Source organism: Rhizobium sp. CB3171 (assembly GCF_029714265.1).
GTDB lineage: Bacteria > Pseudomonadota > Alphaproteobacteria > Rhizobiales > Rhizobiaceae > Rhizobium.
This window is the reverse complement of sequence record NZ_CP121652.1, coordinates 567,563-1,023,989: the sequence shown is the minus strand read 5'-3', so window position 1 is coordinate 1,023,989 and position 456,427 is coordinate 567,563. Positions and strand designations below refer to the sequence as shown.

Sequence of the window (456,427 nt, the reverse complement as noted above, 5' to 3'; positions counted from 1 at the left end):
GGAAGCCAAGCGTGCGTCGCTGCCGAGGGGCTGGAAGCCCGAGGATATCGACTATGAAAAGGCCATGGCGCTGATCTCGCTTCCGCGCGATATCGGCAAGCATCCGGAAAGCGGCAAGATGATCTCGTCCGGCATCGGCCGCTACGGGCCGTTTCTGCTGCATGATGGCAGCTACGCCAATCTCGAGTCCGTCGAGGACGTTTTCACCGTCGGCCTCAACCGCGCCGTGACCGTTCTTGCTGAAAAGCAGAGCAAGGCCGGCGGCGGAGGAAGCCGCGGCGGCACGCCAGCAGCATTGAAGGACCTCGGCGAACATCCCGACGGCGGCTCGATCACCGTTCGCGACGGCAAATACGGACCCTATGTGAACTGGGGCAAAGTCAATGCGACCTTGCCGAAAGGCAAGGATCCGCAGGCAATCACGGTTGAAGAGGCGCTGGAGCTGATCGCGGCGAAAGCCGGTAAATCCGGCGGCGGGAAGTCGGCCAGAGCGCCGGCCAAGGCCAAGACCGCGGCTGCCGCCACCAAGACGACGAAGACTGCCGCCAAACCGAAGGCAAAGGCGGCTGCAAAGGCTCCGGCCAAGGCGAAAACAACCAAGACGACAAAGAAGAGCGCAGAGTGAGCAGAGAACCGCGCGGCAGGAATTCATCGTCGGAGCGACGCCCCGGCAAGACTGGTCGTGCGGCGAAAAACAGCGGCGATGCGGAACCGATGATGGCGATCGTGCACGGCGTTTTGCCGCCGCGCGAAGTCCTCCTGCGCTTCATCGCCGATCACCCGCAACAGGCTTCCAAGCGCGAGCTTGCCAAGGCCTTTGGATTAAAGGGCGAGAGCCGCGTCGAGCTCAAGAACCTCCTGCGCGAGCTTGAAGAAGACGGCATGGTGCAGAAGAGCCGCAAGTCGCTCATCCGCCCGGGAGCGCTGCCGCCGATCGCCGTCCTCGATATCACCACGCGCGACAAGGATGGCGAGCTGATCGGCCGTCCGACCGAATGGCCGGAGGAAAACGGCGTCGCGCCGGCCGTGATGATCAAGCAGTCCTCTTCCCCCGCCGGTCGCAACGGCAAGGGCAAGGCTCCGGTTGCCGGCATGGGCGACCGCATCCTCGCTAAGATATTTCCGGCTGTCGATCGCGGCGGGCCGGCTTATACCGCGCGCATCATCAGGGTCATCGACAAGCGTCTGGCCGCAACCATGGGCGTCTTTCGCGAGACGCCGGGCGGCGGCGGGCGGCTGCTGCCGATCGAGCGGCGCGGCGAGGAAATGGTCATCGATCCGGATTATACCGGCGACGCCAAGGAAGGCGATCTGGTCGAGGTCGAAGTTGCCCGTCTCGGCCGTTTCGGGCTACCTCGCGCCAAGGTGCTGTCGATCGTGGGCTCCGTCGCTTCGGAAAAGGCGATTTCGATGATCGCCATCCATGCGCATGGCATCCCGCATGTCTTCCCGCAGGCCGCCATCGCCGAGGCGGACGCCGCCAAGCCCGCCACCATGTCGCATCGCGAAGATTGGCGCAGCCTGCCGCTGATCACCATTGATCCGGCCGACGCCAAGGACCATGACGATGCGGTCTATGCCGAGCTGGACCCCTCGCCCGACAATCCCGGCGGCGTGATCGTCACTGTCGCCATCGCGGATGTCTCCTGGTATGTCCGCCCCGGCTCCGCGCTGGATCGGGAGGCGCTGAAGCGCGGCAATTCGGTTTATTTTCCTGATCGCGTCGTGCCGATGCTCCCGGAGCGCATCTCCAACGATCTCTGCTCCCTCAAGGAAGGCGTCGACCGCCCTGCGCTTGCCGTGCGGATGATCTTTTCCAAGGAAGGCCGCAAGGCGGGCCACACCTTCCATCGCATCATGATGAAGAGTGCCGCCAAGCTTTCCTACCAACAGGCCCAGGCGGCGATCGACGGCAAGCCGGACGACAAGACCGGACCGATGCTGGAGCCGATCCTGAAGCCGCTCTGGCATGCCTATGAGGTTATGAGGCGCGGCCGCGACCGGCGTCAGCCGCTCGAACTCGACATGCCCGAACGCAAGATCCTGCTGAAGCCGGACGGCACGGTCGATCGGGTCTTCGTGCCGCCGCGTCTCGATGCCCACAAGCTCATCGAAGAAATGATGATCCAGGCGAATGTCGCCGCTGCCGAAACGCTGGAAAAGAAGCGGCAGGTGCTGATCTACCGCATCCATGACGGCCCGACGCTTGCCAAGCAGGAAGTGCTGCGCGAATTCCTCGCAACGCTCGGCATCTCGCTCGTCAAGGGCGGCAATGTCCGCGCCAACAGCTTCAACGGCATCCTGGCGAAGGCCGAGGGTACGGCGCATCAGACCATGGTCAACGAGATGGTGCTGCGCTCGCAGAGCCAGGCGATCTACAGCCCCGACAATATCGGGCATTTCGGCCTGAACCTGATGAAATATGCGCATTTCACCTCGCCGATCCGCCGCTATGCGGATCTGATCGTGCATCGCGCCCTCGTCGGCTCGCTCGGTTTCGGCGAAGGCGGCATTACGCCGGACGAGGAAGCAACGCTCGATGATATCGCCGCCGAGATTTCCACTTTCGAACGCCGCGCCATGGCTGCCGAACGCGAGACGGTCGACCGGCTGATCGCGCATCATCTTGTCGGGCGTATCGGCGAGGAATTCGAGGCCCGGGTCGGCGGTGTCACCAAGTCGGGACTTTTTGTCACCCTGCCCGACTATGGCGCTGACGGCTTCATCCCTATATCTACGCTCGGCTCCGACTATTTCATCTATGACGAGGCGCATCAGGCGCTGACGGGTGAAAAGACGGGGCTCGGCTTCCGCCTCGGCGACAGCGTCACGGTGCGCCTTGCGGAAGCGATCCCGCTGGCGGGTGCCCTGCGCTTCGAAATGTTAAGCGACGGCCGCGCCATGCCAACGGCGGTGCGTTCCTTCCACAAGGCGACGCGACGCAACAAGACCCCGGCACGCAAGGCGCCGGGAACGAGACCGCCACGCGGGCGCCGATAAACGGCGGCTGCCGGCAGGAAGGAAAGGTTCATGACGAGCAGCCCGTCCGATCCAATCATCCGCTTTGGCGGCCCCGACGAGGCTGAACGTCCGCTCGGACGCTCGATTGTCCGCGGCTTACTGAACCGCTGTCCGCATTGCGGCTCGGGAAAGCTCTTCAAGGCGTTCCTGAAACCAGCAGACCGTTGCGCCGTCTGCGAGGAGGAGCTGTTCCACCAGCGTGCCGACGACCTGCCGCCCTACTTGGTCATCCTGGTACTCGGCCATGTGGTGGTCGGCGGCTACATGCTGACGGATATGGCCTTTCATCTGCCGATCTGGGCGCATCTCGCCATCTGGGCGCCGATTACGGTGCTCACCGCCTTGGCGGCAATTCAACCAATCAAGGGCGGCGTCATCGGCCTGCAATGGGCGCTGCGGATGCATGGCTTCGGCGGCCATGACGACAGTCCCGAAGAATGGGATCGGGGAAACGGCCGGTCGTGAACCATGTGCTCGAGCTGATATCACCAGCCTTGCCGGCCGGCGGGAGCGGGCATACGCCGTTACTCCCTTCGGACGGAACCAGTATCGATCCGCCCTATATTCATGATTCGCGGGAATTGCTTGATCTCCAATGGCTTGACATCGGCGACATTTCTTGTCTGAACATGCCGGGCGTCGAAAGGATCATTGCGGAGGATATGATCGATCCCATGAAAGCCGACCCGTCACCTGGATTTGGCCGTGCCGTGCCTTTCTATCTCCCGCGTTGCGAACGATTCGTTCGCCACATGCTCTAAGGATCAATTCATGTTTGAACCGACGAACGGCAAGGCCGGCCATGTCGAAGAAATTCATTGGCCTTCGCTCGTCGCCGCCATTTCGTCCGTTTCCGCTGTCGGCATCGCCATCGGCCTCGGCCTTCCGCTTCTCAGCATCATCCTCGAAAAACGCGGCATTCCCTCAAGCCTGATCGGGCTCAACACGGCAATGATGGGGATCGCCGCGATGATAGCGGCGCTGATCACCACGAAGCTCGCCCACCGATTCGGTGTGGTGCAGACGATGATCTGGGCTGTCGTGCTCTCCGCGCTGAGCTCGCTCGGGTTCTATTACGCGGAAAGCCTGTTGCTGTGGTTCCCGCTGCGCCTGATCTTCCATGGAGCGACCACCACCCTCTTCATCCTGTCGGAATTCTGGATCAACGCCGCCTCCCCGCCCTCCAAGCGCGGCTTCGTGCTCGGCCTCTATTCCACGGTTTTCTCGCTCGGCTTTGCAGCCGGCCCCCTGCTTTTCTCGCTGGTCGGCAGCGAAGGGCTGATGCCCTTCGTCATCGGCGCCTGCATTATTCTGGCGGCGACAATCCCGATCTTCATCGCCCGCAACGAGAGCCCGATCGTCGACGAAAAGCCCGAGCTGCACTTTATCCGCTACGTTTTCCTGGTGCCAACGGCGACCGCCGCCGTGTTCGTGTTCGGCGCTGTGACCGTCGGCGGCGGATCATTGTTTACCAGCTATGCGACTCGGCTTGGTTTCAACGAATCACAAGCCGCGCTGCTGCTGACCGTGATGGGCGTCGGCAACTTCGTCTTCCAGATTCCCCTGGGGCTGCTTGCCGACCGCCTACGCGACAAACGGCCGCTTTTGTCGATCATGGCAGCCATCGGACTGGTCGGTGCGCTTCTATTGCCCTCGCTGGCTTCGAATTGGATACTTCTGGCGGTTATCCTGCTGTTCTGGGGCGGCTGCGTTTCCGGGATGTATACGGTCGGCCTCAGCCACCTCGGAACCCGGCTGACGGGCGCGGATCTTGTCGCCGCCAATGCGGCATTCGTTTTCTGTTACGCAGTCGGCATGGTCCTCGGTCCGCCGACGATCGGAACAGCCATGGATATCGCCAATCCCAGCGGTTTTGCCTGGGCAATCGCCTTTTTCTTTGGACTTTACGTCCTGCTTTCGGCGATACGGCTGCTTTTCATGGGCAGCAGGGGTTGACTTTTCGGGCGCGATTTGTAGTTTCGCGCCAGAATATGCCGTGGACCTCCGCACTGGCCGTCCACGGCTTTCATTTTTCTTAAAGGCAGGACGACCATGGCCAAGGCTACCACCATCAAGATCAAGCTGCTGTCGACGGCCGACACCGGTTTCTTCTACGTCACGACGAAGAACAGCCGTACGATGACGGACAAGATGACGAAGACGAAGTACGACCCGATTGCTAAGAAGCATGTCGAGTTCAAGGAAACGAAGATCAAGTAAGTTTCCTAAACTTCTGATTACAAAAGGGCGCAACCGTAAGGTTAGCGCCTTTTTTATTTTTGCTGCCTTCTTTTTCTGTGCAAAACCTTATGCAGGCACCGGAAAAACAGAAAAGCCTAAAACTCAACTTTCTGATATTAACAAAGAAAAACGCCGCGCTTCCTTTGGAAGGCGGCGTTTCGAATTGGGGGTCGGCTAGCCTGCAAAACGGCACGAGGAACCGCTTAAATTTGCTTGCCAGCCGACCGACCCCACGACCCAGGAGATGCGGCGGACCTGAGCATCATGGGGTATTCCCACGCCCTTGCGGGCCTGTGCTTGTACGGGACTAAATTTGCGCGAAATCGAAAGAAAATCAACAAATTCTTAATGATAAAAAATTCTTGTCTGCCCGAATGGTTAAAATTCCTGCCGTCATTCAGCTTTGTTGGCCTGAAAAAATGACAATCGGAAAGCGAGTAGATCTTAAAATTAAAGAGGTAATGATCGCATGCATAGCAGATTCTGATTACAGATATTTGAGCCCATTTGCATACCATAGTGAGAACCACGTTATGCATGGAATACTCATAGCTTTTCTCCATTTCAACTTCATTTATGGCAAAAATATCACAACAAATACATGCTATACATCAGTCTTCTACAAAATATAATAAGTATATTCTGCGAACTTACTGGTGTAGAATAACGGCTTATTCTCCTGTGGAAATCTGCAGTCATTGCTGTGGAGCAAAGATTACAAATTTTTAATCCTTGTTCAAAACTACCAAAATCCCATGAATATTAAGGGACCGAGACGGCACCCTTGCTCAAGCAGCCGCCGCGACGACCCGGTTGCGGCCGGCGTTTTTGGCCTCATACAGGGCGCGGTCGGCCTGCTTCATCAACTGCTCGGGGCTTTCGACCGTCTCCAAACGGGACGAGATGCCGAAAGAGGCGGTGACATTGAGAACGGCTCCTGTTTCTCGCAGCGTAACCGGCGTGGTTTCCACGGCAGCACGCAGCCGCTCGGCAACGGCGGCAGCGACTTCGGGGGACGTATCCGGCATGACCACCACAAATTCCTCTCCGCCATAGCGGCAGGCCAGATCGGCGCCGCGTACGGTGGAGCGGATACGGGCGGCAAACTCCTTCAGCACTTCATCACCGGCGTCGTGGCCATAGGTGTCGTTCACCTGCTTGAAGCGATCGATATCGGTGATCAGCACCGAGAGCGGCCGTCCACGCGTCAAGGAGCGATTGAAGAGGATCTTCAAGTGATTGTCGAGATAACGCCTGTTGTTGAGCCCGGTGAGCGCGTCGGTGACGGCGAGTTCGATCGTATGCTGCACACTGGCGCGCAGACGGTCGTTGTAACGCTTGCGGCGGATCTGCGTCAGGCAGCGCGCTACCAGCTCGTTCGGATCGAGCGGGCGGACGATATAGTCGTTGATACCGAGATCGAGCGCGCGGACGATCATCTCGTCAGCCCCCTGCTCCGTCACCAGCAGCACCGGCAGGAAGCGCGTGCGCTCTAGCGAGCGGAGCTGCGAGCAAAGCCGCAGCGGGTCGTAATTATCGAAATTCGAATTGACGACGACGAGTTCGAACGGCTTTTCCGCAGCTTCGAATAGGGCCGCCTGCGGATCGGATGTTGCGGTCACCTCGGCGATCGGCTTCAGGGCGCGGATGATACGCTCCTGCGAATTGGCGCGGCCGTCGACCAGCAACACATGGCCATTGTCGTCGGCGCGGCCTTCGCCGATGCGCAGAAGGTCGTCGATGCCGAAGTTGCGCGCCGTCTCGTTGCGCATGCGCAGCTCGTCGCTGAGTGTCTTCAGGCGCAGCAGGCTTTTGACCCGCGAAATGAGCTGCAGATCGTTTACCGGCTTGGTCAGAAAATCGTCGGCACCGGCCTTAAGGCCGCGCACGCGGTCGGCGGGCTGATCCAGCGCCGTGACCATGACCACGGGAATATGCGCGGTGCGCGGATCGGACTTCAGCCGCTCGCAGACCTCGAACCCATCCATGCCGGGCATCATGATATCGAGCAGGATGAGATCGACCTGGGTGCTGTCGCAGATCGCCAGCGCCTTCAGGCCGTCCTCCGCCGTCAGCACGTCGAAATACTCGGCCAGCAGCCTTGCTTCGAGCAGCTTTACGTTAGCGGGTACATCGTCAACCACCAATATGCGCGCGGTCATCAGTCTTCCCCGCGCTCAGGCGTCGCCCAGATAGGTTTTAATGGTCTCGATGAATTTCGGCACGGAGATCGGCTTGGAAACATAGGCTTCGCAGCCGCCCTGACGGATTCGCTCCTCGTCGCCCTTCATCGCAAAGGCGGTCACCGCGATCACCGGAATGACGTGCAGATCGTCATCCTCTTTCAGCCACTTCGTCACCTCAAGGCCCGAAACCTCAGGAAGCTGGATGTCCATCAGGATCAGATCCGGGCGATATTTGCGAGCAAGATCAAGCGCTTCCATGCCATTTCGGGTCTGGATCGTCGTATAGCCGGACGCCTCGATAAGATCGCGAAAGAGCTTCATATTGAGCTCGTTGTCTTCTACAATCATCACCTGCTTAGGCATGGAGAGCTGTCCCTGCATCCGGTATTGCATCCATTCTATGAAAATATAACGTCGCGAGAAATCGATTCCAGAAATACTTGAATCCGACGCTAGCGGCATTTGGTTGAAAAATAGGTAACTCACCGCTCAAAATGCAAAGTAACTTCAAGAACCCGAAGAAGGCGGCCGCCGATCCACAGGAAACCGCGATCGCCGTACTTGGCTGGCTGGCCAATGAGCCGGATATGTTCGGCCGCTTCCTGGCCTTGACCGGTGTCGAACCGGCACAGGTGCGCAACGCCATCAACGAACCCGCTTTTCTTGCCGGCATGCTGGATTTTTTGATGAACCATGAGCCGACATTGCTTGCATTCTGCCAGGCCAGCGGCATCGCGCCAGAAACGGTTGCCGCCGCATCCGCGCACTTCTCGCCACCCGGCCTTTCTTCAGGGGAATATTGACGATGGATGCCCCGATCGAATTGGACACATCGCATGTCCGCCTTGGCGACCGGCCGCTCATCGTCTGCGACGTTGACGATGTCGTGCTGCACTTCTTTGCGCCCTTCCTGCTCTTTCTCGATGGAGAAGGCCATGAATTCCTGCCGCGGTCCTTCCGGCTGACCGGCAACGTCATTTCGAAGGCAAGCGGCGAGGCGCTGGAAGAAATGGAGGTCCGTCGTCTGATCGACGCGTTTTTCGAGGCGCAGGAACAATGGCAGACACCGTTGGATCGCGTCGTCGACACCCTTGATGGCTTTTCCAAAGACGCCGATGTCGTCTTCCTCACCGCCATGCCGCCGCAGTTCTGGGCGCAGCGCCGCCGTCTTCTCGACAGGCTGGGCCTTTCCCATCCGCTGCTCGCCTCGCTGCAGCCGAAGGGACCGATCGTGCAGGCATTGCACGGCACGCGCACCCTGCCCGTCGCCTTCGTCGACGATATGGCGCACAATCTGCATTCGGTCCGCGACCATCTCGCAAGCTGCCTTCTCATCAACCTGAAGCCGGACTCGATCGTCCATCGCATGGCGCCGGCTGCAGCGGCCGACATTCCCCAGGCGAACGATTGGGCTCAGGCAGCGCCATTGATCCGCGCCCATATCGCCCGCTAGGTTCGCCCGCGCCGGCATTAGAGAACAAGGCGCATCAAGGGACGCCCGTCCTTTCGTTTGGCGACTTCGGAAAAGCCAGCCGCCTCGAATATGCGGAGCGAACCGACACAGAGGCCGACGGATTTCGATTGCTTCGTCCGTTCGATCGGACAGCCCTCGAGAATGCGTGCACCAGAGGCCTTGGCGAAGTTCACCGCCTCGGACAGCATGCGATGGCTGTATCCTTTACCGCGATCGCGCGAATTCATGAAAAAGCAACTGACGGCCCAGACCGAGCTGTCTTCGGCATCCTCCGGATCGAGCGGCCGTGAGACGGTTTTCGGAGAATTCCACTGCGGCAGTTCCGATCGCGGTCCAACCTGCGTCCAGGCAACCGGGCGCTCACCGATATAGCCGAGAAGGCCGGGGGGCGGGCCTGCTGAGACGCGGGCCTGCATGAATTTTTTCTTCGCCCCGCCATCCATCGTTTTGCGCTCGGATGTCGGAACGCGCAAATAGGTGCACCAGCAGCCATAACAGGCGCCGCGTGGCCCGAAGAGTGTTTCGAAATCGCCCCAGCGATCCGCCGTCACCGCTTTCAATTCCTCCAACATCTCCTCCCCGCTCTTTTCCGTCTTGAGACTCACAAGCTTAAAACATAAGGTGGCGATGTTCAATTTTTGTTCTATTTTCATGACCAGCGCGCCCGACAAAGTTTCCGGTTTTTGCCGCGATTGCCTGAGCGAGCAATCGGCAGAACGCGCGCGCTGTCGGGCCTGCGGCAGCCCACGGCTTGTCTATCATCGCGAACTCTATGGCCTGACGCTGGCGCATATTGATTGCGATGCCTTCTATGCCTCGATCGAGAAGCGCGACAATCCGGAACTGGCCGATAAGCCGGTCATCATCGGCGGCGGCAAGCGCGGCGTCGTGTCCACGGCCTGCTATATCGCCCGCATTCACGGCGTCCGATCGGCCATGCCGATGTTCAAGGCGCTGGAGGCCTGCCCGCAGGCGGTCGTCATCCGCCCGAACATGGAGAAATATGTCCGGGTCGGCCGCGAAGTGCGCGGACTCATGCAGGAGCTGACGCCGCTGGTGCAGCCACTTTCGATCGACGAGGCCTTTCTGGAGCTTGAGGGCACGCAGCGCCTGCACCATGATCCGCCGGCCCGTATCCTGGCGAAATTCGCCAAGCGCATCGAAAGCGAGATCGGCATCACCATTTCGGTCGGCCTTTCCTATTGCAAGTTCCTCGCCAAGGTCGCTTCCGACCTGCAGAAACCACGCGGCTTTTCCGTCATCGGGAGGCAAGAGGCGCTATCGTTTCTGGAGCCGCGCCCTGTGACCACCATCTGGGGCGTCGGCAAGGCCTTTGCGGCGACTTTGGAAAGTGACGGCATCCGCACCATCGGCCAGTTGCAGACCATGGAGGAAGGCGATCTGATGCGCCGCTATGGAGTCATCGGCCAGCGGCTCTTCCGCCTGTCGCGCGGCATCGACGATCGCACGGTCCATCCGAACGAAGCGGCAAAAAGCGTGTCATCGGAGACGACCTTCTTCGACGATATTTCTCGTCATGACGATCTGGTGCCGATCCTGCGCGATCTCGCGGAGAAGGTATCGCGCCGCCTGAAACGCAGCGGCATTGCCGGGCAGACTGTCGTGTTGAAGCTGAAAACGGCCGATTTCAAAAGCCGCACCCGCAACCGCCGTCTGGAAGACCCCACCCAGCTTGCCGATCGCATTTTCCGTACCGGCCTGCGATTGCTCGAGCACGAGACCGATGGGACCAAGTTCCGCTTGATCGGCATCGGCGTCACCGATCTCTGCGACGCCGCCCGCGCCGACCCCCCCGACCTGATCGACGAACAGGCAACCCGCCGCGCCGCAGCGGAAGCAGCGATGGACAAGCTCAGGGAAAAATTCGGCAACAAGACGGTCGAAACCGGCTACACATTCGGCGGCAAGCGCGAGAGCTGAATCACGGCCGGCAGCATGTCCGTCTCTTCGTCGAAAAGGGCTGCGCGATTGGCAATCGCCTGCTCGTAACTCGGCCTGATCGCAATCGCCTTTTCATAGCTCGCCAGCGCCTCGTCGGCACGACCCAGGCGGCGCAATGCGTTGCCCTTGTTGTTATAGGCAATCGCATGGCCTGGCTCCAGGGCGATCGCGCGGTCATAGCGGACGACAGCGCCTTCGAAATCCCTAGTCGCGGCGAGGATATTGCCATAGGTGCAATGGGCGGCAGCGGAGTCAGGACGCAGCTCCAACGCCCGTTCAATCTCCGCCTCCGCCTCCCTGGCCTCGCCCCGCAGCAGCAGCAATATGCTCAACCGGTGCACGGCGTCGAAATCTCCCGGGGTTTCGGCAATGGTGGCGCGACATTGCTTTTCCGTCTCGGCGCGGCCGACGACTTCTTGCTCGTCCGAGCCGATATTTGGAGCTTCATCGGGCGAGATCGCCTGCCAGAGAATGCGTGACGCCACGACTTCGCGATAGAGTGCCAGCGCCTCACCATTTGCGGGTTCGATAGCAAGAACCTGTCGGCAGCCGATTTCGGCATCGACCAAATCACCTGCGGCATACAGCTTCCTGATACGGGCAAGCACGAAACGGAGGCAATGCGGGTCCAGCCGGTCACCGAGGTTCCGGCCCGTCCTTGTGTCGATCCGGAAGCGCTCGATGCGCCGGCTGACGGAGCCGAAAATATACTTGTGCTCATAATTGCCGGCACCAAGATCATAGATTCGAAAGCCGTTCTCTATCGCCCAGCGGATCGTATAGGCATGCAGGGTCAAGCCTGGGGACAGATCTCGGATCGAGACATCACGTGCGCTGAGGAAACAGATCAGGCTCTTCCTGGGACGATCCAGAAGGACGGCGGATGCGGCGATCGCTACGCCGTCTTGCCAGAGAACCGGTAGAAAGAGATCGCCGCTGCGAAAGCAATCCGGCAGAACCGATCGCGAATTATCGAGAACATAACGCATATAGCCGGGATTGCGCCATCCCCATTGTTTCTCCCAAAGACGCAGCAGCGTCGCCAGATCCTCTTCGATGGTTGCGGCGTCGCCATGCGTTATCCGCAGTGCCGCCGAACCCTCCAGCTTGTGCAAGCAATGGCGGATATTGCGGCGTGCACGCCAATGCAGTTTCTCACGAAGGAACGAATCGAAATCGGCAGGCAGCGTCACATGGACGTAGATCTCCGGATCAATCCTTTCGGCCGCATCCGAAATCTGTGCCGGGCGCTTGACTCTGTCGCCGACAAAATCCGCCGGCGGGAAACGCTCGAGGAAGGCCCCGATGCGCGCAGACGATCGATCGATGTCGTCGAGATGCAGGCTGCGCCAATGAAAGGCGCGAATCCGATCGCCAAAGGCTGAGACAGCGGCATTGGCATAGGCCGGATCGCAGAGAATACCCGTATAGGAGGCAAAATAGGAGCCGCCCATGACGACGGTATTGTAGAAACCGTTGCTCCGGTCGAGCCCGGTACCGAGCTGGATCGGGAAGAAAGCCACATAGGCGCCGCCCTCATCTTGCTTTGCCGCCAGCACGAGCCAAGGGAGCGCACGAGAGGCGAACCAGCTCGACATCCAGGTCCAGGATAAAAAACAATGCGCCTCCGGGTCGATCTCATAGATCCGATCCCAGTCGTCTTTCAGCCCCTGCAGATCTTCCAGCTTTTCGATCACGTCCACATGCATGTCGACGCCCGCCCGGCTCCGCATCCTACAATTTAAGATTTACATAAAATACTTCCGGTCGCAATTGCGCCTATCGGACAAGCCTTTGAAGCGGGAAAAAAGCAATTCCGGTGGGCGGCTCCGCTTCAAGTCTTCCTTAAACTTCGAAGTCTAACCTGTGGCCATACGAGTATTGCGTTTTGGTATGTGTATATGAAGTCGCGTTTCTTTTTCGGGCTTGGCCTGCTGTCGGCCACGGCCCTTGTTCATCCCGCCTTCGCGGAGGATGCCCGCACATTACAGATCGTCGTATCGAAGGACCGGCAATCGCTTGCCGTCTATGACGGCGACCAGGTGGTGGCGACATCGAAGGTTTCGACCGGCAAGCGCGGCCATACGACACCGAGCGGCATCTTCTCCATTCTGGAGAAGGAGGTCTATCACGAGTCCAATCTCTATTCGGCGTCGCCGATGCCCTTCATGCAGCGGCTGACCTGGTCTGGTATCGCCCTGCACGAATCCAATTCGGTGCCGATTTATCCGGCCTCACACGGCTGCGTGCGCATGCCCAAGGCCTTCGCCAAGATGCTCTACCAGATGACCGAACGCGGCGTGCATGTCGTTATCGCCGACCGGCCGCTGGTGCCGCAGCCTTTCCAACATACCATGTTGTTTCAACCTGAAGCCGCACCCGCCGCCGCTCTGTTCTCCGATCTCGAACTGCGCCCGACGACGACCGGCTTTCTGCCGCAGGCGGAGCCGGTGCAAGTCGCCACGAACGATGTCGCCGCTCTGCCCATACCAGAGGCCGTACGGGCAGTGCCCACCGCCGATCAGGCGCCGCTTGGCATTCTCCTCACCCGCCGAGGTCTGCGGGAAAATGTCCGCGATCTGCAGGGCATCTTGAACGATATGGGCTTTGTTACCGGCACGCCGGACGGCATGCTTGGACCGGCGACGGTACAGGCGATCGCGGATTTCAAGAAAGCCCACAACATCACGACATCGGGCGGACTGGTGAGCCCGGCGCTGATGAAGGCGGTCTATGAGGTCGCCGGTAAGGGCGTACCGCCGAACGGCGAAATCATGGTTCGGCAGAATTTCAAACCGCTGTTCGAAGCTCCCGCCATCATCGCCGAGCCACAGGAAGCCCTTGGCACGCATTTCTTCACCGCCCATACGATCGACAAGGTGAACGGCAAGGCCGACTGGTTCGGCGTGACGCTGGAAGACGATCTTTCCAAGGAGGCGAAGAAGCGCTTCGGCATCACCAGCGAGGCGCAGGCAGAATCGCTCGACGCCGCCGACCGCGCGCTCGACCGCATCACCATACCCGATGACGTCAGGCGCAAGATCGAGGATCTGCTGACGGCAGGTTCGTCGCTGACGATTTCCGACACCGGCATCGGCCCGGAAACCGGCGACGGGACCGATTTCATCACCATCACCAATCGCGGCGCCCTTGGGAAAAACGGCTAGAGCGGCTAGCGTTTCACGGAATCTCAGAACCGCTCTGTCCTTTTGTTCTCTCGCAATTCCGGACGGAAAACCGCTGCGCACTTTTCCTGGAATTACTTTAGACCAGCTCGACGTCGATCACGCCGGGCGCGGTGCGTAGCGCGGCTGCAATCTCCGGCGTGATGCGGTATTTCTCCGGCAGCGCCACCTCCACCTCGCGCTTGCCCTCCTCCTTGATGACGATGAAGGAGACCAGGCCGTCGCCCTTGGCATTGAGGTGCGCGGCGACTGCTTTCAGCGGGCCGGAATCGCGGACATAGACACGCAGCGCCTTCTGCATCTGCAGCGACTTTTCCTCCAGCGACTGCGCCGTCTGTAGGCGCAGACTGATGCCTTCCGGCCGCTCGTCCGCCTGTGCGGTGATGACGAAGGATTTGCCGACTTCCAGCACGTCGCGATACTGATTGAGCACTTCCGAAAACAGCACGGCTTCGAACTGGCCGGAGGCATCGGAGAAGACGAAGATGCCCATCTTGTTGCCGGTGCGCGTCTTGCGCTCCTGCTTGGAAATCACGGTGCCAGCCAAGCGACCGTTGCTGGCCCCCTGCTTCACCGCCGCCGAAAAATCGGCAAAGGTCTGCACGCGCATCTTGTTCAGGACGTTCTTGTAAGTGTCGAGCGGATGGGCCGTGAGGTAGAAGCCGAGCACCTGGAATTCGCGTAGCAGCCGCTCCGAGGCGAGCCAGGGGGTGAAAGGCGGGAATGAGATCTTCTCAGGTCCCGAGGCAGCGCTTCCGAACATATCGGACTGACCACTTCGCTTGTTTTCCTGCGCGACCTGCGCATAGCCCATGACCCGGTCCAGTCCACCGATCAGTTGCGCGCGGTCGATATCGAAGCAATCGAAGGCGCCCGCGGAGATCAGGCTTTCCAGCACCCGGCGATTGATCTGCTTCGGATCGATGCGCAGGCAGAAATCCTCGATGCCGGCAAAAGGCTGGTCGCCGCGCACCTCGACAATATGGTCGACGGCGGATTCGCCAACGCCCTTGATGGCGGCCAGCGCATAGTAGATCCGGTTGTCGCCCGTTTCGAAATGGCGGAACGAGGTCTGGATCGATGGCGCGATGACTTCGATGCCGAGGCGCTTGGCGTCCTGGCGGAAGTCGTTGACCTTTTCGGTATTCGCCATATCGAGTGTCATCGAGGCGGCGAGGAACTCCACCGGATAATGCGCCTTCATATAGGCGGTCTGGTAGGAGACGATGGCATAGGCCGCGGCGTGCGACTTGTTGAAGCCGTAGTTCGCGAACTTGGCGAGCAGGTCGAAAATAACGTCCGCCTGCCCCTTCGATACGCCGTTCTTGACAGCGCCATCGACGAAGCGTTCGCGCTGCTGGTCCATCTCGGCCTTGATCTTCTTGCCCATGGCACGGCGCAGAAGATCGGCCTCGCCGAGCGAGTAACCAGACAGGACCTGGGCGATCTGCATCACCTGCTCCTGATAGACGATAACGCCCTGCGTCTCCTTCAGCAGATAATCGATCGTCGGATGGATCGATTCGATCTCTTCCTCGCCGTGTTTGCGGGCATTGTAGACCGGTATGTTTTCCATCGGGCCCGGACGATAGAGGGCGACCAGCGCGATGATGTCCTCGATGCAGTCCGGGCGCATGCCGATCAGCGCCTTGCGCATGCCCGCACTTTCCACCTGGAACACGCCGACCGTCTCACCGCGCGAGAGCATGTCGTAAGTCTTCTTGTCGTCGAGCGGAATGCTGGCGAGATCAAGTGTAATGCCGCGCTTGGCGACGAAATCGACGGCTGTCTTTAGAACCGTCAGCGTCTTCAGGCCGAGGAAGTCGAACTTGACCAGGCCGGCCTGTTCCACCCACTTCATGTTGAACTGGGTGACCGGCATGTCGGAGCGCGGGTCTCGATACATCGGCACCAGCTTCGACAGCGGCCGATCGCCGATGACGATGCCGGCGGCGTGTGTCGAGGCATGGCGATAAAGGCCCTCGATCTTCTGGGCGATATCGAGCAGACGGGCAACGACCGGTTCCTTGTCGGCCTCCTCCTGCAGACGTGGTTCCTCCTCGATCGCCTTGCTGAGCGGGGTCGGATTGGCGGGGTTGTTCGGCACCAGCTTGCAGATCTTGTCCACCTGGCCGTAGGGCATTTCCAGCACGCGCCCAACGTCGCGAAGGGCGGCGCGCGCCTGAAGCGAACCGAAGGTGATGATCTGCGCCACCTGCTCACGGCCGTATTTGGCCTGGACATAGCGGATCACCTCTTCGCGACGATCCTGGCAGAAGTCGATGTCGAAGTCCGGCATCGAGACGCGCGACGGATTGAGGAAGCGCTCGAACAGCAGCGAGAAACGCAGCGGATCGACGTCGGTAATCGTCAGCGCATAGGCAACGAGTGAGCCCGCGCCCGAACCGCGGCCCGGGCCGACCGGAATATCATGCTGTTTGGCCCATTTGATGAAGTCCGCGACGATCAGAAAGTAGCCGGGGAATTTCATGCGCTCGATGACGCTGAGCTCGAACTCCAGCCGCTCGCGATAGTCCTTCTCCGCATAGCCGGCCGCCATGCCGAGCGAGGAGAGACGCCGATCGAGACCTTCGACCGCCTGGGCGCGCAGCTCCGCCGCCTCGGCGCGTTCGGCCTCCTCCGGATCGTCAGTGGCGCCGGTGAAGCGCGGCAGGATCGGCTTGCGTGTCTTCAGGACGAAGGAACAGCGCCGGGCGATCTCGACGGTGTTCTCCAAGGCTTCCGGCAGATTGGCGAACAGCTTCGCCATATCGGCGCGGCTCTTCAAATAGTGATCCGGTGTCAGGCGAAAACGAGTGTCGTCCGAAACGATGGCATTGTGGGCGACCGCCATGAGGGCGTCGTGGGCCTCATAATCCTCACGCGTCGGGAAGAAGGCCTCGTTGGTCGCGACCAGCGGCAATTCATGCTCATAGGCGAGCGCGATCATCTTCTGTTCGTGGCGACGATCATACGTGCCGTGACGTTGCAATTCGACATAAAGCCGATCACCGAACAGGTCCTTGAGCGTCAGCAGACGCGACAGCGCCTGCGGCGCGTGGCCTTCCTTCAACGCCATATCGACCGGACCGCCAAGCGAACCGGTCAGCGCGATCATACCGTCCGTGCCGATTTCCTTCAGCCAGGAGGCTGTGATATGGACAGCCTGATTGCCTTCGCCGCCCAGATAGGCGCGGCTCACGAGATCGACCAGCCGCTCATAGCCCCGCTCCGTAGCGGCGAGCAACACGATGGACGGCAGCTTGGCGAGCGCCTGTTGCGGGCCGCGCTTTTCGCCCTCGACACTATCTTCCATGTCGATCGACACCTGGCAGCCGATGATCGGCTGCAGGCCCTCATCCATCGCCTTCTGGGAAAACTCCAGCGCGATGAAAAGGTTGTTGGTATCGGTGATGGCGATGGCCGGCTGATTGTCGCCCGCCGCCTTGGCGAGGATCTTCTTTAGCGGCAATGCGCCTTCGAGCAGAGAATATGCGGAATGGACGCGAAGATGCACGAATTCCGGCGTATCTCCGACCGGCGCACCCGCTGCGCCGCTGTTCATCATATCCGCCATCATATGCCTTTCCGCATGCCCAAATGAATCGGCTGCATTTTCGGCATAGCGGACGATAAAGTCCATAAGTTGACTTCATGATTCACGGGCGCATCGCGACACCCGTGAGGATAAGTTTCACATCGCCATCATGATGAGGGAAAAGCTGGCGACAAACATGACGATGGAGGTGAATGCTGCAACGTCTCGAATGATATCGGTCATTTACGCGCTCCTTACTCGTTATGTTTCTTTTTTGTTCTATTTATGTTCGAGAGTCAATAGCTGCATCAATAATTTTCATCATCAGTATTTTGAAGAGTATCAATGGACGGGATCACAACCCTAAGCTATGAAAACGCGAAGGGAGGGATCACGATGAAACCACTTGCCTGCGCTCTCATTCTGCTTTCGGTTACATCCGCGGCTCACGCTGACGATACCATTGCGCCCGACCGCATCATCGACGCGGCGGTCGGCGATTGGAACAAGGACGGTAAGCCGGACCTTGCTTTGCTGGCGTTGGCCGCGCCAGACGACGAGACCACGATCGGCATCTATATTTATCTCCGCGACAAAGAACATCAGTTGCTCAAGCTGGCGGCCGCCGCACCCGACAAAGTATGGGGCCGAGGCGAGCCGGGCGGTATCTTCGGTCAGGAGCCTTCGATCACGGCGCTGCCCAATGGTTCGATCGCCGTCATGTCCCAGAATGACGCGATCGGGCGCGACCGCTGGCATCAGACGCTCACCCTCGCCTTCCGCAACAACGCCTTCGTCGTCGCCGGCTACACCTTTGATTACCGGGACAATCTCGACGCCGATAGAAGCTATAGCTGCGACTACAATGTCCTGACGGGCAAGGCGACGAAGAGTGGCAGGGAACTCCAGACTGAAGCCAAAACCATCAAGATCCAGGACTGGAAAGACGATATCGGCCGGAAAGCTTGTGGGGAAAACACGTAGCGGCTTTTCATTTGTTCACTGTATGTTCTTTACTTGCTATCGAGCGCGTGGCATTCTGTGCCCTCACCAAGAATGGAGAGGGTAATGGAGAGGGTCATGCCGGATCTTGCCGCGCTGAACGATTTTATTGTTGCCGCGAAGGCGGAGACCTATGTCGGCGATGGCGAGAGGCTGCCGTCCTGCCGGAGCGGCTCGCATGACATCGGCTATGCCAGCGGCCGCTGGCGCTATCTCGATAGCTACTTCGGCGGCACGGATTTCGCCGGACAGGAAGTCGTCTGGTACGATGACGAGCCGGTCTGGGCGATGAATTATTTTGGACGAATCGTCGAGCCCGATCTGATCGATGGCAGGGCTGCAGGGATGGTCATCAAGGCGGCGCTCATGCGGCTCTACCTCGATGAAAAACGCTTTCTCGGCGGTTTCGAATTCGCCCATTCATTTGGCCAGTATGTCGATCGCAGTACCGGCGGCTGCGATCATTTTATCGGCCATGAGGTCATCCTCGTAAACGGACGCAAGGCCTATGAGCTGGATTACCGCGGCGGACTGATCGTCCCTTGATGGGCACCGTCAGAATTCGACGACCTTACCGTCATGGATAGTCACGCGGCGGTCCATACGAGCCGCCAGTTCGTGATTGTGCGTGGCGATCAGCGCGGCAAGCCCGGACTGGCGCACCAGCGCCTCCAGCGCGTCGAAGACATAATGCGCCGTATCGGGATCGAGGTTGCCGGTCGGCTCGTCGGCCAAAAGCACCAGCGGTGCGTTGGCAACGGCGCGGGCAATCGCGACGCGCTGTTGCTCACCGCCGGAAAGCTCCGCCGGGCGGTGATCGGCGCGATGACCAATGCGCATATAGTCGAGGAGCTGGGCAGCGCGAGCGCTCGCCTCTTTCCGGGAGAGACCGGAAATCAACTGCGGCATCATGATGTTTTCCAGCGCGGAAAACTCGGGCAGCAGATGGTGGAACTGATAGACGAAGCCAATCTCGCTGCGACGGACGGCCGTGCGCTTTTCATCGGACAGTCCCCCGCAGGCCTGGCCATTGATCGTCACCTCGCCGCCATCGGGATGTTCGAGCAGGCCGGCAACGTGCAGAAGCGTCGATTTCCCCGTTCCCGACGGCGCGACCAGGGCAACGATCTCGCCGCTGGTCAAGGCGAAATCGGCGCCCTTCAGGATCGACAGCCGCGTTTCGCCCTGCCCGTAATGACGCTCCACGCCCGTAAGCTGGAGAACGACGTTGCGTTTGATCAAATGTGGAATTCCTTATTCGTACCGTAGCGCCTGCACCGGATCGAGCCGCGAGGCGCGCCAGGCCGGAAAGATCGTGGCGAGGAAGGAGAGCGTCAGCGCCATCACGACCACGGAGAGGGTCTCGCCGAGATTCATTTCCGCCGGCAACTTGCTGAGGAAATAGACCTCGGGATTGAAGATCACCGTGCCGGATATCCAGGAGAAGAACTGACGGATCGATTCGATATTGAGGCAGACGACGACACCGAGCGCGACGCCGGCGACGGTGCCGACGACGCCGATCGCCGCGCCCGTCATGAAGAAGATGCGCATGATCGCCCCCGACGTCGCGCCCATGGTGCGCAAAATGGCAATATCGCTTCCCTTGTCCTTCACCAGCATGATTAGACCGGAAATGATGTTGAGCGCAGCGACGATGACGATCAGCGTCAGGATCATGAACATGGTGTTGCGTTCGACCTGCAGCGCCGAGAAGAAGGTCTCGTTCACCTGCCGCCAGTCGGTCAGAAAGACCTGCCGCCCCGCCGCCGCTTCGATCTTCGGCCTCAGCGCGTCGACATCATCCGGGTTGCTGACGAAAAGCTCGATCTTCTCGACGATCCCCTCGGCATTGAAAAAGATCTGCGATTCCTCCAGCGGCATGAAGACGACGGAGGAATCGTATTCCGACATGCCGACTTCGAAGATGCCGGAGATCGTATAGGCTTTGACGCGCGGATTGACCCCGAAGGGCGTCACGTCGCCGTCCGGCGCAGTCAGCGTAATCTGGTCGCCGACCGTCAGCCCCAGTTGCCGCGCCAAGCGCGAACCCACCATGACGCCCTGGCCGGCGGTGAAGCCGACCATGTCGCCATCGACGATGTGGTCCGAAACAGTCTTGAGCTTGGTGAGGTCCTCAGCACGGATGCCGCGCACGAGCGCGCCGGTGCCGGAACCGCCGCGGCCGGAAGCCAGCGTCTCGCCTTCGACCAGCGGCAGAGCCATGGTAACGCCCGGGACGGCAGCGAGCCTCTGTGCCAGCGCGGCATAATCATTCAGCGGCGAATCTACGGGCTGAACAACGACATGGCCGTTGAAACCGAGAATCTGCTTGAAGAGCTCGGCGCGAAAACCGTTCATGACCGCCATGACGATGATCAATGCCGCAACGCCCAGCATGATACCGACCAGCGAGAAGCCGGCGATGACCGAGATCGACGCCTCCTTGCGCCGGGCGCGCAGATAGCGCCAGGCGACAAGCCGCTCGAAGCCGGAGAACGGACGCGATGACGGGCCGGTTTTGAAGGCCTTCTCCTGCTGCTTCACTGCCTCGCCTACCGCCATTCGCTTCTCATCCTATCGTTTATCAGCCTGCCAGCCGATTGATCGCCGCTTCGACGGTGATCGTTTCGCGGGCGCCGGTCTTGCGATCCTTGACTTCCACTTCGCCGTTCGCGATCGAACGCGGCCCGACGATGATCTGCATGGGCACGCCGATCAGGTCGGCAGTGGCGAACTTCGTTCCGGCACGATCGTCCGTATCGTCAAGCAGAACGTCCTTGCCGGCCTTCGAGAGCGCCGCGTAGATCGTCTCGCAAGCCGCGTCGCAGGCCTGATCGCCGGCCTTCATGTTGATCACGACGGCATCAAAGGGCGCGATCGACGCCGGCCAGATGATTCCGTTCTCATCATGCGATGCTTCGATGATGGCGGGAACAAGGCGTGTCGGGCCAATACCGTAAGAACCCATATGGACGGCATGCTCCTTGCCGTCAGGACCCTGCACTTTCGCGCCCATCGGTTCGGAATATTTCGTGCCGAAATAAAAGATATGGCCGACCTCGATGCCACGGGCCGACAGGCGCTCGCCTTCCGGAATGGCGTTGAAGGCCGCCTCGTCATGCATCTCGGAGGTCGCCGCATAGACCGACGTCCATTTGTCGAAGATGGCTTTCAGGCCAGCGACGTCATCAAAATTCGTGTCGTCTGCGGGGATGTCGAAATTGACGAAATCCTTGTGGCAGAAGACCTCCGATTCGCCGGTGTCGGCGAGGATGATGAATTCATGGCTGAGGTCGCCGCCGATGGGGCCGGTGTCGGCGCGCATCGGAATTGCCCTGAGACCCAGTCGAGTGAAGGTGCGCAGATAGGCAGCGAACATCTTGTTATAGGAGTGCACCGCGCCTTCGAGCGTCAGATCGAAGGAATAGGCATCCTTCATCATGAATTCGCGCGAGCGCATGGTGCCGAAGCGCGGGCGGATCTCGTCGCGAAACTTCAGTTGGATATGATAGAGGTTCAACGGCAGGTCCTTGTAGGACTTGACGTAGGAACGGAAGATGTCGGTGACCACCTCCTCATTGGTCGGGCCGTAGAGCATGGGGCGCTCCTGGCGGTCCTGGATGCGCAGCATCTCCTTGCCATAGGCGTCATAGCGGCCGCTTTCCTGCCAGAGCTCGGCCGACTGCAGCGTCGGCATCAGCAGCTCGATGGCGCCGGCACGGTTCTGTTCCTCGCGGATGATATTGTTGACCTTGTCGAGGACGCGCTTGCCCAGCGGCAGCCAGGAGTAAATGCCTTGCGACTGCTGGCGGATCATGCCGGCGCGCAGCATCAGCCGATGGGAAACAATTTCAGCCTCTTTGGGATTTTCCTTCAGAATGGGCATGAAGTAACGAGACAGGCGCATGGGCTGATTCCAGATGGTTTGACGTTCCGCATTTGGCGGAATCGTTAGAAATTTAACTGCTGGAGGAGTTCATAACTGCTTCGGCGCAGGAAAGAAACCCGCATTTAGCGCGAGTAAAGCGGACGAACACCCGCAAATGTTGGGCAACGTCATATATTTTTGGAAATTCGAAAAAATGCACGTTTATAAGGATTTGGGAGAGAAATGTGTCAACAGAAAAATTCTGCGCGACTGTAGCAAAAATGCAAAAAAACAGATGACAACGGCCAATCTTTGAGCTAATTTTAGCTCACAAAAGAGGCAAGAAGGCTAAATTCTTGTCGTTTCGCGGTCAAGTCTTGGGAGGATCAGATCTTAGGCGCGCTCGCTCGCAGCCCCGGCAACGGATAAGGATCACGCGATACTTAAAAACAAGGCTTACAGCCTTGTTTTTTTTTGCTTTTCTGCGGCCCTGATCACGACCCTTTCGAGCCGGCAGACTTTGGAAACGTTCCCAACCGCAGTCAAGTCAACGCGACGGCATCATCGCCGTTGCGCAGCCTCTTTGCCTCAAACTGATGACAAGGGTATGACGGATTGCTGGCTATTCGGTGGCGAAGGATTTCAGCCGCAAATTGCAAAGAATTTCAAGGATAAACGTCAGCCGTCGTAGCGTGGAATGATCGGTGGGATCGAGTTGAAGCCGATGCCCAGATAGTGGGAGCTGATGTACCAGGCGCCGTAGATCAGGCCGGATACCAGCGTCGTGATCAGCACCACTCTCAAACCACGGAATTTCGTCGGCGCACTTTCGATGGTGCCGAGGACCACATGATTGTCTTCGGCCTGGGTGCGCAAACCAAACGGCAGGATGGCGAAGAGCGTGATCCACCAGACAACGAAATAGACAGCGCATGTCGAAAAAATCTGCTGGACCATTATGCTTCCTCAAGACAGGCTTCAAACCGGCCCGCACTCTCATCATCCCAACCAGCTTATAGAGCCAAAGCTTCCTTGTTTCAAAGCGCAGTTCAGCGCTCTAATGTCACACTGCTGTGTCGAACGCCGATCTAAGGGGTCGCGCTCTGCTCAAGCTCGATGAGAGTCCCAAAAAAATCCTTGGGGTGCAGGAAGAGCACCGGCTTGCCGTGGGCGCCGATCTTCGGCTCGCCATTGCCGAGCACACGGGCGCCGGCGTCGAGAAGCCGATCACGTGCGGCCAGAAGATCATCCACCTCGTAGCAGATATGGTGCATGCCCCCATCGGGGTTCTTCGCCAGGAAGGCCGATATCGGCGAGGCGTCGCCGAGCGGTTCCAATAGCTCGACCTTGCCGTTCGGCAGATCTATGAAAACGACGGTGACACCGTGTTCCGGCAAGGGCTGCGGCGCCGAGACCTTGGCGCCGAGCGTATCGCGATAGGTGGCGGAAGCGGCGGCGATATCAGGAACGGCAATCGCGATGTGATTGATGCGTCCGAGCATGGCTGCCCCTCCCCCCCGACCAGATAGAAACGCTATTAACCGGGCACGCGCGTGACGAACACCGTCACGACCGGCTTCTTGCCCCAGCCATGGTTGGCAGCGGCGCGTACGGCGCGACGCACAGCTTCCTGCAGCATGTCGATATCCTTGCGGCGGGCGCGCGGGATGCTTTCGATGGCGCTGACGATGGCATCGAAGAGCGTGTCTTCCATATCCTCGCCTTCGTCGTCATAGGCCGGCAAGCCGATCGCGACGAGATCGGGATCGCCGACGATCTCATAACGGGCATCGAGCAGGACATTCACGGCGACATGGCCGACATAGGCGAGCTTCTTGCGCTCGCCTATGCCCATCTCGTCAAAATCGCCGATCAGCGTGCCATCCTTGAAGATGCGGCCATGCGGCGCCTCGCCGATCACCTCGACCGGGCCTGGAGCCAGCCGCAATATGTCGCCGTTGCGAACCCGTGGCACGATGGAAATGCCGGATTGTTCGGCCAATTCCTTATGTGCGGTCAGATGCGTCGCCTCGCCATGCACCGGCACGACGATCTTCGGCCGCGTCCATTCATACATCCTCTGCAGCTCGTTGCGGCGCGGGTGGCCGGAGACGTGGACCAGCGCTTCAGCATCCGTCACCACATGCACGCCCTGCTCGGTGAGCCCGTTCTTGATATCCTGGATGGCCTTCTCATTGCCGGGAATGGCGCGCGAGGAGAAAACGACGATATCGCCGGCGGCGAGCGCGACGTTGCGCATTTCGTCGCGCGAAAGTTTGGCAAGAGCAGCGCGCGGCTCGCCTTGGCTGCCGGTCAGGATGACGACCACCTTGTCGCGCGGGATATAGCCATATTCATCTTCGGCGATGAACGGCTTGATGCCCTCCATGATGCCGATGTCACGGGCAACATCGACAACGCGCTTCAGCGAACTGCCAAGCAGCAAAATCTCGCGGCCTGCGGCCTCGGCGGCCTCGGCAATGGTGCGGATGCGGCCGACATTCGAGGAGAAGGTGGTGATCGCAACCCGGCCCTCGGCATCCTCGATGATCTTGCGCAGGCTTTCGGAAACATCCTTTTCCGAGGGAGATACGCCGTCTCGCAACGCATTGGTGGAATCGCACATCAATGCCAGCACGCCTTCATCACCGAGTTGGCGGAAACGCGCCTCATCGGTCAGCGGTCCAAGCGATGGCTCGTGATCGATCTTCCAGTCGCCGGTGTGAATGACATTGCCAACCGGCGTGCGGATCACCAGCGACATAGGCTCGGGAATGGAGTGATTGACGCCGACGCCTTCGATGCTGAAGGGGCCGACATTGATACGATCGCCGGCCTTGAACGGCGTGATCGGGATTTCGCCCATCGCCTTCTCATAGTCGCGCTTGGCTTCCAGCAGGCCGGCTGTGAAGGCCGACGCATAGACGGGAACGTTCAGGCCCGGCCAGAGATCATTCAATGCGCCATAGTGATCCTCATGCGCATGCGTGATGATGATGCCTTTGAGATTCTTGCGTTCCTTGGCGAGGAAACGGATATCGGGGAGCACGAGATCGACGCCGGGCAGGTCCGGCCCCGGAAAGGTGACGCCGCAATCGACCATGATCCACTGGCGATGCTCCGGCGCGCCATAGCCGTAAAGCGCGAGATTCATGCCAATCTCGCCGACGCCGCCGAGTGGCAAAAACACCAGTTCGTCTTGGTTTGCCATATCTATCTTTTACCTACGATCTGAAAAAAACATCGCCCGCAGCAATCGGCAAAATCTTGCCGCCGCCAGTATCGAGCATCAACAAGCCATTATCATCGATTCCGGCAAAATGGCCGGAAATCGAACGATCCGGCAGATTCACGGTGATCTTTTCCCCGATGCCGCAGGCGACCTCGCGCCAGCGCGCGGTCACTTCGCGAACACCTTTGCCGCTATTCCAGACCGCCAAGGCTTCGGCCATGGACGCATAGAGATGCGCAAACAGTTCTTCCGGCGATACGGTCGAGCCATGCTCATGCAAGCAGGTGACCGGATAGAGCGGGTTTTCCGGCTTGACGGCAATGTTGATGCCGATGCCGATCACCAGCGCATAGCGTCCATCGGGAAGAGCCTCTCCCTCGATCAGAATGCCGCAAGTCTTCTTGCGGCCGATCAGGATATCGTTCGGCCATTTGACCTCGACCGGTTCCGCGGCCAGAGGCAGCACGCTGCGCACCGCTTGGTGCACGCCAACGGCGACAGCCAGCGGCAGGGAGCCAAGGCGGTCCATCGGAGCCGGATCGATCAGAAGGAGGGAAGCATAAAGATTGCCGGGTTCGGACACCCAGGCGCGTCCGCGGCGTCCGCGGCCACCCGTCTGGCGGCCCGCCGTTACCCAGAGATTGCCGGCATCGCCTGCCCTCGCCCGCTCCAGGCATTCGCTATTGGTGGATGCAGTCTCTGAAAGGGCATCATGCCGGAAGTCGGCGAGCGACTTCCGGCTATTCATGTCAGACGCCATCAAAACAACGTCGCGGCAGCGAGATCGGCCGCACCGCCGATTGCACCGCCGAAGAAGACGTAGGTGACGACGAAGAGACCGGAAAGGCCGAAGACCAGACGCAGCGAACCGGCCGTGCGTGTGAACTCGTCCTTGGCTTCATCGAACCACATCACCTTGATGACGCGCAGATAATAGTAGGCTCCAACGACCGATGCGAGAACGCCGATGATGGCGAGCGCATAGAGATGGGCCTGGATGGCGGCAACGAAGACGAAGTACTTCCCGAAGAAGCCTGCGAGCGGCGGGATACCAGCCAGCGAGAACATCAGCGCCGTCAACACGACCGCCATGAAGGGATTGGTCGTGGAAAGGCCGGCAAGATCGTCGACGTTCTCAACCTGGCGGCCGTCGTTGCGGCGCATCGCCATGATGATGGCAAAGGAGCCGAGCGTCATGGCCATGTAGATGACCATGTAAAGCATGACACCAGAGACGCCGGTCTTGCTGCCGGCGGCAAGACCAACAAGCGCATAGCCCATGTGACCGATGGAGGAATAGGCCATCAGTCGCTTGAAGTTGCGCTGACCAATTGCGGCGAAGGAACCGAGCAGCATCGAAGCGATCGAGATGAAGACGATGATCTGCTGCCAGTCGGCAAGCACCGGATGAAAAGCGGTGACGACGATACGGGTCAGGATCGCCATAGCCGCCACTTTCGGGGCACCGGCAAAGAAGGCGGTGACCGGGGTCGGCGCACCTTCATAAACGTCCGGCGTCCACATGTGGAACGGCACGGCGGAGATCTTGAAGGCAAGGCCCGCGAGAACGAAGACCAGACCAAAGACGAGGCCGAGCGAACGGGTCTCGGAGCTGAGCGCCGTGGCGATCGCATCGAAGGTGGTGTGGCCGGTGAAGCCATAGACAAGCGACATGCCGTAGAGCAGCATGCCCGACGACAGTGCGCCGAGCACGAAATACTTCAGACCGGCTTCCGTCGACTTGACGCTATCGCGGTTGATGGCGGCAACGACGTAGAGCGCCAGGGACTGGAGCTCCAGCGATAGATAGAGCGAGATCAGGTCATGCGCCGAGATCATCAGCAGGATGCCGAGGGTCGCCAGCAGCAGCAGCACGGGGAATTCGAAACGATCGAGCTGCTGCTCGCGCGCATGTCCCATGCTCATGAACATGGCGACGATCGAGCCCACGAGGGCGACGATCTTCATGAAGCGCGAAAAGCCATCGGCGAGATAAGCGCCGCCGTAAGCCAGGCCTTCGCCCGGCACGAAGATGATCCAGAGACCGGCCACTGCGAGAACTGCAATGGCAAGGCCGGTGACCGTCGGTCCCGACCGTTCGCCCGCGAAGACGCCGATCATGAGCAGCACAAGCGCACCGACCGCGAGGATAAGCTCCGGGATGGAAAGATGCAGGCTTGCAAGAATTGTGTCAGCAGTCATGTCGAATAAGTCCCGTCATCAATTCATCGACAGCGCAACATTCTGCGCGGCGTGCAGGGCTGCGGTGTAGTTGTTCACAAGCAGATCCACCGAAGCGGCCGTCGCATCGAAGATCGGAGCCGGATAGACACCGAAGAAGATCGTCATCGCGATCAGCGGATAAAGGATGAGCTGTTCGCGCGGCGACAGATCCAGCAGCTTCTTGAGGTTTTCCTTTTCCAGCGCGCCGAAGATAACGCGGCGGTAGAGCCAGAGCGCGTAAGCGGCTGAAAGAATAACGCCGGTCGCGGCGAACAGTGCAACCCAGGTGTTGGCGCGGAAGACGCCGATCAGGGTCAGGAATTCACCGATGAAGCCGGAGGTGCCGGGCAGACCGACATTGGCCATGGTGAAGACCATCATCGCAACGGCATATTTCGGCATGTTGTTGACGAGACCGCCATAGGCCGCAATCTCGCGGGTATGGGTGCGGTCGTAGACCACGCCGACGCAAAGGAAGAGTGCGCCGGAGACGATACCGTGCGACAGCATCTGGAAAATCGCGCCCTGAACACCCTGCTGGTTGGCAGCAAAGATGCCCATGGTGACATAGCCCATGTGCGCGACCGAGGAATAGGCGATCAGCTTCTTGATGTCTTCCTGCATCATCGCCACCAGCGAAGTGTAGATGATGGCGATGACGGACAGAGCGTAGACGAGCGGCGCGAAATATTCCGACGCGTTCGGGAACATGCCGATCGAGAAGCGGATGAGACCATAACCGCCGAGCTTCAGAAGAATGCCGGCCAGAATAACCGAGCCTGCCGTCGGCGCCTGAACGTGCGCGTCGGGCAACCAGGTGTGAACCGGCCACATCGGCATCTTCACCGCGAAGGAGGCGAAGAAAGCCAGCCATAGCCACGTCTGCATCTGCGGCGGGAACTTGTAGGCGAGCAACGCCGGGATATCCGTCGTGCCGGCCTGCCAGTACATCGCCATGATGGCAAGCAGCATCAGCACCGAGCCGAGCAGCGTATAGAGGAAGAATTTGTAGCTGGCATAGACGCGATCCTTGCCGCCCCAGACGCCGATGATCAGGAACATCGGGATGAGACCGGCTTCGAAGAAGACGTAGAACAGCACGATATCCAGCGACGTGAAAACGCCGACCATCATCGTCTCGAGGACGAGGAAGGCGATCATGTAGTCCTTTAGGCGCTTCTCGATCGAGAGCCAGCTCGCCAGCACGCAGAAGGGCATCAGGAAGGTGGTCAGGATGACGAACAGCATGGAGATGCCGTCGACGCCCATGTGATAGCTGATGCCGGAGCTCAGCCAGTCATGCTTCTCGATCATCTGGAAGCCCGGATTGGCATTGTCGAAGCCAATCCAGACGAACAGCGACACGACGAACGTGAAGACCGTGGTCAGCAGCGATACGTTGAGGATGTTGCGGCGGCCGTTGGGTCCGTCATCCCGCATGAACAACAGGAGAAGGACGCCCACCAGCGGCAGGAAGGTGACCGTTGAAAGAATAGGCCAATCGGTCATCAGAGGGAACTCCCGAGCATCATCCAGGTAACGAGGGCCGCAATACCGAGCAGCATCGCGAAGGCATAGTGATAGAGGTAACCGGTCTGCAGGCGAACAACGCGGTTGGTGACATCGACGACGCGGGCGGCGACACCGTTCGGGCCGAACGTGTCGATGACCCCGATATCGCCCTTCTGCCACAGGAAGCGACCAAGCGCCTTGGCAGTGCGAACGAAGAGGAAGTCATAGAGCTCATCGAAGTACCACTTGTTCAGCAGGAATTCGTAGAGCACGCGATGCTGCTGCGCGAGGATGCGCGGCGTCTGCGGCGACCTGATGTACATGTACCAGGCCAGAACGAAGCCGAGCAGCATAGCGATGAACGGGCTGATGCTCACCCAAGCTGGAACATGTTCCATCTCTTCGAAGATGTGGTTGGTCGGCAGTGTGAACAGCGCAGTCTTCCAGAACTCGCCATAGGCCTCGCCAACGAAATCGTTTCTGAAGACCATGCCCGCGGCGACAGCCCCGAGCCCCAGCAGATAGAGCGGGATCAGCATGACGTTCGGCGATTCATGCACGTGATGCATGACCTCATGCGAAGCGCGTGGCTTGCCGTAGAAGGTCATGAAGATCAGACGCCAGGAATAGAAGCTCGTGAACAGGGCGGCAATAACCAGCAGCGTAAAGGCAAAGCCTGCAGCCGGACCTTGCGAGGCAAACGCAGCTTCGATGATCGCGTCCTTCGAAATGAAGCCCGCGAAGCCGAAATGCGTGAAGGGGATGCCGACGCCGGTAATCGCCACCGTGCCGGTGATCATCATCCAGAAAGTGTTCGGAATATGCTTACGCAGACCGCCCATGTGGCGCATGTCCTGCTCGCCGTCGACGGCGTGAATCACCGAACCGGCACCGAGGAAGAGCAGCGCTTTGAAGAAGGCATGCGTGAACAGGTGGAAGATGGCTGCGCCATAGGCGCCGACGCCGAGAGCGACGAACATGTAGCCGAGCTGCGAACAGGTCGAATAGGCGATGACGCGCTTGATATCGTTCTGCACCAGACCGACGGTTGCCGCAAAGAACGCCGTGATCGCACCGATGATGGTGACGAAGGTCAGGGCGTCCGGCGACAGTTCGAAGATCGGCGACATGCGAGCGACGAGGAAGACGCCGGCGGTGACCATGGTCGCGGCATGGATGAGCGCCGACACCGGGGTCGGGCCTTCCATGGCGTCCGGCAGCCAGGTGTGCAGCAGGAACTGCGCCGACTTACCCATGGCGCCCATGAAGAGCAGCAGGCAGACGCCGGTCAGTGCATGCGCACGATCAAGATGCATGCCGAAGAGATTGAGCACGATATCGCCCGGCTGACCGCCCTGCCCCGCGGCAAAGCTCTGGGCGTTGCCGAAGATGACGTCGAAATTGATCGAGCCGAAGAGAACGAAGACACCGGCGATGCCGAGCACGAAACCGAAGTCGCCGACGCGGTTGACGATGAAGGCCTTGATCGCGGCCGCGGATGCCGACGGCTTCTTGAACCAGAAACCGATGAGCAGATAGGAGGCCAGACCGACGCCTTCCCAGCCGAAGAACATCTGGGCGAGGTTGTCGGAGGTCACCAGCATCAGCATGGCGAAGGTGAAGAGCGAGAGATAGGCGAAGAAGCGCGGACGATGCGGATCGTGATGCATGTATCCGATCGAATAGATGTGAACGAGGGTCGAAACCGTGTTCACGACGATCAGCATCACCGAGGTCAGCGTATCGATGCGCAGCATCCAGGAGACATCGATGCCGCCGGACTGGATCCAGCGCAGCACTTCCACCTTGATCGGGCCCTCGGCGTGACCAAGCGCGACCGTGAAGAAGACGATCCATGACAGAACCGCGGCGACGATCATCAAGCCGCTGGTAACGTATTCCGAAGCCTTGGCGCCGATCCCGCGGCCAAACAGGCCGGCGATGATCGCGCCGATCAGGGGGAGAAAGACGATAGCCTTATATAAAAACATAGCTGTATCAGCCCTTCATCACGTTGACGTCTTCGACCGCGATGGAACCGCGGTTACGGTAGAAGACGACGAGAATTGCAAGACCGATGGCCGCTTCGGCAGCAGCGACGGTCAGAATGAACAAAGCGAAGACCTGGCCGACGATATCGTTGAGGAACGACGAGAAGGCGACCATGTTGATGTTGACAGCAAGCAGGATGAGCTCGATCGACATCAAGATGATGATGACGTTCTTGCGGTTCAGGAAAATGCCGAAAACGCCGAGCACGAAAAGGATGGCGCTGACCGTCAGGTAGTGGGAAAGTCCGATGACCATATTCTTGTTCCTTTGACCCTCGTGCCGCGCCTTAGACGCCCTGCCCCGGCTTGACCTTGACCACCTCGACGGCGGTCGCAGGCGTGCGGGCGACCTGTTGCGGAATGCTCTGGCGTCTGACGTGGGTGCGATGCCGCAGCGTCAGCACGATCGCGCCGATCATCGCGACCAGAAGCACAAGACCGGCGATCTCGAAGAAATAAACGTAGTTGGTATAAAGCACGTCGCCGAGTGCTGCGGTGTTCGTGCGGGTCGTCACCGCCGGGATCGGCATAGCGACCGACTTAGCGACAACAGGTGAAATCACGCTGCCGCCGATGACGACGATCAGCTCGGCGGCGAGAATGATGCCGATCAGCGCGCCGATCGGTGCATATTCCAGAATGCCTGCCCTGAGCTCGGAGAAGTCGATGTCGAGCATCATGACGACGAAGAGGAAGAGGACTGCGACGGCGCCGACATAGACGACCAGCAGGATCATCGCCAGGAATTCCGCCCCCATCAGCAGGAAGAGGCCGGCGGCATTAAAGAATACCAGGATGAGGAACAGGACCGAATGGACCGGATTCCGCGCCGAGATAACCATGAACGCCGACGCCACCGCGACAAAGGCGAAGATATAGAAAAAAAGAGCCTGCAGACCCATGTTGGTGCCTTTTTCGTCTTCCCCCGGGCAGCCGGGAGTGTCCCTGCCCGATGGGACTTGGCTGGACGTGCGTCCGGCAAAGCCCCGGTCTCTATTCCACCGCGACGGCGACAATCTCAGCCGCCCGTCACGGCATATTCAAAATTCCGCTTAGCGGTACGGCGAGTCCATCGCGATGTTGCGCGCGATTTCGCGTTCCCAGCGGTCGCCATTTTCGAGAAGCCGCGCCTTGTCGAAATAAAGCTCTTCGCGGGTTTCCGTGGCAAATTCGAAGTTCGGCCCTTCGACGATGGCGTCGACCGGGCAAGCCTCCTGGCAGAAGCCGCAATAGATGCACTTCACCATATCGATGTCATAGCGCACCGTGCGGCGGGTGCCGTCATTGCGGCGCGGCCCGGCTTCGATGGTGATGGCCTGAGCAGGACAGATCGCTTCGCAGAGCTTGCAGGCGATGCAGCGCTCTTCACCATTCGGATAGCGGCGCAGCGCATGTTCGCCGCGGAAGCGCGGGCTGACCGGCCCCTTTTCGAAGGGATAATTGATCGTCGCCTTCTGCTTGAAGAAATAACGCATCGACAAAAAGAATGCGCCGACGAATTCCTTGAGGAACAGTGAGCTGACGGCGTTGGAAAGTCCGGCCATCTTCAACCTCCAAATCTGCTTGAAGCGAGGATCGACATCATCATGCCCATCCCGTCAGCTTCAGCACGAATGCAACGATAATGACCATAGCGAGCGACAGCGGCAGGAACACCTTCCAGCCAAGGCGCATGAGCTGGTCGTAGCGGTAGCGCGGCACGAACGCCTTGACCATCGCGAACATGAAGAAGACGAGGCACGACTTCAGCAGGAACCAGATGACGCCGGGGACCCAGTTCAAGATCCAGATATCGACCGGCGGCAGCCAGCCACCGAGGAAGAGGATCGTGGTCAGCGAGCACATCAAAACGACGGCGGCATATTCGCCGAGCATGAACATCATGTAGGGCGAAGAGCCATATTCGACCATGAAGCCGGCAACCAGCTCCGATTCCGCTTCCGGAAGATCGAATGGCGGACGGTTCGTTTCAGCGAGCGCCGAAATGAAGAACACGATGAACATCGGGAACAACGACAGCCAATGCCAGTCGAGGAACGACGCCGGCAGGCCGAGCTTGGTACCGAGGCCGGTCTGCTGCGACATGACGATATCGGTCAGGTTCAACGAACCAACGCAGAGCAGCACGGTAACGATGACGAAGCCGATCGAGACTTCGTAGGACACCATCTGCGCGGCGGAACGCAGCGCGCCGAGGAACGGATACTTCGAGTTCGAAGCCCAGCCGCCCATGATGATGCCGTACACTTCCAGCGACGAAATCGCCAGAATGTAGAGGATGCCGACATTGATGTCGGCGATGACCCAGCCATGCGCCAGCGGCACGACGGCCCAGGTGGAGAGCGCCAGGACCACGGAGACGAGCGGCGCCAGCAGGAAGACGGTCTTGTTGGCGCCGGCCGGGATGATCGGCTCCTTGACCATGAACTTCAAAAGGTCGGCGAAGGACTGGAACAGGCCAAAGGGACCGACGACGTTCGGGCCGCGGCGCAACTGAACCGCCGCCCAGATCTTGCGGTCGGCAAGAAGGATATAGGCGATGAAGATCAGCAGGCAGACCAGGAGCAGCAGGGACTGACCGATGATAATCAGCGCCGGCCAAAGATAGGTCGAAACGAATGAATCCATAGTCCCCTGCCCTTACTCTGCCGCAGCCTGGAAATTGTTGCGGGCCAATGCCGAGCACTCGGCCATGACGGCCGAGGCGCGCGCTATCGGGTTCGTCAAATAGAAGTCTTTGATCGGCGAAGCAAATGCGGATTTGCCCATCGCGCCGGCTTTTTTCGCAAGTGCGACAATTTGGGCGCTATCGCCTTCAGCGATCTCGTCGATGCCGGCGAAATGCGGGAACGCAGCATAGAGCTTGGCGCGCAATTCTCTCAGCGAATCAAAGGGAAGCTTCTTGCCGAGCACGTCGGAAAGGGCGCGGATGATGGCCCAGTCCTCGCGAGCGTCGCCCGGTGCGAAACCGGCACGATTGCCCATCTGAACGCGGCCTTCTGTGTTGACCCAGGTGCCCGACTTTTCGGTGTAGGTAGCGGCCGGCAGAATGACGTCCGCATTGTGCGCGCCATTGTCGCCGTGCGAGCCGATGTAGACAGTGAACTTCGCACCCTTGCGGGTGAAGTCGAGCTCGTCAGCGCCCAGCAGGAAGAGGACGTCCATCGACGACAGCATCGCCGCAGCGTTGACGCCCTTTGCACCCGGCACGAAGCCGAGGTCGAGGCCGCCGACGCGAGAAGCTGCGGTATGCAGCACGGCAAAGCCATTCCAGCCGTCCTTCACGACGCCGACAGAGGCAGCGAGCTTGGCGGCATTCGCCAGCACTTCGGCGCCGTCTTCGCGGATGAGCGCGCCCTGACCGATGATGATCATCGGCTTCTGCGCATTCTTCAGGACATCGGCGAAGCTGTGCGAACCGCTGACGACATCAGCCAGCGTATCCGGACCAGCGCCGAGATAGTCATAGGAGTAACGCAGGTCGGCGTGTTCGCCGATCACACCGATCGGGAACTTACCCTTGCGCCAGCGTTTGCGGATGCGCGAGTTCAACACGGCCGCTTCGAAGCGCGGAGTGGCGCCGATGATCAGCAGCGCATCGGCTGCTTCGATGCCCTCGATGGTCGGGTTGAAGATGTAGCTTGCACGGCCAAGCGACGGATCAAGCGCCGTCCCGTCCTGGCGACAGTCGAGATTTTCCGATCCCAGCGACTTCAGCAGTTCGGAGAGCGCGTACATTTCCTCGACGGAAGCAAGATCGCCGGCGATCGCGCCGATCTTGTCGCCGCTGGTGGCGGCAACCGCGGACTTGATGGCGGCGAAGGCATCACCCCAGGTCGAAGCCTGCAGGCGGCCATCCTTGCGGACATAGGGCTTGTCGAGACGCTGCGTCTTCAGACCGTCCCAGATGAAGCGGGTCTTGTCGGAGATCCACTCTTCGTTGATCTGCTCGTTGACGCGCGGAAGCACGCGCATGACTTCGCGGCCGCGGGTGTCGACGCGGATGGCCGAGCCGAGCGCGTCCATGACGTCGATCGATTCGGTCTTGTTCAGTTCCCACGGACGAGCCGTGAAGGCGAAGGGCTTCGAGGTCAGCGCGCCAACCGGGCAGAGGTCAACGACGTTGCCCTGCAGCTCGGAGGTCATTGCCTGCTCGAGATAGGTGGTGATTTCGGCATCTTCGCCACGGCCAATCAGGCCGAGTTCGGAAATGCCGGCGACTTCCGTGGTGAAGCGGACGCAACGCGTGCAGTGGATGCAGCGGTTCATCACCGTCTTGACGAGCGGGCCGATGTACTTGTCCTCAACGGCACGCTTGTCTTCCTGATAGCGCGAACTATCGATACCGAAGGCCATGGCCTGGTCCTGCAGGTCGCATTCGCCGCCCTGGTCGCAGATCGGGCAATCCAGCGGGTGGTTGATCAGCAGGAATTCCATCACGCCTTCGCGGGCCTTCTTGACCATCGGCGTGTTGGTGAAGACTTCCGGAAGCTCGCCGTTCGGGCCGCCGCGGATATCGCGCACACCCATAGCGCAGGAGGCCTGCGGCTTCGGCGGACCGCCCTTCACCTCGACGAGGCACATGCGGCAATTGCCGGCTACCGACAGTCTTTCATGGAAGCAGAAGCGCGGGACTTCGGCGCCGGCTTCCTCGCACGCCTGGATAAGCGTGTAGTGATCCGGAACTTCGATCTCTTTACCGTCAATCTTCAGTTTTGCCATCGTCCACTCAGTCCTATGTCACGTCTGCCGCCGAACCTGGCCGCAGACAATTTCATGATCGCAACACCGTCTCGCCACCGGCGCGGCATTTTGAGCCGCATGGCACCGGTCTTGCTCACAATCACCTTTGCCGAACCTTGCCCCCACAAGATCAGCGTCCCGGCTGAAACATCGCGAGACCCCGCCCGCAACATGCCCACCGCCCTATTCACACTCTTCGGCCGCTTGGGGCATCGCCGAAGAAAACTCTCAACCCCGACCTCTTGGCTGGAGCGCTTTTGCCTGGCCAATCCAATCGTCGCGCCGGATACGGCCGTCGAAACCGAGTTCCGCATCGATCCGCTCGACATCCGCCTCGTTCCAAGCGGCGATATCGGCAAAGCGTAGAACGCCGCGTTCGTTCAGAACCTGCTCCAGCTTCGGACCGATACCCGAAATCCGCTTCAGGTCGTCGGTCTTCACGACGGCCTTGCGGTTGCGCGCTGGCGCCGCTGCAGGCTTTGCCGCAACTGGCTCGGGAGCAACAACCGCAGCCTTGGCGCGGGCTTTGGAGGGCGTCTTTACCGGCGCCGCTTTCGCCGAGACTGGCTTCGGTTCGGCCTTCCTCACCTCAACCGGTGTTGCTTGAACGGGCTTTGCTTCGACCGGCTTGGCAACGGGCGATGCCTTCACGACCTTCGCTTCCCCTGCCCCGTCAGTCTTTGCGCTCGGCTTCTCCTCGACCGCGGTATCGTCCGTCTCGTCAAGCGCGACAGAGAGCTTGTTGGTCGCCTCGACCGCGCCCTGCAGCGCGCCGAAGAATGCGCCGGCCATCTGCGACGAGAAGCCGAACCCGATCGCGGTCGCGGCGGCAAAGGCTGCCGCCGGATGCGCCATAAAAGGGTGGATCGGCAAAATGGGCGAATTCCGCAGCATATCCGCTGCAATACGGCCGAGATCGGCCGATGCATCGGCTGCCCTGCTGTTCTGCGTGGTATCTGTGCTCTTCGCCATCATCGTCCTTACTCGGCCGCTTCCAGCACCGCTCCGTGGCTCGTTGCATTGGCCGTGTATTGGTCAATGCGCTTTTCGATTTCCGGGCGGAAGTTGCGGATCAGGCCCTGTACCGGCCATGCGGCGGCGTCGCCGAGCGCACAGATGGTATGGCCTTCGATCTGCTTCGTCACCTGGAACAGCATGTCGATTTCGCGCTTCTGCGCATTGCCCCTGGCCATGCGCTCCAGCACGCGCCACATCCAGCCGGTACCTTCACGGCACGGCGTACACTGGCCGCAGCTTTCATGCTTGAAGAAGGCCGAGATGCGAGCAATCGCCTTGATGATGTCGGTCGACTTGTCCATGACGATCGCAGCCGCCGTACCGAAGGACGACTTGACTTCGCGCAGACCGTCAAAATCCATCGGGCAATCGATAATGTCGGCCGCCGGAACGACCGGGCACGATGCGCCGCCGGGGATGACAGCAAGCAAATTGTCCCAGCCGCCACGAATGCCGCCGCCATGCTTCTCGACGAGCTCGCGGAAAGTGATGCCCATCGTTTCTTCGACCGTGCATGGACGATTGACGTGACCGGAAAGCATGAACAGCTTCGTGCCGACATTGTTCGGACGGCCGAAAGACGAGAACCAACCGGCGCCGCGACGCAGGATCGTCGGGGCAACGGCGATCGATTCGACGTTGTTGACGGTCGTCGGGCATCCATAGAGACCCATGTTGGCCGGGAACGGCGGCTTCAGCCGCGGCTGACCCTTTTTGCCTTCCAGGCTTTCGAGCAGCGCGGTTTCTTCGCCGCAGATATAGGCGCCGGCACCGTGATGAACGAAAACATCAAAATCCCAGCCGAGCTTATTGTTTTTTCCCAACAATCCGGCGTCATAGCATTCGTCGATCGCAGCCTGCAGGGCTTCGCGTTCGCGCATGTATTCGCCGCGGACATAGATATAAGCCGTGTTCGCACCCATGGCGAAACCGGCGATGACGCAGCCTTCGATCAGCGTATGCGGATCGTGGCGCATGATATCGCGGTCTTTGCAGGTGCCCGGTTCGGACTCATCGGCATTGACGACGAGATAATGCGGGCGGCCATCGCTTTCCTTCGGCATGAAGGACCACTTGAGGCCGGTCGGGAAGCCAGCGCCGCCGCGGCCGCGCAGACCGGATGCCTTCATCTCGTTGACGATCCAGTCCCGACCCTTTTCGAGGATCTGCTTGGTGCCGTCCCAGTGGCCGCGGCTCATCGCGCCTTTCAGGGACTTGTCCTTGAGACCGTAGATATTGGTAAAGATGCGATCCTGATCCTGTAACATACCTTACCTCTTACTCAGCCTTGTCGCCGACAGCCGTATTGTCTTCTTTGGCCGGAGCAGTCTTCGGATGCTCGGCGGGCAGCGCCGTCTTGCCATCAGCCGGGCTCTTCAGCGCCGGATTGGTCTCGGCATCGCTGCTAACGGGCTTGGCTGCCTCGGATGGCGGCAGAGCAACCGTTTCGGCGGCAACCTTAGCACCGGCCTTCTTCTTCGTCTTCGTCGCCGGCGAATCCAGAAGCGACGTCAAACCACCTTCCGGTGCGGAGAAAATGCGATCGATCTGCGGACCGGTCGGAACTTCGCTGCCCTTGCCTGCGACGAATGCATCGATGATCTCTTCGAGACGTTCCGGCGTCAGATCCTCATAGGTATCCTTGCCGATCACGACCATCGGTGCGTTGACGCAGGCGCCCTGACATTCGACTTCTTCCCAGGAGAGCGTGCCTTCGGCGTTGCGCTCCAGCGCGTGGGCGGCGATCTTGCTCTTGCAGACCTTCACCAGGCCTTCAGCGCCGCGCAACATGCAGGGCGTCGTGCCGCAGACCTGAATATGAGCGCGGCTGCCGACCGGATGCAGTTGGAACTGCGTGTAGAAGGTGGCGACTTCGAGCGCCCGGATATAGGCCATATCAAGCATATCGGCGATCTTTTCGATGGCCGCCTTGGTGACCCAGCCATCCTGCTCCTGCGCGCGCATCATCAGCGGGATGATCGCGGATTGCTGGCGGCCCTCGGGATATTTCTTGATCGTCTTTTCAGCCCAAGCCGCGTTCTCCTGGTTAAAGGCGAATGCGGCAGGCTGGAATTGATCTTCGGCTAGTCGACGAACGGACATCTTTCACGCCTTATCTCAGTTTAAGGACCCACACCGCGTATCCGTCAGGGACGAAAATTCGCAGGCATAGGCCGACTGGTCTTTCTGCATAAACACAACGAATTTGCCGCCGTTCGGCACGGCGGCCTTTATTTCATAGCCACGTGACACGAGATCGGCCATGGTCGATACCGCGCTCTGCGAAGCCGTATTTCCGCTCTTTGCAACATTCGAGCTTTTCGCATTCGAACCTTGCACGGAGATGCTGGGCAACGCCTGCGCCTTGCCGGCCTGCTGAGCCGAAGCTCCGGAAGCAGCGAGAAGCGCAGTAGCGATGACCGGCCAAAGCTTCATCAGCGATCCACCTCACCGAACACGATGTCGAGCGAACCGAGCACGGCCGCGACGTCGGCAAGCAGATGGCCGCGGCACATGAAATCCATGGCCTGCAGATGCGCATAGCCCGGAGCGCGGATCTTGCAACGATACGGCTTGTTCGAACCGTCGGAGACGAGGTAGACGCCGAACTCGCCCTTCGGCGCTTCGACAGCGGCGTAAACCTCACCGGCCGGCACGTGATAGCCTTCGGTGTAGAGCTTGAAGTGGTGGATCAACGCTTCCATCGAGCGCTTCATCTCACCGCGCTTCGGCGGCACGACCTTGCCGTCCAGCGAGGAGACCGGGCCGGTCTTGGCATCGCCAAGCAGGCGGTTGACGCACTGCTTCATGATGCGGACCGACTGGCGCATTTCGATCATGCGGATCAGGTAACGGTCGTAGCAGTCGCCGTTCTTGCCGATCGGAATGTCGAATTCGAGATCGGAATAGCATTCGTAGGGCTGCGCGCGGCGCAGGTCCCATGCGGCGCCCGAGCCGCGGACCATGACGCCCGAGAAGCCCCAGGCCCAACAGTCTTCCAGCGACACGACGCCGATATCGACGTTGCGCTGCTTGAAGATACGGTTGCCGGTGAGCAGCTCGTCAATGTCGTCGAGCGCCTTCAGGAAGGGATCGCACCAGTCGCCGATATCCTGCACCAGCTTTTCCGGCAGATCCTGGTGAACGCCGCCCGGACGGACATAAGCGGCATGCATGCGCGAGCCCGAGGCGCGCTCATAAAACACCATCAGCTTTTCGCGCTCTTCAAAGCCCCAGAGCGGCGGCGTCAGCGCACCAACGTCCATGGCCTGCGTCGTCACGTTCAGCAGATGCGACAGGATGCGGCCGATTTCGGAATAGAGCACGCGGATCAACTGACCGCGGATCGGGATCTCGATGCCGAGCAGCTTTTCGACGGCCAGCGCGTAGGCGTGCTCCTGGTTCATCGGCGCCACGTAATCGAGGCGGTCGAAATAAGGAACGGCCTGCAGGTAGGTCTTCGTCTCGATCAGCTTTTCCGTGCCGCGATGCAGCAGGCCGATATGCGGATCGACGCGTTCCACAATTTCGCCGTCCAATTCGAGGACAAGACGCAAAACGCCGTGCGCAGCCGGGTGCTGCGGACCGAAATTGATGTTGAAGTTGCGAACGTTGTGTTCAGTCATTGCAATGCGCTCCGCTTATTGCAGGCATTAGCCAGTAGGCAATAGGCAATAGTGTAACCGTTAACTCTCATATCCATGTCGTTCGTCCTGCAATCGGCGAATAAGCGATCGCAGCATCTTGCCGATTTCATCACCCAAGGACATCGTCGCCTTAATTCGCTCAAAAGCGACGATCTCTACTCGCGTGACAATATCAGATGCGTTTCCAATTCCTTCAGCGACCCTTGTGCGATCTTTAGGTGATGAACGTAAGCCCCTGTAGCTTCTCGCCCATAGCCTTCCGCGATGTTTGCCGCGATAGATACAGATGCGCGCCGTATCTGTGAAACCAAGCCGTAAATCTCTTCCTTCGGAAATTCCTTGGTAAGAGCATAACATTCAACAGCAAGGTCCATCGAGCGCTGCCACACAGTAAGGTCCTGGTAGGAATTAATCGCCGTTTGCCATTCTCCTATTGCCTATTGGCTACTGCCTATTGCCTCTTACTGCTTCGCCTTCTCGTCACCCGGGAGCACGTAGTCTGTGCCCTCCCACGGCGAGAGGAAGTCGAAGTTACGGAATTCCTGCTTCAGTTCGACCGGCTCGTAGACGACACGCTTGGCGGCGTCGTCATAACGAACTTCGACGAAACCGGTCGTCGGGAAATCCTTGCGCAGGGGATGGCCTTCGAAGCCGTAGTCGGTCAGGAGGCGACGTAGATCCGGATGGCCGGTGAAGAGAACACCGTACATATCCCAGGTCTCGCGCTCGAACCAATCGGCGCCGGGATAGACGCTGCAAGCCGACGGCACCGGCTGATCTTCGGCGACCGGAACCTTGATGCGGATGCGCAGGTTCTTCTTCGGCGACAGTAGGTGGTAGACGACGTCGAAACGATCGGGACGCTGCGGCCAGTCGACGCCGCAAATATCCGTCAGGTTGACGAAGCCACACTTGGCATCATCACGCAGGAACGTCAGCAGCGCGACCACGTTTGCGGCCGTCGTCGTCACGTTCAGCTCGCCATACTTGATCTCGGACGACGAAATCAGCGTGCCGCGAACTTCCGTGAGATAGGTGGCGAGTTCGTTCAGGGCTTCACTCATATTGCCTTGTCCCCTGCCTTACCGTTCGATCGTGCCAGTGCGCCGGATTTTCTTCTGCAGCAGAAGCACGCCGTAAAGCAGCGCCTCCGCCGTGGGAGGACAGCCCGGCACATAGATGTCGATCGGCACCACGCGGTCGCAACCGCGCACGACGGAATAGGAATAATGATAGTAGCCGCCGCCGTTGGCGCAGGAGCCCATTGAGATGACGTAGCGCGGTTCCGGCATCTGGTCGTAGACCTTGCGCAGAGCGGGTGCCATCTTGTTGGTCAGCGTGCCGGCGACGATCATGACGTCAGACTGGCGCGGCGAGGCGCGCGGTGCGAAACCGAAGCGCTCGACGTCATAACGCGGCATGGAAACCTGCATCATTTCGACGGCGCAGCAGGCGAGACCGAAGGTCATCCACATCAGCGAGCCGGTACGGGCCCAGTTGATCAGCTCGTCTGTCGAAGTGACCAGAAAGCCCTTGTCGGCGAGTTCATTGTTGATCTCGCCAAAATACGGATCATTGCTGCCAACGGGCTTGCCGGTTGCGGGATCGATGATCCCCTTCGGCTGCGGCGCAACGAGCGTCGTGTTGCTTTGGACTACTCCCATTCGAGCGCCCCCTTCTTCCATTCATAAATAAAGCCGATGGTCAGCACCGCCAGGAATACCATCATCGACCAGAACCCGAACCAGCCGATCGCACCAAAGGATACGGCCCAGGGGAAAAGGAAGGCGACTTCCAGGTCAAAGATGATGAAGAGAATCGACACAAGATAGAAGCGGATGTCGAACTTCATGCGGGCGTCGTCGAATGCGTTGAAGCCGCACTCATAGGCCGACAGCTTTTCCGAATCAGGCGCCTTGAAGGCGACGGCAAACGGCGTGATCAACAACGCCAGGCCGATCACCACGGCAATACCAATGAAAATAGCTATCGGAATATAGGAACTGAGCAGTCCAGTCATCATGTCCATCCCTGCTTGCCATGTGCGCCGGGGCGGCGCCTCTGGGCAAATGCCCAAGCCAAGCGAAAGAGCGTTGCAACAGAGCCGTGGTTAGCGCAGCCGGAGCGCGGGCGCAAGCCTTTTGAATATGTCGTTTCAAGCACTACCGAACCGGACTTACCAACAGGCTGTAACGATATCGCGACAAATCCGCGCAAAGGCAAAACGGCTTTTTCGCAGTCGCAGCAAATTGATGATTGATTGTAATGGCTTGAAACAAATGGCGCGAGTGACGGGGCTCGAACCCGCGACCTCCGGCGTGACAGGCCGGCACTCTAACCGACTGAGCTACACCCGCGCATCGTTTGACCTTTCGGTCATGCGAAATCCGGCAATCATGCTTTAAAATGGCGCGAGTGACGGGGCTCGAACCCGCGACCTCCGGCGTGACAGGCCGGCACTCTAACCGACTGAGCTACACCCGCACTTCATTTCAAGCATTCCGGATGCTTTCGCATCCATCAAAGCGGCCTCGCCGTTCGATGAGCGGCTAACTACGGGGTTCGCGTTTGGGTGTCAAGCAGGTTTAAATACAAATCCATGACAGAGCACGAATTGTTTTCGCGACCGCCGCCGGCACGTTTCGGCTCCGTCGATTTGGCATGGCAGGTTCGCGCCTCACGCATTTCAAAAACGGCTCATAAACCCGCCCCAACCAAGCCGGGCTTCCCCAGCAGTCGCATGTGGCGATATCGTCCACTGATGCCGCGCCATCAAAAAAATCAAAAAATCTTCACAAACACTCTTGCGGTTTTTTGTCGTTCCGCATAGATCACGGCCACCGAACGCGGCGGGCCAATGACCCGCTTGCTGCAAGGGCGATTAGCTCAGTTGGTAGAGCGCCTCGTTTACACCGAGGATGTCGGGAGTTCCTCTATACCGACGAACTGGTTGTCGACGATAGGCTGAAACCCAAGGGCTTGATGTTGAAGCCGGCCTATGACCCCGTTCTTCTGACGGGCGTCAACTACATCAACCATTTCTCCATCTACCGCCGCAGCCGGCTTCACGAGATCGGCTATCTCCGCACCGGATACGACGGTTCGCAGGACTATGATCTCCTGCTGCGCTATCTGGAAGGGCTGCCCGACAATACCGTCCTTCACCTGCCCTACCCCGCCTATTGGTGGCGGCGCAACGGCCACACCTATTCCCGGAAATTCATGGATGCCGCGACCGCCAATGCCAGGAAGGCGATCGTGGAACGATTTGAGCGTCAAAAGCAGCCCATTCGGGTCGAGGAGGCTTTGACGAATACCCTGCATCGCGTGGTGTTCGAACGTTCGGAGACTTCATGGCAGAAGATCTCCATCATTATTCCCAGCAAGGATAGTTTCGAGCTGATTTCCCGCGTTCTGAAGGATATCTTCGAGCAAACGGACTATCCCAATTTCGAAGTATTGGTCATCGATAACGGTTCTTCGGACAAGGCCGTGCTGGACCTTTACGAGCAATACCGCAAAACGCAGCCGACGTTTTCCGCGACGATCACGCCCGAACCCTTCAATTTCTCCCGTTCGATCAATCGAGGTTTGCGCGCCGCCAAAGGCGAGCACTATCTGATCCTCAACAATGACGTCGAGATTATCGAGCCGGGCTGGCTGAAGGAGATGGTGGCCTGTCTCGCCTTCGAGGGGACCGGCATCGTCGGCGCCAAGCTTCTCTATCCGAACGACAAGATCCAGCATGCCGGCGTCCTCGTCGGCTTTGGCGGGCTGGCGGGTCATTGGTACATGAACAAGCCCAAGGACTTCGGCGGTCCCATGAACAGGCTGCATGTCCGCAATTCGATGAGCTGTGTGACCGGGGCGGTGATGCTGATTTCCAGCGACTGTGCCGAAGCAATCGGCACGTTCGACGAAGAAAATTTCGCCGTCGCCTACAACGACGTCGACTATTGCCTGCGCGCCCACAAGGCCGGTTTTCGCATCATATGGACGCCATTCGCCTGCCTTTACCACCATGAATCGGTTTCACGGGGATCGGACAAATCGGGAGAACGGAAGAAACGATTTGAACGGGAGAAAGACAATCTCCGCCGGCTGCATGGGACGCAGACGTTTGAAGACCGCGCGATCAATCCAGCCTACAGCCGCGATAAATCGGACCCGAAGATCTTGATGCCAACGAAGCTGCGCATTCCATCGATGTAAGGTCTCGGCTGCCATCCCATCCAAACCGCCGCGAGCCGGTTTTATCCGCGATATTGCTCTTCGGTTACATATTCCATCCAGTCGGCGGCCTTGCCGTCCTGCATTTCCTGAATGGCGATATGCGTCAGCGCGGTGTCCAGCCCGGCGCCGTGCCAATGCTTTTCGCCCGGGGCAAACCAGAGCACATCGCCGGCATTGATCTCGCGGATTTCGCCGCCCCAGCTTTGCGCCAGTCCCTTGCCGGAGGTCACCACCAGTGTCTGCCCGAAGGGATGTGTATGCCAGGCTGTGCGGGCGCCCGGGTCGAAGCTGACATTGACCACCTGGACACGGGCCGGTGCCTGCGCCTGCATCAATGGTTCCTGGCGTACGCTGCCGGTAAAATACTCGGCCGGCGCATTGAAGGACGGACGCGATCCATTGGGCTTGATCTCCACGGCGTTTCTCCTGCTTCCACCAGCGCAGCGCCTGCCGCGCCTCGTTCTCTGCCGCAAGCCTATGCCATTCGATGACGTCATCCAAGCGACAACGCCGATGTCGGCGCTTTACAGTTGGATCAGGTCCAAGTCCTTGCCGATCTCCCGTTTGGCAATCTCGACCAGGCTCATTTCATGGGTGAAGAGAATAGTCTGGAAACGCTCCGCCGTGCCGGCGAGCGCCTTCAGGCCGGCGCTGGCGCGGTCATCGTCGAAGGTCTGGAAGATGTCGTCGACGATCAACGGCGCGGGCTCGTTGCGGGAGGAATAATCTTCGAGGAAGGCGAGCCGCAGCGCCAGATAAAGCTGATCGCCGGTCCCCTCGCTCAAGCCATCCAGCGGCACGCGCTCGCCACCTGAGCGCTCCGCCAGCAGTTGCAGCGCATCCCTCTCGTCATGTTCCTCGACCAGTCGCGCGAAGCGGTGGCCGGTCAGCAAGGAGAACAAATCCCCTGCCCGCTTGATGACCGGATCGGCCTGCCGCTCGCGATAGGCCTCCATCGAGCTTGCCAGCATCCGTGCCGCGAGTTTCAGCACCACCCATTGCCGCGCAAGGTCCTTGGCCTCCTGCTCGGCGGAGAGCTTCTCGAAGACGGCATGTTCGGCGCTGACACCGGTTTCCAGCGCACGCTGCTGGCGCTGGTTTTCCGCGTGGCGCGCCACCAGCTCGCCATGGGCGGTGAATTGCCGGAGATCTTCGGCGGTCAGCCGCTCGATTTCCAGCTCCGCGGCGATGCGCTCGAAGCCGGCGAGCTGCGCGCGGCTCTCATCCTCGCTGCCGCCATCGGCCTGCTGGCGGAAACGGTCGCGGCTTTCCATCAGCCTCGTGTTCAGCCGGGCACGTTCGCGCAGGCGCGACAGCAATGCCGGCAGATCGGCATCCTCGGGCAGATCGGCAGTCAGACGAGCAAGATCAGCCACCACCGTTGCAAGCGCGTCACTGCAGCGGAGGGCCTGTGCCTCGGCGCGCTGACGCTCCTCATCGAGCTGGTCGCGCTTCTTCTGCTCACCGCGCGCCGCATTGGCACGAGCGTGCAGCGCCTCGGCCGCGGCGTCCGGCGGCAGGTGGTCGAGTTCATAGCCGGCGGTTGCGGCAAGTGTTGCAAGCCGACGCTCGAAATCGGCCATGTCGCGGCGCATGCCGCTGACACGGCGTTGACGATTGTCATGCTCCGCCAAGACATCCGGCAGTTCCATCCATGCCTTCAAGGCAGCGGCAGCCATCTCCAGCGTCGCATCTGCGGGAAGACCGAACGGGAGGACAGCTTTACCAAACGCGTCGCGCCAACCGGCCTGCCGCCGCTCGATATCTTGGCTCTGTTCACCAAGACGCGTCAGCCGGTCGCGTGCCGAGGCGATCTCGCCTTCGCGCGTGCGACTTTCATTCCAACGCTCCGAAAGCAGGCGAAGATGTTTTCGCAACCCTTCCGCCATGGCGCCTGACGGTAGCCGGCCGCTCTTATAGCCGGTGGCGTCGGCGATATCTTTTAGCGCCGGAGACACACGCGCTTCGGCACGCGCAGCTTCATCCCGCTCGTCCACCAGATCGCGCAGAGCCCGACGCTCGCGGAACAACCCTTCAACCGCGCGCCGCCATTCCAGCATGGCCGCTGGATCGAGCGCGGCGATACCGCAGGGCTCGAAGAGCGCGGCAAAGGTGGCGAGCGCTTTTGCGGATTTCTCTTCGCACTGTTGCAGTCGCTTTGCGGCCGCCTCACGCTCCTGCTGCAGCCGCGCGCGGCGCAATAGATTATCCGCATGGCGAGAAACACGGTCCGCATCACTCAGCGCCGCATCGGCCAGCCGATCCGCTTCCGCAAGGCTCGTCGTGAACCTGGCGATGGCTTTTCCATCGGGAGCCGGTCCACCATCCGCCAGCCCGTCGCGGATCGATTGCCATAGGCCATCGCGAGCATTGCGTGCGCCGGCGATCTGTTCACGTGTGACGATCGGACCCGTGCGCTCAGCATCCTCCAGCGCCTGCTCGATCTCAGCCAACTGCTCATCATGGAGGCGCACCTTGTCGGACGCCTCGCGCAGGCTGCCGCGGGCAGCATCGATAGCCTCGCGATGCGTGGCGATCTCGGCACTGTCCGGCAGCGGCGCGGAAAATAACGCCTCGACATCGGCAACAGGAGGACGCAGGCGGGCAGCGGCCTCGCCAAGGTCTGCCTCGGCACGGCGGATATGCGTCTCCAACGCGTCGAGACGGGCAAGAGCGGTTAGATCACCGGTCAGTGACTCCAGTTGATCGAGATGAGGCCGGGGATCGATCAAACGGCCGGCAAGACCATCCCTCTCCAGCGCCACGAGCTGCCCGCGCTCGCTGTCCAATTGCTCTGCAATTGCCTGGGCACGGAGCAGCAACCGCCTGCCCTCTTCCACCAGTTCCGAGAGGCGGGCGCGGTCGACATCGCTCGGTTGCCGTTTTTCCAATTGCGCAACATCTGAAAGGCCGAGGCGGCGGGCAAGCTGTGCGAGCTCCGCATCATAGCTCGCCAACTCCTGATCGACACGCGGCAGGTCATGACGCTGGCTGCGATAATTGCCGCTATCGGCAAAAAGCTGCGTGATGTCGTTCGATATCCGCAGCAGCGTTTCGTCTATCTCAATCAGCGACAGCTCTTCGCCGGTGCGTTCGGCCAATTGCTGGGCACGGCGCAACTCGTCCTCGGCGGCGCGCTTGTCGCTCAGGCTCTGCTCCAGCCGATCCGCAAAATTGTCCGGTAAAACCGAGAGATCGGCGAGGCGGTCAAGCGCGGCGATCTCGCCATCGATTTCGGCCAGCAGCGGCTGCAGCGTCTTCAATCTTTGCAGTCGGTCTAGCGCCTGACGCGTCTGGCGACGCTGGTCCTGCAGGCGCTCCAATTCGCCTTCCAATTCGACGGCTTCCGCCAGCAACTTCTTCCAGTCACCGGATTTGAGCTCATTGTCGCGTTCGGCCCTGCGGGCCTCGTCATGGCGGTCCAGAGCGCGGTAGAAACTGCGATCCTTCGACCGCCGCTGGGCATAGATGCCGTCCGCTTCACCATCGAGAGACTGCCGCAGCCGCGACAGGCCCGTTAGGCCCGAGGCGGCGGAAAACAACAGGCTGCCGATCTCGCCGCCGCTGCGCAGCATGGCCGTCGCGCCTTGCCGCAATCGGAGAGAATCGAGCCCGAAAGCACGCTCGAAGACATCGCGACTCAAATGGCCGAGGAACGGCGCCAAGGCATCTTCCGCAAGCGGCCCCTCCTTGTCGTCGGGAGCGAGCAGAGTGTTCTTGCGCCCGCGGCGGCGGCGGAAAGCCAACGACGCACCATACCGCGCGCTGATTGCAGCGCCGACACGAAGGCTCGTCGGCTCATGCAGGAAGCTTTGTTCGGCGGCAACGGGAAAGCCGAAAAGCAGATCCGAAATGGCACTGAGCGCCGAGGATTTCCCCGCCTCGTTCGGCCCATAAATGACATGAAGTTTCGCACCTGCACGAAAATCGAGCGTGCGGTCGGTCAGTGCACCGTAGCGGAGAATGTCGAGCCGATCGAAGCGCATGGGTCAGTCTGCCCCCTGCCCTCGCGCCAGCAGCAATTGCCGCGCCTCCTCGATCAGCATCTCGATGGTGTCGTCAAGCGGCAACTCCGCTGCGCCGAGGCCGGAGGGCAAGCGCATCGCGATTTCGCCAACGAGCCTTTCCGCTTCCGCGACGATATCCGCATCACCGGCATGTTCGGCCAGCAATTGGCCGAGATCGAGCGTGCCGTTAGCCTCGACAGCGCTTGCGACAGGTGGCTCCAGGCGCAGCTCCAGCTTCTCCAGCCAGATATCCTCATGCACGCGATGGCAGGCGGCCTCGACCTCGTCGCGCCATTGCTGGCGATTGGCGGCAATGGCGCCCTGCAACGGCGTGATGCCCGATAGCCGAACGCGCAGCGCCGTCATGCGTCCCGCCATGTCACCGGCAAGTGACTGCACCGCCTGCTCGACGCGGCACAGGATTGCGGCCTGATCGTCCTCGGGATCGACGGCAATATCGGCCTGCGCAAACCGCGCCTCGTCAACGATCAAGCGTTCGTGGCTGACGCGGCCTTCCTCGACCGTGACCAGCACGGCGCCCTTCGCCCCGCGCTCGCGAATGCTGCGGCCCTGCAGGTTGCCCGGAAAAACCACCAGCGGGTCGTTTGCCACCACCTCATAGTCGTGCACGTGGCCGAGCGCCCAGTAATCGTAGCCACGCGAACGCAGATCATCGACCGAACACGGCGCGTAAGGCGCGTGCGGCTCGCGGCCGGTGAGCGAGGTATGGAGAATGCCGATATTGAACCAGCCGGACACGGGCGCCGGATAGGCAAGCGCCAGATTATCGTTGGCAGAGCGCTCGGCAAAGCCCTGCCCGTGCAGCGCTACCTGCAACCCATCCAGCCTGACGGAGCCGGGCTTGTTGGTCGGGAATTCATGGACATTGGCTGGCAGGGTAATGGTCTTGGTGATGACGCTCGCCGCGTCGTGATTGCCGCGTAGCAGATAGACCCGGATGCCGGCCCGCTCCAGCCGCGCCATTTCCCGATTGAAGAACAGGCCGATCTTGTTGTCCTTCCAATCGCCGTCATAGACATCGCCAGCGATAAGGAAGAAATCGACCGCTTTCTCGATCGCCAGCCCCACCAGCGTCGAAAAGGCCTTGCGGCTCGCTTCCACGAAGACGGCGGCGATAGCAGCATCTTTCAACGCCAGCCCCTGAAAAGGACTGCCGAGATGCAGATCGGCGGCGTGGATGAAACTGAAAGAGGGCATAAGCTCCGGTCATCGTCAGATATCTGGCACCTTCTTTTTACGGAAATACGGGGCCGATGAACACCATGCGGGAGAGGTCATCCAACGCTTTCATCTATTGCCGGGTCCTGTCATGCTCCTATGTCACGCGATTGCGATCTTGCAATGTCGCCCCAGGCTTGTCCGCACTCTGAGCGGCTGGTAGTGCCCTGGCATTTCATCACGAACGGAGACAATTCCATGAAACACGATGCTTTTGGCCGCACGCCCTTTATCGTTACGAATGTCGGCTTCGGCGCCTGGCAAATCGGCGGCGCCTGGGGTGATGTCAGCGAGGCGGACGGCCGCGCCGCCTTGAATGCTGCGCTCGACGCCGGCATGACCTTCATCGATACTGCCGACGTTTATGGCGACGGCCGCTCAGAAAAGATCATCGCAGACGTGTTGAAGGCGCGCGGCGGCACGCGCCCGATGGTCGCGACCAAAGCCGGCCGTCGGCTCAACCCGCACGTCGCCGACGGCTACAACAAGGCCAATCTCGAAGGCTTCATCGACCGCAGCCTGAAAAACCTCGGCGTCGACAGCCTCGACCTCGTGCAGTTGCATTGCCCGCCGACAGAAGTGCTCTACCGCCCCGAAGTTTTCGCCGGCCTTGACGAACTGCAGAAGGCCGGAAAGATCAAGGGCTACGGCGTCAGCGTCGAGAAAGTCGAGGAGGCGCTGAAGGCGATCGAATATCCGGGCGTGCTCAGCATCCAGATCATCTACAACATCTTCCGCCAACGCCCGGACCACCTGTTCTTCAAGGAAGCCAGGCGCAAGAACGTTGCGGTCATTGCCCGTGTGCCGTTGGCCTCCGGCCTGCTTTCCGGCAAGATCACCCGCGATACCCAGTTCGCCAGCGACGATCATCGCAACTTCAACCGCCACGGCGAGGCCTTCGATGTCGGTGAGACCTTTGCCGGCGTTCCCTTTGAGGTCGGCCTGCAGGCGGTCGAAGAAGTGCGCAAGCTGGTTCCGGCGGGCGCCAGCATGGCAGCGTTCGCACTGCGCTGGATTCTGATGAGCGAAGCAGTCACCGTCGTCATCCCCGGTGCGCGCAATGCCGAGCAGGCCAGAGCCAATGCGGCAGCCGCCAATCTTGCGCCGCTTTCGGCCAATGTCATGGCGGCAACGCGCGAGATCTACGAACGCCTGATTGCCCCGCACGTTCATCACCGCTGGTAACGACAGGAGTTTCTGGGAAAACGCATGGCCGGGTGCAGATCCGGCCACAGATTTTTTGTCCGGACGCTTCTTTGATCGCCCTCTGGAATTTCGAGCCTCCACTACGCCAGCAATTGAGATTGCCGGGCAACGAAAGCAGTGCATAAATCACGATCGGACATCGGGAAATGGGGGCTACAAGCACCTCCAGGCGGGATAGGGAATTGATATGATCGTTCGTTCTTGGCGGGCCGTCGCTGGCTCCGATGAGGTGCTGGCGACTTATGCGAAGCATCTTGAGACGACCACCTTTGTTGAAATGGCGCAGCTTCCCGGCCATCTTGGGGCGACCCTCGCCCGCAGGGTTCGTGGCGAGAACAATGAGCTGGTGGTTATGAGCTTTTGGGCCGATATGGCCTCTGCCGGTCACTTTGGCAAAGGTGATTTTGACGATGCGGTGGTGAAGGCAAGTACCCAGAAGCTTTTGCGCTCCTTCGATCTGAAGGTCGAGTATTTTGAGACCGTGGTTTCGACCGGGCTGGTCTCCGGTCATGATCGCCCCCGCGGCGGCGAGTAGAGTTGGCACACCTGACCAAAAGTAGTCATTGGTGCATCGCTACAAAAAAGGGGGTCCGAAATGCTTCGAACCCCCTATATCCTCCACCATGGAGCAAAAGCCCCAATAGGCGGGTGAAAACGGATCAGCCGTTGACGGCGTCCTTCAGGCCCTTGCCGGGCGTGAACTTCGGCACGTTACGAGCCGCGATATCAACTTCAGCGCCGGTGGACGGGTTACGGCCCTTCGTAGCTGCACGGTGGGAAACGGTGAAGCTGCCGAAACCTGCGAGACGAATGTCGCCGCCCTTCTTCAGTTCAGACTGGACGGTATCGAAAACAGCGTCAACAGCGGAAGCAGCGTCAGCCTTCGTAATACCGGCCTTCTCGGCCACTGCGGACACGAGCTCATTCTTATTCATGTTTCCACCCCTTTCTACTGGTATGAAACGACTCATCTTGTAAGCGGGGCGCAGAATACGAGTGCTCTAGCCCGCCGCAACCCCCAAAAGCCCTGCAAATCAAGGAAAAGCAAGCGCTGTCAAAAGCTTTTCACAAAAAAGACCGGCATTTTGCCGGTCTTTTCTGGTTTCATGTCAATTCGGCGCAAATGAGGCTCAACCACGCCTAGTGCGCGATGGCAGCACCCACATCGTCGACGCCTTCAACCGTTGCGATCACGGGCGTTTCAACGGTGCCATCCCACTCGATCGGCTCCGGTCTGCGGATCAGCGCATGCTTGATCACCTCGCCCATGCGCGATACCGGGACGATCTCCATGTTGTTCTTCATGTTGTCCGGAATCTCCGCCAAATCCTTGGCGTTTTCCTCCGGAATCAGCACCTTCTTGATGCCGCCGCGAAGCGCTGCAAGCAGCTTTTCCTTCAGGCCGCCGATCGGCAGCACGCGGCCACGCAGCGTGATTTCACCGGTCATGGCGACATCCTTGGAAACCGGGATGCCGGTCATGATCGAGACGATGGCGGTCGCCATGGCGACACCAGCCGAGGGACCATCCTTCGGCGTCGCACCTTCCGGCACGTGCACGTGGATGTCGCTCTTGTCGAAGAGCGGCGGCTGGACGCCGAAATCGACAGCGCGCGAGCGGACATACGAGGCCGCCGCGGAAATCGATTCCTTCATGACTTCCTTCAGGTTGCCGGTGACCGTCATGCGGCCCTTGCCCGGCATCATCACGCCTTCGATCGTCAGCAATTCGCCGCCGACTTCCGTCCAGGCGAGACCGGTGACAACACCGACCTGATCGTCGCGTTCGGCTTCGCCATGGCGGAAGCGCGGAACGCCGAGATATTCGTCGATATTCGCAGCGGTGACCGCGACAGACTTGGCCTTGCCCTTGATGATCTCGGTGACCGCTTTACGGGCGAGCTTCATCAATTCGCGCTCGAAGTTACGCACGCCGGCTTCGCGGGTGTACTGCTGGCTGATCGCCATCAGGGCGTCGTCGCTGACCGAAAATTCATTCGGCTGCAGCGCATGTTCCTTGATGGCCTTCGGCAGCAGGTGCCGCTTGGCGATTTCGCGCTTCTCGTCTTCGGTGTAGCCGGCGATACGAATGATTTCCATGCGGTCCATCAGCGGCGCAGGGATGTTCAGCGTGTTCGCCGTCGTGATGAACATCACGTCAGACAGATCGTATTCGACTTCCAGGTAGTGATCCATGAAGGTCGAGTTCTGCGCCGGGTCCAGCACTTCCAGCAGGGCCGAAGACGGATCGCCGCGGAAATCCATGCCCATCTTGTCGATTTCGTCGAGCAGGAAGAGCGGGTTGGACTTCTTGGCCTTCTTCATCGACTGGATGACCTTGCCGGGCATCGAGCCGATATAGGTGCGGCGGTGACCGCGGATTTCGGCTTCGTCACGAACGCCGCCAAGCGCCATGCGGACATACTCACGGCCGGTCGCCTTGGCGATCGACTGGGCGAGCGAGGTCTTGCCGACGCCCGGAGGGCCGACGAGGCAAAGGATCGGGCCCTTGATCTTCGTCGCGCGCGCCTGGACGGCCAGATATTCGACGATGCGCTCCTTGACCTTGTCGAGACCGAAATGATCCGCTTCAAGGATCTTCTCGGCATTGTTCAGATCGGTCTTGATCTTCGACTTCTTGTGCCAGGGGATGCCCAGCAGCCAGTCGAGATAGTTGCGCACGACGGTGGCTTCCGCCGACATCGGGCTCATCTGACGCAGCTTCTTCAGCTCCGCATCGGCCTTTTCCTTGGCTTCCTTGGAGAGCTTCGTCTTGGAGATGCGCTCTTCCAGTTCGGCCATCTCGTCGCGGCCTTCTTCGCCGTCGCCGAGTTCCTTCTGGATCGCCTTCATCTGCTCATTCAGGTAGTATTCGCGCTGGGTCTTCTCCATCTGGCGCTTGACGCGCGAGCGGATACGCTTTTCGACCTGCAGAACCGAAATCTCGCCTTCCATGAAGCCGAGCGCCTTTTCGAGGCGGCCCTTGACGCTGGTGGTTTCCAGCATTTCCTGCTTCTCGGTGATCTTGATCGACAGATGCGAAGCGACGGTGTCGGCGAGCTTCGAGTAGTCGTCGATCTGGCTGGCGGCGCCAACCACTTCCGGCGAGATCTTCTTGTTGAGCTTCACGTAGCTTTCGAATTCCGAAACGACCGAGCGGCTCAGCGCTTCCAGTTCGACCGGATCTTCATTCGGCTCATTCAGGACATGGCCGAGGGCCTCGTAAAAATCCTCGCGACCCGTATAAGTGTCGATCTCTGCGCGTGCCCGGCCCTCGACCAGCACCTTGACGGTGCCGTCTGGGAGCTTCAGGAGCTGCAGCACATTGGCTACCGTGCCGACCCTGTGGATTGCGTCCGGGGCGGGATCATCGTCGCTGGCATTGATCTGGGTGACGAGCATGATCTGCTTGTCGGACCCCATGACCTCTTCCAGCGCGCGGATGGACTTCTCCCGTCCGACGAACAGCGGCACGATCATGTGGGGGAAAACCACGATGTCGCGCAATGGCAATACCGGATAGGCAATGCTCTCATTTGCCGCAGACGTTTTCTTAGTCATGTCATTTCCTTTCCGTCGTCCCGTTCCCGGGCTCTTCTGCCGGCATGGGGGAATTAGCCGGCTCTCTCACTTGGGTTGGAAGTGGAGCTTCACATCATTCATTTCAAGTCGTGCAAAACGCGCTGCAGGGTGGCGAAACGCGCATGTCACGAGGAGGAACGCAACAACAAATACCGGGCCACGGCTACTCGAACATTGCCGGCAACACGGGCCCCACAAGGACCGAAGCCGGACGCAAAATCATATCCGCCGAGGATTCCCAGAATCACGCCATCATGGCCGCGGCAAGCGCTCTTCACAACCGGTTTCGTCGGCGTTCCAATAAGCTTATCCCGGACTTTATCAGGAAACTGTACGATTTTTCAAATAGAAAGGGGCCCGTCAACGACGAGCCCCTGATTTCAACCGCAAATCCGGCAATTAGGCAGTGGCGTTTGCCTTTTCTTCCTGCCGGTCGGCATAGATGTAGAGCGGGCGGGCGGAGCCGCGAACGACCTCTTCGGAGATGACCACTTCGCGAACACCTTCCAGCGCCGGCAGATCGAACATGGTGTCGAGCAGGATCTTTTCCATGATCGAGCGCAGGCCGCGAGCGCCGGTCTTGCGCACGATCGCCTTGCGGGCGATTTCGCGCAGCGCGTCCTCGTGGAAGGTCAACTCGACGTCTTCCATCTCGAACAGGCGCTGGTACTGCTTGACGAGCGCGTTCTTCGGTTCCGACAGGATCTGGATCAGCGCATCCTCGTCGAGGTCTTCCAGCGTCGCCAGAACCGGCAGACGGCCAATGAACTCCGGGATCAGGCCGAACTTGACCAAGTCTTCCGGCTCCAGTTCACGCAGCACTTCGCCGACGCGACGGTCATCCGGTGCCTTGACAGCGGCGCTGAAGCCGATCGAGGTCTTTTCGCCGCGGGCGGAGATGATCTTGTCGAGACCGGCGAAAGCGCCGCCGCAGATGAACAGGATGTTCGTGGTGTCGACCTGCAGGAATTCCTGCTGCGGATGCTTGCGGCCACCCTGGGGAGGAACCGAAGCGACCGTGCCTTCCATGATCTTCAGCAGCGCCTGCTGCACGCCTTCGCCCGAAACGTCGCGGGTGATCGACGGATTGTCCGACTTGCGCGAGATCTTGTCGACTTCGTCGATGTAGACGATGCCGCGCTGGGCGCGCTCAACATTGTAGTCGGCAGCCTGCAGCAGCTTCAGGATGATGTTTTCGACATCTTCGCCGACGTAACCGGCTTCGGTTAGCGTCGTGGCGTCAGCCATGGTGAAAGGCACGTCGATGATACGGGCCAGCGTCTGAGCGAGGTAGGTTTTGCCGCAGCCGGTCGGGCCGACGAGCATGATGTTCGACTTCGCCAGTTCGACATCACCGTTCTTCGACGCATGCGCGAGACGCTTGTAGTGGTTATGAACTGCCACTGACAGGATCTTCTTCGCCTGCCTCTGGCCGATGACGTATTCGTCGAGAACCTTGATGATATCCTGCGGTGTCGGCACGCCGTCACGGGATTTCACCATCGAGGACTTGTTCTCTTCGCGGATGATATCCATGCAGAGCTCGACGCATTCATCGCAGATGAAGACGGTCGGTCCGGCAATAAGCTTCCGGACTTCATGCTGGCTCTTGCCGCAGAATGAACAATACAGGGTATTCTTGGAGTCGCCGCCGTTGCTGCCGCTGACTTTGCTCATATCATTTTCCTTCCAGCACGCCGCTGATTCCCAGATTGAAATCGCGGTCCACTCAATGCGCCCACCGGACCTGCCCCTCGTTTATCAGCAGATCGCGGCGCTCTTCGGGGTACTGAACGTAGCCCAGACAACATATCCGGGCTGCGGTGGCAACGAATCCCCCTTCGAATGCCGAATGCTATGTCATAAAATCGCTACATAGCATTAATGCTTACTATTACCGTGTTCTACACCACATTAAACCCCTATTCGATCACAAATGGGATAGAACTGTGGCGTAGAAGACACTGCCCGTGGATAACTCAGGCGGGGGTTTCACCTTCCATTTCAGTACGAGACGTCAGCACCTTGTCGATCAGACCCCATTCCTTCGCCTCATCGGAGGACATGAAATGGTCACGATCGAGCGTCTGTTCAACCTCTTCGTAAGTCCGGCCGCAATGCTTGACGTAGACTTCGTTCAGGCGGCGCTTCATCTTGATGATGTCGCGGGCGTGACGCTCGATGTCCGAAGCCTGCCCCTGGAAGCCGCCGGAAGGCTGGTGAACCATGATGCGGGAATTCGGCGTGGCGAAACGCATGTCCTTGTCGCCGGCCGCGAGCAGCAGCGAGCCCATGGACGCAGCCTGGCCGATGCAAAGCGTGGATACGGCCGGCTTGATGAACTGCATGGTGTCATAGATTGCCATGCCGGCGGTGACAACGCCGCCCGGGGAATTGATGTAGAGCGCGATTTCTTTCTTCGGGTTTTCCGCCTCGAGGAAGAGAAGCTGGGCGCAGACCAGCGTCGCCATTTGATCTTCGACCGGGCCCGTCAGGAAGATGATGCGTTCCTTCAGCAGGCGAGAATAGATGTCGTAAGACCGTTCCCCGCGGTTGGTCTGCTCAACAACCATCGGCACCAGAGCCATAGCTGTATCGACTGGATTTCTCATGTGCGTCCTTTACCAAGCTTGCCCCGGCGGCGAAAACGCCGGGAATCGAATAAAATCCCTTACCCTACATAGAGTGTCACTGCCCTGCACTTCAAGACGCGCGAAAGGATAACGTCAAAAAGGCCTAATGGCCCAGGAGATGTTGAGGAAGCGTTTCTAACCGCTGATTTCCTCATGCCAATAGCTCCGATGACGCTCTTCGCGCGGTCCACCGCTTTTCCCAACTGCAGGGTGAAGGAAGGATGAAGCGCAGACGAGCTTGGCACAGCCTAATCCCATGCGCAGGTAAAATTTACCAAGCGACTTAAGGAACTCACCATCTTATTCGGCGATGATGCCTCCATTGCAAGCGTTACCGTGTCCTTTGCGCCGACGAAATCCGCGCCACGGTAAAGGAGAAACGCATATCGTGCTCAATATCACAACGGGCCTCACCATCTGGTGTTCGGAAGCGATTACGCTCGCAACCGTGCTTTTCTTTGCCTGGCGGCATGATCGCCAGACGCCTGCCTATTTGATGTGGTCGCTGGGCTTCACCGTCAGCGCCGTCGGGTTCGCCCTCGTGGCAGCGCGCGGCTTCATTCCGGATTTCCTGTCGATCGAAGTCGGCAACGGCATCGCTCTGCTCGGCGAAAGCGCCTGGATCGCCGGCTTTTGCTGGATGGACAATCGCCGGCTGGACTGGCGGGCGCTGTTCCCGCCGGCCATCTGGTTTGCCGGCGTCGAACTGCCTTGGATTCACGAGAGTTTCGTCAATCGCGTCATCCTCTACGATCTCGCCGGCGCGGTCGGCGCGACGCTGCTTGCCGCCGCGGTCCGCCCGGCGGAAGGCCGGCGCGAAGGGGTGCGCGGTCTGCTCGGCTTCGTTTTCATGGCGCTCGCCTGCCTTTGCTTTGTTTCCGCCATGTCGATGACGCTTCTGCAGCTCAACCTTGAGGAAGCGCAGAGCTATCGCAGCTACTCCGCCCTTGGCAGCGCGTTGCTGATCACCACGGCAATCGCACTCACTGGCAAGCTGATGATGGAGCGGTCCGAACGACGCTGGCGGGCGATATCGGTCACGGATACGCTGACGGGCGTGCTGAACCGACGCGGCCTGCAGGATTATTTCGAGCTTGTCGCCGGAAAGACGACCAAAGACTCGCAGAAGATTGCCACGCTGCTGTTCGATCTCGATCACTTCAAGGCGATCAACGACCGTTATGGCCACCAGACGGGCGATATCGTGCTTGCCGAATTCGCCCGCATCGGGCGACAGTTCGTGCCACGCAACGGCGCATTCGGCCGCATGGGTGGCGAGGAATTCACCGCCTTCATCCTCGTCGACGACCAAGCGGAGGCCGAGGCGATCGCCGAGACGATCCGCCTGGACTTCTGCCGCGTGCCGCTGCTTGCCGGCCGCTCGTTAGTGCCAGCGACCGTCAGCATCGGTCTGGCGATCATGCCATGCGAAACTGCCAATTGGGACCGGTTGGTTTCCGCTGCAGATCGGGCGCTTTATGCCGCCAAGCGCGGCGGCCGCAATTGCACGATCGTCTTCAGCGAGGCGGAAGCGGCAATGGCCACCGATACCCCGCCCGATCCGAACGGCGGCGAGCTTGTGCCGACACTCGATGATCAGATTCATGCGCTGCGCCGCCTCGGTACGCTGGCGCGGATGTAACGGCCTTTTCCCATCCGCTTTATTCCGATAATCCTTTCGTCATGACCACATCCTCCGTTTTCTCCATCGATCCCGTGGCGCGTCGCGTGTCCCTCAATGCGCGCGATCCCGCCTTCTACAACAATCCGAACGCCGTCTATGCCGCCCTGCATGCCGAATGTCCCTCCTTCTATTGGGAACAGCAGAAGCAATGGTATTTCACCGGCTATGACCATGTGAACGGCCTGCTGCGCGACCGCCGCTTCGGCCGGCAGATCCTGCATATCGCCAGCCGCGAAGAACTCGGCCTGCCCGCGCCGCAGCCGCATCTCAAAAATTTCGATCTTGCCGAACAACATTCACTGCTCGAAATCGAGCCGCCCGAGCACACGCGGCTGAGAACCCTCGTCAACCGCGCCTTCGTCTCCCGTCACGTCGAGAAGATGAAGCCGGAGCTGGCGGAGCTCGCCAACCGGCTGATCGATAATTTCGAAGAAAAAAGCGAAGTCGAACTGCTGTCGGCCTTTGCCGATATCATTCCCGTCACCATGATCGCGCGGATGATCGGCATTCCGGAAGAGATGGGGCCGCAATTGCTGAAGTGGTCGCATGCCTATGTACGCATGTACATATTCGGCCGCACGCCCGAAGACGAGCTTGCCGCCGATCAGGCAGCCAAGGAATTTGCCGACTACGTGAAAACGGTCATTCGCGAGCGCCGCGCCAATCCGCAGGACGATCTCCTCACGCATATGATCACAACCGAGCACAAGGGCCAGTATCTGACCGAGGACGAGCTGGTCTCAACGACGATCGTGCTGCTCAATGCCGGCCACGAGGCGACGGTGCATCAGATCGGCAATTCCGTCCGTGTCATTCTGGAGAACGGCTACGCACCTGCCGCGCTTTTCAAGGATGAGGCGACGACGGAGCGTACTGTCGAGGAAACGCTGCGAATCTGCGCGCCCGTGCATGTCTTCCAGCGCTGGTGCCTGGAGCCGGCAGAAATCGACGGCGTGTCCTTCCAGCGTGGCGATAAGGTGGCGTTGATTCTCGCCGCCGCCAATCTCGACCCCACGAAGTTCTCCGATCCCCTCACCTTCAAGCCCGACCGCAACGAAGCACCCAATCTCTCCTTCGGCGCCGGTATCCATTTCTGCATCGGCGCGCCGCTGGCGCGGCTGGAATTGAACGTGGTGCTGCCGATCCTGTTCGAACGCCTGCCCGGCCTGACGCTCAAGAAGACGCCGGAGGTCAAGGATCTCTATCAATTCCACGGCCTCGACAAGCTGGAACTGAGCTGGTGAGTTAAGTATTGCCTTTGGCCGAGAGCCCGCCAATCCCGATTGCGCGTTACGCCTTGATTGCAGGACTATCCGCTAGGTTCATTGATCGCCTAAAACGCAAAATGGCGCGCCGGGCGGGCGCGCCATTGCAAAACCCTTGGCAGCGGGCGGCATGCGCCCGCCTCTGCCATATCAGCCGTAACGGCCGGTGATGTAGTCTTCCGTGCGCTTGACCTTCGGCGCCTGGAAAATCTGCTCGGTCGCGCCGTATTCGATCAACTCACCTAGATACATGAAGGCGGTGTTGTCGGAGATACGGCTCGCCTGCTGCATGTTGTGCGTCACGATGACGACCGTGAACTCGCCCTTAAGCTGCGAGACCAATTCCTCGACCTTGGCGGTCGAGATAGGATCGAGAGCCGAAGTCGGCTCGTCGAGAAGCAACACGGATGGCTTCACCGCGATGGCGCGGGCGATGCAGAGACGCTGCTGCTGGCCGCCGGAAAGGCCAAGTCCGCTCTGGTGCAGCTTTTCCTTCACTTCGCTCCAAAGCGCAGTTTCCGTCAGCGCGGCTTCGACGCGGGCGTCCATTTCCGCCTTGGAAATCTTCTCATAGAGCCGGATGCCGAAAGCGACGTTTTCATAGATCGACATCGGGAACGGCGTGGGCTTCTGGAACACCATGCCGACCTTGGCACGCAAATCGTTCAGATCGACGTCCTTGGCGAGGATATTGCGGCCATCCAACAGGATCTCGCCGCCAACCGTCTGGCCCGGATAGAGATCATACATCCGGTTGAAGGTGCGCAGCAGCGTGGACTTGCCGCAACCCGAAGGGCCGATGAAGGCGGTGACCGCATTTTTGCGGATGTTCATGTTCACACCCTTCAGAACGCGATGGCCGTTCTGATAGGTGAAATCGAGGTTCTTCACCTCAAGTTTCGCGAGCATGCCGGGACCCGACTGCGAAACGGCGTCCTTCCCCGACTGTGCGTTGACGCTCTGGAAATTGCTGTCGCTCATGTTCATGGTTTCATTCCTATCGTTCGGCGGCTGCGTCACTGGCGGCGCCCACTCAAGACACGGGCAAGGATGTTAAGGGCTAGGATGGCAACGGTGATGATCAGCGCGCCGGCCCAGGCCAGTTGTTTGAGATCCTCACCGGCATCGGCGGCGAGCGTGTTGATGGCAACCGGCAGCGTGGCGATTGGACCGGTCACGCCCGCATTCATAAATTTGCTGTAACCGGCGGTGAAGAGAAGCGGCGCGGTTTCGCCGCTGATACGGGCGACGGCCAGCAGGATGCCGGTGAGGATGCCGGTCCAGGCGGAACGGTAGATCACCATCATCATGGACTTCCAGCGCGGCGCGCCGAGCGCGGCGGTCGCCTCACGAAGCGCATTTGGCACCAGCAACAGCATATCCTGCGTCGTGCGGTTGACGACCGGAAGGGCGATCAGCGCCAGCGCGAGGATGCCGGCGATGGCGGAGTTGCCGTGCATGGGCACGACCACGAGGCCGTAGACGAACACGCCGATGATGATCGAGGGTGCGGACAGCAAGATGTCGTTGATGAACTTGGCAGCCTCGGCAAGCTTGGTGCCGTTGGCATATTCCACCAGATAGGTGCCGGCGAGAATGCCGATCGGCGCGGCGATCAGGATGGCGCAGCCCGTGACCAGCACGGTGCCATAGATCGCGTTGATCAGACCACCGCGCGAGCCCTGCGCCGGGATCGACATCGTGAAGACGTCGAGGCTGAGTGCCGATACGCCGCGATAAAGCAGGGTCACAAGGATCACGCTGAGAAAGAATATGCCGAGGATGGCCGCGAGGAAGCACAAGGCCATCATCACCCGGTTCTTCCCATAGCGCCTCGACACGAGATTCTGACGAATTGCATTTTCCATGGGTGTTTTCCTCAATGCGCGTCGCCGCGGCCGATCATCCATCTCGCCGCTGCTAGCACGCAGAAGGAAAGGACGAACAGGAGCAGGCCGAGCGCGATCAGGCTCGACAATTGTAGACCGTCGGCATCGCCGAAGTTGTTCGCGATCTGGGCGGAAATGGTGGTGGACGGCGAAATGATCGACGATTGCAGACGGCTCACCGAGCCTACAACGAAGGTGACGGCCATGGTTTCGCCGAGCGCGCGGCCGAGGCCGAGCATGATGCCGCCGACGAGGCCGCGACGTGTATAGGGGATCAGGATGTGGCGGGCCACCTCCCATGTGGTCATGCCCATGCCGTAAGCGGATTCACGCAACATCGGCGGCACGGTGCTGAACACGTCGCGGGCGATCGCGGTGATGAACGGCAGGATCATGACAGCCAGCACGAGGCTTGCCGTCAACAGGCCGACGCCCGGGGCCGGCGGCTGGAACAGCAGGCCGATCAACGGCACTTGGCCGATCGTCATCATAAGGAAGGGCAGGATATAGTTCTGCATCAGCGGCACGAGAATGAACAGACCGACGATACCGTAGATAATGGAGGGCACACCGGCCAAAAGCTCGATGGCCGTGCTGATCGGACGTCGCAGGCTGCCGGGGCAAAGTTCCGTGAGGAAGATGGCAATGCCGATGCCGAGGGGAACGGCAATCAGCATGGCGATGAACGAACTCACCAGCGTACCGACCACGGCAGGCACTGCACCGTAGATGTCAACGGGAGCGCTCCACTTTGTGCCAAAGAGGAACGACAAGCCGAAGGTCTGGAAGGTTGGCAAGGCATCGATGACAAGAACCACCAGGATTGCCAGCAGCAGAAGCACGACAAGAGTAGCCGAGCCAAGCGTCATAAAATAGAAAATCCGATCCTGCATCCGGAATTTTCTGGTGCTGGCGGTGGTATCTATAGCCTGGAAGGCAGCCGTCTGAGTCGCGTCAGCCATCGATTTCCCCTTGTCCGTGACGAAAGGCGGACAGGGCTATACCCTGTCCGCCGCAACTTCTCACCCAGCACAAATTACTTCGTGCCGAAGTCCTTCTGCCAGGACTTCTCGACAATCTCGACGACATTGTCCGGGACTGCCAGATAAGACAGGGCGGTCGCGTCCTTCTGACCGTTCTGATAGGACCACTTGAAGAACTTCAGGGCCTCTTCGTTCTTAGCGGCATCGGCCGGCTTCTTGTAGAGCATAACCCAGGTCGAAGCGGCAATCGGCCAGCTCTTTTCGCCCGGCTGATTGGTGATGATCAGGTTGAAGTTCTTGGCATGAGCCCAATCGGCGTTGGAAGCAGCAGCCTTGAATGTATCGAGGCTAGGCTCGACAACCTTGCCGGCAGCGTTCTTCATCTTCGCGAAACCAATGTGGTTGGCGACGACGTAGGAATATTCAACGTAAGAGATCGAACCAGCCGTCTGGTTGACAGTGGTGGAAACGCCTTCGGAACCCTTGGCGCCAAAGCCGACCGGCCATTCAACTGCCGTGTTCGAACCAACCTTTTCTTTCCACTCCGGCGAAACCTTCGACAGGAAATCGGTGAAGTTGAAGGTCGTGCCCGAGCTGTCGGCGCGATAAACGACGGAGATCGCGGTGGAAGGCAGCTTCACGTCGGGGTTCAGGGCCTTGATGGCTGCATCGTCCCACTTGGCGACCTTGCCGAGGAAGATGTCGGCCAGCGTCTTGCCGTCGAGAACGAGTTCGCCCGGCTTTACGCCTTCAACGTTATAGGAAACGACGATACCGCCGGAGATCATCGGGAACTGGGCAATGCCGTTCTTCTCGAGGTCAGCGTCGCTCATCGGCTTATCCGAAGCGCCGAATACGATCGTCTTGTCGAGGAGCTGCTTGATGCCGGCGCCCGAACCGACCGACTGGTAGTTGACGACGTTGTTCGTCGCAGCCTTATAGCCTTCAGCCCACTTGGACATAACCGGCGCGATAAAGCTCGAGCCGGCGCCCGTGATGTCGGCAGCCGAGGCCGACACGGACATAGCCGCGATGAAGCCTGCAGTCAGGCAAAGCGAACGAAATTTCTGATTCAACATGATTGAACTCACTTCCTCAAGTGATGAATGGATGGCGAGCAGGATCTGAGCACGGAACGTCCCCATCGGTTCGTAACCCCCACCTCAATCTCCTGGCGACAGTGATGGCTCTAATCTCGCAGTGTTTCAGTTTGATGACAGTTTGGTGAAAGGCCAGTGACACAACTTGCGGCAATGAAAACGGCTATTTGCGCTGGCCGGCTAACAAATGCCTGCGCGCGTCCGAACGGCGCTGGCCGTCCTGATTTGATTCGACCGGCTTTGCGGCGCCGTCAGAGACGGATCACATAATCCTTTCGGGTGGTTTCAATGACTTCCCACGTCCCCTTAAAGCCGGGTCTCAGAATCATGCGATCGCCGGCACGCAGGTGAAAAGCCTCGCCATTTTCGGCAGTTACCACCGAGTAGCCGGAAAGGATATGGAAATACTCCCACTCGTCATAGACGATTCGCCATTTTCCGGGCGTTGCCTCCCATATGCCCGCGTAGAGGCCGCCATCAGCTTCCTCGACATTCCAGGTGCGGAACTTTGGCGCCCCGGAAACGATGCGATCGTCGGCGGGAGCACCGGTTTCCGGCTCGACGCCTTCGGGGTCCAATCGTAAATACGTTGTCATAAATCTTCCGTCCCGATCTGGAAACGCTCCGTGTCACACCTTCGCCAGCGCCTGCTCAAGGTCGGCGATGATGTCCTTGACGTCCTCGATGCCGATCGACAGGCGCACCACGTCCGGACCGGCGCCGGCTGCGATTTTCTGCTCGTCGGTGAGCTGCTTGTGCGTCGTCGAGGCAGGGTGGATGACCAGGGAGCGCGTGTCGCCGATATTGGCGAGATGGGAAAAGAGCTCCAGGCCTTCCACAAATCCCTTGCCCGCTTCATACCCGCCCTTCAATCCGAAGGTGAAGACGGAACCCGCCCCCTTGGGCGAATAGCGCTGTTGCAGCGGATGGTTCGGGTCGTCCTCAAGGCCGGCATAGTTCACCCAGGCCACCTTGTCCTGTCCTTTCAGCCAGCGGGCGACGGCGATCGCATTGTCGGAATGGCGCTGCATGCGCAGCGGCAACGTCTCGATGCCCGTAAGGATCAAGAAGGCATTGAAGGGGGAGATGGCAGGGCCGAGATCGCGCAGGCCGAGGACGCGGCAGGCGATGGCGAAAGCGAAATTGCCGAAGGTGGCGTGCAGCACGATGCCGTTATATTCCGGCCTCGGCGTCGACAGCATCGGATAATTGCCTGACGCGGACCAGTCGAAGGTGCCGCCATCGATGATCATGCCACCCATGGAATTGCCGTGGCCGCCCATGAATTTGGTCAGCGAATGGATGACGATGTCGGCGCCATGCTCCAACGGCCGGATGAGATAGGGGCTGGCCATGGTATTGTCGACGATCAGCGGCAGGCCGTGCCGGCGGGCAACGGCGGCGATCGCCTCGATGTCGACGAAGGTACCGCCGGGATTGGCGAGGCTTTCAATGTAGATGCCGCGGGTGCGGCTGTCGATCTGTGTCTCGAACGTGGCCGGATCGGCGGAGTCGGCCCAGCGCACATGCCAATCGAAATTCTGGAAGGAGTGGCCGAACTGATTGATCGAGCCACCGTAGAGCTGCCTAGCGGCGACGAAATTGTCGCCCGGCTGCATGATGGTGTGAAAGACGAGCATCTGAGCGGCATGACCGGAGGCGACGGCGAGGCCGGCCGTGCCTCCTTCGAGGGCGGCCACCCGTTCCTCGAGTACGGCCTGGGTCGGGTTCATGATGCGCGTGTAGATATTGCCGAACTGCTGCAGCCCGAAGAGTGCGGCGGCGTGGTCCGCATCCTGAAAGACGAAGGAGGTCGTCTGATAGATCGGTGTCGCGCGGGCGCCCGTCGTCGGGTCCGGCTGCGCGCCCGCATGAATCGCCAGCGTGTCGAAACCTGGATTGTTGGTCGGCATGCCCTCTCCTTCCGCCCATACTATTATAACGGGAGGATCATAGCGTCTCAGGCCTTAAAGTTAACCGCGAACTTTGCCGAGCTTTTCCGCTCACGGAAAAAACCTGCCATCTTTCGGCGATATCGCGCGACAAAATGGTCAGCTTTTCGCAGTAGTCAGGCGCAGGCTGTCGGGGTCAGGCGACCAGGCGCGGATATTCGATGGCCGGGCAGCGATCCATGACGACCTTGACACCGGCCGCTTCCGCTCTCGCAGCGGCGGCATCGTCTCTGACGCCGAGCTGGCCCCAAATGACCGGCGGCCTCGGCTCGATCATGATCGTCTCCTCGACCACCGAGCGCAGATATTCCGGTGCACGGAAGACATCAACCATGTCGACCGGCTCGGGAATATCGGCCAGATGACCAAAGACCCATTGTCCGAGGATCTCCTTGCCGGCCTGCCCGGGATTGACGGGAATGACGCGATAGCCTCGCGCCATCAGGTAGGCCATGACGCCGTTGCTAGGCCGCGCGGGATTGGGCGATGCGCCAACAAGCGCAATGGTCCGTACGGATAAAAGGATATCGGCGATATAAGAATCCTCGTAGCGGTCATGGTTCATCACGGAGCCTCCCTTTGGATCACACTTGCGTTTTGCCACAAATCCGGAAACCACGGCCGCGGCTTTCGCGTATATATAGGTATTATAACAATTTCAGGGAGAATTGCTCCGATGAAAAAAATCATCCTGCTGAGCCTGCTGATTGCCTCCGCCGCCAGCCCGGCCTTGGCGATCTCACGGTACAACTCCATGTCCTTCACCTGTGGCCAGGCTAAGGCGATCATAGACCGCGAACGGGCGGTAATCATGCGCTATCCGTCCACCAGGGTGCGCAACATGACGCTCTATGATCGTGTCGTTTCTGACAGCAATGCCTGCGATCCCGGCTACTATGCCTATCAGGACTATATTCCGACCAAGGACAGGCCCAACTGCCCCGTCTACACATGTCGGCCGTCGACCGATTTCGACGACGATGATTTGCTCATCCCGCATCGATAGCAGCACGGCAAAGCAGGTTGCTAGCCTCTCTCGATCTCGATTTGCGCATGGGATTGTGGTTCAGCCTGCATCGCGTTGATCGCGATGCGGTGCAGTTTTGCCCCGCGGCCGCAATTTGGTTACTCCCCAAAACGTGCCGTTCCTTAATCATGATAGCACGATAACATCCTCATAGCGCTTTGGATGTTATCGGAATAACCCCAGACAATGCGTTCACCCGGCATGCAATTTTTGTTCTCTCTTCATTCCCCTGTAAATTAGAAACACCTCATGGTTGCGCGAATAAATAGAACAAATAGCGAACGCTCAACCGCACTTTTCTATGGATTTATTGAGGAAAGCAACAGCCAGAAGCATGTAAACCCACACATGTTGTTGCTTTTGGAGTATTGAGCGTCAATGGCATCCCGTATACCCACAAATCATCAAACTCTCGCCCGTTGCCGGGTAATTTCGAGGTCTCCGTGTCCGCTGACGTTATCGTTCTCGTCCTCTTCGGCGCCCTGCTGCACGCAACGTGGAATGCAATCATCAAGGCGGGAACGGAGAAGTCCCTGGATGCCGCAATGGTTGCAGCCGGCGGCGCGGTCACTGCCCTGCCCTTTCTGCCGTTTCTGCCGTTGCCGGCTTCGGCCGCCTGGCCCTTCATCGGCGCCTCGGCGATCCTGCAATTTGCTTATTTTCAGTTGGTAGCCGCGGCCTACCGCGCCGGCGACATCGGTCTCGTCTATCCGCTGATGCGCGGGGTGGCGCCACTGATCATCGTTGCGACCAGCGGATTCATCCTTCGGGAGACGCTGTCCAGCGGTGCTCTGCTCGGTACGATGACGATCTGCGCCGGAATATTGACGCTTGCCTTCGAAGCCCGGAAGGGCGGCCGGCAGTCCATCGTGCTTGCTTTGTCGAACGCGGTGGTCATCGCCACCTATACCTATGTCGATGGTATCGGCGCACGCCTTTCCGGCAATTCCATATCCTATACGCTGTGGATGTCGCTCCTGCCGCCGGTGCTACTGTTTGCCTGGGCAATCTCGCAGCGCGGCTTTTCCGTTGTCGCCGCCCATGTCCGCTACAATTGGTGGCGCGGCCTAATCGGCGGCGGCGGTTCGCTGACGTCCTATGGCCTGGCATTGTGGGCGATGACCAAGGCGCCCGTCGCCATGGTGGCGGCGCTACGCGAGACATCGATCCTATTTGCACTGGTGATTTCGGTGGTCATCCTGAAGGAGCGATCGAGCATCTGGCGTTATGTCGCCGGTGCCATTATTGCAGGCGGCGTGTTGGTTCTAAGACTGGCCTAAAGATGAGAAATATGGGGTATTGAAATACCGTATATTTAACCTATTGATTCTGTTCACGAATTTTTCAGACAGCCAAATCCTGTCTTATTGACCTCAACAGCTATTCCCTTTATAAGCCGCGCCAGATCGCAGCCTTTCCGGGCTGCTTTCTTTTTGGCGCGCGTTTCGCTCGCCAAACCAAGCAACAAGAAACGCCCTGATGCCTTCGGGTCCAGGGTCCCAAAAGAGAGTATTCAACATGGCAACCTTCTCCCAGAAGCCTGCAGAGGTGGAGAAGAAGTGGGTTCTCATCGACGCCGAAGGGCTCGTCGTTGGCCGTCTCGCTTCTCTCATCGCAATGCGTCTGCGTGGCAAGCATAAGGCTACCTTCACACCGCACGTCGACGACGGCGACAACGTCATCGTCATCAATGCCGACAAGGTCGTCTTCACCGGCAAGAAGTACGAAGACAAGGTTTACTACTGGCACACCGGTTACGCCGGCGGCATCAAGGAGCGCACCGCTCGCCAGATCATCGAAGGCCGCTTCCCGGAGCGCGTTCTCGAGAAGGCTGTCGAACGCATGGTTCCGCGCGGCCCGCTCGGCCGTCGCCAGATGAAGAACCTGCGCGTCTACGCCGGCTCCAACCATCCCCATGAAGCCCAGCAGCCGGTCGTTCTCGACGTGGCCAAGCTGAACAAGAAGAACGTAAGGAGCGCCTGATAATGGCTGATCTCTCTTCCCTGAAGGATCTCGGCACGGCATCGGAAGCTGCTGCTCCGGTTCACGTCCGCAAGGTCGACTCGCTTGGCCGTTCCTACGCGACCGGCAAGCGCAAGGACGCCGTCGCCCGCGTTTGGGTCAAGGCCGGCTCCGGCAAGATCATCGTCAACGGCAAGGACTACACGGCATATTTCGCCCGTCCGGTTCTGCAGATGATCCTGCGCCAGCCGATCGTCGCTGCTGCCCGTGACGGCCAGTTCGACATCGTTGCCACCGTCGCCGGCGGCGGTCTTTCCGGCCAGGCCGGTGCCGTTCGTCACGGCCTGTCCAAGGCGCTCACCTACTTCGAACCGGGCCTGCGCTCGGTCCTGAAGAAGGGCGGCTTCCTGACCCGCGACAGCCGCGTCGTCGAACGCAAGAAGTACGGCCGTGCCAAGGCACGTCGTTCGTTCCAGTTCTCCAAGCGTTAATCGCTTATCCGAGATTGGATTTTGGAAAGGCCGGGTTCGCCCGGCCTTTTTGTTTATGTGGAGTGCCGCCCCCGCTTAGGTCTTCCGGTCGTTCAGCCCGCCCAGCCAATACCGGGATGGGTCAGCGCTTTTTTTGCTTCCTGATCGTATGATCGACTATAGAGGAGCGGGACAGGAACCGTACGGGGACGGAAATGAGATCTGACGGGCTAAGCTTGATCTCTTCGCTGGCGCTTGCGGTTCTCTGCGCAACCGCGGCTTTTTCAGCGGATACCGTAACGACGATCGAGGCAACGCCGGTACCCATGGAAAGCATGCGGGATTTCCTGCAAGCCAATCCGGACTGTCAGCAATTTACCGATCAATGTTCGATCTGCACCGTTGCCAACGGAAAGGCCGAATGCTCCACGCCGCAAATCGCATGCGTGAAAAAGGCGTATCAATGCACTGCACGCGCAAAGCAGTAGCTGGGAAAGCCGCCTGCTTGCAATTAGCGCCGATGTCTCCTAACTCGAGTCAGCCGAAGGCACATCACGACCCGGGCCTAGTTTCCACGCAAGGAGAATCCCATGCCGAGCACGTCGATCGATCACGCCTTTTCAGCCACCAGCCTGACGTCGGCGGCCAGCGATCCGACTTTTGCGGGCGCGCTCTCCTTCATGCGCCGGCGATTCACCAAGTCGCTTGAGGGCGTCGACGCCGTCGTCTGGGGCATTCCCTTCGATGCGGCCACATCCAACCGCCCCGGAACGCGTTTCGGGCCGCAGGCGATCCGTCGCGCGTCGGCAATCTTCGACAATGATCCGCAATATCCTTTCCATCGCGACCTCTTCGCCGAAATGGCCGTCATCGATTACGGCGATTGCCTGCTCGACTACGGCAACCACCAGGAGACGCCGGCGGCGATCGAGCGGCAGGCCAACACGATCCTCGATAGCGGCGCATTTTTGCTGACGCTCGGCGGCGACCATTTCGTCACCTGGCCTTTGCTGAAGGCGCACGCAGCCAAACATGGCCCCTTGGCGCTGGTGCAGTTCGATGCGCATCAGGACACGTGGTTCGACGACGGCAAGCGCATCGACCACGGCTCCTTCGTCGCACGCGCTGCCCGTGACGGCTTGATCGATGCCGACCGGTCCATCCAGATCGGCATCCGCACGCATGCGCCGGAGGATTATGGCATTCGGGTTCTCTACGGCCATGAAGCCGAGGATATGAGCGCTGCCGATATCGCGTCGGCGATCATCTCCCATACCAAAGGCGCGCCCGTCTACCTGACCTTCGATATAGACTGCCTCGATCCGGCCTATGCGCCCGGCACAGGCACACCGGTCGCTGGTGGTCCGTCGAGTGCGAAAATCCTCTCGGTACTGCAGCGCCTGCGTCAGCTCGACATCAGGGGCGCCGATGTCGTCGAAGTCTCCCCTGCCTATGACCATGCCGACATCACTGCCATTGCCGGAGCAACGGTGGCGATGTATATGCTCGGTCTCCACGCCGAAAGGCGTGCGATCAGCCGCTGACCGCGACTGTTATCATTTTGAATCAACTCCATGGCAAACTGAGTCCGGAAACACTCTGAACCTATTGAAAGAGCAGGATTAAAATGGCACCGAAAATCTTCATCGACGGCGAACACGGAACCACGGGCTTGCAGATCCGCACGCGCATGGCCGACCGCCGCGATGTCGAGCTTCTGTCTATTCCGGAAGCCGAGCGGCGCAATGCCGCGATGCGCGAAGACATGCTGAACAACGCCGATATCGCCATTCTCTGCCTGCCCGACGATGCGTCGAAGGAAGCGGTGAAGATGGTTTCGGCCAACAACAATGTCCGCGTCATCGACACCTCCACCGCCCATCGCGTCAATCCCGGCTGGGCCTATGGTTTTGCCGAAATGGACAAGGATCAGGGCGACAAGATCAAGGCCGCCCGTTTCGTCGCCAACCCCGGCTGCTATCCGACCGGCGCCATCGGCCTCATCCGGCCGCTGCGTGCTGCCGGCATCCTGCCCGACGGCTATCCCGTCACCATCAATGCCGTTTCCGGCTATACCGGCGGCGGCAAGCAGATGATCGCGCAGATGGAAAATGCCGATCATCCCGATGCGATCACCGCACCGCACTTCCTCTATGGCCTGCCGCTGACCCACAAGCATGTGCCGGAGATGACGACGCATGGCCTGCTTGACCGCGCGCCGATCTTCTCGCCGTCGGTCGGCAAGTTCCCGCAGGGCATGATCGTGCAGGTGCCGTTGCATCTCGACGATCTCGCTGAAGGCGCGACGCTGGAAAGCATCCATGCTGCGCTGGCCGCCCATTATGCCGGTCAGGATATCGTGCAGGTCATCTCGCTGGCGGAGAGCCGCGCGTTGCCGCGCGTCAACGCCATCGAACTGGCCGGCCAGGATACGATGAAGCTGTTCGTATTCGGCACGCCAGGCACCACACAGGTCAACCTCGTCGCCCTGCTCGACAACCTCGGCAAGGGTGCTTCGGGAGCTGCGGTCCAGAACATGGACCTGATGCTGAGCGCCTGAACTTCCCACCCTAATCAACATCCAAAATTAAGAGAGCCCCAGCCAATCACCTCATGCAGGTCGATCGGCTGGGCTCGATCTATTCCAGACTGAAGTCACCTTCGGTGCGCCTGCCATTTGGAATCATCCCGGGTCACTGACGGCAACGATTTGCAATGCGCAGCGATGTCGATCCGGCCGATCGTTGGCTTTCTGATATATTTGAACGCACTTTATTAGCCTCTCGCCACAAATCAGCCCCGATCACCTGTTCGGGCTTTCGCCGCCGCAATAGTCGCGGTCATGGCAACAGACAATTCCAAGATCGGGTCGGCGTAAAGGAATTGGTTACCATAATTCGGCATGCTTTCCGACAGTCGGCAATGTCACGACCGGACGCAGGTTTTGTGTCCCGGCGTAGGCACTTTTGTGAGCCGGCATGGTGCGTATGTAGTTTGGATAACGAGTATCATGGCGTTTGCGACCGAGACGTTCGGTAACTTCAATTCCCGTTCCGGGTATGCTCTGCGCCGGAAAAAATCCCGAGGGATCAGTCCGGGTACGGCCATCACCGGCGTCGCGGTGGTGGTGTTCGCATGGGTGGCCGCCACTTTGATGACCACGCAATCGATGGTTCTGTCTCTGCCCGGTGCCGATATTTCGTCGGAGACTTCGCTGACGCCGAGAGCATCCGCCTTCATCGTGCCACAGGGGAACATCCCACATGCGGCGCGCCTTGCCAGTCAGACCGTGCCCATGGGCGGAAGAATACGGGTAGGAGGTATGTCCGCCGACGAGAAGCGAGAAGCCATTGCACACTCCAAAGCGATCCTGGCGCGCGCACTGATCAAGCAGCAATTGGCGAGCGCGCTATCGCAGCAGGCCTCAGATCTCGCACGGGCTCAAACCGCGTCGGCCGTTGCCAAGAACGACGCACCGACCTCGCCGGAAACGGTCGTGCATCTGCGCGATGCCGAGGTTGCGCTGGGCAAACCCGCAATCCAGGCCGTAGGGCCAAATACGGCTGCTCTGGATCATCCGGGCAAGGACGGTCTGCCGGTCGCAGCGCCCGCAAGCGATGCACCGCCCACCGAGATGGCGTCGGCCGCCGGAACGATCGACCGCGCGGTTGCGGAGAGCCTCGCGACGACGGCTTCCAGCGATCTTGCATCGCAGCCTTTCAACATCATCCCGATGCCACGTCCGGACCTGGTGCCCGCCACAGATGGCGCATCATCGGACGCCGGAACCATCGATCTTGCGGAAGCGGAAGACATGTCGGCTGTCGAGGACTTACCTTCCGTCGTGCCGCTGCCGCGCCCGGCCCATGTTGTTGCAAGGGCCACCGCCTCGGACGCTGCCGACGAAGCTGACACGTCGCCGACGCAAGAGTTGGCCTATGCCAAGCCGGAAGAAGAGGTGAAGCGGTCGCGGCCGTTCCTCAACCCGTTCGCCGCCCTTACCCCGCGGGGCGGCACCGCCATCTACGATATTTCGGCCGGAACCGTCTACCTGCCGAGCGGCGAACGCCTCGAAGCGCATTCCGGCCTCGGCCACATGCGCGACAATCCTCGCTATGTCGACCGCAAAAACACCGGCCCGACGCCGCCTGAAACTTATAACCTGACCTATAGGGAAAGCCTGTTCCACGGCGTGCAGGCGCTGCGCCTGACGCCCGCAAACGGCGCCCGCGTCTATGGCCGCGTCGGCTTGCTGGCTCACACGTACATGCTCAGAAGCGGCCGTGGCGAATCGAATGGCTGCGTGGTCTTCAAGGATTACAGCCGCTTCCTGGCTGCCTTCAAGCGCGGCGAAATCAAGCGTATACAAGTGGTGGCGCGTCTGTCGTCGGCACCCAGCAATATTGCATCGCGCTGAGTTTTGCGAAACGGGAGCGAGGCGATTGTCCGCCTCAGTTCCTCACAGCGATGACTGTCTGATGCGGATATTCGCCATAGAAACCGCGCCAATTGGCGATGGCAAAGCCGAAGACGATGAGGGCGCCGGCCTGATGAGCCAATGCCAGGTGTAGCGGCACCTGCAGGAGCAACGTCGAAATGCCGAGGATCGCCTGGATCAACACTAGAACGAACAGCACGACCGAACGGCGGGCATGCGTCGTCTGCGCCGCAGCAAGCAGCGAGATGATCATGTTGATGGCAACCACGGTAAAAAGCGCATAGGCGCCGAGACGGTGGACATATTGCACCATCTTCGGGTTTTCGAAGAAATTGATCCAGCCCGGAGATTGCGCGAACAGCCCGCCCGGCACCACAGCGCCATCCATCAGCGGCCAGGTATTATAGGAGAGACCGGCGTCGAGGCCGGCAACCAGCGCGCCGAGATAGATCTGGAATAGCGCCATGAAGGTGATGAGGCCGGCAAGCTTTGCCGAATAACGCGTCGGCGCCGGGTCGTTGGAATGCGGCGACAGCGCGCGCATGAACCACATGCAGGCGGCAAAGATCAGGCAAGCGGTAACGAGATGAGTGGCGAGGCGATACTGGCTGACGTCGGTGCGCGCTTCGAGGCCGGACGAGACCATCCACCAGCCAATCGCCCCCTGCAGGCCGCCGAGCACGAAAATACCACCGAGCGGCAGCCATAGCTTGCGCTCAACGCGGCCGGTCAGAACGAAGAACAGCAACGGCAGGCCGAAGATGACACCCATGGCGCGGGCGAGCAGCCGATGGGCCCATTCCCACCAGAAGATGCCTTTGAACTCATCGACCGTCATATCCTTGTTCAACTGCTCGAACTGCGGGATGCGTTTATAGAGGTCGAATTCCTCCTGCCATTCCTGCGCATTGAGCGGCGGGATGACACCATGGATCGGCTGCCATTCGGTGATCGACAGGCCAGAATTGGTCAAACGCGTCGCTCCGCCGACGAGCACCAGGGCAAAGAGCGCCAAAAGCACACAGGCAAGCCAGATGCGGATAGCGCGGCGATTGCGGTCCTGGCGGGCCACTTCGTTCAAAACGGCCTGTTCCGACGTGAAATTAGCGACAACCATGGGATCTCCCTTCAATCCGGCTGTTGATTTGCCTGATAGGGGCGTGCAAAACAAGTCCCGAGACTTTGCGGCATGCCGTCGCGGCACGCCGTCGAGAGAGGAGAGACCAACCTTGCCCCTTCGCCTGCGCAAATTCATCGGCATGATCCTGCTCGTTCTGCTGGTCGTCATCTATGCGATCGTGGCGATGATCGTGGCGGTGCGCACGCTTGGCGACCAACCCGGCTGGGTACATTTCCTCTATTTCCTCATCAGCGGCATCATCTGGGTGCTACCGGCGATGGGCATCATCAAATGGATGGCCGGGCCTCGTCCACAATAGGCCCCACCTTATTCAAGCGATTTCGGATTTACTTAGGGATAACCGTGATCAACGGGAAACCTGTCTGATCATCTCGCCTTAAACCAAAAATAAGTCGCCTGCGCTGAAGACTGCGTGCAAATGCCGTCCGATTGGAGACGCCCAAATGCAGGCGCAGAAGATGCAAACGCAGAAGCTCGATATCGGAGCCATGCCCGTTGCGGCTGCGATAGGCGACGGCATGCGCCTCGACGTCTTCGACAGCATGGCACCGCTTGAGGCCGAATGGCGGGCGCTGGAACAAGACGATCTTGCCTCGCTACATCAGAGCTACGATTGGTGCGCCGCCTGGGTCGAGACCTTTGGGTATCCGCTGGCAATCATCCACGGCTCTTTCAACGACCGCACCGCCTTTATCCTGCCGCTCGAAATCATCCGCACCCAGGGTATCCGCCGTGCCGAATTCATCGGCGCGCGTCACAGCAACATCAATACCGGCCTGTTCTCCGGCGAATTTCTGGAAACAGCGGAGAATGGCCTGTCGGCAGCGCAGCAGGCAGAGATCGCGCAGGCATTGCGAGGCAAGGCCGACCTGATGGTTCTGCGCAACGTGCCGCTGGAATGGCGCGGCCGCAAAAGCCCCCTCGCCTCGATGCCGGCTATCGAGAACCAGAACCATGCCTTTCAATTGCCGTTCCTCGGCACTTTCGAAGCGTCGCTGAAGCAGGTCAATGCCAAGCGACGGCGCAAGAAATTCAAACATCAGACCCGCATTCTCAATGAAAAAGGCGGCTACGACTATGTGATCGCGGCCCCTGATGAGCGGGATGCCCTGCTCGATCTGTTCTTTCGGCAGAAAGCGGTGCGCTTCGAAGCGGCGGGCCTGCCGGATGTGTTTCAGGATGCGCCGACCCAAACAGTGCTGCACAGGCTGCTAGAGCTTGATAACAAGGAGCGATCCTATGCTGCGCTGGAAATGCACGCGCTGCGGCTGAAGGGTGAGCATGAGGGGCATATCCCTGCGGTCGCCGCTCTGTCACGCAAGGGCGATCATGTCATCTGCCAGTTTGCCTCGATCGACGAGACGCTGGTTGCCGAGGCGAGCCCTGGCGAACTGCTGTTCTGGCTGATGATCGAGCGGTTTCACCGCGAAGGTGTCAGCCTCTTCGATTTTGGCATCGGCGACCAGATCTACAAGCGCTCCTGGTGCCCGACAGAAACGACACAGCACGACCTGATCCTGCCGGTTTCGGGGATCGGCCATGCGGCGGCTTTCGCGCAACGGGGAGTGACGCGCGCCAAGGCGGCCATCAAGGCCAATCCGCAGCTCTATGGATTCATCCAGCGGCTGCGAGCGCGGCAAGGCGGCAGAGACGCCCCTGCGGCGGAGGCTGAGAAGGACTGATCAGGCGGCGTGCTGGCGCGCGTCAGGGCCATGTTCCTGACGCCAGCCGGACATCAGGATGATGTGCTCATAGCCGGCCTTCTGGAATTCCGTCATTGCCGTCATGAATTGGTTCTCGTCCGGCTCCGGCATGGAGAGGATGATTTCGGTATCCTTGCTGCGCGTCAGCCGGGCGACGCCCGAGACGTCCGCGGCGCCACACTCGACCAAGACGATATCATAGGCCGAGCCGAGTGCATCGAGGATGAGGGACAGGCGGTCGGCGCCGCGCATGGCCCGCCCGAGATCGCTGGTGCCTTGGGGCACGAGATGGGCATCGGAAAGACGGTCGGGATGAATGGTATCGGCAAAGGCGGCCTCGCCGCAAAGCAGATCGGTTACCCCGGAAAGGCCGGCAGTTTCGGCCATCAATCGCGACGGGCAGCCCGTTCCAGTCATATCGACCAGCACGATGCGGCGTCCGGCATCCGATATGGTGCGGGCCAGCATCACGGTCGCCGTGGATCCATTGTCGCCGGTCGGCGATATGGCGATGGCGAGGCGGGAGTCGCGTTCGATCAGATAATCGGCAACCGACTGGATGGAAAAATCCTCTTCGTCTTCCACCTCGTCGATGATCTCTTGTGGCCGATGACCAAGATCGACCGCTGCTTCCATCTCCCGCGCCAGTGCCTCGTCGGCAACGACGGAGAGCATGCTGGCGGGCACGTCTCCTCGACGGGATGCGGGAACGACTTTGGCGGGGACGCCGTCGATTACGGTTTCCGCAAGAGCGGCAGGTTCCTTCCGGGCCACGACTTCGGGCTCGAGCGGGCCAACCGGACGCAACGCACGGCCGCTGAAGAGTTCGGCCAGCATGATGACGATTGAGGTCAGAATGAAGGTTGCAAGCGTCGCGACGACGACGATCGGACCGATCTTCGGGAAATAGGGATCGACCGGTTCGACGGCCTGGGAGACCACGCGGGCATCCGCCGGGCTCGAATTCTTGTCGACGCGGGAAGCGGCTTCACGGTAGCGGGCGAGATAGGTTTCCAGCAATTGCCGCTCAGCGGTCGCTTCGCGTTCCAGTGCGTTGAGGCCGACTTCATCTTCCCCTGCCCTGGCGCTATCAGCCTTCAACGTGTTCGACTGGCCGACGAGCTGCTGCTCGCGCAGTTGCGCCACCTTGGCTTCATTCTCGATGCTGGCAAGGATCTTCTTAGTTTCACGGTCGATCTGCTGGCGGATGTCGGCGAGCTGAGCGCGCAGGCTTCTCAGCCGCGGGTGGCCATCCATCAGCGTCGTCGAGAGATCCGAGATCTGCGATTCCAGATTGGACTCCGTCGCCTTCAGCCGCTGAATGGTCTGCGAGCCCGAAACATCGGCGAGCGTATCGGTGGAACGGCCGGTGGCCAGTGCGCTGCGAACGGCCTGGGCCCGCGCCTCGGCATTGGCCCTTTCGCCGCGCACCTGCGCCAGTTGGCCGGAAATATCGGCAAGCTGCTGCGTCGCGAAGGTATTGTTATCGCTGGTTTGCAAGAGACCGTTGGCGGAGCGATAGTCGGCGACCTTCTTCTCGGCTTCGTTGACCTTGTTGCGCAGATTGGCGATCTCGGGCTCCAGCCAGCGGGTCGCCTCGGTATTGGAATCAAGCTTGGCACCGCTTTGCATCGACAGGTAGACCTGCGCCATAGCGTTCGGAACGCTGGCCGCCAAATCCGGAGCGCGGGAGGTGAAGCTGATACCAATGACGCGCGAGCTGTTGATCTGATAGACCTGAAGCTTACTGGTGAAGGCGTCGAGCATCCGCTCTTCCGGCGCCTTGTCGAGCGGGCTCTTTTTCAGGTGCAACATGACAAGAATGTCGGAAAACGCCGAGCTCTTGGTGGCGGCATCGAACTCCGGGCGCTCGTAGAGCTTCAGGTTGGTAATCACCTGCTTGATGAGATCGGCCGATTGCAAGATCTGCACCTGGCTGGCGATGTTGAGTTCATCGAGCAGCGGACCGGAGCTGGCATCATTGTTCTGCGCCGTGGTCGCAAAGGCCGGCGCACGCTGTTCGATCAGAATGCGCGTTTCGCTGCGATATTCCGGCGAGACGATCTTGGCAACGGCAAATGCCAGACAAGCGCCGACCAGAGTGATGGCGATGACGCGTACCCGGCGCTGCCAAACGGCGCGAAAAAGCTGCGCTAGGTCAATATCGACATCCTGCTGGCTGCTGTTGACGCCGGGCATACACAAGAACTCCGTAATATAAAGCCGATTGAAGTGTAAACGACTATGGTAACCCAAGCGTTAATTGTATTTTTCATGTATTATTTTCGAGTTACCTAATAAAGAATGTAGAATTTTTCTTGCCCTTTACCGACCGTTAACCCTAACGGATCGATAACGGCGCTAGTGATTTTCCTCTCCTGAGAGCGCGAAATGCCCTTCGCAACGCCAAAGATTGTCCTAGCACTCGGCATGGCTGCCGTGAGCGCTGCGCTCAGTGGCTGCAATACCTATCAGCCGGCGCCGAAAGCCTTCAGTGAAGCAACGATTCAGCCTTATACGCTTGACAGCGGCGACCGCCTGCGCGTCACCGTGTTCGACCAGGAAGGCTTGACGAATACCTATACAGTCGATCAGGCCGGTTATATCGCCTTCCCGCTGATCGGCCAGGTCCCTGCCCGCGGCCGTACGCTGCAGCAGCTTTCCGGCCAGATCGCGCAGAAACTTCGCCAGGGCTATATCCGCGATCCCGATGTCACCATCGACATCGATCGCTATCGCTCCGTCTATATCATGGGTGAAGTCGGCCAGCCCGGTCAGTATTCCTACGTGCCCGGCATGACGATACAGAATGCCATCGCTGTTGCCGGCGGCTTTACCAGCCGCGCGAACCAGTCAAATGCCGACGTTACCCGCAAGATCAATGGTCATGTCATGACCGGACGGGTCGGCATCTCCGATCCGGTGCTGGCAGGCGACACGATCTACGTCCGCGAACGGCTATTCTGACCGCCCCGATCATGGCTAGACCGCTCCGCATCCTTCATTGCTTCAGATCTCCGGTCGGCGGGATATTCCGCCATGTCCGCGATCTGGCGGAGGAACAGAGCAAAGCAGGACATGCGGTCGGCATTCTCTGCGACAGCCTTACCGGCGGAGCGCATGAGGACCGGCTGTTCGAAGATGTCAGACCTTTCCTGTCGCTCGGCGTGACGCGCCTGCCGATCCGACGCCAGATTAGCCTGTCGGACGCCACGACGCTCTGGGACAGCTACAACAAAGTCAAAAGTTTGCGGCCGGATGTGCTGCATGGGCATGGCGCCAAGGGCGGCCTGCTTGCGCGCATCATCGGCTCAGCCTTGCGGGTGAACAGGTATCGCGTTGCCCGCCTCTATACCGCGCATGGCGGCAGCCTGCATTTCTCGCGCGCCTCGCCCCAAGGCATGCTGGTACACAGCTTGGAGCGGATGCTGGAGTTTCTGACCGACGGACTGATTTTCATCTGCGAATTCGAGCGCCGAAGTTACGAAAGCAAGATCGGCAAGCCACGGACGCGCACCGCAATGATCTACAACGGCATCAGCGGGCGCGATTTCCGGAACATACCCACACGATCGGACTCGGTGCACTTTGTCTATATCGGCATGCTGCGGGACCTGAAGGGTCCCGATCTGTTTGTGGAAGCCTTCGCCAAGACCGAACGGCGGATCGGCCGGCCTTTGTCCGCATTGATGATCGGCGACGGACCGGACAAGGACAAATACCGTACTATGATGATACAGCGCGGCCTTGGTCACCGCATCGGCATGCTGCCCGCCATGCGCGTGCATGAGGCCTTCGCCATGTCGCAGAATGTCGTCGTCCCCTCACGCGCCGAAGCCATGCCCTATATCGTGCTAGAGGCTCTCGCTGCCGAGAAGACGGTGATCGCCTCGCGCGTCGGCGGCATTGCCGAAGCGCTTGGCGAGCAAAGCCCTGCGCTTGCCGAAGCAGGCGATGCCGACGATCTCTCCCGTGTCATGGCGGCGGCGATCAGCGAGCCGCAATGGCGTCAGCACACCATGCCCAAAATCGAGACGATCCGGTCGGCATTTTCGGCGTCCGTCATGGCGAGGGAAACTATAGACCTATATTATGATATACTTGAATTGGGCGGCAAACATTAGAATACAATCAAGTGTTGTAAACGTTTATTAGCTCATATCTGCTAGGCCATCTCCGGTAACGACCGGATGAATTGCCATGAACCATATTGAAGAGTCCTCGCAATTTAACTTGGACAATATTCGCAAGCAGGTCTCGGAAATTCGCACTCGCGGCACTGAGGAACAGAGCGACGATCATCAGGCCGGCGACATCAACGCCTATGCCCGCCAGATCGCCGAGCAATTTCGCGAGAGCAATCAGACGCCGGCCATCATCATCGGGCAATACCGGCTTTTCGAATTCCTGTCGTTGCTTGCCGTGGGGCTGGCGGTTCTCTTCTTCCAGACCACGCCCGGCGCCCATCCCTTCCTGTCGCAGGCGGCGGTGACGGTCGCGCTTTGCGGTCTCGCCATCGTCTTCCTGCAGGTGGCCGACGCCTATCAGATCCCGATACTGCGCGCGCCGCATCGTTTCCCGCAGCGTATCCTGGTGTCATGGGTGGCCGCATTTGCTGTGATGGTTCTTGCCCTCCTGCCCTTCGACGTCAACCATATCTATTCGATCCGCGCTCTCGGGATCTGGCTTGCCGCCGGCACAGTCTTCCTCGTCGCCGCACGCGCCGTGTTCGCCTATGGCATCCGCAACTGGGCCCGCAACGGCCTCATGGAAAGACGCGCCGTCATCGTTGGCGGCGGTGAGCCGGCCAAGGAGTTGATCCGCGCGCTGGAGCATCAGTCTGACAACGATATCCGGATCTGCGGCATCTTTGATGATCGCGGCGAGAAACGCTCGCCGGTGATGGTCGCCGGTTACCCGAAACTCGGCACTGTCGCCGAGCTGGTCGAATTCGCCCGGCTGACGCGCATCGACATGCTGATCATCGCGCTGCCGATCAGCGCCGAGGATCGCATTCTGCAGCTTCTCAGGAAGCTTTGGGTGCTGCCCGTCGACATTCGCCTGGCGGCGCATGCCAATAAGTTGCGCTTCCGCCCGCGCTCTTATTCCCATGTCGGCGCGGTGCCGATGCTCGATATCTTCAACAAGCCGATCCGTGATTGGGACGGCGTCGCCAAGCGCATTTTCGATGTCTTCTTCAGCCTGCTCGCGCTCTGCCTGCTCTGGCCGATAATGCTCGGAGCCGCAATTGCTGTGAAGGCGACATCGAAGGGACCGGTCTTCTTCATGCAGAAGCGCCACGGCTTCAACAACGAGATCATCAACGTCTTCAAGTTCCGCTCGATGTACACCAACATGAGCGACCCGACGGCCCGTATTGCCGTGACGAAGAACGATCCCCGGGTGACACCGGTCGGACGTTTCATCCGCAAGACCTCGATCGACGAATTGCCGCAGCTCTTCAACGTGCTGCTCGGCAATCTGTCGCTCGTCGGCCCGCGCCCGCATGCCGTATTGGCGGCGAGCCACAATCGCATTTATGCCGATGTGGTCGAAGGCTATTTCGCCCGCCATCGCGTCAAGCCCGGCGTCACGGGCTGGGCACAGATCAACGGCTGGCGCGGCGAGATCGACAGCGATGACAAGATCAAGTTCCGCACGGCTTACGATCTCTATTATATCGAGAACTGGTCGCTGTATTTCGATCTGAAAATCCTGTGGCTGACTCCCTTCCGCCTCCTCAACACGGAAAACGCCTATTGACCGCGATCGATCTCCCCTATCGGCGCGTCGACCGACCTCAGCTCGCAGCATTGCGGCTGGTCGGCACGGCTTGCGTTGCTTTCGGGGTCTTTCTATCGGGCTTCGTCATCGCCGAACCGGCGCCCTATGAGCTATGGGTCGCCTTTCTCATCGGCACCTGGTTCATCCTTGGGCTGAAGATCTCACGCAATGTCGCGCCGCTTCTGGCGCTGTTCCTGACGTTCAACGTCGGCGGCATGCTGTCACTGACGCAGATGCGCGACCTCGGGGCAAACTCCCATCTCGACGGACCGATCTATGTGGCCGTTTCCACCTTCCTGGCGCTGAGCTCGGTCTTCTATGCCGCGATTATCGAAGACAGCGAAAAGCGGTTGAAGCTGATCTTCAACACCTGGGTGGTCGCCGCGCTGATTACGGCAAGCCTCGGCATTCTCGGCTATTTCCACGCCTTTCCAGGTGCTGAAATCTTCACCCGCTATGACCGCGCCATGGGCGTATTCCAGGACCCCAATGTCTTCGGTCCCTACCTGGTGACACCGAGCATCTATCTCATGCACGGCATTCTGATCGGCGACCTGAAGAAGGCGCCGATCAAGGCGCTCTGCCTGTTCGTGCTGGCCTTCGGCATTTTTCTCTCCTTCTCTCGCGCCGCATGGGGCTTATTCTCCTTCGCGTCGGCGATGCTGATCTTTTGCATGCTGCTGCAGCACCGCAGCAATGCCTTCCGGTTGCGCATTCTGGTGATGTCTTTGGCGGCTATTATTTTCATGGTCCTGCTCCTGGTCGTCGCGCTGCAGTTCCATCAGGTGAGCGACCTGTTCTCGACGCGCACCCAGCTCGTGCAGGATTATGATGGCGGTCATCTCGGTCGTTTCGAGCGCCATCGCATCGGATTCATGCTGTCGATGGAAAGGCCGCTCGGCATCGGCCCGCTCGTCTTTTCCACCCTGTTTCGCGAGGACGAGCACAATATCTGGCTGAAGACGCTGACCACCTATGGCTGGCTCGGCTTCTTCTGCTGGGTCAGCATGATCTGCTGGACCATCTATATCGGCTTCCGCAACTTTTTGAAGGACCGGCCCTGGCAGCCCCACTTGACGATCGCCTGGATCGTCATTCTCGGCCATGTCGGCATCGGCAATGTCATCGACACCGATCATTGGCGCCATCTCTACATGCTGATTGGCATCGTCTGGGGCTGCGGGGCACTCGAGCAACAGTATCAGCGTAGCTTGGCCCGAAGGGAAGCAGCATCGTGAACATGAATGTCGGCATCAAACGCCTGTCGCTGCTGCAAGTTCTCGAACCAAGCGGCGGCGGTTCCGGGCGGCACTTCCTCGATCTCTGCCGCGCCATGCAGCGCCGCGGCCATTCGGTGACGGCGATCTATTCGCCTTTGCGCGCCGAAGCAGCTTTCGTCGCCGAATTGGAGGGGATGGGCCTCGACAGCGTCATCTCTCTTGCCATGCGGCGCGCGCCGGGACCTTGGGATATCACCGCTTGGTGGCAAATTCGGAAAATCGTCGCACAGCACGGGCCGTTTCATCTCATTCATGGCCACAGCTCTAAAGCTGGAGCGCTGACGCGGCTGAGATTGCCAGGCCCGCATATTCCGGTGATCTATACGCCGCACGCCTTCCGCACCATGGACCCGACACTCGGAAGCCGAGGCCGGATGATCTATGGCGGCATCGAGAGGCTGCTCGGCAACTGGCTGTCCGACCGCCTGATCTGCGTGTCCCGCGATGAATATAATCATGCGCTGTCGATCGGTATTCCGGAGGGGCGACTGCGGATCGTCGTCAACGGCGTCAGCGCCCCACCATCCGGTCAGCGCGCCGCCATCCGTGCGCATTATGGAATACCGCAGGACGCCCTGCTCTTCGGTTTCGTCGGCCGGCTGACCCCACAGAAAGCGCCGGAGCGATTGGTCGAGGCCTTTGCCCGCGTCGCCAAAGACTTACCACAGGCGCGCCTATTGATGATCGGCATCGGCGAACTGGCCGAGACCGTCGGCAGCATGATCAAGGCTGCCGGCCTCGAAGATCGCGCCCATCTCGATAGCTCTATTCCCGGCGCCACCGCCGTCGACGCCTTCGATGTCGTCGTCATGCCGAGCCGCTACGAGGCCATGTCCTATGTCATGCTGGAAGCTGCCGCCGGCGGTAAGCCCCTGCTGCTGACCGATGTCGGCGGCGCACGCACGGTGATCGAGCCCGGCAAGAATGGCTATATCGTCGCCAACAGCGACGACCCCGCAGAACTGGCCGCGGCGATGATGCGCTTTGCCGATCCGAAATTGCTGCGCAGCTTCACAGCCGAGGCCCGGCGGCGCAAGGACGGCTATACGCTCGCCGGCATGGCGGATGCGACGGAAGAAATCTACTTCGAATTGCTCGGCCATCGCGTCCCTAACTTCCTGAGAACGCCGGAAAAAGTGGCGCTGCGCAGCGCGTCCTGAAGCAAGCGACGGGAATGCAACCACATCTCAAGTTTGCGCATGATCCGATCCGAAAATCGGTTCCGATTTTCAGATTTATGCGCTAAATTTCAGTCATGATCACATCAGCGCAACTACGCGGCGCACGCGCCATGCTCGGACTGACAATAGAAACGCTTGCCGTCGAGAGCAAATTGTCCGTAACGACGATTGAAACGCTGGAAGAGGACGTCAGTTCGGGGGATGCCAAGGCGTTGGTCGCCTTGCGTACCGCCCTCGAAGCCCGCGGCATATCGTTCATCGCCAGCGGGAGCGACGAAGCCGGCGGTGCCGGCATCCGCTTCAAGCATTGGGCGGAAGATGGCGGCATCCGGCCGGAAAACCTGAACGCCACCAACGACGATTGAGGCTTACGCCAGGCCCCAGTTCCGAACCAGTTGCTCTGGCGCGGAGAGAGCAGCGCGCAAGATGAAGCGTTCGGTATCGTTGGCCGGCTCCCCGCCCTCGGCGATGGGACCAATCGGCAAGCCATGGCCGAAATCGTTCAAAGTCACCAGTTCCAGCACGATATCGCCATAGTCGTTACGCCATTCGCGCCGCTCGCCGCCTTCGAACAGGCGCAACCGGCCCTTGGTCTGCGGCCGCCCATGCACGGCCAGCCACTGCGCCACCGACGCTTCGGCATTGCCGAACGAAACGACGCCGTCATCGGTCCCATGCCAGATGGAGACCGCCGGAAAACGGGTGGCATCCGGCGAGGCTTCGCGGACGAGTTCGGCCCATTTTTCGGCCGGGCGCGCGGCGGCTCTCTTCATCACATCCAGCGCAGACATGGCATCGCGGGCGGCACCGAAAGGTAAGCCGCCGATGACGGCGCCGGCAGCAAACAGCTCCGGATAGGTGGCGAGCAGCGCCGACGCCATGGCGCCGCCGGCCGACAGGCCCATGACGAAGATCTTGCTGTCGTCGATATCATGCAGCCGGCGGCTGAAATCGATCATCTCGCGGATCGAACCCAGCTCGCCGCGATCGCGCGTCACCAGGCTCGGGCGGAACCAATTGAAACAGAGATTGGCATTGTTGGCCGGCTTCTGCCCGGCATAAAGCACGGCGAAACCGTGCTGGCGCGCCAGGGCCGTCCAGCCGCTGGCGCGATCGAAATCCTCGGCATTCTGGTGACAGCCATGTAAGACGACGACCAGCGGCATCGGACCTTGGACACCTGCCGGCACATATTCCAGCATGCGCAGATCGCCAGGGTTGCGCCCAAACCACAGGACCTCCGTCAGACGCTGCGGCACTAGCTGCGTGGAGACGCGCCGGCGTGCCGGCTGCGATCGCGGCCGCGTCACGGGGAATTTGAGCTGAGGCAGCTCAACCGAATCAACGAGCAAACGGCGAAGCCGGCTCGGAACTTTGAAATTCATCATGGACCTTTCAAATTATCCGCGCCCACCGTAGTTGATTTCATTTGGCGGGCGGGCCGCACATCGACCCCGCGGGGCAACGAGATCGAGCAATCGACTCTCCTTGTGCGATGCAGCAAATATAAGGCAGCGACGCAGGTTCGAGCAGGCACAATGCGTCATTGCTGCTATGTGAAATCGGCTTAAAGCGGTCAGATGATTGAAGAAAAGCGCGTCAGAGATAGGCTTTCGCAAGCGCAAGAAGCTTTGCATCTTCTTTCACGCCCTGGCGATAGAGCTGAATCATCAGGGCACCCAGGCGTTCGCCCTCCTGGCTGCGGGGACTAATGCCGCGATCCATGCAGACGGCATCCAACACCTTTTCCAAACGATCCAGATCGTCGGAAAACAGGGGTAGATCCTGCGGGTGAATGGAGGTTTCTAACATGGCGCCGCCTCGTCCGTCGGGCCGCACGCAAATACGGTCGCCGGTGCCCGTTTGTTTAACCGACGATACAGAAAGTGACTATGCGCCCTGCCCGGAGGCTTGGCAAGCAAGGTTTTGTGGGAGCGGCTCTTTATCTCGAAGCACGTCTGATTCGGAGGAATATGCTCCGCAATTCTCACAAGACTACAATTTTAAGTTACGCCATCACCAAGCCTTCACCGATGCCTGACATAAAGGACAAGAAACGGAGGCTTCCTGATGAACAAACGTCTGATCTCGGCGACACTTTGCATGCTTCTGCTCGGCGCCGCGGCGCCGGCCTCTTCGCAGTCCCTTTCGGCGTTGCCGCTGCGCAATCCGCGCCAGGTTCCCGATGGCTATATCTCCGTGCAATCCGGGATATCGCTTTCCGTCCCGATCACGGATGGCAGCGATGAAAAACAGCAGCAGGATGCGATCAAATCCTTCTATCGCATCGCTGCCAGCAATTGCACCGTGCTGCTCGATACCATTGCCGACGATTGCCAGATCAACGCGCTTTCCAGCAACACCGATGTCACCAATATGGACGGTCGCGGGCCGAAGCTGACAGTGCGCGGCCAGATCACGATGGCTGTCAAGCTGAAGCCTACCGCCGGCGCCGCGAAGTGAATAAAGGTTCCGCTTAGGCATCCGGCAGCAGGGAAGCCAACGGATCGGTAAGAAATCTTGGCGATAATTTCCTCGCAATTGAGGAATGAAGCCATGGCAAAAACGAAACGACGCACGCGGCGCAAGCCGCAAGCTAAAGCGGGCAATTCGATGTGGCTGTGGGGCACGGTCGGTCTGGCCGCCATAGCAGGCATTTTCGCCTATGAGCATCGCCGGGATATGCCTTCGTTGCAGGGCTATGCCGGCGCCGCCGCCGTTCGGCACGTGCCGCAGGACGCGCCGTTGCCGACGGCCAAGCCGAAGCCCAAAATGGTTGCCGTCGTTCCCGAACACCCGACCTCGGCGCTGCCGGTCCCGCCAAACGTTATTCCCGTTGCCGTGCCGGCGGATCGGACGCTGGCCGCTGCCCCGCCTGAAGCCGCCGGACGATTCGGCCTGTGCGGCGGCGAAACCGGCATCAACTGCGTCGTCGACGGCAACACCTTCTGGCAGAATGGAATCAAAATCCGCCTGGCGGATATCGATGTCCCTGACATCGAGCCCTCGCATTGCGCCGGCGAGCGGCAAAAAGCCACCGCCGCGAAGCTGCGACTGCAAGCCCTTCTCAACCGCGACACCTTCGTGCTCTCCGCCAGCGGGCGGGGTGACGATCAACAGGGTAGCAAATTCCGCATCGCCATGCGGGCCGGCCGATCCATCGGCGATCAAATGGTTGCGGAAGGACTGGCCCGCCGCTGGACGGGGCAGACAACATCGTGGTGCAGCTAAATCAATGAAAATTTGATTGGGAGTTCAAGGAGATAAATGGTCGGGGCGACTGGACTCGAACCAGCGACCCCTTGACCCCCAGTCAAGTGCGCTACCGGGCTGCGCTACGCCCCGACCTGCCGAAAAGGCTTGATTGCATTAGTCTGTCGGGCATGGCAGCGCAAGAGGTAAAATCGCACGTCGGGATAAAAACGGCATCAAGAGCGAGAAAAGTTCTCGCTCTGCCGATCACCTGCATACGCGCCGAGGCCCGTGGCTAGGTTGGTAGGTGTTGTCCGAGGCGCGGTAGGACGGGTAGCGGTCGGCGCAGGCTTGGGCATGGCTATCGTAGTAGCTTTCCGAGCGCTGCCTGTTGAAAAGCGTGCCGGTCACGAAGGACTTAAACAGCAGGCCGCTGTCGGAATCATCGTCATAGTAACCGTCGAAACCATGGTGCTTATGGCCCCCGCTCCAATGGTTGTGGCTGTGGCCATGGTCGTGGACCTGGATGATATCGGATTGCTCCGGCACCGAGAGCGTGGGCATGGTGACGGCGCCGGCGGGTACAACGGCGCTTGCTGCCAATAACAGACCAAAACCCAAGGCCGCTGCCGATCTTTTGATCGTACGCATGTGCAACTCCTTCGAATTCCAGCAGCAGCAAGCTCAACTTCGTGAGAGCCTTGCCGCCGACCACTCCGGCATTAGCTTTATATAGTGGCTTTGAACCGAGCTCACAGATGCCTTGCCGTCTTCCAGGCGGATTTTTCATTGAATAAGAAGTGATTAGAAAGTTACGGCGATGAAGCTCCTGATTGCCTTGCTGCTGTGCGGACCTTTGCTTGCCGCATGCACGACGACCAACCAATCCCTGCAGCCGATTCCCGGCAGCATCACCTATGGCGGCCAGCCGCATTTGAAGCTGACGCTATCGCCTCCGGGCACCCGATTGCCGCACCATTTTGTCAATCAGTGGGGCCAGGATGTGTATGAAACCTACATCATCCAGCCCGATCGCAGCCTGAAGCTCGTTAGTAGGGAAGAGATAACCCGGCCGTTCTAGCAGCGGCGGCACCCATCAACAAAAAACTCCGCCGGCGCAACACCGGCAGAGTTTTCATTTTTCGGCGAGATGATAGCCGTGGTGGTAGTGATTGTCGCTGACCGCAGCGCCGACGAGGATGTCGCCCGCTTTCGGTCGAAGATCGCTTCCGCTTAGAAATTCCGTTCGAAACGGAGGATGCCGGCGACCGTATCATCATTGATGAAGTCATAGTGCATGTAGGTCAGTTCCGGCTCGATGAGCAGATCCTTGACCGGATTGAACTTGACGTTGGTGGTGGCCTCGAAAATCTTCGACTCGGTGTAGGCAAGCTGCAGGTTCCACTTCAGCTTTTCGTTGATGGGCACGCCCACGCCGCCCCATACGGCCCAGTCACCCCAGCCGCACTTTGCCCCGTGAACGACACCATCTGACGTCGTGCAGGCCGATTCATCCTGATAGGAGCCGGCATACTAGTTGAGCTTGTCACCATCCGTATTCCAACCGCCCATCAGGAATGCTTCCACGCCGCCGAACTTGGCATCGATGCGGGCCTTGATGGCACCCTCCTCGACGATTGAGTCATATCCGCCGACGATTTTGAAGCCGAGGTTGCCAGTCGTGTAGCCCAAACCTGCAACAACGTCCGGCAAATAATGATCGGCCTTGGAGGTTACCCAAGCACCGCCATAGCTATCGGAATCCGATGTCGAGTTGCTGTCTTCCAGCGAAATGACGCCGGTGAAGCCGTTGCCGGCGTCATAGTTATACGTCAACTGGTTGAGCTCATAGGGGCCGTCATAGATCGCATCGTCGTTGATGACGTCGCCGGCGTAACCGGCATAGAGGTTATACTGCGAATCGAGCTTGCCGACGGTGAAGCCGCCAAGGCTGATATTGGCAAACAGCAGCTTCGACGCGGTATCGCCTCCATCGTTCCATTCCCATCGCAGGATAAGATTTGTCTTCAGAGGACCGTATTCCGTGTCCGTCGCCGTATCGACCTTGAGCTCCGCGCGGTCATGCCAGAGCGTGCCGACCCTGCTGTTCGGATTATAGGCATCGTACCATTGGCCTTCCGTACGAACTTTGCCGCCGATCTTGAGGCAGGTTTCCGTGCCTGGAATGAAGAAATAGCCGGTGCCGTAGGCGTCGCAAATGCGCACATATTCCAGCGGCTCGGGTTCTGCCGCGACAACGGCGTCTGCCGCATGGGCACCGCTCACCGATGCCAATGCGGCGGCGGAGCCGAGAAGAAGGCTCTTGATGTTCATGGTGTCTCCATTCGAATATCCACCAGGATGGCTTTGCGGCTGATGGTATCGGGCCGTGCCATAACCTGATTTAAGTCCCCTCATATCGAGGGCGAAGCAACGAAGCTTCATCGCCGAAGCTGGACCCGGTATCGGGAGCTTGCAAGTTAATAAGCAGAGCAAACCAATCGTCACATTAATGTCGAATTCCATACGTGACAAAAATAACACTTACATTTGCTCAGTCGCCTGGCAAATGCTCGACATCCACATCTAAGAACTGACCCGGTTCAGCCAGCACGTATTTTAGCTGTATTGAATGACAGCAATAAATAATTACAATCCGCCGGTCGGGATTACCATCGTCTGCTGCAACCGGAACGGTGCAGATGACCAGATCAGCGGGAAAAGCCCATGTTTCTCAGAGTGCTCAGCATATCTCTCCTCACTGTCGGCATGGTCACGACAGCTATGGCAGCGTCAAGCGGTCATGGAGCTGGCGGCGATCGCGGTGGCTGGGGCGACAGTCCGGGCGCGGACGACCCTGGCAATTATCGCAACACCATTGTCGGTGATCGCGACACGAGCGACACGGTGGAAAAGGACCCGAACGCATGCTGGACGCTCCCTCGCTCCGCCGATGGAAAATCCATCGTTGCGCCGAGCCAGGCTAATCCCACTGTTCCACGCAGGTGCAACTGACCTCTGAAAATCATAACAGAAACTCAAACATTGCAGGTTGTCAGCTTTTCCGGCGTGGCCTCTGTCTTACCGCACTTGATCGAGCAACCGCTTGCATTCCAGCAGGTCATAAAGCGTTTCCTGCAGCAGCGCCCGATCTTCCTTGCCGACGCTCGACTTGCCGATGGAAACATCGGGAGCCTCGTCTTCACCGCTGACGAAGTTGAAGAAGCGACGGCTGATCGGCGCCTTGGGGCGGCCGACGATTTGGTCGTCGTCCGGAGAGCCGACGCGCGGCTCGGCCACGACCGGCTCCTGCGCAGTGGCCAGCGCCTCGACGCTCGCAAGATCGCCATGGCCGACGGCGATGACGAATTTGTTGCCATTGGTCTTCAGAAGCTTCTGAACGCCCTTGATCGTATAGCCATGGTCATAGAGCAGATGACGGATGCCGTTCAGCAGATCGACGTCTTCCGGACGATAGTAGCGCCGGCCGCCGCCGCGCTTCATCGGCTTGATCTGCGGAAAACGGGTCTCCCAGAAACGCAGGACATGCTGCGGCAGATCAAGGTCTTCCGCGACTTCGCTGATCGTGCGAAATGCATCCGGGCTCTTGTCCATCGTCATACCCCCACAGCATGGCTCCGGCGCCATTCAGGCCGGATCATGCGAAACCCGATATCCGCACCGCGCCTTATCGCGATACGACTCATCATATTTCAACGGTTTGCCGGGAGAAATTCAAGTCGCCTCTTCAGCTCTTTCACAAGCAAGCCGAAAAATAAGCGCGAACAGCCTGGAAAACTGCGTGCCAGAGCACATGCCCCTGCACAGCCAATATCGGTTTTGATGGATCAGGAAACGGGATTTGCCGGCCGGACTTTCGCCTTGCGGCTGGCATGGGCCTTCAGGATACGCGTCTTGAGGACGTTGGACGCCTTGAACGTCATGACACGGCGCGGAGAGATGGGCACCTCTTCGCCGGTCTTCGGGTTTCGACCAATGCGTTCGTTCTTGTCGCGCACCTGAAACGTCGCGAAGGAGGAGAGTTTTACCGTCTCGCCACGCACGATGGCGTTGCAAATTTCATCAATCACCGTTTCGACCAGTTCCGCCGACTCAGTCCGGGAGAGGCCGACTTTCCGGAATACCGACTCCGCCAAGTCCGCGCGCGTCACTGTCTTGCCCGTCATAGTTCCCCGCCCATATTGCTACGTAATTTTATCTAAGCTGCAAGAGACTATTGCCCTTGCACCAAACGGTCAAGCTCTTGTTAGGAATCGGATTTTAGAGATGCGGCCTACCAGCGCAGAAGAACGGCGCCCCAGGTAAAACCGCCGCCCATGGCTTCCAGCATCACCAGATCGCCCTTCTTGATCCGGCCGTCGCCTGCCGCTACGGCAAGCGCGAGCGGGATCGACGCCGCTGACGTATTGCCATGGAGATCCACGGTAACCACAACCTTCTCGGGAGCAATTCCGAGCTTCTTGGCTGAGCCGTCGATGATGCGGCGGTTTGCCTGATGCGGCACCAGCCAGTCGAGATCGTCCGCTGTCACTTCCGCCGCTTCGAAGGTGGCCTGGATGACATCGGTGATCATGCCGACGGCATGTTTGAACACTTCCCGGCCTGCCATATGCAGCACGCCAACCGTTCCTGTCGAGGAAGGGCCGCCATCGACGTAGAGCTTGTCCTTGTGGGCACCGTCTGAACGCAGGCTCGCTGTCAGCACGCCACGATCAGTGCTGGCGCCGGTCCCCTCGCCTGCTTCGAGGATCAGCGCGCCGGCACCGTCGCCGAAGAGGACGCAGGTCGTGCGGTCCGTCCAGTCGAGAATGCGGGAGAATGTTTCGGCGCCGATGACGAGCACGCGCTTGGCAACGCCGCCACGAATATAGGCGTCGGCGGTCGTCACCGCATAGACGAAGCCCGAACAGACAGCCTGGACATCGAAGGCAAAGCCATGATGCATGCCGAGGCGGTTCTGGATGTTCACCGCGGTGGCGGGAAAGGTGTTATCCGGCGTCGAGGTGGCGACAATGATCAGATCGAGATCGTCGGCCGTCAGGCCGGCATTGGCAAGGGCTGCCCGCGCCGCCTGCTCACCGAGCGAGGCGGTGGTTTCGCCTTCGCCGGCAATGTAACGCTGGCGGATGCCGGTGCGCTGGATAATCCAATCGTCGCTGGTGTCGACGACTTGCTCCATCTCGCGATTGGTCATGACGCGCTTGGGGAGCGCCGAGCCAAATCCGCGAACAACTGAACGGATCATTCTTGTTATACCCCGTCGCTCATGCCGCTTCCGGTCCGATCGGCGGCTGCCGTTTGGCATGATATTTTTTCAGATCGTTTTCTATCTTTTGAGTGAGGCCATTCTTGGCCATGTCATAGCCGACATCGATGGCCGCCGCAAAAGCCTCGGCATTGGCGCCGCCATGGCTCTTGATGACGATACCGTTGAGGCCGAGGAAGACGCCGCCATTGACCTTGCTCGGATCGAGCTTCTCGCGCAGCAGGTCGAAGGCACCCTTGGCGAAGATATAGCCGATGCGGGCCAGCAGCGTGCGCGTCATGGCCGCGCGCAGATAAGCGCCGATCTGCTTTGCCGTGCCCTCAGCCGCCTTCAATGCGATATTGCCGGAGAAACCCTCCGTCACCACCACATCGACGGTGCCCTTGCCGATATCGTCGCCCTCGACGAAGCCGAAATATTCGAGCGATTCGAGATTGGCTTCGCGGATTAGGCGGCCGGCTTCCTTGACGTCTTCCTGGCCCTTGATTTCTTCAACGCCGACATTCAGCAGGCCGATGGTCGGTCGCTCGATCTCAAAGAGCGCGCGCGCCATGGCGCCACCCATCAAGGCGAAATCCAGCAATTGCTGCGAATCGGCGCCGATGGTCGCGCCGACATCGAGCACGATGCTTTCGCCCCGCAGCGTCGGCCAGATTGCGGCGATCGCGGGACGTTCGATGTTGGCCATCGTGCGCAGGCAGAATTTTGCCATAGCCATCAGCGCACCGGTATTGCCGGCGGAAACGACGACATCGGCGTCGCCGACCTTCACTGCCTCGATCGAGCGCCACATGCTGGAAATATAGCGGCCGCGGCGCAGGGCCTGGCTCGGCTTTTCATCCATGCTGATGGCGACATCGCATTCATGAAAGACGGATTTTTCCCGAAGTTTCGGATATTTGCCGAGGACCGCTTCGCAACGATCCTTCTGGCCATACATGACGAACGTAATGTCGGGATGCCTATCCAGCGCCTTGGCCGCGCCAGGAATGACAACCTCAGGGCCGAAGTCGCCACCCATTAGGTCAAGAGAAATTCTGATCACGCGTCCCTAGTCCTTTTTGTCCGCCGGGCCCGGCGAATTTGGCGTCAAAATACCGGTTTCTCCTCGCGTTACAACTGAATTGTGTTCAATTGCCAGAGGGGTCTATTCCTTTTTCCAGTCTTTCAGGACAGCGAAAGGCGACGGTTTCTTGTCATCTTCACCACTGTCCTCGATATGACCTTCGAACTCGATGCCGGGCTTGCGCGGATAGGGATCAATGGCGAGCGCGGCAAATTCGGTAACGACTGCCCCGGCATCGATCGTATCGCCGATGAAGGTTTCCGGAAGATCCGGGCCGTCGGGGTCGAGCACCATTTCGCCTGCATCCATGGACGGCGCCCGCGCGAGCTTCGAATCCTCGGGGATGAAAATATGCTCGAAATCCTCGTCGATCTCCGATTCGACCGGCTCCAGCGTCACCACACAGGCCTGGACGATCTTTGCGCGAACATTGCCCTTGAGGCGGATGCCGTCGCGCTTCCAGCGGGAAATCTTCAGATCTGCCGAGAGGCTCTCCACGGAAAGCACATCCCAAAGCGCAGCCAAGCCAACAAGCTCCCTCTTGTCGGCTTCGAGATGCACGTCCACCGGGTTGGCGGAGATATGACCGACCTTCACCGGATAGGAAAAGGGCGTTTCGTCGGAGTTGGTTCTTTTCATTTTTGTCTCCTAAGGTGCGTCTTTGCCGATTTCAGGCGGCTGCGGCAGCGTTGCGGAGCCGGTGGCGATCTCGGTTTCTGCGATCCCTGACAGATGCGCCTCGGCGGTCATCATCCAATCCGCAAGAGCAATCATCGAGGGAGCTCCCTCGCCTGCCTTGGGATAGATATTGCGCCGGAGGGCAGCAGCCAGCGCGACACGGTCGCTCCCGTCCATCGCGGCGGCATAGCTCTCCAGCCGCCCGTAAAACATGCCGGCCAGTTTCTTCATCCGCTTCGGCACGCTGTTGTCGCCGATTCCGAGTTCGCGGATCGAATAGTCGATATCCTCAAAAAAGGCATCGACGATTTCCTGGGCAAGCTCCTGGCCGCTGGTTTCAGACGAACGTGTACGGCGGAAAAACAGGATCATCACCGCCGACAGCAGCTCGAAACGACCCATCACCGTGTCCGGCACCTCATAATCCGTATAGAAAACCGGCAGGCGCGCCATCGCGGTCAGGGTGTCATATTGCCTGACGACGATGAGCTGGTTGTGATTTCTTTTGCGGAAGAGCCCAAAAATCATGAAAATTCCCGGAATTGGCTCATTCAGAGCGCCCCGTTGCGCTCGGCCTTGTTGCATCCACTTGAAAGCTGGTTTACCGAAGCAGGCGCGAATTGCAATGCCGTTTGTGCCCGCTTCAAGGTCCCGCCCCAGCCGTCGTCACTCTCCGTGCATGATTGGTGATGAAGAGTGCCGAACAACATCGTTGAGCCTTCCGCAATCGCGGAATGGCCACAATGATGTGCACAGCAAGGTCATATCGGCCGTTCGGCCATCGGTTTGATTCATTAGGGGAGATGAGATGTCGTTGACGAGACGGTATTTCAAGTCTGACAGAACTTTCATCAGTAGTGCCGCTATCGCTCTGGTGATTGCCACCGCGGGGCTCGCGGGCTGCCAGACCAGCGAGGTCATGAACAACGGCTACATCTTCGACCAGCAAGCGCTCAATCTCGTGCCCGTCGGCTCGAGCCGCGAGCAGGTGCTGCTTTCGCTCGGCACGCCGTCGACGACGGCGACCTTCGATGGCGAAGTCTTCTATTACATCTCCCAGAAACGCACGCGCGCCGTGGCCTTCATGAAGCCGAAGCTGGTCGACCAAAACATTCTGGCGATCTATTTCGACAAGGACGGCGTGGTGAAGCAGGAAGCCAACTACACGCTGAAGGACGGCCGGGTCTTCGACATGATCAGCCGCACGACGCCGACCGGCGGTCGCGACATGACCTTCCTGCAACAGATCCTGCAGGGCGGCGGCAACGGCATCAACGGCGCGAAGAACTTCCTCAACAACCTCAACGCCGGCCAATAAGCTGGCGATACCCCATCAAAAAACCCGCGAAGCGCAGGCTTCGCGGGTTTTTCATTTGTTCAGCCCTCGCTCTTATCCGGCGAGAACGGCAAGCAGCAGCAGCGCGACGATATTGGTGATCTTGATTGCCGGGTTGACGGCGGGACCGGCTGTGTCCTTGTAGGGATCCCCGACAGTGTCGCCCGTGACGGAAGCCTTGTGCGCCTCCGAGCCCTTCAGGTGACGCGCACCATCCTTATCGACGAAACCGTCTTCGAAGCTCTTCTTGGCATTGTCCCAGGCACCGCCGCCCGACGTCATGGAAATGGCGACGAACAGGCCGTTGATGATGACGCCCAGCAGCGAGGCGCCGAGCGCGGCAAAGGCCGAGGCTTTCGAGCCGGAGATCAGCAGCACGCCGAAATAGACGACGATCGGCGCCAGTACCGGCAGCAGGGACGGAATGATCATCTCGCGAATGGCAGCCTTGGTCAGAAGGTCGACAGCGCGGCCATAATCGGGGCGTTCGGTGCCCTTCATGATGCCCGGCTTTTCACGGAACTGCTTACGCACTTCTTCGACGATCGCGCCAGCCGCACGGCCGACGGCGGTCATGGCGATGCCGCCGAAAAGATAGGGAATCAGGCCGCCAAACAACAGGCCGGCGACGACATAAGGGTTGGAGAGATCGAAGGATATCGTGCCCACATTCGTGAAATAGGGGAACTGATCGCCATGGGCTGCGAAATATTTCAAGTCGTTCGAATAGGCGGCAAAGAGCACCAGAGCGCCGAGGCCGGCCGAGCCGATGGCATAACCCTTCGTCACCGCCTTGGTGGTGTTACCGACTGCGTCTAGCGCGTCGGTCGATTTGCGCACTTCCGGCGGAAGATGCGACATTTCGGCGATGCCGCCGGCATTGTCGGTGACCGGACCGAAGGCGTCGAGCGCAACGATCATGCCGGCGAGGCCGAGCATGGCGGTGACCGCGATGCCGGTGCCGAACAGGCCGCCGAGCTGATAGGTGGCAAGGATACCGCCGACGATGACGATTGCCGGCAGTGCCGTCGATTCGAGTGAAACAGCGAGGCCCTGGATCACGTTGGTGCCATGGCCCGTGACCGATGCTTGGGCGATGGAATTGACCGGACGCTTGTTGGTGCCGGTATAATATTCAGTGATGACGACGATCAGCGCCGTGACGATCAGGCCGACGATACCGCAAAAGAACAGCCTCGTGCCGGTGACTTCGAAACCTGCGGTAGCGCCGATCGAACCCCAGCCGACGGTCACAGACGTGGCGGCCGCAAGACCAATGATCGACAAAACGCCCGTGGCAATCAGGCCCTTGTAGAGCGCGCCCATGATCGAGCCGTTTACGCCGAGCTTGACGAAGAAAGTGCCAATGATCGAGGTGATGATGCAGGCGCCGCAGACCGCCAGCGGATAGATCATCGCGGAGGCGAGAATTGGCGTGCCGGCGAAGAAGATCGCGGCGAGAACCATGGTCGCCACGACGGAGACCGCATAGGTTTCGAAGAGGTCGGCGGCCATGCCGGCGCAGTCTCCGACGTTGTCGCCAACATTGTCAGCGATGGTGGCGGGATTGCGCGGGTCATCCTCGGGAATGCCGGCTTCCACCTTGCCGACGAGGTCGCCGCCGACATCGGCGCCCTTGGTGAAGATACCGCCGCCGAGACGGGCGAAGATCGAAATCAGCGAGGCGCCGAAGCCGAGCGCCACCAGCGCATCGATGACGTCGCGCGAGCCCGGCTCATGGCCGAGAACACCCGTCAGCACATAGAAATAGATGGAGACGCCGAGCAGAGCGAGGCCGGCGACCAGCATGCCGGTGATGGCGCCCGACTTGAAGGCGATGTCGAGACCGGCCGACAGGCTGTGCGAGGAGGCCTGTGCGGTGCGGACATTGGCGCGCACGGAGACATGCATGCCGATGAAACCGGCGGCACCCGACAGGATAGCGCCGATCAGGAAACCGATGGCGGCTTCGCCCGACAGGAGCAGCCAGGCCAGGATGAAAACGATGACGCCGACAATGGCAATGGTTCTGTATTGACGCGCCAGATAGGCTTGCGCGCCTTCTCGAATATAGCCTGCAATCTCCTGCATGCGTGCATTGCCCTGATCGGCTGACAGCACCGACCGGGTTGCCCAGACGGCGTAGATCACCGAGAGCAGTCCGCACGCGATAACACCTAACAGAATCGACATTTCGCTTTTTCCCTCCAAAAAAGCCGGCGGTTCACTCCCCCTCCGGCCGCCCGCGACAATGGCCTGCCCCCTCCTCCCAAGGGGGTCGGCAAATGTGCAAGGGGAGATTGCGTTTGGGAAAACGTCGCGTCAAGACCGCCCGCGGGTAAAACACCCGATGGAAGTTCAAAAGAATGTCGCTTGGTGAAATCAGGCGCGAGCGAAAGAAACGAAACCGGCAGGGATCAAGCGCCGGCCTGACGTCGGGCCTTATTTCTTGGCTTCGCTGCGAACCTGCTTGGCGATTCGGTCGAGCACGGCGTTGACGAGCTTCGGCTCATCCTCTTCAAAAAAGGCGTGAGCGATCTCGACATATTCGGTGACGATGACCGGGACCGGCACGTCCTTGCGGTCGAGAAGCTCGAAGGTGCCGGCACGCAGGATGGCACGCACGGTGCTGTCGAGACGCGACAGCGCCCAATCGTCCTGCAGGGCGGAGCCGATCAGCGGATCGAGCCGGGTCTGCTCGCGCACGACACCGGCGACGATGGAACGGAACCAGGATGCGTCGGCCTTCAGATAGGTCTCGCCGTCCAGCTCCTGTCCGAGACGGTGTGCCTCGTATTCGGCTACCACCTCCAACACGCCGGTACCGCCGATATCCATCTGATAGAGCGCCTGAACGGCGGCAAGGCGTGCTGCCCCCCGCTGGTTCGCGGTCTTTGCCGGTCGCTCGTTATCCTGATTGCTCATGAACTTATGCACCCAACTTTTGTTTCAGCGCGATCATCGTCAGCGCTGCGCGGGCGGCGAAGCCACCCTTGTCCTTGTCCGAACGGCGCGCGCGCACCCAGGCCTGATCGTCGTTTTCGACCGTCAGGATCCCGTTGCCGATCGCCAGAGATTCGCTGACGGCCAGATCCATCAGCGCACGCGAAGATTCGTTGGAGACGATGTCGAAATGATAGGTCTCGCCGCGGATGACCATACCGAGGGCGACATAGCCGTCATATTCGGTGCCCCCGTTGTCGGCGCCGTCAAGTGCCATGGCGATGGCGGCCGGAATCTCCAGGGCGCCGGGCACGGTGACGACGTCATAGGTCGCGCCGGCTTCTTCGAGCGCGGTCTTGGCGCCGTCGAGAAGAGCGTCGGCCATGTCATCGTAGAAGCGGGCTTCAACGATGAGGATGTGGGCATTGGTAGAGCTGGACATACGTCACCTGCTAAATGAGAGGGCGGGCAGCACCTTGATAAGGGCGGGTCAAACCACGGCGGGCCGCGCTTGGCAAGTGTTTTTCGGATGCCTGCGCCAATTCTAATCCGGATTTGAGGAACATTGATCCGTGCCAGAAATTGTATCTTCCGCCAGCTCACTCGCTTCGCTAATAATTTGCTACTGGCAGGGAGGAACCTGATGACAGAAAAAACCAGATGCGCTGTCAACCTCGGCGAGCTACACCTCGATCATTGGCAGCAGGGAGATTTTTTTGCCGGCAGCGATGTCTCCTTCGGCGCACTGCTCGGGCTGAAGGATCTTGGCATCAGCTACAATGAAGTGCCGCCCGGCAAATCCGGCTGTCCATTTCACAATCATCACGTCGAGGAAGAGCTCTTCGTCATTTTAGAGGGCGAAGGCGAATATCGCTTCGGGAGCGAACGTTTCCTGGTTGCGAAAGGCGATGTCCTCGGAGCGCCCGCCGGCGGCCAGGAAACTGCCCATCAGCTCATCAATATCGGCCCGAGCGTGCTGATCTATCTCGTCATCTCAACCAAAGCCAGGACGGAGATCGTCGAATATCCCGACTCCGGCAAGTTCATGGCGAAAACCAATCGCCCCGGCGAGGCGCCGCGGCGCTTCAGCTTCATCGGGCGCGAAGACGGCGCCGTGGATTATTGGGACGGCGAGCCGGGAGCATAAACAGATGCATATGAACGCAGAATCGGCAGACAGGAAGGAAGCCGCTCCCGCCATGACCATAATTCCGACGCTGATGACCGAACGCCTCATCCTCCGCTCGCACCGGCTGGAGGATTTCGAAGAATATACCGCCTTCTGGACGCAGGAAGATCTTGTCCGCTACATCGGCGGCGAGACGTCGACGCGCGAACAGGCCTGGTCGCGCCTGCTGCGTTATGCCGGCATGTGGCACCATCTGGGCTTCGGTTTCTTCGCCGTCGAAGAACGTCAGAGCGGCCGCTTTATCGGCGAAGTCGGCTTCCTCGACCTCCATCGCGACATGTACCCGACCACCACCGAAGGGACGCTGGAATCCGGCTGGGGGATCACACCGGCGCTGCAGGGCAGAGGTTATGCAACGGAAGCCGTCAAGGCGGCGATCGCCTGGGCTGACGACACCTTCCCCGGCCGACGCATGACCTGCATCGTCGATCCAGAAAACAGGCCGTCACTGCGCGTCGCCGAAAAGGTAGGATTCCGCCGGATCGGCGAAGTCTTCTATAAGGACAAGCCCAACGTCATGTTCGAGCGGTAGTGGCGGGATAAGCAGCTCTGGCGCACAATGCTCCCGGCTCAGTGCGGGGGTCGCGCAGAATCTCACGATTTTTCTGCCACTTCTCTACGGCTCGCCTCAAGCGACGTTTCTGCTCCTGTCGGGACTCGTTCTCGATTCCAGGAAACAGGGACTGCCACGCGGTCGGATCTGCATTGGGGCTCATGTGTTTTGGGTTGGTCGCGTACCACCAGATCTGAAATACCTGGGCCTCAACAGGTAGACGTTTCGTCAGGAGCAGATAGTCAAGCCATCCCATGAACAGCACGGCGTCATTCGCCGCATCCGTGAATTCCGCCATCAGGGCCTCGTCGTCGCGGGTGGTCTTTCCGTCCCGCTGATAGAAATGCTTGATGGCATTCCAGAACTGGTTCCGGAGATGTTTGAGCTTCCGATAATCCGTATCGGGGAAAGTTTTCAGGATATGTGTCGAAAGCGTAGGGATGTCTGCCTGCTCGGCTAGCCCCTCTATAATCTCGCTGCCTCCGCATGCGAGGGCATGGACCGCAATTGGATCTCGGTCGCGGATGAATATATCCAGCGCGCTTCCGAGCTGCGCCCTTGCGATCATGACCTTCACGCTCATCTCTGCCGTCTCGCTATTTCCATACGGAATTCTCAATCAGAGCTAGACCACATAGCAGAGCGTTGCACGGTCAACGCCGAGAAGATGAGCAATATATAGTTTTGCGTCCGTTCGCCGGAAAACGCCATCGAAGCGATGACGGCGAACCGCGATTGGGAGCCTGCAATCAGCTTTCCCGCGCCACCGGGAATTCCGCCAGCCTTGCGGCATAGCGGGCCATGGTGTCGACTTCGAAATTGACGAAATCGCCGGCCTTGCGTTCGCCCCAGGTGGTGACCTCCAGAGTGTGGCGGATCAGGAGCACGTCGAAATCCGTGCCGTCGACGGCGTTTACCGTGAGCGACGTGCCGTCGAGAGCGATCGAGCCCTTAGGGGCGACGAATTTTGCGAGATGCGCCGGGGCGCGCAGGCGAAAGCGGGTGGCGTCGCCCTCCGCCGTCACCGACAGGATTTCGGCCTTACCGTCGACGTGGCCGGAGACGATGTGGCCGCCGAGCTCATCGCCGATCTTCAGCGAGCGCTCGAGATTGATATGGCTGCCAGCCTGCCAGGTGGCAATGGTGGTCAGCCGCAGGGCCTCTTCCCAGGCCTCCACTTCGAACCAGCGGCCGTTGCTGCCGGCTTCCGGCAGGCCCGTCACTGTCAGGCAGACGCCGGAATGGGAAATCGAGGCACCCATATCGATTGTTGCCGGATCGTAATTGGTGGCGACCCGCAGCTTGATGCCTTTCTTGAGAGGGGAAATAGATTCGATCTTGCCGATATCGGTGACAATTCCGGTAAACATCAAAAACCTCTTTCAAATTCGTCGCAGCGATCATCGCCAAACCGGCTCGCGCGGATATGCCTGAAACTGGGTGGGATATTGGTCTTCGTGATCGGCGATTCAATACCGCCCTCGCCGATCGTAGCCGGCCCCTGGAACAGAAGGATGCGGTCGACGAGGTCGGCATCAAGGAAGCGTTGCGCTGTCCTTGCCCCGCCTTCGACCAGCAAAGAAGAGATGCCGCGCGTACCCAACGCTTCAACCAACTCCCCCAGCTCGCCGGAATTGGATTGCAGCACTTCAGCGCCGGCGGCATCAAGCGCGGCGCGGCGGCCCATGAAGGCCTTGTCGGTGTTTTCATCGAATGGCGGCGGATCGCCGGCGACGATCATCAACCCATATTGCTCAGCGGTCTTCACGAGCTTGCTGCCAAGCGGAAGCTGAAGCTGGTCGTCGATGACGATACGCAACGGCGTACGGCTTTCCAGCCCCGGCAGGCGGCAGGTCAATTCCGGATCGTCTGCCACAGCCGTGCCTATCCCGACAAGAATCGCGTCGCTTTCGGCGCGCAGGACCTGCACCTGGGCACGGGCGATATCGCCGGTGATGCGCACCTGCCCCTCGCCGGTTTTGCCAATCATCCCGTCTGCCGAAACAGCAAGTTTGAGAGTCACATACGGCCGTTTTCTCGTCTGGCGCATGAGGTAGCCGGCAAGCGCGCGCCTGCCCTCCTCCTCGAGAATACCGGCATCGACCTCGATCCCCGCCTCCCGCAGCAGCGCGATGCCGCGGCCGGAAACACGCTGATCGGGATCGGTGACGCTGATGACGACGCGGGCGACGCCGTAGGCGATGAGCGCCTCGGCACAGGGCGGCGTCTTGCCGTGGTGCGAACAGGGTTCGAGGGTGACGTAGGCCGTGGCGCCCCTCGCCGCTTCGCCGGCCTCGGCCAAAGCTTGCGGCTCGGCATGCGGCCTACCGCCAAGCGCGGTAACGGCGCGGCCGATGACAGCACCATCCTTGACAATCAGACATCCGACGGACGGGTTGGTGGAGGTAAGCCCCAGATGCGTGCGCGACAGACGGATCGCCGCGGCCATGAAACGCTCGTCCTCAGGCCGCAGCGCCATGGTCAGGGATCCAGCGGATCGCGGGCGATCTTGGCGTTGATCTCGGTGATCACCTGCTCGAAATCCTCCGCATGCGAGAAATCACGATAAACGGAAGCATAGCGCACGAAGGCGACATCATCGAGGCTCTTCAAGGCTTCAAGCACCTGCAGGCCGATCTGCTCCGAACTGATTTCCGTCTCGCCGGAGCTTTCCAGGCGGCGGACGATACCGGAGACGGCACGCTCAATGCGATCGCGGTCGACCGGGCGTTTGCGCAGTGCGATTTCGAAGGACCGCACCAGCTTGTCCCGATCGAAAGGCACCTTGCGGCCGGTCTTCTTGATGACCATCAGCTCGCGCAGTTGTACGCGCTCGAAGGTGGTGAAACGGCCGCCGCAATCCGGACAAATACGCCGCCGGCGGATGGACGTATTGTCCTCCGCCGGACGCGAATCCTTGACCTGCGTATCTTCCGAACCGCAATAAGGGCAGCGCATGCGCTCTCCTTAGCCCATGTAGCCGTACATGGGGAAGCGGCCGGTGAGGTTGACCACCTTCTCGCGCACTGCGGCCTCGACGGCGGCATTGCCTTCATCGGAGTTGGCGACCTTCAGGCCATCGAGCACTTCGATGATGAGATTGCCGATTTCGCGGAACTCAGCTTCCTTGAAGCCGCGCGTCGTGCCGGCCGGCGTGCCGAGGCGGACACCAGAGGTGACGAAAGGCTTTTCCGGGTCGAAGGGGATGCCGTTCTTGTTGCAGGTCACGTAAGCGCGGCCGAGGGCAGCTTCGGCGCGCTTGCCGGTGGCGTTCTTCTTGCGCAGGTCGACCAGCATCAGGTGGTTGTCCGTGCCGCCGGAGACGACATCGACACCGCCGGAAATCAGCGTTTCGGCAAGAGCCTTGGCGTTCTTGACGATCTGCGCCGTATAGTCCTTGAACTCCGGCTGCAGTGCTTCGCCGAGCGCTACGGCCTTAGCGGCGATGACGTGCATCAGCGGGCCACCCTGGAGACCGGGGAAAACGGCCGAGTTGAACTTCTTCGCCAGATCCTCTTCATTGGTGAGGATCATGCCGCCGCGCGGGCCGCGCAGAGACTTGTGGGTCGTGGTCGTTGCAACGTGGCAATGCGGGAACGGCGACGGATGCTGGCCGCCGGCAACGAGGCCGGCAATATGGGCCATGTCGACCATCAGGTAAGCACCAACGCTATCGGCGATCTCGCGGAAGCGCTTCCAGTCCCAGATGCGGGAATAGGCGGTGCCGCCGGCGATGATCAGCTTCGGCTTGTGCTGCTCGGCCTTGCGCTGCACTTCATCCATGTCGAGAAGGTTGTCGCCTTCGCGCACGCCGTAGGAAACGACGTTGAACCACTTGCCGGACATGTTGACCGGCGAACCATGCGTCAGGTGACCGCCCGAATTGAGGTCGAGGCCCATGAAGGTGTCGCCCGGCTGCAGCAGCGCGAGGAAGACGGCCTGGTTCATCTGGGAACCGGAATTCGGCTGAACGTTGGCGAAGTTGACGCCGAACAGCTTCTTGGCGCGCTCAATGGCGAGCTCTTCAGCGATATCGACGAACTGGCAGCCGCCATAGTAGCGCTTGCCCGGATAGCCCTCAGCATATTTGTTCGTCATGATCGAACCCTGCGCTTCGAGTACGGCGCGCGAGACGATGTTTTCCGAGGCGATCAATTCGATTTCGTGCCGCTGACGACCCAACTCCTTGCCGATCGCGCCAAAGATTTCCGGATCGGTATCGGCGAGCGAGCGATTGAAGAAAGGTTCGGTGGAAGCATTGGTCATCGTGGAAGCTCCTGAACAGGCCGGAACGGCAATGGAGACGGTATTAGCGTCAGGGTAGCCCGAGAGCAATACGATCAGCGACATTTGCTGAGCATTCTACGATGGAGGTCCCCAGCAAAGAAAAAAGCCGCATCCGAGGACGCGGCTTTCTGAGACTGTCGTCGCTATGGCGCCGGATTATTGAACCGGCTGCTCCATGCCCTGTGTCGTATCCAGCGCTAGCTGAGAATTGCCGTCGAGCTGATAGATATCGTCGCGGAACTGAACGATGCCGTTGCCAGCCCCCCATGCGGAGATATAGACGAAATAGACCGGAACTTCCGTCGCCAGTGTGATTGGCGTGTTGACGCGAGTGGAAATGACCTGCTCGATATGCTGGCGCGGCCAGCCCGGCGTTTCGGCAAGCAGCCAGTTCGTCAGATCGCGCACGTTCTGCACGCGCACGCAGCCCGAGCTGTCAAAGCGCATCAGCTTGTTGAACAGACCCTGTTCGGGGGTGTCGTGCATATATTCGTTGTTGGGGTTGTGGAAGTTGATCTTCGTAGATGCCATGGCGTTGTTCTTGCCCGGATCCTGGCGGAACATCAGGTCCGGCGCCTTGTCCGAATTCCAGTCGATCGTCTCAGGCGCAACTTCCTGGCCCTTGCCGTCGAGCAGGCGGATATTGTTCTTCGTCAGGTAGGTCGGATCCTTGCGCATCAGCGGCACGATGTCCTTGACGACGATCGAGCGCGGCGCCGTCCAGTACGGGTTGAGAATGACCTCGTAGATCTTGGAATTGATGAGGTGCGTCGGGCGTGAGATGCGGCCGACGATCGCCTCGTGACGCAGCGCCACCTGACCGTCCTCAACGGCTTCGATATAGGTCGCCGGAACGTTGACCATGACGTGACGTCGACCGAGGTCGGACGGGAACGTCTGCAGGCGAACGAGGTTGGTGTTCAATTGCTGCAGGCGGACCTCGGCGGGGATGTTCATCGCCTTCAGCGTGAACTCGCCGATAACGCCGTCCGGCGGCAGGCCGTGGCGGGCTTGGAAGCGCTTGACGGCGCCATCGACGTAGGAATCGAATGCCGAGGACATGCCGGCTTCCTTCGGCAGGTCGCCGGTGACCATCAGGCGCTGGCGGAGCGCCTGTACGGAACCGTCGGTGACGCCGAGCTGAAGCTGCTGCTCGCCAGGATTGATCTGCGGCCAGCCGCCACCGGCAGCGATGCTCTGATACTGGGCGATCGCCTGCTGGATGTTCGGTACGGAATCGGGCCCGAGGATCGGCGTGTTGGAAACAACCGCTGCGGCAGTGCGCGCGGCGGCCTTCGCATCAAACTGATCGTCCCAGTTGCCGCGGGCGCGATTGTTGATCAGCGCATCGAGAGGCGTCTGGTCCTGTGCGAAAGCCGGGGCTGCCAAAGCGGCCACGCCAAAAGTTGCCGCAGACCGCAGGAAGGAGCGGCGCGAGAAGGGTTCAATTCCGGTTTTCTTCGACATATCCCACCGTTCGACGCTGCGGCCCAATTATCCGCAGCCAAGAGAGAAAGCAGTAAATCACTGCAGCTCGCGCCAAGTAACGCAGCTCTGTGTCAATCCGTTGCCTTAGCGCACACTAAAACTTCGCTCCGGACCATCACAATATTGCGAGCCCAAAGCGCTAAGGCATGAAGATCAAGACTTGAAAAGCGCCGTTTGCCGTTCGTTTCCGCTGTCATAGCAATATGGCCAATTCGTGTCGCCCGGCATGAAACTTGCGTTCGCCTGCCGTAGCGGAAGAAACTCCATTTTGCGTTGCTAAAATACCACCAAATGATTGTGGTTCATAGCGCGTGCTAATCCGGCGTCAATGGCGCAGATGCAGCATACATGGTGTGCATCGCAACGTCACGGCGGGGGCGTGGCAAAAAGCGCACAGCCGATGTGGGATCTTTTGCTCGGAACGAGCACAGCCGGATACGCAGGGAACGTATCCGGTCTGTTTGCTGGAGGTTCCGCGGCAACTCCGCCGCGGTGACTTACAGGCGATACAAAATCTGATCGTTCCAGAAGCGGTCGAGGCGCTGCAGGAGCTTGTTCATCTGGGTGAACTCGTCCGTGCCGATGCCGCCGACCTTGTCGATGGAGGCGATGTGGCGCTCGTAGAGCTTGGCGACGGTTTCGGCGATGTCCTGGCCGGTTTCCGTCAGGCTGATGCGGACCGAGCGGCGGTCGATGCGCGAGCGCTGGTGGTTGATGAAACCGAGGTCGACCAGCTTCTTGACGTTATAGGAAACGTTGGAGCCGAGGTAGAAACCGCGAGAGCGCAGTTCGCCGGCGGTCAGTTCGGAATTGCCGATGTTGAAGAGGAGCAGCGCCTGGACGGCGTTGACGTCGTCGCGGCCTTGGCGGTCGAACTCGTCCTTGATAACATCGAGGAGACGGCGGTGGAGACGCTCCACCAAGTGGAGCGATTCCATATACAGACCACGGATATCTTCGATCTGCTGGTCCCGAGCATTCGCAACTGCCTGCGGCTTGATTTTCGTGTTCATCATGACTTGGCCTCACTGTTTTGTTTGGCGGTGTCGTTTTCTTCCCGCCTTGAGTGAGACCCTATCGAATACACATAAAATTCTACTTAAACTGCAGGCTTAACAGCACCTTACCAGGAAGTCTTGGTGTCTCAGGGTAAATCAACCATTACCTGCTGTTCACGCCGGCGCTTCTCCAGCCAGAGCAAAATACGGAAAATACAGTAGAGCACGGCGACGCCGGCATGCAGGATGACGATCAATGGATTGGAGCCGAAAATCTGTGGCCAGAGGCCATACATCAGCGCCTGACTGCCAGCCGCCAGCACCCAGATAACCGGCCCCCAGGAGACCGTCAGCCATAGGCCGAGGGCGGCGACCGGGAAGACGACGGCCAGCCCGGCACCCGCCACCTTCCAGGGCAGATTGAGGAGATCGAAACGCGCCTGGCCGTCCAGCGAATAGCCGACCAGCATCGACCAATATTGCAGGCCAAGCCAGAAACAGGCGATCGCAATCAGCCGCAGGAACAATACGAACAGAATGTCGGTCAGCGTATTCTTGGGTATGGTCGGAGAATCGGGTTCCATGCGCAGACAATAAGTAGAAGGCCAAAGGCTCGCCAGCGCTATAATAGCTGCGGCCTTTCGCCGGGTTTTGTTTCCGGGGGACAGCGTGATAGGTACGCTGCTCACCAATTGAGGCCATAGATAGACTAAAAAGGATGGCGGCACCATGCAGGACAAGACGCATCTTGTTGACGAGATTACCGGGCACCGGCGCATGCGGCGCAACCGCAAGGCCGACTGGACGCGCCGCCTGGTGCAGGAAAACCGCCTGACCGTCGACGACCTGATCTGGCCGATCTTTCTCATCCCCGGCAGCGGCATCGCCGAACCGATCCCCGCCATGCCCGGCGTCTTCAGGCTGACGGTCGACAAGGCCGTAGAAGCGGCAAAGGAAGCAGCCGATCTCGGCATCCCCGCGCTCGCCACCTTTCCGAACATCGAAATGGAGCTGCGCGACGAGACCGGCTCGAACAGTCTGGAAAAGAACAACCTCATCAATCTCGCCACCGCCGCCATCAAGAAGGCCGTGCCGAATATCGGCGTCATCACCGATGTTGCCCTCGACCCATTCACTAGCCACGGCCATGACGGCATTTTGCGCGGCAACGAAATCGTCAATGACGAGACCGTGGAACAGGTGGCGCGCGCCGCCGTCTATCAGGCCGATGCCGGCGCCGATATCATTGCGCCCTCGGAAATGATGGACGGGCGCATCGGTTTCATCCGCCGCGCGCTCGACGCCGCCGGTCACCAGAGCGTCGGCATCATGAGCTATGCCACCAAGTTTAGCTCCGCGTTCTACGGCCCCTATCGCGAGGCGATCTCGACGGGCGGCCTGCTGAAGGGCGATAAGAAAACCTATTATATCGACCCGGCCAACGGCACAGAGGCGGTGCGCGATGCCGCGCTCGACGTCGACGAGGGCGCAGACATGCTGATGGTCAAGCCCGGCCTGCCCTATCTCGACATCTGTTGGCGGCTGAAAGAGGCTTTCGGCCTGCCGACCTTCGCCTACCAGGTCTCCGGTGAATATTCGATGGTCAAGGCCGCCGCAGCCAATGGCTGGATCGACGGCGAAAGGGTGATGCTGGAAACGCTGCTCGCCTTCAAGCGCGCCGGCTGCGACGGCATTCTCACCTATTTCGCACCGGAAGTGGCAAGACTGCTGGCAAAGAGGTAACTCCCGGCCACAAAGCTTATTGCATTTGCCGGACCTCACACCATATGTTCGGCAAATGTTTCCCTGCTACCTGCGCACCCTATCGAACGCGCAAGGAATGCAGTGGGATCTTTAGGCTGCGCATAAAGCCTTTTCATCGGAGCGATAGAAAAGGTTATGCGCGAAGGAGAAAGACAATGAGCCTCAATCCAACCCCGCTTTATGCAGCACCGGACGACTGGCGCGCCTATAGTGGTGTGCTGAGCCGGCGCATCTTCGCCTTCATTCTCGACTATGTCATCGTCGGCTTGCTGTGCATCCCGGCAGCGGTGGTATTGTTCTTTGTCTCCATCCTCACGCTTGGGTTGGGCTTCGTGCTCTATCCTGCCCTCTTCCTCATCGTTGCGGGTCTCTATTTCGGCTGGACGCTCGGCGGACCGCATCAGGCCTCGCTCGGTATGCGCGCCATGGGCATCGCCATGGTGCGGATCGATGGCCGGCCGATGGATTTTCTCACCGCGATCGTACACTTGGCACTGTTCTGGATCCTGAACTCCGTGCTAACACCCCTCATCCTGCTTGCAGGCCTATTCATCGAACGCAGCCGCCTGGTGCACGATCTCCTGCTCGGCACGGTCATCGTCCGAACGGCGTAAACCAAGGTTATTCTACTCAACCTCATACCCAACGGTTTGGTCGTCCCCATCATCATAAGAAAGCCCGCTTGCTTCTGAAGAAGCTGGGAAACTATGGCCTTGGACAAAGGACATAGTTGACGTTTTCTAAACTTGGGCCATGCTTGTGAGGAGTCGAATGCCGAACGGAAGGTTAATCAACGGCAGATGAACACGCAGTCGACGCCATCCCCGCAGTTTTATCTGACGGCACCGGCTGCCTGCCCGTACCTGCCGCGGGAGATGGAGCGCAAGGTCTTCACCCATCTCGTCGGGCCGCGCGCGGCGGAGATGAACGACATCTTGACTCAAGGCGGCTTTCGTCGCTCGCAGAACATCGCCTACCGCCCCGCTTGCGAATCCTGCCGCGCCTGTATTTCCGTTCGCATTCTCGCTCAAGAATTCGAACCCAGCCGGTCGATGAAGCGCGTCCTGTCGTCGAATAGCGATATCATCGCCACCGAATTCCCGGCGCAGCCGTCCAGCGAGCAATATTCCCTCTTCCGCCGCTATCTCGATTATCGTCATCAGCAGGGCGGCATGTCCGACATGACAGTGCTCGACTATGCGATCATGGTCGAAGACACCCACGTCAACACCCGCATCATCGAATATCGTCGGCGCGAGGAAGGCTCCGGGCTGGAGCAGCGGCCCAAAGGCGAGCTGCTGGCGGCAGCATTGACCGACGTGATGAGCGACGGGCTGTCGATGGTCTATTCCTATTTCAATCCCGATCTCGACCAACGCTCGCTCGGCACCTTCATGATCCTCGATCATATCAAGCGGACCAAGGCGCTCGGGCTGCCGCATGTCTATCTCGGCTATTGGGTCAAGGGCTCCCGCAAGATGGACTACAAGACGCGGTTTCAGCCGCAAGAACATCTGACGCCGCGCGGTTGGGAGCGCTTCAATCCCGCCGACGCCTGCCAAGATCCCCCTCGCTGAATGGTCTCCCATCTCTCGGATCACCGAAAAGGCTTGCTGCTGACCACGATCGGCGGCCTTGCGTTGTCGATGGACATTCCGCTGATCCGACTTTCGAGCGGCGACGTCTGGTCTGTCCTGTCGGTGCGCAGCCTTGCGACGATTGTCGTGGCGCTTGCCGCTCTGATCGTCATCCGCCGCTTTACGGGATCGTTGCGCACCACGCTGCCGGGCTGGATCGGGCTTCCCGTCGGCCTTTTCTACGGCCTGACGACCATCACCTTTCTCCTCGCCATCTACTATACGACGGCGGCGAATGTGGTGTTCATCATCGCTCTCAACCCGATGTTCGCTGCGCTCCTTTCCTGGATTTTCCTAAGGGAACGCCCCGCTCTTTCCACCATCGTCGCCATGATCGCGATGATCTTCGGCGTCGGCCTGATCGTGTGGGACGGCATGGAGGGCGGCCATTTCCTCGGTGACGCACTGTCGGTTCTAGCGTCTTTCTTCATCGCCTGCGCCATTACCATCGGCCGCGCCTCGCGAAGGGATATGGGCTTCGCCTCTCTCTTGTCCGCCATCGTCCCTGCCGCAGTCGGACTCTATCATGTCATGCCTTCGGGCATCGCCATCGATCATCCCGGCTGGATCCTGCTCGACGGCGCAGTTCTGATGCCCCTCTCCTTCTGGTGCCTCGCCACCGGCACACGCTTTCTCTCGGCGCCGGAAGTGGCGATGTTCTATCTTCTGGAAACGATCCTGGCGCCGATCTGGGTCTGGCTGATCTTCGCCGAAGCGCCAAGCGACATGACGCTTGCGGGTGGGCTGGTGCTGATCGTGGCGCTTGCGGCGCATTCGTTGTGGCGGGCACGGGTGAGAGCGAGAGTGATGGCGGCGGGGTGAGCCGCGTTGCGACCGCGATGGCCCTATGTTATAACAACGTTATTACATAGGGAGCAGACACCATGAACGTCGTGATCCGCAAGATTGGCAATTCCGAAGGGGTGATTATTCCGAAGGAAGTTCTTCAAAGACTCGGCTTGAAAAATGGCGACGTTTTGGAAATTCGCGAAGTAAACGGCAACATCGAATTGGTTCCCGAGCGCGCCGACCTTGCTGAGCAATTGCGGGCAGCAAGGCTCGGGATGCAAAAATATCGTGCCGCTCTGCGCGAGCTCGCAAAATGAATGAATACAAATGGCTATCACGCGAAGCCATTGAGATCATTCATCACGAGCAGCTCGCCGAGCATGGCGGATTGCCGGGATTAAAAGACGAAAACGCATTGGAAGCCGCCGTCACCCGTCCACTGAACAAAGCTGCATATGGCGAGGATGATCTATTCGTTCTTGCTGCGGCCTACCTTTATGGCCTCGTGCGGAACCACCCATTTTCCGATGGGAACAAACGAACGGGTTATCTGGCCGCTTTCACGTTTCTCTACATCAACGGCTATTTGATTGAAGCAGACGATGGGATGATCGTAACCTTTGTACTAGGCGTCGCTGCCGGAGAAATCGACGAAAAGGGAGCGACGCACTTCCTCAGAGACTTCTCCGTGCCACTGGCTGACTGACCACAAGTTCTTCCGCCCTCACTCGGCCCTTCGCTGAGGCTCCGGCGTTCGTCCCTCGAAACGCCCCACCGGGCGTTTCGTCGGTTACGCCGACCGCTCCTCACCCCGAAAACTTGCCGCTTCTCGGGAAGCCTTTCGGCACCGTGCGCCCGGCCGAGGCGCGTTCGGCAAGCCATTCTGTCAGTTCGTCCCTGGTCTTGGTGAAGGTGCGGCCGGCGCTGTCTTCCCAGGTCAGGCCATCGGCTATGGCGAAGCACTTGATATCGCCGACGCCGCCGTCCTTGTAGCGTTGCAGGCGCACGCCTTTGCCGCGCGACATTTCCGGGATCTGGGACAGCGGAAACACCACCATCTTGCGGTTCTCGCCGACGACAGCGGCGTGATCGCCCGAGATCGGCACGAGCAGTTTCGTCTCATCCGGCGTCGTCAGGTTCATGATCTGCTTGCCCTTGCGGGTATTGGCGACCAGTTCCACTTCCGGCACGATAAAGCCGTTGCCGGCGGTCGAGACGACCAGTTGCTTGCGCTGCGGATCGTGGACGAAGGCGGTCAGCACGTCCTGGTCGTTTTCCATGTCGACCATGATGCGCAGCGGCTCGCCGTGACCACGGCCGCCGGGCAGCTTGTCGCCGCCAAGCGTATAGGCCTTGCCGCCGGTCGTGACGATCAGGATCTTGTCGGTCGTCTGCGCCGGGAATGCCACCTTCAGCCCGTCGCCCTCTTTGAAGGTGAGCGTCGATGTATCGGAGATGTGGCCCTTCAGCGCGCGAATCCAGCCCTTTTCTGAAACGACGACTGTGATCGGTTCCTTCTCGATCATCGCCTGCTGGATAGCAGCGTCGTCGGCCTCAGGCGCTTCGGCGAACTGCGTGCGGCGGCGGCCGATCTCGGTCGCTTTCGCAAATTTCTTCTTCACCTCGCCAATTTCCCAGGCGACTGTCTGCCACTGCTTGTCGTCGGAGGCGAGCAAGGCCTCGATATCGGCCTTCTCCTTGGTCAGGCCGTCGAATTCCTTGCGGATCTCGAATTCTTCGAGCTTGCGCAGAGAGCGCAGCCGCATGTTGAGGATCGCTTCGACCTGATTGTCCGTTAGGCCGAACCGCTCCATCATCACGGGTTTCGGCTCATCCTCCTCGCGGATGATGGCAATGACCTCATCGATGTTGAGGTAGGCGATCAGGAAGCCGCCGAGGATTTCCAGGCGTTTTTCGATGGCCGCGAGCCGGAAGCGCGAACGGCGCAACAACACTTCACGCCGATGATCCAGCCATTCCTTCAGCACATCGTTCAGCGCCATGACCTTCGGGATGCGGCCCATGGAGAGAACGTTCATGTTCAGCGGAAAGCGGCTTTCCAGCTCCGTCAGCTTGAACATCGATTCCATCAGGATCATCGGGTCGACGGTGCGGCTCTTCGGCGTCAGGACGACGCGGATGTCCTCGGCGGATTCATCGCGCACGTCCTCAAGCAGCGGCAGTTTCCGCGCCAGAAGCAGCTCGGCGATCTTTTCGATCAACCGCGATTTCTGCACCTGGAACGGGATTTCGGTAATGACGATCTGATAGCCGCCGCGGCCGAGATCTTCCGTTTCCCACTTGGCACGGACGCGGAAGCCGCCGCGGCCGGTCCTGTAGCTTTCGATGATGCTGTCGCGATCGTCGATGATAATGCCGCCGGTCGGGAAATCCGGGCCGGGGATGAACTCCACCAGCTTTTCGACGGTCGCGTCGCGATCACGGATCAGATGCAGCGCCGCGTCACAGAGTTCGTGGGCATTGTGCGGCGGGATCGAGGTCGCCATGCCGACAGCGATGCCCGAGGAGCCGTTGGCGAGCAGGTTCGGGAAAGCACCGGGCAGGACGACCGGCTCCGAATTCGACTCGTCGTAGGTGTCACGGAAATCCACGGCATCCTGGTCGATGCCTTCGAGCAGCAGTTCCGAGACTGCCGTCATCTTGGATTCGGTGTAGCGCATCGCGGCGGGGCTATCGCCGTCGATATTGCCGAAATTGCCCTGGCCGTTGACCAGCGTGTAGCGTTGCGAGAAATCCTGGGCCAGGCGGGCCAATGCGTCATAGATCGACTGGTCGCCATGCGGGTGATAGTTACCCATCACCTCGCCGACGATCTTGGCGCATTTGCGGAAAGCGGCGGTGGGGCGCAGGCCCATCTCGCTCATCGCATAAACGATACGGCGATGGACCGGCTTCAGGCCGTCGCGAACATCCGGCAGAGCGCGATGCATGATCGTCGACAAGGCATAGGCCAGGTAGCGCTCTTCGAGCGCCGCCTTGAGATCGACCGGAAGGATGCTGTCGTCGTCGCCGCCACCGGGCGGTAAAAGATTTTGTCCCATGGCCCTTGACTAGCCGAGAAGCCGATTCCCGGCAAGAAATCAGTGAAAGGCACTTGTGGATGACGCCTCAGTTCAAGCACGATCTGACGTAAGGTCAGACATAATTCTCGTGCATATATTTGCCATGATCATGGCATTGGAATTTTAGACGAACGCGAATATAAATCGCGCACTACACGCAAAATATGTACACCCGCCTACACCAGCTCAATGAGGAAAAGCCATATGACTTTTTATCGGACAACACGGCTGATGCTGTCCAGCGCCGCCATACTGTCTTTCGCCAGCTCCGCCTTCGCGCTCGACGGTAACGATCTTCTGAAGAAGATCAACGACGTCTACGGGCTGCAGGGCGCTTCGATTGCCGCCACGGGCATCGATATTGACGGTAGCACGGTGACGCTGAAGGGCGCCAGCTTCAAGGCAGCCGGAATGGACGACGGCCTCCCGCTCGGCGACATCACGATGGACGGTGTCGAAGAGAATGACGGCGGTTACACGATTGACGAAATCGCTTTTGCTGATGTCGACCTCAAAAAGGATGGCGCTGCCATTTCCGCCACCGACCTCACGCTGAGCGGCGTCGAAATTCCAGCCGACGCGACCAAGGGCGATCTCAGTTCGCTGCTCTATTACAAGAGCGCTCATGCCGGCGCCGTATCCGTCACCAAGGACGGCACCAAGGTATTTTCGATCGACGATGCCGACGCCACAATGGATAGGCGCGAAGACAAGTCGGGCATCGACTTCGACGCCAAGATCAACGGAGTCAAAGCCGATCTCAGCAAAGTCGACGACGCGAAGACCAAGGACGCGATCGAGGCGCTCAAGCTGCAGCAGATCAATGGCGCAATCGCCATGAAGGGTAGCTGGGAAATCGGACCCGGCACGATCGACATCACCGAATACTCCTTGAACTTCAATGACATCGGCAAACTGAACCTCGCCTTCAGCATTTCCGGCTACACGCCTGCTTTCGCGAAATCATTGCAGGAAGCGCTCAAGACGGTTCGTTCCAATCCGAACCAGCAGGAAGCTCAGCAGTCGGCTGGCCTCGCCATGCTGGGCCTCCTCCAGCAGCTAACTTTCAACAGCGCCCAGATCCGTTTCGACGACGCTTCGATCACAGCACGTGCGCTCGATTTCGCCGGCAAGCAGCAGGGCGTTTCCGGCAAGCAGCTCGCCGACACGCTGAAGGCTATGACGCCGATCATGATGGCGCAGCTCAACATTCCGGAGCTGCAGAATGCCGTTTCCACTGCCGTCAGCGCCTATCTCGACAATCCGAAGAGCCTGACGGTCAAGGCTACGCCAGACAAGCCGGTGCCGGTGCCGATGATCATCGGCGCTGCCATGGGAGCCCCGCAGTCGATCCCGCAGGTCATCGGCCTCAAGGTTTCCTCGAACGACTAAGCTGCCGTTCTCCAAGCTATTCAGAAACCCGGCGATCTCGGTCGCCGGGTTTTTCTTTGCCGCTGGTCAGATCTCCGGCCGAAGCTGATACTTCTTCAGTTCGCTCAGAGCATGAGACAACAGAGCAAACAATTCATCCGTGGTCGCACCGTCGCGCGCCTGGACGGACATGCCCTGCACGATTGCGCCCAGAAAGCGCGCAAGCGATCTGGCGTCGGCATCCGGCCGCATGTCACCCTCGGCGATACCGCGCTCGATTCGTGCCGTGAAAATAGCCAGCGCCTGCAGGCGCATCGATGCGACGTGATGGGCGATCGGCTCGTTTTCCTCTGCGCAGTTCAGCACCGCCGTCGATATCATGCAGCCTTTTGGATGCTCCGGCGCCGTGAAGATCTTGGCGGAATTCGTCAAAAAGCGCTCGAAGGCGGCTACCGTATCCACCTCGTCCGTAAACGGGTTCCCGGGCTCCGGTCGTGGCATGCGTCGATACTGCTCGAGCGCTTCCCGGTATAGCTCGGCCTTGGAGCTGAAGGCGGCATAGAGGCTTTGCGGCGTGATCCCCATGGCCGCCGTCAGATCGGCGATGGAGGAACCATCATAGCCATGCTTCCAGAACGTGTTGCGCGCGGCGGCAAGGACCGTCTCGCGATCGAAGGCGGGCGGACGTCCACGCTTCCGAGGCGCAGAATTTTCGGCCTCTTCGTTATTTTTCATAATGGTCACTCTAGAAATAATCTCCGATCTGATTTATTCAGGAATGGTCATTGTGATTATAGAAGGTTTTGCCCCATGAGTCTTCCCCTGGAAAATTCCGCATACCGGGGCGGCAGCCTTGCTGAAGGCGTCGATACTGCGATTGATTCCGCCCTGGCGGATGAGAGGCTGGTCGGCACCGTAGTTGTCATTGCCCGGGACGGAGAACTGATCTACGGCCGCGCTGCCGGCCTGGCGGATCGCGAGAACCAGGTGGTGATGCGGCGGGATGCCATCTTCCGTCTGGCCTCCATCACCAAACCGATCGTCGCTATTGCCGTCATGCGCCTCGTCGAACAGGGCCGTATTGGGCTGGACGATCCGATCACCAAATGGCTGCCGGACTTCCGGCCGCGGCTGCCCGACGGAGGCGAGGCCGTTATCCGTATCCGGCACCTTCTCACGCACACATCCGGACTGAGTTACACATTCGCCGATGAGCAGGACGGTCCGTATCATCGCGCCGGCGTATCCGACGGCCTGGACATACCGGGCCGGTCGCTGGCCGATAACCTCACGCGTCTCGCCAGCGCTCCCCTTCTCTTTTCGCCCGGCGAAGCCTGGCATTATTCGCTGGCAATGGATGTGCTCGGCGGCATCATCGAAAAGGAAACCGGCGGTGCTCTCGGCGATGCCGTTGCGGAATTGGTGATGAAGCCGCTCGGCCTTTCCGACACGGCCTTTTCGGTCCGTGACCGCAGCCGCCTGGCGGCCGCCTATATGAATGGTGCATCGGGGCTGCAGCGGATGCGAGATGAGACGCTCGTTCCGATACTTGACGGCATGATCCGCTTCGCGCCGGACAGAATATTCAATCCCGGCTCCTATCACTCCGGCGGCGCGGGCATGGCCGGAACGGCAAGCGACATCCTCGCCATTCTGGAAACGGTGCGCAAGGGCGGTGCGCCGCTGCTGTCAGCCGATACGGTGAAGACGATGATGGCCGATCAGGCGGGCGGCCATATGCAGACGCTGCAAGCCGGCTTCGGTTTCGGCTATGGCTGGTCCGTCGTCACCGACCCCGTTGCGGCGCAGGCTCCATTCTCCAAGGGCACGATCAAATGGGGCGGAGTCTACGGCCATAGCTGGTTCGTCGACCCCGAGAAAAAGCTGACGGTCGTGGCGCTCACCAACACCGCTCTCGAAGGCATGTGGGGACAGTTCACGATCGATCTTCGCGATGCGATCTATGCGGCTCTCTAGGTTCTAACAAAGCACGAAAAACCCGGCGATTTCGGTCGCCGGGTTTTGTATTTCATTAAGCTTGAAAGAACTCAGTCCTTCTTGACCGGCGGTACCGGACGGATTGCCAGTTCGCGCAGTTGCGTCGGCGTTGCGGTCGAGGGAGCGCCCATTAGCAGATCCTGCGCCTGCTGGTTCATCGGGAACAGTGAGATCTCGCGCAGGTTCTTGGCACCGACCAGCAGCATGACGATGCGGTCGATACCGAAGGCAGCGCCGCCGTGCGGAGGCGCGCCGTACTGGAAGGCGCGGTAGAGGCCGCCGAAGCGCTCCTCGACATCCGCCTGGCTGAGGCCGACCTTTTCGAAGGCAGCAACCATGGTTTCCGGCGACTGGTTACGGATCGAGCCCGAAGCGATCTCGAAGCCGTTGCAGACAGCGTCGTACTGGAAGGCCTTGATCGTTAGCGGATCCTGGCTCTGCAGCGCCTCAAGGCCGCCCTGCGGCATGGAGAACGGGTTGTGTGCGAAATCGACCTTCTTCTCTTCCTCGCTCCATTCGAAGAACGGGAAGTCGACAATCCAGCAAAGCTCGAAACGGTCGCGGTCGACCAGGTTCAGCTCCTCGCCGGCCCTGGTGCGGGCCTCGCCGGCAAACTTGTAGAACTTGTCCGGATCGCCGGCGACGAAGAAGCAGGCGTCGCCATCATCGAGACCGAGCTGGGTGCGGATCGCATCCGTGCGCTCCTCGCCGATGTTCTTGGCAAGCGGGCCGGCGCCTTCGAGCTTCTCGCCTTCCTTGCGCCAGAAGATATAGCCGAGACCCGGCTGGCCCTGGCTCTGCGCCCAGGCGTTCATCCGGTCGCAGAAAGCGCGCGAACCACCGGTCTTGGCCGGGATCGCCCAGACCTGAACCTTCGGGTTCGAGGCGATCATGTTGGCGAAAACCTTGAAACCGGAGCCGGCGAAATGGTCTGTAACCGCTTCCATGACGATCGGGTTGCGCAGGTCCGGCTTGTCCGAGCCGTATTTGCGGATCGCTTCGTCATAGGGAATGCGCGGCCATTCCTTGGTGACGGGCTTGCCTTCGGCAAACTCTTCGAACACCTGGGTCATCAGCGGGCCCATGGTGTTCCAGACGTCTTCCTGCGTGACGAAGCTCATCTCGAGGTCGAGCTGATAGAATTCGCCCGGCAGACGGTCGGCGCGCGGATCTTCGTCACGGAAGCACGGCGCGATCTGGAAGTAGCGGTCGAAGCCGGCAACCATCAGGAGCTGCTTATACTGCTGCGGTGCCTGCGGCAGGGCGTAGAAGGTGCCGGGATGAATACGGCTCGGCACGAGGAAGTCGCGCGCGCCTTCCGGCGACGAGGCCGTCAGGATCGGCGTGGTATATTCGGTGAAGCCCACTTCGCCCATATGGCGGCGCATGGAGGAGATAACCTGCGTGCGCTTGACGATGTTCCGGTGCAGCGTTTCGCGGCGCAGGTCGAGGAAGCGATACTTCAGGCGAACGTCTTCCGGATATTCCGGCTCGCCGAAAACCGGCAGCGGCAATTCCTTGGCAGCGGAGAGCACTTCGATCTCCTGCGCATAAAGCTCGATCTCGCCGGTCGGCATGTTCTTGTTGATCGTGTCTTCGGTACGGGCCTTCACCAGGCCGTCGATGCGGATGACCCATTCGCCGCGCACGGTCTCGGCAAGCTTAAAGGCCGGAGAATCCGGGTCGGCGACAACCTGGGTGATGCCGTAGTGATCGCGCAGATCGATGAACAACACGCCACCATGATCTCGGACGCGATGAACCCAGCCGGAGATGCGGACGGTCGAACCGACGTCGGACTTGCGCAGGGCGGCGCATGTGTGGCTGCGATAGCGATGCATAGTATATATCCTGGACTTGGCGGACGGCGGCGAATGAGGACAAAAGCCCCTCGCCTGCCGACGAGAAAATCGGGCGGAAAAGCGCATGGTGCGCCTGATTTGTCAAGGCTCGAACGGCGCTTCTATCTCGCCCCCGGCGGGCGAGATAGCAAAAAACTTAGGCTTAGATGAGGGCTCGTCCCTCGTCTAAGTCTTAGTTTTTGCAAGAGAGGGGGTAGGCGGGGATGCGCAGAACTCTTGAACAAGGTTGAGCAAGAAGCGGACCCCCGCTCTTGCAATTTCAATGACTTAGAAATTGCGCCAAGCTTATGAGAGTGTGGAACCTTCCTGTTGCGCAATTCCTAAACCAGTGAAATTGCTTTCTCGCCCGCCAAGGGCGAGATAGGCTTCGAGCTTGCCTAAAGCTCCGGCTCATTCTCCGGTATTTTTCAGCTCTGCCAAGATCGTCAAACAGACTCCATCGAGATTCATGACGACCTCGTAGTTCCAGACCCGCAATATGCGAAATCGCTGACTTCTAAAGTGCTCGTCTCGTCTGAGATCCCGTTTACTTTCAGCGTGTTGCGCACCATCGACCTCAACGATCAACCGCGCTTCAAAACACACAAAGTCTACGATATAGCCATCGATCGGAACCTGTCGCTTGAATTTGAATCCCTCAAGCTGACTGCGACGCAAAGACTGCCAGAGCATGTTCTCAGCCTTGGTGGCATCACCGCGCATTGCTCTGGCAAATTGCCGATGTCGATCAGGAACGTTGCGATGCAAGAGTTCTCTCGTTTCCATTATCGTTATTGCGAAAAGCATCCGGTCAAATAGATTTCTACTATTACGAGAACTACGCGCCAACGGCAATCACTACTATCAGTGGCCGATGCGGCAATTCAGCTACCCCAGCCCCATTGCTGAACACCACAGTCAACTTTAAACAGACTTACCTACCCCGCGTCCCCGGAGCCTCGCATGCCTATCCTTACCCGCCGCAATCTTTTGAAAGCCTCGGCCGTTGCCGGTGCCTATGGCGTGGGGCTTGGCATCGCCAGCAGGTTTGGCGGCAGCGCGGTAGCAGCGCCGGAGCCGCAGGTGCTGAAGGTTGCGAAGATCCAAGCCAGTTTGATGGACGTCGGAGCCACCAAGGATGTCCTGACCTATGGCGACGCCGGCATGCCGCCCGTCCTGCGCATGAAAAAGGGCGAGCCCTTCGCCGCACGCCTGATCAACGGCATCGATGACCCGACGACGATCCACTGGCATGGTATCCGCCTCCCGAACAAGATGGACGGGGTGCCCTTCCTGACGCAGCCCTACGTCTACATGGGCGACCATTTCGATTATGCCTTCACGCCGCCCGACGCCGGCACCTTCTGGTATCATCCGCATTGCAACACGCTGATCCAGATGGGACACGGCATGACAGGCGTCATCATCGTAGAAAATCCGAAGGATCCGGCATTCGATTCGGAAATAGTTCTCAATCTTCGCGACTGGCGGCTCGGCGGCGACGGCCAGTTCATCGCTCCGTTCCGCCCGCGCGATTCCGCCAAGTCCGGCACTTATGGGACGGTGCGGACGGCCAACTGGCAGCAGCAGCCGCAATATGACGCACCCTCCGGCGGGCTGGTGCGGCTGCGGCTCGCCATCACCGACGTCACGCGCATCTATTCTTTCCGCTTGGATGGAGCCGAGGCAACGGTGATCGCCGTCGACGGCAATCCGGTGCCGCAGCGCTTCCCGCTCGATCTGCTGCAGCTCGGACCCGGTCAGCGGCTGGAATTGGCCGTGCGCATGCCCGATAACGAAGGTGCAATCGTCAAGCTCGAGGATATCAAGGGCACCGATCCCAAGGTGCTCGCAACGCTGCGATCAGTCGGCAGCTCGCTGAAGCGCGACGTTCGCGATCTGGCGCCCCTCGAAGACAATCCGGTCGCAAAAGCCGATATCGGCTCGGCGGAGCACATTCCGCTGATCCTCAGCGCCACGGCGGAAAATACCGCCGACAACAGCATTTGCGGCTCGCTTGGCTACAGCTTCTGGGCCATCAACAAGGTGCCGTGGCCGGGCGATACGCCCGATCCGACCGCACCGCTCGCCGAACTGAAACTCGGCAAGAGCTATGTCATCGACATGGAAAACGTGACGCCGCATTCGCATCCGATTCATCTGCACGGCATGAGCTTCACGGTGCTCTCCTCTTCGACGCGCCAGGTGCGGCCCTTCGTCTCCGACACCTACCTGATCCAGCCCAATGAAAAGGTGCAGCTCGGCGTCGTCGCCGACAATCCCGGCGACTGGGTGTTGCATTGCCACATTATCGAACATCAGAAAACGGGCATGACCAGCTATGTGCGCGTGGCTTAGGCACGATCCCGAAACGGGCTTCATGCTCGCTCAGGACGACCCCAAGTACTTTCCGCAATTCCACTTAAAAGCGGCGACCGTACCGGGCTTGCCCTTTCGACGTATTGACATCTCCCATCGAAAGGGGAAGGAAGGTTAACGGACTATTTTACCGATGAATGTGTTGATATGATCGAAACTACCGCCCAATTGGAGGCGGCCTGCCAAGAGCTGGCCAAGTCAGAATTCATTACCATCGACACCGAATTCCTGCGCGAGACGACCTTCTGGCCGGAGCTTTGCCTGATCCAGATGGCGAGCCCCACGACCGAAGTGCTGGTTGATCCGCTGGCCAAGGGCCTGGACCTGAAACCCTTTTTTGAGCTGATGGCCAATCCCGCTGTCATGAAGGTGTTCCACGCAGCACGCCAGGACATCGAAATCATCTTCAATCGCGGCAACCTCATACCGCATCCGATCTTCGACACGCAGGTGGCCGCCATGGTCTGCGGCTTCGGCGATTCGGTCTCCTACGATCAGCTCGTCAGCCGCACCAAGAACGTTCACATCGACAAGTCTTCGCGCTTCACCGACTGGAGCCGCCGGCCGCTGTCGGAGAAACAGCTCGACTATGCGCTCGCCGACGTTACACATCTGCGCGACGTCTATCTTTCGTTGAAAGAGCAGCTCGAACGTGAAGGCCGCGCCTCCTGGCTGCTCGAAGAAATGGCGATCCTCGAAGCGCGCGAGACCTACGACCTGCATCCGGACGATGCCTGGCAGCGGCTGAAGATGCGGCTGCGCAAGCCGCAGGAACTGGCCGTTTTGAAATACGTCGCCGCCTGGCGCGAACGCGAGGCGCGCGCCCGCAATGTGCCGCGCGCCCGTGTGCTGAAGGACGATGCAATTTACGAAATCGCCCAGCAGCAGCCGAAGGACATGGAAGCGCTCGGCCGCCTGCGCACGATCCCGAAAGGTTGGGAGCGATCCGCCTCCGGCACGGCCGTATTGGAGGCAATCAATCAGGCCCTGGCCTTGCCCAAGGCCGAAATGCCGCATGTACCGCGCCACCAGCAAGCGCCGGAAGGCACAGCCGCAGCGGCTGAACTGCTGAAGGTTCTCCTGAAGCTCATCGCTGAAAAACACGGCGTCGCCCCGAAAGTCATCGCCAACAGCGAGGATCTGGACAAGATTGCCGCCGAAGGCGAGAAAGCCGAAGTGGCCGCCCTCACCGGCTGGCGACGCGATCTTTTCGGCGAGACGGCGCTGCAGCTCATCCAGGGCCAGGTGGCCTTACGCTTCGTCGGCAAGCGGGTCGAGACGGTCAGTTTGTAGTCACGTGACCTTTGCCGATCGGTCGGCGATGCCGAACATTTGGCGGTTGCGCGCCATTTAAAAATAGAGATGCTGGTTGCGGACGCGATTGTGCCGCACATCCGCCAGGATGGGCGCTTAGCGCAATCACATAATTGATGGCGCACAGGCCTTTTCCCGAACCAATCCCGGTTTGGAGGCGCGCCGGCTCTTGGCGGATCGGCAGCATGGGAAGATTCCCCTCAGCGCTCAACTGGATTTTGACCGCGGCCGTCGTCGCCGCAAGCGGCGTCCTCTATGGCAAGCTGTTTTTCCATGCGTCACCGCTGTATATCGGCGCAATCTACGCATTGTTCTGCGGCATGCCGGCGCTGGCCTTCGAACGCCGCATGATTCTGCCGCGCTTGAACCATTGGATGCATAGCCTGCCTACGCCGGCCTTCATCCTATCAGCCTTGATTATCGATTTCGCCTTGATCGCCATCGGTTTTGCAATGGCCGGCGGCCTGATGAAATCGCTGAACCTGATCAACGACACCTGGGCCAACGTCATGCTGCTGCAGGTCGATGTCTATATCTATGCCGTCCTGGTGACCGCGATGATCATTTTCGTCGGGCGCGTGCGGGAGCTGCTTGGCCGCGACGTCTTCCTCAGCCTGTTGACCGGCCGTTATCGCAATCCGATGCAGGAAGAGCGCGTGTTTCTCTTCATCGATCTCGTCGGTTCGACGGCCTTCGCCGAGGAGCATGGCGACCTCAGGACACAGCAATTTCTAGGCTCGGTATTCAGCGCGTTCGCCGAGCCGGTGAGGCGATATAAGGGTGCGATCGACGACTATATCGGCGATGCCGCCATCATCACCTGGCCTCTTCGGCGTGGCGTGAAGAATGCCCGTTGCATTCGCTGTGTCTTCGACATCCTTGCCGATATCGAGGCGAATGCGGAGACATGGCTGAAATCCTACGGCAGGGTGCCGCGGCTGAGGGCCGCCTTGCACGGCGGCAGCATCGTCACTGCCGAAATCGGCATCGACCATCACAAGATCGCCTATTTCGGCGACACGGTGAATACCACCGCGAGGCTGGAATCGCTCTGCAAGACGCTGGAGCGACAGGTGCTGATCTCAGCCGATCTTGCAAGACGGATCGAGCTTCCCGACGATATCGCCAGGGAAGACCTTGGCGACCATGCCGTTCGCGGTCGCGACCAGACACTCGGGGTGATTGCCCTGCATAGGGCGAGGAGGCCAGAGCGGAAGGCGATAGGTGGGAGGTCGTAGGCAGGGAGTTATTATCTTCCTTGCCTATTGCCTATTGCCTATTGCCTAGTCCCCAAGACCCTACACCCTATCGGTTGTCCACAGTCACCAAAGCTTCACCTAAGCGTTAATTCGCCGACATAGCTCGCCTGTTAAGCGGGAGTTGTTTGCCAATCCCCGCCAACAAGGTGACATGATGACCCGAATTCTTTTCGCTTCCACGGCACTTTTTGTTCTGATTGCCGCCTCGGCCCAGGCCGATGAAACGCAGTTTCCCGCAAAGCTGACCTCGCAGGCCATCCTGCCCGCCAACACGATTGTCGCGGCACCGGTCGACGCGCCGGAATTTCTGAAGACCTCCGGCAAGTTCACGACGCCGGATCGCAAGCGCACGGAGGCCCTCGGCACGGTTCCGGGCAAAGACGGCGCCCGCGTGACCGATCTGAAGCTGCCCTTCAATGGCCAGGCGATCCAGGGCTTTTCCGGGATCAAGACCATGCCGGACGGCACCTTCTGGACGCTGACCGACAACGGCTTCGGCTCCAAGCAGAATTCGAGCGACTCCATGCTGTTCCTGCACCAAATCAAATTCGACTGGGACAATGGCAAGGTTGATGTCGTCAAGAACCTGTTCCTGTCCGACCCGAACAAGAAGGCTCCCTTCCCAATCGTCCTCGAAGGCGCCGACAAGCGCTATCTGACCGGCGCCGATTTCGATATCGAATCAATCCAGCCGGTTGCCGACGGCTTCTGGATCGGCGACGAATTCGGTCCCTATCTGCTGAAGTTCGATATGAACGGCGCGCTGACCGACGTTTTCCCGACGACACTCAACGGCAAGCCCGTCATGTCTCCGGACAATCCGCTGCTGCAACTGCCGGCCAACCCGACGCAGAAGATGCCGGCCTTCAACCTGAGACGCTCGGGTGGCTTCGAAGGCCTCGCCATGTCGAAGGACGGCAGCAAGCTCTATGGCCTGCTGGAAGGCGCGATCTATCAAGACGACGGCAAGATGGAAAGCGTCGACGGCCACACCGCGATCCGCGTCATCGAATTCGACGTCGCCTCGAAGAGCTGGACCGGTCGTAGCTGGCTCTACCCCTTCGCAGACAAGGGCACCTCGATCGGCGATTTCAACATGCTGGACGACAGCACCGCTCTGGTGATCGAGCGCGACAACGGCGCCGGCACGAAGGACAAGGCTTGCGCCGATCCGAAGCAACCGAAGCCGGATTGCTTCGAAGCGCCGGCCGAATTGAAGCGCGTCTATAAGATCGAATTCAACGACGCCAATGTCGGCAAGGCCGTCCGCAAGATCGGTTACATCGATCTGCTGCATATCGAAGATCCCGACCACAAGCGTCGCCAGGGCGGCGGCGAAGGCTTCTACGACATGCCCTTCGTCACCATCGAAAACGTCGACCGCGTCGATGCCACCCACATCATCATCGGCAACGACAATAACCTGCCCTTCTCGGCCGGCCGAGCTGTCGACAAGGCAGACGACAACGAGTTCAGCATTCTCGAAGTCGGCGATTTCCTCAACGCTAAGTGAGCGATACCCTACCTTCTCCCCATCGGGGAGAAGGTTTTTTACTCAAACCGGAATGCAAGCCGTCTATTCGTCAGCTTGCCCAGTTGTTGCAGCCGGCCTTCCAGCCGCTCGCCGGCGAAATCGTGGTATTCGGCTGGAACGACGAATTCGAGATCCAGCTCCGGGCTCGGCGAACGTCGAAATGTCAGATTGCGGACGACGCCTGGCATGGAAGCCGAAAAGAGATAGACGACGCGCAATAGGCCGCCGAGCAGTTTGGCGCGTTCGACGAATTGCGGCGTGGCGATCGCTGCCAGCGGTTCGGTGGCGCCGTCATCGTGAAGGCCCTCGAAACGGTAGTAATTGGCGAGAGCGATAAAGGCGCGGCCGGCGTGGGTGATGCCGACGAAGGACGTGTGGGCGATGATGTTCAGCGCCTGCAGGCCGCGATAGTCGGGATGGGCACGCCAACTGATGTCGGCAAGCAAGCAAGCGGCCTGGCGATAGCGGCTCTCCTCCTCCGTCTCGGTAACGCCGAAGAAGGGCATCATGCGACCGGTCCACTCGGCAAGTTCCCGCGCATGCTCCGGCGAACGGGCGCGCAGGATCGCAAGTTCGCCGGCGGCGACCAGCAACGGGTCGCTATGGCGTTCCGCCTCGGTCAGCAGCGAATAGAGGTAGCCTTCACGCACGCCCTGGGCCGAGAAGGATATGACGGAGGGCTTCATTTCCGCCAGCACCTCGCGCATCGCCACCGCGCCGAAGGGCAGCAGCGAACGGCGATGCTTGGAGATGGCCATCAGCGCCGGCTCTTTCGATTCCTTCGCCTCGCTGATCTGATCGAGGAAACGCATCATCTCGTCCAGCGGCACTTCATAGCCCTGCATCATATGCAGCGCATATTTACGCATTTCCATGTGCAGCTTGGCGATGTTTCGCCAGGTGCCGCCGACCGCATAAAAGGTGCGTCCCTCGCCCTTGCTCAGCAGTTTCGCTGTTTTCACATGCTTGCGGGCAAAGCTGCGCGCCCTGGCGAGCGAACCGTTGGCATATTCGGAAAGCCTGAGGCCGCCGAGCGGCAGGGTGATGCCCTTGCCGATCTCCTTGCCCTTGATGTCGATGAGCTCGAGCGAACCGCCACCGAGGTCGCCGGCGATGCCATCCGGGTGGAAAAAGCCGCTGATGATGCCAAGCGCGGAAAAACGCGCCTCTTCCTCGCCTGAAAGCACACGCACCTTGCGCTGCAGGATCGATTCTGCCTGATGGATGAATTCCGGACCGTTGCTTGCCTCGCGGGCAGCCGCCGTCGCCAGAACGTAGATGGTCGATGCGCGCGCCTGGTCGGACAGCGCCTTGAACCGGTGCAGGGATGCGAGCGCGCGCGCGACGCTCTCCTCATCCATCTTTCCGGTCAGCGCTATGCCCCTGCCAAGGCCGCAAAGCACTTTCTCGTTGAAAAGGATGGTCGGCGACCGCGAATGGCCTTCATAGACGACGAGACGAACCGAGTTCGACCCGATATCGACAACGGAGACCGGGGCAATACCGGGAAGGCGCCCCTGGGCTTCTGATTCAACCATGCAGGTCCAGTTATTTCTTGCGGCCCGACAACAGCCCGGCGATCAGTTTCGGCGCACTGGATTTCAGAGCTTCACCACGGCCGGAAAGGCTGGGATTAGTCATGAAATACTGCTGCGCGTTGAATGGCTCTTCCCCCTTGCGCACCTCCATGCGCCGCGAAGTACCGTCCGGCAATATCTCGTAGCTCTGCTGATTGTCAATGATGTTGCCCAGCATGATCTGCGAAAGAACCTGCTCGTGCACGGTCTTGTTGGTCAGCGGAACAAGGGTTTCGACGCGGCGGTCGAGGTTTCTCGGCATCATGTCGGCGGAGCCGATATAGACCAGCGCCTTCTCCGACGGCAGGCCCTGGCCATTGCCGAAGCAGAAGATGCGGCTGTGTTCGAGGAAGCGGCCGACGATGGACTTGACGCGGATATTTTCGGAGAGACCCGGCACCTGCGGACGCAGGCAGCAGATGCCGCGCACGACGAGATCGATCTCCACGCCGGCATTGCTTGCGCGGTAGAGCGCATCGATGATGTCGGGGTCGACCAGCGAATTCATCTTCATCCAGATCGCCGCCGGCTGGCCGTTTTTGGCGTGCTCGATCTCCTCCTCGATATGCTGGAGGATGCGCGAGCGCAGCGTATAGGGCGAAACTGCGATCTTCATGCCGTCTTCCGGCTCACCGTAACCGGTGATGAAGTTGAAAATGTTCGCCATGTCATGGGCGATCTTCGGATCGCAGGTGAAGTAGGAAAGGTCGGTATAGATCTTGGCGGTGATCGGGTGGTAGTTGCCTGTGCCGAGGTGGCAATAAGTGCGCAGCTTGCCGTCCTCACGGCGCACGACCATCGACATCTTCGCATGCGTCTTGAGCTCGATAAAGCCGAAGACGACCTGCACGCCGGCGCGTTCGAGGTCGCGCGCCCAGCGGATATTGGCCTCTTCGTCAAAGCGGGCCTTGAGCTCGACCAGCGCCGTGACCGATTTGCCGGTATCGGCGGCATCGATCAGCGCCCGGACGATCGGGCTGTCGTTGGAGGTACGATAGAGCGTCTGCTTTATCGCCAGAACGTCAGGATCGCGCGCAGCCTGGAGAAGAAACTGGACGACCACGTCGAAGGATTCGTAGGGGTGGTGGACCACCATGTCCTTTTCGCGGATCGCGGCGAAGCAATCGCCGGCATGTTCGCGGACGCGCTCAGGAAATCGGGCATTGTAGGGCTCGAAGCGCAGATCGTCGCGCGGCGCCTTGGCGATTTCGGACAACGTGTTGAGGGCCAAAAGGCCCGGCAGAACGGCGATGCGGTTTTCAGGGACGTTCAGCGATTCCACAACGAACTGGCGCAGCTCGAGCGGCATTTCCGAATCGGTCTCGATGCGGATCACCGAACCGCGGCGGCGGCGCTTCAGCGCCGTTTCGAAGAAGCGCACCAGATCTTCGGCTTCTTCCTCGACTTCGATATCGCTGTCTCGGATGATGCGGAACGTACCCGAACCTTGCACCTCATAGCCGGGATAGAGCCGGTGAATGAAGATGTTCACTACGTCTTCCAGCGTGATGTAGCGGATGACGTTGCTCGCGTCCGGCAGGCGGACGAAGCGGTCGAGCGCCGGCGGCAGACGCAGCAGCGCCGTCATCGGCTCGCGGCCGTTCATGCTGTTCAGTTGCAGCGCGATCGAGAAGCCGAGGTTCGGAATGAACGGGAACGGATGCGCCGGATCGATAGAAAGCGGCGTCAGGACCGGGAAGATCGCCTGATCGAATTCATTGGCAAGCCATTGCCGGTCGACCTCGGAAAGTGCCGGCGGGCGCACGATCAGAATGTCTTCCTTGGCGAGATACTGCTGCAGCACGGCAAGCGAGGCCTGCTGTTCCATCTGCAGATTGTCGATCTCGCGCAGGATGTCGTCGAGCTGTTCGGCGGGCGTCTTGCCGTCCGGAGTGCGCATGAGGATCTTCTGGCGGACCTGGCCTTCGAGGCCGGCGACGCGCACCATGAAGAATTCATCGAGGTTGGCGGCGGAAATGGAGAGGAAACGGATGCGTTCCAGAAGCGGATGCGCCGTGTTCAGCGTTTCCTCCAGAACGCGGCGGTTGAACTGCAGCCAGGAAAATTCACGGTTGATGAAGCGTTCGGGGCTGGTCAGCAGCTCATTGATCGGCGGCGCGGTCTCCGGCGCTTGCTGGTTGGATTCCTGATGTTCCGTTAATGCCGAGTCCATGTTCCACCTGCCTCATCTTATAAGCTTGCGCCACGTATAGCAGTTTGACGACGGAACTGTGACAGTTCAACGATCGTTCAATCAGCGGGGGCGGAATTACCCAATTCATTCAATACTTCAGCGGCCAGAATGCGTGTGATCCTGGTGCCGCGGCCGAGCGCAAGGCGGTCCAGCCGATCGACGATCAACTGGGCGGCATTCAGGGACCGTTCCATGCGGTTGACGATATAGAGGACAAGTTTGTCATCGATATAAAGCTGACGGTCCGCAAAGAGCTTTACGATCACCTGCGACAACAATTCCTCGTCCGGCTCGCCGATCTCAACCACCGTCGCCGCCTTCAGCCGCGAGCGCAGATCGGGCAGCGTCACCGGCCAGGACATCGGCCAGAGCCTGCTGGTCATCAGCAGGCCCGTGCCGTTTTCCCTGACGCTGTTGATGACATGGAAAAGCTCAGTGTCGTCAAAGCCCAGGCGATCGACATCCTCGAAGATGACCGGGCCGTTCGCCGCCGCCACGGCTGCGCCGGAGCCGGTTTTCGGATGAATAGCGATCGCGCCGCTTCTCTCGCGCCAGATATTGGCAAGGTGCGATTTTCCCGAACCGACCGGCCCGGCGAGAATGACCACGGGCGACGGCCAAGATGGCCATGAATCGACGATCTTCACCGCCGCGCTCAAGGGATGGGCGACCAGCAGGTCGTCGCGGCCGCTCGCGGCGTCGTGCGCAAAAGCCAGGGGTAGCTGTTCGGCGGGCTTGCGCCTCAAATCAGCATTCTTCGCGTCGGTCATGCTATTTGTTCTCAGGATTGCCGGCCTTGGCTTTGCGCGCCTTGCCGGCTTCCGAGCGTCCATAATAGAGGTCGCTTTGAAGGTACCGCGAAAGGGCAAAACGGACAAGGACGCCACAGGCGGCTGCGGCCGGAACCGCAACCAGCAGACCGACGAAACCGAAGAGCGCGCCGAAGGCAAAAAGGGCGAACATCAGCCAGACCGGATGCAGGCCGACGCTTTCGCCGACCAGCTTCGGCTGCAGCACATTGCCCTCCAGGAACTGGCCGGTGAAAAAGACGGCGAGCGTGAGGCCGACCCATAGATAATCGGGCCAAAACTGCACCAGGGCGACGCTCAGTGCCATAAACAGGCCGACGAGCGAACCGACATAGGGGATGAAGCTGATCATTCCGGCGAACAGGCCGATCAACAGGCCGAAGTTCAGACCCACAAGCGACAGGCCGACGCCGTAATAGACACCGAGGATAATGCAGAGCGAGCCCTGCCCGCGGATGAAGCCGGCGATCGCCTGATCCACTTCCCGGGCGATCTCGCGCACGGTCGAGACGTGATCGCGCGGCACCCAGGCATCGACCTTGGCGATCATGCGATCCCAGTCGAGCAATATATAGAAGGCGACGACCGGCGTGACGATCATCAGCGAGATGATGTTGACCAGCGCCTTGCCGGAGCTCCATATTTGCGCGAACAGGCCGCCGACAAAGCTCAGCCCATCCGACAATATGCTGGAGAAATTATCCTTGATGGCACCGAGCTGATCGCGAATCCAAATCGGCAGCATCGTCGTCTGCGTATGGGAGATGAACTTCTGGAATTGCTGGACGTAGCCCGGTATATGTTGAATGAAATCATTGAACTGATTGATGATGATCGGGATGAAGATCGTCAGTGCCAGCGCAAAGACCAGCACGAAGGCCACGAGGATCACCACCGTCGCCATGAAGCGGCTGAGGCCGATCCTTTCCAGCCGGTCTGCGACCGGATCGAGGAAATAGGCGACCGACATGCCGGCGATGAAGGGCAAGAGGATCGAGCTGAAGAGATAGAGAAAGACAATGAAGAGGACGAGCACGATCACCCAGAAGGTGACCTGGCGCTTGAGGCTCGCCCCGCTGACTTGTTGCTCCATCGACTTCCCCATTCTTCGCCGCCCGTTGCCGCCCGCTTAGGACATAGGATGACGCCGCAATTATGGTCAAGCCTGCGGCCGGAAATCGGCCTTGGAGCGCTGTGAAGCGGGGAAAATCGAGGGTTTGCCTGCGCTAGCGCCTTGCATAAAGGTTCCTGTCATGCAATGGCGACCCGATTAAAATTATTCCAATTGGAATGATGGCCACCGGAGGCGAAAGCATGAGCCAGTCTGGAAAAAACGGTCTGACCTATAGCGACGCGGGCGTCGATATCGATGCCGGCAATCTGCTGGTCGAAAAGATCAAGCCGGCGGTTCGTTCGACCCGCCGCCCCGGCGCCGATGGCGAAATCGGCGGTTTCGGTGGCCTCTTCGACCTGAAGGCCGCCGGCTTCACCGATCCGGTGCTGGTGGCCGCCAATGACGGCGTTGGCACAAAGCTGAAGATCGCGATCGACGCGAACTATCACGACACCGTCGGCATCGACCTCGTCGCCATGTGCGTCAACGATCTTGTCGTCCAAGGCGCCGAACCGCTGTTCTTCCTCGATTATTTCGCGACCGGCAAGCTCGATCCCAACCAGGGTGCCGCGATCGTCGGCGGTATTGCAGCCGGCTGCCGCGAGGCGGGTTGCGCGCTGATCGGCGGCGAGACGGCGGAAATGCCGGGCATGTATTCCGATGGCGATTACGATCTCGCCGGCTTTGCCGTGGGTGCGGCCGAACGCGGGCAGCTTCTCCCCTCCGGCGATATCGCCGAGGGTGACGTCATTCTCGGTCTTGCCTCCTCCGGCGTTCATTCCAACGGGTTTTCGCTGGTACGCAAGATCGTCGGCATCTCCGGTCTTGGCTGGGACGCGCCGGCTCCCTTTGCCGAGGGCAAGGCGCTCGGCGAAGCCCTGCTGACGCCGACACGCATCTATGTGAAGCCGCTTTTGAAGGTGATCCGCGAGACGCATGCCATCAAGGCGCTCGCCCATATCACCGGCGGCGGTTTCCCGGAGAATATTCCGCGGGTGCTGCCGAAGCATCTTGCTGCCGAGATCGATCTGGCCGCCGTCCAAGTGCCGCCGGTCTTCTCCTGGCTCGCCAAGACAGGCGGCGTCGAGGCCAAGGAAATGCTGCGCACCTTCAATTGCGGCATCGGCATGATCGCTGTCGTGGCGGCCGAGAATGTAGCGGCCGTCAAGGCAGCGCTTGAAGCCGAGGGCGAAAGCATCGTCACGCTCGGCCGCATGATCGCCCGCGACGAAGGCGCTGCCGGCACCGTCTACAAGGGCACGCTGGCAATATGAGTTCGAGCCGCAAACGCGTCGTCGTCTTCATCTCGGGCAGCGGCTCCAATATGATGGCGCTGGTCAAGGCTGCGGCGGCTTCGGATTATCCAGCCGAAATTGTCGGTGTGATCTCCGATAAGGCGGATGCCGGCGGTTTGGCGAAAGCCGCAGCCGAGGGCATTGCTACCTTCGCCTTCGTCCGTAAGGATTTTGCCAGCAAGGAGGCCCATGAGGAGGCAATCCTTGCGCAGCTCGAGGCGCTGTCACCCGATATCATCTGCCTCGCCGGCTATATGCGTCTTCTCTCCGGGCGCTTCATTCAGCGCCACGAAGGCCGGATCATCAATATCCACCCTTCGCTGCTGCCACTTTTCCCCGGGTTGCACACGCATCAACGCGCCATCGACGCCGGCCAGCGGATCGCCGGCTGCACGGTGCATTTCGTCACCGAGGGCATGGACGAAGGCCCGGCGATCGGCCAGGCAGCCGTGCCGGTGCTGACCGACGACACAGCCGAAACGCTTGCCGCCCGCGTACTCACGATCGAGCACCAGCTTTATCCGCAGTCGCTTCGGTTGCTGGCTGAGGGCAAGGTGCGCATGGAAGACGGCAAGGCAATTGCTGCCACCAAGACGCCCGTTGCCCGTGCCCCGCAGATCATTTCACTGCTCGGTGATATCGATCAGATCTAGCCGTTTTCCCCTTAGGCAGCCATTGCCATCAGGGGATGAAGCGTACCGTCGCTGTAGACGACACGGCCGTTGCGGAAGGTGGCGCGGATGCGGTGAACAGCACCGTGCTCGACGGCAACCAGATCGGCCTTCTGGCCGACGGCGATCTCGCCGCGATCCGTGAGCCCCGCAGCGCGCGCGGCACCAGCCGTCGCCATGGCCACGGCTGCCGGTAGACCACCACTGGCGACCTCGGCGATCTTGAAAATGGCCGGCACGAAAGCGGCCGGGTGATAATCGGCAGCGATGATGCCGAGAAGGCCAGCGCCGGCCGCATCGAGCGCACTCAGATTCCCGGACATGGACTGGCCGCGCAGCGCATTCGGCGCGCCCATCAGCGTCCAGAGGCCGCGACGGCGCGCCTCTTCAGCGGCCGGTAGCGTCACCGGGAATTCGCTGATCGTGACACCGAGATCGAACATTTCGGCCACCTTTTCGGCGCTGTCATCGTCATGCGAGGCGAGCGACAGCTTGTGCTTCAAGGTTAGGCCGATGATATCGCGCAGTTTCAGCTCGATATCCGGATCCTGTCGCAGGGCGATGCGCCGGGCCAGCACTTCCTCGGCCGCTTCACGGGTGATGCCGCGGCGCTCCGACATGCTGAGAAGATAGGCTTCAATATTGTTATATTGCCCCTGCCCTGGCGTATGGTCCGTCAGCGAGACCATATCGACGACACCATCTTCCAGGAGCCGCTCCAACGTGGGCGCCGCGCCGACATTGGTGATCTCGTAGCGAGCATGAACGCGGTGGTCGATCAGCAGGTGATCACGCAGGCTGTTGATGCCCTTGATCACCGCCGAGGTGGTCTCCAGCGAGCGGACATGGCCATAGACACTTTCTGTGGCGAAGGAGACGGCGGCATAGGCGGTGGTGACCCCGGCGGCGGCGAGTTTCTTGTCGAGTTCATGGATACCGAAATCGATCGGCATCGTCGCATTCGGCCGCGGAGCGATTTCGCGCTCGATCATATCGCCATGCAGATCCACAAAGCCCGGCATCAGCAGCCGTCCGCCGCCATCGAATGTCGCAGCTTCCACCGGTTCGGACCGGATCTCGGCGATCACGCCATCTTCGATGCGGATAGCCCCCTGATCGACGACTTCATCGGGAAGAACGAGCGTGAAATTGCTGAGCCACATCGGCTTTCTCCTGAAATAGCGTCAATCGTTTTGAAGGTATGGCTGTGGACCGGACCTTTCCGGCGAGCGCCCCTCGGTAGTCGCGATTCGTGACATCATAATGAAAGCTGCGACGCTGATTTTGGCAGCCATTAAGCACCGCCGAACGGTCTTATTTCAGGCTATTTCAGGCTTGCCTTGTTCAACATCGCCCATTGCAACAGCATGATCGTCTTGGCGTCGTAGATCTCGCCGGCTTCGATCATCGCCATGGTTTCGGCGAGCGGCACTTCGAGCACCTCGATATCCTCATGTTCGTGGGCAAGCCCGCCGCCGTTGCCGATGCGGTCCGTCGTATCGACCACAGCAGCAAAGAAATGAATGATCTCGGTAACAGCGCCCGGCGAGGTGAATGCCTTGAACAGGAAGCGGACATCACGGACGCGGAAGCCGGTTTCCTCCATTGCCTCGCGGCGGATCGCCTCTTCCGGATGATCACCGTCGAGCAAGCCGGCGGGTACCTCGATCATCCAGGCTGGAAAGCCGGTGAGATGGGCCGGCAGGCGGAATTGCCGCACGAGGATGACCGTTTCGCGCTTGGGGTCGTAGAGCAGAATGCAGGCGGCAGGCGTGCGGTGATAGATTTCCCGCTTCACCCGATGCGTCTCGCCCGTCGAATCCGTGTAGTCGATGTCGAAGCTGCTGAGCCGCGTCCATTGGTCCGAAAGCGTCTTCTCGCTGACGATCTCGGCCTTCGCCTCGTCGAACTTGTTCATGCTCTATCCTTGCGCAGCCAGACCTTGTTGTCGTGAACAGCCGCGCCGCCATAGGGGGCAACAGGATCGGCGCCGGTCAGAACATTGATCCCCTCACCGTCCACATGCGCCTTGTTCGGCCATAGGCCTTCGGCGATCAGCACGCCCGGCTTCACCTCGGCCGTGATGCGCGCATGAATGCGGATATCGCCCCTGAGATTGCCGAGCTGAACGAGGTCGCCATGAGCGATGTCCAGCGCTGCGGCATCCGCGGGATTGATCATGACTTCCGGGCGACCTTCCTTCTGGCGAGAGGTCTTCGTTTCCGCGAAGCTCGAGTTCAAGAAATTGCGCGACGGCGATGTGGCAAGCCGGAATGGATGATCGGGATCGGCAACTTCGATGACGTCAACCTGATCCGGAAACTCCGGCAGCGCGACATGAGGGCCGAGCAGGCCGACAGCTTCCGGCGGCCGGTTCGGAGCCGGCTGGTTGATCCAATCGGGACGGAAGCGGAACTTGCCGTCGGGATGGGCGAAGCCATTGAGGAAATGCGCATCCTCGAAAGCCGGCTGACGATCGAACCATTTGTGTTCGAGGAAATGATCGTAATCGGGCAGACCGCTTCGCTCCAGAATGCGGTCGATCATCTCGCGGGCCGAAAATCCGAAGCCGGGACGATCGGCGACGCCGAGGCGCTTCGCCAGTTCCTCGATGACGAAGAGATTGCTACGCACCGTCGGCGGCGGCTCGACCAGCTTCGGGCCAAGCAAGATGTGGTTTTGCCCGCCGGCGCGGTAGATGTCGTCATGCTCGACGAACATGGTGGCCGGGATGACGATATCGGCCATCTCGGCAGTATCGGTCATGAATTGTTCGTGCACGGCGACGAAGAGATCGTCGCGCGCAAAGCCGCGCTTCACCAGCCGCTGTTCCGGCGCGATGTTCACCGGATTGGTGTTTTGGATCAGCATCGCCGTCACGGGGCCGCGATGGCGCAAAGCGACGGCATCGCCGGTCAGTGCCCGGCCGATCTGCGACTGGTCGATCGTGCGGATATCCGGGTCCAGCATCGACCGGCCGGTCAGCTCGCTCGCGTCCATGCGGAAGATATCGCTGTTGGAATGAAAGGCGCCGCCGCCCTCATATTGCCAGGAGCCGAGCACGGTGGCGACGGAAGCTGCCGCGTGCATCGCGACCGCGCCGTTGCGCTGGCGGGTGAAGCCGTAGCCGAGGCGGAAATAGGTCTTCTTCGTCGTGCCGACCAGCTTGGCAAAGGCTTCGATCTCATCGACGGATAAGCCGGTGATCGCAGCCGCCCATTCCGGCGTCTTCGTCTTGAGATGCGCTTCGAGACCTGCCGGATCGTCGGCAAATTTGGCCATATAGGCATGATCGGCATAACCGTCGCGGAAGGCGATGTGCATGACGGCGCAGGCGAGCGCAGCATCCGTGCCCGGCTTGACAATGAGCGCCAGGTCGGCCTGTTTCATCGTCGGATTGTCGTAGATATCGATGACGACGATCTTGGCACCGCGCTCCTTGCGCGACTTCACGGCATGGGTCATCACATTGACCTGGGTCGCGACCGCGTTTGTCCCCCAGATAACCACGCAATCGGTACGGCCCATCTCGCGCGGATCAGGACCACGCAGCGTGCCCGTCGCCATGGTGAAGCCGGTCCAGGCGGGGTTTGTGCAGATCGAGGAAAAGAAACCGGAATAGCGCTTGGCATGGCGCAGCCGATTGATGGAATCGCGCTGCACCCAGCCCATGGTGCCGGCATAGTAATAGGGCCAGATCGCTTCGCTGCCGTCTTTAGCCTCAGCCTTGACGAAAGCATCGGCAATTTCGTCCAGCGCGTCGTCCCAGGAGAGTTCCTGCCACTGGCCCTCTCCCTTCGCCCCGGCGCGGCGCAAGGGCTTCATCAGCCGGTCCGGATGGTAAAGCCGTTCGGCATAACGGGCGACTTTGGCGCAGATGACGCCCGCGGTATAGGAATGATCGCCCGCGCCACGCACGCGGCCGATCCTGCCGTCCTCCGTCAGATCGATCTCCAACGCACAGGTGGAGGGACAGTCGTGCGGACAGGCCGTGTGGCCGACCGGGGATTTGGCGTGAATGGGGGTCGCAATGTTCATGCCGTTTGTATATTTCATGCCTTGTCCGGCCAAAAGGCATAATCTGGCCCATCGCAACAATTCATGCGGACTTCACCGACAATGAACTATCGGCATATCTACCACGCGGGCAATTTCGCCGATGTGCTGAAGCACGCGGTACTAGCCCGTCTCATCCGCTACATGCAGAACAAGGACAAGGCTTTCCGTGTTCTCGACACCCATGCAGGCATCGGGCTCTACGATCTCTCTTCGGAGGAGGCGCAGAAGACCGGCGAATGGCTGGATGGTATCGGCCGGCTGCTGAAAGCCGAACTTGTGCCGCAAGTGGCCAATCTGCTGGAGCCTTATCTGACCGCCGTCCGCGAACTCAATCCCGAGGGCGGCCTGCGGTTCTATCCGGGCTCGCCGAAGCTTGCCCGCATGCTGTTCCGCCCACAGGACAGGCTATCGGCGATGGAGCTGCATCCGGAGGATTTCCAGCGGCTGCATCGGTTATTCGAGGGCGACCACCATGCGCGCATCACCGAGCTCGACGGCTGGCTGGCGCTCGGCGCGCATCTGCCGCCGAAGGAGAAGCGCGGCATCGTGCTGGTCGATCCGCCGTTCGAAGAAGACGGCGAATATGAGCGGCTGGCGGACGGACTTGCGAAAGCCTGGCGCCGCTTTCCCGGCGGCACCTATTGCCTCTGGTATCCGCTCAAGAAGGATGCACCGATCAAGGCTTTTCATGAGGCATTGCAGGCTTTGGAGATTCCGAAGATGCTCTGCGCCGAGCTGACGGTCAAAAGCGATCGCGGCTTCACCGGACTAACCGGCTCCGGCCTCATTATCGTCAATCCGCCATTTACGCTGAAGGACGAGCTGCATGCCTTGCTGCCGGCCCTGAAGGATATGCTGGCGCAGGACCGCTTCGCCTCGCAGCGCGCCTTCTGGCTGCGCGGCGAACAATGATATTTCTTTCGCCCAGGTGATCCCATGAAGCTTCTCTGCTCGCCCGCTTCCCCCTTCTCCAGCAAGGTGCGGATGGCAGCCCGCCATCTCGGCATCGAGTTCACCGAAATCCATGTCGACACCAATGCCGGTCCGGCCCTGCTGGTCGACAACAATCCGCTCGGCAAGATTCCGACGCTGCTGACGGAAGACGGCGTGTCGATCTTCGACAGCCGCGCGATCATGCATTATTTCCATCGGCTGAAGGGCAAGACGCTTTATCCTGCCAAGGAGAGCAAACGCATAGACGCCGAGGTGCTGGAAGCGCTTTGCGACGGCACCAATGACTGCCTCCTGTCGATCGTCTACGAGCGGCGCTTGCGCGATCAGGACAAGCAGCATCAGCCATGGATCGACCGGCAGTGGACGAAAGTGAGCCGCGCGCTCGCCCACCTCAACGCCGAACCGCCGAAGATCGGCAAGAAACTGCATGGCGGGCATTTCGCTCTAGCGTCCATGATAGGCTATCTGCAACTGCGCTTCGAGGGACAGTGGGAAGCGGACCATGCTGACCTTATCGATTGGGCACGCAAGTTCGAAAAGCACTTTCCGGACTATCAGGCTATGAAGCCGCGGGCCTGACGGCGTCCCTCTTAGCCCTGGCGCGAACTGTCGATTTTGATGAAATCGACGAAGGCGCGCAAGGCGGTCGGCAACTGCCGGCGGCTTGGATAATAGAGAAAGAAGCCGGGATAATAGGGGCACCAGTCCTCCAGCACACGGATCAGCCGGCCATCCTTCAAAGCCGGCAGCGCGAGATCCTCGAACATGAAAGCAAGACCGGAGCCGTTGACGGCGGCTTCGAACATCATGTCGAGGTCGCCGAGCGTCAGCGGCCCCTGTACCTCAATCTCCAGCTCAATGCCGCCGCGTTCGAATTCCCAACGATAGTAGGTGCCGCTCGGGAAACGATAGCGGATGCACGGGTGATCCTTCAGATCATGCGGCGTGACCGGTTTGGCGAAACGCTGAAAATGTTCGGGCGAACCGACGATCGCAGTCCGCTGGCGGGGGCCGATGGCGATGGCGATCATGTCGGCGGCGATGCTTTCGCCGAACCGCACGCCGGCATCGAAGCCGCCGGAAACCGTGTCCACGAGCGCATCGTCCGCCACGATTTCCATTTCGACAGCGGGATAAGCCCTCAGGAACCGCGATACGATCGGCAACAACACCATCTTGGCGGCAGGGCGCGGGGCGTTGATACGCAGCTTGCCATAGGGCTGGCCGCGAAATTTATCGAGATCCTCGAGCGCGTCGTCGATATCGAGGAAGGCCGGGCGGATACGCTCGAACAGGCGCTCGCCGGCCTCCGTCAAGCCGACGCCGCGGGTGGTGCGATTGACCAACCGCACGTCCAGCCGTTCCTCGATCGCCCGCAGCGAATGGCTGAGCGCTGAAGCCGTCACGCCGAGTTCAACCGCAGCCTTGCGAAAGCTGCGGTGTTGGGCAATCGCCAGGAAAATTGCCAGATCGGTTGAACGGATGCGCCGCATTGATGAGATTTTCTCAGCACTTCAAGGAGGAGAAGATAGATTACCTCATCAGAGCCATCAAGCTATCTTTCCCCTGCAAGCAAATTCCACGCACGGAATTGCAACCCCACGAAAGGAGAAAGTCATGCGCGTTTGGTTCATTACGGGTGCATCCCGCGGCTTCGGCGCCCTCATAGCTCAGGAAGCCCTCAAAGCCGGCGACGCCGTTGTCGCCACGGCCCGCAACCCCGCAGGCCTTGCGGAAAAGTTCGGCAATCATCCGAACCTCCTGCCCGTTGCCCTCGACGTTTCGAACGAGGCACAGGCCCATGAAGCGGCTGCAGAAGCCGTCAAGCGCTTCGGCCGGATCGACATTCTTCTCAACAATGCCGGCTACGGCCTGCTGGGTGCAGTTGAAGAGGCTACAGCCGAAGAAATCGAGAAGATCTATGCCACCAACGTCTTCGGCCTGCTGAAGGTCACGCGCGCCATCCTTCCGCACATGCGCCGCCAACGTTCCGGCCATGTGATCAACATGTCGTCGGTCGGTGGCTACCAGAGCTTTGCCGGTTGGGGCGTCTATTGCTCAACGAAATTCGCAGTCGAAGCTCTGTCCGAGGCAATGGCGTCGGAACTGCAGCCGCTGGGGATCAAGGTCACGGTTGTCGAACCCGGCTTCTTCCGGACCGACTTCCTTGACGAAAGCTCGCTCGCCGTCAGCCCGAGCTCGATTGGCGACTACAAGGACACGCCTGCCGGTGCGATGCGCGATTTCGCCGCCGGTCACAACCACGGCCAGCCCGGCGATCCGGCACGGCTTGCAAAGTCGATGATCACGCTTGCACATTCGGCCAACCCGCCGCTGCGCATGCCCTTCGGCTCCGATACGGTCGGCGTGATCGAGACCAAGAATGAATACGTCGTCAAGGAACTAGCCAACTGGCGCGAACTGGCCGTCTCGACGGACTTCCCGAAGGACGCCGCGTAAATATCAGAACCACGAAACGGAAAAAGCCGGGGCGATAACCCCGGCTTTTGTCAGATTATGCCATCAAATTATTAGAACTTGACGCCGATACCGACCTTGACGCTCTGCTCGTCGTAGCCACGCGAGAAGCTGCCGGAGTCGAGGTTGAAGTCCTTCTTGCCGTAGTCGGTGTAACGGTACTCAAGACGAGCCGTGATGTTGTTGGTGATGAAGGTTTCAGCACCTGCACCGACCGTGTAGCCAACAGCCGTCTTGCTTTCAGACGAGGTAGCGTCCTCGAGCTTGTTCTGGCCGATTGCCAGACCGGCAGTGCCGTACAGCATGAACGGGTTGAAGTCGTAACCGATACGGCCGCGAACCGAGCCGTTTACGCCGTTCTTGGCGGTAAGGCCATTGCGGGTCGAGTCGGAGTCGGCGTAGCCGAGGTCGCCTTCAACGCCATATACGATCTGGCCCTGCTGCCAGTTGTAGCCGGTGAAAGCCTCACCGCCGAAAGCGTAGGAGTTGCCGTTGTGGTTGAAGTGACCGGCATTCCAGTCGCCAGCACCACCGATGTAGAAACCGGCCCAGTTGTTGACAACCGGCGGAGCCTCCTGGGCGACGGGCGGCTGCGGAACCTGCTCCACAGCGTCGGCTGCATGAGCCGCGGTGAAGCCGCCGAGAGCGAAACCAGAGACCATGAGGGTCGTGATGAGAGTACGCATACTTTTCTCCTTTCAGTCCCGTGTTCTTCGTCTACTGATGACCTCGAAGCACCACGAGCAATTACAAGATGTCCCTCCCGGATCGGGACTGAAATTGGAATGCAAATGAGGAATTCGAAGAGCTAAAATATGATATCATTGTGGCACAGAGGTGGCTGAATTTCGATGTTGCTTGAGCGCAACAGAGGAATTGTTAACCATAATGATTGGTTAAAGCATGTATACTTATTTTAATCGAAATATAACTGAAGTTTTACATAGGTCGCCGCTGCCGATCTCCGTGCAGAAGCATCTTTTCATATGGTGTATCGACGACCTATATGAGTGCCAGTTGGGTAATGGCGACGAAAAGGCAGCATCTTGAGCCAGGAAAAACTACGCACAGCGCTTATATCAGGTGCATCAAAAAGAATAGGCCGGGCAATCGCAGAGGATTTGTCGGCTAACGGCTTTGCGGTGGCGCTGCATGCCAATCAATCGTTCGCCGAGGCAACCGAAGTCGTGGCGAAATTGCGGCAACAGGGCAGAAAGGCAATTGCGATCAAGGCCGACCTGCAAAATTCGGCGGAAACATCGACGCTGATCGAAAGGGCCGTTTCGGAGCTTGGACCGCTGGATCTGCTGGTCAACAACGCCTCCGTTTTCCAGGGTGATTCCGCCGACAACTTCGACGCCGAAGCCTTCGACGCGCATTTTGCCGTGCATGTCCGCGCGCCCTCCATCCTCGCCGCGGATTTCGTGCGGCAGCTTCCGGACGGCATCCCGGGGTTGATCGTCAACATTGTCGATCAGCGCGTCTGGGCGCTGAACCCACGCTTCTATTCCTATACCTTGTCGAAGGCCGCCCTGTGGACGGCGACCCAGACGATGGCGCAGACCTTTGCGCCGCGCATCCGCGTCAACGCCATCGGCCCCGGTCCGACGGTGCGCAGCGTCCGACAGACGGAAGAGGACTTCCAAGCGCAGATCGATGGTCTCATATTGAAGGCTGCGCCCGGCCTCGAGGAATTCGGTCGCACCGTCCGCTTTCTTTTTGACACGCCTTCGATCACGGGCCAAATGATAGCGCTCGATGGCGGCCAGCATCTTGCCTGGGAAACGCCTGATGTGTCGGAGAGCATGGAATGAACGGACGAAAGCTGCCCGACGGCGGCATTCTCTATGACGAATCAGAGGACATTGAAGACGACATCGAGGTAGAAGGCGATGCTGGCGCCTCCCCCGTCGCGCCCGTCGACTGGAACGAAGGCGGCAAGAACGAAACCGGCCTTCAGGGCGCTGAACTGATCGCCGAATTCGTCAAGCGCCTGCCGAACAATCCCGGCGTCTATCGCATGTTCAACGAAGCCGGCGACGTTCTCTACGTCGGCAAGGCGCGCAGCCTGAAGAAGCGTGTCGCCAATTATGCGATGGGCCGCGTGCATTCCAACCGCATCGCCCGCATGGTGCGCGAAACCGCCAATATGGAGTTCGTCACCACCCGCACCGAGACCGAAGCGCTGTTGCTGGAAGCGAATCTGATCAAGCGCTTACGGCCGCGCTTCAACGTATTGCTGCGGGACGACAAGTCCTTTCCCTATATTCTCATCACCGGCGATCACCGGGCACCGGCGATCTTCAAGCATCGCGGCGCGCGTGCCCGCAAGGGTGAGTATTTCGGCCCCTTCGCGTCAGCGGGCGCCGTCGGCCGCACCATCAATTCGCTGCAACGCGCCTTCCTGATCCGCACCTGCACCGACAGCGTTTTCGAGACCCGGACCCGACCCTGCCTGCTCTATCAGATCAAGCGCTGCTCAGGGCCTTGCACCCGCGAGATCAGCGATGAGGGCTATGCGGAGCTGGTGCAGGAGGCGAAGGACTTTCTCTCCGGCAAGAGCCAGAACGTGAAAGCCCATATGGCGGAGGCGATGAACGCTGCCGCTGAGGATCTCGATTTCGAGCGCGCCGCCGTCTATCGCGACCGGCTGGCGGCGCTGTCGCATGTGCAAAGCCATCAGGGCATCAATCCCGCCGGCGTCGAAGAAGCCGACGTCTTTGCCATCCATCACGAGGGCGGCATTTCCTGCATCCAGGTCTTCTTCTTCCGCACCGGGCAGAACTGGGGCAACCGCGCCTATTTCCCGAAGGCTGACCCGTCGCTTTCCGGCGCCGAAGTGCTGAATGCGTTTCTGGCGCAATTCTACGACGACAAGCCGGTGCCGAGGCAGATCCTGCTATCGGAGACGGTCGAGGAAATCGAGCTGCTGGCAGCAGCGCTCGGCGAAAAGGCCGGGCACAAGGTCACGATCCTGGTGCCGCAGCGCGGCGAGAAGCGCGACCTCGTCGATCACGTCGTTGCCAATGCCCGCGAAGCGCATGGCCGCAAGCTTGCCGAGACCGCCTCACAATCGCGGCTGCTCGAAGGCTTCAAGGAGACATTCCAGCTTCCCTATGTGCCGCAACGCATCGAGATCTATGACAACTCGCACATCATGGGCACGAATGCGGTTGGCGGTATGGTGGTGGCTGGGCCGGAAGGGTTCGTCAAAGGCCAATACCGCAAGTTCAACATCAAATCGACCGACATCACGCCCGGCGACGATTTCGGCATGATGCGCGAAGTCATGACCCGGCGCTTTTCTCGCCTGCTGAAGGAAGAGGGCAAGCCGGACCGCAGCCCGAATACGGAGAGCGCAGCCGTTGACGCTGCGGATCAGCCCTTCCCCGCTTGGCCGGACGTCATCCTCATCGATGGCGGCCAAGGACAGATGACAGCGGTGCGCGCCATTCTCGAGGAGCTCGGAATTACCGACAGCGTCATCGCCATCGGCGTCGCCAAGGGTGTCGACCGCGATGCCGGACGCGAGCGCTTCTTTGCGCCCGCCCGCGAGAGCTTCACCCTGCCGCCCCGTGATCCCGTGCTCTACTTCATCCAGCGCCTGCGCGACGAGGCCCATCGTTTTGCCATCGGCTCGCATCGAGCACGCCGCAAGAAGGAAATGGTGAAAAACCCGCTGGACGAAATCGGCGGCATCGGCCCTTCGCGCAAGCGGGCGCTGCTGCAGCATTTCGGCACCGCAAAAGCCGTGTCGCGCGCGGCCCTATCCGACCTGATGGCCGTCGAAGGCATATCCGAAGCCGTGGCGCGGCAGGTCTATAACCATTTTCACGAGGACGCCGCGAAATAAGAAAAGCTGGTCGCAAATTCCACGCAATGACGGTGAAAAAACAGAAACAATATTGACGGCAAGCTCCTCAAACCGCCATCTAAGGCATGATCTCAAGAGGTGCGGGACGGTTTTTGGATAAGATCATGCTAAATCAAATAGCTGGAACGAGATGACGCCTTGGGGGAAGGCCATTTTAGTCCAGCGAAACAACTGAAACGAAACGATTTCCATGGCTTCGCGCGCATATAGCATTCCCAATCTGCTCACCTATGGCCGCATTCTCTGCGTGCCGTTGATCGTCCTGTGCTTCTTCGTCGAAGGCAAACTGGAAGGGTCCGATTTCGCGCGCTGGGTGGCGCTGTGGATTTTCATCATCGCCTCGATCACCGACTTTCTGGACGGCTATCTCGCGCGCATCTGGAATCAGACGTCGAATATCGGCCGTATGCTCGATCCGATCGCCGACAAGCTGCTGGTTTCGGCGATCCTGCTGCTGGTCGCTGCCGACGGCACGATCGCCGGCTGGTCGCTCTGGGCTGCCATCATCATCCTTTGCCGCGAAATTCTCGTCTCGGGCCTGCGCGAATATCTGGCGGCGCTGAAGGTCAGCGTGCCGGTGACGCGCATCGCCAAATGGAAGACGACCGCGCAGCTCGTCGCCATCGCCTTCCTGCTGGCTGGGCCGGCCGGCGACAAGGTGATACCCTATACGACGGAGATGGGCATCGTCCTGCTCTGGGTCGCAGCGCTGCTGACCATCTACACCGGCTACGATTATTTCCGCGCCGGCTTGAAGCATGTGGTGGATGAGGAATGATGACGAAGCTCGTCTATTTCGCCTGGGTACGTGAGCGGATTGGCAAGGGTGAAGAAGAGATTTCGCTCCCCGCCGAAGTGATCACCGTCGGCGATCTCCTGAATCATTTGAAGAGCTTGGGCGAGGAATACGAGACGGCGCTTCAATTTCCCGAGGCGATCCGCGTCGCCATCGATATGGAACATGCCGATCATGACGAACCGATTGCCGGAGCGCGCGAGATTGGGTTGTTCCCGCCAATGACGGGTGGGTGACGACCATGGCTGCCGGGCCGTTTGTCAGGGTTCAAAGCGACGATTTCGACCTTCAGGCCGAGGTCGACCGCCTGACCGAAGGACAGCATAATATCGGCGCTGTCGTGACCTTTTCCGGCCTCTGCCGCGACGAAGGCGGCATGCTGGGTGCTCTCGAGCTCGAACATTATCCCGGCATGGCGGAGGCGGAGATCACCCGCATCGCGACGCTCGCCATCGAACGCTTCGAGCTTCGCGGCCTGACGGCCATCCATCGCTACGGCAAAATTGCTCCGGGAGAAAACATCGTCCTCGTCATCGCCGCCGCCTCGCATCGGCAAGCTGCCTTTGACGGTGCCAATTTCGTCATGGACTTTTTGAAGACCTCGGCGCCCTTCTGGAAGAAGGAGCATGCAAAAGACGGCAGGCAAGGCGATTGGGTTTCGGCCAAGGATGCGGACGATGCCGCGCGGGCCAAATGGGCCGATAAAGAATAGGCTTTAGAGCGCAATTGCTCTACGGGGCCACACGCTCCCGCCGACTCAATACCAGCAGCAGGACGAGCAGCGAGAAGATCACGAAATCGCGCCAGAGGAACGGTCCGTAGGCGCCCCACATGGTCTCGAACAGGCCGAGCAATGCCGCTCCACCCGCCGATTTCAGCGGATCGGAATAACCGCCGACAGCGGCAATCATCAGCACCTTCAGCCCGAACATCAGCCCGGCGCCGAAATCCATCGTGCCGTAATAGCAAGTCGCCAGCAGGCCGCAGGCGGTTGCGACCAATGCTGAGGCCATATACGCCAGGAGAAAGACGCGGTTGGCACTTGTGCCGCAAAGCTCGGCCGCCAGCGCATCATCCGTCACCGCCCGCCAGATGCGCCCCCATCCGGTATATCTCAGCACATAGGTCCCGCCGAGGATCACCACGATCATCAGCGCCGTATTGAGGAGCTGGATTTCGGTCAGCGTGACCCGGAAACCGCCGCTGTCCCAAAAGACGATCATCTCGTTCAAAAAAGGTGGCAGCCAGATGCCGCGCGTATTGGAAGCCAGCCGCGCCGTCTCCATCAATATGATCATCATGCCAAGCGCTGCGACGATGATCGTGTTGGGCGATTTGCGCGACAGCGGCAGCATGACCGAACGACCGATGAGGAAGCTCGTCCCCAGCGTATAGGCGAGCGCAATGGCAGTGCCGAAGGCGAGCGCGGCCGGCAGAATGAGAAACATCCTCGTGTAGCCGACGTCGGTGAACAGGACCAGCATCTGGCCGGCAAAGGCGAAAAGCGCGCCATAGGTAATATCGGCCCGCTTCATCACACCGAAAGCAACGGCATAGCCGAAAGCCAGCGCCGCATAGAGCGCGGCAAGCGGAACGGCATTTGCCAATTGCTGCAGGAGATAGGCCATGGAACCTCCGGATATCGACGAATAGTAACTAGTAAAATCCATTTTACTAGTTATAATTTTGAGCATGAGCTTTTCCTGGACCCCACATCGGTTTTCCGGCGGCGCACTGGCGCTGGACGTCGCCAACAGCGTCATAATGCGCCACGACGATGAGCGGCGCACCGATCGTTTCGAGGCGCCGGGGCAGATGGAAAGCTTTCCGAAAGCGGCGATGAATTTCTGCGCCGAGCGGGCCTTGTTCGGCGATATCCTGCCGGTGAGGCAGGAGAATAGATCCGGCTTTCTCGATCTGCGTGAAGCGATCGATCGCTATTTTCGCGCCCGCATCCTCGACCGTGACGCCGACGCGCTGTTGGCCGATCTGCTGGAGGCGCTGTCGAAGGTGCTGCGTCGGGCCACCTCGCCCGATGGGCTCGACGCCGCGACGGTGCATTCGACGCTGCGGCTCATTGCCATGCCTGATCCGGACCGCATGAAAATCTGCCGCAACTGCGGCTGGCTGTTCATCGACCGCAGCAAGAACAAAAGCCGGGCCTGGTGCGACATGGCGGTCTGCGGCAACCGCGCCAAGGCGAACCGGCACTATCGCCGCAAGAAGGAGGAGAGTGCGCCATGAGAACCCAGGCGATCGTCTTGATGGCCGCAATTGCGGGCCTTGCGCTTGCCGGCTGTCAGCGGCAGGCAGAAAACGGTCCGACCGAACTCAGCGGCAGGCTCTTCGTCTTCAACTATCGCGTCGCGAGCGCGAGCTACATGATTACGCTGAAGAAGATCGCGCCGATCCCGGAGGGCACGACGGCGGTCGCGGAATTCGAAAACCCGGCGGGCGGCGATCCCCTGGTAGTGCGCGAGAAGATCTATACGTTCTGGGACAAGATCACGCTCGAAAGCCCCGATCTGCGCTGCGTGCGCAAGGACCACCCCTATTCCGTCTCGATCAAGCTCGTCGATGCCAGCGACAAGACGATCCAGACAATCAAGACCGAGGTGAAATCCGATCTCGACCAGACCGTGCTGCCGACGAGGCCGCTCGTGGTCGGCCCGAGCTATACAAAGAACCCGGATGTCTTCAAAGCCGATGGCAGCATAGACTATGGCCACGATGAGGCCTGCCCGGCATGAAAAAGCCGGAGCGCAAGACCCCGGCTTTCTTCTATGAATTCAATTGCTTCAGCGCGCAGGCTGAATGACTGATTCAGCCGACGATTTCGGTTTCGGAGAACCAGTAGGCGATTTCGATCGCGGCGGTTTCCGGAGCGTCCGAGCCGTGAACGGAGTTTTCGCCGATCGACAGAGCATGGATCTTGCGGATCGTGCCTTCGGCAGCGTTGGCCGGGTTGGTCGCGCCCATGATTTCGCGGTTCTTCAGGATGGCGCCTTCGCCTTCCAGAACCTGAACGACGGTCGGGCCGGAGGTCATGCCTTCGACGAGCTCGCCGAAGAAAGGACGGTCCTTATGAACGGCGTAGAAGCCTTCGGCTTCGCGCTTGCTCATCCAAACGCGCTTGGAAGCGATGACGCGCAGGCCATTGTCCTCAAAAATCTTGGTGATGGCGCCGGTCAGGTTACGCTTGGTTGCGTCCGGCTTGATCATCGAAAAAGTGCGTTCAATCGCCATGGGTCACGTCCTTGTCGTCAGAGAAAAGTGGGCGGTCTTTACCCGCCCCACAGCCTGAAAACAAGGGGGACGCGCCAATTTCACGCTGCTGTCACACTCAGAATGCCCGATTCGGAGCGAGACTGACGGCCAGTTGACAACCCATCAGCAAATTTCGTGGGCGCCATCAGCCCCATTTACTCCTTTCCATTTTATGCTTGCTTCATTGCTTTTGGAGGAAGGCCGGGATGCTGAGACATTACAGAATGTTCGCCGATTACAACCGCTGGGCCAACGCCCTGCTTTACGATGCCGCCGCTGAGCTCAGCGATGCCGAGTATCGCGAGGACCGAGGCGCCTTTTTCGGCTCGCTGCACGGCACGCTCAATCACATTCTGGTCGGCGATCGCGCCTGGATGCATCGCTTCACCGGCATCGGCGAAATGCCGGCAGCCTTGGATATCATATTGCACGACAATCTTACGGATCTTCGTGCGGCTCGCGAGGCTGAGGACCGGCGCATCATCGATTGGATGGACAACGCTCGATGATGAGGCGCTTGCTGCCGACATCACCTACACGCCGATTACTCGGCCAGGTGTCATCACCCATCCGTTGATGCCGGCGCTCACTCATTTCTTCAACCATCAGACCCACCACCGCGGCCAATGCCACATGATACTGACGGCAATGGGCAAACCGTCGCTAAGTCTCGATCTGATTTATTTCGTGCGCACGGACGGAAAGCGCTGGATGTGAAGCAGGGCGCGAGCCAGCATTCCCCAATACAGTTTGGCGTTGTTCGACTGTCTAATTTTATTGCAATATCCCGCCAGTATGACGTTCTGTTCATGTTGCCTTAACCTGCGCACCTGCAATTTGCGAAATATATCAGGTAGCGGATCATCAGAGAGCAGGCATGAAGAGTTCGCAGGCAGGTGTTTCAGCATATCCCATCGGCAATGACGACAGCGAGGCAGCGACCGACCTCGAGATGATCGGCCGCCATATGGCCAAGCTGAAAGTCAAAGCCCTGCCGCGCAATTACCAGCTTTTCCATGAAGCGCTCCACGGTTCGGATCGCAAGATCGCCAGCGAGATCGCAGCGCTTGGCCCCGCCCCCTCGCAAGCCAGCCTCGACGATATCGGCTTGAAACATCGCCTCGTCAGCCATTGCGGCCTGGTCGCGCGGAAATCCGAGGCGGATGCGGCCGAGATGCTGCGCGAAGTGGCCGCGCAACTGGCTGAGGGGCTGATGAAGAAACAGGGCTTTGCCCGCGAGATCGAAACAGCGCCGCATGTCGCCGCCGCCATGGACAGTCTCAACGCGTCACTGAGCAACCTGCTGCTTTACGAAACCGAGCTGACGGAGCGGCTGAGAGACTGCGCCCGCCTGCCGTCGCGAGCGGGCGGCACCCGCGCCTAAGCGCTCCGGCTCTTGCCTTCGGCGCGGAGTTCGGCCAAAACCGCGCCATGATTTCGATTTCCGACCTTTCCGCCCGCATTGCCGGCCGCCTCCTCATCGACCATGCCAGCGTGACGCTTCCGGCGGGCACGAAGGCGGGGCTTGTCGGCAAGAATGGCGCCGGCAAGTCGACATTGTTCCGTGTGATCACCGGCGATCTTGCCGCCGAAAGCGGCTCGGTCTCCATTCCGCGCAATGCCCGCATCGGCCAGGTGGCGCAGGAAGCGCCGGGTACTGAGGAGCCGCTGATCGAGATCGTTCTGAAGGCCGACAAGGAACGCACCGCCCTGCTCGCGGAAGCCGAAACGGCGACCGATCCGCATCGCATCGCCGACATCCAGACGCGCCTTGCCGATATCGGCGCCCATTCGGCCGAAGCGCGCGCCGCCAGCATTCTCGCCGGCCTCGGCTTTGACCATGAGGCACAGCACCGACCCGCCTCCTCCTTTTCCGGCGGCTGGCGCATGCGCGTGGCGCTCGCAGCGGTACTTTTCTCCGAGCCGGACCTGCTGCTGCTCGACGAGCCGACCAACTATCTCGACCTCGAAGGCACGCTCTGGCTGGAAGATTACATCCGCCGCTATCCGCACACGGTCATCATCATCTCGCATGACCGCGATCTTCTGAACACGGCCGTCAATTCCATCGTCCATCTCGATCAAAAGAAGCTCACCTTCTATCGCGGCTCCTACGACCAGTTCGAGCGGCAAAAGGCGGAGGCCGACGAGCTGCAGATGAAGGCGAAGGCGAAGAATGAGGCGGCGCGCAAGCACCTGCAGAGTTTCATCGATCGCTTCAAGGCCAAGGCAACCAAGGCCCGGCAGGCGCAATCGCGTGTCAAGGCGCTGGAACGCATGGGCACGGTCGCCGCCGTCATCGAAGATCATGTGATGGGCTTCAGCTTTCCGGAACCGGAAAAGCAGGCAGCGTCGCCGATCATCGCCGTCACTGGCGGCGCGGTCGGCTACGAGCCCGGCAAGCCGATCCTGAAACGCCTCAACCTGCGCATCGACGCCGACGACCGCATCGCCCTGCTCGGCTCCAACGGCAACGGCAAGTCCACCTTCGCGAAATTCGTCTCCGGCCGCCTCGATGCCGAAAGCGGCGATGTGAAGCTGGCGCCGAACCTGAAGATCGGCTTCTTTGCCCAGCATCAACTCGACGATCTCGTGCCCAACCAGACCGCCGTCGAGCATGTGCGCCGCCGCATGCCCGATGCACCGGAAGCGAAGGTGCGCGCCCGCGTCGCCCAGATGGGCCTTGCGACCGAGAAGATGGACACACAGGTGAAGGATCTCTCCGGCGGCGAGAAAGCGCGGCTGCTGATGGGCCTTGCCGCCTTCGATGCACCGAATCTTCTGATCCTCGACGAGCCGACCAACCACCTTGATATCGACAGCCGCAATGCATTGATTCAGGCGCTGAACGATTATTCCGGCGCTGTCATCCTGATTTCGCATGACCGCCATCTCATCGAGGCAACTGTCGACCAGCTGTGGCTCGTGCGCGACGGCACGGTTTCCACCTTCGACGGCGACCTGGAAGATTACCGCAGCCTCGTCGTCGCCAGCCCTAAGCCGAGGGACGACAAGGGCAAGACCAATGGCGCCGACGATTCCGTCTCCAAGGCAGATCAGCGCAAGCTCAATGCCGACCGCCGCGCCTCGCTGGCGCCGCTCAAGAAAAAGATCAACGATATCGAATCCTTGACCGGCAAGCTGGAGAAACTGATTCAGGCACTTGATGCGGAACTTGCAGATCCCGCCCTCTATGAGAAGGCACCTGCAAAGGCGGCCGAGAAAGCCAAGCAACGCTCCGACGCGGCGGAAAAGCTTGCAGCCGCGGAAGAGCAATGGCTTGAGCTTTCGTCTGAATATGAAAGCGGGATGGCCGGCTAGAGCATCCCGCATCACCAACAAACGGATGCCTTATATCCAAAATATCGGAGCGGTCTTGCTCGTTCGGAAGGACGTGCAGCCCTCTTCAAATGGTTAATTCCCTCGGCATCCGTGCGTCAATCCTAACCGATCATTAACCATAATCGGAAAAAATACGCCCAACATTCATTGACCTATATTGTTGAGCGATTCCCATGACCTTCCGTCTTCTCTTGGCCGGCCTTGCCGTATCCCTATCCCTTGCCGGCTGCGCCACAAAACCGGGCAACGAAGCTTCACTGAAGACGAGTTTTGCAGCGGAAGAGCCGCGTCATAAGCCGCTGAAAGCCAACGACCCAGTCGAAATGGAGCCGACCAAATGGGCCAGCGCCGAGCTTGAAACCAGGGAGACGGTCGATAACGGCGGTCCGCATCACCTCGCCGGGCGCACACTGGAAGTTTCCTCGCTGCACGACCTCAAGCTGGACGACAAGGAAGTCATTCTCAGCTTCGACGACGGTCCGGCTCCGGGCAAGACGGAGCGCATCCTCTCCACGCTCGACAAATTCGGCGTCAAGGCGGCCTTCATGATGGTTGGCCAGATGGCGGAGGCGCACCCGGCCACCGCCCGGAAGGTCTTTGCCGACGGAGACACCATCGGCAGCCACACCTTCCGCCATCCCGATCTCGACAAGATGAGCTTCGACATGGCGATGGCCGAGATCACCCGCGGCGAACACGCCGTCGCCAAGGTCATCGGTACGGATGTTTCCTTCTTCCGCTTCCCCTATCTCGCTGATTCCAAGCGCCTGCGCACCGCCGTCGCCATGCGGGATCTCGTCGTCATGGATGTGGATATCGACAGCAAGGACTATTTCAACTCGACGCCCTCAGCCGTCGTAACCCGCACCATGAACCAACTGTACAAGCGCGGTCGCGGCATCATCCTGATGCACGACATCCACCAGCGCACGGCCACCATGCTGCCGACTCTTCTGTCGCGTCTCGAAAGAGAGGGCTACAAGGTCGTGACGCTGAAGTACAAGGGCACCTCCGCACCTGCAACCAACCTGATCGCTCAGGCCAGCGTCACGGTTGTGCGCTGAAGGCGGGATAGGCCTCGGAAAACTGTAAGATGAAACACATTCGGGGAAGCACTGTTGCTTCCCCGAATGTATTTTGATTTGATTATATATGACTCACTTCATCAATGGCATATCAGGTCCCTTATGAATCTCCATCTCGAGCATGACGACGATCCACTGACACTGCAATTCGTCGCTGAAAGGGATGCACAGTCTGAACAGGCGCTGATGACGCCTGAGTTCGAGGTGGACCGGGCGGCGATCAAGGCTCTGATCGAGCGTAAGGACCGGCTGATCCAGGTGGTACGCCGCGGCAAGTGGTTGTTCGACTTCCACCGCAGCGCAGATCACCCCCTCGGCATGTGGTTCCGATTGCCCGCCAATCTCGCCCCTTTGCCCGACGCACCCTGGGAGCCGATCTTCGATCTCGACGCTTTCTGCGCATCGGAAAACAAGCTTTGGCTCTGGCGTGGCGCAATCACCTGCCCTTGGGAACCGACGCGGGTATTGCTTTGCCTTTCCGACGGCGGCTCCGATCTTGGACGCCTGCTGGAGTTCGATTGCGAAGCCAAGAGCATCGTCGAAGGCGGATTCGACACGCCGCCGACGCGTTGCCACGCCACCTGGCTCAACCGCGACGAGATCGCCTATTTCGGCTCGATTGACCGCCTCTCCTCGACGCGCTCCGGCTGGCCCCGCGTCGGTCGCCGTCTGAAGCGTGGCCAGGCGCCGGCAAAGGCACCCTTGCTTTACGCAACCGCCGACACCGACGTCTATGGCTCCTGCCTGGTCTTCGATCCGGTGCTTGCCGGCATCGCAAAGAAAGGTACGGCCAAGCCGATCCGGCTGTTCATCACCGGCCACGAAATCGGCAATTCCAGCGTCTTCGTCAAAGAGCAGGATTTTTCTCTGCGGCGGATCGATCTGCCGAGGGACATCGACGTCCAGCTCAACTATTCCTATTGCCTCTGGCTCGCCAAGACCGACGAGCGCATACCGGCCGGCAGCCTGGCGCTGCAACCCTTGCCGCGGGAGGCCACCGATGCCGGCGCCGAGGCGATGCGCGTGTTATTTTCGCCCGGCGAGCGGCAGTCGGTGTCTCAGTTCCTGCTGATGCGCGAATGGTGCGTCTTCGTCGTCTCCGACAAACTGCAGCCCCGCCTTTTCGTCTTCGACCTGACCAAGGCCGATGCGGCGATCGAGGAAATCACGCTGCCGGCCGATGTTCAGACTGTAACAGTCTGGCCGCTCTATTCCGACCTCCATCTCGGCGACGACACGCTGCAGGTCTATGGCGAAGGCTTCCTGCAGCCGCCCTCCTGCTATCGCCTGGAGCTTGCCGACCGCAAGAAGCCGCTTGAACTCATTCACGCCGCGAGCTCGCCGGCCTATTTCGACACCGACGGCATGACCTCCGAATTGCTCGAGGCCACGTCAGAAGATGGTACGAAAGTGCCGTACCGCCTGGTATTGCCGAAGACATGGACCCACGGTGAACTGCCGGTCTTGATGTATGGCTATGGCGGCTTCGATTTTTCGGTTCGTCCGCAATATTCGGCAGTCATCGGCCGCTGGCTGGAACAGGGCGGCGCGTATGTGCAAGCCTATATCCGCGGCGGCGGCGAGCTCGGTCCGAACTGGCATCGTTCCGCCAAGGGGCATGGCCGCCACAGAGCTTTTGCCGATTTTGTCGCCGTCGCCCGCGATCTCGTCAACCGCGGCTACACCAAACCACAGCGCATAGCCGTCAATGGCGGCAGCAATGGCGGGCTGCTGACCGGCGTGATGCTGACACGCTATCCGCACGACTTCGGCGCGGCCTGGTGTCAGGTGCCGGTGCTCGATATGTCCCGCTTCCACGTCTTCCCGGCCGGCAAGGCCTGGATCGACGAATATGGCAATCCCGACGACCAGGCGGACCGGGACTATCTGCTTTCCTATTCGCCACTGCACAATCTCAAGCCGGCTTCGGAGATCACCTATCCGCCCATCTACATCGAGAGTTCCAGCAATGACGACCGGGTTCATCCCTCCCATGCGCGGCGGTTTGCTGCGCGCATGGAGGAACTCGGCCATCATCCGCTGTTCCACGAATTCCACTCGGGCGGCCATGGCGGCGACGGCGCATCGACGCAGCTCGCGGCGCGTATCGCGCTGGGTTACAGCTTCCTTCGCGAGACGATCGCGAAGCCGCGTGAGAATTGAAATCAGTCCTTTAGACATCAAACGAAAATCGGCAGTTGTAAGATTATTCGACGCGCTTGAAACGCGCTTGACGACATGATTAGTTGCGGCGTGATCACGAAGAGCGGGCCAAACCGCCCGCTCACCTCTGGGGGAGTAGATAGATGGATCGTCGTTCATTTCTGAGGAAAGCCGGTGTTGCCGGCGCAGGCTCGGTTGCTGCCGCAGCCCTGGCGGCTCCGGCCATTGCTCAGAGCAATCCGAAGATCAACTGGCGTTTGACCTCGTCGTTTCCGAAATCGCTCGACACGATCTATGGCGGCGCCGAGGTGCTGTCCAAATTTGTCTCGGAAGCGACCGACGGCAACTTCACCATCCAGGTCTTCGCCGCCGGCGAAATCGTGCCCGGCCTGCAGGCTGCCGACGCAACATCCGCAGGCACGGTCGAGGCCTGCCACACGGTCTCCTACTATTATTGGGGCAAGGATCCGGTTTGGGCGCTGGGCGCGGCCGTTCCTTTCGCGCTCAATGCCCGCGGCATGAACGCCTGGCAGTACCATGGCGGCGGCATCGACATGTTCAACGAATTCCTGGCGACGCAAGGGCTGATTGGTTTTCCGAGCGGCAATACCGGCGTGCAGATGGGTGGTTGGTTCCGTAAGGAAATCAATACCGTAGCCGACCTCAAGGGTCTGAAGATGCGTATCGGCGGCTTTGCCGGCAAAGTGGTGGAGCGCCTCGGCGTTGTGCCGCAGCAGATCGCCGGCGGCGATATCTATCCGGCGCTGGAAAAAGGCACGATCGATGCGGCCGAATGGGTAGGCCCCTATGACGACGAAAAGCTCGGGTTCTACAAGGTCGCTCCCTACTACTACTACCCCGGCTGGTGGGAAGGCGGTCCGACCGTACACGTCATGTTCAACAAGGCGGCCTATGAAGGCCTGCCGAAGGCCTATCAGTCGCTGCTGCGCACCGCCGCCCAGGCAACCGATGCCGACATGCTGCAGAAATACGACTATCTCAATCCGGCAGCCATCAAGCGTGTCGTGGCCGAAGGCGCGAAGCTGCGTCCGTTCAGCACCGACATCCTGAACGCCTGCTTCGACAAGTCAAACGAAGTCTACGCCGAGATGGAAGCATCGAACCCGACCTTCAAAAAGATCTGGGAATCGATCAAGGCGTTCCGCGGCGGCCACTATCTTTACGCGCAGGTCGCCGAATACAGCTACGACGTGTACATGATGACGCAGCAACGCGCCGGAAAGCTCTGATCATTGGATTCGAAACAAGAAACCCCGGAGCGATGCTCCGGGGTTTCTCTTTGGAATGCGGCAGCCGCTTCGTCCCCTGCTCAATTGAATGACGGCGGCTGACTGAGATCATTCGCAGGCGGGTTCTTCTTTTCGCCGCCCTGATCTGCCGGCTTGTTGTCGAGCGGATTGGCACCCGGGAGCTGCAGGCCGCCCGGCAAACCGAGACCGCCGCCATTATCCTGGCCGGGCGCACCAAAGCCGGGCACTTCGATCTTGATGGTATTGGGATCAATTCCGGCGCCTGCTCCCTTGTAGTGCATGACCATCTGCGGAAACATGATCGTCAGTGAAACCATCAGGATCTGAATGCCGACGAAGGGCACTGCACCCCAATAGATCTGGCCGGTCGTCACCGGCGCCGTCTTCTTGCCGGTGACCTTGTCGAGGTAAGGCACCTTCGCAGCCACCGAGCGCAAATAGAACAACGCAAAGCCGAAGGGCGGGTGCATGAAACTCGTCTGCATGTTGACGCCGAGCAGGACGCCGAACCAGATCAGGTCGATCCCGAGCTTGTCGGCGGCGGGCGCCAGCAGCGGCACGATGATGAAGGCGAGCTCGAAGAAATCGAGGAAGAAGGCCAGCACGAAAACCAAAAGGTTGACGGCGATCAAGAAACCGACCTGCCCACCCGGCAGCGACACCAGCAAATGCTCCACCCAGACATGACCGTTGACGCCGTAGAAGGTCAGCGAAAATACGCGCGAGCCGATCAGGATGAACAGCACGAAGGAGGAGAGCCGTGTCGTCGATGCGAGTGCCGAGCGAACTACATCCATGTTCAGCCGCCCCTTCGCTGCCGCCATCACCAGCGCGCCGGTTGCGCCCATCGCGCCGCCCTCCGTCGGTGTTGCGATGCCGAGGAAGATGGTGCCGAGCACGAGGAAGATCAGCGCCAAGGGCGGGATCAGCACGATGATCACCTGCTGGGCCAGCCGCGACATCAGGTTGAGCTTCAACGTCTTATCGATGACAGCGACGACATAGATGAAAGCGACGCCGACGGTTGCACCAAGAATATCGGCATTCTCACCGTAGATCGGTGTCAGGTAGACATGAGCCGCATAGGCAACGCCGCCGCCGACCAAAAGCGCGATGAAAAGCGAGGTCACCCCGGAGCCGAGCGAGCGCGCCTCCTTCGGCAGCGCCGGCATCGAATTCGGCCGGACGATCGACATGATCAGCACGTAGAGCATGTAAATGCCGGTCAGCACCAGACCGGGGATCAGCGCGCCAGCATACATGTCGCCCACCGAACGGCCGAGTTGGTCAGCCAGCACGATCAGCACAAGCGACGGTGGAATGATCTGCGCAAGCGTTCCAGACGCGGCGATGACACCGGACGCAAGGCTGCGGTCATAACCATAGCGCAGCATGATCGGCAGCGAGATCAGGCCCATGGCGATGACCGAGGCCGCGACGACGCCGGTGGTGGCAGCGAGCAGCGCGCCGACGAAGATCACCGCGTAAGCAAGACCGCCACGGATCGGGCCGAAGAGCTGACCGACGGTATCGAGCAGGTCCTCCGCCATCCCCGAGCGTTCCAGCACGATGCCCATGAATGTGAAGAACGGGATCGCCAGCAGCGTGTCGTTGGACATCACACCCCAGAACCGATCCGGCAGCGCGTTGAGCAAGGGCCAGGAGAGATGGATGGAACCGCCCGAATAAGGCGCCAGCTCGACGCCGATCCAGAAGAACAGCAGTCCGTTGGCGGCGAGCGCGAAGGCGACAGGATATCCGATCAGTAGGAAGATGATCAGCGAAGCGAACATGATCGGGGCCATGTTCACGGCAATGAATTCAATCATCAGCGCGCCTCCCCGGCAGGCGTTTCGGCATCAAGGGGCGCGTGCGTCGGCACGTATGGTGTCGGGTCCTCCATATCGCCGCGCATGACGGCGATCTTCTTGATGATTTCGGAAACACCTTGCACCGCCAATAAAAGGAAGCCTACCAACAATAGCGCCTTGCCCGGCCAGATAATCAGGCCACCAGCACTGGACGAAACCTCGCCCGATAGGAAGGACGTGCGAACATAGGGCACGAGGTCATAGACCATCAGAAGCACGAAGGGCATGAGGAACAGGCAATGACCGAGCAGATCGATCCAGTGCTGAACGCGCCGCGGTAAGGCGCCGTAGACGATATCGATGCGGATGTGCTCGTTCTGCCTGAGCGTATAGGCGGCGGCGAGCATGAAGGCGGCGCCGAACAAATACCATTGCGCTTCCAGCCAGGCGTTGGACGAGGTGTTGAACACCTTGCGGACGATCGCGTTTCCGGCGCTGACAAGCACGGCGACCAGAATGAGCCAAGAAACCGATTTGCCAATGAATTCGGTGACAGCATCCACGAGCCGGCTGAAGCCGAGCAATGCTTTCATCATTTTTCTCCCCCGCAGCGGTCTTCCCCGAGATCTCCTTGCCGCGTACAGGCAGAGTGCCGATTTTACGCTGTGAATCAAGAGTGTAAGCTGGTTTTCCAAATGTGACAGCGCAGCAGCAAGAAATGCCAGGCGTCCACCTGATTGCCAGCAATTGCGCTTGCCGGCCTTGCCCGCCCGCTGCATTCTGATAAAAGATCATGCAAATAATCATACTAATCGAGAGACACCCATGTCCCCCATCAACCTCGCCATCGTCGGCGTCGGCAAGATCGTCCGCGACCAGCACCTTCCTTCCATCGCGAACAATTCGGATTTCAAACTGATCGCCACGGCGAGCCGCCACGGCACCGTCGACGGCATTCCGGCCTTCACCAGCATCGAGGCCATGCTGGACGCCGTTGCCGGGATCGATGCCGTCTCGCTTTGCATGCCGCCGCAATATCGCTATGAGGCTGCCTACAAGGCTCTTCAGGCCGGCAAGCATGTCTTCCTGGAAAAACCGCCGGGCGCCACGCTGAGCGAAGTTGCCGATCTCGAGGCGCTTGCCAAGGCAAAGGGCGTTTCTCTCTTTGCGAGCTGGCATTCGCGTTATGCGCCTGCTGTCGAGGCCGCGAAGGCTTTTCTCGACGCGACGACGATCAACAGCGTCCATGTCATTTGGAAGGAAGACGTGCGCCACTGGCATCCGAATCAGGAATGGATCTGGCAGGCCGGCGGCCTCGGCGTCTTCGATCCGGGCATCAATGCTCTATCGATCGTCACCCACATCCTGCCGCCGCTATTTCTGACGGGCGCAGTGCTGGAATTCCCCGAAAACCGCGATTCGCCGATTGCGGCCGACCTGCAGTTCAAGAGTGGCCAGGGACTTGCCGTCCATGCCGAATTCGACTGGCGCCAGACCGGCAAGCAGAGCTGGGATATCGTCGCTGAAACCGAAGCCGGCCAGATGGTGCTCTCCGAGGGCGGCTCGAAGCTTTCGGTGAACGGCGAATTGAAGTTCACCGCCCCAGAGGCGGAATATCCTTCGCTCTACCGCCGCTTCGCCGAGATCGTCAAAGCCGGCACGTCTGATGTCGATTTGGCACCGCTTCGCCATGTCGCCGACGCCTTCATGCTCGGCAAGCGCAAGTTCGTCGAGGCTTTCCACGACTAAGCTCCATTGACCGATGAGATGCGCCGCGCAGAATGCTAAAGTGGCGCATCTTCATGGGTTGGGGAGATTGCGATGTCTGAAAGCGGGGAAAGCTTCGGGCTGGGCGTGAAACACAAATTCGTCACGCTGGCAGAGCCGAATGCCAGGTGGCGGGAAGCCTATGCGCTGGAAGAGACCGCCATCCGCAAAGCCCTCGGCGATCTCGCATCGACATCCAGCATTTCGGCAGTACGTCGATACCGGCGATCAAGGCCAAGCCAATCATCGATATCGCCGTTGGTGTCAGGCGTTTCGACGAAGGATTCCGTTGCATCAAGCCAATGGAAGAGATCGGTTATGAGTATGCCGGCAACGACATCGTCCCCGACGATCATATTTTCGGCCGCGGCATCAAAGGCGAAACGCGCACCCATCTCGTTCACATCGTCGAACATGGCGGCGCCCAATGGAACCGGTTTATCCTGTTCCGCGACAGGCTCCGCGCAAATCCCGCTCTCGCCCAAGCCTATGAGGCACTGAAAATCGGGCTAGCCGACGAATATGCCGACAATCGTGCCGCATATACGGAAGCGAAGAAGGTCTTTATTGGCAAGATTGTTGCAGCGACTGGTGACTAAGCCTTCTCCCAACGGGGAAAAGAAGAATGATCACGCCTTCTTCTCCCAGCGCCCATCCTGGGTCTGCTGCCAATAGGTGAGGTTATGCCCCTCGCCCTTCAGCTTCTTCCACTGCGCCCGGGCGCCTTCCAACTGCTCCTGGTCGTAGCCATCGAACATGAAAACAACGCGCTGATAATTCTCGATATCCGAGGCTTCGGCGCCGTCGACGAAGAAGCGGACCGTGGCGTTGTTCGCATTGTCGGGCGAGACGGTCAGCAGCACCGGCTGCTTGTCCGGCATGTCTCCATCATCCGTGCCATGCGGCAGAAAACTGTCCTCGCGATAGGTCCAGAGATGCACGTCAAGAGCATCCCGCCGCGCCGCTTCGCGTGCCTGGATGGCAACCTGCCAACCGCGCTCGACACTTTTGTCGATCAGCGGAGGAAGGGCGTCTTCCAGCTTCGATTCGGTCAGGTGATAGAAGAGAACGTCGGTCATGCCGTTCCTTCTATCTCAAACACCTTCGAAGGTCACGATTCGTAATTCTGGCGGACCAGCTCGTCGAGCAGGCGCACGCCGAAACCCGAGCCCCAGGACTGGTTGATCTCGTCCTGGATCGAGCCCATGGCCGTGCCGGCAATATCGAGATGTGCCCAAGGCGTTTCCTGGACGAAACGCTTGAGGAACTGCGCGGCGGTGATCGAACCGGCATGGCGGCCGCCGGTATTTTTCATGTCGGCGAACTTGCTGTCGATCATCTTGTCATAGTCCTTGCCGAGCGGCATGCGCCACAGGCGCTCGTTGGTGGCAAGACCGGCAGCGGTCAGTTCATTCGCCAACTTGTCGTCATTGCAGAACAGGCCGGCATGCAGATTGCCGAGCGCGATGAGAATGGCGCCGGTCAGCGTCGCGAGGTTGATCATGAACTGCGGCTTGAAGCGGTCGTTGGTATACCAGAGCGCATCGCAGAGCACGAGCCGACCTTCCGCATCCGTATTGATCACTTCGATCGTCTGGCCCGACATGGAGGTGACGATATCGCCGGGACGCTGGGCATTGCCGTCCGGCATGTTTTCGACCAAGCCGATGACGCCGATGGCGTTGACCTTGGCGCCGCGCGCCGCGAGCGCGTGCATCAGGCCGGTGACGGCGGCAGCCCCGCCCATGTCGCCTTTCATGTCCTCCATGCCGGCAGCCGGCTTGATGGAAATGCCGCCGGTGTCGAACACCACGCCCTTGCCGATGAAGGCAATCGGCTTGTCTTTCGGTTTGCCGCCCTTCCACTGCATGATCACCAGGCGTGGCGGACGCACGGAACCCTGCGCCACGCCAAGCAGCGCCCCCATGCCGAGCCGGCGCATTTCACGCTCCGTCAGGATCTCCACCTCGACACCAAGCTTTTCCAACCCCTTGGCTTTGGCGGCAAACTCGACCGGGCCGAGAGCGTTCGGCGGCTCGTTGACGAGATCGCGGGCCAGAATCACGCCGTCGGCGATCGCTTCCGATGCCGCGAGGAGCTTCTTCGCCGCAGCGGCATTCGAGGTAACGATCGTCACCTTGACGGACTTCGGCGTGCCGTTCTTGTCCTCGTCGTCGTTCTTCTTCGTCTTGTAGGTATCGAAGCTATAGGCGCGCAACAGCATGCCGAGGGCGAAATCGGCCGCTGCCGTGGCCTCGGTCTCACCGTCATGTGCATCGATGAAGATCGCAGCCTTTTCCACATTGCGGATTTTCGCGGCCGCGCCGCCGCCGAGCTTCAGCCAATCATGCGCATTCAGCTCCTTCGCCTTGCCGGTGCCGATAACGATGATACGGTCGACCGGCGAGCCTTCGGGCGCGACGATATCGAGGCTGCTCAAGCCTTTGGCGGTGAACCGGGCAATCCGTGCGGCCTTGGCGAAAACATTTGCCGGATCGGCACTTTCTGCCCCTGCCGGCAACTCGCTGTCCGTGTCTTTCAGGAGAATGGCCAGACCGCCAGTCAGCCGAACCGATTTGGCAAAGGAAATCTCGAATTTCACAGACATTTCTGCTCCGATAATACGTGTCGTGCAAAATAGAATTACACACTCCGGATCATTCAAGGTTTCCATATCAAATACAAGCTTTTGGCGAGGCATTCCGCGAAGAAACACCTTGAGACATTCAAATCCCTGTCATCTACCGCCGCTAGTTTGCCGGAGCATCTATTGGGTCTCGCCGCCTGCGCGACGCGATCATCTATCGGAACGCCGCCTTGATCATAGACTCCGCCAGCTTCGATCATCGGGATCGTTTCCCCGAAATCCTGCGGCCGCGCACGGCGGGCGATGCCTTCGTCGTTCTCTTTTGTCTTTGGTGGATGCTGCTCGGGCTGTTTTCGATTCTTCCACAGATCGATCTTGCTGTGGCCAATATGTTCTTCCTGCAGGAACAATGCGCCACTCCCGTCAGGCCCGGCCAGATCTGCGGCATTTTCCCTTATAATGACGATGCGCACATGCGTCTGCTCAGGGAAGTTTTCTTTCAGGTTCCCTATATCGTCGCGATTGCTCTCTGTTGGATGCTGGTCGAATGCTGGCAGCAACACGGCGCAACCTTCCGGACGCTGCGGGCCCGCAATTTGAAAATCGCGCTCGGTTCGTTGTTTCTCGGCCCCGTGCTGATCGTCAATCTCTGGCTCAAATCCTTCTCGGGCCGTCCTCGGCCACGGCAGACCGATCTCTTCGGCGGCATGCTCGATTTCGTTCATGCCGGCTCTTTTGCCGGGAAATGTGTGAGCAACTGTTCCTTCATTTCCGGAGAATCCGCCGCTGCCGGCTGGCTGTTCTGCCTGATCTTCATCATCCCGCAGCCGGCGCGGACGGCCCTCTCCTTGCCGATCGCAGCCATCTCGATTCTTATTCCAGCTTTAAGAGTTGCTTTCGGCGGCCACTACCTCTCGGATGCCGTTTTGGGTTGGCTTTCCTCGCTTGTCATATTCTCCGCTCTCATGGCGTTATCCCAAACGACACACAGCAGAAGAAATTCAGAAAATTAACGAATTTTTTGCGAGTGGGCTGTCGCCAAAAAAACGCAAACGGCGTAGAGGAGGATGAATCTCTGCCGGCTCGCACGGCGGAGTGTTGCGTTTAAGGGCCGGCATGAAGTTATTCGAAACATATATCGTACGGCGTGTCGGCATGATGTTCCTGGTAGCGCTGCTGCCGGTGCTCGCCATCATCTGGACGACCCAGGTGCTGCAGCGCATCAACCTCGTGACCGACAGCGGCCAGTCGATCGGCTCGTTTGCTAAGCTTGCGACTCTCATCCTGCCGACGATCATTCCCGTGGTTCTGCCTTTCGCTCTGGTGATCGGCATCACGCAGACGCTGACGGCGATGAACAGCGATTCGGAACTGACGGTTATGGAGGCGGCGGGTGCGCGGCGCAGCATCATCGTCCGCCCGATCATGATTCTCGCGATAGCTATCAGCGTTTTCTCATTTGTGGTCGACAATATGGTTGAGCCGAAAGCGCGTGTAGCCGCCCGCGAGATGGTCGCCGAAGCCTATGCCGACCTGCTCTCGACCGTTATCGAAGAGAAGAATTTCCGCCGTATCGAAGACGGGCTTTATGTGCAGATCACCCAGCGCCTGTCGGGACGAATCCTGAAGGGCCTGTTCGTGGTGGATTCGCGCGATCCCACTTTCGATCTCATCTATTATGCCAAGGAAGGCGCCGTCGATCCGAGCGGCACGTCGCTGCTGATGAAGGACGGTGAAGTTCATCGCAAGACGCCTGACGGCAACGTCTCCGTCATCAATTTCGACTCCTATTCCTTCGATCTTTCCGACATGACGCAGAGCCGCGGCCAGGCAACGCTGCGCGCCGGCGACCGCGGTCTCGGCTTCCTGCTGAACCCGGATCCGAACGATCCGGATTATAAAGCAAAACCAGGCGGCTACCGCGCGGAGCTACATCGGCGTCTCACCGACTGGGCGTTACCGGCAATCTTTGCCCTGATATCGCTGGTGATCGCCGGCGATGCGCGATCCCATCGCGAAGCGCGGCTGCATCCGATGGTGTCGGCGCTTACCATTGCTTTTGCCTTGCGCTGGGCGGATTTTTATGCGGCAAACCAGATCGAGAATGCTCCCTATTTCATCGGCGTTCTCTATGCGGCCAACATCTGCGCGGCTTTGATTGCGATCGCCCTGCTGTTCAGGAACCGGAAGATGTCGGTGCCCAGGTCCATCCGCAACCGCTTCGCCAATCTGCGGCAGAAGATCCAGGATCGCATGCCGGCGCCCGGCGGCTCGAATGGGGGCGGCGCATGATCTTCAATACGCTCGGCCGCTACTTCTTCATGCGCTACGTCGTGACAACCTTCTGGTTTTTCCTCGGCGTTGTCTCGATCGTCTATCTCGTCGACTTCAGCGAGACCGCCGGCCGGCTTGCCGGCCTTCCCGGGTACACGGTCAGCCTCGGCTTGCTGATGACGGCCGTCAGGCTGCCGTTCATCCTGCAGCAGACGGTGCCGTTCATCGCCCTGTTCGTCGGCATGACGGTGCTGATCGCGCTCAATCGGCGTCGTGAGCTCGTGATTGCGCGTGCGGCCGGCATCTCCGTCTGGCAGTTCATGACGCCGTTCGTGATCGGCGCATTCTTTGTCGGCCTGCTGACCATGTTTGCCCTCAATCCTGTTGCGGCGTGGGGACAACGGCAGGCGGAAACGATGGAAGCCGACCTGCGCGGCGATCCGTCCTATCACAATAAGCTCTCGATTCCGTGGCTGCGTCAGTCGAACGGCAAAGACGACGTCATCATTGGCGCCAAGGCCGTTCTCGACAACGGAACGACGCTGATGAACGTCGTGTTTATCCACTTCGATTCACAGGGGAATATCGTTCTCAGGCAGGACGCGCAGTCGGCAAAGTTGCAAGATGGTTACTGGCTTCTTAACAGTGTCGTCGAGCGCAGACCGGGCGAAATTCCGGATCATAAGAGTACGGTACAGGTTCGTACGAATCTGAAACAGGATTTCGTCTCCGAGCGTTTGGCGCAGCCGGAAACCATTGCTTTTTATGATCTTTCTAATCGAATAAAGATTGCAAAGTCTTTTGGCATCTCAACCAAAGCTCTTGAGACCCAATTTCACTCGCTGCTATCGCAGCCATTCCTTCTGGTGGCAATGACGCTGATCGCGGCCACCGTCTCGTTAAAATTCAGTAGATTCAACCAATCGCGCTCCGTGATTCTGGGTGGAATCCTCTCAGGCTTCGTGCTTTATGTTGTCACCGTGCTGGTTAAGGCATTCGGGAGCAGCGGAGTGGTTCCTCCTTTCGTGGCGACATGGATACCCGTGATCGTCGCTTTGGCATTCGGAGCAACGATCCTGCTTCATCAGGAGGACGGCTAAGTGGCGGCAGGCAACCGCAAGAGTATCAAGGAATTTGTCGCTGCCCTCGTCATGGGCGCGGCTGCGTATGCATTTGTCATGAGCCCGGTCGTAGCTTACGCCCAGGACAACAATAATAACGGCGGCGCCGGCGCTGCGACCTCTCCCGTTAAGGTCAAAGTGCCGGAAGGCTCCAAGCTGATCCTTTCGTCAAACGAACTGGTCTATAACAAGGATACTCAAATCGTTACCGCCAGCGGTGCGGTTCAGATCAACTATGGCGGCTACAAGATGGTCGCGCAAAAGGTTGAATATAATCAAAAAAGCGGACGGATGACGGCGATTGGCAATGTCGAGCTGATCAGCCCGGACGGCAACCGGATGTACGGTGACAAAATGGATGTCACCGACAGCTTCTCCGACGGTTTCGTCAACGCTCTGCGTATCGAAATGCCAGACAATACCCGCATGGCCGCCGAAAAGGGCGAACGTGTGGGCGGCAACCAATTGATCCTGACGAAGGGCGTCTATACCGCCTGTTTGCCGTGCTCCGAGCAGGGCCGCGCGCCGCTATGGCAGGTCAAGGCTCAGCGCGTGGTGCAGAACGGCGTGACGCATACCGTCCGTCTCGAGCATGCCCGCTTCGAACTGTTCGGCCAGCCGATCGCTTATGTTCCCTGGATCGAAGTTCCCGACAATACGGTGAAGCGCAAATCAGGCTTCCTGTTTCCGTCGATGAGCTATTCGGAGAACCTCGGCTTTGGCGTGAAGGTTCCCTACTACTACGTCATCTCGCCGAGCATGGACGCGACGATCAGCGCCACCGGCTATACAAGCCAGGGCTTGCTGCTCGAAGGCGAATTCCGGCAACGCTTTGAAAACGGTACGCATATTCTGCGCGTCGCCGGTATCAATCAGATGAGCCCGGACCAGTTCACCGCCAATACCAGTGACGCCGAGCACAAGACCCGCGGCGTGATCTCGTCGAAGGCCGATTTTAGGATCAATCCTCGCTGGACGTTTGGCTGGGATGTCATGGCGCAAAGCGATAACAACTTTTCGCGCACCTATGGCTTGCAAGGTCTCAGCCAGAGCACCCACACGAACGACATCTATTTGACGGGTCTCGGCAAGCGCAATTATTTCGATATGCGCGCCTTCTACTACGACATTCAGGATGCTGACGACAACAGCACCGCCGAAAAGCAGCAGGCGGTCGTCTATCCGAGCGTCGACTATCATTATGTCGATCCGAACTCGGTCTATGGCGGCGAATTGTCCGCGACGATGAACTTCACGCATTTGTCGCGTGACAAGGCGTCGGTGCTCGACAACGTCAACAATCTCGGCGACGCTAGCCTGAACGACCGCTTCCTCGGTCTTTCCGGCAGCTATACGCGTCTTACCACCGAGCTACAGTGGCAGCGCACCTTCACGACCGATCAGGGTCTGGTCTTGACGCCGCTTGCCGCAGCTCGCGGCGACATCTATGGCCTCGGTATGGATGCGCCTAACGGCGACTATTCCGGCAACTATGACACCAGCGATTACGCGACGCGCGGTATGGTAACGGGAGGCCTCGAAGCCAAGTACCCGTTCCTCATCACCACCAGCAACAGCACGCATGTGTTCGAGCCGATCGCACAAATCTATGTGCGTCCTGACGAGCAACTTGCAGGACGGCTGCCGAATGAAGACGCCCAGAGCTTTGTTTTCGATGCGACCAATCTGTTCGATCGCGACAAATTCTCCGGCTTCGACCGTGTAGAAGGCGGCACGCGCGCCAACGTGGGTTGGCGCTATACGGGCAGCTTCGATAGCGGCTACAAGTTGCAGCACATCTTCGGCCAATCGTACCAGCTTGCTGGACGAAACTCGTTCGCAACCGACGATCTGGTAGGTGCCGGTTCGGATTCCGGGCTTGAAACCACCCGCTCCGACTATGTGACGATGTTTGGCCTCACGACGCCGCAAGGCATCTCGCTTTCGCAGTCCTACCGCTTCGACGAAAAGGACTTCGCGTTCCGTCGCGGCGATACGCAGGTCGGCTTTGCAAACGACGACTTCCAGACCTCGGTGACCTACACCCATATCGCCGCTCAGCCGCAATATGGCTTCACCTCGGACCAGGACGAAATCCAAACCCGCGCCCAGATCAAATTCAAGAATTATTGGTCTGTCTTCGGCACGGTCAGCTATGATCTCAACGACAGCGAGATCACGCGCCAGGGCATCGGTCTTTCCTATGAGGACGAATGCACGATCTTCAGCGTCTCCTTCCTCGACAAGAAGGATTCGACGAACCAGTCGGGAAGCGACTGGTCGATCGGCGCCCGCATAACGTTCCGTACGCTCGGCGACGTCAATCTGGGCAATGTCCAGGACGCGACGTTCTGATCACTCAAATCCAAAAGGGCCGGCTCCAAAGCCGGCCCTTTTGCTTTGAAGCGATCGCCATGTCTCTCCGCGTCATTCTTTCGCCGCAAGGATTTTGCAATTCGTCGTGCTTGTTGTAGATATTGGCGCGAATTTGCCGTATTGCGCCAATGGCGTTCCAATGTGACGCAGTGCAGACAAGGACCTTTGGGAAGGGGTTAGTTGATGTTCTCTGGAAAGACACCGATGCGCGCTGTGCTATTCGGCGCCGTAGCGTTGGTTATGGCTTCTTTTGCCGTGCCAAGCAGCGATGTTGCCTTCGCGGCAAGTGAGGTGAAGGTCGTCGTCAACAATACGGTGATCACATCAGGCGATGTCGCCAAGCGCATCAACTTCCTGAAATTGCAGCACGCGAAAGGCGACCTCAACAAGCTGGCGCAACAGCAGCTCGTCGATGAGACCCTGAAGCGCTCGGAAATCTCCCGCGTGCGCATGTCGGTATCGACGACGGACGTCGACAACGCATTTGCCCGCTTCGCCGCCAGCAACAAAATGTCGCCGCAGCAGCTTGGACAGATCCTGGACAAGATGGGCGTCACCGTCGACCATTTCAAATCCTATATCGCCATTTCCATGAGCTGGCCGCGCGTCGTCAATGCCCGCTTCGGCTCGAGCGGCGGCCGTATGTCGAATGATGCCCTCGTGACGCGCATGACGGAAAACAAGACAAAGCCGGTCACGACGGAATATTTCCTGAAGCAGATGGTCTTCGTCGTCCCGTCTGCCAAGCGCAACGCAATTCTCGGTAAACGCAAGGCCGAAGCGGAAGCCTCGCGGGCCAAGTTCCCCGGTTGCGACCAGGCGAAAGTCTTTGCCGCGACGATGCACGACGTTTCCGTCCAGGATCTTGGCCGTGTGCTTGCTCCCGATCTTCCTGAAGCCTGGAAGCCGCTGCTGGAGAAGGCAAAGGGCAACACGACAGATGCGATCGTGACCGATCGCGGTGTTGAATATGTTGCCATCTGCTCGCAGCGCCAGGTGAACGACGACATCGCCGCCGCGGCCGTTTTCCGCGCCGAAGATCTCGGCAAGGCGAATGCCCAGGGCGTCAGCGCCAACGACAAGAAGTATATGGATGAACTGCGCTCCAAGGCGCAGATCCTCTATCGCTGATCGTTCCGATGCCCTCCCGCCCTTCCCGCCCCCTTGCCCTTACGCAAGGGGACCCAGCAGGTATCGGACCTGACATTACGCTCGCCGCCTGGCTTCGCCGCGGCGAGCTTGGTTTGTCTCCCTTCCTGTTTCTCGGTGACCCGAACGTTCTTTCGGCGCGAGCGCGCCAGTTGAACCTGACCGTGCCGCTTCAGGAAGCCGACGCATCGACGGCCTCCGGCGTCTTTGCCGATGCCTTGCCGGTGCTGCCGATTGCCGCCGGCATGGATGTGGTTGCAGGCGAAGCGCATGTCGTGACGGCGAAAGCCACGATTGCGGCTATCGAGATGGCGGTCTTGCTCAGCATGAAGGGAGATACCTGCGCGGTCGTGACCAACCCAATCGCCAAGTCAGTCCTTTACGACGCCGGCTTCGGCTTTCCCGGCCATACCGAATTCCTCGCCGATCTTGCGACACGCGCGACAGGCAAGCCGGTAATGCCGGTAATGCTGCTCGCCGGACCGAAGCTGCGGGCGATTCCCGTCACCATCCATATTCCGCTGAAGGATGTGCCGCAGGCGCTGACCTCGGATTTGATTGTCGAGACCTGCCGGATCACCGACCACGACCTCAGGACTCGTTTCGGCATCGCAAAACCGCGGCTGGCCGTTGCCGGCCTCAATCCGCATGCCGGCGAGAACGGTGCGATCGGCAAGGAAGATGAGGCCATCATCCGTCCGGCGATCGACGCGCTACGCAATGAAGGCATCGATGCCTTTGGTCCCCTGCCCGCCGACACGATGTTCCACGACGATGCGCGCCGTCGCTACGATGTCGCCGTCTGCATGTATCACGATCAGGCTTTGATTCCGGCCAAGGCGCTCGGCTTCGACGATTCCGTCAATGTCACACTCGGCCTCCCCTTTGTCCGCACTTCGCCGGACCATGGCACCGCCTTCGGCATCGCCGGCAAGGGTATCGCCAAAGAGGACAGTCTCGTGGCGGCGCTCAAGCTGGCGAGCGAGCTCAGCCGCGCGACGGGAAGCAATCGCTGATGGCCGCACTCGACGGTCTGCCGCCGCTTCGCGACGTAATCCAGCGCCACGGCCTCGACGCGCGCAAGGCGCTCGGCCAAAACTTTCTGCTGGATCTTAATCTGACCCAAAAGGTTGCCCGCACCGCCGGATCGCTGGAGGGCGCCACCGTCTTCGAAGTCGGCCCGGGGCCAGGTGGGCTGACGCGCGCCATCCTCGCGCTCGGCGCCGCCAAGGTCGTCGCCGTGGAGCGCGACTCACGCTGCCTGCCGGCGCTCGCCGAGATCGCCGATCACTATCCCGGCCGGCTCGAGGTCATCGAAGGCGATGCGCTGAAGACGGATTTCGCGGCACTGGCACCAGAGGGACCGGTCAAGATCATCGCCAACCTGCCCTATAATGTTGGCACACAGTTGCTGGTAAACTGGCTGCTGCCCGGCCATTGGCCGCCCTTCTGGCAGTCCCTGACGCTGATGTTCCAGAAAGAGGTCGGCCAGCGGATCGTTGCCGACGAGGATGACGATCATTACGGCCGCCTCGGCGTCCTCTGCGGCTGGCGCACCAATGCGCATATGGCCTTCGATGTGCCACCACAGGCCTTCACGCCGCCGCCGAAGGTGACCTCGACGGTCGTGCATCTGACGCCCAAGGAAAACCCGATCCCCTGCTCCGTCGACAATCTGGAAAAGGTGACGCAGGCCGCCTTTGGTCAGCGGCGTAAGATGCTGCGCCAAAGTCTGAAATCGCTTGGCGGCGAAGCACTGTTGCGGAAAGCCGACATCGACCCTCAGCGACGCGCCGAAACGCTCTCCGTCGAAGAGTTCTGCCGGTTGGCAAACTCGCTTTGATCGCGATTACAGCTTCGGCGTTTCTTCCAGCAGACCACGAACGAAGTCGAACATGCCGTGGCGGCGATCGCGACGCAGGCGTTCGGCCTTGACGATCGACTGAACCGCGTCGAAAGCGGCGTTCAGATCATCGTTGATGATGACATAGTCATACTCGCGCCAATGGGCGATCTCGGCTCTGGAATTGGCAAGCCGCGTGGCAATCACCTCTTCGGAATCTTCGGCGCGGCGGTGCAGGCGCGATTGCAGCTCCGTCATGGTGGGCGGCAGCACGAAGATCGATACGACGTCGGCCGGCATCTTCTCCTGCAGTTGCTGCGCCCCCTGCCAGTCGATATCGAAGAGCATATCGCGGCCCTCGGCCATCGCCGTCTCTACCGGCTCGCGCGGCGTGCCGTAGAAATTGCCGTGTACCTCCGCCCATTCGAGCAGAGAGTCGGAATCGCGCAGCCGCTCAAATTCCCGCAACGAGACAAAATGATAATGCACGCCGGCAATCTCGCTCGGCCGCCGTTGCCGCGTCGTAACGCTGACGGAAAGACCGATCTGCTTATCGGTCTCCAGCAAGGTGCGCGCTATTGTCGATTTGCCCGCACCGGATGGCGAGGAAATGGCAAGCATCAGCCCCCGGCGCGCAATCGGAATGGATGTGGATATCGCCGGCTTCATGGCTTACTCCAAATTCTGGACCTGTTCGCGGAACTGGTCGATGACCACTTTCAACTCGATGCCGGCGGCGGTGACCGCTGCGGCATTCGACTTCGAACAGATAGTATTTGATTCCCGGTTAAATTCCTGTGCAAGGAAATCGAGTTTGCGTCCGACCGGTCCACCCTTGGCGATAAGGTCGCGAGCTGCCACCACATGCGCCTTCAGCCGGTCGATCTCCTCGCGCAGATCCGCTCTGGTGGCGATGAGAGCGGCCTCGGCATGCAGCCGGTCACGATCCAGGCCGGAGGTTCCGTCCAGAAGCATGGCAATCTGCGTCGCAAGCCTCGCGGCAATCTCCTGCGGCGAGCGGGACGGATCGCTCTCAACCGTTGTCGTCGGCGTCGCGTGCGGCAAGCGCATCGTCGCTCTCTTCAGCTTCCTTGAACTCTACGATGCCGCGGATTGCGAGCAGCGTGTCCAGCCGCAGCGGCGCAGGATCGATGACGCCTGAGAGCTGACCGCGTAAGGCCAGCACTGTCGCCAGCGCGTCCTGATTGACGACCGCCTCGACGCGGCTTTCATCGACGGACAATGAAAGACCGACCTGCAGGTTGCCGCGCGCAAACCTGTCGGTGATGAGCTTGCGTATATCGGTTTCCAGCCGCTCCAGCCCCTGCGGCAGGCGCAGGCGGAAATCGAGACCCTTGCCATTGACCGATCGCAATTCCCATGCCCAACGAGAGCGCCCACTCGTTCCCTCACGCCGGGCGAAACCGGTCATGGACTGCAATACCATGCAAGCCTCCGATAATTCTCGTCCACAATCGCTCAACAATCATGGACCAATGCAAGGTGAGACTACGCCGTCCGTTCGATCGAAAGCACAGCGCAGCAGAGATCAGTTCGTCTTCTTTTTTTGCTGTGTGCCGGAAGGGGCCGTACCGGCTGCGGCACCGCTATCGTCCGGCTGACCGTCAACGGCGATCGCGCTGGGATCCTCGCCCTTTTCGGCGACGAGCTTGCGCCAGCGCTTGACGTTGGCATTGTGATCTTCCAGCGTCGCGGCGAAGACGTGGCCGCCCGAGCCATCCGCAACGAAATAGAGGTCCTGCGTCTTCCAGGGGTTGGCAACGGCATCGAGCGCGTCCTTGCCCGGATTGGCGATCGGCGTCGGCGGCAGGCCCTTGATCATGTAGGTATTGTAAGCCGTTTCTTTTTTGAGATCCGACTGGAAGATCGGGCGATCGGCCGGCTTGCCGTCGCCACCGAAGAGCCCATAGATCACCGTCGGGTCGGATTGCAGACGCATGCCCTTGCCGAGACGGTTGAGGAAGACCGACGCCACATGAGCGCGCTCATCCGCAAGCCCGGTTTCCTTTTCAACGATCGACGCCAGAGTGACCAGATCCTGTTTATTGGTCAGCGGCATCGACGGATCGCGCTTGTCCCATATCTGGTCGACGAGCTTTTCCTGCGCTGCCTTCATCTGATCGATGATTTCCGTACGCTTGGCGCCACGCGTGAATTTATAGGTATTGGGCTCCAGGCTACCCTCCGGTGGCAGCGCCGATGGCAGTTCGCCTTCCAGCACCGGATCGGCCTGCAGCTTGTTGAAGATCTGCCGCACGGTCAGGCCTTCCGGCAAGGTAACCGAATAGAGGATCGATTTGCCGGATTTCAACAGCTCCATGATGTCCTTCATGGAGGCGCCGGCCTTGATCTCATATTCGCCGGACCGCAGCGTCTCGCCATTGTGCAGATAGGTGGCCGTCAGATAGCGGAAGATGCGGGCATCGGAGATGATGTTGTTGGCTTCGAGCCGGCCCGAAATCTCGGCAAGTCCCCAGCCGTTGCGCACGATGAAATTGGTGTTGGTCGCCAGCGGTCCGGGGCTCTGGTAGGCGGAGATGGCGTAATAGGTGCCGACGATCGCGAGAACGATCACGAAGACGACCAGCGTCATCAGAAAGTTCAGGAAAATCACCATCTGGCTGCGGGCTTTGCGGGAGCGCTTCGGCGGATCCGGAACACGCTCCGGACGCAGAGCTTCGTTGGCCGATTTCGGGATAATCGGCCCCTTCTGCCCGTTCGGAGTTCCGCTGTTCTGGTTCGTATCGCTCACCGGCAATCCCTTCATTTGTCATTGCCTGCTCTTTGACCAAGCAATGCGGCAAAAAACAGGTTCAGAAGATAAAGCGGAGCCTGGTGAAGATCCGCTTTCGACCGATCAGACATTGCTGCGGCGCATCCATGGGACACGCAAGAAACACAGCAACATTCAAGGATCGCGCATAGTTTTGCCGAAAAACGCTACCGCTTTCCGGAGTTATGCGCTGTTATTATGCCTCATAGCGACGCAGGACAAGTGATGCGTTCGTACCGCCGAATCCGAAGGAGTTCGACAGCGCGACATTGATGTCCCGCTTACGGGCCTTATGCGGCACGAGATCGATGGCCGTCTCCCGCTCCGGATTGTCGAGGTTCAGCGTCGGCGGCGCGATATTGTCGCGAATGGCAAGCGTCGAGAAGATCGCCTCGATCGCACCGGCCGCGCCCAGGAGATGGCCGGTCGCCGACTTCGTCGACGACATCGAAATCTTGGAAGCAGCATTGCCGACCAGCCGCTCGACAGCGCCGAGCTCGATCGTATCAGCCATGGTCGAGGTGCCATGGGCATTGATGTAGTCCACATCAGCCGGCGTCAAGCCGGCACGCTTCAGGGCCGACGTCATGCAGCGGAACGCGCCCTCGCCATCCTCGGACGGGGCAGTAATGTGATGGGCGTCGCCGGAAAGGCCGTAGCCGACCACCTCGGCGTAAATCTTCGCGCCGCGTGCCTTGGCATGTTCCAGCTCTTCGAGAACAACGATGCCGGCGCCCTCGCCCATGACGAAGCCGTCACGGTCACGATCGTAAGGACGCGAAGCCTTCTGCGGATTGTCGTTATAATCGGTCGACAGAGCCTTGCAGGCGGCAAAGCCGGCGAGCGAGATGCGGCAAACCGGAGCTTCGGCGCCGCCGGCGACCATGACGTCGGCATCGCCGAGCATGATCAGACGGGCCGCATCGCCGATCGCATGCGCGCCGGTGGAGCAAGCCGTGACGACGGCATGGTTCGGGCCGCGCAGCTTGTGGCGGATCGAGACCTGGCCGGAAACGAGATTGATGAGACGGCCCGGAATGAAGAAGGGCGAGATGCGGCGCGGACCCTTGTCGCGCAGCGTATATCCTGCCTCGACAATGCCCTCCAGGCCGCCGATGCCGGAGCCGATCATGACGCCAGTTGCGATCTGGTCTTCGTCGGAGGTCGGATGCCAGCCAGCATCGTTCAGCGCCATATCGGCCGCTGCCATGCCGTAGATGATGAAAGGATCGACCTTTCGCTGTTCCTTCGGCTCCATCCAGTCGTCGGCATTGAAAGTGCCGTCGCTGCCATCACCGACCGGAACGCGGCAAGCAATCTTTGCGGCGAGATCTTCGACCTCGAATTCCGTGACAAGACGCGCGCCGTTGCGCCCGGCAATCAAACGCGACCAGGACACCTCGGTGCCGCAGCCCAAAGGTGATACCATGCCGGTACCCGTGATAACGACACGTCTCATCGCCCGCAGACCCCCGTCTTTTTATTATGCCATGCGTATGAATATGATCCGTCCGACCTCGCCGGACGAAATAGGGCGGACTCAGAGAGCCCGCCCGTGACAAAGCGCAAAAGATTAGGCCTGGGCCTTTTCAATGAACTTTACCGCATCGCCGACCGTCAGGATCGAGTCGGCAGCGTCATCAGGAATTTCAACGCCGAATTCTTCTTCGAAGGCCATGACCAGTTCGACGGTGTCGAGCGAGTCCGCGCCCAGGTCGTCGATGAAGCTTGCGCTTTCAACAACCTTGTCGGCGTCGACGCCAAGATGATCAATAACAATTTTCTTTACGCGTTCTGCGATATCGCTCATGTCGGTTTCCTCGACCTTATTTATGTCCTGATCAGAATGCCGTGTGACATCCCTACCCTGTTCAAGCCTGCAGCACCTGCATGGCGCCGCTGGCAAACCCGTTCAACCCGGCCTTCACATCCGGTCCCGGCCGCCGTACACGCGGCCCGGTCCATCTGCATTTTCGGGACGACTGATCACAGTCATGGCCCGCTTAACACGGTTTAAGTCTGTCGCAAAGCCAGAAAATCGCCGCTTCCAGGTTGCTCAACATGCTATTGGAGGGGAAAGCTCCCCCCAACAGACTTTTCCTTTTTCAGATCATTGCCATGCCACCGTTGACGTGGATCGTCTGACCGGTGACGTAGCTGGCTTCGGAGGAAGCGAGATAGGCGACAGCGGATGCGACTTCTGCACCGCTACCCATGCGCTTCATGGGAATGGCGCCCATGATCGCCTCTTTCTGCTTGTCGTTCAGCTTGCCGGTCATGGCGCTCTCGATGAAACCGGGAGCGACGCAATTGACCGTGACGTTGCGCGTTGCGATCTCCTGTGCCAGCGACTTGGTGAAGCCGATCATGCCGGCTTTGGAGGCGCAGTAGTTGGCTTGGCCGGGATTGCCGGTGACGCCGACTACGGAGGTGATGTTGATGATGCGGCCATAGCGGCGGCGCATCATCGGATGCGTCAGCTCGCGCGTCAGGCGGAAGACGGCCGTCAGGTTCACTTCCAGTACGGCGTCCCAGTCCTCGTCGCTCATGCGCACGAACAGGCCGTCCTTGGTGATGCCGGCATTGTTGACGAGGATGTCGACGCCACCGAGTTCGTCTTCAGCCTTGGCGCCGAGCGCCTTTACCTCGTCGCGATCGGAAAGGTTGGCCGGAAAGATCTTGACGCGGTCGCCAAGTTCGGCAGCCAGTGCCTCGAGCTTCTCGACGCGCGTGCCGTGCAGGCCGACGATAGCGCCCTGCTTATGCAGCAGCCTTGCGATTTCTTCGCCGATACCACCGGAAGAACCGGTTACAAGGGCCTTGCGGCCGGTCAAATCGAGCATGTGGTGTCCCTCGTTCGTTAATTTATGTATCAGCCAAGCAGGCCTGCGAGAGCTGCGTCGATGTCGGCCGCCGTGTTGACGGCGATGCCGTTCACCGATTTGTCGATGCGCCGGGCAAGACCCGTCAGCACCTTGCCAGCGCCGATTTCATACAATGTTGTCACATTGTTGGCGGCGAACCATTCCACCGTCTCGCGCCAGCGCACTTGCCCCGTAACCTGCGCAACCAGCAGATCGGCGATCTCGCCGGCGCCCTGCACCGGAGCGGCGCGGACATTGGCTACGACCGGCACGATGGGATCGGATTTTGCCACTTCCGCCAAAGCGGCGCGCATCGCCTCGGCGGCGGGCGCCATCAGCGACGAATGGAAGGGTGCGGATACCGGCAGCAGAATGGCGCGCTTGGCGCCCTTTTCAGCCGCAAGCTCGGCAGCCTTTTCGACCGGAGCCTTCTCACCGGAGATAACGATCTGACCGCCGCCATTGTCATTGGCGATCTGACAGGCGCCGATGGCCGAAGCCTCCGTGCAAACCGCGACGACGTCGGCATGTTCCAGGCCGATGATCGCCGCCATGGCGCCGACGCCGACCGGAACCGCCGCCTGCATGGCATTGCCGCGGATGCGTAGCAGCCGCGCCGTATCGGCGAGCGAAAAGGTGCCGGCGGCACAAAGCGCCGAATATTCGCCAAGCGAATGACCGGCAACATAAGCAACCTTGCTCTTCAGATCGAGGCCGCGCGCCTGCAGAACGCGCATGACAGCGATCGACACAGCCATCAGCGCGGGCTGCGCATTTGCCGTCAGCGTCAGCCTATCATCCGGGCCATTGAAGATGATGTCGGAAAGCTTTTCACCGAGCGCTTCATCGACTTCCTCGAAGACGGCGCGCGCTTCGGCGAAATTATCAGCAAGATCCTTGCCCATGCCGACGGTCTGGCTACCCTGGCCGGGAAATGTGAAAGCAACAGTCATTATATCGGGCTTCCTTAGGGGTCGTTTCGCTTCCCAATGACATTGTTTGCGGTGGAGTCAATAGCGCAGCCCCTGCAGTCACTGCCTTTTGCGTTTGCGAGGAGTTTCTATTTTCTTCTTGCGCTTGCTCATTTCCCACCTAGATTTACGCGATCCTTCCCCAGACCTTTTCCGCAAGCATCAAGGTTTTCCCATGAACTATAAGAATTTAGGCCGCACCGATATTTCGGTTTCGCAGATTTGCCTGGGCACGATGACCTGGGGCACACAGAACAGCGAGGCAGAGGCACACGAGCAGATGGACTATGCCCTTCACAAGGGCGTCAATTTCTTCGACACGGCTGAGATGTATCCGACGACCCCGGTCGGCGCGGAGACCCAAGGCCGCACCGAGGAATATATCGGCACCTGGTTCGAAAAGACTGGCAAGCGCAGGGATATCGTGCTTGCCACCAAGGTCGCCGGCCCCGGCCGCGACTATCTGCGCGGCGGCCAGGGTGCCGATGCCGCCAATATCCGCGCGGCCATCGACGACAGCCTGAAGCGGCTGAAAACCGATTATATCGATCTCTATCAGGTGCATTGGCCGAACCGCGGCCATTTCCACTTCCGCCAGAACTGGCGCTACAACCCCTTCACCCAGGATCGCGAAAAGGTTGTCGCTAACATCACCGAGATCCTGGAAACGATGGGCGAATTGGTGAAGGCCGGCAAGATCCGTGCCATCGGCCTCTCCAACGAGACGACCTGGGGCATCCAGAAATATCTGACGATCGCAGAGCAGAAGGGCCTGCCGCGCGTTGCCACCACGCAGAACGAATACAATCTGCTTTACCGCCACTTCGACCTCGATCTCGCCGAGTTGTCGCACCATGAGGATGTCGGCCTGCTCGCCTATTCGCCGCTCGCCGGCGGCATTCTCAGCGGCAAATATGTCGGCGGCGCACGCCCGGCCGGTTCGCGCGGCTCGATCAATACCGACATCGGCGGCCGTCTGCAGCCGCTGCAGGAGCCGCCGGTCAAGGCCTATCTGGAGATCGCCGCCAAATATCATCTCGATCCGGCCAAACTGGCGCTTGCCTACTGCCTGACGAAGCCCTTCATGACCTCCGTCATCATCGGCGCGACCTCGATGGCCCAGCTCGAAACCGACATCGCCTCGGCCTATATCACGCTGCCGGACGAAGCGATTGCCGAGATCGAAAAGGTACACCGGCAGTATCCGATGCCGATGTGATCAGTGGAAGCGCCTTGCCGCGGTGGCTAGGCGCAACCTGGCAATCGGCACAATGGCGGCCAAACAAGCCGCGAAAATATGACCTCTGATGTAATTGAGGCGCGTCATACCCACGCGTAATTTTGGGACATCTCCACAAGAGATAGGCACCGAACCGGTGCCGCTAAGAGACCATACCTCAAGCGCCGGCGGCTTCGCTCCGGCAGCTCCGGTCTCTTCGTGCCCCAAGCAAATACGTCAGGAGACATACTATGAATAAGATGATTTTCACGAAGCGCGAAACACCGGACTGGCTGTTGGCCTTCTGGAGGGAAATTGACGACAAGACCTTCGGCTCCGGCTTCGACTGCTTCGCAGAAGACGCCACCGCCAATTTGGGTATTGCCGAATGGAAGGGCCGCGAGATTATCCGCGAAAGTCTGCGCGCTTTCATCGACACCGGATTTACCGCCCTTCATGATGTGACCGAATATTGGGACGGCGGGTTCCTCAAGGTCTTCCGCGGCTTCGTCACGATGACCCCGGACGATCCGAACCATCCTGTCGTCAGGCCCGTCATGACGCACTTCTTCTACATGGACGAGGCTGATCACACTAAGGTGCGCCACTGGTTCGGTTCCGTCGGGCCGGTGCAATTCTGATCTTGCCGAACCAGGCATAAGATGCCACAGGCATAGCCCACAAAGAGGCCCTCCATGACGAACAGCAACACAGCGATATCGGTCTCGAAACAGCTTGGCCCGTTGCTGCGCCACTGGCGGGAGGTGCGCGGCAAGAGCCAGCTCGACCTTTCGATGGAGACGGGCGTTTCGCAGCGTCACATCAGCTTCGTTGAAAGCGGCCGCAGCGTTCCCAGCCGCCAGAGGCTGCTGACCGTTGCCGAGGCGCTCGATGTGCCATTCCGTGAACGCAACACGCTGCTGCTCGCCGCAGGCTACGCGCCGATCTATTCGGACGATTCCTGGGACGCACCGGAAATGCAACCCGTCGCGGATGCTCTGCGGCGGATGTTGCGTCAGCATGAACCTTTCCCCGCGGTTGTCATGGACCGCTATTGGAACGTTCTGCTGTCCAATACCGCCGTGCCCCGCTTCTTCAATTGCTTCGTCGATATGGCGGCGCACAAATCGCCACGCAACCTGCTGCATCTGATGTTCGATCCTGTCGGGATGCGCCCCTTCATTCGCGACTGGCCGGAGACATCGAGAAGCTTGCTGGCGCGCGTCCATCGGGAGTCCATCGGTCGGGTGGTCGACGATAAGACCCGGGAGCTGCTGAAAGCGCTGCTTGCCTATCCGGATGTCGATGTCGACTGGAAAGCACTCACCGCGCCCAGCAGCACACCCGTCATTCCTCTGGTCTTTGTGAAGGACGGCAAGAACCTTGGCTTCTTCTCACTGATAACGACAGTCGGCACTCCGATGACCATCGCATCGCAGGAACTGAGGCTCGAATGCATGTTCCCGACGGATCAGCAAACCGAACGGCTTTACGCCGAAATGATGGAGGATGCGCCGATGCCGATATTTCCTGCGGATCATTATTAGAATTGCCCAGGATAGTGTCGCTTTCCACCCGTTGCGAAGATTGAAGATCGAGCGCACAGCGCGGCAACACCATCGCAGACAACGCCCCTGTTGCAGGGGCTTGCGCCTACATGCTGTCGCGCGAGGACGTTCCGCGATAGGATGCGCCTGTCCATTCTCCGCCTCCGGTGAGGCAGGCCATGCAACCAAAGGAGAGACCGATGCCAGAGCCCCTTGTCGTCCGCCAAGAAAAGCGCATCCCGGCGCCACCAGCCGCGGTATTCGCCCTCCTGACCGATCCGGAGAAGATATTGCGCTGGATGGGAACGGAGGCACAGGTCGAGCCTCAGCCCGAGGGGCTCTATCTCGTCAACGTCACCGGCGCTCGCTTCGCTCGCGGTTCCTTTCGCGAGGTGGTACCGGTACACCGCCTGGCCTACAGTTTCGGCTGGGATGGCAGCGAGGTGGTGCCGCCGGGATCGAGCCTGGTCGAAATCGACCTGATCGAGCAGCCGGACGGAACGCTGCTACGCCTGACCCACACCGGCCTGCCCAATGCCGAACAATGCGCCGGCCATGCTGAAGGCTGGGCTCACTATCTCGGACGGCTGGCCGAAGCTGCGGCCGGGCGTGACCCGGGTCCGGATCCCATGGCTGGCAGGAAATGACCGTTTTCCGTTCCCGAACTCACTAGTCTCGAGCGGCAGTCCCGTGGACTTGCGTCACACGCAGGAGCACCGCCGCAACGGCGGATGACAGCCTGCGGCTGCCGTGGCATGATCGACAGATGGATCTGCCCACCCCTCTTGCCTGGCTGGTTGATGAGGCCGATGCCTCTCCCGGCCCTGAACGGTTTCTGGCCGAGCTCGGCGGCCGGCTGTTGGCTGACGGGCTGCCGCTTGCCGGAGGAGCCCTGACGCTCGCCGTGCCGCATCCGATCATCGCCCGGCGCATCTGGCTATGGCGGGCGGAAACCGGGGCTGTGATCGAGGCTCTCGGTTTCGCCGGCGGCCCATCCAGCCAAGCCGGACACGAGTGGCTGGCCGGGCTTGGCCCCGTGCATGAAGATACGGTCGGTACGGCTGCGGATAGTCCGGTGCTCGGCTGGGCCGGGCTCCGGCCATTCGATCCTGCCGAGGCCGACCGTCTGCGGCAGGCCGCACGCTTCGCGGCTGCGCCCTTGAGCGCCCTCGCCGCGCGGGCGGCGCTGGCAGCGCTGCTCGAGGCCTATCTCGGCCGGCGCAGTGCGGCGCGGGTACAGGCCGGCGCACTGCAGCGCGGCACCGGCGAAACCATCCGGGCCGCTTTGCTCTGCGCCGATCTGCGCGATTTCACCGCTTTGTCCGAGGCGACGGAACCAGCGGCGATGATTGCTTCTCTCGACGCCTGGTTCGACCGCGTTGCAGGAGCGGTGCACGCCTTCGGAGGCGAGGTGCTGAAATTCATCGGCGACGGCGCGCTGGCAATTTTCCCGGTCACCGGCACGCCAGGCGATGCCTGCGAGGCGGCGCTGCGCGCAGTCGTCGCCGCTCGCGCCGGCATGGCTCATCTCGATGCCGTGCGGCAAGCGCAAGGGCTGCCGCCGCTGCCCTTTGGTGCCGCATTGCATTTCGGCGAGATGCTCTGGGGCAATATCGGCGCGGCCGACCGGCTGGATTTCACCGCCATAGGCCCGGCGGTAAACCTGGTGAGCCGGCTCGAAGGCCTGTGCAAGCCTCTTGGCCGCAGTGTACTCGTCTCGGGCGCGGTTGCGGCAGAGACGAAAACCGACTTGATCCCCTTGGGCGAATATTCCTTGCGGGGCATCGCCGACCCCTGTGCCGTCTTCACCTTGCCGGACGATTGAAGCCGCCTACCTCGGCCTGGGCAAGGGCGTCCGCTGTCGGACGGCGCAATTTCGCCCCTTGCCTTTCCCGCAAAAATCCGTATAAGCCGCCCTGTTCGCAACCCGGTCTTCTGGCTGGTGGCTGAACGGAGGGCCGGTTTTCTTCGCTGAAAATCGTTCGGAACGGAAGTGTTCCAGCCTCCCGTGTCTCCGCTCTCGACCGTCTCGGAAACGCTTTTCTTGCTTGGGGTCTTCCCTCTCAGGAGCAGTCGTTGAGGCTTAGCCGCCGAATATCGGGTTCAGACCAACGCAAGAAAGGCAAAGCTATCATGGCTCTTTACGAACATGTATTCCTTGCCCGGCAGGATATTTCCGCTCAGCAGGTCGACGCCCTCGTAGAACAGTACAAGGGTGTTATCGAAGCTAACGGCGGTAAAGTCGGGCGTATCGAAAACTGGGGCCTCAAGTCCCTCACCTACCGCATCAAGAAGAACCGCAAGGCTCACTACGCCCTGATGGACATCGATGCACCGGCCGCTGCGATCCAGGAAATGGAACGCCAGATGCGCATCAGCGAAGACGTCCTGCGCTACATGACGATCGCTGTCGAGAAGCACGAAGAAGGCCCGTCGGCCATGATGCAGAAGCGCGACCGTGACGACCGTCCGCGCCGCGATGGCGACCGTCCGGAGCGCAGCTTCGGCGATCGTGGTCCGCGCCCGGATCGTGGTGACCGCGAAGACCGTCCGCGCCGTCCGCGCGAAGACCGCGTTTAAGGAGATTTGAGAATGTCTGAAGTTTCCTCCGCACCGGTCCGTCGTCCGTTCCATCGCCGCCGCAAGACCTGCCCGTTCTCGGGCGCCAATGCGCCGCGCATCGACTACAAGGACGTCCGTCTCCTGCAGCGCTACATTTCCGAGCGTGGCAAGATCGTTCCGTCCCGCATCACGGCCGTTTCCCAGAAGAAGCAGCGCGAACTCGCCCAGGCGATCAAGCGCGCCCGTTTCCTCGGCCTGCTGCCCTACGTCGTCGCTTAATCGCGCCGGCGCTGCACGAATGAATTGAGGGAAGGCAGCTATGCCTTCCCTTCTCCCTTTCGCGATGGGCGCGGATCGGAACTTAAAAACCCATGTTGGGGACGGCTTTCAGACCGGAGTGTCGGAAGCATCCTCTAACTGCTCGATGCGAAGCAGGACAGCGACGTGAAACAAATGAACCCGAAAGTGCTGGCCATCGGCGCCCTCGCCGGTCTTACCGCCGTCCTACTTGTGTATGGCGCGACGACTCAGCCGTTGCTGTTCATTCTCTTCGGCGCTCTTTCCGCGCTCCCGATCCTGATTGTCGGTCTTGGCTGGGGTAACGCGGCCGTCATCACCGCCGTTGTGGTGGCGAGTGTCATCGGCGCCATCTGGCAGTCGGTATATTTCGGCATATTTACGCTCGTCATGACGCTGATACCGGCCTGGCTCAGCCATCTCGCCAATTTGGCGCGTCCGGCTTCCGAACTCGGCGGCCCAGACCACCTGATGGCTTGGTATCCGCTCTCCGACATCATGCTGCATCTCTGCGGCCTCACGGCGGCGACCGTCGTCATCGTCGGCGCGATCATGGGCTACAATGCCGATCTGGTCGGCCAGGTTGTCGACGCCTATGTCGGCGCGGTGAACCAACAGTCCCCCGATCTTCAGCTCGATCCGATTGCGATCGCAAAGATGAAGTCGCTGATGCTTTACACGATCCCGATCGCGTGGGGCATGATCTGGGTCATGATGCTACTTGCCGCCTATTATGTGGCGATCCGCATCGTTGCAGCTTCAAAGCATAATCTGCGCCCGCGGGAGGATATACCCTCATCATTGCGCATGAATCGCAACGCGATCTTTGTCTTTCTCGTAGCGATCGTCGCGATATTCTTCGGCGGCGTGATTGGCCTGATCGCCGCCGCCATCCTCGGTGCTTTCGGTGCTGGCTTCCTCATTTCCGGCTTCGCATCATTGCATTTTCGCACGCGCGGCAAGGACTGGCGCATACCCGTGCTCTTCCTCTGCTATCTGGCGTCATTCCTGCTGACGCTACCGCTCTTCATCATCCTTGTTCTCGGCCTCTACGATACTCGCAAGGCGATATCGCTGACCCCGAACAAGAATGCCGATACATCCAAACCAACAAACACGAAAATCTGACATCAGAAAGGAACAACAAAATGGAAGTCATTCTCCTCGAGCGCATCTCCAAGCTCGGCCAGATGGGCGAAGTGGTCAAGGTTCGCGACGGCTTTGCCCGTAACTACCTGTTGCCGCTCGGCAAGGCGCTGCGCGCCAACCCCGCCAACAAGGCTCGCTTCGAAGCCGAACGCGCAACCCTGGAAGCCCGCAACTTGGAGCGCCGCAGCGAAGCCCAGAAGGTTGCCGACGTTCTCGGCGGCAAGTCCTTCATCGTAGTTCGCTCGGCTGGTGAAACCGGCCAGCTGTACGGTTCGGTCGCCGCTCGTGACGTCGTTGAAATCCTGGCCGCCGAAGGCTTCAACATCGGTCGCAACCAGGTTCACCTGAACACGCCGATCAAGGCTATCGGTCTGCACAATGTTGCCATCGCGCTTCACGCCGAAGTCGAAATCACCGTCGAGTTCAACGTTGCCCGTTCCGCTGAAGAAGCCGAGCGTCAGGCCAAGGGCGAAACCCTCACCTCCGCTGATGCCATCTACGGCGTCGACGAAGATGCCCTGCGTCCGGAAGACTTCTTCGATCCGGAAGCTGACGGCAACGCCGAAGACGAAGCTTGATTCAAGCCGTCGCATCGACTGCGAACATGAGAAAGCCTGGGTCTCGCGACCCAGGCTTTTTATTTGACCACAAGGCTTAGCGACGCATCTGCCGTCTCAATTCGCCGCAGTATCCTGCAACGGTGCCGAATCCTTGTCGACGGAGACGACCACCGACATGCCGGGCGCAAGATCTTGCGCTTCCTGCTGATTTTCGTCGATCTTGACCCGTACGCCGACGCGCTGCGCCACTTTGGTGAAATTGCCCGTGGCATTGTCGGGTCTGATGACGGCGAATTCCGAGCCCGCCGCCGGCGAGAAGCGCTGGATATGACCCTTGAGCTCGCGGTGACCGAGCGCGTCGACGGAGATCGTCACGGGCTGGCCGACCTTCATGCCGTCGAGCTGCGTTTCCTTGAAATTGGCGATGACCCAAACGTCCTTGGGGACCAGACCCATGAGCTGGGTTCCGGGCGTCACATATTGGCCAAGGCGGACCCCGACTTCGCCGATACGGCCATCGCGCGGCGCGGTGATCGTTGCATTTTCCAGATCGATATCGGCAAGCTGCACGGCCGCTTCCGCGCCGCTGACGCCGGCCTCCAGCGAGGCCCGGTTGACGATGATCGTCGTCAGGTTTTGCTGCGATACGTCGAGGCCGGCCTTCGCCTGATTAACCGCAGCCTTTGCCTGTTCCAACGTCGCCTGCGCCTGCTCGGAATCGCTGGTGGTCGACACGCCCTTGGCGACCAGGGTCGCCACACGATCCCAGGCAAGCTGGGCGCGCTTCAGCGCAGCGTTGGCGCTGTCGATCTGCGCTTCGCTAGAGGCGATGCCGGCACGGGCCGCCTGTTCCTGCTGTCGCGAATTGGCAAGTGCTGCCTTTTGACCGTCCAGCGTCGCCCGCGCCTGCGCCACCTTCTGCTGATAGATGCGATCGTCGATCTTGGTCAGCACGTCGCCTTGCTTAACGAGCTTATAGTCCCTGACCGGCACGTCGGTAATGTAGCCGCTGACCTGCGGGCTGATGGTCGTGACATAGCCTCTGACATAGGCATCGTCCGTCGTCTCGACGGAACTTTGGAAAGGCGGCAGGTGCCAGGCATAAAGCACGAGCATGACACCGCCGACACCTGAGAGGACGGCGATAACTTCGATGGGGGAGCGAACGAGCTTCGACATGGAGCTATTTCATATCCTCACGGGTTGGAAGCCATGGTCTGCGGCCGATCGTCGACGAGCCGCGCCTTGATGAAACGGTAGAATACATGCAGCGAAAGTCCAGCAAGCGACACGACCGCGATGACACCGGCAACGAAGAAGGCATCGCTATAGGCGAGCGTATTGGCCTCGCGGGTGACCTGTGCGCCAAGTAGCGCCAACCCCTCGCCCTTCAAAAGCGCGCTGTCGCCAATCACCCTGCCGTAAGATGAAGAGAGCTGGCCGACACGGTGAGCAACATCGGGGTTGGTCAACAGCACATGTTCGGTCAGGACGGCGGAATGGAATTTTTCGCGGATGGTGATCAGCGTGCCGTAAAAGGCAGAGCCGATCAGGCCGCCGATGCTTTGGGTGAAGGTGAAAACCACGAAGAACGTCACCAGATAGGGTGCGCCCTTCGAAAAGGCGGCCTTGAACCCCTGGGACATGGAAGGCGGCAGGAAAAGAGCGGCGCCGGCCGCCACCAGCGCCTGGCTGAGATACATCTGTTCCGGCCGGGTCAGCGTGGTGACCTGCGAATCCATGAAGGAACCCGCCCCCATCATGACGAGGGCGACAAACTGGATCTGCCAACTCAGGCCATAGCTCATCAGTACCGTGCAGATGAGGCCGCCGATGACCGAAAAAGCCAAGATGATCCAATAGAGCATCGCAAGCTGATCGTAGAGCAGGCCGACGGCATTCTGATAGAAGGTCATGATGACCGAGGTCTGTTCGGCGGCGATCATGCGGAAGACCAGGAGAATGCCGGTCAGGTGCAATATCTCCGGACAGAGTAGCCAGCGGACATCGATCAGAGGCGTTGGCCGACGCAATTCGATGACGATGGCGAGCGTCAATGTGGCGATGCTGACGGACAGCAACACGCCGAGCCAAGGCACTTCCAGCCACCAATAAAGCCGCCCGACGGAAAGAACGATGGCCAGTGAGCCAAAGGCGACCGCAACCAGCAGATAACTGATGATGTCCCCAAAGACGATCACTTTCATCCGCGGCGGCGGCGTCAGCGGCAGCAGATAGATGATCGGCATCACCAGCAGCGCCAGTGCCATTTCCAGCGTGTAGAGCCCGCGCCATTCGCCGTAATCGAGGAGCGACGGCGAGACGAGACGAGTGATGGGTGCTGCCAGAAGCGTATTCGTCATCGCCAGGCTGACGCCGATCGTCAGCTTCTTGGCCGGTTCGAAAGCCTCCAGCATATAGAGAAAGCCGAGCGTCGAGAGCGGCGCGCCGGCAATGCCGCTCAGAAAGCGGACGACGATGGCCGAATGCAGGTCGGAGACGAAGAGATTGAGCAGCGAGGCGACGACGAAGCCGAGAATGCTGACCTCGGCGAAATTGCGCACGCCGTATTGCAGACGGATCTTCACCAACGCGATGGCGAGGCTGACATTCGGCGCCATATAGGCCGCCGACAACCACGCGGATTCGGTGGTCGTGGCGGCAATGGTCCCTTGGATCTGCGTGAGATTGGCGAAGGCGAGATTGAGACCGAGGCCCTGCGTCAGGAAGAACATGACGGAAGCGCCGATATAAAGCGGCACCTTCCAGCGCGGCACGGGCGGTGGGGCAGCAGGCGCGGCGGTGTTGGCTTCCGCATTGATCGGGCCTGGGTCACCGCTCATACACTACCTCATGACTTACCCACATTCTGCAGATTGGCGGTCATGGCGCGGATGACCTTGAGGGCCATGCCGACATCATCGTCCGAAATCCCCTGAAGGATATCCGCACGTACGCTGGTGGCAAGAGCTTCAACTTCGGCCGCCACCACTTTTCCGGATTCGGTCATGAATATCTGCTTGGCGCGGCGGTCCGACTGCACCGCACGGCGCTCGATGAAGCTCTGCGCCTCCATGGCGTCGAGGATACGCACCAAGGTTGGAGTCTCAAGCTCCAGCTCATCGGCGAGTTCGCGCTGATTGATGCCATCGCGCTTGGAAAGCTTATGGAAAACCCGGGCGCGGGCCAATGTCATCCCGTGCTCGCGCACCAGGCTGTCGAACGCCGCCCTCAGCTTTCGATTGAAAGCAGAAAGCTCGTCGAATAGTTCTCGGCGTGATGGCGCACCAGACATTATTGCTACTTTATACTATTAGTATCCTACCCTATTTCAACGAAATAGCGGGGTTCTCACAGCTTTTCAAGCACGATTGCCGCCTGCCGGATGTCAGCCGGGACAGATCGGGCTAAAATCACCCATGGACGTTTTTGTATGTGATTCGCGTGTCGGACATTGCGTTGCAAAGCGGCGACAACGGGTTTTTTTAGTGCGGAGCGTTTGTCCCTGTGGATGAGTGGAACAACGTGAATAGCTCGGACGAACCAGCGCCCCGCGACATGTCACTACCCTTCCGCAATTGACCGTGACGCCGGATCGTCGCAAACCAGTCGGCACTCAAGAATACGAAGAGACGGAAAATGAACGAAGCCGCGCGCAAGATCGCCGCCATTGCTCCTGCCGAACCGCATTACCGCGAAGCGCCCAACAATATCGAGGCGGAACAGGCGCTGCTCGGCGCGATCCTCGTCAACAATGACGCCTATTACCGTGTCTCCGACTTCCTGAAACCCATTCATCTCTACGAGCCGCTGCACCGGAAGATCTTCGAGGTGGCGGGCGACATCATTCGCATGGGCAAGACCGCCAATCCGGTGACGATCAAGACCTTCCTTCCGGCCGAAGAGAAGGTCGGCGACATGACGGTGGCGCAATATCTCGCCCGTCTCGCGACCGAAGCCGTCTCGATCATCAATGCCGAGGACTATGGCCGCGCCATCTACGATCTGGCGCTGCGCCGCGCGCTGATCACTATCGGCGAGGATATGGTCAACATCGCCTTTGACGCCCCGCTCGATATGCCGCCGCAGACGCAGATCGAGGATACGGAGCGCCGGCTGTTCGAACTTGCGGAAAACGGCCGCTACGACGGCGGCTTCCAGGCCTTCAACGATGCCGTTGCGCTGGCGATCGACATGGCGGCCGTCGCCAAGGAGCGCGACGGGGGTCTATCCGGCATTTCCACCGGCATTCACTCGCTCGACAGCAAGATGGGCGGCCTGCAGCGTTCGGACTTGATCATCCTCGCCGGTCGTCCCGGCATGGGCAAGACCTCGCTCGCCACCAATATCGCCTATAATATCGCCGCCGCCTATGAAGGCGAAGTGCAGTCGGATGGCTCCACCAAGGCGAAGAACGGCGGCGTCGTCGGCTTTTATTCGCTGGAAATGTCGTCCGAACAGCTCGCCACCCGTATCATTTCCGAGCAGACGGAAGTCTCCTCATCGAAGATCCGTCGCGGCGACATCAACGATGCCGATTTCGAAAAGCTGGTTGCCTGCTCGATGATGATGCAGAAGGTGCCGCTCTATATCGACCAGACCGGCGGCATCTCCATTGCTCAGCTTTCCGCGCGTGCACGGCGCCTGAAGCGCCAGCGCGGCCTCGACGTTCTGGTGGTGGACTACGTTCAGCTCATGACCGGCTCCGGCAAATCGAACGAGAACCGCGTCCAGGAAATCACCCAGATCACCACCGGCCTGAAGGCGCTCGGCAAGGAGCTGAACGTTCCGATCATCGCGCTCTCCCAGCTCTCGCGTGCCGTCGAAAGCCGTGACGACAAGCGTCCGCAGCTCTCGGACCTGCGCGAATCCGGCTCGATCGAGCAGGACGCCGACGTGGTGCTCTTCGTGTTCCGTGAGGAATATTACGTCAAGAACTCCGAACCGCGCGATCCGGCCGATCCGAAATACGCGGAATGGGAAGCCCTGTTCGACAAGGTGAAAGGCACGGCCGACGTCATCATCGCCAAGCAGCGTCACGGGCCGACCGGCACTGTGAAACTCGCCTTCCAGTCGGAATTCACGCGTTTCGCCGACCTCGCGGACTCGTCCTTCCTGCAATATGAGGAGCACTGATGAAGGCTGCCTGCGGCGCATATGTGCACTGCAGCACTTTCTCTTTCCATCGATGATCACTATTCTGGCCGGAGCAGCATCCCTCCGGCCCTTTTTTAGGCGGCTCCATGACAGATAATTTCGAAGACATTGACGCTTTCGCCTCCGCCGGCCTTCGGCTGACGGTCGATTTGGGCGCCCTCGTCGAGAACTGGCGTGACATGGCCCGCCGTTCCGGCAGGGCCCGCACCGGTGCCGCGGTGAAGGCCGACGCTTATGGTCTGGGGATCGAAGATGTCGGCGAGGCACTTTATCTCGCCGGCGCCCGTGATTTCTTCGTCGCCACCGCCGAGGAAGGCGCCACACTCCGGCTCTATGCCCCGGATGCCCGGATTTTCGTGCTCAGCGGTATCTGGCCGGGGACAGAGCGGCAGTTTTTCGAAAACGATCTTGTGCCCGTCATTGCTTCCGAAGAGCAATTGACCTTCTGGATGTCGGTGCTGGCCGACCATGGCGATCACCCTTGCGCGCTGCAGGTCGATACCGGCTTCAACCGGCTGGGACTGCAGGCAGAGGATGCGATCGCGCTCGCCAACGACGTCTCTCGCCCGGCCAGTTTTGCGCCTGTTCTGGTGATGAGCCACCTCGCCTGCGGCGACGACCCGGCACACGCGATGAACAGGCAGCAGCTCGAAGCGTTCCGCAAGGTCAGCACCGCCTTCGAAGGCATCGAGGCGAGCCTCGCCAATTCCGCCGGTATCTTCCTCGGCTCCGAATATCATTTCGACCTTACCCGTCCCGGCATTGCCATCTATGGCGGCCAGGCGGTCGGCAATATGGCCAATCCGATGCGACCGGTCGCCACGGCAGAGGCGAGAATCATCCAGACCCGCTCCGCCAAGGCCGGCGAGACCGTCAGCTACGGCGGGGCGTTGAAGCTGACGCGCGACAGCCGCCTCGCCATTGTTTCGGCCGGCTATGCAGATGGTTACATGCGCAGCCAGTCGAACAACGGCGTGCCGCTGCGCCAGACCGGAATTGCCGGCGGCCAGGGCTTCATCGCCGGCTACAAGGTGCCTGTTGCCGGTCGCATCACCATGGATCTGACAATCTTCGACGTGACCGACGTCCCCGAAAAACTGGTCCGCGCCGGTGACTATATGGAGCTCTTCGGCAAGAATATCCCCGTTGACGACGCTGCCCGCGCGGCCGGGACGATCAGCTACGAGATGCTGACCGGCCTGGGATTGCGACATGAGCGGCGCTACATCTTTGACGAGGCCGACGAGTAGGAGCGCATCACCACCGCCTAACGCGCGCTGACCGCCAAGCGGACCCCCAGCGCTACAAACAATGTTCCAAGCCCCCGGTCCAGCCACAGGCCCGCGTTTCGATTGCGCCGTAGTGCCTCGGCAAGACGACCTCCAAGAAGAATGAGGGGCGGTTCGATGAAGGCGGCGACTACTATGATGAGGCTGCCGTGGAGCAAGAGCTGCGCCCAGACCGGGCCTGCCCCTTCAACGACGAACTGCGGCAGGAAAGCGAGAAAGAAGATGGCCACCTTCGGATTGAGCAGCGACACCAGGATGCCTTGCCGATAGATGCGGCTCCAGGGCAATGCCCTTCCGGCCTCCTTGATCCAGGCGCCTTCGCCCTTCGAGCGCAGCGCCTGTATCCCAAGCCAGATGAGATAGGCCGCGCCGGCCCATTTTACCGCCGAAAACGCGATGGCCGAGGCCGCCAATATCGCCGATAGCCCGGCTGCGGCCATCAGAACATGGACGCAGGCGCCGCTCCATATGCCGAACAGCGCGGCAAAGCCGGAACGTATGCCGCTTCTGATCGTGTGACCGAGAATGAAGGCAATATCCGGCCCCGGCGACAGATTAAGCAGGACGGCGGCCGAAAGAAACGCGACCCAATGTGCAAGCGTATAGTCGAACATCCGTCACCATCGATCGAAAACCCAGCATAAAGGCTGACACAATCGCCGTTGATGCGGAAATCATTAGTTTTGATCTGACGCGAAAGACATTATCTGACAGCCAGCCGCGATTCGCTTCGCACTGCGAAGCACAGGACATTGAGAACAGCATCTGATGGCAAAAGCCCGTACACAATTCATCTGCCAGAACTGCGGCACGGTCCATAACCGCTGGGCAGGCAAATGCGATGGTTGTGGCGAATGGAACACCATCGTCGAGGAAGACCCGATGGGCGGCATCGGCGGCGGCCCCGCCAAGGTGCCGAAGAAGGGGCGTCCGGTAACGCTGACAGCGCTCTCGGGCGAGATCGAGGAAGCACCGCGCATTCACACCGGCATCTCCGAACTCGATCGGGCGACCGGCGGCGGTTTCGTGCGCGGCTCGGCAGTGCTCGTCGGCGGCGATCCCGGCATCGGCAAGTCGACGCTCTTGATGCAGGCGGCCGCGGCCCTTTCCCGAAGAGGCCACAAGATCGTCTACGTCTCCGGCGAAGAGGCGGTGGCGCAGGTTCGGCTTCGCGCCCAGCGGCTGAGCGCCGCCAATACGGATGTAATGCTCGCCGCCGAAACCAATGTCGAGGACATCCTCGCGACGCTCGCCGAAGGCAAGCGGCCGGACCTCGTCATCATCGATTCCATCCAGACGCTGTGGAGCGAGCTTGCCGAATCGGCGCCCGGTACGGTGACGCAGGTGCGCACCGGCGTGCAGGCGATGATCCGCTTCGCCAAGCAGACGGGCGCGGCAATGGTGCTGGTCGGCCACGTCACCAAGGACGGCCAGATCGCCGGCCCGCGCGTCGTCGAACATATGGTCGACGCCGTTCTCTATTTCGAGGGAGATCGCGGCCATCACTACCGCATCCTGCGCACGGTGAAGAATCGCTTCGGCCCGACCGACGAGATCGGCGTCTTCGAAATGTCCGACAAGGGCCTGCGGGAAGTGGCCAATCCGTCCGAACTCTTCCTCGGCGAGCGCAATTCCAAGTCGCCGGGCGCGGCCGTCTTTGCCGGCATGGAAGGCACCCGGCCTGTGCTGGTCGAAGTGCAGGCGCTCGTTGCCCCGACATCGCTCGGCACGCCGCGTCGCGCTGTGGTCGGCTGGGATTCGGCGAGGCTGTCGATGATTCTCGCGGTTCTGGAAGCGCATTGCGGTGTTCGGCTCGGTCAGCACGACGTTTATCTCAATATTGCCGGCGGTTATCGCATTTCCGAGCCGGCTGCGGACCTTGCGGTCGCCTCTGCACTGGTTTCATCCCTGGCTGGTCTTGCCCTTCCGGCAGATTGCGTCTATTTCGGCGAAGTCAGCCTGTCGGGCGCCGTCCGGCCGGTTGCGCACACCACTCAGCGCCTCAAGGAAGCCGAGAAGCTGGGATTTTCTGCAGCGCTTCTCCCCACCGCCTCCTCCGACCTGCCGAAAGGCAATGGCGGGCGCTGGAACGAGATCGAAAGCCTGCCGGATCTGGTGGCGCGCATAGCCGGATCGAGGGGCGCGCTCAAGCGCGCGGAAGACGAAGACTGAGCCTTCCTTAAACCGTTCTTGACGGGGAGAGAGGCACATATTTGAGGCCGATGGCAGCCATGCTTGGCATGGCAAGTCTTGGAGTGGATTATACATGCCCATTACGATTTTTGACGGTATTGTTATCGGCGTTATTTTGTTCTCCGCCGTTCTGGCCATGGTCCGCGGCTTTTCCCGCGAAATTCTGTCGATCGTCAGTTGGGGCGGCTCGGCCGTTGCCGCCTATTATCTCTATTCGCTGCTCGTACCCTATGCGCTGCACTATACGGCGGACACCCGCATCGCGACCGTTGCGTCTGCTGCCGTCATCTTCCTGATCGCGCTGATCATCATTTCCTTCATCACCATCAGGATCGCCGACTTCATCATCGACAGCCGCATCGGCGCGCTCGATCGTACGCTCGGGTTCCTCTTCGGCGCTGCCCGCGGCCTGCTGCTGATGGTCGTCGTCGTGGCCTTCTGGAACTGGTTGGTTGCGCCGGCCGCACGTCCGGATTGGGTCAACAACGCCAAGTCGAAGCCTTTCCTCGATTCGATGGTCGAAAAGCTCAAATCGGCGCTTCCGGAAAACATTCAGGCGATGCTTCCCGCCGAGATCATCAACAAGATCGCGCCGAACCAGCAGCAGCAACAATCGCAGCCGCAGGATGGCTCAACGAACGATACAGCGCCGTCCGATGACGCGCCTGCGCCGCAGACGAACAATTAACAGTGCGTTTACAGGCTTGACCCGCAGAGCGATAATCGCCATGTGAGCGGCACGAAATCCGAAAATCCGGCCGGATATTCTTTCCGGCCGGATTTTCAGTTATTTTTGCATTCAGTCGCGACGCCGCCCTGACCCGTCCCATGTTGAGAGCAAAGGCCTGCAGCCATGAACCATTCCCTTTCCATCGAGGATGATATCGACGGCGACACCCTGCATGAGGAGTGCGGTGTATTCGGCATTCTCGGCCATCCCGACGCCGCGACGCTGACGGCGCTCGGCCTGCATGCCTTACAGCATCGCGGTCAGGAAGCGGCCGGTATCGTCTCCTTCGATGGTCAGCGCTTTCATTCCGAGCGGCGCATGGGCCTTGTCGGCGACCATTATACCGATCCCGCCACCCTCGCCCGCCTGCCCGGCGACCGTTCGATCGGACATGTGCGTTATTCGACGACGGGCGAGACGATCCTGCGCAACGTGCAGCCGCTATTTGCCGAACTTGAAGTCGGCGGTATTGCCATCGCTCACAACGGCAATTTCACCAACGGCCTGACGATGCGCCGGCAATTGATCGCCGATGGCGCCATCTGTCAGTCGACGTCGGACACGGAAGTCGTGCTCCATCTCATCGCGCGCTCCAAGCACCCCTCCTCCTCCGATCGCTTCATCGACGCGATCCGCCAGATGGAAGGCGGCTATTCGATGCTCGCCATGACGCGCACCAAGCTGATTGCGGCGCGCGACCCGATCGGCATCCGGCCGCTGGTGATGGGCGAACTCGACGGCAAGCCGATCTTCTGCTCCGAAACCTGCGCGCTCGATATTATCGGCGCCAAATACGTTCGCGACGTGGAAAATGGCGAAGTCATCATCTGCGAGATCCAGTCGGACGGATCGATCACCATCGATGCCCGCAAGCCCGACGTTTCTCAGCCTGAACGCCTCTGCCTGTTCGAATATGTCTATTTCGCCCGCCCCGATTCCGTGGTCGGTGGCCGCAACGTTTACGTCGCCCGCAAGAATATGGGCATCAATCTCGCCAAGGAAGCGCCCATCGAGGCCGATGTCGTCGTGCCGGTGCCGGATGGCGGCACGCCGGCGGCGATCGGCTATGCTCAGGCAAGCGGCATCCCCTTCGAGCTCGGCATCATCCGCAACCACTATGTCGGCCGCACCTTCATCGAGCCGACGCAGCAGATTCGTGCCTTCGGCGTCAAGCTGAAGCACTCCGCCAACCGCGCCATCATCGAAGGCAAGCGCGTCGTGCTGGTGGATGACTCCATCGTGCGCGGCACGACATCGGTCAAGATCGTGCAGATGATCCGCGATGCCGGCGCCCGCGAAGTGCATATCCGCGTCGCCAGCCCGATGATCTACCATCCGGATTTCTACGGCATTGATACGCCGGACGCCGACAAGCTGCTCGCTAATCAGTACACCAGCCTGAAGGCGATGTGCGATTTCATCGGTGCCGATTCGCTGGAATTCCTGTCGATCGACGGTCTCTACCGCGCCGTCGGCGGCGCGCCGCGCGACAATGCGCAGCCGCAGTTCACCGACCACTATTTCACCGGCGATTATCCCACACGCCTGCTCGACAAGGAAAGCACCAGCAATGTGCGCAAGCTTTCCGTGCTCGCCAGCAACGGCTGACACGGGGCTTTTCACCGCTCTCCTTCTCCAGCGCATTCGGACCAAGACAGCATGAGCATAGACCTCAAGGACAAAATCGCCCTGGTGACCGGCGCGTCACGCGGTATTGGTTATTTCACCGCGCTGGAGCTGGCCAAGGCTGGCGCGCATGTGATCGCCTGCGCCCGCACGGTCGGCGGACTTGAGGAGCTGGACGACGCCATCAAGGCTGTCGGCGGTTCGGCAACGCTGGTGCCCTTCGATCTTGCCGACATGAACGCGATCGATGCGCTCGGCGGCTCCATCTTCGAGCGCTGGGGCAAGCTCGATATCCTCGTCGCCAATGCTGGCGTACTCGGCGTCATCTCGCCGATCGGCCACGTCGAGGCGAAGGTGTTCGAAAAGGTGATGACCATCAACGTCACCGCGACCTGGCGGCTGATCCGCTCGGTCGAACCGCTGCTGATGCGCGCCGACGCGGGCCGCGCCATCATCCTCTCATCGGCCGCAGCCCATCGCTGCCGGCCCTTCTGGGGTCCCTACTCGGCATCCAAGGCGGCCGTCGAGGCGCTTACCCGCACTTGGGCGGGCGAAACCCAAAGCACGGCGCTACGGATCACCAGCGTCGACCCCGGCGCCACCCGCACCGCGATGCGCGCCCAGGCAATGCCCGGCGAAGATCCGGACACGCTGCCGCACCCGCGCGACGTCGCGCAAGCCATCCTGCCGCTCGCGGGTCCGGATGTCACCGAAACCGGCAAACTCTTTGTCGTGCGCGAAAACAAGCTCGTCGACTACCGGATGCCGGAATAATACGATCTTCGGCCCGCCGGGGGAGAAGGTCGCGCGCAGCGCGGTTGAAGGCGTGATACACCGCCGGGAACCTTTCGCTTGCCGCTTTTCTTTGCTCCTCGCGCCCTCCTCATCCACCCCTTGGAGCCACCTTCTGCCCACGCGGAGAAGGCGACATCCCCCCTTGACCAAATCCCCTACTCGCGCGATAAAGCCGCCCATGAAAACGGTTATCTGCATTATCTGCCGGAAGATTATTCGCTAGCATTTCGCTGGCCTGGCCGTTTTCGTCTCCCAAAATTCAAGATGATAAACGTCCGGCCTGCCGGTGACGATATTTTTCGGATTTATGCCTTTGGGAGAGTGAAATGGGCACCGAGCCGCACCTTAAATTTTACAACACGCTGACGCGCGAAAAGGTCGACTTCCAGCCGATCGACCGCGAGAACGTCCGCCTGTATGTCTGCGGCCCGACGGTTTATGACTTCGCCCATATCGGCAATGCTCGGCCCGCGATCGTCTTCGACGTGCTCTTCCGACTGTTGCGGGAGGTCTATGGCGAAAATCATGTCACCTATGCGCGCAACATCACCGACGTCGACGACAAGATCAACGCGCGGGCACTGCGCGATCATCCCGGACTGCCGCTGAACGACGCGATCCGCCTGGTCACCGAAAAGACCGAGACGCAGTATCGCCAGGACGCGATCGCGCTCGGCTGCCTTGAGCCGACGATGCAACCGCGGGCGACGGAAAACATCGCGCAGATGATCGAGATCATCGAGAAGCTGATCGCCAAAGGCCATGCCTATCAGGCCGCTGGAGAAGTGCTGTTCGACACCAAATCCATGGCGGATTACGGCCAGCTCTCAAAACGCAATCTCGAGGAGCAGCAGGCCGGCGCTCGCGTTGCTGTCGACGCGCATAAGAAAAGCCCGGGTGACTTCGTGCTCTGGAAGCTCTCGGACGAGAGCGAGCCCGGCTGGGAAAGCCCCTGGGGCCGCGGCCGTCCTGGCTGGCATATCGAATGCTCCGCCATGAGCGGGCGCTATCTCGGCGACGTCTTTGACATTCATGGCGGCGGACTGGACCTGATCTTCCCGCACCATGAAAACGAGATCGCCCAATCGCGTTGCGCCCATGGTACCGAGGTGATGGCAAATGTCTGGATGCATAACGGCTTCCTGCAGGTCGAAGGCCGCAAGATGTCGAAATCCGAGGGCAATTTCGTCACCATCTACGAACTGCTGCATACCGAAAAACTCGGCGGACGGGTATGGCCGGGTGCGGTGCTGCGGCTTGCCATGCTGATGACGCACTACCGCGAGCCGATCGACTTTTCCGTGAAGCGGCTGGAAGAGGCTGAACGGCTTCTGGCGAAATGGCCGGCGGCGGATGTCGGCGATGCCGCGCCGGATGCTGCCATCGTGGCGGCCCTGGCCGACGACCTCAACACCGTTGCCGCCATCCAGGCGCTGCATGCTCTGGCGCAAGCCGCCAATGCCGATGCGAGCGTCCTGCCCACCTTCGCCGCAAGCGCGGCACTTCTCGGCCTGTTGCCCGAGAAGGTGGAGATGGACGACGCCGTTGTTGCGGAAATCAACAGGCGCGTGCGGGAGCGGCTGGAATTGCTAAAGGCGAAGAACTTTGCCGAAGCTGACAAGATCCGCGAGGTGCTTTTGGCTGAAGGTATTCAGTTGAAGGACGGCAAGGACCCGGCGACTGGTGAGCGTAAGACGACCTGGGAGGTGAAGAGATGACTGAAACCTTCACCGGCGGCTGTCAATGCGGCGCGGTTCGCTTCCGTATACGAGGCGAGCTCAAGGATGCGTCGATCTGTCATTGCCGCATGTGCCAGAAAGCCTTTGGTGCCTATTATGCGCCGCTCGTCTCTGCCCGCGGCGCCGAGCTCGTCTGGACACGGGGGGAGCGCAAAAAGTTTCGGTCGTCGAATTTCGTCGAGCGCGGCTTTTGCGGTGATTGCGGTACGCCGTTGACCTATGAGGCGCCCGATGGCGTGGCGGTCGCGGCTGGCGCATTCGATGATCCGTCGCTATTGCCGCCGGTGGTGCAGTTCGGCGTGGAAGGCAAGATAGACTTCGTCGACAGGCTGCATCTGCTGCCGGGGCACCGGACGGAAGAGGATGCGGAGCAGGCGCCCTTCGTGTTGGAGATCGTGTCTTACCAGCATCCGGACCACGACACGGCAACATGGCCACCGGAAACAGGCAAATGACGATGGCGATGGGATATAGCGGTGGATGCCAGTGCGGCGCGGTCCGGTATCGTGCCGCCGGCGCGATCGGCTATCCCCATCTCTGCCATTGCCGCATGTGCCAGAAGGCTTCAGGCAATTACGCTCTGCCGCTCGGCAGCGCCCAACGCTCCGATTTCGAGCTGACGCGCGGCGAGCCCTCGTGGTTTCACTCGTCCGATCTCGTGCGCCGCGGCTTTTGCAGTGCCTGCGGCACGCCGTTGTTCTACGACATTCCGGGCACGGATTTCATCAATCTGACGCTCGGTTCCCTCGACGAGCCGATGGCGGTGCAGCCGGTCGCCCAATCGAATCTTGCGGGAAAAATGCCATGGTTCCATGCGCTCGATGCGCTGCCAGTGGAACCGGATGGCGATGGTTCGGATCGTGATCTGGCGATCCGGTCATCCAACCACCAGCACCCCGATCACGATACCCAAACCTGGCCACAGGAGAAGAGCCATGACTGAAGCCATCAGAAGCGGAGGATGCCAATGCGGTGCCGTGCGGTTTCGCATCCACGGTGAGCTCGGCCGCCCCTCGATCTGCCATTGCCGCATGTGTCAGAAGCAGTTCGGCAACTTCTTCTCCGCCCTGGTCACGGCGCCGGATGATGGCCTCGAATGGACGCGGGGCGAGCCCACCTATTTCCAGTCTTCCGTCAACATCGACCGCGGCTTCTGCAAGAATTGCGGCACGCCGTTGACCTACCGCCATCCCGGCGGGCTGGAGATCGCCGTCGGCGCCTTCGACGAGCGCGACGATTTGGCGCCGCAGATCCAGGTGAACTACGCCTCGCGCCTGCCCTGGGTCGACACCATATTTGAGCAGCCGGTCCATCAGGATCCGGATTTTTACGCGCGGCAGGAGCAGATCATCTCCTTCCAGCACCCTGATCACGATACCGACGTCTGGCCCGCCGAGGGATTAAAAATATGACGGAAATACTGCGTACGCTTTATCCTGAGATCGAGCCCTACGCCTCCGGCCATCTCGATGTCGGTGACGGCCATGTCGTCTATTGGGAGCGCGTTGGCACGCCTGGGGCCAAGCCTGCCGTTTTCCTGCATGGCGGCCCGGGCGGCGGCATCTCGCCGACGCATCGCCGCCAATTCGATCCGGCGCTTTATGACGTCACGCTGTTCGATCAGCGCGGCTGCGGCAAGTCGACGCCGCACGCGGGGCTGAACGCCAATACGACCTGGCATCTGGTCGCCGATATCGAGCGCTTGCGCGAAATGGCCGGTGTGGACAAGTGGCTGGTATTCGGCGGCTCCTGGGGCTCGACGCTGGCGCTTGCCTATGCGGAAAAGCATCCCGAACGGGTTTCCGAACTGGTCGTGCGGGGCATCTACACGCTGACCAAGGCCGAGCTTGACTGGTATTATCAATTCGGCGTCTCGGAAATGTTCCCGGACAAGTGGGAGCGCTTCATCGCGCCGATCCCACTGGAAGAGCGTCACGAGATGATGCTTGCGTATCACCGCCGGCTGACCCACGAGGACAAGGCCATGCGCCTGAAGGCCGCCAAGGCCTGGGCGATCTGGGAGGGTGAGACGATTACCCTGTTGCCGGATCCTTCGACCAGCGGAAAGTTCGAGGAAGCCGAATATGCGCATGCCTTCGCGCGCATCGAAAACCACTTCTTCGTCAATGCCGGCTGGATGGAGGAAGGCCAGCTCCTGCGCGATGCCCACAGACTGAAGGACATTCCCGGGGTCATCGTCCACGGCCGCTACGACATGCCCTGCCCGGCGAAATACGCCTGGGCTTTGCACAAGGCATGGCCAAAGGCGGAATTCCATCTGATCGAAGGGGCCGGCCACGCTTTTTCCGAACCGGGCATTCTCGATCAGCTCATCCGCGCGACGGATAAGTTCGCAGGGAAAATTTGAACCCTTCCCCGCTTCGCTAGGCCGAGGCGGGAGAGGAAGCGACTAGATAAGAGGAAACCGGTTCGCCGGAGGAAACCGAATGACACGCGAAAAAATCTATCTCTTCGACACGACCTTGCGCGACGGGCAGCAGACGCCCGGCATCGACTTTTCGGTCGAGGACAAGATTTCCATCGCCAACATGCTGGACGAATTCGGCCTCGATTATGTCGAGGGTGGCTATCCCGGCGCCAATCCGACCGACACCGCCTTCTTCAATGAAAAGCGGACGCAGACTGCCTCCTTCGTCGCCTTCGGCATGACCAAGCGCGCCGGCGTTTCCGCCTCCAACGATCCCGGTCTTGCCAGCCTCCTGCAGGCAAAGTCCGATGCTATCTGTTTCGTCGCCAAGAGCTGGGACTATCACGTCAAGGTCGCCCTTGGCTGCACCAATGAGGAAAATCTCGAATGCATCGCCGAAAGCGTCAAGGCGGCCATCGCAGCAGGCAAGGAAGCGCTTGTTGACTGCGAGCATTTCTTCGACGGCTACAAGGCCAATCCGAGCTATGCGCTCGCCTGCGCCAAGACGGCTTATGAAGCCGGTGCGCGCTGGGTCGTGCTCTGCGACACCAATGGCGGCACGCAGCCTCCGGAAGTCCGCGCCATCGTTGAAGCCGTGATCGCCGAGGGCGTCCCCGGCGACTGTCTTGGCATCCATGCCCATAACGACACGGGCCAGGCGGTCGCCAATTCGCTCGCCGCGGTCGAAGCCGGGGTGCGGCAGATCCAAGGCACGTTGAACGGCGTCGGCGAACGCTGCGGCAATGCCAACCTGATCACGCTGATCCCGACGCTGGCGCTGAAAAGGGCCTATAGCGAGCGCTTCGAAACGGCAATCGATGGCGAACGGCTCTTGGGCCTGACCGGCCTATCGCATGCTTTCGACGAGCTGCTGAATCGCTCGCCCGATCATCAGGCGCCCTATGTCGGCGCCTCGGCCTTCGCGACCAAGGCCGGTATCCATGCGTCTGCATTGCTGAAGGACCCGCGCACCTACGAGCATGTGCCGCCGGAAAGCGTCGGCAATTTCCGTAAGGTCATGGTATCAGACCAGGGCGGCAAGTCGAACTTCATCAACGCGCTGAAGCGGCGCGGCATCGAGGTCGGCAAGGACGACCCGAAGCTCGATCGGCTGATCCAGATCGTCAAGGAGCGCGAAGCGTCCGGTTACGCTTACGAGGGCGCCGATGCCAGCTTCGAGCTTCTGGCGCGCCGCACCCTTGGCACCATTCCGGAATTCTTTGCGATCGACGGTTTCCGCGTGATGGTCGAGCGCCGGTTCGATTCTCACGGCCGGGTAAAGATCGTCTCGGAAGCGGTGGTCAAGATGATCATCGACGGCCAGACTATCATGTCGGTTGCCGAAGGCGATGGCCCGGTCAACGCGCTCGACCTGGCACTGCGCAAGGACTTCGGCAAATACCAGCATGAGATCGACGATCTGGTGCTCGCTGACTTCAAAGTGCGCATCCTCAACGGCGGCACGGAGGCCATAACCCGGGTCCTGATCGAATCCACCGACAGCAGCGGCGTGCGCTGGTGGACGGTCGGGGTTTCGGAAAACATCATCGACGCCTCTTTCCAGGCGCTGATGGATTCCGTCATCTACAAGCTGATGAAAAACCGGCACATGGCGGGCAAGATCGCGGCGGAGTGATCCGCCGCCTATCAAAAACCTTGACGATGCCGTCAAGGAAATGAATTGGCCCCACAAGGCGCATTGGAGTAAGCCCGTCGTAAAAGAAAATATTACGGCGGGAAATACCAATGGCTACCGATACGGTCGCACCTGATATCAAGAACGAGGAAAGCCCACGCGGGTTCGGTTTCGTGCTGACGGCCTATCTGATCTGGGGCGTCCTGCCGCTCTACATGAAGGCCTTGGCACATATTCCGGCGACAGAGGTCATTGCCCACCGCATCCTATGGTCCGTTCCGGTCGCCGGCGCCGTGCTTCTGGCGCTCGGCCGCACGGGCGATGTGAAGGCGGCGCTGACGAACCCGCGCACGCTCGCCATGGCGTCGCTGACGGCGGTGTTGATTACCATCAACTGGGGCACCTATGTCTGGGCCATCGGCGCAGGACATTCGCTCGATGCAGCCCTCGGCTATTTCGTCAATCCGCTGTTCAGCATCGCGCTTGGCGCCTTGCTGCTGAAGGAGAGGCTTGCGCCGGCACAGATCGTTGCGATCGGCCTGGCGGCCGCAGCGGTCGTCATCCTGACTGTCCAAGCCGGCACCCTGCCCTGGGTGGCGTTGTCGCTGACCTTCTCCTGGGGCTTCTACGCCTTTTTCCGCAAGACGCTGCCGGTCGGGCCGAATCAAGGTTTCTTTATCGAGGTGTTGCTGCTCTGCATCCCCGCGCTGCTTTACATCGTCTATCTGGAGGCGCGCGGCGAAGGCCATCTTTATCGCACGGGCGTCTCGGATATGGCGCTTCTGCTCGGTTGCGGGTTTGTGACCGCCCTGCCGCTGATGATCTTCGCCAATGGAGCGAAACTGCTGAAGCTCTCCACCATCGGCATCATGCAGTATATCGTGCCGACCATGGTCTTCCTGATCGCCGTCTTCCTGTTCAAGGAGCCTTTCGGCACGACCCAATTGATCGCCTTCTCGCTGATTTGGGCGGGGCTGGCGCTTTATAGCTGGTCTATGCTGCGTCAGAGCCGGGGGCGCTGAGACTCAGCGTGGCTGCTGAGCCACACGTCAACCATGCATTAAGCAGTTTCGCCAACATTCGGAGTCGGAGCGTAAGAGGCTTTCCCGCCTATTTCGCGATAGTGCCGCGCGAATTCGATGCATTCGTTCAAGCTGTCGCGGATCCTGATGGCCGTCTCAATATCGAAGTTGATATAGTTTTTGACGTCACCTTCAGGACCTGCGTAGCTATCAGGGCGCATCTTTACGCCTATTAGGACATCGGACTTGTCGAGTAATTCTTTGACGCGCCATTCGAAAAACGAAAATCGGGATGTTCCGCTTTCCCATGCCGTCGCAAAGATGACATCGCCAGCCATCACGTTGAATGGTTTAATACCCGACAATAATGCCTTGAAAACCGACCACATATTTAATCGCCCATGTCCAATCAAGACTGAGCCGCACAATATCCTATTGCCACAATCCGACAAGCTGTCAGGTGGATCCAAAATTACAGCTTCGAGATAACGGCCTCTTCGCCACCGCGGTCGCCATGCGCCTCGGCCGCATGCTTGCGAATTGCGGGAATGATGTCGGCGACCTTGTCGATGACCAGCGGCTGCACACGATGAGCAGTGTGGACGAAGCCCTCCTCCGTCATATGGCGGATCAGCTCCATCATCGGGTCCCAGAAACCGTTGATATTGGCGAAGACCATCGGCTTTTCATGGCGGCCGAGCTGGCCCCAGGTCATGATCTCGACGATCTCCTCCAGCGTACCGATGCCGCCCGGCAGCGCTACGAAAGCGTCGGCGCGCTCGAACATGGTGTGTTTGCGCGTATGCATGTCCGGGGTTATGATCAGCTCGTCCAATTGACCGAGCGAATGGCGCGTCGCTTCCATATCGACGAGGAACTCCGGAATGATGCCGGTAACCTGACCACCATGCGACAGGACGCCGCTCGCGACAGCGCCCATGATGCCTTTCGTGCCGCCGCCATAGACTAGGCGCAACCCGCTCTCGGCGATGTTCTTGCCCAGCTCGCGGCCCGCAGCCATGTGGGAAGGATCGCGACCCGGCCTGGAGCCGCAATAGACGCAGATGGATCGAATTGGCACAGAATCGTCAGTCATGAATGCAAACAACTATGCTGCAAGTGCTCAGTCAAGAATTTTCAAAAGAAAACTTGTGCCAGAGCACGCTGAAATGACTGAGAAAGCTTGTAAAAGCAGGCGAAATCGTTAGCAATTTCAAGAGTGGAGATGACTCCGCCGCTTGGAGAGAAATGATGATGAAGAACCGTGCCGGCTTGCTGGCTCTGTTGGTACTGGTAGTTGCGACCGTCCTGATGGTCTTCTTTGTGATGCCGCGCATCAACGGCGATAAGAAGTCAATCGGTGACGCCATCAATCAGGCGAGCGACGCGGTGAAGAACACCATCACGGAAAATGGCCAAAAAACAGGCGACGCCGTGAAAAAGGCCGGTGAAGCAACGCAGGGTGCCGCCACGACCGCAATCAACGCCGCTGATGTCACCAAGAAGCTCACCGATCTCAGCGGCACGGCCATCACCTCTCTTGCCGATCTCAAAGCGCTCTTCAAGGACGGCAAGGGGCCGACCGAGGACGTCTTCACCACAGCCAAGACGAAGACGGTCACTGCGCTGCAGGCGATCGTCGATTTTACCGCGCCCCAAGGCACCGATGCCACGACGACCGCCCTGGTCAACAAGGCACATGACGGCGCCGGCAAGGCACTTGCCATCATCCAGTCTCTTCCGGAGAACATCGCCGATGCCGCCGCCGCGATCGACAAGGCGCGGGCAGCACTCACTGGCGAGGCCGCGCCGCAGACGCAAGCGGCGGGACCGGTAACCCCGTCCTTCGACGTGCTGCGCGTCGAGCCGGATGGTTCCACCGTCATCGCGGGCTCGGCCGAGCCCAATTCCAAGCTGGAAATCGTCGACGGCGACAAGGTGGTGACGACGACCGAGGTCGGGCCGAGCGGCGATTTCGCCGCCGTGCTCGACAACCCGCTGCCGCCCGGCGATCATGAACTGGTGCTGCGCGCAACGGGCAAGGACGGCAAGGCCGTCACTTCAGAGGAAGTTGCTACCGTATCGGTTCCGAAGGACGATAAGAGCCAGCTTCTCGCCATGGTTTCCAAACCCGGCACGGCAAGCCGCATCATTACCGCGCCGTCAGCCAAGCAAGGGCGCGTCGCGACCGACCAGCAGGCGTCGGCAGCCGATACAGCCGCGAATGGCACAGGCGGGGCGACCGCCAATGACACCACCGGCACCAAGCCACAGGACAACACCGCCGCTGCCACCAGCACCGGCGACTCGGCAACCGCGCCTGCAGCGACGACCGCCAGCGCACCTGAAGTTATGGTCAATGCAGTCGAGATCGAAAACAACCATATCTTCGTTGCTGGCACGACGAAGCCGAACGCCAAGGTTCGCGCCTATGCCGACGACAAGCTAATCGGCGAGATCGTGGCGGGAGCCGACGGGCATTTCGTCGTCGACGGCACGATGCCGCTGACGGTCGGCGACCACAAGATCCGTGTCGACGTCCTCGACGGCTCCGGCAAGGTCACGGTGCGCACCAGCGTCAATTTCGCTCGCCCCGAGGGCAACCAGGTGACGGTCGCGGCGCAAACACCGGCGGCTTCCGGCAGCAACGGCAACGCTGCCGCCACCACCATGGTGCCACTCGACGAAGGTGAGCTTGGCAAGCTGAGGGGGGACGCCGGCAAGGCTTTCATCCTGCTGAAGGACCTTTTTGCGGATGGTAAGCAGCCGAATGCGGAACAGCTCGCCGCTGCCCGCTCGGGCACGGAAATTGCGCTGAAGTCGCTTTCGGAATTCCGTCCGGCGATCGATGCCAGTGCGACGCTGAAACAGGCCGCCACCGATGCCGCAAACGCGGCTGGCCGGGCGCTGACCGTGCTGCAGGCTCTACCGAAGGATCCGAAGTCGGTCGGCGATGCCCTGCCCAAGCTCGGAGAGATGATGGCCGCCGTTACCAAGCCCGAGAATGCAGCCCCTGCGCCGACGAGCGTCGAAACCTCCTCCAACGGCGGCGGCCCCAAGACCCTCCAGCAAGCACCGCTCTCGCAGGATACCAATGCCGTCATCATCCGCCGCGGCGATACGCTCTGGCAGATTTCCCGTCGCACCTACGGCGCTGGCGTGCGCTATACAACGATCTATCTCGCCAATGAGGACAAGATCAACAATCCGGACCGTATCCTGCCCGGCCAGGTCTTCGGCCTGCCGAAGGATGCGCTGCCCAATTCGGAAGAGCTGCACCGCAAGCGGCTTTCAGGTGGGCATCTATAGGGCATAGCCCCTCACAATAAGACCGATGCAATATGGCCAGGCGCAATCAACGCCTGGCCGCTGCTTTTACCCGACATAAAAATAGTATAATCGTGCCGCCGACCCCCATTGCTCCGCTCATTACCTGACGGGGCCCTCCAGCCAGGCTGCGCAACTACGCCATTGCCCCGGCTGGCTCAGATATTCGCCGGAGACGGACATGGCAGACCGCAAGAAGACCATATCGGCGGATTCCAGCAATCCATTGAATACGATCGTCAATCTCTGGCCCTACATGTGGCCGGCAGGACGGATGGACCTGAAGATGCGGGTCGTCTGGGCGACCGTCTATCTGTTGATCTCGAAATTCTTCCTGCTGCTGGTTCCCTATTTCTTCAAATGGTCCGTCGATGCCCTGAACGGCAAGCTGGACATGCAGGGCATCCTGCCGGCCTTCATGGTGGGCGCCATCGCACTGATCGTCGCCACCAATGTTACGCGCCTCATTCAGCTCGGCCTCAACCAGTTGCGCGACTCGCTCTTTGCCAGCGTCGGCCAATATGCCGTGCGCCAGCTCGCCTACCGGACTTTCGTGCACATGCACGAGCTATCGCTGCGCTTTCATCTCGAGCGCAAGACCGGCGGCCTGTCGCGCATCATCGAACGCGGCACCAAGGGCATCGAGACGATCGTCCGCTTCACCATTCTCAATACCGTTCCGACCTTTGTCGAATTCCTGCTGACTGCGGTTATCTTCTGGCGCGGCTACGGTTTTTCCTATCTCGCCATCACGGCGATCACGGTCTGGCTCTACATCTGGTTCACCGTCCGCGCGAGCGACTGGCGCATCTCCATCCGCCGCTCGATGAACGAGAGCGACACCGACGCCAATACCAAGGCGATCGATTCGCTCCTGAACTTCGAAACGGTCAAATATTTCGGCAATGAGGAAATGGAGGCCCGGCGCTTCGACCAGTCGATGTCGCGCTATGAGAAGGCCGCCACCGATGTCTGGACATCGCTCGGCTGGCTGAACTTCGGCCAAGGCTTGATCTTTGGCCTCGGTACCACGGTCATGCTGATATTCTCCGGCTGGGCCGTTCTTAACGGGCACCAAACGGTCGGCGATTTCGTCTTCATCAACTCCATGCTGCTGCAGCTTTCGGTGCCGTTGAACTTCATCGGCTTCGTCTATCGCGAAATCCGCCAGGGCCTGACCGACATCGAGGAGATGTTCGATCTATTGGAAGTCAAGCCGGAGGTGACGGACGCTCCCGACGCCCGGGAGCTGGTCATCGGCCACGGCGCCATCTCCTTCAAGGATGTGCATTTCGCCTATGAGTCTGCGCGGCCGATCCTGAAGGGTATTTCCTTCGAAGTGCCAGCCGGCAAAACGGTCGCGGTTGTCGGCCCTTCGGGCGCCGGCAAATCGACCCTGTCGCGGCTTCTCTACCGCTTTTATGACGTACAGAGCGGCACGATCACCATCGACGGCCAAGATCTGCGCAAGGTGACGCAGAAGAGCCTGCGCAAGGTGATCGGCATGGTCCCCCAGGACACGGTGCTCTTCAACGATACTATCGCCTACAATATCCGCTATGGTCGACCGGGTGCGAGCGAGAACGAGGTGACGGCCGCTGCGGAGATCGCTCAGATCAGTGACTTCATCCGTCATTTGCCAGAGGGCTTCGACACCAAGGTCGGGGAGCGCGGCCTGAAACTGTCCGGCGGCGAAAAGCAGCGCGTCGCCATTGCCCGTACCATCCTCAAGGCGCCGCCCGTGCTGATCCTCGACGAGGCCACCTCGGCGCTGGATACGACGACCGAACGGGAAATTCAGGCAGCACTGGACGTCGTCTCCAAGAACCGCACGACGCTGGTCATCGCCCACCGGCTCTCAACCGTCATTGGCGCCGATGAGATCATCGTGTTGAAAAGCGGCGAAATCGCCGAACGCGGCACGCATGCCGCCCTCTTGGAGCAGAACGGCCTCTATGCGTCGATGTGGAACCGCCAGCGCGAGGCTACTCAGGCGGAAGAACATCTGAAGCAGGTGCGCGAGAGCGACGATCTCGGCGTGGTCAACCGGCTGGCGCCTGCAAGCTGAAGAATGGCGTCGCCGCGACGTTGCGCGATCGTTGTGGGCAAGTGCGGCGCAGCGATGTTGCGGACTTCGCTTGTCACGTAGTTGAGATAACAGCTTGATAGGTACGGGTCTCACATCAAGGGAGCCCCCAAATGCGTAATTTTGCCAAGGCCTTGACGCTGTTGCTCGTCGTCGGCGTCGCTTCGCCGGTTTTTGCCGAAGATGCCAAGCCGTTTGCGGATGCCAAGGAGATCAACCTCCTCAACCTGCTGCCGCCGCCGCCGGCTAATGATTCGGCGCAGATGAAGGCCGAACTCGGCGAAATCCTGACAATCCAGGTTACCCGCACGCCGGAAATGGCGGCTCGTGCCGTTGCCGATGCGGAAGAGAACGTCTGGCGCTTCTCCGATGTCATCGACAATCCGAAATTCACCAAGGAAAATCTGCCGAAGTTCTCGGCATTCTTCGATCGTGTCGTCGAGACCGAAGGCGCCGTCGTCGATCCGGCGAAGGATGTCTGGAAGCGCCCGCGTCCGCATCTCTACAGCGATCTCGTAAAGCCGATCGTACCGCTCTCCAAGTCCGGCTCCTATCCATCCGGCCACGCCACGGTCGGCACGCTGATGGGCATTGTGCTCGCGAATATGGTGCCGGAGAAGCGCGCCGCCATCATGGCCCGGGCCTGGGAATACGGCCATAACCGCGTCGTCGGCGGCATTCATTACGCCTCCGACATCGAAGCCGCCCACATCGCAGGCACCGTCATCGCCGAAACCATCATGACGCATGACGACTACAAGAGCGAATATGAAGGCGCCAAGGCCGAGTTGCGCGCCGCTCTCGGCCTCTAAATTCCGCCTGTCATCACAGGTCATGAAAGGCCGCCGCTTCCCGTCAGCGGTCTTTCTTTACGCCCGGCACGAGTTTCCACAGGCAACGCTTTTCAACGCTACGGATCGTTGGCATCTTGGCCCCGCGCGGATTGCGCTGGGGGCGAGCGTGCGAAAGCATTGCCCATGACAGAGTTTGCCTGTAGTCACGCTCAACTAGTAATCAGAGCAAGACCGCTTATCTTGCTTTCATTCTTTTGACTGGCATGATCTCGTCCGACAACCGGACCCCGGTTTTCGGTGAGGGTGCCCTAACGGAGTAGGCCGTAGATGAGCTTGTTGAACAGTGTACGCAACGTCATCGTCCCGGTGCATAAGGAAGGTTATCCCTTTGTCGCGGGTTTCTTTGTTGCGTCGCTGGTTCTCGGCTGGATCTTCAAGCCGCTCTTTTGGATCGGCTTGATCTTCACGCTCTGGTGCGCCTATTTCTTTCGCGATCCCGAGCGCATGACGCCGCAGGACGACGATCTCGTGGTATCGCCCGCCGACGGCAGGGTTTCCGGCGTGCAGATGGTGACGCCGCCGGCCGAGCTCAATCTCGGCCACGAGCCGATGCTGCGCGTTTCGATTTTCATGAACGTCTTCGATTGCCATGTGAACCGCTCGCCGATGCGCGGCCGCATCACTACTGTCGCCTATCGTCAGGGCAGCTTCCTCAATGCGGAACTGGACAAGGCAAGCGAACAGAACGAGCGCAACGGCCTCGTCGTCGAGACGAAGCATGGCGAGATCGGCGTCGTGCAGATTGCCGGCCTCGTCGCCCGCCGCATCCTCTGCTTCGTCAATGAGAACGAGCCGGTCGACGCTGGCGAGCGCATCGGGCTCATTCGCTTCGGCTCGCGCCTCGATGTCTTCCTGCCGGCAGAAGCGGCGGCGCGCGTCGCAGTCGGCCAAAGGGCAATCGCCGGCGAAACCGTGATTGCCGAATTCGGCTCGTTGAAGGGCCCCATCCTTAGCCGCCGTAGCTGAGCCCGGAGAAAACGAGCGAGATGAAGACGCCTTTTCCGCCCTTCGAGCCGCATGGTCCCAACGACGAGGCGCGCGGGCCGCGCCTGCGGGAAATCCCGCTACGGCTGATGGTGCCGAACATGATCACCGTGCTGGCGATCTGCGCGGGCCTGACCGGCATCCGTCTCGCCTTCGAAAATCGTTACGAGCTCGCGGTCGTGGCCGTGCTTGTCGCCGCTTTCCTCGATGGCATCGACGGACGCGTGGCACGGCTGATGAAAGCCACCTCCAAGTTCGGCGCGCAGATGGATTCGCTTGCCGACATTGTCAACTTCGGTGTCGCGCCGGCGCTCGTGGTCTACGTCTTCCTGCTCGATCAAGCCCGCTCGCTCGGCTGGATCGCGGCGCTGATCTACACCATCGCGGCCGGCCTGCGCCTTGCACGCTTCAACGTCATGGCGGAACGGGAGAACAAGGCGTCCTGGCAGTCTGAATATTTTGTCGGCGTACCGGCGCCAGCCGGGGCGATGCTGGTGTTGCTGCCGGTCTATCTCGGTTTTCTAGGGCTGGCACCCACCAGGACCTTTGCCTATTGGGGCGCCGCTTACACCGTGTTGATTGGCTTCCTGCTGGTCAGCCGCCTGCCCGTCTGGTCCGGAAAAACGGAAGGCAGCCGCATTCGCCGCGATCTCGTGCTGCCGATCATGCTTGCCCTCGTCGTCTATGTGGCGCTGCTGATGAGCTATACCTGGCATGTCATGGTGGTCACCGTCGTTGCCTATCTCCTGTCGTTGCCCTTGGGCGCCCGTTCCTGGACACGCAAATACGGCACCTTCACCATCAACGGCCCCGCCGATCCTGATGTGGATGATTCAAACGACGATATCGGCCGGCATATCTAGCCTAAATCCAGGCCCGATCTGATGCTCGCAATCGGTCATCGTTCTATTGCAGCAAGAATTGGGAGGGCCAATCGTGATAAAATCGCGGTCGCCAATCACTCTCTCCGGCCAAATTCCGTTGTGGTTAACGCAACTCATTAACGAAAAATAAATAACTAAATTAGATATATTTTGCGTTAAATTTCGCGTCCCCCTCGCGAAATATGGTCGGTGTTTACAAAAGCTGATTGGCGAATGCCTTTGATTTGTCATGATTTATGACAAAACAACGTCGCACGGCAGAATCAAAAAACACCCTGGGAATACGTTGAGGAGGTAACACATGACCACGAAAAAAGACGAATCAACACAACCGCAAGTTAAGATCGATCCTACTATGCTCTATCGCCCGCTTGGCCTCAAGGCTGTCCTGGCAGCGCATCTGATGCTGAAGACCCAGCCGCTGAAGAAGAAGATCGCTTAAAGCCTGCAGCATCCGATCGAATGCAAGCCGTTCAGAGAAGGCTCAACTGGCCATCGCCGGGATCTAGCTTTTTCGACGGCTTGGCAGGAGGTTCGATCGCAACGGGTACCTGCAGCTCCGGTCCCATATTGGCGACCTTGTTGACGCGATCCGAAACCGGAATCGCCTCGAAAAAATCCTCCTGAACCGGCCCCATCAGATCGAGGACTTCACGCGGCTCCTGCGTCTTGCAATCGAGCCAGCGCGTGAAATCTTCCGGCTTGACGACAACAGGCATGCGGTCGTGAATCGGACGCATCGCTCGGTTTGCCGATGTCGTCAGGATCGCGCCGGTATCGACCTCGGAACCATCGGCTGACGACCAGGTCTCCATCAGGCCGGCAAAGGCGATGACGCCGCCGTGGCGTGGACGGATCCAATAGGCCTGCGATTTCTCGCCGCTCTCCTTCGACGGACGATGCCATTCGTAAAAGCCCGATGCCGGGATCAGGATGCGCCGATGGCGCATGGCGGCGCGGAACGATGCCTTGCCGATCGCGGTTTCTGCGCGGGCATTGATCAGCAACGGAAATTCCTTGGGGTCTTTCACCCAGGCCGGCGTGAAACCCCAGCGCACCAGCAGCGCGCGGCGATCCGGCAAATTGCTGCCCCGCTCCTGCCGATCGCCTGAAACGACGACCAGAATCGGTTGTGTCGGGGCAATGTTGAAGCGCGCGGGAAAGTCTTCATGCTCGAGATAACCGAGCAATTCCCGTACCTTCTTCTCGGTTTCGGTCAACGCAAATCGTCCGCACATGCAGCTTGTTTTGCACCCGCAAAGCCTCGGGTCAAGAACAAGGTCAGTTGCGAGGGCCGAAGAGAATGATGGTCGCGCCCGCGAGGCAAACGGCAGCGCCGGAGAGATCCCAGCGATCCGGCGAACGCCCCTCGACAAGCCAGAGCCAGAGTAGGGAAGCAACGATATAGACGCCACCATAAGCGGCAAAGGTGCGCCCCGCCGCATCGCTAGGCACCAATGTCAGCAACCAAGCAAACAGCGCCAGCGACACCAGACCGGGCGCAAGCCACCAGATCGGCTTTGCTAGCCGCAGCCACGCCCAGAAGGCGAAACAGCCGGCAATTTCGGCCAGCGCCGCGAGCGCATAAAGTCCATATGTCATCATGATTTTCGCCAGCCTGGCTGGCGGATCCGAATCGCCGCCATTCTCATTTGCGAGTAAAAGGGCTTTTATTTCGGACGACAAGCACCGTATCCTTTGCCGCCGATATCTTCATCAGAACCCGAATCGACCCATGACCTCCACCCCTCGCCCCGCCTCCTCCGCCATCCTCGAACGTGACGGCCGGTTCCTGCTGGTGTTGCGGCGCAATCCGCCATCCGCAGACATGTATGCCTTTCCCGGCGGGCGGGCCGAAGACGGCGAAACGCCGTCGGAAACGGCATTGCGGGAATTCAGGGAAGAGACCGGAATAACTGCTCGAAACCCCCGCCTCTACGAGACCTACGATCTCAGGAGCCATGCAGCAGACGGGAGGCTCGTCAGCCATTTCGTTCTGTCGGTCTTTCTGGTTGATGCCGACGACGATGCGATTGCCGAAGCTGCCGACGATGCCGCGGCGATCGGCTGGTATTCGCTGGAAGAGATCCGCGTCCTGCCCGTTCCGGCGAGCGTGCTCGAATGCGCCGAACGGCTGACGGCTGCTCGGGTCTAACAAGATATTCGAAGCCCCAGCGTTAACGATGCGTAACAATAACGGCGTGGAAAGTGAGGCTTTCGCCTTGCTCCGGTCATGCTTGGCATATCAACTGTGTGTATGAATCACCGTCGCCTCATCAACCTGTTCCCGGTCTGCGCCGCGTTTGTGGCCGCATTTCCGGCCTTTGCGCAGCCTCCGGCGAGCGTTCCGGAGGCGCAGGTGCCGGGCAACTCCGATAATGCTGAGCGGCCGACGCCCTATGACGATCAGTTGTCACGGCTCGCCGAAATTCTCGGCTCGATCCACTATCTGCGCAATCTCTGCAACACCGGAAAAGAAGATTCCTGGCGGGCAGATATGCAGCGATTGCTGGACGCAGAGACGAAAGACGAGCCGAAACGCAAGGAAAAACTGACTGCCTCGTTCAACCGAGGATATAGATCCTTTGCATCGGTTTACACGGATTGCACGCCGCAGGCTATCGTGGCTGAGGAGCGCTACCGTAACGAAGGTGCAACACTTGCCACAGAAATAACCGCTCGCTTTGGAAATTGACGATTTATTAACCCCTTTTCATGCCGAGCCGTGTCGTTTTAGGAAAAGGCTGATAAAGTCGTTAATCAAGCGGTAAGGACATGGACGTCTCGAGGAACGAAACAATGGAACCAAGCCTGAACGACATCGACGACATGATTGTCCACGAAAAAAGGCAGGCAGCGCTGGAATACCAGAACGAGGCCTGGGCTGACGGGATGGCTGACGGCATCGAGCCGGAAATCATCGCCGACGCTGCAATTGCCCATGCCATCCGCGAGACTATTCGCATTCAGGGAGAACAGGGCGCAGAAGCCTTGCTCGAATCACTTAGGGACCGCATGCTTGCTGGTGAATTCTCTCCGAACCGCACCCTGCAATAACAGCCAGAGATCCCTATGCACACCGTACCGGGCAATGAGTTTCGACGTTCCATTGCCTCGCTTGCCGTAGCGACCATGTTTTTCGGCAGCCTCGCCCTCCCTTTGCCGGCCTTTGCCTTCTCCCAGCTCAATCCGCCCGCCGCCCAGCCGGGCGTTGCCGGGAAATCACCGCAGCAGCGCAATGACAAGCCGGTCGAAGAGGCGCTGGAGGCACCCTCAAAAACAATTCCCGCACCCGATCCGCTGGTCAACAATCAGGCCGGACAGAGCAATGGTACCGCATCGAGCAGTGCGCCGAACGGCGGCAAGCAGGCGGAGATTCTCTTCGATATCAGCAAGGCGCCCGAGCCGGTGCGCAAGCTGCGGGAAGCGATCGTCGAGGCGGCCGCCTCCGGCGATCTCGAGCGTCTGCGTCCGCTGATGAACGTTGGCGGCGGCCTCAAGCAGACGCAGGTAACGGCGGACGATCCGACCGAAGACCCGATCAAGACACTGCATGATCTTTCCGGCGATCCCGATGGTATCGAGATACTCTCCATTCTCCTTGACATCATGTCGTCCGGCTTTGCGCATGTCGGCCAGGGCACACCGGATGAAATGTATGTCTGGCCCTATTTCGCGGAGAAGGACATCAAGTCCCTGACTGCGCCGGAAAAGGTCGATTTGATGCGCATCGTTACCGCCGGCGATTTCTCCGACATGCTGGAATTCGGCGGCTATAATTTCTACCGCGTCGGCATCACGCCCGATGGCAAGTGGAAATTCTTCACGTCGGGCGAATGATCCCTGCTCAGAACTTGCGGTTCCCGACCGGAGGCCTTACCTCTGAGCGATAGGCCAAATTAGCGGGTCCACAATGCCAGCCGTATTCCTCAGAGATCGCTCCTTTCTTCGCGTCACCGGCGCGGAGGCGGAAGCCTTCCTGCACAATCTCATCACCACCGATCTTGCCTCGCTCGGCACGGACGAGGCCCGTCCCGGCGCACTGCTCACACCGCAAGGCAAGATCCTGTTCGATTTCATGATCTGGCGGGATGGCCCCGGCTTTCTGTTGGAGACCGATGCAGCGCAGAGAGACGGACTTCTGAAGCGGCTCACCATGTACCGCCTGCGCGCACCGGTCGATTTTGCTGCAATGGAAATGGAAGGCGTCACGGTCGCCTGGGGCGAGAATGCGGCTGAAACCCGGAAGGACAGCCGTTTCGCCAAGGCAGGGATCACGCTGACGCGCACGCCCGGCCAGGACGGCGATGATGCGGAGGCGCTCTACCAGACGCTGCGCATTGCCAATGGCATTGCACTTTCCGGCCAGGATTTCGCCCTGCAGGATGCTTTTCCGCATGACGTGCTGATGGATCTGAACGGCGGCCTCGGCTTCCGCAAGGGCTGCTATGTGGGCCAAGAAGTGGTGTCCCGCATGCAGCATCGCGGCACGGCGCGCCGACGGGTCGTCATCGTCAGCGGCAGCACCGATCTGCCCGCCACCGGTACCGAGTTGACTGCTGACGGCAAGCCGATCGGCACGCTTGGTTCAACTGATGGCGCCAAGGGCCTTGCCATCGTCCGCATTGACCGCGCCGGCGAAGCCATCGCAGCCGACACGCCCATCCTTACGGCAGATCGCGAAGTTTCGCTCGCGCTGCCCGCCTGGTCCGGCCTCTCCTTCCCCACGCAGAGCGATGAGGCTTCGGCATGACAGCGGGTAATATCCCGCGCGCCTGGCAGCGCATGTTGTCCGGCCGCAGGCTGGATCTGCTGGACCCTTCGCCGCTCGACGTCGAGATCAGCGATATTGCCCACGGGCTTGCCCGCGTGGCGCGCTGGAACGGCCAGACCTCCGGGGATCACGCTTTCTCGGTGGCGCAACACAGCCTCGTTGTGGAGACGATCTTCCGGCATCTCAACCAGCCGACGCCGGACGAGCAGTTGGCGGCGCTGCTGCACGATGCGCCCGAATATGTCATCGGCGACATGATCTCGCCGTTCAAATCCGTGGTCGGCGGCGACTACAAGGTGGTGGAGAAGCGCCTGGAAGCCGCGATCTACCGACGCTTTACCCTGCCGCCGCATTGCGGGCCGGCATTGAAGGAAAAGATCAAGAAGGCCGATACAGTTTCTGCCTATTTCGAGGCGACGCTGCTTGCCGGTTTCACGCCGCAGGAAGCGCGCAAGTTCTTCGGCCAGCCTCGCGGCATTACGCAGGAGATGTTGCCGATGGAACCGATGCCGGCGATCGAAGCACAACGCCTCTTTCTGGCGCGGTTCGCGGCGATCGAGGCCGAACGCGCCACCGTGAGAACCGACGCATGACCGCGATCGTCGTATCGCCGCTGGTACGCATCGCCGAGATGGCCGTTCGTCACGGCGCATCCGAAATGATCAGCTTGATGGCCAAGGAACAGACGTTTCACCGGCCGGCCGTGATCAAAGCGGAACGGCACCTGCTTCTTGGCATGAACGACATCAGCTTTCCCGGCACCGGCGACCTCGTGGCACCGCAGGAAACGCATGTCCGCGATATCATCGATTTTGCCAGAAACTGGGATCGCACGGCACCGCTGCTGATCCACTGCTGGATGGGCGTGTCGCGTTCCCCCGCGGCCGCGCTGATCGCAGCGCTTGCCGTCCATCCCGAGCAGGACGATCTGGCGCTTGCCCATCGGCTGCGCACCGCCTCGCCCTATGCGACGCCGAATGCACGGCTGATCATGATCGGTGACCAGATGCTTGACCGCAAAGGCCGGCTCGTCGACGCCGTCAAGGCGATCGGCCGCGGCGCGGATGCGGACGGCAACGCGCCCTTTGTCCTATCGCTACAAGCGGAAATCGGCGTCATATAAAAACGGAGACTGCGCTTGCGCAATCTCCGTCCATTTTCAGCTTTTACGAGAACGGCCGATCAGGCGGCAACGCTATCCGACGGATCGGGATCGTACTGACCGTAGGTATTCTGATAGACATTCATCGAGGCCTCCATCTCTTTGATGAAGACTTCCAAAGCATTCTGGCTGGTATTGTCGCTAGTGGCCGTGCCGCCGCTGCTGTTGTTGGACGTCTTTTCCACGGATGAGGTGTCGGCGGCAGACGAATCAGTGCTGGTCTCGCCACTGCCGCTGCTCTGCTGCATCTGCAGCAGCATGGACGCCAGATTGCCCGAGAAAGCGCCCGTGGCGCTCTGATCGCTGTTGTCGTCACCGTCCTCGTCGGCAAGAACGCTTGCAGACAGGAGGCCGGATTGTGCTGCTTCCTGCAGCTCCTGGGCGTCCACAACGCCATCGTGATTCTTATCAAGGGGATTGTACGAGGCAGCGCTCATGCTGCTTCCAACTGAAGAAATACCACTCACCCAAATCTCCTGAAGTAAACGCTGTCAGGCGTTTTCGGTGGGACGCAGTACGCTCGTTGAAATGCCGATTGGCATAGGCCGATTTTCGGAGACGGTCAAAGATAGGTGTTAATTGATTATTAACCCCAATTGACAGGCAGCGAATCATATTGGCGGTGGGCCTCTACGAGCGAGAGACAACCGCTGCTTGGCGCAGATCACGACAATCGAGCGAATCACCCTTGGCGCAGGGCTATTCGATAACGGCGCAAGCCAGCCGTTTACCGGCGCCGCCGACAGGTTGGCTGCGGTAGTCATCCGACTCCGCATGGATCATCAGCGTTCGGCCGCGAATGCCGTTTTTGCCGTCCAGCAAGACCATGCCGTTGAAGACTTGCGCCCTGAGCTTGCCGTCCTGATCGACATATTGATTAGGCATGTCGCCGGCATGCGGGCCATTGGCCGCAAGCAGGCCGTGTTCGGCATTTGCGGGATTGAAATGGCCGCCGGCGGATTCGAAGCCGTGCGTGTGGTCACAATGATTGTTCTCGTGAATATGGAAGGCGACCCATCGATTGGCAGGCAGGCCGGACACGTCGAGTTCGATCAGCACGCCCGTCTTCGCCTCGGTCAGGACCGCCCGTCCCGCCTGTTTGCCGTCGACACCGATAAAATTGGCAATTGCCGTCTGCTTGTCCTGCGCAGTCGCGGGCAGAGCTGCCGTCAAGGCCAGGGCCGCAGCAATAATGATCGTCCTCATGGAACATTCTCCCGTTTGAGTCGTGAAGGCAACGCATCACAGGGTCGGGTGTTCCCGCGAGAAGAGAAATGGGCAGGTCTTGGACGCAGAAAGGCCCGCCACTGTCCGGCGGGCCTTTATGATGGCATGGCCAAGGCGACCGCTCAGGCCGCCATGCTGCTGTCCACGTCGTATTGGCCGTAAGTGCTGTTGTAAGCATCCATCGGCGTCAACAGATCGAGGTCGTAAGCATTACTGGCCGCGGACATTTTGCCCGTCGTCGCGCTACCGGTGGACATTTGCATCAGCTTTGCCATCAGGCTACCCAATGCGCCATTCGCGCTACCGTTATCGACCGCATCGGTCTCGAGAATGCCCGGACGCTCGTCGGCTTCGCGCTCTTCACGACTCAAAACACCGTCGTCATTCGCATCGAGCCGCGAAAGCGTACCGCGATAAGGATAGGTACTATTGGATGTGGAAGATACATGGGACATACAAACCTCCTTGGGTGAGGAGCCGCCTCATGCGACGTCGTTTGTACGCAATACGTTCTGGTTAACTATGAGTGTTGATAGGCTGATTTGCCGCCCGGGTAAAGACGAATTGTTAATGAGTATTAACAATAGTTTTCAAGTTATAAATCGCTATTTCCTAATAAGTCTATGATGGCCGACCGCGCAGTGCGTCCCGCTCCCTATCTGGTAATTCCCTGTAATCATAGGGAAAATCGGCCGACTGGCCCTTCCTGTCCTGGTCTTTTCGTATAATGTAACGATGGAAGCCCATGGAGTGGATATGACCGAACTGCTGCTGATCGTGATTGTGGTCGTGGGTATTTTGATACTGCGCAGCTACAACCAACGGCTACAACGGCTGGAAAGCCGCGTTTCAGAGCTGCAAAATGCGCTTGCTGGCCATGTGTTGTCGGTCGATTCGAGCGAATCAGCCGCGGCGGCAGAGTCTGTTGAAGAGGTAATCGAAGCGTCCGAAACCGCGGCGCAGCCGTTGACCGAAGCCGCCGCAGAGACAACGTCAGACATGGAGGAAGCCGCCTTTTCCGATGGCGGCACGCCAGAGCAACAAGAGGACATGGTCGCGGCCGCCCTTCAGCAGAAAGACGAAAGTCTGGAGAGCACGATTGGCGCCCGCTGGGCCGTCTGGGTGGGCGGTATTGCGCTGGCGCTCGGCGGCATCTTCCTGGTCAAATATTCGATCGAAAGCGGCCTGCTCAGTCCTGCCGTGCGGCTGGTGCTTGCCGCCATCTTCGGCTTGGTCCTTATCGCTGCTGGTGAAGTCATCCGGCGCCGATCCGAGCCTATGCTGGCCAATACCTTCCAGAACGCGATGATCCCCGGCGTGCTGACGGCGGCGGGTGTCGTCGCGCTGTTCGGCTCGACCTATGCTGCCCATGGCATTTACGGCTTCATCGGACCGGCGGCCGCCTTCGTCCTTCTGGGGCTGATTTCGCTCGCCACGCTTGGCCTGTCGCTGCTGCATGGCCAGGCGCTTGCGGGGCTTGGGCTCCTCGCTTCCATGATCACCCCGGTGCTCATTGCCTCGACGGCGCCAAGACCGTGGACGCTGTTCGGCTATCTCGTCTTCACGTGGCTCGCCACCATTGCGGCATCGCGCCTGCGCCGTTGGCACACTGTACCGTCCTTCGCCAATGCCCTCCTCAGCATCTGGCCGCTGCTTTACATCTTCAATAGCGATGTCGTCGATCTGACCCCGGTTACTCTGGCCATGCTGGCGATGATCGCCGGCACGATTTTTATTTGGCCCGGACGCTATGGAGCAGCCGCAACGATCGAGAAAGATATAGATTCGGTCAAAACCGAGGGGTTATCGGTCGCACCACCGGCCAGCCATTGGGCCGCGTTCCTGGCGCGCGCACCGCTTGGAATGACGCTGACGGCATCGATCGGCAGCGCCGCGGTCGCCCTGGCCTTCCTCGTTTACAGTCTTCTGTACGGATACCCGCTCCCGGACGCATCGCTTCTCTTCGCTGTGATCGTCGCCACCCTTGCGGCCCTCGGAGCCAGCCGCGTGTATGCGGCCTGGGCGGCAATCCTGTCGGCCATAGCGGCCGGCTTTGGCATGTTCATCGCCCTGATGCAGCCGGAGATCGGTGCGGAGCTGAACATAGCGCAGATCGTTCCGGCACTTTCCCATCTTGTCGTCTATGACGGTCTCGGCCTTGGCGCGATCTTTGTCATCGTCGGCTTCTTCTTTCTCAAGCGTTTTGGCGAAAGCGAGAAGCCCTTTGCCGCGCTATGGAGCGCGATCATGGTCGCCACGCCGCTGACGATCGCCGTGATCAGCTATGTCACCTTCGGCAACTGGATGCGTGACTGGCTGCACGGGCTCTATGGCATCGTGCTTGCCGCGGTCCTGATGGCGCTCGCCGAATTGCAGCACCGCCGTTCCCCGGAAGCCAACGGGGCCTTGCCGACCAATATCCTCGCGGCAGGCTCCTTCGCTGCCCTGGTCTTCGCTCTTCACACGCTGACCCATGACGCCATCCCGACGATGCTGCTGCCGGTGCTTGGCATGGCATTTATGCTGGCGGGGCGCGCCCGCTCCTGGCCGGCCCTGCCATGGACGATGGTTGCGGCGCTGCTCATCACCCTCGGGCGCATCGCCTGGCAGCCGACCATCGTCGACCCGGATGAACTCGGCACGACGCCGATCCTCAACATGCTGCTTGCTGGTTACGGCATCCCCGCGGCCCTCGCCGTCTGGGCCGCCTTTGAGCTCAGGCATTCGCAGGACCTCCGGCTGCGCAACACGCTGCAGGCACTTGCGAGTTTCCTGGTGCTGCTGACCATCGCCATCCTGGTGCGCCATGCGATGAACGGCGGCGTCTTGAATGCGAACGTTCCGACGCTCGGCGAACAATCGATCTACACATTGCTGGCGATCGGCGCCTCGGCGACGCTGATGGCGCTTGATCTCAGCGCATCGAGCCTCGTCTTCCGTTATGGCGGAATGGCGCTAGGTGTACTCTCCGTCATCCTGATCCTGTCGCTGCATCTGCTCGGACTCAACCCTTTCATGACAGGCGAAAGCACCGGCCGGATTCCTTTCTTCAACCTGCTTCTACTCGGCTATCTGCTGCCGGCGATCGCCTATGGCGGCTTGGCGCTCTATGCGCGGGGCAGACGGCCACGGCCTTATGTGATGATGCTGGCCGTCGCCGGCGCGGTCATGGCCTTTGCCTGGGCGACGCTGTCGGTGCGCCGTTTCTGGCAAGGCGAATACATCCCGTTCTGGAATGACTTCATCCAGGGGGAGGTCTATTCCTATTCCGCCGTCTGGCTACTGATCGGCATCGCCCTTCTCTGGCTCGGGGCACGTTTCAATGCTCGCAGCCTGCGTATCGCGTCGGCTGCGCTGGTGTTCGTCGCGGTCGTGAAGGTCTTTCTGATCGACATGGCAAATCTCGAAGGCTTCCTGCGAGCACTATCCTTCATCGGCCTCGGCGCGGTGCTGATCGGCATCGGCCTGTTCTATCAGAAGGTCCTGACGGGCAGGAACGCGACGGAATGATTGCGGCGAATCTCTGCGCCCGGTAGGAACGCACGAGATCATTCCGACAGATCACTCCGACATGGGGCCGAAGATGGATACCAACAGCATGGCGCGGGCTTTTGCCCCATTCGAGACGCTCGCCGCGCAGCTTATTCCACATGCGGCCGATGGCGACGACGGCTCGCACGACGTCGCCCACATCCTGCGCGTCTTCAAGAGCGCCATGTCGATCCAGGCCGAAGAAGGCGGCGATGCCCGCATCCTCGCCGCCGCCGTATTGCTGCATGACTGCGTCTCGGTGGAGAAAAATTCGCCGCATCGCGCCCAGGCATCGCGGCTGGCAGCCGAGAAGGCCTCGGGCATCCTGAGGGAGCTTGGATGGGCTGGCGAGGATATCGCCGCCGTATCGCACGCGATCACTACGCACAGCTTTTCCGCCAATATTCCGCCGGAAACGCTAGAGGCGAAAATGCTGCAGGATGCCGACCGGCTGGATGCGATCGGCATGGTCGGCGCTGCCCGTTGTTTCTATATTGCGGGGCGCCTGGGCTCGGGCCTCTACGATCCGTTCGACCCGCTCGCGACAGAGCGACCGCTGGACGACAAGCGCTTCGCCATTGACCATTTCGAGACAAAGCTGTTCAAACTGGCGGATGGGTTTCAGACCGAAACCGGCCGCAGGTTTGCCGGCGAGCGGCACGAGCGGTTGAAGACGGTGCTGGCAATGTTCATCGACGAAATCTGAGGGCTATTCATGCGGATCAGCGATCTCTTCATTTATCCGCTCAAGAGCGCGCGCGGCATTGCCATTCCATCCGCCTCCGTCGACGCCTTCGGCCTGGTCGGCGATCGTCGCGCCATGCTGGTCGAACCATCAGGCCAATTCATCACGCAACGCGAATTGCAGGATCTTGCCCGCATCGACATCCAGCCTGGCCCCTCCTATCTGCGTCTGAAAATGGAGGGCAAGGCCGACATCATCGTGCCTCCGCCGCACCCGGACAACCGCATGGATGTCGTCGTCTGGAAATCGGATGTCAGCGCTTCTGTTGCCGACGAGGAAACCAACAAGGCCCTGTCGGCGTGGCTCTGTCGCGACGTCAAAATGGTCTTCTTCGACAGGCTCGCCAAGCGCGTCGCCAATCCGGAATGGGCCGGCGGTGACGCGCCGGTTACCTTCGTCGACGGATACCAGATCCTGATCACCACCACCGGCTCGCTGAAGGCGCTAAATGCCGATCTTGCCACCCATGGCGAGGGTTCGGTCGGCATGGAGCGTTTTCGCCCCAACATCGTCATCGACTGCGATGAGGAGTGGCCCGAGGACCGCTGGGCTGCGATCGAGATCGGCGGCATTCGGCTCGATCTCGTCAAGCCATGCGCCCGCTGCATTATGACGACGCAGGACCAGAAAACCGGCTCGCGCGACGTTCCGAACCCGATGCCCGCCATGGGCCGCGTCCGCATGTCTGCCGACCGCCGCGTTCCCGGTCCGCTCTTCGGCTGGAATGCCTCACCGCGCGGCGAAGGCACGGTGAAGATCGGCGATACGGTGACCGTGATCGAGGGGCGGCCGGAGGGCTGGTCATTCAAACGGCGATAGTCGTTCTACCACTTGTTTAGTGCTTGCGGGCCTGAGGCAGCAGGTTCATGTTTATCGCCATATTGAAGACCGTTGGTTGCGGCTGAAGGAGCCGTGGCGCACCGGGCTTTTTCGAGGTGCGTCCGATGGAATGTGCGGGCTGCGGTTTCGATATTCAGAGCGGCTTTGCTTTCTGTCCGCGATGCGGCGCAAAGCAACCTATCTCCTGCGCTGCGTGCGGCTTTCCCTGCCAGCCTGATTTTGCCTTCTGCCCCCGATGCGGCGCCGCGATTTCCGACAAAGCCCCATCCGCCGCCAAGCCGATCATCGAGGCTCCGCCGGCAAAATCCGGGGACGATGCCGACCGGCGACCGGTAACCGTGCTTTTTGCCGATCTCTGCGGCTTCACGACACTGAGCGAGCAGATCGACCCGGAAGTGATGCGGGTGCTGCAGAACGAATTGTTCGAAGAGATGACCCAGGCGGTCGAGGCCTATGGCGGCTTTGTCGACAAGTTCGTCGGCGATGCGCTGCTGGCTCTGTTCGGCGCGCCGGTTGCCCATGAGGACGATCCGATGCGGGCACTGAATGCAGCGCTCAACATGATCGATCGGGCAACACAGGTCGGCGAGCGCTGGCAATCGCGCGCCGGCGTACCGCTGCGTCTGCATATCGGCATCAACAGCGGCCCAGTCGTCACCGGCGGCTTCGGCGCCGTTAGCACAAAATCCTATTCCGTCACCGGCGACACGGTGAATACCGCCCAACGCCTGCAATCCATGGCCGGCGAAAACGATATCCTCGTCGGGCCGCTGACCTATCGTCTCACCCGCCATGCCTTCGCTTTCGACAGCCTCGGCGCCCAAGCCTTGCGCGGCAAAAGCGGCAACGTGCTTGTCCATCGGCTGACAGGACCTTTGGAGGCACCGCATACGGCGCGCGGGCTAGAGAGTTTCGGCCTGCGGGCCCCGATGATCGGACGGGATACCGAATTGTCGCGGCTATTGACCTGTCTCGACCTTGCCTGCGGCGGTGCGGCGCAACTTGTCCGCCTCATCGGCGAAGCCGGCATCGGCAAGTCGCGGCTGGTCAATGAATTCATCGGGATCGCCGGCAATGCAGCGCGCTTTCAAGGCCTCGCCATCCGCAAGGCGACCTGCTCCCCTCTCGGCGAACAGTCCTATGGCACGCTTGCCGCGGTCGTGCGCAGTGCCTACGGCATCGGCGAGCGGGACAATCTCGACAGGACGCGACAATTGCTGGCGACGGGTTTCCGCGCGCTGGATCTCACGCAGGAGGATGTTGAGGGACTTTCGCCGCTCTTTCTGCATGTCCTCGGCCTCGGTGACCCCAGTGGAGCGCTGCGGCACATCGAGCCTGAACAGTTGCGGCGGCAGATCTTCTATGCGGTCCGCACGGTGTTCGAGCGGCGGCTGGCGCAAGGTCCCCTACTGCTTGTCATCGAGGATCTGCATTGGGCGGACGCGGCCTCGCTGGAAGTGCTTCGCTTCATGCTGGATCGGCTGGAGCGCAGCCGGCTGATGCTGCTTGCGATCTACCGGCCGACATCGCAGATCGACCCGCTGGACTCCAATCGCGTCAGCGTTACCGTCCAACGTCTTGGCCCACTCAACGCAACCGACGGGCAGAAGCTGCTCGCCGCGTTTTTCGGCGAGAGCCATAGCAAGCTGCCGGTCGCGATGCGCAAGCGCATCCTTGATCGCGCCGGCGGCAATCCGCTCTTCATCGAAGAGATCCTGCGGGGATTGATCGATATGGGCAGGCTGCACAATGACGGTCAACGCTGGCAAGTTGCGGCGGAAGAGACGGATGTCGATATTCCAGTCAATCTGCAGGCTCTCTTGCTTGCCCGCGTCGATCGTCTGCCGCAGGAGATTAGACGGTTGGCGCAGGAGGCGGCGGTGGTCGGCCCGAAGTTCGACACTGCCCTGCTCCGCTCCGTCGCCACCGACCCGACTGCCATCGATGCTGCGTTGGACTATCTCTGCGATGCAAATATCATCGAGGAATTGCGCGGGCCTGATGCCGGTGTTTCTCCCGCCTATCGCTTCAGCCAATCCCTGCTGCATGACGTCATCTACCATAATCTCCTGCTGCAACGGCGCATGGAGCTTCATCACCGGATCGGACGGGTTCTGGAGCGCCAATATGGCTCAGCGCCCGACCGGCCGGAGCATCTGTCACAGCTCGGTCATCATTTCAGCCTGACCACCGAGAAGGCAAAGGGGGCCAGCTACCTGATGGCTGCCGGCGATCTGGCGCGCAAGACCTACGCCAATGACGACGCGATGCGCCTCTACCGCCAGGCGCTCGCCGCCTTTGCAAACGAGCTGGAGGTGGCGCCGGAACAATTGGCGCTCCTGGAGCGTCTCGCCGATCTCTGCGGCCCTGCCGGTCGCCGCGACGCCGCCTTTAATCACTATCAGCAGGCGCTTGCGATCCATCGCACCGGAGACGATCGGATCGCTGCGGCGAGGATATTGCGCAAGATCGGCCGACTGCATCTCGAGGCGGGCCGCCGCGATCAAGCGGAGGCACATTGCGCGGAGGCCGAAGTCATGATCGCGACAATAGATGCGCCGATCGAACATGCGCATCTCCTGCAGGAGCGCGGCCATCTGGCGTTCCGCATGGGCGATCAGGCCGCTGCCGCCGAATGGGCGACACAGGCCCTGCAGCGGCTGCAAACGCTACCGATCGACGGAACGACCGAGGCCGGACGGGAGGCAGCGCGAGCGATGGCGGAGGCGCTGAACACCAAGGGCGCGGCACTCGCACGGCTCGGTCGCCGCCGCGATGCCGTGCAGGAAGTGGAGCGCAGCCTCACCGTTGCCGAAAAGGCCGATCTGCAAAGTGCCGCCTGTCGGGCCTATTCCAATCTCGGCGTGCTCTACACAATTGTCGATCCGGCCAACGCCATCAAAGTTTGCCGGCGCGGGCTGGAGGTCGCAACCCGGATCGGCGATCTCGGCTTCCAGGCACGCCTTCTCGCCAACCTCGCCGTTTCCTGCTGCACCTTCACGGATCGTTGCGCCGCCGAAGGTGTGCCGGCGGCGGAGAAGGCAGTGGAGATCGATCGCGCACTCGATCAGCGTGACCATCTCTCCGTACCACTGATCGTCCTCGGGCAGATCCATCAATGCCATGGGCAACCGAAGCTAGCTCGTAAGTATTACGAGGAAGCCCTTGAGGTCGCGAAGGAAATTGACGAACCGCAACTGCTTTTTCCGTGCTATGATGGCCTGGCGACACTGAGCCTTGAGCATGACGACATGGATGAGGCGGAACGGTATTTCTCGCTGGCACAGGATGTGTGCATCCGCCACAACCTCGATCCAGGCACACTCGTCGTATTGCCGTTTCTCGACTGATTGTCCTCGTCATGATGGTCGTCGGAGATCCATTGGGAGAATCGATTCAAGCACTTAAAGGGAGGAACGAACCATGCAGGAGAACCACGCCGGAAGACCATTGCAGCCTGGAGATCGCGCACCGAACGTCGTGCTGGATGCGATCACGCGGCAGGGCAAGGTCGCCATCGACGATTTTCGCGGCCAGAAGCCGGTGTTTGTCGGATTGTTCCGCGGGCTGCATTGCCCCTTCTGTCGCCGGCAGATCGCCGCCATGGCCGAGCTCACCGATGCATTGCAGGAAAAAGGCATAGACAGCCTGACCGTCGTCAACACGCCGATCGAGCGCGCCCGCCTCTACTTCCGATACCATCCGCTTCCCAATCTGCTGGCGGCCTCAGACCCGGAACGGGTATCGCACAAGGCCTTCGGCCTGCCGAATCTTCAGTTTACCGAGGCTGAGAATGACTGGCCGCACAAGGTCAGCATGGATGCGGTGATGTCGATGCGCATCGATATGCCGGGCGAGCTTCCAGAGCCCATGAACCCGATGGCAGCGATGGAATTCCTCGACAAGGCGGACGGCTATGAAGTCAACGAGGATGACAAGCGGATGATCGCCACCGGCGAAGGCCAGCTTGTCGGCGAATTCCTGCTCGATCGGGATGGTGTCATCCGCTGGTCGTTCACGGAGGTCGAAGAGGCTGGCCGCCATATGTTTGGCATTCCCGCCCCACGGGAAGTCATGTCGGCAGCATCAAATATGGCTGTTTGAAGCGCTTTTTCAGCTCTGAATTACGCCTTAGAGCATGATCCTTTCGGATTATGCTCTATCTTTTTGCGGCAATGCTCGGCCGCTCCTGTGCTTCCAAGGACGCCGCATTTAGCGCTTTCAACGCCGCCTGGACGAAGCCGTCGCGCGCTGCGGCGATTTCTATGCCACGCGGTTCGTAGACATGGCGATGCAGGAAAAAGCCGGTCAGGCGGAAGGCTGCAGCGAGACTGCCGGCATCCGCTGCTTCGACGGCGCCGGCGGCGAGGAAAGGCGGCAGCACCAGCATCTTGTCGGCCCAGGGCAGGCCTGCGGCACGGCAGACGGCTCGCCCGGTCTTCGGCGAAACAAAGGCAAGATCGTCGTGCGTACCCGTCGCCGCGCACTCCGTCAGATCGAGGCCGAAACCCAGGTCATTGAGGACCGCCAGCTCGAAGCGGACGAAAAGTTCGCCGGCATCCATGGGGTTCTGCAGGTTTTCGAGAATCACATTCAGCGCATCATAGAGATGCGGATGCGGGTCACGCTCAGGCAGCAGGCGCAGCAGAGCGCCCATGGCCTGCACGCCATAGACGGCGGTCGCCGTCTCCATCAGCCTCGCCGCCCGCAATCGCACCGGCTCCATGCGGAACTCGCCGAGATGCTCATGCAGCCGTGCCCGCCAGGTCACTTCGACCAGATTGCCAGCCTGCAGCACCGGCTGCATGGTGCGGGACCGGCCGGAGCGCACCAACCCCATGTGCCGGCCGCGATCACGCGTCATCACCTCGGCGACGACACTCGTCTCGCCAAGGCGTTTGACGCCCAAGATGATCGCCTGATCCTGCCACTGCATCGGCCGGTTCGTCCTATAGAATGTCGTGATTCGAGTTTAGGACAAACGGCAGGCGCTGTCACATGTCAGACGATCCGCTTGGTAGCGGGCTGCTTGATGGCTCTGCCGGTGCCAGCCTGTCGACGAACGCCCACATGGCGGCCTCGTCGAAAGGCTTGTTGAGCAACGGCACATGCCGCAAATCGGGTGGAAAATCGAGTGTATCGGGATAGCCGCTGACGAAGCCGAAGGCGATGCCGCGCTCCCTCAGCAACCGGGCAAAGCCGAAACTCATCGACTCCCCCAGATTGACGTCCAACATCGCAAAATCATAACGCTCGGTATGAATGGCGTTGACTGCCTGCTCCAGGTTCGAGGCGATTTCCACCTCCTTGACCCCAATGAGACGAAGGATTTCCTCCGCCTCCATGGCAATGATCAGATTGTCTTCCAAAATGAGAACGCGCTGAACCGTCATATCAGCGCCGTCCCCGCATCCCTGCGCCAAGCGGCGCCGTGCCCCGTAAACATTCCCACATCTATCCCTCCGGCGCCAATCATCGGCCCGTGTTGAATGGATGGCATTCCCCCATCCGTATTGGCTAGATCTCATGTGACATGACCTTGCCCTGACCCGCTTCGCACTTTTTGTCCCGCCGGACTATGGGCTCGTCATCATGCTCCAAACGCATTTGCCGCCGCGGTTAGTAAAAGGTGAAACTGGTCGAAAAGTGACGAAAATGTAGTCTATGCTGATACACTCGTCATGAACATTTAAAAAAGACATGTGGCGGCCACATCATTGCCACCACGTCAGATGAACGGTCGCACGCCCGCATCCAGCCCGTCCCACTCAGCGAGCGCGGCGAGTCCTTGACCATTCAACACGTCGCAGCCGCGTTCATGCCAGCGAATCAAGCCGCGTTCCGACAGCTTTTTCAATGTCTTGTTCGTATGAACGATGGAGAGACCGAGGGTGTCGGCGATGTGCTGCTGCGTGATAGGAATGACCTTGCTGCCGTCGAAGAGATGCAGGGCCTTAGCCCGTTGATGCAGGTAGGCGAGCAGATAGGCGGCTCTTTCCAGCGCGGACCTGCGACCGATGCTTAAGAGGTGTTCATCCAAAATGCGTTCTTCGCGCGCGGCGATCCACGTGAGATCGAAGGCGAGCGACGGATGCTTGTTGTAGAGCGCCATCAGTTCCGCACGCTCGAAAACACAGAGCGAGACCGGCGATAAAGCCTCGGTCGAATGCTGCATCTCGCCCATGATCGAGCCTTGCAGGCCGATGAGGTCGCCGGGCATCACATAGTTGAGGATCTGCCTGCGTCCGTCTTCGAGGGTTTTATAGCGAAAGCCCCAGCCGGAAAGGATCGTGAAAAGGTGGGCGCTGTGGGCACCCTCCAGAAAGATCGTCGCACCGGCGTCGACGACAAGCTCACCCTTCTTGAAATCCGAGACGAAACTCAGCTCATCGCGACTGAATTCGCGAAAATGCGGCAATCGCCGCAGCGGACAGAGCTGGCACGGCGTTTTTTTCCTGTGCATCGTCGTGGTCTTGACCATTCACGCCTCTTAGATCGCTTCGGTTGAAGCGATCTGTCCGATGGCAGTCGTGAGGTAAGACACTCAACGGGGAATTGTTCCCTCAGCGCGGAAACTCAAGTCCCATTTCGCGGAAGCGTTCCGGATCGTCGCCCCAATTCTCACGCACCTTGACGAAAAGGAAAAGGTGCACCGGCTGTTCGAGAATTTCGGACAGTTCCTTGCGAGAGGCCGTTGAGATCGCCTTGATCGTTTCGCCTGATTTGCCCAGCGCAATCTTCTTCTGGCTTTCGCGCTCGACATAGATCACTTGCTCGATCCGAACCGAACCGTCCTTGCGCTCTTCCCATTTTTCCGTTTCGACGTGCGAGGAATAGGGAAGCTCCTGATGCAGGCGCAGGAACAGCTTTTCGCGGGTTATTTCGGCGGCGAGCTGACGCATCGGCAGGTCTGAAATTTGGTCTTCGGGATAATACCAAGGACCCTCCGGCAGGGTCTTTGCCAGATAGTCCATAACATCGTCGCAGCCCGAACCGTTTTCGGCCGAAATCATGAAGGTCTGCTCGAAGGCGATCTTCTCGTTGGCGGCGGCGGCGAGCGCCAGCAGGTCCTCGCGACGGACGCGGTCGATCTTGTTCAAAACAAGGATCTTTGGCTGGGAAACTTCCTTCAATCCTTCGAGAATGGCTTCGGCATCGCCGCGTATTCCGCGCTCGCTGTCGATCAGGAGCATGATGAGATCCGCATCCTTGGCGCCGCCCCAGGCTGATGTCACCATGGCGCGATCGAGGCGCCGGCGCGGCTTGAAGATGCCGGGCGTATCCATGAAGACGATCTGCGCATTGTTGTGGATGGCGATGCCACGCACGATGGCGCGCGTCGTCTGCACCTTATGGCTGACGATCGATACTTTGGCGCCGACGAGCCGGTTGACGAGCGTCGACTTGCCCGCATTGGTCGGGCCGATGAGGGCCACGAAACCCGAATGCGTAGGGCCGATATTTTCAGCCGCACCTTCGCCGGCCAGGTCTTCCTGATTGGTCATTTTTTCCGTCATTTCTAGGCAGTCATTTTCATTTTTGAAGAGACTGGGGCTGCCATACACCTTCGCGCTCCAAAATCCGTGTCGCAGCCACCTGCTCGGCGGCGCGCTTGGAGCGTTCTATCCCGGTCTCGGGCGCCGTTCCCGCCACTTCCACCGTTACCGTGAAGCGGGGATCATGATCCGGTCCGCTGCGGTCATCAACCCTGTAAACGGGCGTGACGCCGAATTTCGCATGCGCCCATTCCTGCAATTCCGTCTTGGCATCGCGTCTGGCACCGTCCGCACGGATAGCCCGGCGCTCCCAGTAGCGCAGGATGAATTTGCGCGCCACCTCGAGGCCACCATCGAGATAGAGCGCCGCAATAAGGCTTTCCACCACATCGGCGCGCACGTTCAGCATGCGCTTGCCGGTCAACTTCTTTACATCGGCGCCCGTGCGGATGAAGAGATGCAGTTGCATCTCATCGGCGACTTCGGCGCAGGTCTCGGCGCTGACAAGCTGGTTGAGGCGCACCGAGAGCTCGCCCTCGGTCGCCGTGCCAAAGGTCTGAAAAAGGAGCTCTGCGATGCAAAGGCCGAGAACCCGGTCGCCGAGAAATTCCAGCCGCTCATAGTTGCCGGCCTTATGCGTTCGGGCGCTGGCATGCGTCAGAGCCCAGTCGAGGCGCCCCTTCTCAGCGAATTCGTGGCCTATGACGGCTTCAAGCCTGACACGATCCGCCTGCGGGAGCGTCTGGGTCTTCGTCATTCGACAACCTTGAAGATGCGGTCCCAACGCATGTTGGTCGGCCATTTCCAGATTTCGCGGAACGAGGTGTCGTGGCCGAGCGAGAAGAAAATAACGCTGGCACGGCCGATCAGGTTCTCAGCCGGCACGTAACCGACGTCGAAACGGCTGTCGTCGGAATTGTCGCGGTTGTCGCCCATCATGAAATAGTTGCCCGGCGGCACGACATATTCCTGGGTGTTGTCACCACGCGACGTCTGCGACAGATCGAGCGTGTCGTAGACCTTGCCGGTATCCGGCAGGCGCTCGCTGTAAACAGGGATGTCGTCGCCCGGCTCCTGGCTGTAATCCGAGGCGAAGGTTCCGTGCGGCTCCCGCGGGACAGCCTGGCCGTTGATGTAGAGGATATCGTTCTTCACCTGAATACGGTCACCCGGCAGGCCGATGACGCGCTTGATGTAATCGACATCCGGATTCGGCGGGAAGCGGAAGACCACGACATCGCCGCGCTTGGGTTCGCTGCCGAAAATGCGGCCGCTGAACAGATCCGGCGAGAAGGGCAGAGAATATTTCGAATAACCGTAAGCGAACTTATTGACGAAGATATAGTCGCCAACAAGAAGCGTAGGCATCATCGAGCCGGACGGAATGGTGAAGGGTTGAAATAGTACCGTGCGGATGATCATGGCCAGGACTAGAGCCTGTACGATGACCTTGATGTTTTCCCACAGGACATTCTGCTGTTTTTCGGCTTTCTCGGACACGCAGTCTTATTCCTTTTTCGCACCCCACCGGCGCACTTCACTTTCAGGCACTCTCTATCCGCTTCATACCACGGCGGCAATGGCGCAGGTATTAAAAGCGACACACGGTCGTCATTCAGCCCGCAATCGGCAGTGCTTCGATGATCACAAAGGCCTGAGCGAGAGGGAAATCATCGGTTATCGTCAAATGAATGGCGGCGCGATGATTTTCCGGCAGTATCGCCGCCAGCCTTTTGGCCGCACCGCCCGTCAACTGCATGGTCGGCTTGCCGCTCGGCAGGTTGACGACGCCCATGTCGCGCCAGAAAACGCCCTGCGCCAGACCTGTACCAAGTGCCTTGGAGCAGGCTTCCTTGGCAGCGAAGCGCTTGGCGTATGACGCAGCCTTGTTCTTGCGCCCTTCGGATTTGGCGCGCTCGATATCGGTGAAGCAGCGTTCGGTGAACCGTGTGCCGAAGCGTTCGATCGACTTTTCCACGCGGCGGATGTCGATAAGGTCGCTGCCTATCCCGATAATCATGAGAAGGCCCTCCAGCCAGCCGCTACGGCGCCGCGTTCCGTCAGACGCTCGACGCGTTCTCGGCAAGGGCCAGGCGTTCGCGCGCCCGCTCCATCAGCCGGGCCTTGCGGCGGCTCTTGAAGCTCTTCACGCCATAATAGGTCAGCGCATAGACGACGACGCCCGTGACGATTGCCGGCGGAATGCCGCCGATCAGCATCGGCTTCAGGATCGGGTCCCAAATCTGCAGCAGATCGCCCTTATGCCACAGCGCCGGCAGATCGACGCCACCGCCCTGACCGCCGCTATCGCGCGCCAGGATCAGATGGCCGATTTCCCAGGTGAGGCCCCAGATGAAAGGATAGGTGATGGGATTGCCGGCCGCCAGACAGCCGAGCGCGGCCGCGATCACGTTACCGCCGACGACATAGGCGATGATGATCGCCATGATGAAATGCACGCCGATAAACGGTGTCCAGGATACGACAATGCCGGCGGCAAAGCCCGCGGCCACCGAATGTGGCGACGCGGCAAGGCGCACCAGGCGTTTCCCAAAATATTGGAACGAGCGAATGAAACCCTTGCGGGGCCAAAGATGCTCCCGCAATTTTTCACTCAGCGTCAGTGGTTTTCGGCGGCGAAATAACATGCGGCTTATCTAGTGCAGGGAGGGCCGTCATGACAAGAGCGGCAAAGCGTATCTTGCGTCGATTATCCGGCCGCAGCGCCTGTACTCCTCAGAGTGCCACATGTTCAAGGAACATCAACGGGCCACTCCAGCTTTATTTGAGACTGAACATCCTGTCTGCTTTCGGCGGGATGCCCCAAAGGCGCAACAACAGGTACGCCCCTTCCCATTTTGCAAGTATTGTCAGCGATTAACGCTGGCGGAAGATACCGCGATCGACCTGACGCTGACGATATTCAAGGTCAAAACGGTCGTGCGAACCATTCAGATAGGCCATTTCACGTTCTTCAGCACTCGGAACGCGCAGGGCGCGGGCGAATTTCTTGATAGGACCAAACATTGTCTTACTCATCTCTGTTTCGTTTCTTCGATGACCAGAAGATAGGCGTGACAAAAGTTAATTACCACAGCTCGAAAATAGAAGCAGCCATGCGTCAGGCGCATGTCTTAGGCCGAACTTAGGCAAATATGATCATTAAATGATCACAAACTATGCAATCGGCTTTCAATCGAGCCATCGCGAAAGATAATTATTCGTAAAGCCGCTTCACGGTGGCAATGCAATCCAGCTCCTTGAGCTGCACCAGGAGCTGATTGAGCTGGCGCAGATCCCAGACTTCGACATCCAGCGCCATCTCGGTAAAGTCGGCGGCAACGCGCACCGTGTTGAGAAGGCGGATGTTAACGTCGATGTCGGCGACCGTCTGCGCGACCTTGGCTAGTGTTCCCGGCTCGTTCAGCGCATTGATCAGAATGCGCGCGGTGAAGCGGGACTTGTTGGCCTCATCCAGATCCCAGCGTACGTCGATCCATCGCTCCGGCTGGTCGTCGAAACGCTGCAGGACCGGTGACTGGATAGGATAGATGGTGATGCCCTTGCCCTTTTCCATGATGCCGACGATACGGTCACCGGGAACGGCACCGGTCGGAGCGAAATGCACGTCGACATCCGCTGCTAGGCCGCGGATCGGCAGGGCATCCACGCCTTCGACGCTGGCGGCGAGATCGGCCTTGGTCTTGCCGGGGATCTTGAAGATCATGCCGGAGGCGCTGCGGACATTGAACCAGCCTTCGTCGCCGGCGGGCTTGATCGTGACGCGCTCATCCTGATGATCCGGATAGACGGCCCGCAACACATCGAGCGATGACATCTCCCCTCGCCCGACAGCAGCAATCGCGTCCTCGACATCCTTCTGGCCGAGGCGGTGTAGCGCCGGCTTCAGAGCTTCACGCGAAAAGACCTTGCCGGCGCGCTCGAAGGTGCGCTCCAGAATGCGGTGGCCGAGGCCGGCATATTGCTTGCGGATGGCAAGGCGCGTTGCGCGGCGAATGGCGGCGCGCGCCTTGCCGGTCACGACGATCTCTTCCCAGGCAGCCGGCGGCACCTGCACGCCAGAGCGGATGATCTCAACTTCATCGCCATTGGAGAGGCGCGTCACCAGCGGCATGATCCGGCCGTTGATCTTGGCGCCAACGGTGGTGTCGCCGATATTGGTGTGGACGGCATAGGCAAAATCGATCGGCGTCGCGCCGCGCGGCAGGGCGATCAACTTGCCCTTCGGCGTGAAGCAGAAAACCTGATCCTGGAACAGTTCCAGCTTGGTATGCTCCAGGAATTCTTCGGGGCTGTCGCCTTCGGCCAACGCCTCGATGGTGTGGCGCAGCCAGGAATAGGCATTGCTTTCGCGCGATAGCAGTTCACCATCGCCATTATTGTTGGTGCCGTCCTTATAGAGCGTATGGGCAGCGATGCCGAATTCGGCGATCTCATGCATGCGCTTGGTGCGGATCTGCAGCTCGATGCGCTGGCTGGACGGGCCGACGATAGTCGTGTGCAGCGAACGGTAGTCGTTCTGCTTCGGCGTGGAGATATAATCTTTGAACCGCCCGGGCACGACGCGCCAGCGCGTATGCACGATGCCGAGCGCGCGATAGCAGGAGGGAACATCATCGACGAGCAGGCGGAAGCCATAGACATCGGAGAGCTGTTCGAAGGAAAGCGATTTCGACTGCATCTTGCGGAAGACCGAATAGGGCTTCTTCTGCCGGCCCTTGACCATGGCGTTGGCGAGGCCGTTGGCAACCAGCAGGTCGCGCAGTTCCGTCTCGATCTTCTTCACCAAACCTTCGTTGCGCCGCGACAGCTCCTCGAGGCGCTTGGTGACCGTGTCGTGCGCCTCCGGATTGATATGGCGGAACGAAAGCTCCTCCAACTCTTCGCGCATATCCTGCATACCCATGCGGCCGGCAAGCGGCGCATAGATATCCATCGTCTCTTCGGAAATGCGGGCACGCTTTTCCGGCGACATGTGGTCGAGCGTGCGCATATTGTGCAGGCGGTCGGCCAGTTTTACCAGGAGCACGCGGACATCGTCGGAAATTGCGAGCAGCAGCTTACGCAGATTCTCGGCCTGCTTCGCCTTCTTGGTGACGAGATCAAGCTTCTTGATCTTGGTTAGCCCTTCGACAAGACGACCAATATCCTCACCGAACAGTTCGTCGATTTCGGCACGCGTCGCGGTCGTATCCTCGATCGTATCATGCAGGAGCGCAACGGCGATGGTCGATTCATCCAGACGCATGTCGGTCAGGATGGCGGCAACTTCGAGGGGATGGGAAATATAGGGGTCGCCGCTGGCACGCTTCTGTTGCCCATGCTTCTGCATCGCATAAACATAGGCCTTATTGAGAAGCGCTTCATTGGCATCGGGCTTGTATTTCTGCACACGCTCGACAAGCTCGTATTGCCGCATCATTCCCAAGCTACTCCCGCAAAATAAAAGCGCGCCAGTCATACGACCGGCGCACGCATTACTTCATCATATCGCTCTTGGTTAGAGCATCAAGCTCGACGATCAGTAATCGTCGCTTTTTTCTGGCGGAACAAGGCCTTCGATACCGGCAAGAAGCTCTTCTTCCGACATCTGATCGAAAGTAACGGCTTCCGGCTGATCTTCTTCCTCATCGCCCGAAGCAGAAGCGACAGCGCCAGCGGCCAGGAGGCTTGCCGGATCGGGCTCTGGCTCGTCGACTTCAACGTGCTTCTGCAGCGAGTGGATCAGGTCTTCCTTCAGGTCATCGGGAGACAGCGTCTCGTCGGCGATTTCGCGCAGCGCAACGACCGGGTTCTTGTCATTGTCGCGGTCGATGGTGATCGAGGAACCCTGCGAAATCAGGCGAGCGCGATGGCTGGCAAGCAGCACGAGCTCGAACCGGTTTTCTACTTTATCAATGCAATCTTCTACTGTGACACGGGCCATTGCCTGTCCTTTGCGGTCGTGATGTCGTCATCATGTCTCGGAGTAGCACGCCCGATACAAGCAAACGATGGCAAATTCAAGTTTTTCCTGCTTCGGGGCTGCCAATCCCTCCACATTGGGCTAAAATTCATTAGACAAATCGCGCATTCAACCTACGATTGCTTGGAATATCATAAATCGTGCCCTAAATCTCGGATATATGAATAATTCATAAAGTAATACGAATTATTCTTGGGCGTCATACAAGACATTGTTTTGACTGCATTTTGGGTAAAAGTAATTGCGTTTTGGTAACAATGGATATGTAAGCGATGTTCGACCCACGCGAAAAAATTGCACTTTTTATAGACGGCGCCAATCTTTACGCTGCGTCGAAAAGCCTTGGTTTTGATATCGACTATCGTAAGCTGCTGAAGGCCTTCCAGAAGCGCGGATATCTGCTTCGCGCTTATTACTATACGGCACTTATCGAAGACCAAGAATATTCCTCGATCCGCCCGCTCATCGATTGGCTGGACTATAACGGCTACAAGGTCATTACCAAGCCGGCGAAGGAATTCACCGACTCCATGGGCCGCCGCAAGATCAAGGGCAACATGGATATCGAGCTGGCAATCGACGCCATGGAGCAGTCGGAAACCGTCGATCACCTGGTCATCTTTTCCGGTGACGGGGATTTCACCACCTTGGTGGAAGCATTGCAGCGCCGTGGCCGCAAGGTGTCCGTGATCTCCACGATGTCCACCCAGCCGCCGATGATCGCCGACGACCTGCGCCGCCAGGCCGATCACTTCATCGATCTTGTATCGCTGAAGGCCGAAATCGGCCGCGACCCCTCCGAGCGTCCACAGCGCCCGGTCGAACCGGCGCCTGCCGCGGCAGAGGCCGAAGAGTAATCCGGGATCGGCGGGAGCGTTCGGTGTTGGCCGTGAAAACCGGCCTTCGCTTTGGCTCAGGGCTGCAATCGATTGACTACTGGCTCTGATTGTCGGCGAGGAATTGCATAGACGGTGCAGCTTTCCGCGTTTGCCGCGGCAGCCGGCCCTTCGCTTTGGCTCAGGGCGTTCGTCGCTGCAATCGATTCACTGCTGGCTCTGATTGTCGGCGAGGAATTTCATAGACGGTGGAGCTTTCCGCGTTTGCCGCGGCGGCCGGCCCTTCGCTTTGGCTCAGGGCGTTCGTCGCTGCAATCGATTCACTGGATCGATTGCTCGGGCTTTGCCCGACCGCTCCTCACCCTCACCCATTATCCTTGAGAAGCCGGTTCTTCTGCCGGTTCCAGTCGCGTTCCTTCTCGGATTCGCGCTTGTCGTGGATCTTCTTACCCTTGGCGAGCGCCAACTCCAGCTTGGCACGACCGCTATCGTTGAAATAAATCTTCAGCGGGATCAGCGTCATGCCTTCACGATTGACAGCGGAGCGCAGCCGGCCGATCTCGCGGCCGGAAAGCAAGAGTTTGCGGCGGCGGCGCGGCTCGTGATTGAAGCGGTTCGCCTGCAGATATTCCGGCAGATAGGAATTGATCAACCAGATCTCGCCGTCCTCATCGGAGGCATAGGATTCGGCGATATTGGCCTTGCCTTCACGCAACGACTTGACCTCGGTGCCTTTCAGCACGAGCCCCGCCTCATAGGTGTCGATGATCTCGTAGTTGAAGCGCGCCTTGCGGTTTTCCGCGACAATCTTCTTCACCACGCGTTGGCTGCCTTTGGGTGCCATGGTTCTTCTTCTTTTCGTGCGTCAATTCCGGCAGCGGCCACCGGCGCGCCAAGGTTTCACCCCTTAAATAAGCGAGACCGCCCTCCTTGTGAAGAGAGCGGTCTTGCTAGAGGATTTCGTGAGAGCGTTGGCTACCCGTCAGTTCAGGAGGCCAGCGTGGCGCATGGCGGCATCGATGGCCGCTTCCGTGCCCGGCTCCAGTGTCGAGAGCAGCGGCGAGCGCACATTGCGGCTCATCCGGCCAAGGCGGGAAAGGCCGTATTTCGCGCCACAGAGCCCCGGCTCCAGGAAAATCGCCTTATGCAGCGGCATCAGTCGATCCTGATAGTCCAGCGCCTTGGCATAGTCGCCGGCAAGGGTCGCCGCCTGGAATTCGGCACAGAGGCGCGGCGCGACATTGGCCGTCACCGAGATACAGCCGACGCCGCCATGGGCGTTGAAGCCAAGCGCCGTCGCATCTTCGCCGGAAAGCTGGCGGAAGTCGTGGCCGCAGGTGATGCGCTGTTCGGAGACGCGCTCGATCTTGCCGGTCGCATCCTTGACGCCGACGATGTTGCCATGCGCCTTGACAAGCGCACCCATCGTCTCCGGCGTCATGTCGACCACCGAGCGGCCGGGAATATTGTAGATATAGATCGGCAGCTTCACCGCTTCGGCAATGGCCGAAAAATGGGCGTAGAGCCCCTTCTGCGTCGGCTTATTATAGTAAGGCGTCACGACCAGAACTGCGTTCGCGCCAACCTTCTCGGCGTGCTGGGCAAGCTCGATTGCCTCGCGGGTATTGTTGGAGCCGGCGCCGGCCATGACCGGGACGCGCTTGCCAGCCACCTCGATGCAAAGCTCGACGACGCGCTTGTGCTCATCATGTGACAGGGTCGGCGATTCACCCGTCGTGCCGACGGGAACGAGCCCGCTGCTGCCCTCTTTGATCTGCCAATCGACATGGGAAGCGAAGGATGCTTCATCCACCTTACCGGCGTCAGTGAAGGGCGTAACGAGTGCGGGAATGGACCCCTGGAACATGCAAGTCTCCTCGCGGCGCCGCTTTCATGCTTCAGCCGCAATCCATGGTTATGAATCCGCGCACCATAGAGCGCTGCCTTGACGGCGACAAGCGCGCTTTCGATGGTAAAGGGCAGTTTCCGATATCATAATTGATTGAAATTCGGGCCAACGCTAAGGTTTCGTTAATATAAACTTCGGCAAATGGAGGGGGCCTGTTTTTTGTCGTGAGTAGCCGGATGAAAAGACCTGTGATGATCTTGACCGCTATGGGCGTGGCGGTCGCATGGAGCACTTTTGCCTCACAGCTTCCCGGCGAGCAGACATCGGCCCCCGAGACGACCGATGTAGCGATGACCATGCCGGATCCGTTGAATACCGGATCAATCCCGCGCGGCTCTGCAATAGCACCCGTCAGCGGCGACCTGAAAGCCGGTCTCGATGCCCTCTCCAGCAAGAACCCGATGCAGGCGCTCGCCATCCGCAACAGCATGAGCCAGGGTACGCTCGACCGTCACATTCTGACCTGGGCGATCGCTACCTCGGGCCAGCCCGGCGTTCCCTCCGGCGAAATCGCCGCGGCGGCGCGTGAGCTTACCGGTTGGCCGGGTCTCGCCAGCCTGCGTGGCAATTCCGAACGCGCGCTTTACGCTGAAAACCCGCCGGCCGACCAAGTGCTTGCCGCCTTTGGCAATACGCAGCCGGAAACACCGGAAGGCGCTGTCATCCTGTCGCGCGCGCTGGTTTCGCGCGGTGCGTCAGTGCAAGCGGCCAAACTCATCCGCAAGATCTGGCGCAATGAGGGGCTCGATAAGTCCTTCGAAGACAAGATCCTTGCCGAATTCTCGAGCCTCCTGTCGCCGGCCGATCATAAGGCGCGCATGGACTATCTGCTTTATCGCGGCCACACAGCACAGGCCAAGCGTTTCGGCGATCTCGGCAGGGCGCAATCACTCTACAAGACCTGGGCGGCAATCAACAATCGTTCCGCCAATGCCGGAACTTTGCTTGCCACTATCGATCCGCAATGGCGCAAGGACCCCGCCTATCTCTTCATGCAGGTCGAGAACCTGCGTCGCCAGGACAAATATGACGATGCCGCCAATCTGCTGATGCAGATGCCGCGTGACCGCAGCGTACTCGTCAATACCAGCCAATGGTGGGATGAGCAGCGCATCGTCAGCCGCGGCCTGGTGGATCAAGGTAAATTCAAAGCCGCCTATCGCATCGTCGACGCCAGCGTCGCGGAGAGTGCGCAGGATGTCGGCGAGGCGGAATTCCATGCCGGCTGGTATGCGCTGCGCGGATTGCAGGACGGCGCGACGGCCGCAACGCATTTCCGAAAAATTCTGCAGATATCGAACGGTCCGATCTCGCTATCGCGCGCCTGGTATTGGCTCGGTCGCTCCGCCGAAGCCGGCGGTCCCGGCAAGGCGGCTGATTTCTATGCCAAGGCCGCCTCTTATCCCAGCACATTCTATGGCCAGCTCGCGGCTGAAAAATTGGGGCGCCGGACGCTGAACGTCACCTACCCCTCGCCGACGACCGAGGACCGGGAGCGCTTCCAATCCCGCGAAGCCGTTCAGGCCATCGCGCATCTCGAAGCGGCAGGTCACGGCTGGCGGGCTGACGCCCTTTACCGGGCACTGGCGAAACAATTGCAGAGCCCCGGCGAGATCGCCATGCTGGCGGCACGCGCCGAGCGCTCCGGCAATCATCAGCTTTCCTTGCAGGTCGGCAAGATCGCCTATGGTCGCGGCGTCGACGTCGCCGCGCTCGCCTTCCCGATCGGCGTCATTCCGGACAATGCCAATATTTCCGGCTCCGGCAAGGCACTCGCCTATGCCATCGCCCGGCAGGAGAGTGCCTTCAACCCGGCAGCAGTCTCCTCCGCCAATGCGCGCGGTCTGCTGCAGCTTCTGCCGAAAACGGCCAAGGCCGTCGCCGGCCGTCACGGCATAGCCTATTCCGCGGACAAGCTGACGCAGGATGCCGGCTACAACGCGACGCTTGGGGCCCATTATCTCGGCGAGCAGATCGACACCTTCGGCGGCTCCTACATCCTGACCTTCATTGCCTACAATGCCGGGCCAAACAAGGTTCCCGAGTGGATCAGCCGATACGGCGATCCGCGTGGCAAATCGATCGACGATGTCGTCGACTGGATCGAGCGCATCCCCTTCCCCGAAACGCGCAACTATGTCCAGCGCGTCATGGAGAATTATCAGGTCTACAAGGCCCGCCTTGGACAGAAGACCGATATCGAGCACGATCTGATCTACGGACGCGGCTAAACTCCGCGACGGCGCCAGCATCATTGTTCAAGACGACAAAATCGCGTTACATCCCTCGTGAAACGCCATCCACGAGGGCTATCCATGCGCAATGACGATGAGAGCGGCTTTGTTATCAGAACAATCACAGCACCGGACGGGCTGAGGCTTTCCGCGCGCGATTACGGCGGCGATTCGCCGGCCTCAAGCCTGCCGCCGATCGTCTGTTTGCCGGGTCTGACCCGCAACTCCCGGGATTTCCACGAGTTGGCGCTGCTTTTGTCGCGGGATCCGGTGGCACCGCGCAGGGTGATTACGCTCGATGCCCGTGGACGCGGTTTATCGGCCTGGGACGACGACAAGAGCCACTATAATCTCGCGGTCGAGGCCCAGGACGTGCTCGCAACCTGTGCCGCGCTGAATATACCAAAGGCCGTCTTCATCGGCACCTCGCGCGGCGGTCTTGTCTTGCATCTGCTGGCGGCAGGCCATCCCGATATCCTGAGGGCCGTCATTCTCAACGACATCGGTCCCGTTCTTGAAAAGGAAGGGCTTGTCGATATCCGCGACTATCTGAACCGCAACAGGAAGCCAGCCAATTGGGACGATGCTGTCGAGATTCTGCGGGAGAATCACGGTCGCGCTTTCACGGCACTTACAGATGACGATTGGCGCGACATGGCTCAGGCGATCTATACGCTCAAGGATGGTAACGTCGTAGCGGATTTCGATCCCGCTATTGCCGTCCAGATGAAGTCGCTCGATTTCGAAACGCCGCTACCGGATCTCTGGCCACAGTTCGAGGCGTTTCAGAACATCCCCTTGATGGTGATTCGCGGGGAAAACTCCAAGCTGCTGACGACAGCCAGCCTAGAGGAGATGGCACGGCGTCATCCCGGCATGACGGCAAAGATTGCTATCGGGCAAGGACACGCTCCGATTCTGCACCTCGGGGAGATTCCGGCCGCGATTCGGCGTTTTCTGGCAACGATCTGAGCTTGCGCACAGCACCAGCGGCACGCATTGCGCAGAATAGAAAAGGCCCGGTTGGGAAAACCGGGCCAATCCTCTTCTGATCGGAGGTCAGATCAGAGTGTATGCTAATTCGGTTTTTGATAACCGAATTAGAAGCTGCGCTGGAAGCGGAGGATACCAGCCCACTGATCCTGGTTTACAGAATCGAAGTTGGTGTAGGTAACTTCCGGCTCGATGAGCAGGTTCTTAACCGGGTTGAACTTGAGGTTCGTCGTGGCTTCGAAGATCTTCGAGTCGGTGTAAGCGAGCTGCACGTTCCACTTCAGCTTGTCGCTGATCTTATAGCCAACGCCACCCCAAACAGCCCAGTCACCCCAGCCGCAGAGGTCGCCACGGCCAACCGGGCAGGCAGATGCGTTCAGGTTCGAACCGGCATACTGGTTCAGCTTGTCGCCGTCGGTGTTCCAGCCGCCCATCAAGAAGGCCGTAAACGCGCCGAAGTCGGCGTCGATACGAGCCTTGATAGCGCCTTCTTCGACGATCGAGTCATAGCCACCGACAACCTTGAAGCCGAAGTTGCCAGCCTTGTAGCCAACGCCGGCAACGACGTTCGGGGCATAGTGGTCAGCCTTGGACTGAACCCAAGCGCCGCCGTAGGAAGACGTATCCGAACCGGAGTTGGAGTCTTCAAGCGAGACGACAGCCTTGAAGCCGTTGCCTGCATCGTAGTTGTAGGTGATCTGGTTCAGTTCGTACGGGCCGTCATAGACCACGTCGTCGTTGATGACGTCGCCGGCATAACCTGCGAACAGGTTGTACTGCGAGTCCTGCTTACCAACCAGGAAACCGCCGAGGCTGATGTTAGCCCAGAGCAGCTTGGTGGTCGTAGCGTTGCCGTCGTTCCAGTCGAAACGATAAACGGTGTTGGTCTTCAGCGGACCGTATTCGGTGTCCGTTGCGGTGTCGACGCTGAGCTGAGCGCGGGTGTGCCAGTAGGTGCCGCGATCGCCGCCCGGACCCGGGTTGTAGGCGTTGTACCAGCCGCCTTCGGTACGGACCATGCCGCCGATCTTGAGGCAGGTTTCGGTACCCGGGATGAAGAAGTAGCCAGCGCCATAAGCGTCGCAGATGCGAACGTATTCAAGCGGCTCCGGCTCGGCAGCAACGACGGCATCGGCTGCGTGAGCACCGGAGACTGCTGCCAGCGCAGCAGCGGAGCCGAGAAGAAGGCTCTTGATGTTCATAATAACTCCAGTTCTAAATATCGATTAGGTATGAGAATTCGCGCCGAGAAATCGACGGGCCCTACCCCACCCCTGTGTTCAAAGTTGACCCCTGATCTGGGAGAACCAAGACGATAAGTCTTGCTTCCGAGTTGGACCCTACAGATCGAATTTTTCAGAGCAATATCAGAGACAAACTATAATCATATGTGACGTTCGTTTCGAATTTCGCGTTGCACAAAAATCACGTCGCAAAACTGTCACATAGTTTCCATGTTCAGAAATTGAACTCTACTAGGCAATACTCTCCGAGAACACTCAAGTTATAAAATCTATACTTAGTTAGTATATTATAAAACAATAAAATACTGAAGCACCGCTTCTCCGGTATCCAAAGCAGCGAAGATCGGACTGTCCGAAATACAAAAAGCCCGGCTCAAAAGCCGGGCTTTTCGTCACCAATGTGACAATCAGATTATGACCGAGGTCAAACCAGATTAGAAGGTACGCTCGAAGCGGAGGATACCAGCCCACTGATCTTCGTTGATCGAATCCCAGTTGGTGTAGGAAACTTCCGGCTCGATGAGCAGGTTCTTAACCGGGTTCCACTTGATGTTCGTCGTAGCGGCGAAGATCTTGGAGTCGGTGTAAGCGAGCTGCAGGTTCCACTTCAGCTTTTCGTTGATCGGAACGCCAACGCCGCCCCAAACTGCCCAATCGCCCCAGCCGATGTCAGCAGCGTCGCCGCCACCGTTCGAGCCAGCGTACTTGTTCAGCTTGTCGCCGTCGGTGTTCCAGCCGCCCATGATGAAGGCAGAGAGAACGCCGAAGTCAGCGTCGATACGAGCCTTGATGGCACCTTCTTCGACGATGGAGTCATAACCACCAACGACCTTGAAGGACCATGCGCCAGCCTTGTAGCCAGCACCGGCAACGACGTCCGGAGCGTAGTGATCCGAGCTGTCTTCGCCGTTAGAGCCATGTGCGCCAACGCCAGAGTTGCTGTCTTCCAACGAGATCACAGCCGTGAAGCCGTTGCCGGCGTCGTAGTTGTAGGTGATCTGGTTGAGTTCGTACGGGCCGTCATAGACCACGTCGTCGTTGATGACGTCGCCGGCATAACCGGTGAACTGGTTGAACCAGGAGTCCGTCTTACCAACGGTAAAGCCGCCGAGGCTGATGTATGCCCAGAGAAGGTTGGTGCTCGTGGAGCCGCCTTCCTGCCAATCCCAACGCAGGATGGTGTTGGTCTTCAGCGGACCGTATTCGGTGTCGGTCGCGGTGTCGATGTTGAGCTCGGCGCGGGTGTGCCAGAGCGTGCCACGAACGTTGTTCGGGTTGTAAGCGTCGTACCATTCACCTTCGGTACGAACCTTGCCGCCGATCTTGAGGCAGGTTTCGGTGCCCGGAATGAAGAAGTAGCCAGCGCCGTATGCGTCGCAGATGCGAACGTATTCGAGCGGCTCCGGCTCAGCGGCAACAACAGCGTCAGCCGCGTGAGCACCGGAAACTGCTACGAGCGCAGCAGCGGAGCCGAGAAGAAGGCTCTTGATGTTCATTATTGACCTCCAGTCAAAGTTTCAATCGAGAATGAGAACTACCCGAAGGCATTCCCTGCCCCATCCTCGTGTTTCAAGAAGTGGACGATCAATCGCCCTCGCTTCCGAGATTGAAAATACAAGACGCGAACTGTCACGCAATCTACATCTTACCGGAAAGGGGGATTTGCGTGAGCCTTCCGTAATTCCTGTTGCCGAAAGGACACAAGTCCGCCACACGGGCCTCGGATTTGTTTATAGTTTGTTAAGAAAGCCCTTACGGTACCGGCACTTACAGGCTGCTTTTAAATGAGGACGTAGACGCGTGGCCGGCCGTCACAATGGCCGATCCAAGGCAAAACCATGGCTGCCGCGACGTCGTGTTCGCTGTTTTCGACATTTGCCGGGATAGTCATCAACAGTGCGAAGCAAGCAAAATCACCTTCGCCATCTCAGCATAGCATCGAGAGCCAGTGATTCTGCCACGACCGATTCGATCGAGAATCGGTTTTATCGATCATGTGCCAGCAAGATTGCAGCGAAATGACAAAAAGAGAATCGGCAACGACTGACGTGAGAGGTCGTTTGATATCAACGATGAAGGGGGAAAATAGCTGTCCTGCAAAATGCAAAAGCAGGATGGCGGAGAAGATGGGATTCGAACCCACGATACGCTTTTGACGTATACTCCCTTAGCAGGGGAGCGCCTTCGACCACTCGGCCACCTCTCCGGTGCGGCCCTGATACGGCCAATCATTTATCGACGCAAGCGCTTTTTCGCCTCCCTGCACGTTCTCCCTGCATTCGGCGGTGCGCGCATCCTGCAGGGAGAACTAGATAGCCGGCGTGCGGGTCCCTCTTAACGCAGCAACTCCTTAAGGTCCGCGGCCGAATCGGCCAGGATAGCCTTTGCCGGGTTGACGCCGCTTTCCAGTAGCTTCTTGCCAGTCACATAGGCCTTTGCGTCGTTGATAGCATCGACGGCGATGAAGCGGCCCTCCTTGAAATACCAGACCGAAGCCGATCCTTCGCGAGCGCCGGCGCGCAAAAGGGTTTCGTCATAGCCGACGTTGAAACCGGCGATCTGCAATTTTACGTCATATTGATCCGACCAGAACCATGGCTTCGGATCGTAGGGCTCGTTGCCGCCTGCAATGATTCCGGCTGCGGCTTCGGCCTGGTCGACGGCATTCTGTACCGATTCGAGACGGATGCGGCCGCCGTTCCAAGGCAGTTCCGCGCAATCACCCGCAGCGAAGATCGCGGGGTCGGAGGTGCGGGCAAACGAATCGACGATGATACCGTTGCCGACTTCCAGCCCCGCTTCCTTGGCCAGCCGGTCATTCGGGGCAACGCCGATGCCGACGATGACGAAATCGACATCTATGGTGGACCCGTCCGACAGCTCGGCGGCGACGACATGGCCGTTCTTGCCAACCAGTTGCTTCAGGCCCGTCTTTTCGCGGATGACGACATCATGTCCACGATGAATAGTCCGCATGATGTCAGCCGTCTCCTTGGCGGCGACGCGCTGCAGGATCCTGTCTGCCATTTCTATAAGCGTGACTTCGAGGCCGCGATGGCGGGCAACCGCCGCCGCTTCGAGGCCGATATAGCCGCCGCCGATGATGAGAACACGGCGGCCCGCGCGCATTTCGGCAGCGAGCTGATCGGCATCGCGTTTGTCGCGGGCGAGATAGACGCCTTCAAGCGCGCCCCCGACGGAGGGCGGCAACTCGCGCGGCGTTGCGCCGGTCGCCAGCGCCAGCGTGTCATAGCCCAGCGCCGAACCGTCCTGCATGACCACTTGTTTTGCCGCGCGATCAATCTGCTCGACCCAGGTGGACAAACGGATCTCGACATTGTTGTCGGCATACCAATGCTCAGGGCGGAACAAGAGCCGGTCGAAGGCCATCTCGCCGAGAAGATATTTTTTTGTCAGCGGCGGTCGCTGATAGGGAAGGTTTTCCTCCGCGCCGATGATAGTGATCGGCCTCGAATCTCCAAGCGCCCGCAATTTGGCGGCAAGCGCGAAACCGGCCTGCCCGGCCCCGACAATGACCAATCTGCCCGTCACGATCCTTACTCCATTATATATGGTTATGGCGGCTCGTTACCTTGATATAGGCGTCGCCCTCGCGGTTTTCAGGGGTAACGCCTACCCTTGCAAGCGTCAATCATAGCTGACCTTGCGCCAGAGATCGGGGGAAAATTGGGGCAGGACTTCAGGCCAGTATCTCGACCCAGCGGCGCTCATGGAATGATCGGGCCATGGCGTGCACCGACTTTTCGATGCGCAAACCGTCCAAGAAGCTTACGACGGACGCCGCGTCGCCGGAAATGGCGCGGATCAGCTCCCGGCATTCGATGATCTTCAGATCATTGAAACCGAGTCCGTGGCCAGGCGCAGGGATGAACCGGTCATAGGGTCGGTGCGCCGGCGCCGCAAGAATTCTGCGGAAGCCCTGTTCGGTTTGCCTGCCGTCCGCCTGATAAAGCTCGAATTCGTTCATGCGCTCCTGGTCGTAGACGATCGAGCCTTTCGAGCCGTAGATCTGCAGCGCAATGCGGCCCTTGCGCCCCCAGGCGGAGCGATTCGCCATCAGCACCGCAGAAATACCGCCCCCGAGCCGCATCAGCACATTGGCGAGATCGTGATTCTCAACGGCGCGGCGCCCGCCGTCCTTCAACGGCCGTTCGGCATAGGGCTTCACCATATCGGTGATGACAGCTTCGACATGGCCGAACAGAAACCAGAGCAGCGACAGCGGATGCACTGCGAAATCGTCAAGCGCGCCATAGCCGCCGGCAAGCTCGCTCTTCCAATAGAAGAGGCCCTCCGGATCGGCCATGAAGTCTTCATCCATTTCGACACGGACGTGATTGACCTCGCCGATCGCGCCTTCGCCGATCAGCGCCTTGATATGCCGCATCACGGGATTCTGAATATAGTTGTAGCCGAGGACGGCGACCTTGCCCGAGGCCTTGGCGGCGCTCAGCATGCGTTCGGCGTCGGTATAGGCCGGCGCCATCGGCTTTTCGCACCAGACATGCTTGCCGGCTTCCAGCGCCGCGATCGCCATTTCCGGATGGAATTGATTGGGCGTGGTGACGGAGACGACATCGACCTCGGGATCGGCGATCAGCTCACGCCAATCGGCGGTCGCCTTTTCGAAGCCGAATTCATCGCCACGCATTTTTGCCAGGTCGGGATTGGCTTCGGCAAGATGCACGAGACGCGGTCGCTCAACATCGCCGAAGACTGTCTTGACCGCATTCCACGCCAGCGCATGGCATTTGCCCATATAGCCGGTTCCGATCAATCCGACGCCAAGCGACTTCATATCCATTTCCTCCACCGGCTTCCTCCTGAAGCCCGCGGCGATTTTTGGAATATTTGGACCGTTTTGACAAGCCGGCGCATCGGCCAATTGCGCCACATCGTCAGCGGAATGGAATTTATTGAAGTAAATTCATACACTTAAAAATAATCGTGCCGAGTTATCCAAAATCCGTTATCGTGCAAAATATGGAATATTTGTTTCATTGACGGGTATGACGTCGAGAAGGGTGAGGCATGGACAACGAAATCGAAACGCGAACCAAGGTGCCGCGGGATTTTGAAAGCCTTCGCAGCATCATCATCGAGCGTAAGAATTCCATGCCGAAACGTCTGGCGCAAGTCGCGGCTTTCGCACTCGGCAATCCGGATGAAATCGCCTTCGGTACCACCGCAAGCATTGCCACCGCCGCGGATGTCCAGCCTTCGACGCTGGTGCGTCTTGCCCATCATCTCGGTTACGGCGGCTTCTCCGACCTGCAGAGCATTTTCCGCGAGCGGCTGCGCGACCGGACGCTGAGCTACGAAGAGCGGCTGATCACGCTCGAGCAATCCGGCATCGAGGACGAAGAGGCCGGGATTCTCTCAGGCTTTCTCTCTGCCGCCAGCCAGTCGGTCAACAAGCTCGCCGCCACGATCGAGACGGATACGTTTGCCAAGGCGGTGGATGTGCTCGCCGCTGCCGAGACGATCTATCTTATCGCCAAGCGCCGTTCCTATCCGCTGACGGCGCATATGACCTACGCCTTTTCCAAACTGAACATCCGCCATCAGATCGTCGCTTCGCCGAACGGCATCGACGGCGAGCTTGCCCGCTTTGCCACGGAAAGGGACGCGGCGATTGCCGCAAGCTTCTCTCCCTACGCTGCCGACAGCCTCGCCCAAGCGCAGGACCTCGCCGCACGCAATGTCCCGGTCATCGCCATCACCGATTCGGCCTTTTCACCGCTTACCGGCTGCGCCACCCACTGGTTCGAGGTGGCGGAGGCCGATTTTGCCGGCTTCCGCTCGCTGTCGGCATCCATGGCGCTGATCATGGCCTTCCCTGTCGCCATCGCCGAACGGCGGAGGAAAGAAGCGGTTGCAAAATTCCACAAAACCAAAATGGAATAAACATTCCGAATTGACAAAATTACGGAACCAATGTTTCATTACATCCATGAACGCGGCTGCGGGAGATGGCCGCAAAATAGACCAGAGCCCGGACGAAAACGAAGACGGACGGACCGGCACATTCAATAATGCGTGACCCCATAGAAAACTGAAGAGTTATCGGGATCATGCCTGGACGGGAGGACATTATGGCACACGACAATCCTGGCGCCCAGCCGGAGCCGACACTCGACGTGATCACCATCGGACGCTCCTCCGTCGATCTTTATGGACAGCAGATCGGCTCGCGGCTGGAGGATATTGCATCTTTTGCGAAATCCGTCGGCGGCTGCCCGGCCAATATCGCGATCGGCACGGCTCGCCTTGGCTTGAAATCCGGCTTGATCACCCGCGTTGGTGACGAGCAGATGGGCCGCTTTATCCGTGAACAGACGGCACGCGAAGGCGTCGCGACGGAAGGGATTGCCACCGACAAGGAGCGGCTGACGGCACTGGTGTTGCTTGCTGTCGAGGCCGAGGGCGTCTCGCCGATGATCTTTTATCGTTCCGACTGCGCCGACATGGCGCTCGACGAGGGTAATATCGATGAGAATTTCATTCGATCATCCCGCGCCGTCCTCGTCTCTGGCACGCATTTTTCCAAGCCGAACACGGAAGCCGCGCAACGCAAGGCGATTCGCATCGCCAAGGCGAACGGCCGCAAGGTGATCTTCGACATCGACTACCGGCCGAATCTCTGGGGCCTCGCCGGCCACGCCGAGGGCTTCGAACGTTATGTAAAGTCGGATCGCGTGTCCTCGAAGATGAAAGAGACGCTGCCGGATTGCGACCTGATCATCGGGACCGAAGAGGAGATCATGATTGCCTCGGGCGCAGATGATGTGCTCGGCGCTCTCAAGGAAATCCGCCGCCTTTCCTCGGCAACCATCGTGCTGAAGCGCGGCGCCATGGGCTGCATCGTTTATGATGGCCCTATCTCGGATGACCTCGAAGACGGCATTGTCGGCCAGGGCTTTCCGATCGAGGTGTTCAACGTTCTCGGCGCCGGCGATGCCTTCATGTCCGGCTTCTTGCGCGGCTTCCTGCGCGACGAACCGCTGAAGACCTGCGCCACCTGGGCCAATGCCTGTGGTGCCTTTGCGGTCTCCCGCCTGCTCTGCTCGCCGGAATATCCGACCTGGGCCGAGCTCGATTTCTTCCTGAAGACGGGCAGCAAACACCGGGCACTGCGCAAGGACGAGGCGATCAACCATATTCATTGGGCGACGACCCGACGCGGTGAGATCCCGCTGCTGATGGCGCTTGCCATCGATCATCGCTCGCAACTCGTCAGCGTCGCCGACGAGCTGGGCATCGGCCATGACAGGATCATTGCCTTCAAACGGCTTGCGGTCGAGGCGGCTGCGCGTGTTTCGGGCGGTCGGTCCGGCTATGGCATGCTCATCGACGAGCGCTTCGGCCGCGACGCCTTCTTCGACGCAGCCACGAAGAATTTCTCCTGGATCGGCCGTCCCGTTGAATTGCCGGGCTCGAAGCCGCTGAAATTCGAGTTCAGCCAGGATATCGGTTCGCAGCTCACCGAATGGCCCCTCAATCATTGCATCAAATGCCTCTGCTTCTATCATCCCGACGATCCCGCGGAGTTGAAGGCGGAGCAGCAGGAGAAACTACGCACCCTGTTCGAAGCGGCGCGTAAGGTCGGCCGCGAGCTGTTGGTCGAGATCATCGCCGGCAAGAACGGGCCGCTGACTGACGATACGATCCCAACGGCAATGGAAGAGCTCTATGCGCTCGGCATCAAGCCGGACTGGTGGAAGCTGGAACCGCAGGAATCGACCGCGGCCTGGAAAAAAATCGATGCCGTGATCGCCAAAAATGATCCATTGTGCAGGGGTATCGTGCTGCTTGGCCTGGAAGCGCCGGCGGAGGAATTGATCCGCAGCTTCGAGGCGACGCTGGCCGCGCCCTCAGTCAAGGGTTTTGCCGTCGGACGGACGATCTTTTCCGATGCGGCACGCGCCTGGATGTCGGGCGGCATGAACGACGAGGAAGCGATCGCCGACATGGCTGGCCGCTTCCGACAATTGACCCAGGCGTGGCTGAAAACCCGCGGCCTGGAATAGAAGGCGCATTGCTCCGAAAAGTTTCGGGGAAAGCGATGCGCAAACAATGGACTAAAATGCATTTGGGAGGCGCCCCATGGGCAAGACGATCCGATTGACGATGGCACAGGCTGTCGCGCATTTCCTCAAAAAGCAGATGACGGTAGTCGACGGCCAGAAGCAGCCGATCTTCGGCGGCGTCTGGGCGATCTTCGGCCATGGCAACGTTGCCGGCATGGGGGAAGCGCTCTACCAGGTGCGCGACGAGTTGCCGACTTTCCGTGCCCATAACGAACAGGGCATGGCGCATGCCGCCATCGCCTATGCGAAGGCCGGTTTCCGTCAGCGCTTCATGGCCTGCACGACATCGATCGGTCCCGGTGCGCTGAACATGGTGACTGCCGCCGGCGTCGCGCATGTCAACCGCATCCCCGTGCTGTTCCTCCCCGGCGATGTCTTCGCCAACCGCGCCCCCGATCCGGTGCTGCAGCAGATCGAGGATTTTGGCGATGGCACGGTGTCAGCCAACGATGCCTTCCGTCCGGTTTCGCGCTATTTCGACCGCATCACCCGGCCCGAGCAGATCATCACGGCGCTGAAGCGCGCCATGCAGGTGCTGACCGACCCGCTCGATTGCGGTCCGGTGACATTGTCGCTTTGCCAGGACGTGCAGGCTGAAGCCTTCGACTATCCGGAGAGCTTCTTCGAGGAACATGTCTGGACGCAGCGCCGCCCACAGCCGGATGCGGACGAACTGGCAAACGCCATCGCGCTGATCCGCACATCCGAAAAGCCCGTGATCGTCGCCGGCGGCGGCGTGCTCTATTCACAGGCAACGAAGGAGCTTGCCGCTTTCGCGGAAGCGCACGGCATTCCGGTCGTCGTGACGCAGGCGGGTAAATCGGCGATCGACGAGACGCATCCGTTGGCGCTTGGCTCGGTCGGCGTTACCGGCACATCGGCCGCCAACGCGATTGCCGAGGAAACCGATCTGGTGATCGCGGTGGGCACCCGCTGCCAGGATTTCACCACCGGTTCCTGGGCGCTCTTCAAGAACGAAAAACTGACGATGATCGGCCTCAACATCGCGGCCTATGATGCGTTCAAGCACAATGGCCACCCCTTGGTGACGGATGCGCGCGAAGGACTAAAGGCCCTGTCCGCCGGCCTTTCCGGCTGGAAAGCTCCGGCAGTGCTTGTCGAGAAGGCTACACAGGAAAAGAAGATCTGGATCGAGGCTGCCGCCAAGGCCATGGCGACGACGAATAGCGCCCTGCCCTCCGACGCCCAGGTGATCGGCGCCGTCACTCGCACGATCGGCGACGAGAAAAGCATCCTCCTGTGCGCGGCCGGCGGCCTGCCCGGCGAATTGCACAAGCTCTGGCCGGCGACCGCGCCCGGCAGCTACCATATGGAATACGGCTTCTCCTGCATGGGCTATGAGATCGCCGGCGGCCTTGGCGCGAAGATGGCGCGGCCGGACAAGGAAGTCATCGTCATGGTCGGCGACGGCTCCTACATGATGCTGAATTCGGAGCTGGCGACCTCGGTCATGCTCGGCCTGAAACTCACGATCGTCCTTCTCGACAACAGGGGCTACGGCTGCATCAACCGGCTGCAAATGGCAACCGGTGGCGCCAACTTCAACAATCTGCTCAAGGACTCGCGCCACGAGATCATGCCGGAGATCGATTTCCGGGCGCATGCCGAGAGCATGGGGGCCGTTGCGGTCAAGGTCGCTTCCATCGCCGAGCTGGAACAGGCGCTCGAAGCAACGAAAAAGAACGACCGCACCTCGGTCATCGTCATCGACACCGACCCGCTGATCACCACAGACGAAGGCGGCCACTGGTGGGATGTCGCCGTTCCCGAGGTCAGCCCGCGCGCCGAGGTCAACAAGGCCCGCGCCGCCTACGAGCAAGCTCGCGCCTCCCAGCGTATCGGCTGATCGCTTTACGTCCTATTTCTGGAGGAGCGTTTCAGCTCCTCCGGCATTATTTTCAAGGAGACCATTGATGAAGGCCAAACTCGGCATGTCGCCCATCGCCTGGTGGAACGACGATCTTCCTGAGCTCAGCGACGACGTATCCCTTGAGGAATGCCTGCGGCAATCGCGCAGTGCGGGCTTCACCGGCATGGAACAGGGCCGGCGTTTCCCCAGCAATCCGGATGAAATGCTGCCCATCCTGCGCGCCGCCGACGTGACGCTCTGCGGCGGCTGGTTCTCCGGCACGCTTGTCAATGAGGAGCTGGCCGCCAACAAGGACCGCATCGCGCCGATGATCGCGCTGTTCAAGGCCGTCAATGCGCCCTGCATCGTCTATGGCGAAGTCGGCCGTTCCATACAGGGCGACCGCTCCAAGCCGCTCGCCACCAAGCCGCGCCTTTCCGATGACGAGATGAAGGCCTATGCCCGCCGCGTCACCGAATTCGGCGAATGGTGCGCCGAGCAGGGCATGCCGCTCTCCTACCATCATCACATGGCCGCAGTCGTCGAAACCGAACCGGAACTCGACGCCTTCATGCGCAATTCCGGCGCAGGCATTCCGCTTCTGCTCGATGCCGGTCACCTAGCCTTTGCCGGCGGCGACGTTCTGCGTGCCATCGACAACCACCACGCCCGCATCAACCACGTTCACGTCAAGGATATCCGCAAGCCCGTTGTGGATGGTCTGGATCGCAGCCGCCAATCCTTCCTCGACGCAGTGGCGCTCGGTGCGTTCACGGTGCCGGGCGACGGCTCGCTTGATTTCGGCGCCATCGTCCAGCGTCTGGCCGATTACGGCTATGAAGGCTGGTTCGTGGTCGAGGCCGAACAGGACCCGCGCAAGGCGCCGCCGCAGAAGATGGCCGAGATCGGTCATGCCGAGCTGATGCGCGTCATGACAGCGGCGGGCTATACGGTGGAAACCGAAGGCTTTCCCAAGGGGTAAAGACGAGCGCCCCTCCTCGCCCGCTATCCAGGGGTTGGCGAGGAGGCTCCCAAGCAATAGAGGACGAACACCCATGCCAAATCTCAAGGTCAAACCTGATGGCTCCCATGGTCGTGTCAGCCATGTCACGCCCGAAAGCGCCGGCTGGACGTATGTCGGCTTCGACCTTTACCGGCTGAAACCCGGCGAGACCGCCTCCGCCGAGACGGGCAATCGCGAGGTCTGCCTGGTCTGGGTCAGCGGCAAGGCGAGCGCCAAGGCTGGCGCGAAGGATTTCGGCTCGCTTGGCGGACGCATGAGCCCCTTCGAAGGCGCGCCGCATGCGCTTTATATTCCGGCCGGCTCCAACTGGTCCGTCGTCGCCGAGACCGACCTCGAACTGGCCGTCTGCTCCGCTCCTGGCGGCGGCTCGTATGAAGCCCGCGCCATTCCGCCCGGCACGCATCCGGCGGTAACGCGCGGCAAGGGCACCAATGTCCGCTATGTCAACAACATCATGCCGGAGGATGACGGCGCGGCGCATTCGCTGCTCGTGGTCGAAGTCATCACGCCGGGCGGTCACACCTCCTCCTATCCGCCGCACAAACATGATCAGGACAGTCTGCCGAACGAAAGCTTCCTCGAGGAGACCTATTATCACCGCCTGAACCCGCCTCAGGGGTTCGGCTTCCAGCGGGTTTATACCGACGATCGTTCACTGGACGAGGTCATGGCGCTGGAGGACGGCGATGTGACGCTTGTGCCCAAGGGATATCACCCATGCGCGGCCTGCCATGGCTACGACCTTTATTATCTCAACGTCATGGCCGGCCCGAAACGCGTCTGGAAGTTCCACAACGCGCCGGAACATGAGTGGCTCCTCAAGGCCTGAATGCCGCTAAAGGCCGCGCCTCAAGGACGCGGCCTTTTGCTCATACCGGTAGCAGACCGTATCGCCAGCCGCGGTCCCTGGCGTTGCGCGACAGTACCAACCACGTAAGCAGAAGCATTCCCGTTTCGGCGAAGACCGGCACCATCCAGATTCCGGTTTCGCCGAAGGCGAAAGGCAGCAGGAATGTCAGGGGCAGCGTAAAGAGATAGGGTCGCGCCAGGCCGAAGATCGCCGCTCGCTTCGCATCGCCGATCGACTGGAAATAGGACGACAGCACGATCATCTGCCCGAAGAGGAAATAGGCGCCGACCGTCCAGGGCAAAATCCGTCCCACCTCCGCAACGATGACGGCATCGCCGACAAAGACGCCACCAAGCCTGCCCGCCAGCATTTCGACGGCCAATTCCACCGCGCTGCAATAAATCAGCGCCGACACCATCGCGATCTGCAGGCTCCGGCCGACGCGGGCGGGAAGCGCGGCGCCGTGGTTGTGACCGGATATCGTCTGCAGGGCGATGCTGAGGCCGAGGAGCGGCAGATAGGCGAAGGTCATCACGCGGGTGATGATTCCGTATGCCCCGACCGTCGCGACATAATCCCCCTGGTGCCAGATCGCCAGATTGAAGAGGATTGCTGCGGAACTCAGGGATATGCCGATGAAACCGAGGCTCATCGGCGCGCCGAAGGCTATGATCCCGCGCCATTCGGCAACCGGAAACGATATCGAGGGCCTCAGTGCGCCTGGCTGCCGCCAGCGGTAGAGCAGGATGATCGCCAGGCATATGAATTGCGCCGCGATCGACCCTGCGGCTGAGCCGATGACGCCCCAATGCAGTATCGCCATCAGCAGCCAGTTGGCGAGGATATTGAGCAGGGTGGAGGCAAGCGTCACCAGCGTCATGAAGCCAATCTTGCCTTCGCAACGCAGAGCGTCGACATGCACCGACAACAGGAAGCTCACCGGAGCAAAGCCGATCATGATGCCCATGAACGCGCCGGCATTGGCGGCGATAGCGGCATTATCAGCCGCAGCCGTCACGATGATCTGCCGCCCGATCGTCCAATAGAGCGCATTGACAAGGATCACCACAGCCAAGGCCAGGCCATGGGCGGCGCTGAAAGCCTGCCTCGCCCCAGGGCGATCTCCTGCCCCCAGGCGGCGCGCCAGGATGCTCGCCATGCCGTTGGAGACCAGCGATTGTAGCGCGATCAGCAGCATCAGTGCCGGAAAAATGAGGCTGACCGCCGAAAGGGCATCGGCACCCACATAGGCACCGAGGAAATAAGCATCGACGACGGCAAACAGGCCGTTGACGGTCGTGATCATGATGATCGGCGCAGCCGTGCGGGCAAAGACGCCCGGCAGCCAGCCGCTCAGGAACATGTTGCGTTCGGAATGATTCGTCATGGAAAAAATCCAGGCAGCATCGCGCGTCGACAAATGCCGGCCGCGATCGAATGATGAAGGGGTGAATGCTAGATGTCCAAAACCAGATGCGGCACGCCGTCGGAGGTCTTGCGCGGCGAAATGCCGTTGACGTCGATCTGGGCGTTGATGCGCTGGCGGAAGGCCGAGAAGCTCTCGAAGGTCACGACATCCACCGGAGCGTCGAAATGGATGGTGATCCTGTAAAGCCCGCCGGACTGCTCCGAGAGCGTCAGGACCTTGCCGGTGAAGGGCTGGTTCAGGTAGCGGCCGCGAACTGCGGTCCCGACGGCAACCGGTGCGCTCGGCGGCGTATTCGGTTTTGCGGCAAGCGCCGAAAGCGTGTTCCAGTCACGCAGCCCGTATTGCTTGGCGACCAATTCAAGGGCCGCGCTATGGGCCACGTCGCCACCGCGCTCGGCCATGGCTTGGCGTAAACGTTTGGCCTGCGCTTTCAATTCATCGATGGACGGATAGATCGTCGTCACGGAGTCAGCCTCTTAAAAGGCATGCATTTACGACTGCAGATCGGAGCTCGCATTACCGCCAGTCAGCATGCGCCAGATGGCTGTGACCAAATTCGCGAGGCTTCACCATGGATTTTCATCCGCGGGCGGCCGGTGCCTCGAACCGGATTTTCCGTATGATCGAAGCTAATGCCGCTGTCAAGATGAGGCTATGCAGGCGCATTCACCGAAACAGGGCGATATTTCGCCCCTTTCCAACTTCTCAGGCGACAAGATGACGCTCGATCTGATCGACGGGAAAATTCGTCAGGTCCTTGCCGACTTCTGCCACGATAACCGCCTGCGAATGCGCCCCGAGATGGGGCCTCAGGACGCCGAGTGCGCGCGGGGGCGCCACGAGGATGAGGCGGTTGATACCTTTCTGCTGCACGAGCGCATCGACCTTTGCCGCGACATTTTTCAAAAATTCCGCCGCCGCCTGCTCGTGCCATTCCGTTTCTTCCACGGCGCTGCCTGCAAACCCGTCGGCCTGGTGCGTGCGTCCTGGTTTGTCCGCGCCGAGTTCCCGATCCGGTTCATGCGGCTGCTCCATGGTTTCGCAGGTTTTCAAATCTGGATGGGGGCCGCCATTCGAACTCTTCAGGATCAGCGCCTTGGCACCGTCGCAAACGACAACCCACGTTCCTCGGGAAATTTTGATATCGACCATCGTTCCTGTCCTTGCGCTTTGTGATACGGCCAAAAAACCGTCGATAAAAAAAGAACGTCTCGTAACGCGAAGGGTTCAAAAACTGCCTGTGGAGGATGCGATATCGCCCAACCGGCTGAAAAACCGCCGATTCGTTAAAATTCGATTGGCCCTGTTGACGCTTACGCAAAATCTCCGTGCAAGGTTCATGCTATAAACCGAGATGAATTCGGTGGCCTCCAACGGGGAATGACAATGCTTCGCGCAACGCATCTGGCGAAAGTCAAATCCGAAGTCTACGAGCACAGGTGGGAACGGTTCTTCGTTCAACGCCCGGCGCGTATCATTGCCGTGCGCCCATGCCTGACAGGCATTTCGGTGCGCAGCGCCGAGATCATCGACATCTCGCAGGGCGGCGCCAGTTTCATCGTCGGCACGACCGTAGGCCTGCCAAGACATTATTATCTGAACATCCTTGGCCTTGCCTATCGCATCGGTTGCGCCGAAATCAGCCGGATAGACAATCGGGTCAACGTTCGCTTCATCAACCTGATCGAACCGGAAACATTGAGACGCGTCGTGCGCGCCGATTTCATGATCGGCAACACGGAGGCACTCGCTGCCCGAGGCCAACGCCAGCGGCAATAGCCGTCGGCACCAGGCTTTTCCGCCCTTGCAACGGCTCGCCAAGCGCCTATTGTGCTGCGCCTTGCAACAGAATTCGGGAAGATAAGCCAGAATGTCCGCCTTTTCGCGCTTCACCCCGCTGATCAGCGCCCTCCCCTCCACCGTGCCCTTCGTTGGCCCGGAAGCATTGGAACGTCAGCGCGGCCTGACCGTCCAGGCGCGTATCGGCGCCAATGAAAACGGCTTCGGCCCTGCCCCTTCCGTCATCGAGACCATGCGCGAGCAGGCAGGCGATATCTGGAAATACAACGATCCGGAAAATTTCGCATTGAAGGCAGCGCTCGCCGCGCATCTCGGCATCACGTCCGCGAACATCGCCATCGGCGAAGGCATCGACAGCCTGCTCGGTCTCATCGTGCGCATGGTGGTCGAGCCGGGAGCACCCGTCGTCACGTCGCTCGGTGGCTATCCGACCTTCAATTTCCATGTCGCCGGTTTCGGCGGCCGGCTGGTAACGGTGCCCTATGTCAACGATCGCGAGGATCTCGATGGGCTGCTGGAGGCGGTGAAGCGCGAAAACGCGCCGCTCGTCTATTTCGCCAACCCCGACAATCCGATGGGAAGCTGGTGGGACGCCGACAAGATCGTCGACTTTGCCCGCGCCTTGCCGGAAAGCTGCCTGTTCATCCTCGACGAGGCCTATAGCGAAACCGGCCCCGCCGGCTCCTTGCCCGATATTTCCGCGCTGATCGATCTGCCGAATGTGCTGCGCACCCGCACCTTCTCCAAGGCTTATGGCCTTGCGGGCGCGCGTGTCGGCTATGCCATTGGCGTGCCGGAGACAGTGTTGGCTTTCGACAAGATCCGCAATCACTTCGGCATGAACCGGCTGGCGACCGCAGCCGCGCTCGCGGCGCTGAAGGATCAGGCCTATCTCGCCGAAGTCGTCGGCAAAATCCACGCCGCGCGGGAACATATCGGCGTGATCGCCCGCAACAACGGGCTTTCGCCGCTTGCCTCCGCCACCAATTTCGTTGCTGTCGATTGCGGCCGCGATGGTGCCTATGCGCGCGCCATCGTCGATGGGCTGATCCAACATGGCGTCTTCATCCGCATGCCCGGCGTGGCGCCCCTCAATCGCTGCATTCGCATCAGCGTCGGCCCGAAGCACGATCTCGACCTTCTGGCCGAAGCACTGCCGAAGGTGTTGAAGGCGATCGGCTGACACCGAAAATATCAAAAAACCGCGCCGGCCTTGTTTCCTGCCGGTCGCGGTTTTCCTGATTGTGGCAGCGCGCCTCTCCGCCCGCTGCCGGTCCCCTCTTTCGAGGCTATTGTCGTATTCTTTGTGGCGCGCTTCAGTGCGTTGTCATCCACTCGCGGGCGGCGCGGAGCGCTGCGGCGAGCTGCATCTTGGTCAACGTTGCTGCGACGTCGGCGCGGAGCTCGGCGGCGCGGTCGCTGCCCTTGATGGCGGCGATGTTCAACCATTTATGGGCGGCAACGAGGTCTGCCTGGCAGCCCCTGCCGGTCGCATAGATTATGCCCAGCTCGCAAAGGGCCTCAGCGCTGTTGCCACCCATCATGGCCATTTCGGATGTCGGTATTTCGAAGCGTGCCATCGGTTCAATCCCTGTTTCAGTTTATTCGTTATCGACCCTGTTTTTCCTTCCAGACCTTGCCGTCTATCGCGGCTTGATGATCCTTCCGGTCGGCGGGTTTGCCCCGCTCGTTTGATGACTTCACTATCGCAGACGGCTTTCAAAAAACGGCTAAAATGCATGCTTAATTCGATGCAAACAAAGTACAAATGCTTGGTAAACTTGGGATTTTGTTAAACATCGCTTCCCTTGCAAATTAAGGATTGTTGGGCGAGCTTTACACCTCGTTAAGATTTGGATCTAAACCCTTCGTTCACCACGAAAACAGCCGCTGAAACAAGGTGCGTTATTTTTTCGATGTGACAGGGCGGCTGATCTGCGGCGAAAATCGCGCCGGAAAGTGTATTTGCCTTTGCGTTCGTATTGGATAACGTCACCACGTCCGGGCTGGGGCCGAAGGACATTCGGGGAGGAAAGATTATGATCCGTGCCACCATTCTCACCGCCGCGCTGTTCCTTAGCGCAGGCGTAGCCTTGGCCGACGAGCCGATCGTCGGCAATTGGAAGACCAAGGAGGGTGATACCGCCGCCATCACGCCTTGCGCCGAGAGCTACTGCGTAACGCTGAAGACCGGCAAATATGCCGGCCGCCAGATCGGCAAGATGCAGGGCAAGGACGGAACCTACACGGGCGAACTTACAGATCCCGAGGACAACAAGACCTATAGCGGCTCCGGCACTGTCAGCGGTAAAACCGTGAAGATGCAGGGCTGCGTGCTCAAGATCTTCTGCAAGTCGCAAACCTGGACGAGGCTTTAGAGAATACTTCGCCCGAGCGAAGGCGGGGCCGATCAATACGTGCTTCGCTCAGGAAAGACCTTTAGTTCAAGGTTATGCACCTGCTAATATTTCTGAACACTGGATGAACCAGTGTCTCAGCACCTGTTCAGCCTGACCATGGCAAAACAGTGTCCAGGATAGGGCACGGGTAGGCCAGGACAATGAACACGATCATCATGGCGCGGCGTTTCGGCATCATCATGCTGTTTGCCGCCATCTTTGCGATTACATTTTCGGTGGCGGTGGAGCATACCGGCCGCAGCGGTGCGCAATCGCATTTCGGCGCAAGCTTCACTTGCCTGCAGACAGGCAGCCCCTATTGCACGACGGTACAATAGAGCAAGCCACTGACTTCGAGAATCGGACGCCGAAGCGGCATTAAAAATAGCTGCGAAAATCGGAGATCGCGCGTTGCAACGTCGTTTGCTTGTTAAAAACGACTCTCTATAATAGCGCATGAGCAACCGAATCTCTCCTTTTTCACCCCTCGATATTTCTTCACCCAGCCCGTTTCAGCCGCAGAGCTTCGACGATCCAGCCAAGGCCGTCGATGCTCTGACTGAGCTTTACGAGCGCAACACCGCGTTTCTGATCGACAGCTTCACGAAGCTGGCCAAGGGTGCGCCGATCACGGCGCGCTACCGCGCCTTCTATCCACAGGTCAGCATCGAGACGACAAGCTTCGGCCATGTCGACTCGCGTCTTTCCTATGGCCACGTCACCGCACCCGGCGTCTACACGACCACCATCACCCGTCCGCAGCTATTCCGCCATTATCTGAAAGAACAACTAGCCCTGTTGATGCGCAGCCATAATGTGCCGGTCGTGGTGTCGGAATCGACGACGCCGATCCCGCTGCATTTCGCCTTCGGCGAAGGCGCGCACGTCGAAGCTTCGGCCGCCGCTTTCGACGATATTCCGCTGCGCGATATCTTCGATACGCCGGACCTGAACACCACCGACGACGAGATCGCCAATGGCGAATATATTCCGCCACCCGGCGAACCCTCACCCCTTGCGCCGTTTACCGCGCAACGCATCGACTATTCGCTCGCCCGCCTCGCCCACTACACCGCGACCAGCGCGACCCATTTCCAGAACTTCGTGCTCTTTACGAACTATCAGTTCTATATCGACGAATTCTGCCACTGGGCGCGCGATCTGATGGCCAAGGGCGGCGGCGACGGCTACACCGCCTTCGTCGAGCCGGGCAATATCATCACGCTGGCTGGCGCCAGCCAACCGGAGGGCACCACGACCGCGCCACGGTTGCCGCAGATGCCGGCCTACCATCTGAAAAAGAAGGGCCATGCCGGCATCACCATGATCAATATCGGCGTCGGCCCGTCCAACGCCAAAACGATCACCGACCATGTCGCGGTGCTTCGTCCGCATGCCTGGCTGATGCTCGGCCACTGCGCCGGCCTGCGCAACAGCCAGCGGCTCGGCGACTATGTGTTGGCGCATGCCTATATGCGCGAGGATCACGTTCTCGACGACGACCTGCCGGTGTGGGTGCCGATCCCGGCGCTTGCCGAAGTGCAGGTGGCGCTGGAAGCAGCCGTGGCCGAAATCACGGGCTACGAAGGCTTCGAGCTGAAGCGCATCATGCGCACGGGCACGGTCGGCACGATCGACAATCGCAACTGGGAACTGCGCGATCAGGCAGGGCCGGTGAAACGCCTGTCGCAGGCCCGCGCCGTGGCGCTGGACATGGAATCGGCAACGATCGCCGCCAACGGTTTCCGTTTCCGCGTTCCCTACGGCACGCTGCTCTGCGTCTCCGACAAGCCGCTGCACGGTGAGCTGAAACTGCCAGGCATGGCGACCGCCTTCTACCGCACGCAGGTGAACCAGCATCTGCAGATCGGCATCCGCGCCATCCAGAAGCTGGCGGCGATGCCACCGGAAGCGCTGCATTCACGCAAGCTGCGCAGTTTCTTCGAAACGGCGTTTCAGTGACCTATCGATAACGCGGCAATCGCAGTTGACAGAGGAAATGCAGTGCCGTGGATGAGCTTTGACGGTGGTTCGACGGTCGGCCGTCAGGGTTCAGAAGGTGGCGTCATTGTTTTGGACGAAGAACATAGCGCCGGCGCGCGCATCACACTTGAGAGGTGTGATCGCGTGCCATTTGCCATTACCTGCGGCCTCTACGGCAATATGGTCCACACCGTTTTTATCGGCAGTGAGCAGGAGGGCTGGACACCTTCCATGTGATCAAGACGAATCTTGAAGAACTAATCGCGATCTGGCCGGAAAACGATGCACCGGCCGATCAAGTGTCCAGATTTTATGTTGCGATCTCGGATTTTGTGCAGCGCTTTTAACGCAGCCCTATTTCCTAAGTGGGGGTCTGGAGTAGCTTGAATTGTTCCGCTCTCCATTGCTGCCACTTACGACGGAGTTCACCGGCGCGCAGGCCAATGGTTTCGTCGCACAGAATTGCCGTAGTGATCCTGTCGCAGCGGAAGTGTCTGAAATCCTGGCGTAATTCGCACCAGGCCACCAGCATACGATGGCTCTCCGCGTAGCCGAGGATAACCGGCCACACAATACGGTCTGTTATCTCGCCGTTCTCTGCCCGATAGCACAACGCCAATTTACGCCTCTGACGGATCGCTTCCCGGATGTCGGCAATGTCAATGATTTCCGTTGGTGGGCGCGAGCCTGGTTTCACACCCATGCTTGGCTCGGCGATAAACGGCCGCAAGTTTTCAGGAACGGCGGCCGCAATTTTGACGATGACATCACGGGCGGCGTTGGCGATGAGAGTGTCGGAATGGCCAGCGACCCATTGCGCGCCCAATATCACAGCCTCGATTTCATCGGGCGTAAGCATAAGCGGCGGCATGTCGTAGGCGGAATCGAGCAAATAGCCGAAGCCGGCTTCACCTGAAATCGGCACCCTCTGGCCAACGAGATCGCTAATGTCGCGGTAAACGGTGCGTTTCGAAACCTCAAGTTCTTCCGCAATGTTAGCGGCAGTCACCGGCCGGGTATTCCGACGCAGAATTTGAATGATCTGAAACAGGCGATCTGCTCGACGCATGTGCTGACTCCTGCTGCCATAATGGTGGCAACAGGGCTGTGCGACAAGCTCCATCATGTCAAAAGGAGCCCACAATGAAATTTGCATCGACACGCATCATCACCGCGGACATCAAGCAACTGGTCGCTTTCTACGAGATGATCGCCAACGTGAAAGCGCAGTGGCTAGCGCCGGTCTTTGCCGAAATAGTCTTGCCCGGCGCTGTACTAGCGATTGGTTCATCGGAAACGGTTGCGCTCTGGAAGGAAGGCAGCGCTGAACCTTGCGCCAATCGCAGTCTCATCCTGGAGTTTCAGGTCGACGATATCGACGCCGAATATGCTCGTCTCAAAGACAAAGTGCCCCTCGTGCATGAACTCAAGACAATGCCCTGGGGCAACACAACGTTTCAGTTTCGGGACCCTGATGGAAATGCCGTTTCGCTTTATATGCCGAGTACCGACGAAGCAAAGAAGCGATTTGCCACCAGATAAAGTGACAGCCGCGATCGCAAAAAGTCGGAGTTTTGCGGCACATATCCCGCACTTCAGTTAGGGCGGGCATCTCGCCCTTTATTCTTTCGCCGCCGGCATCAGCCTTATTTGATCGACGGTCGCGACCTGCGGCCGGTCGATCGTCGGCGTTGCCATCCAATTGAGGCAGAGGATCAGAACCGCAAAGGCTGCAAAGCCGGCCATGGTGCGAAGAACGACCTTGCCGAGATCGGGCGTCTCCATCAGATCCTTCTCCGACAACGTCTTTCTGGTCCAGTAATTCACCAACGCCGTTTCCAAGGTGTGCATGTCCGTCTCTCCTTTGGTGATGACGGAACCTTGTCGAGTGGCCTCGGGCGTTTTCGACAGCGAAGAAATTTTTTGTCATGCTGCTGATGGGGATGTCGATTTGCTTGCGGACCACTCGTCTATGGCTGTCAGCAAATGGAAAGAGGAGACGCTGCGATGAAATATCTTTGCCAGGTCTGGTTCGACGGCACGAAGCTCGATGCCATGACGCAGGAGGAAAAGCACAGGCTCGATTCGGATTCGCTCGGCTATGACCGCGATCTGATGGCAAGCGGCCACATGATCCACGCCGAGGCCCTGCAATCACCAAGCTCAGCCGTGACCGTACGGGTCCGCAACGGCGAGACATCCGTCACGGATGGCCCCTTCATCGAAACCAAGGAATATCTCGGCGGCTTCATCCTGATCGATGCCAAGGACCTGAACGACGCGATCCGCGTCGCCGCAGGCATTCCGCTGGCAAAGCTCGGCAGCATCGAAGTGCGGCCGATCTATTCCTTCGGTCCTGAGGCTTGAGGAGGCGACGATGAAATTTCTCTGCCAGGTTTGGTTCGAAACTGCCGAGATCATGTCCCTCACCGAGGAAGAAGGCCGGCGGCTGACGCAGGAATCCATCGACAACGACAACAGGCTGCGCGACAGCGGCCATATCGTCGTGGCAAACGCATTGCGCGCGCCTGAGACCGCGAGAACGGTGCGGGTACGCAAGGGCGAGAGCACCGTCACTGACGGCCCCTTTGCCGAAATAAAGGAGCATCTTGGCGGCTTCGTATTGATCGAGGCGAAGGATATGGAGGAGGCAACCCGCATTGCCGCCACGTTCCCCGTCGCCAAGTATGGCATGATCGAGGTCCGCGCGGCCTATGACATCAGGTTTCCGAATGAATAGGCATAAGGTGGGAGGACATGGATATGCGGTTTCTATGCTTGATCTACACGTCCGCCGACGTGGACGGCACGTTGACCTCCAGCGAGGTCGACAGCTTGATCGCCGAGCACTTTGCCTATGACGAGAGCCTGCGGAAGAAGGGCACGCTGATCCTTTCGGATGCTCTGGCTACGCCCGACAAGGCCATTGTCATCCGCCCACGCGGATCGGCACTTTCTACAACGGATGGCCCTTTCGTCGAGACGAAGGAGCATCTGGCCGGCTTCTATCTCGTCGAGGCTGCCAATATGGCCGACGCAATGGAGATTGCCCGACGCATCCCCTCCGGCCGCCACGGCGCCATCGAAATCCGCCCGATCCGGATACTCACCCTTCCCGGCACCTGACAGGAGAGCAAGAGACCGCCCGTGTCGCTGAACGAAACCATCGACGAGATCTACCGCAGCCAATCGCGCCGCGTGTTTGCGACGCTGATCCGTCTGCTCGGCGATTTCGACCGGGCGGAAGAGGCCCTTCACGATGCCTTTGCGGCAGCGGCACAACAATGGACGGAAGAGACGTTGCCGGCCAATCCCTATGCCTGGCTGGTTTCGACCGGCCGCTTTCGAGCGATCGACCACATCCGGCGGCGAGCGCGCTTCGATGCCTCACAGGCCGACATCGTCGACAGCCTGTATCCGGAGGGCGAAATGCTCGAGATGGCCGAAAGCGAAGAAATCGAAGACGATATGCTCAGGCTGATTTTCACCTGCTGCCATCCGCTCATCCCGGCGGAGGCGCAGATGGCGATGGCGCTGCGCGAAGTCTGCGGCCTGACGACGGAAGAGATCGCCCATGCTTTCCTCATTTCCGCGCCGACGATTGCCCAGCGTATCGTTCGCGCCAAGAACCGCATTCGCACAGCCCGAATTCCCTATGAAGTTCCGGCAAAGACGGAGCTGCCGGAGCGGTTGGCGCAGGTGTTGCATGTCATCTATCTCGTCTTCAACGAAGGCTATTCCGCCTCGTCTGGCACAACAATCATCCGCGCCGACCTTGCCGCCGAAGCCATCCGTCTCGGTCGCCTGCTCCTAAAGCTCCTGCCAGATCCGGAGGTTGCCGGATTGCTGGCGATGATGCTCCTGCAGGATTCGCGGCGGCTCGCACGGGCGAGCGCTTCCGGCGATCTCATCCTGCTGGCGGATCAGGATCGCAGGCTCTGGGACCACAGGAGAATCCGAGAGGGACTGGCCTTTGCGGCCGAGGCGATGGCGGGCGAAAGCGTCGGCAGCTATGCGCTGCAGGCTGCAATTGCCGCCGAGCATGCACGCGCGGCAACCACGGAGCGGACGGACTGGCGGCGGATCGTGGCGCTTTACGATCTGTTGCTGGTGGCGCATCCGTCGCCCGTGATCGAACTCAATCGGGCAGTCGCGGTTTCAATGTGCGATGGGCCGGCGGCCGCGCTTGATATCGTCAATGGCCTGCTGAGCGAAGACCGGTTGGCCCGATATCATCTGGCCCATGCGGCGAAGGCCGATTTTCTGCGCCAACTCAACCGCAAAGACGAAGCGCGACGGTCCTACGAGATGGCGCTTTCGTTTTGCCATCAGGCGCCCGAACAGGCGTTCCTGCGCAAGCGGCTGGCGGAGCTTGGCGACAGAACCGAACGATAGGCCTATCCGTGGCGCTTCCTTGAGATCAGCAAGGCGAGTGCCGTCCCGGTCAGAGCCGAAACGACGATCAGGAGATGCGCGCTGATGCTTGCCTGGGCCAGATTGTCGAGCGCGGCCTTTTGTCCGGGAGCTCCGAAAGCGATCGCGCCGGCGGTGATACCGGCCGGATAGGTGCCGACACCGCCGGGCGCATGCACCGGCAGCACAGAGGAAAGCTCGCCCCCTACGGCACCACCGAAACTCGCCGACAGCGGTGTGACATTCATCAGGCGGAGCGCCCAGGCGAGCACCACGACCTTCACCAGCCAATTGACGACCGTTGTCAGCCAGGCGCGGGCAAAGGCAGTGCCATTAGCCGGCAGGCCGCGTTCCAGTTCATGCACCAGTCCCTGCGCCTTCTTCGGCAATGCCTTGCCGGCGAATTTGATCAGCGGGCGGCGCAGGACAAAAACGGCGACCGGTACAAGCAGGAAAGCAAGCCATAGAACCCAGGCGAGAGCATGATAGGGCGAAGCGAGCGCCAGGCCGACACCTGCTGCGGCAAGCAACGCATGCAGGTCGAGCAGCCGCATGACGAGCAGCGCCGAGGTGCCGCGCGCCAGCGGAATGCCAAATTCGGAGCGCATCAGCACTGGAAAGCTGGTTTCGCCGGTGCGGAAGGGCATCATGATGTTGAGGAGATTATGGACCTGCGTCACACGGAAGAGTGCGGTAAAATGACCGCCGGTCTCCTTCGGGAAATAATCGTAGATGCGCCAGGTGCGAAGGAAGTAGGTGCTGGTCAGGAGCGCCATTGCCAGAAGAATGGGCAGGGCACCCACATTGCCCCATTGCGCCAGGATCGAACTCCAGCCCCAGAACCACTCGATAAAGGCGGCATAGGCGAGGACGACGGCCAATGTCAGCAGCGTCATGCGGTTGCGAATAAACCAGTTCTGTCGGCTGGCAACCATCGGAGTCTTCATGTAGTTAAGGCACCAAATGCGAGCGGAGGCTGACGCCGGACATGTCGCTCGTTCCGTCCGGCCGGTTCTGCCGGTCTTTTAGGAGAAAGAAGAGTTGCAGACAACGGCAGAGTCGATCCGCCCCCTGACCGACACGGTAAGTGCCATTGAGCTTTCGCTGGTCGTGCCCGTCTTTAACGAGGAAGAAAGCGTCGGACCGCTGATCGAGCGGATCTGTTCCGCCATGGCGGGCTTCACCAAGCCCTGGGAACTGATCCTGATCGACGACGGCAGCACCGATGCAACGCTTGCCAATGCACGCCGCTCGATCGGACGCGAGGGACTGACGCTGCGCATCGTCGAGCTTCAGCGCAATTTCGGCCAGACTGCCGCAATGCAGGCCGGCATCGACACCGCCACCGGCCGGCTGATCGCCACCATGGACGGCGACCTGCAGAACGACCCGAAGGATATCCCCGCGATGGTCGAGGAATTGGAGCGGCGGCAGCTCGACCTGCTCGTCGGCTGGCGCAAGAACCGTCAGGACGGGCTTTTGCTGCGCAAGATTCCCTCCTGGTGCGCCAACTACCTCATCGGCCGCATCACCGGCGTCAAATTGCACGACTATGGCTGCAGCCTGAAAATCTACCGCGCCTCGATCATCAAGCAAGTGAAGCTGATGGGTGAGATGCACCGCTTCATCCCGGCCTGGGTCGCGGGTGTCGTGCCGAGCTCGCGTATCGGCGAAATGGTGGTTACCCATCATGCGCGCCAGCACGGCATATCGAAATATGGGATTTCGCGCACATTCCGCGTCATCCTTGACCTGTTGTCCGTGATGTTCTTCATGCGCTACAAGGCGCGGCCGGGGCACTTCTTCGGCTCTCTCGGCCTTGGCCTCGGGGCGCTCGCTGGCCTGATCCTGCTGTGGCTCTTCATCGCCAAGTTCATCTTCGGCGACGATATCGGCAACAGGCCGCTGTTGCTGGTCGGCGTCGTGCTCCTGCTGTCGTCGGTGCAGATGATCACCACGGGCATCCTGGCCGAGATGATCGCGCGCATCTATTATCGCGACGACCTGTCGCCGAACTATATCGTCCGCAAGATATTCGATCGGGATAGTCAGGATGCATAGGCTTCTGGTCCGCCGACCGGATACCATCATCCTTCTGCTTGCCGGTTACTTCGCTCTGGAATTTCTGGTGCGGCTCGCCATGCCGCATGGCATGCGCTACGACGAGTCTCAGCAGGCGCTGTTCTCACAATGGCTGACACTCGGCTACGATTCCCAGCCGCCGCTCTATAATTGGGTGCAGGCGCTGGTGGTGTCCGTCTTCGGACTGTCGCTGGCGGCGATTTCCATCGTCAAGAACATCGTGCTGTTTCTGGTCTTCTTCAGCTACTACAAGCTGGCGAAGCTGGTGTTGTCCGATAAGGTTTTCGCGGCGATCGCCACACTATCGTTGCTGACGATCCCGCAGCTCTTCTGGGAGGCGCAGCGCGACCTGACGCATACGGTCGCCCAGCTCCTGACCATCAATCTCTTCCTCTATGGTGCAATTCGCACGCTGAAGGCGCCGAGCCTGGGCTCCTATGTGTTCACCGGCGTCGCGCTCGGTCTCGGCATGCTGTCGAAATATAATTTCGCCCTGCTTGCCGCCGCCGCAGTCATTGCCGTCCTGATGCATCCGCAGGGGCGCGCGCGCCTCTTCGATAAGCGATTTCTGCTGACCCTGCTGATCTCCCTATTGATCTTCCTGCCGCACGGGCTCTGGCTGATCCACAATCTCGACCTTGCCTCGGGACGGACCCTGGGGATCATGGAGCAGGATGCGCCGGAAAGCGCCTTTGCCAAGCTGGTGAAGGGGCCGCTGGAATTCGTGAAATTGGTCGTCGTCATCTGCGCGCCGACGCTCGTCATCTATTCATTGGTCTTTGGCAAGAGCCTCTTCAAGAATCTGGGGCGGTCGAACGAATGGACCCGCTTTTTCGAGATCCTGTTTGCTGCCATCGCCGTGCTGGTGCTGATCCTGATCGTCGGCATCGGCATGACGGCGCTGCGGGACCGCTGGCTGCTGCCCTTCCTGTTCCTGCTGCCGATCTATCTGTGCCTGAAGATGGAAGTGGCTGGCATCAAGGCGTCGGATTTCGGCAAGCGCTTCTTCTATATACCGCTGGCGATGATGCTGATCATCCCGGCGCTGTTGTTGATCCGCGTGATCTTTCCGACGCTCTTCGGCTCCTATGACCACTACAACACGCCCTACCCCGCCTTCGTCAGCCAAGCCGTGGCGACGGAGGGAAAAAAGCCGGGACTGGTACTGACAGACAATTGGCTGCCGGCTGGCAATCTGCATTTGCAACTGCCCGATGTGCCGGCCATGTCGCTGTTTTTCGGAAATCTGAAGGCAGATTACGAATGGAATGCCGACAAGCCGATCCTCGTCGTTTGGCGGCCGGGAAAGAACGATGCCGGCGTGCCGGCACCCTTGGCAAACTGGCTGCACGATACGCTTGGCGCCCAATATGCGACGCCGGACATCAAGCTCGCGGACGTGCAGTACATTCACGGCAAACCCGGCGACCTGGCGTCTTTCGCCTATTCCTGGATCTATCCGAAATAAGGGCCAATCACCCGATCTGCGGGGATCACCGCCCATCTTTTGATTTTCAACGCGGGAGCCGCTCATGGACCAGACCGACACGCGCACGAGCATCTTGCCCGATCCCGATGATCTGCCGCCATGGCAAGTCAAAAGCTCCATCCATCTGCTTCACGACCGATGGCTGAAAGTCAGAGCCGACGCCTGTGTGACCGCGGAGGGCGTGGAGATTGCCCCCTATTACGTGCTGGAATATCCCGATTGGGTCGAGGTGGTGGCGCTCGATGCGGAGGATAATATCTACCTGCTCCAACAGTATCGGCATGCTCTCGGTGTCGTCTCATTGGAAGTGCCGGGAGGTGCAATGGATGCCAGCGATGCCAACCCGATCGAGGCTGCTGCGCGCGAGCTGAGGGAAGAAACCGGCCTCTCTGCTTCCGAATGGGAGTATGTCGGCGCCCTTGCACCCAATCCGGCCACACACTCGAACCTTTCCCATATCGTGCTCGCCCGCAATGTCGAAATCGCCACGAAACCCGCGGACGATCCGACGGAACGCACGCGGCTTATCCGCATGCCGATCCGGCAAGCCATCGGACTGGCCCTGGAGGGTAAGATGATCCAGAGCATTCACGTCGCGGGGCTAACGCTAGCCTTGCACAAGGTGGGCAAATGGGATCCGCCATCCCTAGCGGATAAGAGCTGACTAGAGCGGTTCAGCATTTCACGGAATCGCTTTCCCGCTCTATCTCTTTGTTTTTACGCATTCCAGACGGAAAACCGCTGCGCACTTTTCCTGGAATTGCTCTACGGCTTCATCTCCGCCCACATCGCGTCGAGCGCCAGCCGCGTGATGCGCACCATTGCATCCACTTCCTCATGGCTGATGATCAGCGGCGGCGAGGCCAGCATTCGGTCGGCTGTCGCGCGCAGCACGAGACCGTTGGTCAGAGCATGATTGCGCACGGCGGAGCCGATCGCATCCGGCTTCTCGAAGCGACGGCGCGTGGATTTGTCGGCGGCAAGTTGCAGCGCGCCCATCAGCCCGATGCTGACAGCTTCGCCGACCATATCGTGATCCGCCAGGCTGCCCCACGCCTTGGCGAAATAGGGCCCGATGTCGTCGCGAACGCGCTCGACCAACCCCTCGTCCTCGATGATCCTTAGATTTTCCAGCGCAGCGGCGGCGCAGACCGGATGGCCGGAATAGGTGAAGCCGTGGTTGAACTCGCCCACCTGGTTGATCAGGACATCGGCGATGGGATCGCTGACCAGCACGCCGCCGATCGGCAGGTAGCCGGAAGACAGGCCCTTGGCGATCGGCGCGAGATCGGGCTCGACGCCGAAATGCTGATAACCGAACCATGAACCGAGCCTTCCGAAGCCGCAGATCACCTCGTCGCAGACGAGCAGGATATTCCTCGCCTTGCAGATGCGGGCGATCTCCGGCCAATAGGTCGAGGGTGGAATGATGACGCCGCCTGCCCCTTGGACCGGCTCGGCGATGAAGGCGGCGACATTGTCCTCGCCCAGCTCATCGATCTTTTCTTCCAGCTCGCGAGCGGCCTTGAGGCCGAACACCTCTGGAGAGAGGTCGCCGCCCTCGACATACCAATAGGGCTGGCCGATATGGACAACGCCGGGGATCGGCAGGTCGCCCTGCTCATGCATGTATTTCATGCCACCCATGCTGGCGCCGGCAACGGTGGAACCGTGATAGCCATTGCGGCGGGCGATAACGGTCTTCTTTGTCGGCTTGCCCACCGCACTCCAATAGACACGCGCCATGCGGAACCAAGTGTCATTGGCTTCGGAGCCGGAATTGGTGAAGAAGACATGATTGAAATGCGGCCCGGCATAGGCGCAGACCTTCTCGGACAGAAGCGTGGCCGGCGTGGTCGTGGTGCCGAAGAAGGTGTTGTAATAGGGCAGCTCGTTCATCTGGCGTATCGCGGCATCGGCGATTTCCGTTCGTCCATAGCCGATATTGACGCACCAGAGGCCGGCAAAGCCGTCGAGATATTTCTTGCCGTTGCTGTCGAAGATATAGACGCCCTCGCCGCGCTGGATGATCCGGGCGCCGTCGGCATTCAACTTCTTCATGTCCGCAAAGGGATGGAGATGGTGAGCGGCATCGACGGCGGCGAGATTGGAACGGCTGGAAGTGTCGGACATGGTTTGCAGAATCCCTGTCGGATTGAAAGGCTGACCTCGATCGTTTACGACCATGCCGTGAGCATTGGGGATTTACAAGAGCATGGCGGCCGACAACGCAACCGAAGGTAACGCGCGCATCGAGGTGCTGATCTCGGACATGAACGGCCGGCTGCGCGGCAAGCAGATCCCGATGGCGGCAGAAAAGAAGGTCTGGTCCGGTGCGGTGCGCCTGCCAACCTCGACACAATCCCTGGACATCTGGGGCGACGACAATGACGACCTCACCGGGCTGTCGCTGACGATCGGCGATCCCGATGGCACCTGCGTCGCCGATCCGCGCACTCTTGCAGATATGCCCTGGGCGGCGCCGGGATCGAAGCAGGTGCTGGCCACCATGCATGAACTCGACGGCAGCCCAAGTTTCCAGGACCCGCGCGCCATTCTTACCGCCGTTGTCGACCGCTATAAAGCGCTGGGTTTAACGCCGGTCGTTGCCACCGAGCTGGAATTCTATCTTCTCGCCGGCGACTGGCGCGAGCGCGGCGTCCCCTCGCCGCCGCCGGCACTGTTGTATCGTGGCGCGCCGAACGGCTATCAGCTTTACGACATGGATGCCGTCGATCTGCTCGGCGATTATCTCGAAACTCTGCGCGCCTATGCGAAAGCGCAGGGCCTGCCGGCAGACGCGACGACGGCGGAATTCGGCCCCGGCCAGTTCGAGGTCAATCTGCTGCATCGCCCCGACGCGCTCGCCGCCGCCGATGATTGCGTGGCCTTGAAGCGACTGGCCGAGCAGGCGGCGCGCAAGCACGGTCTCAAATCGACCTGCATGGCAAAACCCTATACCGATCACGCTGGCTCAGGGCTGCATGTGCACGCCAGCATCGTCGACGAAGACGGCCGCAATATTCTCGACGCAGCCGGCGGCGAGCCATTGCGGCTAAAATCGATCTGCGCCGGTCTGCTGCAGACCCTGCAGGATGCGCAACTGGTCTTTGCGCCCTATGCCAATTCCTATCGCCGCTTCCAGCCGGGCTCGTTCGCGCCCGTGGACCTCACCTGGGGCTACGGTCATCGTGGAACTGCGGTCCGCATCCCCGAAAAGGACGGCCCGGGTGCCCGCGTCGAGCACCGCGTCGCCGGCGCCGATGCCAATCCATATCTCATGCTGGCGGCAATCCTCGGGGGCATGTTGCTTGGATTGCAGAACGAACTCGACCCCGGCGAAGAGACAACGCCAAGCCATGTGCCGGCAAATGCACCGCGCCTGACGCATGATTTTCTGACCGCCGTCGAGCGCTTCCGCGCCTCCCCTTTCACCGCCGATATTTTCGGGGAGCGATACCAGAAGCTCTACGGCGATACGAAGCACAAGGAAGCGGTCCGCTACCTGCGCACCGTATCCGATTTTGACTACCGGACATATCTGCCGCGCCTTTGACGGATGTCAGACGACCGCACGGCTGATCGAGTCTTCGTCGGCAACCCGCGCGGCCGTGCCCTGCTTGACCATCACCTTCAGCTCGCCGGCATGAAGTTTGAGCGCAATGTCGCGTTCCAGCGGCCGCAGCTCGCCATCCAAGACGCAATTCGCCCGGTTGCGCAGCTTCGGGAAATGCAGGTGCACTTCGCGCGCATGCATGACCATGACGTCGGCGTTCTCGCGAAACCTGCCCCGCAGCATATCGATGGCGAGCCGTGCAACGCCGAGCGGCCGCAATGGCCGCGCCGTATAAAAGCCCAGTTCGCCGCCGCGCAGGTCGTCGGCATACAGCAGCGTGTTTGGGCCAAAAGGGTTGTTGGACACGGAAATCGCCGACACGTGCCGGCGCTCGCGAACGCCCTCGGCTTCGAAATCGACATCGAATTCCGGCGGGTTGAAGACGACACCCAAGGCAGCGCGAATGCTGGCCGTCATCTTGCCGAAACGCGAACGATAGGTATAGGCGTTGCGATAACGCACCATGCGCGCATGCATTCCGGCGGAAAACTGGTGAATGAAGGGTCGGCTGTTGGCGCTGCCGATATCCACTTGATCGACCTCGCCTGTCGCCAGCACGTCCAATACCTGCCAGATATCGAGTGGCAGTCGGAGCGAGCGCGCAAAGAGGTTCATGGTGCCGGCGGGTATGACACCGAGGGCGACGCCGTTTTTCCAAGCGACCGCGGCGGCCGCCGAAATCGTGCCGTCACCGCCGCCGGCAACGATGCCGTCGATATCGTCGCGCCGCGCCGCGCGCTCCATGGCCGCAACAACTTCGCTGCCCGACACGACCAGGCCTTCGAAATCGTGGCCGGCATCCCTGAAAACCTGCTCCGCCTTCATTTCGTAGGCATCCATGTCCGTCGTCTTGAACGTGCCGCCGTCGCGATTGAAAAAGCCGATCAGTTTCATCGAGGCTCCCGGTTTTCTCGTTGAATCTGTCTCAAGAAAAATCTGCTCCCTGCACCTGTTAGTCCAGAAATGGTTTCGACCAAGGCGATTTCAAGCATTTTCGGGCCCGGCTACGACAGTCGATGCGTATACTAGATCGCGCGATAACCTCGCGAGGACTTATGCGCAGGGCGACATGCTGCGCTGCAAAAAATGCACGCGACAGCGTCATCCCCCTGATTCATAGTATTAATTGAGGCATATTCATGCCTTTCCCGTCTTTCATTCCGCATCGTGTGTCCGAGGCCGAACCCCGGTTTTCCCTGCCCGTTGCCCGCTTCGCGGCACTTTCTGCATCGCCGCCAAGGAGTTTTCGTGAGCGATATCGCTGTCGACCTCATCGATTCGCCATCCAGCCTCGAAGCCCCGTCACGCACGGCGATCGCCCTTGTGACGCTGGCGCTCGCGGTCGGAAGCTTCGGCATCGGCACGGGCGAATTCGTCATCATGGGCCTGTTGCCAGAGGTCGCCGATACCTTTGGCGTTACGACTCCGGAAGCAGGCCACGTCATCAGTGCCTATGCGCTCGGCGTCGTTGTCGGCGCACCGATCATCGCCGTTCTCGCCGCTAAGATGGCGCGGCGTACTCTGCTTCTGCTGATGATGGCGATCTTCGCAGCCGGCAATATTTCCAGCGCTCTGGCTCCGACCTTCGAAAGCTTCACGGCTCTGCGTTTCATCACCGGCCTGCCGCATGGCGCCTATTTCGGCGTTGCGGCGCTTGTGGCCGCCTCGATGGTACCGGTCCATCGCCGCGTACGTGCCGTCGGTCAGGTCATGCTCGGGCTCACCATCGCCACCCTGATCGGCACGCCGATCGCCACTTTCCTCGGCCAGCTTCTGAACTGGCGGGCAGCCTTCATGATGGTCGGCGGCGTCGGCCTCGTGACCATGCTGCTCATTGCCCTGTTCCTGCCCAAGGACAAGGTCGAGGAGGGCGCGAGCATCGCCCGCGAGCTGGGTGCTCTTCGCCGCATCCAGGTGTGGCTGACGCTCGGTATCGCCGCAGTCGGTTTTGGCGGCATGTTCTCGATCTTCAGCTATGTCGCGACGACGACGACGCAGGTTGCCGGCTTGGGAACGGGCATGGTGCCGGTCGTGCTGGCGCTCTTCGGCATCGGCATGAATGTCGGCAATGTTGTCGGCTCGCGCCTCGGCGATCTGTCGCTCAAGGGCACGATCGGCGGCATGATGGTCTTCAACGTCGTCATCATGACGCTGTTTTCGCTGACGGCTGCAAATCCTGTGATGCTCTGCCTCTGCGTTTTCCTCATCGGCTGCGGTTTTGCCGCCTGCCCAGCGGTGCAGACACGTCTTATGGATGTCGCGGCCGATGCGCAGACGCTGGCCGCCGCCTCCAACCATTCGGCCTTCAACATCGCCAATGCGCTCGGCGCCTGGCTTGGCGGCCTGGTGATCTCCTGGGGCTTCACCGCAGCGTCGACAGGCTATGTCGGCGCGGTGCTTTCTGTCTTCGGTCTGATCGTTTTCGGAATATCAGTCGCTTTGGAGCGCAACGGCCGTAACGCCTAAGACAGGCGACATGGAAAGCAAGGGTCGTTCTGACCGGCTTCTGAACCCACTCATTCCCATCGATCGGCCGGGTGCACACCACCCGGCCGTCTACTTTTTTGACATTTTTGCAATAGCGATTGCTGCAACGCACAAGCCTTTAGCCGCCAAACGAAAAATTGCATGCGACATTATGGCATTAGCCGTCGGCGCCCCTTGACTTTTCGGCTCTTCGGAGCGACTTCTCCCGTGTGGGGAACCCGTGTTTTCCATACCGATTAACCGGAGCCATCTTACGATGCCTAGCGACAGTAGTAGTCGATTGCCTTTGCCGTCAGTGGCATTCGTGCTGTAACCGACTCCTGTCGGCTCGCCACGATCTGCCACGACGGCGGATCGACCGGAAAGGCGAGCTATAATGAATATCAACAGCTTCCCCATGCGGGCTGGCAATGCCGCTCGTGCATTTATTAATAATAATCGCGCCCTTACCATTGCAGAACGCGTTGAGTCGCTGAACGCGCTCGAGGCCAGCGAAGCCGCACGCATTCTGGTCAAGATGCCGGAGGAGCGGGCCGTTCGCATTCTCGATCGGCCGGAACTGCGTAACGCCGCTGCCATTCTCGAGGTCATGACCAATGCGGATGCCGCACGGCTGCTGCACGGCATGTCCAATGACCGCGTGGCCGACATTCTTCTCGAACTGGACGGCGACGCGCGCGCCCGGCTGTTTGCCACTCTTGACGAGCCGGTTCGTGTCGCAATCCAGGGCTTGATGGGTTATCCGCCGCGCACAGCCGGCGGCATCATGACGACGGAATTCGTTAGCGTGTTCGCCACCTGGACGGTTGCGCAGACGCTCGACCACGTGCGCCAGGTCGAGCGCTCCCGCGAAACGGTCTATGCGATCTATGTGCTCGATGACGACACCCACGTGCTGCTGCATGTCGTGACGCTGCGCCGTCTCATCACCGGCCAGCCCGATGCCTGCATTCTGACCGTGGCACAGAAGGGTACGCCGGTCACCGCGCCTGCGCTGATGAAGCAGGAGGATGTCGCCCGGCTGATCCGCCGACACGACCTGCTCGCTCTGCCGGTCGTCGACGAAAACGGCCTGATGCTCGGCATTGTGACGGTCGACGATGTCATCGATACGATGATCGCCGATACGACCGAAGCCGCACAGAAATTCGGCGGTATGGAAGCCCTCGGTCAGCCCTATATGAAGATCAGCTTCGCGGGCATGATCCGCAAGCGCGCCGGCTGGCTGGCCGCCCTCTTCCTCGGCGAAATGCTGACGGCCAGCGCCATGCAGCATTTCGAAGGCGAGTTGGAGAAGGCTGTCGTGCTGACGCTGTTCATCCCGCTGATCATGAGCTCGGGCGGCAATTCCGGCTCGCAGGCGACCTCGCTGATCATCCGGGCACTGGCGCTCGGCGAACTCAAGCTGTCCGATTGGTGGCGTGTCGCCTTGCGCGAACTGCCGACCGGCATCGTGCTTGGCTCCATTCTGGGCCTCGTCGGCTTTGCCCGCATCGTGCTTTGGCAGACCATCGGTCTTTTCGACTATGGTCCGCATTGGCAGTTGGTCGGCGTTACCGTGTTCGCCGCCTTGATCGGCATCGTCATGTTCGGTTCGCTGGCCGGCTCCATGTTGCCCTTCGCGCTACAGAAGCTGCGCCTCGACCCGGCCAGTGCATCGGCGCCATTCGTCGCAACGCTGGTCGACGTCACCGGGCTGGTGATCTATTTCTCGGTCGCACTGCTGATCCTCAGCGGCACGATGCTTTGAGGACAATAAAATCTTGACTACGAAAGGGCCGGCGACGGCCCTTTTCATTTTCAATCCGGCTGCGGCAGCTTGAGGGCGCCGTTGGTCTTGATGCTGCGGATCGCGAAATTCGAGCGCAGGTCGGAGACGCCGGGGAGCGTCAGAAGCTTTTCCGACATCACCTTCTCATAGGCGGCCAGATCCGCGACGACAACTTCCGCCAGAAAATCCGCTGCTCCCGAAATCAAGTGGCAGGAGACGATTTCGGGAATAGCGAGCAGCGCTGCCTGCTGCGCCTCCGAATTTTCCTTGGAGTGATGCCCAACCTTGAGCTCGACGAAAACCGTCAGCCCGAGGCCAGCCTCCTTGCGGTCGATATCGGCGCGATAGCCACGCAGCAGACCCGATTTTTCCAGATTGCGAATGCGCCTCAAACAGGGTGATGGCGAGAGATTCACGCGCTCGGCAATCTCGACATTGGTGGCGCGCGCATCCTCCTGCAGGCAGTTGAGGATGGCAATATCAAATTTGTCCAGTTTTGGCATTTTTGCGAAGCTTTATATTCCAGATTGGCAGATTATTGCTCATAGCATGTTCTGTGAGCCATAACTAGCAAGGACATGCCTCGGCTTTCGGCGCTATCTTTTCTTCAACCGGATGATGATCCGGACGGTTCGAAAGGATACGTCGATGACTGCTTTGACACTCTCCTCCCGCAAAACGATGCCTGCCACAATCGGTTATGCAGGCGCCATCGTTACGGTCTTGATCTGGGCTAACTGGATTCTTGCCACCCGCCACACCGCGGAAACGCAGATGGGCACGATCGACCTCGGCCTGATCCGCTATGGTATTCCGGCATTGGTGCTTTCTCCCGTCTGGCTGCGGACCGGGCTGCTGCCCAAGGGCGTGTCGCTGAAGCTATTGGCACTGATGGTCTGCGGCGCCGGCGCGCTCTTCTTCCAGTTGACGACCTTCGCAATCCACTCCACGCCCGCCGCTTCGGCCGGTATTCTGCTTGGCGGCTCCATGCCGCTGGCGGCTGCGCTTATTGGCGTGTTGCTGTTTCGCGAGCGGCCCGACATCACCCGCTGGCTCGGCCTCGGCGGTATTGTCGCCGGCGTCGTCATCCTCCTGGCGCGCAGTCTTTCCGGCGTGGAGATGTCCTGGATCAGCTTCACACTTCTGCCGCTCGGCGCTTTGCTCTGGGCCGGCTACACCCACGCGTTCCGCCGCTCTGGCCTGAACGCCATCCAGGCAAGCGCCATCATCGCCATCTGGTCGTTCCTTATTCATGTCGGCCTGGCTCTGATCTTCGGCAGCTCGCTCGCCTCTATCCCGCTGCCGGAAATCGGCCTGCAGGTCGTCAGCCAAGGCCTGCTTTCCGGCCTCGCCGCCACGCTCGCCTACGGTCTCGCCGTCCAGGCTCTTGGCGGCACACAAGCTGCAGCCTTCACCGCCATCACGCCCGTTCTCGCCACCTTCGGCGGCGGCCTGCTGCTTGCCGAGCCGATCGGTGCTGCCGAAATTGCAGCGGCGGTTGTCACGGGCATGGGGGTCGCGCTTTCGACGGGAGTCTTGTCGAGGAAGTGAATACGGCGATCAGTACGATGAATTGAAGGCTGCCCTCGGGCAGCCTTCCGCGTTGATAGCGGCATCATCTGATGCTAATTTTGATGACAAAGGAGCATGTTAATGCGGACCACAGTAACCATTGATGACAAATTGCTCGCGGACGCGCGCGAAGTCACGGAATTGGCTGAGACCTCAGCGATCGTGCGCGAGGCGTTGAAAGCGCTTATCGAGCGAGAAGCTGCCAGAACGCTTATACGCCTTGGCGGCACGGAACCAGATATTGCGGCCCCTCCTCGTCGTCGGTTTGGTGTCGAATGATCTTGGTCGATACGTCGATTTGGATCGATCATTTTCATTCGCTGGACGCTAAACTTCAGTCTTTATTGGAGCAGAAACAGGTTCTCATCCATCCCGTCGTGATCGGTGAGATCAGCCTCGGAAACCTGAGGCAATATGATCTTGTTATGAGAAGTCTGAGCCGGTTGTATCAGATTTCAAAGGCGCCAGATGATGACGTTCTTTATTTTATCCGGAGCAATAGATTACAAGGTATGGGCATTGGCTATGTCGATGCTCACCTGGCGGCGGCGGCAATATTGACACCTGGCACCTATCTCTGGACGCGCGACAAGCGGCTACAGCGCGTTGCCGAAAATCTCAGAATTGCCGCGTTGTTGTAGCCGGAAAAGCCCTGCTCAGAACCACAGCGCCATGGCGACCCGCCTTTCGAGATCGCCGCCATGGTCGATCTCGAATTTTAGAATCTCAAAAAGCCCCGCCGGCATTTCAGGCTCATCCAGCACTCGAAATCCAAGCGAGGTGTAAAACGGCGCGTTGAACGGCACATAACGATCTGTCGTCAGTGTGACACCTGATGCGCCCTGCATCCGCGCCGCCTCGATCATGCCCAGCATCAGGCGCCGCCCAACGCCCTTTCGCTGCCAACGCTGCATGACGTCGATCTCCATGACATAGACTGTGTCATAAAGCTCGGCCCCGGCGGCGAAGGCGAAGGGTTGGTCCAGATGGTCCACCGCCACGAACAGCAGCTTCGCATCGAGCGACGTCTCCAGCTTCTGGCGCGGCACGGTCCTGCCATCATCCTCCCTGCCGAGCGCCCGGCCGAGAGTTGCGAAGGCATCGATCTCGATTTCCGCCATACACTCCAGGTCAGCAGAGCGGGCAAGGCGGATTGCGTATGCGTCTCGCCCGATCTCTCCCATGGTCATCACATATTCGGATAGACCGGCCCCTCGCCGCCCTGCGGCGGCACCCAGTTGATGTTCTGGTTGGGGTCCTTGATGTCGCAGGTCTTGCAGTGCACGCAGTTCTGGGCGTTGATGACGAAGGTGTCCTTGCCGTCCTTTTCCACCCACTCATAGACGCCAGCCGGACAGTAGCGCGTCGACGGGCCGGCATAGATGTCGTGCTCGGAAAGCTTCTGCAGGTCCATGTCCTTGACCTTGAGATGCACCGGCTGGTCTTCCTCATGATTGGTGTTCGACAGGAACACCGACGAGAGACGATCGAAGGTCAGAGCGCCGTCCGGCTTCGGATAGGAAATCGGCTTGTGCTGGGCGGCCGGCTCCAGTGACTGGGCATCGGTCTTACCGTGTTTCAGCGTGCCGAAGAAGGAGAAGCCGAACAGCGTGTTCGTCCACATGTCGAGACCGCCGAGCGCCACCCCGACCGCCGTGCCGAACTTCGACCATAGCGGCTTGACGTTGCGGACCTTCTTCAGGTCGCGGCCGATGTCGGTGCTGCGCCATTCGTTCTCGATCTCGATCACTTCGTCATTGGCGCGGCCGGCGGCGATCGCCGCGGCGATCTTGTCGGCCGCCAGCATGCCCGACAGCACCGCATTGTGGCTGCCCTTGATGCGCGGCACGTTGACGAAACCGGCCGAACAGCCGATCAGCGCCCCGCCGGGGAAGGAAAGCTTCGGCACCGACTGCCAGCCGCCTTCGGTGATGGCGCGCGCCCCATAGGAGAGGCGCTTGCCGCCCTCGAAGGTGGAGCGGATCGCCGGGTGCGTCTTGAAGCGCTGGAACTCCTCGAAGGGATAGAGATAGGGGTTCTTGTAATTCAGGTGCACGACGAAGCCGACGGCGACGAGATTGTCTTCGAGGTGATAGAGGAACGAACCGCCGCCGGTCTTCATGCCCAAAGGCCAGCCGAAGGAATGCTGCACCAGGCCCTGTTTGTGGTGCTCGGGCTTCACCTGCCAGAGTTCCTTGAGGCCGATGCCGAACTTCGGTACGTCACGTCCCTCATCGAGCTTGAACCGGGCAATCAGCTGCTTGGCAAGCGAACCGCGCACGCCTTCGCCGATGAGGGTATATCTGCCGAGCAGCGCCATGCCGCGGGTATAGTTCGGGCCGGGCTCGCCGTTCTTGTCGATACCCATGTCGCCGGTGGCAACACCGATGACGGCACCTTCGTCATTGTAAAGCACTTCGGTGGCGGCAAAGCCGGGATAGATCTCGACACCGAGGGCCTCCGCCTTTTCGGCGAGCCAGCGACAGACGTTGCCGAGCGAGACGATATAATTGCCGTGATTGTTCATCAGCGGCGGCATCAGCGCATTCGGCAGGCGGACGGAGCCGGCCGGTCCGAGCACCAGGAAGTGATCGTCCGTCACCTTGGTCTTGAAAGGATGGCCGTCTTCTTGGCGCCAGCCGGGCAGCAGCCGGTCGATGCCAATGGGATCGACGACGGCACCCGACAGGATATGGGCGCCGACTTCCGCGCCCTTCTCGAGCACGACGACGGTCAGATCGGGATTGACCTGCTTCAGACGGATCGCGGCCGCAAGACCAGCCGGCCCCGCACCGACGATCACCACGTCGAATTCCATGCTTTCGCGTTCTGGCAGCTCGCTAGCGTCGGTCATTCACTCTGTCTCCCATTGGCCAGGCTCCGATTGGTGGCGCGCGGCCTTGTCCCTTTTTGGACGTCTTCCCGTTTCGGCTATCTCTTGTCAAAACGGGAGAGGATTGTCGAGCCGGGAAGCGACAGCCGATCCTCCAATTCGCACAACCGGCCCGGAAATTATATTCCTCTTACGTCAACATCAATATCTAGCTGCTTTCGCCTGCTGTTTATCGGCTTTCAAAAAGCGCTCGCGGCATTCTATAAAACCCATGGAAATATCCGGGCAGCGTAAAGGATGAACAATATGGATCTCGGCATCAAAGGAAAGCGGGCACTGGTTCTGGCTTCGTCCAAGGGACTTGGCCACGGCATTGCCGTGGCGCTGGCACGCGAGGGGGCGAATGTCCTGCTTTGCGGCCGCAGCGGCGAGAGGCTGGAGAGCAATTGCAAGGCCATCAACGCCGAAGGGAAAGGTCGGGCCGATTGGATCTGGGCCGATCTCAACGACGAGATGTTCGTCGAGACCGTCAGCAAGGCCGTGACCGACAAGCTCGGCGGCCTCGACATCCTCGTCAACAATACCGGCGGGCCAACCCCGGGAACGTCGGAAGATATGACCGCCGACCGGCTGGAAACCTATTTCCTATCGATGGTGGCGCGGGTCATCACACTGACCAATGCGCTGCTTCCCGGCATGAAGGCACAAGGTTGGGGACGCATCCTGACCGTTGCCTCCTCCGGCATCATCGAACCGATCCCTAATCTGGCACTTTCAAATACGCTGCGTCCCGCGCTTGCCGGTTGGAGCAAGACATTGGCCGCCGAGGTGGCGGCGCATGGCATTACCGTGAATATGCTGTTGCCGGGTAGCATCGCCACCGACCGGCTGGCCGACCTTGACAGCGCAGCGGCCAAACGTACCGGCAAAAACCTGGAGGACATCCAAGCCGAGCGGCAACAACGCATTCCCGCCGGCCGCTACGGCTCGATCGAAGAATTCGCGGCGACGGCCGCCTTTCTTTGCAGCGAACCTGCAAGCTATGTCACGGGTTCGATGATCCGCTGCGACGGCGGCGCGGCGCGCTCGCTCTGAGGACAAAAGCGGCGAACGAGGGACTTCGCCTTTGGAGGCGCGATCCGCCCGAACACAATTACGTGAGAAACAGATAGGCTAATATTGGGCTTCAACCCTCCCGTTTCCGGGTGGGTAAGGGCAAAAGATCAGCATTGCCGCGCTTTTATTACAGAACGGCAATCAAAAAATAGTCATTTCGGCCATTTATTGCACTGCAAACGGAAGCATACCGGCAAAGCTTTCCAACTGTTAATTTTTCACCCTGTCGAACCGGTGGTAGGTTACTGCGAACTAGCGTTCATCAATACACGTTATAGGGACAGAATACCGAACGTTAGCGGTAACGGCGATGTGATGGGTGATGGCAGAACGCGTCTTTTGTGCGTTGCAACAAACCCACCTCGAGGTCACCGCATTTTCCTGCAACTCGCCTCGACCGGTTTTTAAATATGAAGAAATTTTGGCTCTCTCTCGGCCTTCTCGTTGTCGCAGCTCTTGCAGTCTGGAGCTACCGTGACCGTATCCCCTTTATGTCCGCTTTGGTCGATAAAGCATCCGCCAAGACCGAGGATAGCAGCAAGGCAGCGGATGCCGGCGGCCACGGCAAGCGTCAGATCGCGCCCCAGGTGGTCAAGACCGTAGCAGTCACGAAAACGACGCTCCCCAACGACGTAACCGCCACCGGCTGGGCTGATGCGCAAGATACGACGACGATTGCCGCGCAGGAATCCGGCATTATCACCTCGATTGAAGCTCAGGATGGCGCCATGATCAAGGCCGGTGACCTGATCGCAAAGCTCGATCCGCGCACGGCCCAGGCCTCCGTCGATAAGGACCAGGCAAACCTTATCAAGGACCAGGCGACGCTCACGGAAGCCGAAGCGGCCCTGACGCGGGCCAAGACCCTTCTCAACGGAGCCGGCACGCAGCAGACGGTAGACCAGGCCGTCGCGGCACGCGACACCGCCGCCGCAACGGTCAATGGCGACAAGGCACAGCTCGCATCCGATCAGGTGCTGCTCGAGCACACCGAAATCCGCGCGCCCTATGATGGCCGTCTCGGCGATGTCGCCCTCAGCGTCGGTGCTTACGTGAGCCCCGGCACGGCCATCGTATCGATCGCCCAATACGATCCGATCTACGTCAAGTTCCACCTGCAGGAGAGCCATTTGCGCGAACTGGAGGAAGCGATGAAGGCCGGGACCGTTCCCGTCAGCACCGTGCCCCGGTCGGCTGAGGGCAAGTCGCGCCAAGGCGCCATGAGCTTCTATGACAACCAGGTCGATGCCGCATCCGGCACGATCCTCGCCAAGGCGAAGTTCAACAATGCCAACGGCGCCATCTGGCCCGGCCAGTCGGTCAACATCGTCGTACACTTCAACGACAACCAGCCTGTTCTCGTCACGCCGACGGTTGCGATCAGCCCCGGCCCCGATGGCTTCTTTGCCTTTGTCGTCAAGGACAACAAGGTGCACATGACGCCGGTCACCGTCGCGCGCCAGAACGGCGGGTACACTGCGATCGCCAAGGGCCTTTCGGAAGGCGACCATGTCGTGACCGAGGGACAGGTGCAGTTGAACGATGGCCAGAGCGTGAACGAGCAATTCAGCGATGCCACGCCGCAGAAAGTCGCCTCGGCTGACGATCAGTCGGGTCAGAAAACCGAAACGATCTCTGTCGGAGCGCAGCAATGATCCCCAGCTTCTGCATCAGCCGGCCGGTCGCGACGACGCTTCTGGCCTTGGGGGTGGTCATGGCAGGCTGGGCGGGCTATCGCCTCGTGCCCGTTGCCGCCTTGCCGCAGGTCGACTTTCCGACCATCAACGTCACTGCGCAGCTAACAGGCGCTTCGCCGCAGACCATGGCGACTTCGGTTTCGACGCCGCTGATCAAGCAGTTCGAGACCATCCCGGGCATCAGCGAAATCTCCTCGACGAACTCGCTCGGCAACACCAGCATCGTGCTGCAATTCGACCTGAACCGCGATATCGACGCCGCTGCGGCTGACGTCCAGGCGGCAATCTCGCACGCGACTCGGCAATTGCCCGATAACCTGACGGTGCCGCCGAGCTATCGCAAGACTAACCCGGCCGATGCGCCGGTCATGCTGCTGGCGGTGCAGAGCGATACGATGCCGCGCAGCAAGCTTGATGAAATCGCCGAAGACATCATCTCGCCGTCGCTGTCCACTCTTCCCGGCGTGGCGGAAGTGACGGTGTTCGGCGCCCAAACCTATGCCGTGCGCGTCGAAGTCGATCCCGCCAAGCTGCAGGACCGCAGCATCGGCATCGATACTGTCAACAATGCGCTGGTCAACGCCAACAGCCAGGTTCCGGTGGGCACTCTGCAGAACAATTCGCAGAGCATGACCATCAACTCCGATACGCAGCGCACCAATGCTGCGGAGTTCCGTTCGCTTGTCATCGCCAACCCGAACGGCGCGCCGATCCATCTCAGCGATGTCGCGGACGTTCAGGACAGCGTGGAAAATACCAATGCCGGCTCCTGGTATGACGGCAAGCGGGCGATCATTCTTGCCATCCAGCGCCAGCCGGATGCCAATACGGTCGATGTGGTCGACGCCATCAACGCCAAACTGCCGCAACTACACGCGGAAATCCCGGCCTCGGTGAAGACGACCGTTATGAACGATTCGGCGCAGCCGATCCGCGACGCGATTTCAGACGTCAAATTCACGCTGATGCTGACGATCGGCCTCGTCGTGCTGGTCATCTATCTCTTCACCGGTCACGTTACGGCAACGATCATCCCCGGCCTCGCCGTGCCGCTGTCGCTGATCGCGACCTTCGGCATGATGTATATTCTCGGATACAGCATCGATAATATCTCGCTGCTCGGATTGACACTCGCGGTCGGTCTCGTGGTGGACGACGCCATCGTCATGCTTGAGAACATATTGCGACATGTCGAAGAGGGCATGCCTGTGCTGCAGGCGGCGCTCAAGGGCTCGGCGGAAGTCAGCTATACCATCATATCGATGTCGATTTCGCTAATCGCCGTGTTCATTCCGATCCTGCTGATGGGCGGCGTCGTCGGCCGTATCTTCAACGAGTTCGGCATGGTCGTCGCCATCGCCATCGTGTCTTCCGCGATCGTATCGCTCACCGTCACCCCCATGCTCAGCTCGCGCCTGTCGGCGGGCCATGGAGAGCCTCCCTATCCGGTGCGTCTCTTCAACGCCGGCTTCGACTGGACCCAGCGCGGCTACGACAAGGGCGTCGCCTGGTGTCTTCGCCACCGCGGCACGGTGCTCCTGAGCTTCCTCGGCTCGGTTGCCCTCTCGGCATACCTCTTCATGGTCCTGCCGGCGAGCTTCTTCCCGACGGAAGATATTGGCCGCCTGACGATCTCGACGCAGGCTCGCCAGGATATTTCCTATCCGGCGATGCAGGACCTGCAGAACCAGGCTGCAGCACTCGTAAAACAGAATCCGGCCGTCGCCCATGTCATGTCCATCGTCGGCGGCAATGCACGTCAGCCGCTTAATAACGGCACGATGTATGTGGAACTCAAGGCAAAGGATCAGCGGGAGCCGCTGGACAATACCCTGCGGGAGCTGCGCGCCAGCATCAGCAAGATTGCCGGCCTGAAGGCCTATATCACGCCCCAGCAAAGCCTCCGCTTCGGTGGCCGTCAGACCGCCAGCCAGTATCAGCTCGTCGTCCAGGCGCTCAGCGCCGACCAGACCAATCTCTGGGCCAATAAGATCGAGGATGCGATGCGCCGCGACCCGCGCTTCACGGACGTCGCCTCGGACGAGCAGAACAATGCATTGCAGGCCAATATCGTCGTCGATACCGAAAAGGCAGCGCAATACGGGATCAACAACAATCAGTTGCGCACCTCGCTGGAAGAAGGCTTCGGCGGTTATACCGCGGCACAGATCCAGTCGACCGGCGACAGCTATGACGTGATTGTCGAGTTCGATACCAGCAAGCCCTGGGACGACCAGAAGCTACAGGAAATCCAGATTGCTTCCGCAAGCGGAGCCCTGGTGCCCCTATCGAACTTCGCCCATGTCCAGCGCACGACCGGCCCCGTCACCATCAACCAGACCGGCCAGCTCGTTTCGACCACCGTTTCCTTCAACCTGCCAGCCGGCGAAGCACTCGGCGACGCAACGGCGCAGATCGAGCAGATCAAGAAGGATCTCAACATGCCGGCGGACGTCTTCACGTCCTACGGCGGTACCGCCCAGATCTTCCAGCAGTCGCAGGGCAGCACGCCTTACCTGATCCTTGCCGCCGTGCTGACGATCTATGTGGTTCTCGGCGTTCTCTACGAGAGCTTCATCCATCCGCTGACCATTCTTTCCGGCCTGCCGGCCGCCGCTCTCGGCGCACTGCTTGCCCTGAAGGTCTTCGGCTTCGACCTGTCGATCATCGCGCTCATCGGTCTGCTGATGCTGATCGGTATCGTCAAGAAAAACGCGATCATGATGATCGACGTGGCGCTGGAGACGCTTCGATCGACCCCCGGCATATCGCCTGCGGAAGCGATCCATGAAGCCTGTGTGCGCCGTTTCCGTCCGATCATGATGACGACCTTCTGCGCCCTGCTCGGCGCGCTGCCGATCGCCGTCGGTGGCGGCGCCAGCTCGGAACTGCGCCAACCGCTCGGTATTGCCGTCGTCGGCGGCCTTGTCGTCTCGCAGATCCTGACGCTGTTCATCACGCCGGTCATCTTCCTCGAGATGAACCGTCTGAACGACTTCGTCGGTCGTCTTGGCAAGCGCAAGGAAAAGCATCAGCACGAAGAAGAAACGCCGACCGCAATCGCGGCCGAATGATACCAGACGGGCGCCTCGCGGCGCCCGTTTTACTTTGGCGTGATCCAAAACCCGAGACCGCGCGGCGAAAACTGCAAAGCGATTTTCGGACAAGGTCATTGCGAAACAAATGCTCTCTCACGTCTTGCGCTTACAGTTCAGCCATGCCATGACGCGCCCTCTTTACGACAAGGGCGCGTCTCGCGTTCCATAAGGGGCATCGCCCCATTCCAAAAAATTTCAGCAGAAGGGAGTGCGGGCATGGCTCGGGCGCTTGGTTTCGACTTCGGCACAACGAACACAGTTTTGGCGCTGGCCGATGGCCCGGCGACACAATCGGTCGCCTTCACAAGCGTTGCCGGTACAGCCGACAGCATGCGCACGGCCCTGTCCTTCATGAAGGATCCGGGACTGGGTGCTGCGGCGCTGAAGGTCGAGGCCGGGCATGCCGCCATCCGGCAGTTCATCGACAATCCCGGCGATTGCCGCTTTCTGCAATCCATCAAAACCTTTGCGGCCAGTGCGCTTTTCCAGGGCACGCTGGTCTTTGCCAAGCGCCACACCTTCGAGGATCTGATGGAGATCTTCGTGCGCCGGCTGCGCGCCTATGCCGGCGATGCTTGGCCGACGGATGTCGGCCGCATCGTCACAGGACGGCCGGTGCATTTTGCTGGCGCCAACCCGGATGCATCCCTCGCCACTGCCCGATATAACGCGGCACTGGCGCGCTTCGGCTTTCCTGAAATCCATTACGTCTACGAACCTGTGGCCGCGGCTTTCTATTTCGCCCAGCATCTGAAAACGGATGCGACCGTGCTGGTGGCCGATTTCGGTGGCGGCACCACCGACTATTCGCTGATCCGCTTCGAGACCCATGGCGGAAAGCTGACGGCGACCCCGATCGGCCATTCCGGCGTCGGCATTGCCGGCGATCACTTCGACTTCCGGATGATCGACAACATCGTTTCGCCGGCGATCGGCAAGGGCAGCCTGTTCAAAAGCTTCGACAAGCTGCTGGAAGTGCCCACCTCCTACTATGCCAATTTCGGCCGCTGGAACCAGCTATCGATCTTCAAGACCTCGCGCGAATATGCCGATCTGAAGACGCTGGTGCGCAGCAGCCTGGAGCCGGAAAAGCTCGAAACCTTTATCGAGCTCGTCGAACACGATGAGGGCTATCCGCTCTATCAGGCCGTGTCGGCGACGAAGATGGCGCTTTCGGCGGAAGAGGAAGCGGAATTCAACTTCCCGCCGCTCGGTAAGGCCGGCCGCAGGACCGTGCGCCGCAGCGATTTCGAAAGCTGGATCGCCGACGATCTCGCCCGCATCGAAGGCGCATTGGATGACGTGCTGGCGACCACCAACACGTTGCCGGGGAGCATCGACAAGGTGTTCCTCACCGGCGGCACCTCTTTCGTGCCCGCGGTGCGCCGCATCTTTACCGAACGCTTCGGTCAGGAACGGATCGAAACCGGCGGCGAGCTGCTGTCGATCGCCCACGGCCTTGCCTTGATCGGCGAGCGCGATGACATCAGCCAGTGGACGGCGTGAGGGTAGAGAACACCCTCCCCTTTCGTTCTTCCGCCGCTTTGGTTAGAGTTCGTCCATGATCTCCGCCAACGACCTCACTCCGGCTGAACTTGCCGCCCTTCTGCATTTTCATGCGGATGCTGGCGTCGAATGGCTGCTCGAAGAGGAGGCCGTTGATCGCTTTGCCGAATTCGCGGCGATGAAGGCCGCTCGCCAAGGCACCCGGCCAGCAGCCCAGCCGCGTGCCGAGACACCACCGCCTGCGACACGACCCGCGGCGCAGCCGGAACGTCGCCAGGCCGCGCAGCCTGTCGCTGCACCGATGTCGCCGCGAAGCGCACCCGCCATCCCCGACGAGCAGGCCGTCGAACAGGCCCGGTTCGCCGCCGAAAGCGCCCGGTCATTGAACGAACTCAAGACCGCGCTGGAAGCGTTCAATAGCTGCAATCTGAAAAACAGCGCACGCTCGACCATCTTCGCCAGCGGCAGTGCCGAAGGCCGGGTCATGGTGATCGGCCCGATGCCCAGCGCCGACGACGACCGCGAAGGCCTGCCCTTTGCCGGACGAACCGGACAATTGCTTGACAAGATGCTGGGCGCCATCGGTCTGCAGCGCGACGGCATCCTGCTCACCAATGTCATTCCGTGGCGGCCGCCAGGCAACCGTGCGCCGTCGGCGCCGGAAGTCGAGATATGCCGCCCCTTCATCGAGCGGCAGATCGCGCTCGCGGAGCCAAAAGCCCTGCTGCTGCTCGGCAATTTCACCGCCCGTCATTTCTTCGAAAGCAACGAAACTATTCACGGCCTGCGCGGACAATGGCGGGAAGTGACGATAGCCGGCCGGACGATACCGGCAATCGCCAGCCTCCACCCCCAGGAACTGTTGACTGCGCCAATCAATAAGCGCTTGGCTTGGAACGATCTTTTGACCTTCAAAAGTCGGATCGACGCCGGAGATTCGGACTAATTTTTCACCAATATTAACGGAAGATGAAACTTGTTATGCATTCTTTGCATGGCAGTCTTCCGGTCGCGTGCATTGCGGAATCAATGCTGCACTGCAATATATCCGGTGTGTCTTGGGAGGAAATTTGAAAGGAACCAAGGCCATGACTGCTCGTTTCCGTCCTATCCATAGCGGGTTTGATACCCTGCGCCGCGTCATCGTACCCGTGCGCGCCACCAATGGTCATCGCAGCCTCGGCATTGCCGCCAATGAGCAGATGACTGCTCGCGGCACCGGCATCTCCGCTCGGGTTGCTCGTCCGACCGCTATATTCGCCGATTTCCGCGAGTGCTAACCAATGAAAAGCTGAGGCAAATCAAGGCTTCGCATTGTAGTTTGCAGATGCTTGATATTCCGAAGCGAGTATGAAGTTCCGCGAAATTCGCGACAGCATCGTGTATGATTTTGTTTCAGGGGTGACATCGTGTCTTTAGGTTTGCGTTCTTTTTTCACTCTTCTCGATTCCGTGGGACATATCGGCTCCGCGGTGCGCGCAGCAGAGGAATTCGAGCGCTCCCGCAGCCTGCGCAAGGCCGATCAGCGCGAGCTGAGCCCCGCACGTACAGTGGCTGCAAGCATCCCCCTATAGGTTTGGAAAGAGCGAGGTCGATGATCCCGCTCTTTTTTCGGATTTTCATAATAGATTTTCATGAAGAGCAGCGCCGGGCCTAGCCCGGCGTTTTTTTTGCGGTTCATTGTTCAGAAACCGCCTGCGCCGCCATCGATTGCGCCCACGCAAAAGCTTCATCCACGGCAGCCAGTTTCACTGCCTGCCAGCGGCAATATTCGTCCAGGAAGTCGCGAGACATCCAAAGGCGCGTCTTTTTCGGTTCGTCATACCAGCCCAGACTGCCGCCATCGGCAGCCTTGCGCAAAAGGCGCTGCAAATGGGTGCGCGACATCATGAACTGTGCAGCGATTGCCCGCGTATCGATGCGGCCGAGATTGACGCGTCCGTCTACTTCCGTACCCAGGTCCACCCGAGAGACGAGATGGTCCATCACCAGCCCCCCTGCTTCCGTCCAGAGAAACAAGCCGACACGCTCTGGCGGCTCGCGCCAGGCGGTCGTCTCTAGACAGCGGCGCGCCATGCGCGGCTGCGCCACGTCGACCAGTACCGGATGGGCGGCAAGCGTCGCGGCGCGGTTCTCATTGTCCAGCAGGTCAAGCGCGGCGAGATTGGCGAGATACCAACTGATCATTGCGGTGTGGCTAACCTCGGCCGGTGCGTAACGGCGCGGACGCCGGACAACGCCAGGGGCGGGCACGAGGAAGCGATAGGTCAGCAGTTCCTCGATATAGCTCAGCACGGTGTTGCGGCTTGCGACGCGGTATTGCGTGATGACATCGCGAAGCTTGACGACGGTCAGACCAGAGCCGGGTATGGCCGGATCATATTCGAGATGAAGAGCGTAGGCCGTCTGGGTCAAAAGCCAGCGCTGATGCGAGGCCAACAGGCGTGCGATCCGCGGGCCGCTGTCGTAGCGATCCCGCAAAGCCTGCGCCAGGAAACGCAGGGAGGGGACGAATTCGGGATGGCAAGCAAGTTGCTCGACGGAAAAGCTCAATCGGGCCTCCTTATGGCGCCCTTCTAAAATACAAAACGGAAGGAATAGTTCTCATATTTTTTGATTAAACCTGCCGTCACAGATCGAAGCCCCAGATATCCGATAGCATGCTATAGTTATCTGAAAACACTGATATCGCAAGAAGTTAAACAAATAATTTAAGTTTAAAACCATTCTTTCGCCATCATCTTTTTCAATGACCATTCAAGACGAGGGCCACAGATCAACCACCCGCGTCATATGCCGTCGCGATTGATCGCGCATCATTGCTGGGATAGAGCAAGATGCGTTTTTTGCGATGCGCATCTGCTTCAACCAATCGACCGGAATCCCGCTCCAATGCTGGCCAGCCTCGTCTCGATCGCCAGTCTGATGTTGTCAACGCTGTTGATGATGTTCGGCTATGGCTTGATGAACTTCGTCGTGCCGATCCGCTCCGTGGCGGAAGGCTGGTCGACCTTCACCATTTCGGTGATCGCCACCGGCTACACTTTCGGCTTCACCATATCCTGCATCATCACACCGCGTTTCGTGCAGCGGGTCGGACATGTGCGCGTATTCGGCGCCTTGATCTCGCTGCTCAGCATCGGCATTCTGCTGTGCGCATTGATGGTCGATTGGCGCGCCTGGCTGGCCTTCCGCTGCATCAGCGGCTTCGGCATCGCCGGCGCCTATCTCATCATCGAAAGCTGGTTGAACGAGCGGGTCACCAACGATAACCGCGCGACCATCTTCTCGGTCTATATGATCACCTGCCTGGTCGGCTCGATCGGCGGACAATATCTGGTACCGCTCGGCGATCCCAGCAATACCTCCCTCTTCATCCTGTGCGGCGTCATCTTCGCGCTGGCGATGCTGCCGACGGCGCTATCGACCGCGAAATCGCCGACGCCGATCCATCAGGCCAAGTTCGACCTGCCGAAACTTTACCGGCTGTCGCCGATCGCCTTCGTCGGCTCGCTGCTGTCGGGCGCCCTCTCCGGCACCTGGAGCAGCCTTGGCGGCGTCTATACCCAGAATGTCGGCATGAACACGGCCGAGGGCGCGACGTTGCTCGCCTGCGTGCTCGCCGGCGGTGCCGTGTCGCAAATGCCGATCGGCCGCATATCAGACCAGATGGACCGCCGCTACGTAATGATCGTCTGCGGTGTTATCGGCATCCTTGCCTGCGTCACCATGACGTTGTTCAACGCGCATGGGCAATTGACGCTCTATGTCGCCGGCTTCTTCATCGGCACCGTGCTCTATCCGATCTACGCACTCAATGTCGCTCATGCCAACGACCGCGCGGCGCCGGATGAATATGTCACCATTTCCAGCGGTATCATGCTGCTCTACGGACTGGGCACGGTCTCCGGACCGCTGGTCGGCGGCGCGATGATGCAACTCGCCGGCCCATCCGGCCTTCTCTGGTTCCTGGCCCTCGCCTTTGCGCTATATGCCGGCTATGCGGGGTGGCGCATCGCCATGCGCAAGCCGAACGAAGGACGCATCGAAAAGACGGACTTCCAGTCCATACCCCTGCCCGTCCGGGGCGGCGAACCGACGGGGCGCCGGATGCAGTCTACAGCCGACTGAGCGCGTTGAAGCTGCCCGTCGGGACCTTTTTTGGGCCAAAAACGGTATAGTTTCCGAACTGACGGCCGCATTAACCTTTTAAAAACCATAAGCACTTCAATTTAATTTCACCGCGGTCAATAATGCCTGCGGCGGCGGCATGTATTTTCAAACGCCTACTTCAGCCTTTACTATTTCCGAGGTTTTCATTCGATGACAGCAGCCCAATCGATGGAGCGGCGTCCTGAGCAGCGTGCGGTAACACCGCGCTCGATGCGGGTCGTCACCGAAGGCATCGGCAAGGATCTGGAGCGATTCAGCAGCGACAACACCAATGTCGTCAAGCAGATCAAGCTTCTCGCGATCAACGCGCTCATCGAGGCGGCCCGCGCCGGCGAAACCGGCAAGGGCTTCGCGGTGGTCGCCAACGAGGTTCAGCGCCTGGCGCAGATCGCAACCGACATCGCGAGTAAATTTGAAGATAACGTTCTCGGCCGTATCGGTGTCACCCGCGGCATGGCCGAAGCGCTGGTCGGGGAGATGGAAGGCGTTCGGTTGACCGATCTTGCCCAGACGCTGGTGCAGCTCATCGTCCGCAATCTCTTCGAGCGCACCGCCGACGTCCGCTGGTGGGCGACCGACATTGCGCTGTGGGAGGCGCTTCAGGACCCGCAGCCGCAACGCCTGGCCTTCGCCGCCGAACGTCTGGGTGTCATCAACCGCTTCTATACGGTCTATCTCGATCTGGTCGTGACCGACATGAAGGGACATGTCATCGCCTCGGCCAATCCCGCCTACCAGCGCAAGCTCGCGGGCGCCAATCTCGCCGCGGATCCCTGGTTCAGGGCAGCCGTCGCCTGCCAATCGGGTGACGACTATATCGTCGACGAAGTCAAACCCAGCGAGTTGCACGACCGGCGCAATGTGCTCGTCTACGCTACCGGCATTCGGGAAGGCGGACGAACAGATGGCCGACAGATCGGCACGCTGGGCGTCTATTTCGACTGGCAGAACCAGGGACAGGCGATTGTCGACAAGGAGGCCAGCCTACCGCCACAGGTCGCCGAAAAGACCGTGGTGATGCTGCTCGACGGCAAGAAACGCGTCATCGCCTGCAGCGATCCGAAATTGATGTTCTCGCATTTCGCGCTCGCCAATCCCGAGGGCATGGCGCGGGGCAGCTATTACGACAATAACGGCGCCATCGTCGCTTACGCAAAGACGCTCGGCTATGAAGACTATGATGGACTTGGATGGTATGGTGTCGTCGTGCAGCAAACGGAAGCCGACGATGCGATCAAGGCGGCCTTCAATCTGAAATGAGATGTGGCCTTCCTGATCAAATACTTCCCTCGCCATCACAAATCGTAGTGGCGCGGTGATATGACTTTAACTTTGGTTCAGATTTCGATGTAATGATGCGCGCGGATTTGCCTCCGAAGCGCTGCTTCGGATCAACGCCGCCCGCCGCAGTATGAGCCTGATCAGGATAGACCATGCGAACAGACACCGGCCAGATCGTCCATCTGGCAGATTACCGTCCCACCGACTTCGTTCTGGAACGCGTGGACCTCACCTTCGATCTGCACCCGACCGAAACCAAGGTCGAAGCGCGGCTGATCTTTCATCGCCGCGAAGGCACCGACACCAAGGCGCCGTTAGTGCTCGACGGCGACGAGCTCACCCTTTCGGGACTGCTGCTCGACCAGATCGAAGTTCCGGCCGGGCAATTCGAGGCGACGGCGGAAAGCCTGACCGTCCGCGACCTGCCGGAAAGCGTGCCTTTCGAGCTGACGATCACGACGGTCATCAACCCCGAAGCCAACACGCAGTTGATGGGACTTTACCGCACAGGCGGCATCTATTGCACCCAATGCGAGGCCGAGGGCTTCCGCCGCATCACCTATTTCCCGGATCGCCCCGACGTACTTGCTCCCTATACGGTCAACATCATCGCGGATAAAGCGGCCAATCCGCTGCTGTTGTCGAACGGCAATTTTCTCGGCGGGGCCGGTTATGGCGAAGGCAAGCACTTCGCCGCCTGGTTTGATCCGCATCCGAAGCCCAGCTATCTCTTCGCGCTTGTCGCCGGCAATCTCGGCGTAGTCGAGGATACGTTCGTCACGATGTCCGGCCGTGAAGTGGCGCTGAAGATCTATGTCGAGCATGGCAAAGAGCCCCGCGCAGCCTATGCCATGGATGCGCTGAAGCGCTCGATGAAATGGGATGAGGAGCGGTTCGGTCGCGAATACGATCTCGACATTTTCATGATCGTCGCCGTCTCCGATTTCAACATGGGGGCGATGGAGAACAAGGGCCTCAACGTCTTCAACGACAAATACGTGCTGGCCGATCCGGAAATCGCCACCGATGCCGACTATGCCAATATCGAGGCGATCATCGCGCATGAATATTTCCACAATTGGACCGGCAATCGCATCACCTGCCGCGACTGGTTCCAGCTCTGCCTCAAGGAAGGCCTGACGGTCTATCGCGATCACGAATATTCCGCCGATCAGCGCTCGCGGCCGGTCAAGCGCATCGCCGAAGTCCGTCATCTGAAATCGGAGCAGTTTCCGGAGGACAGCGGCCCGCTTGCCCATCCGGTTCGCCCGACCAAATATCGTGAGATCAACAACTTCTACACGACGACAGTCTACGAGAAGGGCAGCGAAGTCACCCGCATGATCGCCACCCTCCTCGGCCGCGATCTATTCAAGAAGGGCATGGACCTCTATTTCGACCGTCACGACGGCCAGGCGGTGACGATCGAGGATTTCATCAAATGTTTCGAAGATGCGAGCGGCCGCGACCTGACGCAGTTCTCGCTCTGGTACCATCAGGCCGGCACGCCGCTGGTAACCGCCTCCGGCACCTATGACGCCGGCGCCAAGACCTTCGCGCTGTCGCTTGAACAGATGGTGCCGGCCACTCCCGGCCAGCCGAACAAGGAACCCATGCATATCCCGCTGCGCACGGCGCTTTTCGCTGCGGATGGAACGTTGTTAACGCCGACATCGGTGACCGGCGCGGAACTGACCGACGACGTCCTGCACCTGACTACGCGGGCGCAGACGGCAGTCTTCCACGGCATTCCCTCGCGGCCGGTGCTGTCGTTGAACCGCAGCTTCTCGACACCGATCAATCTGCAATTCAGCCAGAGCGCCAAGGACTTGGCGCTGATCGCTCATTATGAAACCGACCATTTCGCACGCTGGCAGGCGCTGATCGACCTTGGCCTGCCGAACCTGCTGCAGGCCGCCCGCGACGCGCGCCAGGGCATCCCTGTCACTTGTGACGCCGCATTCATCGATGCGCTTCTGGCGGCGGCAAGCGACGAGAGCCTGGAGCCAGCCTTCCGCGCCCAGGCGCTGGCTTTGCCGAGCGAAGCCGACATTGCCCGCGAACTTGGCGGCAATAACGATCCGGACGCAATCCATGCCGGCCGTCAGGCGATCCTCGCGCTGGTCGCCGAAGCCGGAAAAGAGATCTTCGCTTCACTCTATGACAACATGCAGACACCCGGACCCTTCAGCCCGGATGCCGCAAGCGCCGGACGCAGAGCATTGCGGAATGCCGCGCTCACCTATCTGTCGCAGTCGGACAATGCGCCGGCTCGCGCCAAAGCGGCCTTTGATGCGGCGAACAACATGACCGATCTCAGTGCCGCCCTGACGATCCTCGCCCACCGGTTTCCGGAGACGGCGGAGGCCAAGGCGGCGCTCGAGACCTTCCATGATCGCTTCACCGGAAACGCGCTGGTCATCGACAAATGGTTCGCCATCCAGGCGGCTATTCCGGGCGCGGCGACCTTGGAGCGCATCCAGGGCCTGATGGAAACGCCGCTTTTCAAGCGCACCAACCCCAACCGCATGCGCGCGCTCGTCGGCACCTTCGCCTTTGCCAATCCGACCGGCTTCGGTCGTGCGGATGGAGCCGGCTATCGCTTCCTCGCAGAGCAAATCCTCGACATCGACCAGCGCAACCCGCAGTTGGCGGCACGCATTCTGACCTCCATGCGTTCCTGGCGCTTGCTGGAACCCGTTCGTGCCGATCACGCCCGCTCCGCTCTGATGCAAATCGAACGCGCCGCCAACCTTTCGACGGATGTTCGCGATATTGTGGATCGCATCCTCAAGGAGTGAATTTCACTTGCTTGTCCGAGATCAAAGCGGGTGATTTGAGCCCGCTTTTTTCAGCCGGAACGAGTCCCGCGCGCCGTCGCCTTACCATTGCGAGTGCAAAAAGCCTCGAAATCGCATATGGTTAAGAAAGTTTTACCCTCCCCTCTGGACAAGGCGAATCACGAGTGATTCATTAAGGCAGATTCGGGCGAGCGGCGCAGCGAATCACACGAGGGACAAGGCTAGAGCGATGGTGGACGTGCGGCGGGCAACCGCGGCCGATGGGCGGCTGCGTGTTAATTTCGACGGTCTGAAATCCTGGCATAGCGGTGTTACCGATCGAGCGGGCGTACGGGCGGAAACGGTTTCGCGCCGTTTTCCGAAGGCCGAACATATCCTGAAACGGGTAATTCCCGTCCTCATCGTCTCCTTTCTGATGGTGGTCGCCGCCTCGCATTTCTTCGGCATGATGATGGAGCATGGGCGGATGACCGCGGCTGCGCGCCGGGCGACATCGCTTTCCATCGCCGCCGCTTCCGCGGCCTTTTCCAACGATGCCAGCCTGTTCCAGATCGGCGACCGAAGCGGCGCGGAAAAGAAACTTGCGACTTACCTTCCGCAGGACCGGCTCGACACCGGCGCCTTCGTCCTTCTCGTGCAGGCGAGCGGCCGTGTCTTCGGGTCGTCTGCCGCCGGCTCCGCCTATATCGGCTTGACCATCTCCGATTTCTTCCCCGAAGTGTCAGCCATCCGAAGTTTCGGCGACCATGCCGGCGTGATCGAGACAATGATCGACGGCGCGCCCTTCTACGCGGCGATTTCCTTGATCGGAGACAAGGGCGATTTCGTCCTGTCGGCCGCCTCGATGGAGCAGATCGACAAGCTCTGGCGCGATGAGCTGACGCTGAATGTCACGCTTTTTGCCGGCATTTCCTCCATCCTTCTCGTCATCCTCTATGCCTATTACACCCAGGTGAAACGGGCGCGCGATGCCGACGAGATCTTCCTCGAATCCAATCTGCGCGTCGAGACCGCACTGTCACGCGGGCGCTGCGGTCTCTGGGATTTCGATTTCGCCAGCCGCGAATTCTTCTGGTCGCGGTCGATGTACGACATGCTCGGCCTGCCGGCCGCCGACCGGCCGCTCTCCTTCACCGACGCGGCCCGGATGATGCACCCCGATGATAACAGCCTGCATGTGCTGGCCCGATCGGTCACCCGCGGCACCGCCGGCCAGGTGGATCAGATCCTGCGCATTCGTCATGCCAAAGGACATTATGTCTGGATGCGTGCCCGCGCCCAGGTCATCCGTACCAATTCCGGTCATGTCCACATGATCGGCATCGCCATGGACGTCACCGAACAACATCGGCTGGCTCAGCGCTATGCCGAGGCCGACCAACGTCTGGCCGATGCGATCGAATGCACTTCGGAAGCTTTCGTGCTTTGGGACAAGAATGACCGCCTGGTCATGTGCAACGCCCATTTCCAGCAAGCTTACGGCCTGCCGGACAATGTGCTGGTGCCGGGCACCGAACGCGCCGTGGTCAACGCCGCCGCGGCCCGCCCGGTCATCGAGCGGCGCATTGTCGATCCCGGCCGCTCCAGCCACTCGCAAACGACGGAAGTGCAGCTTGCCGACGAGCGCTGGCTGCAGATCAACGAACGCCGCACCCGCGACGGCGGCCTCGTTTCCGTCGGCACCGACATCACCCAGTTGAAGCGCAACCAGGAACGCCTGCGCGATTCCGAACGCCGGTTGATGGCGACGATCAACGATCTTTCCGCCTCGCGACAGATCCTCGAGCGGCAAAAGGCGGAGCTTTCGACCGCCAACACCAATTACCTCGCAGAAAAGGAACGCGCCGAAGCTGCCAATAAGGCCAAATCGGAATTCCTCGCCAACATGTCGCACGAACTGCGCACGCCGCTCAACGCCATTCTCGGCTTCTCCGAAATCCTGCAGGATCAGATGTTCGGTCCGCTGGGCTCGGCGAAATACAATGAATATGCCAAGGATATCCACGACAGCGGCAAGCATCTGCTGAACGTCATCAACGACATTCTCGACATGTCGAAGATCGAGGCGGGCCACCTCAAGCTCTCCTGCGAGCGGATCGATCTTGCGCCGTTGATAGAGGAGTGCCTGCGCTTCACCTCCATTCCGGCCGCCTACAAGAACATCCTCGTCGAACAGCGCATTTCCTCCGGTATCAAACTGACGGCGGATCGCCGCGCCATGAAGCAAATCCTGCTCAATCTCCTTTCCAATGCCGTCAAGTTCACCAATGACGGCGGCCGCATCGCGGTGCGCACGCGCAAGGTCGGGGACGCGGTGATGTTAACGATCGCCGACACCGGCATCGGCATCCCGAAGTCGGCGCTCAGCAAGATCGGCCAGCCGTTCGAGCAAGTGCAGAACCAATATGCCAAGAGCAAGGGAGGCTCGGGCCTTGGCCTCGCCATTTCCCGGTCGTTGACGACACTGCATCACGGCCGCATGCGCATCCGCTCGCGCGAAGGCATCGGCACCTTGATTGCCATTCGCATTCCCGATCACGGCTGAGCTAAAGCGTATCGCGATCTCTGGGATTCGCTCCTTGCACTTTAAGCCTTGATTTTGCGCATGTCGTTAGCGCAAAATCGCTGCGCGCTTTTGCGCGACATGCTTTAGGCTCTCACTACCGACTGGAAGACTTTCCGCACCGCTTTCGAAAGTCGCTTCAGTTCCGCTTCCAGCGTCTTGATGTCAGGGCAATCGCCGGCGCGGCAAACCAGCTCGATCAGGCCGGAAGGCGCCTTGTCCGGATCGAACGGGCCATCGACACAAAGCCGGATCAACTGCGACAATTCGGTATAAAGATGCAACGCCTCCAGGCAGAGGTCGAGATCGTTGCGGTCCATCAGGCTGCCGCCGAGCAATTTTAGCGCCTCGCCGGTGCTGAGGCCATTGGCGTCGATCCCGACGCCCCGGGCGGGTGCGATCAGCCGAAGATACTGCGCGATGAATTCGATATCGATCAGGCCGCCGGGTATGAGCTTCAGGTGCCAGATGCTCACGGGCGGCTTTTCCTGTTCGATCAGCCCCCGCATCTCGGCGACATCCTTGGCGATCTTGGGAATATCGCGCCTTGCCGAAAGCACCTCGCCGATGATCCGCTCCGCATTCAGCACGAGATCCGCGTCGCCGCAGATCAGGCGCGCACGGGAGAGCGCCATATGCTCCCAGGTCCAGGCCTCTCCGCGCTGATATTTCTCGAAGGAATTGATGCGCGTTGCGACCGGGCCCTTGTTGCCGGACGGACGCAGGCGCATGTCGACTTCATAGAGCACGCCCTCCGCCGTCGGCGCGGAGAGCGCAGCCATCAGCCGTTGGGTGATGCGAGTGAAATAGCGCGTCGCATCGAGCGGCTTCGGCCCGGTGGATTCGCCGGCTTCATCGTCATAGTCGTAAAGCAGGATGATATCGATGTCTGAACCGGCGGTGAGCTCGAAACTGCCGAGCTTGCCCATGCCGACGATGGCAACGCGACCGCCTGGATAATCGCCATAGGCCGCCTGGATTTCCTTCATCACCGCGTTCAATGCCGCTTCCACGATCAGATCGGCAAGATAGGTAAAGGCACGGGCGGCCATGGCGCCAGCGATCGCGCCTGTCAGGAGACGGATGCCGATCAGGAAGCGCTGTTCCGAGGCGAAGATGCGCAGCCGGTCCAGCACCTCCTCGTAGTGTACCGCAGGCGCCAGAAAGCTTTTGATCCGCTCGGCCAGATAGTCGCGCGTTGGCAGCTCCGCCATCAGGCCGGGATCCAACATGCCATCGAAGACATGCGGCTTGGCGGCGATGATTTCGGCAAGCCGCGGCGCCGACGACATGATATTGACGATGAGCGAAAGCAGCGCCGGATTTGTGCTGAGCAGCGAGAAAAGCTGGATGCCTGCCGGCAGGCCGGAGATGAAACTGTCGAAACGCAGCAGCGCCTCATCTGCCCGCTTGCTCTCACCGAACACGCGCAGCAATTCCGGCGTCAATTCAGTCAATCGCTCGCGCGCCTCGACCGATTGCGTGGCGCGATAGCGGCCATAGTGCCATGTCCGGATGACATGGGAGATATCGGAGGAGCGCTCGAAGCCGAGGCGATGCAATGTCTTCAGCGTATCGGGATCGTCGCCCTGACCGGTGAACACGAGGTTGCCGGTTTCGGTCGAAAGCTTGGTCTCCTGCTCGAATAGACGGGCATAACGCCGCTCCACCGTCTTCAGCGTGGCAACCAGCGCCTCGGAAAAACCGGACAGATCGGAAAAGCCCATCATGAAGGCGATACGCTTCAACTCGACATCCGTTTCGGGAAGCAGATGCGTCTGCTCGTCGCGCACCATCTGGATGCGATGCTCGACATCGCGCAGAAACCAATAGGCTTCCGTCAGTTCGTCGCGCGTTTCCGCATCTATCCATTTCGCCTTGGTCAATTCCCCCAATGTTTCCTCGGTGGCGCGGCAGCGCAGTGCCGGCATGCGGCCGCCGGCGATCAACTGCTGCGTCTGCACGAAGAACTCGATCTCGCGGATGCCGCCGCGGCCAAGCTTGACATTGTGACCCTTGACCGCAATCGCCCCATGACCCTTGTGCGCATGGATCTGCCGCTTGATGGAGTGGATGTCCGATATCGCCGCGTAATCGAGATATTTGCGGAAGACGAAGGGCACGAGGTCGCGGATGAAGGCCTGGCCGGCGGCAATGTCGCCGCCGACGGCACGCGCCTTGATGAAGGCGGCGCGCTCCCAGTTCTGTCCCCTGCCCTCGTAGTAGATCATTGCTGCATCGACGGGGATGGCAAGCGGCGTAGACCCCGGATCGGGACGCAGGCGGAGATCGGTGCGAAAGACGTAGCCGTCGGCAGTGCGCTCCTGCAGGATACGCACCAGGCGGCGCATCAGCCGCGGGAAAATGTCGATCGCATCGTCGGGATTGGCAACGATACCCGCCATTTCGTCGAAGAAAATAACGAGGTCTATATCGGAGGAATAATTCAGCTCCTCGGCGCCGAGCTTGCCCATGCCGAGCACAATGAGGCCGGAGCCACGGCTCGGCGTGGAAGGATCGCGAACCGTGATCTTGCCGGCTTCGTGCGACGATAAGAGCAGATGATCGATCGCTGCCGAAATCGAGGCTTCGGCAAGGGCGGTCAGCCAGCGCGTCGTCGCTCTTCCGTCGAAAATGCGGGCGAGATCGGCAAGCGCGATCAGGAATGAGGCACGGCGTTTGGCGATGCGCAGGCGGCTCATGACCTCGGATTCCGAAGGCGACGGTGCGCCATCTTGCGCCGGCAGCCAGGCGCGGCGAGCCTCGGCTACCAGGGCCTCGATCTGCGGCGACAACGGCTTGCTGATGGCTGCGACGAGGAGCGCCGGGTCGAGATTGGCCATTTCGCGGAGATGGGGCGAGAGCGTCAACGCGGCGAAGATGAAGTCGCGCAACGGGCTGTCACTCCCGAGAAGAGCGGCGATGGCAGGTTCCGATGTGGCGATATCTTTGAGGTCGGCGAGCGTCGCTTTCAGCTCCGTCTGGTTGAGCGGGCGAAGCCGCCCGGGCGGAACATCCTGCAGAAAATCGCTTTCCGTCATCGTCATGCAGCTCTCCTCCTACTGCGCCGCGCGTCCGAGCGGACGTGCTAGGCACGCAGTAACATCTTGAATCCTGCGTGATCTCCAGGATCGGAAGCCGATATGGAGACCCTGTATGAAGCAATCCGGTAGGGCAGGATTAATCTATTGTTCCTGCGTGGGGAAGATCATGGTTACCGTCAGACCGCGCGCGTTTGTACTGGCCGGGTCGGTATCGGAAAGTTCGAGCCGTCCACCATGCAGCTCCATCACCGCTTCCACCAGAGCAAGACCAAGGCCGGTGCCAGGCTTGGAGCGGCTCTCGTCCAGACGGAAGAAGCGTTTGACCACATCCGCCCGCTGATGGGCAGGAATGCCCGGACCATGATCCGCGACGGCGAGGTTTACGGCACCCGGCGTACGCGAGAGTTTCAACACGACCGTCTGTTTGCCCGGACAGCCCGAGGCATATTTGACGGCGTTGTCGATCAGATTGAAAATCGCCTGGCCGATCAGCTCGCGATTGCCCTGCACCTCGACATCGGGCTCGATCTCGGTCGTCAGCGCCAGACCCGCTTCTTCGGCTACCGGCTCATAAAGCTCGGCCGTGTCCGCAACGATGGAGGAAAGGTCGATGCCGGTCATCTCGGCGGCCACGGAACCGGCCTCGACGCGAGAGATCATCAGCAGCGCATTGAAGGTGCGGATCAATTGGTCGGACTCGCCGATAATGCCCTCAAGCGCGACACGGCGCCCTTCGCTGTCGGCATTGTCGAGCGCGCCCGCGGCCTTGTTGCGCAGCCGTGTCAGCGGCGTCTTCAAATCATGGGCGATGTTGTCGGAGACCTGCCGCAAGCCTTCGTTCAGTTTCTCGATGCGCTCCAGCATGGCGTTCAGCGATGCCGACATGCGGTCGAATTCATCGCCGGAGCCGCCGACCGGCAGCCGCTGTGAGAGATCGCCGGCCATGATCTTGCGGCTGGCATCGGTCATGCGGTCGATGCGCTTCAGCGCGTTGCGGCCGATACCGAACCAGATGACCAGCGCGCCGAGGCCCATGATCGCCAGCGCCAGCATCAAGGCTTGCCGCACCAGCACCCGGAACCGCTCCGGTTCACCAAGGTCGCGACCGATCAGAATGCGCAGGCCGTTGTCGAGAAGGAAGATATTGGCGATCGCCAGGTGCCGTCGTTCAGGGTCGGTGCCGGTGTCGGTATAGCGCTCATAGATGAAGGGCAATTCCGTCCAGCCGGCTTCGCCGAGGACGCCTGGCTGCACCGAGGCGACATTGCCGGCCAGGATATCGCCGGAGGGGCTGGCGATGACATAGAGATTGGCGCCCGGCTGGCGCGCGCGACGCTCCATCGTGCGCAGCAACAGGTTCAGCCCGCCGACATCGTAGGCGCGCTTGACCTGATTGACCTCCTGCTGCACGGCGTCGCGGATTTGCCCGGTCAGCAACCGCTCCGACATGGCCGTTACGTAGAAGACGAGCGTGGCGGCGCAGAGCGCAAAAAGAAGGATGTAAAGGGCGGACAGGCGGACTGCGGTAGACTTGAAGAGAACGCGAAAGCGGCTCATCCCTCGTCCTTGATCATGTAGCCGGCGCCGCGGATCGTCTTCAGCAGCGGCTGGCTGAAGTCCTTTTCGATCTTCGAACGCAGGCGCGAGACGTGTACGTCGATCACGTTCGTCTGGGGATCGAAATGGTAATCCCAGACGTTTTCGAGCAGCATGGTGCGCGTCACTACCTGGCCGGCATTCTTCATCAGATATTCGAGCAGGCGGAACTCGCGCGGCTGGAGAAGGATCTCCTTGCCGCCGCGGCGAACTTCATGCGACAGCCGGTCGAGCTCCAGATCGCCGACACGGTAGAGAACATCCTGTTCCGGCGTGCCCTTGCGGCGGCCGAGGACTTCGACGCGGGCGAGCAATTCGCTGAAGGCGTATGGCTTCGGCAGGTAGTCATCGCCGCCGGCACGAAGGCCGGTTACGCGGTCGTCGACCTGGCCGAGAGCGGAGAGAATGAGAACAGGCGTATGCACGCCTTTGCGACGCAGCTCGCTGATGACGGAAAGGCCATCGCGGCGCGGCAGCATGCGATCGATGATGGCGACATCGTAAGCGTTCTCCGTGCCCATGAACAGGCCGCTCTCACCGTCGCTCGCATGGTCGGCGACAATGCCGGCCTCGCGAAACGCCTTGGTGAGATAGGCGGCAGCCTCGAGATCGTCTTCGATAATCAAAATCTTCATGTGGGCAACATTACCCGCCGGCGATGCCTCAGCACAACCGGAATCGGAAAAGTTCACAGTATGTTGGCCAGCGGTTGTCATCTTCTACCTGCCCTGAAAGCCGTTCGTCGATAAGCCATGGTCCTGCACGAAAACTATTGCGCCTGTTTGGAAACCACGCCCTGGAAACAAAGGAGCCGCGCAAGCCGTGGCCTGCGCGGCTCCCAATGCATTCAATTGGCCGAAAATCAGCCCGCAGTGATCGGCAGAGCGACGAAGCGGCTGCCGTCGTTGGACTGGATCTGGAACAGCGCGCGGGTGCGGCCGTCCTTCTTCGCCTGATCGATGACCTTGGCAATGTCTCCGGCATTGGAGACCTGCTGGTTGTTGACCGAGGTGATCTTCTCGCCTTCCTTCACGCCCTTGTCGGCGGCGTCGGAGTCCGGATCGACGCCGGTGATCGCGACACCCTTACCGTCATCGGACGGACCGACGGTGAGGCCGAGATCGGCAAGCGCCTTCTCCGAAGACGGCTGCTGCGGCTGGGGCTGCTGCGAATTGTCGTCGTTCGAAGCCTGGTTCTGGTCGGCCGGCAGCGTGCCGAGTTCGACGGTGACCGACTGAGCCTTGCCGTTACGCCATAGCGAAACATCGACCTTGGAGCCCGGCTGCATCGCGCCGATACGGCGGGCGAGATCGCGCGGATCCTTGACCGGGTCGCCGTTAACGGCCGTTACGACGTCGCCGTTCTTGATGCCTGCCTTCTGGCCCGGAGAGCCATCCTGCGGGGATACGACGAGCGCGCCGTTCGGCTCGGACAGGCCGAGGGATTCGGCGATATCCTTGGTTACCGGCTGGATCTGCACGCCAAGCCAGCCACGCGATACGGTACCGCTCTTGATCAGATCGGTGACAACGTTCTTTGCGGTATCGGCGGGGATTGCGAAGGCGATGCCGACGCTGCCGCCTGACGGCGAGAAGATGGCGGTGTTGATACCGACGACCTGGCCGTTGAGGTTGAAGGTCGGGCCGCCCGAGTTGCCACGGTTTACGGCTGCGTCGACCTGGATGAAGTCATCATAGGGACCGGAGCCGATATCGCGGCCGCGGGCCGAGACGATGCCGGCTGTGACCGTGCCGCCAAGACCGAAGGGGTTGCCGACGGCAACGACCCAATCGCCGACGCGAACCTTGTTGTCATCGGCCCAGTTGACATAGGTAAACTTCTTGCCCTTGCCATCGACCTTCAGCACCGCGAGGTCGGTGCGCGGGTCCTTGCCGATCAGCTTGGCATCGAGTTCGGTGCCGTCATTGAGAACGACGACGAAGGCCGCGCCGTCGGAAACAACGTGGTTGTTGGTGACGAGATATCCGTCTTCGGAAATGAAGAAGCCGGAGCCCTGGGCAACCGGGCGCAGGCGGCCCTTATTGTCCGGCTGGCCTTTCTGCTGGCCCTGTTGCTGGTTATGCCCCTGCTGCTGTTCGAACTGCTTGAAGAACTTCTTCAGCGGATGATCATCCGGCAGTTCGTCGAAGCCACGGCCGAGGCCGAAGGAATCGTCTTCATCAGCGACCGGATTGACGCGGGATTCGACGCGAACGGAAACGACTGCCGGAGATACGGCGTCGACGACATTGGCGAAGCTCGGGACCTGCGGGGCCTGGACATTGACGGCATCGGCATAGGAGCGGCTGATTTCAGCGGGAACGCCAGTGGCGAGAGCAGCGACAGCGAGGCCGGCGACGACAGAAGCTTTCATAGCCGTGCTACGGGACAAAGCGTCCTTGATATTCCTGAACATATGCGAGTTACCTTTTCTTCTCTCGTCCGATTTCTCTTTGCCGATGGAACCGGCGGTGATGGGTCATGGGCAAGATATAGGCCTTCCGACCTTACAGCGAACTGTCCGACCAATGAAAAATTCGTAATGTAGCGAAATGTTTTCGATGGGGTAAAGACAACTTGTCGTGCAATGTCACTTGCCGAGGATCTCGTTGAGACGTGCTTCTTCCTCTGCCGTTAGCTGCGTGCCCGTCGGCTTACCCACGCGGCGCCGGGCATAGATGACAAGAGCGATCCCACCGAGAATAAAGAGAGCGGCCGGTGCGCCCCAGAGCAACAGGGTCTTTTCGCTGAGGCGCGGCTTCAGCAGCACGAACTCGCCATAGCGGGAAACGATATAGTCGAGCACCTGCTTGTCGCTGTCGCCAGCAACGAGGCGCTTGCGCACCAGGAGACGCAGGTCGCGGGCAAGATCGGCATTGGAATCGTCGATCGACTGGTTCTGGCAGACCATGCAGCGCAATTCGGCCGAAATCGTCCGCGCCCGGGCCTCAAGGGCCGGATCGGGAAGAACTTCGTCGGGATTGACTGCAAAGGCGGCGGTGGGAGCAAGAAGTAGAACAATAAGGAGCAGACGCATAAGCGCTTTTACCTTCTCCCCCACGGGGAGAAGCGGAATTAGCCGCACGCGCCTCATTCCGCCGGCTCCATCGCCGGACGGACCGGCTTTGCCTTGCGGCTCGGCGCGCCGACGCGCAGGCGGCGGTCGCTTAGGGAAACGAAGCCGCCGAGCGCCATGACGATGGCGCCGCCCCAGATGCAGATGATGAAGGGCTTCCACCAGATGCGCACGACCATGCCACCATCATTGGTCGGATCACCGAGCGAGACATAAAGCTGGCTGAGGCCAAGCGTCAGAATGCCGGCCTCGGTCGTGGCGGTGCGGCCGGCGGTGAAAAGTCGTTTGGAGGACGAGACGTTGGCGATGGCGACGCCGCCGCGGCTGACCGTAAACCGGGCACGATCCTCGGTGTAGTTCGGGCCGACGCCGGGCTGGATGCCGTCGAAGTGCAGCGTATAGCCGCCAAGCTCGGCCGTGCCGCCCGGCTTCATCTCGGTGATGTTTTCGGACTGGAATGTCGTCACCGCGACGATGCCAAGCACGGTGATGCCGAGCCCGGCATGGGCGAGCGCCGTTCCGAAGGCCGAACGCGGCAGACCGACCAGACGCCGCCACGCGATATTCCCCGCCATCTTGCCGATACCGGCGCGGTACCAGAGATCAGCCACTGCGCCGAAAACCAGAAAGAAACCGGCGGCCAGGCCGAAAACGGCAAGCACCGGTCCGCCATGGCGGACGTAGAACAGGGCGAGACCCGTGATGAGGGCAAGGCCTGCGGCGACATAGAGCCGCTGCAGCACGCCGAGCAGATCACCGCGTTTCCAAGCAAGCAGCGGCCCGAAAGGAACCGCGATCAGGATCGGCGTCATCAGCAGGCCGAAGGTCATGTTGAAGAAGGGCGGGCCGACGGAAATCTTGTCGCCGGTGAGTGTTTCCAGCGCCAGCGGATAAAGCGTACCCGTCAGCACCGTGCCGCAGGCAACCGTCAGAATGAGGTTGTTCAACACCAGCGATCCCTCACGCGAGATCGGGGCGAACAGGCCGCCGGCGGCAAGCTTCGGGGCGCGCAGGGCGAAAAGCGACAACGCCCCGCCGATGAAGATCAAGAGGATGCACAGAATGAAGATGCCACGCGTCGGATCGCTGGCGAAGGAATGCACCGAGGTCAACACGCCGGACCGCACCAGGAAGGTGCCGAGCAGCGACAGCGAGAATGTCAGGATCGCCAGGAGTATCGTCCAGATCTTCAGCGCATCGCGCTTCTCCATGACGAGCGCTGAATGCAGGAGCGCGGTGCCGGCGAGCCAAGGCATGAAGGAGGCGTTCTCCACCGGGTCCCAGAACCACCAGCCGCCCCAGCCAAGCTCGTAATAGGCCCAATAGGAGCCCATGGCGATGCCGAGCGTCAGAAAGGTCCAGGCAGCCAACGTCCAGGGGCGAACCCAGCGCGCCCAGGCAGCGTCGATACGGCCTTCGAGCAGAGCGGCAACGGCGAAGGAGAAGCAGACGGAGAAGCCGACATAGCCAAGGTAAAGCAGCGGCGGATGAACGGCCAGGCCGATATCCTGCAGCACCGGATTGAGGTCCTTGCCCTCAGCCGGGGCCGGATTGAGACGGAGAAACGGGTTGGAGGTCAAAAGGATGAAGATCAAAAAGGCGGCCGAGATCCAGGACTGCACGGCAAGCACATTGGCGCGCAGCGTGTCCGGCAGGTTGCGCCCGAACAGCGCCACCAGGGCGCTGAACAGTGCCAGGATCAGCAACCAGAGCATCATCGATCCTTCGTGATTGCCCCAGACGCCGGAGATCTTGAAGATCAGCGGCATCAGCGAATGGGAATTTTCCCAGACGTTCAGTACCGAAAAATCGGAGGCGACATAGGCATAAGTCAAAACGCCGAAGGAAAAGGCGACCAGTGCGAACAAGACGACGGCGCCGACCGGCGCAATGTCCATCATCGACAAGTCGCCTCGCCGTGCGCCGATGACCGGGATGATCGAGAGGATGATCGCGGTCGCAAGCGCCAACACCAGCGCATAGTGTCCGAGCTCAATGATCATTGGCTGGCTTCCTCGCCCTTCCAGACGCCGTCCGCCTTCAGCTTGTCGGCGACTTCTTTCGGCATATAGCGCTCATCATGCTTGGCAAGCACGCTGTCGGCAACGAAGATGTCGCTGCCCGGCTCGAACCTGCCTTCCGTGACCACACCCTGCCCTTCGCGGAAGAGATCCGGCAGGATACCATTATATTTGACCTTGATCGCATCCGTACCGTCGGTGACGGAAAACTGCACCTGCGTTCCGTCGCCGCGCACCACGCTGCCCTGGCCCACGAGACCGCCGAGGCGGATCAGCGTACCGGCGTTGACCGGGTTCTTGGCGAGGTCGGCCGGCATATAGAAATAGGCGACGGACTGGCTGAAGGCGAAGAGAACGAGCAGCACTGCGGCGGCGATGAAGCCCATGCCGCCGGCAATGACAGCCAGACGTTTCTGCTTGCGGGTCATTGCTGCGTCACCTCCGTCGGCAGTCCGAGCTCCTTCGCCAATGCCAGAAGCTGCTTGCCTTCGCCGCCGTCGGCCGGGAAAGTCTTCAGGCTCCGCTTCAGCGCATCCACCGCGCGGTCCTTGTCCTTCAGCACGGCATAGGAGCGGATCAGCCGCATCCAGCCTTCGAAATTCCTGGGATCATCCTTGAGCTTGGCGTCGAGGCTCTCGACCATGCCGCGGATCATCTGCTGACGGTCGCCGCTGTTCATCGCATCTGCGGCGGCAACCTGCTCGCTGGTCGGGTTTCCGGGCGCATTGGCATTTGCCGAATCTGCCGTGGCGGTATCGGCCGCGCCGCCATTCTTGACGATATGGTCGTTGACGGCAGCCATCCAGGGCGCGCCGGGCGGCGATTGTTTCGCCAGCGCCTCGAAGGCCGTCTTTGCTTGCTCCGCCTTGCCATACTGCTCCAGCGCCAAAGCGAGATAGAAGAGCGCTCGGGGATTGTCGGCATCAAGCGCAAGGGATTGCTGCAACGAGCTGCGCGCCTCCGCCGTCACGATGCCATCGGCCTTCATGATCAGAACTTCGCCCAGATTGCCAAGCCGCTCGGCATTGGGACCGAGCAGACGGATGACATTGCGATAGGCGAGTTCCGCGTCGCCGATGCGGCCGGTCTTGAGGTAGATCGGCGCGAGCACTTCCCAACCCTTGCCGTCATCCGGTTGCTGCGCCAGATGCTGCTCGACCTTGACGATCGAGATGGCGAGATCGTTGCCGGGATGTTCGAGGCGCGCTTGCAGCGGCTGCGACGGCAGGCCGGGATTGCCCTTCACAAGATAGAGACAGAGACAGACGACCGGCAGCAGGACGATGATGAAGGCCTGGGAAAGGTAATGGCCGCGGGCTGGCACCTTCGCGGCACTCGGTCCGGCGCCTGAAACGGCAAGTAGACGGCGGCCGATTTCAGCGCGGGCATAGCCGGCCTCTTCCTGCGAAATCAGGCCGCCCGCAAGATCGCGGTCCAGCTCGCGAAGTTGATCGCGATAGACGGCAGCCTCGCCGGCACGACCGTCATCAGCCACCTTTGCTCCACGCAAAAGGGGGGAGAGCAGGATGGCACCGACAACAGCCGTCAGAACGGCCACGAGAATCCAGAACAGCATAGACGCCCAATACTTTAACAGGCCGCTTATTCCAACCGTCAAAGCCGCATTGACGAAGATTTGAGGCGTTTAGCCGCGATTTTCAGGCGGGGGATCTAATTCAGCGGCGTCCACGTACCGTCGTCGTTGCGGCAGGCAGCTCCCCTCGCCTGGGTCGGCTTGTCGTCGACCGTGATCGTATGGGTGTATTGGCGGCAATTTTGCGAGCCGACCTGATAGGGAGCGGCGGCCACGACCTCGCCACGGACGTTCTTGCCCGTCCAGGCGACAGGCTGACCGAGCGGCGCGGTTTCCAGCGCCCGATATTCCGCTTCCAGCGCCCGTTGCTTGTCATTGTCGCTGAGCTTGATGCCCGTGCGGCCGACGATGCCGCCCTCCAAGGCCGAGATATAGCGCGCCGAGGAGGCTGGTTTAGCGGAGGAAGATAGAAAGCCCGTCACGCCGCCTTTGCCGCTCGTGGTCGAGCAGCCGGAAAGGGCGATAAGGGCAAGAAGGGACGGGGCAATCAGAAAAAAAGTGCGAAGCTTCATACAACCGAACCAGTATCAACGAGCAAAACTAGAGGTACTGCGATGCGGCATCACTATGGCGCACCGCGTCTTTCTGGCATCATGCCGCGCGTCACGCAACATCCTTTGTTACCCCCGGTAGAATTAGGCTGGCGCGAAGTCCGCCCCAGGAACCACGGGACAGCTCGAACCGCCCCTGATATTCGTTGGTGATCTCGCTGACGATCGACAGGCCGAGACCGGTGCCGGGCTTGCTTTCATCCAGCCGGCGGCCACGCTTCATCGCCTCGCGGATCTGATCCGGCTCCAGGCCCGGCCCATCGTCCTCGACCACCAGCTCTACCCAGTGCTGTCGCGCCGGATCGATGCCCTTTACCTCGGCTGGCGCTTCGTTGGCGGCGACGCGCACCTTGCGTTCGGCAAAACGCGCGGCGTTTTCCAGGAGATTGCCGACCGTCTCCTCCAGATCCTGCTGCTCCATGGCAAGCGACAGGTGCGGCGAAACGGAAAGCTCGAATTCCTTATCGGCATTGAGCCGCCGCATGACGCGCACCAGCCGCTCCAGCGCCGGCTCCGCGTCGGTGCGGGCCAGCACGGATTCGCGCTGGGCGGCGATGCGGGCACGGTTGAGGTAGGATTGCACCTGCCCCTGCATGACCTCGGCCTGGTTCTTGACGAGATCGCCGTGCGAGCGTTCCAGCACGCGGGACTCGTTCAACAAAACCGCGATCGGCGTCTTCAGCGAATGGGCGAGGTTGCCGACCTGCATGCGCGCTCGCTCCACAATGCGGCGGTTGCTGTCGATGAGGGCATTGACCTCGTTGGCGAGCGGCAGGATCTCACGCGGGAAATCCCCATGCAATCGCTCGCTCTCGCCGGCGCGGATGCGCTCCAGCGCCCCGCGCGCCTTATCGAGCGGCATCAGGCCATAGAGAATGGCGAGAGCGTTGACGACGAGACTGCCAACGCCGAAGCCGACGAGTGCGAAATAGAGGCTATGAGAAAAATTGCGGACATCGTCCTCCACCACCGCGACATTGCCGGTGACGCGAAAGCGCGCGGCGCGGCCATCGGTATCGAGCACGACTTCGGTCTCGGCAACCTGTACCTGGTTTCCAAAGGCGTCGGTGACGATGTAGTAGCGCTCGTAATTCTTATCGAAAGGCGCTTCCAGGACCGAGAGAACGGGCAAGCTCGACGCACCGAGCGAGGGCGAAACCAATGGCGTCGCCGTATAGGTGCCGAGCGGTTCGACCATCCAGTACCAGCCTGTCTTCGGCTGAGCGAAACGCAGGTCGCCGAGCTGAGGGCTGCCCGACAACGCCCCTTGGTCACCGATCGTCACGGAGTTGATGACGTTATAGAGCTGCGCTCTCAGCAGGTCCTGAAAACCGCGTTCGGCGCTCTTGCGATAGATATTGGAAATGACGAGGCCGATCACCACCAGCGCCACGGCGGACCAGAGTGTGGTCAACAGCAGAACGCGGGCGGTGAGTGACTTAATTCGCATTGGTCGGCGCTTGGATACGATAGCCGAGACCCCGCACTGTTTCGATCAGGTCGACACCCATCTTCTTGCGCAGACGGCCGACGAAAACTTCGATCGTATTGGAATCGCGGTCGAAATCCTGGTCGTACATATGCTCGACCAGCTCCGTGCGCGAAACGACTTCGCCCTTGTGATGCATGAGATAGGCAAGCAGCCTGTACTCGTGCGAGGTGAGTTTCAGCGGCTTGCCGTCGACCGTGGCCTTCGAGCTCTTGGTGTCGAGACGCACCGGGCCGCAGATGATTTCCGATGACGAATGGCCGGCGGCGCGGCGGATCAGCGCCCGGATTCGGGCCAGTACCTCTTCTACGTGAAAAGGCTTGGCGACATAATCGTCGGCGCCCGCATCGATGCCGGCGACCTTGTCGCTCCAGCGATCGCGAGCCGTCAGGATCAATACGGGCGTCCCCCGCCCCGCACCGCGCCACTTCTCCAGTACCGTGATCCCGTCCATTTCCGGCAGGCCGATATCGAGGATGATGGCGTCGTAGGGCTCGGTCTCACCCAGGAAATGCCCCTCCTCGCCGTCGAAGGCGGTATCGACCACATAGCCCGCCTCTTTCAAGGCTTCGGCAAGCTGCCGATTCAAGTTGATATCATCTTCGACTATAAGAATGCGCATCTTCCGACCCAATTTCCCTGGTTTGAGAAATAGTACTGCAAATGAGGCTCGCGTGGAATCACTCGGCCATTAAAGATTTTTCCTGAGATTCAAAGCGTTAGAGAGTCCTTTACGCGGCGGCGTGAAAGTGTTTCCACCTACATCGGCACCTTCATGGTTACCTTGCGCGGCCGCTGGCCATTACCCTGGACGAGAACGGTGATGACACAGCTATCGCCTGACGGCTGTGCAGAAAGGAGCTGTCCCCCCGTCTTTGCAACCACCTCGGCGGCAGCCTCGCTGCAGTCGCTGTTCGCACGCGCCACCAGGGTCGGCGTCGGCGTCGGCAGAACAGCCGAGCCGGCCATGATGGCGGCCGCTGCTGCTATGCTCAGAAATGATGCCATGCTCCAGACTTCCCACGGGGACATTAACTTGAGCAAATATTTACCCAAACGCGTCTGAATGGCAAATGAATGGGGCGTAATTTTCCACGCGCAGAACGTGCGGTCGGACGTCCATCCCATCTAGGATCTTGCGCCAATTCGACCCGACAGTGGCGATATCAACGATGGGAAGGCGGCGGCCCACCAAACGCTCCAAATCTCTGCCGCCGCCCCTCTACCGATGACGCACACGGCAAATTGCGCGTGCAGCATATCGGCATCGCAATTGCTCGCGGCACCGGTTTCCGCCGTAAACCGCAAAAGTCAGTCATTTTTAATCTATCTTGATTATCATCAACGCATAAGCACGCCCGTGATCGGCGGTGCCGAGGTGGCCGATACGACCGGCCTTCAAGTGTTTTACCCACGTAAAACACTTGGGTTTCCTTGAGTCTTTTGAATCGCTTCGCGCCATGTTTTCGAGCATTGCTTCCAAGGCGTGAGAAGTTGAGTCAAAAGCTTCGCGCGATGCATGCGAATGCGGCGAACTTGATTCCGCGAGACTATCCAGGCTTTTGAAAAGATTGGCGAATAGCTGTCTCTTCAGCGAAGGACCATACTAAACCGGCTTCCGCACCGCCGTCGTGCTCTCATAGTCCGCCGCGATCCGCATTTCGCGCAACGGGCGGACGCGTTCGATGGAAAGCTGATAGTTCGGATGCGCCTTGTAGGCTGCCAAAGCCGCTTCGTCGTCGAATTCGCCGTAGACCACAAGATCGACATCGGTGCCGAGCTGATCGGTCTTCACATTGGTGCCGATCTCCAGCAAGCGCGCATGCGGAATAGCCGTCAGGATCGACAGGCCGGACCGTACGGCTTCAAGACTGGCGCGATCGGGAACGGTGAAGAAGACGATATGACGGATCACGCGGAGGCTCCCTATGCATTTGCGAAGGCACCGCGCGATATCACGCGTATTCGGTTATTTCAACGAGAAGCCGGCTCGGTGAGGCGGCCCTTTCGTCGCACGAGGCGGAGAAAGGCGGATAGCTGCGGCGCATTGTGCTTCCATGCTAATCTTTCGCTCATGATCGACGATGACCTCATTTCCTTTGCGCATGGCCTACCGGAAACGGTGGAGAGCTCGCATTTTGGGAACCGGGATTTTCGCGTTCGCGGGAAAATTTATCTGACGCTTCCGCACCCTGAATTCTGTGTTGTCAAGCTGACGCCCGATCAGCAGCAGATGGTGCTGGCAACCGTCTCGGAACACGTCCTCGCCGTGCCGGGCGCCTGGGGGCTCAAGGGTTGGACGCGGCTTTTCCATCATGTCCTGGACGACGACACGATACACGCGCTCGTGCGGCAGGCATGGCGCAATGTGGCGCCGAAATCTATGGCCTTGCCGGAGGACTAGCCTCCATGTCGTCTTCCACCGTCAACGGCCAATCGACGATGTAGTCTTCGAAATCGTCGAGATCGACATCGCTTTCGCTGACCGTGCGACCGCGGGCGGAGACGCCGGCTATGTGAACCGTTTCCGGATCGCCCGATATCAGCGGATGCCACCAGTAGAGGTCGCGCCCCTCGTTGACGAGGCGATAGGCACAGGTAGGCGGCAACCATTCCAGCTCCGGAACTTTCTCCGGCGTCAGTTGCACGCAATCAGGCACGAAATCCCAGCGGTTCGGGTAGCTGGTGCAGCGACAGCTTTCGCCGTCCATCAACTTGCAGCGGATCGAGGTGAAATAGACGTCGCCCGTATCCCACTCCTCGATCTTGTTGAGACAACAGAGGCCGCAGCCGTCACACAGGCTTTCCCATTCGGGTGTGCTCATCTCCGTCAGCGTCTTGCTCTTCCAAAAAGGTATGTCGTCCATCGTCGTCTTCCTCGCCGCTCGCGAGGGAAATGCGGGCTGCGGCATGCATGTCTCTTGTTCTTTTCCCTAAATCAACCAATTATTCAATTCACCGGTCTATGAGAGGTAGGCTTTGCGTGCCCCAAGGGAATACGCACTGAGGCATTGTGGTCGGGAAGTAGAGCGTGGAAGACCCATCCAACCCAGAAAACGGGCCTGAGACCAAGCCCGATGCACAGCCGGAGGGCCAAGCGGAGCAGCGGCCACGCCGGAAGCGGCATTTTTTCCTGCGTATCGATTCATGGATCGACTCTACCCTGTGGAATGCCGGATTCCGCCTCGCCGAACTCTGGGAAGATATTACCATTTTCTTCCGCCGTTTTCGCGCCCGCGGCTGGAAGCGCATCCTGTTCGAACTGCTAGGCGAAGGGCTGACGCTCGGCACCGCCGGTTCCATCGTCATGCTCATGCTCGCCATGCCTGCCTTCGAAGCCACGCAAGGAGACTGGCGCAACCGTGGCAACTTCGCCGTCACCTTCCTCGATCGTTACGGCAGCGTCATCGGTCATCGCGGCATCATTCATGAGAATTCCGTGCCGGTGGACCAATTGCCGGACTATTTCATCAAGGCGGTATTGGCGACGGAGGACCGCCGCTTCTTCGACCATTTCGGCATTGATGTCTTCGGCCTGTTCCGGGCGCTGACCGTCAATGCGCAGGCTGGCGGCGTCGTCCAAGGCGGCTCGACGCTGACGCAACAGCTTGCCAAGAATATCTTCCTCAGTAACGAGCGCTCGATCGACCGCAAGATCAAGGAGGCCTTCCTGGCGATCTGGCTGGAGGCCAATCTTTCCAAGAAAGAGATCCTGAGCCTCTATCTCGACCGCACCTATATGGGCGGCGGAACCTTCGGTGCCGCTGCGGCGGCGCAGTTCTATTTTGGCAAGAGCATCAGTGACGTCAACCTGGCCGAGGCGGCGATGCTGGCGGGTCTCTTCAAGGCGCCGGCGAAATATGCGCCGCATGTGAACTTGCCGGCAGCACGCGCCCGTGCCAACGATGTCCTCACCAACCTCGTGCAAAGCGGTCTGATGACCGAAGGGCAAGTCATTGCCGCCAGGCGCAATCCCGCCTCGGTCGTCGATCGCGCCCAGATCGAATCACCGGATTTCTTCCTCGATTGGGCCTTCGACGAGGTGCAGCGACTGGCTGTCCACTTCCCCGAGCGTTCGCTGATCGTCCGCACGACGATCGACATGGGCCTGCAGAAGGCAGCGGAGGATTCCATCGAGTCCAGCCTGATGGAATATGGCGAACGCTATCACGCCTCGCAGGGTGCGAGCGTCATGATCGAAAACGGCGGGGCGGTACGCGCCATGGTGGGCGGCCGGGATTATGGCGAAAGCCAGTTCAACCGCGCCACCAAAGCCCTGCGCCAGCCAGGCTCGTCCTTTAAGATCTACACTTATTCCGTTGCCATGGAGAACGGCATGACGCCGACGTCGACCATCGTCGACGCGCCGATCAGTTGGGGCAATTGGAGCCCGCACAATTATGAAAACCGCTATGAAGGCAAGGTGACACTGACGCAGGCGATCGCGCAGTCCATCAACACCATTCCAGTTCGTCTCGCCAAGGAGAAATTCGGCATCCAGCCGATCCGCGACATGGCCAAGGCCTTGGGCGTGGAGACACCGATCCGCAACGACAAGACCATTCCGATCGGCACGTCGGAAGTGACCGTACTCGACCAGGCGACGGCCTATTCGGTTTTCCCGGCCGACGGCATGCAGTCACGCCGGCACGGCATTGCGCAGATCATGGGCTATGACGGCAAGGTGCTCTACGATTTCGCGCGTGACGAGCCGCCGGCCAAACGCGTGCTTTCCGAAAAAGCCAATTCCTACATGAACCAGATGCTGACCCAGATTCCGATCATCGGTACCGGGCGCAAGGCAGCGCTCGACCACGGCATCCTCGTCGGCGGCAAGACGGGTACGACGCAGGCCTATCGCGATGCCTGGTTCATCGGCTTCACCGGCAACTACACCTGCGCCGTCTGGTTCGGCAACGACGACTACACCTCGACCAACAACATGACGGGCGGCACGCTGCCGGCCATGACCTTCAAGAAGATCATGGACTATGCCCACCAGGGCATCGTGCTGAAGCCGATCCCCGGCATCGACAATCCCTTCCCGGTGCAAAAGCCGCAGACCGTGGCTGCCAAGAAAGCTCAGGCGCCCGATGACAACGCCCTGCCCCCGCTCGTTCGGCCGCGCTCGCTGTCGGTGGATTCCACGAAAATCCTGCGCGATATCGGCGAGAAGCTGAAGGCGGCAGCGCCGCTCGCCGCGCAGAAGGTGGCCCAGGCGGAGTGAAATCGGGCTGCCCGCAATTTCATGCTTGCCACCCCCGAACCGACCTGTTGCCGCCGCTCCTTTTGGCGAGGCAAGATCGGCAAGCAACCGCCCGCACTTCCCCCACCCCTTCGAATCAGGGATAAATCAGGCCTCTAGTTGGTCACGAGGACGATCTCAGAGTGTTCCGGGTTCCCCTTCTTGTTGCACTTTCGCTGGTAATCGCCTTTGGCGGGGGAATCCTATTCACGCTTTTTGCGCTGGATGCGACCTCCGGTTTCGGCGCGATCAAGCTCGGCACCTGGCAGGCATTTCCGGAAATGCACACGGTCGACGCCGATCCTTACGCGAAATCGCATCGCGCCCGTGCGGGACGATTGCTCTACGGCACGGCAGAGGGGCTGACGTTCACCGCCTCCGATGACGATGCCGGCGCGCGGCTGACGGCGGGCTGCAGCTATCGCATCAGCGGCCAGACGCCGCCGGCGCGGCTATGGACGCTGTTCATCGCGGGCAATGACGGCGAGCCGCTTGGCGGATCTCCTGGCCGGCCGACCGCGCTCAATTCGTGGATCGTGCTGCGCAATCCGGATTCGAGCTTCGCCATCACCGTTTCGCCGGACGCACAGGCGGGAAATTGGCTGTCGCTGCCCGTTTCCGGCAACTTCCGTCTGGTGTGGACGCTGCTGGATTCGCCTGCGGCAGGCAATTCCGGTCTTATCGATCTGTCCATGCCGAAGCTCGAGAAAATCAGGTGCGGTCATGTTTAGGGTCGTCTTCGCCATTCTGACTGGCCTGCTTGGCGCCACGCTCCTGCATGTCATCATCATCCTCTCCCTGCCGCATTTTTCCGATCGCGACGCCTATACCCGTGTCGAGGATGAGGGCGATGAAAACCACTTCTATACGCTGGACGACAAGGATGACGATTCAGGGCTTTCCAATAGCGACCCCTACATTCGTACGGCCGTTTGTGCCTTCGACATCGGAACTCAGCCAATCCGGCTGACGGCCAAGGGAAAGGTGCCGTTCTGGTCGCTGTCCGTTTATGACGCCGCATCGAACGAGGTCTTCAGCATGAGCGACCGCACTTCGGTCGGCGGCGTGCTGGATTTGCTGCTTGCCTCGCCGATCCAGCTCACGGGGATCCGCAAGGCATTGCCGCCGTCGCTCGCACAATCGATCCTGGTCGAAGCGCCGCGCGCGCAGGGCTATGTCGTGCTGCGCACAATGGCGCCACAAGCAAGCTTTGACGACGCCGCCCGGAACTTCCTCTCGGAAGCCGGCTGCGACGTGTTTGATGGACGGTAAGATCTAATCGCGAAGCTGGATGCCGTTTCAGTTAAGAACCGGCGAGTGGATTGCATCCGTATCGTGGCTCACGGGCCACGATATCGAAGTCGCCCCGAAGGGGTCGTGCCGGCGCATCTCGCCGGCATAGTGCCGAACTACTTGCCCTTCGCCCGCTTTGGTCCCGTTCCGGGACGATGGGAGCTGACGTCGAGGCGCTCGTAGCGGACGCCGGTGAACAGAAGAATCTTCGCCTCCACCGGCTCCTTCTGAGCCCGCAGCGGCAACCGCGATCTTCGATCCAAAAGGGATATGATCTCTGCCATTCTCGTCTCCATTTACGGCCCGAGACGGATGAACTTGCGATTAATTTCATCCTGCCCGCTATTCCCAAGCGGGCTGGCGCTCCCCAAAATCTTCGCCGCCTCCTGCGGCTCTGACAACAGGGCATTCACGCCATTCTCACGGCATTCCCCAGACACCGTGACATGGACGCCCAACTGTGGCGGCCATGCGAATAATCATGCGACTAAACTCTGCAAATCGCCGTTATCACCCGAATTGAGACATACTGTAGTTAACAGAATGCTAATCATTGCCGCGGCTTGCTTTGGCACTCCCTCGGCTTTCGCGGCGCCGTGATCTTCTAACGCCGAGAGGGCGGATTTGGTTTCATATACGATGTAAAAATCTCTAAAATCATTTGAGCAGTAAAATATTGTAAAATCATGCTCTTAGGCCAAAAATATCTTATATTCGCGGTAGCCGGTCGGATGCGAGCGTTGCAGAAAAGTGTCATGCAAATATTATTTGCGGCAACGAAAATTTGACGTATTGTAAAGGGGGCAACCTGAGGGCGGGCAATGTCAGCGACGACCAATTCGTTCTTCTCCCCGGAGGACATTATCGTGCTGCGCGGCGCGTTGGATAAATGGTGCCTGGAGAAGCGGATAGATATCAAAAGCACCGAGGCCCAGTTCGCGGCAACGGCGGCGCTCGGCCTGTTTCAATCCGGCTATAATACTTCCGAAAGACTACTGGCCGCCTTGCGGGAGCATAAGACGCTCTGAGCCCTTGATGCTGCGAGCTTCTCCCGGGCAACTTTCCCAAGCGGGCAGGTTAATCCTCGAAACCCTTATAAGTTGAACACGCTAGTCAGCGCGTCACGGCGAGATAGCTTTCGTAAAGGTTGAGCGCCCGCTGACGGAGCCGATCAGGCCAAAATTCGACTTCCATCCCCACGCAAGCTTAACGCGCAATTTTTATTTGGATTTTAATAAAGTTTTCACGAACCATTAACCCTGCGCCCCTTACTCTTCCGAAAAAGCCAGATCAGGACGACCGTGTCCACGCCCATTTCGATAGCCATCGCCGATAGCGCCCGCAAAAACCAAAGCGCGATCCGGCTCGGCCAGAGAAAAACACAGCGGCGCGCAGGTTTGCCGATCCGGTTCCCGTCTTTTTTGTTTTGCGTATCAGTATGGGTGTTGGCGTGCGTGACCGGTTTCGAGACCTCGAAGAGCCTGCGACAGTCCGCAAGAAAGATGTGGTCCTGATGGCGACGGTGACCAGTTTCGAAGGTTTGAATCATCCATCGAAATCGGAGCTTCGCCAGTTTGCCGAGCTCTTTACTCCCCTCTTCCAGGCCTCATCCGACGAAGCGAAACGCCAGGCCGTCGCCGCACTCTCGCAATGCCCAACCGTGCCGCCGGCCGTCTCCCTTTTCATCGGCTGCCAGCCGATCGCCATCGCCGCCCCCTTTCTGGCGAGTTCGCAAGCGATCGACGACGATACGCTGATCACCATCGCCCGCACGCAGGGCGCCGCGCATGCGAAAGCGATCGTCCGCCGACCCTCGCTATCGCCTAAAGTCATCGACACCCTTGTCAGCCTGCATCAGGCCGAGCCGGAACGCGGCATGACAATATCGGCGACCCCGCCGGCCGCCCCTGCTCCGGCCTTGGTGCCGGAACCGAGCGCTGCGGACATCGAGGCCGAGCGCCTTGCCCGTGAGGAAGCCCTGCGGCAGAAGATCAAACAGGTCGCCCGCCATCTCGGCCGTGACGATAGGGATCGTCTGGGCCTGCGCAGCCTTTCCGATGTGCAGGAAGCATTGCTGGTGCGTTTCGCCCGCGAGCGCGAGGCGCAGCAATTTGCCGCCACGCTTGCCGACGCACTTTCCTCGAGCCGTTGGCTTGCCGAGCGCATCATGATCGACACGTCCGGCCAGCAACTGGCAGTGACGCTGACGAGCCTCGGCATGGGCTTTGCCGATGCCGTCTATGCGCTGGAGCGCTTCTATCCGCATCTGACCGAACAGCATGGCAGTGTCAGCCGCGCCTGGCTGGTGCTCGACAGCATCGATGCAGAGGAAAGTCAGGCTCGTGTCGAAGCCTGGCGCCGCGCCGACCGGTACACTTATCTGCCGCCCGAACAGAAGCCTGCGGTCCGCCCGGGCACGCCGCTTTTCGGCCCTAAGGCGAGTCCGATCCGCGAATTGCGTGTCGTCAGCCGCTCGCGTTGATTTAGCCCGTAAGTTCTTCGCGTGTCGCCTCCAGCTATTGCATGGTAGGATCGCGGGCCTGCCGACCTCCACACGCGGACAGCGACATGAACCATGATGCGACTGCCCATCCGTTGACCGGCGGCTGCCAATGCGGCGCCATTCGCTTTGCCTGCGACCTTCCCCCTCAAAACGTGCATGTGTGCCATTGCCGAATGTGCCAGAAAGCGGTCGGCGGGCCGTTTGCGGTCATCTGCCCTGTCATGAAGAGCGCGTTTCGGGTGACGCGGGGTGCGTTTTCCTGGTTTCAGAGTTCTGCCCTGGCGCGACGCGGTTTTTGCAAGGATTGCGGCACGCCGATGATTTTCGAATATCCGGAGTTCGAAGACATAGGCATTCTTCCGGGAACCTTCGACCAGCCCAATCAGGTGCCGCCAGTTGTTCAATATGGCAATGAGAGCAGGGTCTCCTGGTATGCCAGCCTGCATGAGCTCCCGGGAAATCATCCGACATACGCGGTTGATCCAAATGGATACCTGCCCCGCATCATCGCGTCGAACCGGCAGCACCCCGACCATGACACCAGCGAGTGGCCGCTGGAAACAGGCTCAAAGGACCGCCTGCCCTAACAACGAGGGGACTAGCTCTTCGTCAGAGAGGATTGCTGCGTTGCTCGACCAGCGGCACGATATCGGCAATATCGTCGGTCTCCAGCTCGATGATCCAGAGATCGGGATCGAATTTCAGCTCACGGTCAAGCGTCTGCCTGATATCTTCGGGTTCCCTACGATCCAAACGGACTTCGAACAGGCGCGTCCCGCTTTCCTCTTCATCGAAGAAGCTTTGTGGAGCTGGAGCATAAAGCGTTTCCAGCCCATCGCGAAAACGCTGGCGGATGAAGATAGCCCCCGCCTCCTCCGACCCCTTGTGTTCGACAGCGGCAAAATCGCCGCGGGCAAAAAGACGGCGGGTCAAGGCGGAAACGAAAATGTCGCTGCGCAATCTCATGGCTGAGCTATACCGGCCGGTCGGGCACAAAGCAATCAAGGGGGAAGATTAAAGCGCGCCGATGTCCTGCAGTTTCTTCAAGACCGCCATATCGGGCTCGCCGGTTTCCGGCAGCCGGTAGTGCTTCTGAAACCGGCGGATGGCGGCCTTGGTCTGTTCGCCGGCTACGCCGTCGACGCTGACATTGGTATAGGCGATGTTGCTCAGGCCCTTCTGGATCTGCATCACCATGTTGACGGTGTTGACGGCGTCGCTTGGCCCGCTCCGGGGGGCGGCGCTCGTCTTGATATCCTTCTCCGCGCTCTGAATGGCGGCGGCGATGGGATCGATGGTGGAAGCACTGGCCGAGACATTGATGGGCCGCTCCGACGGGACGGCCGCAACGCTCGTCTTGGAGCTGGCGTGGGTGCCGGGATCCTTCAGCGCGGCCAGCAGTTCCGGAGTTGCGACCCCAGTTTGCACCAGGCCGGACGCTTCCTGGAAGAACAGGATAGCGGCTGTCGTGCGCGAGCCGATGACACCGTCTGCGGTGCCGTCATAGAGGCCGCGGCGGATCAGTTCGCTCTGCACGTCGGCAACCAGTTTCGATGGTGTCGTGGTCGCCGCTGCCGGTGTTTGCGTCGCCGGCAGGCTGGCGGTCCGAACCTGTGCGGAGGGTGCTGCGGCATTCGCCGTTGTGTCCTGCCGCTCGATGCGGAACGTGGTGACGTTGCCGGTATCGGTCTGCTGCGCATGCAGGAAGGGCTTGCGGCCGGGGATCTGATAGGGAGAGTTGGGATCCCGCGTGCGCAGCAGTGGCGACGGGTGTGTGCCCGCCTGATACCAGAGCGCATTGGCCGTCACGAAACCAAAGACCGCGAAGAAGATTGCGACTCCGGCGGCGGCGGCCGGATGCCGGCCGACAACGCCGCCGCATAAAGTGGCCAAGGCACCGACGCCACGCACACCGAGGCCGCCCAGCGCGCCGGCACCGCGCAGGCCGAGGCTACCGACGGCAACCGCCCCCCGGGAAGCAAAGCCGGGCTGCTTTCGCCTGGCCCTGCCCTTTCCCTTAGGCGATTTTCGCTTTTGCGGGGCCATTCACCTCTTCCTCTTTTCGCTTCTCGTTCATCTCCAGACTATGTTTCAGACGTGGCGGAAAATCGACCGTGCGACCGACATCCACAGCCGGCTGCACCGCTACAGCGCCGGAACCGTCAAACGGGATAAGGATCGTGATGACCGTGCCCTCACCTGGCGCACTGGCAATGGCGAAGCTGCCACCATGCAGCGCCACCAGGCCCTTGACCAGCGACAGGCCCAGCCCGGTGCCGGCATAGCGGCGGGTATAATCATTCTGGATCTGCACGAAAGGCTGGCCCAGCGAAGCGAGACGCTCGCTGGCGATGCCGATGCCGGTGTCGCTTACCGACAGCTTCAGCATTCCGTCGGTCATGGCCGCATCGATGGTGACGGCGCCGCCCGCATCGGTGAACTTGATGGCATTGCCGACGAGATTGATGAGTATCTGCTGGATGGCGCGCTGGTCGGCGACGATATCGCCGAGGCCCCGCTGCACCCGGCTCGTCAATGTCAGCCCCTTCTCCTTGGCCTGCAGAGCCAGCATGGCCTCGCAAGCACCGATGGAGGCTTCGATGGGGAAAGGCTCGAGCAGAAGTTCGTAGCGGCCCGCCTCGATCTTGCTCATGTCGAGCATGGTGTTGACGACGGAGAGCAGATGCGCGCCGGACTGGCGGATCAGGCCGACATATTCGCGCTGGCGGTTGTTCTCGAGCTTGCCGAAATATTCGCCGCTGAGGATATCGGAAAAGCCGAGGATGGCGTTGAGCGGCGTGCGCAGCTCGTGGCTGACCGCGGCGAGGAAGCGCGACTTGGCGTCATTGGCGGATTCCGCCTCCGCCGCCTTGCGTGCGGCCTGGTCGCGAAGCTGCTGATCGTAGGAAATATCACGCGACTGGCTGACGATCCCCGTCAACCGGCCTTCGCCGTCGCGTCGCGCAGTCATTTCCATGCGGATATAGACGAACTGGTCGTTGCCCTCGACGACGGCCGAACGTTCCAGGCGCAAATCGACGCCGAGGGCTTCACGGCCCTGGCGAAGCCTGTCGACCGCCTGCAGAAAGAGGATGCGGTCGGAGACATGCACCTGTTCGACAAAGCCGCGACCGGAGGGATCGCGCATCCAGTTCAGGAATTCGGCACGATCGCGGCCGCCGACAGCGGTAACGCTGCCCTGCGGATCGAACAGGAGAACAAGACCACTCGCTGCTTCCAGCATCAGATCGCGATGCTCGACGACGACGGCTTCGACCAGCCCGGAGGCAGGACGCTGGCGCGACAGAGCAATGCTGCCGACGGCAGAAAACAGGAAACCAGCGCAGACGGTGGCAACGCCGACCGGCAACGCCACGGCAGGGCTGGTGATAAAAGAGAGCCCTGTTGGAACGACGAAAAGAGCCGCAGAGGAGGCGAGCGCGAGCCGGCGCAGGATCGCCAGTTCCTGTTCACGGACTTCACCATTCCCGCTTGTCCGGGAGAGCCAGCTTCCGCCTGCCCGGTCCACGAGGGCTCCAGCCCTGCCAGCAATGTTACTCAATACGCGCACACCAAAACCCGCACAAACGGTCAGTTATTCAACCGCACAATAGGCCTTCGCGACTTAAGGAAAGAATAAAGAACGGGCGCGTGGATCGGTCGAAAAAGCTCGAAAATCTCGTTTTGGCGCACATGGCGAGACCTTTGGTTTTTGTGGTTAACAGCGGGTAAGCAGCGGATTTTATTTAGATTTCCGTCACACGTTAACCTTTGCGTCGACGTCGACGCCCGCAAGCCCCGGGATATCAGGCAGATCGGCCGAGACATACTTAACAGCAATCGCTACAATTCGACACAAATGAGCTTGAAATGCCGATTGCTACAATTTGAATCAAATTTGCCGAAAATACATCCAAGTTTTGAAAAGGGGTGTTGTCCTCTGTCGAATAGGGTCTGAGCAACATCAGATAAACGACTTCGATCGGCGACAAGACCGAACGAAATAAAGGATGGGCAAGGCAATGTGGTTTCTCATTAGAGCGGGGTTCTGGTTTTCACTGGTTCTCATGTTCCTGCCGATCTTCGCCAAGCCCGACGGCGCTCCGCGGTCGGCTGACGAACCGAAGGTACAGGTTTCCGATGCGCTGTCGGCCGCGAGCGGCGTCATGCAATATGTCGGCGCCATGTGCGCGGAAAAACCCGATGTCTGCCAGAAAGGCGGCGAGACGCTGACCGCGCTCGGCTATCAGGCCCGTGACGGCGCCCGCGTCGCTTACGATCTCCTCGGCCAGCACTTCAAGGACGACAAGTCCGGCGAGCAGGCGGCCGCCAACCAGGCTGCGCCTGCCCCCGTCGTCAACCGTGAGCAGGTCGCCGCCGAGGCACAGCCAATGCCCGCCAAGCGCGCGATCATCGTCGAGACGGCCGACGCGGTCGTTACCGGCACTGTCAAGCTGCCCTCTTATATTCCGGTGCCGCTGCCGAAGCCGCGAACCTGATCTCCGTTTCCATCGATGCCTCCCCCTTATGCGCCGTGAGCTTGCCATCGCTCACGGCGTTCTTTTTTGTCATGGGTTCAAATCATCGACCTTTTCACCTATATCCAAGCAAGTGGATAATTGGACCGGCATGATGGCGACGCTTGAACAGATCATAGAGGATTTCACCTTCCTGGACGACTGGGAGGACCGTTATCGCTATGTGATCGAGCTCGGCAAAGCGCTGCCGGATTTGCCGGAAGAGAAGCGGACGCTGGAAAACAAGGTGCAGGGCTGCGCCAGCCAGGTCTGGCTGGTAACGCACACTGCGGGCCATCCGGAAAATCCAATACTGACCTTCGAAGGTGATTCGGATGCGCATATCGTGCGCGGGCTGGTGGCGATCGTGCTCGCCACTTATTCCGGTAAACCGGCCTCAGAGATCGCCGCGCTCGATGCTCTCGACGTCTTCGGTAAGATCGGCCTGGTCGAACACCTTTCCTCGCAGCGCGCCAACGGATTGCGCTCGATGATCAAGCGTATCCGCGAAGAGGCGATAGTACGCGCCGCCGCATAGAATCTGCCACGCTGGTGAAACGACAAAACCCGGCTCGAAAGCCGGGTTTTTTGATGGTGTCGTCGATTTGGGAATTTAGCGGCTACCGCGCTTGCGGCGCTGGCCAAGACCCATCTCCTTCGCGAGACGCGAACGAGCTTCGGCATAGGCGGGCGCAACCATCGGGTAGTCGGCTGCCAAATCCCACTTCTCACGATATTCTTCAGGCGAAAGACTATGATGGGTCATCAGGTGGCGCTTCAACGACTTGAAGCTGCCGCCGCATTCCAGGCAGGTGATCTGATCGTCCTGTACCGATTTACGAACGGATACGGCCGGCTTCTGCTTTTCAACCACGGTAACGGCGGGGGCCGGAGCCGAGGTGTTGCTCAAGGCGGAATGTACGTCGGAAATCAGATTCGGAAGGTCGCTGACCGGGACTACATGATTGCTGACATACGCCGCCACGATGTCGGCGGTTAGCTCAACCAGCAAATCCTGGCCATTGCCAAGGGCCGTATCTGTCATTTTGTTCTCCTGTTCATCGGCTTGCCTACTGCGCTACGCCTCCAACGGAACACGTAAAACACAGCATTACTTTAGACGTTGCGCATAATCATTTCGATTTTCGAAATGTATGAGCTGGACATACCGCGAACGGCATTGCCCGTATTCGTAGCAGCAATCAGCAAAAAAACGGGGCATTTCATGCCAAATTGCCCGCAATACGAAATCCACCCCTAGACTTCGTGCAACGAAACCCGTTTTTATACCGCCTGACGATAGAATCAGTGATGACGGAGGTAGGTCCGTCAATCCTTAACCGGAAGAAAGTTTTGCCCGCCGTTGTTTGAAAGAAAGATCAAAGCATCGGGCACTTAAAGCCGGTTGAGACTAACTCAACATCAGAACTCTACTTGAATCTGGATTACCACTCTTTCTCCAAATGTCCAGTTTTTAATTCTATCATTTCTTTGCAAATTTCTCATCTATTAAAAATAGGTAACTAACGACGAGAATTTGTATTCACTTTTCTGGCAATCCAAGCGTTTGTTAGCTTTTCATTTTGTAAGAACGCCCCTCTACTCGGCCTTTCGAAAGATCATCGCGCACCGACGGTGGCATCAGCCGGTGGCCCGCCTTGTGAGCGGCACGGGCGAGAAGATGGGCAGAAATCGGCGCAGTCAAGATGAAGAACACGAAACCGGCCAGTGCCCGCGCCAATATCGGCAGATCCTGCGAGTGAAAACCGACTGCAAGTAGCAACAGGCCGGAACCAACCGTGCCAGCCTTCGAAGCGGCGTGCATGCGGCTATAGAGATCCGGCAGGCGGACGATACCGATCGACGCGACCAGCGAAAACAATGCGCCAGCCAGCAGCAGGAAGGCGACAACGATGGCGGCGACCAATTCCATTACCGCTTTCCCTTCTTGCGACGGCCATTCTTGCGAACCGGTTTCCTCCCGGCCGCAATCGGCGCCGATGGTTGCCGTTCGGCCTGTTCCGATGCTCCGTGGGTCAGGATGAACCGGGCAAAAGCGACGGTGGCGAGGAAACCGACAAGTCCGAGAGAGATGGCGATGTCGATATAGAGTGTGAAGCCCGTCTTGATGGCGATGACGGCAATGAAGCCGATGGCGACGGCCACCAGCATATCGAGCGCCAGCACCCGATCGGGCAAAGTCGGACCGATTACCACGCGAAAGACGGTGAACAGGAACGCCAGGCTGAGAATAACAAGCGACACCATGGCGGCGGCGGACACGATGGAAGCGGCGATCATCGGAAAGCCTCCATGATTCGGCGCTCGAAGCCATCGGCTATGCCGCGCTTCAACATTTCGGGGTCGGAGCAGTCGAGCGCATGCACATAGAGAGTCTTGCGGTCGTCGGAAACGTCGACGGAGAGCGTACCGGGCGTCAACGTGATGAGATTAGCGAGCAGGGTGATCTCGAAATCGCGGTCGACAGTCAGCGGAAAAGCGAAGATGCCGGGCTTCACATCCATTTTGGGGCTCATGACGGTTACCGCAACGGCCCATGCGGATTTGGCGAGTTCACGCAGGAACAGCAGCAACAGCGCCAGAATCCGCCTGAGGCGCTCGAGATAGAGGACGCCGCCATGGGATTCCCGAATCATTGCCAGGGCGAGTGCCGAGAGGACAAAACCAAGGACAAGATTGAGGAAGGAGGCGCTGCCGGTGATGGCGACCCAGACAATGGCGAGCAGCAGGTTGAAGACGAGCAGGATCATTGTGCGCCTCCAGCCCCCGCAAAGACGGAGTGCAGATAGGCGGAAGGATCTTCGAGACCGCCGGCGGCAAGCTGCGTCAGATGCAGCAACCGCTCGGGAAACAGACCAAACCCTATGACCAAGGCTGCGAGGGCGACCAGCGGCAAGCCGGCCTGCCAGGCGATCGGCTGCGGCACAGCAGCATCCTGCGCCGATCTTGGACGCCAATAGGCGAGGAGAAAGACGCGGCCGAAGACGATGGTGGTGAGAAAGCCCGTCAACAGGATCGCTGCCGCGATCCACCAGGCGCCCGCATCGAGCGCCGCCTTCACCAAGACGACCTTGGGCCAGAAGCCCGAAAATGGCGGCAGGCCGCAAGCGGCGAAAAACAGCACCAGTGACAGACCTGCGAACCAGCCGCTTTGCCGGTAAAGCCCGCCGAGGGTAGCAAGCGAAAAGCTGCCGCCGAGCCGGGCCGCTTGGCCTGCCAGCAGATAGAGCGCCGTCATCAGCACCATCGAATGTAGTGCATAGAAGATCGCCCCGCTGAGGCCGCTGGCGCTGCCAATCGCGACGCCGGCCAGCATCGTGCCGATGCCGGAAATGACGACATAGCCGAACAGGCGGCGGATATCGCTTTCGCCGAGCGCGCCGAGTACGCCGGTCAGCATCGTCGCAATGGCAATGACCGTGGTGACCGGGCCGAGCCCAGCGCGTTCGACCGGCAGCAGCATGACCAGCACCCTGATCAGCGCATAGATGCCGACCTTGGTGAGCAGGCCGGCGAAAAGCGCCGAGACGGTGATGCGTGGCGTATGATAGGACGCGGGCAGCCAGAAATTGACCGGGAAGGCCGCGGCCTTCATGCCGAAAGCGAGGAGAAAGAGGCCGGCGAGCGTCATCAGCGGCGCCTCGTTGCCGGGCGCCCTCGCCTTCATCGCGATATCGGCCATGTTGAGCGTGCCGAAGATGGCGTAGACATAGCCGACGGACACGAGAAACAGCGTGGTGGCGATGAGGTTCAGCACCGCATATTTCAAAGCGCCATCGATCTGCTCACGCTCCGAGCCGAGGATCAGCAGGCCGAAAGAGGAAATCAGCAGCACTTCGAACCAGACGTAGAGATTGAAGACGTCGCCGGTCAGAAATGCGCCGCTCACGCCCGCAAGCAGCAGCATGAGGAACGGAAAGAAGCCGTAGCGGCGGCCGCTGACCGTAATCTCGCCGAGCGCATAAAGGCTCGCTGCAAGCACCACGACCGCCGCCGCCAGCGCCATCACCGCGCCGAGAAGATCGACGCTGAAAGCAATGCCGAAAGGCGGCAGCCAGCGGCCCATGACCATGGTCACTGGCCCTTCGTTAGCGACCCTATAAAGCAGAGCCGCGTCGATCAGCACCAGCAGTACCAGGCCGGGAATGGCGATCCAGCCGTGCATGGCAGTGCGGTCGCGAAACATCATCAAAATCGCGCCGAGGCCAATACACAGGGCCACCGGCAGGATCACCAGCCAATGACCGGCCTGCACTGGCACCGACACCAGCGCAGCGGAAAAATCGACAGCGATGCTGGTCGGGGCCGCCATGCTGCTAATACCCCAGGGGCGGCAGCGGCCGCTTTTTCGGTTCTGCCACACGCATCTCGCCGGTATTGTCGGTCTTCAGGTCCTGATAGGCCCGATAGGTCAGCACCAGCAGGAAGGCGAGGAAAGAGAACGATATGACGATTGCCGTCAGGATCAGGGCCTGCGGCAGCGGGTTGGCGGCATCCGCATTGAGCGTGTCAGCGCCCGACGGGATGATCGGCGGCACTTCGCGCGTTACCCGGCCGGCGGTGAAAAGCAGCAGGTTGACGGCGTTTCCGAGGATGGCGATGCCGAGCATGATGCGGATCGAAAACTTCGACAGCATCAGATAGATCGCAGCGGCGAAGAACAGGCCGACGAGCATTGCGAAGACCACCTCCATCACTCCGCCTCCCGCTCTTCGAGCGCCAGCGCGATCGAGGTGATGGCGCCGACGACGACCAGATAGACGCCGGCATCGAACAGCATGACGCTCGAGAGCGGCACCTCGACGCCAAAGAGATGCGGATAGATCCAGAGCCCGGTCATGAAGGGCACGCGAGAGAAGACCGACAGCAACCCGGCAACCGTCGAGGCCAGCAGGCCGAAACTGGCAATCGTCAACGGATGGAAGATAATGGCCCGGCGCACCGCCGTCACACCGCAGGCAATGCCATAAATCGCCAGCGCGGAGGCCGCGATCAATCCGCCGATGAAGCCTCCGCCGGGCTCATTGTGGCCGCGCAGCAGCACGAAGACGGAGAAGAGCAGCATCAAGGCGGTCAGGAAAGGCGCGGCGGTACGGAAGATGACGGTGTTCATGGACGCTCGGCCTCCATTACCTCTTCCACGTCGGGGTTGTTGGCCGCAAGCTTGCGCTCACCGCCGGCGCGGATGCGGATCAGCGCCAGGATGGCGAGGCCGGTGATGGTGACGACGGCGATTTCGCCGAGCGTGTCCGTGCCGCGGAAATCGACGATGATCACGTTGACGACGTTGGCACCATGGGCGATCAGCTTTGAATAATGATTGAAAAATGCCGTCAGCGTCAGATCGAAGGGTGCTTGCGTGGCCTTCAAGAGCAGCAATCCGAAGCCGAGGCCACAGGCGATGGCGAGCGCCGCATGCAATAGCCTCTGCAACGGCGGACGGCGATCGGCGGGCGACAGGCGCAGTCGCGTCATTACCAGCGCCAGGATGACGACGGAGAGCGTCTCGACCATGAACTGCGTGAAGGACAGATCCGGCGCGCCGAAGAGCAGGAAGATGACGGCGACGGCAAAGCCCTGAATGCCGAGCGAAACAATTGCCGTCAGCCGGTCGCGCGCCGAGACGACGGCCGCAAGACCAATGACGGCGATGAGGAAAATCGCCGCCTCATGCCACTGCATATCGGGCCATGAGGGGACGACCGGCAACTCGCCATGGAGCACCGGCGGCACCAGCAGCATTGCGGCAAGGCAAAGGAAGGTGACGGTGACGTAGATCTCCAGCCGGCCCGGCTGCAGAAAATGGGAGACGGCGTGCGACAGGCGCACCAGCCCCGAGATGAGGGCATCGAAGCCGCGATCGGGTCCCGGCCCGAGCCCGCGCAGCACCATCGCCATCAGGAAACGGGCGCGATCGAGCTTCCAATAGATGAAGGCACCGATCAGCACGGTCAGAGCGGACAGAGCCAAGGGTGCACCAAGATGCGGAGCGAGCGAGACCGATATCTCCATTGCCTTGCCACCGACGGCACTTGCCATCGGCGAGGAGATGTAGACGTGCCAAAAGCCGGAGACCATGGCTGCGGCTAGTCCGAGAACGGCAAGGACAAACGGGCCAAGCAGGAGCAGCGGCGGCGCCTCGTGCGGATGTTTCGGCGTTTCGACCCGCGCGCCGATAAACGGCTTCAGCGCCACGGCGAAGGCGATAGAGAACATTAGCGCGTTACCGACAATCGCAACGACTGCCAGAAGGATCGGCCAGGGGAAAACTTGGGCCAACGCGGCATAGATCTCCTCCTTAGCTAGAAAGCCGAAGGCGGGCGGCAGGCCGCCCATGGAAAATGCAGCCGCCAGCGCCATAGCAAAGGTCAACGGCATGGCGTTGCGCAAACCGCCGAGATGGGTAATGTCGCGCGTGCCCGTCTCGTGATCGACGATGCCGGCGACCATGAAGAGCGCGCCTTTAAACAGCGAATGCGCCACCAGATAGAGCGCGGCGGCCTCGACGGCATAATCGGAACCGAAACCGGTGAGCAATACCAGCAAGCCGAGAGAAGAGACCGTCGTGTAGGCGAGCTTCAGCTTCAAATCGGTCTGGCGGATGGCGAGCAGCGTTCCCACCAGCAGGGTCATGCCGCCGAAAACCGGCAGGATCGTCTCCCAGGCTGTTGTGTCACCCATTACGGGGTTGAGTCGCATCACGAGGTAGACACCGGCCTTCACCATCGTTGCCGAATGCAGATAGGCAGACACCGGCGTCGGCGCCTCCATGGCGTTCGGCAGCCAGAAATGGAAGGGGAATTGCGCGGATTTCGTAAAGGCGCCGCCGAGTACTAAGATCAGCGCCGCAAGATAAAGCGGGCTTTCGCGCAGCATCCCACCGGTCTTCAACAGGCCGGACATGTCCGCTGCACCGGTGATCTGCCAGATCAACAACAGGCCCGCGAGCAGCAGAAGCCCTCCCCCGCCGGTGACCACCAGCGCCTGCAAGGCAGCCCGCCGCGCAGCCTCGCGCTGATGATCGAAGCCGATCAGCAGGAAGGAGGTGATCGAGGTCAGCTCCCAGAAAACGAACAGCGTCAGGAAACTGTCCGACACGACGAGGCCAAGCATCGAACCCATGAACAGGAAGATAAAGGAGAAGAAGCGGCCTTGATCTTCGTGTCCTTTCAGGTAGCCGCCGGCATAAAGCACGATCAGCGTGCCGATGCCGGTGATCAGCAGCGCGAATGTCAGCGAAAGGCCGTCGAGCAGCCAGGAAAAGCGCAAGCCGAGGCTCGGCACCCACTCGAAACCGCCCTGGGCATTATGGGCGGCGGCAACATCGGGAAGAAAACCCGCGAAATGCAGAAAGGCGAGTGCGGGGAAAAGCGCCAGCGGCCAGGCCGCGTTGTGGCCGAGATAACGGACGGCAGCAGGCGCAATGATCGCACCGAGAAAGGGCAGACACAAAGCCAGGAATGTCAGGCCGGTGACACTGGCCATGTCTTCTCCCTGCTGAACGATCACGGAGTCCGGCAAAGCCGAAAGTCTTCATTGGGATAGGCTAAAGGCTGGATTGCCTCAAGCCCCGCGCGAGAAAAACCGAGGGGTAAACCACTGGAATCGGCTTTGGCATCATGGCTGAATAGTTGAAGACGGGACGGGCTGCACCACATTGCGACAACGGGGCTCGCCTAATAGATTGGGTGATGGGAAAGGGATGACACTCATGTCTGCTACGATGACAGGGCCTAAAATCGAGAAGACCGATGCCGAATGGCGGGAACAACTGACGCCGGAGCAATATCGCATCACCCGGCAGCATGGCACCGAGCGCGCCTTTACCGGACCCTACTGGGACTCATTCGAAACCGGCCTCTACCGCTGCGTCTGCTGCAACGCACCACTTTTCCGCTCGGACACGAAATTCGATGCCGGCTGCGGCTGGCCGAGCTATTTCGAAACGGTTTCGCCGGAGGCGGTGAAGGAATATCGCGACGAGTCCTATGGCATGGTGCGCACGGAAATCCGCTGCGGCGCCTGCGAAGCCCATCTCGGGCATGTCTTCCCCGACGGCCCGCCGCCGACCGGACTGCGCTATTGCATCAACGGTCACGCCATGGTGTTCGAGGCGGAGACGTAAGCCGCCAGAATTAGCTGGCGGGAAAAGCTGCCACGTTGAACCCGGGCACCAGCGTCGACCGCTGTCCCTCCATGACCTCCTCCATCGTCAACCGGCCGAGCAAGGGTGCTAAAATGACGCCGGGATGGGCGACGGCGACATAGGCGCCATCGACGCCCGGCAAGAAGCCGAGCCTCGGAAACCCATCGGCGAAGACCGGGCGGTAGCCAACGGCTGCCTGCCGCAGTTCGACACCATCGGGCAGAGCGAGCTTTCGTCTCATCACGTCGAGCACCCGATGTCCGATCGCCCGCGGCGCCTCCTCTTCGGCGGCGCTCCTGCAGCTTGCGGCGGAGACCAGCGAATGGTCAGGCCGCTGACGAATTTCCAAACCCGGCCCGCGAAGAATACGATTGAGGAAGGGCCGGTCAGCGGAAAATTGCATCAGCACGGCGGGCGAGCTTTCGACGCCGATCGCCAGTCCCAAGGGCGAAATCAGCGCATTGACCGATGTGCCGGCAGCCAGCACGACGACATCCGCCGAAACGACCTGCCCTGCCGTCCGAACACCGGTGATCCGGCTGTCAGATGTTTCGAGCGCGACGATCTTCTGATCGAAATCCGCCTTAGCGCCGAAAGCGATCGCGGCGTCTACAAATGTCCGCGCGAGCTGTGCCGGATCCAGCGCGAGATCGTCGGGAGAAAAGGCGGCGCATTCCGGCACTTCGCGAAGCTCCGGCTCCCACCAGGCGATCGTCTTGGCATCCACCAGTTCGACCGTTGCACCCGCAGCCTGATGCTCCCGTACCAACGCCTCCGTCTCCGCCGCCGTCCGATGCCACATCAGCGAACCCGTCCGCGCATGCTGCAGGGCCTTCGGAAGGGCGGCCTTCAAACGTTGATATTCGCTGATCGCCTCGCGCCAGATGCGATAGTTCGCGTAATTTGCCGTCGGGTCGCCATTGATGAGGTTGACCCAGCCGAAGGCCTTGCCGGTGACGCCCGCGGCTGGTGCCGGGCCCTCGTCAAACAAATGCACTCGCGCCCCGCGGCGTGCCAGGTGATAGGCTATGGATGCCCCAACAATCCCTGCGCCGACGACGGCTATCTGCATTTTCGGAGGATGCAACGAAGGATACCCGCGATGAAAATCACGATTCAGATCTGCCGTTGCTTGGATAGCGTCAAGCTATGACGCGGGAATGACTGCGAGCTAGGCGTGGCCGTCCCAGCCGGGTCCGGCAACCCTTTTACTCTCTGACTAGGGATGCCGGCGGGCGGGCTGAGGTTATCGGATCGGCGTGACGAAGGACGATCCTCCATGCGCCTTCTTCCCGCCGGAATATGGTGGTGACCCGAAGCGCGATCGGCACCAGTTTGTCGCCGCCACCGACCTTGGACCGGAACCGCTCGACCTCAATGATGTACCCCAAGTCCGCCGTCGCGTACTCGGAGATGCGCTCAAAGCCGGTGGCCTCGCCGTCCCGGTAATTGGTTGCAGCCCGTTCCATGGTCGCGGCGGCCTTTTCCCACCCCTTCGCCGGTGGCCCGAACGGATTAGCGATAATGACGTCATCCCGTCGCGAGTAGAGATCTTTCAGAGGTTCAGGATCGCCCTTCACGAAAGCATCTAAAGCCAGATGATCCTGCTCGATAAAATTCGTTAAGTCAGAGGCCAACATCTTAGCGCCCTCAGATGATCAGAAAGAGAACTTTATCCGAAAAGTCGGCCCTCCGCTCGCGCTGTCTCACTTCCCGGTCTGTCAGCCGCTAATGAGTTCACGCCCTAGACCGTTATGCGCAGCTCCATGCAGGTCAGATCCAGCCAGCGGCCGAACTTGGTGCCGACTTCTGAAAACTGACCGACGATGCGGAAGCCGAGTTTTTCATGCAGGCGGATGGAGGTGGTATTGCCGGTTTCGATGGCGGCGATCATGACGTGGATATTGCCTTCGGCGGCACGGGCGACGAGTTCGCGCAGCAAACCTTCGCCGATGCCGAGGCCGCGGTGATCCTTGTCGACATAAACGGAATTTTCGACCGTGTGCCGGTAACCGTCGAAGGCGCGCCAATCGCCGTATGACGCATAGCCGGCGACGTTCCCGTCCTTCTCGGCGACAATGACCGGAAAGCCCCTCGCCTTGCGCGCTTTGAGCCATTCAATACGGTTATCGACGTCGACCAACGTGTCGTTCCAGATCGCGGTCGTGTGCAGGACCGCGTGGTTGTAGATCTCGCAAATCGCGGGCAGATCAGCCTCGGTGGCGTCGCGAAGCAGCACGGCTTGGTCCATAGTCGAATTGTCCAATCGTTTAAGGCATCGATGGCGGCATACTCCGCGATATTGACGAAGTAAATCCGCCATTCCTGCATGGCTCGCAATGAAACCGTAACGAATTGAAGCTATTTTCTGATCATTCTTAGAATCACTATGGAATTTCTGCTGAAAAATGCGCTATTCATAGCTGGTTTGCAGATCCCGCCTCCCGGAAACCGCAATGCTCGCGCGCCTGACCGCCCTCCTTTTCTTTTCTGCTGTGCCGGCACTGGCTGCCGACTGGTGGTCCTATGACAATGCGCGGTTTGGCTATGAAATCGAACTACCCTCGGAATTCCGCCTTTCGACCCGTTCGGACAATGGCGACGGACTGACCTTGACGCCGACCGATCAGTCGGCACGGCTGCTTGTTTTCGGCACCAATATCCTCGATGGCGACTTTTCGGCGGAAGCGAATGTCCGCGTCGCAATCGCCAAGGACGAAGGCTGGCAGATTTCCTATTCGAAATCGACCTCGCGCGGCATCAGCTTCTCGGGCACGAGGCAGGGCCGCATCGTCTATGTGCGCGGCGTAGCACTCTGCGATGGCGGCGCCGCCTTCTTCCAGATGGATTATCCGAAGACGGACATGCAGCGCTTCGACGCCATCGTCATGCGCCTGGTGCGCAGCCTGCAGCCGACGAGGAAATGCACGCCGACGACGCAGATCTCAAGAGTTTTCCGGTGACAGGCTGAAACAGGTCAGCACCGCCGAATAATGCACTGCGGTGGCAGCGAGCACGAAGCCGTGCCAGATGGCGTTCTGAAAGCGCAACTTCTCCCAGACATGGAAAATTACGCCTAGCGAATAGATGACGCCGCCGATGACGATCAGTAGCATCGACGCGTAGGGTATATGCATGGAAACGGACCTTGCCACCAGCACACCGCTCCAGCCCATGGCGAGATAAAGCAGGATCGCCAGCCGGTCATACCGCCCCGGGAAAACGCATTTCAGCGCGATGCCGAAGCCGGCAAAAATCCAGATGGCAATCAGCATGGCAAACAACAGCGGATCCTCGGCGCCGCGCTCCAGGAACGGCGTATAGGTGGCGGCGATCAAGACGAAGATGGCCGAGTGATCGAAACGCCGCAGGACCCACTTCGTCTGCGACACCGGCCACAGATTGTAGGTAAAGGACATGGCCAGCGTCAGAACAAGGCCGACGCCATAGATCCAAGCGGCAGCGATCTCGCGATAGGAGCTCCACACCGTCGCATAGAAGATCAACACGGTCGCGCCGATCAAAGCAAAGACGACCCCAATCCCGTTGACGATACTGTCAACGATCACTTCATATCGGTCATAGGCCCAACGAATGCCTTTGATTTCGGGCATGCATGCGTGTTCCAATTGCTCGACGTCGCCTTTGATCGTTGCACCTCAAGGGGTTGGAGACAAGCGGGTGAAACGGACATATAAGTAAATCTTGGTAAATGGCAGGTGAGCTGATCGCGCGGCTGTCAACAACCAGCGAACGCTCAATCTGCAATTTCGGGCCTTCTGTGAACAATCGGAATCGGCCATATCTAGGTCAAGTACAGCGGGCTTGAATTCTGAAGAGGCACATCAACCGGCGAAAGCTCTCAAGCCCTGCTATTGGCGACGTCTTCTCCGCCGCGCCGGTTGCTCTCTTGCAGAACATTGAGGTTGGAACACTCGCATGACCGAAACTGCCCTTTCCTATGCGCTTACGCGTCCCGCCTATGTCGGCCAGTCGCACCTGATCGTCACCGATCTGGCGGTGGTGTCGCGCTTCTACCAGCAGATGCTTGGCCTCAGGGTCATTGAAAAGACGGCCAGCGGCGAGGTGTTGGGCGTTGCCGGCCAGCCGCTTTTGGTTCTGACAACGGATCGTGCGGCCAAACGAGCGCCGCAAACCGCCGCGGGCTTGTTCCACACCGCCTTTCTGATGCCCGATCGCATCGAGCTTGCTCGCTGGCTGCGGCACGCCGCACATAATGGCGTCAGTCTCGAAGGCGCGTCCGACCACATCGTCAGCGAGGCGATCTATCTTTCCGACCCTGAGGGCAACGGCATCGAGATTTATGCGGACCGGCCGCATGAACAGTGGAAATTCCACAGCGATGGCACGGTCGAGATGGCGACGCTCAGGCTCGATTTGCAGAAGCTTTACGAAAGCGCGCCGCAGGATCGCTGGGATGGCATGGCCGAGGGTTCGGCGATCGGCCATATCCATTTGCAGGTCGGCGACGTTGCGGAGGCGAATGCCTTTTACCGCGATGTGCTGGGCATGAACGTCATGGCGGCGCGCTATCCCGGCGCGACCTTCCTCGCAACCGGCGGCTATCACCACCATCTCGGCGCCAATACCTGGAACAGCCGCGGCGCCGGCGTCCGGTCCAAGGATATGACCGGCCTTTCCGATTACACCCTGCGTTTCAACGACAAGGACGCGCTCGACAAGGCGGTCGCCGCGCTCGATGTGCATGAGATCAAGACGGAAAAACGCGACAGCGGGATTTCGCTGCGCGATCCCTGGGGCATCGGGCTCAATCTAATCGCCTGATCGCGAATCCGCTGACCCATGATGTCAAAGGCCCGCCCCGGAACCAGGGCGGGCCTTTCGCGTTTGCATACCGAAGCAATGGGGTTTCGGGGACATGTCCGGAATGGATATCGCCAACGGCATACGCAAACAGGCGCGCAGATTGGGAGCGACGAGCGAAAGGCGTTCCAGCGCCTGGGTGGATGCGTTGCGAGCGGACACCGAGCAGTTGGACAATGGCTCGTCAGCACCCGTCGAGAAGGACGCGCTGGATATTGCCTCCGCCTGGGCTCTCATCGGCATCTTCCTTGTGCTGGCGTTGGCGGGCGTCTACATGATGTCGATCATCCTCATCCCTGTAACCCTGGCCGTCGTCGTCGGCATGATCCTCGGGCTGGCTGCGGAAAAGCTCAGCAAACTCGGCGTACCGCGCGTCCTCAACGCTGTTCTGTTGTCATCGGCGGTGGCGCTGGTCATCTTCCTGATCATCAATTCACTCGCCGGGCCGATGGCGACGCTCGCCCAGGAAGGGCCTAACGTTTTCCAGCGTACCGTCGATCGGCTGATGCCCTATCTCGAACAGATCAAATGGTTGCACATCACACCGCAAACCTTTGAAAGCGGACCGATGTCCATCAATGTGCTGCTCGAAAATACCGGCAATGTGCTGCATCTTCTCGCCGCCAGCCTCACGCCTGCCATCGTCCAGGGCCTGCTCTTTTTTGCGGCGCTGCTGTTGTTCCTTGCCGGCCGCATCAGCCTGCGCAAGACGATCATCATGACCTTCTCCACCCGGGCATCACGGCTGACGGCAATCCGCATCATCAATGCGGTGGAGCAGGTGCTCGGCTTCTACTTTGCTACGGCGTCGCTGATCTATGTGGGTCTCGGCGTCGTGATGACGGTCATCGCCTATGTCGGCGGCATGGGCACGCCGATCCTCTGGGGCATATTCGCCTTTCTTTCCAGCTTCGTCCCGTTCGTCGGCATCACGACGATAACGACCGCGCTGGCGATCGCCGGCATCATCACCCATGACGATATCATCTTCGGTCTCCTCCCCGCCGCCGCGTTCTTCTCCGTCCATCTCACCGTGGAAAATCTGGTTTTTCCGGCGGTGATGGGCCGACAATGGGAACTCAATCCCTTCATCGTCTTCCTTGCCATCATCTTCTGGACGTGGATGTGGGGCGCCGTCGGCGCGATGCTCGCCCTGCCGCTGTCGCTGATCGTCATGACAGTGGTCAACGAGTTGTTCTTCGAGGAAAAGGTGCAGCCGCAACTACCGCAGTGAAGGCGTCAGCTATCGGCGTCGACGCCGAACCGCCTCAGTTCGTCGTATCGTCATCCCCCTGCTCGGGGATATCCTGCAGGCGGACGAACTGCACGCCTTTGGCCTTCAGCGCCAGGATGCTCGCGGCAACGCCTTCGCCGGCGGTATGGGTCGGCTGGTTGATGTGCGAGATGATGACGTCGCCATCCTTGGCGGAGGCATATTGTTTTTCCACCATCTTGGCCGGCAGCAGCGAGCCGCTGTCGCCGTTGACGGAATAGCCTGCGATGCGATAGCCCATGCCGCGAATCTGAGCGATAGCCGAGAGGCTATATTTCGCCGTCGCGCCCCGGAACCAATGCGGCTGAGGAATGCCAGCGGCCATCATGGCATCAGCGCCGCCTTTGACCTCCTGCGCGACCGCCTGCGGCGAGCCGGCAGCGGGAATGCCATAGACCGTCGTTGGGATATCGACCGCGGGAATATGGTTCTGACCGTGATCCTCAAGCTCGAAAATATCGGGATGAGCGAGGAAGACGGCAAGCGCTTCGGGATTGCTGCGCAGCCATCGAGCGGTGACGAAGATCGTCGCCGGGATATGCTGATCGACTAGTGTGCTGAGGATGCGCGGATCGGTCTTGCCCATGCAGGCATCGAAGGTCAGGGCGATGCGCGGCGCGCCCTTGCCTGCGCGGTTGACGTGTAGATGGGGCTCGACCAACTTGACGTTCGACACCGCCGCCTTCGGCGGGAGCTGCGGCCAGACAACGGGCTTTTCCGAAGGCTCGGCGGCAAAGGCGGCCGAAGCGGCGAGCACGAATGCGGACGTCAGCACAAAACGGTTCATCAGGCAGCCACCGGTTGGATCGAATGAAATGAAGTCTGTCGGAAAAGGCGCATGATTGCCATAGACTCCTTTGCCGCTGCGCCCGCCATCGTCCGGCAAGGCGACGGAAATATGGCGGCTTGCCCGCAAAGCCGCCTGTTCCCCATCACAAATGCGCCAATGGTTCATTCTGCCGGGTCGCGGCTAGAGGCGCTATCATTTATGATACGATTGATACCACGCCTGCCGATCACTATCTGCGTCTTTTCCTATGCTCCCAAAGGGAAACATCCATGAGCCGTGATCCCTATGATATTCTGGGCGTAAAACGGGACGCCCCGCAAAAAGACATTCAAAGCGCCTATCGCAAGCTTGCGAAAAAGCTGCATCCCGATCTGAACCCCGGCGATAAGCAAGCCGAGGATAAATTCAAGGAAGTCTCCGCGGCTTACGGCATCCTCGGCGACGAGGACAAGCGCGCGCGCTTTGACCGCGGCGAGATCGACAATACCGGCGCGGAGCAGCCGCCACGTAGCTATTATCGCGATTACGCGACGAGCGAGGGCCAGCGCGGCCCCTATCGCAACACGGGTGGTTTCGCCGATTTCGGCGATGCCGACGATATACTTTCCAGTTTCTTCTCACGTCGCAGCCGAGGCCAATCGGGAATGCAGGGTCAGGATCGCCACTACTCCATGGAGGTCGACTTTCTCGACGCCATCAACGGCGCGAAAAAGCAGATCAGCCTGCCGGACGGACCGGCGCTCGACGTGCAGATACCGCCGGGAACCCGCGACGGGCAGACGCTGCGCCTGCGCGGCAAGGGCGATCCCGGTTTTGGCGGCGGCGCCTCCGGGGATGCGCTGATCGAGGTGCATGTACGCCCGCATCGTTTCTTCGTTCGCGACGGCAACGATATCAGACTTGAATTGCCGATTTCGCTTGCGGAGGCGGTGCTTGGCGGCAAAATCCGTGTGCCCACGCCTTCCGGGCCGGTCACGGTGACCCTTCAGCCGAACTCCAACACGGGCAAGGTTCTGCGGCTGAAGGGTAAAGGTGCGCCGGTGCCTGGCAAGGAAAACGGCGACGCCTATGTTTCGTTGAAGATCGTCCTGCCGGATGCGCCGGATGCGGACCTTGCGGCCTTTGTTTCCGAATGGCAGGCCGGCAAGACGCATGATCCCAGAAAGACCATGGGAGGCTGAGCCATGAACGAGAGCGAGTTTCGTTTGCGCCTCGAGATCGACAATACGGTGCTGGACGTTTGGATCGAACAGGGTTGGCTCATTCCCGAAACGACCGGGGAAGGCCGGCATTTCCGCGAAGCCGACCTGGCGCGCGGGCAGTTGATCCTCGACCTCATCAACGCGATGGGCGTCAACGAGCCTGGAGTCGATCTGGTCATGGATCTGGTAGATCAGCTTCATGCGCTGAGGGGAACGCTACGCGACCTGACGGACGCCGTCTGTCATCAGGATGCCGATGTGCAGGAGCATGTTCTCTCCGAACTCTACCGGCTAGAGCGCCAAAGACGGCGCTGAAGGCATCAATCGTAGAGATAATATTTTTGCCAGCTATCGCGCGGCACCTTCTCGCCGATTGCGTAGTTCATATCCCGAACATGAATATGCTGCGGGCCGGTCGTGCACTGATAGGAGAGATGATACCAATCCCCCTTGCTGCGAAAGACCGCGCCGGGAGCATTCATCGAGTCCGGGGCCATATCAGGGTCGCTGAAGGTGTAGGCGATGACCTTGTCGGGCTTGAAGCCGGTCTGCTCGGTGCCGATCCGTTTCATGGCCTCAGCATCGCAGGTCTGCTCCATCCGCTCGGAGGGATCGAGCTTCTCCAGTTCCTTCTTCATGGTCGCGTCCACGGCAAAAGCGGACGTCGCAATGGCGGCCAACGGCATGAGAATGGCGATGAATTTCAGCATGAAGACCGATCCCTTGCTTGACTGCGGGCTGGGAAGCGTCTCTTCGACCAGGCGGTTCAAGCCGCCTTATTATCGACGCAACATAAGCGGACTTCGTTAAAGAATGTGGTCACATCAAGGCAGCTCTGAACGAGTTCTTTTGCCGCCGTCAGCTAGATTTAAAGCCTGTTATCATCCCCTTACGTGAGGCTTGAGCAGGCAAATGCCGCTTGAACCTCACGCAAGCGCCCTCTATCTCTTCCTCACCTCATATCCGACATTGATCCCGGAGAAAGCCTGCCCGTGTCTTCATTCAAGAGCCTCCCCACCCCGCCCGCCGCTGCGAAAAAACCGGTCACGGACACGCGCCACGGCATCAGCCGCAGCGACGATTACGCCTGGCTGCGCGCCGACAATTGGCAGGCGATGTTCAAGGACACGTCTATCCTCGATCCGGAAATCCGCGCGCATCTGGAGGCTGAGAACGCCTATATGAACGCCGCCATGGCGGATACGAAAGAGCTGCAGAAGGCGTTGTTTGCCGAAATGAAGGGCCGTATCAAGGAGGATGACAGCTCCGTGCCGGTCAAGGACGGGCCTTATGCCTATGGCACGCTCTACGTCACCGGCGGCGAACAGCCGCACTATTTCCGCGAGGCGCGCAATGGCGGCGAGCGCAAGCTGCTCCTCAACGGTGACAAGGAAAACGAAGGAAAGTCCTATTTCCGCCTCTCCGGCATCGATCATTCCACGGATCACAGCCATGGCATCTGGGGCTATGACGACAAGGGCTCGGAATATTTCACGCTGAAGGTCCGCAATCTGGAAACCGGCGAAGACCTTGCCGACGTGATCGAAAACACCGGCGGCGGCGGTGTCTGGGCGCCTGACGGCAAGAGCTTCTTCTATACGCTGCAGGACGAGAACCATCGTCCCTCAAAGATCTTCCACCACATTGTCGGCACACCGCAATCGGACGACCGGCTGGTTTATGAAGAGGAGGATTCCGGCTTCTTCATGGGCGTCGGCGGCTCATTGCTGGATGACTACGTCTTCATCGACATCCACGATCACGAGACCAGCGAATACCGCATCATCCCGACCTCCGATCTGACGGCCGAACCGAGACTGGTGGCCGCGCGCGACACCGGCATCGAGTATGAAATGGCGGAAGGCGGCGATGTCTTCTACATCCTCACCAATGACGGCGATGCCAAGGATTTCAAGATCATGGAAACGCCGGTCGACAAACCGGCCAAGGAAAACTGGCGCGATGTCGTGGCTCATAAGCCGGGCACGCTGATCCTCAATCACATGGCCTATGCCCGCCATCTCATCTGGCTGGAGCGCAAGGACGGCCTGCCGCGGATCATCGTCCGTGACCGGCGCAGCGGCGAAGAACATGCCATTGCCTTCGACGAGGAGGCCTATTCGCTCGGCCTGCAGGGCGCCGCCGAATACGACACCGACGTCATCCGTTTCTCCTACTCCTCGATGACGACGCCGAGCCAGCTTTATGACTACAACATGGTGACGCGCGAGCGCACTTTGCTGAAGACACAGGAGGTTCCCTCAGGCCACAATCCGGACGACTACGTCACGCGTCGCGTCTTCGCCCCTGCCTGGGACGGCGAACGGGTGCCGGTGACCCTGCTCTATCGTAAGGATACGCCGCTCGACGGATCCGCGCCCTGCCTCCTTTACGGCTATGGCGCCTACGGCATCACCATCCCCGCCGGCTTCAACACCAATTGCCTGTCGCTTGCCGACCGTGGCTTCGTCTATGCCATCGCCCATATCCGTGGCGGCAAGGACAAGGGCTTCGCATGGTACGAAGACGGCAAGATGGACAAGAAGACCAATACCTTCAAGGACTTCATTGCTGCGGCCGACTATTTGAATGAGCAGAAGTTCACCTCCTACGCGAAGATCATCGCCGAGGGCGGCTCGGCCGGCGGCATGCTGATGGGCGCCATCGCCAACATGGCGCCGGAGAAATTCGCCGGCATCATCGCTGCCGTACCCTTCGTCGATGTGCTTAACACCATGCTGGACGACACGCTGCCGCTGACGCCGCCGGAATGGCCGGAATGGGGCAATCCGATCGACAGCAAGGAAGAGTACGAGCAGATCGCAGCCTACAGCCCCTATGACAATGTCGGTGAGAAGCCTTACCCGCCAATTCTGGCGCTCGGCGGCCTGACCGATCCGCGCGTCACCTATTGGGAACCTGCAAAATGGGTGGCCAAGCTGCGTGAAAAGACCACGGGCGAGGCGCCAATCCTCCTGAAAACCAACATGGATGCCGGCCATGGCGGTGCCTCGGGCCGCTTCCAGCGCCTGGAGGAAATCGCGTTCGAATACGGCTTTGCCATCAAGGTCGCCGGGAAGATCTAGCAAATCTCGGGAGGAGCCCATGCCGGTCTATGTCGCCTTGCTGCGTGCCGTCAATGTCGGCGGCACCGGCGCTCTGCCGATGGCGGATTTGAAAGCGCTCTGCGAGGAGATCGGCTTTACCGACGTGAAGACCTATATCCAGAGCGGCAATGTGCTTTTCCACTCTGACAAGGCCGAGGCGACAGTCCAGAAGGATCTGGAAGAGGCGCTGGGGCTGAAAATGGGCAAATCGCCGGGCGTACTGCTGCGCAGCCGCCAGGAATTGGAGGCCGCAGCGGAAGGCTCACCCTTTCCGCACGCCAAACCGAACTACCTGCTCGTCAACTTCCTTCCGGAACCCGCACCTGACGATGCCCTGGACAAGCTGGTGGCACCCGACGGCGAAGAAGTGCATATCGCCGGCAGGGAAATCTATGTCCACTATCCCGATGGCTCCGGTCGCTCGAAACTGAAGTTGCCGGCGCTGAAGGCGGGCACGTCGCGGAACCTCAATACGGTGAGGAAACTGGCGGAGATGGCGCGGGAGATGGAGGGCTAGCTGAAACGCGGCCGGAACAGCATCTTGATGAAGCTGCGGAAGACCAGGATCTGATCCGCCAGGCTGTTCGGTTCTTTCAACGCCTTGGATAGCACGATGCCGCCTTCGAGCACGGTCGACACCATATCGGCGAGTTGATCGACATCCAGCGGCTCGCGGGGCTCGTAGACCACCATGATCTCCTCGAACATGCGGCGAAATCTCCGCCGCCATGTCAGGGCCGCCTCGCGGTTGATCTCCTGAACCTCGCGATCAAATAGCCGTTCGTAGTAGCAGAAGCCTGCCACCAGGCATCCTGGATGACCATTCGGCAGATCGGACAACAATTCCGACAGCAATTTCAGGCCAAGCAGGAAAGATTGCAGCGGATCGTCCATCAGCTCACGGGCACGCCCGAAAATCTCGTCGTAAATCCGGTTGTCGTTTTCGATGTAGCGCTGGATAAGGGCCTTGGCGAGTTCGTTCTTGTCGCGGAAGTGATAGAAGAAGCCGCTCTTGGTAATGCCGGTTTCGGCGATCAATTCATCGATGGAGGTACCGCCGAAACCCTTCGCCAGCACCGCGGCTTCGGCAACCTCCAGCAGCCGGCTGCGCGTTTCCTCACCCTTTCGCATGATCCCCTCCTGTACCGACGGTACAGTATTGTTGCACAAACGCCGCGCCGCGCCTCCGGATCAATGCGGGGCTGAGGCCGTAAGCCATTGAATAGAAAAGAAAATGCTTGCTCGCATCGATAGTATACCGCAAATCGCCTATTTTAGCAGACGGCGATAAAAGAAAATCGCCACCACTGCGATGCCAACGAACGGCTGGGGATATCAACGGGTGGAGATCACAATGGCCAAATATCGAAACGATTTGCCGCAACAGAAAGGCGGTATATTCCTGACAGATGGTGGCATGGAAACGGTGTTGATCTTTCATGAGGGCGTCGAGCTGCCGCATTTCGCTTCCTTTGTCCTTCTGGCAACACCGGAGGGACGGGAGAAAATCAAGGATTACTATCGACGCTATCTCGACATCGCCAGTCGTCGCGGCACCTGCTTCGTGCTTGAAACCGCCACATGGCGCGCCAACGCCGATTGGGGCGAGAAACTCGGCTATGATGCCCAAGCGTTGAAAGCGGTGAATGAGGATGCGGTGACGCTGCTTTGCGAGCTGCGTGCGGAGTATGAGCGTCCTGCGGCCCCAATCACTATTAGCGGAAACATCGGCCCTCGCGGCGACGGCTACAAGGCGGGCAGGATGAATGCGGCGGAAGCCGAGGATTATCACACGCCGCAGATCGCGAGCTTCGCCGGCACGGAGGCCGACATGGTGACCGCACTCACGATCAATACCATCAATGAGGCGATCGGTATTGCTCGCGCCGCGAAGGCGCAAGGCATGCCATGCGCTATCTCGTTCACGGTCGAGACTGACGGCAGGCTTGCGACCGGAAGAACGATACAAGAAGCGATCGAAAGTACCGATGCTGCAACCGGCTGCGCACCCGCCTACTACATGATCAATTGCGCCCATCCGAGCCATTTTGAAAACACGCTTGACGAGGCCAGCGCTTGGGTCAAACGCATCTGGGGGCTACGCGCCAACGCCTCGATGATGAGCCATGCCGAACTCGACGAGAGCGAGACGCTGGATGACGGCGACCCTGCCGATCTCGGCCGTCGCTATCGGCAGCTTACCCGCCGCATGCCGCAGTTGCGTGTGCTCGGCGGCTGCTGCGGTACCGACCATCGCCACGTTGCGGCAATCTGCGAAGCCTGCCTGCCGCGAACGGCAGCGAGCGCTTGAGGTGACGGAGAAAAGAAGCAGCGTGGCGAGACTGCAAAATCGCGAATCTACTGTTGTGATCGCAACAGAGTTTCGTAGTCCTGCCCACCGGCAATTATGTTCGTGATACGCACTCGATCGCCCTCGGCGATATAGAGAATCACGACGCTTCGTTCAAAAACGGCCATGCGAATGCCAGGTCCCAGATCGTCTCGCGCGACCCCGCCGAAGGGAGCATCGCCAATCTTTTCGCAGCGCCTGTAGATGCGATTGAGGTATCCTTCGCTCGTCTTGATATTCTGGCTTTGCTCCAACACGTAAGCGGCGATGTCGATAAGGTTTTCAACAGCTTCCGGACGGTATTCGACCGTAAATCGCTCCATAGGTTAGCGGCGTTTGTCAAAAAAGGCATCAAGACGCTGCTTGACTTCGTGTCCACTCAAATTCGATCTCGGATCATCCAAGGATGCCTCGACCCTGTGGCGGATCGCCGCGATCCGTTGTTGATATTCCTCCTCTTCCCGCAACCACACCCGAACAGCAGCACGCAGCACCTCGCTCGTTGAGGCGTAAACTCCGGCGTCGACACGGCTTTTTATGGCGGCAACCATCTCACTGGGAAGCGAGATGCTCAATTTCTCGTTCATAGCGAACTCCTCACGTTCAGTGGGATAAAGTAGGATAATCTCCTACTTTGGGCAAGCGCCTTGCACCGTACCCTCCCCAGCCCTACCTTAGGTGCATGAGCTCATCTCTTCACGACAATGCAGTGCTCGAAGCGCGGCCGATACCGTTCGACAATAGCTATGCGCGTCTCCCGCCGCAGTTTTTTGCGAACCAGGCGCCGACGCCGGTGGCGGCGCCGCGGCTGGTCAAGTTCAATAGGGCATTGGCCGGCGATCTCGGGTTGGACGCCGATGTACTGGAACGGGATGGGGCGGCGATCTTTTCCGGGAATAAGCTCCTGCCGGGTTCCGAGCCGATTGCGATGGCCTATGCCGGCCACCAGTTCGGCGGCTTCGTGCCGCAGCTCGGGGATGGCCGGGCAATCCTGCTTGGCGAAGTCATCAGTCGTAGCGGCAGACGCCGCGATATCCAGCTCAAGGGCGCCGGACCGACGCTCTTTTCGCGGCGCGGTGACGGCCGGGCAGCGGTCGGGCCGGTCTTGCGCGAATATATCGTCAGCGAAGCCATGCATGCGCTTGGCATTCCGACGACACGGGCGCTGGCGGCGGTTACCACCGGCGAGCGCGTCTATCGTGAGAAAGTACTGCCCGGTGCGATTTTCACCCGGGTTGCGGCAAGCCATATCCGTGTCGGCACATTCCAGTTTTTCGCCGCCCGCGGCGATACGGACAGCCTGCGTATCCTCGCCGATTATGTCATCGACCGACATTATCCGGAGATCAAGGACAGAGAAAATCGCTATCTGGCGCTATTGGAGGCCGTTTCCGAACGACAGGCGGCCTTGATCGCGCGCTGGCTGCATGTCGGCTTCATCCATGGCGTGATGAATACCGACAATATGACCATCTCCGGCGAGACGATCGATTATGGTCCCTGCGCCTTCATGGACAGTTATAATTCGGCAATGGTCTTTTCTTCGATCGATCACCAGGGCCGTTATGCCTATGCCAATCAGCCCGCGATCGGCCAATGGAATATCGCTCGGCTCGGTGAAACCCTACTGTCGTTGATCGATCCATCGCTGGACGCAGCGGTCGACCTGGCAAATGCAGTGCTCAAAGCCTACGGCGAACGCTTCCAGGCGCCTTGGCTTGCCGGCATGCGCGCCAAGATCGGCCTTGCAGCCGAGGAAGACGGCGATCTCGATCTGATCCAGGCGCTGCTAACGCTGATGCAACAACAGGAAGCGGATTTCACGTTGACGTTCCGCCGACTTGGCGCGCTGGCCGATAGCGCGGACAACGAAACGGCCTTTGCCACCGGTTTCAAGGATCCGGAAGCTACCAAGCCGTGGCTGACACGCTGGCGCGAACGGCTGAACCGCGATCCGCAAGCACCGGCCGAGCGAGCACGGGCGATGCGAAGCGTGAACCCCGCATTCATTCCGCGCAACCATCGAATCGAACAGGCGATCGAAGCTGCGGTCGAGGATGAGGATTTTTCATTGTTCGAAGCGCTGCTGACGGTGCTTGCAAAGCCCTATGAGGACCAGCCGGCCTTCGCGCCCTATGCCGAACCGCCGCAGCCGGCGGAGCGGGTGCTGCAGACTTTCTGCGGAACGTAAGGGAGCCTTAGCACACAAGCCCCGGACATGTTTGCGGAGGCATCGTCGCGTCAACCACAGGGAGACATGACGATGAAAGTTCATCATAGCACCCAGAGCATTTTCAGCAGCCCGATCAAGAGCCAGCAGGATACGGATACTGACGACAGCACGCCATTCATGCTGCCCGACGACAGCGACCAGCAGCAGACGCAGGCGCCTTCGATCACGTCCAGCGGCGTCCCCTCCTCCATCTCCTCCGGCTTCTGGCTCGGCCAGACTGGACAGACGGCCCCATCGACATCAGATGCCGACGCCGATGAGAGCGACAGCGCGGCTCCCAGCATCAATGGTTCGGATTCGTCGAGCGATACGTCCAGCCAGGATATTCTGGACGAATTTACCAAGTGGGCGCACATGACCCCTGCGGAAAAAATCCGCGCCCAATATCTGGAAAAACACAATCTGACGGAAGATTCTCTCAAGCAACTGCCACCCGATGAGCAGAAGGCAATCAACGATCAGATCGCCGCTGAAATCAAAAAGCAGCTCGGCGGCGATAATCAGGCCGACGACAGCGATGAAACGGATAGCGCCGCTGCCTTATCCGTCGCTTGAGCTTCCTCGAAACGACATCAAGGCGATACGATCCTGATTCACATCGAGATCGTATCGCCTTGATTTTATTGCCCACATTTCAAGACGCTACTATTTTAGCCCTACCATGCCCGCGATGATCTTTCCGACTTCGGCGAAGACGGCCTCGATGTCCTTTGCGGGGGCGGTTGCCTCGCCGACATAGGTGGTGACGAGGATGGGGCCGCGGTCGGTAGGCCAGATCACGGCGACGTCGGCGTAGGAGCCGTTCTGACCCGTGCCGGTCTTGTCGCCCACCTTCCATTCCTTCGGCAAGCCGGCACGCAGGCGGGCATTGCCGGTGGTGTTGTTGGCCAGCCAGTTTGTCAACTGGTCGCGCGAAGTTTCGGACAGCGTATTGCCGAGCGTCAGGAGGCCGATCGTATCCAGCATGGAATCTGGCGTCGTCGTGTCGCGCGGATCGTCCTTGATCGCCTGGTTGACGTCGGGCTCCTTGCGGTCGAGGCGGGTTTCGGTGTCGCCGGTCGTGCGCAGCCATGCGGTCAGCGCCGCCGGACCACCGAAGCTGTCTAGCAGCAGATTGCCGGCGGTGTTGTCGCTCAGCGTGATCGCCGCGCCGCAGAGTTCGGCGATCGTCATGCCATCGGTGCCGGCGTGCTTTTCTGTCTCCGGCGAATAGGTAACGACAACATCCTTGCCATAAGTGACACGACGATCGAGCTTCTCTACGCCCTGATCGACGCGCGCGAGCACGAAACCGACCGCAAGCGCCTTATAGGTGCTGCACAATGCAAACCGCTCGGCTTCGCGATAGCCGAGCGAAATATTGGTTTCCGTATCCAGCACGGAAACACCAAGACGACCGCCCGTCTTCTTTTCCAGATCCGCCAACTGCTTGTCGGCATCATCCGTGAACTGAGAATTATCGGGACCCTGGTCGTCTTCCATGTCCTGACCGCTGTCGGGTGCCGCGGAATTCTCCTGAGTATCGGATGCATCGGGCGCGGGAGCTGTCGCGTCGGGGCTCTTGTTGGCGCTGGCATTCTGCGCAAAGAGGGTTTCGGGGCCAAATGTCAGGGCGGGGAAAAGCAGCGCCGAGCCTGCCAAAAGGCGGCGGCGGGTAAGCGGTGTGGACATGCGGAAGCCTCCAGCGGAATCAGCCGAATTCTGAGCTAAGCGAGGAATATGGCAACCCTCTGACAGGGCCAGTTTCCCTCAGGGCTTATGCTGCTTTTTTGACCACGACTTCAACGGTGACATGCGACAGTTCGTGAATATCGGCCAGCCGTGCCTTGTAGAAGGCAGGATCGCGCGGCTCCGGCGTTACAACAGCGACGATCGCCGCATGGTGGCCGGGTCCGACCTGCCAGACATGCAGATCGGTAATGCGGTCATCGCCCGTTTCAATGAGCACCCGGATCTCATCCGGCAGGTTCTCGCCCTGCGGAATGAAGTCGAGCAGAATTGAACCCGAGGCACGCGCTAGGCTCAAGGACCACTGCAGGATCACCAGGCCGCCGACGATGCCCATCAAGGGATCGAGAAAGGTCCAGCCGAAACGGCTGCCGAGCAGAAGGGCGATGATGGCCAAAACCGAGGTCATGGCGTCGGCAATGACGTGGACATAGGCCGAGCGCAGATTGTTGTCCTTGCCGTGATTATGACCGTGATGATGGTCATGATCATGGTGGTGATGATGATCATGTCCATGCGCATGGGAGTGCCCATGATGGTGGTCGTGGTCGTCGCGCAGCAGCCAGGCGCTGACGAGATTGACGAGGAGGCCGACAACGGCAATGGCGATCGCCTCGCGAAAATTGATCGCCACTGGATTCTGCAGTCGCAGCAGGCTTTCCCAAGCCATCAAGAGCGCGATCATCGCGAGGATGATGGCGCTGGCGAAGCCGGCGAGATCGCCGAGCTTTCCGGTGCCGAAGGTGAAGCGAGAATTATGGGCATGGCGACGGGCATAGAGATAGGCCAGTGCCGAAATCAGCATGGCGCTGGCATGCGTCGACATGTGCCAGCCATCGGCAACCAGCGCCATCGAGCCGTACAACGTCCCGGCGGCGATTTCGACCACCATCATCACTGTCGTCAGCGCAATGACCAGCCAGACGCGGCGCTCGTTGCGACGGTGAGCGGAGCCCAGAAACACATGGCTATGCGTCAACGCATCCGAAGAAGTACTCATGACATCAGTCTCCCGTTGGATATCCCAAAGACTCTGATCAGCGCAGATAGGTCTTCAGCACATCGGATATTTCATCGACCGCCTGACGGCGGGCCGGCTCGCTTTCGGCTTCGAGCACGTGCTCCCGCAAATGATCTTCCAATATCTCGCCGGTCAGTCCTGTCAGGGCGCCGCGGATGGACGCGAGAAGCTGCAAGACCTCCCCGCAGGGCCGCTCAGCCTCCAACGCCCGCTCCACCGCCTCCATCTGCCCCTTGAGGCGGCGGACGCGGGAAAGAAGCTTGGCTTGCTCACGGACAGTATGGGACATGTCGGCCTCATCTATAATATAGGGGGGTATACTATAATTCCCACTGGAAGAAAACCCACCCTTAGCGATGCGCGGGGTGCGATAGACTGACGCGTACGATCTTAATGCCAACGAGCCGAACCCCCGGGAGCATTGCCGCCGCGCCTTGTCCGATCGTGCCTGCGGGAAGGAGCGTTAACTCTCCCCATTGACAAATCCGCCATTCCAGATCATCTATGCGCCCATGATCACGCACGCGCTCCACAATCGCTCGTATTTTTGGCTGTACCTGTAAGGGGCGGCCGGGACAGATCATATTGTCAACAAGCCGCCGTCAGGCGGCTTTGTTGTATCGGCAGCGTCCTGACGGCATATTCGAAAAAGGACGCAAGACCTCATGCTGGACGATAGCGAAATTTCACTTCTCCGCCCGCCTGTCATCACCATCCGCAGCGCGCATCCGCGCGATTTGCCGGAGTTGAACGACATGATCCGGCTGCTCGCCGCCCATCACGGCGATCCCTCCGCCGCGACGCCGGAACAGCTCGAACGAGATCTCTTCGGCCCCGTGCCGTGGATCACCGCGCTGGTGGCGGAAGGTGAAACCGGGCTGATCGGCTACGCCATCCTCGTGCCGCTCTACCGGGCGCAAGAAGGCCAGCGCGGCATGGACCTGCACCATCTCTTCGTGCGTGACGGCCATCGCGGCCATGGCATCGGTCAGCATCTCGTCGACCGCGCTCGCGAGATCGCCCGCAAGGCCGGCTGCGGCTACCTCTCCGTCAGTGCCTCGACCGGCAATGTCCAGGCACACCGCTTCTATGAACAAATGGATTTCAAGCCGCGCCCGGTCACCGGCATGCGCTATCTGCAGGCGCTTGCATGAGACAAACTATGCCGGGATCGCCAGAGATCTTCCGTCTTTAGAGATCGATGACGATCCCTCGTCCGGCGAAGAACCGGTCGAATATCGCCAGGGGCAATTCGACATTTTCACGCGTTGCGGACTCATGCCCGGAGGGATTGTGAAAGCGGATCGTGTCTGAGTTGACCGCCGTCACAAGGACAAGGTGTCCGCCCTTCGACGGCGGCTCGGTGTCCGGCCAGCGAATGGAGTGGTGGACGGAGGCGATGAAGAATTCGGATTGGGTCAGAATATCGCCGATATCTGCGACGGGAATTCCGGTGACGACCCTCGTGTTCAGGCCAAACCGATCTTTGACGAAGGGCACGAACGGCGCATAGATCAGCCCTTTGATCTTGCCATCCGGTTCTTCGACATAGCCGCCATAGTCCCGGCATCCCATGGCCAGATCCACGGTCGGCATGATTTCGCCCGTACGCGCGGCAAGAATCATTTTCAGGCAGGCCATGCCACACAGATTGCCGGCCCAGCGGGCATAATCCTCGACATCCCGCGCCCCCGAACCTGCCCAAAGCGGGTCCTTTAGCAGCGCGGCTCGCGCTCCTTCCGCTAGCACCGCCGTGGTCATATCAGGCGTCTCCCACTGGCTGAAATAAGGAATTCTGCGCTCTGCCATTCCGCCCATGATCACCCGCCTCTGCTCTGCAACCGAAATTGGTTGCGCTATAAACTTCAACCAAAATGTGCTAGAAAAAAGACCTGCCCTCTGGATCTCAGCCGAGGATACGTCTTGGAGCAGCGGTTCACTTTTGACGGGGTGGGCTTCCCCTCGCGTTCCGTCGCGAGGCCCTCTGAGATCGTTGTGCGCATAACTGCGAAGGATAAGAAATTGAATCCCGACATCAGATAAAAATTGCAATATCAGGGGTAAGCTATTGACGCAGCACGTCCAATGCTCAAATTTACAACTACCACACTGCTATAAAAGTAATTTCAAACCTGTATTTGCACATCATCTCACATGGTCATCTGAACATCATGAACTCTGCAATGGATGCGTTAGCGGCTTGGAACGAACTTACCCGCACAATTAACCAGTTTAGGCTTGAGACACCGGCACTGGCGCAAGATACCAACTTGCAAGACTTCGATAAGTCAATGCAGCTTTCTGCACTCGCATTTTTGCTATTAATTTGCTCTGCGGAAAAATACACTATAAGCGACGCCGAAACGGCAATAATTAATACAATTCTTAGCGAAACTTATTCAAGTACACACTACAACAACCTCTTATATAACGCGAAAAGCCGAGATTTTCTACATAACTCGGCCATTTCGATCTTCACCTGCATGATGCAGATCGCTGCAAATTGGCAGCTTAGCCAAACCGGCGATTATATTGCAGCCAACGATCTCGTCATTCCGACGGTGGAAAAGATGGCATACGCGCTTTTCCTTGCAGACAACGCGATAAAACAGCAAGAGCTCGATGAGCTTTCCAAGCTTACTGGGCCGCTTCGGAATGTCGCTCAAGACTTGGATGCCGAACTAAAAGCCAAGAGAGCCGCTTTAGAGGCAAAGCCCGACGTTAATATCCACGCGGCTTCAAATGTGTCCGCAAACGGCACCGCGAATAAATCGATTGGAACCAGCGCTGCGGACAATTTGGAAGGATGCCTGCAAGAGCTAAATGCCCTCGTAGGCCTCCAAAACGTCAAGCTCGAAATCGAAAGCCTCGTCAATCTGGCAAAGATAATATCGCTTCGCCGGGAGAAAAATCTGCCAGTGCCAAATGTCATGTTCCACTTGGTATTCACCGGCAATCCAGGAACCGGGAAAACAACCGTTGCACGCTTGATTTCGCAAATCTATCGGCATCTTGGGCTGGTATCCAAGGGTCATCTAGTCGAAGTTGACCGGTCCGGGCTCGTTGCCGGTTTTGTTGGCCAAACCGCAGCGAGAGCGCGCAACGTTGTCGATAACGCGACGGGTGGGATTCTGTTCATTGATGAAGCCTATGCCCTTAAGAGTCGCTCCGAAAATGATTATGGGCAGGAAGCTATCGAGACGATCTTAAAATTGATGGAGGACAGACGCGATGATCTTGTTGTGATTGTCGCGGGATACACCGACAAGATGGCCGAGTTTTTGGATGCAAATCCGGGTCTCAGATCACGGTTTCCAAGAGTTATCGAGTTTTCCGACTATACTGCCGAGGAAATGCTCGAAATATTTCTGCGCGCGGCCCGAAAAGATCACTACGAAATCAGCGCCGATGCTAAAGCGCTGATACTTGAGGCATTTCAGGCTCGCAGCAATTCAAAGCCTGCTTCATTCGCAAACGGTCGCGAAGCTAGAAATCTGTTCGAGCGGGTGATCATGATGCAGGCCAACAGGATTGCCACTTCAATACAGATCACGGAAATAGAACTTATCACGGTTGACCGCCGTGACGTCGAACTGGCACTTACCTCACCAGCAAAGGAATTGAACGCGTTTGCAGATGCGGGCTGATTGGCAGCGTCTACACTACTCTCCCGTCTCTTCAGTTCGGACGGCAAGTCTCACCGCGCCGGCACCGCCTTCAGATAGGCGGCGATCGCCTCGCGGTCCGAGGCCGGCAGGCGGGCGATGTTTTGCTGGACTTCGGCCATCGAGCCGCCGACACTATCGAAATCGGGGGTGAAGCCGGTCTCCAGGTAGTTGGCGATATCGCCGGCGCTCCAGCCGCCCATGGATTTCGAACCGGGGGTGATGTCGGGGATGCGGCCCTTGCCTTCCGGGTTCGGGGCGCCGGCGAGCCACTGGTCCCTCAGAAAGCCGCCAAGCCCATCGCGCGGTGTGTGGCACTCGCCACAATGGCCGGAGCCTTCTACCAGATATTGGCCGCGCTTGATCTTGTCGTCGGCATTGGCGATGACAACGCGGGGCTGATCGTTGAAATAGAGGAACTTCCAGCCGCCGAGCGGCAGCCTGATGTTGAAGGGGAACGGCAGTTCATGCGGCGGCGCGACGTTGTTGCTCTTCGGTAGTGTCTTCAAGAAACCCCAGAGGTCGTTGATGTCCTTGTCGCTCATGCGCGTATAGGAGCCATAGGGGAAAGCCGGATAGAGATGTTCGCCGTTTTTCCCGACGCCGCGCTTCATGGCGTTGCCGAACTCCGCAAGCGTCCAACTGCCAAGGCCGGCCTTTTCATCCGGTGAGATATTGGGGACATGAAACGTGCCGAAGGGACTCTTCAGCGCCAGCCCACCCGACAGAACCAGTTTGGCATCGCCCTGCGCACCCGGCGCGGCATGACAGCTCGTACAGCCGCCTGCCCAGAACACCTGTTCGCCATTCTTGATATCGGGATCGCCCAAATTCGCCCAATGGCTGGCCGGCAAGGGCGACGGCGCGGTGACGACATAGAAAGCGCCGAAGCCGAAGATGACAACGCCGATCAGACAGAGCAGCCACCGGACAAATCGCGCAACCATGCCTCGCACTCCCCCGCATTCAGCGTGCACCGAAAAATACTAAAATCCGCATCGGCAGCAAAGCCGATGCGGATGCTTGAATTGATTTCGGGCTATGCCGACCTACCGCTCAGTCCTTCTTGATGCGGTAGGCCTGATGACAGGCGCCGCAATCGCCGCCCAAGGTCTTCAGCGTGGCACCGACGCCAGCCTGATCGGCCGGGAGCTGGGCAAGCGCGGTCTCGGCGTTGCTGGAGAGCTTGTTAGCCTTGGCCTTGAAGTCACTGAAGTTATCCCAGATCTTCGGATTGACCTCGGCATCGGTCTTGTCGCTGTTCGGGCCAAAATGGTCAGGGAAAGCCTTGGCGTTCTCGGCGATCGTCATCAGCGCGGCCTTGACGACCTCGGCGTCGTAGGGCTTGTCGCCCTTGGCGATGGCGCCGAGAGCGCCGGCAGCACCGCCGACCTTCTTCATCACGGCTATACGGGAATCATGCGTGCCATCGGCCGCAACGACGGAACCAAAGGCGACGCCGGCTAAAACCGTCGCAGCCACAATTGCTTTCCATTTCATACATCTCTCCTACGTGATCAGGACCGCAAATGCGGCCGGCGCGTTGTCACGGCCCACATGTTTGCCGGTTTCCGCGCCGGCAATGAAGTCACAAAGTGGTGAGAGCTGAGCAAAATCAGCGTCATATTTCAGACATATACCAGATTTCGCGCCGGAAATCACGTCGCCCTCCATCCCTCCCAGACGGTGAAGACGGAAACTGCGAAAAGGAGCAGGCCGGCGACGCGGCCGGCAAAGGCGGTCGCCTGGGGATTGGCGACCAGCAGATCACGGCTGCGTCCGGCGGTGACCGCGAGCCCGCCATAGACGGCAAACTGCGTGACAATGGTCATCAGCCCCATGATGGTCGCTTGTACCCAGATCGGGCCGTAATCCGGTTTCAGAAACTGCGGATAGACGGCGAACACGAAGAGGTAGGCCTTGGGATTCATCATGCAGGTCACCGCTCCCTGACGAAAGGCCCGCCAGGTGGAGCGGCTGCCGGCTGGTCCGTCGTGGCCGACCGTGATCGAGCTGCGCATCAACGTGATGCCGATAAAGGCCATGTAGGCGGCGCCGGCAACGAGCAGCGGATTGAAGAGGATCGGTACGAAATGCATCAGTAGGCCGACGCCAAGCGCGCCGTTCAGCGAATGCACCACGCCGCCGAGCATGATGCCGCCGGTGGCGGCCAATCCTCTGTTGCGTCCGCCGGTCAGCGCATTGGCGAGTACGAAGAGCATATCCATGCCCGGCACGATAATGATGCCGAAGAGGAGGAGAAAGAAGAGCCAGAGATTTTCGCTGTAGTCCATGTCAGTTGCCCATTGTTTCCTGCGAGTGCGCCGCAGAGGAACCTGTTGATTTTCAAGCTAATAGGAAGTTTTATAGATCAACCCAACTGACAGGGTGTTGTCAGGAGCCTTCAAATCGCGAGGGTGAAATGCGCAAGGCATCGCGTCTGTTCGAGATCATCCAGATCCTGCGGCTGGCGAAAAAGCCGGTGACGGCGGCTGTCATTGCCGAGCGGCTGGAGGTGACGGTGCGCTCCGTCTATCGCGATATCGTGGCGCTGCAGGCTATGCGCGTTCCAATCGAGGGCGGGCGCGGCATCGGCTATATCTTGCGCCCCGGCTTCGACCTGCCGCCGCTGATGTTTTCGATCGAGGAGATGGAGGCGATCGTACTGTCGCTGGCGCTCTTGGAGCGCACCGGAGACAATGAGCTCAAGCTCGCGGCCAAGCGCGTCAGCGCCAAGATCGCAGGCGCGGTGCCGCCGCCGCTGCGTCAGACACTCGATGCCAATGCGTTGCATGCCTGGGGCTTTGCTGCCCCCTCGGCCGCTGCCATCGACCTCGCGCTGGTGCGCCGCGCCATTCGCGACGAGGAGAAACTCGATCTCTCCTACCGCGACGAATTGGGCCGCGCCACCGAGCGCACCATCCGTCCCATCGCCCTCATCTATTATTCCGAAACCGCCAATATCGTCGCCTGGTGCGAGCTGCGCCAGGCCATCCGCAATTTCCGCAGCGACCGGATCGAAGGCTGCGAGGCGACCGGACTGTGGTTTAAGGGCGAAGGCGATGGATTGCGACAGACCTGGGTGAATGGGTGGCAGATCAACACCTCAGCCGCAGCCGGCTGAGGTGTTCAGAGATGCTGAGGTGCGGTCGGGTCTTAGACGACCATGCCGCCAGAAACTTCGATGCGCTGGCGACGGCGCCCTTCATTATCGCATATGCTACGGCGGAGATGCGGATGGCAGCGGAATAGGGACAGGCGCTAGAGGGCAACCGCGGTCACCAACAGAATAAAAGCGAGCAATCCCAAGGCAGCGCGCGCGGCATGCGACCATTCCCAGCGGTCGCGCAGCATGGTCCAGTCCGGTTTGGTGGTCGTTTCGAGCCGATGGCCGCCAAATGGATCGTGGGAGAAGAAACCGGCCCCCAGCCCTTTCAGCTCGGCATCCTTGAGCCAGAAATTGTTGACCGGCTGCGTCAGCAACCAAAAGACGGCGTGCATGACGACCATCGCGGCAAAGGCGGCGGCGAACAGCCAGAAGGCCAACGTGTTGGCTGGCGTCAGGAACAGGAGAAGCAGAAGCAAAAGAGCACCGATCGGCTCGGTAACACCGCCGATCGTAAAGCCCGGATAATAAATGCGCTGAACCGTCAGATAGTCTTCCTTGGACAGCCGCATCTTGCCCGGCAATTCCAGCAAATGCGCCAATGCCAGCGCCATGGCGACTGCGACGACTAAGATTGTCAGAATTTGCAATGTCGGAAACATCGGCTCCGCCTCAAAGCAGCTTCGGTTCCTAAACTTCTATCGGTGCGGATCGTTCCCTACAGGTTCAAAGGTGCCGAAGGTCATTTAGGCGCCCTGTAGTGCCAACACCCTGTTCTCCTCACGTCCGAATCCTTCAATTTCCAGCCGGTCCTCGTAAACCGAGACGATCGCATAGGCATTACTGTCCTCGGTATCGACCATGCCTTTGAAATTGATGAAATAGGTGCCGTCGACAAAGCCGAAATTGCCTTCATGATTATGGCCGCTGAGGTAGGCGACGACATGATCATGTTCGGCGAGCAGCGCCAGCATACGGTCGCTGTCGAGCGCGTTATGCGAATTTTCCGGGAAAATCGGGTAGTGGTTCATGATGACCACCTTCTCGCCTGCGGCTTTCGCCTTGAGTAGTTTGGCGGTGAGCCAGGCATGTTGCGTATCGCTGATGGCGGCATTCCAGCGCTGCGAATTCGGCGCGCCGGCCTCATGCAAAGCCTTCATCAACAGCTTAGCCTCCGCCCGGCGTGGATCGCCCTCCGGCGAGGCGAAAAGGCTGATTTCATTGCCATCAAGCACGATGAAACGATAACCGCCGTGAGCGAAGTCATAATAGGCAGACGGCATGCCGACACGGGCTGCGACTTCCGTCAAATGCTCCGGCGCGACGGCAAAGTCATGATTGCCGAGCAGAAAATGCCGCGCGTGCCGCAAGGTCTGGTAGACGGGCAAAACCGCGTCGAAACTCTCCCAGCGGCCGTCGATGATATCACCGAGAGTGACGACGAAGGCGAGATCGTGCCGGTTGAATTCCGCAATCGCCTCTTTCAGTTTGGCGAGGCTCTTCGCCGGGTAGCGATCAAGTGCAAGGTTGGGCTCCAAGGCGGCGTATTGCGGATCGGCGACGACACCGAAACGAAAGAGCGGAGCGGTGGGAGACGGCATGCGGCCTCGCTGAGAAAGTAGCCGACAGCAATGAGACGCTCGTCAGCGGCAGATACGAAAACACCCGACGCTATGCAGCGCCGGGTGTGAAAGCAAGCCGAGACGGCAAAGCTTATTTCGTGGCGGCTTCGTAGCGTTCCAGGACGTAGTCCCAGTTGATCAGGCTGTCGATGAAGGCCTCGAGGTATTTCGGACGCAGATTGCGGTAGTCGATGTAGTAGGAGTGTTCCCATACGTCGACGCCGAGGATCGGCGTGGCGCCATGAACGAGCGGGTTTTCGCCGTTCGGGGTCTTGGAGATTTCGAGCTTGCCGTTCTTGACGGAAACCCAGGCCCAGCCGGAGCCGAACTGGGTGGCGCCGGCAGCGGCGAAATCGGCCTTGAACTTGTCGTAGCCACCGAGATCGGAAGCGAAGGCTGCTTCGAGCTTGCCCGGAAGCTTGTTGCCGCCGCCGCCCTTCTTCATCCACTTCCAGAAATGGATGTGGTTGTAGTGCTGGGCAGCATTGTTGAAGAGACCGGCATTGGTGCCGAAGGACTTCTTCACGACCTCTTCGAGAGAGAGATCGGAAAGACCCGCTTCAGCCGCCAGCTTGTTGCCATTGTCGACATAGGCCTTGTGGTGTTTGTCGTGGTGAAACTCGAGGGTTTCACGCGACATGAAGGGGGAAAGCGCTTCGTAATCATAGGGAAGTTCAGGCAATTCGAAAGCCATGGTCTTATCTCCTCTTGGCAAAAAATTGCGTCGGCAGGTGATCGGGAACATAGGAGGGGACGGTGTGAAGGGCAACCGGCGACATGCCAAAAAATCATGAGGTCGAGGAAAATTTACCCTTGTTTGCGCTGCTATTTTTGCCGCTCCTGGCATGGCAACGCCGATGGCGAAAAAAGCGATCAAATCAAGCCATGGTGAAGCGCAAGCGGAGCCGTTAGGATTTCCCGTCATATCACTCGATTTTCAAAGATTGCCCATGCTCATCGCCTGCCTGCACACCGCCGAAAGCAACATCGCCATCTACGACGAGGCGGCAAAGGAACTTGGCCTACCGGCCGGCGCTCTTCGACACCATGTCCGCGCCGATCTTCTCTTTGCCGCCGAACGGGCGGGCGGACTGACGCCTGAGATCGAGGCGGAAACGGCTGCGGTCCTGCAGCAGCTTGCACAGGACGCTGATGCCGTCGTGCTCAACTGCTCTACCCTCGGCCCTGCGGCACTGCTAGCGGCAAACACGTCGACGGTGCCCATTGTCAGAGCCGATGGCGCGCTCGCGGAAAATGCGGTGAAATCCGGCGGCAAAGTCGCGGTCCTCTGCACCACCGAGACGACCATCGCTCCAACCACCCGCCTCTTCGAAGAGGCAGCGAGAACGACAGGCGCTGAGATTGATCTCCGCCTGATCAAGGGCGCATGGGCGCTATTCCGGGCCGGTGAACAGGACGCTTATCTGACAGGGATCGCCGATGCAGCGGCCGCGGCCTATCGTGAAGGGGCGAAGACGGTGGTCTTCGCGCAGGCATCTATGACCGGTGCGGCGGCACTGTTGGGTAACGAATATGCGCGGCCTATGACCGGTCCGACCGTAGCACTGGAGGCGGCTATGACGGGAATTGCCGTAAGCTAAACATGACAGCGTCCGAACTTGCGGTTCAACATCGGGTGAACAGCCATTGACAGCCTACCAACTAGTAGGTTAAGCATTCGGTCATCTGAGGGCGAAGCTTATAAAAGCGTCCGTAGCTTGCCTCTAAAAACTACCTACTAGTCGATATACAAAAAGGAAATCTACCATGTCCGCTCCTCTTTCCTTGCTCGGCGAACTTCATACCGTCATCAGCTTCGTACCGATCGTTGCAGGGCTCTACAGCTTTGCCAGGCATGGCGGCATCAAGCCTGAGATGCGGTCGGGACAGATCTATCTCGGTGGATTGGCGCTGTCGGTGGTGACCTCCTTCGGACTCTCATCCACAGGCGGGTTCAATCCGGGGCACGCGCTCGGCATCATGGCTCTGCTGGTGGCATCAGTAGCAATTTTGGTGGGAAGAGTGAGCTTTCTCGGTCGGCTGCGAGCTTATCTGAAGGCGTTCGGCCTGTCCTTCACCTATTTCCTGCTCTGGGTTCCCGGCATCAACGAAACACTCTCCCGGCTGCCGCCGTCGCATCCGATCGGCAACGGTCCGGATTCGCCGCCAGTGCAGATGGCTTTGCTCATCTGGCTGATCCTGTTTGCCGCCGGCAGCCTCCTGCAAGCCTGGACGATCCATCGCGGTCATGCGCCATCTCGGGCGAGAGCGTAAGCTGAGTGAAGGGCCGGCTTTTTGAGCTGGCCCGCTATTTCCTAGACATCGCGTCCAAAGTAGACGTTCACCTCTGCGATCCTGTCGCCGGTAAAGCGGATCATCTCCACATTGCGAAAGCTGCCTCCGTCCATCTTTTCGGCGCGATAACCGACGATCACCTCGTCGCGGTCCGGCACGAGATGTTCGATATGAATGGCGCGGAAGACCTTCTCCTTCGGCCAGCAATGTTTAAAATATTGGTCGCGGTCGATGTGATCGTCGCGCGGGCTGGAAAAGGTAAAATCGCTTGTCAGCATCGGGCGGACGACATCGGGATGTTGGGCGACATAGGCGGCATAGAGCCGCCGCACCGTGTCGCAACGGGCATTATCAAGAGTGCTCATGGCGCATCTCCTCTCTCTGGCGGCCGTTTCGGATATCGAGTTGGTCGCCAGCAATCCGATTGCAAAATGCAATCAGTTTTATATCATGAGATGACAGAACCGACAAGGCGCTTTGCGGACTTGGCATAGCCAGCGGCGTGGTCCAGACTATCGTCATAATCGACATCAACAGGAAGCCGTCGCCATGTCGGAGGCTCGTCAAATATTGGAAAAATTGCTCCGCCTTGCGGGGAAGTACCGGCTCGGTCGTTCCGATCTCTTCAGCCGCGGCGACCTGCTTGCCGGGCATATCCTCGCGGCCGGCCGCCGGGAATTATTTTATGCGTTGAATGCAAAGGCCAAGAAATGACTGCTGAGACACGATGGGAAGCGGCCGCGCCGGCCGAGCCGGAAACCGCTTATTGGATGCGGAATCTGATCATCTGCCTCATCGGCTCCTTTACCACCATCGTGGCGATGACACTGCTGCTTCCCTTCCTGCCGCTCTATGTCGAGGAGCTTGGCGTCACCGACAAGGCGGCGATCGTGCAATGGTCCGGCATCGCCTATGGCGCCACCTTCTTTGCCGCCGCCTTCGTCGCGCCTCTCTGGGGTCGGCTCGGCGATATCTATGGCCGCAAGCTGATGTTGGTGCGCGCGAGCCTCGGCATGACGGTGGCGATCTCTCTGATGGGAATGGCGGGCAGCGTCTGGCAGTTGGTGGCGCTGCGCCTGTTTACCGGGTTGGCTGGCGGCTACGCCTCCGGATCGATGGTGCTGGTGGCGACCCAGACGCCGAAAAATCGCTCGGCCTGGGCGCTCGGCGTATTGTCTTCCGGGATCATGGCCGGCAATCTGGTCGGACCGCTGATCGGCGGCGCCCTGCCACCCATCATCGGCATTCGCGGCACCTTCCTGCTGGCGGGCGGCGTGATCTTTTTCACCTTTCTCGCGACCACCTTCCTGATCCGGGAAGAGAAATCGCCAGCGCGAAAGAAGGCAGCGAAGGCAAGTGGCGGCTGGGCTTCCATATCAGACAAACGGCCAGCCATCGCCATGTTGTCGATCGGCCTGCTGCTGATGCTCGCCAATATGTCGATCGAGCCGATCATTACCGTCTATGTCGCCCAGTTCGTCGAGGGCGCTCACGTCACGATGATTTCGGGCGTGGTCATGGCTGCGGCCGCACTTGGCAGTATCCTGTCCGCCTCATGGCTCGGCAAGCTTGCAGATCGCATCGGCCATTGGACTGTGATCATGGCAGCTCTCGCGGTCGCGGCACTGCTGTTGATCCCGCAGGCTTTCGTGACCTCAGCCTGGCAATTGATTGCGCTGCGCTTTCTGATGGGCATCGCGCTTGGCGGGCTGCTGCCTTGCATCACCGCCGTCATCCGCCACAATGTTCCGGACGCGGCGGCCGGCAGCATTCTTGGCCTCTCGATCTCCTCGCAGTATGTCGGTCAGGTGGTCGGCCCTGTTTTGGGCGGCTTCGTCGGCGGCCATATCGGCATGCGCGCCGTGTTTCTCGGCACCTGCGTGCTGCTGGCGATCGGCGCGATCTATTGCTGGTGGGTCAGCCCGAAGAAAGAGCCGAAAGAAATTCGTTAGCGGAAATCATTCGCGGTCAGGATGTATAGGCGTCGGCTACCATAGCCATAGGCCCTTTTGGCGACCTTCTGGATCGCGTCGCGTTCGGCGTCGAAGGCGGCAAGGTAACCTGCTTCGGTATTGGCGTCCGGAAAGACATCCGCTTCGACGAGAAACGGAACCTCAAACATGCCGTCGTATCCGCTAAACCGGATACGACGCGCCGAGGCATCATAACTGCGGCTGCGGTTCGGAAAGCTCAGACTCATCGCCGACCTCCTCTGAAACAAAGCGTCCCCGACGGTCCCGTAGGAACCGGCGGCTTCAATCGCTCCTGACGTCACCAAGTGAACCCGAACAACATTGAATAGATGACGAACCCGGTGGCGGCGATAACACAGAGCTGCAAAAACAGCCTGTAATAGTCGAAGAGATAGACAGAAGGGGGAAGAGATATTTTCATGGCGGCCTCCTCAATAGCTTTGCCGGCCCACCTCATTTTACCACAAATGCTATCTTCACACCGCCCAATTTAACTATGTCCGACCGCAGATGAAATCGACTCCGGAGCGCGCGAGCGCTTCCAACGTTTCGCGCGGCACATTACCCTTCCCTATCTAAGAGAAGGGTTTCACTCTTCGCTGGCGCTGCGCCCGTAAGCCCAGTCCATGTAAAGTTCCAGCGCCTTGCGGGCGATCGGACCCTGCTGGAATTCGCGGTCGTCGAGACGGTTGACCGAAACCACCTTGGAATAGTTGCCGGTGGTAAAGATCTCGTCGGCTGCCATGAATTGCTCAACCGAGAGCGTCTCCTCCCGCACGTCAAACCCTGCCTGGCGCAACAGGCCCATGACACGGGCGCGGGTGATGCCAGCGAGGAAGGTGCGGTTGGCGACCGGCGTGTAGATGATGCCGTCTTTCACCATGAAAACGTTGGACGAGGCAGTCTCGACGACATTACCGTTCATGTCGCGCACCAGCGCATTGTCGAAGCCGCGCTTCTTCGCTTCCACGATCATGCGGCCGCTGTTCGGATAAAGCGAGCCGGCCTTGGCGTCGGTCATGGCGGTTTCCGGCGACGGGCGGCGGAAGGGCGAGACAGTCAACGTCACGCCGCCATGGCCGCCCAGCGGCGCTTCGAACAGGCAAAGCGCGAAACAGGTCGATTCTGCATCGACGGCGACGACACTTCCCGCCGAGCCGTGTTCACCCCAATACATCGGCTTGATGTAGATCGGCGTCTTGCCGTCGAACTTCTCCACGCCTTCCCAGGCGAGCGCTTCGATTTCCTCAGCGGACTTGAGCGGCTTCAGGCCCATGGCGAGCGCGGAGCGGTTGACGCGCTGGCAGTGGAGGTCGAGATCGGGCGCGATACCGTCGAACCAGCGGGCGCCGTCGAACACGGTCGAGCCCAGCCACATGGCGTGCGATGTCGGGCCGATCAGCGGCGGGTTACCGGTGAGCCATTCTCCATCGACATAGGTCCAGGTTGTGGTGCGGGGGGATGTATCGACGGCCATGATGATTTCCTCCTGAAAGCGGCAAGAAGGAAAAACCTGCACAACCTGGGGGTCAAGCGGAAACTTCCGCTTGAAATCCATTCGCAACAAAGCGCCGGAAGCCGCATTCCCCGCGCAATTTTCATGCGCCGAAACAATAGCTTGACGAATGGATGAATCAGGAAAAATGATGGACGACACCAACTGCGGCAGAATGCGTGAGAGTCCCATGAAAGCGATGTATTACGAGGCCTTCGAGGCCACACCCGATATTCGTACCCTTCCTGACCCAACGCCCAGCGAGGACGGCGTCGTGATCGCCATCGGCGCCACGGGGCTTTGCCGCAGCGATTGGCATGGCTGGATGGGCCATGATCCCGATATCAAGCTGCCGCATGTGCCCGGCCATGAGCTTGCCGGCAAGGTGGTAGCGACCGGCCGGGGCGTCGTTCGCTTCAAGGTCGGCGACCGTGTCACCGTGCCCTTCGTTTCCGGCTGCGGCCATTGCGCCGAATGCCATTCCGGCAATCAGCAGGTCTGCCCGAACCAGTTCCAGCCCGGCTTCACCCATTGGGGGTCCTTCGCCGAATATGTGGCGATTGATTATGCCGACACCAATCTCGTGCACTTACCGGAGACGATCGACGATGCGACGGCGGCGAGCCTCGGCTGCCGTTTCGCCACGTCTTTCCGCGCCGTCGCCGACCAGGCTAGGACGCGTCCGGGCGAATGGATCGCGGTGCATGGCTGTGGCGGCGTCGGCCTGTCCGCCATCATGATCGCGAGCGCGCTCGGCGCGAATGCCATCGCCATCGATATTTCCGACGAGAAGCTGGCTTTCGCCCGCGAATGCGGCGCGGTAGCGACGATCAATGCGGCTGGTGTGGCCGATGTCGCTGAGGCTGTGCGGGAGATCACCAAGGGCGGCGCGCATGTGTCTATCGATGCGCTCGGCCATCCCGTCACCTGCTTCAATTCCATCAAGAATCTCCGCCGCCGCGGCCGGCATGTGCAGGTCGGCCTGATGCTGGGCGAACATGCGGCGCCGCAAATACCGATGGCGCAGGTGATCGGCCATGAGCTGGAGATTTACGGCAGCCATGGCATGCAGGCCTGGCGTTACGACGCCATGCTGGACATGCTTGCCGCCGGCAAGATCGCCCCACAAAAGCTGATCGGCCGCAAAATCAGTCTGGAAGAGGCCGTGCCAGCGCTGATGGCGCTGGACAAGGCGGAAGGTACGGGCATCAGCGTGATTACACGTTTTTAGGCATTCTCTCCCCTCCACAAGAGGTAGGCGAGAACGCTCCGCTTTCATTGATCGATGCAATGCCGCTGCTATCTTTGCCGACGGGCAGATATAGGAGGGGAATTCCATGGCAGTGCGGTTCATCCTATCCATCGACGGCGGCGGTATTCGCGGGCTCATTCCGGCGCTCATCGTTGCCGAGCTCGCGAAGCGGCTGAACGGCTTGCCGATGTACAAAGCCTTCGATCTGATCGCCGGCACGTCGACCGGCGGCATCATCGCAGCCGGGCTCACCTGCCCGCACCCTTCCGGCAACGGCGATGCCGCCTGCACGCCGGATGATCTCGTCAAGCTCTATGCCAAAGAGGGACAGGATATTTTCGGCACGACGCTGGCGTCGAAAATCATCAATCTCGGCGGACTGGCGGAGGAGCGTTACGATGCGACGCCATTGGAAGCGAAGCTGCAGGTCCGGCTGGGAGCCGCCGAGATCGCCGCCGGACTGACCAAAGTGCTGATCACAGCTTACGACATCAAGGCGCGCCAGGCGCTGATCATGTCCAATTCCGACGATGAAAACAGCCATTTCCGCTATTGGGAGGCTTGCCGCGCCACCTCCGCCGCGCCGAGCTATTTCGAGCCGGCGCTGATCGAAAATTTCGCCAAACCCGTCGATGATCCGAACCGCTCCGTCCCCTTGATCGACGGCGGCGTCTTCGCCAACGATCCTATCCTCGCCGCCTATGTCGAAGCCCGTAAGATGGGCTGGGAGAAGGGCAACAACTCCGTCGTGGTTCTGTCGCTCGGCACCGGCCAGCAGAACCGTCCTATTCCCTATCAGCAGGCAAAAAGCTGGGGCGCACTCGGCTGGATCAACCCCGCCAACGGTACGCCGCTGATTTCAATCCTGATGCAAGGCCAGGTATCGACCGCCTCCTACGAGGCCAATTCGCTGCTCAACCCTGCCAAGACGAAGATGGTTGACGGGTCGACGCAGGTCACACCGGCCAATGTGGGCAAGCTTGCCTATTTTCGCATCGACGGCGCGCTCGTCGGCGCCAACGACGAACTGGATGATGCCTCTGACGGCAACATCGACGCACTGACGAACGTCGCGCAACAACTCATCGCCCGCAATACGGCAGGGCTGGATGAGGTGGCAAAGCGCATCCTGGCGGTGAAGGGAAAATAGAAGCTGTCGCAACTGTTCTAAGCGCGTTTCCCGCCAACCCGATCAGCGATTTCCTGGGCCATTTGCCGCACGAGGGTCGAAATTTCACCCCTGGCGATCTCGCCCATGAAATGATCAAACTCCACAGGCCCAATATCGACAAGGTCCGGGTCCACTCGTATCGGGCATACAATCTGATGAAGAGGATAAGTCATGGCATGGTCTGCCGGCCAATATGTGAAGTTCGAGGATGAACGCACGCGCCCGGCGCGTGACCTACTCGCGCAGGTGCCGTTGGAGCGCGTAGATCGCGCTATCGATCTCGGCTGCGGGCCTGGCAACTCGACGGAGCTGATCGTCGAACGCTACGGTGCCGCCGGCGTTTCCGGGCTCGACAGCGACGAGAACATGCTGGAGGCGGCCCGCAAGCGCATGCCCGGCACGGAGTTTCTCAGGGCCGATCTTGCCACTTGGCAGCCGGAAGAACCTGTCGATCTGCTTTTTGCCAACGCCGTTTTCCAATGGCTGCCTGATCACATCGACATTTTCGAACGGCTGATGGACGGGTTGAGGCCAGGCGGCGTGCTCGCCATCCAGATGCCAGACAATCTGACCGAACTCAGCCATTTGATGATGGAGGAGACAGGAAAAGACGGCCCCTGGAGTGAGGCCTTTGCCAGAAAGAGCGTGCGCCGCAGCCCGCTTCCCTCACCCTCGGCCTATTATAATCGGCTGATCGGCAAGTCGGCCCGCGTCGACCTCTGGCACACCAACTACAATCACCCATTGGAAAATGCCGCCGCCATCGTCGAATGGGTCAAGGGCACGGGCCTGCGCCCCTATCTCGATCATGCCGGGCCTGAGCATGGCGACGCTTTCGCGGCCGACTATCTCACACGCATCGAAAAGGCCTATCCGCCACTGGTGGACGGCAAAGTCCTGCTGCGGTTTCCACGGCTGTTTATGATCGCCGTGAAGAAGTAGGGCCTATATAGCATTTATGCCGTGGCGACGCCCGCCGATGGGATCATGCCTCACAGCGCAACCCTTTCGAAAAGCGATTCCGGTTTTCTCGATCTTGGGTTAGAACATCCTCGCCCAAGCACGAACGCAACCGGCTGAAGGAGAAGATGCATGTCGTCCAGAAACCTGATCTCCCTATTCCAGACGGAGGTGCATTCATGACCGGCTTCACCGTTCCCCCCGCTCCTCCGCTGACGCTCGTGATCTTTGGTGCAACCGGCGACCTGACGCGTCGGCTACTGATGCCGACGCTGATCAACATGACCAAAGCCGGCATGTTGGGCGACGACGTGCATGTGCTCGGTGTCAGCATCGAACCCGGTGGCGACGAGTTCCTGGTCGAGCGTCTTGACACATTCCTCGCCACGAACGGAATGGAGCAAGCGCAGCAGAGCGACGCCTGGCAGAGGTTGAAGACGCGCATCTCATATATATCCGGAGACTTCACGCAGGGCGCAATCTATCAGGAGATCACCGATCGACTGCAGCATGCGCCGAGCGCCAATGCCGCTTTCTATTTTGCCGTGCAGCCGCGCTTTTTCGGCGACATCGCCAGCCGCCTGGCCGAGCATGGGCTTCTTGACGAAACCGCCGGCGTCTTCCGGCGCATCGCCATCGAGAAGCCGTTCGGTCATGACCTCGCTTCGGCGCAGATGTTGAACGCGACGCTTCTGCACAGCGCGGACGAGAGCCAAATCTATCGCATCGACCATTTCCTCGGCAAGGAAACGGTGCAGAACATCATGACGACGCGCTTTGCCAACATGATGATCGAAGCTCTGTGGAACAACAACTATGTCGACCATGTGCAGATCACCGCCGCGGAATTGGTGGACGTCGGCACGCGCGGCAAGTTCTACGACGCCACGGGCGCTTTGCGCGATATGGTGCCGAACCATCTGTTCCAGCTTCTTGCCATGGTGGCCATGGAACCGCCGAACAGCTTCGACGCAGAATCCGTCCGCAACGAAAAGGGTAAGGTGCTAAAGGCGCTGCGCCACTATTCGCGAGACGAGGCGGCGAAAAACGCGGTGCGCGGCGCCTACACCGCCGGGCCACTCGACGGCAAGGATCTGCCGGCCTACACAGAGACGCCGGATATCGCGCCAGACAGCAATACCGAAACCTACGTGGCGCTGAAACTTTTCGTCGACACCTGGCGCTGGGCAGGCGTGCCCTTCTATCTGCGCACGGGCAAGGCCTTGAGGGCCCGTGACACTGAAGTCGTCATCACCTTCCGGCAGGTGCCTTTCGCGCAATTTCCCCGGGCGGCCGCGCGACCGGACCTGCCACCGAACAAGCTGATTATTCAGGTGCAGCCGAACGAAGGGCTGCAGATGGGGATCTCCATCAAATCGCCGGGGCTGGTCCTGAAGACCTCGCCGATCGAGCTCGACTTCCGCTATGCCGACCATTTCGACATCGGTCATCAGACGGGCTATGAATCGCTGCTCTACGAACTCTTCGTCGGCGACCAAACCCTGTTCCAGCGCGCCGACAGTATCGAAGCCGGCTGGGCGGCCGTGCAGCCTTTTCTCGATCTCTGGGCCGACGGCGGCAAACCCGATCCTTATGCGCCGGGCAGCATGGGACCGGCCTGCGCAGACGAACTCATCGGACGCGACGGCCGCGTCTGGCATCGGATTGGAGACGATTGAGGCGTAAAGGGGAAGGCCGCGCAGCGCCTATCCCACTGCAAACGCTACCTCCAACCCCTCGCCCATGAAGGCGCGGTCTTCAGTGCCGCGCTGACCATGGCCAACGCTCCATTGCGCCGGCCAGACCAAGCGTTCAAGGCCGGTGGCGGAAGCTCCGTCGAATGAAGTCCATCTGTCATCGCCATGCATGCGATAAAGCATGCCGCCTGGCCCCATGCCGGCATGCAGAGCGATATCGACATCGAAGGACTGACCGGCTGCGAGATCAGGCCCGAACCAGTAATGCGGGCTGCGGCCGGGATCGCGACCAAGAATCAAGGTCAGCGTTTGCCTCGGACCACGCAAGCCGAGCCAGAACGGCGCGATGGCATCGGCGTTGAAGGCAGAGAAGAGTGTTTGGGCTGGCGGATGTGCCGCCTTCGGCATGCGGCCCCTTATCCGCAATTCGATGATGCGATCATTGGTCATCGAGCCGGTAAAGCTGGCTCGATGCATCCCGGGTGACAGGGTTTGCCAGCTCTCGGGATCGGCCGGCTTGAAAGGCCATTGCAATCGTTCGCGAACGATGCCGTCCGTATCCAGCACCTGATAGCGAAGACCGTCCGCATCGAGTGCCGCCTGGATGCAATGAAGATATTCCACGCCCTCCGGCATTCTATGCGCAGTGCCTGCGCCGGCGGTGCAAAGCTGCAGGACGCCGCGGTGAACCTGGACGTCGAAGGCGAGGATATGGCTGCAGACATAGGCCAGAACGTCCGCTTCCACCAGAATATCCCAAAATCGCTTGGTGTAATCCGGGCCGACCTCGCGCTGATAGGATCCGGAAAAACCGTTGATGGGGAAAACCGGGTGATGGCCGAGGACGATCTTATGGCGTGCATCTCCATGCTGTTTCAGCGTTGCCTCCAGCCACTCTGTCTCGACATGACCCTCGCCACCGAGACCGGTCCACAGCGTATGGACGAAAACAAGGAGGAGATCGCCGCGGCGCACCCAGTAAGACAGGCCTTCCTGGCCTGGCGGACCGTTTTGTGGAAGCTGCAGGACCTCGCGAAAGACCTGCTCGCTCATTTCATCATAGGTGGTGTGATTGCCGGTCGTGTGCCAAAGCGGCGTTTTCCGTCGGTCGAGCCAGCCCATTTCATGCTCGAACCAATGCCGCCATTGCGCCCTCAAGGCTTCCGGATCGGCGGTCAGACCAATGATCTCGTCGCCCGGAAACAGGATGAATTCCGGCGGCGGATCAAGCCGGCGCAGGACGGCGTTGACGGCGACGAAGGTCTCTTCGTGCAGCGCGCCTGGAACTCCGGAACAAGAATCGCCATAGAGCACGAACCGATGGCCAGGCCCGTTCGGTAACAGCGATGGAATGGAATTGGCGGCCATGGGACAATTTGCAACCTGCTGAATGATCAAACAAAAAAGCCCCGCGATCAGACCGCGGGGCCTTCGTCACAAATGACAGCATATTACAGGAACTGGCTCAACCCCGGCACGGAATTGACGACCTCATCGACCACCTCATCGCCGGCATGTTCGCGGGCGGTCGCGATGGTTTCCTTGGCGAGCGAGGAAATTTCGCCCATGTTGAGACCGCTGCTCATCAACGACTGGCCGAGCGCCATGAGACCGCCGCCACCGCCAACGGCGCTCAGAAGGCCGCCGAGCAGACCGCCGGACGTTTCCTCCCCGTTATATTGCGCCACTAGATCGGACGCACCGGGGATAGACTCGATCATCTTGGTGACCGGGCCATCCGGGGCTTCGCGCTGTAGGAAGCCCAGCATCATGCCAACGGCCTTCTCTGCAATATCGGGTGAAATGCCGGCTCTCGTTGCGATCTGATCAATAATCTCGTTCATTCTGGCCTCCTGCCTGTTACTTATGACGTGAACGTCAACGTAATTGAATGCGCCGACCGACTCAAGTCTGTCCGGGTTGTGTGCGACACTACCGGAAGCATCACCATGAAGCGAACGGTTGTCCCCATTCAAGTCTCTTCTTATAACAGCGTCAGGACAAAACAATGAATGGGCCTCTGGCACCTCTCGCCCCTAAAACTTCTCGGGGGTTGCAGTGCCGCCGTCCAAAGGGAGACGACGCCTGATGCCGCAACAGGATGAACAGATTTTCGTCGGCGCCAGCCGCAATCCGGACGACAGCATCAACAAGGACGAATATCTGACGCTGAAATTCGGCAATCGCCATGGCCTCGTCACTGGCGCGACAGGCACCGGCAAGACGGTGACCTTGCAGGTGCTGGCGGAGGGTTTTTCCAAAGCCGGCGTGCCGGTCTTCTGCGCCGATATCAAGGGCGATCTCTCCGGTATCGCCGCCAAGGGCGAGCCGAAGGATTTCCTTTTGAAACGGGCCGAGGAAATTGGTCTGAAGCCCTACGAATTCGAACAATTCCCGGTGATCTTCTGGGATCTCTACGGCGAAAAAGGCCATCGCGTGCGTACCACCATCGCCGAGATGGGGCCGCTGCTGCTGGCACGGCTGATGAACGCATCGGAGGCGCAGGAGGGCGTGCTCAACATCGCCTTCAAGATTGCCGATGACAATGGGCTGGCGCTGCTCGACCTCAAGGATTTCCAGGCCTTGCTCAACTATATGGGCGACCATGCCAGCGAGCTTTCCAGCCAATTCGGCCTGATCTCGAAGTCATCCGTCGGCTCGATCCAGCGCGCATTGCTCGTGCTGGAGCAGCAAGGGGCGGAAAACTTCTTCGGCGAGCCGGCGCTGAAGATTTCCGACATCATGCGCGTCAGCAATGATGGCTATGGGCAGATCTCGGTGCTTGCCGCCGACAAGCTGATGATGAACCCAAGGCTTTACGCCACCTTCCTATTGTGGCTGCTGTCCGAGCTCTTCGAGGAACTGCCGGAAGTCGGCGATCCTGAAAAGCCGAAGCTGGTCTTCTTCTTCGACGAGGCGCACCTGCTCTTCAACGATGCGCCGAAGGTGCTGATCGAGCGCGTCGAACAGGTCGTACGCTTGATCCGCTCCAAGGGTGTCGGCGTCTATTTCGTCACGCAGAACCCGCTCGATGTGCCAGAAACCGTGCTCGCCCAACTTGGCAACCGCGTGCAGCATGCGCTGCGCGCCTATTCGCCGCGCGAACAGAAGGCAGTCCAGACGGCCGCCGAAACCTTCCGGCCTAACCCGGCCTTCAACTGCGCCGAAGTCATCACCACGCTCGGTACCGGCGAAGCGCTGGTCTCCATGCTTGAAGGCAAGGGCGCGCCCTCGATCGTCGAACGCACCTTGATCCGCCCGCCGTCGGGTCGCATCGGCCCGGTGACCGATACCGAGCGCCAGGCCGTCATCAACGACAGCCCGGTCGCCGGCCTCTACGACGAGACGGTCGATCGCGAATCCGCCTTCGAGATCCTCGCCGCCCGCGCCGGCAAGGCGGCCGAGCAGGATGCCGCCAAACAGGACGACGGAAGCGCCGGCGGCCGCTGGACGCTCCCCGGCTTCGGGAATGACGATGACAAACCGGCAAGCCGCGGCCGTTCCGGCTACCAGCGCGAAACGATTTTGGAAGCAGCGATGAAGAGCGCCGCACGTACGATCGCGACGCAGGTTGGACGGGCGCTGGTGAGAGGGATTCTGGGTAGCTTGAAGCGGTAGCGGACCCCTTCTCCCCTCGGGGAGCAAGTGCCCGAAGGGTGGATGAGAGAACGAGGAGCACAGCGACGAATATCGTAAGCCGTGCTCCAAAGCCGGTTCCCCCAGTAACGCCCCCTCAACCCGCGCTGCGCGCGACCTTCTCCCCCGAGGGGAGAAGGTAAAAGCTTATTTCACCGGCGCAACGAGCGAGAAGAACGCGCCTTGCGGGTCGGTGCACTGGACGATCCAGCTACCGCCGGGGACTTCCATCGGGCCGTTGACGACCTTTCCGCCGGCCTCGTTGACGCGGCCGATAGCGGCATCAATTGCCGGGACATTGAAATAGAAGTTCCAGGCGGCCATCGGCATTTCCGCCGGCTTGGTCATGATGCCGCCGAAGTCGCGGTCGCCGATCTTGAAGATCTTGTAGGTGCCCATCGGACCCATGTCGAAATCGGAACTCGATTCCCAGCCGAACATATCGCGGTAGAAATCAAAGGCTTTCGGGCCATCGTTGGAATAGAGCTCGTGCCAGCCGATATAGCCGGGCGCATTGGGTTCCGGCGGCTGCCAGTCCTGGCCCGGCAACGGCGTGAAAATGCAGAAGGCGGCGCCATAGGGATCGGAGACGACGGCAAAGCGGCCGACACCCGGAATGTCCCCAGGCTCTCGATAGACCCTGCCGCCTTTTGCGGCGATCGTCTTGGCAGCCTCATCGACATTGGGCACGCTGATATAGCCTGTCCAGCAGGGTGGCGTCCCCATGGCCTTGGCCTCTTCCGGCAGGATCATCATGCCGGCGATCGGGCCGGCGCCGGCGCTGAACAGAGTATAGGCCATTTCGATTTCCGGCATCCCGGCATCCTTGGCGTCCCAGCCGACAACCTTGCGGTAGAAGGCCTCTCCCGCGGCCATGTCGGTGGTCATCAGTTCGTACCAGACAAAATATCCCTTCGCAGCCATTGTAGATCTCCCTATTGCTTGCGGCGGTAATTGGCGATCATGAATTCCTTCCAGCTTCAGTCCGGCTGGCACGAGGAAAAGATGCGTTCATTGTCGTCGATGAGTGTGATGGCTTCACGATAGCTGGCCGGACTGCAGAATGCGTGCTCTTCCGTCAGTTTCGCCTTCATCGCGTCCCTCCTTTGCGATTGGCCGAGCCCTATACCCCGTAGCGCATCGCGATCTTTCAGATCCGCTCCTTGCGCTTTAGGTCCTTGATTTTGCGCATGTCGTTATCGCAAAACCGCTGCACACTTTTGCGCGACATGCTTTAAACACGGCACTTCGGATATTTGTTCCCGCGCGACCTTCGACGGAAAATCGCGCGACTTGGGCTCATGCTTCAGTGACAGGAGGATTGCGCCTTCGGGGCTTCGTCATATTCATCGTGGCGACGAACGAAATCCATGGTGCTGCCTTCGTTGCGTCCCTTCGGCGCATTGTCGAGGATCATCAGCGTGCCGATCATCTCCTCGCCGCCGCGGGCATAACTGGAATAGGTGTGGAAAATATTGCCGGCTTCATCCTTGTAGAACGCGCTGAGCCCAGGAAGCTCGTCGTGGCCGTTCTTCGCGTCCATGGCAGAGAAATTGTAGAACACCTTTTCGCCGGCGAGCTGCTCTGCCGTAAAGGAGACGTGATAGTCGAAATTGAAGTCGTTGGCGAAAGACGACACCCAAGGGAACTTCCAGCCCATGCGTTTCTTGTAAGCCTCTATCTTCTCGATCGGCGCGCGGGCAACGGCAACGAGGGTGACGTCGTGATGATTGAGATGCGGCAGGGCGCCATCGAAATGATCGGCGAGGAACGAACAGCCGGGGCATCCGGCTTCCCACGTCGGACCGAGCATGAAGTGGTAGACGATGAGTTGACTGCGGCCGTCGAAGAGATCGGCCAGCGACTTCTTCCCCGTGGGCGTGTCGAAAACGTAGTCCTTGTCGACTTTGACCCAGGGCAGCGCCAAGCGCTCGGCATTGATACGGTCACGCAAATGCGTCGCTTCTTTCTCCTTGGCAAGCAGTTCGCGGCGAGCCTCCAGCCACACCTCGCGTGAAACGATTTGGTTCATTGTCGCGCCCTCCTCCGGCGTCCACTTCTCACCAAACTTGACAAATGCATTGATATCAATATTAGTAAACCATGTCAAACATGATTGAAATTCCTTTCGAGACAACACTACTCGTGCGCGATACCTGCCTTTGCCTGCATGTGCAGCGCGCCGCTCGCGCTTTGGCGCGCCGTTTCGACGAAGCACTGAGGCCACTCGGACTCACCAATGGCCAGTTTTCCCTGATGATGTCACTGAACAGGCCGGAGCCTGCAGCCATGGGGCCGGTGGCAACGCTGCTCGCAATAGATCAGACGACGCTGACGGCGGCCTTAAAGCCGCTGGAGCGGCGGGGCTGGGTGAGCATTCTTCCCAATCCCAGGGATCGCCGTGCCCGGCTGCTCAGCCTGACGCCGTCAGGCAAAGCGGTGCTCGCGGCCGCTGTGCCGATCTGGAAGGTGACGCATGCGGAGGTGGAAGCTAGACTGCCCGATGGCGATGCGGACCGGCTGCGGCGGGATTTGCTCACGTTGGCTTAAGCGCTGTTTCGCATGCGCGGATCAGCGCCGAAATCGCTGCGTGCGAAACCGATGCGACTTTTCGGAAAATCGCAGAGTGCCTGCACACCGGCCGGCGACAGCCGGATGCGCCAGGTCTGCCGTTCGACCGGTTCGCGGGCGGCAAAGGCATGGGCCGTCAGAAGGGCAATATTCTTCCCGCCTTGGGAATCCCTGACGGAGCGGTAGAGGATCGCCTGAATGCCCCCTGCACGCGCCGCGTCGGCGAGCGACTGGCAAGCTTCGTAGCTGACGGGATCGGTCCATGCTTCGCGATCTCGATCCAACGGCGAGCGGGTAAGATCAATCGCCTCTTTGGTGCTGATCGCGGCGGCGAAGGCGGTATATTCCGCCGCATTGGCGGGCAACGGCGTCTCCGGAGAATCGCTGAAGAAAAGCAGCCGGTAAAAACTCATTTCGGCCAGCGCCGTTTCGATCCGTTCGGAAGCATAAAAGACGCCGAGAGTACGCCCCGCTCGCCTGAAGCGTGAGCCGTGAGGGTAGATCGCTCCGTAGCGGAAGGGAGTGGCCAACAGATAGTCCAGACCAGCGCATTCCGGCGGCAGCGCCGGCTTGCTCTCCTCCAGCAGATGTTCGAGAAGCGCCTGCTCTTCCAGCGTGTCGACCAGCTTCAAGGTCGAGACCTGATGCTGCGCCTCCACCAGTCGCCAATAGCGGCCGGAAATCGGCCGAGCCTCAGACGATAGCGCGGCGGGCGTCCAGATAGGCAAGGACATCGGTCAATCCGGAAATGGAGGTGATCTTTTCGAGCGGCGTTGCACCGAAGGCGAGATTGACATTGCGCAGCCATTGCCGCGCCACGGCCTCATCGCCGCCGACAATGGCATCGAGCGAGCGAAACAGACGTACGAAAAGAACGGCGAGTTCAAATGGCTTGCTGTGCCGCTCCAGAAGATGATCTTGCCGCTTCATGCGCGACACCGTCGCTTCCGAAACGCCGATGACAGCAGCGAGCATGCGGGCGTTCAAGCCCAGCCGCTCCGCGGCATTAACGACCGCCTTGGTGATGACTAGGGCCTCGCCCGGATTTGCGTGACCGATCGCTTGAGCAGATATCATGGCTATATCCTTTCTCAAGAAAACATATAGCAACTTTCTTGCAAAAGAAAAAGAGCGACATACACCGAAATGCATATCGCTCCTCTTTTATGTCATCCGTTCCGTCAGTTCGGAAGATGAGAAAGCCCGTTCTCAGGCAACCGTGACCGGCACTTCCGTCGAGGTGCGCATGGCGTGGCTATAGGGGCAGACGATGTGAGCGGCAGCGGCGAGCTTTTCAGCTTCGGCCTTTTCCATGCCGGGAATGTGAACCGACAGCGAGACTTCGATGCCGAAGCCGGTGCCATCCGCGCGCGGGCCGATGCCAACCGTTGCCGTCACCTTGGCGTCTTCCGGAATCTTGACCTTCTGCTGGCCTGCAACAAATTTCAGGGCGCCAAGGAAGCAGGCGGAATAGCCTGCAGCGAAGAGCTGTTCCGGATTGGTGCCGGTAGCGCCGTCGCCGCCGAGTTCCTTCGGCACGGTCAGGGTGACGTCAAGAACGCCATTTTCGGAAACGGCGTGGCCTGCACGGCCGCCGGTAGCGGAAGCCTTGGTGGTGTAGAGGATAGGCATGTCAGATCTCCTTTGCGAGTTGGATGAAGTTTGTATATAACGCGATTTAATCGTGCGCAATATATTTTTGTAATTTGATTTTGAAAAATGAACCTGTGACAATGACGTCAACAAGAAACTGGCGGAGCAGCGATGACGGACAAGGTGCAGGAGCGGGCAATCCCGGATGAGGAAAAGCGGCTGGAACGGCAGCTCTGTTTTGCCGTCTACGCGACCGCGCATGCCTTCAATCGCGCCTACAAGCCGATCCTCGATCGCGTCGGGCTGACCTATCCGCAATATCTGGTGATGCTGGTGCTCTGGGAGAAAGGCTGTTTGCCGGTCAAGACCATCGGTGAGCAGCTTGATCTCGATTCGGGCACGCTGTCGCCGCTGTTGAAACGCCTCGAGCAAGCCGGCCTGATCGGGCGCGTACGAGACCCGAAGGACGAACGCCAGGTAATCGTTTCGTTGACGGAAAAGGGCGCCGGCATGAAATGCCAGGTCAGTATGATCATGGCAGCCATCGGCCAAGCCGTCGGCTGCGATATGAATGAAATGGCCAGTCTGCGCGACCGGCTGCAGCGGCTAAGAGCGAATTTAACGGCCGAATAACAGCCGTTAAATTCCACTCGTCAAAAACATGTCCAAGCTTACGCCTGCGTCACCAAGATTGGCGCGCGTTGCGGCACGCGGTCGTAGAGATCGATGACGTCCTGATTCAGCAGGCGAACGCAGCCCGAGGAAACGGCCTTGCCGATGGAGCGCCAGTCGGGATTGCCGTGCAGACGGTAGAGCGAATCCTGCTTATCCTCGAAAATATAAAGCGCGCGCGCGCCGAGCGGATTCTTCAAGCCAGGCTCCATGCCGCCGTTGGCGATGGAATATTTGACGAGTTCCGGCTGACGGGCGACCATTTCGTCCGGCGGGTTCCAGCGCGGCCATTTCTTGCGCCACTGGATGACACCACGGCCCTGCCAGGCGAAGCCTTCGCGACCGACGCCGATACCATAGCGCATCGCCGTGCCGCCCGGTTCGGTGACATAGAGGAAGCGCTCGCGCGTATTGACGACGACGGTGCCTGGCGGCTCACCCGTCGGATCGACAACGCGCTGACGATAATATCGCGGATCGATCTGCTCATAGGGTATTGCCGGAAGATGAAAGCCGCCATCATCCATAGCTGCATAGATCACAGCCGGGTCCGGCTGCTCGCCATTATAGCTGGAGAGCCAACTGCCTAAGGGGCGATAGGTGGAACCGTTATACTGCACGGGGCTGACAATCGGATTGCTCTCCACCGTGGAAGCGCAGCCGGCGAGCGTCGAAACGGCGCCAATGCCCGCAAGGGCGAGGAAATTTCGTCGGGAAAGAGAAGAAGGCAGGCTCATGTCGACAGCATCATTCCTGTTGGAAGGGAAGCGGGAACTCGAAACGATCCGATTCGGTTCCCCGCAAGATTCGCAGAGACAGGAATAAAACTAAAGAGGGCAGCGAAGCCCGGCTATCGCACTTATGCAACATCACGAAAATTTGTTGCAATCTGCCGTTACAGAACCACGACTTCGGCCCTTGCCGACACACGATTGTAGAGATCGATCACATCTTGGTTCAGCATGCGCACACAGCCGGATGACGCTGCCTTGCCGATCGACTGCCAATCCGGCGTGCCGTGAATGCGATAGAGCGTGTCCTTGCCATTCTGGAAGATATAGAGGGCGCGAGCGCCGAGCGGATTGGTCGGCCCCGGATTCATGCCGCCGCGTTCGGCTGAAACCGCCTTGATCTCCGGTTCGCGGGCCACCATTTCGCTCGGCGGCGTCCAGCGCGGCCATTTCTGCTTCCACTGGATGATGCCCCTGCCATGCCAGGCATAACCGGCCGCGCCGAGGCCGACGCCATAACGCATCGCCCTGCCGCCCGGCTCGACGAAATAGAGATAGTGGCCCCTCGTATCGACGACGATCGTGCCGGGCCTTTCATCGGTCTGATAGTCCACTTCCTGGCGCAAGAAGCGCTGATCTATGCGCTTATAGGGGATGGCCGGCAGGGTGAAATCGTCTTCGCTCTTCTGCGCATACATGGCCTGATGCACCGGATTGGAGGTCGGCAGGCCGTAGGTCTGATTGAATTGCGTGCGGAAGAGATCGCGCGCTTGCGGCACCGGCTGGACCGGCAGGCGTTTTACCTTTTGTGGATCGATACCTTCGGGCTGGTAAAAGACAGGCGCTGTTTCCTGTACGAACCGGTCGGGATCGGTCGCTCCGGTATCGGGAATGATGCTGCAGGCGGACAGCGCGGCAAAAGCGGCTACAGCAAGCAAGCGACGGGAAACAGGCAGGAGATCGGCCATCATCGGGAACCAGTTGAATATGGATCGGTCAGCCACATGATGACCGGCGCGGCTGGCGCGAGGCTGGCGTCGCATGCGAAGATATTGCTCCAATAGGCCAAACTTCTGTTTTCCCTTGCCCTGGCTTGGGTTAGACCATTGGAAGACGGAGGATAGCATGAATATCGACAGTCTGGACCCGAACGTTTTTGCTCCGGTAAGCCGCGAGGCATGGCTCAAGCTGGTGGACCGGGCACTGAAGGGCGCGGATTACCAGGAGGCGCTGGTATCGCGAACGGATGACGGCATCGCGATCGAGCCGCTCTATGCCCGCCGCTCCGATGCCGCGCCATTCACCCGCCGGCAAACCGACAGACCTTGGGTCGTCAGCCAGCGGATGGATGATCCGGATATCGAACGCGCTTTCCTTCAGCTCGGCGAGGATCTCGCCAACGGGAGCAACGGCGTCAGCCTGATCTCGAAAAGCAGCCCCTCGGCCTTTGGTATCGGCCTCAACAACGAGACGGAGGTGCTTGCGGCAAGATTGGCGGCTGCTGTTTCCGGCAATTCCATTTCGCTGCGCTTGGACGGCCTCTCACCGGCCTTTGCCGCGGCATTGGCGGCGGCGCTCGAGAAGAACCAACATCGCCCGACCGTGCATTTCGGCCTCGACGTTTTCGCCTCCAGCACGACGCGGGAGATGACGGGCAGCTTCAAACGTCTCCATGACGCGGGATTTGCCGGAACCGTTTTCAATGCCTATGGCCGCGCCGTGCACAATGCCGGCGGAACGGAGGCGCAGGAACTGGCCGTCATGGCGGCAACTCTCGTCGCTCATCTGAAACTATTGGATGACGCAGGCGTCGCGCCGGAAGTGACCCTCAATACAGCAAGTCTCTGTCTGTCTGCCGATCAGAACCAATTCGTCACCATGGCGAAAGCTCGCGCCGCACGTATGATCTTTGCCCATATCGCAGAGGCCTGCGGCATCTCCGACCCGCCGCTCGCCCATCTCTACATGGAAACGAGCTACCGCATGCTGACGCGGCTCGACCCGGAAACCAATATCCTGCGCAATACGATAGCCGTCTTTTCTGCCGGCACCGGAGGCGCCGACGAGATTTCCGTGCTGCCGCACAGCTTGACCCATGGCATTCCCGATCCGCTGGCGCGACGCCTGGCGCGCAACATGCAGACCCTCCTGGTTGCTGAAAGCCATCTCGACCATGTGGTCGACCCGGCCGCCGGGGCTGGCGGCATTGAGGCGCTGACCGAGGCTTTGGCGGAAAAGGCCTGGGAGATTTTTGCGGGCATCGAGCGGGATGGCGGGCTCGCGAAGTTTATCGCCAGTGGCCGATTAGCGGCGATGGTGCAGGAAGCGCGGGCAAATCGTGTGGCAAAGCCGATTGTGGGGACGACATTGTTTGCGATGAAGGCGGAGCGACCGGTTCCGGCTTTGGGAGAGTTGGGTCCGGTCGCAGGCGGGATGGGACTGATGCCGGTGCGATTGGATGAGGGAGCTGGGGCATGAAGGCGGCATTGGAATTCGCGGAGGTATCGGCTCGGTGACTACTATACCCGACTTCAGCAAAATCGACTGGAAGAAACCGAAAGCGGTTACTTCAAAAACCGACGCCCCGGCCTGGCAAACTCCGGAGGGCATCGCCGTCAAGCGCGTCTATGACGCTGCTGACCTTGCCGGGTTGAACTTCCTCGACACCTATCCTGGCGCAGCTCCCTTCGTCCGCGGCCCCTATCCGACCATGTATGTCCAGCAGCCCTGGACCATCCGCCAATATGCGGGTTTTTCCACCGCCGAGGAATCGAACGCCTTCTACCGCCGCAATCTCGCGGCCGGGCAGAAAGGCCTCTCCGTCGCCTTCGATCTTGCCACCCATCGCGGCTATGACAGCGACCATCCGCGCGTTGCAGGCGATGTCGGCATGGCGGGCGTGGCGATCGATTCCATTCTCGACATGCGCCAGCTCTTCGACGGCATCCCACTCGGAGAAATGAGCGTATCGATGACCATGAACGGCGCGGTGTTGCCGGTGATGGCGCTTTATATCGTCGCCGCCGAGGAGCAGGGCGTTTCCGAGGATAAGCTCTCCGGCACCATCCAGAACGACATCCTCAAGGAGTTCATGGTCCGCAACACCTATATCTACCCGCCGCAACCCTCGATGCGGATCGTTTCGGACATTTTCAGCTATACCAGCCAGCGCATGCCGAAATTCAATTCGATCTCGATTTCCGGCTACCATATGCAGGAGGCCGGTGCGACGGCGGATCTGGAGCTCGCCTATACGATCGCCGACGGCATCGAATATGCCCGCGCAGGCGTGGCCGCCGGGCTCGATATCGACAGCTTCGCGCCACGCCTCTCCTTCTTCTGGGCGGTCGGCATGAATTTCTTCATGGAAGTCGCCAAGATGCGCGCGGCACGGCTGATCTGGGCCGCACTGATGCAGAAGAACTTTGCGCCGAAGGAAGAGAAGTCGCTGGCGCTGCGCACGCACAGCCAGACGTCCGGATGGTCGCTGACGGCGCAGGATCCGATGAACAACATCATCCGCACCATGGTCGAGGCCATGGCGGCAACGCAGGGCCACACACAGTCCCTGCACACCAACTCCTTCGATGAAGCGCTTGCTCTGCCGACGGATCATTCGGCCCGCATCGCCCGCAACACGCAGATTCTGCTGCAGAAGGAATCCGGCACGACCGGCATCATCGATCCCTGGGGCGGCTCGGCCTATGTCGAGCGGCTGACGCATGATCTGGCAGCCCGCGCGCTCACCCATATCGAAGAGGTGGAATCGTTCGGCGGCATGGCGAAGGCGATCGAAAAGGGCATTCCGAAGCTCCGGATCGAAGAGGCGGCGGCCCGCACGCAGGCTCGCATTGACAGCGGCCACCAGATTGTTGTCGGCATCAATTTCTCGCGGCCGGAGCGGGATATCGAAGTCGACGTGTTGAAGGTGGACAATTCCGAAGTCCGCGCCCGCCAGCTCTCGAAACTGCAGCAATTGAAGGGCACGCGCGAGACGGCGGCGGTTGAGACCGCTCTGGAGGCTCTGACCGATGCCGCGCGCAACGGCACCGGCAATCTCTTGGATTTCGCCGTCAAAGCGGCGCGCGCACGTGCGACGGTCGGCGAAATCTCGCTGGCGCTGGAAAAGGCTTACGGCCGGCACGTTGCGGAAATCAGAACCATATCCGGCGTCTATCGCAAGGAAGTCGGCACCGCCGATCCCCTGTTCAACAAGGCGGTTGCCAAGGTTGAAACTTTCCGCAAGGCAAAGGGCGAGAAGCCCCGCATCCTCGTCGCCAAGATGGGACAGGACGGACATGACCGCGGGCAGAAGGTCATCGCCACCGCCTTTGCCGATCTCGGTTTCGATGTCGTCGTCGGCGCCATGTTCCAGACGCCGGAGGAAGTGGCCGATCTCGCGGTTCGGGAAGGCGCCGACATCATCGGCGCTTCGTCGCTTGCCGCCGGCCATTTGACGCTGGTGCCGGAACTCAAGGAAGCGCTCAACCGCCGCCACGCCGGTCGTATCCTCATCGCGGTCGGCGGCGTCATTCCGCCTCAGGATTTCGCTGCATTGGAAACCGCCGGCGCAGACGCGATCTTTCCGCCGGGAACGGTGATTGCAGAAGCCGCGGCGGCGCTGGTGGACCGGTTGATGGGCTGACCGTTTAGGCCGCCACACTCCGGAAAAACTGGATGCTCTGTTCGATCGCACCCGGCAGCGCCGAGTTGTGATTGCCCTGAACCGTCGCCAATTCCATTTTTACACCGCCGGCAAGAGCACGCTTCGAAAGCAGCGCCGCCCGGGCCTGCAAATTGGTCTCTTCACTGGCGTGCATGACCTTCAAGGGGCATTTGAAGCTGTGGGAGTAGCAGACGGGCGAGCGCATCTGGAATTCGCGCGGATTTTTCGCGTTGAAGCGGATATCCTCCGGATAACGATGGAAGAAGGCGAAGGCATCCGGATTGCCTGAAATGGGTGTGGCCGCGCGGAAGCGTTTGGCCGACATTGCCGCCAGCATCGCCAGCGTGCCGCCGACGCTGTGGCCTGCAAGGAACAGACGATGCGGGTCGACGCCTGGCAGGTGGCGCAGACGATCGGATGCAGCGAGAACGTCGGCAACCTCGTCATAGAAACCCGAGAAATTACCCTTTTGGCCGTTTTCGCCGCGCATCGACGGGATCATGACGACATAGCCGGCCTCGACGTAAGGCTTCATCAGCAGCCAATGACCCTGACCTATGGCGTTGCCGCCGTGGAGGAAGAGCACGGCCGGTTTGGGCTTCGGCGTGCGCTCATAGCGCGATACCCAGGCAACGAGCTCCAGCTCGCCGCCGAGACCGCTGCGATAAAAAATCTGATCGGCGTCCGATGGTGCGACCAGCGGTTCATATTTGTCTGGCGCCGGGCCTTTGTTCAGAAGGTCGGTGCGGAACTTGTGACGCTCCTTGGCATAATCACCGGCCAGAAGCGGCGGATCGACCGACGCCTCCGCGGCTTTCGCGGCGATCTTGGGATCGGCAGCCTTGGTCTCGACCGTCTTTGTTTCGAGAACCTTTGTTTCGGCAGCCTTAGCGATGTTGGGAGCAAAAAGTGTTACGGCAAGACCGGCGAGAACGGTGCGGCGACCGGGGCGAAATGCGTTGTCTTCAGACGTTGTCATATGCTCTGTCCAAATATGCCCGGCAGTATCGAAATCTGCACGGGTTGAAAGCCGGGGCCAACTCACATTGTGGTGAGGAATCAACCTGACTTATTCATCAACGGCAGGGGCCTTGGCGTCAATTAGTGCCACCAAATTTTCCAGTCGATCCGCCTCATAGGGCGGTTTGTCGGGTCTCAGACGAGCAATGCGCGGAAAACGCATGGCGACACCGGATTTATGTCGCGTCGAACGGTTGATCCCTTCGAAGGCGACTTCGAGAACGAAGCCAAAATCGCGATCGGCCCGCACCGCCCTTACCGGGCCGAAACGATCGATCGTATTGTTACGCACGAATTTGTCGAGCACTTCCAGTTCGGCATCCGTGAAGCCGAAATAGGCCTTGCCGACCGGCACCAGTTGTTCGCCCTCCGGCGTCATCGACCAGACGCCGAAGGTGAAATCGGAATAATAGCTGGAACGTTTGCCATGGCCGCGCTGGGCATACATCAGCACGGCATCGACATTGTAGGGATTGCGTTTCCATTTGAACCACGGCCCCTTGGCACGGCCGGCGAGATAGGCGCTGTCGCGGCGCTTGATCATGACGCCTTCGATAACCGGATCGGGCGGAGACGAACGCAATTGGTCCAACTCCTCCCAGGAGGTAAATTCGACCAGCGGCGAGAGGTCGAAGCGATCGTGGGGTGCTGCCTCGATAATTTCCGTCAGCCGCTCGCGCCGATCGAGGAAGCCGCGGGCACGCACGTCCTCTTCGCCATCGAACAGCAGATCATAGGCCCGGATGAAGGCCGGATATTCCTCCAGCATCTTCGCCGTCACCGTCTTGCGGTTCAACCGCTGCTGCAGGTCGGAGAAGGTACGTGTCGGGCTGTTGGAGCGCGCCGTGCCGCCGATCAGCAATTCGCCATCGACGACACCCTCGAAGCTGACGGCGTCGACGATGTCCGGAAAGGCGCCGGAGATATCGTCGCCGGAGCGGGAATAGAGCTTGCTCGTCATTCCCGCCCGCGAAAGCTGGACGCGGATGCCGTCCCATTTCCACTCGGCGGCATAATCCAGGGGATCGAGCCCAGTGAGATCGCCGGGCTCCACGGGATTGGCGAGCATGACGGAATGAAAGATCGCCGGCGTCGCCAGTACCGGCTTGTCGCCCTTGCCCTCCAGCCATTGGAACAGGCTTTCATAGGGCGGCTGCAACCCATGCCACAGCGTTTCGATCTCGGTCACGTCCTTGCCGCTCAGCTCCGCCAAAGCCTGCTTGGCAAGCCGCGCCGACACACCGATGCGCAGCGCGCCGGTGGCGAGCTTCAGGAAGGCAAAACGGCCTGACGTGTCCAGCCTGTCGAGCAGGTCACGAACGAAGCTGCGCACCTCGGTACGCCCCAGCGCATTCATCCGGCGCACCACCTCGCCGAGCTTCGGCTGTTCGCCCGCCGGGCGGACGATATCGCTTTCCTTGTCCCAGACCAGCGAGATGGTCTCGGCGAGGTCTCCGACATAGTCATAAGAGTAACGAAACAGCACTTCGTCCATGCGTTCCAGCACGAGCTCGCGCAGCATGGCCGGCTTGACGTTGCGCACCTCCAGCGTGCCGGCGATCGCGGCGAGACCGTAGCCGCGATCCGGGTCAGGCGTCTCGCGGAAATAGTCGGTGAGCAGCTTCAGCTTGCCATTGCGGCTCGGCGTCAACACCAGGCGATCGAGGAGGTCGGCAAAGGCTTTCATCAGTCGCCCTCGTCTTCATAGCCGATCAGATGCAATGGCTTGGCCGGGATGCCCTGCAATTCGCACCAGCGCACAAGGGCCTCTTCCCGACCATGGGTGACCCAGACTTCGCCCGGCTTCAGCTCCGCGATGGTCTCGGTCAGCTCTGGCCAATCACAATGATCCGAAATGACCAGTGGCAGCTCGACGCCGAGCTGCTTGGCGCGCTGGCGCACCATCATCCAGCCCGACGCGAAGGCAGGGAGAGGCTCATGGAACCGCCTCGCCCAGCGGTCTTGGAAAGCTGAGGGTGGCCTGACGACGACAGCGCCCTTGAAGATCGATTGATCCCGGCTTTCGATCGTTGCCGGCAACAGCTCGCCGAGGACTATGCCCTGCCCGGCATAATAGCCGCACAATGTCTCCAGCGCGCCGTGAATATAGATAGGCTTGTCGTAACCTGCATCGCGCAGCAGCCGGATGACGCGCTGCGCCTTACCGAGCGCATAGGCGCCGATGAGATGGGTGCGCTCCGGAAATTGCCGGAGCGAAGCCAGCAGCTTCGCCGTCTCGTCCAGCGGATCGGGATGATGGAACACCGGCAGTCCGAAGGTCGCCTCGGTAATGAAGACGTCGCAGGCAACGGGCACGTAGGCGGCGCAGGTCGGGTCCGGCCGTCGCTTGTAATCGCCGGAAACGACGATGCGCAGCCCATCCTTCTCCACCGCGATCTGTGCAGACCCAAGCACGTGCCCGGCCGGATGAAACCGCACCCGAACGCCATTGATGGTCAGCTCCTCGCCGAAACCGACCGCCTGCTCGGATCCGGAAAAGCCATCGCCATAGCGTATCCGCATGATGTCCAGCGTCTGGCGCGTGGCGAGCACTTGGGCATGTCCGGAGCGGGCGTGGTCGGAATGTCCATGCGTTATCAACGCCCGTTCGACTGGCCGCACCGGATCGACATAGAAGCCACCGATCGGACAGAACAGCCCATCAGGGGCGGGATACAGCAATTGATCCGGTCTCATAGGGGAGAGGATAGCGTGATTTGTGCAATTATGTAGCGATCATTGGCGCTTTTTGATCGAATCCGCATTCGGGTTGTCGATCAGGCAGGTCGAAGACGAGGACGTCCTCGCTATACGGCTTCGCCTTCGCAACGACGACACCGTTCGGATCGACGATCGCGGTGCTGCCGTAACTTAGCCAGCCATCGTCATTGCCGCCGACAACATCAGCCGACATGACCCAGCATCCCGTATGTTTGGCGCATGTCTGTAGGCCCGATAAGCAGGGCTTATGCCACTTCTCCGCCTTGTGAGGCCGCAGCATCAGGTTGACGGGATTGCAGATGAGGCCGGCTCCCCTTCTGGCGAGCCGAGCCGCCGTGTAGGGATATCGGAGATCGGAACAGATATTGATGCCGAAGCGCCAATCGCGGAGCGTCCAGACCGGAAAATCCGTTCCGGGCACGCAGCCGCTTTCCAGCGGATGCGCCTTGGCATAGACCCCGCATATCTGCCCTGCCTTTACGACAACAGCGCTATTGCAGATCGCCTCCCCGCGCCGCTCGAAAAGGCCGATGATCGCAGTCGTCTTCCCCGATGCACAGCGGTTGATCAGAGACTTCAGAGCGGGATCATCGAGAGACAACGCACGTCGTCTGGCAATTTCCTTGTCGTAGCTGTGTCCCTGAAGATAGCACTCCGGGAAAAGCGCGAGGTCGATGCCTTGCTCCTCCGCCCATGCCAGATCGCGTGCAAGCACATCGCCTGTCTTGTCGACGGCATCAAACATTGCCAAGCGTTGAAAGGCTGCGACACGCATAGCGAAGGACTAACACGCTTCCTGAGTCGCCCACAGCGCGAAGCTGCTCGTCTACTTCATCATCCGCTCGAACCGTCGATCCGGCACCAGCCATATGCAGGCGACGATGAAATAGATGCCGAGGGAGATAAACGGGTTGATGGCGGCAAGTATGATAGCGACGATGTAAAGGCTAACGGAAATTCCGGCTTTACGATCCGAACCGAGCGTGTGGGCAAAATCGGAATCCCTGCCATGCACACGGATCAGCATCTGGCCGAGGATGTAATAGGCAAAACCGCACATCAGCAAGACGAAGCCATAGACCATCACGGGCGTCATGGCGAAGTCGTTTTCGTCCATCCAGCCGGTGGCAAAGGGCATCAATGACAGCCAGAACAGCAGATGCAGATTGGCCCAAAGCACGCCGCCCCCGACGTGTTTCACCGCCTGGAACATATGATGGTGATTGTTCCAGTAGATGCCGACGTAGACGAAGCTCAGAACATAGGAAAGCAGCGTCGGGATCAGCGGTACGAGCGCCTGCACCCCCTCGCCATGCGGCACTTTCAATTCCAGCACCATGATGGTGATGATGATGGCGATCACGCCATCGGAAAAGGCTTCGATACGCCCCTTGCCCATAAATCCACTTCCCCTCTTCGCGCAAAGCCCAATACAGAATCAATTCAAGGGCCGGCTAATAGGAGGCAGAATTACAGCGGACAGGGATGGGTTCAAGCGAGGCGATCGTAGGCGTTCGTCAGAATCCTCGGGATTTCCGCCGCTCCGACCGGCCGCGAGAAATAGAAGCCCTGGGCGTCATGGCACTGACTCTGACGCAAGAACTCGAGTTGCTCGTCCGTTTCCACTCCTTCGGCGACGACCGCCAGACGCAGCAGCCGTGCAAGCGAGATGACGGTGGAGGCGATGGCGACGGTCGTCTCGTCGCGCGGCAACGCCTCAACGAAGGAGCGATCCATTTTGAGACGGTCGAAGGGAAAAGTCTTCAGCGCCGCCAAGCTGGAATAGCCGGTGCCGAAATCGTCGATGGAAAGACGCACGCCAAGCGCCTTCAGTGCCTGCATCACATGCAGGGCGCGCGGCACGTCATGCATCAGCGTGCTCTCCGTCAACTCAAGCTCCAGCCATTGCGCGCCGAGGCCGCTCGCCTCCAGAGCTTCGGTGACATGCACGGCAAGCGCCGGATCGCTGAATTGCCGAGCCGAAACATTGACGGCGACCGTAACCGGCGGCAGGCCCATTTCCTGCCATTCCTTGGCCTGTCGACAGGCCTCGTTCAGCACGAACAAGCCGAGCGGGATGATCAGCCCGGATTCTTCCGCCAGCGGGATGAACTGACCGGGCGGCAGCATGCCGTGGCGCGGATGACGCCAGCGCACCAACGCCTCCAGGCCGACCACCCGGCCGCTCGCGACATCGACCTGCGGCTGGTATTCCAGAAAGAACTGCTTGGCGCCGATCGCCTTGCGTAATTCTTCCTGCTCGCTCAGCGGCATGACGCCAGCCGCGTCCGATCTCTGAATATGATACTGCAGCCGGTTACGGCCATGCTCCTTGGCCTTGTACATGGCCGCGTCGGCGCAGGCGATCAGCTCCTCCGGCGTCTCCCCATCGGCTGGAAAGGCTGCGACGCCGATACTGCTCGTCACGGCAACCTCGATCTCCCCGATCAGCACCGGCTGCGTGATCGCCTTCTGCAGTTCACGCAGCCGCCGCGTGATGCCAGTGTCGTGGCGCGACTGATGGACGATGACCAGCAGGAATTCGTCGCCGCCGAGGCGCACCACCATATCGGAAGCCCTGAGGCTATCGACCATGCGCGCCGTCAGCTCCTTCAGCAGCTCATCGCCCGCGCTGTGGCCGCGGCTGTCATTGACCTGCTTGAAATTGTCGAGATCGACATAGGCGACCGTCACCTTGCGGCCGTTTCGGCGCGCCTTGAACAGGATTTTCGCCATGTTCTCCTTGAGAAAGGCGCGGTTCGGCAGCCCCGTCAGGTCGTCATGATGGGCCATGAAATAGATGCGGTCTTCGGCGCGCTTGCGCTCGATGGCGATGCCGGCGATGTGGGTCGCCATGGCAACCAGCTCCAGCTCGCGTTCGGTCGGCTCGCGCACGGTGCCGGAATAAAGCGCGAAAGTGCCAAGCACATTGCCCTGCGAGGTCATGATCGGCGTCGACCAGCATGAGCGTAGGTCGAATTGCGCGGCCAGAACACAAAAATCCTCCCAGAGCGGATCCGTCTGGGTGTCGTTGACGAAGACTGGCTTGCCGCGCCAGGCGGCCGTGCCGCAGGAGCCGACTTTCGGGCCGATGGCGACGCCATCTATCAGACGGCTATAGGCAGCGGGCAGATTGGGTGCCGCTCCATGAGAGAGATGGATGCCTTCCGGATCAAGCAGCAGCACCGATCCCTTGATATCGGTAAGTTGATCCTCGACCATCAACACCACCGCCTCGAGGATCATCTCCAGCGGCTCGCTCTTGGCGATCATTTCCAATAGCTCGGCCTGGCTGCGGCGCAGATGCTCCTGGCGCTTGCGCTCGGTGATATCGCGTGAAATGCAAATCAGGCCGATCACCTCGCCGCGGTCATTGCGCAGCGGTAACTTCGAGGTTAACCGATAGACCGGCTTACCGCCGCTCACGGAGGGAATGACGTCCTCCATATCGAGCCGCGGCTTGCCTGTAGCGATGATTTCCTGCTCGATACGGAAGTATTTCGTCGCCCGCTCCAGCGGCACCAGATCGAAATCAGTCTTACCAGTGATCGCGCTCGCTCTTTCCAAGCCGAGACTTTTTGCCGTGGCGGCATTGGCGAAGACAAAGCGGCTTTCCCGATCCTTGACGAAGAGAAAGTCCGGCAGCTCATGCACGATCGCCTTGAGGCGCAATTGCTCGATGCCATCGGCGACGTGGTGCGCGTTCGCCGCCATCAGCGCCTGCGTAGCTGCCAATAGGCGCTCCGTCTCGGCATCAAGCGAACGACCACGCTCGCCTGTCCGCGCATGCTGAAAAGCCGGCTTATTCATGAGGCGCATTCTCCCAACCCGGCCGCAACTACGGCCTCCTCAAATGTCACAACCGAAACGCGATCATTATAGTTCGCGCTTCCTTCAAGCCTCTTAAGCAGATGGGTGAACGAAAGAATAAAAGGGCGAAATGACCGAAAAATAAGGGGCCCGTCTTCGCAAAATCAGGCCTCTTTCCGTGCCAAATCGAGACAGATGCGCGTGGCACGTTTTCTGCTTCCAGAAGGCTCGATCCAGGAGTTCACATGGTCCAGCGTCGCGCGTTCCTCGCCTATATCGCCGCCTCGGCTGCAACCGGCCTATTTGCCCCGCGCGCCTTTGCTGCGCCGCTCGCCAAGATTGCGGGTGCCGAGATGCGCGGACCGATCGATGCCATCGCCTATAGGGCGACACCGGGCACCAGCGACATCAGAAGCAGCAAGCTCCAGGCGATGATCGATAGCGCCGCGCGCAACAACGCGCCGGTCTTCCTGCCGCCGGGTAACTACGATGTTTCGAACCTTTCGCTGCCCGACAATACCCGTATCACCGGCATTCCCGGCGCTTCGCGGCTCGTCTATGGCGGCGAAGGCCATCTGATGAGCGCCGACAAGGCCAGGCGCATCGAACTTTCCGGTCTCGTTCTTGATGGCGGCAATCGCTGGCTTGCCGACTATGCCGGCGGATTGCTGCAATTTACCGGCGTTGATCAGGTGCTGATCGACAATTGCGAAATCGCCGGGAGCCGCAAACATGCGCTGCAACTGGAGCGCTGCGGCGGGCGGATCGAACGCAGCCGCATATCGGGCGCCACCGAAGCCGGCCTCTATTCCGTCCAGTCGAGCGGATTGACGGTCACCGACAATCCGCTCGAGGATTGCGGCAATGGCGGCATTCTCATCCATCGTTGGGACAAGGGCGCAGACCGTAGCATCGTCACCGGCAATCGCATCGCCGGCATCGGCGCCAATGATGGCGGCACCGGCCAGAACGGCAACGGCATCAATATTTTTCGCGCCGACGATGTCCTGGTCTCCGGAAACCACATCGCCGATTGCGCCTTCACTGCTGTCCGCGCCAATTCGGCATCAAACGTGCAAATCACAGGCAATCAATGCCTGCGCTCCGGCGAAACGGCGATCTTCTGCGAATTCGAGTTCGAAGGCGCCGTGGTCAGCAACAATCTCGTCGACGGCGCGGCAAACGGTATCGCGATTGCCAATTTCGACAAGGGCGGGCGGCTCGCCAGCGTCACCGGCAATATCATCCGCAACCTGTCGCTGACCGGACCCTACCCTCAGGAAAGCGGCTTCGGCATCGGAATCTCGGCCGAAGCCGATACGCTAATTGCCTCGAACCTCATCGAAAGCGCCCCGCTCTGGGGCCTGAAACTCGGCTGGGGTCCCTATCTCCGCAACATCGTCGCTAATGGCAATATCATCCGCCAAGCACCCATCGGCTGCGCCGTCTCCGTTGCCGACGGCGCGGGTGCGGCTGTCATTTCCGACAATCTGTTCCAACAAGTGGAAAAAGGCGCTGTCATCGGCTTTCGCTGGGACAAACCGGCTTCCGGTGACTTGACGGTAACAGGGCGCGAAGATTTTCCACAACTGACAATAGAGAAAAACAGACTAGGATAGGCTTCCCTATCTCCAGCTTGGCTCCCGCCGCTCGAAGAATGCTGTGACCCCTTCCCTTGCTTCCTCCGTCTCCCACGTGTCGGCCAGTTGCGTGATGACATGGTCGATGAGCTCGTCGGTGATCGGCATGCCGAGGGAACGGGCCAATGCCTTTGCCCGCGCAGCCGCCTGCGGCGAGGCGGCGAGGAGATGGCGGATTTCAGATTCGATGGCTTCGTCGAGTGCGTCCTCAGGGACGACGCGGGACAAGAGGCCGGCGGCGTGGGCTTGCCAGGCGTCGATGACTTTGCCGGAAAGAAAGAGCGGACGGGCCCTGGCCTCGCCGATGCGGGCAACGACATAGGGGCTGATGATAGCGGGGATGATGCCGAGGCGAACTTCCGTCAGGCCGAAGCGGGAAGTCGCGGCGGCAACCGCCATATCGCAGATGCTGAGGATGCCGACGCCGCCGCCGAAGGCATTGCCGTGCACGCGGGCGATCAGCGGCTTCGGCAATTCATTCAGGGCCTTGAACATCATCGCGAGCCGCCGGGCTTCGACGATGCGTCCGGCACGAGTGGCATCGAACTGGGCGCGCATCCAACCGAGATCGCCACCGGCGCAGAAGCTCGCGCCCTCGCCCGTAAGCACCACGACGCGCACACTCGCATCCCTGCCAAGATCGTAAGCAGCCTCGGTCAGGGCATCGATCATTTCAACCGACAGGGCGTTGTGTTTTTCCGGGCGCGCCAAAGTCAGGCGGGCGACGCCACGTTCCTCGATGGCGATATGGATGGTTTGCGATGTCATGCGGCGCTCCTGAGGCTACGGGCAAAGGCGGCGGCCTTGGCAAGTTTCTCGTCATCGAGGCCAGTTTCGAAGCCGTGTAGTGCCAGATAGTGGTGAACTGACACGGTATCGACATTGCCTTTGGCGCCGGGCGCGAAAGGACAGCCGCCGAGACCGCCGGCGGCTGCGTCGAATACCCGCAGGCCCCGATCCAGGGCTACGCCGATGTTGTCCAGCGCCCGGCCCGACGTATCGTGGAAATGGCCGGCCAGCATCGCGGCGGGAAGATCGGCAAGCACGGCTTCCAGCATTCTGTCCACCGCCTCCGGTTCGCCCCTGCCGATCGTATCGCCGAGGCTGATCTCGTAGCAGCCGAGCTCCCGCAATTGCCGAGCGACGCTTGCTGCATTCGCCGGCGGCACCGCGCCCTCATAAGGGCATTCAACGACGCAACTGACGTAGCCGCGCAGCGGAATACCGCGGTCGCGGCTTGCGGCCGCCACCGGCCGAAAACGCTCGATACTTTCGGCGATGGAGCAATTGATATTGCGCATCGAAAAGCTTTCGGAGGCCGACGCGAAAATCGCCACCTCATCGGCGCCGGCGGCAAGCGCCGCCTCGAACCCCTGCATATTCGGCGTCAACACCGCATAGCGGACGCCATGCTTCCGTTTGATGCCTGCCATGACCCCGGCAGCATCGGCGAGCTGCGGCACCCATTTCGGGCTGACGAAGCTGGTGACCTCGATACGCTCGAAACCGCAGTCGGAAAGCAGATCCACCAATTCGATCTTGGTGTCCGTGTCGATCAGCCGTTTCTCGTTCTGCAGGCCGTCTCGTGGTGCCATTTCGACGATGGTGACATGGTTGGAAGGACGCTCGGTCATTGCGCATCCTCCGGCCGGAGCGACAGCAGGACGGCGCTTTCGCTGGTCTGATCGCCTTCGCCGACATGCAGGCTTTCCACCACACCGTCGCGCGTCGCCGTCAGCGTCAGCTCCATCTTCATGGCCTCCATGACGATCAGCGCCTCACCCTTCGCCACCATATCGCCTTCCTGAACCCGAACAATCTTGATGAGACCGGGCATAGGCGCGACCAGCCGGTCGCCACCGGCGGCTTCTTCCTCGGCGCCATCCAAGGGGTCGGGCCGATGGAAATGATGGGTGCGGCCATCGAGGAACAGCGTCATGTCATGTGGCGTTTGGAAGACATCGGCAGTGAGCTGCCGGCCGTCGATCTCCACATGGCAGCCGCTACCGGTGCGACTGATGATGCGAACGGCGACAGCGCGATCATCGAAATGCACGGAGAAGAGATCTTGTCCTTTCGCAATGACGCGGCAGTTCGTATGACTGCCGCTGTGATGCAATGTGACAGGGCGATTTACTTCGCCCCAAAGCTGCCAGGCGCCAAGCGCTTGCCAGGGGTCGCGCGCAAAGGACCGCGCCAAGGCTCCCGCCTCGAAGATGGCAGCGATGGCAAGCGCGATATCGTCTGGTATCGGTGCTGCGGTCAGCGTCTCTGCCTCGCGGTCGATCAGGCCCGTATCCGGATGGCCCGCAACGAAATCCGGCTGTTGGCTCAAGCGGACCAAGAACTCGAGATTGCTTGTTGTTCCGGCGATCTGCGTATCCTGCAGCGCTCGCGCCAGCTTGGCGAGGGCGGCTTGGCGGGTTGGGGCGTGGACGATGAGCTTGGCGATCAGAGGATCGTAATGCGGCGTGATGCTATCGCCCTGGCGCACGCCGGTGTCGATGCGGACATCGCCGTCGGGAAATCTGAGATGCGAGAGCGTGCCGGTCGCGGGCAGAAACCCCCGCGACGGATCTTCGGCATAAAGCCGCGCCTCGAAGGCCCAGCCCTCGATGGCAAGCTCGGCTTGGGTCTTCGGCAAGGGCTCGCCGCCGGCAATCCGCAATTGCCATTCGACCAGATCGACCCCGGCGATCGCCTCGGTGACGGGATGCTCGACCTGCAGGCGGGTGTTCATTTCCATGAAGAAGAAGCGATCCGGCGACAGGCCTTCGGAGACATCGGCAATGAATTCGACCGTGCCGGCACCGCGATAGTCGATGGCCCGCGCCGCGCGGACGGCAGCTTCGCCCATGGCGCTGCGCATCTCCTCCGTCATGCCGGGGGCCGGCGCCTCCTCGATCACCTTCTGGTGCCGCCGCTGCAGAGAGCAATCGCGCTCGAAAAGATGGACGACGTTGCCATGGCTGTCGCCGAAGACCTGCATCTCGATGTGACGGGGCTGGGTCAGATATTTTTCGATCAGCACCGCATCATCACCGAAGGCCGATTTCGCCTCGCGTCTCGCCGCTTCCAACGCAGATGCGAAATCCTCCGGCCGGTCAACACGCCGCATACCCTTGCCGCCACCGCCGGCCCGTGCCTTGATCAGCACGGGAAAGCCGATCTCCGTTGCCCGCTCCGCGAGGAACGCCGCATCCTGCTTATCACCGTGATAGCCGGGAACGACAGGCACGCCGGCGTGCTCCATCAACGCCTTGGCCGCATCCTTCAGGCCCATGGCGCGGATTGAGGCAGGGGATGGGCCAATGAAAACCAGTCCGGCGGCTTCGACGGCCTCTGCGAAATCGGCATTTTCCGAGAGAAAGCCGTAGCCGGGGTGAATGGCCTCGGCGCCGAATTGCCGTGCGGCAGCGATGATCTTCTCCTTCGAAAGATAGCTCTCGCTCGCCGTTGCCGGACCGATATGGACCGCCTCATCGGCCAGAGCCACATGCAGTGCGGCGATATCGGCGTCGGAATAAACGGCGACCGTGCGGATGCCCATCCGCCTTGCCGTACGGACGATCCGGCAGGCGATTTCTCCGCGATTGGCGATCAATATCTTCGAAAACATCGGCAAACCCTATTGCGCGGCGACGACCTCGACTTCGAGCAGCCATGCGGTGTCGAAAACGCCCGATATCACCACCGTCATCGCCGGGGTGAGCGGACCCAAATACTCGCTGCGGATTTCGCGGTTCTCGATCGTATGGTGACGGTCGGCGAGATAGGTGGTGACCTTGACGATATCGGCCTTGCTCATGCCCGCGGCCTTGAGCTGGGCGTCGACATTGAGCCAGACCTGGCGGGCCTGCGCCGGAAAGCCGTCCGGAAGCGCATCATCGGCGGTTGTCGGAATCTGGCCGCTGACAAACAGCAATCTCTCGAAATTTTCGAGCTTCACGGCCTGAGCATAGCCGCCGCGTGGCTGAGGTGCGTTCTTGGCATTGATGATGTCGCGTTTCATCTCAATCTCCTCACATCCTGAACAGGCCGAAGCGTGTGTCTTCGATGGGCGCATTGAGCGCGGCCGAAAGCGACAGCGCCAGCACATCGCGGCTCTTGCGTGGGTCGATGATGCCGTCGTCCCAGAGACGCGCCGAGGCATAGAGCGGGTGGCTCTGGGTCTCGAACATCTTGAGCGTCGGCTGTTTGAAGGCTGCCTCTTCCTCCTTCGTCCAAGGCTTGCCGGCGCGCGCCAGCGCTTCGCCGCGGACCGTCGCCAGCACGCCGGCCGCCTGCTCTCCGCCCATGACGGAGATACGGCTGTTGGGCCAGGTCCAGAGGAAGCGCGGAGAATAGGCACGGCCGGCCATGCCGTAATTGCCGGCGCCGAAAGAACCGCCGATCAGCATGGTGATCTTCGGCACCTTCGTCGTCGCCACAGCCGTCACCAGCTTGGCTCCGTGCTTGGCGATGCCTTCCGTCTCGTATTTCCGGCCGACCATGAAGCCGGTGATATTCTGCAGGAAGACCAGTGGGATTTTCCGCTGCGAGCAAAGCTCGACGAAATGCGCGCCCTTCAGTGCCGATTCCGAAAACAGCACGCCGTTGTTGGCGATGATGCCGACGGGAATGCCGTGGATATGGGCAAAGCCGCAGACCAAAGTCGCGCCATAGCGCGCCTTGAATTCATCAAAGCGGGAGCCATCAACAATGCGGGCGATGACTTCGCGAACGTCGTAGGGCGTGCGCAGATCGGAAGGCACGATGCCGAGCATATCTTCCGGATCGTATAGCGGCGGCTCGGGCTCCCGCAGCTCTACAGTCGTCGGTTTGTGACGATTGAGATTGGCGACGGCCTGCCGCGCCAAGGCCAGCGCATGGGCATCGTCGCAGGCCAGATGGTCGGCGACACCGGAAAGGCGCGTATGCACATCACCGCCGCCGAGATCCTCGGCAGAAACCACCTCGCCGGTGGCTGCTTTGACCAGCGGCGGTCCGGCGAGAAAGATCGTCCCCTGCCCCTCGACGATGATGGTCTCGTCGGACATGGCCGGCACATAGGCCCCGCCGGCGGTGCACGAACCCATGACCACAGCGATCTGCGGAATGCCCGCTGCCGACATATTGGCTTGATTGTAGAAGATGCGGCCGAAATGATCGCGATCTGGAAAGACTTCGTCCTGGTTCGGCAGGTTGGCTCCGCCGGAATCGACCAGATAGAGGCAGGGCAGATTATTTTCCGCCGCAATCTCCTGCGCCCGCAAATGCTTCTTCACCGTGATCGGATAGTAGGTGCCGCCCTTTACGGTGGCGTCGTTGCAGACGATCATGCAATCGCGGCCCACCACGCGGCCGATGCCGGCGATCAAACCCGCGCCCGGCGCCTCATCGCCATACATGCCATGCGCAGCCGTCGTACCGATTTCGAGAAAGGGCGTCGCCGGATCGATCAGCCCTGCCACCCGGTCACGCGGCAGCATCTTGCCGCGGCTGACATGGCGCTCGCGCGCCTGCGCACCGCCGCCCTCCGCCGCCCGCAAGACCGCCGCCTTTGCCACGCCGATCGCCTCCAGCATCGCGGCGCGATTGTCCCTGAAACGGTCCGAATGGGCGGTTATTTCTGACTTCAGGACGGTCATGCTGCATCACCAAAATTGGGGGCGAAATTTCAAAATCAGAGGGTCTCGGCAAAGAGTTCCCGCCCAATCAGCATGCGGCGGATTTCGGAGGTGCCGGCGCCGATTTCGTAGAGCTTGGCATCGCGCAGAAGCCGGCCGGCGGGATAGTCGTTGGTATAGCCATTGCCGCCGAGGGCCTGGATGCATTCGAGCGCCATAGCGGTCGCCTTTTCAGCAGCATAGAGAATGCAGCCCGCAGCGTCCTTGCGGTTCGTTTCGCCGCGATCGCAGGCGGCGGCGACCGCATAAACATAGGCGCGGGCGGCATTCATGGTCACATACATGTCGGCAAGCTTGCCCTGCATGAGCTGGAATTCGCCGATCGGCTGGCCGAATTGCCTGCGTTCATGCAGATAGGGCAGCACCACGTCCATGCAGGCGGCCATGATGCCGAGCGGGCCGCCGGACAGGATGACGCGCTCGTAGTCGAGGCCGGACATCAGCACGCGGACGCCGCCATCGATCTGACCTAGCACATTTTCCGCCGGCACCTGGCAATCGATAAAAACCAGCTCCGAGGTGCTGGAGCCGCGCATGCCGAGCTTGTCGAGTTTCTGGCCCACGGAGAACCCCTCGAAACCCTTCTCGACCAGGAAAGCGGTGATGCCGCGCGGGCCGGCGTCCGGCGCGGTCTTGGCATAGACGACCAGCACGTCGGCATCCGGACCGTTGGTGATCCACATCTTGCTGCCGTTCAGCACATAGCGGTCGCCGCGCTTTTCGGCGTGAAGCTTCATCGAAACGACATCGGAACCCGAGCCGGGCTCCGACATGGCAAGCGCGCCGATATGTTCGCCGGAGATCAATTTAGGCAAGTAACGCGCCTTCTGCTCGTCGGTGCCGTTGCGGTTGATTTGGTTGACGCAGAGATTGGAATGGGCTCCGTAGCTCAGACCGACGGAGGCCGAGGCGCGGCTGATTTCTTCCATGGCGACCGCATGCGCTACATAGCCGAGGCCGGCGCCGCCATAGGCTTCGTCGGCGGTGATGCCGAGCAGCCCGAGATCCCCCATTTCCCGCCACAGCTCCATCGGAAAACCATTGTTGCGGTCGAACTCGTCAGCGAGCGGTGCGATGCGCTGACCGGCAAAGCGGCGCACGCTATCACGCAGCGCCTCGATCTCCTCCCCGAGCGCAAAGTTCAATCCTCCAGCATACATTGCCTTCTCCTCCCGCTTTTCCCGATGCATGATCCCGGAATGGCTATGCGCCATTAAGGATCATACTCTCCTCGCGCCCCTCTTTGAGACCATCATGCCGCATCGGCAGGAACCTGATGCTTCTCCTCCGCTATTTCATAGGTCTTCAGCTTCTCGGCGATCCGCGCCATGACCTTGCGGGCCGCCGCCTCCTTGACCGGTCCGAAGCCTCTGATTTCATCAAACAACGACAGGATGGCAAGGGCCTCCGTTTCATTACCCGCGCGCAGGCCGTTGAGAACGCGGCCGGCAATCGCCTCGTATTCGCCGATCAACCGACGTTCCAGCCGGCGCTCCCGCATATAGCCGAAGGGATCGAAGACCGTACCGCGCAACCGCTTCATCGGCGCGAGCCTGCGTAGCAGCGGCAATATCCAGAGGCCGAATTCCCGCTTCTTCGGTCGGCCGTTCGGATCCTTGCCGGCCAGCATCGGCGGCGCGAGATTGAAGGCCAGCTTGAAATCGCCTTCCATCTCGTCGCGTAAATGCGCCTCGAAGGCCGGATCGGTCAGCAGCCGCGCCACCTCATATTCGTCCTTATAGGCCAGCACCCGCGCATAGGTCGTGGCGACGGCGAAGGGCACCTTGTCCGAAAGCCGTTCCCTGGCAGCCGCGGCGATTGCACGCTGGACGAACGCGCCATAGCGATCGGCAAGTGCGGCGTTCTGATAGGCAGTCAGATGCCCCTTGCGGTGGGCAATCAACTCGTCGAGGCTCATCTCTGCAAGTGTCTTGCCGGCATCCGGCTCCGTCATCATCTCCTTTACGGCCTGCGGATCGTGCGCCAGCAGACGGCCCCAGTGGAAGGCCGAGAGGCTAGCTTTCACGGCGACGCCATTGAGCTCGATCGCCTTCTCGATGGCTTCCAGCGACAGCGGCAGCAAGCCGCGCTGCCAGGCAAAGCCAGTGAGAAGAATATTGGTCGACATGGCATCACCGGTGACCTCGCTTGCCACATGACCAAAATCGAGGAAGACGGATTTGTCGCTCACGGTCTTGGCGATGGTATGCTGAATCGAGCCAATCTTGAAATCGAAATCGCGGTTGCGAACGAAATCAGCGACCGGCATGAGGCCGGTATTGACGATGGCCGTCGTGCGGTTCGAGGCACACAGCGTAATCGCATCCTTGGACGCGCCGACCACTTCGTCGGCAGCGAGCAGCAGGTCGGCGCCGCCGTTGACGATGCGCGACGAGGTGACGTCGGCTTCGCTATAACCAATGCGCAGATGGCTCATCACCGCGCCGCCCTTCTGCGCGAGACCGGCCATGTCGAGGATCATCGGCACCTTGCCGTCGAGATGAGCCGCCATGCCGAGGATGGCACCGATCGTCAGGATACCGGTACCGCCGACGCCGGCGATCGCGATGTTCCAGGGATGCTCGCCGATCACCGGGACCTCCGGCATCGGCACCTTGGCATCCGCGTGTTCCAGCGCCTTGCGTTTGCGGCGCTTGCCGCCATGGACGGTCACGAAAGACGGGCAGAAGCCTTTGACGCAGGAGAAGTCCTTGTTGCAGCTCGATTGGTTGATCTGCCGTTTGCGGCCGAACTCCGTCTCTAGCGGCTCGACCGAGATGCAGTTGGATTGCACCGAGCAATCGCCGCAGCCTTCGCAGACAGCCGGATTGATGAAGACGCGCTTGGCCGGGTCCTCCATCAGGCCACGGCTCCGGCGGCGGCGTTTTTCCGCCGCGCAGGTCTGGACATAGACGATCGCCGAGCAGCCTTCGGTTTCGCGCAGCGTCAGCATCACCTGATCGATATTGTCGCGATGCAGCACCTTGACGCCGGGAGCCAGGTCCGATGCCGCATAGGCCGAAGGATTTTCGGCGAGCAGATAGATCGGCGAAACGCCCTCGCCATGCAACTGACGGGTCAGGAGTTGAGGCGTCAGATAACCGTCGATCGGCTGACCGCCGGTCATGGCAACGGCGTCGTTGTAGAGCAGCTTATAGGTAACGTTGACTTTCGCGGCGACCGACTGGCGGATGGCGAGAATGCCGGAATGGAAATAGGTGCCGTCACCGAGGTTGACGAACATGTGCTTCTCGTCAGTGTAACGGGCAATTGCCGTCCAGGGCACGCCCTCCCCGCCCATCTGCGTGAAGGTCTGGGTGTTTCGGTCCATCCAGGTGACCATGTAGTGGCAGCCGATACCGGCCATGGCGCGGCTGCCTTCGGGAACACGGGTGGATGTGTTGTGCGGGCAGCCGGAACAGAAGAACGGCGTACGCTGCAAGGGCGCGACATGCGTGCGGCTGATCTGGCCGCGTTCGGCAAGATAGGCGAGCTTGGCGGCGATCTGGTCGTGCAGCGAAGGATCGAGATCCAGCTTGACGATGCGCCCGGCAATAGCCCGCGCCACCGCACCAACCGTCAGCGCCGCCGACAGGCTGAGATAGGGCTTGTCGTGCTCATCGAACTTGCCGACGATGCGCGGACGGACATCGGCGCGCCAATTGAAGAGCTGCTGCTTGATCTGATTTTCGATGATCTCGCGCCGCTCCTCGACAACCAGCACCTCGTCCAACCCTTCGGAAAAATGCCGGACGGCTTCCGGCTCCAACGGCCACGGCATACGGACTTTCAAGATACGCAGGCCAATCGCGGCCATTTCCTTCGGGCCGATTTCGAGTTCGCGCAGTGCCTGCAGCACGTCCTCATAGGCCTTGCCGGAGGAGATGATGCCGAAGCGGGCATTGGGCACATCATGGGTGATTTCATCGACGCGATTGGCGCGGGCAAAGGCGATAGCGGCATAGGCCTTGTAGGTCTGCAGACGATCGTCCTGCATCAGCGGCGTATCGGGCCAACGCAGATTCAAGCCGCCGGGCGGCAGATCGAAATCGGTCGGCAGCACGAATTGCCGCTTCTCGCCTGAGAGATCGACCGCGGCTGTCGTCTCAATCGTGTCGGCAATGAATTTCATGCCCACCCAGCAGCCGGAATAGCGCGACATGGCGATGCCGAGCAGGCCGTATTCGAGGAATTCGTGGATCGAGGATGGATAGATGACCGGGATGACCGCCGACATGAAATCATGGTCGGTCTGGTGCGGGATCGTGGACGATTTGGCGGAATGATCGTCGCCAGCGAAACAGAGGACGCCGCCGTGCTTGGACGTACCGGCAGCATTGCCGTGCTTCAGCACATCGCCGGAGCGGTCGACGCCGGGCCCCTTGCCGTACCATATGCCGAGCACGCCATCCTTGCGCACGCCGGGGGACAGACCGACTTGTTGCGTGCCCCAGATGGCGGTGGCCGCAAGGTCTTCGTTGATGCCGGGCTGGAAGGTGACGTCATGCGCGTCGAGATAGGTCTTGGCTTTCAGAAGCTGCTGATCGTAGCCGCCGAGCGGCGACCCGCGATAGCCGGATATGAAGGCTGCGGTGTTGAGGCCGGCGGCGCGGTCGCGGCGCATCTGGGTCATCGGTAGACGCACGAGGGTCTGCAGTCCGGTCATGAAGACGCGGCCTTCATCTGCTGTATATTTGTCGTCAAGCGATACGCTCGTCGCTAGCATCTGCTCTCCTCCCGAGATCGCAGTCACCGATTGCGTAAAATATCCTCGCCGAATGCCTCCTACCGCACTGGCGAAAATCCAGGCTAACAGTAGCATGCGCCATTGCTAATTTCCGAACGAAGGCAATGCGCGGCCGGCATGATTCGCAAAGATTGAAGGGCTTTACGGATATTTTCGTGCTTGATCTCCGCGCACTCATCAAAAGCTTTCATTGCAGATATAAACCCGCGCCTCTTCCGTTTACCGGACGCCGCCAATAACCTCGCTTCGACTCGATTTTCGGAGACCGACTATGCTGACAATTTACGGCGTCTATCGCTCACGCGCATCGCGCAACTACTGGATGGCGGAGGAGCTTGGCATTCCCTTTCAATCCGTGCCCGTGATCCAGGCCAGCCGGCTCGGTAATCCCTTAAACCCAGAAGCGCCGGTCAATACGATGTCGGCGGAATTCTTGGCCGTCAATCCGATGGGCATGATCCCCGCCATCAAGGACGGTGATCTCGTCATGCATGAATCGCTCGCCATCAATCTCTATCTCGCCCGCAAGCATGGCGGACCGCTGTCGGGGCAGACGGTGGAGGAAGAGGGTCTGCTCGGCATGTGGACCATGTGGGCGGCAACGGAGGTAGAGCCTCATTCCGTGGCCCTCGTGCGCATATATGACCGCGCACAGGAGAACACCGATGCAGGCAAGGCTGGAATCGCGGTTGCCTGCCGGTCGCTGAAGCGGCCACTCGACGTGCTGGAAAAGCACCTGACGAACCGGGAATACCTCCTGGGCGATCGCTTCACCGTCGCCGATCTCAATCTCGCAGAGGTGCTGCGCTATGCGCAGACCGAACAGGCTTTGTTCGATAGCCATCCGAACGTAAAGATCTGGATCGAGCGCTGCCAGTCGCGAGCCGCCTATAAGGCAATGCAGGCAACACGCGGCAAGGAGCCGATCTGAGGCCGCTCAACGGAAGAGCTGCATGCTCTCATCCATCTCTTCTCTGATCCAGCTCTTGAAGGCGGTGACTTTTTTCGCCTCGCGCACGCCTTCCGCCGTGATGAAATAGTGGCCGATACCGGTTTTGGCGCGGATACCGAAGGGATCCACGAGGCACTTCTGTTGCAACGCATAGGCGGCCAGCGTTTGCCAGGCAAGCATTACGCCCTGGCCCGACATGGCGGCATCGAGGCAGAGCGACGCATCGTTGAAGATATGTCGCTCTTCCATGCATTTGCCGGAGAGGCCTGCCTCCTTGAGCCAGACATCCCAGGTGAACATGGCATGCCCGTCAATGACGGCGGGCACATTTAACAGATCCGCAGGCTGCTTGAGTTTGGCGGCGATCTGCGGTGTGACGACCGGAAAGATTTCCTGCGCCAATAGCAGTTCGGATTTCACGCCCGGCCAGTGCCCATTGCCGACCCGGATGCCGATATCGACATCCGATGTTGCCGGATTGACGAGTTGCGTGGTGGCGTCGATGCGGAGCCTGATATCCGGATGGCGCTTGGCGAAGCGATCAAGCCGATGCACCAACCAGCGGGCGGCGAGGACCGGCGCAACCGAGATGGTGAGGATATTGTCGTCGCGATGCTGTGCGGCGGTGACCGCCGCCGAGAGCGCCTGAAAGCCTTCGCCGAGCCGCGCCAGAACCGAGATACCCGCCTCCGTCACCGTCATCCCTTTCGGCGTGCGCTCGAAAACCGGTCGCCCCAATTGCGCCTCGGCCTTGATCACCTGCTGGCTGACGGCGCCGATGGTCACGCCAAGCTCATCGGCGGCCGCCTGCAACGACCCGAGCCGTCCCACGGCCTCTAGCGCCCGGAGACCATTCAGATGAACGCTGTTGAGATTCTTCATATAGAATATCTATATCAGCATGCCGGCATTCTCAATTGAAAAGCTGCCCGATGCGCGCGATCATCGCGGCATAAAACCCGAACCGCCACCGTCCCGCCGACTAACCGCCTCAGGGCGCATCATCGCGGAAGAACGAGGAGGCATGGCATGTCGATACTGAAGCTTTTCTTGAATCATCTGCTGCACGACGACAGCGAGCGGCAGGACGACCCGTTGCAGCATCCGGCTCTGGCGGCCATGTCGCTGGAGGAACTGGCCGATCTGCCGCTGACGCCGGAGAATTTGGGACGGAAGGCGGAGGGGCAAGATCTGAGATTGAAACAATGCGTATAACGCAGGAACAAGTCATCTCACGGCGCTGAACGATCCCAACCGGCTCTTCGGCGCCCGCTTCCGATCATGTATGTTTCCTCAACGATATCCGATCGGAACGAGATGGCGCAGTATGGCTATAGGCATCGATATTGACGCGATCTTCCAGCGCCTCCAACGCGCTGTAGCGGAAGCCCGCCTACCCGAGGTCGAGATCAGCACCCACTATGGTATGCCGGCGCTGAAGGTGGGCGGCAAGGCTTTCGTTTCCATCAAGAATGACGAGACGATCGTGCTGGCGGTGCCGATCGACCGCAAGGAGCAGCTAATCGAGATGGCGCCGGAGATCTATTTCCAGACGGATCACTATGTCGGCTGGCCGTCGCTGCCATTGCGCATCGCCGCCATCGGCGACGACGAACTGCAACTGCGGCTGATCGAGGCCTGGCGGTTTGGGGCACCGAAGAAATTGCTGGCCGCCTTCGACGCCGAGTGATCAAACCCGCTCGGCGTCGATGGCCCTTTGCACGGCCGGCCGCTCAAGCATACGCGCGTGATGGGCGCTGACCTTCTCAAAGCTAGCCCGATCGACGCCATCGCCCGGCAACCAACTTGCCAGCGTGAAGAGATAGCCGTCGGCGACGGTGTACTGCTCGCCCATCACCCACGGCCCTTCCAGCATCTTCTCCTCGATCAGCGCGAAACACTCGCCCATGTTTTGCGGCACCTTGGCCTTCATCGCTTCGATTGCCGCGGCATCGTCGGTCCAGCGATAGCCGCGCCCTTTGTGAGCGTGGTTTACATGGACGGTCGAGGCGAGATAGCTGTTGAAGGCCTGCATGCGGGCAAAATCGAAGGGATCGTCGAGCGGCGCCAGCCGGGCCGCCGGCGCGATCTGGGCAACATAGGCAAGGATCGCCACGTTTTCCGTGACAACGCCCTTGTCGGTCACCAGAGCCGGAACACGTCCCTTGGGATTGATCGCCAGATAATCCGGCGAACGCTGCTCTCCAACGGCAAAATTGAGGCGCCGCGCCTCGTAGGCGAGGCCCGACTCCTCGAGTGCTATCAGGCTGGCGAGGGCACAACTACCCGGTGAGAAATACAAATTCAGCATATCCGTTTCCTCCTCGATTTCACTCGACGTTAGCTGCGACTGTGGCAATACGGAAGTGGCCAGCACTGATATCGATCATGAAAGCTTTTGATGGATGCTGTCTGTGCTTCGCCCTTGTGGAAGGCACGCCAGTCCGTTAGGCGCAGCCCGGCACATCCTCCAGCCGATACCAGACCGGGATACCGCGTTCGCCGGCGATGCGCACGTCATTGTCGGCTCCCTTGGACTCGCCTGGGAGCCTGAGAACGCCCTCGCACAATTGCAGCAGCCGACCAGCGGTCGGGTGGAATATTTCTTCATAGAGATCGTCGCCGATGCTTTTGCCGCCCGCAGCGTGCCAGACCGGCAAGGCGACCCATTCGCCGATCATAGGCACATGCCCCGCCTTGAACAGTGCATAGGACGGCTCCTCCAGCCGCTTGAGATTCTCGGCCATCTTCCGTGGATCGTCTCCGGTTCCCGAACGATATGGCCCAGCAATCAAGATCAACATGTCATATCTCCTCTTTTCCCGCACCATGCAGGAATTTGCACGAATATGCGCTAAATTTCTTGATTGTCGACTCATTTCTGATAAATTCACGTTATTCCATGAATTATCGTGCGGAATCAGGCATGCTTACAGTCCAACGAAAGGCTCTCATCCTCGATATCCTGCGCCGCGACGGCCAGGTAATTGCCAAGGCAATTGCCGATGATTTGGGTCTGTCCGAAGACACGATCCGCAGGGACCTGAGGGAAATGGCGGCGGAAAAGCTGCTGAAGCGCGTGCATGGCGGCGCGTTGCCGCTCGCACCGGAACTGCCGGATTTCTCAACGCGACGGGGCGTGTCGCCGGATGCGAAGCGGCAGCTCGGCGCCTATGCGGCGAGGATGGTCCGACCAGGACGGACGGTGTTTCTCGATGGTGGAACGACGACGGCGGAAATCGCCCGTCATCTTCCCCGGAATTTTGCCTTCACCGTGATCACGCATAGCCCGACGATCGCGGGCGAGCTGGAACATCATCCGACAGCCGACGTGATCCTGATCGGCGGCAAACTCTACAAACACTCAATGGTGGCGACGGGCGCGGCGGCGATTGCGGCAATCTCACTGGTGCGCCCGGACATTTTCTTCCTCGGTGTCACCGCTATTCACCCCGTTCACGGCCTTTCTACCGGCGATTTCGAGGAGGCCGCCATCAAACGGCATATCGCGCAATGCTCGGCGGAAACCTATGTGATGGTGACCCAGGAGAAATTGGATGCCGCCTCTCCCTGCCATATCCTGCCCATCACGGCGGTTTCGGGCATGGTCGTGCCGTCAGATATCAGTGAGGCGAGCCTGGCGCCCTATCGCAGCGCACAGGTTCCGATTTTCACCATCAGCGACTGACGCAGATGCGCTATGCACATCCAAGTTGGAGTCTTCTACCGGCGTTTTATGCCGCCAGTGCGGCCGCGGCTCTGATGTCGCCGACATGGATGCCGTTCCAGTTGCTGAGCGCCCTATTGGCCATTCCCATCAGACCGGCATGGGCGTCACTGTCTTTTTCAAAGAAGCGGGCGAGCGCGGCTGCAACCATGGTTTCTGCTGCGCGGGCACTGCCATCATCGCATTTGACCGCAATCGCGACGCCCTGTTCAGGAATTGCAGCACAGAATACGCCTTCGGCGCCGGTCTTGGCGAAGATGCGGCTGGGGGCGACCTGCATCAGCTTGGTGCAGGCGCGGCCGGTGCCGGCAACATAGAAGGGTTCAGCCATGCAGGCTTCGAACAGGCGGCGCGAGGCCTTGGCGCGCAGCGGCTCCAGGCCGTTACCCGTCGCCATCTTGGCGAAGCCATGCGCCAAGCTTCTGAGCGGCACGGCGTAGTTCGGGATCGAGCAGCCGTCGGTGCCGCAATTGTCGTAACCAAGCGGCGTTCCCGTCAGGCTTTGCATCGTCTCGCGGATCTGCCGCTGCAGCGGGTGGTCGTAGCCGACATAACCTTTGGGATCGATATGCTGATGGCAGCAGGCGCAGATGAAGCCGGAGTGTTTGCCCGAGCAGTTGTTGTGCAGCGCCGACGGCTTTCCGACCGTGCGCGCCTGGTGGATGATCGCCTTCTGCTCGAAAGACCAATGTGCGCCGCATTCCAGCGCGCTGACGTCCCGCCCGGCGCGGGCGAGCATGGAGGCAGCCAGCGCCACATGCGCGTCTTCGCCGCTATGCGAGGAGCAGGCCAGCGCCAATTCCGTGTTGCCAAAGCCATAGGCATCCGCCGCACCGCTTTCTACCAGTGGCAAAGCCTGCATCGCTTTGCAGGCAGAACGCGGAAACACACCACTCTCAATGTCGCCGAGCGACAGCACCAACGTCCCATCGCCATCGACGACGGCAACCGAACCGCGATGACGGCTCTCGACGAGATTTCCACGGGTGATTTCGACGCAGATGGGATTGGACATGATGGAAAGCGCTCTTTGATTTGCGGAATACGCTACTGATAGCCGCTGCGCAGAGGATTGCCAACCGGCTCAGGAATCGATGACCGTTGACCGCCACCTCCTTCATATCATCTGGGTTCAATACCAATAGCTTTGTGCATTATAATTGACAGTGAAATTCTGTGTATTATAGTACACAAATGATCGAAATCCGTCAGACCGCTGAGTTCGCTGAGTGGCTTGGCAAAATCAAAGATATCAACGCGGTTGCTCGTATCCAGGTGAGGATTCGTCGCCTCTCGCTTGGAAATCCCGGCGATGTAAAGCCTGTCGGCGAAGGCATCAGCGAACTTCGCATCGATTACGGCCCGGGATATCGGCTTTACTATCATAAACGCGGCCAGGAACTCGTTCTGCTCCTATGCGGTGGCGACAAGAGCACTCAGAACGCCGATATTGCAAAGGCTAAAGCACTCGCGAAGGAGGCTTGATCATGGCACTCGAAACCAAACCTTGGGATCCGACGGAACATCTGGACAGTCCTGAAGCCATTGCAGCCTATGTCGAAGCGGCATTCGAGGACGGCGACCCTGCACTTATTGCCGCAGTCATCGGTGACGTCGCCCGTGCCCGCGGCATGACACAGCTCGCAAAGGAAGCCGGGGTCAGCCGCGAAACGATCTACAAGGCCTTCAGCGAAGGCGGTAATCCGACACTGGAAACGCTATCAGGCGTCATTCGGGCGCTCGGTTTGAAATTGACTGTGCGGGCAGCATAGCCGTTTGACTTCAGAGCGCTCGAATCCGATAAGCGCAACGCCGCGCGCCGAGCAGGATGTGCTCTTCCCGCTCCACGCTTGCCTCAAGTGTCGCACGAAAGGTCTCGAGTTCCGAGCGGCAGAAGCCGACGCATGCGGTCGCGGCAGCGCAGATGGGACAATGGTTCTCCACGAGTACAAGCGAACCGTCCTCTTCCTGCCAGTGGTCCGCCATATAGCCCTCGCGCGTGCGGATGGCCACAAGCGTCGCGACGCGTGATGGCAGGTCGGCGGTGATGTCGATCTCGCTGCGGTAGCGCTTTAAGGTCTCCGCCTCGCGGGCGGAAATGACCGCATCGACCGCACCCTGCCCCAACTGCTTAGCCATGGTCGTCAGAAGTGTCGCGGTCAGATCGGCATGGCCGTCTGGAAACTGGCGGCTGCCGGCGGCCGTCAGGTGCCAGAACTGCCGCGGCCGGCCCCTGCCGGATGCTGATTCCGTCACTGGCTCGACCAAGCCCTCCTCTCCCATCTTCGTCAGTTGCTGGCGTGCCGCTTCCGACGATATGCCGAGCGCATACCCGATCGTCGATGCGAGCTGCGGACCATCGGTTTTCAACAGGATCAGGATTCGATTGACGGGCGATTGGCGCATTTTTCCAAGTTTTTTCTTGTTTTAATTTCGAGACTGTGTGATTTTCCAATTTATAACTTGGAAAATAATTATTCGCTAGGGAAAATGCCGAGGATCATCCGATGTCGAGCATCCAAAATGCAGATTCATCCCGCTCTACCTCTCTCTTCACCCTCTTCTCACCTGAGTTTCTGGCACCAACCCTGATGCTCGGCGGCGGCGTCGCCCTATATGCCGTCGAATCCTATATCACTGCGACGATCGCGCCTTCCGTCGTTCGCGATATCGGCGGGCTGGAGCTGTTTTCCTGGATGACGACGCTTTTCGTCACCGCCGGCGTGCTCGGCTCGATCACCGTTGCGACACGGCCGAGAGGCATAGGCCTGCGCGCGGTCTATGTCGCTGCGGCGCTGATATTCGGAGTGGGAAACCTGATCTGCGCCATCGCGCCGGCGATGCCTGTCGTGCTGGCCGGACGCGCCGTACAAGGCTTCGGCGTCGGCATGCTCGCAGCCCTCGCCTATGCCTTCATTCGCTTCGTCTATCCCGAGCCGCTGTGGCGCAAGGCCTCCACACTCTATGCCGCACTATGGGGCGTGGCGACGGTGCTTGGGCCAACGCTCGGCGGATTGTTTTCCGTTGGCAGTGCATGGCGCGAAGCCTTCATTATCCTCGTACCGGTGGCAGGCACCATGGCCTTTTCAGCGCGATGGCTGCTGCCGCGCGTCGAGGACGACCGCGCGGAGGGAAAACCGCCATTGATCCAGATCGCGCTTCTGCTCACCGCGGTCCTGCTGATGAGCCTTGCCGGCACAAGCGATCACGGATCGACGAAGATCCTGCTGATCGGCCTCGCTGTCACCTTCATCGCGGCGATGCTGGTCCTCGAGCGCAAGAGCAAAACGAGGCTCCTGCCGAAGGACGCCGTCATGCTCGCCAGGCCGATTTCCCGGCTTTATCTGATGATGTTCGCGATGATGATGGTACTGACAAGCGACATCTATATCCCTTACTTCCTGCAGGGCCTGCACGGTGTCGCGCCGCTGGCGTCTGGCTATCTCGTCGCCCTAGTGGCGCTCGGCTGGACCGCGGCAGCCTTCATAAGCGCCTCGTTTTCGGGGAAGCAGGCCGCGCGTGCGATCGTCATCGGCAGCGTGCTCGAAACCGCCGCGACCGCTTCGCTGATCGCCTTTGTAGCCCGAGACAATCCGACTGGAGAACTTGTTTGGCTTGCTCCCACCGTTGTCGCCATGTTTCTGATGGGTTTCGGCGTCGGTCTTGGCTGGGCGCATCTGATCGCAGGGATCATCCGCCTTGTCGGCGGTGCCGAGCAGGACAAGGCTTCGGCGGCCATTTCGATGGTGCAGTCGCTCGGCGGCGCGTTCGGCGCTTCGCTGGCGGGCGTGATTGTCAACAGCGCCGGACTTGCCGACCCCGGCGGCATCGCCGGTAGCGTGTCTGCCGCCACCTGGCTTTATGCGTCTATGGCGCTGCCGGGCCTCGTTGCCGTCACCGTCTCGTTCACCCTCATCAGGCCAGCTTCAGCATGATCTTGCCGATGTGATTGCTGGTCTCCATCAGCTTGTGCGCCTCGACGACGTCTTCGAAGGCAAAGGTTCGGTAAATGACGGGCGCGACGGTCCCTTCATCAAGCAGCGGCCAGACCTGGGAGTGGAGGTCGTCGCGAATGGCGCGCTTTTCTTCCGCCGTGCGCGGGCGCATGGTCGAACCGGTGACCGTCAGGCGCTTGACCATGATCGGCTGCAGATTGGCCTTTTCGGCCACCGCACCGCCAAGGAAGGCGATGATCGACAGGCAGCCATCCTTGGCGAGGCAGGCCAGATTCTTCTCGAAATAGGCAGCGCCGATCATGTCGAGGATGGCATCGACCCCTTGGCCGGTTTCCGCCTTGATGACCTCGGCAAAGTCTTCCTCTTTGTAGTTGATGGCCCGCTTTGCGCCGAGCTTTTCGCAGGCGTCGCATTTTTCCTTCGAGCCGGCGGTCGCGTAGACGGTAGCGCCGAAAGCGTGCGCGAGCTGGATCGCCGTCGTGCCGATTCCGCTGGAGCCGCCGTGGATCAGGACGCTTTCGCCTTCGGTAAGGCCGACCATCTGGAAGAGATTGGCCCAGACGGTGAAGAACGTCTCGGGCAGTGCGGCCGCGCGAACGGCGTCGTAGCCATTCGGAAAGCGCAACGCCTGGCCGGCCGGGAGAACGCAATATTCGGCATAGGCGCCGCCGTTGGCGAGGCCGCAAACCTTGTTGCCGATGGCGAATTCCGTCACGCTACGTGCGACATCGACGACTTCGCCGGCGATTTCCAGGCCAAGGATAGGGCTTGCGTCCTTCGGCGGCGGATAAATGCCCTGGCGCTGGGCAACATCCGGCCTGTTGACGCCGGCCGCCTCGACGCGAACGAGGATCTCGCCGTCCTTGAGCACCGGCAGAGGCCTACGGGCAATCGTCATGACCTCGGGGGCACCGAAGGATGGCAAATCCACAAAACGCATTTCAGACGGCAAGGGCATGGCTCGTTCTCCTCTCCCAGCAAAGCAGTGGAGATAGTTTAGCGCATGCTGCTTGAAAAGAAGCCGGTATGGGAGGGCGTCAATTCGTCTCGCCCAGACTCAAATATGCCACGCCGATTTTGTCTTCCTTCGCCTTTGCCTTGATGCCGGCAATCGAGGTGCTGACGCGGCTGATATCATCGATGACCAGCCCTTCGGGCAATGCCAGGATGCCTATGGAGCAACGCATTAGCGGGAACAACGCCTCCGCGCCGCTGCGGTCGTGCCCGCGGATGCGGCCGGCGGCGCGGTCTTCCGCCGAATAGAATTCCAGGACGTCGGCGTGGAAATCGGCAAGCAGCCGATCCAGAACCTCGCGCAGTTCGTCAACATTCCAACCCGTCACGCCGATGAAGAAATCGTCGCCGCCGACATGGCCCAGGAAATGGCGCTCGGCGAAAAAGTAGCGCCGCATCAGCGCCGCAAACAGCGAAATGGCATGGTCGCCGATATGGAAGCCGTAGGCATCGTTGAACGGCTTGAAATTGTCGAAATCGCAATAGCAGAAGTGCCTGATCTCGTCGCCGTCGCGACCGGCATTCTGCATGAAATTATGAATGGCGCGATTGCCCGGCAGGCCGGTCAGCGGATTCTGATCCTGGGCAATTTTGAGCTGCTTCTCATTGATGACCTTGATCAGCGACGCGGCCGAGACAATGCCGGCATAATGCGTACCCTCGGTGACGATCAGGCAGTTGCTGCTTTCCATATTGGCAAAGATCGTCATCAGGGTATCGGCGTCGGAATCCAGACCGACGATCGGTGCCATCTCGACGAAATGCGAGATCGAACGTTCATAGACTTTGTTCTTCAGCAGGTCGCGGCCGAAGGGCTGATAGATATATTCCTTGAGCCGGTATTCGTGAATGATGCCGCGCGGCTCGCCGTTGGCATTGACGACCGGAAAATAGGCTCGCCGTGGATTTCGGCGGAAGAGTTCGAAAACGCTGTCGATGCTGTCATTCTCGCGGATGGTCGGCAACACTTCGATCTGTTTTCGGATGAGAATTTCGTCCAGCGATTGGCTGTTGCGGACCATTTTGCCGAGATCCTGTAGATGCGGGAAGCTGGGTTTCAGCTCGTTGATCAGCGTCGTCGGCCGGGCAATGAACCAGCCCTGGACGAGATCGACACCGAATTCGCGGCAAACCAGGAACTCCGCTTCGGTCTCGATGCCTTCGGCGATGACGCGCGTGCCAAGGACATGTGCGATATGGACGAGGTTTCTGAGAATGTGACGCTTGCGGGCGTTGCGATCGATATTGGCGACGAAGTGCCGATCGATCTTGAGATAGTCGACGGGATAGTCCGATAACAGCTTCATCTCGCCGTGACCGACCCCGAAATCGTCGATCGCAAGCTTGAAGCCGGCGTCGCGCATTTTGGCGACCAGATCGCAAAATTCCGGCACGCTGGTATTGTCGAAGCGCTCGGAGAATTCGAAGCAGACAGAGGACGGGGCGACGCCGGCCTTCTTCATGTGCTGCAGCAAACCGTCGACCAGCATTTCGCCCTGCGGGATCAGCCGGACATCGAGATTGAGGAAGAGGGTTGCGGTTCTGGCATTAGCAAGGGTCGCAAATTTCGCCAGTGCCCGGCTCGTCACCATCTGTTCCAGGCCCAGGAGCTGGCCGGTGCGCTCGGCCTCGTCAAGGATTTCGATCGGGCTGTCAAAGCCGATGCGCTCCTGCCCGCGCATCAGGGATTCATAGCCGAAAACCGCGCCGGTGCCCGTCTCGACGATCGGCTGGAAAGCATTTTCGATAACGAGCTTGGCAAGCGTGACAATCTGGTCGCTGGCATACCGGCGCAATGCACCCGGCTCAATGGCGGCAGTCAGGGCCATGCCCCTCTCCACTTAAGAATTTTAGATCTAAGTTTTGCGTAAAACTTTGGATTTCGTCGGATTTTCGGCTCAAGATGCGTCACAACGGTCAACGAAACCTTTCCCCCATATGAAAGTTTCGTGAATGGTAAAAGGGTGTTAACCCATGGCCAAGCCGCCTCGATCCAGGGGCGGCCGGTCATCTCCTGGCGGATGTTGTGGTTCTCCGCTCAGTTATGCCGGCGTCTTTCCGCCTCGTAATCAGCAAACATGTCGGCAACGCAGCGGCTGCTCTTCGCGACGCTATCGGGATCATTGGCTGCGTGGGGCACATCGCAGATCTCGCCACGCTTGCGCGCCGCATCCCACATGCGCAGAGCCTCGCGCACGACCTCGCTACTCGAAGCATACGTTCCGGTGTCAACAGCCGCGCGGATGCCGGCAGCCTGAAGCGGAGAGATGGAAACCGTTACCATCGGCATGATATTTCTCCCTTTTTAGTTCTTTAGAAAAACTCTTTGCTGGAGATATATTCCAATGCATATTGTCGGAGCTTCGAAGGCACATCTCAATAGATATGCATGCTCAGATAACTGCGCCTGCCGTTACGTCAGCTAAGCGCCACTCCGTCCTCCACGGAAGTCTTCAAAGAGTAACGCCGCTCACACCTCTTGTCAAAAGTAGTAGTTCGTTACCCTCTCGTCACCCGCCGCTACTGCTTAAGAGCGAAGCCGAAGGCCATCAGCGTCCAACCTTGAAATATAAGGTCGACCGCGAGGAACAGGCCGAGAACCCAGAGGCTGTTGACCGGCCAGCCAACAGCGATGGCAATGCCGGCGAATGCCGTCACCACCCCGCCGATGACAATCCATATCCAACCCGGTTCCGGCTTCACCTTGCGGCCGACCCAAACGCGAAAGGTGCCGGCTATGAGCAACGCGACGGCAAGAAACAGCGTCAGCGCTTCGGAGGCGAGCAAGGGATTGGCGAAGGCAAGAAGACCAGCGAGCGTATAGAGCAGGCCGCTGAGCACCCAGAACAGAATATGCTCCCATCCTCGGACCTGAAAGGCGTGCGCCAGGTGAATGACGCCGCCGATCAGCATCAGCATGCCGATGTAATAGACCGATACGACAGTCGCGATGAAAAGATTGCCAAATGCGATCCCGCCGCAAATGAGCAGAAACACACCCAGCGCAACGAACCATCCCCATTTGCCGCGCACAGCGGATGGCGGAACTTCATCCAGAACATTGACCATGACTGCACCTCCTCGTTCCCGGGGGTATGATACAGGATGTATCTTGGAAAGCAGCAGATTCTGTTGTCGGTCAAATCGGCTCTAATTTTTTGTTGATTGATCAGTCAATCAAAAATATAATCACCGCCAGCTCAGGGGTGATATATGCCGAAAGTCGGGATGGAACCGGTGCGCCGCAAGGCGCTTGTGGATGCGGCGATGCGCGTGATCGGCGATCACGGCTCGCTGACCGTCACCATGTCCGAAATCGCCAAGCAGGCAGGAGTATCTCCCGCCCTCGCCCATCACTATTTCGGCAGCAAAGAACAGCTTTTGATCGAGACCGTCAGGAGTCACTTACAGCGCCTGCGCGACAGCGTGGTGACAGCGCTGAGCTCGGCAAAGACGCCCCGAGACAAACTGTCCGCCATCATCCGCGTCAGCTTCCAGGCCGATCAATTCGCGCCGGAGACGATTGCCGCCTGGCTCGCCTTCTATGCCGAGGCTCAGCGTTCCGAGGAGACGCGCCGCTTCCTCGTCATCTACGCAAGGCGGCTGCGCTCCAACCTGCTTGCCAACCTCAAGGCGCTGTGTTCGGGCGAAGACGCAGAACGCATCGCCGAGGGCGCTGCTGCGATGATCGATGGTCTCTATATCCGTCAAAGTCTGAGATCGGCGCCGATCAGCATCGAAGCGTCGATTGCGCTTACCGAAGATTACATCAACGCTCTGCTTGCGCCGCTTTCCCAAAAGGCCGCCCTTCAAAAGGACCGATAAAATGACCCTCAAAGCCCAGCCGAAAGCCTCGCATTTCATCGATGGGGAATATGTCGAGGATACCGACGGCACCGCCATTGAAAGCATCTATCCCGCGACGGGCGAAGTTATTGCCCGGCTGCATGCGGCAACTCCCGCCATCGTCGAAAAAGCGATCGCCAGCGCCAAACGCGCGCAGCCGGAATGGGCGGCCATGAGCCCCACGGCGCGCGGCCGCATTCTGAAGCGCGCCGCCGAGATCATGCGCGAGCGCAACCGCGAGCTTTCCGAGCTGGAAACGCTCGACACCGGCAAGCCGATTCAGGAGACGATCGTCGCGGACCCGACCTCCGGCGCCGACAGCTTCGAATTCTTCGGTGGCGTGGCCGCGGCCGGCCTTAACGGCTCGTACATCCCGCTCGGCGGCGATTTCGCCTATACCAAGCGTGTGCCGCTCGGCGTCTGCGTCGGCATCGGCGCATGGAACTATCCGCAGCAGATCGCCTGCTGGAAGGGCGCGCCCGCGCTGGTGGCAGGCAACGCCATGGTGTTCAAGCCCTCCGAAAACACGCCGCTCGGCGCGCTGAAGATTGCCGAGATCCTGATTGAGGCCGGCCTGCCGAAGGGACTCTACAACGTCATCCAGGGCGACCGCGAAACCGGGCCGCTGCTGATCAACCATCCCGACGTTGCCAAGGTGTCGCTGACAGGCTCCGTGCCGACCGGCCGCAAGGTCGCCGCATCGGCTGCGGGAAGCCTGAAGCACGTCACCATGGAGCTCGGCGGCAAATCGCCCCTCATCGTGTTTGATGACGCGGATATCGACAGCGCCATCGGCGGCGCAATGCTCGGCAATTTCTATTCGACCGGCCAGGTCTGCTCGAACGGCACGCGCGTCTTCGTCAGCCGGAAGATCAAGTCCGAATTCCTGAAGCGCCTGAAGGCACGCACCGATGCCATGCTGATCGGCGACCCGATGGACGAGGCGACGCAAATCGGCCCGATGGTGTCCTGGGCACAGCGCGAGAAGGTGCTGTCCTATATCGAGAAGGGCAAGGCGGAAGGCGCGACGCTGGTCGCCGGCGGCGGCATTCCCAACAATGTCGCCGGCGAAGGCTATTACGTACAGCCGACCGTTTTCGCAGATGTCACCGACGACATGACGATCGCCCGCGAAGAGATTTTCGGCCCGGTGATGTGCGTACTGGATTTCGATGACGAGGCAGAGGTGATCGCTCGCGCCAACGCCACCGAATTCGGCCTTTCCGGCGGCGTCTTTACCGCCGATCTCACTCGCGCGCACCGCGTCGTCGACCAGCTCGAAGCCGGCACGCTATGGATCAACACCTACAACCTTGCCCCGGTGGAAATCCCCTTCGGCGGCTCCAAGCAATCCGGCTTCGGCCGCGAAAACTCGCTGGCGGCGCTGGAGCATTATTCCGAGCTGAAGACGGTCTATGTCGGCATGGGGCCGGTGCAGGCGCCTTATTAACGCAACCTCGGGGCTCAACCCCGCCCTTCGAGGCCGCCTGCGGCGGCACCTCAGGGTGAGGTCGAGAACGACCAACCACAAGCACGGACGATGATCCGCCTCGTCCTGAGGTGCTCGCCAACGGCGAGCCTCGAAGGATCGGGGCGGCCACACGGAGACAAAAATGCAGGCAGATTTCGTCATCATCGGCTCAGGTTCCGCCGGCTCCGCCATGGCCTATCGGCTGTCGGAAGACGGTAAGCATTCGGTCATCGTGTTGGAATTTGGCGGCAGCGATGTCGGACCCTTTATCCAGATGCCGGCGGCGCTTGCCTGGCCGATGAGCATGAGCCGCTACAATTGGGGTTATCTCTCCGAGCCGGAGCCGCAGCTCAACAACCGGCGCATCACGGCGCCGCGCGGCAAGGTCATTGGTGGCTCGTCCTCGATCAACGGCATGGTCTATGTCCGCGGTCACGCGGAGGATTTCAACCGCTGGGAGGAGCTTGGCGCTAATGGCTGGGCCTATGCCGATGTGCTCCCCTATTTCAAGCGGATGGAACATTCGCATGGCGGCGAAGAGGGCTGGCGCGGGACCGACGGCCCCCTACATGTCCGGCGCGGCGATGCCCGCAATCCGCTGTTCCATGCCTTCATCGAAGCGGGCAAGCAGGCGGGCTTCGAGGCGACCGAAGATTATAATGGCGGCAAGCAAGAAGGCTTCGGCCTGATGGAACAGACCACCTGGGCCGGCCGGCGCTGGTCGGCGGCGACCGCCTATCTGAAGCCGGCGCTGAAGCGGCCGAATGTCCAACTGATCCGTTGCCTCGCCCGCAGGGTGGTGATCGAAAACGGCCGTGCGACAGGCGTCGAAATCGAACGCAGCGGCAAGATCGAGATCGTCAAGGCGAACCGCGAGGTCATCGTCTCGGCCTCCTCCTTCAACTCACCGAAGCTGCTGATGCTCTCCGGCATCGGCCCTGCGGCGCATCTACAGGAGATGGGCATCGAGGTGAAAGTGAACCGGCCGGGCGTCGGCGCCAATCTGCAGGACCACATGGAATTTTATTTCCAGCAGACCAGCCTGAAGCCGGTTTCGCTCTATTCCTGGCTGCCCTGGTACATGCAAGGCATCGTCGGCGCGCAGTGGATGTTCTTCAAATCCGGCCTCGGCACTTCCAACCAGTTCGAAGCCTGTGCCTTCGTGCGATCCGCGCCAGGGGTCAAGCAGCCCGATATCCAATATCATTTCCTGCCTGTCGCCATCAGCTATGACGGTAAGGCGGCGGCGAAGAGCCACGGATTCCAGGCGCATGTCGGCTATAACCTGTCGAAATCGCGGGGTGCCGTGACGTTGCGCTCCTCTGACCCCAAGGCCGATCCCGTCATTCGCTTCAACTATATGAGCCATCCGGAGGATTGGGAAAAATTCCGCCATTGCGTGCGCCTCACACGCGAAATCTTCGGGCAAGAGGCTTTCAACGAATATCGCGGCCCGGAAATCCAGCCAGGCACCGACGTCCAGACCGATGACCAGATCGACGCCTTTTTGCGCCACCATCTGGAGAGCGCCTATCACCCTTGCGGCACCTGCAAGATGGGCTCGAAGGACGACCCCATGGCCGTGGTCGACCCGGACACCCGCGTCATCGGCGTCGATGGCCTGCGCGTCGCCGACAGCTCGATCTTTCCGCACATCACCTACGGCAATCTCAACGGTCCTTCGATCATGACCGGCGAAAAAGCTGCCGACCATATTCTCGGCAAGCCAAGGCTGGCGCGATCGAATCAGGAGCCGTGGATCAACCCGCGATGGGCGGTGAGCGATCGGTAACCGTCGATGGGCTTCAGTGATAATCCTCTTCCCGCTGATGCCGGACGGCGAGGACGGTCACCGTCGTGTCAGCCAATGCGGGTCTGAGGTGAACGACCGTAACACAGTTTGACTATCGCGATCTTTATCCTGCGGTTAAACGTTCGGACCTAAAGTGCAGCGTCACGATTTGATAGTCCGTCCGGCTCGAAATCCATGCCCCCTATCTACCGCAAATCCAAACTCCTCCGCCGTTCCCGTGTTTTCTGGGGTTCGATCCATCTCTGGCGGCCGCGGCTGGTGTTTTGGACTGGGGCTCTGGCGATCGGAGTGATCAGCGTCGGTTTCGCCAAGCTGGCCGACCTGGCGCAGCGCGCCTTTGCCGGAGTGATAAGTTCCGGAGAATGGACCTGGCTGTTGCCGCTCGTCATGACGCCGCTCGGCTTCGTGCTCTCGGCATGGCTTGCGGCGACACTGTTTCCGAATTCTCAAGGCAGCGGCATTCCGCAGGCGATCGCGGCGCGGCATCTGCATCATGACGAAGACCGCACGAAGCTGCTGTCGCTTCGGCTTGCCTTTGGAAAGATCGTGCTGACCATTCTCGGGCTGTTCTGCGGCGCCTCGATCGGCCGCGAGGGACCGACGGTGCAGGTGGGCGCCTCCTTCATGCTGGCGGTTGCCCGCTTTGGCGGCATGGCGCAGGCCAAGGGCTTGATCCTGGCAGGTTCGGCCGCCGGCATTGCCGCCGCCTTCAACACACCGCTCGCCGGTATCGTCTTCGCCATCGAAGAGATGAGCCGTACCTATGAATCGCGTGCCAATGGTCTGGTACTCACTGCAGTTATCCTCTCCGGCCTTGCCGCCCTCGGTCTCTCCGGCAGCTATAATTATTTCGGCACAGCCAATGCCGCTCCGGCCGCACTTGCGGATTGGGCGCTCGTCCTGATCTGCGGCATCGGCGGCGGCGCGCTCGGGGCCGCTTTCAGCGGTTTTGCGCTATATGCCGGCATACGCGTTCGCCGGTGGGCACAACCGCAGCCTCTCAAGCGCATGCTGATGCTTGCCGGTTGCTGTGGCCTGGTGGTTGCCGCGATCGGCGTCACATCCGGCGGCAACACGTTCGGCACCGGCTATGACCAAGCGCGCGGCGCTGTGGAAGGACATGCCCTGCCCCTGCTGTTCTTCGTCGAAAAACTGCTGGCAAGTTTCCTGTCGATGATATCAGGCATTCCAGGCGGCATTTTCGCGCCGTCGCTCGCCGTCGGCGCCGGTTTCGGCAGTACGATCGGCACTCTCATTGGCAGCAGCATCGCATTGGCGGCGATCCTTGGCATGGCGGGCTATTTCGCAGGCGTGGTGCAGGCGCCAATGACGGCCTTCGTCATCATCCTGGAAATGACAGGCGACCATCAGGCCGTCATTCCGATCATGGCGGTGTCGATGATCGGTTATGTCACCTCGCGCCTCCTATCGCGCGAACCGCTCTATCATGGCCTCTCGCGCGTTTTCATCGCCGCGGCGATCCGGGCGCGTCGGACAATCGAGAAAGAAGCTGGCGAAGAGCACGTCGCCGGCTGAAGCCTCACTCAGGCCAGCAGCCGGGTGACTTCGGCGTTTTCCGGCAACGCCACCGCGTCGGCGATGGTTGTCGAGAACAGGACCTTGCGGGTGGCATCGGCGACCCTGGCGAAAACATGGCGGATTTCGCAGGTCTGTTCGCCGTCGCAATCGTCGCAGCGACGATAGGCGGTGATGGAAAGACAGGGTAGCGGCGCGATCGGCCCGTCGATGATGCGCAGGATCTCGCCGAAGGTGATTTCATTCGCCGGCTTGCGCAGGAGATAACCACCTTGCTTGCCGCGGCGGCTGATGACGATGCCCTGATGTTTCAGGTCGAGAAGGATCTGTTCCAGAAATTTCTTCGGGATTTTCTGCTGCGCGGCAATATCGGAAATCATCATCGGCTCGCCCGCCTCGGTCTGAGCCAGAGCAGACAGCGCCCGCAACGCATATTTTGCTTTTTGAGTGATCATTTCGAACCGTCTACACACACATACGATGCGCTCACCCGATACATCCGGCCACATCGTTTCGGAACTTTCAACACTTTCACCAAGCTTCCATCCGCATCAAGATGTAGACCGTGAACAGCTCGGCATTGCTGGCAACCCAGCCTTGTTTTCATTCTGTCATTTTATGTCAGCAGTTTAGGACAAAATTCGGCCTTCCGCATCTTTTTGACCATCACTTCCGATTTCCGTTTGACAAGCCGCGTGTAACCCTACTATTTCTATAGACATTAAAGCAAACACTTAGATATGACTAGTCTTATCGGTGCTGCCACGCCGGCCTGCCGCAGGGGGCAAAACGTCTTGGTTAACAGCCGAGGCGGTCGGTTTTCCGCATGGACGTGGCTTCATGGAGATATTTGCTCTCTATTCCCTTGCTTTCGAAATCCATTTTTCTGTCCGCTCCGCTGACAAGCTGCGATACTCCGGGGCAATATCAGGACAGGACTCCCCATGACTGCCATCACTCTTATCGAAGAAGCCGGAACGCTGAACAGCCGGTTGGCGTCGCTTGATCTCGCCGACCGTCTGTCTCTGGTCGCCGGCCTCGGCGGCCGTGCCGTCTTTACGACCTCCCTCGGGATCGAAGATCAGGTCATCACGGCGGAGATCGGCAATCACCGCCTGCCGATCGAAGTTGCAACGCTGCAGACCGGCCGCCTTTTTCCCGAAACGCTGGCGCTGATCGACGAAACGGAAAGCCAATACGACATCCGCATCAGCCGCTACGAGCCGGAGCAGGCCGATATCGATGCCTATGCGGAAAAGTATGGCCTCAACGGTTTCTATGAGAGCGTCGAAGCCCGGCATGCCTGTTGTGGCGTGCGCAAGCTCAAGCCGCTTGCGCGAGCACTTTCCGGCGCCACGATCTGGGTTACCGGCCTGCGCCGTGGCCAGTCGGCCAATCGCGCCGATACGGCTTTTGCCGAATACGATCCCGAGCGCAATCTCATCAAGGTCAACCCTCTTGCCGATTGGGACATCGACGCGATCCGCGCCTATGTCGCCGACAATAGCGTGCCGGTGAACCCGTTGCACCAACGCGGCTATCCCTCTATTGGCTGTGAACCCTGCACTCGCGCCATCAAGCCGGGCGAGCCCGAGCGGGCCGGTCGCTGGTGGTGGGAAAACGATGAGAAACGCGAATGCGGCCTGCATGTTCAGGAGGAAGTCGCAGTCGCTGCACAGTGACGTATCCCGCCGGTTCCCGGCATCGGTATGAGGCGCAGCTCAACCTGCCGCCAGCCTACCGGGAACCAAACATATCCTATTCTTCCGGCCAGCCTCCCGGTCGGGACTATCTGAAGTTCTGGAGTTAGAAATGCCCGATAGCCGTCCGGATACGGAACTGTCCAATCCGCAGAGCACCAAGCCGCCGCTCGATCCGCATTTGAAGGCGCTGGAAAACGAGTCGATTCACATCTTCCGCGAAGTGGCGGCCGAATTCGAGCGTCCGGTGATGCTGTATTCGATCGGCAAGGATTCCTCCGTGCTGCTTCACCTGGCCCGCAAGGCCTTCTATCCCGGCCGCGTGCCCTTCCCGCTGCTGCATGTGAACACCGGCTGGAAATTCGCCGAGATGATCACCTTCCGCGACGAGATCGTGAAGAAATACGATCTCGATCTGATCGAGCACATCAATCCGCGCGGCAAGGCCGAAAACATCACGCCCTTTACCCACGGCTCGGCACGCTATACCGACATCATGAAGACCGAAGCGCTGCGCCAGGCGCTCGATGCCGGTCAGTATGACGCCGCTTTCGGCGGTGCGCGCCGCGACGAAGAAGCTTCGCGCGCCAAGGAACGCATCTATTCCTTCCGCACGCCGGACCATCGCTGGGATCCGCGCAACCAGCGCCCGGAACTCTGGAACATCTATAACGGCCAGATCCGCAAGGGCGAGAGCGTCCGCGTCTTCCCGCTGTCGAACTGGACCGAGGTCGACATCTGGCGCTACATCCAGGCCGAAGACATTCCGATCGTGCCGCTCTATTTCGCGGAGAAGCGCCCTATCGTCGAGCGCGACGGTATGATGATCATGGCCGCCGATCCGCGGCTTGAACTGCTGCCCGGCGAGGTCAAGCGCGAGGAAGTCATCCGTTTCCGTACGCTCGGCTGCTTCCCGCTGACGGGCGCGATCCGCTCCACCGCCACCACACTCGAAGATGTTATTGCCGAGCTGGAAATCGCCACGGTTTCCGAACGACAAGGCCGCGCCATCGACCGCGACCAATCCGGCTCCATGGAAAAGAAGAAGCGTGAAGGATATTTCTGAGATGACTGCAGCCGCAACCGCAAACGTCGTCACCCTGCCTGCCGCCGAGCCCGCCAAGGCAGTGCGCGATACGCGTCCGCTTCGCCTGATCACATGCGGCAGCGTCGATGACGGCAAATCCACGCTGATCGGTCGTCTGCTTTGGGACACCAAGGCCGTGAAGGAAGACCAGGCCGCCACGCTGCAGCGCGATTCCACCGGCAAGCAGAACGATCTCGGTCTGCCCGATTTCGCACTTCTGCTCGACGGCCTTCAGGCAGAGCGCGAACAGGGCATCACCATCGATGTCGCCTATCGCTATTTCTCGACCGACAAGCGCTCCTTCATCGTCGCCGACACGCCCGGCCACGAGCAATACACCCGCAACATGGCGACCGGCGCCTCCACCGCCGACCTCGCCGTGCTACTGGTCGATGCGCGCATGGGCATCCTCGAACAGACGCGCCGCCATGCGACGATCGCTTCGCTGCTCGGCATCAAGCAGTTCGTGCTCGCCATCAACAAGATCGACCTGACGAACTACGACCGTGCCGGTTTCGAGAAGATTTCGCATGATTTCCGCGAATTCGCTCTGTCGCTCGGCGTCAAGCAGATCACCGCCATTCCGATGTCGGCGCTGAAGGGTGAAAATGTCGTTTATTCCGGCCAGGCCGCCATGCCCTGGTACACCGGTCCGACGCTGGTCGAGACACTGGAACTCGCCACCGTGCGTTCGGCTCAGGCGGTCGGTTTCCGCCTTTCCGTCCAGCGCGTATCGCGCCCGGGCGAAAGCTTCCGCGGCTATCAGGGCACCGTTGCCGGCGGCTCGGTGAAGCCGGGCGACAGCGTCATGATCCTGCCGTCGGGCATGGTCGCCAATGTCTCCAAGATCGTCACCTTCGATCTCGTCCGCAACGCCGCCGTCGCAGGAGACGCGATCACGCTGGTGCTCGACCGCCAGGTGGACGTGTCGCGCGGTGACATGATCGTCGCCATCGACAGCCAGCCGCAATCCGGCCTTGCCTTCGACGCTCAGATCGTCGCGCTGCAGCCGGAGGGCATCGAGCCGGGCAAGCGCTATTGGCTGAAGAGCGGCAGCCGCCGCCAGCGCGTGCAGGTGCAACCCATCGCTCAGCTCGAGCTGAAGACCGGCGCCTGGGCACCGGCACAGTCGCTGTGGATGAACGCCATCGGAAAGGTCCGCCTTTCCTTCGACGAGGCTGCGGTCTTCGACCCCTACGAACAGAACCGCTCGACCGGATCTTTCATCCTGATCGATCCGGACAGCAACAACACGGTCGCCGGCGGCATGATCACCGGTAAGCGCACCGATATCGGCGGCATCCACAAGGATGGCCAACGCGTGCTCCTGTCGCTGCCGGCCGATCTTGCCGACCAGATCATGGCGAGCGAACTCTTCGCCAGCCGCCGCGACGAAACCGAAGTTCGCCGCGTCGCCGCCGCGCAAGCTGCGGAGATCTGGGCAAACGCCGCCAGCGATATTTGATCGAAATTAAATTCGTGATGGAAAAGGGGCCGAGTGGCCCCTTTTTTGTGAGAAATGTCGAAAGTTTCTCCATGCGTTGGCGCATTCTCCGCTTAAGAAAGTATGAACGGCAAACGCTTCCGTCTTTCCTCGCCCACAACAATATATTTCTAGAACACACAAAATGTGTGCACCCCAAGATGGCGATCAGAACCCCTGGGAAACGCCAGAGACTGGAGTTTCGCTCCACCATTGTTGTACAATAGGCCCATGATATCTGGTCGGTTTTTGAAAATTATCGCTTGGGGCTACATCGCGGCACTGGTTGCCGTGACCTTTGCGCATCTCAATTGGCAAGCCGAACTTGGCAACCCCTTCAACATGTATCGTGCCGTCGCACTCTGCGTCGCTGGTATGCTGGCGCGACTTGCCTATCCGCAGTCCCCCTCCTTCACCTGTCTGCTGATGATCGGCAGCGTCTCGGTGCTCTGCTTCTCGCATTTCCTGGCAAACGGAAGTTATGGCTCTTCGATGGATATCATCGTCGCCATGACCGGAGCTCTCTGGGGCATCGCGATCGGCGCCATGCTGAGCAGGCTGATATCGCCGACGTCGAAGCGCACCGCGCTCTATTAATTACGTCCTTAATTACCCCGGCGCATTTCGACTTTCATCGCGCGTACAATCCAACTCCCGATGTCGCGGAAGGCGTGGCTTGAGCGCGGCTTTGATCTTCTGCGCGGAATTGCTGGGCGCGCACCCTTCCCCTGCACCTTGTCCGGCGTCGTTTCCCATTCTTTCTACTTCGAAATGATTATTACGCAGGCAATATTATGCCAGCCTTACTATTTGTATTTGCAGATGTTGCTTTCATGCAACTTAAAATGAAAAATCACGAAAACGTCATTCTGAGAAAAATATATCATATTACTTTACAGGAATTCGGTCTTAATAGCGGACAGAAGCGGGTGGGGCCCGTTTCTCCCGAGTCGGGGTTTTTAACAGGGATAGGGTGAGGCACGTCGATTTCTCGGCGCGATGGCCTGTGCCCAATCTATATTGGATTGGAGTTTTTATGAATATCAAGAGCCTTCTTCTCGGCTCCGCTGCTGCGCTTGCAGCAGTTTCCGGCGCTCACGCGGCTGACGCTGTCGTCGCTGCTGAACCGGAACCGCTCGAATACGTCCGCATCTGCGACGCATACGGCGCTGGCTATTTCTTCATCCCGGGCACGGAAACCTGCCTCAAGATCGGCGGCATGGTCCGCACCGAAGGCAAGTGGTACAACGCCTACAACCCGGCTGACCGTTTTGGTACGCTGTGGCACACCCGCGCTCAGCTGAGCGTCGACACCGCGACCGACACCGAATTTGGTCCGCTGAAGACCAACACCATCTACCGTTGGGATTGGCAGGAAGGCGGCTCCACGAGCACGAAGCTTCTGTTCGCTAACATCAGCCTCGCTGGCTTCACCGTTGGTAAGCTCGACTCGCAGTACAACCTGTACATGGGTTACGCTGGCAACGTCATCAACGACGACGTGGTCTATGACGGCCCGTACGAACTCAACCAGTTGACCTACAACTACGACGCCGGCAACGGCTTCACGGCGGTCATCTCGCTCGAAGATTCCAACTCCGGCACTGGCGCAACTGGCGTCAACGGCGAAGACAGCTCGGATCACTACGCTCCGGACGTCGTTGCCGGTGCTGGCTACAAGGCTGGCAACTTCGGCTTCAAGGTCGTCGGTGGTTATGACTCCATCGTCGAAGAAGGCGCCATCAAGGCTCGCGCCGATGCCGACTTCGGCGTCTTCAAGGCGTTCATCATGGGCGGCTGGAACACCGACGGCGACAAGCTGAACAAGTACGCCAGCGCGAACGGCGCAGGCCCGGCCAAGGGCATCGGCTGGGGCGACTGGGCTGTTTGGGGCGGCGTCACCGTTCCGTTCAACGACAAGCTGCAGGCTAACGCTCAGGTTGCCTACACCGACTCGAAGATCTTCGCAGCAACCGCCAACCTTCGTTGGAACCCGGTTAAGAACCTCCTGGTTCAGCCGGAAGTTTCCTACACCAACTGGGACTCCATCAACCAGGACCAGTGGGCTGGCGTTCTGCGCTTCCAGCGTAGCTTCTAAGACCTCATTTCTGAGATCTGATCTGACTTGACCCCTGATCGGATGGGGACCGGGCCGACTTCCAGCGAAGCCGGGCCGGTCCTTCCGAGACGGGTTCCGCTCACATTCCTTAATCGCTACCAACCGGATGCATAACATCCGGAGGTAGAATTTTGTGTTTTATATATTATATATAATGTTATTCTTATACTACATAGGCTAACGCCTTCAATGCCAAGACCGATGGCATTGTTTTGGGAAATTGTCAGCAGAAGGCCGAAGAGCGGCAGCCGGTCCTAAAGCCATGCCGCAAGAGCGGAGAAGCAGCCGCACACGACGAGGATTGTGATGATGCGCTTCGAACCTATCAACATCATCGACAAGCCGCTTTTTTTGTCGTAGAGAGGCCGCATGTCATTCACCTGCGCAAATGCCTCGCGATTTTATTCGTACCGCTGCTCTCAGCGGAGGCGGGCCCGTGCGTAGGTAAAATCGACGCAACGACATAGACCCGAACAGCCGCTAGTCCTACCTGGCGGCTTTTTTGTCGGCACGGTATGACCCAAAAAGGAACCGATACCGTGTTGAATTCCACTGATGATTTGCGAATTGTCGAGATCACTGCCTCACCCCACCCTCCCGCATTTTAGAGGAGATTCCCAGGGATGAGGCCGTCACCACGACGGTGACGGAAGCGCGCAGCGCCGTTCACCGCATCCTGCACAATGACGATGATCGGTTGATCGTCGTGATCGGCCCTTGCTCCATCCACGATCCTGTCGCGGCACGGGACTATGCCACCCGCCTGAAGGAACAGCGCGATCGGTTCGCCGACGATCTCGAAATCATCATGCGGGTCTATTTCGAGAAGCCTCGCACGACGGTCGGCTGGAAGGGCCTCATCAACGACCCTCATCTCGACGGAAGCTACCGCATCGAAGAGGGATTGCGCATTGCGAGAAGCCTTTTGATCGATGTCAACGAAATCGGGTTGCCCGCCGGCTGCGAGTTCCTTGATACGATCACGCCGCAATACATCGCCGACTTGGTGAGCTGGGGCGCGATCGGCGCGAGGACGACTGAGAGCCAGGTGCATCGCCAGCTCGCGTCGGGTCTTTCGTGCCCAGTTGGTTTCAAGAACGGCACGAATGGCGACGTAAGGATAGCGCTCGATGCGATCGTGGCGGCCTCGCAGCCGCATCATTTCCCGGCTGTGACCAAGGAAGGCCTTGCGGCGATTGCCTCGACACGCGGCAACGAGGATTGCCACATCATTCTGCGCGGCGGCAAGCAGCCCAATTTTGACGCGGCCAGTGTGCAGGCAGTATCGGCTCAGGCACTCCAGGCTGGACTTGATGCGCAGATCATCATCGATGCCAGCCATGCCAACAGCAGCAAGAACCCCGAGAATCAGCCGCTGGTCGTCAGCTCGGTCGCGGAGCAGATCTCTGCCGGCAACCGGCACATCAAGGGCATGATGATGGAGAGCAACATCGTCGGCGGCCGCCAGGATCTCGTTCCCGGCAAAGCGCTGGTCTATGGCCAAAGCATCACCGACGGCTGCATTGATTGGCCGACCTCCGTCCGCACATTGGAGGAACTGGCCCGAGCCGCACAAACAAGGCGGCGGATGCCTCGCCAATAGCATTTTCTGATCGGGGATCGTTCGCCAGCCTTGGGAACGGTCCCATCCACCGTTAAGCGTGTCCTCGCCGAATGGCGAGGACAAAAGATTTCCCCTTTTGATCCAGTTCAGGATCGCCCGCCACCGACGATCAGCTTCAGCGACCCCTCGAATTCCGGCTGGGTGCGCAGATGCCTATATTTGGCATCCCATGTACCGTCCTTAAGATCGCGTCCGAGTTCGGCGACGAAGCGCTCGCCGATCGAAGCGTCGACGAAGCTCCAGGCCGAGTTGGCGAGCCGGGCGCCCGGCTCCAGCAGGCGTTCCGGACGTCCGTAATAGGCCTCCCCGAAACCATCAGTGCAATGGAGCGGGATCGGCACGGGAATGACCTCAGCGTTGCCGCCCAATCCTTCGCTGATGGTTGCCATTTGCGGATAGCGGCGCGCCTCTACCGCGATCACTTCGGGTGCGTAATCGACGAGCCAGAAGCGATCGAGCTCGTCGGGATCGGCGGTCAGGATCAGAACGGGACCGCGTGTCACCCGCCGCATCTCGCCAAGTCCGGCCGCCGGATCGGACCACTGATGCACGGTGAATGTCGCCATGCAGGCGTCGAAACTGTCGTCTGCAAAGGGAAGCTTCTCGGCGGTAGCATCGATGGCGGCGGGCAGATGCGCGGGCCGCTGCGCCCGCATGGACGCAGACGGCTCAACGGCTGTCACCGCACGATCAACAGGCTCGTAGGAGCCGGCGCCCGCACCGAGATTGAGGACGCTGCGGGCATCGCCCAATGCGGCACGGATAAACGCCGCAATATGTGGATCCGGCTGGCGGTATTTTGCGTAATTCGTACCGATGACGCCGTAATTTGCGTCACCGGCACTGCCGTCCTGATGTCGGTTGGCCATGGTCTTCATCCTCGCTTTCTGGCTGTATTCAGCAGCTTCGTTGTTGGTTCGGCACGGCCTTGCGGTTGCCGAAAATGCTCTCGCTTTTCCGAACTTCATTATTCCCTCAACGGGAAATTTAGATTGTAAGCAGGACAAAACATTATGGTGCGCGAGAAGAAAAACGATATGATCGAACAAAAGTTGTTCGGAAATCTCACATGCCCCGCCGCATACCCTCCCTCAACGCATTACGCGCCTTCGAAGCCGCCGGCCGGCATGGGCGGATGACGCTTGCTGCCGATGAGCTGAACGTGACGCATAGCGCCGTCAGCCGTCAGATCCAGCATCTCGAGGATGTGTTGGGCGTGCCGCTGTTCGAAGGGCCGAAGAACAAGCTGCGGTTGACGGAGGCGGGTTCGACCTTGTTGTCGGGCTTGGTCTCTGCTTTCGATCAGATCGACATGTCGGTGCGGTCGGTTGCCGATACGGAAGACGGATCGCTCGACGTCTCCTGCCCCGGTACCTTCACCATGCGTTGGCTGATCCCGCGCCTTTACCGGTTTCAGGCGGAGTATCCCAATATCGAGGTTCGCCTGACGGCATCGTCCCGCCCCGTCGATTTTATGCGAGACGGGTTCGACGTTGCGATCCGGGTCGGTGCCGCGCCCTGGCCGCAGGGCGCGGAGGTCATCGCGCTTTTTCCGGAGCAGACAGGCCCGGTTATCTCCCCTTCCCTCGAAAGAACCGTCGCCGAGAATTTCGCCGGCGTTCCCCAGCTTCACACCAGAACCCGCCTTCGCGCCTGGGGCGACTGGCTGTCGCGCTCGGGCGCGCCGGTCGAGGTCGGAACGCGGGTGGAATATGAACATTTCTATTTCATGCTGGAGGCTGCAAGCGCCGGCCTTGGCGTCGGCGTCGCGCCTTGGCCCTATGTGACCGATGACATCCGCTTCGGCCGCCTCGCCGCCCCATTGGGTTTTATCGACAGCGGCCATCATTACGTGGCGCTGCGGCGCGCCCGGCGGAATCGAAAATCGGTCCTGTTCTGCGAATGGCTGCAGAAGGAAGCGCAGGCATTTTCAGCCTCGCATCCCGCACTGCCGAGCTAGGCGCGCCGATAATGAGCGAGGCTCAGATAGTGTTTTCGGGGGCCTTGCACGTGCCACATCTCTGCCCATGCATCCGGCCCGCGAAAGAAAAGGCGACCGCGATATAGATCCGCGCCGCAATGATGAACGACGCGCTGCGAGGCGCCATGTCCGATGCGGATGAATTCGGTGAGGTCGGGGAAGCAGACGGCGACATGTCCAGCCTCGCCACGCAGGCGATAGGTACGGCTGCTCCTGAGCGTCGCATAGTCCATCGTCGTGTCGCCATGTTCTTCGAACTGGTGAGGCGTGACGAACGCCTGACCTTCGAAGAGGATAAGGGAGGCGTTGAGGCGGTCGATGACCTTCCGCCTCACGTCCCATGTGCCGAGATAGTGTCCCAGCCCTTCATCCATGACCGCCTCCGGCGGCCAACGTGTCCGTCATTCAGGACGCCGCGCGCTGTGTAGCGTCAGTGCCGGGTTGCCTGACCGGCAGTTTCCAGCCGGGGCGGACGAAATGGCAGGTGTAGCCGTTCGGAATACGCTCCAGATAGTCCTGGTGCTCCGGCTCGGCCTCCCAGAAATCGCTTGCCGGCGTGACCTCGGTGACGACCTTGCCCGGCCAGAGACCGGAAGCGTCGACATCGGCGATCGTATCCAGGGCGACCCGCTTCTGCTCGTCGCTGGTATAGAAAATAGCCGAGCGATAGCTCATGCCGACATCGTTGCCCTGGCGGTTGCGCGTGGACGGATCATGGATCTGGAAGAAGAATTCCAGCAGGTCGCGGTAACTGATCTTCTCGGGGTCGAAGACGATCTCGATCGCTTCCGCATGGGTGCCGTGGTTGCGATAGGTCGCATTGCGGACGTCGCCGCCGGTATAGCCGACGCGCGTCGAGATGACGCCGTTATAGCGGCGGATGAGGTCCTGCATGCCCCAGAAACAACCGCCGGCGAGAACTGCACGTTCCGTAGTCATCGGATATCCTCCACTTGGTCGAGATAGGCACCATAACCCTCGGCCTCCATCTCGTCGCGATGCACGAAACGAAGGGAGGCGGAATTGATGCAATAGCGCAGGCCGCCGCGATCCTCCGGTCCATCCGGGAAGACATGGCCCAAATGGCTATCGCCATGGATGGAGCGCACTTCGGTGCGCAGCATACCGTGCGAAAGGTCGGTCAGCTCATTGATGTTGGCAGTTTCGATCGGCTTGGTAAAGCTCGGCCAGCCGCAGCCGGAATCGAACTTGTCGGAAGAGGCAAACAGCGGCTCGCCCGATACGATGTCGACATAGATGCCGGGCTGCTTGTTGTTGAGATATTCGCCCGTGCCCGGACGCTCGGTACCGCTTTGCTGCGTCACGCGGTACTGCTCGGGAGACAGCTTCGCTATAGCCTCGGAAGTCTTGCGGTAGTTCTGCATTCCTGTTCTCCTTGCCCTCAGACGCATATTTCGAACTCTACCAGGCACTACGAGAGAACCCTGGATATCGTTACAGACATCGAACTCGATGAGCGTCGCGGGAGTGGTTGCGACGCAGATATAGGTATGGGGCAAGCGATTTGCCATATCGCACACGGCGGCGTGATGTGCCGCCCATCTGGCGGCGATCAGTGATCCCAGTCGCAGGCAGCGGCATAGATCGTCGCCAGCGCCTCGATGCCGGCCTGATCGTCGGTATCGAAGCGGCCGGCGAGCGGGCTATCCAGATCGATGACACCGAAAACATAGCCATCGCGCAACAGCGGCACCACCAGCTCCGAACGGGAGGCGGCATCGCAGGCGATATGGCCTGGGAAAGCATGCACGTCCTCGACAAGAATTGACCGCTCCTCCTCGACCGCCGTCCCGCACACGCCGCGGCCGACCGCGATGCGGACGCAGGCGGGCTTGCCCTGGAACGGCCCGAGCACGAGCTCGTCATCCGACTGCAGGAAATAGAAGCCGGCCCAGTTGAGGTCCGGCAGCATCTGATAAATCAGCGCTGACGTATTGGCGGCGTTGGCGATCGGATCGGTCTCGCCTTCGAGCAGAGCCTGCAACTGGATGGCAAGCTCGCGATAGAATTCGGGTTTGCTGTCGTGCTGGATCGTCTTTTCCGCAAACATCGGATTGCTGCCTTTCGGTTATGTCGTTGCCGGCCGGATCGTACTCAGTCCTTGTCGTCAGGCGGACAGGGCCAGCTTTCCGGCGTTTTTAGCCCGGCGGGCAACTTGGTCGCCTTATCGCCGCAGGCAAGATTGATTTGCTGCTGTTCCAGGCCGGTGGCGGTCGAGAGATCGAGCCCTTCGATACGGGTCAGAAACATGAAGGCGCCGCTAAAGGCGACCGGGCCTTTGATCGTCGCGCCGCTCAGAGCAGCGCGGGAAAGATTGGCCAGAGAAAAATTCGTCCCCGTCAGCACCGCCTTGTCGAAATCGGCGCGGCCAAGCTCGGCCTTCTGGAAATCCGCGTTGGTAAGCTGCGCGCCGCCGAATTCGGCCCGCTGCAGCTCGGCACTGGCAAATCTGGCGCCGTTGGCCATGATGTTGCTGAAATCGGATCGGTATGCTTCGATCCTTGAGAAATTCGCGGCGTCGGCCCGCGCATTCTTCAACCATGTGCGCACCAGCGTTGCCTTCTCCAGATTTGCCAATGTGAGATTGGCATTGCTGAGATCGGTGCCGTCGAAATGAGCGCCGACGAGGTTGGCTTTTTGAAGATCACTGCCCTGCAGCATGATATTGTTTTTGCTGCATTCGCTCCAATCGAGACCAGGCGAAGCCACATCGCCGCAATCACCGGCCTGCGCAGAATTGTGGCCGCCGGATGCGAGCAGCATCGTCACGGCCAGCGCCAGCCCGGACAGAGCGGCAGCAACCGGCCTGTTCGTCGCGGCAACCCAATTCAAAGCCGCGCCGCCGGCATTTCGTCCCCGCCAAGACTGCATCCCTAACCCTCGCTTCGCTTCACCACGCGGGCGCCCCTCCTCGGCATCGAGTCAGCGGTCCCGCTCCAATTCTGTATATAGTGTTTCCTGCAACGAAAAAGCGACCACGCCGCAAAAGCATATCACACGGCGAGCCCTACCGGCAGTTTGTTGCAGCGATAGAAGGCAGCGAGCGGAGGAAAAACAGAACCGGAAAATTCGAGACCAATGCCGCGCCCGACCGCACGGCACTGGCGGGGCCGACGGGAGCAAAGCACGCAGCAAAAGAAAAGTGGCCTGGCCGAGGGAAACGGCCAGGCCACCATGGGTGCAGATTGGAGGTCAATCTAATCTAGCAGGCTAATAGTAAGATAGACTTAGTTTTTGTCAACAGGCATGTGATGGCACTTGGCGGAGTGGATCGGCGCGGCGGATTCGAAAATTACTCCTGCGATTAGAAACCCTTATCCGCTCGAGATCCATTTGCTTCGCCCACAGTGATCTAGGGACACAACAGCGCCTCGCAATGCTTGTGATCCAGCGATGCAGCCCGATGATCGTCGTTTTAATACCAGCGTCCGCGACCGTACCAGCCGCCACCCAGCACAAGAAGTATCACGACTATTATGAGAAGTGTGGTGAGATCCATGTACATCTCCTCGGGAGTACCCTTACCATCTCGTTCGCGCCTACGGGCGTCGCTCATCGTGGGACTCTGGACTTTCAACGGAGAAAGAGCGGAGTTAGTTCCAGTCAATGGCCGCCATGGGGAAAATACGTTGATCGGCACGACCTCAAAGTGGTCATCGCCCGTCGCAAGATTCCTTCGCCCTCCCCGTTCACCTCCGCAAATCCCAATTTGTGGATACAGACAAAAATTGGGCCGCCTGTCGGGGACGATGTGGCGGCCCAGCTGTGGCTACGGGTGCAGCCACGTAGGCGGAAAGTCGCCTAACAATTAGATATTATCAATTAAATTTTTTAATTTCAACCAAACTTTTGAATTAATTAAATTAGCTTTTCGTTGAGTCCGATCCCAAATACTCCGCCCATCCGCCGTCAGCACCGGTTGCAACACCATGCGCAGCAGCAACGGGCGAACATTGGCGCAGCCTTGATAAACCGGAGGCGCGGAAGAAATCGGCACTGAAGCCCAAAACGAAAAAAGCCCGCATTCGCGGGCTTTTCAAGCTGGTCGGAGTGGAGTGATTCGAACACTCGACCCCCACGTCCCGAACGTGGTGCGCTACCAGACTGCGCTACACTCCGTGACCAGCGGCGCTTCTATAGACCAGCCATTTTTGATGCACAAGCACCAAAATCAAAAAAACCATTCGATTTTTGACGAAAAGATTACAGAGGCAATTGCTTAGAAAATCGGCAGGAAAATGAGTGTCGAACCGGCCGAAGTGCGTAAGACGCAACACATTTGCCAAAATCCCACTTCTGCGTGCGGATTGGAATTTTCTTTTGCCGGCTTTGGCGCTAAAGCCTTAGCGGGACAGGCGGAAATGTCGTGGGACAGCGGCGTTTGCGCAACCGAATGCGAGACAGAAGCTCAAGGACGATACGATGAATATCCGCATGATCACCGCGGCGGGGCTGTTGCTGGCCCTGGCAAGCTGCACCACCACAACCACAGCGCTCCCGTCGATTGCGAGCAACCCGGTTCAGGACCGCTGGGAAGGCCAGTCGGCCGGCCGCTTCTTCGCCTCCTACGGCCCGCCGCTCTCCGATCGCGACGAAGGCGGCAACCGCGTCTATACGTGGCGTGGCGGCTACAAGACGGTCACCGTCGCCGGCAAGAAGGGCGAAAAGAAGGGCGGCAAGCGGTTTTATAGCTGCAAAGCCGATATCGTCACCAACCAGAGCTATGTCATCCGCTCGGTCCACATCCTCGGCGACCAGCCCGGCACCAACGGCTCCTCCTATTGCGCCGAACTGCTGGCGCCGCCGGAAAAGGCGAGCTGAGTTTCTCGGATTATCGGGGACGGAAATATCGCAGGCGGCTCGAAAGGGTCGCCTGTTTTTATTTGGGCGGTGTGCTGGCTTTTTGCGAGCAAGCTAATTCGACCTGATTTTGGAAATCATCCCACAATCGCCGGCGCTTGGTTCACCACAGCAGTTTGCCAAATTGCAACTTGACTGGGAGGCTTGCGAAAACCGCAAATTGTGTAAGGTTGGCGGACTCGGAGCCTACAAATGATTCTCAAACAAGTAACTGTTGAACGCTTCAAACGCTTGGAGCAAGTCGCTTTCGACCTATCGAATGTAAACGTGCTAATTGGCGGAAATAACTCTGGTAAGAGCACACTTATTCAGGGGATCCACTTCGCCTTCACGCTCTTCCAGTCGCTCAATATAGCTAACAAGTGGCCGGCTCAAACGAAGAAATCAACCACTATCAGCCCGACCGAGTTGATCTATATTCCCTCGGATGATCCCTATTCTCTCGGGTATGGTGGTCGCCTTCTTGAGGACGAGGAAAAGGCCATTAGCCTTGATTTCGTTTTTGACGACGGCAACAAAGTTGGCGTCAGCGTCCGAAAAGGTCGCATTACTAACATCCTTGTGGAGCCGACGAACGTCGAGCTGGCAAGGAAACTATCGAACCTTGAAACCCCATTCACGATCTTTTCGCCGGGTCTTGCCGGCGTCTCGCGTAATGAGAGCTACGTTTCAGATGGCGTGCTCCTGCGAGTCCTAGCGCGTGGTGACGCTAACATTGTTCTTCGCAACATTCTCTACCGGCTAAAGCAGAAAGAAGAGTGGATTAAGTTCGAGTCTGACGTCGCTGAAATCTTCCCTGGCATCATTATCAACGTCAGCTTCTATGCGGCCGTCGACCAATTCATCCAAGTGACCATCAGGGATGGAATGAAAGAGGTTCCTCTCGACTTAGCTGGAACAGGCCTCCTTCAAGCCATCCAGATTCTGGCCTATCTTCACCTTTTCTCGCCTCGCATCATTATTCTCGATGAACCTGACTCGCATTTGCATCCGAACAATCAGCGTCTGCTCTGCTCTCTCTTGAAAACGATTTCGGAAGAACGAGGCGTGCAGGTTATCATCACGACGCACTCGCGACACGTGCTCGACGCAATGTATAACGACGCCCGTCTGCTTTGGGTACAGGAAGGCGAAGTTCGCGTCGTCGCACCGGAAGATCAAGTCGATCTCCTGATGGAACTCGGCGCACTCGACATCAAGGAAAAGCTGAAGAGTGGTCACTTCGATTACGTCGTGCTAACCGAAGATAAGAACTCCAGCTACTTCGACATTCTTTTACGGAACTCTGGTTTCGACGGCGGGAAGACGGCACTCCTACCGTATAACGGCGTCACGTCTGTCCACCTTCTGAAACCGCTGATTCGTCAGGTGAAAGATATCTCGGACGCCGTTGTCATCGTGCACCGTGACCGGGACTACCTCTTTCCCGACGAGATCGAGGTTTGGAAAAAGGAAATCCGCGCAATCGGAGCCGAGCCATTTTTGACCTTTGGTATCGACATCGAGGCTTACTTCTGCTCGGACGATTACATTAACGGATTCGCAAAGAATGTTGCAGGCTTTAACCTAGCAGCTTTTAGGGAGAAGTTGGCTGAAGGTGAGATTGATGACGCTACCACAAGCTACGTCAACGGTCGAATTGACTTCGAACGGAAGGCAGGCACCATAGGCAAGCTCGACCACGGCAAGTTAAGTGTCGCAGCTTCCAAGGCAGTAGCAGCCGACGTGCTCGCCCTAATGAAGGGCAAGCGAAAACTATCAAAGGTTCGCAAGCTCTTCACAGAATTATATAATGTGCGTTACGAGATTGATCGGGCAGCGCTTACGCCCAGCGATGCCGAGCTGTCCGCTATTATGCAAAAGAACAAGGGGATCTTCGGCTAGCGATGGCAGTGCGTGATTGAAAAATCAATAAAATATATGATTTCGAATCCCTCACGCACGTAGCGGCGGTCGGCATGAGGAAATATGCACCGGAAAACTACCGAAGCTAGAATCCCCTGACATTCTCTAAACAGCTGATTTTATAGAGGAACTACAGTGGCTGGGGCGCCTGGATTCGAACCAGGGGATGGCGGTACCAAAAACCGCTGCCTTACCGCTTGGCTACGCCCCAACAATGCGACATGGCGACTGTTCGCGCCAAATCGGCGTCTGATTAGCAAAGGTCGTCTCCGCTCACAATCATTAAGTTATGCGTGAGCGCATATTTCTGTGTGCTTTCGGCAGGGCTATGATAGGGCTTGCTGTTCCAAAATCCACTTTAGGAGATCCAATGAGCCAGTTTCGCGCCCGCCCTCCGGCTGTTCCGTCGGTGCTTGTCGACGACGCCGTGGTGCGCATTATCCGCTGGGATTTCGAACCGGGCGCCGATACCGGGCATCATGTCCATGGCCTCGGCTATGTCGTGGTGCCGATGACGGATTGCCAGTTTCTGATCGAGGAAGGGGCCGAAAGCCGCCGTGTCGATCTTGCCAAGGGCGCGGCCTACCGGCGTGACGCCGGCGTCGAGCATAATGTGGTCAATGCTGGGTCCGAACCGATGTCCTTCATTGAAATTGAATACAAGAGATGAGCGTTCCCGAATTCGATCTTGCCTTTGAGCCAGCCTATGGCCGCGCGGTGCCCATTGCGCCCGGCGCGGAGCGGATGACGGTCAACAATCCCAGCGCTTTCACCTTTCACGGCACCAATAGCTATATCGTCGGCGGCCCGTCCGTGGCGGTGATCGACCCCGGCCCGGAGAATGACGCGCATTTCGCGGCCCTGATGGCGGCGCTGAAGGGGCGCGAGGTGACGCATATCTTCGTCAGCCATACCCACCGCGACCACTCGCCGCTTGCCAAACGGCTGAAGGAGGCGACGGGCGCCCTGACGGTTGGCGAAGGGCCGCATCGCGCGGCGCGGCCGCTGCATGAGGGCGAGATCAATCCCTTCGCCGAAAGCTCGGATACGGATTTTCGGCCGGATATTGCACTTGGCGACGGCGAAAGCGTCTCCGGAGACGGTTGGGAACTGACCGCCTTGCTGACGCCCGGCCATACGGCCAATCACGCCTGCTTTGCGCTGGAAGGCAGCGGCATTGTCTTTTCCGCCGATCATGTCATGGCCTGGGCGACGACGATCGTCGCGCCGCCGGATGGTTCCATGGCCGACTACATGGCGTCGCTCGAGCGACTGCTTGCCCGCGATGATCGTTTGTTTTTTCCCGGCCATGGTGGGCCGGTGAAGGAACCTGCCTCCTTCATGCGCGGTCTTAGGACCCATCGGCGCATGCGCGAACGCGCCGTGCTGGAGCGGATCAGGGCCGGTGACCGCCTGATCCCCGACATGGTGAAGGCCATTTATCGCGACACCGACCCACGCCTGCATGGCGCGGCTGCACTCTCGGTGCTGGCGCATCTGGAGGATCTCGTCGGCAAAGGTCAGGTCGAAACGGACGGGCCGCCGGCGCTGTTCGGGACCTATAGGCTGGCCTGAGCGGCTTCAGCTTCCGGCAATGCCCAGGAGTTCAGCGTCCAGCGCCTTTAGGTAGCTTTCGGCTATGTTGGCGCTGATGCCGAGATCGTCCTGGCCATAGCGCGAGGCAACGCGCACATCGACCAGCGTCGTCTCCGCCTCTTCACGCAGGCGGATCAGCACGTCGAAATTCAGGCCGAGAATGCGGGTGCGGGTCTCGCCCTGCAGGACGACGTCGGAATTCTGGCGGATCAGATCGGCCACGCTGTCGCGATAAGGCCGCGGCGTCGGCACGGGGACGACATCGGGCATGTCGGTAACGGCACTGTCGTCCGGTGTCTGGCTCTGGTTCTGCCGGCGTGCAGGGCGCTTCGGCTTTTCATGGTTGTTCGGATCGACAACATCGGCGCCTTCGGCCTTGACGATGGTGATATGATTGTCCTTCGCGACCTTGCGCACAGCCTCGAGCACGCGGTCGGCAGCGCCTTCGTAGCGACGCCCGGTCAGCGCCGGATAGGCGGCATATTGGGCCTCGCGGTCCTGTGGCGTCACAAAATGCCTCGGCGGCAGCCAGATCTGCTTGGCCTGCGGCGGCGCCAGCCATTCCGGGGCATCGACGAGATCGGTAGAGACATCGTAGATTGCTGGCCGTGTCCAATAACGCTCCACGCCGATGCCGACGATCGCCAGCGGCAGAGCGGCGTAGATCAGCGCCTTAAAAGCCGAAACGCCCCCGATGGCAGCAAACCGCCAGAGCTGCGTCAGGCCGATGATGGCAAGCAGCACCGCCAGCCCGGCAAAGCCGGCGGAAATCAGCAGCAGCAGGACGAAATAGGGCGTTTCCAGCGGCCCGAATCGATGGCCAACCAAAATCACCCCGCACAGCACCAGCGCAAAGGACGCAATCAGGCGCGAGGCGCGCGCGGCATGCGAAACGGGACGGTCGAAGCGAATGGTCATGAAGAACTCGTCGGCACGTCGGATCGGAAGGCGGATGCTACCCAATTCCGAAGGTCGACCTCATGTTTAGAACAAGAAATGGCGAAAATAAATCGGATGTCGGAACGCATGATTAACGCGCGACCGTAAGCCGGCTGCCCGGGCCGTCAGTCCAAAATGTGAGTACTTGCTTAAATTCTGAAAAAGAGCCATGCTTTTCGGGGTTTACTTAGGCCATGAAAGGACTTGAGGAGATGGAAACGATGCAATCGCCGGACATCGCCGCCAAGCCGTTGCCTGCGGCGGCCGGCGCGGTCGCCAATGCTGCCGATCCCACCCTGCCGCTCGAACTTCTGGAGTTGGAATTATCGCTCGAAGGTTTTTCCGGTGGCGAAGCGGCCTTTTGCGAAGCCGTGCGCGATGCGGCCCGGGCTGCACATGGCGAATTCCTGTTCGATCTCCCCGCCACGGGATTGATATCGGATTGCCGCCGGATTGCGGTCCTGCGGATTCCCGAGGATAGCGAGGCCATGCGCGTCATCTTCGCAGTGCTCGACGAAGACGATGCGGAAATCCGCCTGCTGCAGCCGGATGAGGAAACCGAACCCCTGCTCCGCTTCGCCGATGCCTTCGTCGATCTGCTGCAACGCCTGCCGCAAAGGCCGCGTGACGACGCTTGAACGACTCACACCCTGGCACGCCATTCAACCGTTCGTGATGAGCGGGCAGCAATACGACTTTCGCACCCCACTGAGGGAGACTATAGTTCCCGCGTGCATATTTGTGCCGAGGATATCGAGTCATGCGTATTTTTCCCGCACTTTCCCTCATCGTCATCGCTACGGTGCTGTCGGCCTGTCAGACGGCAGAGGAGATTCGCGCGGCCGATGAAGCGAGATGCAGCAGCTATGGCTTCCGCCGCGGCACCGAGAATTTCGCCAACTGCCTGATGAATCAGGATCTGAGCCGGCGCGCGGATCAGCGTGCATTCATGGAAAGCAATGATGATTTCTTCTGGGGGCCGTCCATCGTGGTCGGGCCGGGATACTATCATCGCCGTTGGCATTGATCATTTCGCCTCTCCCGTGACGAAAGCTCAAGCCTTGCCTCTGATGGCCGCCTGCGCCGCCGCAAGCCTTGCGATCGGCACGCGGAAGGGCGAGCAGGACACGTAATCCAGCCCGATTTCCTCGCAAAAGTGGATCGAAGCCGGATCGCCGCCATGTTCGCCGCAGATGCCGAGCTTCATATCGTTGCGCGTACGACGGCCGCGCTCGGCAGCGATGCGAATCAGTTCTCCCACGCCGTCGAAATCGAGTGAGATGAAGGGATCATGCTCTATGATCCCCTTGCGCTGATAGGTGGGGATGAAGGCGGCGGCATCGTCGCGCGACATGCCGAAGGTGGTTTGCGTCAGGTCGTTGGTGCCAAACGAGAAGAATTCGGCGGCCTCGGCAATGATGTGCGCGCGGAGGGCCGCGCGCGGCAGCTCGATCATCGTGCCAACGAGATAATCGATCTTCATCTTGGCTTCCGTCATGACCGCGCGGGCCACCTCTTCGATACGTGCCTTGACGTAATCGAGCTCCGAGCGCAGGCCGACCAGCGGCACCATGATCTCCGGCACGACCGCGGCACCCGTTTCCTTTGCGGCAGAGACCGCCGCCTCGAAGATGGCGCGGGCCTGCATCTCGACGATTTCAGGATAGGAAATCGCCAGACGGCAACCGCGATGGCCAAGCATCGGATTGAACTCATGCAGCGCATCGACCCGCTGGCGCAATATGGCCGGCTCCATGCCCATGATGCCGGCGACCTCCGCGATCTCCTCGTCCGTCTTCGGCAGGAACTCGTGCAATGGCGGGTCCAGCAGGCGGATGGTCACCGGCAAGCCGTGCATGATGGTGAACATGCCGGTGAAATCGAGCCGCTGCATCGGCAAGAGCTTGGCGAGCGCGGCGCGGCGGCCGTCCTCGCCTTCCGCGAGGATCATCTCGCGCATGACATGGATACGGTCGCCTTCGAAGAACATATGCTCGGTGCGGCAAAGGCCGATGCCTTCGGCGCCGAAGGAACGGGCGGCACGGGCGTCCGCCGGTGTGTCCGCATTCGTGCGCACCGTCATGCGGCGCGAGCGGTCAGCCCACTCCATGATACGCCCGAAATCGCCTGACAGTTCCGGCTGGATCATCGCCACCTCGCCCTTCAGCACCTGACCGGTGGAACCATCGATGGTGACAATGTCGCCCTTTTTCAGGGTGACGCCGATGCCGATCAGCTTTTCGTTGCGCATGTCGATGCGCATGGTGCCGGCGCCGACCACGCAGGGAATGCCCATGCCACGGGCAACCACCGCCGCGTGGCTGGTCATGCCGCCGCGCGTGGTGAGAATCCCCTCGGCGGCATGCATGCCGTGAATATCCTCCGGGCTGGTCTCGATGCGCACGAGAATGACCTTGCGGCCCTCCTCTTCTGCGACAATCGCCTCCTCGGCGGTGAAGACAACCTCGCCGGTCGCGGCCCCCGGCGAAGCCGGCAAGCCGGAGCCGATGATCTCCCGATGCACGCGCGGATCGATCGTTGGGTGAAGGAGCTGATCAAGGGTCGAGGGCTCGATGCGCGAAACGGCCTCATCCTCGGTGATCAGACCTTCGTCGACCATATCGACAGCGACCTTCATTGCCGCCTTGGTGGTGCGCTTGCCGGCGCGGGTCTGCAGCATCCAGAGCTTGCCGCGCTCAATGGTGAATTCCAGATCCTGCATGTCACGGTAATGCGCTTCGAGCTCGGCGCAGATGCGACGGAATTCGGCAAAGGCTTCCGGCATCAGCTTTTCCATCGACGGCCGGTCGTAGCCGGAGGCGATACGGGCCGCCTCGGTGATGCTCTGCGGGGTGCGAATACCGGCAACGACATCCTCGCCCTGCGCATTGACCAGGAATTCGCCGTAGAGCTCCTTTTCACCCGTCGAGGGATTGCGGGTGAAGGCAACACCAGTGGCGGAGGAATTGCCGAGATTGCCGAAGACCATGGCCTGGATATTGACTGCCGTGCCCCAAGCTTCGGGGATATTGTGCAAATGACGATAGGTGATCGCACGCGGGTTCATCCAACTGGAAAACACCGCGCCGACGGCACCCCAGAGCTGCACCTCGGGCTCCTGCGGGAAAGCCTCGTCCAGTTCCTCTTCTATGACGGCCTTATAAAGCGAGACAACATGCTGCCACTCAACGGCAGAAAGATCGGTATCGAACTCATGGCCGAGACGAGCCTTCTCATCCTCCAGAATTTCCTCGAAAATCTCGTTGTCGAGACCCATGACGACATCGGCATACATCTGGATGAAGCGCCGATAGCTGTCCCAGGCGAAGCGGGCGTCGCCGGCATCATGGCCGAGCGCCTGCACCGTGTCGTCGTTGAGGCCGAGATTGAGGACGGTATCCATCATGCCAGGCATGGAGGCGCGGCCGCCGGAGCGCACGGAAACGAGCAGCGGGCGAACGGTATCGCCGAACTTGCGCCCGGTGATCGCCTCCATCTGCTTCAGCCCCTGCATCACCTGCAGCTTCAGGTCTTCCGGAACGTTGCGGCCGTTTTTGTAATAGAAAGCGCAGACTTCGCTGATGATCGTCAAGCCGGGGGGAACCGGCAGGCCAAGGCTGCACATTTCGGCAAGATTGGCGCCCTTCCCCCCGAGCCGCTCATAGTCCTTGGCGCGCCCCTCGGCCTTCCCGTCGCCGAATGTATAAACCCACTTCGTCATTTTCCCCCGTCCAACTCCTAAGGTTGAACTTAATTCATTGAGGTGGAAATGAAAATCGACAAATGCGGCGAAATGTTGCGCTGCACAATAAATATAAAATCGCAGTGTTAAAAATCGTGTCCACTATAGCAAGCGCGTAAAGCGTCATTTGACGCATGACGCGTGCCCAACTAGTTAAAATCATGAAGATCAGAAACGTGATTCATAAGGGGACGCCGGTTCATCGAAGAGGATGATGCCTCCGGCTTGCAGCCGGCCTTCGTGCCAAAACTACGGCGAATTATTTCCTTCCTCCAGGATATGGAACAAGAGGAGGAATTGCGGACGATGCCAAGTTGGAAAGCCCATCTACTCACCGGCGACCGCAAAGGCACTTGGAGCCTCTTTGTCACGAAAAACTGGCGACTGACGTTTCGGATAGACCGGACAGAAATTGAGATCATCGACCTCGATTATGAAGATTATCACTAGGAGATGGCCATGAACGCTTTACAGGGCATCCGTATGAAAAACCCAGCCCATCCGGGCGGGTTCGTCAAAAGCGAAATCATTGAAGCTCTTGAGCTTTCCGTCACCGACGCAGCCAAGGCGCTAGGCGTTACGCGCCCGGCCTTGTCCGCGCTTCTCAATGAACGAGCCCACCTATCGCCAGAAATGGCTCTCAGAATCGAGAAGGCATTTGGCGTGTCTATGGATACGCTGATGCGGATGCAGAATAGCTACGACATTGCTCAAGCCCGGAAACGGGAGGGAGACATCAAGGTGGCACCGTTCAAAGGCAAGCCAAACGATCCGCCATCGACCGCAACCTGAAGACCGCCAACCGGCGACTAAGCTCCGGCCTCCCGCCGCGCCAGAATCTTGTCGATCCGCATGCCGTCCAAATCGACGATTTCGAAGAGCCAGCCGTCGAATGTAAAGCTCTCGCCGACCTCGGGGATATGACCGAGTTGGTAGAGCGCGAAGCCCGCGAAGGTGTGGAAATTGTCTTCGGAACGCTCGCGCAGGCCGAGCCGCTGGAAAGCGTCATAGGCCGGCATCATGCCTTCGATCAGCAAGGAGCCGTCGGCCCGCTCGACGATATCCGGTCCTTCGTTCTCCATATCCGGCAAGTCGCCGGCGATGGCTTCCAGCAGGTCGGTCTGCGTGACGATGCCCTCCAGGCTACCATATTCATCGATGACCATGGCGAGACGGACAGGCGCGCGCTTGAAGCTCTCGAGAACCTTGAAAACGGCGGTTGCTTCATGAACGATAAGAGGCTGCCGCATAACCGCTATCGGATCGAGCGATTGGCCGTTCAAAAGCTGATCGAGAAGATCCTTCTTCAGGATCATGCCGATCGGTTCGTCGATCGTCCCGCGACCGACGAGAAGTTGGTCAAACCGGCTTTCCCGAATAGCCTTCAGCATCTCCTCCGGCGAGTCCTCGGCATCGATCCAATCGACCTCCAGCCTCGGCGTCATAATATCGGAGACATCGCGGTCGCCGATATTGAAGACGCGCTCGACCAATTCCTGCTGCGCCTGTTCCAACAGGCCTGCTTCCTGGCTTTCGGCGACCAGCATCTTGATTTCAGCAGGGGAATGCAGCGAGCCTTCACCGGCGCCCGGCCGCAGGCCAAAAAGGCGCAAAACCATGTTGCCGAGACCGTTCAACACCAAGATCGCCGGGCGGAGCAAGAACAGAAACAGGCCCAGCGGCCGCACCACGCCGAGGGCGGTGCCTTCGCTGCGCTGCAATGCCAGGCTCTTCGGCGCAAGTTCGCCAAGGACGATGTGCAGGGCCGTAATGATGATGAAGGAAATCACGACAGCCACGGCATGCGATCCGGCAGCAGCCCAGGAGCCAGGCAGAAAATCGAGAAGAGGCTCCAGGAGGTGCGCAAGCGCCGGTTCGCCCACCCAACCGAGAGCGAGCGAAGATATGGTGATGCCGAGCTGAGTGGCCGCGAGATTGGCGTCGAGATTGTCGACTGCCCTTTGCAAGGCGGTCGCGTTCATCCGCCCCTCGGAGACTAGTTCGGCCACACGACTGCGCCGAACGGAGACAAGCGAAAATTCGGCCGCAACGAAGAAACCATTCGCAGCGACGAGCAGCAATACGGCGAGTATTCCGAGGAAATCGAAAATACCGCCATCAAATCCAGACATACTTCCCTTCCGGGCGGATTAGCGCCACGTATTATTGATCGAGAACAAATCTAACACGCTTTTTGGCTGTGCGGCAGCCGAGGCGGCAATTTCTTGTCGATATGGGAATAGCTTTTCCTTTTTCCAATCGGAAAGAGGCGCCTCAAGCTATTTCCCGCAGTTGCTCCGCGGTCTGCAGGTCGACGGACACAAGCTGTGAGACACCCTGTTCGGCCATGGTCACGCCGAAGAGCCGGTCCATGCGGGCCATGGTGATGGGATTGTGGGTGATGACCACGAAACGCGTCTCGGTCGAGGCCGCCATCTCGTCCATGAGATTGCAATAGCGCTCGACATTATGGTCGTCGAGCGGCGCGTCCACCTCGTCCAGCACGCAGATGGGGGCCGGATTGGTGAGAAAGACGGCAAAGATCAGCGCCATCGCTGTCAGCGCCTGTTCGCCGCCGGAAAGCAGCGTCATGGTCTGCGGCTTCTTACCCGGCGGACGGGCGAGAATTTCGAGGCCCGCCTCCAGTGGATCGTCGGATTCGATCAGTTGCAACTCGGCCGTGCCGCCGCCGAAGAGATGGGTAAACAGCCGCTGGAACTGCACATTGACAACATCGAAAGCGGCGATCAGCCGCTCGCGGCCTTCGCGGTTGAGGCTCTGGATCGCACCGCGCAGCTTGCGGATGGCGTCGATGACATCATCACGCTCCTTGATCAAGGCCCGCAGCCGTTCTGTCAGTTCCCTGCTTTCCTCCTCGGCGCGCAGGTTGACGGCACCAAGGCGCTCGCGCTCGATCTTAAGCCGCTCCAGCTCGCGCTCGACCTCGCGCAAATCGGGAATATTCTGCCCCGCCGACAGGCCGGCAAGCCGCAGCACCTCATGCAGTTCGACATTCAGCGTCTGGCGGATGCGCAACTCGCTTTCCTGGCGGCGCTCGCGGGCGGAAACCAGGCGCTCCTCGATACGGCCACGCTTTTCACGGCTTTCCGCCAATTCCGACAGTGCCGTGGCGGCCTGACGATCGGCCTCGCGCTGAACGATTTCCGCCTCGACCAGGCGGTCGGCCGCGGTGCGGCGCGCCTCCTCCGCCTTCTGCAATTCGTTCATCAGCGCGCGGCGCTTGTCATCAAATTCATCCGGGGCAAGGTCCAGCTCGGCAGCTTCATCGCGCGCCTCTTCCTCACGGTCGCGCAGGGTCTGGATATGCTCTTCGGCGCTGGCGGCGCGCTGGCGCCAACCGTCACGCTCCTGGCGAATCGCCAGGATGCGGCGCTGCCGGGCCTCATTTTCCCGATTCAGCCCTTCGTAACGGGCACGCGCTTCGGCAAGCGCGCCGCGATCCGTGGCGACCTCCGCCTGCTGGTCGCGCAGCTTCAAGTCGATGTCCGCCAGATCG

Annotated in this window: 438 protein-coding genes, 6 tRNA genes and 7 pseudogenes (2 of these 451 cut by a window edge); 219 read left to right on the top strand and 232 right to left on the bottom strand. The window is 60.0% G+C overall.

Annotated features, from left to right (window positions below):
* The 5 genes from topA to rpmG form a co-directional block, all read left to right on the top strand.
* Positions 1-625, top strand: the final stretch of a protein-coding gene (topA, locus tag QA648_RS05040; protein WP_283051222.1) for a type I DNA topoisomerase. It extends 2,063 nt beyond the left edge of the window; only the last 625 of its 2,688 coding nucleotides appear in the window; its start codon lies off the left edge, out of view; it ends in the stop codon at positions 623-625.
* Positions 622-3,000: a ribonuclease R gene (gene rnr, locus QA648_RS05035; protein WP_283050015.1), complete on the top strand. Its 2,379-nt coding sequence runs from the start codon at positions 622-624 to the stop codon at positions 2,998-3,000. Before topA ends, rnr begins: the two co-directional genes overlap by 4 nt.
* A 30-nt stretch (positions 3,001-3,030) precedes the next feature.
* Complete coding sequence (locus QA648_RS05030) at positions 3,031-3,486, top strand: DUF983 domain-containing protein (RefSeq protein ID WP_283050013.1); 456 nt, start codon at positions 3,031-3,033, stop codon at positions 3,484-3,486.
* Between the two features lie 306 nt (positions 3,487-3,792).
* Entirely contained in the window at positions 3,793-4,977 is a 1,185-nt protein-coding gene (locus QA648_RS05025) for an MFS transporter (protein WP_104822708.1), read from the top strand.
* 96 nt (positions 4,978-5,073) lie between these two features.
* Positions 5,074-5,241 carry a 50S ribosomal protein L33 gene (rpmG, locus tag QA648_RS05020; RefSeq protein WP_003587245.1) on the top strand — a complete coding sequence of 56 codons (168 nt, stop codon included), beginning with the start codon at positions 5,074-5,076 and terminating at the stop codon, positions 5,239-5,241.
* Between the two features lie 809 nt (positions 5,242-6,050).
* On the opposite strand, the gene QA648_RS05015 is transcribed toward rpmG, so the two are convergent.
* Together QA648_RS05015 and QA648_RS05010 are read right to left on the bottom strand one after the other, a co-directional pair.
* Positions 6,051-7,424: a PleD family two-component system response regulator gene (locus tag QA648_RS05015; protein WP_104822706.1), complete on the bottom strand. Its 1,374-nt coding sequence runs from the start codon at positions 7,422-7,424 to the stop codon at positions 6,051-6,053.
* A gap of 15 nt (positions 7,425-7,439) precedes the next feature.
* The gene (locus tag QA648_RS05010) at positions 7,440-7,811 is read right to left on the bottom strand and encodes a response regulator (RefSeq protein WP_007531841.1); all 372 of its coding nucleotides are present in this window, start codon (positions 7,809-7,811) and stop codon (positions 7,440-7,442) included.
* A 131-nt stretch (positions 7,812-7,942) separates the two neighbouring features.
* Between QA648_RS05010 and QA648_RS05005 the strand changes: the two genes are divergently transcribed.
* Together QA648_RS05005 and QA648_RS05000 are read left to right on the top strand one after the other, a co-directional pair.
* Entirely contained in the window at positions 7,943-8,251 is a 309-nt protein-coding gene (locus tag QA648_RS05005) for a DUF3572 domain-containing protein (RefSeq protein WP_283049998.1), read from the top strand.
* A 2-nt stretch (positions 8,252-8,253) separates the two neighbouring features.
* Entirely contained in the window at positions 8,254-8,901 is a 648-nt protein-coding gene (locus QA648_RS05000) for a hypothetical protein (RefSeq protein WP_104822704.1), read from the top strand.
* Between the two features lie 17 nt (positions 8,902-8,918).
* On the opposite strand, the gene QA648_RS04995 is transcribed toward QA648_RS05000, so the two are convergent.
* On the bottom strand, positions 8,919-9,494 hold the full coding sequence (locus QA648_RS04995) for a GNAT family N-acetyltransferase (protein ID WP_283049996.1): 576 nt from the start codon (positions 9,492-9,494) through the stop codon (positions 8,919-8,921).
* A gap of 79 nt (positions 9,495-9,573) precedes the next feature.
* Between QA648_RS04995 and QA648_RS04990 the strand changes: the two genes are divergently transcribed.
* A complete protein-coding gene (locus tag QA648_RS04990) occupies positions 9,574-10,863 on the top strand; it encodes a DNA polymerase IV (protein ID WP_283049995.1) in 1,290 nt (429 codons plus the stop codon).
* On the opposite strand, the gene QA648_RS04985 is transcribed toward QA648_RS04990, so the two are convergent.
* The gene (locus tag QA648_RS04985; protein WP_283049993.1) at positions 10,833-12,593 is read right to left on the bottom strand and encodes a GNAT family N-acetyltransferase; all 1,761 of its coding nucleotides are present in this window, start codon (positions 12,591-12,593) and stop codon (positions 10,833-10,835) included. The genes QA648_RS04990 and QA648_RS04985 overlap by 31 nt on opposite strands.
* A 192-nt stretch (positions 12,594-12,785) precedes the next feature.
* Between QA648_RS04985 and QA648_RS04980 the strand changes: the two genes are divergently transcribed.
* Positions 12,786-14,051 (top strand): L,D-transpeptidase family protein, encoded by a 1,266-nt coding sequence (locus QA648_RS04980; RefSeq protein ID WP_283049991.1) that lies wholly within the window; start codon positions 12,786-12,788, stop codon positions 14,049-14,051.
* Between the two features lie 97 nt (positions 14,052-14,148).
* Here the strand turns inward: QA648_RS04980 and dnaE are convergent, their stop codons facing one another.
* Positions 14,149-17,646, bottom strand: a complete 3,498-nt coding sequence (gene dnaE / locus QA648_RS04975; protein ID WP_283051221.1) for a DNA polymerase III subunit alpha — start codon at positions 17,644-17,646, stop codon at positions 14,149-14,151.
* Between the two features lie 357 nt (positions 17,647-18,003).
* Here dnaE and QA648_RS04970 point away from each other — a divergent pair, with 357 nt between their 5' ends.
* Together QA648_RS04970 and QA648_RS04965 are read left to right on the top strand one after the other, a co-directional pair.
* Positions 18,004-18,591: a hypothetical protein gene (locus QA648_RS04970; RefSeq protein ID WP_283049989.1), complete on the top strand. Its 588-nt coding sequence runs from the start codon at positions 18,004-18,006 to the stop codon at positions 18,589-18,591.
* 96 nt (positions 18,592-18,687) lie between these two features.
* Complete coding sequence (locus QA648_RS04965) at positions 18,688-19,155, top strand: DUF5680 domain-containing protein (RefSeq protein WP_283049987.1); 468 nt, start codon at positions 18,688-18,690, stop codon at positions 19,153-19,155.
* A 9-nt stretch (positions 19,156-19,164) separates the two neighbouring features.
* Here QA648_RS04965 and QA648_RS04960 read toward each other — a convergent pair whose 3' ends face one another.
* From QA648_RS04960 to QA648_RS04835, 26 genes and pseudogenes are all read right to left on the bottom strand, one after another.
* Entirely contained in the window at positions 19,165-19,848 is a 684-nt protein-coding gene (locus tag QA648_RS04960; RefSeq protein WP_283051220.1) for an ABC transporter ATP-binding protein, read from the bottom strand.
* Positions 19,849-19,863: 15 nt separating this feature from the next.
* Positions 19,864-21,174 carry a lipoprotein-releasing ABC transporter permease subunit gene (locus tag QA648_RS04955; protein WP_283049985.1) on the bottom strand — a complete coding sequence of 437 codons (1,311 nt, stop codon included), beginning with the start codon at positions 21,172-21,174 and terminating at the stop codon, positions 19,864-19,866.
* 22 nt (positions 21,175-21,196) lie between these two features.
* Positions 21,197-22,519: a proline--tRNA ligase gene (proS, locus tag QA648_RS04950; protein ID WP_283049983.1), complete on the bottom strand. Its 1,323-nt coding sequence runs from the start codon at positions 22,517-22,519 to the stop codon at positions 21,197-21,199.
* Between the two features lie 639 nt (positions 22,520-23,158).
* Entirely contained in the window at positions 23,159-23,437 is a 279-nt protein-coding gene (locus tag QA648_RS04945; protein WP_283049981.1) for a DUF1467 family protein, read from the bottom strand.
* Between the two features lie 131 nt (positions 23,438-23,568).
* Positions 23,569-23,982 carry a methylmalonyl-CoA epimerase gene (gene mce, locus QA648_RS04940; RefSeq protein ID WP_104822696.1) on the bottom strand — a complete coding sequence of 138 codons (414 nt, stop codon included), beginning with the start codon at positions 23,980-23,982 and terminating at the stop codon, positions 23,569-23,571.
* A 35-nt stretch (positions 23,983-24,017) separates the two neighbouring features.
* Positions 24,018-25,691, bottom strand: a complete 1,674-nt coding sequence (locus QA648_RS04935; protein ID WP_104822695.1) for a ribonuclease J — start codon at positions 25,689-25,691, stop codon at positions 24,018-24,020.
* Between the two features lie 13 nt (positions 25,692-25,704).
* Positions 25,705-26,472, bottom strand: coding sequence for a biotin--[acetyl-CoA-carboxylase] ligase (locus tag QA648_RS04930; protein ID WP_283049977.1), 768 nt, complete (start codon positions 26,470-26,472; stop codon positions 25,705-25,707).
* Positions 26,472-27,914, bottom strand: a complete 1,443-nt coding sequence (gene nuoN, locus QA648_RS04925; RefSeq protein WP_283049974.1) for an NADH-quinone oxidoreductase subunit NuoN — start codon at positions 27,912-27,914, stop codon at positions 26,472-26,474. Before nuoN ends, QA648_RS04930 begins: the two co-directional genes overlap by 1 nt.
* A gap of 18 nt (positions 27,915-27,932) precedes the next feature.
* On the bottom strand, positions 27,933-29,444 hold the full coding sequence (locus QA648_RS04920) for an NADH-quinone oxidoreductase subunit M (RefSeq protein WP_260303814.1): 1,512 nt from the start codon (positions 29,442-29,444) through the stop codon (positions 27,933-27,935).
* Positions 29,444-31,438, bottom strand: coding sequence for an NADH-quinone oxidoreductase subunit L (nuoL, locus tag QA648_RS04915; protein WP_283049971.1), 1,995 nt, complete (start codon positions 31,436-31,438; stop codon positions 29,444-29,446). The genes QA648_RS04920 and nuoL overlap by 1 nt, the downstream gene beginning before the upstream one ends.
* A 7-nt stretch (positions 31,439-31,445) precedes the next feature.
* The gene (gene nuoK / locus QA648_RS04910; protein ID WP_004122490.1) at positions 31,446-31,754 is read right to left on the bottom strand and encodes an NADH-quinone oxidoreductase subunit NuoK; all 309 of its coding nucleotides are present in this window, start codon (positions 31,752-31,754) and stop codon (positions 31,446-31,448) included.
* Positions 31,755-31,785: 31 nt separating this feature from the next.
* Positions 31,786-32,400, bottom strand: coding sequence for an NADH-quinone oxidoreductase subunit J (locus tag QA648_RS04905; RefSeq protein WP_104822690.1), 615 nt, complete (start codon positions 32,398-32,400; stop codon positions 31,786-31,788).
* A gap of 150 nt (positions 32,401-32,550) precedes the next feature.
* The gene (gene nuoI, locus QA648_RS04900; protein WP_104822689.1) at positions 32,551-33,042 is read right to left on the bottom strand and encodes an NADH-quinone oxidoreductase subunit NuoI; all 492 of its coding nucleotides are present in this window, start codon (positions 33,040-33,042) and stop codon (positions 32,551-32,553) included.
* A gap of 40 nt (positions 33,043-33,082) precedes the next feature.
* Positions 33,083-34,126 carry an NADH-quinone oxidoreductase subunit NuoH gene (nuoH, locus tag QA648_RS04895; protein ID WP_104822688.1) on the bottom strand — a complete coding sequence of 348 codons (1,044 nt, stop codon included), beginning with the start codon at positions 34,124-34,126 and terminating at the stop codon, positions 33,083-33,085.
* Positions 34,127-34,138: 12 nt separating this feature from the next.
* Positions 34,139-36,220 (bottom strand): NADH-quinone oxidoreductase subunit NuoG, encoded by a 2,082-nt coding sequence (gene nuoG, locus QA648_RS04890; RefSeq protein WP_283049965.1) that lies wholly within the window; start codon positions 36,218-36,220, stop codon positions 34,139-34,141.
* A gap of 249 nt (positions 36,221-36,469) precedes the next feature.
* The gene (locus QA648_RS04885; RefSeq protein WP_283051218.1) at positions 36,470-37,213 is read right to left on the bottom strand and encodes a 5' DNA nuclease; all 744 of its coding nucleotides are present in this window, start codon (positions 37,211-37,213) and stop codon (positions 36,470-36,472) included.
* A gap of 8 nt (positions 37,214-37,221) precedes the next feature.
* Complete coding sequence (gene nuoF, locus QA648_RS04880) at positions 37,222-38,526, bottom strand: NADH-quinone oxidoreductase subunit NuoF (protein WP_028754009.1); 1,305 nt, start codon at positions 38,524-38,526, stop codon at positions 37,222-37,224.
* Positions 38,527-38,623: 97 nt separating this feature from the next.
* A pseudogene (nuoE, locus tag QA648_RS04875) lies at positions 38,624-39,361 on the bottom strand (NADH-quinone oxidoreductase subunit NuoE); the annotation flags it as partial.
* 15 nt (positions 39,362-39,376) lie between these two features.
* On the bottom strand, positions 39,377-39,694 hold the full coding sequence (locus QA648_RS04870; RefSeq protein ID WP_283049962.1) for a hypothetical protein: 318 nt from the start codon (positions 39,692-39,694) through the stop codon (positions 39,377-39,379).
* Positions 39,694-40,884 (bottom strand): NADH-quinone oxidoreductase subunit D, encoded by a 1,191-nt coding sequence (locus QA648_RS04865; RefSeq protein WP_283049960.1) that lies wholly within the window; start codon positions 40,882-40,884, stop codon positions 39,694-39,696. Before QA648_RS04865 ends, QA648_RS04870 begins: the two co-directional genes overlap by 1 nt.
* A gap of 60 nt (positions 40,885-40,944) precedes the next feature.
* A pseudogene (locus tag QA648_RS04860) lies at positions 40,945-41,279 on the bottom strand (four helix bundle protein).
* An 87-nt stretch (positions 41,280-41,366) separates the two neighbouring features.
* Positions 41,367-41,969 (bottom strand): NADH-quinone oxidoreductase subunit C, encoded by a 603-nt coding sequence (locus QA648_RS04855; RefSeq protein ID WP_104822681.1) that lies wholly within the window; start codon positions 41,967-41,969, stop codon positions 41,367-41,369.
* A gap of 18 nt (positions 41,970-41,987) precedes the next feature.
* On the bottom strand, positions 41,988-42,569 hold the full coding sequence (locus QA648_RS04850) for an NADH-quinone oxidoreductase subunit B (RefSeq protein WP_104822680.1): 582 nt from the start codon (positions 42,567-42,569) through the stop codon (positions 41,988-41,990).
* The gene (locus QA648_RS04845) at positions 42,560-42,925 is read right to left on the bottom strand and encodes an NADH-quinone oxidoreductase subunit A (RefSeq protein ID WP_028754004.1); all 366 of its coding nucleotides are present in this window, start codon (positions 42,923-42,925) and stop codon (positions 42,560-42,562) included. The genes QA648_RS04850 and QA648_RS04845 overlap by 10 nt, the downstream gene beginning before the upstream one ends.
* Before the next feature lie 260 nt (positions 42,926-43,185).
* A tRNA-Asp gene (locus QA648_RS04840) sits at positions 43,186-43,262 on the bottom strand.
* Between the two features lie 50 nt (positions 43,263-43,312).
* Positions 43,313-43,389: transfer RNA gene (locus tag QA648_RS04835), tRNA-Asp, on the bottom strand.
* Positions 43,390-43,887: 498 nt separating this feature from the next.
* Between QA648_RS04835 and QA648_RS04830 the strand changes: the two genes are divergently transcribed.
* Positions 43,888-45,117: a glycosyltransferase family 2 protein gene (locus QA648_RS04830; RefSeq protein WP_283049957.1), complete on the top strand. Its 1,230-nt coding sequence runs from the start codon at positions 43,888-43,890 to the stop codon at positions 45,115-45,117.
* A gap of 41 nt (positions 45,118-45,158) precedes the next feature.
* Here the strand turns inward: QA648_RS04830 and QA648_RS04825 are convergent, their stop codons facing one another.
* The 3 genes from QA648_RS04825 to QA648_RS04815 form a co-directional block, all read right to left on the bottom strand.
* A complete protein-coding gene (locus tag QA648_RS04825) occupies positions 45,159-45,554 on the bottom strand; it encodes a cupin domain-containing protein (protein ID WP_283049955.1) in 396 nt (131 codons plus the stop codon).
* 108 nt (positions 45,555-45,662) lie between these two features.
* Positions 45,663-49,124 (bottom strand): YhaN family protein, encoded by a 3,462-nt coding sequence (locus QA648_RS04820; RefSeq protein ID WP_283049953.1) that lies wholly within the window; start codon positions 49,122-49,124, stop codon positions 45,663-45,665.
* A gap of 3 nt (positions 49,125-49,127) precedes the next feature.
* Positions 49,128-50,363 carry a DNA repair exonuclease gene (locus tag QA648_RS04815; RefSeq protein ID WP_283049951.1) on the bottom strand — a complete coding sequence of 412 codons (1,236 nt, stop codon included), beginning with the start codon at positions 50,361-50,363 and terminating at the stop codon, positions 49,128-49,130.
* A 219-nt stretch (positions 50,364-50,582) separates the two neighbouring features.
* Here QA648_RS04815 and QA648_RS04810 point away from each other — a divergent pair, with 219 nt between their 5' ends.
* Both QA648_RS04810 and QA648_RS04805 read left to right on the top strand, forming a co-directional pair.
* A complete protein-coding gene (locus QA648_RS04810; RefSeq protein ID WP_283049950.1) occupies positions 50,583-51,569 on the top strand; it encodes an aldo/keto reductase in 987 nt (328 codons plus the stop codon).
* A 208-nt stretch (positions 51,570-51,777) separates the two neighbouring features.
* Complete coding sequence (locus QA648_RS04805) at positions 51,778-52,125, top strand: hypothetical protein (RefSeq protein ID WP_283049947.1); 348 nt, start codon at positions 51,778-51,780, stop codon at positions 52,123-52,125.
* A gap of 124 nt (positions 52,126-52,249) precedes the next feature.
* On the opposite strand, the gene hupB is transcribed toward QA648_RS04805, so the two are convergent.
* The 4 genes from hupB to clpP all read right to left on the bottom strand — a co-directional run bounded on the left by hupB (position 52,250) and on the right by clpP (position 57,784).
* Positions 52,250-52,525: a DNA-binding protein HupB gene (gene hupB, locus QA648_RS04800; RefSeq protein WP_104822664.1), complete on the bottom strand. Its 276-nt coding sequence runs from the start codon at positions 52,523-52,525 to the stop codon at positions 52,250-52,252.
* A 205-nt stretch (positions 52,526-52,730) separates the two neighbouring features.
* Positions 52,731-55,151, bottom strand: coding sequence for an endopeptidase La (gene lon, locus QA648_RS04795; RefSeq protein WP_283049944.1), 2,421 nt, complete (start codon positions 55,149-55,151; stop codon positions 52,731-52,733).
* Positions 55,152-55,571: 420 nt separating this feature from the next.
* Positions 55,572-56,849: an ATP-dependent Clp protease ATP-binding subunit ClpX gene (gene clpX, locus QA648_RS04790; RefSeq protein ID WP_028753990.1), complete on the bottom strand. Its 1,278-nt coding sequence runs from the start codon at positions 56,847-56,849 to the stop codon at positions 55,572-55,574.
* Between the two features lie 302 nt (positions 56,850-57,151).
* Positions 57,152-57,784 (bottom strand): ATP-dependent Clp endopeptidase proteolytic subunit ClpP, encoded by a 633-nt coding sequence (gene clpP / locus QA648_RS04785; RefSeq protein WP_104822662.1) that lies wholly within the window; start codon positions 57,782-57,784, stop codon positions 57,152-57,154.
* A 409-nt stretch (positions 57,785-58,193) separates the two neighbouring features.
* Between clpP and QA648_RS04780 the strand changes: the two genes are divergently transcribed.
* Together QA648_RS04780 and QA648_RS04775 are read left to right on the top strand one after the other, a co-directional pair.
* On the top strand, positions 58,194-59,447 hold the full coding sequence (locus QA648_RS04780) for a GGDEF domain-containing protein (protein WP_283049941.1): 1,254 nt from the start codon (positions 58,194-58,196) through the stop codon (positions 59,445-59,447).
* A 41-nt stretch (positions 59,448-59,488) separates the two neighbouring features.
* Positions 59,489-60,733, top strand: a complete 1,245-nt coding sequence (locus QA648_RS04775) for a cytochrome P450 (RefSeq protein ID WP_283049939.1) — start codon at positions 59,489-59,491, stop codon at positions 60,731-60,733.
* Positions 60,734-60,904: 171 nt separating this feature from the next.
* Here QA648_RS04775 and pstB read toward each other — a convergent pair whose 3' ends face one another.
* The 7 genes from pstB to QA648_RS04740 all read right to left on the bottom strand — a co-directional run bounded on the left by pstB (position 60,905) and on the right by QA648_RS04740 (position 67,243).
* Complete coding sequence (gene pstB, locus QA648_RS04770; protein WP_199773566.1) at positions 60,905-61,663, bottom strand: phosphate ABC transporter ATP-binding protein PstB; 759 nt, start codon at positions 61,661-61,663, stop codon at positions 60,905-60,907.
* A gap of 107 nt (positions 61,664-61,770) precedes the next feature.
* On the bottom strand, positions 61,771-62,622 hold the full coding sequence (pstA, locus tag QA648_RS04765) for a phosphate ABC transporter permease PstA (protein ID WP_104822658.1): 852 nt from the start codon (positions 62,620-62,622) through the stop codon (positions 61,771-61,773).
* A gap of 11 nt (positions 62,623-62,633) precedes the next feature.
* A complete protein-coding gene (gene pstC, locus QA648_RS04760) occupies positions 62,634-63,605 on the bottom strand; it encodes a phosphate ABC transporter permease subunit PstC (RefSeq protein ID WP_104822657.1) in 972 nt (323 codons plus the stop codon).
* Positions 63,606-63,679: 74 nt separating this feature from the next.
* Positions 63,680-64,651: a phosphate ABC transporter substrate-binding protein PstS gene (gene pstS, locus QA648_RS04755; RefSeq protein ID WP_245463973.1), complete on the bottom strand. Its 972-nt coding sequence runs from the start codon at positions 64,649-64,651 to the stop codon at positions 63,680-63,682.
* A gap of 326 nt (positions 64,652-64,977) precedes the next feature.
* Positions 64,978-65,322, bottom strand: coding sequence for a cupin domain-containing protein (locus QA648_RS04750; RefSeq protein WP_104822656.1), 345 nt, complete (start codon positions 65,320-65,322; stop codon positions 64,978-64,980).
* A gap of 33 nt (positions 65,323-65,355) precedes the next feature.
* Positions 65,356-66,639 carry an O-acetylhomoserine aminocarboxypropyltransferase gene (locus QA648_RS04745; protein WP_283049935.1) on the bottom strand — a complete coding sequence of 428 codons (1,284 nt, stop codon included), beginning with the start codon at positions 66,637-66,639 and terminating at the stop codon, positions 65,356-65,358.
* Between the two features lie 175 nt (positions 66,640-66,814).
* Complete coding sequence (locus tag QA648_RS04740; protein WP_028753980.1) at positions 66,815-67,243, bottom strand: CoA-binding protein; 429 nt, start codon at positions 67,241-67,243, stop codon at positions 66,815-66,817.
* A 111-nt stretch (positions 67,244-67,354) separates the two neighbouring features.
* Here QA648_RS04740 and QA648_RS04735 point away from each other — a divergent pair, with 111 nt between their 5' ends.
* The 8 genes from QA648_RS04735 (at position 67,355) to QA648_RS04700 (ending at position 74,554) form a co-directional block, all read left to right on the top strand.
* Entirely contained in the window at positions 67,355-67,684 is a 330-nt protein-coding gene (locus QA648_RS04735) for a hypothetical protein (protein ID WP_104822654.1), read from the top strand.
* 464 nt (positions 67,685-68,148) lie between these two features.
* Positions 68,149-68,985, top strand: a complete 837-nt coding sequence (locus QA648_RS04730) for an EamA family transporter (protein WP_283049932.1) — start codon at positions 68,149-68,151, stop codon at positions 68,983-68,985.
* A 238-nt stretch (positions 68,986-69,223) separates the two neighbouring features.
* Positions 69,224-69,688 carry a 50S ribosomal protein L13 gene (rplM, locus tag QA648_RS04725; protein WP_104822652.1) on the top strand — a complete coding sequence of 155 codons (465 nt, stop codon included), beginning with the start codon at positions 69,224-69,226 and terminating at the stop codon, positions 69,686-69,688.
* A 2-nt stretch (positions 69,689-69,690) separates the two neighbouring features.
* Positions 69,691-70,158, top strand: a complete 468-nt coding sequence (gene rpsI / locus QA648_RS04720; RefSeq protein ID WP_028753976.1) for a 30S ribosomal protein S9 — start codon at positions 69,691-69,693, stop codon at positions 70,156-70,158.
* Positions 70,159-70,352: 194 nt separating this feature from the next.
* Positions 70,353-70,625, top strand: coding sequence for a hypothetical protein (locus QA648_RS04715; RefSeq protein ID WP_158704429.1), 273 nt, complete (start codon positions 70,353-70,355; stop codon positions 70,623-70,625).
* A 102-nt stretch (positions 70,626-70,727) separates the two neighbouring features.
* Positions 70,728-71,681, top strand: coding sequence for an agmatinase (gene speB, locus QA648_RS04710; RefSeq protein WP_104822650.1), 954 nt, complete (start codon positions 70,728-70,730; stop codon positions 71,679-71,681).
* A gap of 83 nt (positions 71,682-71,764) precedes the next feature.
* Positions 71,765-72,697, top strand: coding sequence for an N-acetyl-gamma-glutamyl-phosphate reductase (gene argC / locus QA648_RS04705; protein ID WP_104822649.1), 933 nt, complete (start codon positions 71,765-71,767; stop codon positions 72,695-72,697).
* Between the two features lie 450 nt (positions 72,698-73,147).
* The gene (locus QA648_RS04700; RefSeq protein WP_104822648.1) at positions 73,148-74,554 is read left to right on the top strand and encodes a tlde1 domain-containing protein; all 1,407 of its coding nucleotides are present in this window, start codon (positions 73,148-73,150) and stop codon (positions 74,552-74,554) included.
* A 34-nt stretch (positions 74,555-74,588) separates the two neighbouring features.
* Here the strand turns inward: QA648_RS04700 and QA648_RS04695 are convergent, their stop codons facing one another.
* Positions 74,589-75,692: a COX15/CtaA family protein gene (locus QA648_RS04695; protein WP_104822647.1), complete on the bottom strand. Its 1,104-nt coding sequence runs from the start codon at positions 75,690-75,692 to the stop codon at positions 74,589-74,591.
* A 112-nt stretch (positions 75,693-75,804) separates the two neighbouring features.
* Between QA648_RS04695 and QA648_RS04690 the strand changes: the two genes are divergently transcribed.
* Complete coding sequence (locus tag QA648_RS04690) at positions 75,805-76,014, top strand: DUF2842 domain-containing protein (protein WP_104822646.1); 210 nt, start codon at positions 75,805-75,807, stop codon at positions 76,012-76,014.
* A 145-nt stretch (positions 76,015-76,159) separates the two neighbouring features.
* Positions 76,160-77,398, top strand: a complete 1,239-nt coding sequence (locus QA648_RS04685; RefSeq protein ID WP_245463940.1) for a GNAT family N-acetyltransferase — start codon at positions 76,160-76,162, stop codon at positions 77,396-77,398.
* Here the strand turns inward: QA648_RS04685 and QA648_RS04680 are convergent, their stop codons facing one another.
* Entirely contained in the window at positions 77,399-79,618 is a 2,220-nt protein-coding gene (locus QA648_RS04680) for a Wzz/FepE/Etk N-terminal domain-containing protein (RefSeq protein WP_283049931.1), read from the bottom strand.
* 192 nt (positions 79,619-79,810) lie between these two features.
* On the opposite strand from QA648_RS04680, the gene QA648_RS04675 reads away from it, so the two are divergent.
* The 6 genes from QA648_RS04675 (at position 79,811) to QA648_RS04650 (ending at position 86,029) form a co-directional block, all read left to right on the top strand.
* Complete coding sequence (locus QA648_RS04675; RefSeq protein WP_104822644.1) at positions 79,811-80,386, top strand: polysaccharide biosynthesis/export family protein; 576 nt, start codon at positions 79,811-79,813, stop codon at positions 80,384-80,386.
* Positions 80,387-80,397: 11 nt separating this feature from the next.
* Complete coding sequence (locus QA648_RS04670; protein ID WP_283049930.1) at positions 80,398-81,543, top strand: glycosyltransferase family 4 protein; 1,146 nt, start codon at positions 80,398-80,400, stop codon at positions 81,541-81,543.
* A 76-nt stretch (positions 81,544-81,619) separates the two neighbouring features.
* Positions 81,620-83,182 (top strand): undecaprenyl-phosphate glucose phosphotransferase, encoded by a 1,563-nt coding sequence (locus QA648_RS04665; RefSeq protein ID WP_283049927.1) that lies wholly within the window; start codon positions 81,620-81,622, stop codon positions 83,180-83,182.
* On the top strand, positions 83,179-84,441 hold the full coding sequence (locus QA648_RS04660) for an O-antigen ligase family protein (protein ID WP_283049925.1): 1,263 nt from the start codon (positions 83,179-83,181) through the stop codon (positions 84,439-84,441). Before QA648_RS04665 ends, QA648_RS04660 begins: the two co-directional genes overlap by 4 nt.
* Before the next feature lie 2 nt (positions 84,442-84,443).
* Positions 84,444-85,643, top strand: coding sequence for a glycosyltransferase (locus QA648_RS04655; protein WP_283051214.1), 1,200 nt, complete (start codon positions 84,444-84,446; stop codon positions 85,641-85,643).
* Between the two features lie 95 nt (positions 85,644-85,738).
* Positions 85,739-86,029, top strand: coding sequence for a DNA-binding protein (locus QA648_RS04650; protein WP_283049924.1), 291 nt, complete (start codon positions 85,739-85,741; stop codon positions 86,027-86,029).
* A 3-nt stretch (positions 86,030-86,032) separates the two neighbouring features.
* Here the strand turns inward: QA648_RS04650 and QA648_RS04645 are convergent, their stop codons facing one another.
* The gene (locus QA648_RS04645) at positions 86,033-87,052 is read right to left on the bottom strand and encodes a PHB depolymerase family esterase (protein WP_283049923.1); all 1,020 of its coding nucleotides are present in this window, start codon (positions 87,050-87,052) and stop codon (positions 86,033-86,035) included.
* Between the two features lie 211 nt (positions 87,053-87,263).
* Positions 87,264-87,476: a hypothetical protein gene (locus QA648_RS04640; protein ID WP_104822638.1), complete on the bottom strand. Its 213-nt coding sequence runs from the start codon at positions 87,474-87,476 to the stop codon at positions 87,264-87,266.
* Positions 87,477-87,734: 258 nt separating this feature from the next.
* On the opposite strand from QA648_RS04640, the gene QA648_RS04635 reads away from it, so the two are divergent.
* Together QA648_RS04635 and QA648_RS04630 are read left to right on the top strand one after the other, a co-directional pair.
* On the top strand, positions 87,735-88,127 hold the full coding sequence (locus QA648_RS04635) for a hypothetical protein (RefSeq protein WP_104822637.1): 393 nt from the start codon (positions 87,735-87,737) through the stop codon (positions 88,125-88,127).
* Positions 88,128-88,220: 93 nt separating this feature from the next.
* Positions 88,221-88,895 (top strand): hypothetical protein, encoded by a 675-nt coding sequence (locus tag QA648_RS04630; RefSeq protein ID WP_104822636.1) that lies wholly within the window; start codon positions 88,221-88,223, stop codon positions 88,893-88,895.
* A gap of 37 nt (positions 88,896-88,932) precedes the next feature.
* Here QA648_RS04630 and QA648_RS04625 read toward each other — a convergent pair.
* Positions 88,933-89,009: transfer RNA gene (locus QA648_RS04625), tRNA-Pro, on the bottom strand.
* 114 nt (positions 89,010-89,123) lie between these two features.
* The gene (locus QA648_RS04620) at positions 89,124-89,507 is read right to left on the bottom strand and encodes a BA14K family protein (RefSeq protein WP_283049921.1); all 384 of its coding nucleotides are present in this window, start codon (positions 89,505-89,507) and stop codon (positions 89,124-89,126) included.
* 169 nt (positions 89,508-89,676) lie between these two features.
* Between QA648_RS04620 and QA648_RS04615 the strand changes: the two genes are divergently transcribed.
* Positions 89,677-89,937, top strand: coding sequence for a hypothetical protein (locus tag QA648_RS04615; protein ID WP_104822634.1), 261 nt, complete (start codon positions 89,677-89,679; stop codon positions 89,935-89,937).
* Positions 89,938-90,089: 152 nt separating this feature from the next.
* On the opposite strand, the pseudogene QA648_RS04610 reads toward QA648_RS04615, so the two are convergent.
* Positions 90,090-91,190 (bottom strand): annotated as a pseudogene (locus tag QA648_RS04610) (porin).
* Positions 91,191-91,583: 393 nt separating this feature from the next.
* Here QA648_RS04610 and QA648_RS04605 point away from each other — a divergent pair.
* Positions 91,584-91,871, top strand: a complete 288-nt coding sequence (locus QA648_RS04605) for a hypothetical protein (protein WP_104822632.1) — start codon at positions 91,584-91,586, stop codon at positions 91,869-91,871.
* 66 nt (positions 91,872-91,937) lie between these two features.
* Here QA648_RS04605 and QA648_RS04600 read toward each other — a convergent pair whose 3' ends face one another.
* From QA648_RS04600 to QA648_RS04575, 6 genes are all read right to left on the bottom strand, one after another.
* Positions 91,938-92,477 (bottom strand): MerR family transcriptional regulator, encoded by a 540-nt coding sequence (locus QA648_RS04600; protein ID WP_104822631.1) that lies wholly within the window; start codon positions 92,475-92,477, stop codon positions 91,938-91,940.
* Between the two features lie 227 nt (positions 92,478-92,704).
* Positions 92,705-93,043: an integration host factor subunit alpha gene (locus QA648_RS04595; RefSeq protein ID WP_104822630.1), complete on the bottom strand. Its 339-nt coding sequence runs from the start codon at positions 93,041-93,043 to the stop codon at positions 92,705-92,707.
* A 107-nt stretch (positions 93,044-93,150) separates the two neighbouring features.
* Positions 93,151-94,122: a beta-ketoacyl-ACP synthase III gene (locus QA648_RS04590; RefSeq protein ID WP_283049920.1), complete on the bottom strand. Its 972-nt coding sequence runs from the start codon at positions 94,120-94,122 to the stop codon at positions 93,151-93,153.
* Positions 94,123-94,141: 19 nt separating this feature from the next.
* Entirely contained in the window at positions 94,142-95,188 is a 1,047-nt protein-coding gene (plsX, locus tag QA648_RS04585) for a phosphate acyltransferase PlsX (RefSeq protein ID WP_104822628.1), read from the bottom strand.
* Between the two features lie 102 nt (positions 95,189-95,290).
* A complete protein-coding gene (locus QA648_RS04580) occupies positions 95,291-95,848 on the bottom strand; it encodes a DUF177 domain-containing protein (protein ID WP_104822627.1) in 558 nt (185 codons plus the stop codon).
* 9 nt (positions 95,849-95,857) lie between these two features.
* Entirely contained in the window at positions 95,858-96,472 is a 615-nt protein-coding gene (locus tag QA648_RS04575) for a ubiquinol-cytochrome C chaperone family protein (protein WP_283049918.1), read from the bottom strand.
* 223 nt (positions 96,473-96,695) lie between these two features.
* Here QA648_RS04575 and QA648_RS04570 point away from each other — a divergent pair, with 223 nt between their 5' ends.
* Entirely contained in the window at positions 96,696-97,205 is a 510-nt protein-coding gene (locus QA648_RS04570; RefSeq protein ID WP_104822625.1) for an outer membrane protein assembly factor BamE, read from the top strand.
* A 72-nt stretch (positions 97,206-97,277) separates the two neighbouring features.
* Here QA648_RS04570 and QA648_RS04565 read toward each other — a convergent pair whose 3' ends face one another.
* The 3 genes from QA648_RS04565 to QA648_RS04555 all read right to left on the bottom strand — a co-directional run bounded on the left by QA648_RS04565 (position 97,278) and on the right by QA648_RS04555 (position 100,608).
* Positions 97,278-99,416, bottom strand: a complete 2,139-nt coding sequence (locus tag QA648_RS04565; RefSeq protein WP_283049917.1) for a sodium-translocating pyrophosphatase — start codon at positions 99,414-99,416, stop codon at positions 97,278-97,280.
* A 249-nt stretch (positions 99,417-99,665) separates the two neighbouring features.
* On the bottom strand, positions 99,666-100,148 hold the full coding sequence (gene nusB / locus QA648_RS04560) for a transcription antitermination factor NusB (protein ID WP_104822623.1): 483 nt from the start codon (positions 100,146-100,148) through the stop codon (positions 99,666-99,668).
* Positions 100,149-100,152: 4 nt separating this feature from the next.
* Positions 100,153-100,608 carry a 6,7-dimethyl-8-ribityllumazine synthase gene (locus tag QA648_RS04555; RefSeq protein ID WP_028753307.1) on the bottom strand — a complete coding sequence of 152 codons (456 nt, stop codon included), beginning with the start codon at positions 100,606-100,608 and terminating at the stop codon, positions 100,153-100,155.
* Positions 100,609-100,809: 201 nt separating this feature from the next.
* Here QA648_RS04555 and QA648_RS04550 point away from each other — a divergent pair, with 201 nt between their 5' ends.
* Both QA648_RS04550 and QA648_RS04545 read left to right on the top strand, forming a co-directional pair.
* Entirely contained in the window at positions 100,810-101,313 is a 504-nt protein-coding gene (locus tag QA648_RS04550) for a cupin domain-containing protein (RefSeq protein WP_104822621.1), read from the top strand.
* A gap of 4 nt (positions 101,314-101,317) precedes the next feature.
* Positions 101,318-101,887 (top strand): GNAT family N-acetyltransferase, encoded by a 570-nt coding sequence (locus QA648_RS04545; protein ID WP_283049916.1) that lies wholly within the window; start codon positions 101,318-101,320, stop codon positions 101,885-101,887.
* On the opposite strand, the gene QA648_RS04540 is transcribed toward QA648_RS04545, so the two are convergent.
* The 8 genes from QA648_RS04540 to QA648_RS04505 form a co-directional block, all read right to left on the bottom strand.
* Complete coding sequence (locus tag QA648_RS04540; protein WP_283049914.1) at positions 101,871-102,491, bottom strand: hypothetical protein; 621 nt, start codon at positions 102,489-102,491, stop codon at positions 101,871-101,873. The two genes, QA648_RS04545 and QA648_RS04540, sit on opposite strands and share 17 nt — an antisense overlap.
* A 166-nt stretch (positions 102,492-102,657) precedes the next feature.
* Positions 102,658-103,278 carry a riboflavin synthase gene (locus tag QA648_RS04535; protein WP_283049913.1) on the bottom strand — a complete coding sequence of 207 codons (621 nt, stop codon included), beginning with the start codon at positions 103,276-103,278 and terminating at the stop codon, positions 102,658-102,660.
* Complete coding sequence (gene ribD, locus QA648_RS04530; protein ID WP_283049912.1) at positions 103,278-104,387, bottom strand: bifunctional diaminohydroxyphosphoribosylaminopyrimidine deaminase/5-amino-6-(5-phosphoribosylamino)uracil reductase RibD; 1,110 nt, start codon at positions 104,385-104,387, stop codon at positions 103,278-103,280. Before ribD ends, QA648_RS04535 begins: the two co-directional genes overlap by 1 nt.
* Positions 104,388-104,389: 2 nt before the next feature.
* Positions 104,390-104,866 (bottom strand): transcriptional regulator NrdR, encoded by a 477-nt coding sequence (gene nrdR, locus QA648_RS04525; RefSeq protein ID WP_028753312.1) that lies wholly within the window; start codon positions 104,864-104,866, stop codon positions 104,390-104,392.
* A gap of 9 nt (positions 104,867-104,875) precedes the next feature.
* On the bottom strand, positions 104,876-106,174 hold the full coding sequence (gene glyA / locus QA648_RS04520; protein ID WP_104822617.1) for a serine hydroxymethyltransferase: 1,299 nt from the start codon (positions 106,172-106,174) through the stop codon (positions 104,876-104,878).
* Between the two features lie 177 nt (positions 106,175-106,351).
* A complete protein-coding gene (locus QA648_RS04515; RefSeq protein ID WP_283049910.1) occupies positions 106,352-107,662 on the bottom strand; it encodes a L,D-transpeptidase family protein in 1,311 nt (436 codons plus the stop codon).
* 518 nt (positions 107,663-108,180) lie between these two features.
* Positions 108,181-108,696, bottom strand: coding sequence for a MarR family winged helix-turn-helix transcriptional regulator (locus tag QA648_RS04510; RefSeq protein WP_028753315.1), 516 nt, complete (start codon positions 108,694-108,696; stop codon positions 108,181-108,183).
* 131 nt (positions 108,697-108,827) lie between these two features.
* Positions 108,828-109,265, bottom strand: a complete 438-nt coding sequence (locus QA648_RS04505) for a DUF6163 family protein (protein WP_283049909.1) — start codon at positions 109,263-109,265, stop codon at positions 108,828-108,830.
* Positions 109,266-109,410: 145 nt separating this feature from the next.
* On the opposite strand from QA648_RS04505, the gene hemB reads away from it, so the two are divergent.
* The 6 genes from hemB to QA648_RS04475 all read left to right on the top strand — a co-directional run bounded on the left by hemB (position 109,411) and on the right by QA648_RS04475 (position 113,577).
* Positions 109,411-110,424, top strand: a complete 1,014-nt coding sequence (gene hemB / locus QA648_RS04500; protein ID WP_283049908.1) for a porphobilinogen synthase — start codon at positions 109,411-109,413, stop codon at positions 110,422-110,424.
* A 176-nt stretch (positions 110,425-110,600) separates the two neighbouring features.
* On the top strand, positions 110,601-111,059 hold the full coding sequence (locus QA648_RS04495) for an RDD family protein (protein WP_104822613.1): 459 nt from the start codon (positions 110,601-110,603) through the stop codon (positions 111,057-111,059).
* Between the two features lie 186 nt (positions 111,060-111,245).
* Positions 111,246-112,022, top strand: a complete 777-nt coding sequence (locus QA648_RS04490; protein WP_104822612.1) for an arginyltransferase — start codon at positions 111,246-111,248, stop codon at positions 112,020-112,022.
* Positions 112,023-112,904, top strand: coding sequence for a DMT family transporter (locus QA648_RS04485; protein WP_283049906.1), 882 nt, complete (start codon positions 112,023-112,025; stop codon positions 112,902-112,904).
* A 62-nt stretch (positions 112,905-112,966) separates the two neighbouring features.
* Positions 112,967-113,188, top strand: a complete 222-nt coding sequence (locus QA648_RS04480) for an AbrB/MazE/SpoVT family DNA-binding domain-containing protein (protein WP_283049904.1) — start codon at positions 112,967-112,969, stop codon at positions 113,186-113,188.
* Positions 113,185-113,577: a type II toxin-antitoxin system death-on-curing family toxin gene (locus QA648_RS04475; protein ID WP_283049902.1), complete on the top strand. Its 393-nt coding sequence runs from the start codon at positions 113,185-113,187 to the stop codon at positions 113,575-113,577. The genes QA648_RS04480 and QA648_RS04475 overlap by 4 nt, the downstream gene beginning before the upstream one ends.
* 100 nt (positions 113,578-113,677) lie before the next feature.
* Here the strand turns inward: QA648_RS04475 and parC are convergent, their stop codons facing one another.
* Positions 113,678-115,933 (bottom strand): DNA topoisomerase IV subunit A, encoded by a 2,256-nt coding sequence (gene parC / locus QA648_RS04470; protein WP_283049901.1) that lies wholly within the window; start codon positions 115,931-115,933, stop codon positions 113,678-113,680.
* Between the two features lie 225 nt (positions 115,934-116,158).
* Between parC and QA648_RS04465 the strand changes: the two genes are divergently transcribed.
* Positions 116,159-117,346, top strand: a complete 1,188-nt coding sequence (locus QA648_RS04465; RefSeq protein WP_283049899.1) for a hypothetical protein — start codon at positions 116,159-116,161, stop codon at positions 117,344-117,346.
* Between the two features lie 66 nt (positions 117,347-117,412).
* Here the strand turns inward: QA648_RS04465 and QA648_RS04460 are convergent, their stop codons facing one another.
* Positions 117,413-118,069 carry a TetR/AcrR family transcriptional regulator gene (locus QA648_RS04460; protein ID WP_283049897.1) on the bottom strand — a complete coding sequence of 219 codons (657 nt, stop codon included), beginning with the start codon at positions 118,067-118,069 and terminating at the stop codon, positions 117,413-117,415.
* Between the two features lie 66 nt (positions 118,070-118,135).
* On the opposite strand from QA648_RS04460, the gene QA648_RS04455 reads away from it, so the two are divergent.
* Complete coding sequence (locus QA648_RS04455) at positions 118,136-119,302, top strand: serine hydrolase domain-containing protein (RefSeq protein ID WP_283049895.1); 1,167 nt, start codon at positions 118,136-118,138, stop codon at positions 119,300-119,302.
* Between the two features lie 71 nt (positions 119,303-119,373).
* Here QA648_RS04455 and aspS read toward each other — a convergent pair whose 3' ends face one another.
* Entirely contained in the window at positions 119,374-121,164 is a 1,791-nt protein-coding gene (gene aspS / locus QA648_RS04450) for an aspartate--tRNA ligase (protein ID WP_283049892.1), read from the bottom strand.
* A 411-nt stretch (positions 121,165-121,575) separates the two neighbouring features.
* Positions 121,576-121,887: a DUF559 domain-containing protein gene (locus QA648_RS04445; protein WP_283051212.1), complete on the bottom strand. Its 312-nt coding sequence runs from the start codon at positions 121,885-121,887 to the stop codon at positions 121,576-121,578.
* Positions 121,888-122,127: 240 nt separating this feature from the next.
* Between QA648_RS04445 and QA648_RS04440 the strand changes: the two genes are divergently transcribed.
* From QA648_RS04440 to QA648_RS04425, 4 genes are all read left to right on the top strand, one after another.
* Positions 122,128-123,522 carry a multicopper oxidase family protein gene (locus QA648_RS04440; protein ID WP_283049890.1) on the top strand — a complete coding sequence of 465 codons (1,395 nt, stop codon included), beginning with the start codon at positions 122,128-122,130 and terminating at the stop codon, positions 123,520-123,522.
* Positions 123,523-123,690: 168 nt separating this feature from the next.
* Positions 123,691-124,836: a ribonuclease D gene (gene rnd / locus QA648_RS04435; protein ID WP_104822603.1), complete on the top strand. Its 1,146-nt coding sequence runs from the start codon at positions 123,691-123,693 to the stop codon at positions 124,834-124,836.
* Positions 124,837-125,042: 206 nt separating this feature from the next.
* Positions 125,043-126,095 carry an adenylate/guanylate cyclase domain-containing protein gene (locus QA648_RS04430; RefSeq protein ID WP_283049888.1) on the top strand — a complete coding sequence of 351 codons (1,053 nt, stop codon included), beginning with the start codon at positions 125,043-125,045 and terminating at the stop codon, positions 126,093-126,095.
* A 175-nt stretch (positions 126,096-126,270) separates the two neighbouring features.
* A complete protein-coding gene (locus tag QA648_RS04425) occupies positions 126,271-127,629 on the top strand; it encodes an esterase-like activity of phytase family protein (RefSeq protein ID WP_260303715.1) in 1,359 nt (452 codons plus the stop codon).
* Between the two features lie 38 nt (positions 127,630-127,667).
* Here QA648_RS04425 and ppx read toward each other — a convergent pair whose 3' ends face one another.
* The 4 genes from ppx to QA648_RS04405 form a co-directional block, all read right to left on the bottom strand.
* Positions 127,668-129,188, bottom strand: coding sequence for an exopolyphosphatase (gene ppx, locus QA648_RS04420; protein WP_104822601.1), 1,521 nt, complete (start codon positions 129,186-129,188; stop codon positions 127,668-127,670).
* Between the two features lie 10 nt (positions 129,189-129,198).
* Positions 129,199-131,400, bottom strand: coding sequence for an RNA degradosome polyphosphate kinase (locus QA648_RS04415; RefSeq protein WP_283049886.1), 2,202 nt, complete (start codon positions 131,398-131,400; stop codon positions 129,199-129,201).
* A gap of 77 nt (positions 131,401-131,477) precedes the next feature.
* Positions 131,478-132,191 carry a DnaA regulatory inactivator HdaA gene (gene hdaA / locus QA648_RS04410; protein ID WP_283049884.1) on the bottom strand — a complete coding sequence of 238 codons (714 nt, stop codon included), beginning with the start codon at positions 132,189-132,191 and terminating at the stop codon, positions 131,478-131,480.
* A gap of 1 nt (position 132,192) precedes the next feature.
* Positions 132,193-133,323 (bottom strand): AI-2E family transporter, encoded by a 1,131-nt coding sequence (locus tag QA648_RS04405; protein WP_283049882.1) that lies wholly within the window; start codon positions 133,321-133,323, stop codon positions 132,193-132,195.
* Between the two features lie 221 nt (positions 133,324-133,544).
* On the opposite strand from QA648_RS04405, the gene purM reads away from it, so the two are divergent.
* Both purM and purN read left to right on the top strand, forming a co-directional pair.
* Positions 133,545-134,618: a phosphoribosylformylglycinamidine cyclo-ligase gene (purM, locus tag QA648_RS04400; RefSeq protein WP_283049880.1), complete on the top strand. Its 1,074-nt coding sequence runs from the start codon at positions 133,545-133,547 to the stop codon at positions 134,616-134,618.
* The gene (gene purN, locus QA648_RS04395; protein ID WP_104822597.1) at positions 134,615-135,292 is read left to right on the top strand and encodes a phosphoribosylglycinamide formyltransferase; all 678 of its coding nucleotides are present in this window, start codon (positions 134,615-134,617) and stop codon (positions 135,290-135,292) included. The genes purM and purN overlap by 4 nt, the downstream gene beginning before the upstream one ends.
* An 11-nt stretch (positions 135,293-135,303) precedes the next feature.
* Here purN and QA648_RS04390 read toward each other — a convergent pair whose 3' ends face one another.
* The 3 genes from QA648_RS04390 to QA648_RS04380 all read right to left on the bottom strand — a co-directional run bounded on the left by QA648_RS04390 (position 135,304) and on the right by QA648_RS04380 (position 139,366).
* Positions 135,304-136,473: an alpha-D-ribose 1-methylphosphonate 5-triphosphate diphosphatase gene (locus QA648_RS04390; protein ID WP_104822596.1), complete on the bottom strand. Its 1,170-nt coding sequence runs from the start codon at positions 136,471-136,473 to the stop codon at positions 135,304-135,306.
* Between the two features lie 161 nt (positions 136,474-136,634).
* Positions 136,635-137,228 carry an NUDIX domain-containing protein gene (locus QA648_RS04385; RefSeq protein WP_104822595.1) on the bottom strand — a complete coding sequence of 198 codons (594 nt, stop codon included), beginning with the start codon at positions 137,226-137,228 and terminating at the stop codon, positions 136,635-136,637.
* Positions 137,225-139,366 (bottom strand): molybdopterin oxidoreductase family protein, encoded by a 2,142-nt coding sequence (locus tag QA648_RS04380; RefSeq protein WP_283049878.1) that lies wholly within the window; start codon positions 139,364-139,366, stop codon positions 137,225-137,227. The genes QA648_RS04385 and QA648_RS04380 overlap by 4 nt, the downstream gene beginning before the upstream one ends.
* A gap of 63 nt (positions 139,367-139,429) precedes the next feature.
* Here QA648_RS04380 and QA648_RS04375 point away from each other — a divergent pair, with 63 nt between their 5' ends.
* On the top strand, positions 139,430-140,281 hold the full coding sequence (locus tag QA648_RS04375) for a 23S rRNA (adenine(2030)-N(6))-methyltransferase RlmJ (RefSeq protein WP_283049876.1): 852 nt from the start codon (positions 139,430-139,432) through the stop codon (positions 140,279-140,281).
* 24 nt (positions 140,282-140,305) lie between these two features.
* On the top strand, positions 140,306-140,902 hold the full coding sequence (locus QA648_RS04370) for a glutathione S-transferase (RefSeq protein WP_283049874.1): 597 nt from the start codon (positions 140,306-140,308) through the stop codon (positions 140,900-140,902).
* Between the two features lie 11 nt (positions 140,903-140,913).
* Here the strand turns inward: QA648_RS04370 and QA648_RS04365 are convergent, their stop codons facing one another.
* Entirely contained in the window at positions 140,914-141,816 is a 903-nt protein-coding gene (locus tag QA648_RS04365) for a LysR family transcriptional regulator (protein ID WP_104822591.1), read from the bottom strand.
* Between the two features lie 124 nt (positions 141,817-141,940).
* Here QA648_RS04365 and QA648_RS04360 point away from each other — a divergent pair, with 124 nt between their 5' ends.
* On the top strand, positions 141,941-142,783 hold the full coding sequence (locus QA648_RS04360; RefSeq protein WP_283049871.1) for an oxidoreductase: 843 nt from the start codon (positions 141,941-141,943) through the stop codon (positions 142,781-142,783).
* Positions 142,784-142,854: 71 nt separating this feature from the next.
* Here QA648_RS04360 and QA648_RS04355 read toward each other — a convergent pair whose 3' ends face one another.
* A complete protein-coding gene (locus QA648_RS04355; protein WP_104822589.1) occupies positions 142,855-143,487 on the bottom strand; it encodes an outer membrane protein in 633 nt (210 codons plus the stop codon).
* Positions 143,488-143,847: 360 nt separating this feature from the next.
* Between QA648_RS04355 and QA648_RS04350 the strand changes: the two genes are divergently transcribed.
* The 5 genes from QA648_RS04350 to QA648_RS04330 all read left to right on the top strand — a co-directional run bounded on the left by QA648_RS04350 (position 143,848) and on the right by QA648_RS04330 (position 148,183).
* Entirely contained in the window at positions 143,848-144,615 is a 768-nt protein-coding gene (locus QA648_RS04350; RefSeq protein WP_283049870.1) for an SDR family oxidoreductase, read from the top strand.
* Positions 144,612-146,654: an excinuclease ABC subunit UvrC gene (gene uvrC / locus QA648_RS04345; RefSeq protein WP_283049868.1), complete on the top strand. Its 2,043-nt coding sequence runs from the start codon at positions 144,612-144,614 to the stop codon at positions 146,652-146,654. Before QA648_RS04350 ends, uvrC begins: the two co-directional genes overlap by 4 nt.
* Positions 146,655-146,865: 211 nt before the next feature.
* Positions 146,866-147,453, top strand: a complete 588-nt coding sequence (gene pgsA / locus QA648_RS04340) for a CDP-diacylglycerol--glycerol-3-phosphate 3-phosphatidyltransferase (protein WP_104822586.1) — start codon at positions 146,866-146,868, stop codon at positions 147,451-147,453.
* The gene (gene moaD / locus QA648_RS04335; RefSeq protein WP_104825044.1) at positions 147,453-147,707 is read left to right on the top strand and encodes a molybdopterin converting factor subunit 1; all 255 of its coding nucleotides are present in this window, start codon (positions 147,453-147,455) and stop codon (positions 147,705-147,707) included. The genes pgsA and moaD overlap by 1 nt, the downstream gene beginning before the upstream one ends.
* Positions 147,708-147,712: 5 nt before the next feature.
* On the top strand, positions 147,713-148,183 hold the full coding sequence (locus QA648_RS04330) for a molybdenum cofactor biosynthesis protein MoaE (protein ID WP_283049866.1): 471 nt from the start codon (positions 147,713-147,715) through the stop codon (positions 148,181-148,183).
* A 19-nt stretch (positions 148,184-148,202) separates the two neighbouring features.
* Here the strand turns inward: QA648_RS04330 and QA648_RS04325 are convergent, their stop codons facing one another.
* The gene (locus QA648_RS04325; protein ID WP_283049864.1) at positions 148,203-149,099 is read right to left on the bottom strand and encodes a branched-chain amino acid ABC transporter permease; all 897 of its coding nucleotides are present in this window, start codon (positions 149,097-149,099) and stop codon (positions 148,203-148,205) included.
* Between the two features lie 64 nt (positions 149,100-149,163).
* Between QA648_RS04325 and QA648_RS04320 the strand changes: the two genes are divergently transcribed.
* Positions 149,164-149,715 carry a CGNR zinc finger domain-containing protein gene (locus QA648_RS04320; protein ID WP_104822583.1) on the top strand — a complete coding sequence of 184 codons (552 nt, stop codon included), beginning with the start codon at positions 149,164-149,166 and terminating at the stop codon, positions 149,713-149,715.
* A complete protein-coding gene (locus tag QA648_RS04315; protein ID WP_283049862.1) occupies positions 149,712-150,221 on the top strand; it encodes a hypothetical protein in 510 nt (169 codons plus the stop codon). Before QA648_RS04320 ends, QA648_RS04315 begins: the two co-directional genes overlap by 4 nt.
* Before the next feature lie 73 nt (positions 150,222-150,294).
* On the opposite strand, the gene ndk is transcribed toward QA648_RS04315, so the two are convergent.
* The gene (gene ndk, locus QA648_RS04310; RefSeq protein WP_104822581.1) at positions 150,295-150,717 is read right to left on the bottom strand and encodes a nucleoside-diphosphate kinase; all 423 of its coding nucleotides are present in this window, start codon (positions 150,715-150,717) and stop codon (positions 150,295-150,297) included.
* 227 nt (positions 150,718-150,944) lie between these two features.
* Between ndk and QA648_RS04305 the strand changes: the two are divergent.
* The 6 genes and pseudogenes from QA648_RS04305 to QA648_RS04280 all read left to right on the top strand — a co-directional run bounded on the left by QA648_RS04305 (position 150,945) and on the right by QA648_RS04280 (position 158,578).
* A pseudogene (locus QA648_RS04305) lies at positions 150,945-151,455 on the top strand (DinB family protein).
* 160 nt (positions 151,456-151,615) lie between these two features.
* On the top strand, positions 151,616-152,122 hold the full coding sequence (locus QA648_RS04300; RefSeq protein ID WP_283049859.1) for a hypothetical protein: 507 nt from the start codon (positions 151,616-151,618) through the stop codon (positions 152,120-152,122).
* Between the two features lie 47 nt (positions 152,123-152,169).
* Positions 152,170-154,059, top strand: coding sequence for an ATP-binding cassette domain-containing protein (locus tag QA648_RS04295; RefSeq protein ID WP_283049857.1), 1,890 nt, complete (start codon positions 152,170-152,172; stop codon positions 154,057-154,059).
* Positions 154,060-154,253: 194 nt separating this feature from the next.
* Complete coding sequence (locus tag QA648_RS04290; RefSeq protein ID WP_283049855.1) at positions 154,254-155,144, top strand: polysaccharide deacetylase family protein; 891 nt, start codon at positions 154,254-154,256, stop codon at positions 155,142-155,144.
* A gap of 123 nt (positions 155,145-155,267) precedes the next feature.
* A complete protein-coding gene (locus QA648_RS04285) occupies positions 155,268-157,328 on the top strand; it encodes a prolyl oligopeptidase family serine peptidase (RefSeq protein WP_283049853.1) in 2,061 nt (686 codons plus the stop codon).
* A 143-nt stretch (positions 157,329-157,471) separates the two neighbouring features.
* Complete coding sequence (locus QA648_RS04280) at positions 157,472-158,578, top strand: TRAP transporter substrate-binding protein (RefSeq protein WP_104822576.1); 1,107 nt, start codon at positions 157,472-157,474, stop codon at positions 158,576-158,578.
* An 80-nt stretch (positions 158,579-158,658) separates the two neighbouring features.
* Here QA648_RS04280 and QA648_RS04275 read toward each other — a convergent pair whose 3' ends face one another.
* Positions 158,659-160,428, bottom strand: coding sequence for a TRAP transporter large permease subunit (locus tag QA648_RS04275; RefSeq protein WP_283049851.1), 1,770 nt, complete (start codon positions 160,426-160,428; stop codon positions 158,659-158,661).
* Positions 160,428-161,003: a TRAP transporter small permease subunit gene (locus QA648_RS04270; RefSeq protein WP_104825042.1), complete on the bottom strand. Its 576-nt coding sequence runs from the start codon at positions 161,001-161,003 to the stop codon at positions 160,428-160,430. The genes QA648_RS04275 and QA648_RS04270 overlap by 1 nt, the downstream gene beginning before the upstream one ends.
* Before the next feature lie 232 nt (positions 161,004-161,235).
* Here QA648_RS04270 and QA648_RS04265 point away from each other — a divergent pair, with 232 nt between their 5' ends.
* Both QA648_RS04265 and QA648_RS04260 read left to right on the top strand, forming a co-directional pair.
* The gene (locus QA648_RS04265; protein WP_104822574.1) at positions 161,236-162,159 is read left to right on the top strand and encodes a Gfo/Idh/MocA family oxidoreductase; all 924 of its coding nucleotides are present in this window, start codon (positions 161,236-161,238) and stop codon (positions 162,157-162,159) included.
* A gap of 72 nt (positions 162,160-162,231) precedes the next feature.
* A pseudogene (locus tag QA648_RS04260) lies at positions 162,232-162,776 on the top strand (GrpB family protein).
* 30 nt (positions 162,777-162,806) lie between these two features.
* Here QA648_RS04260 and QA648_RS04255 read toward each other — a convergent pair.
* Together QA648_RS04255 and QA648_RS04250 are read right to left on the bottom strand one after the other, a co-directional pair.
* Entirely contained in the window at positions 162,807-163,256 is a 450-nt protein-coding gene (locus tag QA648_RS04255; RefSeq protein WP_104822572.1) for a DNA polymerase III subunit chi, read from the bottom strand.
* A 32-nt stretch (positions 163,257-163,288) separates the two neighbouring features.
* Positions 163,289-164,785, bottom strand: coding sequence for a leucyl aminopeptidase (locus QA648_RS04250; RefSeq protein WP_104822571.1), 1,497 nt, complete (start codon positions 164,783-164,785; stop codon positions 163,289-163,291).
* 314 nt (positions 164,786-165,099) lie between these two features.
* Here QA648_RS04250 and QA648_RS04245 point away from each other — a divergent pair, with 314 nt between their 5' ends.
* From QA648_RS04245 to rsmA, 7 genes are all read left to right on the top strand, one after another.
* A complete protein-coding gene (locus QA648_RS04245) occupies positions 165,100-165,777 on the top strand; it encodes a phosphatase PAP2 family protein (protein WP_283051210.1) in 678 nt (225 codons plus the stop codon).
* 103 nt (positions 165,778-165,880) lie between these two features.
* Positions 165,881-167,056: an LptF/LptG family permease gene (locus QA648_RS04240; RefSeq protein ID WP_283049849.1), complete on the top strand. Its 1,176-nt coding sequence runs from the start codon at positions 165,881-165,883 to the stop codon at positions 167,054-167,056.
* Positions 167,053-168,138, top strand: coding sequence for an LPS export ABC transporter permease LptG (gene lptG, locus QA648_RS04235; RefSeq protein WP_104822568.1), 1,086 nt, complete (start codon positions 167,053-167,055; stop codon positions 168,136-168,138). Before QA648_RS04240 ends, lptG begins: the two co-directional genes overlap by 4 nt.
* Entirely contained in the window at positions 168,139-170,514 is a 2,376-nt protein-coding gene (locus tag QA648_RS04230) for an LPS-assembly protein LptD (protein ID WP_283049847.1), read from the top strand. It abuts the gene before it with no gap.
* Positions 170,515-170,775: 261 nt separating this feature from the next.
* Complete coding sequence (locus QA648_RS04225; protein WP_245463971.1) at positions 170,776-171,666, top strand: peptidylprolyl isomerase; 891 nt, start codon at positions 170,776-170,778, stop codon at positions 171,664-171,666.
* Positions 171,667-171,674: 8 nt separating this feature from the next.
* On the top strand, positions 171,675-172,700 hold the full coding sequence (pdxA, locus tag QA648_RS04220) for a 4-hydroxythreonine-4-phosphate dehydrogenase PdxA (protein ID WP_283049845.1): 1,026 nt from the start codon (positions 171,675-171,677) through the stop codon (positions 172,698-172,700).
* The gene (gene rsmA / locus QA648_RS04215) at positions 172,700-173,527 is read left to right on the top strand and encodes a 16S rRNA (adenine(1518)-N(6)/adenine(1519)-N(6))-dimethyltransferase RsmA (RefSeq protein WP_283049844.1); all 828 of its coding nucleotides are present in this window, start codon (positions 172,700-172,702) and stop codon (positions 173,525-173,527) included. Before pdxA ends, rsmA begins: the two co-directional genes overlap by 1 nt.
* 6 nt (positions 173,528-173,533) lie before the next feature.
* Here the strand turns inward: rsmA and gmk are convergent, their stop codons facing one another.
* From gmk to fabD, 7 genes and pseudogenes are all read right to left on the bottom strand, one after another.
* A complete protein-coding gene (gene gmk / locus QA648_RS04210; protein WP_104822563.1) occupies positions 173,534-174,196 on the bottom strand; it encodes a guanylate kinase in 663 nt (220 codons plus the stop codon).
* Between the two features lie 3 nt (positions 174,197-174,199).
* A pseudogene (locus QA648_RS04205) lies at positions 174,200-174,974 on the bottom strand (DUF1732 domain-containing protein).
* A gap of 102 nt (positions 174,975-175,076) precedes the next feature.
* Complete coding sequence (gene mltG, locus QA648_RS04200) at positions 175,077-176,315, bottom strand: endolytic transglycosylase MltG (RefSeq protein WP_283049840.1); 1,239 nt, start codon at positions 176,313-176,315, stop codon at positions 175,077-175,079.
* 202 nt (positions 176,316-176,517) lie between these two features.
* Complete coding sequence (fabF, locus tag QA648_RS04195) at positions 176,518-177,780, bottom strand: beta-ketoacyl-ACP synthase II (protein ID WP_283049838.1); 1,263 nt, start codon at positions 177,778-177,780, stop codon at positions 176,518-176,520.
* A 114-nt stretch (positions 177,781-177,894) separates the two neighbouring features.
* Positions 177,895-178,131 carry an acyl carrier protein gene (locus QA648_RS04190; RefSeq protein ID WP_003547058.1) on the bottom strand — a complete coding sequence of 79 codons (237 nt, stop codon included), beginning with the start codon at positions 178,129-178,131 and terminating at the stop codon, positions 177,895-177,897.
* 295 nt (positions 178,132-178,426) lie between these two features.
* Positions 178,427-179,164 (bottom strand): 3-oxoacyl-[acyl-carrier-protein] reductase, encoded by a 738-nt coding sequence (gene fabG / locus QA648_RS04185; RefSeq protein WP_283049836.1) that lies wholly within the window; start codon positions 179,162-179,164, stop codon positions 178,427-178,429.
* Positions 179,165-179,193: 29 nt separating this feature from the next.
* On the bottom strand, positions 179,194-180,138 hold the full coding sequence (fabD, locus tag QA648_RS04180; protein WP_283049834.1) for an ACP S-malonyltransferase: 945 nt from the start codon (positions 180,136-180,138) through the stop codon (positions 179,194-179,196).
* Positions 180,139-180,331: 193 nt separating this feature from the next.
* Here fabD and QA648_RS04175 point away from each other — a divergent pair, with 193 nt between their 5' ends.
* The 9 genes from QA648_RS04175 (at position 180,332) to rplI (ending at position 187,508) form a co-directional block, all read left to right on the top strand.
* Positions 180,332-181,375, top strand: coding sequence for an aldo/keto reductase (locus tag QA648_RS04175; RefSeq protein WP_283049832.1), 1,044 nt, complete (start codon positions 180,332-180,334; stop codon positions 181,373-181,375).
* Between the two features lie 251 nt (positions 181,376-181,626).
* Positions 181,627-182,016 carry a hypothetical protein gene (locus QA648_RS04170; protein ID WP_104822557.1) on the top strand — a complete coding sequence of 130 codons (390 nt, stop codon included), beginning with the start codon at positions 181,627-181,629 and terminating at the stop codon, positions 182,014-182,016.
* Positions 182,017-182,070: 54 nt separating this feature from the next.
* A complete protein-coding gene (locus tag QA648_RS04165) occupies positions 182,071-182,922 on the top strand; it encodes a helix-turn-helix transcriptional regulator (RefSeq protein ID WP_283049830.1) in 852 nt (283 codons plus the stop codon).
* Positions 182,923-183,122: 200 nt separating this feature from the next.
* Positions 183,123-183,569: an SRPBCC domain-containing protein gene (locus QA648_RS04160; protein WP_283049809.1), complete on the top strand. Its 447-nt coding sequence runs from the start codon at positions 183,123-183,125 to the stop codon at positions 183,567-183,569.
* 119 nt (positions 183,570-183,688) lie between these two features.
* Positions 183,689-184,747 carry an adenylate/guanylate cyclase domain-containing protein gene (locus tag QA648_RS04155; protein ID WP_104822554.1) on the top strand — a complete coding sequence of 353 codons (1,059 nt, stop codon included), beginning with the start codon at positions 183,689-183,691 and terminating at the stop codon, positions 184,745-184,747.
* Positions 184,748-185,055: 308 nt separating this feature from the next.
* Positions 185,056-185,502, top strand: a complete 447-nt coding sequence (gene rpsF, locus QA648_RS04150) for a 30S ribosomal protein S6 (RefSeq protein WP_028753379.1) — start codon at positions 185,056-185,058, stop codon at positions 185,500-185,502.
* A gap of 12 nt (positions 185,503-185,514) precedes the next feature.
* Complete coding sequence (rpsR, locus tag QA648_RS04145; protein WP_004122103.1) at positions 185,515-185,763, top strand: 30S ribosomal protein S18; 249 nt, start codon at positions 185,515-185,517, stop codon at positions 185,761-185,763.
* Between the two features lie 165 nt (positions 185,764-185,928).
* On the top strand, positions 185,929-186,909 hold the full coding sequence (locus tag QA648_RS04140; RefSeq protein WP_283049787.1) for a DUF2232 domain-containing protein: 981 nt from the start codon (positions 185,929-185,931) through the stop codon (positions 186,907-186,909).
* A 20-nt stretch (positions 186,910-186,929) separates the two neighbouring features.
* The gene (rplI, locus tag QA648_RS04135) at positions 186,930-187,508 is read left to right on the top strand and encodes a 50S ribosomal protein L9 (RefSeq protein ID WP_104822552.1); all 579 of its coding nucleotides are present in this window, start codon (positions 186,930-186,932) and stop codon (positions 187,506-187,508) included.
* 96 nt (positions 187,509-187,604) lie between these two features.
* On the opposite strand, the gene QA648_RS04130 is transcribed toward rplI, so the two are convergent.
* Genes QA648_RS04130 through QA648_RS04120 form a run of 3 tightly spaced genes read right to left on the bottom strand, consistent with a single transcriptional unit; the run spans position 187,605 to position 190,785 of the window.
* Positions 187,605-188,669 carry an HlyD family secretion protein gene (locus tag QA648_RS04130; protein ID WP_104822551.1) on the bottom strand — a complete coding sequence of 355 codons (1,065 nt, stop codon included), beginning with the start codon at positions 188,667-188,669 and terminating at the stop codon, positions 187,605-187,607.
* 17 nt (positions 188,670-188,686) lie between these two features.
* Positions 188,687-190,333 (bottom strand): MFS transporter, encoded by a 1,647-nt coding sequence (locus QA648_RS04125; RefSeq protein ID WP_283049785.1) that lies wholly within the window; start codon positions 190,331-190,333, stop codon positions 188,687-188,689.
* 8 nt (positions 190,334-190,341) lie between these two features.
* Positions 190,342-190,785 (bottom strand): MarR family transcriptional regulator, encoded by a 444-nt coding sequence (locus tag QA648_RS04120; RefSeq protein ID WP_104822549.1) that lies wholly within the window; start codon positions 190,783-190,785, stop codon positions 190,342-190,344.
* A 344-nt stretch (positions 190,786-191,129) separates the two neighbouring features.
* On the opposite strand from QA648_RS04120, the gene QA648_RS04115 reads away from it, so the two are divergent.
* Both QA648_RS04115 and alr read left to right on the top strand, forming a co-directional pair.
* On the top strand, positions 191,130-192,626 hold the full coding sequence (locus QA648_RS04115; protein WP_283049783.1) for a replicative DNA helicase: 1,497 nt from the start codon (positions 191,130-191,132) through the stop codon (positions 192,624-192,626).
* 107 nt (positions 192,627-192,733) lie between these two features.
* Positions 192,734-193,897 (top strand): alanine racemase, encoded by a 1,164-nt coding sequence (alr, locus tag QA648_RS04110; RefSeq protein WP_283049782.1) that lies wholly within the window; start codon positions 192,734-192,736, stop codon positions 193,895-193,897.
* A gap of 17 nt (positions 193,898-193,914) precedes the next feature.
* Here the strand turns inward: alr and QA648_RS04105 are convergent, their stop codons facing one another.
* On the bottom strand, positions 193,915-194,550 hold the full coding sequence (locus QA648_RS04105; RefSeq protein ID WP_283049780.1) for a LysE family translocator: 636 nt from the start codon (positions 194,548-194,550) through the stop codon (positions 193,915-193,917).
* Between the two features lie 154 nt (positions 194,551-194,704).
* Here QA648_RS04105 and radA point away from each other — a divergent pair, with 154 nt between their 5' ends.
* The 11 genes from radA (at position 194,705) to rarD (ending at position 206,105) form a co-directional block, all read left to right on the top strand.
* Positions 194,705-196,108: a DNA repair protein RadA gene (gene radA / locus QA648_RS04100; RefSeq protein WP_283049778.1), complete on the top strand. Its 1,404-nt coding sequence runs from the start codon at positions 194,705-194,707 to the stop codon at positions 196,106-196,108.
* Between the two features lie 94 nt (positions 196,109-196,202).
* Positions 196,203-196,817, top strand: coding sequence for a CvpA family protein (locus QA648_RS04095; protein WP_104822544.1), 615 nt, complete (start codon positions 196,203-196,205; stop codon positions 196,815-196,817).
* A gap of 165 nt (positions 196,818-196,982) precedes the next feature.
* Positions 196,983-198,467, top strand: coding sequence for an amidophosphoribosyltransferase (gene purF, locus QA648_RS04090; protein ID WP_283049777.1), 1,485 nt, complete (start codon positions 196,983-196,985; stop codon positions 198,465-198,467).
* 51 nt (positions 198,468-198,518) lie between these two features.
* A complete protein-coding gene (locus QA648_RS04085) occupies positions 198,519-199,259 on the top strand; it encodes an SDR family NAD(P)-dependent oxidoreductase (protein WP_283049776.1) in 741 nt (246 codons plus the stop codon).
* A gap of 347 nt (positions 199,260-199,606) precedes the next feature.
* On the top strand, positions 199,607-200,998 hold the full coding sequence (gene cysS, locus QA648_RS04080; protein ID WP_104822541.1) for a cysteine--tRNA ligase: 1,392 nt from the start codon (positions 199,607-199,609) through the stop codon (positions 200,996-200,998).
* Positions 200,995-201,474, top strand: a complete 480-nt coding sequence (locus tag QA648_RS04075) for a GFA family protein (RefSeq protein WP_104822540.1) — start codon at positions 200,995-200,997, stop codon at positions 201,472-201,474. The genes cysS and QA648_RS04075 overlap by 4 nt, the downstream gene beginning before the upstream one ends.
* Complete coding sequence (locus tag QA648_RS04070) at positions 201,471-201,962, top strand: GFA family protein (protein WP_283049773.1); 492 nt, start codon at positions 201,471-201,473, stop codon at positions 201,960-201,962. The genes QA648_RS04075 and QA648_RS04070 overlap by 4 nt, the downstream gene beginning before the upstream one ends.
* The gene (locus QA648_RS04065) at positions 201,955-202,431 is read left to right on the top strand and encodes a GFA family protein (RefSeq protein WP_283049771.1); all 477 of its coding nucleotides are present in this window, start codon (positions 201,955-201,957) and stop codon (positions 202,429-202,431) included. The genes QA648_RS04070 and QA648_RS04065 overlap by 8 nt, the downstream gene beginning before the upstream one ends.
* Positions 202,428-203,387, top strand: a complete 960-nt coding sequence (pip, locus tag QA648_RS04060) for a prolyl aminopeptidase (protein WP_283049770.1) — start codon at positions 202,428-202,430, stop codon at positions 203,385-203,387. Before QA648_RS04065 ends, pip begins: the two co-directional genes overlap by 4 nt.
* A gap of 79 nt (positions 203,388-203,466) precedes the next feature.
* Entirely contained in the window at positions 203,467-205,083 is a 1,617-nt protein-coding gene (cimA, locus tag QA648_RS04055) for a citramalate synthase (RefSeq protein ID WP_283049769.1), read from the top strand.
* A gap of 110 nt (positions 205,084-205,193) precedes the next feature.
* The gene (gene rarD / locus QA648_RS04050; protein ID WP_283049767.1) at positions 205,194-206,105 is read left to right on the top strand and encodes an EamA family transporter RarD; all 912 of its coding nucleotides are present in this window, start codon (positions 205,194-205,196) and stop codon (positions 206,103-206,105) included.
* A gap of 38 nt (positions 206,106-206,143) precedes the next feature.
* On the opposite strand, the gene QA648_RS04045 is transcribed toward rarD, so the two are convergent.
* Positions 206,144-206,494 (bottom strand): hypothetical protein, encoded by a 351-nt coding sequence (locus tag QA648_RS04045; protein ID WP_283049765.1) that lies wholly within the window; start codon positions 206,492-206,494, stop codon positions 206,144-206,146.
* 83 nt (positions 206,495-206,577) lie between these two features.
* The gene (locus QA648_RS04040) at positions 206,578-207,201 is read right to left on the bottom strand and encodes a TIGR00730 family Rossman fold protein (protein WP_283049763.1); all 624 of its coding nucleotides are present in this window, start codon (positions 207,199-207,201) and stop codon (positions 206,578-206,580) included.
* Between the two features lie 155 nt (positions 207,202-207,356).
* Between QA648_RS04040 and QA648_RS04035 the strand changes: the two genes are divergently transcribed.
* The 6 genes from QA648_RS04035 to QA648_RS04010 all read left to right on the top strand — a co-directional run bounded on the left by QA648_RS04035 (position 207,357) and on the right by QA648_RS04010 (position 214,682).
* Entirely contained in the window at positions 207,357-209,414 is a 2,058-nt protein-coding gene (locus tag QA648_RS04035) for a LysM peptidoglycan-binding domain-containing protein (RefSeq protein ID WP_283049761.1), read from the top strand.
* Between the two features lie 199 nt (positions 209,415-209,613).
* The gene (locus QA648_RS04030; protein ID WP_283049760.1) at positions 209,614-211,500 is read left to right on the top strand and encodes an ABC transporter ATP-binding protein/permease; all 1,887 of its coding nucleotides are present in this window, start codon (positions 209,614-209,616) and stop codon (positions 211,498-211,500) included.
* Between the two features lie 131 nt (positions 211,501-211,631).
* Entirely contained in the window at positions 211,632-212,330 is a 699-nt protein-coding gene (locus QA648_RS04025) for a phosphatase PAP2 family protein (RefSeq protein ID WP_283049758.1), read from the top strand.
* 309 nt (positions 212,331-212,639) lie between these two features.
* Positions 212,640-213,338 carry a phosphatidylserine decarboxylase gene (locus QA648_RS04020; protein ID WP_283049756.1) on the top strand — a complete coding sequence of 233 codons (699 nt, stop codon included), beginning with the start codon at positions 212,640-212,642 and terminating at the stop codon, positions 213,336-213,338.
* 20 nt (positions 213,339-213,358) lie between these two features.
* Positions 213,359-214,219, top strand: a complete 861-nt coding sequence (gene pssA / locus QA648_RS04015; protein ID WP_104822529.1) for a CDP-diacylglycerol--serine O-phosphatidyltransferase — start codon at positions 213,359-213,361, stop codon at positions 214,217-214,219.
* Between the two features lie 322 nt (positions 214,220-214,541).
* Positions 214,542-214,682 (top strand): hypothetical protein, encoded by a 141-nt coding sequence (locus tag QA648_RS04010; RefSeq protein ID WP_283049754.1) that lies wholly within the window; start codon positions 214,542-214,544, stop codon positions 214,680-214,682.
* 31 nt (positions 214,683-214,713) lie between these two features.
* Here the strand turns inward: QA648_RS04010 and QA648_RS04005 are convergent, their stop codons facing one another.
* Entirely contained in the window at positions 214,714-215,478 is a 765-nt protein-coding gene (locus tag QA648_RS04005) for an SOS response-associated peptidase (protein ID WP_283049752.1), read from the bottom strand.
* Between the two features lie 43 nt (positions 215,479-215,521).
* Entirely contained in the window at positions 215,522-215,842 is a 321-nt protein-coding gene (locus QA648_RS04000; RefSeq protein WP_283051208.1) for a YnfA family protein, read from the bottom strand.
* A 133-nt stretch (positions 215,843-215,975) separates the two neighbouring features.
* Between QA648_RS04000 and QA648_RS03995 the strand changes: the two genes are divergently transcribed.
* The 7 genes from QA648_RS03995 to QA648_RS03965 all read left to right on the top strand — a co-directional run bounded on the left by QA648_RS03995 (position 215,976) and on the right by QA648_RS03965 (position 220,137).
* Positions 215,976-216,395, top strand: a complete 420-nt coding sequence (locus QA648_RS03995) for an NUDIX domain-containing protein (RefSeq protein WP_283049750.1) — start codon at positions 215,976-215,978, stop codon at positions 216,393-216,395.
* 102 nt (positions 216,396-216,497) lie between these two features.
* Positions 216,498-216,935 carry a TIGR02301 family protein gene (locus tag QA648_RS03990; RefSeq protein WP_283049748.1) on the top strand — a complete coding sequence of 146 codons (438 nt, stop codon included), beginning with the start codon at positions 216,498-216,500 and terminating at the stop codon, positions 216,933-216,935.
* A 104-nt stretch (positions 216,936-217,039) separates the two neighbouring features.
* Positions 217,040-217,297, top strand: coding sequence for a hypothetical protein (locus QA648_RS03985; RefSeq protein WP_028753410.1), 258 nt, complete (start codon positions 217,040-217,042; stop codon positions 217,295-217,297).
* Positions 217,298-217,312: 15 nt separating this feature from the next.
* On the top strand, positions 217,313-218,080 hold the full coding sequence (locus QA648_RS03980; protein ID WP_283049746.1) for a hypothetical protein: 768 nt from the start codon (positions 217,313-217,315) through the stop codon (positions 218,078-218,080).
* 73 nt (positions 218,081-218,153) lie between these two features.
* Positions 218,154-218,993 carry a folate-binding protein YgfZ gene (locus tag QA648_RS03975; RefSeq protein ID WP_283049744.1) on the top strand — a complete coding sequence of 280 codons (840 nt, stop codon included), beginning with the start codon at positions 218,154-218,156 and terminating at the stop codon, positions 218,991-218,993.
* Positions 218,990-219,607: an HD family hydrolase gene (locus tag QA648_RS03970; RefSeq protein WP_260303562.1), complete on the top strand. Its 618-nt coding sequence runs from the start codon at positions 218,990-218,992 to the stop codon at positions 219,605-219,607. The genes QA648_RS03975 and QA648_RS03970 overlap by 4 nt, the downstream gene beginning before the upstream one ends.
* Positions 219,604-220,137, top strand: coding sequence for a tyrosine phosphatase family protein (locus QA648_RS03965; protein WP_283049742.1), 534 nt, complete (start codon positions 219,604-219,606; stop codon positions 220,135-220,137). The genes QA648_RS03970 and QA648_RS03965 overlap by 4 nt, the downstream gene beginning before the upstream one ends.
* A gap of 59 nt (positions 220,138-220,196) precedes the next feature.
* Here QA648_RS03965 and QA648_RS03960 read toward each other — a convergent pair whose 3' ends face one another.
* From QA648_RS03960 to QA648_RS03950, 3 genes are all read right to left on the bottom strand, one after another.
* Complete coding sequence (locus QA648_RS03960) at positions 220,197-220,613, bottom strand: hypothetical protein (RefSeq protein WP_283049741.1); 417 nt, start codon at positions 220,611-220,613, stop codon at positions 220,197-220,199.
* Positions 220,614-220,875: 262 nt separating this feature from the next.
* Positions 220,876-221,382 (bottom strand): superoxide dismutase family protein, encoded by a 507-nt coding sequence (locus tag QA648_RS03955; RefSeq protein ID WP_283049740.1) that lies wholly within the window; start codon positions 221,380-221,382, stop codon positions 220,876-220,878.
* Between the two features lie 143 nt (positions 221,383-221,525).
* Positions 221,526-221,858, bottom strand: coding sequence for a hypothetical protein (locus QA648_RS03950; protein WP_104822519.1), 333 nt, complete (start codon positions 221,856-221,858; stop codon positions 221,526-221,528).
* 301 nt (positions 221,859-222,159) lie between these two features.
* Between QA648_RS03950 and QA648_RS03945 the strand changes: the two genes are divergently transcribed.
* From QA648_RS03945 to QA648_RS03925, 5 genes are all read left to right on the top strand, one after another.
* Positions 222,160-224,913 (top strand): DUF2339 domain-containing protein, encoded by a 2,754-nt coding sequence (locus QA648_RS03945; RefSeq protein WP_283049737.1) that lies wholly within the window; start codon positions 222,160-222,162, stop codon positions 224,911-224,913.
* A 73-nt stretch (positions 224,914-224,986) separates the two neighbouring features.
* Positions 224,987-225,640 (top strand): HD domain-containing protein, encoded by a 654-nt coding sequence (locus QA648_RS03940; protein ID WP_283049736.1) that lies wholly within the window; start codon positions 224,987-224,989, stop codon positions 225,638-225,640.
* 9 nt (positions 225,641-225,649) lie between these two features.
* The gene (locus QA648_RS03935) at positions 225,650-226,498 is read left to right on the top strand and encodes an MOSC domain-containing protein (protein ID WP_283049734.1); all 849 of its coding nucleotides are present in this window, start codon (positions 225,650-225,652) and stop codon (positions 226,496-226,498) included.
* Between the two features lie 125 nt (positions 226,499-226,623).
* Positions 226,624-229,869: an adenylate/guanylate cyclase domain-containing protein gene (locus QA648_RS03930; protein WP_283049732.1), complete on the top strand. Its 3,246-nt coding sequence runs from the start codon at positions 226,624-226,626 to the stop codon at positions 229,867-229,869.
* A 73-nt stretch (positions 229,870-229,942) separates the two neighbouring features.
* Positions 229,943-230,623, top strand: a complete 681-nt coding sequence (locus QA648_RS03925) for a peroxiredoxin-like family protein (protein ID WP_283049731.1) — start codon at positions 229,943-229,945, stop codon at positions 230,621-230,623.
* 55 nt (positions 230,624-230,678) lie between these two features.
* Here QA648_RS03925 and recO read toward each other — a convergent pair whose 3' ends face one another.
* The 11 genes from recO to rpoZ all read right to left on the bottom strand — a co-directional run bounded on the left by recO (position 230,679) and on the right by rpoZ (position 239,962).
* On the bottom strand, positions 230,679-231,455 hold the full coding sequence (recO, locus tag QA648_RS03920; protein WP_283049729.1) for a DNA repair protein RecO: 777 nt from the start codon (positions 231,453-231,455) through the stop codon (positions 230,679-230,681).
* 58 nt (positions 231,456-231,513) lie between these two features.
* Positions 231,514-232,047, bottom strand: a complete 534-nt coding sequence (locus QA648_RS03915) for a response regulator (RefSeq protein ID WP_311319439.1) — start codon at positions 232,045-232,047, stop codon at positions 231,514-231,516.
* Positions 232,048-232,247: 200 nt separating this feature from the next.
* Positions 232,248-233,000, bottom strand: coding sequence for a Crp/Fnr family transcriptional regulator (locus QA648_RS03910; RefSeq protein WP_260303517.1), 753 nt, complete (start codon positions 232,998-233,000; stop codon positions 232,248-232,250).
* Positions 233,001-233,082: 82 nt separating this feature from the next.
* Positions 233,083-234,024, bottom strand: a complete 942-nt coding sequence (gene era, locus QA648_RS03905; RefSeq protein ID WP_283049726.1) for a GTPase Era — start codon at positions 234,022-234,024, stop codon at positions 233,083-233,085.
* A 28-nt stretch (positions 234,025-234,052) separates the two neighbouring features.
* Positions 234,053-234,772 carry a ribonuclease III gene (gene rnc, locus QA648_RS03900; RefSeq protein WP_104822511.1) on the bottom strand — a complete coding sequence of 240 codons (720 nt, stop codon included), beginning with the start codon at positions 234,770-234,772 and terminating at the stop codon, positions 234,053-234,055.
* Entirely contained in the window at positions 234,769-235,515 is a 747-nt protein-coding gene (gene lepB, locus QA648_RS03895) for a signal peptidase I (RefSeq protein WP_283049723.1), read from the bottom strand. The genes rnc and lepB overlap by 4 nt, the downstream gene beginning before the upstream one ends.
* Positions 235,516-235,630: 115 nt before the next feature.
* Entirely contained in the window at positions 235,631-236,035 is a 405-nt protein-coding gene (gene acpS / locus QA648_RS03890; protein ID WP_283049721.1) for a holo-ACP synthase, read from the bottom strand.
* Positions 236,036-236,075: 40 nt separating this feature from the next.
* On the bottom strand, positions 236,076-236,663 hold the full coding sequence (locus QA648_RS03885) for a DUF2062 domain-containing protein (protein WP_104822508.1): 588 nt from the start codon (positions 236,661-236,663) through the stop codon (positions 236,076-236,078).
* Between the two features lie 229 nt (positions 236,664-236,892).
* Positions 236,893-237,042, bottom strand: a complete 150-nt coding sequence (locus QA648_RS03880; RefSeq protein ID WP_104822507.1) for a DUF3563 family protein — start codon at positions 237,040-237,042, stop codon at positions 236,893-236,895.
* Positions 237,043-237,232: 190 nt separating this feature from the next.
* Entirely contained in the window at positions 237,233-239,458 is a 2,226-nt protein-coding gene (locus QA648_RS03875) for a bifunctional (p)ppGpp synthetase/guanosine-3',5'-bis(diphosphate) 3'-pyrophosphohydrolase (protein WP_104822506.1), read from the bottom strand.
* A 99-nt stretch (positions 239,459-239,557) separates the two neighbouring features.
* Entirely contained in the window at positions 239,558-239,962 is a 405-nt protein-coding gene (gene rpoZ, locus QA648_RS03870) for a DNA-directed RNA polymerase subunit omega (protein ID WP_104822505.1), read from the bottom strand.
* A gap of 311 nt (positions 239,963-240,273) precedes the next feature.
* On the opposite strand from rpoZ, the gene QA648_RS03865 reads away from it, so the two are divergent.
* Complete coding sequence (locus QA648_RS03865) at positions 240,274-240,858, top strand: NYN domain-containing protein (protein WP_283049718.1); 585 nt, start codon at positions 240,274-240,276, stop codon at positions 240,856-240,858.
* A gap of 343 nt (positions 240,859-241,201) precedes the next feature.
* On the opposite strand, the gene smpB is transcribed toward QA648_RS03865, so the two are convergent.
* Together smpB and dapA are read right to left on the bottom strand one after the other, a co-directional pair.
* Positions 241,202-241,681, bottom strand: a complete 480-nt coding sequence (gene smpB / locus QA648_RS03860; protein WP_028753433.1) for an SsrA-binding protein SmpB — start codon at positions 241,679-241,681, stop codon at positions 241,202-241,204.
* 138 nt (positions 241,682-241,819) lie between these two features.
* On the bottom strand, positions 241,820-242,704 hold the full coding sequence (gene dapA / locus QA648_RS03855; RefSeq protein WP_104822503.1) for a 4-hydroxy-tetrahydrodipicolinate synthase: 885 nt from the start codon (positions 242,702-242,704) through the stop codon (positions 241,820-241,822).
* A 218-nt stretch (positions 242,705-242,922) separates the two neighbouring features.
* On the opposite strand from dapA, the gene QA648_RS03850 reads away from it, so the two are divergent.
* Complete coding sequence (locus tag QA648_RS03850) at positions 242,923-244,977, top strand: lytic transglycosylase domain-containing protein (protein WP_283049716.1); 2,055 nt, start codon at positions 242,923-242,925, stop codon at positions 244,975-244,977.
* Between the two features lie 84 nt (positions 244,978-245,061).
* On the top strand, positions 245,062-245,952 hold the full coding sequence (locus tag QA648_RS03845; RefSeq protein WP_283049715.1) for an alpha/beta hydrolase: 891 nt from the start codon (positions 245,062-245,064) through the stop codon (positions 245,950-245,952).
* A 128-nt stretch (positions 245,953-246,080) separates the two neighbouring features.
* Here the strand turns inward: QA648_RS03845 and QA648_RS03840 are convergent, their stop codons facing one another.
* From QA648_RS03840 to QA648_RS03820, 5 genes are all read right to left on the bottom strand, one after another.
* Positions 246,081-247,175, bottom strand: a complete 1,095-nt coding sequence (locus QA648_RS03840) for a porin (protein WP_104822500.1) — start codon at positions 247,173-247,175, stop codon at positions 246,081-246,083.
* Positions 247,176-247,651: 476 nt separating this feature from the next.
* Entirely contained in the window at positions 247,652-248,713 is a 1,062-nt protein-coding gene (locus QA648_RS03835; RefSeq protein ID WP_104822499.1) for a porin, read from the bottom strand.
* A gap of 619 nt (positions 248,714-249,332) precedes the next feature.
* Positions 249,333-249,423: transfer RNA gene (locus tag QA648_RS03830), tRNA-Ser, on the bottom strand.
* 128 nt (positions 249,424-249,551) lie between these two features.
* On the bottom strand, positions 249,552-250,769 hold the full coding sequence (locus tag QA648_RS03825; RefSeq protein ID WP_283049713.1) for an FAD-dependent oxidoreductase: 1,218 nt from the start codon (positions 250,767-250,769) through the stop codon (positions 249,552-249,554).
* Positions 250,770-250,917: 148 nt separating this feature from the next.
* Entirely contained in the window at positions 250,918-252,036 is a 1,119-nt protein-coding gene (locus QA648_RS03820; RefSeq protein WP_283049712.1) for a Gfo/Idh/MocA family oxidoreductase, read from the bottom strand.
* 233 nt (positions 252,037-252,269) lie between these two features.
* Between QA648_RS03820 and QA648_RS03815 the strand changes: the two genes are divergently transcribed.
* From QA648_RS03815 to iolB, 5 genes are all read left to right on the top strand, one after another.
* Entirely contained in the window at positions 252,270-253,145 is an 876-nt protein-coding gene (locus tag QA648_RS03815) for a MurR/RpiR family transcriptional regulator (RefSeq protein ID WP_104822496.1), read from the top strand.
* A gap of 188 nt (positions 253,146-253,333) precedes the next feature.
* A complete protein-coding gene (gene iolC, locus QA648_RS03810) occupies positions 253,334-255,268 on the top strand; it encodes a 5-dehydro-2-deoxygluconokinase (RefSeq protein ID WP_283049710.1) in 1,935 nt (644 codons plus the stop codon).
* A gap of 76 nt (positions 255,269-255,344) precedes the next feature.
* Positions 255,345-257,195, top strand: a complete 1,851-nt coding sequence (gene iolD, locus QA648_RS03805) for a 3D-(3,5/4)-trihydroxycyclohexane-1,2-dione acylhydrolase (decyclizing) (RefSeq protein ID WP_283049708.1) — start codon at positions 255,345-255,347, stop codon at positions 257,193-257,195.
* Between the two features lie 67 nt (positions 257,196-257,262).
* Complete coding sequence (gene iolE / locus QA648_RS03800) at positions 257,263-258,180, top strand: myo-inosose-2 dehydratase (RefSeq protein WP_283049707.1); 918 nt, start codon at positions 257,263-257,265, stop codon at positions 258,178-258,180.
* A 73-nt stretch (positions 258,181-258,253) separates the two neighbouring features.
* Positions 258,254-259,051 carry a 5-deoxy-glucuronate isomerase gene (gene iolB / locus QA648_RS03795; RefSeq protein WP_283049705.1) on the top strand — a complete coding sequence of 266 codons (798 nt, stop codon included), beginning with the start codon at positions 258,254-258,256 and terminating at the stop codon, positions 259,049-259,051.
* A 40-nt stretch (positions 259,052-259,091) separates the two neighbouring features.
* On the opposite strand, the gene QA648_RS03790 is transcribed toward iolB, so the two are convergent.
* The 3 genes from QA648_RS03790 to QA648_RS03780 all read right to left on the bottom strand — a co-directional run bounded on the left by QA648_RS03790 (position 259,092) and on the right by QA648_RS03780 (position 261,653).
* Positions 259,092-260,459 (bottom strand): MATE family efflux transporter, encoded by a 1,368-nt coding sequence (locus tag QA648_RS03790; protein WP_283049704.1) that lies wholly within the window; start codon positions 260,457-260,459, stop codon positions 259,092-259,094.
* Between the two features lie 68 nt (positions 260,460-260,527).
* Positions 260,528-260,965, bottom strand: a complete 438-nt coding sequence (locus tag QA648_RS03785) for a glyoxalase superfamily protein (RefSeq protein ID WP_104822490.1) — start codon at positions 260,963-260,965, stop codon at positions 260,528-260,530.
* A gap of 241 nt (positions 260,966-261,206) precedes the next feature.
* Positions 261,207-261,653, bottom strand: coding sequence for a host attachment family protein (locus QA648_RS03780; protein WP_104822489.1), 447 nt, complete (start codon positions 261,651-261,653; stop codon positions 261,207-261,209).
* A gap of 228 nt (positions 261,654-261,881) precedes the next feature.
* Between QA648_RS03780 and QA648_RS03775 the strand changes: the two genes are divergently transcribed.
* Positions 261,882-262,280: a pilus assembly protein PilZ gene (locus QA648_RS03775; protein ID WP_104822488.1), complete on the top strand. Its 399-nt coding sequence runs from the start codon at positions 261,882-261,884 to the stop codon at positions 262,278-262,280.
* 91 nt (positions 262,281-262,371) lie between these two features.
* Complete coding sequence (locus QA648_RS03770; protein ID WP_283049702.1) at positions 262,372-263,484, top strand: pyridoxal phosphate-dependent aminotransferase; 1,113 nt, start codon at positions 262,372-262,374, stop codon at positions 263,482-263,484.
* 133 nt (positions 263,485-263,617) lie between these two features.
* Here the strand turns inward: QA648_RS03770 and QA648_RS03765 are convergent, their stop codons facing one another.
* A complete protein-coding gene (locus QA648_RS03765) occupies positions 263,618-263,881 on the bottom strand; it encodes a sel1 repeat family protein (RefSeq protein WP_104822486.1) in 264 nt (87 codons plus the stop codon).
* Positions 263,882-264,340: 459 nt separating this feature from the next.
* On the opposite strand from QA648_RS03765, the gene QA648_RS03760 reads away from it, so the two are divergent.
* From QA648_RS03760 to QA648_RS03745, 4 genes are all read left to right on the top strand, one after another.
* Complete coding sequence (locus tag QA648_RS03760; RefSeq protein ID WP_283049700.1) at positions 264,341-264,679, top strand: DUF2147 domain-containing protein; 339 nt, start codon at positions 264,341-264,343, stop codon at positions 264,677-264,679.
* A gap of 182 nt (positions 264,680-264,861) precedes the next feature.
* A complete protein-coding gene (locus QA648_RS03755) occupies positions 264,862-265,038 on the top strand; it encodes a hypothetical protein (RefSeq protein ID WP_181316024.1) in 177 nt (58 codons plus the stop codon).
* Between the two features lie 118 nt (positions 265,039-265,156).
* A complete protein-coding gene (locus QA648_RS03750; RefSeq protein ID WP_104822484.1) occupies positions 265,157-266,662 on the top strand; it encodes an AMP nucleosidase in 1,506 nt (501 codons plus the stop codon).
* A 42-nt stretch (positions 266,663-266,704) separates the two neighbouring features.
* Positions 266,705-266,920, top strand: a complete 216-nt coding sequence (locus tag QA648_RS03745) for a hypothetical protein (protein WP_283049698.1) — start codon at positions 266,705-266,707, stop codon at positions 266,918-266,920.
* 124 nt (positions 266,921-267,044) lie between these two features.
* Here QA648_RS03745 and QA648_RS03740 read toward each other — a convergent pair whose 3' ends face one another.
* Complete coding sequence (locus QA648_RS03740) at positions 267,045-267,752, bottom strand: YafY family protein (protein ID WP_283049697.1); 708 nt, start codon at positions 267,750-267,752, stop codon at positions 267,045-267,047.
* 74 nt (positions 267,753-267,826) lie between these two features.
* Here QA648_RS03740 and QA648_RS03735 point away from each other — a divergent pair, with 74 nt between their 5' ends.
* Positions 267,827-268,225, top strand: a complete 399-nt coding sequence (locus QA648_RS03735; RefSeq protein WP_104822481.1) for a VOC family protein — start codon at positions 267,827-267,829, stop codon at positions 268,223-268,225.
* A 78-nt stretch (positions 268,226-268,303) separates the two neighbouring features.
* Here the strand turns inward: QA648_RS03735 and QA648_RS03730 are convergent, their stop codons facing one another.
* Positions 268,304-268,534: a hypothetical protein gene (locus QA648_RS03730; protein WP_104825036.1), complete on the bottom strand. Its 231-nt coding sequence runs from the start codon at positions 268,532-268,534 to the stop codon at positions 268,304-268,306.
* Between the two features lie 156 nt (positions 268,535-268,690).
* On the opposite strand from QA648_RS03730, the gene QA648_RS03725 reads away from it, so the two are divergent.
* From QA648_RS03725 to QA648_RS03710, 4 genes are read left to right on the top strand one after another with little or no spacing between them, the layout of a single operon-like run.
* Positions 268,691-269,050, top strand: a complete 360-nt coding sequence (locus QA648_RS03725; protein ID WP_283049695.1) for a YciI family protein — start codon at positions 268,691-268,693, stop codon at positions 269,048-269,050.
* Between the two features lie 10 nt (positions 269,051-269,060).
* Complete coding sequence (locus tag QA648_RS03720; RefSeq protein WP_283049694.1) at positions 269,061-269,423, top strand: YciI family protein; 363 nt, start codon at positions 269,061-269,063, stop codon at positions 269,421-269,423.
* Positions 269,424-269,446: 23 nt separating this feature from the next.
* Positions 269,447-269,809: a YciI family protein gene (locus QA648_RS03715; RefSeq protein ID WP_283049693.1), complete on the top strand. Its 363-nt coding sequence runs from the start codon at positions 269,447-269,449 to the stop codon at positions 269,807-269,809.
* Between the two features lie 27 nt (positions 269,810-269,836).
* Positions 269,837-271,078 carry an RNA polymerase sigma factor gene (locus tag QA648_RS03710; protein WP_283051206.1) on the top strand — a complete coding sequence of 414 codons (1,242 nt, stop codon included), beginning with the start codon at positions 269,837-269,839 and terminating at the stop codon, positions 271,076-271,078.
* A 2-nt stretch (positions 271,079-271,080) separates the two neighbouring features.
* Here the strand turns inward: QA648_RS03710 and QA648_RS03705 are convergent, their stop codons facing one another.
* Positions 271,081-272,043 carry a lysylphosphatidylglycerol synthase domain-containing protein gene (locus QA648_RS03705; protein WP_283049692.1) on the bottom strand — a complete coding sequence of 321 codons (963 nt, stop codon included), beginning with the start codon at positions 272,041-272,043 and terminating at the stop codon, positions 271,081-271,083.
* Between the two features lie 94 nt (positions 272,044-272,137).
* Between QA648_RS03705 and QA648_RS03700 the strand changes: the two genes are divergently transcribed.
* From QA648_RS03700 to QA648_RS03690, 3 genes are all read left to right on the top strand, one after another.
* Positions 272,138-273,157, top strand: coding sequence for a glycosyltransferase family 2 protein (locus tag QA648_RS03700; RefSeq protein ID WP_283049691.1), 1,020 nt, complete (start codon positions 272,138-272,140; stop codon positions 273,155-273,157).
* Positions 273,150-274,646 (top strand): glycosyltransferase family 39 protein, encoded by a 1,497-nt coding sequence (locus QA648_RS03695; RefSeq protein ID WP_283049690.1) that lies wholly within the window; start codon positions 273,150-273,152, stop codon positions 274,644-274,646. Before QA648_RS03700 ends, QA648_RS03695 begins: the two co-directional genes overlap by 8 nt.
* 64 nt (positions 274,647-274,710) lie before the next feature.
* Complete coding sequence (locus tag QA648_RS03690) at positions 274,711-275,331, top strand: NUDIX hydrolase (protein ID WP_283049689.1); 621 nt, start codon at positions 274,711-274,713, stop codon at positions 275,329-275,331.
* A 101-nt stretch (positions 275,332-275,432) separates the two neighbouring features.
* Here QA648_RS03690 and QA648_RS03685 read toward each other — a convergent pair whose 3' ends face one another.
* The gene (locus QA648_RS03685) at positions 275,433-276,800 is read right to left on the bottom strand and encodes an aspartate aminotransferase family protein (protein ID WP_283049686.1); all 1,368 of its coding nucleotides are present in this window, start codon (positions 276,798-276,800) and stop codon (positions 275,433-275,435) included.
* Positions 276,801-276,882: 82 nt separating this feature from the next.
* On the opposite strand from QA648_RS03685, the gene QA648_RS03680 reads away from it, so the two are divergent.
* Positions 276,883-278,223, top strand: coding sequence for a glutamine synthetase family protein (locus QA648_RS03680; RefSeq protein ID WP_283049684.1), 1,341 nt, complete (start codon positions 276,883-276,885; stop codon positions 278,221-278,223).
* A 6-nt stretch (positions 278,224-278,229) separates the two neighbouring features.
* On the opposite strand, the gene QA648_RS03675 is transcribed toward QA648_RS03680, so the two are convergent.
* The gene (locus QA648_RS03675) at positions 278,230-279,177 is read right to left on the bottom strand and encodes a diacylglycerol kinase family protein (RefSeq protein ID WP_104822472.1); all 948 of its coding nucleotides are present in this window, start codon (positions 279,175-279,177) and stop codon (positions 278,230-278,232) included.
* A gap of 363 nt (positions 279,178-279,540) precedes the next feature.
* Here QA648_RS03675 and QA648_RS03670 point away from each other — a divergent pair, with 363 nt between their 5' ends.
* From QA648_RS03670 to mgtE, 3 genes are all read left to right on the top strand, one after another.
* Entirely contained in the window at positions 279,541-280,749 is a 1,209-nt protein-coding gene (locus QA648_RS03670; protein WP_283051205.1) for an MFS transporter, read from the top strand.
* A 10-nt stretch (positions 280,750-280,759) separates the two neighbouring features.
* The gene (locus QA648_RS03665; RefSeq protein ID WP_283049683.1) at positions 280,760-280,948 is read left to right on the top strand and encodes a hypothetical protein; all 189 of its coding nucleotides are present in this window, start codon (positions 280,760-280,762) and stop codon (positions 280,946-280,948) included.
* Positions 280,949-281,146: 198 nt separating this feature from the next.
* Entirely contained in the window at positions 281,147-282,520 is a 1,374-nt protein-coding gene (gene mgtE / locus QA648_RS03660; RefSeq protein ID WP_104822470.1) for a magnesium transporter, read from the top strand.
* 50 nt (positions 282,521-282,570) lie between these two features.
* Here mgtE and QA648_RS03655 read toward each other — a convergent pair whose 3' ends face one another.
* Entirely contained in the window at positions 282,571-283,044 is a 474-nt protein-coding gene (locus QA648_RS03655) for an Lrp/AsnC family transcriptional regulator (protein ID WP_104822469.1), read from the bottom strand.
* A gap of 145 nt (positions 283,045-283,189) precedes the next feature.
* On the opposite strand from QA648_RS03655, the gene QA648_RS03650 reads away from it, so the two are divergent.
* The 3 genes from QA648_RS03650 to QA648_RS03640 all read left to right on the top strand — a co-directional run bounded on the left by QA648_RS03650 (position 283,190) and on the right by QA648_RS03640 (position 284,754).
* The gene (locus tag QA648_RS03650; RefSeq protein WP_283049682.1) at positions 283,190-284,092 is read left to right on the top strand and encodes a DMT family transporter; all 903 of its coding nucleotides are present in this window, start codon (positions 283,190-283,192) and stop codon (positions 284,090-284,092) included.
* A gap of 102 nt (positions 284,093-284,194) precedes the next feature.
* On the top strand, positions 284,195-284,392 hold the full coding sequence (locus QA648_RS03645; protein WP_104822467.1) for a type II toxin-antitoxin system VapB family antitoxin: 198 nt from the start codon (positions 284,195-284,197) through the stop codon (positions 284,390-284,392).
* The gene (locus QA648_RS03640) at positions 284,389-284,754 is read left to right on the top strand and encodes a PIN domain-containing protein (RefSeq protein WP_283049680.1); all 366 of its coding nucleotides are present in this window, start codon (positions 284,389-284,391) and stop codon (positions 284,752-284,754) included. Before QA648_RS03645 ends, QA648_RS03640 begins: the two co-directional genes overlap by 4 nt.
* A 15-nt stretch (positions 284,755-284,769) precedes the next feature.
* Here QA648_RS03640 and QA648_RS03635 read toward each other — a convergent pair whose 3' ends face one another.
* Both QA648_RS03635 and QA648_RS03630 read right to left on the bottom strand, forming a co-directional pair.
* Complete coding sequence (locus QA648_RS03635) at positions 284,770-285,234, bottom strand: GNAT family N-acetyltransferase (RefSeq protein WP_283049678.1); 465 nt, start codon at positions 285,232-285,234, stop codon at positions 284,770-284,772.
* A 68-nt stretch (positions 285,235-285,302) separates the two neighbouring features.
* Positions 285,303-286,967 carry an electron transfer flavoprotein-ubiquinone oxidoreductase gene (locus tag QA648_RS03630; RefSeq protein ID WP_283049677.1) on the bottom strand — a complete coding sequence of 555 codons (1,665 nt, stop codon included), beginning with the start codon at positions 286,965-286,967 and terminating at the stop codon, positions 285,303-285,305.
* Positions 286,968-287,252: 285 nt separating this feature from the next.
* Between QA648_RS03630 and QA648_RS03625 the strand changes: the two genes are divergently transcribed.
* The 6 genes from QA648_RS03625 to QA648_RS03600 all read left to right on the top strand — a co-directional run bounded on the left by QA648_RS03625 (position 287,253) and on the right by QA648_RS03600 (position 295,643).
* Entirely contained in the window at positions 287,253-288,041 is a 789-nt protein-coding gene (locus QA648_RS03625; protein WP_283049675.1) for an SDR family oxidoreductase, read from the top strand.
* 431 nt (positions 288,042-288,472) lie between these two features.
* Positions 288,473-289,717: an efflux RND transporter periplasmic adaptor subunit gene (locus QA648_RS03620; protein ID WP_283049673.1), complete on the top strand. Its 1,245-nt coding sequence runs from the start codon at positions 288,473-288,475 to the stop codon at positions 289,715-289,717.
* Complete coding sequence (locus QA648_RS03615; RefSeq protein WP_104822463.1) at positions 289,714-292,833, top strand: efflux RND transporter permease subunit; 3,120 nt, start codon at positions 289,714-289,716, stop codon at positions 292,831-292,833. Before QA648_RS03620 ends, QA648_RS03615 begins: the two co-directional genes overlap by 4 nt.
* A gap of 240 nt (positions 292,834-293,073) precedes the next feature.
* Positions 293,074-294,363 carry an Hsp70 family protein gene (locus QA648_RS03610; RefSeq protein ID WP_283049671.1) on the top strand — a complete coding sequence of 430 codons (1,290 nt, stop codon included), beginning with the start codon at positions 293,074-293,076 and terminating at the stop codon, positions 294,361-294,363.
* A gap of 55 nt (positions 294,364-294,418) precedes the next feature.
* Positions 294,419-295,309: a uracil-DNA glycosylase gene (locus tag QA648_RS03605; RefSeq protein WP_104822461.1), complete on the top strand. Its 891-nt coding sequence runs from the start codon at positions 294,419-294,421 to the stop codon at positions 295,307-295,309.
* Between the two features lie 142 nt (positions 295,310-295,451).
* Positions 295,452-295,643, top strand: a complete 192-nt coding sequence (locus QA648_RS03600; protein WP_283049669.1) for a hypothetical protein — start codon at positions 295,452-295,454, stop codon at positions 295,641-295,643.
* 397 nt (positions 295,644-296,040) lie between these two features.
* Here QA648_RS03600 and QA648_RS03595 read toward each other — a convergent pair whose 3' ends face one another.
* Complete coding sequence (locus QA648_RS03595; protein WP_283049668.1) at positions 296,041-296,916, bottom strand: hypothetical protein; 876 nt, start codon at positions 296,914-296,916, stop codon at positions 296,041-296,043.
* Between the two features lie 339 nt (positions 296,917-297,255).
* Here QA648_RS03595 and QA648_RS03590 point away from each other — a divergent pair, with 339 nt between their 5' ends.
* The 4 genes from QA648_RS03590 to QA648_RS03575 all read left to right on the top strand — a co-directional run bounded on the left by QA648_RS03590 (position 297,256) and on the right by QA648_RS03575 (position 305,163).
* A complete protein-coding gene (locus QA648_RS03590) occupies positions 297,256-298,494 on the top strand; it encodes an MFS transporter (RefSeq protein WP_104825032.1) in 1,239 nt (412 codons plus the stop codon).
* Between the two features lie 192 nt (positions 298,495-298,686).
* Positions 298,687-299,796, top strand: a complete 1,110-nt coding sequence (locus QA648_RS03585; RefSeq protein ID WP_283049667.1) for a methyl-accepting chemotaxis protein — start codon at positions 298,687-298,689, stop codon at positions 299,794-299,796.
* Positions 299,797-299,969: 173 nt separating this feature from the next.
* Positions 299,970-302,618: an aminopeptidase N gene (pepN, locus tag QA648_RS03580; protein ID WP_283049665.1), complete on the top strand. Its 2,649-nt coding sequence runs from the start codon at positions 299,970-299,972 to the stop codon at positions 302,616-302,618.
* A 229-nt stretch (positions 302,619-302,847) separates the two neighbouring features.
* Positions 302,848-305,163, top strand: coding sequence for a PAS domain-containing sensor histidine kinase (locus QA648_RS03575; RefSeq protein WP_104822457.1), 2,316 nt, complete (start codon positions 302,848-302,850; stop codon positions 305,161-305,163).
* A 104-nt stretch (positions 305,164-305,267) separates the two neighbouring features.
* Here the strand turns inward: QA648_RS03575 and QA648_RS03570 are convergent, their stop codons facing one another.
* The 13 genes from QA648_RS03570 to QA648_RS03510 all read right to left on the bottom strand — a co-directional run bounded on the left by QA648_RS03570 (position 305,268) and on the right by QA648_RS03510 (position 320,467).
* A complete protein-coding gene (locus QA648_RS03570; RefSeq protein ID WP_283049661.1) occupies positions 305,268-308,228 on the bottom strand; it encodes a bifunctional [glutamine synthetase] adenylyltransferase/[glutamine synthetase]-adenylyl-L-tyrosine phosphorylase in 2,961 nt (986 codons plus the stop codon).
* A gap of 138 nt (positions 308,229-308,366) precedes the next feature.
* Positions 308,367-309,782: an ATP-binding protein gene (locus QA648_RS03565; protein WP_283049659.1), complete on the bottom strand. Its 1,416-nt coding sequence runs from the start codon at positions 309,780-309,782 to the stop codon at positions 308,367-308,369.
* Positions 309,779-310,537, bottom strand: a complete 759-nt coding sequence (locus QA648_RS03560) for a response regulator transcription factor (protein ID WP_104822454.1) — start codon at positions 310,535-310,537, stop codon at positions 309,779-309,781. Before QA648_RS03560 ends, QA648_RS03565 begins: the two co-directional genes overlap by 4 nt.
* A 146-nt stretch (positions 310,538-310,683) precedes the next feature.
* Positions 310,684-312,237, bottom strand: a complete 1,554-nt coding sequence (locus QA648_RS03555; RefSeq protein ID WP_104822453.1) for a Do family serine endopeptidase — start codon at positions 312,235-312,237, stop codon at positions 310,684-310,686.
* 174 nt (positions 312,238-312,411) lie between these two features.
* Positions 312,412-312,858 (bottom strand): cytochrome c-type biogenesis protein, encoded by a 447-nt coding sequence (locus QA648_RS03550; protein WP_283049656.1) that lies wholly within the window; start codon positions 312,856-312,858, stop codon positions 312,412-312,414.
* A gap of 53 nt (positions 312,859-312,911) precedes the next feature.
* Positions 312,912-314,900, bottom strand: coding sequence for a heme lyase CcmF/NrfE family subunit (locus QA648_RS03545; protein WP_283049654.1), 1,989 nt, complete (start codon positions 314,898-314,900; stop codon positions 312,912-312,914).
* The gene (gene ccmE / locus QA648_RS03540; RefSeq protein ID WP_104822450.1) at positions 314,897-315,346 is read right to left on the bottom strand and encodes a cytochrome c maturation protein CcmE; all 450 of its coding nucleotides are present in this window, start codon (positions 315,344-315,346) and stop codon (positions 314,897-314,899) included. The genes QA648_RS03545 and ccmE overlap by 4 nt, the downstream gene beginning before the upstream one ends.
* Positions 315,343-316,494, bottom strand: a complete 1,152-nt coding sequence (gene ccmI / locus QA648_RS03535; RefSeq protein ID WP_283049652.1) for a c-type cytochrome biogenesis protein CcmI — start codon at positions 316,492-316,494, stop codon at positions 315,343-315,345. Before ccmI ends, ccmE begins: the two co-directional genes overlap by 4 nt.
* A gap of 95 nt (positions 316,495-316,589) precedes the next feature.
* Entirely contained in the window at positions 316,590-317,024 is a 435-nt protein-coding gene (locus QA648_RS03530) for a hypothetical protein (protein ID WP_104822448.1), read from the bottom strand.
* Between the two features lie 91 nt (positions 317,025-317,115).
* Positions 317,116-318,513 carry a HAMP domain-containing sensor histidine kinase gene (locus tag QA648_RS03525; protein WP_283049650.1) on the bottom strand — a complete coding sequence of 466 codons (1,398 nt, stop codon included), beginning with the start codon at positions 318,511-318,513 and terminating at the stop codon, positions 317,116-317,118.
* Positions 318,503-319,174, bottom strand: coding sequence for a response regulator transcription factor (locus QA648_RS03520; protein ID WP_104822446.1), 672 nt, complete (start codon positions 319,172-319,174; stop codon positions 318,503-318,505). Before QA648_RS03520 ends, QA648_RS03525 begins: the two co-directional genes overlap by 11 nt.
* Before the next feature lie 137 nt (positions 319,175-319,311).
* Positions 319,312-319,560, bottom strand: a complete 249-nt coding sequence (locus QA648_RS03515; RefSeq protein WP_104822445.1) for a hypothetical protein — start codon at positions 319,558-319,560, stop codon at positions 319,312-319,314.
* A 598-nt stretch (positions 319,561-320,158) separates the two neighbouring features.
* A complete protein-coding gene (locus tag QA648_RS03510; RefSeq protein ID WP_283049648.1) occupies positions 320,159-320,467 on the bottom strand; it encodes a Dabb family protein in 309 nt (102 codons plus the stop codon).
* A gap of 159 nt (positions 320,468-320,626) precedes the next feature.
* On the opposite strand from QA648_RS03510, the gene QA648_RS03505 reads away from it, so the two are divergent.
* Complete coding sequence (locus QA648_RS03505) at positions 320,627-320,956, top strand: MmcQ/YjbR family DNA-binding protein (protein ID WP_283049646.1); 330 nt, start codon at positions 320,627-320,629, stop codon at positions 320,954-320,956.
* Here the strand turns inward: QA648_RS03505 and QA648_RS03500 are convergent.
* On the bottom strand, positions 320,934-321,419 hold the full coding sequence (locus QA648_RS03500) for a YcgN family cysteine cluster protein (protein ID WP_104822443.1): 486 nt from the start codon (positions 321,417-321,419) through the stop codon (positions 320,934-320,936). The genes QA648_RS03505 and QA648_RS03500 overlap by 23 nt on opposite strands.
* A 164-nt stretch (positions 321,420-321,583) precedes the next feature.
* Between QA648_RS03500 and QA648_RS03495 the strand changes: the two genes are divergently transcribed.
* From QA648_RS03495 to QA648_RS03485, 3 genes are all read left to right on the top strand, one after another.
* Positions 321,584-323,779: a transglycosylase domain-containing protein gene (locus QA648_RS03495; protein WP_283049644.1), complete on the top strand. Its 2,196-nt coding sequence runs from the start codon at positions 321,584-321,586 to the stop codon at positions 323,777-323,779.
* Between the two features lie 161 nt (positions 323,780-323,940).
* Positions 323,941-324,528 carry a DUF1214 domain-containing protein gene (locus QA648_RS03490; protein WP_283049643.1) on the top strand — a complete coding sequence of 196 codons (588 nt, stop codon included), beginning with the start codon at positions 323,941-323,943 and terminating at the stop codon, positions 324,526-324,528.
* A complete protein-coding gene (locus tag QA648_RS03485) occupies positions 324,521-325,069 on the top strand; it encodes a DUF1254 domain-containing protein (RefSeq protein WP_283049641.1) in 549 nt (182 codons plus the stop codon). Before QA648_RS03490 ends, QA648_RS03485 begins: the two co-directional genes overlap by 8 nt.
* 137 nt (positions 325,070-325,206) lie before the next feature.
* On the opposite strand, the gene QA648_RS03480 is transcribed toward QA648_RS03485, so the two are convergent.
* Positions 325,207-325,374: a hypothetical protein gene (locus tag QA648_RS03480; RefSeq protein WP_166656783.1), complete on the bottom strand. Its 168-nt coding sequence runs from the start codon at positions 325,372-325,374 to the stop codon at positions 325,207-325,209.
* Between the two features lie 537 nt (positions 325,375-325,911).
* On the opposite strand from QA648_RS03480, the gene QA648_RS03475 reads away from it, so the two are divergent.
* The 3 genes from QA648_RS03475 (at position 325,912) to QA648_RS03465 (ending at position 328,180) form a co-directional block, all read left to right on the top strand.
* On the top strand, positions 325,912-326,118 hold the full coding sequence (locus tag QA648_RS03475; protein ID WP_283049640.1) for a hypothetical protein: 207 nt from the start codon (positions 325,912-325,914) through the stop codon (positions 326,116-326,118).
* A gap of 422 nt (positions 326,119-326,540) precedes the next feature.
* Entirely contained in the window at positions 326,541-327,572 is a 1,032-nt protein-coding gene (locus QA648_RS03470) for a DUF2336 domain-containing protein (RefSeq protein WP_283049638.1), read from the top strand.
* Between the two features lie 86 nt (positions 327,573-327,658).
* Positions 327,659-328,180, top strand: coding sequence for a GFA family protein (locus QA648_RS03465; RefSeq protein WP_283049636.1), 522 nt, complete (start codon positions 327,659-327,661; stop codon positions 328,178-328,180).
* A gap of 22 nt (positions 328,181-328,202) precedes the next feature.
* On the opposite strand, the gene QA648_RS03460 is transcribed toward QA648_RS03465, so the two are convergent.
* From QA648_RS03460 to QA648_RS03450, 3 genes are read right to left on the bottom strand one after another with little or no spacing between them, the layout of a single operon-like run.
* Entirely contained in the window at positions 328,203-328,559 is a 357-nt protein-coding gene (locus QA648_RS03460) for a DUF1491 family protein (RefSeq protein WP_283049634.1), read from the bottom strand.
* Positions 328,560-328,607: 48 nt separating this feature from the next.
* Positions 328,608-329,639, bottom strand: coding sequence for a peptidoglycan-binding domain-containing protein (locus tag QA648_RS03455; protein ID WP_283049632.1), 1,032 nt, complete (start codon positions 329,637-329,639; stop codon positions 328,608-328,610).
* Positions 329,611-331,164, bottom strand: a complete 1,554-nt coding sequence (locus tag QA648_RS03450; protein WP_283049630.1) for an ATP-binding protein — start codon at positions 331,162-331,164, stop codon at positions 329,611-329,613. Before QA648_RS03450 ends, QA648_RS03455 begins: the two co-directional genes overlap by 29 nt.
* 451 nt (positions 331,165-331,615) lie before the next feature.
* Here QA648_RS03450 and QA648_RS03445 point away from each other — a divergent pair, with 451 nt between their 5' ends.
* Both QA648_RS03445 and QA648_RS03440 read left to right on the top strand, forming a co-directional pair.
* The gene (locus QA648_RS03445) at positions 331,616-332,092 is read left to right on the top strand and encodes a DUF5330 domain-containing protein (RefSeq protein ID WP_283049628.1); all 477 of its coding nucleotides are present in this window, start codon (positions 331,616-331,618) and stop codon (positions 332,090-332,092) included.
* A 133-nt stretch (positions 332,093-332,225) separates the two neighbouring features.
* A complete protein-coding gene (locus tag QA648_RS03440) occupies positions 332,226-332,648 on the top strand; it encodes a SufE family protein (protein ID WP_283051203.1) in 423 nt (140 codons plus the stop codon).
* Positions 332,649-332,723: 75 nt separating this feature from the next.
* On the opposite strand, the gene QA648_RS03435 is transcribed toward QA648_RS03440, so the two are convergent.
* The 8 genes from QA648_RS03435 to QA648_RS03400 form a co-directional block, all read right to left on the bottom strand.
* Positions 332,724-333,155 carry a MucR family transcriptional regulator gene (locus QA648_RS03435; RefSeq protein ID WP_104822432.1) on the bottom strand — a complete coding sequence of 144 codons (432 nt, stop codon included), beginning with the start codon at positions 333,153-333,155 and terminating at the stop codon, positions 332,724-332,726.
* A gap of 525 nt (positions 333,156-333,680) precedes the next feature.
* Positions 333,681-334,043 (bottom strand): monovalent cation/H(+) antiporter subunit G, encoded by a 363-nt coding sequence (mnhG, locus tag QA648_RS03430; protein ID WP_104822431.1) that lies wholly within the window; start codon positions 334,041-334,043, stop codon positions 333,681-333,683.
* Positions 334,043-334,411 (bottom strand): cation:proton antiporter, encoded by a 369-nt coding sequence (locus QA648_RS03425; protein WP_349254300.1) that lies wholly within the window; start codon positions 334,409-334,411, stop codon positions 334,043-334,045. Before QA648_RS03425 ends, mnhG begins: the two co-directional genes overlap by 1 nt.
* A complete protein-coding gene (locus QA648_RS03420; RefSeq protein ID WP_104822429.1) occupies positions 334,408-334,881 on the bottom strand; it encodes a Na+/H+ antiporter subunit E in 474 nt (157 codons plus the stop codon). Before QA648_RS03420 ends, QA648_RS03425 begins: the two co-directional genes overlap by 4 nt.
* Entirely contained in the window at positions 334,878-336,443 is a 1,566-nt protein-coding gene (locus tag QA648_RS03415) for a Na+/H+ antiporter subunit D (protein ID WP_104822428.1), read from the bottom strand. Before QA648_RS03415 ends, QA648_RS03420 begins: the two co-directional genes overlap by 4 nt.
* 4 nt (positions 336,444-336,447) lie before the next feature.
* Positions 336,448-336,825 (bottom strand): Na+/H+ antiporter subunit C, encoded by a 378-nt coding sequence (locus QA648_RS03410; RefSeq protein ID WP_104822427.1) that lies wholly within the window; start codon positions 336,823-336,825, stop codon positions 336,448-336,450.
* Complete coding sequence (locus QA648_RS03405; protein ID WP_104822426.1) at positions 336,825-337,244, bottom strand: Na(+)/H(+) antiporter subunit B; 420 nt, start codon at positions 337,242-337,244, stop codon at positions 336,825-336,827. The genes QA648_RS03410 and QA648_RS03405 overlap by 1 nt, the downstream gene beginning before the upstream one ends.
* Complete coding sequence (locus QA648_RS03400) at positions 337,241-339,616, bottom strand: putative monovalent cation/H+ antiporter subunit A (protein WP_283049624.1); 2,376 nt, start codon at positions 339,614-339,616, stop codon at positions 337,241-337,243. Before QA648_RS03400 ends, QA648_RS03405 begins: the two co-directional genes overlap by 4 nt.
* A gap of 226 nt (positions 339,617-339,842) precedes the next feature.
* On the opposite strand from QA648_RS03400, the gene msrB (QA648_RS03395) reads away from it, so the two are divergent.
* Entirely contained in the window at positions 339,843-340,256 is a 414-nt protein-coding gene (gene msrB / locus QA648_RS03395; RefSeq protein WP_283049622.1) for a peptide-methionine (R)-S-oxide reductase MsrB, read from the top strand.
* A 10-nt stretch (positions 340,257-340,266) separates the two neighbouring features.
* Here the strand turns inward: msrB (QA648_RS03395) and QA648_RS03390 are convergent, their stop codons facing one another.
* The 3 genes from QA648_RS03390 to QA648_RS03380 all read right to left on the bottom strand — a co-directional run bounded on the left by QA648_RS03390 (position 340,267) and on the right by QA648_RS03380 (position 342,528).
* Entirely contained in the window at positions 340,267-341,349 is a 1,083-nt protein-coding gene (locus tag QA648_RS03390) for an FAD-dependent oxidoreductase (protein WP_283049620.1), read from the bottom strand.
* Positions 341,350-341,485: 136 nt separating this feature from the next.
* Positions 341,486-341,917 carry a nuclear transport factor 2 family protein gene (locus QA648_RS03385; RefSeq protein ID WP_283049618.1) on the bottom strand — a complete coding sequence of 144 codons (432 nt, stop codon included), beginning with the start codon at positions 341,915-341,917 and terminating at the stop codon, positions 341,486-341,488.
* A 104-nt stretch (positions 341,918-342,021) separates the two neighbouring features.
* The gene (locus QA648_RS03380) at positions 342,022-342,528 is read right to left on the bottom strand and encodes a GNAT family N-acetyltransferase (protein WP_104822421.1); all 507 of its coding nucleotides are present in this window, start codon (positions 342,526-342,528) and stop codon (positions 342,022-342,024) included.
* 205 nt (positions 342,529-342,733) lie between these two features.
* On the opposite strand from QA648_RS03380, the gene QA648_RS03375 reads away from it, so the two are divergent.
* Positions 342,734-343,240 carry a hypothetical protein gene (locus QA648_RS03375; protein ID WP_283049616.1) on the top strand — a complete coding sequence of 169 codons (507 nt, stop codon included), beginning with the start codon at positions 342,734-342,736 and terminating at the stop codon, positions 343,238-343,240.
* Here the strand turns inward: QA648_RS03375 and QA648_RS03370 are convergent.
* The gene (locus QA648_RS03370; RefSeq protein ID WP_104822420.1) at positions 343,223-343,891 is read right to left on the bottom strand and encodes a hemolysin III family protein; all 669 of its coding nucleotides are present in this window, start codon (positions 343,889-343,891) and stop codon (positions 343,223-343,225) included. The two genes, QA648_RS03375 and QA648_RS03370, sit on opposite strands and share 18 nt — an antisense overlap.
* Positions 343,892-344,216: 325 nt before the next feature.
* Between QA648_RS03370 and QA648_RS03365 the strand changes: the two genes are divergently transcribed.
* Together QA648_RS03365 and QA648_RS03360 are read left to right on the top strand one after the other, a co-directional pair.
* On the top strand, positions 344,217-345,083 hold the full coding sequence (locus QA648_RS03365; protein WP_283049613.1) for a VOC family protein: 867 nt from the start codon (positions 344,217-344,219) through the stop codon (positions 345,081-345,083).
* Positions 345,084-345,186: 103 nt separating this feature from the next.
* Entirely contained in the window at positions 345,187-346,356 is a 1,170-nt protein-coding gene (locus tag QA648_RS03360) for an AI-2E family transporter (RefSeq protein ID WP_283049611.1), read from the top strand.
* A gap of 34 nt (positions 346,357-346,390) precedes the next feature.
* Here QA648_RS03360 and QA648_RS03355 read toward each other — a convergent pair whose 3' ends face one another.
* Positions 346,391-347,182: a polysaccharide deacetylase family protein gene (locus QA648_RS03355; protein ID WP_104825027.1), complete on the bottom strand. Its 792-nt coding sequence runs from the start codon at positions 347,180-347,182 to the stop codon at positions 346,391-346,393.
* Positions 347,183-347,454: 272 nt separating this feature from the next.
* On the opposite strand from QA648_RS03355, the gene QA648_RS03350 reads away from it, so the two are divergent.
* Both QA648_RS03350 and QA648_RS03345 read left to right on the top strand, forming a co-directional pair.
* On the top strand, positions 347,455-348,366 hold the full coding sequence (locus QA648_RS03350; protein WP_104822417.1) for a DnaJ C-terminal domain-containing protein: 912 nt from the start codon (positions 347,455-347,457) through the stop codon (positions 348,364-348,366).
* A gap of 3 nt (positions 348,367-348,369) precedes the next feature.
* On the top strand, positions 348,370-348,702 hold the full coding sequence (locus tag QA648_RS03345; protein WP_283049609.1) for a chaperone modulator CbpM: 333 nt from the start codon (positions 348,370-348,372) through the stop codon (positions 348,700-348,702).
* A gap of 5 nt (positions 348,703-348,707) precedes the next feature.
* Here the strand turns inward: QA648_RS03345 and QA648_RS03340 are convergent, their stop codons facing one another.
* The gene (locus QA648_RS03340; protein WP_283049607.1) at positions 348,708-349,097 is read right to left on the bottom strand and encodes a DUF930 domain-containing protein; all 390 of its coding nucleotides are present in this window, start codon (positions 349,095-349,097) and stop codon (positions 348,708-348,710) included.
* Between the two features lie 282 nt (positions 349,098-349,379).
* Here QA648_RS03340 and QA648_RS03335 point away from each other — a divergent pair, with 282 nt between their 5' ends.
* Positions 349,380-351,473, top strand: coding sequence for a S9 family peptidase (locus QA648_RS03335; protein ID WP_283049605.1), 2,094 nt, complete (start codon positions 349,380-349,382; stop codon positions 351,471-351,473).
* Positions 351,474-351,492: 19 nt separating this feature from the next.
* Positions 351,493-352,011, top strand: coding sequence for a DUF1697 domain-containing protein (locus tag QA648_RS03330; protein WP_283049603.1), 519 nt, complete (start codon positions 351,493-351,495; stop codon positions 352,009-352,011).
* Here QA648_RS03330 and QA648_RS03325 read toward each other — a convergent pair.
* Positions 352,008-352,625 carry a TetR/AcrR family transcriptional regulator gene (locus QA648_RS03325; protein ID WP_104822413.1) on the bottom strand — a complete coding sequence of 206 codons (618 nt, stop codon included), beginning with the start codon at positions 352,623-352,625 and terminating at the stop codon, positions 352,008-352,010. The genes QA648_RS03330 and QA648_RS03325 overlap by 4 nt on opposite strands.
* A 223-nt stretch (positions 352,626-352,848) precedes the next feature.
* On the opposite strand from QA648_RS03325, the gene QA648_RS03320 reads away from it, so the two are divergent.
* A complete protein-coding gene (locus QA648_RS03320) occupies positions 352,849-353,805 on the top strand; it encodes a homocysteine S-methyltransferase family protein (protein WP_283049601.1) in 957 nt (318 codons plus the stop codon).
* Between the two features lie 47 nt (positions 353,806-353,852).
* Here the strand turns inward: QA648_RS03320 and QA648_RS03315 are convergent, their stop codons facing one another.
* Both QA648_RS03315 and QA648_RS03310 read right to left on the bottom strand, forming a co-directional pair.
* On the bottom strand, positions 353,853-354,167 hold the full coding sequence (locus QA648_RS03315; protein WP_283049599.1) for a type II toxin-antitoxin system RelE/ParE family toxin: 315 nt from the start codon (positions 354,165-354,167) through the stop codon (positions 353,853-353,855).
* Positions 354,168-354,170: 3 nt separating this feature from the next.
* Positions 354,171-354,431, bottom strand: a complete 261-nt coding sequence (locus tag QA648_RS03310) for a ribbon-helix-helix domain-containing protein (RefSeq protein WP_104822410.1) — start codon at positions 354,429-354,431, stop codon at positions 354,171-354,173.
* A 95-nt stretch (positions 354,432-354,526) separates the two neighbouring features.
* Between QA648_RS03310 and QA648_RS03305 the strand changes: the two genes are divergently transcribed.
* A complete protein-coding gene (locus tag QA648_RS03305; protein ID WP_283049598.1) occupies positions 354,527-356,035 on the top strand; it encodes a protein adenylyltransferase SelO in 1,509 nt (502 codons plus the stop codon).
* A gap of 72 nt (positions 356,036-356,107) precedes the next feature.
* On the top strand, positions 356,108-356,632 hold the full coding sequence (locus QA648_RS03300; protein ID WP_283049596.1) for a hypothetical protein: 525 nt from the start codon (positions 356,108-356,110) through the stop codon (positions 356,630-356,632).
* A 90-nt stretch (positions 356,633-356,722) separates the two neighbouring features.
* On the opposite strand, the gene bla is transcribed toward QA648_RS03300, so the two are convergent.
* The 3 genes from bla to dmeR form a co-directional block, all read right to left on the bottom strand.
* Positions 356,723-357,748: a class A beta-lactamase gene (bla, locus tag QA648_RS03295; RefSeq protein WP_283049595.1), complete on the bottom strand. Its 1,026-nt coding sequence runs from the start codon at positions 357,746-357,748 to the stop codon at positions 356,723-356,725.
* Positions 357,749-357,833: 85 nt separating this feature from the next.
* Complete coding sequence (gene dmeF / locus QA648_RS03290; protein WP_104822406.1) at positions 357,834-358,805, bottom strand: CDF family Co(II)/Ni(II) efflux transporter DmeF; 972 nt, start codon at positions 358,803-358,805, stop codon at positions 357,834-357,836.
* A gap of 37 nt (positions 358,806-358,842) precedes the next feature.
* Positions 358,843-359,115 carry a Ni(II)/Co(II)-sensing transcriptional repressor DmeR gene (gene dmeR / locus QA648_RS03285; protein WP_104822405.1) on the bottom strand — a complete coding sequence of 91 codons (273 nt, stop codon included), beginning with the start codon at positions 359,113-359,115 and terminating at the stop codon, positions 358,843-358,845.
* 376 nt (positions 359,116-359,491) lie between these two features.
* On the opposite strand from dmeR, the gene QA648_RS03280 reads away from it, so the two are divergent.
* Entirely contained in the window at positions 359,492-359,980 is a 489-nt protein-coding gene (locus QA648_RS03280; protein WP_104822404.1) for a GNAT family N-acetyltransferase, read from the top strand.
* 37 nt (positions 359,981-360,017) lie between these two features.
* Here the strand turns inward: QA648_RS03280 and QA648_RS03275 are convergent, their stop codons facing one another.
* On the bottom strand, positions 360,018-360,635 hold the full coding sequence (locus QA648_RS03275; RefSeq protein WP_283051201.1) for a C39 family peptidase: 618 nt from the start codon (positions 360,633-360,635) through the stop codon (positions 360,018-360,020).
* 374 nt (positions 360,636-361,009) lie between these two features.
* On the opposite strand from QA648_RS03275, the gene QA648_RS03270 reads away from it, so the two are divergent.
* The gene (locus tag QA648_RS03270; RefSeq protein ID WP_283049592.1) at positions 361,010-362,473 is read left to right on the top strand and encodes an AAA family ATPase; all 1,464 of its coding nucleotides are present in this window, start codon (positions 361,010-361,012) and stop codon (positions 362,471-362,473) included.
* 50 nt (positions 362,474-362,523) lie between these two features.
* Here QA648_RS03270 and QA648_RS03265 read toward each other — a convergent pair whose 3' ends face one another.
* The 4 genes from QA648_RS03265 to QA648_RS03250 all read right to left on the bottom strand — a co-directional run bounded on the left by QA648_RS03265 (position 362,524) and on the right by QA648_RS03250 (position 364,785).
* Positions 362,524-363,438 carry a cytochrome c gene (locus QA648_RS03265; protein WP_283049590.1) on the bottom strand — a complete coding sequence of 305 codons (915 nt, stop codon included), beginning with the start codon at positions 363,436-363,438 and terminating at the stop codon, positions 362,524-362,526.
* 109 nt (positions 363,439-363,547) lie between these two features.
* The gene (locus tag QA648_RS03260; protein ID WP_104822401.1) at positions 363,548-363,991 is read right to left on the bottom strand and encodes a cytochrome c; all 444 of its coding nucleotides are present in this window, start codon (positions 363,989-363,991) and stop codon (positions 363,548-363,550) included.
* Between the two features lie 9 nt (positions 363,992-364,000).
* Complete coding sequence (locus QA648_RS03255) at positions 364,001-364,153, bottom strand: hypothetical protein (RefSeq protein WP_260303412.1); 153 nt, start codon at positions 364,151-364,153, stop codon at positions 364,001-364,003.
* Positions 364,150-364,785: a LysE family translocator gene (locus tag QA648_RS03250; protein WP_104822400.1), complete on the bottom strand. Its 636-nt coding sequence runs from the start codon at positions 364,783-364,785 to the stop codon at positions 364,150-364,152. The genes QA648_RS03255 and QA648_RS03250 overlap by 4 nt, the downstream gene beginning before the upstream one ends.
* 128 nt (positions 364,786-364,913) lie before the next feature.
* On the opposite strand from QA648_RS03250, the gene QA648_RS03245 reads away from it, so the two are divergent.
* On the top strand, positions 364,914-365,615 hold the full coding sequence (locus QA648_RS03245) for a YafY family protein (RefSeq protein ID WP_104822399.1): 702 nt from the start codon (positions 364,914-364,916) through the stop codon (positions 365,613-365,615).
* A gap of 137 nt (positions 365,616-365,752) precedes the next feature.
* Here QA648_RS03245 and QA648_RS03240 read toward each other — a convergent pair whose 3' ends face one another.
* The 3 genes from QA648_RS03240 to QA648_RS03230 form a co-directional block, all read right to left on the bottom strand.
* Positions 365,753-366,259 (bottom strand): anthrone oxygenase family protein, encoded by a 507-nt coding sequence (locus QA648_RS03240; protein WP_104822398.1) that lies wholly within the window; start codon positions 366,257-366,259, stop codon positions 365,753-365,755.
* A gap of 84 nt (positions 366,260-366,343) precedes the next feature.
* Positions 366,344-367,198: a metallophosphoesterase gene (locus QA648_RS03235; RefSeq protein WP_283049586.1), complete on the bottom strand. Its 855-nt coding sequence runs from the start codon at positions 367,196-367,198 to the stop codon at positions 366,344-366,346.
* Positions 367,199-367,310: 112 nt separating this feature from the next.
* Positions 367,311-367,913: a superoxide dismutase gene (locus tag QA648_RS03230; RefSeq protein WP_104822396.1), complete on the bottom strand. Its 603-nt coding sequence runs from the start codon at positions 367,911-367,913 to the stop codon at positions 367,311-367,313.
* A gap of 256 nt (positions 367,914-368,169) precedes the next feature.
* On the opposite strand from QA648_RS03230, the gene QA648_RS03225 reads away from it, so the two are divergent.
* Together QA648_RS03225 and QA648_RS03220 are read left to right on the top strand one after the other, a co-directional pair.
* A complete protein-coding gene (locus QA648_RS03225) occupies positions 368,170-368,820 on the top strand; it encodes an aspartate/glutamate racemase family protein (RefSeq protein WP_104825024.1) in 651 nt (216 codons plus the stop codon).
* Positions 368,821-368,986: 166 nt separating this feature from the next.
* On the top strand, positions 368,987-369,493 hold the full coding sequence (locus QA648_RS03220) for a hypothetical protein (RefSeq protein WP_283049583.1): 507 nt from the start codon (positions 368,987-368,989) through the stop codon (positions 369,491-369,493).
* Between the two features lie 41 nt (positions 369,494-369,534).
* Here the strand turns inward: QA648_RS03220 and QA648_RS03215 are convergent, their stop codons facing one another.
* Together QA648_RS03215 and QA648_RS03210 are read right to left on the bottom strand one after the other, a co-directional pair.
* Positions 369,535-369,879: a nuclear transport factor 2 family protein gene (locus QA648_RS03215; RefSeq protein ID WP_104822394.1), complete on the bottom strand. Its 345-nt coding sequence runs from the start codon at positions 369,877-369,879 to the stop codon at positions 369,535-369,537.
* Positions 369,866-370,168: a hypothetical protein gene (locus QA648_RS03210; protein WP_158704426.1), complete on the bottom strand. Its 303-nt coding sequence runs from the start codon at positions 370,166-370,168 to the stop codon at positions 369,866-369,868. Before QA648_RS03210 ends, QA648_RS03215 begins: the two co-directional genes overlap by 14 nt.
* Before the next feature lie 56 nt (positions 370,169-370,224).
* Here QA648_RS03210 and QA648_RS03205 point away from each other — a divergent pair, with 56 nt between their 5' ends.
* Positions 370,225-371,466, top strand: coding sequence for an MFS transporter (locus tag QA648_RS03205; protein ID WP_104822393.1), 1,242 nt, complete (start codon positions 370,225-370,227; stop codon positions 371,464-371,466).
* On the opposite strand, the gene QA648_RS03200 is transcribed toward QA648_RS03205, so the two are convergent.
* The 3 genes from QA648_RS03200 to QA648_RS03190 all read right to left on the bottom strand — a co-directional run bounded on the left by QA648_RS03200 (position 371,463) and on the right by QA648_RS03190 (position 372,964).
* Positions 371,463-371,714: a DUF1488 domain-containing protein gene (locus QA648_RS03200; protein WP_104822392.1), complete on the bottom strand. Its 252-nt coding sequence runs from the start codon at positions 371,712-371,714 to the stop codon at positions 371,463-371,465. The genes QA648_RS03205 and QA648_RS03200 overlap by 4 nt on opposite strands.
* Before the next feature lie 71 nt (positions 371,715-371,785).
* On the bottom strand, positions 371,786-371,908 hold the full coding sequence (locus QA648_RS03195; protein WP_260303411.1) for a hypothetical protein: 123 nt from the start codon (positions 371,906-371,908) through the stop codon (positions 371,786-371,788).
* A gap of 168 nt (positions 371,909-372,076) precedes the next feature.
* Positions 372,077-372,964 carry a branched-chain amino acid aminotransferase gene (locus tag QA648_RS03190; protein ID WP_104825023.1) on the bottom strand — a complete coding sequence of 296 codons (888 nt, stop codon included), beginning with the start codon at positions 372,962-372,964 and terminating at the stop codon, positions 372,077-372,079.
* A 208-nt stretch (positions 372,965-373,172) separates the two neighbouring features.
* Between QA648_RS03190 and QA648_RS03185 the strand changes: the two genes are divergently transcribed.
* The 4 genes from QA648_RS03185 (at position 373,173) to zwf (ending at position 378,044) form a co-directional block, all read left to right on the top strand.
* Positions 373,173-374,213, top strand: coding sequence for a zinc-dependent alcohol dehydrogenase family protein (locus QA648_RS03185; RefSeq protein ID WP_283049580.1), 1,041 nt, complete (start codon positions 373,173-373,175; stop codon positions 374,211-374,213).
* A 106-nt stretch (positions 374,214-374,319) separates the two neighbouring features.
* Positions 374,320-375,384: a patatin-like phospholipase family protein gene (locus QA648_RS03180; RefSeq protein ID WP_283049578.1), complete on the top strand. Its 1,065-nt coding sequence runs from the start codon at positions 374,320-374,322 to the stop codon at positions 375,382-375,384.
* Positions 375,385-375,576: 192 nt separating this feature from the next.
* Complete coding sequence (tam, locus tag QA648_RS03175) at positions 375,577-376,347, top strand: trans-aconitate 2-methyltransferase (RefSeq protein ID WP_283049576.1); 771 nt, start codon at positions 375,577-375,579, stop codon at positions 376,345-376,347.
* A gap of 197 nt (positions 376,348-376,544) precedes the next feature.
* Positions 376,545-378,044: a glucose-6-phosphate dehydrogenase gene (gene zwf, locus QA648_RS03170; RefSeq protein WP_283049575.1), complete on the top strand. Its 1,500-nt coding sequence runs from the start codon at positions 376,545-376,547 to the stop codon at positions 378,042-378,044.
* Between the two features lie 27 nt (positions 378,045-378,071).
* On the opposite strand, the gene QA648_RS03165 is transcribed toward zwf, so the two are convergent.
* Positions 378,072-379,430, bottom strand: coding sequence for a metallophosphoesterase (locus QA648_RS03165; protein WP_283049573.1), 1,359 nt, complete (start codon positions 379,428-379,430; stop codon positions 378,072-378,074).
* An 83-nt stretch (positions 379,431-379,513) separates the two neighbouring features.
* A complete protein-coding gene (locus QA648_RS03160) occupies positions 379,514-379,906 on the bottom strand; it encodes a hypothetical protein (RefSeq protein WP_104822387.1) in 393 nt (130 codons plus the stop codon).
* A 244-nt stretch (positions 379,907-380,150) separates the two neighbouring features.
* Here QA648_RS03160 and QA648_RS03155 point away from each other — a divergent pair, with 244 nt between their 5' ends.
* A complete protein-coding gene (locus tag QA648_RS03155; protein WP_283049571.1) occupies positions 380,151-381,680 on the top strand; it encodes a helicase HerA-like C-terminal domain-containing protein in 1,530 nt (509 codons plus the stop codon).
* 165 nt (positions 381,681-381,845) lie between these two features.
* On the opposite strand, the gene QA648_RS03150 is transcribed toward QA648_RS03155, so the two are convergent.
* Entirely contained in the window at positions 381,846-382,622 is a 777-nt protein-coding gene (locus QA648_RS03150; RefSeq protein WP_104822385.1) for a VOC family protein, read from the bottom strand.
* 382 nt (positions 382,623-383,004) lie between these two features.
* Positions 383,005-383,730 (bottom strand): thioredoxin family protein, encoded by a 726-nt coding sequence (locus tag QA648_RS03145; protein WP_283049569.1) that lies wholly within the window; start codon positions 383,728-383,730, stop codon positions 383,005-383,007.
* Positions 383,731-383,801: 71 nt separating this feature from the next.
* Between QA648_RS03145 and QA648_RS03140 the strand changes: the two genes are divergently transcribed.
* Complete coding sequence (locus QA648_RS03140; protein ID WP_283049567.1) at positions 383,802-384,248, top strand: MarR family transcriptional regulator; 447 nt, start codon at positions 383,802-383,804, stop codon at positions 384,246-384,248.
* Here QA648_RS03140 and QA648_RS03135 read toward each other — a convergent pair.
* The 3 genes from QA648_RS03135 to QA648_RS03125 all read right to left on the bottom strand — a co-directional run bounded on the left by QA648_RS03135 (position 384,245) and on the right by QA648_RS03125 (position 385,901).
* Positions 384,245-385,003, bottom strand: a complete 759-nt coding sequence (locus QA648_RS03135) for an RES family NAD+ phosphorylase (RefSeq protein ID WP_283049565.1) — start codon at positions 385,001-385,003, stop codon at positions 384,245-384,247. The genes QA648_RS03140 and QA648_RS03135 overlap by 4 nt on opposite strands.
* Positions 384,963-385,346, bottom strand: coding sequence for an MbcA/ParS/Xre antitoxin family protein (locus QA648_RS03130; RefSeq protein WP_104822381.1), 384 nt, complete (start codon positions 385,344-385,346; stop codon positions 384,963-384,965). The genes QA648_RS03135 and QA648_RS03130 overlap by 41 nt, the downstream gene beginning before the upstream one ends.
* Positions 385,347-385,478: 132 nt before the next feature.
* Entirely contained in the window at positions 385,479-385,901 is a 423-nt protein-coding gene (locus tag QA648_RS03125) for an organic hydroperoxide resistance protein (protein ID WP_104822380.1), read from the bottom strand.
* Positions 385,902-386,033: 132 nt separating this feature from the next.
* Here QA648_RS03125 and QA648_RS03120 point away from each other — a divergent pair, with 132 nt between their 5' ends.
* Entirely contained in the window at positions 386,034-386,495 is a 462-nt protein-coding gene (locus QA648_RS03120) for a MarR family transcriptional regulator (protein ID WP_283049563.1), read from the top strand.
* Positions 386,496-386,533: 38 nt separating this feature from the next.
* Here QA648_RS03120 and QA648_RS03115 read toward each other — a convergent pair whose 3' ends face one another.
* Both QA648_RS03115 and QA648_RS03110 read right to left on the bottom strand, forming a co-directional pair.
* Positions 386,534-387,271, bottom strand: a complete 738-nt coding sequence (locus tag QA648_RS03115) for a L,D-transpeptidase family protein (protein WP_104822378.1) — start codon at positions 387,269-387,271, stop codon at positions 386,534-386,536.
* A gap of 158 nt (positions 387,272-387,429) precedes the next feature.
* The gene (locus QA648_RS03110) at positions 387,430-388,233 is read right to left on the bottom strand and encodes a L,D-transpeptidase (protein WP_283051199.1); all 804 of its coding nucleotides are present in this window, start codon (positions 388,231-388,233) and stop codon (positions 387,430-387,432) included.
* Positions 388,234-388,390: 157 nt separating this feature from the next.
* On the opposite strand from QA648_RS03110, the gene QA648_RS03105 reads away from it, so the two are divergent.
* Together QA648_RS03105 and scpA are read left to right on the top strand one after the other, a co-directional pair.
* Complete coding sequence (locus QA648_RS03105) at positions 388,391-389,743, top strand: methylmalonyl-CoA mutase family protein (protein ID WP_283049561.1); 1,353 nt, start codon at positions 388,391-388,393, stop codon at positions 389,741-389,743.
* A 34-nt stretch (positions 389,744-389,777) separates the two neighbouring features.
* Complete coding sequence (gene scpA / locus QA648_RS03100) at positions 389,778-391,910, top strand: methylmalonyl-CoA mutase (protein ID WP_283049560.1); 2,133 nt, start codon at positions 389,778-389,780, stop codon at positions 391,908-391,910.
* Positions 391,911-391,914: 4 nt separating this feature from the next.
* Here scpA and QA648_RS03095 read toward each other — a convergent pair whose 3' ends face one another.
* From QA648_RS03095 to QA648_RS03070, 6 genes are all read right to left on the bottom strand, one after another.
* Complete coding sequence (locus QA648_RS03095; RefSeq protein ID WP_283049558.1) at positions 391,915-392,910, bottom strand: alpha/beta fold hydrolase; 996 nt, start codon at positions 392,908-392,910, stop codon at positions 391,915-391,917.
* 90 nt (positions 392,911-393,000) lie between these two features.
* Positions 393,001-394,638, bottom strand: a complete 1,638-nt coding sequence (locus QA648_RS03090) for a cisplatin damage response ATP-dependent DNA ligase (protein ID WP_283049557.1) — start codon at positions 394,636-394,638, stop codon at positions 393,001-393,003.
* On the bottom strand, positions 394,638-395,648 hold the full coding sequence (locus QA648_RS03085; RefSeq protein WP_283049555.1) for a ligase-associated DNA damage response exonuclease: 1,011 nt from the start codon (positions 395,646-395,648) through the stop codon (positions 394,638-394,640). The genes QA648_RS03090 and QA648_RS03085 overlap by 1 nt, the downstream gene beginning before the upstream one ends.
* Positions 395,649-395,676: 28 nt before the next feature.
* Positions 395,677-396,417, bottom strand: coding sequence for a carbon-nitrogen hydrolase family protein (locus QA648_RS03080; RefSeq protein ID WP_245463936.1), 741 nt, complete (start codon positions 396,415-396,417; stop codon positions 395,677-395,679).
* Positions 396,418-396,498: 81 nt separating this feature from the next.
* On the bottom strand, positions 396,499-397,071 hold the full coding sequence (locus QA648_RS03075) for a TMEM175 family protein (protein WP_104822372.1): 573 nt from the start codon (positions 397,069-397,071) through the stop codon (positions 396,499-396,501).
* Between the two features lie 92 nt (positions 397,072-397,163).
* Positions 397,164-399,482, bottom strand: a complete 2,319-nt coding sequence (locus QA648_RS03070) for an EAL domain-containing protein (RefSeq protein ID WP_283049553.1) — start codon at positions 399,480-399,482, stop codon at positions 397,164-397,166.
* A 245-nt stretch (positions 399,483-399,727) separates the two neighbouring features.
* Here QA648_RS03070 and QA648_RS03065 point away from each other — a divergent pair, with 245 nt between their 5' ends.
* Complete coding sequence (locus QA648_RS03065; RefSeq protein WP_283049552.1) at positions 399,728-401,101, top strand: TIGR03808 family TAT-translocated repetitive protein; 1,374 nt, start codon at positions 399,728-399,730, stop codon at positions 401,099-401,101.
* Between the two features lie 6 nt (positions 401,102-401,107).
* On the opposite strand, the gene QA648_RS03060 is transcribed toward QA648_RS03065, so the two are convergent.
* From QA648_RS03060 to QA648_RS03030, 7 genes are all read right to left on the bottom strand, one after another.
* Positions 401,108-401,890: a crotonase/enoyl-CoA hydratase family protein gene (locus QA648_RS03060; protein WP_283049550.1), complete on the bottom strand. Its 783-nt coding sequence runs from the start codon at positions 401,888-401,890 to the stop codon at positions 401,108-401,110.
* Positions 401,887-402,756 (bottom strand): hydroxymethylglutaryl-CoA lyase, encoded by an 870-nt coding sequence (locus tag QA648_RS03055; protein ID WP_283049548.1) that lies wholly within the window; start codon positions 402,754-402,756, stop codon positions 401,887-401,889. The genes QA648_RS03060 and QA648_RS03055 overlap by 4 nt, the downstream gene beginning before the upstream one ends.
* Positions 402,753-404,741, bottom strand: a complete 1,989-nt coding sequence (locus tag QA648_RS03050) for an acetyl/propionyl/methylcrotonyl-CoA carboxylase subunit alpha (RefSeq protein ID WP_283049546.1) — start codon at positions 404,739-404,741, stop codon at positions 402,753-402,755. Before QA648_RS03050 ends, QA648_RS03055 begins: the two co-directional genes overlap by 4 nt.
* A 9-nt stretch (positions 404,742-404,750) precedes the next feature.
* Positions 404,751-405,134 (bottom strand): RidA family protein, encoded by a 384-nt coding sequence (locus QA648_RS03045; RefSeq protein ID WP_283049545.1) that lies wholly within the window; start codon positions 405,132-405,134, stop codon positions 404,751-404,753.
* 10 nt (positions 405,135-405,144) lie between these two features.
* Entirely contained in the window at positions 405,145-406,752 is a 1,608-nt protein-coding gene (locus tag QA648_RS03040) for a carboxyl transferase domain-containing protein (RefSeq protein ID WP_283049544.1), read from the bottom strand.
* A 35-nt stretch (positions 406,753-406,787) separates the two neighbouring features.
* A complete protein-coding gene (locus QA648_RS03035) occupies positions 406,788-407,951 on the bottom strand; it encodes an isovaleryl-CoA dehydrogenase (RefSeq protein WP_283049543.1) in 1,164 nt (387 codons plus the stop codon).
* Positions 407,952-408,043: 92 nt separating this feature from the next.
* A complete protein-coding gene (locus QA648_RS03030; RefSeq protein WP_283049541.1) occupies positions 408,044-411,517 on the bottom strand; it encodes an indolepyruvate ferredoxin oxidoreductase family protein in 3,474 nt (1,157 codons plus the stop codon).
* 292 nt (positions 411,518-411,809) lie between these two features.
* On the opposite strand from QA648_RS03030, the gene QA648_RS03025 reads away from it, so the two are divergent.
* Positions 411,810-412,469, top strand: a complete 660-nt coding sequence (locus tag QA648_RS03025) for a glutathione S-transferase family protein (RefSeq protein ID WP_283049539.1) — start codon at positions 411,810-411,812, stop codon at positions 412,467-412,469.
* 6 nt (positions 412,470-412,475) lie between these two features.
* On the opposite strand, the gene QA648_RS03020 is transcribed toward QA648_RS03025, so the two are convergent.
* Complete coding sequence (locus QA648_RS03020; protein ID WP_104822362.1) at positions 412,476-413,372, bottom strand: LysR substrate-binding domain-containing protein; 897 nt, start codon at positions 413,370-413,372, stop codon at positions 412,476-412,478.
* Between the two features lie 147 nt (positions 413,373-413,519).
* Between QA648_RS03020 and QA648_RS03015 the strand changes: the two genes are divergently transcribed.
* Together QA648_RS03015 and QA648_RS03010 are read left to right on the top strand one after the other, a co-directional pair.
* Positions 413,520-413,705, top strand: a complete 186-nt coding sequence (locus tag QA648_RS03015) for a hypothetical protein (RefSeq protein WP_283049536.1) — start codon at positions 413,520-413,522, stop codon at positions 413,703-413,705.
* Positions 413,706-413,823: 118 nt separating this feature from the next.
* Entirely contained in the window at positions 413,824-414,180 is a 357-nt protein-coding gene (locus QA648_RS03010; RefSeq protein ID WP_283051197.1) for an MmcQ/YjbR family DNA-binding protein, read from the top strand.
* On the opposite strand, the gene QA648_RS03005 is transcribed toward QA648_RS03010, so the two are convergent.
* Together QA648_RS03005 and QA648_RS03000 are read right to left on the bottom strand one after the other, a co-directional pair.
* Positions 414,181-414,801, bottom strand: coding sequence for a glutathione S-transferase N-terminal domain-containing protein (locus tag QA648_RS03005; protein ID WP_283049534.1), 621 nt, complete (start codon positions 414,799-414,801; stop codon positions 414,181-414,183). It lies immediately after the preceding gene.
* 136 nt (positions 414,802-414,937) lie between these two features.
* Positions 414,938-415,294 carry a DUF4406 domain-containing protein gene (locus QA648_RS03000; protein ID WP_283049532.1) on the bottom strand — a complete coding sequence of 119 codons (357 nt, stop codon included), beginning with the start codon at positions 415,292-415,294 and terminating at the stop codon, positions 414,938-414,940.
* Positions 415,295-415,416: 122 nt separating this feature from the next.
* Here QA648_RS03000 and QA648_RS02995 point away from each other — a divergent pair, with 122 nt between their 5' ends.
* A complete protein-coding gene (locus QA648_RS02995) occupies positions 415,417-416,178 on the top strand; it encodes a DeoR/GlpR family DNA-binding transcription regulator (protein WP_283049530.1) in 762 nt (253 codons plus the stop codon).
* A gap of 46 nt (positions 416,179-416,224) precedes the next feature.
* Here the strand turns inward: QA648_RS02995 and QA648_RS02990 are convergent, their stop codons facing one another.
* Positions 416,225-417,232 (bottom strand): asparaginase, encoded by a 1,008-nt coding sequence (locus QA648_RS02990; protein WP_283049528.1) that lies wholly within the window; start codon positions 417,230-417,232, stop codon positions 416,225-416,227.
* Between the two features lie 179 nt (positions 417,233-417,411).
* Here QA648_RS02990 and QA648_RS02985 point away from each other — a divergent pair, with 179 nt between their 5' ends.
* Together QA648_RS02985 and QA648_RS02980 are read left to right on the top strand one after the other, a co-directional pair.
* Positions 417,412-417,702 (top strand): type II toxin-antitoxin system RelE/ParE family toxin, encoded by a 291-nt coding sequence (locus QA648_RS02985; RefSeq protein ID WP_104822357.1) that lies wholly within the window; start codon positions 417,412-417,414, stop codon positions 417,700-417,702.
* Positions 417,703-417,704: 2 nt separating this feature from the next.
* Complete coding sequence (locus QA648_RS02980; protein WP_104822356.1) at positions 417,705-417,989, top strand: addiction module antidote protein; 285 nt, start codon at positions 417,705-417,707, stop codon at positions 417,987-417,989.
* 10 nt (positions 417,990-417,999) lie between these two features.
* Here the strand turns inward: QA648_RS02980 and QA648_RS02975 are convergent, their stop codons facing one another.
* On the bottom strand, positions 418,000-418,623 hold the full coding sequence (locus QA648_RS02975; protein WP_283049526.1) for a MarR family transcriptional regulator: 624 nt from the start codon (positions 418,621-418,623) through the stop codon (positions 418,000-418,002).
* Positions 418,624-418,724: 101 nt separating this feature from the next.
* Between QA648_RS02975 and QA648_RS02970 the strand changes: the two genes are divergently transcribed.
* The gene (locus tag QA648_RS02970) at positions 418,725-420,152 is read left to right on the top strand and encodes an MFS transporter (protein WP_283049525.1); all 1,428 of its coding nucleotides are present in this window, start codon (positions 418,725-418,727) and stop codon (positions 420,150-420,152) included.
* Here QA648_RS02970 and QA648_RS02965 read toward each other — a convergent pair.
* The 4 genes from QA648_RS02965 to QA648_RS02950 all read right to left on the bottom strand — a co-directional run bounded on the left by QA648_RS02965 (position 420,133) and on the right by QA648_RS02950 (position 424,256).
* Positions 420,133-421,131 carry an NAD(P)H-quinone oxidoreductase gene (locus tag QA648_RS02965; RefSeq protein WP_283049524.1) on the bottom strand — a complete coding sequence of 333 codons (999 nt, stop codon included), beginning with the start codon at positions 421,129-421,131 and terminating at the stop codon, positions 420,133-420,135. The two genes, QA648_RS02970 and QA648_RS02965, sit on opposite strands and share 20 nt — an antisense overlap.
* A gap of 79 nt (positions 421,132-421,210) precedes the next feature.
* Positions 421,211-423,016: an EAL domain-containing protein gene (locus tag QA648_RS02960; protein WP_283049522.1), complete on the bottom strand. Its 1,806-nt coding sequence runs from the start codon at positions 423,014-423,016 to the stop codon at positions 421,211-421,213.
* A gap of 209 nt (positions 423,017-423,225) precedes the next feature.
* On the bottom strand, positions 423,226-423,477 hold the full coding sequence (locus tag QA648_RS02955) for an amino acid ABC transporter (protein WP_104822351.1): 252 nt from the start codon (positions 423,475-423,477) through the stop codon (positions 423,226-423,228).
* A gap of 230 nt (positions 423,478-423,707) precedes the next feature.
* Positions 423,708-424,256 carry an HdeD family acid-resistance protein gene (locus QA648_RS02950; protein ID WP_283049521.1) on the bottom strand — a complete coding sequence of 183 codons (549 nt, stop codon included), beginning with the start codon at positions 424,254-424,256 and terminating at the stop codon, positions 423,708-423,710.
* 144 nt (positions 424,257-424,400) lie between these two features.
* Between QA648_RS02950 and betI the strand changes: the two genes are divergently transcribed.
* The 4 genes from betI (at position 424,401) to QA648_RS02930 (ending at position 429,853) form a co-directional block, all read left to right on the top strand.
* Positions 424,401-425,012 (top strand): transcriptional regulator BetI, encoded by a 612-nt coding sequence (betI, locus tag QA648_RS02945; protein ID WP_104822349.1) that lies wholly within the window; start codon positions 424,401-424,403, stop codon positions 425,010-425,012.
* A 1-nt stretch (position 425,013) separates the two neighbouring features.
* Complete coding sequence (betB, locus tag QA648_RS02940; RefSeq protein WP_283049520.1) at positions 425,014-426,483, top strand: betaine-aldehyde dehydrogenase; 1,470 nt, start codon at positions 425,014-425,016, stop codon at positions 426,481-426,483.
* Positions 426,484-426,646: 163 nt separating this feature from the next.
* Positions 426,647-428,296 carry a choline dehydrogenase gene (gene betA / locus QA648_RS02935; protein ID WP_283049519.1) on the top strand — a complete coding sequence of 550 codons (1,650 nt, stop codon included), beginning with the start codon at positions 426,647-426,649 and terminating at the stop codon, positions 428,294-428,296.
* A gap of 195 nt (positions 428,297-428,491) precedes the next feature.
* A complete protein-coding gene (locus QA648_RS02930; protein ID WP_283049518.1) occupies positions 428,492-429,853 on the top strand; it encodes a chloride channel protein in 1,362 nt (453 codons plus the stop codon).
* A gap of 8 nt (positions 429,854-429,861) precedes the next feature.
* Here the strand turns inward: QA648_RS02930 and QA648_RS02925 are convergent, their stop codons facing one another.
* Positions 429,862-430,308: an Rrf2 family transcriptional regulator gene (locus QA648_RS02925; protein ID WP_104822345.1), complete on the bottom strand. Its 447-nt coding sequence runs from the start codon at positions 430,306-430,308 to the stop codon at positions 429,862-429,864.
* 489 nt (positions 430,309-430,797) lie between these two features.
* Between QA648_RS02925 and QA648_RS02920 the strand changes: the two genes are divergently transcribed.
* From QA648_RS02920 to QA648_RS02895, 6 genes and pseudogenes are all read left to right on the top strand, one after another.
* On the top strand, positions 430,798-431,535 hold the full coding sequence (locus QA648_RS02920; RefSeq protein WP_283049517.1) for a phosphoadenylyl-sulfate reductase: 738 nt from the start codon (positions 430,798-430,800) through the stop codon (positions 431,533-431,535).
* A gap of 130 nt (positions 431,536-431,665) precedes the next feature.
* Positions 431,666-432,619: a sulfate adenylyltransferase subunit CysD gene (gene cysD / locus QA648_RS02915; RefSeq protein ID WP_104822343.1), complete on the top strand. Its 954-nt coding sequence runs from the start codon at positions 431,666-431,668 to the stop codon at positions 432,617-432,619.
* 1 nt (position 432,620) lies between these two features.
* Positions 432,621-434,105 (top strand): sulfate adenylyltransferase subunit CysN, encoded by a 1,485-nt coding sequence (cysN, locus tag QA648_RS02910; RefSeq protein ID WP_283049516.1) that lies wholly within the window; start codon positions 432,621-432,623, stop codon positions 434,103-434,105.
* Between the two features lie 267 nt (positions 434,106-434,372).
* Positions 434,373-434,720 carry a hypothetical protein gene (locus tag QA648_RS02905; protein ID WP_283049515.1) on the top strand — a complete coding sequence of 116 codons (348 nt, stop codon included), beginning with the start codon at positions 434,373-434,375 and terminating at the stop codon, positions 434,718-434,720.
* 439 nt (positions 434,721-435,159) lie between these two features.
* A complete protein-coding gene (locus QA648_RS02900) occupies positions 435,160-436,221 on the top strand; it encodes a porin (protein WP_283049514.1) in 1,062 nt (353 codons plus the stop codon).
* Between the two features lie 560 nt (positions 436,222-436,781).
* Positions 436,782-437,845 (top strand): annotated as a pseudogene (locus tag QA648_RS02895) (3-deoxy-7-phosphoheptulonate synthase).
* A 107-nt stretch (positions 437,846-437,952) separates the two neighbouring features.
* On the opposite strand, the gene QA648_RS02890 reads toward QA648_RS02895, so the two are convergent.
* The gene (locus QA648_RS02890; RefSeq protein WP_349254299.1) at positions 437,953-438,744 is read right to left on the bottom strand and encodes a class I SAM-dependent methyltransferase; all 792 of its coding nucleotides are present in this window, start codon (positions 438,742-438,744) and stop codon (positions 437,953-437,955) included.
* 191 nt (positions 438,745-438,935) lie between these two features.
* On the opposite strand from QA648_RS02890, the gene QA648_RS02885 reads away from it, so the two are divergent.
* On the top strand, positions 438,936-439,826 hold the full coding sequence (locus QA648_RS02885; RefSeq protein ID WP_283049512.1) for a LysR family transcriptional regulator: 891 nt from the start codon (positions 438,936-438,938) through the stop codon (positions 439,824-439,826).
* Here QA648_RS02885 and QA648_RS02880 read toward each other — a convergent pair.
* From QA648_RS02880 to QA648_RS02855, 6 genes are all read right to left on the bottom strand, one after another.
* The gene (locus QA648_RS02880; RefSeq protein WP_283049511.1) at positions 439,823-440,221 is read right to left on the bottom strand and encodes a DUF6314 family protein; all 399 of its coding nucleotides are present in this window, start codon (positions 440,219-440,221) and stop codon (positions 439,823-439,825) included. The genes QA648_RS02885 and QA648_RS02880 overlap by 4 nt on opposite strands.
* Positions 440,222-440,252: 31 nt before the next feature.
* A complete protein-coding gene (gene msrA, locus QA648_RS02875; protein WP_283049510.1) occupies positions 440,253-440,786 on the bottom strand; it encodes a peptide-methionine (S)-S-oxide reductase MsrA in 534 nt (177 codons plus the stop codon).
* On the bottom strand, positions 440,783-441,232 hold the full coding sequence (gene msrB / locus QA648_RS02870; protein ID WP_283049509.1) for a peptide-methionine (R)-S-oxide reductase MsrB: 450 nt from the start codon (positions 441,230-441,232) through the stop codon (positions 440,783-440,785). The genes msrA and msrB (QA648_RS02870) overlap by 4 nt, the downstream gene beginning before the upstream one ends.
* Positions 441,233-441,420: 188 nt before the next feature.
* Positions 441,421-441,918 (bottom strand): GAF domain-containing protein, encoded by a 498-nt coding sequence (locus tag QA648_RS02865; protein ID WP_104822333.1) that lies wholly within the window; start codon positions 441,916-441,918, stop codon positions 441,421-441,423.
* 44 nt (positions 441,919-441,962) lie between these two features.
* Positions 441,963-442,631 carry a pentapeptide repeat-containing protein gene (locus QA648_RS02860; protein ID WP_283051196.1) on the bottom strand — a complete coding sequence of 223 codons (669 nt, stop codon included), beginning with the start codon at positions 442,629-442,631 and terminating at the stop codon, positions 441,963-441,965.
* Between the two features lie 1,279 nt (positions 442,632-443,910).
* A tRNA-Pro gene (locus tag QA648_RS02855) sits at positions 443,911-443,987 on the bottom strand.
* A 303-nt stretch (positions 443,988-444,290) separates the two neighbouring features.
* Here QA648_RS02855 and QA648_RS02850 point away from each other — a divergent pair.
* On the top strand, positions 444,291-444,689 hold the full coding sequence (locus QA648_RS02850; protein WP_104822281.1) for a hypothetical protein: 399 nt from the start codon (positions 444,291-444,293) through the stop codon (positions 444,687-444,689).
* A gap of 231 nt (positions 444,690-444,920) precedes the next feature.
* A complete protein-coding gene (locus tag QA648_RS02845) occupies positions 444,921-446,612 on the top strand; it encodes an ATP-binding protein (protein ID WP_283049508.1) in 1,692 nt (563 codons plus the stop codon).
* Positions 446,613-446,769: 157 nt separating this feature from the next.
* Here the strand turns inward: QA648_RS02845 and QA648_RS02840 are convergent.
* A tRNA-Gln gene (locus QA648_RS02840) sits at positions 446,770-446,844 on the bottom strand.
* Positions 446,845-447,003: 159 nt separating this feature from the next.
* On the opposite strand from QA648_RS02840, the gene QA648_RS02835 reads away from it, so the two are divergent.
* Both QA648_RS02835 and QA648_RS02830 read left to right on the top strand, forming a co-directional pair.
* Positions 447,004-447,303 (top strand): cupin domain-containing protein, encoded by a 300-nt coding sequence (locus tag QA648_RS02835; RefSeq protein WP_104822279.1) that lies wholly within the window; start codon positions 447,004-447,006, stop codon positions 447,301-447,303.
* Entirely contained in the window at positions 447,300-448,208 is a 909-nt protein-coding gene (locus QA648_RS02830) for an MBL fold metallo-hydrolase (protein WP_283049507.1), read from the top strand. Before QA648_RS02835 ends, QA648_RS02830 begins: the two co-directional genes overlap by 4 nt.
* A gap of 6 nt (positions 448,209-448,214) precedes the next feature.
* Here the strand turns inward: QA648_RS02830 and QA648_RS02825 are convergent, their stop codons facing one another.
* Positions 448,215-449,147, bottom strand: coding sequence for a DUF1499 domain-containing protein (locus QA648_RS02825; RefSeq protein ID WP_283049506.1), 933 nt, complete (start codon positions 449,145-449,147; stop codon positions 448,215-448,217).
* Positions 449,148-449,389: 242 nt separating this feature from the next.
* Here QA648_RS02825 and QA648_RS02820 point away from each other — a divergent pair, with 242 nt between their 5' ends.
* The gene (locus tag QA648_RS02820; protein ID WP_283049505.1) at positions 449,390-449,806 is read left to right on the top strand and encodes a hypothetical protein; all 417 of its coding nucleotides are present in this window, start codon (positions 449,390-449,392) and stop codon (positions 449,804-449,806) included.
* Between the two features lie 122 nt (positions 449,807-449,928).
* Positions 449,929-450,195: a hypothetical protein gene (locus QA648_RS02815; protein WP_104822276.1), complete on the top strand. Its 267-nt coding sequence runs from the start codon at positions 449,929-449,931 to the stop codon at positions 450,193-450,195.
* Between the two features lie 27 nt (positions 450,196-450,222).
* Here QA648_RS02815 and ppdK read toward each other — a convergent pair whose 3' ends face one another.
* Positions 450,223-452,889, bottom strand: coding sequence for a pyruvate, phosphate dikinase (gene ppdK / locus QA648_RS02810; RefSeq protein WP_283049504.1), 2,667 nt, complete (start codon positions 452,887-452,889; stop codon positions 450,223-450,225).
* Between the two features lie 246 nt (positions 452,890-453,135).
* Between ppdK and QA648_RS02805 the strand changes: the two genes are divergently transcribed.
* Both QA648_RS02805 and QA648_RS02800 read left to right on the top strand, forming a co-directional pair.
* Positions 453,136-453,360, top strand: a complete 225-nt coding sequence (locus QA648_RS02805; RefSeq protein WP_283049502.1) for a type II toxin-antitoxin system RelE/ParE family toxin — start codon at positions 453,136-453,138, stop codon at positions 453,358-453,360.
* Positions 453,361-453,369: 9 nt separating this feature from the next.
* Complete coding sequence (locus tag QA648_RS02800; protein WP_104822274.1) at positions 453,370-453,702, top strand: HigA family addiction module antitoxin; 333 nt, start codon at positions 453,370-453,372, stop codon at positions 453,700-453,702.
* 17 nt (positions 453,703-453,719) lie between these two features.
* On the opposite strand, the gene QA648_RS02795 is transcribed toward QA648_RS02800, so the two are convergent.
* On the bottom strand, positions 453,720-455,042 hold the full coding sequence (locus QA648_RS02795; RefSeq protein ID WP_283049499.1) for a hemolysin family protein: 1,323 nt from the start codon (positions 455,040-455,042) through the stop codon (positions 453,720-453,722).
* Positions 455,043-455,184: 142 nt separating this feature from the next.
* Positions 455,185-456,427, bottom strand: partial view of a chromosome segregation SMC family protein gene (locus tag QA648_RS02790; RefSeq protein WP_283051194.1) — the end only. Its footprint extends 2,219 nt past the window's final position; 1,243 of the gene's 3,462 nt are visible here — the last part of the coding sequence; the start codon falls outside the window, past its right edge; the stop codon is at positions 455,185-455,187.

Bases quoted from the DNA above. Each gene is read 5' to 3' on its own strand.
- QA648_RS03140 (WP_283049567.1), top strand. From the start codon at position 383,802: ATGTCAAACATGATTGAAATTCCTTTCGAGACAACACTACTCGTGCGC.
- QA648_RS02900 (WP_283049514.1), top strand. From the start codon at position 435,160: ATGAATATCAAGAGCCTTCTTCTCGGCTCCGCTGCTGCGCTTGCAGCA.
- QA648_RS04645 (WP_283049923.1), bottom strand. From the start codon at position 87,052: ATGATGAATTTCAAAGTTCCGAGCCGGCTTCGCCGTTTGCTCGTTGAT.
- hupB (WP_104822664.1), bottom strand. From the start codon at position 52,525: ATGAATAAGAATGAGCTCGTGTCCGCAGTGGCCGAGAAGGCCGGTATT.
- QA648_RS04275 (WP_283049851.1), bottom strand. From the start codon at position 160,428: ATGATTGAATTCATTGCCGTGAACATGGCCCCGATCATGTTCGCTTCG.
- QA648_RS03045 (WP_283049545.1), bottom strand. From the start codon at position 405,134: ATGAAACGCGACATCATCAATGCCAAGAACGCACCTCAGCCACGCGGC.
- QA648_RS03640 (WP_283049680.1), top strand. From the start codon at position 284,389: ATGATCTTGGTCGATACGTCGATTTGGATCGATCATTTTCATTCGCTG.
- QA648_RS04855 (WP_104822681.1), bottom strand. From the start codon at position 41,969: ATGAGTGAAGCCCTGAACGAACTCGCCACCTATCTCACGGAAGTTCGC.
- dmeR (WP_104822405.1), bottom strand. From the start codon at position 359,115: ATGTCCCATACTGTCCGTGAGCAAGCCAAGCTTCTTTCCCGCGTCCGC.
- QA648_RS04580 (WP_104822627.1), bottom strand. From the start codon at position 95,848: ATGAAAAGAACCAACTCCGACGAAACGCCCTTTTCCTATCCGGTGAAG.
- nuoG (WP_283049965.1), bottom strand. From the start codon at position 36,220: ATGGCAAAACTGAAGATTGACGGTAAAGAGATCGAAGTTCCGGATCAC.
- QA648_RS04360 (WP_283049871.1), top strand. From the start codon at position 141,941: ATGCGCGTTTGGTTCATTACGGGTGCATCCCGCGGCTTCGGCGCCCTC.
- QA648_RS03935 (WP_283049734.1), top strand. From the start codon at position 225,650: ATGCGGATCAGCGATCTCTTCATTTATCCGCTCAAGAGCGCGCGCGGC.
- QA648_RS03275 (WP_283051201.1), bottom strand. From the start codon at position 360,635: ATGGCAGAGCGCAGAATTCCTTATTTCAGCCAGTGGGAGACGCCTGAT.
- betB (WP_283049520.1), top strand. From the start codon at position 425,014: ATGACCCTCAAAGCCCAGCCGAAAGCCTCGCATTTCATCGATGGGGAA.
- QA648_RS03260 (WP_104822401.1), bottom strand. From the start codon at position 363,991: ATGAAATGGAAAGCAATTGTGGCTGCGACGGTTTTAGCCGGCGTCGCC.
- QA648_RS04430 (WP_283049888.1), top strand. From the start codon at position 125,043: ATGGGAAGATTCCCCTCAGCGCTCAACTGGATTTTGACCGCGGCCGTC.
- QA648_RS02955 (WP_104822351.1), bottom strand. From the start codon at position 423,477: ATGCCGATGGTAACGGTTTCCATCTCTCCGCTTCAGGCTGCCGGCATC.
- QA648_RS04570 (WP_104822625.1), top strand. From the start codon at position 96,696: ATGTCGTTGACGAGACGGTATTTCAAGTCTGACAGAACTTTCATCAGT.
- QA648_RS05010 (WP_007531841.1), bottom strand. From the start codon at position 7,811: ATGCCTAAGCAGGTGATGATTGTAGAAGACAACGAGCTCAATATGAAG.
- QA648_RS05025 (WP_104822708.1), top strand. From the start codon at position 3,793: ATGTTTGAACCGACGAACGGCAAGGCCGGCCATGTCGAAGAAATTCAT.
- QA648_RS03330 (WP_283049603.1), top strand. From the start codon at position 351,493: ATGCCGGTCTATGTCGCCTTGCTGCGTGCCGTCAATGTCGGCGGCACC.
- ribD (WP_283049912.1), bottom strand. From the start codon at position 104,387: ATGGCGCTGCGGCCTGAGGACGAGCGTTTCATGGCCGCGGCGATCCGT.
- QA648_RS03885 (WP_104822508.1), bottom strand. From the start codon at position 236,663: ATGTTATTTCGCCGCCGAAAACCACTGACGCTGAGTGAAAAATTGCGG.
- QA648_RS04550 (WP_104822621.1), top strand. From the start codon at position 100,810: ATGACAGAAAAAACCAGATGCGCTGTCAACCTCGGCGAGCTACACCTC.
- QA648_RS04155 (WP_104822554.1), top strand. From the start codon at position 183,689: ATGGATCTGCCCACCCCTCTTGCCTGGCTGGTTGATGAGGCCGATGCC.
- QA648_RS04075 (WP_104822540.1), top strand. From the start codon at position 200,995: ATGACTGAAACCTTCACCGGCGGCTGTCAATGCGGCGCGGTTCGCTTC.
- dapA (WP_104822503.1), bottom strand. From the start codon at position 242,704: ATGTTCCAGGGGTCCATTCCCGCACTCGTTACGCCCTTCACTGACGCC.
- QA648_RS03110 (WP_283051199.1), bottom strand. From the start codon at position 388,233: ATGGCCGATCTCCTGCCTGTTTCCCGTCGCTTGCTTGCTGTAGCCGCT.
- QA648_RS04620 (WP_283049921.1), bottom strand. From the start codon at position 89,507: ATGCGTACGATCAAAAGATCGGCAGCGGCCTTGGGTTTTGGTCTGTTA.
- cysS (WP_104822541.1), top strand. From the start codon at position 199,607: ATGGGCACCGAGCCGCACCTTAAATTTTACAACACGCTGACGCGCGAA.
- QA648_RS03840 (WP_104822500.1), bottom strand. From the start codon at position 247,175: ATGAACATCAAGAGCCTTCTTCTCGGCTCCGCTGCTGCGCTGGCAGCA.
- nuoL (WP_283049971.1), bottom strand. From the start codon at position 31,438: ATGTTTTTATATAAGGCTATCGTCTTTCTCCCCCTGATCGGCGCGATC.
- QA648_RS03350 (WP_104822417.1), top strand. From the start codon at position 347,455: ATGAGCCGTGATCCCTATGATATTCTGGGCGTAAAACGGGACGCCCCG.
- QA648_RS04175 (WP_283049832.1), top strand. From the start codon at position 180,332: ATGAACTATAAGAATTTAGGCCGCACCGATATTTCGGTTTCGCAGATT.
- QA648_RS03915 (WP_311319439.1), bottom strand. From the start codon at position 232,047: ATGAGATCTAGCCAATACGGATGGGGGAATGCCATCCATTCAACACGG.
- fabF (WP_283049838.1), bottom strand. From the start codon at position 177,780: ATGAGACGTGTCGTTATCACGGGTACCGGCATGGTATCACCTTTGGGC.
- pstB (WP_199773566.1), bottom strand. From the start codon at position 61,663: ATGCTCGCGAAACTTGAGGTGAAGAACCTCGATTTCACCTATCAGAAC.
- QA648_RS03775 (WP_104822488.1), top strand. From the start codon at position 261,882: ATGACAATGCTTCGCGCAACGCATCTGGCGAAAGTCAAATCCGAAGTC.
- QA648_RS04255 (WP_104822572.1), bottom strand. From the start codon at position 163,256: ATGACCGACGTTCTCTTCTATCACCTGACCGAATCGAAGCTGGAAGAC.
- QA648_RS03075 (WP_104822372.1), bottom strand. From the start codon at position 397,071: ATGGGCAAGGGGCGTATCGAAGCCTTTTCCGATGGCGTGATCGCCATC.
- QA648_RS03645 (WP_104822467.1), top strand. From the start codon at position 284,195: ATGCGGACCACAGTAACCATTGATGACAAATTGCTCGCGGACGCGCGC.
- QA648_RS03665 (WP_283049683.1), top strand. From the start codon at position 280,760: ATGGAAAGCAAGGGTCGTTCTGACCGGCTTCTGAACCCACTCATTCCC.
- QA648_RS04740 (WP_028753980.1), bottom strand. From the start codon at position 67,243: ATGAACCATGACCGCTACGAGGATTCTTATATCGCCGATATCCTTTTA.
- proS (WP_283049983.1), bottom strand. From the start codon at position 22,519: ATGCGCCTGTCTCGTTACTTCATGCCCATTCTGAAGGAAAATCCCAAA.
- QA648_RS03340 (WP_283049607.1), bottom strand. From the start codon at position 349,097: ATGCTGAAATTCATCGCCATTCTCATGCCGTTGGCCGCCATTGCGACG.
- QA648_RS03055 (WP_283049548.1), bottom strand. From the start codon at position 402,756: ATGACCGAGCGTCCTTCCAACCATGTCACCATCGTCGAAATGGCACCA.
- QA648_RS04605 (WP_104822632.1), top strand. From the start codon at position 91,584: ATGTTTCTCAGAGTGCTCAGCATATCTCTCCTCACTGTCGGCATGGTC.
- lon (WP_283049944.1), bottom strand. From the start codon at position 55,151: ATGACTAAGAAAACGTCTGCGGCAAATGAGAGCATTGCCTATCCGGTA.
- mltG (WP_283049840.1), bottom strand. From the start codon at position 176,315: ATGAAGGGATTGCCGGTGAGCGATACGAACCAGAACAGCGGAACTCCG.
- QA648_RS03525 (WP_283049650.1), bottom strand. From the start codon at position 318,513: ATGCGAATTAAGTCACTCACCGCCCGCGTTCTGCTGTTGACCACACTC.
- QA648_RS04455 (WP_283049895.1), top strand. From the start codon at position 118,136: ATGAGTCTTCCCCTGGAAAATTCCGCATACCGGGGCGGCAGCCTTGCT.
- QA648_RS03225 (WP_104825024.1), top strand. From the start codon at position 368,170: ATGCTCATCGCCTGCCTGCACACCGCCGAAAGCAACATCGCCATCTAC.
- QA648_RS03505 (WP_283049646.1), top strand. From the start codon at position 320,627: ATGATCGACGATGACCTCATTTCCTTTGCGCATGGCCTACCGGAAACG.
- QA648_RS04655 (WP_283051214.1), top strand. From the start codon at position 84,444: ATGAATGTCGGCATCAAACGCCTGTCGCTGCTGCAAGTTCTCGAACCA.
- QA648_RS02860 (WP_283051196.1), bottom strand. From the start codon at position 442,631: ATGCTGCTCGCATCCGGCGGCCACAATTCTGCGCAGGCCGGTGATTGC.
- QA648_RS04300 (WP_283049859.1), top strand. From the start codon at position 151,616: ATGAAGAGTTCGCAGGCAGGTGTTTCAGCATATCCCATCGGCAATGAC.
- QA648_RS03090 (WP_283049557.1), bottom strand. From the start codon at position 394,638: ATGAAAGCCTTTGCCGACCTCCTCGATCGCCTGGTGTTGACGCCGAGC.
- QA648_RS05030 (WP_283050013.1), top strand. From the start codon at position 3,031: ATGACGAGCAGCCCGTCCGATCCAATCATCCGCTTTGGCGGCCCCGAC.
- QA648_RS03865 (WP_283049718.1), top strand. From the start codon at position 240,274: ATGTTCGACCCACGCGAAAAAATTGCACTTTTTATAGACGGCGCCAAT.
- pdxA (WP_283049845.1), top strand. From the start codon at position 171,675: ATGCCCTCCCGCCCTTCCCGCCCCCTTGCCCTTACGCAAGGGGACCCA.
- QA648_RS03305 (WP_283049598.1), top strand. From the start codon at position 354,527: ATGAGCTCATCTCTTCACGACAATGCAGTGCTCGAAGCGCGGCCGATA.
- QA648_RS04105 (WP_283049780.1), bottom strand. From the start codon at position 194,550: ATGTTCGACTATACGCTTGCACATTGGGTCGCGTTTCTTTCGGCCGCC.
- QA648_RS03550 (WP_283049656.1), bottom strand. From the start codon at position 312,858: ATGCGTCTGCTCCTTATTGTTCTACTTCTTGCTCCCACCGCCGCCTTT.
- QA648_RS03240 (WP_104822398.1), bottom strand. From the start codon at position 366,259: ATGTTTCCGACATTGCAAATTCTGACAATCTTAGTCGTCGCAGTCGCC.
- QA648_RS04115 (WP_283049783.1), top strand. From the start codon at position 191,130: ATGAACGAAGCCGCGCGCAAGATCGCCGCCATTGCTCCTGCCGAACCG.
- QA648_RS04295 (WP_283049857.1), top strand. From the start codon at position 152,170: ATGATTTCGATTTCCGACCTTTCCGCCCGCATTGCCGGCCGCCTCCTC.
- QA648_RS03190 (WP_104825023.1), bottom strand. From the start codon at position 372,964: ATGGCCGTCGATACATCCCCCCGCACCACAACCTGGACCTATGTCGAT.
- QA648_RS03485 (WP_283049641.1), top strand. From the start codon at position 324,521: ATGTTTAGGGTCGTCTTCGCCATTCTGACTGGCCTGCTTGGCGCCACG.
- QA648_RS03180 (WP_283049578.1), top strand. From the start codon at position 374,320: ATGGCAGTGCGGTTCATCCTATCCATCGACGGCGGCGGTATTCGCGGG.
- QA648_RS03930 (WP_283049732.1), top strand. From the start codon at position 226,624: ATGGAATGTGCGGGCTGCGGTTTCGATATTCAGAGCGGCTTTGCTTTC.
- rnc (WP_104822511.1), bottom strand. From the start codon at position 234,772: ATGACGAAGACCCAGACGCTCCCGCAGGCGGATCGTGTCAGGCTTGAA.
- QA648_RS04025 (WP_283049758.1), top strand. From the start codon at position 211,632: ATGCGTAATTTTGCCAAGGCCTTGACGCTGTTGCTCGTCGTCGGCGTC.
- QA648_RS03590 (WP_104825032.1), top strand. From the start codon at position 297,256: ATGCTGGCCAGCCTCGTCTCGATCGCCAGTCTGATGTTGTCAACGCTG.
- QA648_RS03845 (WP_283049715.1), top strand. From the start codon at position 245,062: ATGCGCAATGACGATGAGAGCGGCTTTGTTATCAGAACAATCACAGCA.
- QA648_RS04715 (WP_158704429.1), top strand. From the start codon at position 70,353: ATGAGATCTGACGGGCTAAGCTTGATCTCTTCGCTGGCGCTTGCGGTT.
- QA648_RS03605 (WP_104822461.1), top strand. From the start codon at position 294,419: ATGATCTCCGCCAACGACCTCACTCCGGCTGAACTTGCCGCCCTTCTG.
- QA648_RS04970 (WP_283049989.1), top strand. From the start codon at position 18,004: ATGAAACCACTTGCCTGCGCTCTCATTCTGCTTTCGGTTACATCCGCG.
- QA648_RS03615 (WP_104822463.1), top strand. From the start codon at position 289,714: ATGATCCCCAGCTTCTGCATCAGCCGGCCGGTCGCGACGACGCTTCTG.
- smpB (WP_028753433.1), bottom strand. From the start codon at position 241,681: ATGGCACCCAAAGGCAGCCAACGCGTGGTGAAGAAGATTGTCGCGGAA.
- tam (WP_283049576.1), top strand. From the start codon at position 375,577: ATGGCATGGTCTGCCGGCCAATATGTGAAGTTCGAGGATGAACGCACG.
- QA648_RS04465 (WP_283049899.1), top strand. From the start codon at position 116,159: ATGACTTTTTATCGGACAACACGGCTGATGCTGTCCAGCGCCGCCATA.
- QA648_RS04735 (WP_104822654.1), top strand. From the start codon at position 67,355: ATGAAAAAAATCATCCTGCTGAGCCTGCTGATTGCCTCCGCCGCCAGC.
- QA648_RS03315 (WP_283049599.1), bottom strand. From the start codon at position 354,167: ATGGAGCGATTTACGGTCGAATACCGTCCGGAAGCTGTTGAAAACCTT.
- QA648_RS03790 (WP_283049704.1), bottom strand. From the start codon at position 260,459: ATGACGAATCATTCCGAACGCAACATGTTCCTGAGCGGCTGGCTGCCG.
- QA648_RS03220 (WP_283049583.1), top strand. From the start codon at position 368,987: ATGTCCGCTCCTCTTTCCTTGCTCGGCGAACTTCATACCGTCATCAGC.
- QA648_RS02835 (WP_104822279.1), top strand. From the start codon at position 447,004: ATGAGCCAGTTTCGCGCCCGCCCTCCGGCTGTTCCGTCGGTGCTTGTC.
- QA648_RS03620 (WP_283049673.1), top strand. From the start codon at position 288,473: ATGAAGAAATTTTGGCTCTCTCTCGGCCTTCTCGTTGTCGCAGCTCTT.
- QA648_RS05015 (WP_104822706.1), bottom strand. From the start codon at position 7,424: ATGACCGCGCGCATATTGGTGGTTGACGATGTACCCGCTAACGTAAAG.
- QA648_RS04225 (WP_245463971.1), top strand. From the start codon at position 170,776: ATGGCTTCTTTTGCCGTGCCAAGCAGCGATGTTGCCTTCGCGGCAAGT.
- QA648_RS03365 (WP_283049613.1), top strand. From the start codon at position 344,217: ATGACCGAAACTGCCCTTTCCTATGCGCTTACGCGTCCCGCCTATGTC.
- zwf (WP_283049575.1), top strand. From the start codon at position 376,545: ATGACCGGCTTCACCGTTCCCCCCGCTCCTCCGCTGACGCTCGTGATC.
- lptG (WP_104822568.1), top strand. From the start codon at position 167,053: ATGATCTTCAATACGCTCGGCCGCTACTTCTTCATGCGCTACGTCGTG.
- QA648_RS04865 (WP_283049960.1), bottom strand. From the start codon at position 40,884: ATGACTGAACACAACGTTCGCAACTTCAACATCAATTTCGGTCCGCAG.
- QA648_RS03420 (WP_104822429.1), bottom strand. From the start codon at position 334,881: ATGATCCTGCTCGTCTTCAACCTGCTGCTCGCCATTGTCTGGGTCGCC.
- QA648_RS04850 (WP_104822680.1), bottom strand. From the start codon at position 42,569: ATGGGAGTAGTCCAAAGCAACACGACGCTCGTTGCGCCGCAGCCGAAG.
- QA648_RS04810 (WP_283049950.1), top strand. From the start codon at position 50,583: ATGAAACACGATGCTTTTGGCCGCACGCCCTTTATCGTTACGAATGTC.
- QA648_RS04820 (WP_283049953.1), bottom strand. From the start codon at position 49,124: ATGCGCTTCGATCGGCTCGACATTCTCCGCTACGGTGCACTGACCGAC.
- cysN (WP_283049516.1), top strand. From the start codon at position 432,621: ATGACTGCAGCCGCAACCGCAAACGTCGTCACCCTGCCTGCCGCCGAG.
- QA648_RS03385 (WP_283049618.1), bottom strand. From the start codon at position 341,917: ATGTTGGCCTCTGACTTAACGAATTTTATCGAGCAGGATCATCTGGCT.
- rarD (WP_283049767.1), top strand. From the start codon at position 205,194: ATGGCTACCGATACGGTCGCACCTGATATCAAGAACGAGGAAAGCCCA.
- QA648_RS03545 (WP_283049654.1), bottom strand. From the start codon at position 314,900: ATGATCATTGAGCTCGGACACTATGCGCTGGTGTTGGCGCTTGCGACC.
- nuoI (WP_104822689.1), bottom strand. From the start codon at position 33,042: ATGGCCGGACTTTCCAACGCCGTCAGCTCACTGTTCCTCAAGGAATTC.
- QA648_RS04555 (WP_028753307.1), bottom strand. From the start codon at position 100,608: ATGTCCAGCTCTACCAATGCCCACATCCTCATCGTTGAAGCCCGCTTC.
- uvrC (WP_283049868.1), top strand. From the start codon at position 144,612: ATGAACGGACGAAAGCTGCCCGACGGCGGCATTCTCTATGACGAATCA.
- QA648_RS04600 (WP_104822631.1), bottom strand. From the start codon at position 92,477: ATGACGATGGACAAGAGCCCGGATGCATTTCGCACGATCAGCGAAGTC.
- QA648_RS04240 (WP_283049849.1), top strand. From the start codon at position 165,881: ATGAAGTTATTCGAAACATATATCGTACGGCGTGTCGGCATGATGTTC.
- QA648_RS03820 (WP_283049712.1), bottom strand. From the start codon at position 252,036: ATGAAGTCGCTTGGCGTCGGATTGATCGGAACCGGCTATATGGGCAAA.
- alr (WP_283049782.1), top strand. From the start codon at position 192,734: ATGACAGATAATTTCGAAGACATTGACGCTTTCGCCTCCGCCGGCCTT.
- QA648_RS03325 (WP_104822413.1), bottom strand. From the start codon at position 352,625: ATGCGAAAGGGTGAGGAAACGCGCAGCCGGCTGCTGGAGGTTGCCGAA.
- QA648_RS02965 (WP_283049524.1), bottom strand. From the start codon at position 421,131: ATGCCCTTGCCGTCTGAAATGCGTTTTGTGGATTTGCCATCCTTCGGT.
- QA648_RS03500 (WP_104822443.1), bottom strand. From the start codon at position 321,419: ATGGACGACATACCTTTTTGGAAGAGCAAGACGCTGACGGAGATGAGC.
- QA648_RS04325 (WP_283049864.1), bottom strand. From the start codon at position 149,099: ATGGCCTATCTCCTGCAGCAATTGGCAAATGCCGTTCCGCTTGCCGCG.
- pstC (WP_104822657.1), bottom strand. From the start codon at position 63,605: ATGGCTGACGCGACTCAGACGGCTGCCTTCCAGGCTATAGATACCACC.
- nusB (WP_104822623.1), bottom strand. From the start codon at position 100,148: ATGAGCAATCAGGATAACGAGCGACCGGCAAAGACCGCGAACCAGCGG.
- QA648_RS03345 (WP_283049609.1), top strand. From the start codon at position 348,370: ATGAACGAGAGCGAGTTTCGTTTGCGCCTCGAGATCGACAATACGGTG.
- QA648_RS02970 (WP_283049525.1), top strand. From the start codon at position 418,725: ATGTCGAGCATCCAAAATGCAGATTCATCCCGCTCTACCTCTCTCTTC.
- QA648_RS04920 (WP_260303814.1), bottom strand. From the start codon at position 29,444: ATGACCGATTGGCCTATTCTTTCAACGGTCACCTTCCTGCCGCTGGTG.
- moaD (WP_104825044.1), top strand. From the start codon at position 147,453: ATGACGAAGCTCGTCTATTTCGCCTGGGTACGTGAGCGGATTGGCAAG.
- pssA (WP_104822529.1), top strand. From the start codon at position 213,359: ATGAAGACGCCTTTTCCGCCCTTCGAGCCGCATGGTCCCAACGACGAG.
- QA648_RS03400 (WP_283049624.1), bottom strand. From the start codon at position 339,616: ATGGCCAGTGTCACCGGCCTGACATTCCTGGCTTTGTGTCTGCCCTTT.
- ppdK (WP_283049504.1), bottom strand. From the start codon at position 452,889: ATGACGAAGTGGGTTTATACATTCGGCGACGGGAAGGCCGAGGGGCGC.
- QA648_RS03835 (WP_104822499.1), bottom strand. From the start codon at position 248,713: ATGAACATCAAGAGCCTTCTTCTCGGCTCCGCTGCTGCGCTCGTAGCA.
- QA648_RS02930 (WP_283049518.1), top strand. From the start codon at position 428,492: ATGCCCCCTATCTACCGCAAATCCAAACTCCTCCGCCGTTCCCGTGTT.
- QA648_RS03210 (WP_158704426.1), bottom strand. From the start codon at position 370,168: ATGCCCGGCAAGCAGGTCGCCGCGGCTGAAGAGATCGGAACGACCGAG.
- QA648_RS03515 (WP_104822445.1), bottom strand. From the start codon at position 319,560: ATGGCATCATTTCTGAGCATAGCAGCAGCGGCCGCCATCATGGCCGGC.
- QA648_RS04480 (WP_283049904.1), top strand. From the start codon at position 112,967: ATGAACGTCGTGATCCGCAAGATTGGCAATTCCGAAGGGGTGATTATT.
- QA648_RS02980 (WP_104822356.1), top strand. From the start codon at position 417,705: ATGGCACTCGAAACCAAACCTTGGGATCCGACGGAACATCTGGACAGT.
- QA648_RS03610 (WP_283049671.1), top strand. From the start codon at position 293,074: ATGGCTCGGGCGCTTGGTTTCGACTTCGGCACAACGAACACAGTTTTG.
- QA648_RS04280 (WP_104822576.1), top strand. From the start codon at position 157,472: ATGGATCGTCGTTCATTTCTGAGGAAAGCCGGTGTTGCCGGCGCAGGC.
- QA648_RS03030 (WP_283049541.1), bottom strand. From the start codon at position 411,517: ATGCTAGCGACGAGCGTATCGCTTGACGACAAATATACAGCAGATGAA.
- gmk (WP_104822563.1), bottom strand. From the start codon at position 174,196: ATGAAGCCGGCGATATCCACATCCATTCCGATTGCGCGCCGGGGGCTG.
- parC (WP_283049901.1), bottom strand. From the start codon at position 115,933: ATGGGACAAAATCTTTTACCGCCCGGTGGCGGCGACGACGACAGCATC.
- QA648_RS04425 (WP_260303715.1), top strand. From the start codon at position 126,271: ATGACCCGAATTCTTTTCGCTTCCACGGCACTTTTTGTTCTGATTGCC.
- QA648_RS04685 (WP_245463940.1), top strand. From the start codon at position 76,160: ATGCAGGCGCAGAAGATGCAAACGCAGAAGCTCGATATCGGAGCCATG.
- QA648_RS03095 (WP_283049558.1), bottom strand. From the start codon at position 392,910: ATGACAACGTCTGAAGACAACGCATTTCGCCCCGGTCGCCGCACCGTT.
- QA648_RS03025 (WP_283049539.1), top strand. From the start codon at position 411,810: ATGCTGACAATTTACGGCGTCTATCGCTCACGCGCATCGCGCAACTAC.
- rsmA (WP_283049844.1), top strand. From the start codon at position 172,700: ATGGCCGCACTCGACGGTCTGCCGCCGCTTCGCGACGTAATCCAGCGC.
- QA648_RS03230 (WP_104822396.1), bottom strand. From the start codon at position 367,913: ATGGCTTTCGAATTGCCTGAACTTCCCTATGATTACGAAGCGCTTTCC.
- QA648_RS03355 (WP_104825027.1), bottom strand. From the start codon at position 347,182: ATGAACCGTTTTGTGCTGACGTCCGCATTCGTGCTCGCCGCTTCGGCC.
- QA648_RS04930 (WP_283049977.1), bottom strand. From the start codon at position 26,472: ATGGCGTCTGACATGAATAGCCGGAAGTCGCTCGCCGACTTCCGGCAT.
- cimA (WP_283049769.1), top strand. From the start codon at position 203,467: ATGACACGCGAAAAAATCTATCTCTTCGACACGACCTTGCGCGACGGG.
- QA648_RS05000 (WP_104822704.1), top strand. From the start codon at position 8,254: ATGGATGCCCCGATCGAATTGGACACATCGCATGTCCGCCTTGGCGAC.
- QA648_RS02830 (WP_283049507.1), top strand. From the start codon at position 447,300: ATGAGCGTTCCCGAATTCGATCTTGCCTTTGAGCCAGCCTATGGCCGC.
- mce (WP_104822696.1), bottom strand. From the start codon at position 23,982: ATGCTCGGACGCATCAATCACATCGCGATTGCCGTTCCTGATATCGCC.
- clpP (WP_104822662.1), bottom strand. From the start codon at position 57,784: ATGAGAAATCCAGTCGATACAGCTATGGCTCTGGTGCCGATGGTTGTT.
- QA648_RS02950 (WP_283049521.1), bottom strand. From the start codon at position 424,256: ATGGTCAATGTTCTGGATGAAGTTCCGCCATCCGCTGTGCGCGGCAAA.
- pstS (WP_245463973.1), bottom strand. From the start codon at position 64,651: ATGTCCGTGTCGGCCTCGGCTGCCGACATCACGGGCGCCGGCTCGAGC.
- QA648_RS03690 (WP_283049689.1), top strand. From the start codon at position 274,711: ATGGACCAGACCGACACGCGCACGAGCATCTTGCCCGATCCCGATGAT.
- era (WP_283049726.1), bottom strand. From the start codon at position 234,024: ATGACCAATCAGGAAGACCTGGCCGGCGAAGGTGCGGCTGAAAATATC.
- QA648_RS03715 (WP_283049693.1), top strand. From the start codon at position 269,447: ATGCGGTTTCTATGCTTGATCTACACGTCCGCCGACGTGGACGGCACG.
- fabG (WP_283049836.1), bottom strand. From the start codon at position 179,164: ATGCTCGATTTGACCGGCCGCAAGGCCCTTGTAACCGGTTCTTCCGGT.
- QA648_RS04945 (WP_283049981.1), bottom strand. From the start codon at position 23,437: ATGGTCCAGCAGATTTTTTCGACATGCGCTGTCTATTTCGTTGTCTGG.
- msrB (WP_283049622.1), top strand. From the start codon at position 339,843: ATGTCTGCTACGATGACAGGGCCTAAAATCGAGAAGACCGATGCCGAA.
- QA648_RS03945 (WP_283049737.1), top strand. From the start codon at position 222,160: ATGACCGAACTGCTGCTGATCGTGATTGTGGTCGTGGGTATTTTGATA.
- QA648_RS03015 (WP_283049536.1), top strand. From the start codon at position 413,520: ATGTCGATACTGAAGCTTTTCTTGAATCATCTGCTGCACGACGACAGC.
- QA648_RS04885 (WP_283051218.1), bottom strand. From the start codon at position 37,213: ATGGCGAAGAGCACAGATACCACGCAGAACAGCAGGGCAGCCGATGCA.
- QA648_RS04005 (WP_283049752.1), bottom strand. From the start codon at position 215,478: ATGTGCGGACGATTTGCGTTGACCGAAACCGAGAAGAAGGTACGGGAA.
- QA648_RS04390 (WP_104822596.1), bottom strand. From the start codon at position 136,473: ATGTGGCTCAGCAATTTCACGCTCGTTCTTCCCGATGAAGTCGTCGAT.
- betI (WP_104822349.1), top strand. From the start codon at position 424,401: ATGCCGAAAGTCGGGATGGAACCGGTGCGCCGCAAGGCGCTTGTGGAT.
- QA648_RS03955 (WP_283049740.1), bottom strand. From the start codon at position 221,382: ATGAGGACGATCATTATTGCTGCGGCCCTGGCCTTGACGGCAGCTCTG.
- ndk (WP_104822581.1), bottom strand. From the start codon at position 150,717: ATGGCGATTGAACGCACTTTTTCGATGATCAAGCCGGACGCAACCAAG.
- QA648_RS03245 (WP_104822399.1), top strand. From the start codon at position 364,914: ATGCGCAAGGCATCGCGTCTGTTCGAGATCATCCAGATCCTGCGGCTG.
- QA648_RS04475 (WP_283049902.1), top strand. From the start codon at position 113,185: ATGAATGAATACAAATGGCTATCACGCGAAGCCATTGAGATCATTCAT.
- QA648_RS03740 (WP_283049697.1), bottom strand. From the start codon at position 267,752: ATGCGTCGAGCAGATCGCCTGTTTCAGATCATTCAAATTCTGCGTCGG.
- nuoN (WP_283049974.1), bottom strand. From the start codon at position 27,914: ATGACTGCTGACACAATTCTTGCAAGCCTGCATCTTTCCATCCCGGAG.
- QA648_RS03125 (WP_104822380.1), bottom strand. From the start codon at position 385,901: ATGCCTATCCTCTACACCACCAAGGCTTCCGCTACCGGCGGCCGTGCA.
- QA648_RS04540 (WP_283049914.1), bottom strand. From the start codon at position 102,491: ATGAGCGTGAAGGTCATGATCGCAAGGGCGCAGCTCGGAAGCGCGCTG.
- QA648_RS04125 (WP_283049785.1), bottom strand. From the start codon at position 190,333: ATGAGCGGTGACCCAGGCCCGATCAATGCGGAAGCCAACACCGCCGCG.
- QA648_RS03250 (WP_104822400.1), bottom strand. From the start codon at position 364,785: ATGGACTACAGCGAAAATCTCTGGCTCTTCTTTCTCCTCCTCTTCGGC.
- QA648_RS04270 (WP_104825042.1), bottom strand. From the start codon at position 161,003: ATGAAAGCATTGCTCGGCTTCAGCCGGCTCGTGGATGCTGTCACCGAA.
- QA648_RS03380 (WP_104822421.1), bottom strand. From the start codon at position 342,528: ATGGACCAAGCCGTGCTGCTTCGCGACGCCACCGAGGCTGATCTGCCC.
- pepN (WP_283049665.1), top strand. From the start codon at position 299,970: ATGCGAACAGACACCGGCCAGATCGTCCATCTGGCAGATTACCGTCCC.
- QA648_RS03630 (WP_283049677.1), bottom strand. From the start codon at position 286,967: ATGACCGACGCTAGCGAGCTGCCAGAACGCGAAAGCATGGAATTCGAC.
- QA648_RS03375 (WP_283049616.1), top strand. From the start codon at position 342,734: ATGCTCGCGCGCCTGACCGCCCTCCTTTTCTTTTCTGCTGTGCCGGCA.
- QA648_RS04355 (WP_104822589.1), bottom strand. From the start codon at position 143,487: ATGCGTACTCTCATCACGACCCTCATGGTCTCTGGTTTCGCTCTCGGC.
- QA648_RS04045 (WP_283049765.1), bottom strand. From the start codon at position 206,494: ATGTGGTCGGTTTTCAAGGCATTATTGTCGGGTATTAAACCATTCAAC.
- rplI (WP_104822552.1), top strand. From the start codon at position 186,930: ATGGAAGTCATTCTCCTCGAGCGCATCTCCAAGCTCGGCCAGATGGGC.
- QA648_RS03925 (WP_283049731.1), top strand. From the start codon at position 229,943: ATGCAGGAGAACCACGCCGGAAGACCATTGCAGCCTGGAGATCGCGCA.
- QA648_RS03555 (WP_104822453.1), bottom strand. From the start codon at position 312,237: ATGTTCAGGAATATCAAGGACGCTTTGTCCCGTAGCACGGCTATGAAA.
- QA648_RS04330 (WP_283049866.1), top strand. From the start codon at position 147,713: ATGGCTGCCGGGCCGTTTGTCAGGGTTCAAAGCGACGATTTCGACCTT.
- QA648_RS03435 (WP_104822432.1), bottom strand. From the start codon at position 333,155: ATGACAGATACGGCCCTTGGCAATGGCCAGGATTTGCTGGTTGAGCTA.
- QA648_RS04805 (WP_283049947.1), top strand. From the start codon at position 51,778: ATGATCGTTCGTTCTTGGCGGGCCGTCGCTGGCTCCGATGAGGTGCTG.
- QA648_RS03480 (WP_166656783.1), bottom strand. From the start codon at position 325,374: ATGGCAGAGATCATATCCCTTTTGGATCGAAGATCGCGGTTGCCGCTG.
- QA648_RS03655 (WP_104822469.1), bottom strand. From the start codon at position 283,044: ATGCCAAAACTGGACAAATTTGATATTGCCATCCTCAACTGCCTGCAG.
- QA648_RS04385 (WP_104822595.1), bottom strand. From the start codon at position 137,228: ATGAACAAGTTCGACGAGGCGAAGGCCGAGATCGTCAGCGAGAAGACG.
- QA648_RS02990 (WP_283049528.1), bottom strand. From the start codon at position 417,232: ATGTCCAATCCCATCTGCGTCGAAATCACCCGTGGAAATCTCGTCGAG.
- mgtE (WP_104822470.1), top strand. From the start codon at position 281,147: ATGAATATCAACAGCTTCCCCATGCGGGCTGGCAATGCCGCTCGTGCA.
- QA648_RS04245 (WP_283051210.1), top strand. From the start codon at position 165,100: ATGCTGCTCGGGCTGTTTTCGATTCTTCCACAGATCGATCTTGCTGTG.
- QA648_RS04380 (WP_283049878.1), bottom strand. From the start codon at position 139,366: ATGAAATATACAAACGGCATGAACATTGCGACCCCCATTCACGCCAAA.
- QA648_RS02815 (WP_104822276.1), top strand. From the start codon at position 449,929: ATGCGTATTTTTCCCGCACTTTCCCTCATCGTCATCGCTACGGTGCTG.
- betA (WP_283049519.1), top strand. From the start codon at position 426,647: ATGCAGGCAGATTTCGTCATCATCGGCTCAGGTTCCGCCGGCTCCGCC.
- rpsR (WP_004122103.1), top strand. From the start codon at position 185,515: ATGTCTGAAGTTTCCTCCGCACCGGTCCGTCGTCCGTTCCATCGCCGC.
- QA648_RS04640 (WP_104822638.1), bottom strand. From the start codon at position 87,476: ATGTTAGAAACCTCCATTCACCCGCAGGATCTACCCCTGTTTTCCGAC.
- msrB (WP_283049509.1), bottom strand. From the start codon at position 441,232: ATGCAGAACTACCGCAAGACTTCCGAGGCTATAGCGAAGCTGTCTCCC.
- QA648_RS04955 (WP_283049985.1), bottom strand. From the start codon at position 21,174: ATGGCGGTAGGCGAGGCAGTGAAGCAGCAGGAGAAGGCCTTCAAAACC.
- QA648_RS03560 (WP_104822454.1), bottom strand. From the start codon at position 310,537: ATGACAACCGCTGGCCAACATACTGTGAACTTTTCCGATTCCGGTTGT.
- iolD (WP_283049708.1), top strand. From the start codon at position 255,345: ATGGGCAAGACGATCCGATTGACGATGGCACAGGCTGTCGCGCATTTC.
- QA648_RS03410 (WP_104822427.1), bottom strand. From the start codon at position 336,825: ATGGAGGTGGTCTTCGCAATGCTCGTCGGCCTGTTCTTCGCCGCTGCG.
- QA648_RS04485 (WP_283049906.1), top strand. From the start codon at position 112,023: ATGGTCTCCCATCTCTCGGATCACCGAAAAGGCTTGCTGCTGACCACG.
- QA648_RS02825 (WP_283049506.1), bottom strand. From the start codon at position 449,147: ATGACCATTCGCTTCGACCGTCCCGTTTCGCATGCCGCGCGCGCCTCG.
- QA648_RS03130 (WP_104822381.1), bottom strand. From the start codon at position 385,346: ATGATATCTGCTCAAGCGATCGGTCACGCAAATCCGGGCGAGGCCCTA.
- QA648_RS04635 (WP_104822637.1), top strand. From the start codon at position 87,735: ATGAACAAACGTCTGATCTCGGCGACACTTTGCATGCTTCTGCTCGGC.
- QA648_RS04590 (WP_283049920.1), bottom strand. From the start codon at position 94,122: ATGATCCGTTCAGTTGTTCGCGGATTTGGCTCGGCGCTCCCCAAGCGC.
- QA648_RS03020 (WP_104822362.1), bottom strand. From the start codon at position 413,372: ATGAAGAATCTCAACAGCGTTCATCTGAATGGTCTCCGGGCGCTAGAG.
- QA648_RS03760 (WP_283049700.1), top strand. From the start codon at position 264,341: ATGATCCGTGCCACCATTCTCACCGCCGCGCTGTTCCTTAGCGCAGGC.
- speB (WP_104822650.1), top strand. From the start codon at position 70,728: ATGCCGAGCACGTCGATCGATCACGCCTTTTCAGCCACCAGCCTGACG.
- QA648_RS03780 (WP_104822489.1), bottom strand. From the start codon at position 261,653: ATGGTCGATATCAAAATTTCCCGAGGAACGTGGGTTGTCGTTTGCGAC.
- QA648_RS03570 (WP_283049661.1), bottom strand. From the start codon at position 308,228: ATGACGATGACGGAAAGCGATTTTCTGCAGGATGTTCCGCCCGGGCGG.
- QA648_RS04165 (WP_283049830.1), top strand. From the start codon at position 182,071: ATGACGAACAGCAACACAGCGATATCGGTCTCGAAACAGCTTGGCCCG.
- QA648_RS04415 (WP_283049886.1), bottom strand. From the start codon at position 131,400: ATGGACTCGGCATTAACGGAACATCAGGAATCCAACCAGCAAGCGCCG.
- QA648_RS03530 (WP_104822448.1), bottom strand. From the start codon at position 317,024: ATGAAGCTTCGCACTTTTTTTCTGATTGCCCCGTCCCTTCTTGCCCTT.
- nuoH (WP_104822688.1), bottom strand. From the start codon at position 34,126: ATGGATTCATTCGTTTCGACCTATCTTTGGCCGGCGCTGATTATCATC.
- QA648_RS04120 (WP_104822549.1), bottom strand. From the start codon at position 190,785: ATGTCTGGTGCGCCATCACGCCGAGAACTATTCGACGAGCTTTCTGCT.
- QA648_RS02885 (WP_283049512.1), top strand. From the start codon at position 438,936: ATGCCCCGCCGCATACCCTCCCTCAACGCATTACGCGCCTTCGAAGCC.
- QA648_RS04505 (WP_283049909.1), bottom strand. From the start codon at position 109,265: ATGGAACCCGATTCTCCGACCATACCCAAGAATACGCTGACCGACATT.
- ppx (WP_104822601.1), bottom strand. From the start codon at position 129,188: ATGGTTGAATCAGAAGCCCAGGGGCGCCTTCCCGGTATTGCCCCGGTC.
- QA648_RS04085 (WP_283049776.1), top strand. From the start codon at position 198,519: ATGAGCATAGACCTCAAGGACAAAATCGCCCTGGTGACCGGCGCGTCA.
- QA648_RS04675 (WP_104822644.1), top strand. From the start codon at position 79,811: ATGCCCTTCGCAACGCCAAAGATTGTCCTAGCACTCGGCATGGCTGCC.
- aspS (WP_283049892.1), bottom strand. From the start codon at position 121,164: ATGCATCGCTATCGCAGCCACACATGCGCCGCCCTGCGCAAGTCCGAC.
- QA648_RS03565 (WP_283049659.1), bottom strand. From the start codon at position 309,782: ATGAGCCGCTTTCGCGTTCTCTTCAAGTCTACCGCAGTCCGCCTGTCC.
- acpS (WP_283049721.1), bottom strand. From the start codon at position 236,035: ATGATTATCGGGATAGGCAGCGACCTTATCGACATCCGCCGCGTGGAA.
- iolC (WP_283049710.1), top strand. From the start codon at position 253,334: ATGGCACACGACAATCCTGGCGCCCAGCCGGAGCCGACACTCGACGTG.
- QA648_RS03005 (WP_283049534.1), bottom strand. From the start codon at position 414,801: ATGCTGAATTTGTATTTCTCACCGGGTAGTTGTGCCCTCGCCAGCCTG.
- purF (WP_283049777.1), top strand. From the start codon at position 196,983: ATGAACCATTCCCTTTCCATCGAGGATGATATCGACGGCGACACCCTG.
- QA648_RS04030 (WP_283049760.1), top strand. From the start codon at position 209,614: ATGGCAGACCGCAAGAAGACCATATCGGCGGATTCCAGCAATCCATTG.
- QA648_RS03970 (WP_260303562.1), top strand. From the start codon at position 218,990: ATGACAGCGGGTAATATCCCGCGCGCCTGGCAGCGCATGTTGTCCGGC.
- nuoK (WP_004122490.1), bottom strand. From the start codon at position 31,754: ATGGTCATCGGACTTTCCCACTACCTGACGGTCAGCGCCATCCTTTTC.
- QA648_RS03155 (WP_283049571.1), top strand. From the start codon at position 380,151: ATGCCGCAACAGGATGAACAGATTTTCGTCGGCGCCAGCCGCAATCCG.
- QA648_RS04010 (WP_283049754.1), top strand. From the start codon at position 214,542: ATGACCACGAAAAAAGACGAATCAACACAACCGCAAGTTAAGATCGAT.
- QA648_RS03370 (WP_104822420.1), bottom strand. From the start codon at position 343,891: ATGCCCGAAATCAAAGGCATTCGTTGGGCCTATGACCGATATGAAGTG.
- QA648_RS03320 (WP_283049601.1), top strand. From the start codon at position 352,849: ATGGCCAAATATCGAAACGATTTGCCGCAACAGAAAGGCGGTATATTC.
- QA648_RS04615 (WP_104822634.1), top strand. From the start codon at position 89,677: ATGAAGCTCCTGATTGCCTTGCTGCTGTGCGGACCTTTGCTTGCCGCA.
- QA648_RS03105 (WP_283049561.1), top strand. From the start codon at position 388,391: ATGAATATCGACAGTCTGGACCCGAACGTTTTTGCTCCGGTAAGCCGC.
- QA648_RS04190 (WP_003547058.1), bottom strand. From the start codon at position 178,131: ATGAGCGATATCGCAGAACGCGTAAAGAAAATTGTTATTGATCATCTT.
- QA648_RS04265 (WP_104822574.1), top strand. From the start codon at position 161,236: ATGTCCCCCATCAACCTCGCCATCGTCGGCGTCGGCAAGATCGTCCGC.
- QA648_RS04375 (WP_283049876.1), top strand. From the start codon at position 139,430: ATGAACTATCGGCATATCTACCACGCGGGCAATTTCGCCGATGTGCTG.
- QA648_RS03000 (WP_283049532.1), bottom strand. From the start codon at position 415,294: ATGTTGATCTTGATTGCTGGGCCATATCGTTCGGGAACCGGAGACGAT.
- radA (WP_283049778.1), top strand. From the start codon at position 194,705: ATGGCAAAAGCCCGTACACAATTCATCTGCCAGAACTGCGGCACGGTC.
- QA648_RS02985 (WP_104822357.1), top strand. From the start codon at position 417,412: ATGATCGAAATCCGTCAGACCGCTGAGTTCGCTGAGTGGCTTGGCAAA.
- QA648_RS03680 (WP_283049684.1), top strand. From the start codon at position 276,883: ATGGCGGCCGACAACGCAACCGAAGGTAACGCGCGCATCGAGGTGCTG.
- QA648_RS03625 (WP_283049675.1), top strand. From the start codon at position 287,253: ATGGATCTCGGCATCAAAGGAAAGCGGGCACTGGTTCTGGCTTCGTCC.
- pstA (WP_104822658.1), bottom strand. From the start codon at position 62,622: ATGGAAAATGCAATTCGTCAGAATCTCGTGTCGAGGCGCTATGGGAAG.
- QA648_RS02800 (WP_104822274.1), top strand. From the start codon at position 453,370: ATGAACGCTTTACAGGGCATCCGTATGAAAAACCCAGCCCATCCGGGC.
- QA648_RS02795 (WP_283049499.1), bottom strand. From the start codon at position 455,042: ATGTCTGGATTTGATGGCGGTATTTTCGATTTCCTCGGAATACTCGCC.
- QA648_RS03725 (WP_283049695.1), top strand. From the start codon at position 268,691: ATGAAATATCTTTGCCAGGTCTGGTTCGACGGCACGAAGCTCGATGCC.
- QA648_RS02820 (WP_283049505.1), top strand. From the start codon at position 449,390: ATGCAATCGCCGGACATCGCCGCCAAGCCGTTGCCTGCGGCGGCCGGC.
- QA648_RS03080 (WP_245463936.1), bottom strand. From the start codon at position 396,417: ATGTTTGATGCCGTCGACAAGACAGGCGATGTGCTTGCACGCGATCTG.
- QA648_RS02845 (WP_283049508.1), top strand. From the start codon at position 444,921: ATGATTCTCAAACAAGTAACTGTTGAACGCTTCAAACGCTTGGAGCAA.
- nuoF (WP_028754009.1), bottom strand. From the start codon at position 38,526: ATGTTACAGGATCAGGATCGCATCTTTACCAATATCTACGGTCTCAAG.
- QA648_RS03440 (WP_283051203.1), top strand. From the start codon at position 332,226: ATGGCGACGCTTGAACAGATCATAGAGGATTTCACCTTCCTGGACGAC.
- QA648_RS04595 (WP_104822630.1), bottom strand. From the start codon at position 93,043: ATGACGGGCAAGACAGTGACGCGCGCGGACTTGGCGGAGTCGGTATTC.
- mnhG (WP_104822431.1), bottom strand. From the start codon at position 334,043: ATGGAATTGGTCGCCGCCATCGTTGTCGCCTTCCTGCTGCTGGCTGGC.
- QA648_RS04935 (WP_104822695.1), bottom strand. From the start codon at position 25,691: ATGGCAAACCAAGACGAACTGGTGTTTTTGCCACTCGGCGGCGTCGGC.
- rpsF (WP_028753379.1), top strand. From the start codon at position 185,056: ATGGCTCTTTACGAACATGTATTCCTTGCCCGGCAGGATATTTCCGCT.
- QA648_RS02920 (WP_283049517.1), top strand. From the start codon at position 430,798: ATGACTGCCATCACTCTTATCGAAGAAGCCGGAACGCTGAACAGCCGG.
- pip (WP_283049770.1), top strand. From the start codon at position 202,428: ATGACGGAAATACTGCGTACGCTTTATCCTGAGATCGAGCCCTACGCC.
- QA648_RS03695 (WP_283049690.1), top strand. From the start codon at position 273,150: ATGCATAGGCTTCTGGTCCGCCGACCGGATACCATCATCCTTCTGCTT.
- QA648_RS03685 (WP_283049686.1), bottom strand. From the start codon at position 276,800: ATGTCCGACACTTCCAGCCGTTCCAATCTCGCCGCCGTCGATGCCGCT.
- QA648_RS03360 (WP_283049611.1), top strand. From the start codon at position 345,187: ATGGATATCGCCAACGGCATACGCAAACAGGCGCGCAGATTGGGAGCG.
- recO (WP_283049729.1), bottom strand. From the start codon at position 231,455: ATGCAGTGGCAGGATCAGGCGATCATCTTGGGCGTCAAACGCCTTGGC.
- QA648_RS03035 (WP_283049543.1), bottom strand. From the start codon at position 407,951: ATGTATGCTGGAGGATTGAACTTTGCGCTCGGGGAGGAGATCGAGGCG.
- QA648_RS03135 (WP_283049565.1), bottom strand. From the start codon at position 385,003: ATGTCCTTGCCTATCTGGACGCCCGCCGCGCTATCGTCTGAGGCTCGG.
- QA648_RS03120 (WP_283049563.1), top strand. From the start codon at position 386,034: ATGACGGACAAGGTGCAGGAGCGGGCAATCCCGGATGAGGAAAAGCGG.
- QA648_RS02880 (WP_283049511.1), bottom strand. From the start codon at position 440,221: ATGGATGAAGGGCTGGGACACTATCTCGGCACATGGGACGTGAGGCGG.
- QA648_RS04445 (WP_283051212.1), bottom strand. From the start codon at position 121,887: ATGCGCGGTGATGCCACCAAGGCTGAGAACATGCTCTGGCAGTCTTTG.
- msrA (WP_283049510.1), bottom strand. From the start codon at position 440,786: ATGACTACGGAACGTGCAGTTCTCGCCGGCGGTTGTTTCTGGGGCATG.
- QA648_RS04845 (WP_028754004.1), bottom strand. From the start codon at position 42,925: ATGACTGGACTGCTCAGTTCCTATATTCCGATAGCTATTTTCATTGGT.
- QA648_RS03310 (WP_104822410.1), bottom strand. From the start codon at position 354,431: ATGAACGAGAAATTGAGCATCTCGCTTCCCAGTGAGATGGTTGCCGCC.
- QA648_RS03475 (WP_283049640.1), top strand. From the start codon at position 325,912: ATGTCAGCGACGACCAATTCGTTCTTCTCCCCGGAGGACATTATCGTG.
- QA648_RS04160 (WP_283049809.1), top strand. From the start codon at position 183,123: ATGCCAGAGCCCCTTGTCGTCCGCCAAGAAAAGCGCATCCCGGCGCCA.
- QA648_RS03815 (WP_104822496.1), top strand. From the start codon at position 252,270: ATGGACAACGAAATCGAAACGCGAACCAAGGTGCCGCGGGATTTTGAA.
- QA648_RS03070 (WP_283049553.1), bottom strand. From the start codon at position 399,482: ATGAATAAGCCGGCTTTTCAGCATGCGCGGACAGGCGAGCGTGGTCGT.
- QA648_RS02865 (WP_104822333.1), bottom strand. From the start codon at position 441,918: ATGTTTGCGGAAAAGACGATCCAGCACGACAGCAAACCCGAATTCTAT.
- QA648_RS03085 (WP_283049555.1), bottom strand. From the start codon at position 395,648: ATGAGACCGGATCAATTGCTGTATCCCGCCCCTGATGGGCTGTTCTGT.
- QA648_RS04565 (WP_283049917.1), bottom strand. From the start codon at position 99,416: ATGTCGATTCTGTTAGGTGTTATCGCGTGCGGACTGCTCTCGGTGATC.
- argC (WP_104822649.1), top strand. From the start codon at position 71,765: ATGGCACCGAAAATCTTCATCGACGGCGAACACGGAACCACGGGCTTG.
- QA648_RS04320 (WP_104822583.1), top strand. From the start codon at position 149,164: ATGAGCTTTTCCTGGACCCCACATCGGTTTTCCGGCGGCGCACTGGCG.
- QA648_RS03735 (WP_104822481.1), top strand. From the start codon at position 267,827: ATGAAATTTGCATCGACACGCATCATCACCGCGGACATCAAGCAACTG.
- QA648_RS03875 (WP_104822506.1), bottom strand. From the start codon at position 239,458: ATGATGCGGCAATACGAGCTTGTCGAGCGTGTGCAGAAATACAAGCCC.
- QA648_RS04000 (WP_283051208.1), bottom strand. From the start codon at position 215,842: ATGACATATGGACTTTATGCGCTCGCGGCGCTGGCCGAAATTGCCGGC.
- QA648_RS03235 (WP_283049586.1), bottom strand. From the start codon at position 367,198: ATGCCGTCTCCCACCGCTCCGCTCTTTCGTTTCGGTGTCGTCGCCGAT.
- QA648_RS02925 (WP_104822345.1), bottom strand. From the start codon at position 430,308: ATGATCACTCAAAAAGCAAAATATGCGTTGCGGGCGCTGTCTGCTCTG.
- rnd (WP_104822603.1), top strand. From the start codon at position 123,691: ATGATCGAAACTACCGCCCAATTGGAGGCGGCCTGCCAAGAGCTGGCC.
- QA648_RS03940 (WP_283049736.1), top strand. From the start codon at position 224,987: ATGGATACCAACAGCATGGCGCGGGCTTTTGCCCCATTCGAGACGCTC.
- QA648_RS03050 (WP_283049546.1), bottom strand. From the start codon at position 404,741: ATGTTTTCGAAGATATTGATCGCCAATCGCGGAGAAATCGCCTGCCGG.
- QA648_RS04665 (WP_283049927.1), top strand. From the start codon at position 81,620: ATGAACCATATTGAAGAGTCCTCGCAATTTAACTTGGACAATATTCGC.
- QA648_RS04170 (WP_104822557.1), top strand. From the start codon at position 181,627: ATGAATAAGATGATTTTCACGAAGCGCGAAACACCGGACTGGCTGTTG.
- QA648_RS04750 (WP_104822656.1), bottom strand. From the start codon at position 65,322: ATGACAACGTATTTACGATTGGACCCCGAAGGCGTCGAGCCGGAAACC.
- QA648_RS03520 (WP_104822446.1), bottom strand. From the start codon at position 319,174: ATGCGCATTCTTATAGTCGAAGATGATATCAACTTGAATCGGCAGCTT.
- QA648_RS03965 (WP_283049742.1), top strand. From the start codon at position 219,604: ATGACCGCGATCGTCGTATCGCCGCTGGTACGCATCGCCGAGATGGCC.
- pgsA (WP_104822586.1), top strand. From the start codon at position 146,866: ATGGCTTCGCGCGCATATAGCATTCCCAATCTGCTCACCTATGGCCGC.
- QA648_RS04065 (WP_283049771.1), top strand. From the start codon at position 201,955: ATGACTGAAGCCATCAGAAGCGGAGGATGCCAATGCGGTGCCGTGCGG.
- fabD (WP_283049834.1), bottom strand. From the start codon at position 180,138: ATGACTGTTGCTTTCACATTTCCCGGCCAGGGTAGCCAGACCGTCGGC.
- QA648_RS04630 (WP_104822636.1), top strand. From the start codon at position 88,221: ATGGCAAAAACGAAACGACGCACGCGGCGCAAGCCGCAAGCTAAAGCG.
- cysD (WP_104822343.1), top strand. From the start codon at position 431,666: ATGCCCGATAGCCGTCCGGATACGGAACTGTCCAATCCGCAGAGCACC.
- QA648_RS04995 (WP_283049996.1), bottom strand. From the start codon at position 9,494: ATGTTGGAGGAATTGAAAGCGGTGACGGCGGATCGCTGGGGCGATTTC.
- QA648_RS03145 (WP_283049569.1), bottom strand. From the start codon at position 383,730: ATGAACCAAATCGTTTCACGCGAGGTGTGGCTGGAGGCTCGCCGCGAA.
- rpmG (WP_003587245.1), top strand. From the start codon at position 5,074: ATGGCCAAGGCTACCACCATCAAGATCAAGCTGCTGTCGACGGCCGAC.
- dmeF (WP_104822406.1), bottom strand. From the start codon at position 358,805: ATGAGTACTTCTTCGGATGCGTTGACGCATAGCCATGTGTTTCTGGGC.
- QA648_RS03205 (WP_104822393.1), top strand. From the start codon at position 370,225: ATGACTGCTGAGACACGATGGGAAGCGGCCGCGCCGGCCGAGCCGGAA.
- QA648_RS03200 (WP_104822392.1), bottom strand. From the start codon at position 371,714: ATGAGTCTGAGCTTTCCGAACCGCAGCCGCAGTTATGATGCCTCGGCG.
- nrdR (WP_028753312.1), bottom strand. From the start codon at position 104,866: ATGCGCTGCCCTTATTGCGGTTCGGAAGATACGCAGGTCAAGGATTCG.
- hdaA (WP_283049884.1), bottom strand. From the start codon at position 132,191: ATGACCGACGCGAAGAATGCTGATTTGAGGCGCAAGCCCGCCGAACAG.
- QA648_RS03065 (WP_283049552.1), top strand. From the start codon at position 399,728: ATGGTCCAGCGTCGCGCGTTCCTCGCCTATATCGCCGCCTCGGCTGCA.
- QA648_RS04250 (WP_104822571.1), bottom strand. From the start codon at position 164,785: ATGTCTGTGAAATTCGAGATTTCCTTTGCCAAATCGGTTCGGCTGACT.
- QA648_RS04775 (WP_283049939.1), top strand. From the start codon at position 59,489: ATGACCACATCCTCCGTTTTCTCCATCGATCCCGTGGCGCGTCGCGTG.
- QA648_RS04545 (WP_283049916.1), top strand. From the start codon at position 101,318: ATGCATATGAACGCAGAATCGGCAGACAGGAAGGAAGCCGCTCCCGCC.
- QA648_RS03960 (WP_283049741.1), bottom strand. From the start codon at position 220,613: ATGAGCGCTGCCTCGTACAATCCCCTTGATAAGAATCACGATGGCGTT.
- purM (WP_283049880.1), top strand. From the start codon at position 133,545: ATGAGCCAGTCTGGAAAAAACGGTCTGACCTATAGCGACGCGGGCGTC.
- QA648_RS04130 (WP_104822551.1), bottom strand. From the start codon at position 188,669: ATGTCGAAGCTCGTTCGCTCCCCCATCGAAGTTATCGCCGTCCTCTCA.
- QA648_RS03765 (WP_104822486.1), bottom strand. From the start codon at position 263,881: ATGGCACGCTTCGAAATACCGACATCCGAAATGGCCATGATGGGTGGC.
- QA648_RS04905 (WP_104822690.1), bottom strand. From the start codon at position 32,400: ATGGGTCTGCAGGCTCTTTTTTTCTATATCTTCGCCTTTGTCGCGGTG.
- glyA (WP_104822617.1), bottom strand. From the start codon at position 106,174: ATGACCAATGCTTCCACCGAACCTTTCTTCAATCGCTCGCTCGCCGAT.
- purN (WP_104822597.1), top strand. From the start codon at position 134,615: ATGAGTTCGAGCCGCAAACGCGTCGTCGTCTTCATCTCGGGCAGCGGC.
- QA648_RS05005 (WP_283049998.1), top strand. From the start codon at position 7,943: ATGCAAAGTAACTTCAAGAACCCGAAGAAGGCGGCCGCCGATCCACAG.
- QA648_RS03425 (WP_349254300.1), bottom strand. From the start codon at position 334,411: ATGATCGCCGCTTCCATCGTGTCCGCCGCCGCCATGGTGTCGCTTGTT.
- QA648_RS03950 (WP_104822519.1), bottom strand. From the start codon at position 221,858: ATGTCCCATGTATCTTCCACATCCAATAGTACCTATCCTTATCGCGGT.
- QA648_RS03150 (WP_104822385.1), bottom strand. From the start codon at position 382,622: ATGGCTGCGAAGGGATATTTTGTCTGGTACGAACTGATGACCACCGAC.
- ccmE (WP_104822450.1), bottom strand. From the start codon at position 315,346: ATGACCCGCAAGCAGAAACGTCTGGCTGTCATTGCCGGCGGCATGGGC.
- QA648_RS04830 (WP_283049957.1), top strand. From the start codon at position 43,888: ATGTTGAAGCCGGCCTATGACCCCGTTCTTCTGACGGGCGTCAACTAC.
- QA648_RS03990 (WP_283049748.1), top strand. From the start codon at position 216,498: ATGAATCACCGTCGCCTCATCAACCTGTTCCCGGTCTGCGCCGCGTTT.
- QA648_RS03705 (WP_283049692.1), bottom strand. From the start codon at position 272,043: ATGAAGACTCCGATGGTTGCCAGCCGACAGAACTGGTTTATTCGCAAC.
- QA648_RS03995 (WP_283049750.1), top strand. From the start codon at position 215,976: ATGACCTCCACCCCTCGCCCCGCCTCCTCCGCCATCCTCGAACGTGAC.
- QA648_RS03585 (WP_283049667.1), top strand. From the start codon at position 298,687: ATGACAGCAGCCCAATCGATGGAGCGGCGTCCTGAGCAGCGTGCGGTA.
- QA648_RS04095 (WP_104822544.1), top strand. From the start codon at position 196,203: ATGCCCATTACGATTTTTGACGGTATTGTTATCGGCGTTATTTTGTTC.
- QA648_RS04490 (WP_104822612.1), top strand. From the start codon at position 111,246: ATGAACACGCAGTCGACGCCATCCCCGCAGTTTTATCTGACGGCACCG.
- QA648_RS04365 (WP_104822591.1), bottom strand. From the start codon at position 141,816: ATGCGGCGCATCCGTTCAACCGATCTGGCAATTTTCCTGGCGATTGCC.
- QA648_RS04575 (WP_283049918.1), bottom strand. From the start codon at position 96,472: ATGCAACAAGGCCGAGCGCAACGGGGCGCTCTGAATGAGCCAATTCCG.
- QA648_RS03465 (WP_283049636.1), top strand. From the start codon at position 327,659: ATGAACCATGATGCGACTGCCCATCCGTTGACCGGCGGCTGCCAATGC.
- QA648_RS04040 (WP_283049763.1), bottom strand. From the start codon at position 207,201: ATGACTGACGATTCTGTGCCAATTCGATCCATCTGCGTCTATTGCGGC.
- QA648_RS03415 (WP_104822428.1), bottom strand. From the start codon at position 336,443: ATGGCGGCCCCGACCAGCATCGCTGTCGATTTTTCCGCTGCGCTGGTG.
- QA648_RS04495 (WP_104822613.1), top strand. From the start codon at position 110,601: ATGAGCCTCAATCCAACCCCGCTTTATGCAGCACCGGACGACTGGCGC.
- QA648_RS04035 (WP_283049761.1), top strand. From the start codon at position 207,357: ATGATGAAGAACCGTGCCGGCTTGCTGGCTCTGTTGGTACTGGTAGTT.
- QA648_RS03185 (WP_283049580.1), top strand. From the start codon at position 373,173: ATGAAAGCGATGTATTACGAGGCCTTCGAGGCCACACCCGATATTCGT.
- QA648_RS03910 (WP_260303517.1), bottom strand. From the start codon at position 233,000: ATGGTCAAGACCACGACGATGCACAGGAAAAAAACGCCGTGCCAGCTC.
- QA648_RS03985 (WP_028753410.1), top strand. From the start codon at position 217,040: ATGGAACCAAGCCTGAACGACATCGACGACATGATTGTCCACGAAAAA.
- QA648_RS03460 (WP_283049634.1), bottom strand. From the start codon at position 328,559: ATGAGATTGCGCAGCGACATTTTCGTTTCCGCCTTGACCCGCCGTCTT.
- hemB (WP_283049908.1), top strand. From the start codon at position 109,411: ATGCAGGACAAGACGCATCTTGTTGACGAGATTACCGGGCACCGGCGC.
- QA648_RS04965 (WP_283049987.1), top strand. From the start codon at position 18,688: ATGCCGGATCTTGCCGCGCTGAACGATTTTATTGTTGCCGCGAAGGCG.
- QA648_RS03650 (WP_283049682.1), top strand. From the start codon at position 283,190: ATGACTGCTTTGACACTCTCCTCCCGCAAAACGATGCCTGCCACAATC.
- QA648_RS03060 (WP_283049550.1), bottom strand. From the start codon at position 401,890: ATGACATCGCAAACCATCCATATCGCCATCGAGGAACGTGGCGTCGCC.
- QA648_RS03770 (WP_283049702.1), top strand. From the start codon at position 262,372: ATGTCCGCCTTTTCGCGCTTCACCCCGCTGATCAGCGCCCTCCCCTCC.
- QA648_RS03300 (WP_283049596.1), top strand. From the start codon at position 356,108: ATGAAAGTTCATCATAGCACCCAGAGCATTTTCAGCAGCCCGATCAAG.
- QA648_RS02850 (WP_104822281.1), top strand. From the start codon at position 444,291: ATGAATATCCGCATGATCACCGCGGCGGGGCTGTTGCTGGCCCTGGCA.
- QA648_RS03730 (WP_104825036.1), bottom strand. From the start codon at position 268,534: ATGCACACCTTGGAAACGGCGTTGGTGAATTACTGGACCAGAAAGACG.
- QA648_RS03160 (WP_104822387.1), bottom strand. From the start codon at position 379,906: ATGAACGAGATTATTGATCAGATCGCAACGAGAGCCGGCATTTCACCC.
- QA648_RS03280 (WP_104822404.1), top strand. From the start codon at position 359,492: ATGCTGGACGATAGCGAAATTTCACTTCTCCGCCCGCCTGTCATCACC.
- iolB (WP_283049705.1), top strand. From the start codon at position 258,254: ATGCCAAATCTCAAGGTCAAACCTGATGGCTCCCATGGTCGTGTCAGC.
- QA648_RS03265 (WP_283049590.1), bottom strand. From the start codon at position 363,438: ATGGTTGCGCGATTTGTCCGGTGGCTGCTCTGTCTGATCGGCGTTGTC.
- QA648_RS03195 (WP_260303411.1), bottom strand. From the start codon at position 371,908: ATGAAAATATCTCTTCCCCCTTCTGTCTATCTCTTCGACTATTACAGG.
- QA648_RS04070 (WP_283049773.1), top strand. From the start codon at position 201,471: ATGACGATGGCGATGGGATATAGCGGTGGATGCCAGTGCGGCGCGGTC.
- QA648_RS03455 (WP_283049632.1), bottom strand. From the start codon at position 329,639: ATGGCCCCGCAAAAGCGAAAATCGCCTAAGGGAAAGGGCAGGGCCAGG.
- QA648_RS04315 (WP_283049862.1), top strand. From the start codon at position 149,712: ATGAGAACCCAGGCGATCGTCTTGATGGCCGCAATTGCGGGCCTTGCG.
- iolE (WP_283049707.1), top strand. From the start codon at position 257,263: ATGAAGGCCAAACTCGGCATGTCGCCCATCGCCTGGTGGAACGACGAT.
- QA648_RS04680 (WP_283049931.1), bottom strand. From the start codon at position 79,618: ATGCCCGGCGTCAACAGCAGCCAGCAGGATGTCGATATTGACCTAGCG.
- QA648_RS03215 (WP_104822394.1), bottom strand. From the start codon at position 369,879: ATGAGCACTCTTGATAATGCCCGTTGCGACACGGTGCGGCGGCTCTAT.
- QA648_RS04985 (WP_283049993.1), bottom strand. From the start codon at position 12,593: ATGCATGTGGACGTGATCGAAAAGCTGGAAGATCTGCAGGGGCTGAAA.
- QA648_RS03635 (WP_283049678.1), bottom strand. From the start codon at position 285,234: ATGGCGGAAATCGAGATCGATGCCTTCGCAACTCTCGGCCGGGCGCTC.
- QA648_RS04515 (WP_283049910.1), bottom strand. From the start codon at position 107,662: ATGTCGAAGAAAACCGGAATTGAACCCTTCTCGCGCCGCTCCTTCCTG.
- QA648_RS04650 (WP_283049924.1), top strand. From the start codon at position 85,739: ATGATCACATCAGCGCAACTACGCGGCGCACGCGCCATGCTCGGACTG.
- QA648_RS04405 (WP_283049882.1), bottom strand. From the start codon at position 133,323: ATGGAGCAACAAGTCAGCGGGGCGAGCCTCAAGCGCCAGGTCACCTTC.
- QA648_RS04290 (WP_283049855.1), top strand. From the start codon at position 154,254: ATGACCTTCCGTCTTCTCTTGGCCGGCCTTGCCGTATCCCTATCCCTT.
- QA648_RS04370 (WP_283049874.1), top strand. From the start codon at position 140,306: ATGAAGCTTCTCTGCTCGCCCGCTTCCCCCTTCTCCAGCAAGGTGCGG.
- QA648_RS03750 (WP_104822484.1), top strand. From the start codon at position 265,157: ATGAGCAACCGAATCTCTCCTTTTTCACCCCTCGATATTTCTTCACCC.
- QA648_RS04980 (WP_283049991.1), top strand. From the start codon at position 12,786: ATGAAGTCGCGTTTCTTTTTCGGGCTTGGCCTGCTGTCGGCCACGGCC.
- rplM (WP_104822652.1), top strand. From the start codon at position 69,224: ATGGCAACCTTCTCCCAGAAGCCTGCAGAGGTGGAGAAGAAGTGGGTT.
- QA648_RS04815 (WP_283049951.1), bottom strand. From the start codon at position 50,363: ATGCCCTCTTTCAGTTTCATCCACGCCGCCGATCTGCATCTCGGCAGT.
- QA648_RS04870 (WP_283049962.1), bottom strand. From the start codon at position 39,694: ATGAAGCTTTGGCCGGTCATCGCTACTGCGCTTCTCGCTGCTTCCGGA.
- QA648_RS04535 (WP_283049913.1), bottom strand. From the start codon at position 103,278: ATGTTTACCGGAATTGTCACCGATATCGGCAAGATCGAATCTATTTCC.
- clpX (WP_028753990.1), bottom strand. From the start codon at position 56,849: ATGAGCAAAGTCAGCGGCAGCAACGGCGGCGACTCCAAGAATACCCTG.
- bla (WP_283049595.1), bottom strand. From the start codon at position 357,748: ATGTCCACACCGCTTACCCGCCGCCGCCTTTTGGCAGGCTCGGCGCTG.
- QA648_RS04440 (WP_283049890.1), top strand. From the start codon at position 122,128: ATGCCTATCCTTACCCGCCGCAATCTTTTGAAAGCCTCGGCCGTTGCC.
- QA648_RS03850 (WP_283049716.1), top strand. From the start codon at position 242,923: ATGAAAAGACCTGTGATGATCTTGACCGCTATGGGCGTGGCGGTCGCA.
- QA648_RS03405 (WP_104822426.1), bottom strand. From the start codon at position 337,244: ATGAACACCGTCATCTTCCGTACCGCCGCGCCTTTCCTGACCGCCTTG.
- QA648_RS04285 (WP_283049853.1), top strand. From the start codon at position 155,268: ATGAATCTCCATCTCGAGCATGACGACGATCCACTGACACTGCAATTC.
- QA648_RS03980 (WP_283049746.1), top strand. From the start codon at position 217,313: ATGCACACCGTACCGGGCAATGAGTTTCGACGTTCCATTGCCTCGCTT.
- dnaE (WP_283051221.1), bottom strand. From the start codon at position 17,646: ATGGCGGATATGATGAACAGCGGCGCAGCGGGTGCGCCGGTCGGAGAT.
- QA648_RS04510 (WP_028753315.1), bottom strand. From the start codon at position 108,696: ATGAACACGAAAATCAAGCCGCAGGCAGTTGCGAATGCTCGGGACCAG.
- QA648_RS03675 (WP_104822472.1), bottom strand. From the start codon at position 279,177: ATGAAACTGATCGGCTTTTTCAATCGCGACGGCGGCACGTTCAAGACG.
- QA648_RS03165 (WP_283049573.1), bottom strand. From the start codon at position 379,430: ATGGCCGCCAATTCCATTCCATCGCTGTTACCGAACGGGCCTGGCCAT.
- QA648_RS04990 (WP_283049995.1), top strand. From the start codon at position 9,574: ATGACCAGCGCGCCCGACAAAGTTTCCGGTTTTTGCCGCGATTGCCTG.
- QA648_RS04700 (WP_104822648.1), top strand. From the start codon at position 73,148: ATGGCGTTTGCGACCGAGACGTTCGGTAACTTCAATTCCCGTTCCGGG.
- QA648_RS04020 (WP_283049756.1), top strand. From the start codon at position 212,640: ATGAGCTTGTTGAACAGTGTACGCAACGTCATCGTCCCGGTGCATAAG.
- QA648_RS02975 (WP_283049526.1), bottom strand. From the start codon at position 418,623: ATGCGCCAATCGCCCGTCAATCGAATCCTGATCCTGTTGAAAACCGAT.
- QA648_RS03270 (WP_283049592.1), top strand. From the start codon at position 361,010: ATGGATGCGTTAGCGGCTTGGAACGAACTTACCCGCACAATTAACCAG.
- QA648_RS03755 (WP_181316024.1), top strand. From the start codon at position 264,862: ATGAACACGATCATCATGGCGCGGCGTTTCGGCATCATCATGCTGTTT.
- ccmI (WP_283049652.1), bottom strand. From the start codon at position 316,494: ATGCTGTTCTGGATTCTCGTGGCCGTTCTGACGGCTGTTGTCGGTGCC.
- QA648_RS03445 (WP_283049628.1), top strand. From the start codon at position 331,616: ATGTGGTTTCTCATTAGAGCGGGGTTCTGGTTTTCACTGGTTCTCATG.
- QA648_RS02995 (WP_283049530.1), top strand. From the start codon at position 415,417: ATGCTTACAGTCCAACGAAAGGCTCTCATCCTCGATATCCTGCGCCGC.
- QA648_RS03880 (WP_104822507.1), bottom strand. From the start codon at position 237,042: ATGTTTGGTCCTATCAAGAAATTCGCCCGCGCCCTGCGCGTTCCGAGT.
- QA648_RS02960 (WP_283049522.1), bottom strand. From the start codon at position 423,016: ATGGCCCTGACTGCCGCCATTGAGCCGGGTGCATTGCGCCGGTATGCC.
- rpsI (WP_028753976.1), top strand. From the start codon at position 69,691: ATGGCTGATCTCTCTTCCCTGAAGGATCTCGGCACGGCATCGGAAGCT.
- QA648_RS04745 (WP_283049935.1), bottom strand. From the start codon at position 66,639: ATGCCGACCAACAATCCAGGTTTCGACACGCTGGCGATTCATGCGGGC.
- QA648_RS03390 (WP_283049620.1), bottom strand. From the start codon at position 341,349: ATGCAGATAGCCGTCGTCGGCGCAGGGATTGTTGGGGCATCCATAGCC.
- QA648_RS03720 (WP_283049694.1), top strand. From the start codon at position 269,061: ATGAAATTTCTCTGCCAGGTTTGGTTCGAAACTGCCGAGATCATGTCC.
- QA648_RS04695 (WP_104822647.1), bottom strand. From the start codon at position 75,692: ATGGTTGTCGCTAATTTCACGTCGGAACAGGCCGTTTTGAACGAAGTG.
- QA648_RS03975 (WP_283049744.1), top strand. From the start codon at position 218,154: ATGCCAGCCGTATTCCTCAGAGATCGCTCCTTTCTTCGCGTCACCGGC.
- QA648_RS03040 (WP_283049544.1), bottom strand. From the start codon at position 406,752: ATGACCGTCCTGAAGTCAGAAATAACCGCCCATTCGGACCGTTTCAGG.
- rpoZ (WP_104822505.1), bottom strand. From the start codon at position 239,962: ATGGCCCGTGTCACAGTAGAAGATTGCATTGATAAAGTAGAAAACCGG.
- QA648_RS03115 (WP_104822378.1), bottom strand. From the start codon at position 387,271: ATGAGCCTGCCTTCTTCTCTTTCCCGACGAAATTTCCTCGCCCTTGCG.
- QA648_RS03575 (WP_104822457.1), top strand. From the start codon at position 302,848: ATGGTGGACGTGCGGCGGGCAACCGCGGCCGATGGGCGGCTGCGTGTT.
- QA648_RS02890 (WP_349254299.1), bottom strand. From the start codon at position 438,744: ATGAAGACCATGGCCAACCGACATCAGGACGGCAGTGCCGGTGACGCA.
- QA648_RS04670 (WP_283049930.1), top strand. From the start codon at position 80,398: ATGGCTAGACCGCTCCGCATCCTTCATTGCTTCAGATCTCCGGTCGGC.
- QA648_RS03600 (WP_283049669.1), top strand. From the start codon at position 295,452: ATGACTGCTCGTTTCCGTCCTATCCATAGCGGGTTTGATACCCTGCGC.